The organism is Caballeronia sp. KNU42 (assembly GCF_053760385.1).
This window is the reverse complement of the sequence record NZ_CM132390.1, coordinates 980,416-1,432,406: the sequence shown is the minus strand read 5'-3', so window position 1 is coordinate 1,432,406 and position 451,991 is coordinate 980,416. Positions and strand designations below refer to the sequence as shown.

Annotated in this window: 408 protein-coding genes, 7 pseudogenes and 1 riboswitch (2 of these 416 only partly in view); of the genes and pseudogenes, 174 read left to right on the top strand and 241 right to left on the bottom strand. The window is 60.8% G+C overall.

The window, feature by feature from the left end:
* The 6 genes from ACSOSP_RS37685 to ACSOSP_RS37660 form a co-directional block, all read left to right on the top strand.
* Positions 1 to 243: the final stretch of an isochorismatase family protein gene (locus ACSOSP_RS37685; protein ID WP_455314102.1), read on the top strand. It extends 282 nt beyond the left edge of the window; the window shows 243 of its 525 coding nt (coding positions 283-525); its start codon lies beyond the left edge, outside the window; it ends in the stop codon at positions 241 to 243.
* Between the two features lie 212 nt (positions 244 to 455).
* Positions 456 to 1,256 carry a transporter substrate-binding domain-containing protein gene (locus ACSOSP_RS37680; RefSeq protein ID WP_455314101.1) on the top strand — a complete coding sequence of 267 codons (801 nt, stop codon included), beginning with the start codon at positions 456 to 458 and terminating at the stop codon, positions 1,254 to 1,256.
* 520 nt (positions 1,257 to 1,776) lie between these two features.
* On the top strand, positions 1,777 to 2,487 hold the full coding sequence (locus ACSOSP_RS37675) for a 2Fe-2S iron-sulfur cluster-binding protein (RefSeq protein WP_455314100.1): 711 nt from the start codon (positions 1,777 to 1,779) through the stop codon (positions 2,485 to 2,487).
* A 9-nt stretch (positions 2,488 to 2,496) separates the two neighbouring features.
* Positions 2,497 to 3,486, top strand: a complete 990-nt coding sequence (locus ACSOSP_RS37670; RefSeq protein ID WP_455314099.1) for an FAD binding domain-containing protein — start codon at positions 2,497 to 2,499, stop codon at positions 3,484 to 3,486.
* Positions 3,483 to 5,711 (top strand): xanthine dehydrogenase family protein molybdopterin-binding subunit, encoded by a 2,229-nt coding sequence (locus tag ACSOSP_RS37665; protein WP_455314098.1) that lies wholly within the window; start codon positions 3,483 to 3,485, stop codon positions 5,709 to 5,711. The genes ACSOSP_RS37670 and ACSOSP_RS37665 overlap by 4 nt, the downstream gene beginning before the upstream one ends.
* Positions 5,712 to 5,838: 127 nt before the next feature.
* Positions 5,839 to 6,426 carry a nucleotidyltransferase family protein gene (locus tag ACSOSP_RS37660; protein WP_455314097.1) on the top strand — a complete coding sequence of 196 codons (588 nt, stop codon included), beginning with the start codon at positions 5,839 to 5,841 and terminating at the stop codon, positions 6,424 to 6,426.
* 6 nt (positions 6,427 to 6,432) lie between these two features.
* On the opposite strand, the gene ACSOSP_RS37655 is transcribed toward ACSOSP_RS37660, so the two are convergent.
* The 5 genes from ACSOSP_RS37655 to ACSOSP_RS37635 all read right to left on the bottom strand — a co-directional run bounded on the left by ACSOSP_RS37655 (position 6,433) and on the right by ACSOSP_RS37635 (position 9,084).
* Positions 6,433 to 6,717, bottom strand: coding sequence for a type II toxin-antitoxin system RelE family toxin (locus ACSOSP_RS37655; protein WP_455314096.1), 285 nt, complete (start codon positions 6,715 to 6,717; stop codon positions 6,433 to 6,435).
* Positions 6,714 to 6,956 (bottom strand): type II toxin-antitoxin system Phd/YefM family antitoxin, encoded by a 243-nt coding sequence (locus ACSOSP_RS37650; protein ID WP_455314095.1) that lies wholly within the window; start codon positions 6,954 to 6,956, stop codon positions 6,714 to 6,716. Before ACSOSP_RS37650 ends, ACSOSP_RS37655 begins: the two co-directional genes overlap by 4 nt.
* 150 nt (positions 6,957 to 7,106) lie before the next feature.
* Positions 7,107 to 7,802, bottom strand: coding sequence for a glycosyltransferase (locus ACSOSP_RS37645; RefSeq protein WP_455314094.1), 696 nt, complete (start codon positions 7,800 to 7,802; stop codon positions 7,107 to 7,109).
* 413 nt (positions 7,803 to 8,215) lie between these two features.
* Positions 8,216 to 8,668: a DUF2442 domain-containing protein gene (locus ACSOSP_RS37640; protein ID WP_455314093.1), complete on the bottom strand. Its 453-nt coding sequence runs from the start codon at positions 8,666 to 8,668 to the stop codon at positions 8,216 to 8,218.
* Positions 8,665 to 9,084, bottom strand: a complete 420-nt coding sequence (locus ACSOSP_RS37635) for a DUF4160 domain-containing protein (protein ID WP_455314092.1) — start codon at positions 9,082 to 9,084, stop codon at positions 8,665 to 8,667. The genes ACSOSP_RS37640 and ACSOSP_RS37635 overlap by 4 nt, the downstream gene beginning before the upstream one ends.
* A 204-nt stretch (positions 9,085 to 9,288) precedes the next feature.
* Between ACSOSP_RS37635 and ACSOSP_RS37630 the strand changes: the two genes are divergently transcribed.
* Entirely contained in the window at positions 9,289 to 9,831 is a 543-nt protein-coding gene (locus ACSOSP_RS37630; RefSeq protein WP_455314091.1) for a hypothetical protein, read from the top strand.
* Between the two features lie 326 nt (positions 9,832 to 10,157).
* Positions 10,158 to 10,337 (top strand): hypothetical protein, encoded by a 180-nt coding sequence (locus ACSOSP_RS37625; RefSeq protein WP_035568448.1) that lies wholly within the window; start codon positions 10,158 to 10,160, stop codon positions 10,335 to 10,337.
* Here ACSOSP_RS37625 and ACSOSP_RS37620 read toward each other — a convergent pair.
* Both ACSOSP_RS37620 and ACSOSP_RS37615 read right to left on the bottom strand, forming a co-directional pair.
* A complete protein-coding gene (locus tag ACSOSP_RS37620) occupies positions 10,334 to 11,656 on the bottom strand; it encodes a sugar efflux transporter (RefSeq protein WP_455314090.1) in 1,323 nt (440 codons plus the stop codon). The genes ACSOSP_RS37625 and ACSOSP_RS37620 overlap by 4 nt on opposite strands.
* A 64-nt stretch (positions 11,657 to 11,720) precedes the next feature.
* A complete protein-coding gene (locus ACSOSP_RS37615; protein WP_455314089.1) occupies positions 11,721 to 11,948 on the bottom strand; it encodes a hypothetical protein in 228 nt (75 codons plus the stop codon).
* Between the two features lie 92 nt (positions 11,949 to 12,040).
* On the opposite strand from ACSOSP_RS37615, the gene ACSOSP_RS37610 reads away from it, so the two are divergent.
* The 3 genes from ACSOSP_RS37610 (at position 12,041) to ACSOSP_RS37600 (ending at position 14,246) form a co-directional block, all read left to right on the top strand.
* Positions 12,041 to 12,418 (top strand): helix-turn-helix domain-containing protein, encoded by a 378-nt coding sequence (locus tag ACSOSP_RS37610; protein ID WP_455314088.1) that lies wholly within the window; start codon positions 12,041 to 12,043, stop codon positions 12,416 to 12,418.
* Between the two features lie 10 nt (positions 12,419 to 12,428).
* The gene (locus ACSOSP_RS37605) at positions 12,429 to 13,772 is read left to right on the top strand and encodes a type II toxin-antitoxin system HipA family toxin (RefSeq protein WP_455314087.1); all 1,344 of its coding nucleotides are present in this window, start codon (positions 12,429 to 12,431) and stop codon (positions 13,770 to 13,772) included.
* Between the two features lie 225 nt (positions 13,773 to 13,997).
* Complete coding sequence (locus ACSOSP_RS37600) at positions 13,998 to 14,246, top strand: hypothetical protein (RefSeq protein ID WP_455314086.1); 249 nt, start codon at positions 13,998 to 14,000, stop codon at positions 14,244 to 14,246.
* 217 nt (positions 14,247 to 14,463) lie between these two features.
* On the opposite strand, the gene ACSOSP_RS37595 is transcribed toward ACSOSP_RS37600, so the two are convergent.
* Positions 14,464 to 14,601, bottom strand: a complete 138-nt coding sequence (locus ACSOSP_RS37595) for a hypothetical protein (RefSeq protein ID WP_455314085.1) — start codon at positions 14,599 to 14,601, stop codon at positions 14,464 to 14,466.
* 272 nt (positions 14,602 to 14,873) lie between these two features.
* Complete coding sequence (locus ACSOSP_RS37590; protein WP_455314084.1) at positions 14,874 to 15,128, bottom strand: hypothetical protein; 255 nt, start codon at positions 15,126 to 15,128, stop codon at positions 14,874 to 14,876.
* Between the two features lie 399 nt (positions 15,129 to 15,527).
* Here ACSOSP_RS37590 and ACSOSP_RS37585 point away from each other — a divergent pair, with 399 nt between their 5' ends.
* From ACSOSP_RS37585 to ACSOSP_RS37570, 4 genes are all read left to right on the top strand, one after another.
* On the top strand, positions 15,528 to 15,851 hold the full coding sequence (locus ACSOSP_RS37585) for a hypothetical protein (RefSeq protein WP_455314083.1): 324 nt from the start codon (positions 15,528 to 15,530) through the stop codon (positions 15,849 to 15,851).
* 168 nt (positions 15,852 to 16,019) lie between these two features.
* Complete coding sequence (locus ACSOSP_RS37580) at positions 16,020 to 16,883, top strand: MBL fold metallo-hydrolase (protein ID WP_455314082.1); 864 nt, start codon at positions 16,020 to 16,022, stop codon at positions 16,881 to 16,883.
* 45 nt (positions 16,884 to 16,928) lie between these two features.
* Positions 16,929 to 18,179 carry an NAD(P)/FAD-dependent oxidoreductase gene (locus ACSOSP_RS37575; RefSeq protein ID WP_455314081.1) on the top strand — a complete coding sequence of 417 codons (1,251 nt, stop codon included), beginning with the start codon at positions 16,929 to 16,931 and terminating at the stop codon, positions 18,177 to 18,179.
* 307 nt (positions 18,180 to 18,486) lie between these two features.
* Positions 18,487 to 20,031: a methyl-accepting chemotaxis protein gene (locus ACSOSP_RS37570; protein WP_455315360.1), complete on the top strand. Its 1,545-nt coding sequence runs from the start codon at positions 18,487 to 18,489 to the stop codon at positions 20,029 to 20,031.
* Positions 20,032 to 20,134: 103 nt separating this feature from the next.
* Here ACSOSP_RS37570 and ACSOSP_RS37565 read toward each other — a convergent pair whose 3' ends face one another.
* Together ACSOSP_RS37565 and ACSOSP_RS37560 are read right to left on the bottom strand one after the other, a co-directional pair.
* The gene (locus ACSOSP_RS37565; RefSeq protein ID WP_455314080.1) at positions 20,135 to 21,136 is read right to left on the bottom strand and encodes an extracellular catalytic domain type 1 short-chain-length polyhydroxyalkanoate depolymerase; all 1,002 of its coding nucleotides are present in this window, start codon (positions 21,134 to 21,136) and stop codon (positions 20,135 to 20,137) included.
* Positions 21,137 to 21,179: 43 nt separating this feature from the next.
* Positions 21,180 to 21,596: a CopG family transcriptional regulator gene (locus tag ACSOSP_RS37560; protein WP_455315359.1), complete on the bottom strand. Its 417-nt coding sequence runs from the start codon at positions 21,594 to 21,596 to the stop codon at positions 21,180 to 21,182.
* Positions 21,597 to 21,731: 135 nt separating this feature from the next.
* Between ACSOSP_RS37560 and ACSOSP_RS37555 the strand changes: the two are divergent.
* From ACSOSP_RS37555 to ACSOSP_RS37545, 3 genes and pseudogenes are all read left to right on the top strand, one after another.
* Positions 21,732 to 21,872: pseudogene (locus tag ACSOSP_RS37555) on the top strand (manganese catalase family protein); the annotation flags it as partial.
* Positions 21,868 to 22,023 (top strand): hypothetical protein, encoded by a 156-nt coding sequence (locus ACSOSP_RS37550; protein WP_455315436.1) that lies wholly within the window; start codon positions 21,868 to 21,870, stop codon positions 22,021 to 22,023. The pseudogene ACSOSP_RS37555 and the gene ACSOSP_RS37550, both read left to right, overlap by 5 nt.
* Complete coding sequence (locus ACSOSP_RS37545) at positions 22,020 to 22,343, top strand: type II toxin-antitoxin system RelE/ParE family toxin (protein WP_455314079.1); 324 nt, start codon at positions 22,020 to 22,022, stop codon at positions 22,341 to 22,343. The genes ACSOSP_RS37550 and ACSOSP_RS37545 overlap by 4 nt, the downstream gene beginning before the upstream one ends.
* A 50-nt stretch (positions 22,344 to 22,393) precedes the next feature.
* Here the strand turns inward: ACSOSP_RS37545 and ACSOSP_RS37540 are convergent, their stop codons facing one another.
* Both ACSOSP_RS37540 and ACSOSP_RS37535 read right to left on the bottom strand, forming a co-directional pair.
* A complete protein-coding gene (locus ACSOSP_RS37540; RefSeq protein ID WP_455314078.1) occupies positions 22,394 to 23,707 on the bottom strand; it encodes an MFS transporter in 1,314 nt (437 codons plus the stop codon).
* Between the two features lie 167 nt (positions 23,708 to 23,874).
* Positions 23,875 to 24,603: a FadR/GntR family transcriptional regulator gene (locus ACSOSP_RS37535; protein ID WP_455314077.1), complete on the bottom strand. Its 729-nt coding sequence runs from the start codon at positions 24,601 to 24,603 to the stop codon at positions 23,875 to 23,877.
* A gap of 337 nt (positions 24,604 to 24,940) precedes the next feature.
* Between ACSOSP_RS37535 and ACSOSP_RS37530 the strand changes: the two genes are divergently transcribed.
* Both ACSOSP_RS37530 and ACSOSP_RS37525 read left to right on the top strand, forming a co-directional pair.
* Positions 24,941 to 26,059: a 3-deoxy-7-phosphoheptulonate synthase gene (locus ACSOSP_RS37530; RefSeq protein WP_455314076.1), complete on the top strand. Its 1,119-nt coding sequence runs from the start codon at positions 24,941 to 24,943 to the stop codon at positions 26,057 to 26,059.
* A gap of 353 nt (positions 26,060 to 26,412) precedes the next feature.
* Positions 26,413 to 27,876 carry an amino acid permease gene (locus ACSOSP_RS37525; RefSeq protein ID WP_455314075.1) on the top strand — a complete coding sequence of 488 codons (1,464 nt, stop codon included), beginning with the start codon at positions 26,413 to 26,415 and terminating at the stop codon, positions 27,874 to 27,876.
* Between the two features lie 68 nt (positions 27,877 to 27,944).
* Here the strand turns inward: ACSOSP_RS37525 and ACSOSP_RS37520 are convergent, their stop codons facing one another.
* Complete coding sequence (locus ACSOSP_RS37520; RefSeq protein ID WP_031363642.1) at positions 27,945 to 28,148, bottom strand: cold-shock protein; 204 nt, start codon at positions 28,146 to 28,148, stop codon at positions 27,945 to 27,947.
* Positions 28,149 to 28,423: 275 nt separating this feature from the next.
* Between ACSOSP_RS37520 and ACSOSP_RS37515 the strand changes: the two genes are divergently transcribed.
* The 4 genes from ACSOSP_RS37515 to ACSOSP_RS37500 all read left to right on the top strand — a co-directional run bounded on the left by ACSOSP_RS37515 (position 28,424) and on the right by ACSOSP_RS37500 (position 32,724).
* Entirely contained in the window at positions 28,424 to 29,194 is a 771-nt protein-coding gene (locus ACSOSP_RS37515; protein ID WP_455314074.1) for an SDR family oxidoreductase, read from the top strand.
* A gap of 48 nt (positions 29,195 to 29,242) precedes the next feature.
* Positions 29,243 to 30,565, top strand: a complete 1,323-nt coding sequence (locus ACSOSP_RS37510; RefSeq protein WP_455314073.1) for an MFS transporter — start codon at positions 29,243 to 29,245, stop codon at positions 30,563 to 30,565.
* 52 nt (positions 30,566 to 30,617) lie between these two features.
* The gene (locus ACSOSP_RS37505; protein WP_455314072.1) at positions 30,618 to 31,448 is read left to right on the top strand and encodes an IclR family transcriptional regulator; all 831 of its coding nucleotides are present in this window, start codon (positions 30,618 to 30,620) and stop codon (positions 31,446 to 31,448) included.
* Between the two features lie 310 nt (positions 31,449 to 31,758).
* On the top strand, positions 31,759 to 32,724 hold the full coding sequence (locus tag ACSOSP_RS37500; RefSeq protein WP_455314071.1) for a glycosyltransferase family 2 protein: 966 nt from the start codon (positions 31,759 to 31,761) through the stop codon (positions 32,722 to 32,724).
* Between the two features lie 197 nt (positions 32,725 to 32,921).
* Here ACSOSP_RS37500 and ACSOSP_RS37495 read toward each other — a convergent pair whose 3' ends face one another.
* The gene (locus ACSOSP_RS37495; RefSeq protein WP_455315358.1) at positions 32,922 to 34,127 is read right to left on the bottom strand and encodes an acyl-CoA dehydrogenase family protein; all 1,206 of its coding nucleotides are present in this window, start codon (positions 34,125 to 34,127) and stop codon (positions 32,922 to 32,924) included.
* Positions 34,128 to 34,616: 489 nt separating this feature from the next.
* Between ACSOSP_RS37495 and ACSOSP_RS37490 the strand changes: the two genes are divergently transcribed.
* Both ACSOSP_RS37490 and ACSOSP_RS37485 read left to right on the top strand, forming a co-directional pair.
* Entirely contained in the window at positions 34,617 to 35,867 is a 1,251-nt protein-coding gene (locus ACSOSP_RS37490) for an amidohydrolase family protein (protein ID WP_455314070.1), read from the top strand.
* Between the two features lie 46 nt (positions 35,868 to 35,913).
* Positions 35,914 to 37,293 carry an MFS transporter gene (locus ACSOSP_RS37485; RefSeq protein WP_455314069.1) on the top strand — a complete coding sequence of 460 codons (1,380 nt, stop codon included), beginning with the start codon at positions 35,914 to 35,916 and terminating at the stop codon, positions 37,291 to 37,293.
* 26 nt (positions 37,294 to 37,319) lie between these two features.
* Here ACSOSP_RS37485 and ACSOSP_RS37480 read toward each other — a convergent pair whose 3' ends face one another.
* Genes ACSOSP_RS37480 through ACSOSP_RS37465 form a run of 4 tightly spaced genes read right to left on the bottom strand, consistent with a single transcriptional unit; the run spans position 37,320 to position 45,824 of the window.
* Positions 37,320 to 41,516: a sulfite reductase subunit alpha gene (locus ACSOSP_RS37480; RefSeq protein ID WP_455314068.1), complete on the bottom strand. Its 4,197-nt coding sequence runs from the start codon at positions 41,514 to 41,516 to the stop codon at positions 37,320 to 37,322.
* 28 nt (positions 41,517 to 41,544) lie between these two features.
* On the bottom strand, positions 41,545 to 41,892 hold the full coding sequence (gene nirD / locus ACSOSP_RS37475; RefSeq protein WP_455314067.1) for a nitrite reductase small subunit NirD: 348 nt from the start codon (positions 41,890 to 41,892) through the stop codon (positions 41,545 to 41,547).
* Positions 41,893 to 41,941: 49 nt separating this feature from the next.
* Positions 41,942 to 44,482 carry a nitrite reductase large subunit NirB gene (gene nirB, locus ACSOSP_RS37470; protein WP_455314066.1) on the bottom strand — a complete coding sequence of 847 codons (2,541 nt, stop codon included), beginning with the start codon at positions 44,480 to 44,482 and terminating at the stop codon, positions 41,942 to 41,944.
* Between the two features lie 13 nt (positions 44,483 to 44,495).
* Positions 44,496 to 45,824: an MFS transporter gene (locus ACSOSP_RS37465; protein ID WP_455314065.1), complete on the bottom strand. Its 1,329-nt coding sequence runs from the start codon at positions 45,822 to 45,824 to the stop codon at positions 44,496 to 44,498.
* Positions 45,825 to 46,564: 740 nt separating this feature from the next.
* Between ACSOSP_RS37465 and cobA the strand changes: the two genes are divergently transcribed.
* The 5 genes from cobA to ACSOSP_RS37440 all read left to right on the top strand — a co-directional run bounded on the left by cobA (position 46,565) and on the right by ACSOSP_RS37440 (position 52,693).
* Positions 46,565 to 47,320 carry a uroporphyrinogen-III C-methyltransferase gene (cobA, locus tag ACSOSP_RS37460; RefSeq protein ID WP_455314064.1) on the top strand — a complete coding sequence of 252 codons (756 nt, stop codon included), beginning with the start codon at positions 46,565 to 46,567 and terminating at the stop codon, positions 47,318 to 47,320.
* Positions 47,321 to 47,340: 20 nt separating this feature from the next.
* Positions 47,341 to 47,916, top strand: a complete 576-nt coding sequence (locus tag ACSOSP_RS37455) for an ANTAR domain-containing response regulator (RefSeq protein ID WP_455314063.1) — start codon at positions 47,341 to 47,343, stop codon at positions 47,914 to 47,916.
* A 10-nt stretch (positions 47,917 to 47,926) separates the two neighbouring features.
* A complete protein-coding gene (locus ACSOSP_RS37450; RefSeq protein ID WP_455314062.1) occupies positions 47,927 to 49,084 on the top strand; it encodes a CmpA/NrtA family ABC transporter substrate-binding protein in 1,158 nt (385 codons plus the stop codon).
* A 408-nt stretch (positions 49,085 to 49,492) separates the two neighbouring features.
* Entirely contained in the window at positions 49,493 to 50,875 is a 1,383-nt protein-coding gene (locus tag ACSOSP_RS37445; RefSeq protein ID WP_455314061.1) for a YihY/virulence factor BrkB family protein, read from the top strand.
* Between the two features lie 642 nt (positions 50,876 to 51,517).
* A complete protein-coding gene (locus tag ACSOSP_RS37440) occupies positions 51,518 to 52,693 on the top strand; it encodes a porin (protein WP_455314060.1) in 1,176 nt (391 codons plus the stop codon).
* A gap of 267 nt (positions 52,694 to 52,960) precedes the next feature.
* On the opposite strand, the gene ACSOSP_RS37435 is transcribed toward ACSOSP_RS37440, so the two are convergent.
* The 8 genes from ACSOSP_RS37435 to ACSOSP_RS37400 all read right to left on the bottom strand — a co-directional run bounded on the left by ACSOSP_RS37435 (position 52,961) and on the right by ACSOSP_RS37400 (position 63,184).
* Positions 52,961 to 53,830, bottom strand: coding sequence for a peptidase (locus ACSOSP_RS37435; protein WP_455314059.1), 870 nt, complete (start codon positions 53,828 to 53,830; stop codon positions 52,961 to 52,963).
* Between the two features lie 274 nt (positions 53,831 to 54,104).
* Positions 54,105 to 54,902 carry a transglutaminase family protein gene (locus tag ACSOSP_RS37430; protein WP_455314058.1) on the bottom strand — a complete coding sequence of 266 codons (798 nt, stop codon included), beginning with the start codon at positions 54,900 to 54,902 and terminating at the stop codon, positions 54,105 to 54,107.
* Between the two features lie 23 nt (positions 54,903 to 54,925).
* Positions 54,926 to 55,879 (bottom strand): alpha-E domain-containing protein, encoded by a 954-nt coding sequence (locus ACSOSP_RS37425; RefSeq protein ID WP_455315357.1) that lies wholly within the window; start codon positions 55,877 to 55,879, stop codon positions 54,926 to 54,928.
* A 79-nt stretch (positions 55,880 to 55,958) separates the two neighbouring features.
* On the bottom strand, positions 55,959 to 57,365 hold the full coding sequence (locus ACSOSP_RS37420; RefSeq protein WP_455314057.1) for a circularly permuted type 2 ATP-grasp protein: 1,407 nt from the start codon (positions 57,363 to 57,365) through the stop codon (positions 55,959 to 55,961).
* Positions 57,366 to 57,693: 328 nt separating this feature from the next.
* Complete coding sequence (locus tag ACSOSP_RS37415; protein WP_455314056.1) at positions 57,694 to 59,223, bottom strand: efflux transporter outer membrane subunit; 1,530 nt, start codon at positions 59,221 to 59,223, stop codon at positions 57,694 to 57,696.
* A 1-nt stretch (position 59,224) separates the two neighbouring features.
* The gene (locus tag ACSOSP_RS37410; RefSeq protein ID WP_455314055.1) at positions 59,225 to 60,793 is read right to left on the bottom strand and encodes a DHA2 family efflux MFS transporter permease subunit; all 1,569 of its coding nucleotides are present in this window, start codon (positions 60,791 to 60,793) and stop codon (positions 59,225 to 59,227) included.
* Entirely contained in the window at positions 60,790 to 61,986 is a 1,197-nt protein-coding gene (locus tag ACSOSP_RS37405) for an HlyD family secretion protein (RefSeq protein ID WP_455314054.1), read from the bottom strand. Before ACSOSP_RS37405 ends, ACSOSP_RS37410 begins: the two co-directional genes overlap by 4 nt.
* A 715-nt stretch (positions 61,987 to 62,701) precedes the next feature.
* A complete protein-coding gene (locus ACSOSP_RS37400; protein WP_455314053.1) occupies positions 62,702 to 63,184 on the bottom strand; it encodes an HU family DNA-binding protein in 483 nt (160 codons plus the stop codon).
* A gap of 1,121 nt (positions 63,185 to 64,305) precedes the next feature.
* Between ACSOSP_RS37400 and ACSOSP_RS37395 the strand changes: the two genes are divergently transcribed.
* The 3 genes from ACSOSP_RS37395 (at position 64,306) to ACSOSP_RS37385 (ending at position 65,827) form a co-directional block, all read left to right on the top strand.
* Positions 64,306 to 64,929: a LysE family translocator gene (locus tag ACSOSP_RS37395; RefSeq protein ID WP_031363616.1), complete on the top strand. Its 624-nt coding sequence runs from the start codon at positions 64,306 to 64,308 to the stop codon at positions 64,927 to 64,929.
* Between the two features lie 318 nt (positions 64,930 to 65,247).
* A complete protein-coding gene (locus tag ACSOSP_RS37390) occupies positions 65,248 to 65,412 on the top strand; it encodes a hypothetical protein (RefSeq protein WP_160172547.1) in 165 nt (54 codons plus the stop codon).
* A gap of 253 nt (positions 65,413 to 65,665) precedes the next feature.
* Positions 65,666 to 65,827: a DUF1328 family protein gene (locus ACSOSP_RS37385; protein ID WP_031363615.1), complete on the top strand. Its 162-nt coding sequence runs from the start codon at positions 65,666 to 65,668 to the stop codon at positions 65,825 to 65,827.
* Positions 65,828 to 65,961: 134 nt separating this feature from the next.
* Here ACSOSP_RS37385 and ACSOSP_RS37380 read toward each other — a convergent pair whose 3' ends face one another.
* Positions 65,962 to 67,371, bottom strand: coding sequence for an aminotransferase-like domain-containing protein (locus ACSOSP_RS37380; RefSeq protein WP_455314052.1), 1,410 nt, complete (start codon positions 67,369 to 67,371; stop codon positions 65,962 to 65,964).
* A gap of 169 nt (positions 67,372 to 67,540) precedes the next feature.
* Here ACSOSP_RS37380 and ACSOSP_RS37375 point away from each other — a divergent pair, with 169 nt between their 5' ends.
* Positions 67,541 to 68,869 (top strand): aminotransferase class III-fold pyridoxal phosphate-dependent enzyme, encoded by a 1,329-nt coding sequence (locus ACSOSP_RS37375; RefSeq protein WP_455314051.1) that lies wholly within the window; start codon positions 67,541 to 67,543, stop codon positions 68,867 to 68,869.
* Between the two features lie 143 nt (positions 68,870 to 69,012).
* Here ACSOSP_RS37375 and ACSOSP_RS37370 read toward each other — a convergent pair whose 3' ends face one another.
* Positions 69,013 to 69,507: a DUF6496 domain-containing protein gene (locus tag ACSOSP_RS37370; RefSeq protein ID WP_455314050.1), complete on the bottom strand. Its 495-nt coding sequence runs from the start codon at positions 69,505 to 69,507 to the stop codon at positions 69,013 to 69,015.
* A gap of 98 nt (positions 69,508 to 69,605) precedes the next feature.
* A complete protein-coding gene (locus ACSOSP_RS37365; protein WP_455314049.1) occupies positions 69,606 to 70,325 on the bottom strand; it encodes an ArsR/SmtB family transcription factor in 720 nt (239 codons plus the stop codon).
* 128 nt (positions 70,326 to 70,453) lie between these two features.
* Here ACSOSP_RS37365 and ACSOSP_RS37360 point away from each other — a divergent pair, with 128 nt between their 5' ends.
* A complete protein-coding gene (locus ACSOSP_RS37360; RefSeq protein ID WP_455314048.1) occupies positions 70,454 to 71,842 on the top strand; it encodes an MFS transporter in 1,389 nt (462 codons plus the stop codon).
* A gap of 192 nt (positions 71,843 to 72,034) precedes the next feature.
* Positions 72,035 to 72,616 (top strand): DNA-3-methyladenine glycosylase, encoded by a 582-nt coding sequence (locus ACSOSP_RS37355; RefSeq protein ID WP_455314047.1) that lies wholly within the window; start codon positions 72,035 to 72,037, stop codon positions 72,614 to 72,616.
* Between the two features lie 150 nt (positions 72,617 to 72,766).
* On the opposite strand, the gene mmsB is transcribed toward ACSOSP_RS37355, so the two are convergent.
* The 3 genes from mmsB to chvE form a co-directional block, all read right to left on the bottom strand.
* Entirely contained in the window at positions 72,767 to 73,957 is a 1,191-nt protein-coding gene (mmsB, locus tag ACSOSP_RS37350; RefSeq protein WP_455314046.1) for a multiple monosaccharide ABC transporter permease, read from the bottom strand.
* Complete coding sequence (gene mmsA, locus ACSOSP_RS37345) at positions 73,950 to 75,461, bottom strand: multiple monosaccharide ABC transporter ATP-binding protein (RefSeq protein WP_455315356.1); 1,512 nt, start codon at positions 75,459 to 75,461, stop codon at positions 73,950 to 73,952. Before mmsA ends, mmsB begins: the two co-directional genes overlap by 8 nt.
* A gap of 112 nt (positions 75,462 to 75,573) precedes the next feature.
* Positions 75,574 to 76,635, bottom strand: coding sequence for a multiple monosaccharide ABC transporter substrate-binding protein (gene chvE, locus ACSOSP_RS37340; protein ID WP_455314045.1), 1,062 nt, complete (start codon positions 76,633 to 76,635; stop codon positions 75,574 to 75,576).
* 995 nt (positions 76,636 to 77,630) lie between these two features.
* Between chvE and ACSOSP_RS37335 the strand changes: the two genes are divergently transcribed.
* Positions 77,631 to 77,831 (top strand): type II toxin-antitoxin system VapB family antitoxin, encoded by a 201-nt coding sequence (locus tag ACSOSP_RS37335; protein WP_455314044.1) that lies wholly within the window; start codon positions 77,631 to 77,633, stop codon positions 77,829 to 77,831.
* A gap of 52 nt (positions 77,832 to 77,883) precedes the next feature.
* Here ACSOSP_RS37335 and ACSOSP_RS37330 read toward each other — a convergent pair whose 3' ends face one another.
* Both ACSOSP_RS37330 and ACSOSP_RS37325 read right to left on the bottom strand, forming a co-directional pair.
* Positions 77,884 to 78,681, bottom strand: a complete 798-nt coding sequence (locus ACSOSP_RS37330) for an alpha/beta hydrolase (RefSeq protein WP_455314043.1) — start codon at positions 78,679 to 78,681, stop codon at positions 77,884 to 77,886.
* 61 nt (positions 78,682 to 78,742) lie between these two features.
* On the bottom strand, positions 78,743 to 79,651 hold the full coding sequence (locus tag ACSOSP_RS37325) for a LysR family transcriptional regulator (protein WP_455314042.1): 909 nt from the start codon (positions 79,649 to 79,651) through the stop codon (positions 78,743 to 78,745).
* Between the two features lie 174 nt (positions 79,652 to 79,825).
* Here ACSOSP_RS37325 and ACSOSP_RS37320 point away from each other — a divergent pair, with 174 nt between their 5' ends.
* The 4 genes from ACSOSP_RS37320 (at position 79,826) to folE (ending at position 82,424) form a co-directional block, all read left to right on the top strand.
* On the top strand, positions 79,826 to 80,590 hold the full coding sequence (locus ACSOSP_RS37320) for an SDR family oxidoreductase (protein ID WP_455314041.1): 765 nt from the start codon (positions 79,826 to 79,828) through the stop codon (positions 80,588 to 80,590).
* 38 nt (positions 80,591 to 80,628) lie between these two features.
* Positions 80,629 to 81,378, top strand: a complete 750-nt coding sequence (locus tag ACSOSP_RS37315; protein ID WP_455314040.1) for an SDR family oxidoreductase — start codon at positions 80,629 to 80,631, stop codon at positions 81,376 to 81,378.
* 77 nt (positions 81,379 to 81,455) lie between these two features.
* Positions 81,456 to 81,680, top strand: coding sequence for a hypothetical protein (locus ACSOSP_RS37310; RefSeq protein ID WP_455314039.1), 225 nt, complete (start codon positions 81,456 to 81,458; stop codon positions 81,678 to 81,680).
* 87 nt (positions 81,681 to 81,767) lie between these two features.
* Positions 81,768 to 82,424 (top strand): GTP cyclohydrolase I FolE, encoded by a 657-nt coding sequence (gene folE, locus ACSOSP_RS37305; RefSeq protein ID WP_455314038.1) that lies wholly within the window; start codon positions 81,768 to 81,770, stop codon positions 82,422 to 82,424.
* A 14-nt stretch (positions 82,425 to 82,438) separates the two neighbouring features.
* Here folE and epsC read toward each other — a convergent pair whose 3' ends face one another.
* Positions 82,439 to 83,398 (bottom strand): serine O-acetyltransferase EpsC, encoded by a 960-nt coding sequence (epsC, locus tag ACSOSP_RS37300; protein ID WP_455314037.1) that lies wholly within the window; start codon positions 83,396 to 83,398, stop codon positions 82,439 to 82,441.
* A gap of 113 nt (positions 83,399 to 83,511) precedes the next feature.
* Positions 83,512 to 83,757: a hypothetical protein gene (locus tag ACSOSP_RS37295; protein ID WP_455314036.1), complete on the bottom strand. Its 246-nt coding sequence runs from the start codon at positions 83,755 to 83,757 to the stop codon at positions 83,512 to 83,514.
* 307 nt (positions 83,758 to 84,064) lie between these two features.
* On the opposite strand from ACSOSP_RS37295, the gene ACSOSP_RS37290 reads away from it, so the two are divergent.
* The gene (locus ACSOSP_RS37290; RefSeq protein WP_455314035.1) at positions 84,065 to 84,694 is read left to right on the top strand and encodes a DUF3005 domain-containing protein; all 630 of its coding nucleotides are present in this window, start codon (positions 84,065 to 84,067) and stop codon (positions 84,692 to 84,694) included.
* An 85-nt stretch (positions 84,695 to 84,779) separates the two neighbouring features.
* Here ACSOSP_RS37290 and ACSOSP_RS37285 read toward each other — a convergent pair whose 3' ends face one another.
* Positions 84,780 to 84,944 carry a hypothetical protein gene (locus ACSOSP_RS37285; protein ID WP_455314034.1) on the bottom strand — a complete coding sequence of 55 codons (165 nt, stop codon included), beginning with the start codon at positions 84,942 to 84,944 and terminating at the stop codon, positions 84,780 to 84,782.
* Between the two features lie 327 nt (positions 84,945 to 85,271).
* On the opposite strand from ACSOSP_RS37285, the gene ACSOSP_RS37280 reads away from it, so the two are divergent.
* The 3 genes from ACSOSP_RS37280 (at position 85,272) to ACSOSP_RS37270 (ending at position 86,828) form a co-directional block, all read left to right on the top strand.
* Positions 85,272 to 85,688 carry a hypothetical protein gene (locus ACSOSP_RS37280; RefSeq protein WP_455314033.1) on the top strand — a complete coding sequence of 139 codons (417 nt, stop codon included), beginning with the start codon at positions 85,272 to 85,274 and terminating at the stop codon, positions 85,686 to 85,688.
* A 108-nt stretch (positions 85,689 to 85,796) separates the two neighbouring features.
* Positions 85,797 to 86,396 carry a short chain dehydrogenase gene (locus tag ACSOSP_RS37275; protein WP_455314032.1) on the top strand — a complete coding sequence of 200 codons (600 nt, stop codon included), beginning with the start codon at positions 85,797 to 85,799 and terminating at the stop codon, positions 86,394 to 86,396.
* A complete protein-coding gene (locus ACSOSP_RS37270; protein ID WP_455314031.1) occupies positions 86,397 to 86,828 on the top strand; it encodes a GNAT family N-acetyltransferase in 432 nt (143 codons plus the stop codon).
* Between the two features lie 15 nt (positions 86,829 to 86,843).
* Here ACSOSP_RS37270 and ACSOSP_RS37265 read toward each other — a convergent pair whose 3' ends face one another.
* The 8 genes from ACSOSP_RS37265 to ACSOSP_RS37230 form a co-directional block, all read right to left on the bottom strand.
* Positions 86,844 to 87,773 carry an SMP-30/gluconolactonase/LRE family protein gene (locus ACSOSP_RS37265; protein ID WP_455314030.1) on the bottom strand — a complete coding sequence of 310 codons (930 nt, stop codon included), beginning with the start codon at positions 87,771 to 87,773 and terminating at the stop codon, positions 86,844 to 86,846.
* A 59-nt stretch (positions 87,774 to 87,832) separates the two neighbouring features.
* Positions 87,833 to 89,410, bottom strand: a complete 1,578-nt coding sequence (locus ACSOSP_RS37260) for an aldehyde dehydrogenase (NADP(+)) (RefSeq protein ID WP_455314029.1) — start codon at positions 89,408 to 89,410, stop codon at positions 87,833 to 87,835.
* A 240-nt stretch (positions 89,411 to 89,650) separates the two neighbouring features.
* A complete protein-coding gene (otnI, locus tag ACSOSP_RS37255) occupies positions 89,651 to 90,481 on the bottom strand; it encodes a 2-oxo-tetronate isomerase (RefSeq protein WP_455314028.1) in 831 nt (276 codons plus the stop codon).
* Between the two features lie 181 nt (positions 90,482 to 90,662).
* On the bottom strand, positions 90,663 to 91,001 hold the full coding sequence (locus ACSOSP_RS37250) for a thioredoxin family protein (RefSeq protein WP_455315355.1): 339 nt from the start codon (positions 90,999 to 91,001) through the stop codon (positions 90,663 to 90,665).
* Positions 91,002 to 91,166: 165 nt separating this feature from the next.
* The gene (locus tag ACSOSP_RS37245) at positions 91,167 to 91,697 is read right to left on the bottom strand and encodes a chromate transporter (protein ID WP_455314026.1); all 531 of its coding nucleotides are present in this window, start codon (positions 91,695 to 91,697) and stop codon (positions 91,167 to 91,169) included.
* A complete protein-coding gene (locus tag ACSOSP_RS37240; protein ID WP_455314025.1) occupies positions 91,694 to 92,302 on the bottom strand; it encodes a chromate transporter in 609 nt (202 codons plus the stop codon). Before ACSOSP_RS37240 ends, ACSOSP_RS37245 begins: the two co-directional genes overlap by 4 nt.
* Positions 92,303 to 92,469: 167 nt before the next feature.
* Entirely contained in the window at positions 92,470 to 93,429 is a 960-nt protein-coding gene (gene panE, locus ACSOSP_RS37235; RefSeq protein WP_455314024.1) for a 2-dehydropantoate 2-reductase, read from the bottom strand.
* 75 nt (positions 93,430 to 93,504) lie between these two features.
* A complete protein-coding gene (locus ACSOSP_RS37230; RefSeq protein ID WP_455315354.1) occupies positions 93,505 to 93,783 on the bottom strand; it encodes a hypothetical protein in 279 nt (92 codons plus the stop codon).
* A 526-nt stretch (positions 93,784 to 94,309) separates the two neighbouring features.
* Here ACSOSP_RS37230 and gndA point away from each other — a divergent pair.
* From gndA to ACSOSP_RS37215, 3 genes are all read left to right on the top strand, one after another.
* Positions 94,310 to 95,716 carry an NADP-dependent phosphogluconate dehydrogenase gene (gene gndA, locus ACSOSP_RS37225; RefSeq protein WP_455314023.1) on the top strand — a complete coding sequence of 469 codons (1,407 nt, stop codon included), beginning with the start codon at positions 94,310 to 94,312 and terminating at the stop codon, positions 95,714 to 95,716.
* A gap of 184 nt (positions 95,717 to 95,900) precedes the next feature.
* A complete protein-coding gene (locus tag ACSOSP_RS37220; RefSeq protein ID WP_455314022.1) occupies positions 95,901 to 96,470 on the top strand; it encodes a DUF4365 domain-containing protein in 570 nt (189 codons plus the stop codon).
* A complete protein-coding gene (locus tag ACSOSP_RS37215) occupies positions 96,460 to 97,602 on the top strand; it encodes a hypothetical protein (protein WP_455314021.1) in 1,143 nt (380 codons plus the stop codon). Before ACSOSP_RS37220 ends, ACSOSP_RS37215 begins: the two co-directional genes overlap by 11 nt.
* 52 nt (positions 97,603 to 97,654) lie before the next feature.
* On the opposite strand, the gene ACSOSP_RS37210 is transcribed toward ACSOSP_RS37215, so the two are convergent.
* From ACSOSP_RS37210 to ACSOSP_RS37190, 5 genes are all read right to left on the bottom strand, one after another.
* On the bottom strand, positions 97,655 to 98,716 hold the full coding sequence (locus tag ACSOSP_RS37210) for a sugar phosphate isomerase/epimerase family protein (RefSeq protein ID WP_455314019.1): 1,062 nt from the start codon (positions 98,714 to 98,716) through the stop codon (positions 97,655 to 97,657).
* 44 nt (positions 98,717 to 98,760) lie between these two features.
* Positions 98,761 to 99,723, bottom strand: coding sequence for a substrate-binding domain-containing protein (locus tag ACSOSP_RS37205; protein WP_455314017.1), 963 nt, complete (start codon positions 99,721 to 99,723; stop codon positions 98,761 to 98,763).
* 62 nt (positions 99,724 to 99,785) lie between these two features.
* Positions 99,786 to 100,802: an ABC transporter permease gene (locus ACSOSP_RS37200; RefSeq protein WP_455314016.1), complete on the bottom strand. Its 1,017-nt coding sequence runs from the start codon at positions 100,800 to 100,802 to the stop codon at positions 99,786 to 99,788.
* Positions 100,783 to 102,270, bottom strand: coding sequence for a sugar ABC transporter ATP-binding protein (locus ACSOSP_RS37195; RefSeq protein WP_455314015.1), 1,488 nt, complete (start codon positions 102,268 to 102,270; stop codon positions 100,783 to 100,785). Before ACSOSP_RS37195 ends, ACSOSP_RS37200 begins: the two co-directional genes overlap by 20 nt.
* Positions 102,271 to 102,272: 2 nt before the next feature.
* Entirely contained in the window at positions 102,273 to 103,292 is a 1,020-nt protein-coding gene (locus ACSOSP_RS37190) for a LacI family DNA-binding transcriptional regulator (protein ID WP_455314014.1), read from the bottom strand.
* Between the two features lie 191 nt (positions 103,293 to 103,483).
* Between ACSOSP_RS37190 and ACSOSP_RS37185 the strand changes: the two genes are divergently transcribed.
* Positions 103,484 to 104,188: a class I SAM-dependent methyltransferase gene (locus ACSOSP_RS37185; protein WP_455314013.1), complete on the top strand. Its 705-nt coding sequence runs from the start codon at positions 103,484 to 103,486 to the stop codon at positions 104,186 to 104,188.
* A gap of 24 nt (positions 104,189 to 104,212) precedes the next feature.
* Here ACSOSP_RS37185 and ACSOSP_RS37180 read toward each other — a convergent pair whose 3' ends face one another.
* The 13 genes from ACSOSP_RS37180 to ACSOSP_RS37120 all read right to left on the bottom strand — a co-directional run bounded on the left by ACSOSP_RS37180 (position 104,213) and on the right by ACSOSP_RS37120 (position 119,378).
* A complete protein-coding gene (locus tag ACSOSP_RS37180; RefSeq protein ID WP_455314012.1) occupies positions 104,213 to 106,030 on the bottom strand; it encodes a cytochrome c biogenesis protein DipZ in 1,818 nt (605 codons plus the stop codon).
* 72 nt (positions 106,031 to 106,102) lie between these two features.
* A complete protein-coding gene (gene msrB, locus ACSOSP_RS37175; RefSeq protein ID WP_455314011.1) occupies positions 106,103 to 106,618 on the bottom strand; it encodes a peptide-methionine (R)-S-oxide reductase MsrB in 516 nt (171 codons plus the stop codon).
* A gap of 784 nt (positions 106,619 to 107,402) precedes the next feature.
* On the bottom strand, positions 107,403 to 107,873 hold the full coding sequence (locus tag ACSOSP_RS37170) for a hypothetical protein (RefSeq protein WP_455314010.1): 471 nt from the start codon (positions 107,871 to 107,873) through the stop codon (positions 107,403 to 107,405).
* A gap of 358 nt (positions 107,874 to 108,231) precedes the next feature.
* Entirely contained in the window at positions 108,232 to 109,419 is a 1,188-nt protein-coding gene (locus ACSOSP_RS37165) for a thiolase family protein (RefSeq protein ID WP_455314009.1), read from the bottom strand.
* Positions 109,420 to 109,448: 29 nt separating this feature from the next.
* Positions 109,449 to 110,153: an SDR family oxidoreductase gene (locus tag ACSOSP_RS37160; protein ID WP_455314008.1), complete on the bottom strand. Its 705-nt coding sequence runs from the start codon at positions 110,151 to 110,153 to the stop codon at positions 109,449 to 109,451.
* A 69-nt stretch (positions 110,154 to 110,222) separates the two neighbouring features.
* Positions 110,223 to 110,654, bottom strand: coding sequence for a MarR family winged helix-turn-helix transcriptional regulator (locus ACSOSP_RS37155; protein ID WP_455314007.1), 432 nt, complete (start codon positions 110,652 to 110,654; stop codon positions 110,223 to 110,225).
* A gap of 70 nt (positions 110,655 to 110,724) precedes the next feature.
* The gene (locus ACSOSP_RS37150) at positions 110,725 to 111,780 is read right to left on the bottom strand and encodes an ABC transporter ATP-binding protein (RefSeq protein ID WP_455314006.1); all 1,056 of its coding nucleotides are present in this window, start codon (positions 111,778 to 111,780) and stop codon (positions 110,725 to 110,727) included.
* Positions 111,781 to 111,786: 6 nt separating this feature from the next.
* Positions 111,787 to 113,430 carry an ABC transporter permease gene (locus tag ACSOSP_RS37145; protein WP_455314005.1) on the bottom strand — a complete coding sequence of 548 codons (1,644 nt, stop codon included), beginning with the start codon at positions 113,428 to 113,430 and terminating at the stop codon, positions 111,787 to 111,789.
* Positions 113,431 to 113,442: 12 nt separating this feature from the next.
* Positions 113,443 to 114,468, bottom strand: a complete 1,026-nt coding sequence (locus tag ACSOSP_RS37140) for an iron ABC transporter substrate-binding protein (RefSeq protein ID WP_455314004.1) — start codon at positions 114,466 to 114,468, stop codon at positions 113,443 to 113,445.
* A gap of 87 nt (positions 114,469 to 114,555) precedes the next feature.
* Positions 114,556 to 115,827 carry an iron uptake transporter deferrochelatase/peroxidase subunit gene (efeB, locus tag ACSOSP_RS37135; RefSeq protein WP_455314003.1) on the bottom strand — a complete coding sequence of 424 codons (1,272 nt, stop codon included), beginning with the start codon at positions 115,825 to 115,827 and terminating at the stop codon, positions 114,556 to 114,558.
* A 48-nt stretch (positions 115,828 to 115,875) separates the two neighbouring features.
* Positions 115,876 to 117,015, bottom strand: a complete 1,140-nt coding sequence (locus ACSOSP_RS37130; protein WP_455314001.1) for a hypothetical protein — start codon at positions 117,013 to 117,015, stop codon at positions 115,876 to 115,878.
* A 38-nt stretch (positions 117,016 to 117,053) separates the two neighbouring features.
* Positions 117,054 to 118,607: a carbohydrate porin gene (locus tag ACSOSP_RS37125; RefSeq protein WP_455314000.1), complete on the bottom strand. Its 1,554-nt coding sequence runs from the start codon at positions 118,605 to 118,607 to the stop codon at positions 117,054 to 117,056.
* 360 nt (positions 118,608 to 118,967) lie between these two features.
* Positions 118,968 to 119,378 carry a hypothetical protein gene (locus tag ACSOSP_RS37120; RefSeq protein ID WP_455313999.1) on the bottom strand — a complete coding sequence of 137 codons (411 nt, stop codon included), beginning with the start codon at positions 119,376 to 119,378 and terminating at the stop codon, positions 118,968 to 118,970.
* Between ACSOSP_RS37120 and ACSOSP_RS37115 the strand changes: the two genes are divergently transcribed.
* A complete protein-coding gene (locus ACSOSP_RS37115; RefSeq protein ID WP_455313998.1) occupies positions 119,373 to 120,533 on the top strand; it encodes a branched-chain amino acid ABC transporter substrate-binding protein in 1,161 nt (386 codons plus the stop codon). The genes ACSOSP_RS37120 and ACSOSP_RS37115 overlap by 6 nt on opposite strands.
* Positions 120,534 to 121,672: 1,139 nt before the next feature.
* Here the strand turns inward: ACSOSP_RS37115 and ACSOSP_RS37110 are convergent.
* Positions 121,673 to 122,746, bottom strand: a complete 1,074-nt coding sequence (locus ACSOSP_RS37110; RefSeq protein WP_455313997.1) for an AI-2E family transporter — start codon at positions 122,744 to 122,746, stop codon at positions 121,673 to 121,675.
* A gap of 240 nt (positions 122,747 to 122,986) precedes the next feature.
* Between ACSOSP_RS37110 and ACSOSP_RS37105 the strand changes: the two genes are divergently transcribed.
* The gene (locus ACSOSP_RS37105) at positions 122,987 to 123,502 is read left to right on the top strand and encodes an OmpA family protein (protein ID WP_455313996.1); all 516 of its coding nucleotides are present in this window, start codon (positions 122,987 to 122,989) and stop codon (positions 123,500 to 123,502) included.
* A gap of 9 nt (positions 123,503 to 123,511) precedes the next feature.
* Here ACSOSP_RS37105 and ACSOSP_RS37100 read toward each other — a convergent pair whose 3' ends face one another.
* The 3 genes from ACSOSP_RS37100 to ACSOSP_RS37090 all read right to left on the bottom strand — a co-directional run bounded on the left by ACSOSP_RS37100 (position 123,512) and on the right by ACSOSP_RS37090 (position 128,447).
* Entirely contained in the window at positions 123,512 to 125,533 is a 2,022-nt protein-coding gene (locus ACSOSP_RS37100; protein ID WP_455313995.1) for an acetyl/propionyl/methylcrotonyl-CoA carboxylase subunit alpha, read from the bottom strand.
* A gap of 108 nt (positions 125,534 to 125,641) precedes the next feature.
* The gene (locus tag ACSOSP_RS37095) at positions 125,642 to 127,249 is read right to left on the bottom strand and encodes a carboxyl transferase domain-containing protein (RefSeq protein WP_455313994.1); all 1,608 of its coding nucleotides are present in this window, start codon (positions 127,247 to 127,249) and stop codon (positions 125,642 to 125,644) included.
* 16 nt (positions 127,250 to 127,265) lie between these two features.
* Positions 127,266 to 128,447: an isovaleryl-CoA dehydrogenase gene (locus ACSOSP_RS37090; RefSeq protein ID WP_062088709.1), complete on the bottom strand. Its 1,182-nt coding sequence runs from the start codon at positions 128,445 to 128,447 to the stop codon at positions 127,266 to 127,268.
* Between the two features lie 198 nt (positions 128,448 to 128,645).
* Here ACSOSP_RS37090 and ACSOSP_RS37085 point away from each other — a divergent pair, with 198 nt between their 5' ends.
* Positions 128,646 to 129,371, top strand: a complete 726-nt coding sequence (locus ACSOSP_RS37085; RefSeq protein ID WP_455313993.1) for a TetR/AcrR family transcriptional regulator — start codon at positions 128,646 to 128,648, stop codon at positions 129,369 to 129,371.
* Between the two features lie 44 nt (positions 129,372 to 129,415).
* Here ACSOSP_RS37085 and ACSOSP_RS37080 read toward each other — a convergent pair whose 3' ends face one another.
* The 3 genes from ACSOSP_RS37080 to ACSOSP_RS37070 all read right to left on the bottom strand — a co-directional run bounded on the left by ACSOSP_RS37080 (position 129,416) and on the right by ACSOSP_RS37070 (position 132,899).
* On the bottom strand, positions 129,416 to 130,309 hold the full coding sequence (locus tag ACSOSP_RS37080) for a ferritin-like domain-containing protein (RefSeq protein ID WP_455313992.1): 894 nt from the start codon (positions 130,307 to 130,309) through the stop codon (positions 129,416 to 129,418).
* A 138-nt stretch (positions 130,310 to 130,447) separates the two neighbouring features.
* A complete protein-coding gene (locus ACSOSP_RS37075) occupies positions 130,448 to 131,890 on the bottom strand; it encodes an MFS transporter (RefSeq protein WP_455313991.1) in 1,443 nt (480 codons plus the stop codon).
* Between the two features lie 310 nt (positions 131,891 to 132,200).
* On the bottom strand, positions 132,201 to 132,899 hold the full coding sequence (locus tag ACSOSP_RS37070) for a TetR/AcrR family transcriptional regulator (RefSeq protein WP_455313990.1): 699 nt from the start codon (positions 132,897 to 132,899) through the stop codon (positions 132,201 to 132,203).
* A gap of 73 nt (positions 132,900 to 132,972) precedes the next feature.
* Between ACSOSP_RS37070 and ACSOSP_RS37065 the strand changes: the two genes are divergently transcribed.
* On the top strand, positions 132,973 to 134,502 hold the full coding sequence (locus ACSOSP_RS37065; protein ID WP_455313989.1) for an MDR family MFS transporter: 1,530 nt from the start codon (positions 132,973 to 132,975) through the stop codon (positions 134,500 to 134,502).
* Between the two features lie 320 nt (positions 134,503 to 134,822).
* Here ACSOSP_RS37065 and ACSOSP_RS37060 read toward each other — a convergent pair whose 3' ends face one another.
* Positions 134,823 to 135,443, bottom strand: coding sequence for a LysE family translocator (locus tag ACSOSP_RS37060; RefSeq protein WP_455315353.1), 621 nt, complete (start codon positions 135,441 to 135,443; stop codon positions 134,823 to 134,825).
* 215 nt (positions 135,444 to 135,658) lie between these two features.
* Here ACSOSP_RS37060 and ACSOSP_RS37055 point away from each other — a divergent pair.
* The 3 genes and pseudogenes from ACSOSP_RS37055 to ACSOSP_RS37045 form a co-directional block, all read left to right on the top strand.
* A pseudogene (locus ACSOSP_RS37055) lies at positions 135,659 to 135,935 on the top strand (LysR family transcriptional regulator); the annotation flags it as partial.
* Positions 135,936 to 136,213: 278 nt separating this feature from the next.
* Positions 136,214 to 137,005, top strand: coding sequence for an ABC transporter substrate-binding protein (locus ACSOSP_RS37050; protein ID WP_455313988.1), 792 nt, complete (start codon positions 136,214 to 136,216; stop codon positions 137,003 to 137,005).
* Between the two features lie 350 nt (positions 137,006 to 137,355).
* Complete coding sequence (locus tag ACSOSP_RS37045) at positions 137,356 to 138,471, top strand: succinylglutamate desuccinylase (protein WP_455313987.1); 1,116 nt, start codon at positions 137,356 to 137,358, stop codon at positions 138,469 to 138,471.
* A gap of 170 nt (positions 138,472 to 138,641) precedes the next feature.
* Here ACSOSP_RS37045 and flhC read toward each other — a convergent pair whose 3' ends face one another.
* The 3 genes from flhC to ACSOSP_RS37030 form a co-directional block, all read right to left on the bottom strand.
* Entirely contained in the window at positions 138,642 to 139,301 is a 660-nt protein-coding gene (gene flhC, locus ACSOSP_RS37040; protein WP_031357173.1) for a flagellar transcriptional regulator FlhC, read from the bottom strand.
* A 15-nt stretch (positions 139,302 to 139,316) separates the two neighbouring features.
* Positions 139,317 to 139,634, bottom strand: coding sequence for a flagellar transcriptional regulator FlhD (flhD, locus tag ACSOSP_RS37035; RefSeq protein WP_047845882.1), 318 nt, complete (start codon positions 139,632 to 139,634; stop codon positions 139,317 to 139,319).
* Between the two features lie 676 nt (positions 139,635 to 140,310).
* Positions 140,311 to 141,375, bottom strand: a complete 1,065-nt coding sequence (locus ACSOSP_RS37030) for a purine-nucleoside phosphorylase (protein ID WP_455315352.1) — start codon at positions 141,373 to 141,375, stop codon at positions 140,311 to 140,313.
* Positions 141,376 to 141,670: 295 nt separating this feature from the next.
* On the opposite strand from ACSOSP_RS37030, the pseudogene ACSOSP_RS37025 reads away from it, so the two are divergent.
* Positions 141,671 to 141,811 (top strand): annotated as a pseudogene (locus ACSOSP_RS37025) (IS6 family transposase); the annotation flags it as partial.
* 199 nt (positions 141,812 to 142,010) lie between these two features.
* On the opposite strand, the gene ACSOSP_RS37020 reads toward ACSOSP_RS37025, so the two are convergent.
* On the bottom strand, positions 142,011 to 142,502 hold the full coding sequence (locus ACSOSP_RS37020; RefSeq protein WP_455313986.1) for an Lrp/AsnC family transcriptional regulator: 492 nt from the start codon (positions 142,500 to 142,502) through the stop codon (positions 142,011 to 142,013).
* Between the two features lie 220 nt (positions 142,503 to 142,722).
* Here ACSOSP_RS37020 and ACSOSP_RS37015 point away from each other — a divergent pair, with 220 nt between their 5' ends.
* Positions 142,723 to 143,313: a LysR substrate-binding domain-containing protein gene (locus tag ACSOSP_RS37015; protein WP_455313985.1), complete on the top strand. Its 591-nt coding sequence runs from the start codon at positions 142,723 to 142,725 to the stop codon at positions 143,311 to 143,313.
* 88 nt (positions 143,314 to 143,401) lie between these two features.
* Positions 143,402 to 143,782 carry a hypothetical protein gene (locus tag ACSOSP_RS37010; RefSeq protein ID WP_455313984.1) on the top strand — a complete coding sequence of 127 codons (381 nt, stop codon included), beginning with the start codon at positions 143,402 to 143,404 and terminating at the stop codon, positions 143,780 to 143,782.
* Here the strand turns inward: ACSOSP_RS37010 and ACSOSP_RS37005 are convergent.
* On the bottom strand, positions 143,707 to 146,349 hold the full coding sequence (locus ACSOSP_RS37005; protein ID WP_455313983.1) for a mechanosensitive ion channel family protein: 2,643 nt from the start codon (positions 146,347 to 146,349) through the stop codon (positions 143,707 to 143,709). The two genes, ACSOSP_RS37010 and ACSOSP_RS37005, sit on opposite strands and share 76 nt — an antisense overlap.
* 162 nt (positions 146,350 to 146,511) lie before the next feature.
* Between ACSOSP_RS37005 and ACSOSP_RS37000 the strand changes: the two genes are divergently transcribed.
* Positions 146,512 to 146,844 carry a hypothetical protein gene (locus tag ACSOSP_RS37000; protein WP_455313982.1) on the top strand — a complete coding sequence of 111 codons (333 nt, stop codon included), beginning with the start codon at positions 146,512 to 146,514 and terminating at the stop codon, positions 146,842 to 146,844.
* Between the two features lie 78 nt (positions 146,845 to 146,922).
* On the opposite strand, the gene ACSOSP_RS36995 is transcribed toward ACSOSP_RS37000, so the two are convergent.
* Together ACSOSP_RS36995 and selD are read right to left on the bottom strand one after the other, a co-directional pair.
* Positions 146,923 to 147,843, bottom strand: a complete 921-nt coding sequence (locus tag ACSOSP_RS36995) for a cation diffusion facilitator family transporter (protein ID WP_455313981.1) — start codon at positions 147,841 to 147,843, stop codon at positions 146,923 to 146,925.
* A gap of 61 nt (positions 147,844 to 147,904) precedes the next feature.
* On the bottom strand, positions 147,905 to 148,969 hold the full coding sequence (gene selD, locus ACSOSP_RS36990) for a selenide, water dikinase SelD (protein ID WP_455313980.1): 1,065 nt from the start codon (positions 148,967 to 148,969) through the stop codon (positions 147,905 to 147,907).
* A gap of 204 nt (positions 148,970 to 149,173) precedes the next feature.
* Here selD and ACSOSP_RS36985 point away from each other — a divergent pair, with 204 nt between their 5' ends.
* From ACSOSP_RS36985 to ACSOSP_RS36975, 3 genes are all read left to right on the top strand, one after another.
* Positions 149,174 to 149,593, top strand: a complete 420-nt coding sequence (locus ACSOSP_RS36985; RefSeq protein ID WP_455313979.1) for a BspC domain-containing protein — start codon at positions 149,174 to 149,176, stop codon at positions 149,591 to 149,593.
* Positions 149,594 to 149,723: 130 nt separating this feature from the next.
* On the top strand, positions 149,724 to 149,846 hold the full coding sequence (locus tag ACSOSP_RS36980) for a hypothetical protein (protein WP_455313978.1): 123 nt from the start codon (positions 149,724 to 149,726) through the stop codon (positions 149,844 to 149,846).
* A 73-nt stretch (positions 149,847 to 149,919) separates the two neighbouring features.
* Positions 149,920 to 150,156: a hypothetical protein gene (locus ACSOSP_RS36975; RefSeq protein ID WP_455313977.1), complete on the top strand. Its 237-nt coding sequence runs from the start codon at positions 149,920 to 149,922 to the stop codon at positions 150,154 to 150,156.
* A gap of 97 nt (positions 150,157 to 150,253) precedes the next feature.
* Here ACSOSP_RS36975 and ACSOSP_RS36970 read toward each other — a convergent pair whose 3' ends face one another.
* Positions 150,254 to 151,261, bottom strand: coding sequence for an AraC family transcriptional regulator N-terminal domain-containing protein (locus tag ACSOSP_RS36970; protein ID WP_455313976.1), 1,008 nt, complete (start codon positions 151,259 to 151,261; stop codon positions 150,254 to 150,256).
* A 97-nt stretch (positions 151,262 to 151,358) separates the two neighbouring features.
* Entirely contained in the window at positions 151,359 to 151,517 is a 159-nt protein-coding gene (locus tag ACSOSP_RS36965) for a hypothetical protein (RefSeq protein ID WP_455313975.1), read from the bottom strand.
* A 107-nt stretch (positions 151,518 to 151,624) separates the two neighbouring features.
* On the opposite strand from ACSOSP_RS36965, the gene ACSOSP_RS36960 reads away from it, so the two are divergent.
* Positions 151,625 to 152,671: an aldo/keto reductase gene (locus tag ACSOSP_RS36960; protein WP_455313974.1), complete on the top strand. Its 1,047-nt coding sequence runs from the start codon at positions 151,625 to 151,627 to the stop codon at positions 152,669 to 152,671.
* 8 nt (positions 152,672 to 152,679) lie between these two features.
* Here ACSOSP_RS36960 and ACSOSP_RS36955 read toward each other — a convergent pair whose 3' ends face one another.
* The gene (locus ACSOSP_RS36955) at positions 152,680 to 153,255 is read right to left on the bottom strand and encodes a GNAT family N-acetyltransferase (protein WP_455313973.1); all 576 of its coding nucleotides are present in this window, start codon (positions 153,253 to 153,255) and stop codon (positions 152,680 to 152,682) included.
* A 305-nt stretch (positions 153,256 to 153,560) separates the two neighbouring features.
* Here ACSOSP_RS36955 and ACSOSP_RS36950 point away from each other — a divergent pair, with 305 nt between their 5' ends.
* Positions 153,561 to 154,745: a 4-hydroxybenzoate 3-monooxygenase gene (locus ACSOSP_RS36950; RefSeq protein WP_455313971.1), complete on the top strand. Its 1,185-nt coding sequence runs from the start codon at positions 153,561 to 153,563 to the stop codon at positions 154,743 to 154,745.
* Positions 154,746 to 154,800: 55 nt separating this feature from the next.
* Here the strand turns inward: ACSOSP_RS36950 and ACSOSP_RS36945 are convergent, their stop codons facing one another.
* A complete protein-coding gene (locus ACSOSP_RS36945; RefSeq protein WP_455313970.1) occupies positions 154,801 to 157,125 on the bottom strand; it encodes an amylo-alpha-1,6-glucosidase in 2,325 nt (774 codons plus the stop codon).
* Positions 157,126 to 157,278: 153 nt separating this feature from the next.
* On the opposite strand from ACSOSP_RS36945, the gene ACSOSP_RS36940 reads away from it, so the two are divergent.
* The 10 genes from ACSOSP_RS36940 to ACSOSP_RS36895 all read left to right on the top strand — a co-directional run bounded on the left by ACSOSP_RS36940 (position 157,279) and on the right by ACSOSP_RS36895 (position 168,339).
* Complete coding sequence (locus ACSOSP_RS36940) at positions 157,279 to 158,097, top strand: sulfite exporter TauE/SafE family protein (protein WP_455315351.1); 819 nt, start codon at positions 157,279 to 157,281, stop codon at positions 158,095 to 158,097.
* A gap of 1,242 nt (positions 158,098 to 159,339) precedes the next feature.
* The gene (locus ACSOSP_RS36935; protein ID WP_455313969.1) at positions 159,340 to 159,942 is read left to right on the top strand and encodes a DUF1326 domain-containing protein; all 603 of its coding nucleotides are present in this window, start codon (positions 159,340 to 159,342) and stop codon (positions 159,940 to 159,942) included.
* Positions 159,939 to 160,754: a DUF2182 domain-containing protein gene (locus tag ACSOSP_RS36930; RefSeq protein WP_455313968.1), complete on the top strand. Its 816-nt coding sequence runs from the start codon at positions 159,939 to 159,941 to the stop codon at positions 160,752 to 160,754. Before ACSOSP_RS36935 ends, ACSOSP_RS36930 begins: the two co-directional genes overlap by 4 nt.
* Positions 160,747 to 161,619: a DMT family transporter gene (locus ACSOSP_RS36925; protein WP_455313967.1), complete on the top strand. Its 873-nt coding sequence runs from the start codon at positions 160,747 to 160,749 to the stop codon at positions 161,617 to 161,619. Before ACSOSP_RS36930 ends, ACSOSP_RS36925 begins: the two co-directional genes overlap by 8 nt.
* A gap of 426 nt (positions 161,620 to 162,045) precedes the next feature.
* Positions 162,046 to 163,023 carry an ABC transporter substrate-binding protein gene (locus tag ACSOSP_RS36920; RefSeq protein WP_455313966.1) on the top strand — a complete coding sequence of 326 codons (978 nt, stop codon included), beginning with the start codon at positions 162,046 to 162,048 and terminating at the stop codon, positions 163,021 to 163,023.
* Positions 163,011 to 164,606, top strand: coding sequence for a sugar ABC transporter ATP-binding protein (locus tag ACSOSP_RS36915; protein ID WP_455313965.1), 1,596 nt, complete (start codon positions 163,011 to 163,013; stop codon positions 164,604 to 164,606). The genes ACSOSP_RS36920 and ACSOSP_RS36915 overlap by 13 nt, the downstream gene beginning before the upstream one ends.
* On the top strand, positions 164,603 to 165,604 hold the full coding sequence (locus ACSOSP_RS36910) for an ABC transporter permease (RefSeq protein ID WP_455313964.1): 1,002 nt from the start codon (positions 164,603 to 164,605) through the stop codon (positions 165,602 to 165,604). The genes ACSOSP_RS36915 and ACSOSP_RS36910 overlap by 4 nt, the downstream gene beginning before the upstream one ends.
* The gene (locus ACSOSP_RS36905) at positions 165,601 to 166,572 is read left to right on the top strand and encodes an ABC transporter permease (protein WP_455313963.1); all 972 of its coding nucleotides are present in this window, start codon (positions 165,601 to 165,603) and stop codon (positions 166,570 to 166,572) included. Before ACSOSP_RS36910 ends, ACSOSP_RS36905 begins: the two co-directional genes overlap by 4 nt.
* Positions 166,573 to 166,589: 17 nt before the next feature.
* Positions 166,590 to 167,150 carry a 6-phospho-3-hexuloisomerase gene (hxlB, locus tag ACSOSP_RS36900; protein WP_455313962.1) on the top strand — a complete coding sequence of 187 codons (561 nt, stop codon included), beginning with the start codon at positions 166,590 to 166,592 and terminating at the stop codon, positions 167,148 to 167,150.
* Positions 167,151 to 167,310: 160 nt separating this feature from the next.
* Positions 167,311 to 168,339 carry a LacI family DNA-binding transcriptional regulator gene (locus tag ACSOSP_RS36895; RefSeq protein ID WP_455313961.1) on the top strand — a complete coding sequence of 343 codons (1,029 nt, stop codon included), beginning with the start codon at positions 167,311 to 167,313 and terminating at the stop codon, positions 168,337 to 168,339.
* A gap of 172 nt (positions 168,340 to 168,511) precedes the next feature.
* Here ACSOSP_RS36895 and ACSOSP_RS36890 read toward each other — a convergent pair whose 3' ends face one another.
* Positions 168,512 to 169,258 (bottom strand): SDR family oxidoreductase, encoded by a 747-nt coding sequence (locus tag ACSOSP_RS36890; protein ID WP_455313960.1) that lies wholly within the window; start codon positions 169,256 to 169,258, stop codon positions 168,512 to 168,514.
* Positions 169,259 to 169,440: 182 nt separating this feature from the next.
* Between ACSOSP_RS36890 and ACSOSP_RS36885 the strand changes: the two genes are divergently transcribed.
* Both ACSOSP_RS36885 and ACSOSP_RS36880 read left to right on the top strand, forming a co-directional pair.
* Positions 169,441 to 170,349, top strand: a complete 909-nt coding sequence (locus tag ACSOSP_RS36885) for a LysR family transcriptional regulator (protein ID WP_455313959.1) — start codon at positions 169,441 to 169,443, stop codon at positions 170,347 to 170,349.
* A gap of 308 nt (positions 170,350 to 170,657) precedes the next feature.
* A complete protein-coding gene (locus ACSOSP_RS36880) occupies positions 170,658 to 172,346 on the top strand; it encodes an acid phosphatase (RefSeq protein ID WP_455313958.1) in 1,689 nt (562 codons plus the stop codon).
* A gap of 161 nt (positions 172,347 to 172,507) precedes the next feature.
* Here the strand turns inward: ACSOSP_RS36880 and ACSOSP_RS36875 are convergent, their stop codons facing one another.
* The 3 genes from ACSOSP_RS36875 to ACSOSP_RS36865 form a co-directional block, all read right to left on the bottom strand.
* The gene (locus tag ACSOSP_RS36875) at positions 172,508 to 173,962 is read right to left on the bottom strand and encodes an HdeD family acid-resistance protein (protein WP_455313957.1); all 1,455 of its coding nucleotides are present in this window, start codon (positions 173,960 to 173,962) and stop codon (positions 172,508 to 172,510) included.
* 136 nt (positions 173,963 to 174,098) lie between these two features.
* Positions 174,099 to 174,488, bottom strand: coding sequence for a RidA family protein (locus ACSOSP_RS36870; protein ID WP_455313956.1), 390 nt, complete (start codon positions 174,486 to 174,488; stop codon positions 174,099 to 174,101).
* Positions 174,489 to 174,540: 52 nt separating this feature from the next.
* On the bottom strand, positions 174,541 to 175,428 hold the full coding sequence (locus ACSOSP_RS36865; protein WP_455313955.1) for a LysR family transcriptional regulator: 888 nt from the start codon (positions 175,426 to 175,428) through the stop codon (positions 174,541 to 174,543).
* A 118-nt stretch (positions 175,429 to 175,546) separates the two neighbouring features.
* On the opposite strand from ACSOSP_RS36865, the gene ACSOSP_RS36860 reads away from it, so the two are divergent.
* Entirely contained in the window at positions 175,547 to 176,449 is a 903-nt protein-coding gene (locus ACSOSP_RS36860) for an NAD-dependent epimerase/dehydratase family protein (RefSeq protein ID WP_455313954.1), read from the top strand.
* 67 nt (positions 176,450 to 176,516) lie between these two features.
* Here ACSOSP_RS36860 and ACSOSP_RS36855 read toward each other — a convergent pair whose 3' ends face one another.
* Both ACSOSP_RS36855 and ACSOSP_RS36850 read right to left on the bottom strand, forming a co-directional pair.
* A complete protein-coding gene (locus ACSOSP_RS36855; protein WP_455313953.1) occupies positions 176,517 to 177,611 on the bottom strand; it encodes a malate/lactate/ureidoglycolate dehydrogenase in 1,095 nt (364 codons plus the stop codon).
* A gap of 135 nt (positions 177,612 to 177,746) precedes the next feature.
* Complete coding sequence (locus ACSOSP_RS36850) at positions 177,747 to 179,210, bottom strand: M20 family metallopeptidase (RefSeq protein WP_455313952.1); 1,464 nt, start codon at positions 179,208 to 179,210, stop codon at positions 177,747 to 177,749.
* A gap of 247 nt (positions 179,211 to 179,457) precedes the next feature.
* Here ACSOSP_RS36850 and ACSOSP_RS36845 point away from each other — a divergent pair, with 247 nt between their 5' ends.
* On the top strand, positions 179,458 to 179,973 hold the full coding sequence (locus ACSOSP_RS36845; protein WP_455313951.1) for a DUF1993 domain-containing protein: 516 nt from the start codon (positions 179,458 to 179,460) through the stop codon (positions 179,971 to 179,973).
* A gap of 40 nt (positions 179,974 to 180,013) precedes the next feature.
* Here ACSOSP_RS36845 and ACSOSP_RS36840 read toward each other — a convergent pair whose 3' ends face one another.
* Both ACSOSP_RS36840 and mprF read right to left on the bottom strand, forming a co-directional pair.
* On the bottom strand, positions 180,014 to 181,288 hold the full coding sequence (locus ACSOSP_RS36840) for a virulence factor family protein (protein ID WP_455313950.1): 1,275 nt from the start codon (positions 181,286 to 181,288) through the stop codon (positions 180,014 to 180,016).
* Positions 181,285 to 183,879: a bifunctional lysylphosphatidylglycerol flippase/synthetase MprF gene (mprF, locus tag ACSOSP_RS36835; protein ID WP_455313949.1), complete on the bottom strand. Its 2,595-nt coding sequence runs from the start codon at positions 183,877 to 183,879 to the stop codon at positions 181,285 to 181,287. The genes ACSOSP_RS36840 and mprF overlap by 4 nt, the downstream gene beginning before the upstream one ends.
* 347 nt (positions 183,880 to 184,226) lie before the next feature.
* Between mprF and ACSOSP_RS36830 the strand changes: the two genes are divergently transcribed.
* Positions 184,227 to 184,589: a hypothetical protein gene (locus ACSOSP_RS36830; RefSeq protein WP_455313948.1), complete on the top strand. Its 363-nt coding sequence runs from the start codon at positions 184,227 to 184,229 to the stop codon at positions 184,587 to 184,589.
* 16 nt (positions 184,590 to 184,605) lie between these two features.
* Here the strand turns inward: ACSOSP_RS36830 and ACSOSP_RS36825 are convergent, their stop codons facing one another.
* The 5 genes from ACSOSP_RS36825 to ACSOSP_RS36805 form a co-directional block, all read right to left on the bottom strand.
* Positions 184,606 to 185,151: a hypothetical protein gene (locus ACSOSP_RS36825; protein WP_455313947.1), complete on the bottom strand. Its 546-nt coding sequence runs from the start codon at positions 185,149 to 185,151 to the stop codon at positions 184,606 to 184,608.
* A 233-nt stretch (positions 185,152 to 185,384) separates the two neighbouring features.
* Positions 185,385 to 186,452, bottom strand: coding sequence for an ABC transporter ATP-binding protein (locus tag ACSOSP_RS36820; RefSeq protein ID WP_455313946.1), 1,068 nt, complete (start codon positions 186,450 to 186,452; stop codon positions 185,385 to 185,387).
* 14 nt (positions 186,453 to 186,466) lie between these two features.
* Positions 186,467 to 187,306, bottom strand: a complete 840-nt coding sequence (locus ACSOSP_RS36815; RefSeq protein WP_455313945.1) for an ABC transporter permease — start codon at positions 187,304 to 187,306, stop codon at positions 186,467 to 186,469.
* Positions 187,303 to 188,166 (bottom strand): ABC transporter permease, encoded by an 864-nt coding sequence (locus ACSOSP_RS36810; RefSeq protein WP_455315350.1) that lies wholly within the window; start codon positions 188,164 to 188,166, stop codon positions 187,303 to 187,305. The genes ACSOSP_RS36815 and ACSOSP_RS36810 overlap by 4 nt, the downstream gene beginning before the upstream one ends.
* A gap of 246 nt (positions 188,167 to 188,412) precedes the next feature.
* Positions 188,413 to 189,552, bottom strand: coding sequence for an ABC transporter substrate-binding protein (locus ACSOSP_RS36805; protein WP_455313944.1), 1,140 nt, complete (start codon positions 189,550 to 189,552; stop codon positions 188,413 to 188,415).
* A gap of 496 nt (positions 189,553 to 190,048) precedes the next feature.
* Between ACSOSP_RS36805 and ACSOSP_RS36800 the strand changes: the two genes are divergently transcribed.
* Positions 190,049 to 190,819, top strand: coding sequence for a DeoR/GlpR family DNA-binding transcription regulator (locus ACSOSP_RS36800; RefSeq protein ID WP_455313943.1), 771 nt, complete (start codon positions 190,049 to 190,051; stop codon positions 190,817 to 190,819).
* A 4-nt stretch (positions 190,820 to 190,823) separates the two neighbouring features.
* Here the strand turns inward: ACSOSP_RS36800 and ACSOSP_RS36795 are convergent, their stop codons facing one another.
* Positions 190,824 to 192,497 (bottom strand): Na/Pi cotransporter family protein, encoded by a 1,674-nt coding sequence (locus tag ACSOSP_RS36795; RefSeq protein WP_455313942.1) that lies wholly within the window; start codon positions 192,495 to 192,497, stop codon positions 190,824 to 190,826.
* 242 nt (positions 192,498 to 192,739) lie between these two features.
* Between ACSOSP_RS36795 and ACSOSP_RS36790 the strand changes: the two genes are divergently transcribed.
* From ACSOSP_RS36790 to ACSOSP_RS36775, 4 genes are all read left to right on the top strand, one after another.
* The gene (locus ACSOSP_RS36790; protein WP_455313941.1) at positions 192,740 to 193,489 is read left to right on the top strand and encodes an HAD family hydrolase; all 750 of its coding nucleotides are present in this window, start codon (positions 192,740 to 192,742) and stop codon (positions 193,487 to 193,489) included.
* A 955-nt stretch (positions 193,490 to 194,444) separates the two neighbouring features.
* Positions 194,445 to 195,722, top strand: a complete 1,278-nt coding sequence (locus ACSOSP_RS36785) for a NupC/NupG family nucleoside CNT transporter (RefSeq protein ID WP_455313940.1) — start codon at positions 194,445 to 194,447, stop codon at positions 195,720 to 195,722.
* A 10-nt stretch (positions 195,723 to 195,732) separates the two neighbouring features.
* A complete protein-coding gene (locus tag ACSOSP_RS36780) occupies positions 195,733 to 196,122 on the top strand; it encodes a cytidine deaminase (protein WP_455313939.1) in 390 nt (129 codons plus the stop codon).
* The gene (locus tag ACSOSP_RS36775; RefSeq protein WP_455313938.1) at positions 196,119 to 197,081 is read left to right on the top strand and encodes a nucleoside hydrolase; all 963 of its coding nucleotides are present in this window, start codon (positions 196,119 to 196,121) and stop codon (positions 197,079 to 197,081) included. Before ACSOSP_RS36780 ends, ACSOSP_RS36775 begins: the two co-directional genes overlap by 4 nt.
* Positions 197,082 to 197,087: 6 nt before the next feature.
* Here ACSOSP_RS36775 and ACSOSP_RS36770 read toward each other — a convergent pair whose 3' ends face one another.
* Together ACSOSP_RS36770 and ACSOSP_RS36765 are read right to left on the bottom strand one after the other, a co-directional pair.
* On the bottom strand, positions 197,088 to 197,762 hold the full coding sequence (locus tag ACSOSP_RS36770) for an alpha/beta hydrolase (protein ID WP_455313937.1): 675 nt from the start codon (positions 197,760 to 197,762) through the stop codon (positions 197,088 to 197,090).
* 30 nt (positions 197,763 to 197,792) lie between these two features.
* A complete protein-coding gene (locus tag ACSOSP_RS36765) occupies positions 197,793 to 198,182 on the bottom strand; it encodes an MAPEG family protein (protein WP_455313936.1) in 390 nt (129 codons plus the stop codon).
* Positions 198,183 to 198,270: 88 nt separating this feature from the next.
* On the opposite strand from ACSOSP_RS36765, the gene ACSOSP_RS36760 reads away from it, so the two are divergent.
* Positions 198,271 to 198,669, top strand: a complete 399-nt coding sequence (locus ACSOSP_RS36760; protein ID WP_455313935.1) for a PPC domain-containing DNA-binding protein — start codon at positions 198,271 to 198,273, stop codon at positions 198,667 to 198,669.
* Here the strand turns inward: ACSOSP_RS36760 and ACSOSP_RS36755 are convergent.
* The 4 genes from ACSOSP_RS36755 to ACSOSP_RS36740 form a co-directional block, all read right to left on the bottom strand.
* The gene (locus ACSOSP_RS36755) at positions 198,660 to 199,499 is read right to left on the bottom strand and encodes a phosphatase PAP2 family protein (RefSeq protein ID WP_455313934.1); all 840 of its coding nucleotides are present in this window, start codon (positions 199,497 to 199,499) and stop codon (positions 198,660 to 198,662) included. The two genes, ACSOSP_RS36760 and ACSOSP_RS36755, sit on opposite strands and share 10 nt — an antisense overlap.
* Positions 199,496 to 200,350, bottom strand: a complete 855-nt coding sequence (locus ACSOSP_RS36750; RefSeq protein WP_455313933.1) for a metallophosphoesterase family protein — start codon at positions 200,348 to 200,350, stop codon at positions 199,496 to 199,498. Before ACSOSP_RS36750 ends, ACSOSP_RS36755 begins: the two co-directional genes overlap by 4 nt.
* On the bottom strand, positions 200,347 to 201,357 hold the full coding sequence (locus ACSOSP_RS36745; protein WP_455313932.1) for a diacylglycerol/lipid kinase family protein: 1,011 nt from the start codon (positions 201,355 to 201,357) through the stop codon (positions 200,347 to 200,349). Before ACSOSP_RS36745 ends, ACSOSP_RS36750 begins: the two co-directional genes overlap by 4 nt.
* Positions 201,358 to 201,627: 270 nt before the next feature.
* On the bottom strand, positions 201,628 to 202,068 hold the full coding sequence (locus ACSOSP_RS36740) for a CBS domain-containing protein (protein ID WP_089160034.1): 441 nt from the start codon (positions 202,066 to 202,068) through the stop codon (positions 201,628 to 201,630).
* A gap of 403 nt (positions 202,069 to 202,471) precedes the next feature.
* Here ACSOSP_RS36740 and ACSOSP_RS36735 point away from each other — a divergent pair, with 403 nt between their 5' ends.
* Positions 202,472 to 203,434, top strand: coding sequence for a chemotaxis protein (locus ACSOSP_RS36735; protein ID WP_455313931.1), 963 nt, complete (start codon positions 202,472 to 202,474; stop codon positions 203,432 to 203,434).
* A 172-nt stretch (positions 203,435 to 203,606) separates the two neighbouring features.
* On the opposite strand, the gene ACSOSP_RS36730 is transcribed toward ACSOSP_RS36735, so the two are convergent.
* From ACSOSP_RS36730 to ACSOSP_RS36720, 3 genes are all read right to left on the bottom strand, one after another.
* A complete protein-coding gene (locus tag ACSOSP_RS36730) occupies positions 203,607 to 203,873 on the bottom strand; it encodes a hypothetical protein (protein WP_455313930.1) in 267 nt (88 codons plus the stop codon).
* Positions 203,874 to 204,202: 329 nt separating this feature from the next.
* On the bottom strand, positions 204,203 to 204,640 hold the full coding sequence (locus ACSOSP_RS36725) for a response regulator (protein ID WP_455313929.1): 438 nt from the start codon (positions 204,638 to 204,640) through the stop codon (positions 204,203 to 204,205).
* 178 nt (positions 204,641 to 204,818) lie between these two features.
* Positions 204,819 to 205,151 (bottom strand): hypothetical protein, encoded by a 333-nt coding sequence (locus ACSOSP_RS36720; protein ID WP_455313928.1) that lies wholly within the window; start codon positions 205,149 to 205,151, stop codon positions 204,819 to 204,821.
* Between the two features lie 226 nt (positions 205,152 to 205,377).
* Between ACSOSP_RS36720 and ACSOSP_RS36715 the strand changes: the two genes are divergently transcribed.
* Positions 205,378 to 206,403: a transporter gene (locus tag ACSOSP_RS36715; protein ID WP_455313927.1), complete on the top strand. Its 1,026-nt coding sequence runs from the start codon at positions 205,378 to 205,380 to the stop codon at positions 206,401 to 206,403.
* A gap of 34 nt (positions 206,404 to 206,437) precedes the next feature.
* On the opposite strand, the gene ACSOSP_RS36710 is transcribed toward ACSOSP_RS36715, so the two are convergent.
* Positions 206,438 to 206,905, bottom strand: a complete 468-nt coding sequence (locus tag ACSOSP_RS36710) for a nuclear transport factor 2 family protein (protein ID WP_031360935.1) — start codon at positions 206,903 to 206,905, stop codon at positions 206,438 to 206,440.
* 135 nt (positions 206,906 to 207,040) lie between these two features.
* Between ACSOSP_RS36710 and ACSOSP_RS36705 the strand changes: the two genes are divergently transcribed.
* On the top strand, positions 207,041 to 207,625 hold the full coding sequence (locus tag ACSOSP_RS36705) for a TetR/AcrR family transcriptional regulator (RefSeq protein ID WP_455313926.1): 585 nt from the start codon (positions 207,041 to 207,043) through the stop codon (positions 207,623 to 207,625).
* A 115-nt stretch (positions 207,626 to 207,740) separates the two neighbouring features.
* Here the strand turns inward: ACSOSP_RS36705 and ACSOSP_RS36700 are convergent, their stop codons facing one another.
* On the bottom strand, positions 207,741 to 208,229 hold the full coding sequence (locus tag ACSOSP_RS36700; RefSeq protein ID WP_455313925.1) for an RcnB family protein: 489 nt from the start codon (positions 208,227 to 208,229) through the stop codon (positions 207,741 to 207,743).
* A 347-nt stretch (positions 208,230 to 208,576) separates the two neighbouring features.
* Between ACSOSP_RS36700 and ACSOSP_RS36695 the strand changes: the two genes are divergently transcribed.
* Positions 208,577 to 209,053: a DUF3331 domain-containing protein gene (locus ACSOSP_RS36695; protein WP_455313924.1), complete on the top strand. Its 477-nt coding sequence runs from the start codon at positions 208,577 to 208,579 to the stop codon at positions 209,051 to 209,053.
* A gap of 499 nt (positions 209,054 to 209,552) precedes the next feature.
* Complete coding sequence (locus ACSOSP_RS36690) at positions 209,553 to 209,753, top strand: hypothetical protein (RefSeq protein ID WP_455313923.1); 201 nt, start codon at positions 209,553 to 209,555, stop codon at positions 209,751 to 209,753.
* 114 nt (positions 209,754 to 209,867) lie between these two features.
* Here ACSOSP_RS36690 and ACSOSP_RS36685 read toward each other — a convergent pair whose 3' ends face one another.
* From ACSOSP_RS36685 to ACSOSP_RS36675, 3 genes are read right to left on the bottom strand one after another with little or no spacing between them, the layout of a single operon-like run.
* Positions 209,868 to 210,383, bottom strand: a complete 516-nt coding sequence (locus tag ACSOSP_RS36685; protein WP_455313922.1) for a cupin domain-containing protein — start codon at positions 210,381 to 210,383, stop codon at positions 209,868 to 209,870.
* Between the two features lie 12 nt (positions 210,384 to 210,395).
* Entirely contained in the window at positions 210,396 to 211,157 is a 762-nt protein-coding gene (locus ACSOSP_RS36680) for an ABC transporter permease (RefSeq protein ID WP_031360929.1), read from the bottom strand.
* Entirely contained in the window at positions 211,154 to 212,080 is a 927-nt protein-coding gene (locus tag ACSOSP_RS36675; protein WP_455313921.1) for an ABC transporter ATP-binding protein, read from the bottom strand. Before ACSOSP_RS36675 ends, ACSOSP_RS36680 begins: the two co-directional genes overlap by 4 nt.
* 149 nt (positions 212,081 to 212,229) lie before the next feature.
* Between ACSOSP_RS36675 and ACSOSP_RS36670 the strand changes: the two genes are divergently transcribed.
* The 3 genes from ACSOSP_RS36670 to ACSOSP_RS36660 all read left to right on the top strand — a co-directional run bounded on the left by ACSOSP_RS36670 (position 212,230) and on the right by ACSOSP_RS36660 (position 214,420).
* Positions 212,230 to 212,658, top strand: coding sequence for a DUF1810 domain-containing protein (locus ACSOSP_RS36670; RefSeq protein WP_455313920.1), 429 nt, complete (start codon positions 212,230 to 212,232; stop codon positions 212,656 to 212,658).
* A gap of 255 nt (positions 212,659 to 212,913) precedes the next feature.
* Positions 212,914 to 213,882: a ketopantoate/pantoate/pantothenate transporter PanS gene (panS, locus tag ACSOSP_RS36665; RefSeq protein ID WP_455313919.1), complete on the top strand. Its 969-nt coding sequence runs from the start codon at positions 212,914 to 212,916 to the stop codon at positions 213,880 to 213,882.
* A gap of 271 nt (positions 213,883 to 214,153) precedes the next feature.
* Positions 214,154 to 214,420 carry a cupin domain-containing protein gene (locus tag ACSOSP_RS36660; RefSeq protein ID WP_455313918.1) on the top strand — a complete coding sequence of 89 codons (267 nt, stop codon included), beginning with the start codon at positions 214,154 to 214,156 and terminating at the stop codon, positions 214,418 to 214,420.
* 95 nt (positions 214,421 to 214,515) lie between these two features.
* Here ACSOSP_RS36660 and oxlT read toward each other — a convergent pair whose 3' ends face one another.
* A complete protein-coding gene (gene oxlT, locus ACSOSP_RS36655; RefSeq protein ID WP_455313917.1) occupies positions 214,516 to 215,820 on the bottom strand; it encodes an oxalate/formate MFS antiporter in 1,305 nt (434 codons plus the stop codon).
* Positions 215,821 to 216,154: 334 nt separating this feature from the next.
* Positions 216,155 to 217,048 (bottom strand): transcriptional activator NhaR, encoded by an 894-nt coding sequence (gene nhaR / locus ACSOSP_RS36650; RefSeq protein WP_455315349.1) that lies wholly within the window; start codon positions 217,046 to 217,048, stop codon positions 216,155 to 216,157.
* A 141-nt stretch (positions 217,049 to 217,189) separates the two neighbouring features.
* Here nhaR and ACSOSP_RS36645 point away from each other — a divergent pair, with 141 nt between their 5' ends.
* From ACSOSP_RS36645 to ACSOSP_RS36635, 3 genes are all read left to right on the top strand, one after another.
* Positions 217,190 to 217,510, top strand: coding sequence for a TFIIB-type zinc ribbon-containing protein (locus ACSOSP_RS36645; RefSeq protein ID WP_455313916.1), 321 nt, complete (start codon positions 217,190 to 217,192; stop codon positions 217,508 to 217,510).
* A gap of 76 nt (positions 217,511 to 217,586) precedes the next feature.
* Entirely contained in the window at positions 217,587 to 218,054 is a 468-nt protein-coding gene (locus tag ACSOSP_RS36640; RefSeq protein ID WP_455315348.1) for a CBS domain-containing protein, read from the top strand.
* Between the two features lie 423 nt (positions 218,055 to 218,477).
* The gene (locus ACSOSP_RS36635; RefSeq protein ID WP_455313915.1) at positions 218,478 to 219,314 is read left to right on the top strand and encodes an EamA family transporter; all 837 of its coding nucleotides are present in this window, start codon (positions 218,478 to 218,480) and stop codon (positions 219,312 to 219,314) included.
* A 34-nt stretch (positions 219,315 to 219,348) separates the two neighbouring features.
* Here the strand turns inward: ACSOSP_RS36635 and ACSOSP_RS36630 are convergent, their stop codons facing one another.
* The 5 genes from ACSOSP_RS36630 to ACSOSP_RS36610 all read right to left on the bottom strand — a co-directional run bounded on the left by ACSOSP_RS36630 (position 219,349) and on the right by ACSOSP_RS36610 (position 224,258).
* On the bottom strand, positions 219,349 to 219,936 hold the full coding sequence (locus tag ACSOSP_RS36630; RefSeq protein WP_455313914.1) for a hypothetical protein: 588 nt from the start codon (positions 219,934 to 219,936) through the stop codon (positions 219,349 to 219,351).
* A 341-nt stretch (positions 219,937 to 220,277) separates the two neighbouring features.
* Positions 220,278 to 221,435 carry a metallophosphoesterase gene (locus ACSOSP_RS36625; protein ID WP_455313913.1) on the bottom strand — a complete coding sequence of 386 codons (1,158 nt, stop codon included), beginning with the start codon at positions 221,433 to 221,435 and terminating at the stop codon, positions 220,278 to 220,280.
* Between the two features lie 411 nt (positions 221,436 to 221,846).
* A complete protein-coding gene (locus ACSOSP_RS36620; protein WP_455313912.1) occupies positions 221,847 to 222,152 on the bottom strand; it encodes a DUF4148 domain-containing protein in 306 nt (101 codons plus the stop codon).
* A 237-nt stretch (positions 222,153 to 222,389) separates the two neighbouring features.
* Complete coding sequence (locus tag ACSOSP_RS36615; protein WP_455313911.1) at positions 222,390 to 223,088, bottom strand: nitroreductase; 699 nt, start codon at positions 223,086 to 223,088, stop codon at positions 222,390 to 222,392.
* A gap of 651 nt (positions 223,089 to 223,739) precedes the next feature.
* Positions 223,740 to 224,258, bottom strand: a complete 519-nt coding sequence (locus ACSOSP_RS36610; protein ID WP_455313910.1) for a hypothetical protein — start codon at positions 224,256 to 224,258, stop codon at positions 223,740 to 223,742.
* Between the two features lie 323 nt (positions 224,259 to 224,581).
* Between ACSOSP_RS36610 and ACSOSP_RS36605 the strand changes: the two genes are divergently transcribed.
* On the top strand, positions 224,582 to 225,103 hold the full coding sequence (locus tag ACSOSP_RS36605; protein WP_455313909.1) for a DUF6572 domain-containing protein: 522 nt from the start codon (positions 224,582 to 224,584) through the stop codon (positions 225,101 to 225,103).
* Between the two features lie 263 nt (positions 225,104 to 225,366).
* On the opposite strand, the gene hfq is transcribed toward ACSOSP_RS36605, so the two are convergent.
* Entirely contained in the window at positions 225,367 to 225,696 is a 330-nt protein-coding gene (gene hfq, locus ACSOSP_RS36600) for an RNA chaperone Hfq (RefSeq protein ID WP_455313908.1), read from the bottom strand.
* Between the two features lie 326 nt (positions 225,697 to 226,022).
* Here hfq and ACSOSP_RS36595 point away from each other — a divergent pair, with 326 nt between their 5' ends.
* Positions 226,023 to 226,322, top strand: a complete 300-nt coding sequence (locus ACSOSP_RS36595) for a hypothetical protein (protein ID WP_455313907.1) — start codon at positions 226,023 to 226,025, stop codon at positions 226,320 to 226,322.
* On the opposite strand, the gene ACSOSP_RS36590 is transcribed toward ACSOSP_RS36595, so the two are convergent.
* The 12 genes from ACSOSP_RS36590 to ACSOSP_RS36535 all read right to left on the bottom strand — a co-directional run bounded on the left by ACSOSP_RS36590 (position 226,316) and on the right by ACSOSP_RS36535 (position 236,650).
* A complete protein-coding gene (locus ACSOSP_RS36590) occupies positions 226,316 to 226,543 on the bottom strand; it encodes a hypothetical protein (protein ID WP_455313906.1) in 228 nt (75 codons plus the stop codon). The two genes, ACSOSP_RS36595 and ACSOSP_RS36590, sit on opposite strands and share 7 nt — an antisense overlap.
* A 163-nt stretch (positions 226,544 to 226,706) precedes the next feature.
* A complete protein-coding gene (locus tag ACSOSP_RS36585) occupies positions 226,707 to 227,276 on the bottom strand; it encodes a TetR/AcrR family transcriptional regulator (RefSeq protein WP_455313905.1) in 570 nt (189 codons plus the stop codon).
* A gap of 243 nt (positions 227,277 to 227,519) precedes the next feature.
* Positions 227,520 to 228,848 (bottom strand): LLM class flavin-dependent oxidoreductase, encoded by a 1,329-nt coding sequence (locus ACSOSP_RS36580; protein WP_455313904.1) that lies wholly within the window; start codon positions 228,846 to 228,848, stop codon positions 227,520 to 227,522.
* 182 nt (positions 228,849 to 229,030) lie between these two features.
* Positions 229,031 to 229,414: a DUF427 domain-containing protein gene (locus tag ACSOSP_RS36575; RefSeq protein ID WP_455313903.1), complete on the bottom strand. Its 384-nt coding sequence runs from the start codon at positions 229,412 to 229,414 to the stop codon at positions 229,031 to 229,033.
* Between the two features lie 143 nt (positions 229,415 to 229,557).
* Complete coding sequence (locus tag ACSOSP_RS36570; protein WP_455313902.1) at positions 229,558 to 229,854, bottom strand: YciI family protein; 297 nt, start codon at positions 229,852 to 229,854, stop codon at positions 229,558 to 229,560.
* 20 nt (positions 229,855 to 229,874) lie between these two features.
* Positions 229,875 to 230,159, bottom strand: a complete 285-nt coding sequence (gene catC, locus ACSOSP_RS36565) for a muconolactone Delta-isomerase (protein WP_455313901.1) — start codon at positions 230,157 to 230,159, stop codon at positions 229,875 to 229,877.
* Positions 230,160 to 230,189: 30 nt separating this feature from the next.
* The gene (locus ACSOSP_RS36560; RefSeq protein ID WP_455313900.1) at positions 230,190 to 231,524 is read right to left on the bottom strand and encodes a short-chain fatty acid transporter; all 1,335 of its coding nucleotides are present in this window, start codon (positions 231,522 to 231,524) and stop codon (positions 230,190 to 230,192) included.
* A gap of 74 nt (positions 231,525 to 231,598) precedes the next feature.
* Complete coding sequence (locus tag ACSOSP_RS36555; RefSeq protein WP_455313899.1) at positions 231,599 to 232,564, bottom strand: 3-hydroxyacyl-CoA dehydrogenase; 966 nt, start codon at positions 232,562 to 232,564, stop codon at positions 231,599 to 231,601.
* Between the two features lies 1 nt (position 232,565).
* On the bottom strand, positions 232,566 to 233,267 hold the full coding sequence (locus ACSOSP_RS36550) for an SDR family oxidoreductase (protein ID WP_455313898.1): 702 nt from the start codon (positions 233,265 to 233,267) through the stop codon (positions 232,566 to 232,568).
* A gap of 18 nt (positions 233,268 to 233,285) precedes the next feature.
* On the bottom strand, positions 233,286 to 234,344 hold the full coding sequence (locus ACSOSP_RS36545; protein ID WP_455313897.1) for a cyclase family protein: 1,059 nt from the start codon (positions 234,342 to 234,344) through the stop codon (positions 233,286 to 233,288).
* A 57-nt stretch (positions 234,345 to 234,401) separates the two neighbouring features.
* Positions 234,402 to 235,145, bottom strand: coding sequence for an IclR family transcriptional regulator (locus ACSOSP_RS36540; RefSeq protein WP_455313896.1), 744 nt, complete (start codon positions 235,143 to 235,145; stop codon positions 234,402 to 234,404).
* 371 nt (positions 235,146 to 235,516) lie between these two features.
* Positions 235,517 to 236,650: an acyl-CoA dehydrogenase family protein gene (locus ACSOSP_RS36535; RefSeq protein ID WP_455315347.1), complete on the bottom strand. Its 1,134-nt coding sequence runs from the start codon at positions 236,648 to 236,650 to the stop codon at positions 235,517 to 235,519.
* 244 nt (positions 236,651 to 236,894) lie between these two features.
* Here ACSOSP_RS36535 and ACSOSP_RS36530 point away from each other — a divergent pair, with 244 nt between their 5' ends.
* Entirely contained in the window at positions 236,895 to 237,968 is a 1,074-nt protein-coding gene (locus tag ACSOSP_RS36530; protein WP_455313895.1) for an AraC family transcriptional regulator, read from the top strand.
* A gap of 62 nt (positions 237,969 to 238,030) precedes the next feature.
* Positions 238,031 to 238,237 carry a hypothetical protein gene (locus tag ACSOSP_RS36525; protein ID WP_455313894.1) on the top strand — a complete coding sequence of 69 codons (207 nt, stop codon included), beginning with the start codon at positions 238,031 to 238,033 and terminating at the stop codon, positions 238,235 to 238,237.
* Positions 238,238 to 238,243: 6 nt separating this feature from the next.
* Here ACSOSP_RS36525 and ACSOSP_RS36520 read toward each other — a convergent pair whose 3' ends face one another.
* Positions 238,244 to 238,900 carry a hypothetical protein gene (locus ACSOSP_RS36520; protein WP_455313893.1) on the bottom strand — a complete coding sequence of 219 codons (657 nt, stop codon included), beginning with the start codon at positions 238,898 to 238,900 and terminating at the stop codon, positions 238,244 to 238,246.
* 432 nt (positions 238,901 to 239,332) lie between these two features.
* Between ACSOSP_RS36520 and ACSOSP_RS36515 the strand changes: the two genes are divergently transcribed.
* Both ACSOSP_RS36515 and ACSOSP_RS36510 read left to right on the top strand, forming a co-directional pair.
* On the top strand, positions 239,333 to 239,590 hold the full coding sequence (locus tag ACSOSP_RS36515) for a helix-turn-helix domain-containing protein (RefSeq protein ID WP_455313892.1): 258 nt from the start codon (positions 239,333 to 239,335) through the stop codon (positions 239,588 to 239,590).
* Positions 239,590 to 240,942 carry a type II toxin-antitoxin system HipA family toxin gene (locus ACSOSP_RS36510; protein ID WP_455313891.1) on the top strand — a complete coding sequence of 451 codons (1,353 nt, stop codon included), beginning with the start codon at positions 239,590 to 239,592 and terminating at the stop codon, positions 240,940 to 240,942. The genes ACSOSP_RS36515 and ACSOSP_RS36510 overlap by 1 nt, the downstream gene beginning before the upstream one ends.
* Before the next feature lie 103 nt (positions 240,943 to 241,045).
* Here the strand turns inward: ACSOSP_RS36510 and ACSOSP_RS36505 are convergent, their stop codons facing one another.
* Complete coding sequence (locus tag ACSOSP_RS36505) at positions 241,046 to 242,341, bottom strand: MFS family transporter (protein ID WP_455313890.1); 1,296 nt, start codon at positions 242,339 to 242,341, stop codon at positions 241,046 to 241,048.
* Between the two features lie 448 nt (positions 242,342 to 242,789).
* Between ACSOSP_RS36505 and ACSOSP_RS36500 the strand changes: the two genes are divergently transcribed.
* Positions 242,790 to 243,821: a DUF2891 domain-containing protein gene (locus ACSOSP_RS36500; RefSeq protein WP_455313889.1), complete on the top strand. Its 1,032-nt coding sequence runs from the start codon at positions 242,790 to 242,792 to the stop codon at positions 243,819 to 243,821.
* Positions 243,822 to 243,858: 37 nt separating this feature from the next.
* Here the strand turns inward: ACSOSP_RS36500 and ACSOSP_RS36495 are convergent, their stop codons facing one another.
* Both ACSOSP_RS36495 and ACSOSP_RS36490 read right to left on the bottom strand, forming a co-directional pair.
* Positions 243,859 to 244,179: a YnfA family protein gene (locus tag ACSOSP_RS36495; RefSeq protein ID WP_455313887.1), complete on the bottom strand. Its 321-nt coding sequence runs from the start codon at positions 244,177 to 244,179 to the stop codon at positions 243,859 to 243,861.
* Positions 244,180 to 244,226: 47 nt separating this feature from the next.
* Positions 244,227 to 244,442, bottom strand: a pseudogene (locus tag ACSOSP_RS36490) (alpha/beta fold hydrolase); the annotation flags it as partial.
* A gap of 186 nt (positions 244,443 to 244,628) precedes the next feature.
* Between ACSOSP_RS36490 and ACSOSP_RS36485 the strand changes: the two are divergent.
* Both ACSOSP_RS36485 and ACSOSP_RS36480 read left to right on the top strand, forming a co-directional pair.
* Complete coding sequence (locus ACSOSP_RS36485) at positions 244,629 to 245,117, top strand: hypothetical protein (protein ID WP_455313886.1); 489 nt, start codon at positions 244,629 to 244,631, stop codon at positions 245,115 to 245,117.
* Positions 245,107 to 245,676: a hypothetical protein gene (locus ACSOSP_RS36480; protein WP_455313885.1), complete on the top strand. Its 570-nt coding sequence runs from the start codon at positions 245,107 to 245,109 to the stop codon at positions 245,674 to 245,676. Before ACSOSP_RS36485 ends, ACSOSP_RS36480 begins: the two co-directional genes overlap by 11 nt.
* Before the next feature lie 265 nt (positions 245,677 to 245,941).
* Here the strand turns inward: ACSOSP_RS36480 and ACSOSP_RS36475 are convergent, their stop codons facing one another.
* The 6 genes from ACSOSP_RS36475 to catA all read right to left on the bottom strand — a co-directional run bounded on the left by ACSOSP_RS36475 (position 245,942) and on the right by catA (position 252,135).
* Positions 245,942 to 247,036 carry an alpha/beta fold hydrolase gene (locus tag ACSOSP_RS36475; protein ID WP_455313884.1) on the bottom strand — a complete coding sequence of 365 codons (1,095 nt, stop codon included), beginning with the start codon at positions 247,034 to 247,036 and terminating at the stop codon, positions 245,942 to 245,944.
* Positions 247,037 to 247,410: 374 nt separating this feature from the next.
* Positions 247,411 to 248,187 (bottom strand): benzoate diol dehydrogenase BenD, encoded by a 777-nt coding sequence (gene benD, locus ACSOSP_RS36470; RefSeq protein WP_455313883.1) that lies wholly within the window; start codon positions 248,185 to 248,187, stop codon positions 247,411 to 247,413.
* Positions 248,184 to 249,206 carry a benzoate 1,2-dioxygenase electron transfer component BenC gene (gene benC, locus ACSOSP_RS36465; RefSeq protein ID WP_455313882.1) on the bottom strand — a complete coding sequence of 341 codons (1,023 nt, stop codon included), beginning with the start codon at positions 249,204 to 249,206 and terminating at the stop codon, positions 248,184 to 248,186. The genes benD and benC overlap by 4 nt, the downstream gene beginning before the upstream one ends.
* 40 nt (positions 249,207 to 249,246) lie before the next feature.
* Positions 249,247 to 249,735, bottom strand: a complete 489-nt coding sequence (benB, locus tag ACSOSP_RS36460) for a benzoate 1,2-dioxygenase small subunit (RefSeq protein ID WP_455313881.1) — start codon at positions 249,733 to 249,735, stop codon at positions 249,247 to 249,249.
* Positions 249,732 to 251,090, bottom strand: a complete 1,359-nt coding sequence (locus ACSOSP_RS36455; RefSeq protein WP_455313880.1) for a Rieske 2Fe-2S domain-containing protein — start codon at positions 251,088 to 251,090, stop codon at positions 249,732 to 249,734. The genes benB and ACSOSP_RS36455 overlap by 4 nt, the downstream gene beginning before the upstream one ends.
* A gap of 112 nt (positions 251,091 to 251,202) precedes the next feature.
* On the bottom strand, positions 251,203 to 252,135 hold the full coding sequence (gene catA / locus ACSOSP_RS36450) for a catechol 1,2-dioxygenase (RefSeq protein WP_455313879.1): 933 nt from the start codon (positions 252,133 to 252,135) through the stop codon (positions 251,203 to 251,205).
* Positions 252,136 to 252,310: 175 nt separating this feature from the next.
* Here catA and ACSOSP_RS36445 point away from each other — a divergent pair, with 175 nt between their 5' ends.
* The 4 genes from ACSOSP_RS36445 to ACSOSP_RS36430 all read left to right on the top strand — a co-directional run bounded on the left by ACSOSP_RS36445 (position 252,311) and on the right by ACSOSP_RS36430 (position 256,113).
* Positions 252,311 to 253,234: a LysR family transcriptional regulator gene (locus ACSOSP_RS36445; protein ID WP_455313878.1), complete on the top strand. Its 924-nt coding sequence runs from the start codon at positions 252,311 to 252,313 to the stop codon at positions 253,232 to 253,234.
* A gap of 105 nt (positions 253,235 to 253,339) precedes the next feature.
* Positions 253,340 to 254,467: a muconate/chloromuconate family cycloisomerase gene (locus ACSOSP_RS36440; protein WP_455313877.1), complete on the top strand. Its 1,128-nt coding sequence runs from the start codon at positions 253,340 to 253,342 to the stop codon at positions 254,465 to 254,467.
* A 91-nt stretch (positions 254,468 to 254,558) separates the two neighbouring features.
* A complete protein-coding gene (gene catC / locus ACSOSP_RS36435; protein WP_455313876.1) occupies positions 254,559 to 254,837 on the top strand; it encodes a muconolactone Delta-isomerase in 279 nt (92 codons plus the stop codon).
* A 709-nt stretch (positions 254,838 to 255,546) separates the two neighbouring features.
* Positions 255,547 to 256,113 carry a Uma2 family endonuclease gene (locus ACSOSP_RS36430; protein ID WP_455313875.1) on the top strand — a complete coding sequence of 189 codons (567 nt, stop codon included), beginning with the start codon at positions 255,547 to 255,549 and terminating at the stop codon, positions 256,111 to 256,113.
* A 103-nt stretch (positions 256,114 to 256,216) separates the two neighbouring features.
* Here the strand turns inward: ACSOSP_RS36430 and ACSOSP_RS36425 are convergent, their stop codons facing one another.
* A complete protein-coding gene (locus tag ACSOSP_RS36425; RefSeq protein ID WP_455313874.1) occupies positions 256,217 to 256,690 on the bottom strand; it encodes a ferritin-like domain-containing protein in 474 nt (157 codons plus the stop codon).
* Positions 256,691 to 256,859: 169 nt separating this feature from the next.
* Here ACSOSP_RS36425 and ACSOSP_RS36420 point away from each other — a divergent pair, with 169 nt between their 5' ends.
* Together ACSOSP_RS36420 and ACSOSP_RS36415 are read left to right on the top strand one after the other, a co-directional pair.
* Positions 256,860 to 256,997: a hypothetical protein gene (locus ACSOSP_RS36420; protein WP_455313873.1), complete on the top strand. Its 138-nt coding sequence runs from the start codon at positions 256,860 to 256,862 to the stop codon at positions 256,995 to 256,997.
* Between the two features lie 288 nt (positions 256,998 to 257,285).
* Positions 257,286 to 257,789, top strand: a complete 504-nt coding sequence (locus ACSOSP_RS36415) for a methylated-DNA--[protein]-cysteine S-methyltransferase (protein WP_455313872.1) — start codon at positions 257,286 to 257,288, stop codon at positions 257,787 to 257,789.
* A 106-nt stretch (positions 257,790 to 257,895) separates the two neighbouring features.
* Here ACSOSP_RS36415 and ACSOSP_RS36410 read toward each other — a convergent pair whose 3' ends face one another.
* The 5 genes from ACSOSP_RS36410 to ACSOSP_RS36390 form a co-directional block, all read right to left on the bottom strand.
* Entirely contained in the window at positions 257,896 to 258,600 is a 705-nt protein-coding gene (locus ACSOSP_RS36410) for an OmpA family protein (RefSeq protein ID WP_455313871.1), read from the bottom strand.
* A gap of 402 nt (positions 258,601 to 259,002) precedes the next feature.
* Positions 259,003 to 259,704, bottom strand: coding sequence for a DUF2968 domain-containing protein (locus tag ACSOSP_RS36405; protein WP_455313870.1), 702 nt, complete (start codon positions 259,702 to 259,704; stop codon positions 259,003 to 259,005).
* Between the two features lie 208 nt (positions 259,705 to 259,912).
* Positions 259,913 to 260,182, bottom strand: coding sequence for a hypothetical protein (locus ACSOSP_RS36400; protein ID WP_455313869.1), 270 nt, complete (start codon positions 260,180 to 260,182; stop codon positions 259,913 to 259,915).
* A gap of 205 nt (positions 260,183 to 260,387) precedes the next feature.
* A complete protein-coding gene (locus tag ACSOSP_RS36395) occupies positions 260,388 to 261,116 on the bottom strand; it encodes an LrgB family protein (protein WP_455313868.1) in 729 nt (242 codons plus the stop codon).
* Between the two features lie 16 nt (positions 261,117 to 261,132).
* Complete coding sequence (locus tag ACSOSP_RS36390; protein WP_455313867.1) at positions 261,133 to 261,513, bottom strand: CidA/LrgA family protein; 381 nt, start codon at positions 261,511 to 261,513, stop codon at positions 261,133 to 261,135.
* A 299-nt stretch (positions 261,514 to 261,812) separates the two neighbouring features.
* Between ACSOSP_RS36390 and ACSOSP_RS36385 the strand changes: the two genes are divergently transcribed.
* The 4 genes from ACSOSP_RS36385 to ACSOSP_RS36370 all read left to right on the top strand — a co-directional run bounded on the left by ACSOSP_RS36385 (position 261,813) and on the right by ACSOSP_RS36370 (position 264,425).
* On the top strand, positions 261,813 to 263,312 hold the full coding sequence (locus ACSOSP_RS36385; RefSeq protein WP_455313866.1) for an RAD55 family ATPase: 1,500 nt from the start codon (positions 261,813 to 261,815) through the stop codon (positions 263,310 to 263,312).
* Positions 263,309 to 263,665 carry a response regulator gene (locus tag ACSOSP_RS36380; protein WP_455313865.1) on the top strand — a complete coding sequence of 119 codons (357 nt, stop codon included), beginning with the start codon at positions 263,309 to 263,311 and terminating at the stop codon, positions 263,663 to 263,665. Before ACSOSP_RS36385 ends, ACSOSP_RS36380 begins: the two co-directional genes overlap by 4 nt.
* Positions 263,666 to 263,775: 110 nt before the next feature.
* Entirely contained in the window at positions 263,776 to 264,030 is a 255-nt protein-coding gene (locus ACSOSP_RS36375; RefSeq protein WP_455313864.1) for a CsbD family protein, read from the top strand.
* Between the two features lie 164 nt (positions 264,031 to 264,194).
* Positions 264,195 to 264,425, top strand: a complete 231-nt coding sequence (locus tag ACSOSP_RS36370; RefSeq protein WP_455313863.1) for a hypothetical protein — start codon at positions 264,195 to 264,197, stop codon at positions 264,423 to 264,425.
* A gap of 52 nt (positions 264,426 to 264,477) precedes the next feature.
* On the opposite strand, the gene ACSOSP_RS36365 is transcribed toward ACSOSP_RS36370, so the two are convergent.
* Both ACSOSP_RS36365 and ACSOSP_RS36360 read right to left on the bottom strand, forming a co-directional pair.
* Positions 264,478 to 264,864, bottom strand: a complete 387-nt coding sequence (locus tag ACSOSP_RS36365; protein WP_455313862.1) for a hypothetical protein — start codon at positions 264,862 to 264,864, stop codon at positions 264,478 to 264,480.
* 112 nt (positions 264,865 to 264,976) lie between these two features.
* Positions 264,977 to 266,476, bottom strand: coding sequence for an AarF/UbiB family protein (locus tag ACSOSP_RS36360; RefSeq protein ID WP_455313861.1), 1,500 nt, complete (start codon positions 266,474 to 266,476; stop codon positions 264,977 to 264,979).
* A gap of 1,312 nt (positions 266,477 to 267,788) precedes the next feature.
* On the opposite strand from ACSOSP_RS36360, the gene ACSOSP_RS36355 reads away from it, so the two are divergent.
* Together ACSOSP_RS36355 and ACSOSP_RS36350 are read left to right on the top strand one after the other, a co-directional pair.
* On the top strand, positions 267,789 to 268,172 hold the full coding sequence (locus ACSOSP_RS36355; protein WP_455313860.1) for a hypothetical protein: 384 nt from the start codon (positions 267,789 to 267,791) through the stop codon (positions 268,170 to 268,172).
* A 349-nt stretch (positions 268,173 to 268,521) separates the two neighbouring features.
* Positions 268,522 to 268,887, top strand: a complete 366-nt coding sequence (locus ACSOSP_RS36350; protein ID WP_047845755.1) for a hypothetical protein — start codon at positions 268,522 to 268,524, stop codon at positions 268,885 to 268,887.
* A gap of 101 nt (positions 268,888 to 268,988) precedes the next feature.
* Here ACSOSP_RS36350 and ACSOSP_RS36345 read toward each other — a convergent pair whose 3' ends face one another.
* The 5 genes from ACSOSP_RS36345 to ACSOSP_RS36325 form a co-directional block, all read right to left on the bottom strand.
* Positions 268,989 to 270,098 carry a porin gene (locus tag ACSOSP_RS36345; protein WP_455313859.1) on the bottom strand — a complete coding sequence of 370 codons (1,110 nt, stop codon included), beginning with the start codon at positions 270,096 to 270,098 and terminating at the stop codon, positions 268,989 to 268,991.
* A 546-nt stretch (positions 270,099 to 270,644) separates the two neighbouring features.
* The gene (gene boxA, locus ACSOSP_RS36340) at positions 270,645 to 271,901 is read right to left on the bottom strand and encodes a benzoyl-CoA 2,3-epoxidase subunit BoxA (RefSeq protein ID WP_455313858.1); all 1,257 of its coding nucleotides are present in this window, start codon (positions 271,899 to 271,901) and stop codon (positions 270,645 to 270,647) included.
* Positions 271,902 to 271,971: 70 nt separating this feature from the next.
* Positions 271,972 to 273,399 carry a benzoyl-CoA 2,3-epoxidase subunit BoxB gene (gene boxB, locus ACSOSP_RS36335; RefSeq protein ID WP_455313857.1) on the bottom strand — a complete coding sequence of 476 codons (1,428 nt, stop codon included), beginning with the start codon at positions 273,397 to 273,399 and terminating at the stop codon, positions 271,972 to 271,974.
* A gap of 59 nt (positions 273,400 to 273,458) precedes the next feature.
* On the bottom strand, positions 273,459 to 275,168 hold the full coding sequence (gene boxC / locus ACSOSP_RS36330) for a 2,3-epoxybenzoyl-CoA dihydrolase (RefSeq protein WP_455313856.1): 1,710 nt from the start codon (positions 275,166 to 275,168) through the stop codon (positions 273,459 to 273,461).
* Positions 275,169 to 275,277: 109 nt separating this feature from the next.
* Entirely contained in the window at positions 275,278 to 276,213 is a 936-nt protein-coding gene (locus ACSOSP_RS36325; protein WP_455313855.1) for a helix-turn-helix transcriptional regulator, read from the bottom strand.
* Positions 276,214 to 276,639: 426 nt separating this feature from the next.
* Here ACSOSP_RS36325 and ACSOSP_RS36320 point away from each other — a divergent pair, with 426 nt between their 5' ends.
* The 6 genes from ACSOSP_RS36320 to ACSOSP_RS36295 all read left to right on the top strand — a co-directional run bounded on the left by ACSOSP_RS36320 (position 276,640) and on the right by ACSOSP_RS36295 (position 285,669).
* On the top strand, positions 276,640 to 278,241 hold the full coding sequence (locus ACSOSP_RS36320; RefSeq protein ID WP_455313854.1) for a benzoate-CoA ligase family protein: 1,602 nt from the start codon (positions 276,640 to 276,642) through the stop codon (positions 278,239 to 278,241).
* A gap of 30 nt (positions 278,242 to 278,271) precedes the next feature.
* A complete protein-coding gene (locus tag ACSOSP_RS36315; RefSeq protein ID WP_455313853.1) occupies positions 278,272 to 279,099 on the top strand; it encodes an alpha/beta fold hydrolase in 828 nt (275 codons plus the stop codon).
* 116 nt (positions 279,100 to 279,215) lie between these two features.
* Positions 279,216 to 280,466, top strand: a complete 1,251-nt coding sequence (locus ACSOSP_RS36310) for an NRAMP family divalent metal transporter (protein ID WP_455313852.1) — start codon at positions 279,216 to 279,218, stop codon at positions 280,464 to 280,466.
* Between the two features lie 401 nt (positions 280,467 to 280,867).
* Positions 280,868 to 281,839 (top strand): ferritin-like domain-containing protein, encoded by a 972-nt coding sequence (locus ACSOSP_RS36305; RefSeq protein WP_455313851.1) that lies wholly within the window; start codon positions 280,868 to 280,870, stop codon positions 281,837 to 281,839.
* A gap of 722 nt (positions 281,840 to 282,561) precedes the next feature.
* Complete coding sequence (locus tag ACSOSP_RS36300; protein ID WP_455313850.1) at positions 282,562 to 284,313, top strand: ABC transporter permease; 1,752 nt, start codon at positions 282,562 to 282,564, stop codon at positions 284,311 to 284,313.
* 12 nt (positions 284,314 to 284,325) lie between these two features.
* Positions 284,326 to 285,669 (top strand): ABC transporter ATP-binding protein, encoded by a 1,344-nt coding sequence (locus ACSOSP_RS36295; protein ID WP_455313849.1) that lies wholly within the window; start codon positions 284,326 to 284,328, stop codon positions 285,667 to 285,669.
* 528 nt (positions 285,670 to 286,197) lie between these two features.
* Here the strand turns inward: ACSOSP_RS36295 and ACSOSP_RS36290 are convergent.
* From ACSOSP_RS36290 to ACSOSP_RS36280, 3 genes are read right to left on the bottom strand one after another with little or no spacing between them, the layout of a single operon-like run.
* On the bottom strand, positions 286,198 to 287,556 hold the full coding sequence (locus ACSOSP_RS36290) for a class-II fumarase/aspartase family protein (RefSeq protein WP_455313848.1): 1,359 nt from the start codon (positions 287,554 to 287,556) through the stop codon (positions 286,198 to 286,200).
* A gap of 14 nt (positions 287,557 to 287,570) precedes the next feature.
* The gene (locus ACSOSP_RS36285; protein WP_455313847.1) at positions 287,571 to 288,737 is read right to left on the bottom strand and encodes an enolase C-terminal domain-like protein; all 1,167 of its coding nucleotides are present in this window, start codon (positions 288,735 to 288,737) and stop codon (positions 287,571 to 287,573) included.
* Positions 288,738 to 288,770: 33 nt separating this feature from the next.
* Complete coding sequence (locus ACSOSP_RS36280) at positions 288,771 to 290,117, bottom strand: cation:dicarboxylate symporter family transporter (RefSeq protein ID WP_455313846.1); 1,347 nt, start codon at positions 290,115 to 290,117, stop codon at positions 288,771 to 288,773.
* A gap of 277 nt (positions 290,118 to 290,394) precedes the next feature.
* On the opposite strand from ACSOSP_RS36280, the gene ACSOSP_RS36275 reads away from it, so the two are divergent.
* On the top strand, positions 290,395 to 291,120 hold the full coding sequence (locus ACSOSP_RS36275; protein ID WP_455313845.1) for a GntR family transcriptional regulator: 726 nt from the start codon (positions 290,395 to 290,397) through the stop codon (positions 291,118 to 291,120).
* Positions 291,121 to 291,142: 22 nt separating this feature from the next.
* Here the strand turns inward: ACSOSP_RS36275 and ACSOSP_RS36270 are convergent, their stop codons facing one another.
* Positions 291,143 to 292,684, bottom strand: a complete 1,542-nt coding sequence (locus tag ACSOSP_RS36270; protein ID WP_455313844.1) for a methyl-accepting chemotaxis protein — start codon at positions 292,682 to 292,684, stop codon at positions 291,143 to 291,145.
* Positions 292,685 to 292,975: 291 nt separating this feature from the next.
* Between ACSOSP_RS36270 and ACSOSP_RS36265 the strand changes: the two genes are divergently transcribed.
* Positions 292,976 to 293,707: a GntR family transcriptional regulator gene (locus ACSOSP_RS36265; RefSeq protein ID WP_455313843.1), complete on the top strand. Its 732-nt coding sequence runs from the start codon at positions 292,976 to 292,978 to the stop codon at positions 293,705 to 293,707.
* Here ACSOSP_RS36265 and ACSOSP_RS36260 read toward each other — a convergent pair.
* The 3 genes from ACSOSP_RS36260 to fliD form a co-directional block, all read right to left on the bottom strand.
* Positions 293,640 to 294,161: a DUF2306 domain-containing protein gene (locus ACSOSP_RS36260; RefSeq protein WP_455313842.1), complete on the bottom strand. Its 522-nt coding sequence runs from the start codon at positions 294,159 to 294,161 to the stop codon at positions 293,640 to 293,642. The two genes, ACSOSP_RS36265 and ACSOSP_RS36260, sit on opposite strands and share 68 nt — an antisense overlap.
* Before the next feature lie 178 nt (positions 294,162 to 294,339).
* Complete coding sequence (locus tag ACSOSP_RS36255) at positions 294,340 to 295,395, bottom strand: hypothetical protein (protein WP_455313841.1); 1,056 nt, start codon at positions 295,393 to 295,395, stop codon at positions 294,340 to 294,342.
* Between the two features lie 43 nt (positions 295,396 to 295,438).
* Positions 295,439 to 297,043, bottom strand: coding sequence for a flagellar filament capping protein FliD (gene fliD, locus ACSOSP_RS36250; protein WP_455313840.1), 1,605 nt, complete (start codon positions 297,041 to 297,043; stop codon positions 295,439 to 295,441).
* Positions 297,044 to 297,790: 747 nt separating this feature from the next.
* Between fliD and ACSOSP_RS36245 the strand changes: the two genes are divergently transcribed.
* On the top strand, positions 297,791 to 298,687 hold the full coding sequence (locus ACSOSP_RS36245; protein WP_455313839.1) for a fructose bisphosphate aldolase: 897 nt from the start codon (positions 297,791 to 297,793) through the stop codon (positions 298,685 to 298,687).
* Between the two features lie 97 nt (positions 298,688 to 298,784).
* Here ACSOSP_RS36245 and ACSOSP_RS36240 read toward each other — a convergent pair whose 3' ends face one another.
* The 9 genes from ACSOSP_RS36240 to ACSOSP_RS36200 all read right to left on the bottom strand — a co-directional run bounded on the left by ACSOSP_RS36240 (position 298,785) and on the right by ACSOSP_RS36200 (position 311,074).
* Positions 298,785 to 299,420 (bottom strand): GNAT family N-acetyltransferase, encoded by a 636-nt coding sequence (locus ACSOSP_RS36240; protein ID WP_455313838.1) that lies wholly within the window; start codon positions 299,418 to 299,420, stop codon positions 298,785 to 298,787.
* 144 nt (positions 299,421 to 299,564) lie between these two features.
* The gene (locus tag ACSOSP_RS36235) at positions 299,565 to 299,918 is read right to left on the bottom strand and encodes a cupin domain-containing protein (protein WP_455313837.1); all 354 of its coding nucleotides are present in this window, start codon (positions 299,916 to 299,918) and stop codon (positions 299,565 to 299,567) included.
* 160 nt (positions 299,919 to 300,078) lie between these two features.
* Positions 300,079 to 301,356: an NAD(P)/FAD-dependent oxidoreductase gene (locus ACSOSP_RS36230; protein WP_455313836.1), complete on the bottom strand. Its 1,278-nt coding sequence runs from the start codon at positions 301,354 to 301,356 to the stop codon at positions 300,079 to 300,081.
* 94 nt (positions 301,357 to 301,450) lie between these two features.
* Positions 301,451 to 302,983, bottom strand: coding sequence for an ABC transporter substrate-binding protein (locus ACSOSP_RS36225; RefSeq protein ID WP_455315346.1), 1,533 nt, complete (start codon positions 302,981 to 302,983; stop codon positions 301,451 to 301,453).
* A gap of 263 nt (positions 302,984 to 303,246) precedes the next feature.
* Positions 303,247 to 305,262, bottom strand: coding sequence for a hydantoinase B/oxoprolinase family protein (locus ACSOSP_RS36220; protein ID WP_455313835.1), 2,016 nt, complete (start codon positions 305,260 to 305,262; stop codon positions 303,247 to 303,249).
* A gap of 22 nt (positions 305,263 to 305,284) precedes the next feature.
* On the bottom strand, positions 305,285 to 307,324 hold the full coding sequence (locus ACSOSP_RS36215) for a hydantoinase/oxoprolinase family protein (RefSeq protein ID WP_455313834.1): 2,040 nt from the start codon (positions 307,322 to 307,324) through the stop codon (positions 305,285 to 305,287).
* Between the two features lie 35 nt (positions 307,325 to 307,359).
* Entirely contained in the window at positions 307,360 to 308,694 is a 1,335-nt protein-coding gene (locus ACSOSP_RS36210; RefSeq protein ID WP_455313833.1) for an NAD(P)/FAD-dependent oxidoreductase, read from the bottom strand.
* 83 nt (positions 308,695 to 308,777) lie between these two features.
* On the bottom strand, positions 308,778 to 310,184 hold the full coding sequence (locus ACSOSP_RS36205) for an aminotransferase (protein ID WP_455313832.1): 1,407 nt from the start codon (positions 310,182 to 310,184) through the stop codon (positions 308,778 to 308,780).
* The gene (locus ACSOSP_RS36200) at positions 310,181 to 311,074 is read right to left on the bottom strand and encodes an aldo/keto reductase (RefSeq protein ID WP_455313831.1); all 894 of its coding nucleotides are present in this window, start codon (positions 311,072 to 311,074) and stop codon (positions 310,181 to 310,183) included. The genes ACSOSP_RS36205 and ACSOSP_RS36200 overlap by 4 nt, the downstream gene beginning before the upstream one ends.
* 173 nt (positions 311,075 to 311,247) lie before the next feature.
* Between ACSOSP_RS36200 and ACSOSP_RS36195 the strand changes: the two genes are divergently transcribed.
* Both ACSOSP_RS36195 and ACSOSP_RS36190 read left to right on the top strand, forming a co-directional pair.
* A complete protein-coding gene (locus tag ACSOSP_RS36195) occupies positions 311,248 to 311,979 on the top strand; it encodes an IclR family transcriptional regulator (protein ID WP_455313830.1) in 732 nt (243 codons plus the stop codon).
* Positions 311,980 to 312,089: 110 nt separating this feature from the next.
* Positions 312,090 to 312,764, top strand: coding sequence for an HAD family hydrolase (locus ACSOSP_RS36190; protein ID WP_031361807.1), 675 nt, complete (start codon positions 312,090 to 312,092; stop codon positions 312,762 to 312,764).
* 60 nt (positions 312,765 to 312,824) lie between these two features.
* Here ACSOSP_RS36190 and ACSOSP_RS36185 read toward each other — a convergent pair whose 3' ends face one another.
* The 4 genes from ACSOSP_RS36185 to ACSOSP_RS36170 form a co-directional block, all read right to left on the bottom strand.
* Positions 312,825 to 314,228, bottom strand: a complete 1,404-nt coding sequence (locus ACSOSP_RS36185; RefSeq protein WP_455313829.1) for a methyl-accepting chemotaxis protein — start codon at positions 314,226 to 314,228, stop codon at positions 312,825 to 312,827.
* A 179-nt stretch (positions 314,229 to 314,407) separates the two neighbouring features.
* On the bottom strand, positions 314,408 to 315,070 hold the full coding sequence (locus ACSOSP_RS36180) for a glutathione S-transferase family protein (RefSeq protein ID WP_455313828.1): 663 nt from the start codon (positions 315,068 to 315,070) through the stop codon (positions 314,408 to 314,410).
* A gap of 179 nt (positions 315,071 to 315,249) precedes the next feature.
* Positions 315,250 to 317,400 carry a tetratricopeptide repeat protein gene (locus ACSOSP_RS36175; RefSeq protein ID WP_455313827.1) on the bottom strand — a complete coding sequence of 717 codons (2,151 nt, stop codon included), beginning with the start codon at positions 317,398 to 317,400 and terminating at the stop codon, positions 315,250 to 315,252.
* A 426-nt stretch (positions 317,401 to 317,826) separates the two neighbouring features.
* The gene (locus tag ACSOSP_RS36170; protein WP_455313826.1) at positions 317,827 to 318,642 is read right to left on the bottom strand and encodes an SDR family NAD(P)-dependent oxidoreductase; all 816 of its coding nucleotides are present in this window, start codon (positions 318,640 to 318,642) and stop codon (positions 317,827 to 317,829) included.
* Between the two features lie 146 nt (positions 318,643 to 318,788).
* Here ACSOSP_RS36170 and ACSOSP_RS36165 point away from each other — a divergent pair, with 146 nt between their 5' ends.
* Complete coding sequence (locus ACSOSP_RS36165; protein WP_455313825.1) at positions 318,789 to 319,730, top strand: GlxA family transcriptional regulator; 942 nt, start codon at positions 318,789 to 318,791, stop codon at positions 319,728 to 319,730.
* Positions 319,731 to 319,815: 85 nt separating this feature from the next.
* On the opposite strand, the gene ACSOSP_RS36160 is transcribed toward ACSOSP_RS36165, so the two are convergent.
* From ACSOSP_RS36160 to ACSOSP_RS36135, 6 genes are all read right to left on the bottom strand, one after another.
* Positions 319,816 to 320,082: a hypothetical protein gene (locus ACSOSP_RS36160; RefSeq protein WP_455313824.1), complete on the bottom strand. Its 267-nt coding sequence runs from the start codon at positions 320,080 to 320,082 to the stop codon at positions 319,816 to 319,818.
* Positions 320,083 to 320,180: 98 nt separating this feature from the next.
* Entirely contained in the window at positions 320,181 to 321,371 is a 1,191-nt protein-coding gene (locus ACSOSP_RS36155) for a pyridoxal-phosphate-dependent aminotransferase family protein (protein ID WP_455313823.1), read from the bottom strand.
* 140 nt (positions 321,372 to 321,511) lie between these two features.
* Positions 321,512 to 322,105 carry a PqiC family protein gene (locus ACSOSP_RS36150; protein WP_455313822.1) on the bottom strand — a complete coding sequence of 198 codons (594 nt, stop codon included), beginning with the start codon at positions 322,103 to 322,105 and terminating at the stop codon, positions 321,512 to 321,514.
* Positions 322,102 to 323,646: a PqiB family protein gene (locus ACSOSP_RS36145; protein WP_455315345.1), complete on the bottom strand. Its 1,545-nt coding sequence runs from the start codon at positions 323,644 to 323,646 to the stop codon at positions 322,102 to 322,104. Before ACSOSP_RS36145 ends, ACSOSP_RS36150 begins: the two co-directional genes overlap by 4 nt.
* A gap of 61 nt (positions 323,647 to 323,707) precedes the next feature.
* On the bottom strand, positions 323,708 to 324,979 hold the full coding sequence (locus ACSOSP_RS36140) for a paraquat-inducible protein A (protein WP_455313821.1): 1,272 nt from the start codon (positions 324,977 to 324,979) through the stop codon (positions 323,708 to 323,710).
* An 85-nt stretch (positions 324,980 to 325,064) separates the two neighbouring features.
* Positions 325,065 to 325,727 carry a DUF3313 domain-containing protein gene (locus tag ACSOSP_RS36135; RefSeq protein WP_455313820.1) on the bottom strand — a complete coding sequence of 221 codons (663 nt, stop codon included), beginning with the start codon at positions 325,725 to 325,727 and terminating at the stop codon, positions 325,065 to 325,067.
* Between the two features lie 321 nt (positions 325,728 to 326,048).
* Here ACSOSP_RS36135 and ACSOSP_RS36130 point away from each other — a divergent pair, with 321 nt between their 5' ends.
* Entirely contained in the window at positions 326,049 to 327,608 is a 1,560-nt protein-coding gene (locus tag ACSOSP_RS36130) for a flavin-containing monooxygenase (RefSeq protein ID WP_455313819.1), read from the top strand.
* A 304-nt stretch (positions 327,609 to 327,912) separates the two neighbouring features.
* On the opposite strand, the gene ACSOSP_RS36125 is transcribed toward ACSOSP_RS36130, so the two are convergent.
* The gene (locus ACSOSP_RS36125; protein ID WP_455313818.1) at positions 327,913 to 329,553 is read right to left on the bottom strand and encodes a GMC family oxidoreductase; all 1,641 of its coding nucleotides are present in this window, start codon (positions 329,551 to 329,553) and stop codon (positions 327,913 to 327,915) included.
* Positions 329,554 to 329,603: 50 nt separating this feature from the next.
* Positions 329,604 to 331,025: a coniferyl aldehyde dehydrogenase gene (locus tag ACSOSP_RS36120; RefSeq protein WP_455313817.1), complete on the bottom strand. Its 1,422-nt coding sequence runs from the start codon at positions 331,023 to 331,025 to the stop codon at positions 329,604 to 329,606.
* A gap of 164 nt (positions 331,026 to 331,189) precedes the next feature.
* Here ACSOSP_RS36120 and ACSOSP_RS36115 point away from each other — a divergent pair, with 164 nt between their 5' ends.
* Both ACSOSP_RS36115 and ACSOSP_RS36110 read left to right on the top strand, forming a co-directional pair.
* Positions 331,190 to 332,560, top strand: coding sequence for a leucine-rich repeat-containing protein kinase family protein (locus tag ACSOSP_RS36115; RefSeq protein ID WP_455313816.1), 1,371 nt, complete (start codon positions 331,190 to 331,192; stop codon positions 332,558 to 332,560).
* A gap of 115 nt (positions 332,561 to 332,675) precedes the next feature.
* Positions 332,676 to 333,761: an alpha-hydroxy acid oxidase gene (locus ACSOSP_RS36110; protein WP_455315344.1), complete on the top strand. Its 1,086-nt coding sequence runs from the start codon at positions 332,676 to 332,678 to the stop codon at positions 333,759 to 333,761.
* Positions 333,762 to 333,916: 155 nt separating this feature from the next.
* On the opposite strand, the gene ACSOSP_RS36105 is transcribed toward ACSOSP_RS36110, so the two are convergent.
* The 4 genes from ACSOSP_RS36105 to ACSOSP_RS36090 all read right to left on the bottom strand — a co-directional run bounded on the left by ACSOSP_RS36105 (position 333,917) and on the right by ACSOSP_RS36090 (position 338,114).
* Positions 333,917 to 334,690, bottom strand: coding sequence for an ABC transporter substrate-binding protein (locus ACSOSP_RS36105; RefSeq protein WP_455313815.1), 774 nt, complete (start codon positions 334,688 to 334,690; stop codon positions 333,917 to 333,919).
* 112 nt (positions 334,691 to 334,802) lie between these two features.
* Positions 334,803 to 335,906, bottom strand: a complete 1,104-nt coding sequence (locus tag ACSOSP_RS36100; RefSeq protein WP_455313814.1) for a DUF2817 domain-containing protein — start codon at positions 335,904 to 335,906, stop codon at positions 334,803 to 334,805.
* A gap of 49 nt (positions 335,907 to 335,955) precedes the next feature.
* Complete coding sequence (locus tag ACSOSP_RS36095; RefSeq protein WP_455313813.1) at positions 335,956 to 337,059, bottom strand: 2Fe-2S iron-sulfur cluster-binding protein; 1,104 nt, start codon at positions 337,057 to 337,059, stop codon at positions 335,956 to 335,958.
* 2 nt (positions 337,060 to 337,061) lie between these two features.
* Positions 337,062 to 338,114 carry an aromatic ring-hydroxylating dioxygenase subunit alpha gene (locus tag ACSOSP_RS36090; RefSeq protein WP_455313812.1) on the bottom strand — a complete coding sequence of 351 codons (1,053 nt, stop codon included), beginning with the start codon at positions 338,112 to 338,114 and terminating at the stop codon, positions 337,062 to 337,064.
* Between the two features lie 142 nt (positions 338,115 to 338,256).
* Between ACSOSP_RS36090 and ACSOSP_RS36085 the strand changes: the two genes are divergently transcribed.
* Complete coding sequence (locus tag ACSOSP_RS36085; protein ID WP_455313811.1) at positions 338,257 to 339,198, top strand: LysR substrate-binding domain-containing protein; 942 nt, start codon at positions 338,257 to 338,259, stop codon at positions 339,196 to 339,198.
* Positions 339,199 to 339,225: 27 nt separating this feature from the next.
* Here ACSOSP_RS36085 and ACSOSP_RS36080 read toward each other — a convergent pair whose 3' ends face one another.
* The 3 genes from ACSOSP_RS36080 to ACSOSP_RS36070 all read right to left on the bottom strand — a co-directional run bounded on the left by ACSOSP_RS36080 (position 339,226) and on the right by ACSOSP_RS36070 (position 341,573).
* The gene (locus tag ACSOSP_RS36080; RefSeq protein WP_455313810.1) at positions 339,226 to 339,555 is read right to left on the bottom strand and encodes a hypothetical protein; all 330 of its coding nucleotides are present in this window, start codon (positions 339,553 to 339,555) and stop codon (positions 339,226 to 339,228) included.
* 49 nt (positions 339,556 to 339,604) lie between these two features.
* Positions 339,605 to 341,290, bottom strand: a complete 1,686-nt coding sequence (locus tag ACSOSP_RS36075) for an NRAMP family divalent metal transporter (RefSeq protein ID WP_455313809.1) — start codon at positions 341,288 to 341,290, stop codon at positions 339,605 to 339,607.
* Positions 341,291 to 341,426: 136 nt separating this feature from the next.
* Positions 341,427 to 341,573, bottom strand: a complete 147-nt coding sequence (locus ACSOSP_RS36070; RefSeq protein WP_455313808.1) for a hypothetical protein — start codon at positions 341,571 to 341,573, stop codon at positions 341,427 to 341,429.
* 1,034 nt (positions 341,574 to 342,607) lie between these two features.
* Here ACSOSP_RS36070 and ACSOSP_RS36065 point away from each other — a divergent pair.
* On the top strand, positions 342,608 to 342,925 hold the full coding sequence (locus ACSOSP_RS36065; protein WP_455313807.1) for a hypothetical protein: 318 nt from the start codon (positions 342,608 to 342,610) through the stop codon (positions 342,923 to 342,925).
* 222 nt (positions 342,926 to 343,147) lie between these two features.
* A pseudogene (locus ACSOSP_RS36060) lies at positions 343,148 to 343,573 on the top strand (carbohydrate porin); the annotation flags it as partial.
* 46 nt (positions 343,574 to 343,619) lie between these two features.
* On the opposite strand, the gene mntP reads toward ACSOSP_RS36060, so the two are convergent.
* Positions 343,620 to 344,189: a manganese efflux pump MntP gene (gene mntP / locus ACSOSP_RS36055; RefSeq protein ID WP_455313806.1), complete on the bottom strand. Its 570-nt coding sequence runs from the start codon at positions 344,187 to 344,189 to the stop codon at positions 343,620 to 343,622.
* A 65-nt stretch (positions 344,190 to 344,254) separates the two neighbouring features.
* A riboswitch (yybP-ykoY riboswitch) is annotated at positions 344,255 to 344,391 on the bottom strand.
* Positions 344,392 to 344,634: 243 nt separating this feature from the next.
* Positions 344,635 to 344,808: a hypothetical protein gene (locus tag ACSOSP_RS36050; protein WP_455313805.1), complete on the bottom strand. Its 174-nt coding sequence runs from the start codon at positions 344,806 to 344,808 to the stop codon at positions 344,635 to 344,637.
* Between ACSOSP_RS36050 and ACSOSP_RS36045 the strand changes: the two genes are divergently transcribed.
* A complete protein-coding gene (locus tag ACSOSP_RS36045) occupies positions 344,807 to 346,303 on the top strand; it encodes a sensor domain-containing diguanylate cyclase (protein WP_455313804.1) in 1,497 nt (498 codons plus the stop codon). The genes ACSOSP_RS36050 and ACSOSP_RS36045 overlap by 2 nt on opposite strands.
* A gap of 128 nt (positions 346,304 to 346,431) precedes the next feature.
* Entirely contained in the window at positions 346,432 to 347,043 is a 612-nt protein-coding gene (locus ACSOSP_RS36040; protein WP_455313803.1) for a transglycosylase SLT domain-containing protein, read from the top strand.
* A 158-nt stretch (positions 347,044 to 347,201) separates the two neighbouring features.
* Here ACSOSP_RS36040 and ACSOSP_RS36035 read toward each other — a convergent pair whose 3' ends face one another.
* The 3 genes from ACSOSP_RS36035 to ACSOSP_RS36025 form a co-directional block, all read right to left on the bottom strand.
* A complete protein-coding gene (locus tag ACSOSP_RS36035) occupies positions 347,202 to 349,310 on the bottom strand; it encodes an ATP-binding protein (RefSeq protein WP_455315435.1) in 2,109 nt (702 codons plus the stop codon).
* A 324-nt stretch (positions 349,311 to 349,634) separates the two neighbouring features.
* Positions 349,635 to 349,976: a hypothetical protein gene (locus ACSOSP_RS36030; RefSeq protein ID WP_455313802.1), complete on the bottom strand. Its 342-nt coding sequence runs from the start codon at positions 349,974 to 349,976 to the stop codon at positions 349,635 to 349,637.
* A gap of 153 nt (positions 349,977 to 350,129) precedes the next feature.
* The gene (locus ACSOSP_RS36025) at positions 350,130 to 350,879 is read right to left on the bottom strand and encodes a response regulator (protein ID WP_158939746.1); all 750 of its coding nucleotides are present in this window, start codon (positions 350,877 to 350,879) and stop codon (positions 350,130 to 350,132) included.
* Positions 350,880 to 351,126: 247 nt separating this feature from the next.
* On the opposite strand from ACSOSP_RS36025, the gene ACSOSP_RS36020 reads away from it, so the two are divergent.
* The gene (locus ACSOSP_RS36020) at positions 351,127 to 351,897 is read left to right on the top strand and encodes a response regulator (protein WP_455313801.1); all 771 of its coding nucleotides are present in this window, start codon (positions 351,127 to 351,129) and stop codon (positions 351,895 to 351,897) included.
* 155 nt (positions 351,898 to 352,052) lie between these two features.
* A complete protein-coding gene (locus ACSOSP_RS36015) occupies positions 352,053 to 353,354 on the top strand; it encodes an ATP-binding protein (RefSeq protein WP_455315434.1) in 1,302 nt (433 codons plus the stop codon).
* Here the strand turns inward: ACSOSP_RS36015 and ACSOSP_RS36010 are convergent.
* Positions 353,341 to 355,620: a response regulator gene (locus ACSOSP_RS36010; RefSeq protein WP_455313800.1), complete on the bottom strand. Its 2,280-nt coding sequence runs from the start codon at positions 355,618 to 355,620 to the stop codon at positions 353,341 to 353,343. The two genes, ACSOSP_RS36015 and ACSOSP_RS36010, sit on opposite strands and share 14 nt — an antisense overlap.
* A gap of 604 nt (positions 355,621 to 356,224) precedes the next feature.
* Here ACSOSP_RS36010 and egtD point away from each other — a divergent pair.
* Positions 356,225 to 357,205 carry an L-histidine N(alpha)-methyltransferase gene (egtD, locus tag ACSOSP_RS36005; protein WP_455313799.1) on the top strand — a complete coding sequence of 327 codons (981 nt, stop codon included), beginning with the start codon at positions 356,225 to 356,227 and terminating at the stop codon, positions 357,203 to 357,205.
* 281 nt (positions 357,206 to 357,486) lie between these two features.
* Positions 357,487 to 358,056 (top strand): hypothetical protein, encoded by a 570-nt coding sequence (locus ACSOSP_RS36000; RefSeq protein ID WP_455313798.1) that lies wholly within the window; start codon positions 357,487 to 357,489, stop codon positions 358,054 to 358,056.
* 312 nt (positions 358,057 to 358,368) lie between these two features.
* Here the strand turns inward: ACSOSP_RS36000 and ACSOSP_RS35995 are convergent, their stop codons facing one another.
* From ACSOSP_RS35995 to ACSOSP_RS35975, 5 genes are all read right to left on the bottom strand, one after another.
* Positions 358,369 to 358,665, bottom strand: a complete 297-nt coding sequence (locus tag ACSOSP_RS35995) for an acylphosphatase (RefSeq protein ID WP_455313797.1) — start codon at positions 358,663 to 358,665, stop codon at positions 358,369 to 358,371.
* Between the two features lie 165 nt (positions 358,666 to 358,830).
* A complete protein-coding gene (locus tag ACSOSP_RS35990; RefSeq protein ID WP_455315433.1) occupies positions 358,831 to 359,979 on the bottom strand; it encodes a hybrid sensor histidine kinase/response regulator in 1,149 nt (382 codons plus the stop codon).
* Positions 359,980 to 360,044: 65 nt separating this feature from the next.
* Complete coding sequence (locus tag ACSOSP_RS35985; RefSeq protein ID WP_455313796.1) at positions 360,045 to 360,653, bottom strand: chemotaxis protein CheB; 609 nt, start codon at positions 360,651 to 360,653, stop codon at positions 360,045 to 360,047.
* 2 nt (positions 360,654 to 360,655) lie between these two features.
* A complete protein-coding gene (locus tag ACSOSP_RS35980) occupies positions 360,656 to 361,498 on the bottom strand; it encodes a CheR family methyltransferase (RefSeq protein ID WP_455313795.1) in 843 nt (280 codons plus the stop codon).
* An 11-nt stretch (positions 361,499 to 361,509) separates the two neighbouring features.
* Complete coding sequence (locus ACSOSP_RS35975; RefSeq protein WP_455315432.1) at positions 361,510 to 364,659, bottom strand: response regulator; 3,150 nt, start codon at positions 364,657 to 364,659, stop codon at positions 361,510 to 361,512.
* 208 nt (positions 364,660 to 364,867) lie between these two features.
* Between ACSOSP_RS35975 and hpnA the strand changes: the two genes are divergently transcribed.
* On the top strand, positions 364,868 to 365,890 hold the full coding sequence (gene hpnA, locus ACSOSP_RS35970; RefSeq protein WP_455313794.1) for a hopanoid-associated sugar epimerase: 1,023 nt from the start codon (positions 364,868 to 364,870) through the stop codon (positions 365,888 to 365,890).
* Between the two features lie 139 nt (positions 365,891 to 366,029).
* Positions 366,030 to 366,539: a hypothetical protein gene (locus ACSOSP_RS35965; protein WP_455313793.1), complete on the top strand. Its 510-nt coding sequence runs from the start codon at positions 366,030 to 366,032 to the stop codon at positions 366,537 to 366,539.
* Positions 366,540 to 366,587: 48 nt separating this feature from the next.
* Here the strand turns inward: ACSOSP_RS35965 and ACSOSP_RS35960 are convergent, their stop codons facing one another.
* Both ACSOSP_RS35960 and hpnC read right to left on the bottom strand, forming a co-directional pair.
* Complete coding sequence (locus ACSOSP_RS35960) at positions 366,588 to 367,775, bottom strand: glycosyltransferase (protein WP_455313792.1); 1,188 nt, start codon at positions 367,773 to 367,775, stop codon at positions 366,588 to 366,590.
* Positions 367,776 to 367,835: 60 nt separating this feature from the next.
* Positions 367,836 to 368,696: a squalene synthase HpnC gene (gene hpnC, locus ACSOSP_RS35955; protein WP_455313791.1), complete on the bottom strand. Its 861-nt coding sequence runs from the start codon at positions 368,694 to 368,696 to the stop codon at positions 367,836 to 367,838.
* Positions 368,697 to 369,473: 777 nt separating this feature from the next.
* Here hpnC and ispH point away from each other — a divergent pair.
* From ispH to ACSOSP_RS35940, 3 genes are all read left to right on the top strand, one after another.
* Positions 369,474 to 370,442: a 4-hydroxy-3-methylbut-2-enyl diphosphate reductase gene (ispH, locus tag ACSOSP_RS35950; RefSeq protein ID WP_031361927.1), complete on the top strand. Its 969-nt coding sequence runs from the start codon at positions 369,474 to 369,476 to the stop codon at positions 370,440 to 370,442.
* Positions 370,443 to 370,455: 13 nt separating this feature from the next.
* On the top strand, positions 370,456 to 371,610 hold the full coding sequence (gene hpnH, locus ACSOSP_RS35945) for an adenosyl-hopene transferase HpnH (protein ID WP_455313790.1): 1,155 nt from the start codon (positions 370,456 to 370,458) through the stop codon (positions 371,608 to 371,610).
* A gap of 172 nt (positions 371,611 to 371,782) precedes the next feature.
* On the top strand, positions 371,783 to 372,034 hold the full coding sequence (locus ACSOSP_RS35940; protein ID WP_455313789.1) for a hypothetical protein: 252 nt from the start codon (positions 371,783 to 371,785) through the stop codon (positions 372,032 to 372,034).
* Between the two features lie 356 nt (positions 372,035 to 372,390).
* On the opposite strand, the gene ACSOSP_RS35935 is transcribed toward ACSOSP_RS35940, so the two are convergent.
* The 4 genes from ACSOSP_RS35935 to ACSOSP_RS35920 all read right to left on the bottom strand — a co-directional run bounded on the left by ACSOSP_RS35935 (position 372,391) and on the right by ACSOSP_RS35920 (position 376,279).
* The gene (locus ACSOSP_RS35935; protein ID WP_455313788.1) at positions 372,391 to 373,017 is read right to left on the bottom strand and encodes an MlaC/ttg2D family ABC transporter substrate-binding protein; all 627 of its coding nucleotides are present in this window, start codon (positions 373,015 to 373,017) and stop codon (positions 372,391 to 372,393) included.
* Between the two features lie 123 nt (positions 373,018 to 373,140).
* Positions 373,141 to 373,629 (bottom strand): Lrp/AsnC family transcriptional regulator, encoded by a 489-nt coding sequence (locus tag ACSOSP_RS35930; protein WP_455313787.1) that lies wholly within the window; start codon positions 373,627 to 373,629, stop codon positions 373,141 to 373,143.
* 10 nt (positions 373,630 to 373,639) lie between these two features.
* Positions 373,640 to 375,280: an acyl-CoA synthetase gene (locus tag ACSOSP_RS35925; protein ID WP_455313786.1), complete on the bottom strand. Its 1,641-nt coding sequence runs from the start codon at positions 375,278 to 375,280 to the stop codon at positions 373,640 to 373,642.
* A gap of 27 nt (positions 375,281 to 375,307) precedes the next feature.
* Positions 375,308 to 376,279 (bottom strand): SDR family oxidoreductase, encoded by a 972-nt coding sequence (locus tag ACSOSP_RS35920; RefSeq protein ID WP_455313785.1) that lies wholly within the window; start codon positions 376,277 to 376,279, stop codon positions 375,308 to 375,310.
* 176 nt (positions 376,280 to 376,455) lie between these two features.
* Between ACSOSP_RS35920 and ACSOSP_RS35915 the strand changes: the two genes are divergently transcribed.
* The 3 genes from ACSOSP_RS35915 to ACSOSP_RS35905 all read left to right on the top strand — a co-directional run bounded on the left by ACSOSP_RS35915 (position 376,456) and on the right by ACSOSP_RS35905 (position 380,571).
* Positions 376,456 to 377,181, top strand: a complete 726-nt coding sequence (locus ACSOSP_RS35915; protein WP_455313784.1) for a TetR/AcrR family transcriptional regulator — start codon at positions 376,456 to 376,458, stop codon at positions 377,179 to 377,181.
* Between the two features lie 410 nt (positions 377,182 to 377,591).
* The gene (locus ACSOSP_RS35910) at positions 377,592 to 379,826 is read left to right on the top strand and encodes a TonB-dependent receptor (RefSeq protein ID WP_455313783.1); all 2,235 of its coding nucleotides are present in this window, start codon (positions 377,592 to 377,594) and stop codon (positions 379,824 to 379,826) included.
* A gap of 61 nt (positions 379,827 to 379,887) precedes the next feature.
* A complete protein-coding gene (locus ACSOSP_RS35905) occupies positions 379,888 to 380,571 on the top strand; it encodes a Fe2+-dependent dioxygenase (protein ID WP_455313782.1) in 684 nt (227 codons plus the stop codon).
* Between the two features lie 8 nt (positions 380,572 to 380,579).
* On the opposite strand, the gene ACSOSP_RS35900 is transcribed toward ACSOSP_RS35905, so the two are convergent.
* Complete coding sequence (locus ACSOSP_RS35900; protein WP_455313781.1) at positions 380,580 to 380,900, bottom strand: type II toxin-antitoxin system PemK/MazF family toxin; 321 nt, start codon at positions 380,898 to 380,900, stop codon at positions 380,580 to 380,582.
* Complete coding sequence (locus ACSOSP_RS35895; protein ID WP_455313780.1) at positions 380,894 to 381,142, bottom strand: AbrB/MazE/SpoVT family DNA-binding domain-containing protein; 249 nt, start codon at positions 381,140 to 381,142, stop codon at positions 380,894 to 380,896. Before ACSOSP_RS35895 ends, ACSOSP_RS35900 begins: the two co-directional genes overlap by 7 nt.
* Before the next feature lie 285 nt (positions 381,143 to 381,427).
* Between ACSOSP_RS35895 and hpnN the strand changes: the two genes are divergently transcribed.
* Positions 381,428 to 384,043, top strand: a complete 2,616-nt coding sequence (hpnN, locus tag ACSOSP_RS35890; protein ID WP_455313779.1) for a hopanoid transporter HpnN — start codon at positions 381,428 to 381,430, stop codon at positions 384,041 to 384,043.
* Between the two features lie 60 nt (positions 384,044 to 384,103).
* Positions 384,104 to 384,988, top strand: a complete 885-nt coding sequence (locus ACSOSP_RS35885) for an MlaA family lipoprotein (protein WP_455315431.1) — start codon at positions 384,104 to 384,106, stop codon at positions 384,986 to 384,988.
* Positions 384,989 to 385,036: 48 nt separating this feature from the next.
* Here the strand turns inward: ACSOSP_RS35885 and ACSOSP_RS35880 are convergent, their stop codons facing one another.
* The 4 genes from ACSOSP_RS35880 to ACSOSP_RS35865 all read right to left on the bottom strand — a co-directional run bounded on the left by ACSOSP_RS35880 (position 385,037) and on the right by ACSOSP_RS35865 (position 389,403).
* On the bottom strand, positions 385,037 to 386,374 hold the full coding sequence (locus ACSOSP_RS35880; RefSeq protein WP_455313778.1) for a dicarboxylate/amino acid:cation symporter: 1,338 nt from the start codon (positions 386,372 to 386,374) through the stop codon (positions 385,037 to 385,039).
* Positions 386,375 to 386,475: 101 nt separating this feature from the next.
* On the bottom strand, positions 386,476 to 387,105 hold the full coding sequence (leuD, locus tag ACSOSP_RS35875; protein WP_455313777.1) for a 3-isopropylmalate dehydratase small subunit: 630 nt from the start codon (positions 387,103 to 387,105) through the stop codon (positions 386,476 to 386,478).
* The gene (gene leuC, locus ACSOSP_RS35870; protein WP_455313776.1) at positions 387,098 to 388,519 is read right to left on the bottom strand and encodes a 3-isopropylmalate dehydratase large subunit; all 1,422 of its coding nucleotides are present in this window, start codon (positions 388,517 to 388,519) and stop codon (positions 387,098 to 387,100) included. The genes leuD and leuC overlap by 8 nt, the downstream gene beginning before the upstream one ends.
* A gap of 5 nt (positions 388,520 to 388,524) precedes the next feature.
* Positions 388,525 to 389,403 (bottom strand): alpha/beta fold hydrolase, encoded by an 879-nt coding sequence (locus tag ACSOSP_RS35865; protein WP_455313775.1) that lies wholly within the window; start codon positions 389,401 to 389,403, stop codon positions 388,525 to 388,527.
* A 94-nt stretch (positions 389,404 to 389,497) separates the two neighbouring features.
* Here ACSOSP_RS35865 and ACSOSP_RS35860 point away from each other — a divergent pair, with 94 nt between their 5' ends.
* The gene (locus ACSOSP_RS35860; protein WP_455313774.1) at positions 389,498 to 390,415 is read left to right on the top strand and encodes a LysR family transcriptional regulator; all 918 of its coding nucleotides are present in this window, start codon (positions 389,498 to 389,500) and stop codon (positions 390,413 to 390,415) included.
* A gap of 244 nt (positions 390,416 to 390,659) precedes the next feature.
* Here the strand turns inward: ACSOSP_RS35860 and ACSOSP_RS35855 are convergent, their stop codons facing one another.
* Positions 390,660 to 390,914 (bottom strand): hypothetical protein, encoded by a 255-nt coding sequence (locus ACSOSP_RS35855; protein ID WP_455313773.1) that lies wholly within the window; start codon positions 390,912 to 390,914, stop codon positions 390,660 to 390,662.
* Between the two features lie 564 nt (positions 390,915 to 391,478).
* Here ACSOSP_RS35855 and ACSOSP_RS35850 point away from each other — a divergent pair.
* Positions 391,479 to 391,808: a hypothetical protein gene (locus ACSOSP_RS35850; protein WP_455313772.1), complete on the top strand. Its 330-nt coding sequence runs from the start codon at positions 391,479 to 391,481 to the stop codon at positions 391,806 to 391,808.
* 99 nt (positions 391,809 to 391,907) lie between these two features.
* On the opposite strand, the gene ACSOSP_RS35845 is transcribed toward ACSOSP_RS35850, so the two are convergent.
* Complete coding sequence (locus ACSOSP_RS35845; RefSeq protein ID WP_455313771.1) at positions 391,908 to 392,855, bottom strand: hypothetical protein; 948 nt, start codon at positions 392,853 to 392,855, stop codon at positions 391,908 to 391,910.
* A gap of 6 nt (positions 392,856 to 392,861) precedes the next feature.
* Positions 392,862 to 394,631 carry a ShlB/FhaC/HecB family hemolysin secretion/activation protein gene (locus ACSOSP_RS35840; RefSeq protein ID WP_455313770.1) on the bottom strand — a complete coding sequence of 590 codons (1,770 nt, stop codon included), beginning with the start codon at positions 394,629 to 394,631 and terminating at the stop codon, positions 392,862 to 392,864.
* Between the two features lie 414 nt (positions 394,632 to 395,045).
* On the opposite strand from ACSOSP_RS35840, the gene ACSOSP_RS35835 reads away from it, so the two are divergent.
* A complete protein-coding gene (locus tag ACSOSP_RS35835; RefSeq protein ID WP_455315430.1) occupies positions 395,046 to 395,264 on the top strand; it encodes a SymE family type I addiction module toxin in 219 nt (72 codons plus the stop codon).
* 102 nt (positions 395,265 to 395,366) lie between these two features.
* Here ACSOSP_RS35835 and ACSOSP_RS35830 read toward each other — a convergent pair whose 3' ends face one another.
* The 4 genes and pseudogenes from ACSOSP_RS35830 to ACSOSP_RS35815 form a co-directional block, all read right to left on the bottom strand.
* Complete coding sequence (locus ACSOSP_RS35830; protein WP_455313769.1) at positions 395,367 to 397,250, bottom strand: hemagglutinin repeat-containing protein; 1,884 nt, start codon at positions 397,248 to 397,250, stop codon at positions 395,367 to 395,369.
* 74 nt (positions 397,251 to 397,324) lie between these two features.
* A complete protein-coding gene (locus tag ACSOSP_RS35825) occupies positions 397,325 to 397,576 on the bottom strand; it encodes a hypothetical protein (RefSeq protein ID WP_455313768.1) in 252 nt (83 codons plus the stop codon).
* A gap of 8 nt (positions 397,577 to 397,584) precedes the next feature.
* Positions 397,585 to 409,038, bottom strand: coding sequence for a hemagglutinin repeat-containing protein (locus ACSOSP_RS35820; protein WP_455315429.1), 11,454 nt, complete (start codon positions 409,036 to 409,038; stop codon positions 397,585 to 397,587).
* Between the two features lie 60 nt (positions 409,039 to 409,098).
* Positions 409,099 to 409,170 (bottom strand): annotated as a pseudogene (locus ACSOSP_RS35815) (ESPR-type extended signal peptide-containing protein); the annotation flags it as partial.
* 421 nt (positions 409,171 to 409,591) lie between these two features.
* On the opposite strand from ACSOSP_RS35815, the gene ACSOSP_RS35810 reads away from it, so the two are divergent.
* From ACSOSP_RS35810 to ACSOSP_RS35800, 3 genes and pseudogenes are all read left to right on the top strand, one after another.
* Entirely contained in the window at positions 409,592 to 409,939 is a 348-nt protein-coding gene (locus ACSOSP_RS35810; protein ID WP_455313767.1) for a hypothetical protein, read from the top strand.
* Positions 409,940 to 410,592: 653 nt separating this feature from the next.
* Entirely contained in the window at positions 410,593 to 412,209 is a 1,617-nt protein-coding gene (locus ACSOSP_RS35805) for a TIGR04141 family sporadically distributed protein (RefSeq protein ID WP_455313766.1), read from the top strand.
* A gap of 200 nt (positions 412,210 to 412,409) precedes the next feature.
* Positions 412,410 to 412,730: pseudogene (locus tag ACSOSP_RS35800) on the top strand (IS30 family transposase); the annotation flags it as partial.
* 356 nt (positions 412,731 to 413,086) lie between these two features.
* Here ACSOSP_RS35800 and ACSOSP_RS35795 read toward each other — a convergent pair.
* On the bottom strand, positions 413,087 to 413,821 hold the full coding sequence (locus tag ACSOSP_RS35795; protein ID WP_455313765.1) for a hypothetical protein: 735 nt from the start codon (positions 413,819 to 413,821) through the stop codon (positions 413,087 to 413,089).
* A 726-nt stretch (positions 413,822 to 414,547) separates the two neighbouring features.
* Between ACSOSP_RS35795 and ACSOSP_RS35790 the strand changes: the two genes are divergently transcribed.
* Positions 414,548 to 414,958, top strand: a complete 411-nt coding sequence (locus ACSOSP_RS35790) for a DUF2000 family protein (RefSeq protein ID WP_455313764.1) — start codon at positions 414,548 to 414,550, stop codon at positions 414,956 to 414,958.
* 93 nt (positions 414,959 to 415,051) lie between these two features.
* Here ACSOSP_RS35790 and ACSOSP_RS35785 read toward each other — a convergent pair whose 3' ends face one another.
* The 4 genes from ACSOSP_RS35785 to hpnD form a co-directional block, all read right to left on the bottom strand.
* Positions 415,052 to 415,705, bottom strand: a complete 654-nt coding sequence (locus ACSOSP_RS35785) for a phosphorylase (RefSeq protein WP_455315428.1) — start codon at positions 415,703 to 415,705, stop codon at positions 415,052 to 415,054.
* A 110-nt stretch (positions 415,706 to 415,815) separates the two neighbouring features.
* Entirely contained in the window at positions 415,816 to 417,792 is a 1,977-nt protein-coding gene (gene shc / locus ACSOSP_RS35780) for a squalene--hopene cyclase (protein WP_455313763.1), read from the bottom strand.
* Positions 417,792 to 419,075 carry a hydroxysqualene dehydroxylase HpnE gene (gene hpnE, locus ACSOSP_RS35775; RefSeq protein ID WP_455313762.1) on the bottom strand — a complete coding sequence of 428 codons (1,284 nt, stop codon included), beginning with the start codon at positions 419,073 to 419,075 and terminating at the stop codon, positions 417,792 to 417,794. Before hpnE ends, shc begins: the two co-directional genes overlap by 1 nt.
* On the bottom strand, positions 419,075 to 419,920 hold the full coding sequence (gene hpnD, locus ACSOSP_RS35770; protein ID WP_455313761.1) for a presqualene diphosphate synthase HpnD: 846 nt from the start codon (positions 419,918 to 419,920) through the stop codon (positions 419,075 to 419,077). Before hpnD ends, hpnE begins: the two co-directional genes overlap by 1 nt.
* 519 nt (positions 419,921 to 420,439) lie before the next feature.
* On the opposite strand from hpnD, the gene ACSOSP_RS35765 reads away from it, so the two are divergent.
* Positions 420,440 to 422,701: an ATP-binding protein gene (locus ACSOSP_RS35765; protein WP_455313760.1), complete on the top strand. Its 2,262-nt coding sequence runs from the start codon at positions 420,440 to 420,442 to the stop codon at positions 422,699 to 422,701.
* Positions 422,702 to 422,895: 194 nt separating this feature from the next.
* A complete protein-coding gene (locus tag ACSOSP_RS35760) occupies positions 422,896 to 424,077 on the top strand; it encodes a hypothetical protein (protein WP_455313759.1) in 1,182 nt (393 codons plus the stop codon).
* Positions 424,078 to 424,140: 63 nt separating this feature from the next.
* Here ACSOSP_RS35760 and ACSOSP_RS35755 read toward each other — a convergent pair whose 3' ends face one another.
* Entirely contained in the window at positions 424,141 to 424,695 is a 555-nt protein-coding gene (locus tag ACSOSP_RS35755; RefSeq protein ID WP_455313758.1) for an NADPH-dependent FMN reductase, read from the bottom strand.
* Between the two features lie 807 nt (positions 424,696 to 425,502).
* Here ACSOSP_RS35755 and ACSOSP_RS35750 point away from each other — a divergent pair.
* A complete protein-coding gene (locus ACSOSP_RS35750) occupies positions 425,503 to 425,790 on the top strand; it encodes a DUF4148 domain-containing protein (protein WP_455313757.1) in 288 nt (95 codons plus the stop codon).
* Between the two features lie 105 nt (positions 425,791 to 425,895).
* Here the strand turns inward: ACSOSP_RS35750 and ACSOSP_RS35745 are convergent, their stop codons facing one another.
* The 3 genes from ACSOSP_RS35745 to ACSOSP_RS35735 form a co-directional block, all read right to left on the bottom strand.
* On the bottom strand, positions 425,896 to 427,230 hold the full coding sequence (locus tag ACSOSP_RS35745) for a type II toxin-antitoxin system HipA family toxin (RefSeq protein ID WP_455313756.1): 1,335 nt from the start codon (positions 427,228 to 427,230) through the stop codon (positions 425,896 to 425,898).
* A complete protein-coding gene (locus ACSOSP_RS35740) occupies positions 427,227 to 427,559 on the bottom strand; it encodes a helix-turn-helix transcriptional regulator (protein WP_455313755.1) in 333 nt (110 codons plus the stop codon). Before ACSOSP_RS35740 ends, ACSOSP_RS35745 begins: the two co-directional genes overlap by 4 nt.
* A gap of 79 nt (positions 427,560 to 427,638) precedes the next feature.
* Positions 427,639 to 428,304: an AEC family transporter gene (locus ACSOSP_RS35735; protein ID WP_455313754.1), complete on the bottom strand. Its 666-nt coding sequence runs from the start codon at positions 428,302 to 428,304 to the stop codon at positions 427,639 to 427,641.
* A 605-nt stretch (positions 428,305 to 428,909) separates the two neighbouring features.
* Between ACSOSP_RS35735 and ACSOSP_RS35730 the strand changes: the two genes are divergently transcribed.
* Entirely contained in the window at positions 428,910 to 429,476 is a 567-nt protein-coding gene (locus ACSOSP_RS35730) for a lipocalin family protein (RefSeq protein ID WP_455313753.1), read from the top strand.
* A 39-nt stretch (positions 429,477 to 429,515) separates the two neighbouring features.
* On the opposite strand, the gene ACSOSP_RS35725 is transcribed toward ACSOSP_RS35730, so the two are convergent.
* The 3 genes from ACSOSP_RS35725 to ACSOSP_RS35715 all read right to left on the bottom strand — a co-directional run bounded on the left by ACSOSP_RS35725 (position 429,516) and on the right by ACSOSP_RS35715 (position 431,470).
* Positions 429,516 to 429,809: an H-NS histone family protein gene (locus ACSOSP_RS35725; protein ID WP_455315427.1), complete on the bottom strand. Its 294-nt coding sequence runs from the start codon at positions 429,807 to 429,809 to the stop codon at positions 429,516 to 429,518.
* 80 nt (positions 429,810 to 429,889) lie between these two features.
* Positions 429,890 to 431,113 (bottom strand): serine hydrolase domain-containing protein, encoded by a 1,224-nt coding sequence (locus ACSOSP_RS35720; protein WP_455315343.1) that lies wholly within the window; start codon positions 431,111 to 431,113, stop codon positions 429,890 to 429,892.
* A gap of 138 nt (positions 431,114 to 431,251) precedes the next feature.
* Complete coding sequence (locus ACSOSP_RS35715) at positions 431,252 to 431,470, bottom strand: hypothetical protein (RefSeq protein ID WP_455315342.1); 219 nt, start codon at positions 431,468 to 431,470, stop codon at positions 431,252 to 431,254.
* 277 nt (positions 431,471 to 431,747) lie between these two features.
* Here ACSOSP_RS35715 and ACSOSP_RS35710 point away from each other — a divergent pair, with 277 nt between their 5' ends.
* A complete protein-coding gene (locus ACSOSP_RS35710; RefSeq protein WP_455315341.1) occupies positions 431,748 to 432,821 on the top strand; it encodes a helix-turn-helix transcriptional regulator in 1,074 nt (357 codons plus the stop codon).
* 15 nt (positions 432,822 to 432,836) lie between these two features.
* Here the strand turns inward: ACSOSP_RS35710 and ACSOSP_RS35705 are convergent, their stop codons facing one another.
* From ACSOSP_RS35705 to ACSOSP_RS35695, 3 genes are all read right to left on the bottom strand, one after another.
* On the bottom strand, positions 432,837 to 433,103 hold the full coding sequence (locus ACSOSP_RS35705; protein ID WP_455315340.1) for a hypothetical protein: 267 nt from the start codon (positions 433,101 to 433,103) through the stop codon (positions 432,837 to 432,839).
* A gap of 131 nt (positions 433,104 to 433,234) precedes the next feature.
* Complete coding sequence (locus ACSOSP_RS35700; protein ID WP_455315339.1) at positions 433,235 to 433,483, bottom strand: DUF2164 domain-containing protein; 249 nt, start codon at positions 433,481 to 433,483, stop codon at positions 433,235 to 433,237.
* A gap of 17 nt (positions 433,484 to 433,500) precedes the next feature.
* Positions 433,501 to 434,946, bottom strand: coding sequence for a sigma-54 interaction domain-containing protein (locus tag ACSOSP_RS35695; RefSeq protein WP_455315338.1), 1,446 nt, complete (start codon positions 434,944 to 434,946; stop codon positions 433,501 to 433,503).
* Between the two features lie 296 nt (positions 434,947 to 435,242).
* Here ACSOSP_RS35695 and ACSOSP_RS35690 point away from each other — a divergent pair, with 296 nt between their 5' ends.
* The 3 genes from ACSOSP_RS35690 (at position 435,243) to ACSOSP_RS35680 (ending at position 437,867) form a co-directional block, all read left to right on the top strand.
* A complete protein-coding gene (locus ACSOSP_RS35690) occupies positions 435,243 to 436,643 on the top strand; it encodes a GntP family permease (protein WP_455315337.1) in 1,401 nt (466 codons plus the stop codon).
* A 114-nt stretch (positions 436,644 to 436,757) separates the two neighbouring features.
* The gene (locus tag ACSOSP_RS35685; protein ID WP_455315336.1) at positions 436,758 to 437,558 is read left to right on the top strand and encodes a 3-hydroxybutyrate dehydrogenase; all 801 of its coding nucleotides are present in this window, start codon (positions 436,758 to 436,760) and stop codon (positions 437,556 to 437,558) included.
* Positions 437,559 to 437,633: 75 nt separating this feature from the next.
* Positions 437,634 to 437,867, top strand: coding sequence for a hypothetical protein (locus ACSOSP_RS35680; protein ID WP_031364399.1), 234 nt, complete (start codon positions 437,634 to 437,636; stop codon positions 437,865 to 437,867).
* A gap of 69 nt (positions 437,868 to 437,936) precedes the next feature.
* Here ACSOSP_RS35680 and ACSOSP_RS35675 read toward each other — a convergent pair whose 3' ends face one another.
* Both ACSOSP_RS35675 and ACSOSP_RS35670 read right to left on the bottom strand, forming a co-directional pair.
* Positions 437,937 to 439,955, bottom strand: a complete 2,019-nt coding sequence (locus ACSOSP_RS35675) for an AI-2E family transporter (RefSeq protein WP_455315335.1) — start codon at positions 439,953 to 439,955, stop codon at positions 437,937 to 437,939.
* A gap of 309 nt (positions 439,956 to 440,264) precedes the next feature.
* The gene (locus ACSOSP_RS35670) at positions 440,265 to 442,772 is read right to left on the bottom strand and encodes a PAS domain-containing protein (RefSeq protein WP_455315334.1); all 2,508 of its coding nucleotides are present in this window, start codon (positions 442,770 to 442,772) and stop codon (positions 440,265 to 440,267) included.
* A 237-nt stretch (positions 442,773 to 443,009) separates the two neighbouring features.
* Here ACSOSP_RS35670 and ACSOSP_RS35665 point away from each other — a divergent pair, with 237 nt between their 5' ends.
* Together ACSOSP_RS35665 and ACSOSP_RS35660 are read left to right on the top strand one after the other, a co-directional pair.
* Positions 443,010 to 443,192 carry a DUF1289 domain-containing protein gene (locus ACSOSP_RS35665; RefSeq protein ID WP_455315333.1) on the top strand — a complete coding sequence of 61 codons (183 nt, stop codon included), beginning with the start codon at positions 443,010 to 443,012 and terminating at the stop codon, positions 443,190 to 443,192.
* A gap of 220 nt (positions 443,193 to 443,412) precedes the next feature.
* Entirely contained in the window at positions 443,413 to 443,655 is a 243-nt protein-coding gene (locus tag ACSOSP_RS35660; RefSeq protein ID WP_455315426.1) for a hypothetical protein, read from the top strand.
* Positions 443,656 to 443,705: 50 nt separating this feature from the next.
* Here the strand turns inward: ACSOSP_RS35660 and ACSOSP_RS35655 are convergent, their stop codons facing one another.
* Positions 443,706 to 444,056 carry a VOC family protein gene (locus ACSOSP_RS35655; RefSeq protein WP_455315332.1) on the bottom strand — a complete coding sequence of 117 codons (351 nt, stop codon included), beginning with the start codon at positions 444,054 to 444,056 and terminating at the stop codon, positions 443,706 to 443,708.
* A 22-nt stretch (positions 444,057 to 444,078) separates the two neighbouring features.
* Entirely contained in the window at positions 444,079 to 444,546 is a 468-nt protein-coding gene (locus ACSOSP_RS35650; protein ID WP_455315425.1) for a hypothetical protein, read from the bottom strand.
* A 305-nt stretch (positions 444,547 to 444,851) separates the two neighbouring features.
* On the opposite strand from ACSOSP_RS35650, the gene ACSOSP_RS35645 reads away from it, so the two are divergent.
* A complete protein-coding gene (locus ACSOSP_RS35645; RefSeq protein WP_455315331.1) occupies positions 444,852 to 445,106 on the top strand; it encodes a hypothetical protein in 255 nt (84 codons plus the stop codon).
* A gap of 130 nt (positions 445,107 to 445,236) precedes the next feature.
* On the opposite strand, the gene ACSOSP_RS35640 is transcribed toward ACSOSP_RS35645, so the two are convergent.
* Both ACSOSP_RS35640 and serA read right to left on the bottom strand, forming a co-directional pair.
* Positions 445,237 to 446,997, bottom strand: coding sequence for a winged helix-turn-helix domain-containing protein (locus ACSOSP_RS35640; RefSeq protein WP_455315330.1), 1,761 nt, complete (start codon positions 446,995 to 446,997; stop codon positions 445,237 to 445,239).
* 289 nt (positions 446,998 to 447,286) lie between these two features.
* Positions 447,287 to 448,489, bottom strand: a complete 1,203-nt coding sequence (gene serA, locus ACSOSP_RS35635; protein ID WP_455315329.1) for a phosphoglycerate dehydrogenase — start codon at positions 448,487 to 448,489, stop codon at positions 447,287 to 447,289.
* A 396-nt stretch (positions 448,490 to 448,885) separates the two neighbouring features.
* On the opposite strand from serA, the gene ACSOSP_RS35630 reads away from it, so the two are divergent.
* The 3 genes from ACSOSP_RS35630 to ACSOSP_RS35620 all read left to right on the top strand — a co-directional run bounded on the left by ACSOSP_RS35630 (position 448,886) and on the right by ACSOSP_RS35620 (position 451,528).
* Positions 448,886 to 449,803 (top strand): helix-turn-helix domain-containing protein, encoded by a 918-nt coding sequence (locus tag ACSOSP_RS35630; protein WP_455315328.1) that lies wholly within the window; start codon positions 448,886 to 448,888, stop codon positions 449,801 to 449,803.
* Between the two features lie 157 nt (positions 449,804 to 449,960).
* Entirely contained in the window at positions 449,961 to 450,671 is a 711-nt protein-coding gene (locus tag ACSOSP_RS35625) for a fumarylacetoacetate hydrolase family protein (RefSeq protein WP_455315327.1), read from the top strand.
* Positions 450,672 to 450,988: 317 nt separating this feature from the next.
* The gene (locus tag ACSOSP_RS35620) at positions 450,989 to 451,528 is read left to right on the top strand and encodes a DUF1003 domain-containing protein (RefSeq protein ID WP_455315326.1); all 540 of its coding nucleotides are present in this window, start codon (positions 450,989 to 450,991) and stop codon (positions 451,526 to 451,528) included.
* 50 nt (positions 451,529 to 451,578) lie between these two features.
* Here ACSOSP_RS35620 and ACSOSP_RS35615 read toward each other — a convergent pair whose 3' ends face one another.
* Positions 451,579 to 451,991 carry the 3' portion of a GNAT family N-acetyltransferase gene (locus ACSOSP_RS35615; RefSeq protein ID WP_455315325.1) on the bottom strand. It continues 127 nt past the right edge of the window, so the window shows 413 of its 540 coding nt (coding positions 128-540); the start codon falls outside the window, past its right edge; the stop codon is at positions 451,579 to 451,581.

The window sequence follows — 451,991 nt, the reverse complement described above, 5'->3', positions numbered from 1 at the left end:
GTGGCCGGTTGCGAAGCGCATGTTTGCGTTTTGCTGACGGTGATCGGGCTGCTTAAACGAGGCTATACGGTGGAGCTGATCGCCGATGCCGTCGGTTCACGCGCCCCGGAGAATAAGGCAATCGCGCTGGCCAGGGCGCAGCGCGAAGGGGCGCTTCCTACCACCACGGAAACCGCGATCTTCGGCTGGCTGGGAAGCTGCCGGCATCCACGTTTCAGGGATGCATTGGCGCTGATTAAATAGCGTCAGCGAGAGCGCCCGAGTCATGCACCCAGATCATGGCTGGCATGAGCATATTTCGATTGTTGCGAGTTTTTGGCCTGCCTAGAGTGCTCTAACGTGCTCTACCGTGCTTTTAAGCGCACGTTCACGTAGCGCTCCGGGATCGCGAGTGAATACCGCGAGGTGAATACCTAAATTCCCGCTCTCCGACTTTTCTGCTCAAGGCCACCATCATGACGACTCGCCTTTCCCGCCTTGCCCGGCGCCTCTTCGTGGCTGCGGCTTTCGCTGTGCCCTTGGCGGCAACCACCACCTTCGCCCACGCGGATGCCCTCGATACCGTGCAGAAAAACGGTGTGCTCCGCGTTGGCGTATTCATGGACTATCCGCCGTTTGGATCTATCGGCCCGGACATGAAGCCGCAGGGTTATGACATAGAGATGGCCGATTATCTGGCAAGGACGATGAAGGTCAAGGTCGACCTTGTTCCGATCACCGGCGAAAACCGCATGGCGTATCTCGCCACCGGCAAGGCCGACGTGCTGCTGAGCGTGGGCCAGACGCCGGAGCGCGAGAAAGTGCTGGAGTTTTCGCGGCCGTATGCGCCTTACTATCTCGCGGTGTTCGGACCGAAGTCGTTGCCGGTGAAAAGCGAAAAGGATCTGGCAGGCAAGACGATTTCCGTGGCGCGCGGCACGCTGGAGGATTTGAGCGTGACCAAGGTCGCACCGCCGGACGCAACCATCAAGCGTTTCGACGACCCCAATGGCGCGATTTCGGCGTTTCTGTCGGGGCAGGTTCAGTTGATGGTGGTGGGCAACGACGTGGGCGCGACAATCATCGCGCGTAATCCGCCGATCGCGCCCGAGCAGAAATTCGCGCTTTTTAGTTCACCCGATCATGTTGCCGTGAACAAGGGCGAGACGCGTCTGCTGAAGGAAGTGGATGCAGCCGTGGTGAAAGCGAAGAACGACGGCACGCTGAACAAGCTCTCGACGAAGTGGCTCAAGGCGCCGTATCCAAGCGATCTGTAAACCAGGATCGGTTTTTCGATGTGAAACTGCCACCGTGAGGTGGCAGTTTGCATTTGTGGTTAGCGCGGCACCATCGCGCGTTAAGCCACCCTTACCCCGTCGAATAAATCAGGGTGAAGATCGAGTTTTGCAATCGGGTGTTTGTTCGGCTCCGCGATATGGCAAGCGCGCCACTTCTGCGCCACTTCCAGGCCATCAACTGAGTGTCTAATTGGAACCGGGCATACGGACATCGAACCTGCGAACGCTCGGCGAGCGCAGAGAACACAACCTTCCCCAACCCGATTTACCGATGAATGTAGCCCTTACCTGCAATCCTGAACCACAAACACCATAAGAGCGCGCCACTCATCGATGGCATTGGATTTGCTGACTCCACTCGTCTACCTTCGCCTCATTGGCTTGCACCCCGCAACGCCCAAGCGAACGGTGCCAGCGCCCGAGCTAGCCAGACATGCCGACTTTCCGACGCGTCCAGCCAACCCAGCGCTAACTTGATCGAGCGGAGCTTCATATCGCCATGCGCCACATCAACGCCCCTCATAACACCAACCCAGACTCCGAATCATCCGAAGCGATAAAACCGTCCCGCCGCAGGTTCCTGCAATCTGCAGCGGCAGCGGCGGCCGTCACCGCCGCTCCGCTCGCCCATGCGCAGCAACCGTCGGCGACGTCCGCACCGCCGCCATCAACGCCCAACACTGCCGCGCCGCTCATGCCCGTGAAGCTGACCATCAACGGCCATGCTTACGAAATGCAACTCGAAGCACGCACGACTTTGCTCGACGCATTGCGCGAATACGCGAGCCTCACCGGCACGAAGAAAGGCTGCGACCGCGGCCAGTGCGGCGCGTGCACGGTGATCGTGAACGGCCGCCGCATCAACTCGTGCCTGACGCTCGCGGTCATGCACGATGGCGATTCGATCGTGACGGTAGAAGGACTCGCCAACGCGCAGACGTTGAGTCTCAGCCCGATACAAAAGGCTTTCATCGATCACGACGCCTTCCAGTGCGGTTTCTGTACGCCCGGCCAGCTGTGTTCGGCAACCGCGCTGATAGACGAATTCCGTGCCGGCGACGCCAGCGCCGCGACCGCCGATGTCCGCTACCGCCCGCCCCAACTCTCCGACGATGAAATCCGCGAACGCATAAGCGGCAATATCTGTCGCTGTGGTGCGTATCCGAACATTGTCGCGGCGGTGAGAACCGTCGCGGTCAATAAAGCTTAGGAGCGCCACATGGATGCCATTTCCTACGAACGCGCCAGCGATGTTGCCGCGGCGATCAAGGCAGCGCAGCAGCCGGGTGTCGCGTTTATCGGCGGCGGAACGAATCTGCTCGACCTCATGAAAGGCGGTGTCGCGAGGCCGGTGAAGCTCGTCGATATCACCCACATAGCCGGCTTGAACACCGTGAGCGAGTTGCCCGACGGCGGCCTGCGCATCGGCGCGCTGGTTCGCAACAGCGACGCCGCGAACCACGCGTGGATTCGCGAACGTTATCCGCTGCTCTCGCAGGCGTTCCTTGCGGGTGCGTCGGCGCAGTTGCGCAACATGGCCACCGTCGGCGGCAACCTGATGCAACGCACGCGCTGTTACTACTTCTATGACACCGGCTTTCCCCAATGCAACAAACGCACCCCGGGAAGCGGCTGTGCAGCGATAGAAGGGAACAGCCGCATTCACGCAATCCTGGGTGCGAGCGCGCAATGCATCGCGACGAATCCGTCGGATATGAGCGTGGCGCTTGCGGCACTCGATGCCGTGGTACGCGTGAACGGTCCCCAAGGCGAACGAGCGATTCCATTCGCGGAGTTTCATCGCTTGGCCGGCGATCATCCCGAAGTCGATACCACCCTGCAACCCGGTGAGCTGATCACGTCTGTCGATCTGCCGCCCCCGCTCTTCGCGCAGCACTCGCATTACCTGAAGGTGCGTGACCGCGCGAGCTACGCGTTCGCGCTTGTGTCGGTGGCTGCCGCATTGCAGATGGACGGCAACACCGTGAGGACAGCGCGTATCGCGCTAGGCGGCGTCGCGCACAAACCGTGGCGCGCCATGGCGACCGAGCAAGCGCTTACGGGCCAGCCGTTGTCACCCGACGCGTTGCGTAGCGCCGCTGCGCTTGCCGTTCGCGACGCGCGGAGTTATCGCGACAATGGCTTCAAGATCGAACTGGCGCAGCGCGCGATTATCCGCGCGGTGTCGACTGCAGGAGGTGTGGCATGAGTGTTCTTGGACAACCGCTCGACCGCATCGACGGTCTTCTGAAGGTCACGGGCCAGGCGAGATATTCCGCCGATAACCCCGAAGCGAAGCTCGCGCATGCCGTTCTGGTGACGAGCACGATTGCGCATGGCAGGGTCGCGTCGCTGGACACCGCGCGCATCCAGGCCATGCCCGGCGTACTGCTCGTGATGACGCACGAAACCGCGATGCGCCTGCCCAATGGCGGCAAACCGGATGCCGAGCCGCCGGCTGTACGCAGATTGTCGCTGCTGCAAACCGACGAAGTGCGCTACAGCAACGAGCCGGTGGCAGTAGTCGTTGCCGATACGCTTGAACGCGCAACCGATGGCGCCCGCAAGCTCCAGGCATCGATTCGCTATGAAGCCGCAATGCCGAACGCGGACTATCAGCGTGCGAAAGGCACCGCCTACCAGCCGGAAAAAATGATGGGCCGGCCGATCAACACGCAGCGCGGCGATGTGGCTGCCGGCCTGCGTCAGGGACCTACCCGCCTCGACGCTGTCTACACCACGCCGAACGAACACCATAATCCGATGGAGCCGCACGCCACGCTTGCCCGCTGGGACGGCCCGAACCTCACCCTCTACGACGCGACGCAAGGCGTCTCCGGCGCACGCGGCGCGGTGGCGAAAACGCTCGGCATCAAGGAAGAGAATGTGCGCGTACTCTGCCCGTTTGTCGGCGGCGGTTTTGGATGCAAGGGCTCGGCGTGGTCGCATGTCGTGCTCGCCGCCATGGCCGCGAAACAAACCGGCCGGCCGGTTCGGCTCGTGCTGGAGCGTCCGCACATGTTCGGCATGGTCGGCAACCGGCCGTTCACGGACCAGCACATCCAGATCGCAGCCCGCGATGACGGCACGCTCACCGGCATGCGTCATGACGTGATCTCGACCACATCGACGTTCGAGGACTGGAACGAAAGCTCGGCTATCGTCACGCGCATGCTGTATGCCGTGCCGAACCAGGCGACCACGCACAAGCTGGTGAAACTTGATGTCGGCACACCGACGTTCATGCGCGCGCCCGGCGAAACGAGCGGCTCGTTTGCGCTCGAATCAGCGATGGACGAAATGGCCTACCAGTTGAACATGGACCCGCTCGCATTCCGGCTGAAGAACTTTGCCGAGATGGAGCCGCAGGAAAAGAAACCGTGGTCGGAGAACTCGCTGCGCGAGTGCTATCAGATTGGCGCCGACAAATTCGGCTGGTCGCGACGCCATCCCAAGCCGCGCTCCATGCGCGACGGCAACACGCTGATCGGTTTCGGCATGGCGACGGCAACGTATCCGGCAAACCGCAGCGAGGCATCCGCGATTGCACGCATCTTGCCGGACGGCACGGCGATGGCCGCATCGGGCACGCAGGATCTCGGCACCGGCACCTATACGGTGATGACGCAAGTGGCCGCCGATGCATTAGGTTTCCCGGTAGACAAGGTCGACTTCGCACTCGGTGATTCGTCATTGCCGCATGCGCCGGTGTCAGGCGGTTCGCAATCGGTGGCGAGCGTATCGCCTGCGGTGCGCGAGGCGGCGTCGCAGGCACGCGCCAAGTTGATTGCGATGGCAATCGCGGATCCGGGGTCGCCGCTAAGCGGGGGTTCCATCGACGATGTCACCGTCAACAACGGCTGGGTCATCAGCCGCGCCGATCCATCGAAGCGCGATCCGGCAGCAGCCGTGATCGCCCGCAACGGCGGCAAGCCGATCGAAGCGATGGCGACCGCCAAGCCCGGCGATGAGAAACAGCAGTTCGCGTTTCATTCGTTCGGTGCGGTATTCACGGAAGTTCACATCGATGCCGATCTCGGCACGATCCGCGTGCCGCGCATTGTGGGGGTGTATGACGTCGGCAGCCTGCTCAACGAAAAGACCGCTCATAGCCAGTTGATGGGCGGCCTCGTGTGGGGCATCGGCTCGGCGTTGACCGAGAAGAGTGAACTCGATACGCGCTATGGCCGCTACACCAACGCCAACCTGGCCGAATATCACGTGCCGGTGAACGCCGATATCGGGTTGCTCGACATCACCCTGCTGGGCAAACCCGATCCGCATATCAACTCGCTGGGCGCGCGCGGGATTGGCGAGATCGGCATTACGGGGGTAGCCGGATCGATTGCGAATGCCGTGTATCACGCGAGCGGCGTGCGGGTGCGCGATTTGCCAATCACGCTTGACAAGGTGATGCCGAAAACTACGGTCTGACGTTTTGCCGGGAAAACTGCGCGGTTGCACGTCCGGTGCATGCCGCACGGTTTATTTTCGTGCTTGCGGCGCAGCATTCGGCTTGTCAAAATCGACCGCTCTTACTATCAACATCAGGAAGCCGGCCATGAGTTATTCGTCGAGTGCGACCGGCATTCTGCTTGCGGCCGGTTACGGTTCCCGCTTTGATCCAAGCGGTCTTCATAACAAACTGCTCGCCACGCTCCCCGACGGCACGCCCGTGGCGTTCCAGTCCGCCCGGCGATTGCTGTCGGCGGTTTCGCGGGTAGTGGCCGTGGTGCGGCCGGGGTCGGAGAAGCTGGCGGAGGTGTTGAACGAAGCGGGCTGCGACGTAATGTTTTCCATCGATGCCGAGCGCGGCATGGGCGCGACGCTTGCCGCTGCGGTTCGCGCAACGCAGGACGCGCAGGGCTGGCTGGTGACGCTTGGCGATATGCCATGGATCGAGCCGGGAACGGTCGAGGCGGTGGCGCGATCGCTGGACGCGGGCGCGTCGATTGTGGCGCCGTTTTATCGTGGACAAAGGGGGCATCCGGCGGGGTTCGGCGCCATGCATCGGGAGGCGCTCAGCGCGCTTGACGGCGATGCCGGCGCGCGGGCGCTGTTTATGTCGGAGGTGGTGGAGCGCATCGATGTCGAAGATGCGAATATTCTTCGCGATGTGGATTTGCCGGCGGATTTGCGGTTGCATTGAGATGTTCTACTGCCGCTCTTCTGCTGCTTCGTACACGTCGCCGCCATCGCGCTTCCCGACCGCGATAACGACAACCGTCACGATCTCATCCTGTACCTGATAGACAAGCCTGTATCCTCGGGTACGGAGCTTGATCTTGTAGCAGTCCTTCATTCCGTGCAGCCGTGAAGCTGGAACTTTCGGGTTCTCAAGCCTCTCATCCAGCTTTTTTGCGAACTGCCGTCGCGTCTCGGCGTCCAGCTTTCTCCATTCCTTTTCCGCGGTAAGTCTGAACCTCAACTTGTACGTCATTTGTGGATGTCGACCTCAACCAACGATTCATTCTGCCTGGCGCGGACAATGTCGGCCAATTCATAGTCTTCCAACCGGTCGAGCAGCGCCTCATATTGATCAGCCGGCAGCAAGTATGCCACCGGCTTGTTGCGATTGAGGATGGCGACCGCCCCGCCGTCCGCGCTTTCGATGACCGCGGTCGGGTTGAGTTTCAGCTCCGAAATTCCCACGGACTGGGTGGCATGAATAGCTTCCATGATCTTCTCCAGCGAAATGATCTTCAAGAAGACCTGATATTAGCTCTTTTCACGGACCACTGCAAAGCCGCACCACGCATCCGGGTCTTGAGCGCCTCGGGGACATCCCAGTTCTAGCGTCTGGCGCACCGCACAAATACTCAGCCCCCCTCAAGCCGCCAACGCCCCGTCCTCGTCTGCGTTCGCCAGAAAACATCGGCGACTCACATCGACCAGCGTCGCACCAAACCCTTTCAGCGCGCGGAAATCCGTGCGTGCACTCGTGACCACCCTCGGCATGGCGCTCCACGCGATCAATGCCCCATCCGCAATCAACGCCTCCACCAGCGCCACATCCTCGCTGTGCTCAAGCGGCGCGAAGCCGCCCACCCGCATATAAGCCTCCGCCGATACCCCCATGTTCGCTCCGTGAATATGCCGATGACCATCGGCATCGGTATAAGTGCGCGCGAAATGCTCGCGCACTGCCGCCAGATGCGGTGACCAATCGTGGACGGCGATCACGCCGCACACAGCGTCGGCGCGACATTCGAGTTGCCGGACCAGCCAGTCATCAGCGACAACACTGTCCGCATCGGTGAAGGCCAGCCAGCGCGCGCCCAGCGACAACGCGTGGCGCGCCCCCTGCGCCCGCGCCACGCCTACATTGCGCGCGCTCACGCTGAGCACATCCGCGCCCAAAGAAGCCGCGATGGCGGAGGTATCGTCGGTGCAATGATCGACGACCACGATCACGCGCACCTCCTCCCCCAGCAATTCATGATGACTCGCCGAGCGCTTTGCCGCGCTTACGCACGCCCCGATATGTGCCGCTTCGTCATGAGCGGGAATGATGATGCCGAGCATGGTGTTCTCTCCATTCGCATTTTCAGCGTCCGGCTTGCCCGGACACGGTTGCCAGAGGACACAGCAATGGCTATTCCCAGCGAATTGAAAGGTCTGCCGGCGTCCGGCGAAATGTGGACGGGCGAGCGTTGGTGACTATCAGGTGACCTACGGACAATACTTGGACGGCGCACGGAGCCATGAGTAAACACGCACGCGGAAATCGACGCAGCAAGTTCGTCGGCTTTGCGTGTTTAGCGAGAAGGACGTTTCACAGAGAAACACATCGGACGGCTTAATTGGCCATCTGATCAAGACTATTGTTGACAGCCCGTAACCGGAGCCTGACCTGGAACCTGAACAGCGTGGAGGCATTCGGATTGGGCTTTTACTGCGTGGCTGATGCCGGTGGCGAGGCTCACTGGGCTTCGTGATCAACCGAAGCGCTTCGCCGCATTCCCACTGAAGCGGTCTTCCGGCGATCCTGAGCCGTCCTTACCTTGACAGGACTTCAGCAGCCCCTGCACAGATATGTCGATATTGTGGTCCACCAAAGTGAGCGCCGTACCGGCGAAAGACAGCGCAATTGCCGAGAGCGCTTCAGTGGGAACTTTGTCCAGTTCCGATATCTGGTCCACGGGGATCATGACACTCTTTCCGTGCGGGAAATGAATCATGATCACGGCCTGTTCCGGAAGATATTTCACACCATCCGCAACGCTTGGGAGGATGGTGGAATGAGAACCATGCAATGCGCTCTGGATGGTCTCGAACGCAGCTTTGAGCTTGAACATTGCGCCAGCCGGGCGACGCTCCAAAACAAAAAGCGTCTCGCTTCCTTCGTCGAGGTCGACAGGTTTCTCGTCAGGCGCGTTGATGATTTTCATAACTTGATCCCTACTTGTGTGCGGTCTGCCAAGTGCAACACGGTCAGCTGTTCGGCGGGATCATATGTTCCCGCCTGGATGCTCACCAGCGTCCTTCCCGCCAGATTCGGCTTCACGACGTACTGTTTTGCTTCGTCCCATGCCTGATTTTCCAGGCACGTGTTGTTTGTAGCTTCCATCCAACTTTCCCTGGCCACGGGCAAGCGACCTTTGACAATGGCGATAACGTCACTTTTCACCTGAGAAGGCACCCTGGCTGTTTCCGGAATGACATCCAACAGACTCACTCCATTGTGCCAAAACGAAAATTCGAATCGTGCGGACCAATCGCCCCCGTCCAGATGCACATGCGGTGGGCAATGCTCATCTCTCGTGAGAACAGCGATCCGCCTCCCTTTATATTGACCTACTTTCATTGATTTTATTCTCCCTTGTTTGCGCGAAGGTTGCTTACAACTATCTGCAAAGTAAGCATCCGATGTGGCAAATATTACACACGCTCACTCGACCTCCGATAGCTGACCCAACGGCTAACGAGTAAAAGCGCCCGAAACATTTAGGGACCCAACTGAAACAACCCGTAACCTGAGTCAACTTTCCTGAAGGCCTGGCGTTAACCCGTGGACAACGCCAATCCTGGCGACGATTTCAAGGCAACCGACTCCATGGCCGCCCTTCCGCTTTCAGCACTTCAGCAACGCCGGCAAAAACAAGGTCACGCGGCACTCATTCCGAGATCCGCCGGGCAACTCAACGCGGAACGGAATCGCATTGTCGGCCGCGCGCAGTTCTTTCTCTACGCAACCATTGCGCTGGGCGTCGCGGGCGTGATCGTCGTCGCCCTGCTGCCGTTCTCATCCATTCCGAACGACTTCAGTTTCGGGGCCCAGGAAGTGGTCGGCGTCGCCGTGTTCGCGGCGTGCCTGTTCCTGCTGCATGAGCGCACGGAACTCACGCTGCGCCTGTACAACTACGAACCCGTCGAACAAACCACGCAGGGCGAGCTGCGCGCGCTGCTGCATCGCGTGCCGGAAGGCATTTCGTATCAAAACGCCCTCGCCGCCGACAACCGGACGTTCGTGACCGTGGAAGCGGAAGAAATTCGCCGTCGCGCCGATGCATTCAAACCGCAAACCGAAGGTCTGGAACCGGCAGAAAGCTGATCGTCGTGCGTGCCGCGGCATGAACTACCGGATAAACCGCGGTGCAAGACAGTGCGAAGGACATCGCACAAGGCATCGCGGAAAATGGCGGCTTGAGGAAAAAGCGCTGAAGGTAGCGTGAGGGACGTGCCAGCCGTGAAAGCGGCACTCCTTTAATTATCATCGGACTGTGGGACGCAAGCCGTCAGGCGTGAACCATTGCCCGCATGGCGCCTGCCGGATTTAACGTGCACGGCCGGAGTTTGCAGCCCACCTTCCAGTCCGCATGCGCCTATGCTGGAGAACACGACATAAACTGTCGGCAATGGACCAGACGGAGGCCACTCATGAACCCGATGAACATCCTGCAGCCCGCGAGATACGACATGCAGAGCAACCCCATTCCCGACCCGCTCGCCGATCCGAATCGCGACCCCGAGGCGGACCCGCTGTCGCCGCCGTCGCCCGGGCATCGGCCGGAGGAACCGCAGCATCCCGACGCGCCACCGGACGGGCATCCAGTCTAAACAGACTTGTTATCAACTATCGTTACGGCCTGGTTTGCGTTTCGCTCCCCAGCGGCGGCGATCGCGGAAACCCCGCTGCCCTGGACAACGGGTTCCAGCGTGGGATCGAAGAAAATCTTCGCACCTCGTTGATAGTTGAAAATGAACAACACAATCGACGCAGTGCTCGCCAGCAACACGCAAAACACGAACACAGCGCGGTAACCCCATGTGGCTGCCACGAATCCCGACGCAACGCCCGCCAGCACGGAGCCGGTGCGCATGGTGTTGAAAAACAGCGTGGTCGCCCGTGCGAGCGCGCCCGGCATCAGTTCCTGAAAGTACGACATGCCCAGACATGACGTCACCGCGACCACAACGGCGTTCAGGATCTGTAGCGGCACGAGCACCCACAGGTTGGGCGCGAGCGCGATGCCCGCGAAATACACGATGTGCGACAGCGACGCAAACGCAATCATGTTCGCCTTGTTGATGCGCCGGGACGCGCCGCCGAGAAAGAGCATCATCGGGATCTCGGCGAACGCGCCGAGGCCCACCATCTGCGCGACGTGCGCAGTCGTGCCGTGCAACTGATCGACAATCAGCACCGGCAGCATGATGGTCGCGATCGCCGAGCCCATGCCGATCAGCGTAAAACTCACTAGCGCCGCATATACATGCGCGTTTTTGTCTTGCGGCGGGATTTCGCTGGTGGTTTTATCGGCGGCTTCCAGGGTGTCGTAGGTTTTCGGTTCGCGCATGCACAGCACGATGACACCAGCCACTGCAAACGCGCCCGCCGCCGATAAAAACAGTCCGTTGAACCCCGATACACCCAGCACGATTGCGCCCGCCGCCGGGCCGAACACCCACGCGCAGGACAGCGTGGTGCGCAAGGTCGCCATCGGCATTTCGGTATGTGCGATGCCTTCCGCGTGCAGCCTCGCTTTGCCAAATGTGAAAAGTTGCGGAAACACCGCCGCGCCAATGCTCAGGAAGACGCAGCCGAAGATCGTCAGCAAGATGTAGTTGCGCGTGACGCAAAGCAACGCATAACCCAGCGCCGATCCCGCGATGGACAGCAGCACGATGCGCTTTTTATCTCTCCGGCGATCGGCGATACGTCCGAGATACGTACTCACGATCACGCTGCTTACCGCGGTCAGCGTCATGAAGATGCCTAGCCGAACCGGCGTCATATGCGCCTCGGTCGCGCCGAACAGCGACGTGTACGGCACCGCGAATGAGGATGCGATGCCCGACAGGAACATTGCGAGTGAAATACCGGGATAACCGGGAAGACGGATTAGCGCTAGAAAAGTCTTGAAGACGGCGTTCATTGAAATTCACGTGGGCGGCCAGGGTCCGTCGCGTGACGCTCGTGGCGAGCGAGAAAAACGACGTTCAGCGGGCACTTAAACACGCGCTCACGTTTTTTTCAATGACGTTTTCTTTTGGTTGCAGACTAATGCGACCTATCCCAAATAACGAAATGGCCCCCTCGATGAACAACGTGATCGGCACAGTGGCTCTGCCTGTACGGATATCAAGCGCGATCGCGTTGTTGACGAAGCCGCCGTCGTTATTGAAAAACGTAATCACCTCGCTTATCACCCGGTAGTTTAGTGGCATAACAGCCCTTATAAGGTCTTCAAAGCTCCATAACAACCCATATGAGGACCCTTAATTCATTTAACACTGGAATCATCCTATATACTGCTATAATGGCCCACATGGAGTCCACTAAGCCACTTAAAAGCCCTGCTGGAGACCGTAAAACCGGGAAACCGCTTCCAATCCCGGTACAACGAACTCTGACCAAGCTCGGTGAAGACCTCAACCGCGCGCGCCGCCGCAGAGGGCTGACGCAGCAAGCGCTCGCCACGCGCATCGGCGCCGGACTCAATACCGTCAAGCGCATGGAGAACGGCGATCCGCACGTGCAGTTGCATTTCCTCGTGCGAGCGCTCCATTTTTTCGGTGAACTGCAGCGGCTCAATGACCTCCTCGACAGCGGCCAGGACGATATCGGCCTCGCATTGATGGACGAAAAACTCCCGCAGCGAGTGCGAGCCGCCAAGAAAACCACCAAAGCGTTCTAACGGCCCTGCCATGAAAACCCAACCCGCCAGGTCCGGCAAGCCCGGTATCAGTACGGCCCTGGAGGTTCACCTCGGAGCCGCGGGTACGCTTGCCGGCCATCTGAACTACGTCAGCCAGGGGCGGCGCGAAGTGTCGCAATTCGCCTATGACGAAAGCTGGTTGGTCAACCCGGACCGGTTTGACGTATCGCCCGACCTGCCCCTCGAGCCTGGCTACCAGCCGCGACGTGCGCCCAACCCCGTGGACTCGGTGTTTCACTTTGCACTGGCCGACACGGCCCCCGACGCATGGGGGCGTCGTGTCATCAACCGCATTCACGCCAAGGCGCGTAAGGACAATCCTCGCCTGCTGCCCCTGAACGAGCTCGACTATCTGTGTGCAGTGGACGACTTCAGCCGCATCGGCGCGCTTCGCCTTTGCAAGGAAGGGATCTATCTGAGGACAGTTGATGAAGGCCGCCGCACGACGCCGCCCATGATCGAACTCGAACGCATGTACAGGGCCACGCGCGCCGTCGAGACGACCAGGGAAACCGCCGAGGACCTGCGCTACCTGCAAGGCAAAGGCACCTCGCTCGGCGGGATGCGGCCCAAATGCACCGTGCTCGATGAAAACGGCAAGCTCGCCATCGGCAAGTTTCCAAGCGTCAATGACACCATCAACGTGACCCGGGCCGAAGTGCTGGCGCTCAAGCTCGCGCGCCAGGCCGGCATTACGACAGCCAACGCCCGCTGCGTCACCCTCAATCACACGCCGGTCGCCATCATCGAACGGTTTGACCGGGAGGACGGTGATCTGCGTATCCCTTATCTCTCGGCTGCGTCCATGCTGCAGGCGTCGCGGCAGGATGTCCACGCCTACACCGAGATAGTGGATGTCATGCAGCAAAAGTGCTCGCATCCGGACGACGACGCGCGAGAGTTATGGCGCCGCCTGATTTTCAACCTGCTCATCACCAACACCGACGACCATCTGCAGAATCTCGGTTTTCTATATGACGGCAACGGCCTGTGGCGCATTTCGCCAGCCTTCGACGTGAACCCGATGCCCGGCAAGGTACGAGAATCCAAGACCTGGCTCACTGAGGATGCGGGCCCTATCGAATCAGTCCAGATGCTTCTGGATACGTGCGCCTATTTTTCGCTCTCCGAGGCGCAGGCCAAGATGATCCTTGGGGAAGTCCTGGACGCGGTAATGGACTGGCGGCAAGTGGCCGTCACGCCGGACATTGGTCTTGGCGCCCAGGAACTGGATGACTTCGAGGATGCCTTTGAACACGCGCAGACCGACCAGGCCCGCAAGCTGTTGGGCCGCGTCATGCTGCGGCCTGAGCTCGCCGAGGATGCCGGGTAGCTTTTTTCCTTCGCAGGCGCATTCGTCCGACGTGCCGGCTACGTGCCGGCTATCACTCAGGTTTGTTTAGCTATTTCCGTCTACTCTTGTCATGACGGCTGTAGACGGACGCCATCATGAACGCTGAGATCGTTCAATCTTTGGATGGCTATTTCCCCTGTTTATACGGCCCGAAGCGCAAGGGTGGCCGCGTCGTTATCTTCCGCGACTCGCGCAACGCCTTGCATGAAATCCGTGGTCCGGGAGGACATCATGAAACAGCTCATGTCCGTGGTCATTGCCGCTTCGGGTCTGGTCCTGCCGGCCGTATCATTTGCCGCTCAAGCCAATGGTCCAAGAGCGCTGGACCGCGTGGTTCAACAAAACGAGCAATATGAACGGGACCATCTGCGGCAATCACCAGCCGCCAATGGCGAGCACAAGGCTGCAGATCAATCGATCGTCGAGCCCACATGCAATGGAGACGCTCGCTGATCCAGCGTCGCGACCAGACAATGCGTGCTTGTTTCTGACGACTCGTTGAGTACAGCGTGAGTCACTGCGCTGGCGGGGACCGAAATGAAGACGTCAAAGTTGGCGCCGTAAAACTGAACACCGCAGCGAACGCGTTTCTTCCCTGTGGTTGAAACGGCTTTTGCAAGCATCGCTGCGGCGTTTAATACTCAGCAGACAACTCTTTCGCAGACAAGCTTCACGCGAACAAGCGTCTGATTCTTTGCCAGAACGCGAACCGGTGCGTCGCCGGGACATCGACCGACAATTCCTCGTCAGGGTGGTAGTGAACTTCCTGAACCTGCCGAACCTGCGAGACCAACAGCCCGATGTACATGGTGTCTCTCCAAACGTTGGACTTTTGCGTTCACGGAAAGCCGGCAGCTCGGGGTTCGAACGCGCATTCGCGCGGCGACATGGGCTTGTCCGTTTCCGCTAATTAAGGGGGTTAACGTATAAAGATAGTGTCGTTCCCGGCATAACCCTCCTTATTTCCGCTTATCAGCCTTCGGTTTCGTCAGCCGCCGCCATCCGGTGGCCAACGATCTTGCTTACCGAAATAAGCATTCCAAACTATTGGTGCGTCTTTCGATACCCGGAAAACACAGGTCAATGTGCGGTGAAACGCCCCAAGTTCATATTAGGCCGATCCGACGCAGGGGGAAATACGCACCAGCAACCGTCGTCGTGTCGAAAGAAAAGCAGCGCGCGAGATCCTCGCGCCAGTGCGGTTTCCACACACACATACCGCCTTCCGCCAAAGCGCGTGCGGCTGAACTCGGTTACACGGACCGGTGTCGAGAGGCTGGGAGCCAGCCATTTGTCGACCTGCGTACGTAGCGAATACTCATGCGTGGATTTCATGTGCTGCTCCGGCAAATGACTCTTGCTCGACCTCGTTTCGCGCGGCTTTGATGATGCCCGCGGGCCGCCCTGTTTCTTCATCCGGGCTTTGATCTATCGTCCTGCTGAGCGCCGACGCCCTCAGTGCGCTACACCGCGCCGAATACCTGATATCCGCAAGTTGCGCAACAAGTTGCCTAGCCGTCCTGCGCTTCATGATTGACCTCCCGCACCGCAACCTGAACTTGATAAAACACTTTAACTGTATGCCTGGATCGCCCGTTTGGGAGGGGTGTAGGCAAAATCGCAACACTTTGTCGCAAAGGGGAAAACGCCGGCTGGATCGCCATTGTTTTGCAACGGCTGTTTAAAACAGCGGCGATTCGCCATGTTTGTTTATCGGCACAGGGGGATTCGGACTTGAGCGTCGGCGATCAATACCGCAAACGTTTTTTTCGGATCGGCGAGAACACCGTGCTGGAAACGGTCAGGCGCTATCGGCGAAGCCGCGCGATATTGCGCTCTGACGAAAGGGGCGGCGTCGTCAAAACACTCCTCCAACGCAAACGGCTCCCGCAGGATTGCTCGGGAGCCTTTACCCAGAACACGCGTGCCATCGAGCAACTGTTGTGGCTCGATCCATTCTTCAGGATCGACACGCGCGCAGGAATCGCGCGGTTATGTGAAGGGCAACGGCGTGACCAGCGCGGTTTTCGAGCCGTTGCCGTCGGTCTTGTCGTTTGAAGAGACGAGTCTTGTCCTCGCTCATAACTCGTTGGCATCGCCCAACATATCATCAAGCCAGGTTGCGTTGCTCGATCGCGACTGTCCGCTGACGCCGGATTTCCGGGCGGCAGAAACCTTACTGCACAGTTACCCAGGCTGATTTTTTGTTAATTTTTGGAGCGCACGATGACGCCACGCGTTGAAGCATTCCCGGACCCGGCGACCTCAACCATCACCTACGTGGTGTATGAAACGGCAGGTTCACCGTGCGCGATCATCGACGCGGTCCTCGACTATGAACCGCACTCCGGCCGCACCTCGACGCATTCTGCTGACCGCGTGATCCGCTTCGTGGACGAGCTGGACTTGCGGGTGGAGTGGCTGCTCGAGACGCACGCCCACGCCGATCACATCTCGGCCGCGGCGTATCTCCGGAAGCGACTGGGCGGCGCGATTGCAATCGGCGAACACATCCGGTCGGTGCACGCAGTGTTCGGGCGGCTCTTCAATCTCGAACCGGCAATGTCGTCAACGTCGGCCGCTCCTTTCGACCATTTGTTCGCCGATGGCGAAACATTTCAGGTCGGTGCGCTGAGCGGCCGTGTAATGCATGTTCCCGGTCACACGCCGGCCGATGTCGCCTACCTATTCGACGGCCTCGCGTTCATGGGCGACACCTTGTTCATGCCGGACGTGGGCACGGCGCGCTGCGATTTCCCCGGCGGCGACGCCAGCACGTTATACGAATCGATCGGGAGACTGCTTGGCCTGCCACCGCAGACGCGCCTCTTCGCGTGCCACGACTATCCACCCGATGGCCGTGAAACCCGCTGGGAAAGCACGGTCGCCGAGCAACGCGCAGCAAACATCCATGTCCGCGATGGCATCACCGTCAGCGACTTCGTCGCCATGCGCACTGCACGCGACGCAACGCTTGGTCCGCCGACGCTGATCATCCCCTCCATTCAACTGAACATCCGCGCAGGCGCTTTTCCGGCAGCCGAATCCAACGGCGTGAGTTATCTGAAGCTTCCGTTGAACACGTTTTAAAGCAGTCGGGGTATAGAAAATGAATTTCGCAGCAGAGGTACCTCGATGAGCACGCATGCAGCTTTTCCAGGCAATTCGGAGACCTTCGACGTGGTGGTCATTGGCGGCGGCGCTGCGGGTATTGGCGTGACAGCGAGCTTGCTGCGCCGGCGGCCCGATCTTCGCATCGCGGTCATCGAACCGGCTGACCAGCATTTCTATCAGCCCGCGTGGACGCTGGTCGGCGGCGGTGCTTTCAACATAGACAACACCATGCGGCCGATGTCGTCCGTGATGCCCGAACAAGCGCACTGGCTGAGAGGCAGTGCGACCTCCATCGAGCCCGAGCACCATCTCGTCCGTCTCGATGATGGACGTGTCATCGGTTATCGGCACCTGATCGTCTGCCCCGGCTTGCGGCTTGCGTGGGAAAAAATCGAAGGTCTGGAAGACACACTGGGCGAGAACGGCGTGACGTCGAATTATCGATTCGATCTTGCGCCGTACACGTGGAAACTGGTCAATGAGCTCAAGCGCGGCAAGGCGCTCTTTACGCAGCCAGCCATGCCGATCAAGTGCGCCGGCGCGCCGCAAAAAGCGCTGTACCTGTCCTGCGATCACTGGTTGAGGCAAGGCGTGCTCGATCATATCGGCGTCGAATTCAATCTTGCTGGCGATGTGCTTTTTGGGGTCGCTGCGTTCGTGCCATCGTTGATGAAATATGTCGAGCGTTATCACGCTTCGCTTGCGTTCGGATCGAACCTGGTGAGCGTGGACGGTGCTCGCCGCATTGCTTCATTCAGCATCAGGGACAATGCCGGCAGCGTAGTTTGTATCGACAAGCCATTCGACATGCTGCATGTCGTCCCGCCTCAGCTTCCCCCTGACGTGATCAGCAACAGCGTGCTCGCCGACAAAGCCGGCTGGTGCGAAGTCGATCACGCCACGCTCGTGCATCCGCGTTATCCGGACATCTTTGCACTCGGCGACGCCTGCTCAGCGCCCAATGCAAAAACGGCTGCAGCGGTTCGCAAGCAGATTGTCGTGGTGGCGGAAAACTTGCTGGCTGCGCGTGAGAGCCTGCCTCTACCCGCGCGCTACGACGGCTACGGCGCATGTCCGCTGACGGTTGAGAAAGGCAAGGTCGTACTGGCGGAATTTGGTTATGGCGGCAAGCTGCTGCCGAGTTTCCCGCTCGACCCGACCGTGCCGCGCGCCCTCGCCTGGCATCTGAAGACGGTGGTTTTTCCGTGGCTTTACTGGAACGGCATGCTGAAGGGCCGGGAATGGCTCGCCAACGGCTCGCCGGACCGCTGAAACCTCAAGCATGAGCGTACCCACTTTCGCTTACGACGAAACATGTCCGGTTGCGCCATGAGGCTGTGCAACCGCATACGCATACCCATACGCAGCCATATGCGTCGCACACACTTATCATCTGATGAATGACGCACCACTCGCATATCTAAAACGACCTCCTTGTTTCCCTTAGTACGGGTTATCCCACCCCTACATTCGGCCAGCGCTTTGCCGTAAAGAAGTCACGCATAGCGTTTGGCAACGCCCGACGCCGCACATTCAATCAGACGGTTCAACATTAGGCGATGGCGCAGACATGAAGAAGATGACATTGAATCAGAAGCTCGGATCGATGATCGCCGTGCTATGGCTCGGACTGATCGCGATCGGTTTTATAGGGGCGTGGCAAAGCCGATCATCGACCATGGACGATCGCCGTGAACAATTGAAGGCGCTGATTGCGGAAGGTACCAGCGCCACGGCGCATTTCCAGAGTCTCGCCGCGAACAAGACAATCTCCGAAGACGAAGCGAAAAAACGCGCGCTTGAAGTGCTTTCTTCGATTCGTTATGGCACGGATGGCTACATCTCGGTCAACGACACGCAGTCCACGATGATCATGCATCCGATCAAGCCGGCGATGAACGGACACAACTTCGCGAACTTCACCGACCCGGCGGGCAACAAGCTCTTCGTCAATATTGTCAACGCCGCCCGCTCGACGCCCGAAGGCGGTTTCGTCAACTATTTGTGGTCAAAGCCTGGCAGCGACACACCCGTGCCGAAGATGAGTTTCGCGAAGCACTTCGTACCGTGGGACTGGGTCATCGTGACGGGCATGTACACGGACGACATCGACGCCGCGTTCTACGCGAGTGCGATGCGCTGGTTCGCGATCACCACCGTGCTCGGCGTGCTCGCTTCGCTTGTCATGCTGCTTGTGTTGCGCAGCATCAAGCGTGAACTCGGCGGCGATCCGTCAAATGCCGTGAGCGCGGCGCAGCGCATTGCGCGCGGTGACCTGACCACACGCGTACCCCTTGCCGACGGCGATTCACATAGTCTGATGTTCGCGTTGAGCGAGATGCAAAGCGGTCTGGTCGAAACGGTCACGCGGGTGCGCACCGGGACCGAGAACATCAACGTGGGGGCATCGGAGATTGCAGCGGGAAATACCGACCTGTCGCAACGCACCGAGCAGCAGGCCGCCGCATTGGTACAGACCGCGTCGAGCATGGACGAGATGACGGCGAACGTGAAGCAGAACGCCGACAGCGCGACGCAAGCCGCCAAGCTCGCCGGAGAAGCCGCCGATGTAGCCCAGCGCGGCAGCGGCGTGGTCGAGAAGGTCATTCACACCATGACGCGTATTACGGAAAGCTCGAAGCAGATTGGCGACATCATCGGCGTGATTGACGGCATCGCGTTCCAGACCAACATCCTGGCGCTGAACGCGGCCGTGGAAGCAGCGCGCGCCGGCGAACAAGGCCGCGGGTTTGCAGTGGTGGCGGCGGAAGTTCGCAGCCTCGCACAACGCTCCGCGACTGCAGCGAAGGAGATCAAGGCGCTGATCGGGACATCGACGGAGACGGTGAAGGAAGGCGCGTCGCTGGTGTCGAACGCCGGCGCGACGATGGGTGAAATCGTGAGTTCCGTGCGCCGCGTGAACGAGATCCTCGATGAAATCAGCCACGCTTCGAATGAGCAGAGCGCGGGTATTGAACAGGTGAACCGTGCAGTGGGCGAAATGGATCAGGTAACGCAGCAGAACGCGGCGCTGGTGGAAGAAGCTGCAGCGGCGGCACATTCGCTGAAGGATCAGGTCGATGTGCTGCGAGAAGCGATCGGGAGCTTTTCGCTGCCGGCTTGATAGGGTGTAGTTAGTTTTACGATGCAACAATGAACGAAAGGGCCATTCGCATGGCCCTTTCGTCTTGAATCGGCAGACACCATGTTGCCGAAGGTGCTACCGGTCAACTTTGCAACGGATGATCGAGGAAAAAGCGCATCATGACCGCGCTCGCGTCCGGGCCCGTTGAATCGGTGTACGAACCATTTGCGCTACCCCCGGCCCAGGCGTGCGGAGCGCCATGGATGCGCCACAACTCGGCATCAACGCCGTCCGCTGATTTCAGCCGCTCCACCGTGCTCTTGCGCTTGCCCGCTTCTCCTCGCGAAGTCTCGTCGAAGACGACGGCCTGAGCGCCGAAACCGCGCAACAACTCAGCCGCGTTTGATGGATGCACGGTTGCGTCGGCATCGCCATGAAAAACAATCAGCGGTCGTTTCGGTGCCGCCGCGCGACGAGCGCCGGGTGACTTTCCACCTCGCATGGCCGCCAGCGCCGATTGCAAATCATGGGCCGCCCCCACTGCCAGCCCTGAATGGACGCATGCAGCGGCATAGAGATCCGGATACGCCTGGATCATGATGGCGGCCATCGCCCCGCCCGCCGACAATCCGGCCACATATACGCGCGCCGGGTCAACTGCGTGCTTCGATATCACTTCTCGCGTAATGCCTGCGATCAAAGCCGGCTCGCCGCTGTCACGTCGCTGATCGGCGGGCTTGAACCAGTTCCAGCACTTCGATGGGTTCGCCCCCTGCGGCTGAACCGGATACGCCACGATGCATCCTTCCCGCTCCGCCAGCGCGTTCATTTGCGTGCCCGCGGCGAAGTCGTCGGCGTCCTGCGTGCAGCCATGCAGCATCACCACCAGCGGCAGCGGCCGGCCGTTGTGCTGCTTCGGCACGTAGAGCTTGTAGCTCCGATGACCGGCGGCATTGGTGAACGTATGAGTCGTGAAGGCGCCCGGATACGTGACAGCCGGGGCATCCGGATTCGTTTGAGGCGTGGCTTGAGCGTGCGCCCCAAGCGCACGCTGCAGCGCCGCCGTTGCTTCCTTCGGACCGCGTGAGCGCAGCAGCTTCATTGCATCCTGCATCGAATGCAGAAATCCTTCGTTGATTTTCATTATCTTTCCCTTTGTCTTTTGCTAATTCCATCTGCAAGCATGCCTAAGCAATCCGTCCGGCTAGCGCTGCCTTTACCGCAGGCGAGGCATGAAAAGCGCCGAGCACGACGATCGATGCGATCGTGTCCAGCGCGAGTTCGGCGGACACGTCGGCAGCAATGCTCGCGAGTCCCAGCACCTGAATGTCGAACTGTTCACCCGCCGCGCGCGCCGCTTCAAGATCGGCCCTGGAAAAGTGCTGCATACCCAATACCAGCGCGCGGCGCGTCACCGTTTCGCTCACGACCTGAGAGTGTGTCGCGAGTTGATTCCGGATAGCCGTGCGGATCAGGTCCGTGCGGTTGGAGTAAAAACCCTCTTCCACCAGCAGGTCGATCTGCCCCAAGTCCACAGGACCCAGGTTGATCGTGATCTTCTCCGTCTCACCGCCCTTCGGCCTGAGTACCTCAACTTTTTGCATCATTCAAACCATCCCTTTACCATCCAATGAGATGGTTATAGGCTGGTTTTTGCGATACGTCAAGGTTTTTGCCGATTTCAGTGCAGTTTGCAGAAGCTGGGAATCGGGACGAGGCGCCTCAGCGAGCCGCCGGTACGCGGACCGCGGAACGAAGGCGGCGACTGGAAGTTCGTGGAAGATCCGCAACCAGCTGTGGATGGTGGCGACGGATTGGCGACCGTGGGGGTATCGGCGGAAGACGTGGATGTGTTGCAAGCCATGGCCGCGCGCAGTGCAAGACATCCATACATTCGAGCGACAGCGGCAAACAAATGCCCTGCTTCGAATCCTGGCATTAGGCCAAAAAGAGATTGCTGAGGGTAAGTTTTCATCTGCCGCTGACGTCTTTGCCGAGTTGGATCGCCTTGATGAAGAGGATAGCGAATGAATCTCATCATCCTCGACTCGGCAAAAAGAGACCTGGATAATCTGCGGGGTTACGTCACCAGACACAAGCCGAAGGGAACTTGGAGCGAGGTCAAGGCACAGCTGAAAAACAAAATTTTTCAGATTGAAGATATCCCCTTGTCTGGCTCGCGTACTCCGGAACTACTTGGCTATCCAGATCGATACAGGCAAGTCTTAACCAATCAGCAACGCATCATTTATGAAATTGCGGGCAACCAGATATTTATCCATGTGGTCTGCGGACAAGCCCAGGATCTGGAAGAGCTCCTGAACCAGAGATTACTCAGCGTCTGCCGCTAAGCGAAACATACGCGGCCGCTATCAGGAAACCGGAAGGCCCGTCCGCGTCGTTAAACAACCGCTCCCCGCTCCGGCACCACTCGCCGCACCATGAACCAATAAAACAGCGCGGAACACCCCGCAATCAGCCCGCCTGAAATCAACGCGATCGAATACGAGCCGGTTTTATCGACGATAAACCCCGCCACTACCGGCGAGAACGCTCCGCCAAAATATCCGCCGAAATTCTGGATCGCGCTGACCGAGGCGACCATCGATTTGGGCGCAACGTCCGACGCCAACGCCCATGCAGCGCCGATAATCGCCGCAAGGAACGCAAGTCCCAGCGTCATCAGCGTGATGGTGACACCCAGCGAATCAACGAACGGAATGGCCACCGCGGAAGCCGCCGCACCGATCGCGCAGATCACGATCCACATGCGCTTAGCATCAATAGGCGTCGCCATGCCGCGATCGACCATCTTCTTGGTCAGATACCCCACGATGATCTCGCCCACCGCGCCGCCGATCCACGGAATGCTCGCGTAGATACCCAGTTGTACGAACGATATGTGAAAGCGATCGAGCAAATACAGCGGCAGGAACACGAGGAACAGGTTCCACAACCAGATCGCGCAAAAATAGCCAAGGATCATGCCCCACACGCTGCGGTGCGTGAAGAGCCCGCGCCACTCGTGGGTCGAATTGCTGATCGACCGCTCACGGCCGCCACCGCCCGCTTCTATATAAGCAAACTCCTGCTTCGAAAGCCGCTTGCTCTGCTCGGGGTTCCGATAGAGAAAGAGAAATACGATGGCGAACGCGATACCAACAAACCCCGCCACATGAAACAGCGAGCGCCATCCAAACGCGACCATCAACGCAACCAGCACCGCGGGCGCGAGCGCCGGTCCCCATTTCGATGACGAATCCCAAATGCCCGTGGCAAACCCGCGCTCCTTCATCGGGAACCACGCAGCTGTGATCTTCGCCGAGGTCGGCCAGCACGGCGCTTCGCCGACCGCCAGCAACGCACGCATCACGAGCAGCGCGCTGACCGATCCGACCACGCCGGTCATGTAGGTCGCGACGCTCCACCAGATCATGGCAATGGCGTAAGCCTTCTTCGCGCCAAACCGGTCGATCACCCATCCTGCCGGCAATTGCATCACCGCATAGGTCCACGCGAACACGGTGCCAAGCAAGCCGATCTGCGTGCGCGAAAGCCCAAGTTCGCGAATCATTTCCGGCGCCGCGATGGAAAGACTGGCGCGGTCGATGTAATTGATGATGCCGCCCGCCACCAGCCATATCAGCACGGTCCAGCGAAAATTCATACCGGCGCCGGCGGCTACTCCGGCTGGAGATACGAGCTTGTCAGCCACATCCGTCTCCTCGTCCATGCGAAGGGGCGGCCTCGATGGACGCCCATTTATGTTTATTAATAGTCACACTATATTTCGCATCGAAAGCAAGAGGCAGCGGCGTAAACCCGCACCAATCCGTTGATTAGTCTTACTATATCGCCCGATAATGGAAGATCAAACAACGGCTACGCGCGGCGCGTGCCGCCCTCTTCAAGCACGCTGTCCGCATCAACCCGGGCGCTTTCGAGTTGCACCAGACTTGCTTGCCGCGCGCCCAGCGGATCGCGGCTTTGAATGGCCGTGAGAATCGCCTTGTGCCGCGGCAGAGAGAGCGCGTGGGTATCGGGATGACGGCTCGTCAGGCGAATGGATTCGGACAACGCGAGCGACAACATATTGCCGATGTACGCCAGCATGTCGTTGTGAGTTGCCGCCATGATCGCGCGATGAAACTCCAGGTCGGGCTCGAGCAATTCGGGCGCGCTCGCGGCCGCTTCCATGCGCGAGTAAGCCGCCTCGATCCGGGCCAGATCCTCCCCGCTGCCGCTCGTGGCGGCGAGCGCCGCAGCAGCCGGTTCAATGATGCGCCGCACGGTGAGCAGCGACCGGAAGAACTCGCCTTCGGGCACGCTGCTGAGCGTCCAGTGGAGCACGTCGGGATCGAGCATATGCCAGTCAGCGCGCGGCCTGACGACACTGCCGACCCGCGGCTTCGACACCACCAGTCCCTTCGCCACGAGCACCCGCGTTGCCTCCCTCAGGACCGGGCGGCTCACGCCATAGGTTTCGCACAGCAGCACTTCGGCGGGCAGCCGTTCACCGGGCGCCACCTTGCCGCCGACGATATCCATGCCGAGATCCTGCACGATGCGCCCGTGCATGCTTTTGCCATGCTGGAGATGTCGATAGTCCATGTTCAATGAAAGATAAGCTTCAGTCCTGACCCGCTGACCGACGTAAGCACAGCATAAGTACGGCGTTCGAAAATTCAAAATAGTATGACTAAATTGAGGGTAAACGCGCTTGTGTCGTTTTTATCGAAACGCGCTTTGGCATTACTTCAATTGAGGAGATCTGCGCAGGAACGTCGCTGATCACGCGATGAATCGTGGACACGGGTCATCGGGCTGCTGCCGGCCGAGCTCAACCCGCTTCCATGTCCTTGCTCATCTTCCTCTATCCGGTCTCCTGCACTGACCGGCCCAAATGCGATAATCACGGACTGTCACCCTGTTTCCGGAGAACCATCCCATGAGCCGCCTCGACAACCCTTATCACGACCAGGAGGCCGGCCGTGCCGACTCGACGCAAGATACGACCCGCATCGACGACGTCCGCATCGGCGCCGTCCGCCCGCTGATTTCGCCTGCGCTGCTGCAAGACGACCTGCCCGTGCCGCTTGCGGTACAGACGCTGGTTGAAAAAAGCCGCGTCGAAATAGCCGACATCATTCAAGGCCGCGACGACCGGCTGGTCATTGTCGTCGGACCGTGCTCGATCCACGACCATGACCAGGCGCTCGAATACGCGCACCTGCTGAAGGCCACCGCTGACGAACTGCGTGACGACCTGCTGATCGTGATGCGCGTATATTTCGAAAAACCGCGTACCACCGTGGGCTGGAAGGGTTACATCAACGACCCGCTGCTGGACGGCACGTTCCGGATCAACGAAGGCCTGCGCCGCGCACGCCAGTTGCTGCTCGACATCAGCGGCATCGGCTTGCCAACGGGCACCGAGTTTCTTGACTTGCTGAGCCCGCAGTACATTGCGGACCTGATTGCGTGGGGCGCTATTGGCGCACGGACGACGGAGAGCCAGAGCCATCGGCAACTGGCTTCGGGCTTAAGCTGCCCGATCGGTTTCAAGAACGGCACCGACGGCGGCGTGCAGATCGCAGCGGACGCCATCGTCGCGGCCCAGGCAAGCCATGCGTTCATGGGCATGACCAAGATGGGCATGGCTGCCATCTTCGAAACCCGCGGCAACGCGGATGCACACGTGATCCTGCGCGGCGGCAAGAAGGGGCCGAACTACGATAGCGAAGGGGTCGCCACCGCCTGTGCCGCACTCAAGGACGTGGGACTTCGCGAACAGGTGATGATCGATTGCTCGCATGCGAATTCGGGCAAGTCGCACCTGCGCCAGATCGAGGTAGGTGAGGACATCGCGCGGCAATTGAGTGGCGGTGACAAGCGCATCATTGGCGTGATGATCGAAAGTCATCTCGACGAGGGACGGCAAGATCTGAAGCCCGGGGTGCCGCTGCGCCGCGGCGTCTCCATTACCGATGCCTGCCTCGCCTGGACTCAAACGGAGCCGGTATTGCAAACGCTCGCTGCTGCAGTACGTGAGCGCCGCAAGCACTGATCCTGATTCAATACGAGGCTTGGCGAGCCTCGTTTAACGTTGCATTGCCGCAAACCCATCGCGTGCTCACGTGATGATCGACTCTCCCTTCTCTCGCCTGTCTTGCACCCTCACCCGTGCAAGATAGGGTCATTGCTTAGCTTCCCATTGAATTTCATTCGGCATAGACTTAATCCCGTCAGCGTCATTCACTCACTGCAGTGAGTCGTCGCGAGTCGTCTTGCGTGAAGGTCTTGCATGAAGGTCTTGCATGAAGGTCTTGCATCAAGCGTTTTTCGTAGTGATTCGCAAGTTGAACCGGGACTGCACCCGTTCAATTCGTGCCCACCAACGTACGACCGAGGCGACACATCATGGCTGACACGAGTTACATGGCGCGTAAATCCGTTGCCGATATCGTCAAGAGTGCTGAGGGCGGCGAGCGCCCGCTAGCGAAGACGCTCGGGGCACTCAGTATTACGGCAATGGGCATTGGCGCCATCATCGGCGCCGGCATCTTCGTGCTGACTGGCACGGCCGCCGCGCAGTTCGCGGGACCGGCCATCATCCTGTCGTTCATCCTCGGCGGTATCGCCTGCGCGTTTGTCGGGCTATGTTATTCCGAGCTCGCCGCCATGTTGCCTGTATGCGGCAGCAGCTACACCTACACATACGCCACCCTAGGCGAGGTGTTTGCATGGATCATCGGCTGGGACCTGATCCTCGAGTACGCCATGGGCGCGTCCACCGTTGCGGTCGGTTGGTCGGGTTATATCGTCAGCCTGCTGCGTAACGTGGGTATTAATTTTCCACCCCAGATGGCGGCGGCTCCCGGCACCATGGTGAAGCTTGCCGACGGGACATCCGTGGCGGGAATCGTCAACCTGCCTGCCGTCTTCATCGTCGCGATCCTCACGCTCATGCTGGTGATGGGCACCAAGGAGTCGGCGCGCCTGAACAACGTGATGGTCGCGGTCAAGTTGTTCGTCGTGGTGGCGTTTCTCGCGCTGGGCGTGTTCTTCGTGCATCCGGCGAACTGGCATCCGTTCATCCCGGCCAACACCGGCGAATTCGGCAACTTCGGCATGAGCGGAATCCTGCGCGGCTCAGCAGTCGTGTTCTTTGCGTTCATCGGCTTCGATGCGGTATCGACCTGTGCGCAGGAAGCCAAGAAGCCGCAGCGCGACATGCCCGTCGGTATCCTTGGCTCACTGATCATCTGCACGATCCTGTACATCGCGGTGGCGGGGGTGCTCACCGGACTCGTGCCTTATGGCGAATTGAACGTGCCCGACCCGATTGCAAAGGGCGTCGACGTGATCGGCCTCACCTGGTTCTCCGTCCTCATCAAGATCGGTGCACTGACCGGCTTGACGACCGTGATCCTCGTGTTGTTGTACGGACAGAGCCGCATCTTCTTCACGATGTCGCAGGATGGCTTGCTGCCAGGATTGTTCGCGCGGGTTCATCCGCGTCTCAAGACGCCCCACCTCAGCCAGACCATGATCGGGGTGGTTGTCGCTGTCGTCGCGGCATTCACGCCGATCAGCGTGCTGGGCGAGATGGTGAGTATTGGCACCCTATTCGCCTTCGTCCTGGTGTGCGGCGCGGTGATCTATCTGCGGCGCAGCGACTCCGGTGCGAACCGGCCGTTTCGCGTGCCGGCAGTGCCGATCGTACCCATTCTCGGCATCCTGTTCTGCGTGCTCCTGATGACCGGCCTGCCGCTCGTCACATGGATGCGGCTCGTAGTCTGGCTGGTGATCGGGCTCGTGATCTACTTCTCGTATGGACGCAACAACTCGCGGCTGCGGCATCCGGAGCGGCACGTGGGATGACGCCGCGCTTCGCCCGGCGCTGACCAGGTCTCTCTGGCCGGCGGACTCAAACGGGGCCCTGAGTGATATCAGGCAGGCTGGATGTTCGACGCCTGCTTGCCCTTGGGGCCCTGGCCAATATCGAAACTCACTTTCTGGTTCTCGAGCAATGACTTGAAACCCTCGGTCTTGATCTCCGAGAAATGGGCGAACAGCTCCTCGCTGCCGTCGTCCGGCGTGATAAATCCAAAACCCTTTGCATCGCTGAACCACTTTACTCGTCCGGTCGGCATGGCCGTCTCCTGGCTGGAAAAAGGGGAACGGTATCACGCGCGGTGGTTTTCGTCGGCGCCGCTTTTTGTTGGCGTCGGCTGAACTTCAAATCGCCCGGCGCCCTGCGTCGAAAAATCCATTCTGAAGCGCCTTCCGCCGCCCTTTCAGCGCATCTCCGCGTTTACCTTCACTTATAAAAATTCTTTTCATATGTGAAAATTAGACGCAAAACCCATGCGGAGAACCCTTTCGGGGAGCCGCATCGACGGAACCAACCACCGAAAAAGGAGCATCAATGGTCAAGCGTGTCGAAGGCAAAAACATCGTGGTGACGGCTGCCGGCAAAGGCATCGGACGGGCTTCCGCGCTCATGCTCGCCGCTGAAGGCGCCCACGTCTGGGCAACCGATATCGACGAAAGCGCGCTCGTCGAACTCGCCCGCGACGCGGGAGAAGGCTCCACATTGCGCACCGCGCGCCTGGACGTGCTCGATTCCGCCGATGTCGACGCGTTCGCAGCCACGACCGGCCCGCTCGACGCACTGTTCAACTGCGCCGGCTACGTCCACGACGGCAACATCCTCAAGTGCACGGATAAAGACTGGGACTTCAGCTTCGACCTGAACGTCAAAGCCATGTACCGGACCATTCGCGCGTTCCTCCCCGCCATGATCGACGCAGGCAAGGGAGCATCGATCATCAACATGGCGTCCGCGGCGTCGAGCGTGAAAGGTGTGCCGAACCGCTTCGTTTATGGCGCATCCAAGGCGGCCGTGATCGGTTTGACGAAATCGGTCGCCGCCGATTTCGTCGGCCAGGCCATTCGTTGCAACGCCATTTGCCCCGGCACGATCGAGTCGCCTTCGCTGCGTGGACGGATCGCGAGTCAGGCCGCGGCGTCTCATCTGGACGAGGCGCAGGTTCGTGCCGCGTTCGTCGCGCGTCAGCCGATTGGACGGGTTGGGCGCGCCGAAGAAGTCGCGGCGCTGGTGACGTACCTTGCCTCCGATGAATCCGCGTTCACCACCGGCGCGATTCACATGATCGACGGCGGCTGGTCGAATTAAGCCAAATTGCTTCGTATCGCTTATTAATATAAAAAAAGAGGAGACTCCATGTCAGGATCGATTCCGCTAGCGGCGAGCCCGGAAGCCGCCGCTATGCTTGAAGAGAACGCGTATCGAAAGGCAGTGTGGCGGATCGTGCCGCTGCTGATCGTCTGCTTCATCTTCGCCTACTTCGATCGCGTCAACATCAGCTTCGCCAAGCTGCAGATGCAGGGCGACCTGGGCCTTTCGAACGCTGCGTATGGTTTTGGCGCCAGCATCTTCTTCGTGGGCTATTTCATCTTCGAGATTCCCAGCAACCTGATCCTCAGCCGCGTAGGCGCGCGTGTCTGGATCGCGCGCATCATGATCTCGTGGGGCATCGCTTCGGCCGCGATGATGTTCGTGACATCGGAAACGTGGTTCTATGTGCTGCGCTTCGTGATCGGCGCAACAGAAGCGGGCTTCCTGCCGGGCATCATCCTGTACTTCACGTACTGGTTCCCCGCCAAGCGGCGAGCGCGTATCAATGCACTTTTCATGACGTCGATCTCCATCTCGGGCGTGATCGGCGGCCCTTTGTCGGGCTTCATCATGACGCGCTTCGCCGGTCTCGGCGGACTGGCCGGCTGGCAGTGGCTGTTCCTGCTCGAAGGCTTGCCAACCGCCCTGCTCGGCTTGCTGGTGCTCGCGATTCTCGATGACCGCATTGCCAGCGCGAAGTGGCTCAGCAATGAAGAAAAGGCTGTCTTGCAAGCCAACCTGGATCGCGAGGACCACGGCACGTCGCACAAATTCATCGATGCCATGCGCCAGCCCGGCACGCTGCTGCTCTCGCTGATCTACCTCTTCATGCTGATGGGACTGTATGGCCTGACGTTCTGGATGCCGCAACTGATCAAGAACACCGGCATCACCAGTCCGATGACCATCGGTCTGCTGACAGCGATTCCGTATGCGGCGGCGGGCATTGGCATGGTGGCGCTCGGCAGGAGTTCGGACCGGCACGGCGAGCGCCGCTGGCACTTGGGACTGGCGGTCGGCGTGGGTGGCATCGGTTATATCCTGAGCGCGTATTTCGCACACGACACCACGCTTGCCATGATCTCGCTCGTGATTGCCGCCGTGGGGGCGATCGGCTGCCTGCCGGTGTTCTGGACCTTGCCGCCCGCGTTCCTGAGCGGCACGGCGGCGGCCGGCGGCATTGCGCTGATCAACTCCATCGGCAATCTGGGCGGCATCATCAGCCCGTATCTGGTCGGCAAGGTAGTGGATATGACCGGCGTGCCGTCAGGCGGTCTGTACGCTATCGCGGCGGTGCTGATCCTCGCGGCACTGCTGATCCTGTTCGGCTTGCCGGCGCGTATCGCCAACCGCGATCAAGCGCTTTGATGGTCTTGCTCAAGCCAATGCCGACGCGCTCCTTTTCGCTCACCAACTTGCCATGAATACAGTTCTGAAACCCTCCCGGAACGCGTCCGGCGAAAGCGCCGACAGCCCACGCTACGCCGCACCCGCCCTCGAAAAGGGACTCGATATTCTCGACGTGCTCGTGGACACCGCCGAGGGTTATACGCTCAACGAACTGTCTGTGAAGCTCGGGCGCACAGTGAGCGAAATCTTTCGCATGGTCGTGACGCTCGAGCGCCGCGGTTATGTGCAAGGCGATCATAACGACCGCTATACGCTGACGCTCAAGCTGTTCGAGATGGCGCACCGGCAACAGCCGATTCGATCGCTGACCGCCATGGCGCTGCCGCTGTTGCGCGATCTGGCGAACATGACGCGGCAGTCGTGTCATTTGTCGATCCATCACAGCGGCCGCGTAGCGGTCATCGCGCAAGTCGATAGTCCCGAGCGATGGTCCTTCGGGCTGAAAGTCGGCGCAGTGATGGGGCTGACCGACACCTCGTCGGGCCACGTGCTGCTCGCTTTCCGCGATCAGGCCGAGCGGGAGCGAATGCTTGCCGCGCATACGCGCGTGGAAGGCGAGAACGACGTGGAGCCGGCTGCCTTGCTGGCGCTGCTCGACGAGATTCGCGCGACCGGACATGAGATCGTGCCCAGCCGGCAAATGCGCGGCGTGACCAACGTGGCATTCCCGGTGATTGGGAGCAGCGGCGACGCGGTGGCGGCGGTCAATGTGCCGTATCTCGAACGCATCGATAAAAAGATCAATCCCGAATTCGACGAAGTTTGCAGGATGGTCGGCGAGATGACCGCGCGCTTGTCTGCGCTCATGGGGTTCAGCGGTTACAACCTGGAAGGCGAATAAGCCCTGCTTGCTTTGGTATGGGCGCTCGAATGCCGTCATTCGAGCGCCCGTTTGCGCGTTCGGAATTCATGTGATTTTTATTGTCAGATGAATTGTTACGAAATTTAAGCGTCCGCAGAGTAAAAAATAAAAAATAAATCAGCGCCGGTTTTAGCGCGATTTAATCGCGTTGACGAAATAAATGCGCAACCGTATAAAACCAGCAACGCCGCCCACTCTTACGCAGTCTTTCAATAATCCGACCCCGCCATTGCCGGCTTAGCCCGGATGCGCCCGGCCGGTCCAACAATCAGCCCACGGTGAAGACATCATGCGACAGACCAAAGTTTCGATTTGCCTGCCAACGTGCAACCGGCCCGAACTGCTGATGGAATCGCTTGCCTCGTGTCTTGAGCAAACCCACGCGAACATCGAAATAGTCATTGGTGACGATTCCAGCGATACGCGCACGCGTAACCTGATGGATACAACGTATTTGCACGAGACGCGCATCTCCTACGTCAAGAATGAACCGCCGCTCGGGCAGGCCGACAATATTGCCAGCCTTTTCAACCGCGCCACCGGCGATAAAATCCTCCTGATTCACGATGACGACGCGCTCAAACCCGACTGCATAGAACGCCTGCTGTCCGCCTGGAACCTCTACCCGGACCTGGAAATCGCATTCGGCGACCAATATCAGATGGACGATACCGGCCGGGTCGATATGGAAGCGAGCCGTCAGCTCAATACGGATTATCACCGCACGGACGCCGCGGTCGGCCTGCAGGACAATCCCGGACGCGTCGGCCTGATTCAGATGATGCCCAACAATGGCTGGCTCGCGAATGCGGCTCTGGTCAAGAAAATCAGCTACAGGAAGCAATACGGCATCGGTTGTGAATTCGTGTTCGGCGCGCAGATTTGCATTGCCGCGCGCAAGGTGTATTACCTCAAGGAATACGTGTCGTTTTATCGGAAGACCGACGTTTCGATGTCCAAGACCACGGCGCGCTCGACCACCGCCGCAGCCGTATTGGCCTACGACTTTCTTAAGTCACTGAAGCTTGACAGCAGCCTTGAGCCGGCGCGTGAACTGGCGCTCAAGCGAATCGTGCCGATCGTGGTGTCGGTCTATGCACGCAACCATCAACCCATGCAAGGGCTGAGCATAGCGCTCGCGCATTTGTACGCGTACAACTATGGGCTAAGCAAACGGCTCTACTTCCACCTGATGCTGATCCTCAAGGGATTCGCCAGCGCGGAAAGCTATAAAAGCAGCACGCAAAACGGCTGAAACGGGACGCTTTCCGCCAGGATTCAGCCCGGGTTCACCGCGATCCCGGGTGGACAAATGACGCGGCCGGGTTAATCGCTGTTATTTTGCATTGCGAACATTTTGCTTGGGTACTGGTGGGACACGTTCCGCGCGCTGTCTCGCGAAGAGCGCGCGTAGACGCGTACCCCGGCGGCGCCTTCTAGCCGCCTTGAGCGTTATTGAACGCTATTAAGCCCTGAAAGCGTGTCGCGTTTGATCTTCTTCGCGATCGACCACTTGTGTACTTCCGTGGGGCCGTCGTAGATACGAAACGCCCGAATCTCACGGAACACTTGCTCGACCACCGTATCGCGCGATACACCGGTGCCGCCCATCACCTGCACACAGCGGTCGGCCACGCGGAACAGCGCGTCGGCTACGGCAACCTTGGTCATCGAACTTTCGGATGTGCCTAGCGAGCCGCCATCGAGTACGGCTGCACACCAGTCGATCATCAGTTCCGCCTGCTGCAAATCGATCAGATTCTCCGCAAGCATGAAGCCCACGCCTTCGTGATCGATCAGCAACTTCCCGAATGCGCGGCGCGTGCAGGCGTAGTGTGTCGCGATCTCATGCGCGCGCGTGGTCGCGCCATGCCAGCGCATGCAATGTGATAGCCGCGCGGGCGACAGCCTGATCTGCGCATATTTGAATCCCTCGTGCGCTTCACCCAGCACCTGGTCGTCTGGCACTCGCAAACCATTGATGCGCACCACCGCGTGACCGCCGGGCATCGAACTGTCGATCGTGTCGAGGATTCGTTCGAGATGAATGGCGGGATGCGGCAAGTCGACCAGGAACATGGTCGCCCTGACTTTGTCCTCACGGTCTGCGCCCGTGCTGCTGCGCGCCATCACAATGCCGACCGATGCCCCTTCAGCGCCGGTAATGAAGGCCTTTGTACCGTCGATGACCCAGTGCTCGCCATCGCGTCTGGCCGTGGTCTGGAGCATGGAAGGATCGGAGCCCGCGCCGCCATCCGACGCGGGTTCGGTCATGAAGAATGCCGAGCGGACATCGCCCGCTACGAGCGGCGCGAGAAACCGCTCCTTCTGCGCCGCGGTGCCAATCTTGCCGATCAGGTACATGTTGCCTTCGTCCGGCGCGGCGGTATTGACCGCCACCGGGCCGAGCGGCGACAAGCCCGACTGCTTCAGGACAGTTGCAGTTTCGAGTTGCGTGAGATGGCCGCCTCCGGCCAGGATATGCGGCGTAAGAACGCCCGCCGCGCGCGCCTTGGCGCGCAGTTCGCGCACCAGTTCCTCACTCGGGCCGTGAGTGCCGCAACGCGGATCGCGTTCGTAGGGGACCACCACCGTGCGCACGAACTCTTCCACACGCTTGGCGATTTCGCTCGCGCGCTCCGTCTGTACAACGTCCATGCTGCTCATGCAGGGTCTCCTTTCCTGGCGCCACGAAACGCGGGGGCATTATCTTCGGGTTAATCGATCAAATGGCGGCGACACCACGATGTTGCCGGTCGCCGTCATGATAGCGATGCGCCGGGCCGGCCAGTGGCGCGTCGGCTCAATCCATGAGAACAATCATAGCCTTGTTCCAGCGCTGACCCGGGAAGCACGATGATGGCGTTGAAGGTCGCCGAAGTTACGCCAATTTAGCTGCGTGAGCGCTCCCGGACATTGACTCCGCGCACACGGCGATAACCTGTCGAAGCCATAAAACAGCGGGAACCAAGGCACAGGGTAAATGTGCAGCCAAACCAGTCTTGCGGTGCTTTCCCTTATGCAATTAATGACACGCTGGCGCGCTCGCCCAAGCGCGGCGTATAGTTTGCTGCTCGTGCGGTCCAAGCCAAGCGCGTCCACTCGCGCAGTCCGCGCCCCGGATTCCACCTTCCAAGGAGAGTCGCGATGACGTCGGTGTTGTTTCGCAACGGTGCGCTGCTGGACCCGTTGCAGCCAGAGCTGATCCCCGGCCACGAGGTCCTGGTCGAAGACGGGCAAATCAAGGAAGTCTCCGACCGCCCGATCAAAACCGCCAGTGCCCGTGTGATCGATTTGAAAGGCAAGACGTTGATGCCCGGCCTGATCGATCTCCACGTGCATGTGATTGCGGTCGAATTCAATCTCCCGCGCGTGATGACCCTGCCCAACGTGCTCGTCACGCTGCGCGCCGTGCCGTTGATGCGCGCGATGCTGCGGCGAGGCTTCACCACCATCCGCGACGCAGGCGGCGCAGGCTATCCGTTCAAGCAGGCCGTGGAAGCCGGATTGGCCGAAGGCCCGCGCATGTTCGTCTCCGGCCGCGCGCTGAGCCAGACCGGTGGTCATGGCGACATGCGCACGCGCACCGACTACATGCCACCGGATTCGCCTTGCGGATGTTGTGTACGCGTCGGCGCTCTTACGCGTGTAGCGGATGGCGTGGACGAAGTGCGACGCGCCGTTCGCGAAGAGCTTCAGATGGGCGCGGACCAGATCAAGATCATGGCATCCGGCGGGGTTGCATCGCCGACGGACCCCGTCGGTGCATGGGGATACTCCGAGGACGAGATCCGCGCGATCGTGGCCGAGGCGCGCGGCCGCCAGACCTACGTGCTGGCTCACGCCTACACGCCCGATGCCATCGCGCGTGCGGTGCGCTGCGGCGTGCGCACGATCGAGCACGGCAATCTCATCGACGACGCCACGGCCCGCTTGGTCGCGGAACACGATGCCTTCGTGGTCCCCACGCTTGTGACCTATGAAGCGCTCGCCAGCGAGGGCGCCAAATACGGCCTGCCGGAAGCGAGCCTGGCGAAGGTGGCCGACGTACACGAAGCCGGCCTCAGGTCTCTCGAGATATTGAAACGCGCGGGCGTACGCATGGGCTTCGGCACGGACCTGCTGGGTGAAGCGCAGCGTCTGCAAAGCGATGAATTCCGCCTGCGCACCGAGGTTTTATCGCCGGCTGAAGCCATAGCAAGCGCAACGGTGGTCGGCGCCGATGTACTCGGCATGACCGGCAAACTCGGCCGCCTCGTGCCGGGCGCGTTCGCCGATGTGCTGGTCGTCGACGGCGATCCGCTGCGATCCATCGACTGCCTGCTCGGTCAGGGCGAACACCTTCCGTTCGTGATGAAAGGCGGCCATATCCACTTCGATGAACTCGAACACGCTTAAAGCTCAAACCGATTCCGCTCATTCCTGACAGCGAGGCGCGTTACCCATGTCGACGATTTCCGCCCGTATCGAACGCATGCCGTTTTCATCTTTTCATCGACGGCTGCTGTTGATGGGCGGGCTCGGCTACACCTTCGACGCGATGGACGCCGCCGTGCTCGCCTTCCTGCTGCCGGTGCTGCGCACGCAGTGGGGGCTTACCAGCGTGCAGACGGGCGTGCTCGGCAGCGGCACCTTTATCGGCTACTTCCTCGGGGCGATGCTGGCGGGCATTCTCGGCGACCTGATCGGACGGCGGCGCGTCATGATGTATGCGTTGGTGATCTACTGCGTTGCATCGCTGGCCAGCGCAACCGCGCACGACTGGCCGTTCTTCCTCGGAACACGCATTCTTGCCGGACTCGGGACAGGCGCCGAAAGCGCGATCGTCGCGCCGTTCCTGTCGGAGTTCGTCGCGCGGCGGTATCGCGGCGCATTCACGGGCAGCCTCGCCGGCTTCTTCTCATTCGGTTTCGTGGCGGCTGCGCTGCTTGGTTATTTCGTGATCCCGCTGGCGCCGAACGCGTGGCGCGTGGTGATGGTGATCACCGCCCTGCCGATCGTGATGTTGCTATGGTGGCGGCGCGCGTTGCCCGAATCGCCGCGCTGGCTGGTTGCGCGCGGGCGGCACGCGGAAGCCGAGGCAATCGTCGCGAAGGCGGAAGCCGAGTTGATGGCGGCGGGCGTAAAACTCGAACCCTTGCCGGCAACTGACGCGGCGGCCGCAGCGGAAGTTCCTATTGCGGCTGAACGCGCGTCGGCGCTCGCGAATGTGAAGGCGCTCTGGTCACGTCAACTCGCGCGCATTACGGCCATGACATGGCTCATGTGGTTGTCGATCACCTTCAGTTACTACGCATTCTTTACGTGGATTCCGAGTCTGCTCGTGCAGAGCGGCATGACGATCACACGCAGCTTTTCTTACTCGCTCGTGATCTATATCGCTCAGATACCAGGCTATTTCTCGGGTGCATGGTTGAACGAAAAGATCGGGCGGCAGGCGACCATTGCGTCGTACATGGTGCTGGGGGGCGTGTCGGCACTGGGCCTTGCGCTCACGCGCAGCGACTCGGGCATCATGATGTCCGGCGTGCTGCTGTCGTTCTTCATGAACGGCACGTATGCGGGTGTTTATGCGTACACGCCCGAAGTATTTCCAACCGATGTCCGCGCGACCGGCGCGGGTCTCGCTTCATCCATCGGCCGGCTGGGCGCGATCGCCGCGCCTATTTTAGTGGGGTACGTGTACCCTATTCTGGGCTTTCCCGGCGTGTTCGGCGCAACCACGTTCGTGCTGCTGGTCGGTGCGGCGGCGGTGGTGCTGATGGGCGTGCCGACGCGTGGACGGTCGCTCGAAGATATCGCGGCGCAGCAGTTGCGCAGTTAGCCGACATATTGGACTCACGCGGGACGTCAATACACGTCCCGCACATAACGTTTGTCCCTGACCATCTCGCTGACGTATTCGCGGGCCTTGTCGTCGCTCATGCCGGCGTGTTGAGCCACGACAGACTTGAGCGCTGCGTCGACGTCCTTCGCCATGCGGCCCGCGTCGCCGCAGACATAGAAATGCGCGCCCGCATCGAGCCACGACCAGAGCTCCGCGCCGTGCTCGCGCATGCGATCCTGCACATAGATCTTGTCGGCCTGATCCCGCGAGAAAGCGAGGTCGAGGCGGTTCAGCAAGCCCTTGCGGCGCATCTCATCGAGCTCATCGCCATAGTAGTAGTCCGTGGCGGCATGCTGCTCGCCAAAGAACAACCAGTTGCGGCCGGTGTCGCCGCGCGCGAGGCGTTCATGCAGGAAGCCTCTGAACGGGGCCACGCCGGTGCCGGGACCGACCATGATCATGGGTGCATCGCCGTGATGGGGAAGACGGAAATGCGCCGATTTCTGGACGAACACCGGCACGCTGGCATCACCCGCACGATCCGCCAGAAAAGTCGACGACACGCCCTTGCGCTGACGCCGGCCATTGTTATACCGGACCGCCGACACGGTCAGGTGGATCTCGTCAGGGTGCGCCCTGGGACTCGATGCAATCGAATAAAGGCGCGGCTGCATGCGCTTGAGCATGCCGACCAGCTCCGTGGCTGAAAGCTCCACCGGGAATTCATGCAGCACGTCAGCCAGTTGCTGACCCCACAGCCATTTCTTCAGGTCCGCCTTGTTGTCCTCGTGCAGCAGCCGGCTTAGCGAGCCATTCGCATTGTCTGCACCATTGCTCGTGCGGGCGGCGATCAAGGCCAGCGCGTCGTGATTCGGGCGGGCTATTTCATAGTGCTTGCCGAGCGCGTCGGCAAGGCGCATCTCGCCCGCGCCCGCCACATTGACAAGGGCATCGGCACTAAGACCGCTCAGACCGATGAGTTCATCGACCAGTTCGGGGCAGTTTCTCGGCCACACCCCGAGGGCATCGCCAACCTCATACTCAAGACCCGAATCAGCGGTATCCAGCGAGAAATAACGCGTGTCCTTCGTCGCGCCGTGCTTGTTGAGCCGCAGATTCTTCACTAGCCGCGAGGCCGCCGGATGGGTCTTCGAAGGCGTGGTGCCGGGCAGCACGGCCGGGATCATGCCCTCTGCCGGGACCGCATGCAGCGCCGCATCTTCTTCCTTGATTCGCGCGACGATACGCTCGAGCCACGCGTCGGCGGCGGGCTGGTACTCGGCATCGCAGTCCACTCGCTCCAGCAGACGTATCGCTCCGCGTTCGAGCAAACGCGTATCGAGCTTGCGGCCGTGACCGCAGAACGCGTCATAGTTGCGATCGCCAAACGCCAGCACGGCGTAGCGCACGTCATCCAGGCGCGGGGCATTGTCGGCACTGATCGCGCTCCAGAAACCCTCGCCGTTGTCGGGGGCGTCGCCATCGCCGAAGGTGCTCGTCATCAGCAGAACGTACTGCGCTTTCTCCAGGTCGGACACCGCATAGTCGGCCATGCACGTGGTCCGTATTTCGAAGCCGGACTCCATCAACTGGGTCGCGTATCGTTCGGTTAACGATTCGATATTCCCGGTCTGGGAAGCCCACAGCAACACGACTTTTGGCCGCGCGCGCGCAATGCGCACGGCGGACTCGGCGGTCGCTGTTGCGACCGGCGCGGCCAATGTTGGCACAGCCGTTTCCGTGCGGCTGAACAGTCCCGCGAGGACACCGTCGAGCCAAAGCCGCGTGACGGGGGCCATGGGTGCACCGGGCGGCACTGTCGGCACGCCACCTGCTTCCCGGCCCTCCGTCGAGCGCAGGCCGCTCATGAAGCCGCCGAGATAGATGCGTTCGGTCTCGCTGAGTTCGGGCGCCGGCGTTTCCGGAATACCGAGCAGCATGGCAAGGGCATCAATACGGGACATGTCCAGTTCCTGGTTCGGACGGGCGTGATCGGCAACAACGGGCTCGACGTGTCCCGGACGGACAGTATCGTCACACGTCTCAGGATTCACCGTGTCAGGTTTAGGCGCTACGCGGCTGAGGGCAACGGCGCAGAACTTGAATTCAGGCTGTTGCGATATCGGGTCGATCGCATTATTCGTCACGGCGTTGATGCAGAGTTCTTCGCCGAAGACATCGTTCCAATGCATGGGGGCAAAACAATTACCGGCGCGAACCCGATCGGTGACGACCGCCGGCAGCACGGCGCGGCCGCGGCGCGAACGAATCTCGACCGCATCCTTCGCCTTGATACCCAGCGCCGCCGCATCCTCGGGATGAATCTCCACGAACGGGGCAGGGTTCAGCTTGTTCAGCATGGGCACCTTGCCGGTCTTGGTCATGGTGTGCCACTGGTGTTGCAACCTGCCTGTATTCAGCACAATAGGCCGTTCGCTGTCAGGCATTTCGGCCGGCGCCACATGCGGACGGGCAAAGAAAACAGCCTTGCCGGTTGGAGTGGGAAAGACGAGCCGCGGACGGCTGCCGTCGGGCATTTGCTTAAGCGCCTGGCTCACGCCATCGTTGATATAACGAACCGGATTCCGATCAGCAGCAACGCCCGGCGCGCACGGCCATTGCAATGGCGTCTCGCGCAGGCGCTCATGGCTCGCACCGCGCAAGTCGTAGCCCGTCTTGAGGTTCGACGTCCTGGTGATCTCGGCGAAGACCTCTTCCGCCGATGCATACGTGAACGCATCGGCGAAACCCATTTCACATGCCACGCGCGCGATGATCTGCCAGTCCGGCAACGCGGCGCCCGGCGGCTCGATGGCCTTTTGCATGAGCGTCATGTTGCGCTCGGAGTTGATCATCACGCCTTCGGCCTCAGCCCACAGCGCGCCGGGCAGAAGGACATCGGCGTAGCGATTGGTTTCGGTATCGAGGAACGCATCCTGTGCAATCACCAACTCCGCGGCCTGCAAGCCCGCAATCACGGTCTGCCGGTTCGCCACGCTTGCAACAGGATTGGTGCAGATGATCCAGCAGGCCTTGATCTCGCCAGTCACCATTCGCGAGAACATGTCCACGGTGCCTTGCCCGAGCGACGTCTTGAGCGTGCCCTTCGGAACGCCCCACAGGTCTTCTATAAAAGCCCGATCCTCTTCCACCAGCACCGAACGCTGGCCGGGAAGCCCGGGTCCCATGTAACCCATCTCGCGCCCGCCCATGGCATTGGGCTGTCCCGTGAGCGAGAACGGCCCGCTGCCCGGCCGGCAGATCTTGCCCGTGGCGAGATGCAGGTTGCAGACGGCGTTCGTGTTCCAGGTGCCATGCGTGCTCTGGTTGAGACCCATGGTCCAGCAGCTCATCCACTCGGGCGCCTCGCCTATCCATTGCGCCGCGCGACGAATATCCGCTTCCGGGATGCCGGTGATCTCAGCCACCTTGTCCGGCGAATAGCCTTCCAGAAAGTCCGGCATCGCGTCCCAGCCCTCGGTCGATTCGGCGATGAAATCAGCATCGGTATGACCGTTCTGATGCAGCAGATACAGCAGGCCGTTCAGCAACGCGAGATCGGTGCCCGGCTTGATCTGCATGAAGAGGCTGGCTTTGTCGGCGATCGCATTGCGGCGCGGGTCCACCACGATCAGCTTCGCGCCGGCCTTCACGCGATCCATCATGCGCAGGAACAGGATCGGATGGCAGTCGGCCATGTTCGCGCCGATCACGAAAAACAGGTTGGCCCGGTCGATGTCCTCATACGATCCCGGCGGACCGTCAGCGCCCAGCGACAGTTTGTAGCCGCTGCCGGCGCTCGCCATGCAGAGGCGCGAATTGGACTCTATGTTATTGGTGCCGACAAATCCTTTCGCGAGCTTGTTGACGAGGTACTGCGCCTCGATCGACATCTGCCCCGACACATAGAACGAAAGCGCGTCCGGGCCGTGCTCGTCGAGCAGCCTGCGCAGGTGCTGGGCCGTGTCCGTCATTGCTTGCGCCATGGGTAACGGGACCGGGTCCTGATCCCGTTCATGGCGAATGAAGGCGCATTCCAGGCGGCCTGATTTTCGCAAGACCACATGCGCCGACGAGCCCTTGGTGCATAGGCGCCCAAAGTTGGCCGGGTGCTCCTTGTCGCCGGACACCTTGACGACTTGCCCCTTCTCGACTTGCAGGACCATGCCGCAGCCAACGCCGCAGTATGGGCACACGGTCTTGACGTTGCCGGAAATCATGCGAGATCTGTCAATGTGCGTGCGGCGCTCATACCGCGACCCACACGTGGCCGTCCTCCACGCGTGCAGCAAAGGCGTTGACCGAGTTCGCCGGTATCTCGAGGCATTCGCCCGTGCGAAGGTCGTAGTGATGCTTGAAGATCGGCGACGCCACCACAATGCGCTCACCCAGATTGCCGATCAGTCCGCGCGACAGTACCGACGCGTGTGAGCCCGGGTCGAAGTTATCGATCGCGAACACGCTCGGGGTTCCATCGTGGAGATGGAACACGGCGATCTGTTCGCCGTTGACGAGCGCACAGACGCCGGTGTTCGGCACGATGTCGTCGAGCGGGCACACAGGCACCCATGAGCTTGGGATTCGATCGATGTTCATGATGATGTCCTTGGTGTAGGTCTTATGGGTCTTGTGAGTGGCACGGAGTTCAAACCGTCTCTACAACCACGGGAATATCGATTCGCTTCAGTTGCCGTTCAGCCGGCGTCGCGGGGCGAACCTGGCCACGCTCTTCGATGAAACTCACGTTCGCATCGGCTTCATCGCTATTGACAAAATGGCGGAAGCGCTTGCGCGTGTCAGGATCATTGACCGCCTTTTTCCATTCGCATTCGTAGGTGTCGACCACGTGCTGCATCTCCGCTTCGAGTTCCGCGGCAAGCTGGAGCTTGTCGTGCACCACAACATCGATCAGGTACTCGAGCCCGCCTTCCAGGTTGTCACGCCACACGCTGGTGCGCTGCAAGCGGTCCGCGGTACGGATGTAGAACATCAGGAAGCGGTCGATGTACTGGATCAGCGTTTCACGGTCGAGATCGGATGCGAGCAGTTCGGCGTGGCGCGGTTTCATGCCGCCGTTACCGCATACGTAGAGGTTCCAGCCCTTCTCCGTCGCGATCACGCCGATGTCCTTGCCTTGCGCCTCGGCGCATTCGCGCGTGCAGCCGGAGACGCCGAACTTGATCTTGTGGGGCGTGCGCAAACCCTTGTAGCGGTTCTCTATGCCGATCGCGAGACCGACCGAATCGCCCACGCCATAGCGGCACCATGTCGAACCCACGCAAGACTTCACGGTGCGCACCGACTTGCCGTACGCATGCCCGGACTCGAAGCCGGCTGCAATCAGCTCTTCCCAGATCAGCGGCAACTGTTCAACCCGTGCGCCGAACAAGTCGACACGTGCCCCGCCTGTGACCTTGGTATAGAGGCCGTACTTTTTCGCGACTTGACCCACGGCGATCAAGCCGTCGGGCGTGACCTCGCCACCCGGCATCCGGGGGACAACGGAATACGTGCCGTCGCGCTGGATGTTGGCGAGGTAGTAGTCGTTGGAATCCTGCAGGCTTGCGTGCTCTTTCTTCAGCACGAACTCGTTCCAGCACGATGCGAGAATCGCGGCGGCGGCCGGCTTGCAGATATCGCAGCCAAGACCGCGGCCATGCTTCGCGAGCAATGCACCAAACGTCTCGATGCGCTCGACGCGCACCATGTGATAGAGCTCCTGACGCGAGTACGGGAAGTGCTCGCAAATGTGGTTGTTGACCGCAAGCCCCTGCTTCTTCATCTCGGCCTTCATCACCTGCGTGACCAGCGCCACGCAACCGCCGCACGAACTGCCGGCCTTGGTCGCGGATTTCAATTCGCCGATGCTGGTTGCACCCGCGCACACCGCTGCGCAAATCTGGCCTTTCGATACGTTGTTGCACGAACAGATCTGCGCGGCTTCGGGCAGCGCCTCGACGCCGAGGCCGGGCTTTTGGTTGCCATCGGAGGAAGGGAGAATCAGGAATTCCGGCGCCTCGGGCAACTCGATGCGGTTGAGCATCATCTGCAAAAGCGTGCCGTATTCGGCTGCGTCGCCGACCATCACGCCGCCGAGCAAAAACTTGCCGCACTCGGACACCACGAGTTTCTTGTAGACCTGCTTGCGTTCGTCGCTGAACTGATACGCGCGGCTGCCCGGCGTCTTGCCGTGAGCATCACCAATGCTCGCCACGTCCACGCCCATGAGCTTCAACTTGGTGCTCATGTCGGCGCCGGAGAAGCCAGCGAGTTCGCCCAGCAATTGTTTTGCAACGATACGAGCCATGTCATAACCCGGCGCGACCAGCCCGAAGATCTGTCCGTTCCAGAGAGCGCATTCGCCGATCGCGTAGATATTGGCGTCGCTGGTGCGGCAAGAGTCGTCGATCACAATGCCGCCGCGCGCGCCGACTTCAAGGCCGCTGATCCGCCCAATCTCGTCGCGCGGACGGATGCCGGCGGAGAACACGATCATGTCGGTGTCGAGATGGGTTGCGTCGGCGAACTCCATGCGGTGCGTACCGTCTTCGCCATCGACTATGGCTACGGTGTTCTTCTGCGTATGAACCGTCACGCCCAGCTCTTCAATCTTGCTGCGCAGGACACGTGCGCCGCTGTCGTCGACTTGCACGGCCATCAGGCGCGGCGCGAACTCGACCACGTGCGTCTGCAAGCCCAGGTCGCGCAACGCCTTCGCGCATTCAAGTCCCAGCAGTCCACCGCCTACGACCGTGCCTGTCTTCGAGCGCGCGCCGCATTCCTTCATGGCTTCGAGGTCTTCAATGGTGCGGTACACGAAGCAGTCGCGACGATCATTGCCCGCAACCGGTGGCACGAACGGATAAGACCCGGTAGCAAGCACCAGTTTGTCGTACGCCAGCACCTCGCCGGTCGACACCGTCACGGTACGCGCCGCGCGATCGATCGACACCGCCTTCGCATTGAGTTCAAGCCGCACGCTCTCGCGCTCGAAGAATCCCGGCTCGACCAGCGACAGGTCCTGCGCCGATTTGCCCGAGAAGAATTCCGACAGATGCACTCGGTCGTAAGCCGGCCGCGGTTCTTCGCAGAGCACGGTGATATCGAGCCCGTGCGCTGCGTTTTCGGCAAGGCATTCGAGGAGTTTGTGGCCGACCATGCCATGGCCGATGACGACGATTTTCATGATCAGGACGCTCTCAATTAGCAATGCTTTTGTTGGCACCCAATGCATCTGCACGCAGCACCGCTTCCTGCGCCTTGTGCTCGGAACTAAAGCGCACCGCAAGTGCGCATAACGCGGACACCGTGACCAACACGCCGAGCATGGAGAGCGTCTCCTGGACGTTGCCAAAGCCCTTCATCAGGAAGCCGGCCGCAACTGCACCCACGTTGCCACCCGCGCCGATGATTCCCGCCACGCCGCCCAGCGCCTTTCGATCGATGAACGGCACGAGCGCGTAGGTCGCGCCACACGCCATGTGCGTGAAGAGTCCGAAGCTCAGCATGGCGACCACGGCGAGCGCCGCGCTATCCGCATGCGAGAACCAGAGCAGCCCGAGGCCTTCACCCGCGATCAGCACGAACAGCAAGGTCGAACGAATCTCCAGGCCACGCCGTGCCGCCGCTTTATCCGAGAGCCAGCCACCAAGTGCGCGGGCAAACAGGGCGAGCAGTCCAAAGCTGCCGGCGGCGACGCCGGCGGCTTTCAGCGACAGATGAAAGTGATCGACGTAATAGATCGCGGCGATGTTATGGATGAACACTTCAACGCCAAAGCAAGCCGCATAGGTGACGAACAGCATCCACACCCGGTAGTTCGCGCAGGCAGCGCGAAAGCTTGCCCAGCCGCCCTTCTTGCCGCCATCGATGGTGACGCCCTGCTTGCGCAACTGCGTGAAGTTGCCTTGCGGGCAGTCCTGCGTGAAGCGCCAGTAGAACCAGGCCATTACCGGCATGGCGAGCCCGGGAACCACCAGCGCGAGACGCCATGCGGATGCATCTGCGGCGCCGAGCGCAAGCATGCCTGCGAGCAGCAAGGGCACCAGCATTTGCGCCGCGCCGGCCCCCGCATTACCCCAGCCGGCGCTCGTCGCGTTGGCCGTGCCGACCACGTTCGGCGCGAACATCATCGATGTGTGGTACTGCGTAATAACGAAGCTCGCTCCCACTGCGCCAATGCCCAGACGGCACAGCAGAAAGCTTGTGTAGCCGCCCGAGAGCGCGGCGCCGAACACGGGGAATGCGCCAATGATCAGGAGTGCCGTATAGACCTTGCGCGGACCGTAGCGGTCGCACATCGGGCCAATGATGAGCCGCACCAGGATCGTCGCGGCAACCGCGGCAATGTTGATATTGGCAACCTGATCGATGGACAGTCCGAATTCGCGCTTGATCAACGGCATCAACGGCGCACAGGCGAACCACGCAAAGAAGCAGACGAAGAACGCCATCCACGTGAGGTGGAAGGCACGCATGGGCACGGTGCGCAAGCTGAAGAGATCGATCCGGGTTGCTTTGTCTGCCATTGTCTTTCCAGAAAACAAAAAGGCGTCCCGCAAACCCAGCCGATGACTGAGTTCAGGGGACGCCGTTGTCCAATAAGCCCGTCATGGGCTACCGCTGAAACCTTGCAATGAAACTGGACCGTCGTTGATCCATGCACGCTCTAAACGCAAGGGCTATGCCATGAACGGCTTCTCTATATATGGCGGGCGTTTGCGAGCGGCAGCCGGTTTTCCGCCGATTACCCGCGATGCATTTTGATGCAGCGCCGCACACTCGCGGTGCGATGCAGCACTGTCCGCGTGCGGGCGAATCGGCAGCGTGGCTGGTCCTTCCGATCCGCACGAGAAGGTTGAGGAAAGGTTCGTTCTTGCGGACACGCATGAGGAACGAGGCTTCGCGCGACGCACAGCTTTGCTGTTCGCATGGTCAGTCGCCGAGCGCGCTAAAACCACACTCGTCTGGCCTGGATATTGCCTATGTCTGGTTGCGCGCGGCAACGATGTCGGGCGCTTGGCTATCACACTCTTATTGATTCAAACGCCGGCAGTATCGACTACGCACCGGCGACTCAGGACAACGGCGTCCCTTCGTGCAAGAGCACGAGCGGACGCCGTTTTTCATTGGAGCGCAGTGTTGCCGCAGCGCCGGAAGGTCAATTGATCTGTGCGATGCGCGACCGATGCGGTCAATTCCTTGGCTTCGAATTTTTATGCAACGCGGCGGCCGTTACCTTTTCCCAGACCGCCAAAAGGACATCACGATGACAACAGGCAAGGTCACCCTGCTTAGCGCCGGTCCAGGCGATCTGGACTTGCTCACGATTAAGGCCGCCAAGGCATTGGCGCTGGCGGACGTCGTGTTGCTGGACGATCTCGCCAATCCCGAGATCATGTCGCTTGCACCACAAGCGCGCGTGATCCGGGTCGGCAAGCGCGGCGGCTGCAAGTCGACGCCGCAAGCGTTCATCCAGCGGCTGATGCAACGTTACGCGCTGAAAGGACTGCACGTGGTCCGCGTGAAGGGCGGCGACGCCCTGCTGTTCGGACGCGCGGGCGAAGAACTCAGCGCACTGAGGCATGCGCAGATTCCGGTGGAGATCATCAACGGCATCTCGTCGGGCTTTGCGGCAGCGGCGAGTCTGGGGATATCGCTGACGCATCGCGAACATTGCCAGGGAGTGACCTTCGTCACGGCGCACAAGCAGGATCATGGCGAACCCAACTGGGCCGCCCTCGCGGCAACCGGCACGACGCTCGCGATCTACATGGGCATGACGCGCATCGAAAGCCTCTGCCATGCATTGCTCTCGGCGATGCCGGCGGCCACCCCCGCCGCAGTGGTTCAATGGGCTGGGACAGCATCCGAGCGGCGCTGGCTTGGGACGCTGGATCGCATGGCTATCGACGCCGTGAAGGAAGGCCTGGAAAGCCCCGCCGTGATCCTAGTTGGCAATGCGATTGGCGAAGCGGTAGATTGGTTAGCTAACAACGAAACCGGCGCTCGCGCCGCGGCATGAGCTATCCCGGCGCCTGATCCATGCTTCGTGTACTGCTCGTCACCGACACCGACAAACCCATTGGCGATCTTCGCCAGGCACTCGCACGCCTGGGCTACGACATGCTGGCCGAGGTGGCGACCCCCGCGGCATTGCCCAAGGTGGTGGAGGAACAGCGCCCGGATGTGGTCATCATCGATACCGAATCGCCTTCACGCGATACGCTCGAACAACTTGCGGTGATGAACGAGACCGCGCCACGTCCGGTCCTGATGTTCAGCAACGACGCCGACCAGCAACTGATTCACGCCGCGGTCGGTGCAGGCGTGAGCGCTTACCTTGTCGAAGGCCTGGAGGCTGCGCGTCTCGCACCCATCCTTGAAGTCGCGCTGGCGCGTTTCGCCCGCGAGGAGCAATTTCGCAAGCGCCTCGCCGATGCTGAAAACGAACTCGCGGACCGCAAGCTGATCGACCGGGCGAAGCGCCTGTTGATGGACCGGCGCAAGATGTCCGAACCGGAGGCATACGCCATGCTGCGCAAGCGCGCGATGGACGAGGGCATGAAGCTTGCCGAGGTTGCGCGCCAGTTGGTGTCGATGGCCGATTTATTAGGGTAGCCCGTACAACATGAATACGCCCAAAGCCACTTTGAACCGCACCTCGGATCAACCCGAGAAGACCCACATCCGCCTGGGTTTCGTGGCGCTGAGCGATGTCGCCCCGCTCGCCGTAGCCAAGATCCTCGAGTTCGGCCACAGCCATGGCCTGACGCTGGAGTTGTGCCGGCAACCGTCCTGGGCGGCCGTGCGCGACAAGCTGTTGTCCGGCGAGATCGATGCGGCGCACGCGCTTTATGGCCTTGTGTATGGCGTGCAGCTCGGTATTGGCGGACCGCAAGGCGACATGGCCGTGCTGATGGTGCTCAACCGCAATGGCCAGGCCATCACGCTGTCGAACCCGCTTGCCGACGCGCTGAGCAGCAGCGGCAATTTGAAGGAGGCGCTCGCGTCGCTCGGCCGTCCTCCGGTCTTCGCACAGACCTTTCCGACCGGCACGCACGCGATGTGGTTGTACTACTGGCTTGCCGCTAACGGCGTGCATCCGTTGCGCGACATTCGCAGCATCGTGATCCCGCCGCCGCAAATGGCCGATGCATTGGCCGAGGGGCAGCTCGACGGCTTCTGCGTCGGTGAGCCGTGGAACGCCGTTGCCGAGTCGCGTCACGCGGGCAGGACCGTCGCGATTTCGAGCCAGATCTGGCCGGACCACCCGGAAAAGGTGCTTGCCAGCCGGCGCGATTTTGTAGCGCTTTATCCGAATACGGCGCGCGCGCTGGTCCAGACAATGCTCGAAGCGTGCCGCTGGCTCGACAACCCCTCGCATCGCGCCGACATCTCGACATGGCTCGCAGCGCCGGACCTGCTGGGCGTTCCGCAGGAATTGATCGCGCCACGGCTGCTCGGCGACTATGACGTGGCACGATTCGCCGGGCAGCCGCTTCCCCTCCCCGTCAGTTTCTTCGACAAAGGCGCGGTCAACTATCCGCGTCCGTCCGACGGCTTGTGGTTCCTGACGCAATATCGCCGATGGGGTTTGCTGAGCGGCGCTCACGACGATGCCGCGATTGCAGCGGCGATCAGCCAGACCGCGCTGTATCGCGAGGCCGCGGCATTGGCGGACGTTCGCGTGCCGGAGGAGATTCGCGCGGACGTGCTGCTCGACGGGCACGTCTGGGACGGACAAGATCCCGCCGCCTATCTCGACGGGTTCGCCATGCGTGCCTGAGGGGGTGGGCGCGGTGGGCAACGGCTGCAATGGCTCAGCGATGCATGCCGCCTCGTGACTTCCCGGCCTTCATTCGCCCAGCCATGTGCGCATTTCCCTGCCCATTCCCGCACCGATTGAAAAACCCGCTGCCGCTGAACGTAAAACTACGTAGAACAAACTCGACGATTGGTGACGAAAGTGCGCGCCAAAAGCATCCGAACGGCCTATGAGCCCGGTTTCGGTTGCCAAGCCGCGACCGGATGACGGATGCTCATAAATCCCGGCACGCTGCGATGTGACCAACGGGCTCACCAACGGGCTCACCAACGGGCTCACCAACGGGCTCACCGGCCGTGGAACGCATCGTGCTCTGACGGATTACAAATCGTCAAGATCGTCAATACCATCATCGAAGTTGAGGTTTCCATGAGCACGTCGTCCACCGAAAGAATTCAGGCTGTGGTGAAAAAGGACGCGTCCTGGGTGATGGGCGCGCTCAAGAAATTTGGCGAGGATCGCTGTGCCGCCATGGCTGCGAGCATCGCGTTCTACTCCGCGTTTTCCTTGGCGCCAACGCTGGTCATGGTCATCGCCGTGGCCGGCTGGGTGTTCGGCGCGGACGCCGCTCGCGGCCAGTTGTTCCATCAGGTCAACGGACTGCTCGGCGATCAGGCCGCGGCGAGCGTGCAGAGCATTGTCGAGAATGCCCACCGCAGCGGCGGCACGGGCGTTGCCGCCGTGATCTCGTTCGTGTTGCTGTCGGTGGGCGCATCGGCGACATTTTCATCGCTCAATACTGCGCTGAACCTCGTGTGGCCGCTGAGCGGCGAGCAGAAATCCAGCGTTTTCGCGCTGGTGCGGGTGCGGCTGATCTCGTTCGGCCTGGTGCTGGGCGTGGCTTTCCTGCTGATCGTCTCGCTAGTCCTCGATACCGCTATCCAGGCCGTGGGCACATGGCTTTGGGGTAATTCGCCCTTCGTGATCATCGGCGACATTGTGCAGCTGGTGGTCGGACTGGTGATTCTCTCGCTCGCGTTCGGGGCGCTCCTGAAGTTCCTCCCCGACGGCCGCGTGCAATGGCAAGACGCACTGGTCGGCGGGTTTGTTGCCGCCATCCTCTTTTCCGTCGGCAAAAGACTGTTTGCGTTCTACCTGACCCACGCCGGCACAGCGAATTCATTCGGCGCCGCCGGCTCGCTCGCCGTGCTGCTGATGTGGCTGTACTTCTCGGCCGCAGTCCTGCTGCTCGGTGCGGAGTTTTCAGCCGCGCGAGCCCGTTTACACGATCCCCGCGGTGCGTGGGGCCAGCAAAGCTCCCGGGTCCCACCAGGCAGCCGCGCCAAGATCGGCTCGATGCTGGCGGGCTCGACATTACCCGGAGCCGGCCGTGCGGATGCAGATGCAGATGCGAACCATCCCGGGTCCACAAAAGCCTTTACGGTCGTGCCGGGACGTGCGCGGGCATCCATTGAACGGCGGACCGAACGCTCGCAGCATTTGACGCAGCAGGCGCGCCAACGGGTGTCGGCGCTGAGCACCGCACTGACCCTGAGCCGCAAGCTCGCCCGTGCGGAGACCGCTGCGACTCGGGTGACGGCGCAGGCCATGCTGGGTTGCGGGCGAAAGGCGCTGGAAGCAAATGACCTGGTGAAACGGTATCCGTGGCGTGCCGTATTGATGGCCGGCGGCGCAGGATTGGCGCTCGCGCTGCTAAAGGGCCGTGAACCGGGCCGTGAACCGGGCCGCGATCTCGGCTGTGAACCTGGCCACGAAATGGAACTCGGCCGGCCTGCTGCAAACGACGAATAGACGAATGACGCCCGCCAAACCGGGTGGCGGAATCCAGAACGGATCAAGTTTAGGTTCCGAACCGGCGTGATCCGCGGCACGGCAGTTTTCCGTGTAAAAGGCTTGACTGCGCGAAACTTGCGTCCAATCGCATGGACCTGTCACGAAGGAAAGGCACAGCGGCTTTGTTGCGCCGAAGGCAAAAATGACGCTTTTCCAATGGGGAGGATGTTGGTAATACACAACGCACGCGTCCAGCTCAGGGCGTTGGTCCTAACTTGAGCGCGCCGAGCCGCCATCCGGCGTAAACCCTCGCCGAGCCATATGCAGCGCTCTTCTTGCCCGGCAGGGACCTCCTCGCGAACGGCGCCGGCCTATCTCGCTTATAACGCCCAATTAGTAAAAAACTAATAAAAATCGCTGATTTCCCGTTGAATCAATTGCATTAAAAGGAACTTTCTGAACGCAGCTTTGTCTGCCTGCTTTCACTAGATGAATCATCAGCTAAAGCCTTGACAGGCTTGCCTTACAAGACATCAAACGGTTGACCATAAAGTGTCTTTTTTTCGAGACACGTTTTAATTTTTCAGTTCTTAAGTTTTGTAACGCTGCGTTATTCTCTGCGCCGGCAACAACGAATTTAATCCTCGCGTGGAGAACCTGATGAAACGTTTCGCATTGACTTCCCTTTCGCTGGCACTGCTCGGCACAGCTGGCGTGGCTCATGCGCAAAACAGCGTGACCCTGTATGGCGTGATCGATACTGGTCTGATTTATGTCCACAACGCGAACGGCAACGAGAAGCAGATCGGCACGAATAGCGGCACGCTGTCCGGTGACCGCTGGGGCCTGAAAGGCCAGGAAGATCTGGGCGGCGGTTTGAAGGCAATTTTCCAATTGGAAAACGGCTTTGACGTCAACACGGGCAAGCTGAACCAGGGCGGTCGCGAATTCGGCCGTCAGGCATTCGTCGGTTTGACGTCTGACAAGCTCGGTACGGTCACGCTCGGTCGTCAATACGATCCGCTCGTCGACATGGTGCAAGGCATCACGGGTGACAACTACTGGGCGTCCATCGTCGGTACGCCGGGCGACGTCGACAACTACGACAACAGCTCGCGTGTGAATAACGCCGTGAAGTACGTTTCGCCGAACTACGCCGGCCTGCAATTCGAAGGCATGTATGGTTTCAGCAACGGCGCAGGCACGACGGGTCAAGGCCAGACGTGGAGCGGTGCAGTTGCGTATAACAACGGCCCGTTGGGCTTGGCTGCCGGTTACTACTACACGAGCAACCCGACTGCAGGCCGTTCGGCTACAGCCTGGAACAGCCCGTCGTCGGATTCGATCTTCGACAGCCCGATCAACAGCGGCTACGCATCGGCTCACTCGATCGGCATCGCTCGTGCAGCAGCTCAGTACGCTATCGGCCCGGTAACGTTCGGCGGTTCGTACAGCAATGCGAAGTACCGTCCGGATGGTTTCTCGGCATTCACGTCGACGGAAACCTACAACATCGGCAGCTTGTTCGCGAACTACCAGCTGACGCCGGCTCTCTTGATCGGCACCGGCTACACGTACGAGAAAGCAAGTGGCGACACGGCTGCCAAGTACCATCAAGTCGGTATCGGTGCGGACTACACGCTGTCCAAGCGCACGGACTTCTACGCTCTTGGCGCTTACCAGCACGCAAGCGGCACGCAAGCTACGTTCACCACGAACGCTGCTGGCCAGACGGTTCGCGTAGATCAGGCAGCGCAAGCATCGATCGGTTCGTTCGGCTTCGCCGGCACGAGCACGCAAGAAATGGTCATCGTTGGTATTCGTCACAAGTTCTAAAGCCGGACCCGGCGCGTAGCGTTTCACTGCACAGCGCGCCGATTTCGACTGCGGTTCAAAAACAGCCATCGGCTTCACCGATGGCTGTTTTTTTATGCGCGTGAGGTATTGACCGCCGATGCACGGTGACCGGCAGGCCAAAACTGAAGCCAAAAACAAGAACGGCCTGATCGACTTAAGTCGATCGGGCCGTTCTTGTTCAGGCTAGCTGTGTGGGCAGAGCATCGACCACGCGCTTTTAAACCGCCTCTCCTGCTCCTGTCCGATTCAATGCTGCCCTTGCCCGCTTGCCGGCTGCATCAGCGTCTGAAACGGCGGGGCTGACGTATCGGGTTCCGCACGCAGGTCGCTGCCGCTCACGCGCGGTACGTTCGATACCGTTTCGCGCGCCTTCAGCGGCACATTGGCGGGATCGGCCCAGGTCGGATTCGGGATTTCCCCGAAAATCTGCCGCAGCCGTTCACCCCACGTGCGATGAATCATCTGAAAATACTGGTTGTCGTTATCGATGGTCGAGAACCGCGTGACCTGCAACGCGTCCTTCTCATACACGAGCAGATCGAGCGGCAATCCCACTGATAAATTGGAGCGCAGCGTGGAGTCCATGGATACGAGCGCACATTTCGCGACTTCGTCCAGCGGTGTGGACGGGGTGACAACGCGATCGATGATCGGCTTGCCGTACTTCGATTCACCGATCTGGAAATACGGGCTGACCTGCGACGACTCCACGAAGTTGCCGGCCGAATAGATCATGAACAGGCGCGTATTCGCGCCGCGGATCTGGCCGCCGAGAATAAAGCTGCAATTGAAGTCGACGCTGAATTCCGCGAGCGTGGCCGCATCCCGCCGATGTACCTCGCGCACTGCATCGCCCACCAGCCGTGCCGCTTCCACCATGGTGGCAACGTTATACAGCGTGGTTTTGTCTTCGGGCGCCGGTTCCGACAGCAATTGCATGACCGCCTGCGTCAGCGCGAGATTACCCGCCGCGAGGAGCACAAGGACGCGGTCACCGGGCTGTTCGAAGACCGCCATCTTGCGAGCCGCGCTCACATGGTCGACCCCGGCGTTCGTGCGGGTGTCAGCCAGGAACACCAGTCCCTCGTCGACGCGCATTGCCACGCAATAAGTCATGCGTCCAATTCCTGAAAGAAGCAAATTCGTATTGTAATCGGGTAATCGCCCGGATCGGGCTGATTGCGATGCTCGCGATGATCGTGGCCAGACACGCTCGCCCGGAAAACGCGCCGCACGCGCTCACATGAGGCCATATCAGGTCAAGGTGAGGCAAAGAACACCGCGCCGCCTCACCTTTAGTTGTTATCGGCAGATGAGGGGCGCGGCTTGAATGTCATGGCATCTGACAAATGCGCTGGCGCAACACATAGCGCACCAAGTACGCAGGCAATCACTGGTCGGCCGAGGCCTGCACCGAGACGTCCACGCTCATGCGTTCTTCCTTGCCGCCCACGCGCGAGCCGCGTACGGGCGCGGCCGCTTCATAGTCACGTGCGACCGCGAGGCGGCAGTACCGGCCGCTGGCGAACGCCGCGTGCGTGACGTCGACCGACACCCAGCCGTCGTCGAGCCATACATCCACCCACGCGTGGCTCGCGGCATGCGGGACATCGCCCGGATCGATATAGCCGCTCACGTAGCGCGCCGGCAGGCCCCGGGCGCGGCAGCACGCCAGCATGAGGTGAGCGTGATCCTGGCACACGCCGTTGCCGAGTTGCAGCGCCTGCGCGGCGGTGCTCGTGACCTCGGTTACGCCCGCCTTGAACTGCACCTTTGCTTCAATATTTTCCGCCAGCGCAAGCAGCGCCGACGGCGAATCGAGCTTGGGCACCGAGTTCGCCAGCTCGCGGACCGCCGCGTCCGGCTCGGTCAGCGCGGTCGTGCAGGTGTAGTGCTGGAGCGGAATCCGGCCGGGGCCGTCGTTGAGGCGGCCGCCATCGAGTAACGTGGTCTCCACCTGGCCGGTCACGGAAAGATGGATCTCCATATGCGGTTTCGTCAGCACCAGCGTATGCAACGTGTTGGCGTAAGCGTCGCGGGTGACGTCGAGCTTGCCCACGGTATCGATATTCCAGCGCCGCACCATCTGCGCCGACCCGTTCGCGGGCGTCATGCGCAGTTGCTGGATGGAGTACTGCACGGGGACGGCGTAGCGGTAGCTCGTGTGATGACGAATGGTCAGAAGCATGATAGTTCCCAGGACGGATGCGTTCAGGCGAGAGGCAACATGAGGAAGGTGCGCATCACGCGAACACCGAGCTCATCGACCCGTTTCAGGAATTGCGTCAGATAGGCGTGCACTCCGGTTTCGAGGATCTGGCGGATATCCATGTAGAGCACGTCCGCGCGCAACTTGCCGGCGAAGCGTTCACACTCGTTCGAGCCGCTCGTGCGCAGCTTGTCGAGCGTCGCGCAAACCCCGTCCAGCGACGCCAGCAGCGAGCGCGGCATCTGCGAGTTGAGGATCAGCAACTCGACAACCCGCGACGGCGTCACTACATCGCGATACACCTTCCGGTAGATCTCCAGCGCGGACACCGAACTCAGGATGGAGGTCCAGTAGTAGAAGTCCTCCAGCTGACGCGCGGCTTCGCGTGAGTTCGGTTCGGCATCGGCGAAACGCACGTCCAGGATCCGCGCCGTGTTGTCCGCGCGTTCCAGGTACATGCCGAGCTGGATGAACCAGAAGGCGTCGTCCTGAAGCGCGGTGCCGACCATCACGCCGCGACACAGGTTCGAACGGTACTTGACCCATTCGAACAGCATGTCCGGGCTCTTCTTGAGCTCGCCGGCGGCGAGTTTCTCGCCGAATTCGAGCCAGGTGAAATTGATGGTCTCCCACGCTTCCGTGGTCAGGGTCCCGCGCACCGCTCGCGCGTTTTCGCGGGCTGCGTGCAGGCAGGAAATGATGCTCGACGGATTGCCGGTATCGGCGACCATGAAGTGCAACATGTCCTCGCGCGAGTCCGAGCCCGGGTAACGCTCCTCGAACCTGAATTCGAGCTCCGAAATGCGCAGCACCGAGCGTTGTGCACGCGCGGCTTGATCCGGCGTCTGCGGCAGCAGCATGCCCTTCAGGTTGATATCGAGCATGCGGGCGGTGTTTTCCGCACGCTCCATGTAGCGAGCCATCCAGAAAAGGTGATCGGCTGTGCGGCTTAGCATCATGATGGCGTTCCGTTGTTGTGTGGCGCGCGCGGGCGCAGCGCTTGGGTGCGCCCGTACGAACAATCCCGGTGGATGCTTAGTCCACCATCCAGGTGTCTTTCGTGCCGCCGCCCTGCGACGAATTCACGACGAGAGAACCCTCCTTCAACGCCACGCGAGTCAGGCCGCCGGCGGCCATCGTCACTTCTTTACCCGACAGCACGAACGGCCGCAAGTCGATATGGCGCGGCGCAATACCCGACTCCACGAAGGTCGGGCATGCGGAGAGCGCCAGGGTGGGCTGGGCGATATAACCGTCCGGCCGCGCGATCAGGCGCTCGCGGAACGCCTCGATTTCAGCTTTCGTCGATGCCGGCCCGACCAGCATGCCGTAGCCGCCCGCGCCGTGAACCTCCTTCACGACCAGCTCGGGAAGATGCGCGAGCGTGTAGGCGAGATCGTCAGGCTTGCGGCACTGGAACGTCGGCACGTTGTTCAGGATCGGCGTTTCACCGAGGTAGAACTCGATCATGTCCGGGACGAACGGATAGATGGATTTATCGTCCGCGATTCCCGTGCCCATCGCGTTGGCCAACGCCACGCGGCCCGCGCGATACGACGTCAGCAAGCCCGGCACGCCGAGCGCCGAGTCCGTGCGGAACGCGAGCGGGTCCATGAAGTCATCGTCGAGGCGCCGGTAGATCACGTCGACGCGTTTCGGCCCCTGCGTCGTGCGCATGAACACGTAGTTTTCATCGACGAAGAGATCCTTGCCCTCCACCAGTTCCACGCCCATTTGCTGCGCGAGGAACGAGTGCTCGAAGTACGCCGAGTTGTACATGCCGGGCGTCAGCACCACCACGTTGGGGTCGTCCACCCCGGCCGGCGCGATCGAGCGCAATGTTTCGAGCAGCAGGTCCGGATAGTGCGCGACCGGCGCGATGCGGTTCTGCACGAACAATTCGGGAAAGAGCCGCATCATCATCTTGCGGTTTTCGAGCATGTACGACACGCCCGACGGCACCCGGAGATTGTCTTCGAGGACGTAGAACTCGCCCGCGTCACCCGCGCGCACCACGTCCACGCCGGCGACGTGCGCGTAGACGTCGAGCGGCACGGAGACGCCTTGCATCTCGGGGCGATATTGCGCGTTCGTGTACACCTGTTCGGCGGGAATCTTGCCTGCCCGGACGATGTCCTGATCGTGATAGACGTCGCGGATGAACATGTTCAGCGCACGTACCCGCTGTCGCAGGCCTGCTTCAAGCTTGCGCCATTCGTCGCCGGGGATGATCCGCGGAATCATGTCGAAGGGAATCAGGCGTTCGGTGCCCGACAGATCGCCGTTCACGGCAAACGTGATGCCCACACGCCGGAACAGCAGGTCGGCTTCCGCGCGCTTGCGCGCGATGGTTTCGGGGCTTTGCGTGGAAAGCCACCGGGAGAAACGTGCGTAGTGCGCCCGCACGGTTTCCTCGTGACGCATTTCGTCGTAGATCTGCATCTTGCGTCCTTTTTAATCGCGGCCTAGTGCCGCCTGTGCGTGGAAATGCCGGCTCGATACTTCTCTCCAAGCTGGGCCACGCCTGTCCGACGCTTCGGTAGTTTTAGTATCTACAATTAAGCAACAGGCGTGCCATTTTTTCCACTACTTGTTTTTACTCATTGTTTTGGCGGGTTAGGTAGGAGTTTGCTTCAAATAAGTGCGCACGGGTGAGCCGCGGTGGTTGATCGGGATAGGGAATGCCCGATTTTGGTGCGAAGGGAGGTGGTTCGCATCGGTGACTGCCTGCAGGGTCGGTGGCGTTTCAAACGGCAGGTCTCTTCCATCTTCAACCGTCAGCCGGCTGCCATCCGCCTCCCAGCGCCTTATAGACAGCGATCAGGTCCGTCGTCACGCTCACCGTCGATTGCGCCAGTTGTTGCCGCGTCCCGGCCAACTGCCGTTCGGCATCCAGGACGCTGATGAAACTCACGAGGCCTTTCCTGTAGCTATCGGTCGCAAGCTGCAAACTGATCCGGTTAGCCTCTACCGTGCGCGTCAGCGCCTCCCGGCGGTCTTGATCCGTCCGGTAGGACACCAGGGCGTTATCGACGTCCTGTAGCGCCTTCAGCACCGTCGAGCGATATTGCAGCGCCGCTTCGCCCGCCTGCGCCTTCGCTATGCGCACGTTCGCCCGCAGCGCGCCGCCTTCGAAAATCGGCAGCGAGATACTCGGGCCCACCGTCCAGAAGAGACTTGACCAGCGCGCGAGATATTTGGCCTGCGTTGCCCGCGTACCCACATTCCCCGTCAACGATACATCCGGGTACATCTGCGCCACTGCCACGCCGATCTCAGCGGTGGCCGCGTGCAAATCACTCTCCGCGCGGCGAATGTCAGGACGCCGCCGCGCCAATGTGGAAGGCAAACCAATCGGCACGCTTGGGGGCACCGGCGGAACGGCTCCCGGCGCCTCCAGCTCCGCATCCAGCGCCCCGGGCGCGCTGCCCGTCAATACAGCAAGGCCATTCATCGCCTGGGCGATCTGGGCATCGAATTGCGGTAGCTGGGCTTGCAACGACCCTACCTGCGCTGTCGCACTCTCCACATCGCTCTGGCTCGTCAGCCCCACACGCGCCTGCTCACGCGTCAGGTCCAGGATCCGCTGCTCCGAATCGATCTCGGCGAGCGTGATCTGCTTGAGTAGCTGCGCCCCGCGCAGTTGCGAATAAGTTTGCGCAACCTCCGCTTCAAGCGAGACCAAGGCGTCGTTACGATTTTCTATCGCCGACTCTGTCTGCGCATTCGCCGATTCCACCGAGCGACGCACACGCCCGAACAGATCGAGTTCCCATGACGCATCGAAGCCATCCTGGAAGAGGCTCACCGGCGCCGTCAGGGAATTCAGGGCGCCCGTCGCGCTCGCACTGTTGGCCCCGAGCGCGTTGACCTTGTCATACACGCCCTGCGATTGCAGCAAGCCCTTCAGGCCCAGTTGCTCGCGCTTATAGCTCGCGTTCGCGCTGAGTTGCGGCAACCCCTGCGCTCCCGATACCACGGCCTGTTCGCGCGCCGCCTCGATGCGCAGCACCGCGCTCTGCAAATCCAGATTGCCCGCCGCCGCGCGCTCGATCAGCGAGTCCAGCGTGGCGTCGTTGAACTGGCGCCACCAGCGAGGATCAGGGTCTGCATGGGTGTCCGCCAGCGCTGGCACGCTCGCATGGGGAAAGCGCACGTCGTCAGGCGGATTCTGCGCGCGCTGCAAATCGTTCCAGTTGTCCGGGGCTTTCGCGTCGGGCGGCGTAAAGTTTGGACCGACTGAGCACGCGCCGGCGAGCATCGAAAGCAGCAAGGGGATCAAGCGTATGTTTTTACGCATCTCAATGCCCTCCCCCGCCACCCGATGCTTTCACCGGCGAAAAGAAAAATGTGATCGGCACGAAACACAACGCGAAGATCGCCACCGCGCCGAAGACGTCGAGGTAGGCAAGGATCGTGGACTGAGAAATGTACTCCTTGTACATCAGTCCGGTCGCGCTGGTCATGGCCTGCTGCAGGGTCTGGCCCATGTCCATCAGCGTGTGCGTAAGACGCTGTATTGAGTCGTTGTAGTTCTGGTTGAACGGCGTCATGTGCACGGACAAATGCGCCATGTTCGCCTGCGTGCGCTCGACGATCGCGGCGGTCGCAAGTGAAATTCCAATCGATCCCGCCACGTTGCGAAACATAGTGAACAACGCGGATGCGTCCGCATTCTCCGATGCCTTCAACGTCAGATACGCCAGCGTGGTGATCGGTACGAACAGGAACGCAATGGCGATGGATTGCGAACTTCGCATGATCGTCAGCGTCTTGAAGTCGATGTCCGGCACCAGGTGATGCGTGTAAAACAACGCGCACGCCATCAGGAAAAAACCGAAGCCGACCAGGTAGCGGGTTTGTATGATCGGCATCAGCTTGCTGACCACAGGAATGATGGCCACGATCATCATTGCGCCGGGAGACAACACGAGGCCCGCGAGCGTCGCGGTGTAACCCAGTTGCTGCTGGGCAAGCTGAGGCACGAGCACCGCGCTGCCATAGAGGATGGCTGCAAAACCCACCATGCATACCGAGCCCAGCGCGAAATTCTTGTCCTTCAATACGCGCAGGTCGACCACCGGCTTTTTGGCGTAGAGCAGCCAGAAAATTGCGCCGACTATGCCGACTGCCGAGAGAATGGCGAAGGTCGTGATGAAACCGGACTTGAACCAGTCGTCGTCCTCGCCGCGATCGAGGAACACCTGCAGGCAGCCCAGACCCAGCGCAATCAAGCCTATACCGATGAAATCGAGGCCCAGTTCCTTACGATCCTTTTTCTTCTCCCAAGGCGGATCTTCCACGAACTCCATCACGGCAATGGTCGTAATCACGCCGATCGGCACGTTGATCAGGAACACCCAGCGCCACGTGAGGTTGTCGGTGATCCAGCCGCCGAGCGTCGGGCCGATCACCGGCGCCACGACGATCGCCACGGCCGAGATGGAGAACGCGCGGCTGCGCTGCTCGGGCGGGAAGGTATCGAGGATGATGGACTGCTGGTTTGGTTGCAAGCCGCCGCCGAAGAAACCTTGCAAGATCCGGAATACGATCAGTTGCCACAGGTCGGTGGCGAGGCCGCACAACAGCGAACAGACCGTGAACGCGCCGATGCAAATCAGGAAATAGCGCTTACGTCCCAGCAGTTTCGAGAAAAACGCGGAGATCGGCAGCACGATGCCGTTCGAGACAAGATACGCGGTCAGCGTCCAGGTGGCTTCGTCGTAACTCGCGGACATCGCGCCCGAAATATGGGGCAACGCGACGTTCACAATGGTCGTGTCGAGCACTTCCATGAATGCCGCGAGCGTGACCACGACCGCAATCAGCCAGGGATTGGAGCTCGGTTTCCAGCCGGCATGATCGCTCATTTCAACGTCACCTTCGGAACCACGGAGAGTCCGAGCGGCAGCGGAAGATCGGGCTGCAATCCGCTATCGATAAGAATCTTCACCGGCACGCGCTGCACGATCTTCACGAAGTTGCCCGTCGCGTTCTCGGCAGGGAAAGCCGAAAAGCGCGAGCCGCTGCCGAGCTGGATACTATCCACGTGACCGTGCAGCTTCAGGTTCGGATAAGCATCGACGGAGACGTCCACCGAGTCCCCTGGGCGCATGCGCTCGAGCTGCGACTCCTTGAAGTTGGCGGTGACCCAGACCGTGGTCGTCACCAGCGAAAATATCGAGGTGCCGGCCTGCAGGAACGTGCCGTACTGCACGTTGCGTTTGGTGACCCAGCCGTCCGCGGGCGCTCGCAGTTCCGTGTAAGACAGGTTCAGCGCCGCCGCTTCCACCTGCGCCTCGGCCTGGTGTACATCCTGCCGGCGTTCCTCCACCGTGGCTTGCGCCTGGCTGATTTGCTGCGGCACGAGGCTCGCAGTTTTCACTTGCGCCTGCGCTTGCGCGACGTTGGCGAGCGCGCTCTTTTGCTGAGCGGTCGCCGTGTCGATGTTTTGCTGCGATGTCGCGCGGACATCGACCGCGCGTTGACGTTCGTACGCCGCGCGGGTCTGCACCAGGTTTGCTTGCGCGCTCTGTTCCTGAGCCTTCGCCTGGGTCAGCTGCGCGGGAAATTGCACGCGGGCGATATCCAGTTGCACTTGAGCGGCATTGAGTTGGGCCTTCGCCAGCCCGAGTTGCGCGTTCGCCTGGTCCAGTTGAGCCTGGTAGTCGCGAGGATCGATCTTGATCAGCAGATCACCCTTGTGGACGAACTTGTTGTCGCCCAGGTTCATGACGACGACATAGCCCGAGACCTTCGGCGCGATCGTCACGGCATCGCCGTCGGTGTAGGCGTCGTCGGTACTGACCTGATTGCGGGTGGCGAACCACCAGATCAACCCACCCAGGATCAGGAGCACCACGACGATGGCCAGGATGATCAGCGGCGTTTTGCCCGGGCCTTTCTTTTGCCCGTTCGATTTGTCATCGGGCTTGCCGTTAGACTCGCCGTTAGATTTGCCGTCGCCGCTCTTTTTGTCGCTATCGTTTTTTCGCTCACCGTGATTTGAATCGTCCCCGGCTTTGTCTCCGTCATGGTCAGGTCGCGCATCTTGATCTGGCATCAGGCCCTCTCTCACTCATTGAAACGCGGAATGGCTGAGACGTTCGGCCACTCCCCAGGTCGCAGGTCGACAGAATAGGAATCTCTTGCTCTTGAACTTTCTTCTATTCACGCCAACGGTTCGGCGTAAGCGCAAGGCTTAAGCAAACCACGTGCCGTCGTTGGTGAGTGACGGATGAGCCGCTTTCAGTTTGTTTTCAGAAGGTGACGCCAGCGCCTGAGGGCGTTCGCTTTGCGGTCGGCATGAGCGTTGGCATCGCGTTGCCCATGTATTCGCGCGAAAAGCAGCGCGCCTATTTTGCTCGCCCGGACGCCATGAATCACTCAGCTCGTTTCAGATAACTGCCTGCGTAAGTGTGACATTGACAGCGCGTTCCTACCCGCGCTGCGCGCGATCCATCGCTTCGATACGCATACCATCGACTATGAAGCGCGCTGTCAAAGCGAACCCGGTACGTCTACGGTGATCGTCGAAGATTCGGTGCAAGCCAAACCTGCGCGCCGCACCTGGCCCCCGCGCACCCTGGGACAAGGCGCGCACAGAATCGCTGTTCGCACGTCACCCGGCATGTTCGAACGTCGCCGCCATTCAATTCCGCATCAGAAGAGGCCCAAAAAAATGGCCGGTTTCCTCGCGGAAAACCGGCCATTTTTTTTCGACTACGGTTCGCCTCTGCTCCTGCGCTGCCATAGTCCTTCGATACTGTCCTGCAAGCTTACGCCGCAGCGTCCTTCAACTTCTTCAACGCACGTGCCTTGATACGCACGCTCGCCGGCTTCGCGTCGAACCAACGGTCTTCACCCGAGAACGGGTCCTTGCCGAAGCGCCGCTTCTTCGCAGGCACGACTTGCGCCGAAATTTTCAAGAGGCCCGACAGCGTGAATTCGCCTGCGCCCTTCTTGTGAACCGCGCCGAGGATGGTGTCCTCGAGTGCCGACAGGACGGCCTTCACTGCTTTCAGGTCGACAGTCGCACGGTCCGACAGATGCGCGGCGAGCGATGCCTTCGTGAACGTGTCCTTGATCGGCGACGGCGTTGCCGTCGTCTTCACGGCTGCTTTCTTCGCCACGGTAGCCGGCGTCGATGCAGCCTTCTTGGCAGCGACCTTCTTGACGGGCGCTGCTGCAGTCTTCGTTGCAGCCTTCGGAGCAGCTTTGGTCGCAGCTTTCTTGGCAGCGGTTTTTGCGGAAGTCGGCATGTTTCTCCTACCTGTTGAGGTCAGTGTTTTTAGAATACGGTTGCGTGAATGCATCCGTATCAACGCCGGATTCTACAAGCGCCATTGAACTTCGTGCGAGTCTTTTTGTGGTTTCATGCCTTTTTTCAAGGGGTTTTCGTTAAAGGCGTCTGTTTTACGGCGACAAGGATAGCGGCGCGATCAACGGATGGTGATCCGATGCCATCCGCGCCCACGCAAACTCGATGCATATCGACCCGTACGAGATGCTCGTTCGTATGCACCCGGATGCGGTCCGGAGCGAACATCGGATAGCGTGTTGGAAAGTCTTGGGCGAGCATGCGCGATAGAAACGCGAGACCGGTCGGTGATGTTGCACGGGTCTCTTCAGCCAGAGAGCGATCGCTTCGTTCATGCTGCGCCGTTCACTGATCCGCTTGCTTGAGCGATCGATGCAGACGTGCGCGGCGTCGCCGTCGAACATCGTGTGGAATCGTGGAAGATTGCTACGGTTGCTCGTTCGCATCGTGGCGCAGCGGCATGCACAGCCGTATCCCAGCGCCAACGCATCCGATCAAGGAAGCCAACGGATGGGAGCTGATCGTCGATCACCACTCTCTTCTGGTGATGTGATCCCCCATCGGGGGCTTACCATTCATCCCATCTTGCAACACGCATAACGCATCGCGAAATCGCATACGTGGTCGATATCCGCGCCGAGAATAAAACACCGTGCTCTTTGTGCGAGTGATCGCCTCCCGAAGGACATGAAAATAATCCATGCGATCGAACAACAAACTAAAACGATCAGCATGCCGAACGCTTTTGCAATTTCGGTCCGGTTGAAAATACGCTTAGGTGCTCATGCGGCCATCTGGTTCGAACGGATTCCTGGACAGATTGGCCGTACGCAAAACCACTGAAACTTGGAACGCGGGATGGATCGTGACGATGAACTCAGGGTTCATATGAGGAATTTTCCAGAGCGCCGTGCTCATCCGCGCCGCGCAAAACGCATCCTCACCGTACAGGAAATGATGCGATCATCTGTACCGGTACTGTACAGATCAGTTCTCATACACTGATGCTCACGGACTTTTCGCCCACTCCGCTCGCGCTCTATTGAAACCCCAGGAAACCCCATGCATCTCGACACTGCCGCCCTACTGACCGCACTCCCGGCCGCAGTGCTGTTCGCGCTCGTCACCACCATCACGCCCGGGCCGAACAACACCATGCTGCTCGCATCGGGCGTGAATTTCGGGTTGCGCCGCACGGTGCCGCACGTGCTCGGCATCAGCGTGGGCGTCGCCATCCTGATGGTGCTGGTCGGTCTCGGGGTGGGGCAGGCATTTGCGCGTTTCGCCTGGGCTTACACCGTGCTTGAAACGTTAAGCGTTGCGTACCTGCTGTATCTCGCGTGGAAGATCGCGACCTCGTCGACCATGCAGGTTCGCGACGGCGAGCGCCGGCCCATGCGGTTTATCGAAGCAGCCGCGTTTCAGTGGATCAACCCGAAGGCATGGATGATGGTGCTCACAGCCGCGACCACGATCCATTTGCATTCGAGCTTCTCGCTCAATGCGGTCTTGATGGCGGTGGTGTTCATCGTGGTTGGATTGCCCTGCATCACCATGTGGGCCGCGTTCGGCACGTCCATGCGGCGCCTGCTTACGCAACCGCGCTGGCTGCGTGCTTTCAACTGGACAATGGCTACGCTGCTCGTGTTGTCTTTGTATCCAATCGTCGAGCGCGCGTTGGCGTGATGAGTGTGTGACGCGCAGACGTGATAGCGGACGGATTGAAGCAGTCGCGTAACCACGGGTTCCGGCGTTGCACTCGCGGCGAGCTGATTTCATGCTTCCGGGTTCAGATCCAGCCTATTTTTTCGTAGGCGGCGCATACTGGTCCATGCCTGCCGTCGCGCAAAATATGCAGCCTGATTGCAACTTTGGCCGTAAATAGCGGCAAGAAATGCGCACACTCCGTTATCCCGGGGGATCGACAGGCATGTACGAAGCTTGCTGCCCGATCAACTCGCGCCGCTTTTGGCGCGTCTTTGAAATCTCCCAAGGAGTTACGCCATGTCTGGAGCAAACCGCCCGTCCGGTCCTGCAACACGCAAGTCCCTCGATCTCGCCGACCAAATTGAACGCGATGAACTCGAGAACCAACTGCCGGATGCGCTAAACCACGCCGACGAAGACGACCTCGACGACGAACCCGACACCGGCAAGCCCCGCCGATAACATTTCTCCTCCCTTACCGCGCCCGTTGGCGCGTCTTCCAAGGCCGCACTCGCGCAACGCAGTGCGGCTTTTTTGTGCGCGGATGTTTTTGCGCCCTATTTTCTGGACCCAGGCATCTTGGGCACGAGGGTTGCTCTAAGTTCGGGCGTCGCGGCATACGCCGGCACCAGCGACGCATTAACCAAGTCAAGGCCGCGAAGGCGTCAAGCCAGCACGCAAACCAATCCGATAATCGACCCCTTTGGAGGGCTTCATGCTTCGATACGCTGTCATCTTTTTCATCATCGCGATCATTGCGGCATTTTTTGGCTTCGGCGGTATCGCGAGCGGTGCAACCGAAATTGCGAAGATCCTGTTCTTCATCTTCATCGTGATCTTTTTGGCAACGTTGTTGCTGGGCGTGTTCCGGCGATGAAGTAGCAGCTTCGTGAGTTGATCGCTTCGATCCAGCGCGCGAACGGCGGTTGCACAGAACGAAAAACGAAAAGCCTCGCTTGAGCCTCGCCTCTCGCGAGGCTTTTGCATTTGGCGAGATCACGCCATCGCGCTCTAGCGTTCACTCCACTTCCCGATAAACCCCCATAACGCGTCGTCGGTGGAGTACGGCACGTTGAAACGAAACCAGTTGCTCGGTGCATCACCCGGACGGAAGTACGAACCCGGCGCGAGCCAGATTCCATGTTCGAGCGCCTGCGTCGCCAGTTCACTCGCGTGTTCAGGCTCGACCGGTAGCCGCGCCCACACAAACAGCCCCGCACGCGGCCGGTGAAACAGCTCGAGCCCGAGCGCGTCCATCCGGTCCTCGACCTGCACGTGCGCGTCCTTGAGCTTGTCGGTGACCGATTCCACGTGGCGCGCGTAACGCCCCTCAGTCAGCACTTTCTCGACAATGCGCTCGGTCGCCGCCGATGAAGTCAGCCCCACCGCCATCTTCGTTCGCGCCAGTTCACGCAGCACGTCGCGCTCGGCGACCACATAACCGCAACGCAATCCCGGCGTGATCGTCTTCGAAAAGCCGCCGACATACAGCACGCGGCTCAAGCCTTCCATGGCGGCCAGAAGCGGCGCACCGGGCGGCGCGAGCTCGCGGTTCACATCGTCTTCCACGACCCACAGGCCATAGCGTTCCGCGATCTGCAGCAGGCGAAACGCCGCCGCCATGCCGAAGGTTGCACCGGTCGGATTCTGCAGCGTCGTGTTGAGAAAGATGGCCTTGGGGCTATGCTCGATCACCAACTGCTCGAGCACGTCGTTGTCGATACCCGCCGGCGTGCGCGGCACGCCTCGCACGATCAGCCCACCCAGTTGCAGGATCTGCAGCAGGTTGCAATAACCCGGATCTTCCACGATGACCGTGTCGCCCGGGCGCAGCAGCGTGCGCACAATCAGGTCGAGCGCCTGCGTCGCCCCGGCGGTCAGCAACACGTTCGTAGCCGGATCAGCGGGCAAACCATAACGATCCAGTTGCTCGGCAATCCGCTCGCGCAAGGGCGCAAAACCGTACGGGTGACCGTAGTCGGCCATGCGCGCCGCCGGCACGCGGCTGATCGAGCGCAACGCGTGATGCAGGCCGCTTTCGTTGACCCATTCGTTGGGCAGCCAGCCGCAGCCGGCCTTGATCGGCACGGAATGATCGGCGAATACGTCGGACAGTAGCCAGGTCGCGGTGAGGCTCGGTGGCTGCCATGCCACGGCGCGCTTGTGGACAGCGGGCGCGCGCGCCGCCACCCGGTACCCCGAGCCGCGCCGCGCGACGACAAGGCCCATCGACACAAGCCGTCCATACGCTTCCGTTACCGTGAAGGTACTCAGCCGCTCCGCCTGCGCAAGCCGGCGCACCGAGGGCAGCAACGCGCCCGCGCGCAGCGCCTGCTGTTCGATGGCGCCGGAAAACGCCCGCACCAGTTGTTCGACAAGCGTCGCTTGCGCGCGGTCGCGGTCCAGTTGAAGTTCGATCATGAGTCGGCAAGAAGAGGATGATTAGCGTCTATCGTCCAGGATTAACGTTGAACAGACCAATACAGTTTGCACCATTTTGCCAGCACAGTTCTCCCCGCGACAGGTCAACTGTCTATGCCGCCGGTTTTTGTCGAGGACTACATTGCGTGTTCTAACAGGAGATTTCCCCATGACTTCGCGCCCCGTCATCGACGACCTCTCGTCGTTCTGGATGCCCTTCACCGCCAACCGGCAGTTCAAAACTGCGCCGCGCCTGATCGAGGGCGCCAAGGGCATGTACTACCGCGCGACCGATGGCCGCGAGATTCTGGACGGCTGTGCGGGCCTTTGGTGCGTGAACGCAGGCCATTGCCGCGATGAAATCGTCGCCGCCATTCAGCAGCAAGCCGCCACGCTCGACTTCGCGCCAACGTTCCAGATGGGTCACCCGCTCGCGTTCGAAGCGGCCACGAAGGTCGCGGCGATCATGCCGGAAGGTCTCGACCGCATCTTCTTCACGAATTCCGGGTCTGAATCCGTCGATACCGCGTTGAAAATCGCCCTCGCCTATCACCGCGCACGCGGCGAAGGCCAGCGCACGAAGCTGATTGGCCGCGAGCGCGGCTATCACGGCGTGGGTTTCGGCGGCATCTCGGTTGGCGGTATCGGACCGAACCGCAAGACGTTTTCGGGCGGGCTGCTGCCGAACGTCGATCATCTGCCGCACACGCACGCGCCCGAGCACAACGCGTTCACGAAGGGGCAGCCGGCATGGGGCGCGCATCTTGCCGATGAACTCGAACGCATAGTCGCGCTGCATGATGCATCGACGATCGCTGCCGTGATCGTGGAACCGCTCGCGGGATCGACGGGCGTGCTCGTGCCGCCGCAGGGTTATCTGCAAAAGCTGCGCGAGATCTGCACGAAGCACGGCATCCTGCTGATTTTCGATGAAGTCATCACGGGCTTCGGCCGTCTCGGCAAAGCGACGGCAGCGGAATATTTCGGCGTGACGCCGGACCTGATGACGCTGGCAAAAGCGATCAACAACGCCGCGATCCCGATGGGCGCAGTGGCCGCGCATCGCAACGTGCACGATACGATCGTCAATGCGGGCGCGGTGAACGGCATCGAGTTGTTCCACGGCTACACGTATTCGGCGCACCCGATGGCCGCCGCGGCCGCTATCGCCACGCTCGACCTGTATGCGCGCGACCAGTTGTTTGAACGGGCGGCATCGAAGGCGCCAAAGTTCGAAGCTGCCGCTCATGCGTTGCGCGATGCGCCTCACGTGAAGGACGTGCGCAATCTCGGCATGGTGGCGGGTGTCGAACTGCAATCGCGCGATGGCGCGCCGGGTGCGCGGGCCTACGAAGCGTTTGTGAAATGCTTCGAAGCGGGCGTTCTGGTGCGCTACACAGGCGATATTCTTGCGTTCTCGCCGCCGCTGATCATTGAAGACGACCAGATCGAGCAGATTTTCAGCACGGTGCGCAAGGTGCTCGAAACGGTGAAGTAACGTGGTTTTCAGTGCCGCTTGCGGTCACTGATTAAAGCGGCATGCCAGCGAGGCGCGCAAACCTTACTTGCAAGCCTAAGGGCCGTTCTGGTTGATCCGGAACGGCCTTTTTCATGGACCGCCGCAAAGACGCGGACTGCGTTCTACCGTGCGTGCCGCGTCGCACCCGACTTCGACGCCGCCTTGCGGCGCGTCTCCCAGCCTTTCCTGGCGGAGGCCGAACGGTCAGCCGCTGAACGTCGACTCGCGCTCGCATGAGTCTGCTTCGAAAGCGACTTGTGCGAAACAGCCTTGCTGTCTTCACGTTTGAGAACCCGCGTGGACGTCGCGGAACGTTTCGCCTTCGATTCCGTGCTCGCGCTGCGATGCGTCTTGCGCTGACCGGCCTCGTTGTCCTTCGCCGCTTTCTTGCGAGTGGCAGCGGACGCCGCGCCCTTCTTCGGCGCCTTCACACCGACACCCGACCTGCGCGCCTCCGACAACCCGATCGCGATCGCCTGCTTCGCGGACTTCGCGCCGTGCTTGCCTTCGCGAACGTGATCGATCTGCTCCTTCACGAACGCGCCAGCCTGCGTGCTGGGCGACTTCCCCGCGCGTTTCGCGGCACGGGCGCGTTCGATGGTTTTCTTCTCAGGCATGATGGCACTCCTTAGAAAAAGGGCGTTGGGTTAGCCATACCCCACCATAGCCAGCGCAGCAACGCCCGTGCCATATCGTGCGGTAAGGCGGCTGACGCCTAAGCGGCTTTCTCGATGGATCGCTCATCGACGCCCAGCTCTTGCTTGAGCCCAGCCCATCCCTTCGGCGTCACCTGCACGGCTCGCGAATTTTTCAAGCGGCGCAGCCAGCCCTTCGCGCAAAGCTGCGCCATGAACGCGACGCCCAGCGGTCCGGCCAGATGATGCCTGCGCTCGGTCCAGTCGAGGCACTGCCGCGCGAGCCCGCGCCGCGTCGGTTTCAACGCCGCCATGTCCAGGCCCATCGCGCTGAACCATCCCATGCCGTCATGCGTCACTTCGAACTGTTTATCAGCCACGGCAGAAATAAATCCGCGATCCTGCAACGCCTGCGTGACCGCCACGCCGAGACTGCCGGCGAGATGGTCATAGCAGCATCGCGCGAACTGCAGGTCACGCGCTTCCCGGCTGCGCGGCATTCGATGCACCGCACTACCCTGCACGCCCGGGGCAATCGATGCAAGATTTTCCAGCGCCAGCGCGACGTGCGAACCGGCGAGGCGATAGTACCGGTGCCGCCCCTGCGTTTCCACCGACAACAACCCGCCGGCCAGCAGCTTCGCGAGATGCGAGCTTGCCGTCTGGGCGGTCACGCCGGCCGCGTAGGCCAGCTCGCCCGCAGGCTGCGCGCGTCCGTCGGCGAGCGCCATGAGCATGCTGGCGCGAGTGGGATCGGCGATCAGGAAAGCGGCCGACGAGACCGCGGGATGAGGGCACATGAAGAGATCTCCGCTTGTGACTCGTCATGATAGTCCGGCCGCGTGTCCGCATGCTTCGATACGCGTCGAAGCTTGTGGCATCACAACGTCCCTACACTGGATTTCCCGTCTCCCTGCGAAACTTCCCTGTGCCCGACTCCCGAACGCTTCAGCGCCGCGTCCTCGCCGCGACCAGCATCAGCTATATCGTCGTTATCCTCGATACGTCCATCGTCAACGTTGCGCTAGGCAGCATCGCCGATGCGCTCGCGACCAGCACCGAGGGCCTTCAATGGGTCGTCAACGCGTACACGCTCAGCTTCGCAAGCCTGCTGTTGACGGGCGGCGCACTGGGCGACCGGTTGGGCGCGAAGCAGGTTTATTTCGCCGGACTCGCCGTGTTCACGCTGGCGTCCGCGCTCTGCGGTGTGGCGCCTGATCTCGCCGCGCTGGTCGGCGCGCGCGGGTTGCAAGGGATCGGTGCATCGATGCTGGTGCCCTGTTCGCTCATGCTCATCAACCGCGCCTACTCGGGCCCCGGCGAGCGCGGCCGCGCAATCGGCCTGTGGGCCGCGTGCGGCGGCGCAGCGATGGCCGGCGGCCCATTGATCGGCGGCATCCTGATCCATGCGTTCGGCTGGCGCAGCATCTTCCTCGCGAACCTGCCGATCGGATTGATCGGCTTGTGGTTGACATCGCTAGTCGCAAGCACTGACCGTGTTGACCCTACACCCGCGAAGCGCCCTCTCGATCTCGCCGGTCAGGCGACAGCCATCCTCGCCCTGGGCACATTGATCGCCGTGCTGATCGAAGGGCACTCATTCGGCTGGCGCTCGCCGTGGATCATGAGCGGGATCGCGCTGAGCGTGCTTGCGGCGGGAAGCTTCATCGCGATCGAATCAAAGCGGTCGCAACCGATGCTGCCGCTGTCCCTATTCAGCAACCTGATTTTTTCCAGCGCTGCGTTCGTCTCGATGGTCTCCGCGATGACCTTCTATGGCCTGATCTTCACGCTCAGTCTTTATTTCCAGCAAGTGCGCGCTTATTCGCCGTTGCTGACCGGCCTCGCGTTCTTGCCGCTGACGGCGCTGGTGACGGCGGGCAGCATGTCGGCGGCGTGGTTCGTGAGGATGTCCGGACCGCGCCGGCCAATCTGTATCGCGCTGGGCATCTATACGATGGGTTTCCTTGCAATGCTGATGTCGACGGATACTTCGCCGTACTGGCTCGTCGCGCTCCCCATGCCCGCAATCGGTTTTTTCGCGGGCCTCATTACGCCATTGGCGACGCGTTCGCTCATGGATACCGTCGATAAAAACCGCGCCGGGATTGCGGCCGGCGTGCTGAATTCGGCGCGGCAGACAGGCGCTGCGCTGGGTGTCGCGATTTTTGGCGCGATGCTCACGACGCCGGGTCAGTTCGAGCGGGGCATGCATACCGCGATGGCGATGGCCGCGGCCGTGTCGCTGACGGCGGCGCTGCTCTGGTGGTTTGCATCGAAAGCGATGGCGCGGGAGCGAATTGGCCAGGCCGTTTGAGGATTCGGACGAGCGTGGCTCTGCTTGCGCCCTGGCGGTTCTTCTGACGGCGGCAGGCGCCAGATACCGCGCGAATTGACGCACGCCGGTGGACGGGGAGAGTCGGCAACGGCAAAATCGAGGCGCTGCACATTCACTGCAAACGACGATCCGGTCCACTGCGGCGAACCCGCACAATGGCCCTGTCAAACGATGCCCAAATCATCCCGCATTGCAGTACCTATTGACTTCAGCGCGCCGTCAGATCAAGTCGCGCGCCGCCTGATCGGCGCGATCTTCACCGTCGATGGCGTCGGCGGCAGGATCGTGGAGACAGAAGCCTACGACCCTGAAGATCCGGCTTCGCATACCTTCTCCGGGCCCACCCCGCGCAACGCCGTCATGTTCGGTCCGCCTGCCCATGCGTACGTTTATCGTTCGTACGGAATCCACTGGTGCCTGAACTTTGTTTGCCGTGAAGAAGGCCACGGTGCGGGGGTGTTGATCCGCGCGATCGAACCGCTTACCGGTCTCGATGCCATGCGTCAACGGCGCGGCCTCGAACCAGCAAAGCTCTTGTGCTCGGGACCAGGGCGCGTCGCGCAAGCCTTGGGCATCACGCACGCAAACAACGGCATGGCGCTGTTTGAGGCGCCGTTTCACATCGAGGCGGCGGAGGAGGATTATCCGGTCGCGACCGGGCCGCGCATCGGCATCACGAAGGCGATCGATGTACCCTGGCGCTTCGGGCTCGCCGGATCGAAATTTCTCAGCAAGCCATTCCCTAAGGTCTGATCAAACGCAAAGGAATTCGTATCGCGCGCCCGGGGCTTTGATTGCGCTTGCCGCACGATTGCCGGGGTCAACCGCCGGGCTATCGTTATTCTCAATCGCGGCCTGACCCCGAACATCCCCGAGAACCCGCGCGGACGAAATCGTGCCCCGTCAGCCGCGATTCCGGTTGTAGACATCAAGAAACACAGCCGCCAACAAGACCATCCCCTTGATCACCTGCTGGTAATCAATGCCAATGCCCATGATCGACATGCCGTTGTTCATCACGCCCATGATGAAAGCGCCGATTACCGCGCCCACCACCTTGCCCACGCCGCCGGAGGCCGATGCGCCGCCGATGAAACAGGCCGCGATCACATCCAGCTCGAAGCCGAGGCCTGCCTTCGGCGTTGCGGTGTTCAGGCGCGCGGCGAAAATCAGACCCGCCACCGCTGCGAGCACGCCCATGTTCACGAAGGTCAGGAAGGACAGGCGCGCGGTGTTCACGCCCGACAGACGTGCCGCCTTTTCGTTGCCGCCCAGCGCATAGATACGGCGACCGATCGTCGTGCGATTGGTCACGAACTGGTAGATCAGGATCAGGACGGCCATCAGGATCAACACGTCAGGCAAGCCCTTGTACGTGGAAAGCAGCCAGACCAGATAGGTGACGGCTCCCGCGAACAACACGTTCTTCGCCACGAAGAACGCAACCGGCTCGACGTCCATATCGTGTGCCTGTGCCTTGCGGCGCTTGCGCACCTCCGCTGCGACCAGCCCCAGCGCCAGGATGATGCCCACGATCAGGGACAGCACCCGGAAGTCCGTGCCGCCGAACGGATCAGGCAGAAAGCCCGTGCTGATCCGCTGAAATCGCAGCGGGAACGGCCCGACCGATTGGCCTTGCAACAGCGCCAGTGCGAGCCCCTTGAAAATAAGCATCCCCGCCAGCGTCACGATAAACGACGGAATGCGCGCGTAAGCCACGAACCAGCCCTGCGCCGCGCCAATCAACGCCCCCACCAGCAGCGCCACGATGATCGTCGGCACCACGGGCCATGAGTACTGCACGATCAGCACCGCGGCCAGCCCGCCGATAAAGCCGCTGACCGATCCGACGGACAGGTCGATATAGCCGGCCACGATCACGAGCAGCATGCCCAGCGCCATCACGATGATGTAGCTGTTCTGCAAAACCAGATTGGTGATGTTCAACGGCTGCATCAGCACGCCGTCGGTCTGGTACTGGAAGAACCCCATGATGACGACCAACGACAGCAGCAGGCCGTAGTCGCGCAGATTGTTCTTTAGAAAGCCGAGTTTCATGAAATGGCCTTGATTCGATGTAGATAGGTCACGCATGACCGGCGTTCACGATGGCGCGCATGATGCGCTCCTGGCTCGCTTCGTTGCGATCGAGCTCGACGACGAGCCGACCTTCGTTCATTACGTAGATGCGATCGCACATGCCAAGCAGCTCCGGCATCTCGGAAGAAATCATCAGGATTCCTTCGCCTTTGCGCGCCAGCTCGTCGATGATGGTGTAGATCTCGTATTTGGCCCCGACATCGATACCCCGCGTGGGTTCATCGAGGATCAGCAGACGCGGCTTCGTGAAGAGCCATTTGCTCAGCACGACCTTCTGCTGATTGCCGCCCGATAGATTGACCACCCGTTGCTGGATGCCCGAACTGCGGATGCGCAACGAATCGCGATACTGCTGCGCAACCTTGGCCTCGGCGTGTTCATCGATCACACCGTGATCGGACACTTCGGCGAGGTTGGCAAGCGACACGTTCTTGCGGATTTCCTGCTCGAGGATCAGCCCATAGCCCTTGCGATCCTCGGTCACATAGGCAATGCCATGCTTGATGGCTTTGCCTATGGTCGATACATCCACGGTCTGGCCGTCAATCAGCACCTGTCCGCTGATCCGCCGGCCATACGAGCGCCCGAAGATACTCATGGCCAGTTCGGTGCGGCCCGATCCCATCAGTCCCGCGATGCCGACCACTTCGCCCTTGCGCACCTTCAGGTCGATGCCCTTGATGACCTCGCGCTCCGAATACTGTTCGTGGAACACGTGCCAGTCACGCACTTCGAAGATCACGTCGCCGATATGCGGCTCGCGCTGCGGATAACGGTGCTGCATGTCACGGCCGACCATGCCGCGAATGATGCGATCCTCGCTGATCTCGCTTGCGGAGCAGTCGAGCGTCTCGATCGTGCTGCCGTCGCGGATGACGGTAATCTGATCCGCAACCTGCGTAATCTCGTTGAGCTTGTGCGAAATGAGGATGCAGGAAATCCCTTGTGCCTGGAGTTCCAGCAGCAGTTTCAGCAGCGCGGTGCTATCGGTCTCGTTCAGGCTCGCAGTGGGTTCGTCGAGGATCAGCAGCTTCACGCGCTTTGACAGCGCCTTGGCAATTTCCACCAGCTGCTGCTTGCCGACACCGAGCTTTCCGACGGTCGCATCGGGCGACTCGTTCAGACCCACGCGCCGCAGCAATTCGCGCGTGCGCTTATGCGCCGCGTGCCAGTCGATCACGCCGCCTTGCGCCAGTTCGTTACCCAGGAAAATGTTCTCGGTGATCGAGAGCATCGGCACCAATGCCAATTCCTGGTGAATGATGATGATGCCGCGCTCTTCGCTGTCGCGGATGTCCGTGAAGCGTTGCACCTGCCCTTCGAAATGGATCTCCCCTTCGTAGGACCCGTGCGGATAAACACCGCTCAGCACCTTCATGAGAGTGGACTTGCCCGCGCCATTCTCACCGACGACCGCATGGATTTCTCCTGCTTTGACCGTCAGATTGACGTTATCGAGTGCCTTGACACCCGGAAACGTCTTGGTGATGCTGCGCATGGACAGGATGGTCTCGTCCGCCACGCCGTCTCCTGAATTTGTATGTTTTGCAGGGTCCGCCAGCCGGAGCGCGCGTGGCGTCTCCGGCGGCAGACTTGACTTCGATATTGCCTTACTTGACCTGCGCTTCCGTGTAGTAGCCGCTGTCAACCAGGATCGGCTTCCAGTTGGAGCCATCCACCAGTACCGGGTTGAGCAGATACGACGGAACAACCTTCACGCCGTTGTTGTAGGTCTTCGTGTCGTTCACCTCCGGCTGCTTGCCTTGCGCCATGGCGTCGATCATCGCAACCGTCACCTTGGCGAGCTGACGCGTGTCCTTGAACACGGTCGAGTACTGCTCGTTGTGCAGGATGGACTTGACCGAAGGAATCTCGGCGTCCTGGCCGCTGACGATCGGGCACGGCTGCTGGGCCGTGCAATAACCGACACCCTTGACCGACGACAGAATACCAATGCTCAGGCCGTCATACGGGCTCAGCACGGCGTCGAGCTTGGCATTGCCGTAGTAAGCCGACAGCAGGTTGTCCATGCGAGCCTGAGCGACGGCGCCATCCCAGCGCAGCGTACCGACCTTGTTCATGCCGAACTGCTTGCTGCGCACCACCAGCTTGCCGCTCTTGATGTACGGATCCAGCACACTCATCGCGCCGTTATAGAAGAAGAAGGCGTTGTTGTCGTCGGGCGAACCACCGAACAGTTCGATATTGAACGGGCCTTTGCCCTGTTTCAGACCGAGCTTGTCGACGATGGACTGCGCCTGCAGCACGCCAACCTTGTAGTTGTCGAACGTCGCGTAGTAATCGACATCGCCCGTGCCCTTGATCAGGCGATCGTATGCAATGACCTTGATGCCGGCATCGTGCGCCTTTTTCAGCACGTCGGTCAGCGTCGTCCCGTCGATGGCAGCGATCACCAGCACCTTCGGCTTCTTGGTGACCATGTTCTCGATTTGCGCGAGCTGGTTCGGAATGTCATCGTCGCCGTACTGGAGATCGGTGGTGTAACCATCCGCCTGCAGATCCTTGACCATGTTGTTGCCATCGGCGATCCAGCGTGCCGACGACTTGGTCGGCATGGACACAGCAACCAGCCCCTTGCTGTCGGCATGCGCGACACCGATCATTGGCAGTGCCAAGGCCGCAATCAGGGTTTTCAAGAACAGACGTTTCATCGGTATGTCTCCTTTTGTGTATGAATGAGTGCCGTTCTGGCCGCAGTCCAGGCGGGCATATTATTAAAGCACCGCGGTTTTGATCTTGACTTGTCAGTGTCGGGCCCACATACAACCGGTCACAACCGGTCTCGATGATGGTACGGAACTCGGCCCGTTAAGCCTCGGGTCGCGCGCACTCAAGCGTGCACCCGTTTTCGATACACATTTCGTCATGCACGGAAGATCCAGATATTGGGAAAACGCACTCACGGCCGCCCGAGCGGCCTCATAGACCTGCGCCCGGTCAGCGGGCGCGGGGCGATAGCCCCTTGTGACGCCGCTGACGCTGTTGACCCCGCGCCCTTTCATGTAATTCGTGTCTCCCGCCCCGGTCTCGCTTGTTTTGATTCTTGCCCACAGGTGGGCTGGAAGGAAGTCTACGTCCGACGTCAGCATGCGTCCAATATAGAAAGAGCCTAGCATCGATATCAATTTTGGTATAGCCGATTGCACGGTCATCCGATCAAGCATGTGCTCGAATGGTCAAGCTGCCCACATACTGGGTCATTGGCGCGCGCGGCAGGTCCAACGTCGCCCCTCAATTCTGCTGCGTTCGCTCAATGTTTCTGACGACCAGCGCTTCTACTCGTGGGTCATGTAGGAATGCATACCATGACACAATTTCTCCCCTTGCCGAGCTTATCGCGACACTACCAGAAAAGATTCAATCAATCCGCCCGATCCGTATCAGGGCGAACACTGACCAGACGCCGAGCGAGCAATTGACGCGATATCGGATGCGGTGCGCGATGTGCTGATAACGCATGGGTTGGGCGTTGCAGACGAGTTCCCGGCAATCCTCGGGTCATGGATTCAGAACATCTCCATACGTCCGTGGGCGTTCCCCGAAAGGGCTGCCTTGCAGAACTGAGGAATTTTGCAACGCAGCGCTGGTTGCCAAGATGTACATCTTTAAGCAAAAATGATGCCATTATTGATGCAAGGAGGCTCTGATGCGAACAACTGTCACCATTGACGACGCCCTATACGAGAAGGCTTTGGAAATGGCCGATCCCGACATAGATAAAGCGGACATTTTTCACGAAGCAATCAAAACCTTCGTGCGGGTCGAGGCTGCCAAACGCCTGGTGGCGCTCGGCGGCGCCATGCCTGACATGCCGGATGTGTCGCGTCGCCGCTTCTCTTCCCCATGACCTCGCTGCGAGGTCGATAGCCGATGCACTTGATAAGCGTTGCGAAGTACTTTCAGCGCTGCATCAATTGTGCTAGCGCCCTGAGTTGCAAACCATCGGGGTCGGCGAGGTCGTAGAGAATGGAAAAGTGGTCTGCGCCCGGCATCGGCAAATAAGACACGTGCTCCCCCGCGTCAGCGCACGCGTGTGCATAGTCATGCGAATGGCGGATGAGTTCGGGCCGCTCCGCGTCGCCGACGCTGACGACCATCGGTGCACCTTGCGCGACATGCCGCATTGGACTGAAGCGCGTGATTTCCTGCGCCGATAACCCGAGCTTGTCGTTCAGCCGGCCTGCGCTGATAGGTTCAAGATCGAAGAGGCCGCTGACAGGCAGCGCGTATTTGACCGCCGGATGATGACGATGCATCGCGCTCAGATGACCGCCTGCAGAATGGCCACCGAGTATGAGCGTTGTATGCCCCTGCTCGACGAGGAAGTCGAGTAGCCGTCCGATCTCGCTCACAATTTGCGTCATCGACGCCGTGGGCGCCAGCGTGTATTCCGCTATGACCACGTTCATGCCGCGGGCAAGCGGTCCGAGCGCGACGAAAGCGCAGAGCTCTTTGTCGCAGCTTTGCCAGTAACCGCCGTGGACGAAAACGAAAGTTGGCGCAGAAGATTGCGTGCCGCTCGATGCCGGGAAGAAATCGAAACGCTCGCGGGGCGCGGGACCGTACCTGAGGTCGAGTTCACCGGCATGCGCTGCGTAGAACGCTGCGCTGCGGGTCTTGAAGTCGGCGGGGGGATCGCCATTGCTATAGGCTGCGTCGAGGGTCGCGCGGTCCATGCTGCGCCACGGGGATTGCATGCGGGTCATCTCCTGCGAGGGATGTTGTGTTTGAACGGAGTTTACAGGCAACGAAGGGGTTTCAGCTTCTATCCCACGGCGCCACGCCTCCCAAAACTTCCACAAGATAATCGATCATCACCCTCACGCGCGAGCTCAAATGTCTCCGGCTAGGGTACATCGCGAGTACATCGATATCCGCCATATGGAACGCCGGCATCAGCGCCACCAGCCGCCCTGCTCGCAAATCATCGCCAACAATGAATGTCGGCTGCCAGATCACCCCGAGGCCTGCGAGCGCCGCCAGGCGCGCCGTATCGCCGTTGTTCGTATGCATGTGGCAATTCACCCGCACGCTGTGCGGTTTTTCATCGGCATCAAGAAACTGCCACTCGTCACCGCTCGCGGCATACGTATAACCAATACAGCGATGCTCGCCCAGATCCGCAGGCCGCTGCGGCAAGCGCAGCCCCGCCAGATACGCCGGCGACGCGCACAGCACATTGCGCGACGCGGCGAGCTTGCGCGCTGCATTGCCCATCGACCCCGCGCGCGAAATGCGAATGGCCAGGTCAACCCCTTCATCGACAAGATCCACCACGCGGTCAACCAGCGATACATCCAGCTCCACCTCCGGATACCTCCGCATGAACTCCGGCCATAACGGCGCAAGCTGCAACACGCCAAAGCTGACTGGCGCGTTGATGCGCAAGCGCCCTCGCGGCTCGGCCGTCGACGACGCCACCAACCCCTCCGTCTCGGCCACGTCATCGAGTATGGCCACGCAACGCTCGTAAAGCGCCTCGCCCCCCGATGTCAGCGATAACCTGCGCGAGCTCCGGTTCAGCAGCCGCGTTCCCAGATGCGCCTCCAGCTCAACGATATAACGCGTCACGTTAGCCGGCGAGGTATCGAGCGCATCGGCAGCGCGCGTAAAGCTGCCGCGCTTGACCACGGCCACGAAGACCTCATAAGCGCGCAAGCGATCCATTGAACATCTCCGGTGCGGGTTGGGCGATCGGGCGTGACTTCGATTCAAGATTCACAAAAGCTGAACGATAAGACCATTTTCCGTGCCTGTTCGCAAGCTTCTGCTGCGCTTACAGTGCGTCACATGGACCGGGGCATCGGGCGCCGGCCAAGCTGAACAGAACGGAGAAACATCATGAATCGACTGACAGGAAAGGTTGCCATCGTCACGGGCGCAAGCGCCGGCATCGGCCGCGCCACGGCCAAATTGTTCGCCGCGGAAGGCGCCAGGGTGGTCGTTGCCGCCCGCCGCGCGGCCGAACTGGAAACGCTGGTAGCAGAGATCAAGGCAGACGGCGGCGACGCTGTGTATCTCGCGGGCGACGTGCAATCGGAAGACTATGCAAAGGCAGTCGTCGCGCTGGCGATCGAAAAATTCGGCCGGCTGGACGTCGCTTATAACAACGCCGGCACGCTGGGCGAAATGGGACCGAGCACGTCCGTTTCGGTGGAGGGGTTCAACAACGCGCTCGCCATCAACCTGACCAGCGCTTTCCTCGGCGCGAAGCACCAGATTCCCGCCATGCTCGAACACGGCGGCGGGTCGATCATCTTCACATCGACGTTCGTGGGCTATTCGTTTGCGTTCCCCGGCACTGCTTCTTATGCCGCGAGCAAGGCCGGCCTGATCGGCCTCACGCAGGCGCTGGCGGCAGAATACGGCGCACAGGGTATCCGTGTGAACGCCGTGCTGCCCGGCGCCGTCGATACCCCGATGTACCGGGACATGAACGACACCGCCGAATCGCAATCCTTCATCACCAACCTGCACGCGTTAAAACGCGTTGCAACGCCGGAAGAACTCGCGCGCTCGGTGCTTTATCTCGCCTCCGATGACTCCTCGTTCGTCACCGGCACGGCGTCGCTGGTGGACGGCGGCGCATCGATCACGCGCACTTGAATTGTCTCCTGCCATTACCCACTACTCGAGAAACCATCATGACCCGACTCAACGGAAAACGTACGCTGATCACTGGCGGCACTAGCGGCATCGGCCTGGAAACGGCCAAACAGTTCGTGGCGGAAGGCGCGCGTGTCATCGTGACAGGCACGAACCCCGCGACCATCGCAGCGGCACAAGCAGAACTCGGCCCGGACGTGATCGTGGTGCGCAGCGACGCGGGCAATGTGGACGATCAAAAGCGGCTCGCCGCTCAAGTCGCCGAAACCTTCGGCCAGCTCGACGTGCTGTTCGTCAATGCGGGCGTGGTGGGCTTGCGCCCTGTCGACCAATGGACCGAAGCCGACTTCGACCGGTCCTTCGCGGTCAATCTCAAAGGGCCCTATTTCCTGATCCAGGCGCTGCTCCCCGTGTTCGCGAAGACGGCGTCGATCGTCTTCAATGGCTCGATCAACGCGCGTATCGGCATGCCCAATTCAAGCGTTTATGCCGCCACCAAAGCGGGGCTGATTTCGCTGGCGCGGACCATGTCGGGCGAGTTGATATCGCGTGGAATCCGCGTAAATGTGGTGAGCCCGGGACCGGTCGCCACCCCTATCTACGGCAAGCTCGGGATGGAAAAGGAACAACTCGACAGCGTAGCGGAAAGCATCCGCAGCCAGATTCCAGTTGGCCGCTTTGGCGAGCCGGTCGAGATCGCGAAGGCCATCGTGTTCCTCGCCTCCGATGAATCGAGCTTCACGATCGGCAGCGAACTGGTGATCGACGGCGGCATGAGCAATTTGTAATCGCAGCGATGGGGTAGCCATCGTGGATGGAACGGCTCTTGCGCCGCTTTCCATGTCACTCATTCAAGGAGGGCGACATGACGGACAAGCAGACAGACACCCACTATGCAGGCCGATCGCAAGAAGAACGCCGGGCACAACGCAAGGGCGAAAAGCAGCCCGCGCAGGAACAGCCCGGCGGTCATCTGGCGAAGGAAGGCACGGAACCGGACAAGCATCACAGCTCGGGCGAGCTGTCGGAGGAAGGAAAAAAGGTGTGGCGAACCGGCTCGGGAATCGATGGAGGCGGCAAGAGCCGATAAACCCGACATCCCACCGGGGTCTTCCAACTCGCAAAACGTGGAACAATGAGGGCTTAATGACTTTGCTACAAGCATCTGGAGCCCTCGATGAGCGCCACGCGCACCTCCCCCAACGCGTCTTCGGACATCCACGATCAAACTGATCACCCTGATCGTCCGAGCCGCGAAGAAGCTGAAGCCGCGGTTCGCGTTCTGATCCGCTGGGCCGGGGACGACCCGGCGCGCGAGGGACTCGTCGATACCCCATCGCGCGTCATCCGCTCTTACGAAGAGTTCTTTGCGGGTTACGCGCAGGATCCGCGCGAGATCCTGGCCCGCACCTTTTCCGAAGTGCAGGGCTACGACGAAATGATCGTGCTCAAGGACATCCGCTTCGAAAGTTACTGCGAACATCACATGGTGCCGATCATCGGCCGCGCGCACGTGGCGTACCTGCCGCGTGAGCGAGTGGTGGGCATTTCGAAGCTGGCGCGTCTGGTCGATGCTTTCGCCAAGCGTCTGCAAATCCAGGAAAAGATGACGGCGCAGATCGCCGACACGCTGGAAGAAGTCCTGCAACCGCTAGGTGTTGGCGTGATCCTGGAAGCCAATCATCAATGCATGTCCACGCGGGGCGTGCATAAAGCCGGTGCGTCGATGGTGACATCGCGGATGCTGGGCACGTTCCGCGACGACCCGTCCACTCGCCGCGAATTCTTGTCCATCGTCGGACATTCGAGCGCGTTCAGCGTGTCGAACAACTAAAAAGACTCTGGGGTTTAAGCGCCGCGGCTGTCGTCCGGCGCGTCGCCTGCGCCGCCTTCGCGAATCTTGCCTTGCGAGACATTGCTGCCCGGCGGCACGCTATGCGTGAGCCACACGTTGCCGCCGATCACCGAACCGCGCCCAATGGTCACGCGTCCGAGAATGGTCGCGCCGGCATAGATCACCACCTCGTCTTCCACTACCGGATGGCGCGCGTTGCCCTTCACCAGCACGCCGTCGTTGCCCGCCGGAAAACTCTTCGCGCCCAGCGTCACTGCCTGATACACCCGCACGTGCTGGCCGATCACCGCGGTCTCGCCGATCACCACGCCCGTCCCGTGATCGATGAAAAAGCTGGGCCCGATGGTCGCGCCCGGATGGATGTCGATCCCTGTCGCCGAGTGTGCAATCTCGTTGATGAAGCGCGCGAGCAAGGGCACGCCGAGCTTATGCAAGGCATGCGCCAGACGATGATGCGTCATGGCCCAGATGCCGGGATAGCAGAGCAGGATCTCCGTAATGTGCTGCGCGGCAGGGTCGCCTGCGAACGCGGCCTGGATGTCGCTGACCAACAGCGCCCGGATGGCCGGCAACTGCGAGCCGAATTCACGCGCGAGCCCGAACGCGTGCATGCCGAGTTCGGCATCGCTCAGGTCGTGGTTCTCCGGCAGGAAACGCAACGCGCGGCGGATCTGTTCGGAGAGCAGGCGCAAGGTGCTCTCGAGCGTGTGGCCGACGTAATAATCCACGCTCTCGGCTGTCAGGTCGGCAGCGCCGTAATGAGTGGGAAAGAGCGCTGAGCGCAGCCCATTGACGATCTTCACGATCGCTTCGCGCGACGGCAGTTCACGAATTCCAAGCGGATGGCGGGTGCGATGCAGTTGTTCGCGCGACGCCCGCAAGTCGGCCACGATCTTGTCGAGGCCCCATTCTTGAGAGGGAAGCTGATGTTCTACGGAGACGGTCTTGGGCATGTCGGGAGCTTGGGCGGATAACGCCGCGTTGAACGGCACGATCGAAACGATGCCCCGAGATTAACCGTTTTTCTGCGAGACCGCCGCCTGTGCGCGAAACCGGATAGGTGCGCTCAGGACTTGGGGTCGGCCTTCACGTGGCTGGCATCGATCCACCGGACAGCCCAGTCGCGGGCATGCGCGATGGCTTCGTCGGCGTTGCCAAAGCGCAGGTCGGCCGGGAAAAAACGATTGGCTACCAGTTCACCGTCGCTCGATCGCGAGATGACGACGTAGGGTTGGAAACAGCCGTCGCCCTGACGTGCCGGTGCACAATTGAGTAAATAGCCGCGATGTGAAAATGCCGCGTCATATTGCATGAGTCACCCTGATTTTAAGTGCCCCGCTTGATTCGCGATGGTCGTCTCCCGCTCGCTCGAAACGCGCGAATCCGGCAAGCGGCTCGAGGCCGTCCGGTGGCGCACGCAGGCCTGGCGAACAACAAATCATACTCTTGAGAAAATTCCCGTTGGGTCGAAAAAAGTCAAATTGGCTTAGAACATTTACTGATGTTTTATCCCGTCGTTTATTCCAGCGCGGAGTTGACCCGGCGTTCACGGGACCCCGAAGTCCGGAATGTTTCTTGCGTGATGTCTGCTTGTTGACTTGAACCAGGCGGAGCGAATCATGAACAATGCAAAGGACAATGAATCGCAGGACAAGCAAGTGCAGCGCGCGGCGGACAGCCCGCTGAAGAAGCCTGAAACCGAAACCGCCACAGCCAGGCCGCGTGACGTGGCAGCCGCAGCGCAGGGACGCGAAGCCGGGCTCGGGCAAGCGGATAGCAGCACGCCAGATTCATCTTTGGAACATGCCGGGCCGCTTGGCAAGACCAACGCCACGCATCAGGCAATGGATGTTCTCAACGACGACACGCTGGACGATACCGTCGACGCTGACGGAAAAAATCGCGATGCATCGCGCGACGAAACGATGCTTGAGAACAATCCCAACGCGTTTTTAGGTGTGAATGCTTCGCTGGTCAATTCGCGTTATGAACAGGGCGACGGTCTGGGCGGTTTCGACAGCCGTCCGGCTCGCAACGGGCTGGCGCTCGCGTTAGAGGAAGGCTTCAGTGTCGTGGATAAAGGCATGATCGCGCCCGACGTTGAAGAGCTGGAACGCCAGTATGAATTTGTCGAACGCGATCCCCATGACTACAGCTTGCGAGGCCGCAGGCATTTCGCCTTCAATCATTTCAGACCCTCGCGCCTGATCGAGATCCAGCGAGATCCAGCGGCGCGAGAAATAACGTAGCGCCGGTCACTGACGGGACCGAACTAACAGGACCGAAAGCCGCGATTCAAAGCGGCTCTCGGTTTTTACTTGTCTTTCGGTCCGATCATTTCTTTTCGGATTTGCCTTTCTCATCGTCGGATTCAATCCGTGTCACACCGCCCGTCGCGGGCGGATCGCTGGCGGGAAAGCTAGCGTCCACGGCGCGGTCGACGTCCTCTTCCTCTCGATGCGAATGCGGGTGCTGTTCCTTCGGTTTCGTCGTGGTCATGGCTGACTCCTCGTTGGTGGGCTGCGCGGCGGGCTGCGCGGTGGACTGTGTAAAGCCTGCCGTCGGATGCAGCATCGTTGCAATGTCGTGGCGTCACCAAGCTGCTTTGTGCCTTGTTTCGCGCCGTAGTCGCGATAAAAACGCCGGCAGCAAAGCGGGCTTTCGTCAGGCAAATCGCCGCTGCACGCGCCGCTGCGTGGCGCTACGAAACTAAAAGCAAGCGATGTTCCCAGCTTGTCCGTGATCTGGCACGACCCATGCATACCACTCCCGCGAATCAGACGAATGCAGCACGATGCATCGAAAAACCACGCGGCGGGGGACGGCATGAACACAACCAATACGTTATCGAACGAAGCGTTACAGCAGACGCAAGGCGTGCACGCACCGTGGCGCGAGCAAGCGTTTCCCACTGCACTGGTGTGCCTCGGGCTGGCGTACGCATTGTCATGGGCCGAGATGGGGTTGGCGCTGATGACCGGTCCGGGCGAGCCCATTGCCGCACTGATTGCATCGCGTGCGTTGATTGGCGGCTTGTATGTTTGCGTGGCGTTTCGCCTGCAGTGGGCGCGGTGGATTACCGTTGTGCTCGGCCTCGCCGCGGCCGTGCTGGTAGGTCCCATGCTCGGTGCGGAATGGCGTGCCTTCCCTGTTGCGGCGCTCATCACCGGCGTTGTACTTGTGTTCAAGCTGGCGGCGTCGATCTTCTTACTCTTGCCGGACGCATCGCACAAGAGCCGTTGAAGTTCAGGTTGAAATTGAAGCCCACCTGAGAAAGACCGGCCGGAACGCTTGTTCAAGCGGCCTGTAAATCGCACAATGAGAGCCCGTTTCTTCTTCGATGAGACTCTCATGAAAATTGCCGTCATCGGTGCAACCGGCACAGTCGGCCGCGCCGTGTTCTCCGAATTCCAGCCGCGTCACGAAGTCTTCGAGATCGGCGCCACGCGAGGGGCGCATCGCGTCGATCTGACAAAGATCGACAGCATTCATGCGCTGTTCAAATCGATCGGCCAGGTCGACGCCATCGTTGCTACCGCCGGGCACGTTCACTTCGGTGAACTCTCGCAGATGACCCCCGAGCAATTCCGCATTGGCCTCGACGACAAACTCATGGGTCAGGTCAACCTCGTGCTGGTCGCGCAACAGTACGTGAACGATGGCGGCTCGTTCACGCTGACCAGCGGAATCGTGGGCGATGAACCCATCAAATATGGCGCAAGCGCCGCGGCTGTCAATGGCGCCATTGAAGGTTTCGTGCGAGGAGCCGCGATCGAACTGCCGCGAGGCCTGCGCATCAACGTCGTGAACGCGACCATGCTGGAAGAAGCCCGCGAAGCGTTCGGCCCGTATTTCCGCGGCTTCGAAGCGGCGTCCGGTGCGCGCGTTGCGCTCGCCTACAGCCGTAGCGTGGAGGGCCTCGAAACCGGCCGTATCTACAAGGTGCGTTGAATGGTTCGCGAATGGTCGAGGGACGATTATCGCGTCACCACGGACATCAGGTCATTCGACTTCGACGTCGTGCATCGGTACCTGAGCGAGGTGGCCTACTGGTCACCCGGCATCTCGCGCGAGAAGGTCGAGCGCGCTGCCGCGCATTCCCTGGCGTTCGGCCTGTTCCATCGCGACGCGCAGATTGGTTATGCGCGCGCGATCACGGACACGGTGAGCTTCGCGTATCTCGCCGATGTGTTCGTGCTTCCCGGCCGTCAACGCGACGGCCTGGGCACATGGCTGGTGGAGTGCGTGCTGGCGCATCCGGATTTGCAGGGCTTGCGCAAGATGATGCTGACGACTTCAAGCGCTCACACGCTGTACGCCCGGTTCGGTTTCGTCGTGCCTGCGCAGCCGGAAAAGCTGATGGAAAAGCGCGCGCCGCAGTGACGCCGGCGTGATGTTTCAGCCGCCGCTCACTCCCTGTGTGTTGACGTAAACCGAGTAGAGGCCGTGACTCGCCGCCATGAACAAGCGGTTGCGATAACGGCCTCCAAAACACACGTTGGCGCAGCGCTCGGGCAGCGCGATATGTCCAATCGCTTCACCTTGCGGCGTGAAGATCCTGACGCCGTCCAGTTCGTCGCTGCCCATGCCCCAGCCGCACCACAGGTTGCCGTGCACATCTACGCGAAAACCGTCGGGCGTGCCCTGCCCGGCATCGATCAACTCGCGTTGATTCGCAAGCTTCAGGCCGTCGCTCGAGAGATCGAAGGCGAGGATCTTGCGCGGCGACGCACGGGAATCGACGATATAAATCACCGACTCATCAGGTGAAAATGCGAGTCCGTTCGGGCCGATCAGCGTGTCGGTCATCATGGAGATCTCGCCGCTCTTGCCATCCACGCGATACACCGCCGGTTTGAGCTCCGGGTCCTTGCGCTCGCCTTCATAAAAGCCGTCTATGCCGAAGCTCGGGTCGCTGAACCAGATTGAGCCATCGGATTTCACGATCACGTCGTTCGGTGAATTGAGCGGCTTGCCGTTGTATCGATCAGCTAGCACGGTGATCGAACCGTCGTACTCCGTACGTGTTACGCGGCGCGTGAGATGCTCACACGTGACCAGCCGTCCTTCGCGGTCGCGGGTGTTGCCGTTGGCGTTGTTCGATGGCTTGCGGAACGTGCGGACCTCGCCTGTTTCTTCGTCCCAGCGCAGCATGCGGTTGTTCGGAATATCGCTCCATACGAGCGTGCGGCTGTCACCGAACCAGACCGGGCCCTCGGACCAGCGTGCCCCCTGATACAAACATTCGACCGATGCCATCGCGACACGCAGTGCGTTAAAGCGCGGATCGAGTATTCGGACGGCGGGATCGGGATAACGGCGCTCCATCTGTTTTCATCTCCTTGGTTTGAGTCGTTTGAGTCGCTTGAGTCGTGTGTTCAACGGGTTCAGTTGGGTCCGAGTTCGCCATCGCGCAGACGCCACAGGCTTAGCGGGTTGTCATCCTGAAGTGCAAGCGGCAGCAAAGCCGAGGGCAGGTCCTGGTAGCACACAGGCCGCAGGAAGCGTTCGATCGCCATCGCGCCGACCGAGGTCGCGCGGCTATCGGATGTAGCCGGATACGGCCCGCCATGCACCATGGCATACGATACTTCAACGCCGGTCGGAAAGCCGTTCGCCAGAATGCGCCCGGCCTTGCGTTCGAGGATCGGCAGCAGGCGACGCGCGAGCGGCACGTCGTCGGTTTCCATTTGCAGCGTCGCCGTCAACTGGCCTTCAATCCGGCGTGCCAGGTCCAGCATCTCGTCCTCGCCGCGGCAAATCACGATCAGCGACGTGGGTCCGAATATCTCATCCTCGAGCTGCGGCGTGGCGAGAAATTTCTCGGCGCTCACGGTATAAAGCGCGGGCAGCGCCGGACACGACGCATCGGATTCGGCGCCGGTCGCAACGCGCTCCACGCCCGACTCATCGCGCCGCGCAACGCCTTCCTGATACGCGGCCGCGATGCCTGCCGTCAGCATGGTCTGGGCGCCCTTCTTTTCGACAGCGCTCACTGCGTAATCAATAAACGCCTGCAAATGAGGGCCTTCCAGCGCCAGCACGAGACCCGGGCTGGTACAAAACTGGCCGACCCCGAGCGTCACTGAATCGACAAAACCGGTCGCCAGCGATTCAGCCCGCGCCGCCAATGCGCCCGGCAGCACAAAGAACGGATTGATGCTGCTCATCTCGGCGAAGACGGGAATCGGCTCGCGGCGCCTGGATGCGATCTCGATCAACGCCAGGCCTCCGCGCCGCGAGCCCGTGAACCCGACCGACTTGATGGCCGGATGCGCGACCAGCGCTTCACCTATCGCGTTGCCCGAGCCCACTACGAGCGAGAACACACCTTCGGGCAATCCTGAATCCGCCACTGCCTTCTGGATCGCGCGCCCGGCCAGTTCGGACGTGCCCAGATGCGCCGGATGCGACTTCACGATCACGGGGCAACCCGCGGCGAGCGCGGCGGCAGTGTCACCGCCGGCCACCGAAAACGCCAATGGAAAATTACTCGCGCCGAACACGGCAACGGGTCCGACGGGAATCTTCTGCAAACGCAGGTCGGGACGCGGCAACGGCTTGCGTTCCGGCTTAGCCGAATCGATCGTGGCTGACAGCCAGCGGCCCTCGCGCACGAGCGACGCGAACAATTTCAATTGACCGATCGTGCGAGCGCGCTCGCCTTCGAGCCGCGCTTTCGGCAGCGCGGATTCGGCCTGTGCGCGTTCGATCAGCGTATCGCCAAGTCCGGCAATGTTGTCCGCAATCGCTTCCAGGAACTGCGCACGCGTTTCGAGCGGCGCGAGGCGGTAGGTATCGAATGCCTGCTCGGCAAGGTCGGCCGCGCGAGCGACTTCCAACGCTCCGCCACCACCAAAAACCGGCTGCAAGTCGACGCCGCGCGCCGGATCGAAGGCATGCAGCGTGGCGTCCTTTCCGCGCACCGCCGTCGCACCGATCAACATTTCTCCGGTGATCTGCATGTGAACTCTCCTGAATGCAGCGCCTGTCGCGAACCGCGATGGTCGCCGTGGGTGACAAAAAAACCAGGTGGCACGAGACGCAAGCGAACCCGGTTTTTTCCGTGGACTCTCACGCCGCAGAGAAAGTTTCAGCGTCGTGCGGGCGGTTCGAGCGCTTCCTTCGCCGTGGTCAAAGCGAACTGCCGGCCCGGACGTCGCGCATCAGGCCAGCATCGGGCCTTTCGCGCCTTTTGGGCAGGCTCATGATGCGCGGTCCGCATGACGATACGGCGTGAGCCAGCCCAAGCCGTCGGAGGTGCCTGCGCGCGGCCGATACTCGCAGCCGATCCACCCGCCATAGCCGAGTGAATCGATGAGATCGAACAGGTACGGATAGTTGACTTCGCCCGTATCCGGCTCGTTGCGGTAGGGTATGCCTGCTACCTGGATATGGCCGATACCCGCGTTGCGCCGTTTCATGTCGCGGCGAAGCTTGACGGCCAGGTCGCCTTCCACGATCTGGCAGTGATAGCAGTCGAACTGGACTTGCAGGTTCGGCAAGCCGATCTTTTCGCAGATCGCCTGCGCTTCATCCTGCCGGGTCAGGAAATAGCCGGGCATGTCACGCGTATTGATTGGCTCGATCACGATGGTGACCCGAGCCGAGTGCGCCATGCTCGCGGCCAGCGTCAGGTTCTTGATATAGACATCGCGATGCTGTTCGCGCGAGTCGTGCGCCTCGCGATTCGTTCCGTGCTTCGGTCCGATCAGCCCCGCCATGACATGGACGCGATCGTTGCCGAGCGCCGCGGCATAGTCGAGGGCAATCTCCATGCCGCGCCTGAACTCCTCCTCGCGTCCCGGCAGCGACGCGAGGCCGCGTTCACCGCCGGTCCAGTCACCCGGTGGCGCATTGAACAGCACTTGCTTCAGGCCATTGTCCGCGAGCTGGGCCTTGATCTCCGCCGGCGGAAAGTCGTAGGGAAACAGGAACTCCACCGCCTTGAAACCATCACGCGCCGCCGCGCTGAAACGCTCGAGGAACGCATGTTCGTTGTACATCATGCTGAGGTTGGCGGCGAAACGCGGCATGGTGAACCTCCTGCTGGTCAGGGTGACGCACGGCGTTCAAGCATTGCCGCAGCGCTCTGCAAGACGAGCTGCGCAACTCCCGCGCCCGGTTTGCGCATTGGCCGCCATGACCTTCGCCATCACCCTTCGAAGCGATGATATTCCCGTAAGCTGCGCCGGCAATGATCAGTAAAAACCCTCATCATGGCGAAACCGGATGGTCGATCAGCGCGAATGCATCGCGAATTTCCGATGTGCTTTTCGGGCGCACGACCCGCGCGACCTCGATCCCGTTGTCGAGGAAGATCAGCGTTGGCCAGAGTTTGACCCTGAACGAGCGGCCGAGCGGGCGGCCGCTGCCGTCCTCGATCTTCAAATGCCGGACGCCGGCGTGCTCCTCGAAAGCACCCGCAATCAGCGGCTGGGCAGCGCGGCAATGGCCGCACCAGGAGGTGCCGAACTCGATCACCGCCGGCCCACTCAGCGCGTCGATCTCAGCGCGCGATGGCGCAGTGAGTGCGAATTCAGTGGTCATCGCCATCAGTACTTCCTCCTCGAAACGAAACACGTGACAAGCAAATACGGCCGGTCGCCGGATGTTCATGACATCGCCGAACTCGTTGATACCGGCTGACCAGCACGTCCCTATTCGCAAGGCCGATGCCCGCAACGGGCCCTGCCCTTCGCCCTTAAATTCGACCCAAGCCTAGAACTGCCCGAAGCCGGTCAGCCCGATCAGGGCGCCCGCAGCCAGCAACCACAGCGGATGCAGCTTCGTCCTGAACGACAGGAACGCAATGACTGCCGTGATGGCCGTGAGCACCCAGCGAGTATCCGACGCTTCGGCAATCAACGACGCGCTCGCCGCGACGAGGCCGGCTGTCATGGGTACGAGGCCGAGTTGAACGTAGCGCCGCCACGGATGGTGCTTGAAGCGTTCCCAGGCGTGCATGGCCGCGACCGTCACGATTGACGACGGGCCGAATTTTGCAATCGATGTCACCAGCACGCCCGGCCAGCCGGCCACATGCCAGCCGATCAGCGTCACGATCATCATGTTCGGTCCGGGCGCAGCCTGTGCAAGCGCGAACAGCGCAGAAAAATCCGCCTTCGACATCCACTGATGGATATCCACTACCTGCCGCTGCATCTCGGGCAGGATGGTATTGCCGCCGCCGAAGGCGAGCAGTGAAAGCTGGCTGAAAATGGCCGCAAGGGAAGCGAGATCGTGATTCATTGGCTCTCCCCGCGCTTAACCTGCGGCTTCACTTCCGGCTTCACTTCGCGATTCACCCTCGACGCGACGAAGATCGAAACCGGTGTGAGCACGAGCATCACCGGCAACAACGGCAAGCGCAGCAACGCGATCGCGATGAACGCCAGGACCGCGACCGCCGCCATGGAGAGTTTGTGCCGCAACGGCCACGCCACCTTGATCGCCATCGACACCAGCAAGCCCGCGGCCGCCGCGGCGAGTCCCGCGAACAAATGGCGGATGTGCGGGTCTTGATGCGTGCGTTGATACAGCACGCCGAGTCCGATCACGATCAGCGAGGGCCCGACGATCAACCCAAGCAGGCCAGCCAGCGCGCCCGCCACGCCGCGAAATTTCATGCCGAGCGCAACCGATAGGTTGATCACGTTCCCGCCCGGCAAAAACTGGCAAAGGCCCAGCAGATCGACGAATTCGTCGGGGGTGAGCCACTTGCGCCGCTCGACTATTTCACGCCGTGCGAGCGGCAGCGCGCCGCCGAACGCGGTCAGCCCGAGCGTCAGGAAGCCGATAAAGATTTCCGCGACAGTCGGCGGGGCGAGCCGCTCTTGCAAGGCATGATCGTGCATGGTTCGGCGAGCGTTACTTTCGAGAAGCGCAAAGCGTAGCGCTTTATAGCGGTTGCTTCAAAGTCCGAAATGGCTGTTTAAAGCGCGAAGCGGATTTTTTCGGGCAGCAAGGCGCGATGCCGCTGCAACTGCCGGCATCCGCCCCGCTCCCATCGCCGCGATCCGGCTTACGAAGCCTTGACGTCACCACGTTCGCGGCGGGATTCGTAAGCTTTCAAATGCGTGTAGGCGGTCGAGAAAACCGGTGTGCTGATCGAGCCTCCGTGCGCCGCTTTGACCTGATTGGCGCGTGCAATCAAATCGCCCACGATGTGGTCCGCTTCGATGCGCGCACCGTTCTCCAGATCGCGCAGCATCGAGGCGGTGATCGTGGAGCCGGCCTCCGTGAACATGCCCCGCGCACGCGCGACCACTGCCTCCCCGGGCGTAAAGCCGTTCGCGGATGCGATAGCGCGAGCTTCATCGAAGAGATCGAGCAGCAGCTTCTGGCCACCCGGCGCCGCGATGATGTCGCCGACCGGCGCGCGCATCAGGCAGGTGCCCGCCGCGAGCGTCGCGAGAAACACCCACTTTTCCCACATCGACTGGATGATCTCGGGACTGGCGAACGCGTCGAACTGCGCGCCGGTCAACTGCGCGGAGATAGCCTCGATACGCGCCGATATTCCGCCCGCGCGCTCGCCGAACGCCATGGAATGCAGCTTGTTCAAGTGAACGACAGTGCCGTCGGCGTCGAGCGTCACGGCCGCGATGCACTGGCCGCCGAGCACGCGCTCGGCGCCGAATTGCGCTTCGAGCACATCGAGGTGATGCATGCCGTTGAGCATCGGCAGGATGGCGGTGTTCGGGCCGACCGAGGTTTTTATCGACTCGATGGCGCCGTCGAGATCGTAAGCCTTGCAGCTGAGCAGGATCAGGTCGAACGGCTCCCGAACGTCTTTCGCCAGCACGATGGGCGGATTGGGTATCGACAGGTCGCCGTTCGGGCTGCGCACGTTGAGGCCCGTCTGCGCGAGTTGCGCGGCCCGCCGCTCGCGTACGAGGAATGTCACGTCGCGGCCGGCTTCGAGCAGCCGCCCGCCAAAATAGCCGCCAATCGCGCCCGCGCCCACCACCAGAATCCGCATGTCCTGCTCCTTGCATTTAGTCTGATCACAACGCCGGCCGCAGGTGCGGCGGCGCCGCCTTAATTACCGGCCTTTCTACGCTTGCCAGACGCCATACCCGGCTTCCCGCAAGCCGATTGCCAATTCCACTTCCATCTCCCGCGCGCCTTCGTACGGCATCGGGTTATACAGTTCGTAGAGCTGCGGCAACAATCGCAGCCCGAATTCCCGCGCATACCGGTTGGACTGGATGCCGGCCTTGTGCTTGTCGAAACGGACATCGGGATCGATGCCCGTCATGCCTACGTAGACAAAGGGCTTGCCGAGCACGTAATCCGGATTTGCGCGCCGGAAACGCGCTTCGTTCCAGACCATGTCGGCCAGTTCGATCACGTAGACGTGGTAGTGGTGACTCCTTGGCCGCGCCTTTGGTTGAGCCTTTGGTTGCGTCTTTTTCCGAAGCGCCATGCCGTTGTCCTGCAGTTGCCCTGTCGTTGCGCTGCCGTTGCCCTCGTTGCCCTGCCACGCCTGGTTCCAGCGAGTCGAGTCGCGCCGCGCCTGAAACCTGCCGCGGATGCTCATTCTAGACTGGTGTCAGGCAGGCTGCCCGGGCGCCGCCAACGCGCTCTCCGGCCGCTCTCCGGCCGTGCAAGCGCGTGCGATGTCTGCCAGCGCCGTGTCAAAGTGGTAATCTCGCTCCGTCTGCGCGTTCTGCGCGGCGTTTGCGTGTTTCCGCCTGCCAGGCTGACGGGAATACGTAGTGTCCGTGCCGCTTTTGCCACTGTTTCATGGCGCGAGAGCCAGTCCGGAACGCCGCCGCGGACACCGCCCCAATTGACAAATCGCATCCGTCGCGTGTGTCGCCACGAGCCGCCCGCGCTTCGGTCATTCGGAGAGAAACATGAGCAAGCAAGCAATCGGCGTTGTCGGCCTCGCCGTCATGGGACGCAATCTGGCGTTGAACATCGAGAGCCGCGGCCACGCGGTGTCGGTGTACAACCGCAGCCGCGAAAAAACCGACGAGCTGATAGCCGAGCATCCCGACAAGAAGCTCGTGCCCGCGTACACGCTGGAAGAGTTTGTCGAGTCGCTCGAGAAACCTCGCCGCATCCTGCTGATGGTCAAGGCTGGCCAGGGCACCGACGCCACCATCGACTCGCTTCGTCCTCTGCTCGACAAGGGCGACATCCTGATCGACGGCGGCAACACGCATTTCACCGACACCATCCGCCGCAACACCGACCTCGCCAAGTCGGGGCTGCATTTCATTGGCACGGGTGTGTCGGGCGGTGAGGAAGGCGCATTGAAAGGCCCGTCGATCATGCCGGGCGGGCAAAAGGAAGCGTACGACCTGGTGGCTCCGATCCTGACCGAGATTGCCGCCAAGGCGCCGGATGGTGAACCGTGCGTGGCGTACATGGGCCCGGACGGCGCGGGACATTACGTGAAGATGGTGCATAACGGGATCGAATACGGCGACATGCAGTTGATCGCCGAAAGCTACGACGTGCTCAAGCGCGTGGCGGGCTTGTCGAACGAAGAACTGGGTAAGGTGTATGTCGAGTGGAACAAGGGTGAACTGGACAGTTACCTGATCGAGATCACCTCGAAGATCTTCTCGAAGAAGGATGAAGAGACGGGCAAGGACCTGGTCGATGTGATTCTCGACCGCGCGGCGCAAAAGGGCACGGGCAAGTGGACGAGCCAGAATGCGCTCGACCTCGGTGCGCCGTTGCCGCTGATCACGGAAGCTGTGTTTGCGCGCGTGCTGTCTTCGCTGAAGGATCAGCGGGTTGAGGCGAGCAAGCAGTTGACGGGACCCACGCCGAAGTTCGATGGCGATCGCGATGCCTTCGTGGAAGCCGTGCGGCGCGCGTTGTTCCTGAGCAAGATCGTTTCTTACGCGCAGGGGTTTGCGCAGTTGCGTGCGGCGTCGGAAGAGTACAAGTGGGACTTGCAATACGGTCAGATCGCGAAGATCTTCCGGGCGGGCTGCATTATCCGTGCGGGCTTCTTGCAGAAGATCACGGACGCCTACAAGACCAACGCGGACTTGCACAACTTGCTGCTCGATCCGTATTTCAGCGACATCGCGACGAAGTATCAGGGTGCGTTGCGTGATGTGGTTGTCGCGGCGGTGAAGGCGGGCGTGCCGGTGCCGGCGTTCTCGTCCGCAGTGGCCTATTACGATAGCTACCGGTCGGAGACATTGCCGGCGAATCTCGTGCAAGCACAGCGCGATTTCTTCGGCGCGCATACGTTCGAACGGGTCGACAAGAAGGGCAGCTTCCACGCCGACTGGTCTTAAGGCGCTAAGCCGCTGAGAAGCCGCTGGTCTTTGCGCTAGTTCAACGCCGACGCCTTCGCGTCGGCGTTTTCTTTTGCCTTTGGCAAGTCGTCAAATTTTGTCGCAGCGAATTTTTCCACAAGTCGAATAACGGTGTTTTCCCCTATGCTTTCCTGTCGATGGATAACGCAACGGCAGGAAGACCATGGCAACAGCACTTACAGTATTAAATCGGGAATCGGAGTTGAGCTACGCTTACCTCCACGCTATTGCATCGCACGCGGGCGTCAACTGCAAGACGAGCAACCGGCACGACGACAACGCCGGGATCGATGCCATGCTGACCGGTTGGGAGCCATTTCCGAATGGCGGAAGCCTGACCGAAGTCGACATCAAGGTCCAGCTGAAAGCCAGCATCAAGCCGCCATTCGACGACGGTGACTCGCTCTCCTATTTCCTGTCCGGCACGCAGCAATACGACGATCTACGCCGCGAAACGCACGCATCGCCGCGAATACTCGCCGTGTTGTTCCTGCCGCCGAAAGCGGAAGACTGGCTAACACACTCACACGAGCAACTCGTGCTTCGAAAATGCGCGTACTGGGTCAGTCTGCGAGGCGCGCCGCCAACGGACAACCTTGCCGGCGTCACGGTAAAGATCCCGAAGCATCAGGTGTTCGACGGCGCCGGGCTCATGCAACTCATGGCGAGCATCTCGCGTCGCGAAATTCCTGCCTATAAAGCTCCCGCTCATCGAGTCACTCATGGCAATTAAAGATCTGTCACCGTCGGCACTACGCGATTTCGTGAAATCGCTGGGATGGCAGTCGCTGCCCGATGGCATTGTGGACCGTCTTTACGTCATGCATCACGCTGACATGCCGCGTCGCCAGATCGTCATTCCCATGGATCAGGACGCGCCAGACTACGCCGAGGCATGTGAACTTGCGTTGTCCAAACTCGCGGACCTGCAGGGTATGAAGCTGGCGGACCTGATCCAGCTCGCCGCCATCTCGCGTGACGACTCCATTTACTATCGCGTGACGAGCAGCGGCTCTGTTGATGACGGCCTGCCCTTGTCGTTCGCCGCTTCAATGCTGCAGGGAGCGGAGCAGATCCTGCTTGCGTCCGCGTGTACCGTCTTGCGTCCCCAGACACATCACCCGCGTCTGCACAGGGCTGAAGCTACTCAGCTTGTCGGTCATGCACGCCTCGGACATACCGAGCGAGGCAGTTTCGTGGTTCGCGTGTCGTGTCCTGTTGACGCCATGCAGACGCCTTCCGTGCCCGACCTCGCGTACGCAAACGATTCGTTTGTCCGCATGACCATGCTTACCGCCAGAAACGGCGTGCGGCAACTCGTCAAGGCCATCGAAGAGGACGCGCTGAGCCGCTTCGTGGAGTCGCAAAGAGCGGCGGCGTCGCCTATCGTCTCGTCGAATCTTTGCGAAGCGCTGACGCGTCTTCACCATGACGACGTACGCAACAACATCGACATGTCGTTTCGTTGGGCAACGACCGTAGCCTTACCGCGCGACCCTACGGTCAATGAAAGCATCAGCATTCGAAGCCATTACTTCGCGCGCATTGACGAGGTACGCCAGGAACTGCGCGCGGTCGAGCGCGACCGCGACGACGTATTCATTGGCACAGTCGAGCATCTGAACGGTGAATTCGACATTGAAGGAAATCGCGCCGGTGAGGTAGTCATGGCGCTGCTTCTTCGTGAGGGCGAGATCATCAAGGCCCGCGTTGTACTCGACCAGGAACAGTACGCGAGGGCAGTCACCGCTCACCTTGACGATCGCGCCTTGATTCGGATCGCCGGACGCCTGCGTCCCGGTCGTCAACCACGTAGCATGACCGAAGTAACGAGCTTTATTCTGATCGGTCCGGGTCTTGGCTAATACAAATTAGGCTGGGCCTGGCGGGCGGACGGGCGTTCGGTGCTTCAAGGCCTCAAACTTGCGGCCCTAACCCCAGCAGCCCCCGTATTTGCTCACCGTTCGCGCCACTTCCGGCAAAGTCATCGAACGCGCGGTCCGCTACGTGAATGATGTGCTTGCGGATATATTCCGCCCCTTCCCTTGCGCCGTCTTCCGGATGTTTCAACGCGCACTCCCATTCAAGCACGGCCCAGCCGGGAAAATCGTACTGCGCCATCTTCGAAAAGATCGCCCCGAAGTCGATTTGCCCGTCGCCCAGCGAACGGAAGCGCCCCGCGCGATCCACCCAACCCGAATAACCGCCGTACACGCCCTGCCGGCCATCAGGACGAAATTCCGCGTCCTTCACATGGAAGGCCTTGATGCGTTCGTGATAAATATCGATGAACTGAAGGTAGTCCAGTTGCTGCAGCAAGAAATGACTCGGATCAAAGAGAATGTTCGCTCGCGGATGGGCGTCCACAGCGGCAAGAAAACGCTCGAACGTCACGCCGTCGTGCAAATCCTCGCCCGGATGCAACTCATAGCAAACGTCCACGCCGGCTTGATCGAAGGCATCCAGCAACGGCCGCCAGCGCCGCGCCAATTCTTCGAACGCGGCCGCAACAAGACCCTGCGGACGCTGCGGCCACGGATACAAATAAGGCCACGCCAGCGCCCCCGAGAACGTCACGTGCGCGCTCAATCCCAAGCGCTTCGATGCCGCCGCCGCGAAGCCGACCTGCTCGATCGCCCACGCGGTGCGAGCCTTCGGATCGCCGCGAACATGCGCTGCGGCGAAGCCATCGAAGAGCGTGTCGTAGGCCGGATGAACCGCTACAAGCTGCCCCTGCAAATGCGTCGATAACTCCGTGATGCTCACGCCCGCGTCGTCCACTATGCGAAGCAGATCATCGCAATACGCGTCGCTTTTTGCCGCCTGCTCGAGATCGATCAGCCGCGGATCGCACGGCACCTGGATACCTTCATAACCCAGGCCCTTTGCCCAGCCCGCAAGATGCGCGAGGTTGTCGAAGGGCAACGTATCGCCTAGAAACTGCGCCAGGAAAATGGCGGGGCCTTTGATGGTTTTCATGTGCATCGATCCGCTAACGTGGCTGCCTTCATGCCGTCAGTCAATCAGAACGGCGAGTTCGGATAGTAGAACTGCTTGGCGTTCTCCTTCGTGATCAGCACCGAAGGAATGATGGTCGTCGGCGGCAGCTTCTCACCCTTCAGACGCGCTTCGGCGGTGAGCTTGATCGCGTCATAAATGAACTTGGGCGAGTACGACACATCCGCCTGGACCAGCTTGTCGCCGTCCATGATCCGCTTGACCGCTTCCTTCGATCCCGCGCCGCCAAACACCTGCTTGATATCCGTACGCTTAGCCTGGTCGATCGCCTTCAGCACGCCGATCATCATGTCGTCATCGGCCGCCCAGACTGCATCGATATGCTTGAAGCGCGTCAGGTAATCCTGCATGACCTTGAAGGCGTCATCGCGATTCCAGTTGGCGTATTTGGCGTCGAGGATCTTCATGTCGGGATGCTGCTTGATCACCGATTCAAACGCGGCCCAGCGTTCGTTATCGAGCGTGGTCGGAATGCCGCGCAACGCGACAATGTCGCCCTTGCCGTCCATGGTCTTCGCCAGGTATTCAGCCGGAAGCTTGCCGAACGCGGTGTTGTCGCCGGCTACGTAGGCGTCCTGCGCGCTGGTATCGGTCAGCCCGCGATCCACCACGGTCACGTACACGCCCTTCTTCTTGACCTGCGCCACCGGTTGCGTCAGCGACGCCGATTCGAACGGGAAAATCACCAGCGCATTGATCTTGTTCACCGTCACCAGGTCCTGCAACTGGTTCGCCTGTTCCGGTGCGCCACCCGCGGTCTTGATGATGACCTTCAGGTCCGGATGCGCTTGCTCCAGTTCCTTTTTGGCCTCGTTGGCCCACCACACGATGCCACCGGTGAACCCGTGCGTCGCGGTGGGAATAGCGACGCCTAGAATGACTTTATCGGCGGCGCTGGCCGAGACGGCGCTCGCTGCCAGCGCTATCGCGCCGAGTGAGCCACCGAGTACGCGAAGAATGTTTTTCATGCTGTGTCTCCATTGTTTTGACAGGCGCCTGAGAGGATTTCCGGGCGCGGTTCGAACACACTTCAACGACGTCCACGCTGTAAAAACGCTACGAAAATAATCACGGCGCCCTGCACCGCCGCATTGAGATACACGCTGATGATGCTCGTGAGATTGAGGATGTTCGCAATCACCGACAGCAGGATCGCGCCGATCACCGTCCCGATCACGCGCCCTTCGCCCCCTCTGAGCGCAGTGCCGCCAACGACCACCGCTGCGATCGCTTCAAGCTCCCAGAGCAGGCCCGTGGTCGGCGTGGCAGACCCGAGGCGCGGCACGTACAGCACCGTCGCCACGCCCACGCATAACCCAAGCAGCACGTACGTGACGATCTTCACGGAATCCACGCGAATGGCCGCATAACGGGCGACTTGTTCGTTCGAGCCGATAGCCTGCACATGCCGCCCAAACACGGTCCGGTTCAGCACGATCACACCGCCCGCCGCCACGATCAGGAACACCCAGATCGGCACGGGAATCCCGAAAAGGCTGGCGTAATACACGGGGCCGTAGAGATCGGACAAAGTGTTGTCGAGCGTAAGCGCCCCGCCATCCGCGAGCCACGTCAGCACCGCGCGGAAGATCCCAAGCGTTCCCAGTGTCACGATAAACGGCTCTATGCGTCCCTTGGTCACCAGCAGACCATGCGCCAAACCAAAAAGACCCCCTAAAACAAGGGCTAAAATGATCCCGACAGCAATAATGGCAAGCGGTGCAAGCGTGTGTCCGCGCACGCCGTGCGCGAGTGCATTCATGACCCAGATCATGCTGCCCGCGATCAACGCGGCCATCGATCCAACCGACAGATCGATACCGCCCGAGATGATCACGAAGGTCATCCCCACCGCAATGATGCCGATGAACGAGGTTCGCGTGAGGACGTTCATCGCGTTGTCGAAGGTGGCGAAGTCCGGGTTCAGCAGCGTGCCGCCTATGCATAGCGCGACCAGCCCGAGCAGCGGCCCGACGCCATGCAGCCGCCGTGCGAAGCTGCCCAGGCGGCTCGATCCTTCAACGCCTTCAGTGTGTGCCGGTCGCATGGGCGATCAACCTCTCTTCAGTCAGGTGTCCGGGGCCAAGGGTCGCGACAAGCTCGCCGCCGCGCATCACCGCCACGCGATGACATAAACCAATCAGCTCGATCAGTTCGGATGAGATCACGATCACCGCGCGGCCTTCGGCGGCGAGCGCGTGGATCAGGAAGTAGATATCGCGTTTCGCGCCGACATCGACGCCTCGAGTGGGTTCGTCAAGCACCACCACGCGTGGATCGGGATGCAGGAACTTCGCGAGCGCCAGCTTTTGCTGATTGCCGCCCGACAACATGCGCGCGCGGCTCGCCAGGTTGCCAGTGCGGATCCCGAAGTCGCCGACCGCTTTTTTCAGCGCATCGCGTTCCGCATGTCCGTCGAGCAGCGGATGCGCGTAGCGTTCCAGCGTCATCATGGTGAGGTTGTCTTTCAACGCCATGTCGACGTGCAGTCCACGCCCCTTGCGATCCTCGCTCAGATACGTGATGCCGTGTTTCATCGCGGCGCGGGGATTGCGCGGATTGATGTCCTCGCCATCGAGCGTGATGCGCCCCGCCGTGCGCGCCCGCAAACCGATGAGTCCCTCGAAGAGTTCCGTGCGTCCCGCGCCCACGAGTCCCGCGAAGCCGAACACTTCGCCGGCGCGCACCGAGAAGCTCACGTTTTCCGCCCAGCCCGGCACGCAGGCGTTATCGACCTTGAAGGCCACGCGCGCATCGGCGGGGATCGCGGGTTTATCGGGGAACATGTCTGACACTTCGCGCCCGACCATCAGGTTCGCCATCTGCTGGCGCGTGGTCTCGGCGGTCAATCCTCGCGAGACGAAGCGGCCATCGCGCATCACGATGACTTCGTCAGTGACGCGTTCCACTTCGTCGAGTTTGTGCGAGATATAAATGATGGTCACGCCGTCGTCCTTCAGCCGCGCCATCAGTGCGAACAGGCGTTGCGTTTCAGCGGGCGTGAGCGTGGCGGTCGGTTCGTCCATGATCAGCAGGCGGGCATCACGCAGCATGGCCTTGGCGATTTCCACGAGCTGCTTCTCCGCGACGATCAGGTTGCGCACTCTGGTATCCGGCTGCTTGTGCAGGCCAACGTCGGCGAGACGCGCGCGTGCGGCCTCGCGCATGGCGGGTTCATCGAGGAAGAGACCACGCTTTATCTCGTGCCCGAGAAACATGTTCTGCACGATGCTCAAGTGATCCGCGAGGTTCAGTTCCTGATGGATCAATACGATGCCCGTGGCTTCGGCATCGCGGGAACTATCGAAGGTCTTGGGCGTGCCGTCGATGGAAAACGTACCCGCGCTCGGACGTTCGTAGCCGGCGAGGATCTTCATCAGCGTCGACTTGCCCGCGCCGTTTTCGCCAAGCAAGCCGTAGATGCGTCCGGGGGCGAGGTCGAAGCTCACGCCATGCAGCACGCGTACAGGTCCGAACTGTTTTTCGATGCTATCGAAGGCGACGGCCAGGCTCATGATCACGCGCTCCTTCGTATCATCAGCTTGTGCGGCAGCAGCACGCCGGGTACATGCACGTTGGGTTCGCGCAGGCGTTTGAGCAGCAATCGCGCGGCGGTTTCGCCAAGTTCGCGCATGGGTTGAGCGACCGTCGTGAGCGGTGGATCGATTTGCGCGGCAACGGCAATATCGTCGAAACCGATCACAGCCATGTCGTCCGGCACGCGCAAGCCAACGCCGCGCAAGCCGTTGATCACGCCGATGGCGAGGGTGTCGGAGACGGCGAACACTGCCGTCGGTCGGTTGCGTCGCAGGCGGGTCAGCTTGCGCGCAGCGGTTTCACCGGCCGCGTAGTCGAGGGTATCGAGGTCGACTTGCCACGCGGGATCGGCATCGATCCCTGCAGCGCTCAAAGCATCCCGATAGCCCTCCGCACGCTGGCGGCTATATAAATATCCGTGGCCTGAATTGATCAGCGCGATTTTCCGGTGACCCTGGCTGAGCAAGTGGCGAATTGCGTCGCCGGCGGCTTCATAGTTATCGATACCTACGTACGGCACGCCCGCTGCGGGATCGAACTCGCAGCAGGCTACCCAGGGCAGCGTGGCGGCTTCCTCGACCAGCGCCTGCTGAATCGCGGCAGGGTCGAGGCAGATGGCGCCGTCAGCGCGGCGGCCTCTTAGCAGATCGAAGTAACTGCGTTCGCGGCCGGGATCGGCGCCTGTATCGCAGAGCAGCATGAAATAGCCGTTTTGACGGGCGACACTGTCGATGCCGCGAACGATGGCCGCGTAGAACGGATTGCCGAAGTCGGGGACCAGGGTGAGCAGCATGCGGCTTTCGGCCGTGCGCAAATTGCGGGCGAGTTCGTTGATTCGATACCCGCTTGCCGCAACCGCCGCGAGCACTTTGTCGCGCGTAGGTTCGCGTACGTTAGTGTGACCGTTGAGGACGCGAGAGACGGTCGCGACCGATACGCCCGCCTTTTGAGCGACGTCAGAGATCGAGATTTCATCGGCGGTGCGCAATGTTTCCGTCATTGGTTTCCACTCGCGCCCACGGATGTAATGGATTACATTATTGGAGTACGAGCGGCCGGGCGCGATAGGGACAAACGCGGACCGCGACGGCAGATAGCAGCGGGTTCGGACCAGCCTGGAAAGGCAGATTCCAAAACAAGCGCATACTACGTCCCCGTCTCCCCGCGCGGCTTCACTTTCGCGCCTCCCTGATGCCCGGTTACCTGACCAAGCAAGAAAACATCGCCGTTTCCGGCGTTGACGACCTCATCATCCGTTCGCTGCTGGACCTTCAGCAATTCTCCGATCCCGCCGGCGACGCCGAACGAATCGGCATCTCCTCGGCCATGTGGCCGTTATTCGGCATGCTGTGGCCATCCGGCGCGCACCTCGCCGCGCGCCTCGCCTTAAGGCCGGTGCTGATCGGTGAACGCATTCTTGAAATCGGTTGCGGACTGGCGCTCGCCAGTCTCGTCGGACATCGGCGCGGAGCAGATGTGACCGCCAGCGATTGCCATCCGTTGACCGGGGACTTCCTGAAAGAAAACTTGCGCCTGAACGACTTGCCGCCCATGAAATACCGGCACGGCAACTGGTCCATCCCTGAACTGGAAGACACCCTCAACGATGAGGCGGGACGGCGCATTGTCGATGGCCGCTTCGACCTGATCATGGGCAGCGACCTGCTCTACGAACGCGATGCCAACGCGACGCTCGCCGCGTTCATCGGACTGCACGCATCGTCGGCGGCCGAGGTCTGGATCGTGGACCCCGACCGGGGCAACCGCGCCGCGTTCAACCGGCAAATGGGCGAACGCGGCTTCCAGATGCGCGAGGAACGGCTGGATAAAATAGCCTTCGACGATACCGCCGCCTATAAAGGCCGATTGCTGATCTATCGCTTCAACGACGCATAAAACCTCTCGCCATGGCTTCCCGGCTCAACCGAACGTGAACGCATACGCCTCGACTCCCGGGTCCAGGAATTCAATTGCGAACGTGTGATCCTTTACATCGCCCGACTGCCGCACGAGTTGATATAAGCGCTGCTCGGTGACCGTGCCGGTGCCATCGGCCATGACATCCGAGCCGTGCGCGTTGCCTGGCGCGGCGCCATCGATGCTCACGCGAAACCTCACCGGCTTGTTGTCCTTTCCGGGTCCCAGCACGAGATGCAAGTCCCTCGCATGGAATCGATACACAATGGTTCCCGTCGAAGCCGCCAGCGACGCTTGCTCCGAACCCACGTTCCATGCGCCCGCGAGACCCCATTCATTCAGCGCGAGTTGACCGGGCGCGGCATAGGTGTGAACGCGGTCGTGCGATTCGCCGCCCTTGCCGGCAAAATTCTCCGCGCGTTCGTAGCCTACGTAGGTTTCCGGTGACTGCATGTCGGCGTTATCGGCGGCCATTTGCACGCCCTTGGCTGCCGTGTCGTCGCTGACCATTGCGCCCGCATTCGCGTGACCGGCTTCCGCGAGCAACTGCTGGATCACCTGCTCCGAATGTGCATAGTCGCCTTCGCCAAAGTGATGGAAGCGAACCTGCCCCTTTGCATCGATAAAATAATGCGCCGGCCAGTACTGGTTACCAAACGCACGCCAGATTGCGTAGTTGTTATCGATGGCCACCGGATAGTCGACGCCCAGATCGTGCGTCGCGCGCTTGACGTTGTCCACGTTACGCTCGAACGCAAACTCGGGCGCATGCACACCGATCACCACCAGCCCCTGATCGCGATACTTCTGCGCCCACGCTTTCACGTAGGGCAACGAACGCAGGCAGTTGATGCACGAGTAGGTCCAGAAGTCGACGAGCACGACCTTGCCGCGCAAATCCTGCGCCGTGAGCGGCGGCGAATTGAGCCATTGAACGGCGCCGGACAGCGACGGTAATTCTCCTTCCACCGGCAGCGACAGCGGCGCTTCCGGGCTCGCGGCTGCACGCATCATCGCGGGCGCGGCGGCATCGGTTGCCGCGGTGGTCTGGGCAGGTGCGGCCGCATCGCTATTGCCAGCCTTCGCCTGCGCGGTACCACCGGACAACGTGTCCACCAGCTTCTGTTCGATGCCACCCGTCGCAACGGTCGACACACGAGCCAGCACGCCCGTATCGAGTCCTAACGAGATGGCGACCACACCCAGCAACATCGCCGCGCCAATACCACGACGAATCCACTCGCCTGCCCCGAGCGAGCGTTTCATCGCGGCAAACACCCGGCCGCCGATGAGCAATGCCACCGCCAGCGACGTCGCGGCGCCCGCCGCGTAAGCGACCAGCAGCAGTGTCGTGCCGACACTTGCTCCACGCAATGCCGCGCCTGTCAGCACAAGGCCCAGGATCGGGCCGGCGCATGGCGCCCACAGCAAACCGGTCGCAATGCCCAGCAGGAACGACGAGCTTGCGCGCACTTGTTGTCCGTCAGCTTGCGCAAACTCGGACAGCCGATTTCCCGCGCTGACAAAAGGACGCATGAGGCGTTCTGCGAAGCTTGGCAAGAGCAACGTCAAGCCGAAGATGCCGAGCAACGCGACAGCCAGCCAGCGGCCGTACTGGTTCGCCTGTGTCACCCAGCCGCCGCCCACTGCCGCGAGTGTCGCGACTGCTGCGAACGTGATGGCCATGCCGGCAAGCAAAGGCAGGCCGCTGCGCACGAACGGTTGGTCCGCCCGCGAGAACACGAAGGGCAACACGGGCAGGATGCAGGGGCTAAGGATAGTGAGCGCACCGCCAAGATAAGCCAGGACAATGAGTAACATGAGCGTGCAAGTTCTTAGGTCTTTAGGTGGTCGGGGTCCGACGCGGAACAGTTTCGGTAGCTACGCGCCGAGTCATGCAGCGGCGGGTTTGAACGTCATCGCCAGGCCGTTCATGCAATAACGCAAGCCGGTGGGCTTGGGGCCGTCATCGAAGACATGGCCGAGATGTCCACCGCAACGCCGGCAATGCACCTCTGTACGCGATACGCCGAACGACAAGTCCTCATGCGTTGCCACCGCGTGGTCGAGCGGTGCCCAGAAGCTCGGCCAGCCGGTGTGGCTGTCGAACTTCGTACGTGACGAAAACACATCAAGCTGGCATCCGGCGCACGCGAACGTGCCGCTACGATGTTCGTCGTTCAAAGGGCTGCTGTAAGGGCGTTCCGTGCCTTCGTGGCGAAGCACGTTGTATTGAGCGGGAGTGAGCAGGCGGCGCCATTGGTCGTCGGGATGAACGACTTCGAACGATTCATCGGTGCTGTTGCCGCTTGTTCCGGTCGCGCCTAACACGCGACGTTGATTGAACGCGGCGAATGCCGCTGCGGCAAAAATGCTGCCTGCAAAAATAAACCGGCGCCGGGTCTGCATGATGTGCTCCTGAACAAAACTTACGCTTTGAGGAATGCCGGTCTTTGTGAACGGCCTTCCGGGTCGCGACGGGGAACCGTGCTCAGGTTCATGACAGGCAAACACGTCAATCACGGTTTTAATCCGTTGAAAACGAAAAAATCGTGATTGATTTTGGAAGCCTGTGGCCTATTTCAACTGGCTCTTGAATGTGGCTCGGGTTTAACAAGCCAGACATTCACCGTGCGTCTGTTAGCTAGTTCGTGCAGGAGAGATAGTTGGTTACACGTAACCGATCAAATTCGTTTGGCCGGCGCATCCGGATCCAGTAGGCGGGGTGTATTTTCGGTTACGCTATATTTATTGAAATATAGCGTAACACTGCCGACATGCTTAGTGTCAGGTTTGATATGGGCGGTAGTTTGCACGGTCAGATGGTGCTTGCCCGAGAGCGTACGGGGCGAAGCGTGTTCGTGTCAGGATTCGCGAGAAGGAGGGGTTCACACATCCGTGGCTCTGGCGAGCACCGTGCTTTTGGGGTGCCAAAAACGCGGAAACCGCACGCTAGGTCAACTTACGAGCCCGCGTTTTGAAAGCGTTTTCTTTGCTTCGTTTCTTTGTCGCTTTGGACAAAGAAATGACGCGCCGCCACGCGCAGTGGCTAATAGTGCTAAAGAAATCAGGTGACTCAAGCAGGTCACCAAGGCCGAAAGCACCAACCCTGCATTGACCCCTGACCACTAACCCCAATAACCCCGCAAACCACCAAACCCTGTCCACCGGCGCAAGCGAATAACCACACCCCTTATCGAACCATATACCCCCGATCCGTCATGCACTCGCCATACGAACGCCAGTACTGAACCATCGGCGGCTCGGGCGGCGGCAACGCCGGCATAGGCGCATCGGCAGAAGTCGAACTCGCATTCGCCGCAGCAAGAGCATCCGCAGCCACACCGGGCGTGGGCGTCGAGGACGCTTCGGTCGCCGATGCCAAAACCGGCGCCGACCCGGGCGCAATCGCCGATGGCAACGGCGCCGCCACGTCAACCGGATGCACAGCACCGGGCTTCACGGTCCTCGGCTTTTCAGGCGCCTGCGACACGTGCGCCATTACTACGCCGGTATGTTGATTGGCGTAGCTGTAACACATGGCTCTATCGATACGGGTTTGTGCCGGATTCTGGCTGCGCATTGGAATGGCGAGCGGTTGTTGCGCAAGGGCGCTGGTGCTCAGCAACAGCACGGCAATGCCGGCGGACAGGGGGATTCTCATAGCTCGTGCACTCCGGGAAACAGGAATGGCGACGCCCGGATCAAGCTGATTCCGAGGCGCCGCCAAACGAGCTTTCACCTTACTGTCCGCGTGCCGTACTTATGCGAAAGACTATCGCTGAAATCCGCCAACTTTTCGCATTATTCGCCCGTTTAGCGCGTTGGACCGCGTTTGTTGGACGATGCCGAGCGATACGAGGGCCTCGCAAGCCATGCCGCGCAACTCGGGAATCGGCCTTGTGCAACGCACCACGACTCATGCGTTTCGTGATGGCGCGCTGCTGACGCGTGCCTCAACGATCGCTAATACAGACACGCCTACTCAGCCCCCCGTACGGTCGCCCTCGCAACCCGCTCAATCAAACGCTTTCCAGCGCCAGCGCAATCCCCTGCCCGCCGCCGATACACAGCGTCACCATCGCTCGCTTCAAACCGTCGCGTTTCATCGCGTGGGCGAGCCGCGTGACCAGCACCGCGCCGGTTGCGCCAATAGCGTGGCCATGTGCAATCGCGCCGCCTTCGGGGTTCACCACGTCATCGGGCAGACCCAGTTTCCGTGCAACCGCGATTGGCACGGCAGCAAAGGCTTCGTTGATCTCGATGCGCTCCAGATCGCCCAGCTTCCAGCCTGCGCGATCCAGCGCCTGCTGGACGGCCGGGACCGGCCCAAGACCGAACATGCCCGGTTCGACCGCCGCAATGCCGTATGCGACCAGACGCACCGATGCCTCGATCCCCTTGCGCTCGGCGAACGCGCGGTCCGCCACGAGCATCGCTGCCGCGCCGCTGTTCAGGCCCGGCGCGTTGCCCGCGGTGATCGTGCCGTCGGGGCGGAATGCGGGACGCAGTTTTGACAACGTCGCGAACGTGGTGTCAGGCCGCGGCTGTTCGTCGACATTGAAGACAGCGCTGAGCTTGCCCGCCTTCACCTCCACGCCGACAATCTCCGCCGCAAACCAGCCCTTCGCCTGCGCTGCGGCAAAACGTTGCTGCGAGCGCTCGGCGAAGCGGTCCTGCGCTTCGCGCGTGATGTCCATCTGCGTGACGAGATCTTCCGTATGCCAGCCGGAGTGCTTGCCGGAGAAGGCATCGTCAAGGCCATCGCGCAACATGCTGTCGTGGATTTCCGCGTTGCCCATCCGATAGCCGAAGCGCCCGTTATCGAGCAGATACGGCGCGCGGTCCATGTTCTCCATGCCGCCCGCCACCGCGAGCTGCACAAAGCCGGCCGTGATCTCGTTAGCCGCCGATACAATCGCCTGCGCGCCCGAGCCGCACACGCGGTTCACGGTCAACGCGGGCACCGAGACCGGCAAGCCGCCGTTCACGGCCGCCTGACGCGCGGGATTCATACGGTTGCCCGCCTGGATCACGTTACCCAGGGTGACCGAATCCACGTCCTGTCCCGAGACCCCGGCACGCCGCAGGGTTTCACGGACCACGGCCGCGCCGAGGTCCGTCGCCGGCGTGCCTTTCAGCGCGCCGTTGAATGCACCGATCGCGGTCCTGACCGGCTCGCACAGCACGATTTCACGTTGTTGGCTCATGACTTTTCGCTCCTGATTGACCAGAAAACTTAATGCGCCGGCGTGAGATAGGCCGGCGTTGCCGATGACAACGACGCCTTCACGTTGCGGCCGATGTCATCGACGAGAATCTCTTCCTTACCTTGCTCGATGCCGTCGAGCACCTGACGCACGACGTCTTCCGGCGATGTCTTCGGCGCGTCGATCCCGGCGGTCATATCGGTATCGATAAACGCCGGATGCACGCCCACCACCAGCGTGTTCTGTGCGCGCAGTTCGGTGCGCAAGCCGTTCGTGATCGCCCACGCGGCGGACTTGGACGCGCTGTACGAACCCGTGTTGTCGATGGTCAGCCAGCTCAGCACCGACAGGATGTTGACCACCGCGCCGCCGCCGTTGTGCTTGAGGATCGGCGCAAAGGCCTGGGTAACCGCAAGCGGACCGATCACGTTGGTCTCGAGCTGCGAGCGCACGGCATCGATGGCCGCGCCATCGAGCAACGAACCGCCGATGATCGCGCCGGCATTGTTGATGACGACCTGCACGTCGGTCAGACGGTCGGCCGCTGCGGCAATGCTCTGCGCATTGGTCACGTCGAGCTGCACCGCTTCGACGCCGGGCACCTTGACCTGGCTTTTATCACGCGCCGATGCATACACTTTCGATGCCCCCGCCGCCAGCAACGCCTTCGCAAACTGCTCGCCAAGGCCGCGATTCGCACCGGTCACCAACACGACTTTTCCTTTGATTTCCATATCAAACTCCGTAGTGCATATGCACTTTATGAGGTAAAAAAACGCCCGGCGGCACGCCGAGCGAGTGTTTCATTCCGCCGATGTCAGCTCCAGCAGCGACTTTCTCAGTTCCCCGGCGCGTTCCCGGCCGAACTTGTCTTCAAATTCCCGCTGTGCGTCGCGCCAGCGCAGCGATGCTTCGCCGAGCGTCTTCTTGCCTGCGTCCGACAGCGACAGCGCAACAGCCCGCGTGCTGGCGTCTTGCTGGGCGGCCGTGACCAGCCCGTCGCGCTGCAGCGGTTTCAATGCCCGGACCAGCGTGGTGCGTTCCATCACCATGGCGTCTGCGAGGTCGGCCATGGTCACGCCCGGACGGCGATGGATTGCGGCAAGCAGCGTGAACTGCGCCGCCGTCACACCTGCCTGGCTGACATGGCGCTCATAAAGCTGCGACACAAATCGCGCCGCCTGACGAATGGCGAAGCAGTTGCAATCGAGGTAGGACAAGTCTTGGGAGGTCATCGCCTGATTATATTTGTGTATATGCACTTTGTCAAATAGGGGCGATGACCGCCATGACATCAGCCTTCAACTATCCCTTTGGATAAGCCACGACATCGCCTTCGACCGACAGCGCGATGCGCTCGCCGACACGCGGATGCGAATGCCCTGCCACGCGAATCTGCACACCGCGCTCGCCTGTGAGGGAGCGCAGCATGACGCTGGCATCGTGGCCATAGAACACGACTTTCTCGACTACCGCCTGAACGCCGTCACCTTCCGCACGATGACCGGAAACGATCCGGATCTGCTCCGGCCGGATCATCACATCGACATCGCTCGCGACCACGGTGCGCGCGATCGGCAAGGTGCCGAACTCGCATATCACCTGCTTCGAATTCCCGGAATCGATCAACCCCGGCACGATCACCGCGTCGCCGACAAAACTCGCCAGCTCACGCGACACCGGCCGCCGATATACCGCCTCCGGAGAGTCCGTCTGCACGAGACGGCCACGCCACAGCACCGCGACCTCGTGCCCGAGCGACAACGCCTCGGCCTGATCGTGCGTCACCAGCACTGCGGTAGCGCCCGTGGCCGCGAGCGCGTTCGCCACGGCTTCACGGGTTTCGATCCGCAACGCGGCATCGAGGGAAGAAAACGGTTCGTCGAGCATCACGAGCGAGGGCGACGGCGCAAGCGCTCGCGCCAGCGCCACGCGCTGCTGCTGCCCACCGGACAATGCCTGCGGCGCGCGGTCGCCATACGCCGCCGGCAGACCGACGAGCGCCAGCAATTCATCCACACGATACCGCGCTCGCCGCTGCTGCCGCGGCAAGCCGAAGACGATGTTATCGGCGACAGAAAGATGCGGGAAAAGCGCGCCTTCCTGCGGCACATAACCTATGCGTCGCGCTTCGGACGGCACGTGAATGCCCGGCCCGGCCACGCGCACGCCATCGATCTCGACGGTGCCTGCATCTGCCCGCTCGAAGCCGCACAGCACGCGCAAGAGTGTGGTCTTGCCGCTGCCTGACGGCCCGAGCAAGGCAAGCAAGGTACCGCGTTCCACCGATAAATCGACGCCATGAAGCACGGGTTGACCATCGAAGGATTTGGTCAGGCTGGTAACGCGAAGTTCGCTCATATCGATTTACTTGTCAGGCGGCGAACCGGCCTGTAGTCCTTCTTTTAAAACAGCCGCACGTCCCGCCACTGCCGATCGCCCGAGCAACGTGAACAACGCGATCGATGCCGCCAGCGAAATGCCCACGAGCAATGCGGCATACGGCGCGGCGGCAGCAAACGCGAGTGTCGATGTATCGATCCAGACTTGCGTGGCGAGCGTGCGTGTACCGCTTGGTGATAGCAATAACGTGGAATTGAGTTCGGTGACGACCGAGATGAAAACCATGGTGGCGCCTGCGCCCAGACCTGGCCCGGCCAGCGGCAAGAGCACGCGCCGCACGGTTTCGCGCCAGCTCAGCCCAAGCGACCGGGCGGTCTCTTCAAGACGCGGCTGCGCTTGCGTGAACGCCGCGCGCACGCTGACGAGCGCGAGCGGCAGGAACAGAATGGCATAAGCCACGACCAGCAACTCGGCGCTCTGATACAGCGGTCTCAACGCGTGCACGGCCAGCGACACGATCGCCAGCGCGACCACGAGGCTCGGCAAACCTTGCGCGAGAAATACGATGCGCTCAAACGTAGTCGCCATCCTGCTTGGAAAACGGACCAGCAGGAACGCGAGCGGCACGCACGCGAGCGTGGTGACGACCGCAGCGGCGCAACCATAGCCAATCGATGACAGCGTCGATTCGATCAGCAGTTCCGGCGACACTTCCGCCGGCGTGATCGCGGCGGCGCCGCTTTGCGTCAGCCAGAAACCGATCATGCCGATAGGCACGCCCAGCGTCACGATCGCCAGCAGGACGAACGCGGCGACCACCGCCCATCGCCACGTGCCGAGTTCATAACGCAGTGCGGCGCGCCTCACGCCGCGATCGACGCGTTCATAGCGCGAACGGCCGCGTACGCGCATTTCGAGCGCGAGGCAGAACAGGCACATCGCGATAAGAATGCAGGCGAATACCGACGCGCCGCTGCTGTCGAAGCTGGTCCTGTACTCGGCGTAGATCTGGGTCGTGAAGGTCCGAAAGCGCAGCAGCGTGAACGCGCCAAATTCCGACAACACGCCCAACGCCACCAGCAGCATTCCGCCAAGCAGCGCCGGCCGCAATTGCGGCAGCACCACGCGCAAGAACACGCCAACACGCCCGCAACCGAGCGAGCGCGCGCTTTCTTCAAGCGCCGGATCCATGCCGCGCAGGGCGGCGGCAACCGGCAAATAGACAAGGGGGAAATACGCGGTGGAAATCACCAGCAACGCGCCCGCGAAGTCCTGCAAATCGAGGCTCAGCGAGACCCACGCGTAACTCGTGATGAAAGCCGGCATCGCAAGCGGCGCAACCGTGAGCGCCGCCCACAGTCGCCGCCCGGGCAAACGCGTTCGTTCGATAAACCAAGCTGCCGCCGTCCCGACCACCGCCGACACGAGCGTGGCGCTTACGGTAATCGACAGCGTATTGATGAGCAGCTCGCCCACCAGCGGCCTGAAAATCAGTTCGATGGCGTCATCCCAGCCGAACGTCACCGCGCGATACACCGTGAAGGCGAGCGGCATCAGCACCAGCAGCGCGCACAATCCCGCCGCCACGAGCAAACCCCGCGGCGCGCGTTTGCGGCCGCGGGGCTCAGGCAGCGCGGATACGCCAACCGCCTTCACAACATCGCTCATACTCTCCTGCGCTTACAGTAGTCCGGCTTGACGCATCAGCTTCGCGGCCTTGCTGTCATCGCCGAGTTGTTCAACCGTCAACGACGGCGGGCTCAACTGGTCGAAAGGCTTGAGCAGCGGATCGGGAGAAACGCCCGCATGCAGCGGATATTCGAACGCGATCTTGCCCTTGGCCATCAGTTCCTGCGCACGTTCGCTGACGAGATACGCCAGGAACTGCTGCGCCGCCTCCTGGTTCTTGCTCGACTTCAAAACGGCCGCGCCCGATACGTTCACGAGTGCGCCCACGTCGCCGTTGCCGAAGTGATAGATCGCGCTGCGCGTTGCGCTGTCGCCCAGTTGCACGTGCAGGCGCGCCCAGTAGTAGTTGTTCACTACGCCCGTCGCCACGCCGCCGCGATTCACCGCTGCGACCACGCCTTCGTCGTCATCGAAGATCTGCGCGTTTTTCTTCAGGCCCTTGAGCCATTCGAGCGCACCTGCTTCGCCCTTCATCGCGATGACCGCGCTCACCACCGGCAGGAAATCGCCGTCGCTCGGTGCAATGCCGACCTTGCCTTTCCATTCCGGTTTGGCGAGATCCATCAGCGATGCCGGCAGTTGCGCCGCATCGATCTTCTTCGTGTTGTAGACCAGCACGTTCTCACGCGCGAGCACGCCGACCCAGTCGCCCTGCGGCGAGTTGTAGCGCGACGGGATGGTCGAGAGCGTCGATGCATCGGTTTTGGCGAGCAGGCCCTTCTCGTCCAGCAGCATCAGTTCGGGCGAATTCTCGGTGAAGTAGACATCGGCGGGAGAAGCCGATCCTTCCGCGACCAGTTGCGCCGCCATGGCCGGGCCTTCGCCGTTGCGAACCTTCACCGACACACCGGATTGCTTCTCGAAGTCCTTCGCCAGCGCGGCCACGACCTGCTCGTGTTGCGCGTTGTACAAGGTCAGCGTCGCCGCTTCCGAGTTCAGCGGCAACGCCGCTGCGGCAGCCAGCACCGCAATGCCGCAAAGCGTGCGCAGCACGGGCAGGGAGCGTGTGGTGTTCATCAAAGTCATTCCTTTTGTTGTGGTGCGCCGGCGTGCGTTAGCGTATGCCGGCGTGTGCTTTAGCCTGGGCTTCCGGCTTGCCTTGAATCAGGTGTCGAACAGCCCCGCGCCGATAAACGAACCCGGCCGCACGCCCGGCGGACAGGCGAACACCGCGCTGCCCACATGCGTGGTGAACTGGTTCATCATGTCGAACTTCGCCAGCCGTTCGTTGATCGGCACGAAACCGGTGCGCGGATCGCTTTGATGCGCGACGAAGATCAACCCCGCGTCGTACTCGGTTTCCTGGCGCCATGGCGGCCAGCGCTCGATATAAAAATCGGTGCCGTCGTTATACGAATACGAACGGCGCAGGATCTGCGCGCCGTTGTTCGTTGCCTGGTTCGACAAACGCACGTGCGAGTTTTCCGGGATCACCTGGTTGCCGTCTTTATCGACGGCATCCAGGTCCAGTGCATCCATTTCGTGCTGCTTGCCGATCGGCGCGCCGCTGTATTTTTCGCGGCCCATCACCTGCTCCTGGAAACCGCGCTCCATGGTGTCCCAGTGTTCCAGCGTGATACGGATACGGCGCACGACCGTGTACGTGCCGCCGTTCATCCACGGCGCGTCCGGTGCGTTGGCCCACACGAACTGATTCATCAACGCCGGTTTCGCGGTCGACGGATTGTTCGTGCCGTCCTTGAAGCCCATCAGGTTGCGCGGCGTCTGTCCGCGCGGGCCGGAGAGGAAACCCGCCTGCGCCCAGCGCATGGCCACGATGCCGTAGCCCATGCGTGCAAGTTGGCGCACGGCGTGGAACGCCACTTGAGCGTCGTTGGCGCAGGCCTGGATCAGGATGTCGCCGCCCGTTTTCTGCGGCAGCAACTGGTCGCCGTTGAAACGCGGCAAGTCGACCAGTGCAGCAGGCCGGCGTTTCTCCAGACCGTAGCGATCCTTGCCTTCGTGCGTGAACAGCCCCGGGCCGAAACCGAACGTGATCGTGAGGCCCGCTGCACCCAGGCCGAGGATATCGCCGGAATCGGGTGCCGACTTGTCATCGGCGGGCAAGGGCTTCGCCGTGTCGCCGCGCGACATGCGGGCGGCGGCGTCCGTCCACTCTTTCAGAAGACCGATCACGTCTTCACGTTTATCGGTCGTGAGATCGAGCGACGCCACGTACGTATGGCTCTGCTGCGGCGTCACGATACCCGCCTGATGCTCGCCGAAGAACGGCTCGACCATGAGCATCGGGTCGATGGGTTGCTTGAACGGTGCCTTGGTCGCGGCATGCGCGACTGAACCCGCGCCCAACGCCGCGCCCGCGGCTACGCCCGCCTTAAGAAAGCGGCGGCGCGGTGGATCTTGATCGTTTGCCATGATGTCGCCCTGCTATTGCAATTACTTCGCTTTGCTTAACTACTTACCTTACTTCGCCAGGACCAGCGTGTTCACATCGTCCTGCACGTAATAAAAGCCGTCACCTTCAGGTGTCATCGCGATGCCGAACAAGTCACCATTGCCCGGCGGCGATTGCGCCTTGTCTGTATCGATCCAGCGTGCATACAGTTGCTTGCCCGTCGTCGGATCAATTTCCACGACCTGGCCGTTCAACGCATTCGTGACCAGCAAGTGGCCGTTGGGCGCCGTCACCATCGCGAGCGGACGATGCAGGAAACCATCGGCGGTCAACTCGCGGCCAACGCCCGCGCTGGTATCGCGTGTCATGGGTTCATCGATTTCCGTCACGCGGTTGCCAATAGCGTCCGACGCATACAGCAGCTTCTGATCCGGCGATAACGCGAGCCCCGTCGGACCGACCAGGAACACGCCCTTGTCGGCCTGCGCGCCGAAACCGCTGGCGATCACCGTTTCCTGCTTGACCACCGGCGCCTTGCCTTGCTGGATATCCAGGTCGAGGCGCAGGATGGTCGCCTGCTTGAACACTGGCGGATTGCCGTCCGCGCCGCCCACGCCGAAGCCTGCATTGCTCAGGAACAGCGTGGCGTGATCGCCGTTATCGACGACCGCCATGTTGCCCCACGGATCGTTGATGTTCGCGCTGACAATGGTGGACGCCACCTTGCCCTGGTTGTCGAGCACGATCAGGCAGCCCGCGCCCTTGGTGCCGGTCGTACCGTCGTTGCTCGGCGTGCTGCCGACGATCACCCAGCCCGACTTCAGCATGGTCATCGCGGTGGAGAGGCCGATACCGCCCGGACACTCCTTCAGGTCGCGCGGCACGGTGGCGAACACCGTCATCTGCTTGGTGTCCGGATGATAGTTGATGATCGTGCTGCCGGTACCCTGCAGGTTCGCGGAATTGTTGAAGTTGCCCACCAGCACGTCACCCTGCTTGACCGTGCCCGACGACACCGGCGCGACCACGATCGCATACGGGTTCTGGTCGCCGTTGGACGGCACCGTGTTGATCAGCGTGGTGTGCTTGTGAATAGTCTCGAGAAAGCCGATCGGGGCTGCGTTCGCCGCGCTGCTGAAAAGACCGCCCACCAATAACGCGGCCGACGCAGCGGTCGAAAGCGTGGCGGATTTGATAAGTTGTTTCATACAAAAGCCTCGGGTGCGTGCGTTCAAGGTCACGCCGATCAGAAAGTGATGGTGGTGCGCACGCCGACGACCAACGTGTTGCGCAGCGGCTGCGTGGGATCGTTCGGATTCTGGCCGGCGCCCGCGTTGAAGGTGTATTGCAGGTCACCCTGCATGACCCACCACGGGTTGACCTGGTACTGATAGGTCGCCTCGACCGCGGTTTCCTGCGTGCGGATACCGTACGGGCCACCGCTTGCGGCTGCGGCCGCGACATCGAGGTCGTGCGCGTGGCTGCCGATCTTGATGTAGGCGAGGCCAAGGCCCACGCTGTCGTTGTCGCGGCCGGCGAACGGAGCTTTCATCACAATGCCCGCGTTGGCGCTGAAGCTCACCAGATTGCGGTCGCCCGGCGCGCCCATCACGCGCGCAAATACGCCGATGCTGCGCGGTTCGTCCGGGTTCGGACGCCAGATCATCTGGTCCGCGACGGCGTAGAAGCTGTAGTTGCCGTTATGGTTTTGCGGCGTGCCGCTGCTCAGCGGATTGGCGAGCGACAGGCCGGTGTTATCGATGTTCTGGTCAGCGAAGCGTTCGTTGTTGTACCAGAAGCCGATCTTGTACGTACCGGGCAAACCGGTTTGCGGCACGCCTTCCATCTGGCCGTCGGACGGCTGGTTGATCGAGTACTGCAATTCGCCGATATACATCGCGCCGTTATGCAGGTTGAAGTTCGTGCCGCTGAGATTGTTCGGGTTGTTGCCGAGCGGATCTGCATCGAACACGCCTGCCAGTGCGGTCAATGAAGGCGAAATCTGACCGCGCACGCGCACGCCCAGTCCGGACAGCGGATACGCCGGACCGCCCGAAGGCATGTCATACGACGGCAGGCCCGGCCAGCCGAACATGGTGTTCACGAACGTGGCCGCATAGCTGCTGACCATGAACTCCTGGTCAATACTCTGCTGGCCGACCTTCACGTCCACGGCTTTGTTCAGGAACGACTGCTGATACCAGAGCTCCCAGAGGCGCGTGGTGTCCTGTGCTTCGATCCCGCTCGCGGTGTTCAGCGTGCCGAGGTTGAACTCGCTCAGGTTGCGGCCGTGGATCTGCAGCGCGCTCACGTTGAATGTGCCACCCGGCAGGCCAAAGGCCTTTTGCGTATCGAGGCCAAGGGTGACCGTAGTCAGGCCATCGTAGGTGCCGCCGGTTTGCAGGCCGCCGCGCGCGTTGTAGAGATATTCCGATACTTCCGTCGCTTGCAGCGTCACGCCGTACTGGCCGAGAAATGAGCGAATGCCGCCCATGTCGCCGAGCAGGGTCGAACGCGACCATGTGCCGGTCCACTGACCCGCCGGCTGCGCCTGAATCTTCAGGTCGGCTTCGGGTGTGTCGGAAGGAGTTGCGTCAGGATTAGCCGATGCGTCCGCGGCAAACGCCGCCGAGAATGCGGCCGATGAGGCCAGCGCAAACAACGCCAGGGTGGTACCGAGCACCGCCCGGCGCAAAGGCGCACCACGGCGCTTGATGGCAGCGCGCAGTGTCGCGTCGGGGCGTGAATCGTGTCGCGATTCAGCGCGCGATTCGCGCGGAGCGAGCTGGACGGGTTGCATCGAAATCCTCTTTCTTGTTGCGACGGCTGATAACGCGTCGTGTTGATTGTTCTAAAGACGTTGCAACGGCAAGGGCAACCAGCCCCGCACATCAGCGCTGAAACGTCCTCCGGGCCACCATCCAGAAGGCGCCAGCGAAGCGAATCGTACCCACGCAAAGTTTGAACGTCAATATAAATGAGAACGATTCTCATTATAATTACAGAGAGGTAAAAATAACATTACAAATACCATTCTTTACGATTAGATAACTTCTTTATTCGAAACTATTCAGTAATACATTTGATATATATGAACAATATTGCGGCTCCGTATTGTTCCCGATCAACTCCCGCTCGGTTTGTGCCGCAATCTTCAGCGTCAAACGGGGCAGATGATCGCCCGCATCAGGGTATTGCCTGAGGGGGTCAACAACGACGGCAGTGCCAGCTTGGGGAGCTTCGGCAATCCGCTTAAACCCGCTATGCCGAAATCCGCATTGCCGATGCGACGAACTGCCAAGACGCCGGTAATTTGGCTTCCTAAATTGCATCTGCTGCTGGTCGCCACGCGAGTTCGTTCAACAAGCTCAACCGGCTTTTTCGTCCACACGATAATGGCGGCGCACACGGGCAAATCCCGTCTTGCTCGCAGCGTGGCCACCGTGGTGCAGTCGTGTACTCGAAAACGGAGTTGAAACGTGTAGATAAAACCAAAACGCGAAAGCGAAAGCGAAACCTGATCGCCCTGCTCGCCGGACCTGTCCAACCCCGAAGGAGAATAAAAGTGCATCTTCGAACCAAAATCAAACCGCTTGCCTGGATTCTTGCGTGCGCTGCCGCCACCCTGGGCGCATTGCCGCTCTCGGCCGCGGCCGACACATTCGACGTCAAGGTCGGCTTTGCCGCCCCGCTGACAGGCGCCAACGCAGGTTACGGGAAGGACCTGCAAAACGGCGTGCAACTGGCGCTGGATGAAGCGAACGCGAAGAAGATCCAGATTGGCGGCAAGACGGCCAACTTCGTCATTCAGGCCGAAGACGACCAGGCTGACCCGCGCATCGGCGTGCAGGCGGCGCAAAAACTGGTGGATGGCGGTGTGGCTGTCGTCGTCGGCCACTTCAATTCGGGCACGACGATTCCGGCGTCGCAGATCTACCAGACCGCCGGCATTCCGGTGATCGATCCAGCGGCGACCAATCCGACCATTACGCAGCGAGGGTTCGACAACGTCTTCACCGTCATTTCCAGCGATGCGCAGAACGCCGGGACCGCCGGGACGTACGCGGTCACGGTGACGAAAGCGAAGAAGATCTCGATCATCGACGACCGGACGGCCTTCGGCCAGGGTGAAGCCGATGAGTTCGAGAAAGCGGTGAAGGCGGCGGGCGGCACGATCATCGCGCGTCAGTACAGTGATAACCAGACCGTCGATTTCAGCGCGCAACTCACGGCGCTCAAGGGTGCGGGCACCGACCTGATCTTCTTTGGCGGCCTCGACCGGCAAGCGGCGGCGGTGGCGAAGCGGATGAGGCAGTTGGGCATCAACGCGCAGTTGGTGGGCGGCGGCGGCGTGATGGACGCGGACTTCCTGAAGCTTGCCGGCGATGCGGCTGATGGCGCGATGGCGTGGGAATACGGCAGTCCGCTTGAGAAGCTGCCGCAGGGCAAGGCGTTCGCCGATAAATTCCAGAAGCATTTCGGCGTGGCGATTCTCTCGTATTCGCCGTTCGGTTACGACGCTGCATGGGCCGCGATCAATGCCATGCAGAAGGCTAATTCCATCGATCCGAAGGTCTACCGGCCAGTGCTGAAGGCTATTTCGTTCCCGGGCATTACGGGCACGATCGCCTTCGACAATAACGGCGCGTTGAAGAATGCTTCGTCGACGATGTATCAGGTCAAGGGCGGCGCGTGGGTGCCGATTGTGACGAAGAACGGGACGTAATTCGTGGGTGGCGCGCAGCGCTGTAGGGGGGCGCTGCGCGGAGGTTAGCGGTTGGGGTTGTCAGGTTCTTGGGTTAGCGGTTTTGGGTCTATGCCGGGGTGCTAGGTTCTTGCGTTAGCGGTCGGAGTCATTGCCGGGTTGCTAGGTTCTTGCGTTAGCGGTCGGAGTCAGTGCCGGGTTGCCAGGTTCCTGCGTTAGCGGTCTGAGTCAGTGCCGGGGTGCTAGGTTCTTGCGTTAGCGGTCGGGGTCAGTGCCGGGTTGCCAGGTTCCTGCGTTAGCGGTCTGAGTCAGTGCCGGGTTGCCAGGTTCCTGCGTTAGCGGTCTGAGTCAGTGCCGGGTTGCTGCTTTCGGCGTTTGTGGTCTGCTTGAGTTGGCTCATTTCTTCATCACTTTTAGCCACTGCGCGTGGCGGCGCGTCATTTCCTGGTCCTTAGCGACAAAGAAACGAAGCAAAGAAAGCGCTTTCAAAACGAGGGCTCGTAAGTTGACCTAGCGTGCACTTTGTGCGTTTTTGGCACCCCAAAAGCACGGTGCTCGCCAGAGCCACGGATGTGTGAAACCCTCCTTCTCCGAACACCGATACCCACACGCTTCGCCACCAGTGACTGAACCTGCAAAAGGGGCACCCCGCGCTATCCGCGTAAAACCATCCACCAAGTAAGTATGCGCAACGGACCTCGTAGGCAACCCTCCTCGAAACGAGGCCGCGAAGATGCGTGAGGCCGTACCCAACGAATGTAACCCCGCCAGTCACGCTGACCAAGCAGGTAAACCGCGACGAGCCGTAGTAGCAGATACGCGTGGGGCCGTGCGGGTTTTCTTGGCAAGCGTGCTTGCCCGAGAGCGTACGGGGCGAAGCGTGTTCGTGTCAGGATTCGCGAGAAGGAGGGGTTCAAACATCCGTGGCTCTGGCGAGCACCGTGCTTTTGGGGTGCCAAAAACGCACAAAGTGCACGCAAGGTCAACTTATGAGCCCGCGTTTTGAAAGCGCTTTCTTTGCTTCGTTTCTTTGTCGCTTTGGACAAAGAAATGACGCGCCGTTCCCGCTTACCTCACCAATAGCCTGCGCCAAAGCGTAGTCTTGCCGATGCCGAGCGCCGGAGCGACCTCCTCGAGCATTGCGTACTCACCAGCACTCCTCAATGCACCCACTCCTTCCAAAGCACGACCAGAATCGTCATTAACGCAGGCCCAATAAACAACCCCACCAGCCCGAACGTTTCCGCGCCGCCGAGAATCCCGAACAGAACGAGCAAGAACGGCAACCTGGCCGCGCCGCCGATCAGCACCGGCCGCACAGCGTGCTCAGCGACGAACACCACCACAAACCCGAACACCGCAACACAGACCGCCGCCACCATCGAGCCCTGGGCAAGCAGCCACAATGCCGCGCCGATGAACACAATCGGCGCGCAAAACGGCAGCATCGCGGCGATGGCGGTCAGCATGCCAAGCAACGTGGCATGCGGCACGCCGGTCACGGCATAAGCCACGCCAAGCAACGCGCCCTCACCCAGACCCACCACCACGAGCCCCGTCACCGTGCTGCGAACCGACTCGGCCATACGCCGCGCCAGCGATGCACCATCCGAACCAAACCCGCGCCTCGATGCTTCAAGCAACTGTTCACCGAGTTTCGACCCCGCCTTGAACAGGAAAAACAGCGTGACAAGCATGAAGCCGAAGACAACCAGCCCATGCGCCACGCGACTGCCGAAATGCCGGGTCATGGCGACCACGGTCGCGCTATGAAGGTGTTTCGCCGCGGGCGATGAACCGAGCGGCGTAGCGAGATTCTCCTGCCACCATGCCGATATCTGCGCCGACCCCGCCGGCAGATGGTTGACGAGATCCGGCATGGGAATGCCCGTGCTCAGCGATTCGTGAAACCAGCGCAACAGGTCGTGCGCTTCGGTGCCCGCCTGCGCCGCGACCAGGATAAACGGCACCACGAACACCAGCCCGAGCACGACCGTCAACACCACCGCAAGCCAGGTTCGGCGCTCCTTGAACACCGGCCGCTGCTCGAGCCAGGTCAACAACGGCCACAACGCAATCGCGATCACCGCAGCCCACACCACCGCAGGAATGAAGTCGCGGATCATCCATATCGCCACCGCAACGAGCACCGCGTACAGCAACCCCGACGCGGTTCGTTGCAGACGCCGCGTGCGGTCCTTTTCGTCCGCAGAGGTTTGATCGCGTGGAATCATATAAAACGCCCTGGTTATTTCTTCTTTAAGTGAAAGCCCACAAACCTGCTTCAAACCCAGCCTTACCAAGTCTTCCAGCTGAGTGCCAAGCCTGCATTGTAAGTCGGGCCGCTATCGGCCAGAATCAAGGCCAGAGCGCTTTCAACCGGCTTTCCGAATGTTGTTCTAATTTCACACTTGGCCAATTCCATTTCCCTATAATCGAATTCCTCGCCCCGGCATCCGTTCAAGAGACATGCAGTGAAAGCTATTCAAACAATTGTGAACGCATGTGCAACAACGGCCTTGCTCGCCGGCTGCGCATCCGGCCTGGACCGGTCGAAGGAAGAAGCGCTCAACCAGAAGGTCGGCATCGTCGTCCATCCGGTGCGCGAGGGCGTGGAACTGCGGCTTCAGGAATCAGCGCTATTTGACTTCGACGAAGCCTCCATGCGTCCCGAGAGCATCGCCGTGCTCAATCGTGCAGCCGTGCTGCTCAAGCGCAGCACGCGCCCAATCATGGTCGAGGGACACACGGATAACGTCGGCCCGTTCGACTACAACCAGACACTGTCCACGGCGCGTGCCAATGCCGTGGGCGATGCGCTAGTCGCACGCGGCGTTCCCGCTGCGCGTATCAAGACAAAAGGGATCGCATTCTTGCAACCGATTGCGACCAACGACACGCCCGAAGGGCGTGCGTTGAACCGGCGCGTGGAAATCCTCGTGAAGACGGAAACTGAAGATACCCTGCTGGGTAGTTTGAAAACGAAATAACGCGAGGCGTTATTTCGCCGGCTGCACTTCCATCACCAATAGCTGGGCGCCATCGGTCACCTGATCGCCAACGCTGAACAGGATCTCGCCCACCGTGCCGCCCGCCGGCGCAACAATGGTGTGCTCCATCTTCATGGCTTCCATCACCAGCAGCGGCGCGCCCTTCTCGACCACCGCGCCCGCTTCCACCAGCACGGCGATCACTTTGCCCGGCATCGGCGCCGTCAAGCGGCCCTCGCCATGCTCGGCATCGGCGGCATGCGCCAGCAGGTTCTGCCATTCAAACGCCAGCGACGCGCCGGCGTAGAACACATGGAACACATCGCCGTCGATAAACACTCGCCCCTTGATGCGCTTATCGCCGATCAGCACGACGAACGAATTGGGTTCATCCCCGTGCGACCAGTCGAACGTGAGCGTTTCGCCAAGCAATTCGAGTTGTTTGTTATCGGCGCGGCCTGATGTTGAATCGCGTGTAAAGACGGCCAGGATTTCATCGTCCGAACCCACGAGGCGCCAGTTCAACGCCTGCGTGTAGCCGCCGCTCATGCGCCAATGCGACAACGCATCCCACGGCGACACGCCATGCGCCTCGCCACCTTCACGCGTGAGCAGCGCGGCGCAAGCCAGCGCGAGCGCCTGCGTTTTTGGCACGGTCGATGGAGCGAACAACGTGTCGTGGTGACGTTCGATCAGGCCCGTATCAAGATCGGCTGCCGCGAAGGGAACGCTCACCACAATCCGGTGCAGGAACTCGATATTCGTCGACGGCCCCACCACCTCGCATTCTTTCAACGCCAGCGCCATGCGAAGCAACGCATCGTCACGATCGCGTCCGTGCACGATCAGCTTGGCGATCATCGGATCGTAAAACGGGGTAATGGTGTCGCCTTCGCGCACGCCGCTATCGATGCGCACGTTGCCGTTCAACTGGAATTCGACCGCTTCGGGCAAACTCAAATGCTTCAGCGTACCTGTGGATGGCAAGAACCCGCGCGATGGATTTTCCGCATAGATACGCGCTTCTATCGCGTGGCCGTTCACCTTCAGCTGATCCTGCAACAGTGGCAACGGTTCACCGCTTGCCACGCGGAGTTGCCACTCGACCAGGTCGAGGCCCGTCACCATTTCGGTCACCGGATGTTCAACCTGCAGCCGGGTGTTCATCTCCATGAAATAGAACTGGCCGTCACCGGTCATGATGAATTCGACCGTGCCTGCTCCCACGTAATTCACCGCGCGCGCAGCCGCCACTGCGGCTTCGCCCATGGCTTTACGCACTTCATCGGAGAGGCCGGGAGCGGGCGCTTCTTCCAGCACCTTTTGATGCCGGCGCTGCACTGAACAATCGCGGTCGAAGAGATAAACGGCGTTGTTATGCTGATCCGCGAACACCTGGACTTCCACATGCCGCGGACGCTGCAAATATTTTTCGATCAGCACACGATCATTGCCAAAACTGCTCGCGGCTTCACGTTTGCATGACAACAGCGCCGACGCAAAATCCGCGCTTTTCTCGACCACACGCATGCCCTTGCCGCCGCCGCCCGCACTTGCTTTCAGCAGCACCGGATAGCCGATGCCATCGGCTTGCTCTTGCAGCAACGCGGGGTCCTGACTGTCGCCGTGATAACCCGGCACGAGAGGAACAGACGCCGATTGCATCAGCGCCTTGGCTGCAGCCTTCGATCCCATCGCGGAAATTGCCTCGACCGGCGGCCCGATGAATACCAGCCCGGCCTTCTCGCAAGCCCGCGCAAAGTCTTCATTCTCGGATAGAAACCCGTACCCCGGATGAACGGCTTGCGCACCGGTTTCCAACGCAGCGTTGATGATCTTTTCGATCCGCAGATAACTCTCGGACGCAGCCGCGCCACCTACATGGACGGCTTCATCGCAGACAGCGACGTGCTTCGCCTGGGCGTCGGCGTCCGAATAAACGGCCACGCTGCCCACGCCTAATCGTTTGCAGGTTGCGGCCACGCGGCACGCAATCTCACCGCGATTTGCAATCAGTATTTTGTTGAACATAACGAAGCCTGGAAGGAAGAGGTCAGCCTTTGCATGGGGCAGCACTAAGCGCTGAAGCGCCAAGTGCTGGGCCGTCCGCGAAGCATGGGGCAGCACGGAGTGCTGCCGTCACATCCTGAACACACCGAAACGCGTGTCCTCGATAGGCGCATTCATGCAAGCCGCCAGCCCAAGCCCGAGCACATCGCGGGTCTGCGCGGGATCGATCACACCATCGTCCCACAGGCGTGCGCTTGCATAATACGGATGCCCCTGTACTTCGTACTGCTCGCGAATCGGCGACTTGAAAGCCTCCTCTTCTTCCTTCGACCACGTACCGCCCTTACCTTCTATGCCGTCGCGGCGCACGGTCGCGAGCACGGACGCGGCCTGCTCGCCACCCATCACGGAGATGCGCGCGTTCGGCCACATCCAGAGGAAACGCGGCGAATACGCCCGGCCGCACATGCCGTAATTTCCCGCACCAAATGAGCCGCCGATAATCACCGTGAACTTCGGCACCTTCGCTGTTGCAACGGCCGTCACCATCTTTGCGCCATTGCGCGCAATGCCTTCGTTTTCGTACTTTCGCCCGACCATGAAACCCGTGATGTTCTGCAGGAACACCAGCGGAATCTTGCGCTGGCAGCACAGTTCAATGAAGTGCGTGCCCTTTAACGCCGACTCCGAAAAGAGGATGCCGTTGTTCGCAATGATCCCGACCGGATGCCCCCAGATATGCGCAAATCCGCACACGAGCGTCGTGCCGTAGCGGGCTTTGAATTCATCGAAGGCGGAGTCATCGACAATGCGCGCAATCACTTCGCGGATGTCGAACGGCTTGCGGGTGTCTACCGGAATCACGCCATACATGCTGTGTGGATCGTGACGCGGCGGCAGCGGTTCTTTGAGCGCCACCGGCGAGACCTTGACGCGATTCAGGTTGCCCACAATGCTGCGCGCAATCCCCAGCGCGTGCGCATCATTTTGAGCGAGGTGATCGACCACACCTGACAGCCGCGTATGTACGTCACCACCGCCCAGGTCTTCGGCGCTGACCTCTTCGCCGGTTGCCGCTTTCACCAGCGGCGGACCGCCCAGGAAAATCGTGCCCTGGTTCTTCACGATGATCGATTCATCGCTCATCGCCGGCACATAGGCGCCGCCCGCGGTGCACGAACCCATCACCACGGCGATCTGCGAAATGCCCTTCGCGGACATGTTCGCCTGGTTATAAAAAATGCGGCCGAAGTGATCACGGTCGGGGAATACATCGTCCTGATTGGGCAGATTCGCGCCGCCCGAATCGACGAGATACACGCACGGCAAGCGGTTCTCTTCCGCGATCTCCTGCGCCCGAAGATGCTTCTTCACCGTCACCGGATAGTACGTGCCGCCCTTCACGGTTGCGTCGTTGCAGACGATCACGCACTCCTGCCCCGCAATCCTGCCGATGCCCGTAATCACGCCGGCGCCGGGGGCGTCGTCGTTGTACATGCCGTATGCGGCCAGTTGCGACAACTCGAGGAACGGCGTGCCCGGATCAAGCAATTGCGCGATCCGGTCGCGCGGCAACAGTTTGCCGCGTGACACGTGTTTGTCGCGGGCAGCTTGTCCGCCGCCCAAGGCGATCTTCTCGACCTTCTCTTTCAGGTCCGCGACGAGCGCTTCAAGCGCCGCCGCGTTCGCGCGGAATTCGTCGCTGCGTGGATTCAGTTTCGATTCGATGATCGGCATAAGTTTGTCCGCTCGCTCAAGCTGTTTCAGCGAACAGTTCGCGGCCGATCAACATGCGGCGAATTTCACTGGTTCCCGCACCGATCTCATACAGCTTCGCGTCGCGCCACAAACGGCCCACCGGATACTCGTTGATATAGCCATTGCCACCCAGGATCTGGATCGCTTCGCCGGCCATCCACGTCGCCTTTTCAGCCGTGTAGAGAATCACGCCCGCGCAATCCTTGCGGACCTGGCGGCCATGACCGGCGCCAAGCGTATCGAGTTGACGGCCCACCGCGTAGAGATACGCGCGGCATGCCTGCAAGGTCGTATAAAGATCGGCGACCTTGCCCTGAATCAGCTGGAATTCGCCGATCGCCTGACCGAACTGCTTGCGGTCGTGGATGTACGGCACGACCGCATCCATGCACGCGACCATGATGCCCGTCGGGCCGCCCGCGAGCACCGCACGTTCGTAGTCAAGGCCGCTCATCAACACTTTCACGCCGCCGTTCAAAGCCCCAAGGATATTTTCCTTGGGCACTTCAACGTTCTCGAACACGAGTTCGCCGGTATGCGAGCCGCGCATGCCGAGCTTGTCGAGCTTCTGCGCGACGGAGAAACCCTTCATGCCCTTCTCGACGATAAAAGCCGTGATGCCCTTCGCATTGGCCTCGATATCCGTCTTCGCATAGACCACGAGCGTGTCGCAATCCGGCCCGTTGGTGATCCACATCTTCGTGCCGTTGAGCACGTAGTGATCGCCTTTTTCATCAGCACGAAGCTTCATGCTGACCACGTCCGATCCGGCGTTCGGCTCGCTCATTGCGAGCGCGCCAATGTGTTCGCCCGATACCAGCCCCGGCAAATATTTGCGCTTCTGCGCCTCGGTGCCGTTGCGATGAATCTGGTTCACGCACAAGTTGGAGTGCGCGCCATACGACAAGCCCACCGACGCCGACGCCCGCGAAATCTCTTCCATGGCGACCATGTGCGCCGTATAGCCCATGTTGGCGCCGCCGTACTCTTCGGACACCGTCATGCCGAGCACGCCCAGGTCGCCGAATTTCTTCCAGAGGTCCATCGGGAACTGATCGGTTTTATCGATTTCAGCCGCGCGCGGCGCAATCTCCTTCGCAGCGAAATTGGCGAGCGAGTCGCGCAACATGTCGATGTCTTCGCCCAGGGCGAAATTCAGACCGGGTACGTCGTTCATGCGGGTCTCCTTGTTCGGTGGTTCGGCTCGAGGTCGGCAGCGTGGTGCTTGCAGGATCAAACGATCGACTCAAATTATGAGTCTCACTCACATTCGGTAATTTCCATTATGGACGGCAGTTTCACGCCAAATACCACTTCCCGTCAATAGGGATTTGAGCTACGCTCACATCTGGTTAATCATCGCGCCCGCCTTTCCATGTCCTCCACCCTTGTTACCGGAAATCGCCGCACGCCTGCCGGCGTGAAGTCGCAGCAGCGCGTGAAGGACATTCTTCAGGCCGGCCGGGACGTCTTCGCCGAGAAAGGCTACGACGCCGCCACCAGCGCCGAAATCGCCCAGCGCGCCGGGATTTCAGAGGCAACCGTGTTCAGCTATTTCAGCGGCAAGCGGGAGTTGTGCGCGCGGGTGATCGCGGATTGGTATGACGAGATCATCGACGCATTCGAATCCGGACTGCCCCGCGACGGCAGCGTGCGCCAGCAGTTTGCGTTTATCGTGAGGACGCATTTGCGGCTGATGCTGGTGAACGGGACGGGCTTGTGTGCGCTGGTTTTATCGGAAGGGCGGACGAAACATCATGATCTCAGCGACACCCTCACCGACCTTCAACGCCGCTATACCGCGCCGCTCATGAACGTCCTGGCTCAAGGCCAGACGGTGGGTCAGGTGCGCGCCGACTTGCCGTTGCGGTTGATGCGTTCACTGGTCTTCGGACCGATGGAACACGTGCTGTGGGACGCGACGCTCGCGAAGCGCCATCTGAGTCAGGCTCAGATCGATACGACTGCCGATGAACTCATCGAGGTGCTGTGGACCGCGCTACAACCGCCCGCTGCCAGCCTGACCGCGCTTGCGCAGTTCAGACAGGACGTGGAGGAGGCATCGCGGCGCTTCGACGAAGCGGCAAGCCGGGAGAAGTGAGATTGCGGACACTCGCGGACGCGAGGCGGGCAGACAGTTAGTTGCTATTTAATGAACCGTCGCGCGATCCGGGCGAGCCGGGGCACGGTCACCGGCCGTAAAAGACGGGCGTCGTAACCGCCCATGCGGCGTTCGTTTTCGGTCAGGCACAAATCGATCAGCGCCTTCGCCGATACCCCGCCGCCCACCGAATCACCCACATTTGCGGGGAAATTCATGTCCTGCGCGGCGCCGCTGGTGTCGATGCCACGAGCAAGCGAGATGCGATCCCGGATCAGCGAGAACCATACGCTCGCGGTCTTCATGAAGAACCAGGGCCGCCGGTACCACGGCAAACTGCGCCGGTACCACGCCGCCCAGTTTGCAAAGAACAGGATATGGCGAGCCTCTTCCTGGATCACCGGCTCGAAGGTCTCGACCAGTTCTTCGGGAAAATAACCCGACTGGCGCGCGGCTTCGAATAAGCCAAAGGCAAAGAAACTATCGATACATTCGCTGTAACCCGTGAGCATCCACGCGCGCAATGCGTCCTTCGGGGCGGGATACGGCGGTTCGGGCGCGAGTTCGATGCCATATGCCTGGACCAGCCGCGACAGCACGATCTTGTGGCGCGCCTCTTCAGCGCCGTTCATCGTGACGGCTTCGTGCAGCAACGGATCGTCAATGCTGGCCGCATAGGTCGACACGCGAATCGACGCGCGGCCTTCGGTCTGCACCGCAATATCCCAGATAGGCAGCGACGTGACGCGCTTGAGCACAGCGGGCGCGAGCATCGGCCAGTCGATGACCGCGGGCTTGTAGGGGTTGTGGGTGGTGAGCAGCATCTCGCAGAACATGCGTTGATGTTGTGCGGAGCCAATCTTGATCCGGCCGGTGGATCGATACGTCCAGTGACGCATCGCGTGGTCGGCTTCGGCAGGCGTGAGCGTGTCGGACATGGCGTAACGGGAGAGCAAATCGCGTTATGCGGATTCTGGCATAACGCGCGCGCTTTTGCCGCCATGGTCCGGTCATGCGCGCGAGCCCATATAGCGTCCTATTGCGACGAGATTTCACTCGGCGGCGTGATCAAGATCTCAATGCGAAATTTGTTCCAGCGCCAGGTCCCGCGTCTTCGGCCCCATCAATCCGATAGCCAGCATCACCACCGCCATCGCGCCGGCGATAAACATAAAGACCCCGGTCGTGCCGAAAGCCTTCAACACGCCCGCGATGAAGAACGACGTGAAAATGGCCGAAAAGCGGCTCCACGAATACACGAAACCGACCGCGCGCGCACGAATGCTGGTGGGGAAAAGCTCGGTCTGATACGCGTGGAAGCTATACGACATGATGTTGCTCGCGAGCGTCAGCCCCACGCCCATGCAAACCAGCAGCGCCGCGCCCGAGACCTGGCTGAACACCAGACCGCAGACCACGATCGCACCCGCCATCACGACAATGACGCTCTTGCGCTCGAATTTATCGGCGATGAACAAGCCGATGATCGGTCCGACCGGTGCGGCAATGGCAATGATCGTCGAGTACATCAGGCTGGTCGTGATCGTGATGCCCTGATGAATGAGCAGCGTCGGCACCCAGTTGGCGAAGCCATAGAAACCGACCGTCTGGAATACGTTGAAGATGATCATCATGGTCGCGCGCTTGCCGTACGGCGCGACCCACATGTCGCTGAACGATCCCCGCGTGCTGACCGGTTCAGGCGCGGCCGGCGGCGGCAACGGCCTGCCATATTCTTTCTCGACCTTCGCTTCCAGCGCCGTCATCACCGCGTCCGCTTCCGCGAGCCGCCCTTTTTGCGCCAGCCAGCGCGGGCTTTCCGGCAACGCCCGGCGGATGAACCACACGAACAGCGCGCCATGCGCACCGATCAATACGACCCAGCGCCAGCCATCAAAACCGAAGGGCTTGCTCGGCACCAGCGCGTATGAGAGGAATGCGACTACCGGCACGGCCGCGAAACCGACCGCTTGCTCACACGCGAAGGCGCGTCCTCGAATGTGTTTCGGAACCAGCTCGGAGATGTACGTCCCGATCGTTACCAGCTCCACGCCAATTCCCAGCCCTGCCATGAAGCGCCAGAAGTTGAGACCGCCGGCCGTGTCCTGGAACGCCATGATCACGTTCGCGGCCGTGTACCAGAGCAGCGAGTAAGTGAAGATGGCGCGACGCCCGAAACGATCGGCGAGGAAACCGCAAGCAATCGTGCCGATGAACAAGCCGAGAAACAGCGACGCGATGAAACTTGCGACGCCCGTCAAACCGAATAGCCCGACGGTCGTGGACGTGAGAATGCCGCTCTTGACCAGTCCCGGCGCGACGTAGCCGGAGTACAGCAAGTCGTAGAGTTCAAAGAAGAAGCCGAGGCTCAACAAGATGACGAGTATCCACATCGAGCGGGTCGCCGGCAGGCGATCGAGCCGCGCGGAAATCGTGCCTGCGCTTAATGAGTCCGATACCGAACCCGATGCATGGTCATGGCCAGATCGGGAAAGAGCCAGGTCCTGAGCGGTTGTCATCGATTTATGTCCCCTGTCGTAGCCTGTTGGTGGCCTGTTGGCGGCCTGTTTTTCTGCCGGCGACGCGCCCTTTTGTCGAGCGGCCGGGCAGCTTGCCCGGCGCGCATTTTAACGGCGTATCCGCAAATTTGTTACAGGCATCGGAACAATCTTCGCGATCGTCTCCAGGACGGGGAGCTCAGGCGGGTGCTGGAACGGCTATGGCCCGATGCGGCCAAACAGCGTGATGGATTCGCTGTCCGAATGCACCATGCGCCCGTCGCGGCCCCCACTTGGGCGCGATGTCCGGAGCGCCCTCTGCCCGCAGCGCTCACGTAGGCCCGATGCCTTGCATCAGCAGCGCCACCGCGTGCCGTGCGATCTGGTCGCGCCTGGGAGCATGCCCGCCACTCTCCTCGGCCCACGTAAAAGTCACCGCCAGCGGCAACACCGTCAGTCCGAAAACCGACACGAACAGCAGCGACGGCTCCAGGTGCGGGTTGAGCTTGCCCTCCTTCTGCCATTGCGCGATGCGTGCAATCGATGCCTTCTTATTAGCATCGCCGAAACGCTCGGCAATACGCTGGCGCAGCAACCCGCCTTCGCTGATGACTTCGCGAACCCACAGCGTTGCAAACCACGGATACCGCTCGCACACCGCGATCAGACCCTCGGCGAATGCGCGCAACGCTTCCGCCGGTTCCGCGTCCGAGTCAGCGAACGCGCGGCCAAGTTCGGCGCGCAACGGCACGAATCGCTCATCGATCAACACGTCCAGCAGTTGATCGCGCGTCTTGAAGTAGTAATGGACCATGGCCGGCGTCACGCCCGCCTCGCGCGCAATCGCGCCGAGCGTGGTCTCCATGATTCCCCGGCGGGCAAACAGAACCAGCGCGACGTCCAGCAGGAGCGCCCGCGGTTCGCCGTGGTGCGTGCCGGTCGGCCTCCCAGGTCGGCGCCCGGTCTTGGACGGCTCAGCGGGGACGGCAGTTTCGGAATGTTCGGAAGGATCGGTTACATCTTTAGTCATAGTCGCAATTGACCCCGGGATTAGCGTCGCCTAATATTAACTCCAACATTAATTAATCTCATCGAGCGGCTGAATGGAATCCCTGCAACCCTCTGTCGCACCCCCTGGCGCGTCTTCCGTCCCGCTTCCCGTCATTGAAGAGCGGCCTCCAATCCGGCTGCTCTTCACGGCGCTGCTGCTTGTCATGCTGCTCGGCGCGCTCGACCAGACCATCGTTTCCACCGCGCTCCCCACCATCGTGGGCGAGCTGGGCGGGCTCGAAAGCCTGTCGTGGGTGGTGACGTCCTATCTGCTGACATCGACTATCGTGGTGCCGCTGTACGGAAAATTCGGCGATCTGTTCGGCCGCAAAGTCGTCATTCAGGCATCGATCCTCATTTTTCTCGCCGGCTCCGTCCTGTGCGGCGTCGCGCAGGACATGACCCAGTTGATCGTGTTGCGCGCATTGCAGGGGCTCGGCGGCGGCGGTCTGATGGTCGTGACCATGGCCGCCATTGCCGACGTCATTCCGCCCGCCGAACGCGGCCGCTACCAGGGCTTGTTCGGCGGCGTGTTCGGACTCGCCACGGTCGTCGGGCCGCTGCTGGGCGGGTTTATCGTCGAGCATTTGTCATGGCGCTGGATTTTCTATATCAACGTGCCGCTGGGCGTGCTCGCGCTGATCGTGATCGGACTCGTGTTCAAACCGCACGTGGCGCATGTAAAACATAAAATCGATTACATGGGCGCCGCGTTTTTAGCCGCATCGCTCACTTGTATCATCCTTTTCACCAGCCAGGGCGGCACGTTGCTGCCGTGGAGTTCGCCGCAGCTATGGTTCACGCTCGCGCTCGGATTCATTACGCTGGGCGGTTTTATCTACGAAGAACGGCTCGCCGATGAACCCATCATGCCGCTCGAGCTATTCAGGGAGCGCACGTTCGTGCTGAGCGGGCTGATCGGTTTCATCATCGGATTCTCGCTGTTCGGCGCAATCACGTTCCTGCCGCTGTATCTGCAAGTGGCGAAGGGTTCAACGCCATCGCAAGCCGGCCTGCAAGTCTTGCCGATGATGGCCGGCATCCTGTCCACCTCCATCATCAGCGGCCGCCTGATCAGCCGAATCGGCAAATATCGCTGGTTCCCGATCTGCGGGACCGCGATCGTGGCCTGCGGCATGTTCCTGTTGTCCACGCTGCAACTCGATACCCCGCTTCACACCATGTACCTGTTCATGCTGCTGCTTGGACTTGGACTCGGCATGGTCATGCAGGTGCTGGTGCTCGCGGTGCAGAATGCGGTGCCGTTCAAGAATATCGGCGTGGCAACATCTGGCGCGACGCTGTTCCGGTCGATCGGCGGCTCGGTGGGCGTCGCCACGTTCGGCGCCATCTTTACGAACGGTCTGCACTCCCGTCTGGCAGAGACCATGCCGCCCGCGACGGAGTTACCCCAATCGATGGGGCCAACGATGGTCCAGCATCTTCCCGCCGCCATCCGCGATATCTATCTCAACGCGTTCTCGGGATCGATGCACGTGGTGTTTCTCGTGGCCGGCGCGGTCGTGCTGCTCGCGTTCGCATTGTCCTGGCTCATGCAGGACCAGCCGCTTCGCAGCAAGTGAGGGCAGGGAAATGAAGTCCGTCAGCGGCGCTTTGGTTTAAGCTGACGCACTTTAACTTTGGAACGTCCGCGCAATGAAGCTTACGCACGTAGTGATCGCCTCGACCCTCAGCGCTTTTGCCTTTATCTCGACAGCCGCATTGGCGGACACTTATCACTTCGGCGAGGGACAGTCGTCCATGTCCGGAAATGGCAGCGCTTCCCGACATGCACCGCCCAAACATAAAAAGCACAAGACGAGCCGACGTGCCGCCGACAACGGTACGCGCTCGCAGCCTTAAACCACCAGCGTCAGTAGCGCCCGTCCCCGTCGCACGCGTTTCAGCGCGTCAATAGCTGGCGAATGCCCAGCGCCACGATCAACCCGCCGCAGACTCGGTCGATCCATGCCCGGTACCCGCGGTAGCCCGACGCAATCCCCGCGTGTGACAGGACGAGTGCGACGAAGCCGTACCAAGTCGTTGCGACCAGAGCGACCATCGCAAGCATTGCAATGAAGGTGACCGGCGACATATGCGCGGGCGTGGCGGAAGCGAAAATGGCGGCGAAAAACGCCACCGACTTCGGGTTCGTGATGTTGGTCGCGAAGCCTTGCACGAACGCCTTGCGCAATCCGCCAGTCACGCTCGCCCGGGCCATGCCCGTCTCGCCGGCTCGCGCCTTGACGATCAGCCGGCAGCCGAACCACATGAGATACGCCGCGCCGCCAATCTTGACGACCAGCGCCATCCACGGGAACGCGGCGAACACAATCCCCACACCAAGAATGGCGCAGGTCGCCCAGAACAGGCTGACCAGGACGATGCCCGCGACGACCGCCAGGGCCTCGGAGCGTGTCGACGAAGCCGCCTTGTGCGCAACCGCGACAAAGTTCGGCCCGGGAATAACCACGCCTGCAATGTAGACAGACAAAACTGCCAGGACTGCGGATGAATCGACCACGCCGTCGCTCCCTCGATGATCGACGCGCGGGAAGACGGCGCCGGAGAATGCATTATCGGCGAGGTTTTTATTTCGACGGCGAAAACCCTGCGCCGATGATCGGCTTTCGTGCAGCAATCCGTCCGTCGGCCGTGTCGTCATGGCTGGGGCGCTGAAGCGTCACTCATTTCACGATAGCATCGACTCCAATCGATTAATGACTGGGGAGCATGCTCATGAGCTTCGACGAACGGATGTCGAACGGCATGGGCGTATTGAGTGTGATCGTCGACAGCGGCAGTTTTGCAGCGGCGAGCGAAGCGCCGGACATGTCGCAATCGGGCGTAAGCCGTTCCGTGGCACGGCTCGAAGCCCGGCTGGGGATCCCGCTATTCGACCGCACTACCCGCTCAGTCGAGCTCACCGACGAAAGGCGGCGTTCCTACGAGCAGATCCGTGCCGCTGCTCGGCGGTCATGACAAGATTGAACAAGAAGCCGGCATCGGAGTTACACATCGGACTTACACATGAACTTACAATCGCGTTGCACAAATATTGTTTCATTTGCTTGTGCAAGCCGAAGTGCCCGGCCGCACAAGGGTTGCAAGATTAGCTATCGGGACTTTCACCAACTCCCTTATTTTTTTGGCTTGGTAACCTGCTGCGGTTCTATGGCGGACACAATCCGCGGAATGTAAGCTGTCCGGCGCCGAGGGGCCTCACGCCGGACGAACCCGGATACTCACCTATCGCCTTTCCGGGATGTACTGACCACCTTTGGAGTAAAAACAGTGAAAAAACTGCTCGCGGCTTTGACGATTTCCTTGCTCGCCGTCACATCGATCACCTCCGTCACCGCCAATGCGAAGGATTACTCGACCATCCGTTTCGGCGTCGACGCCTCTTATGCCCCGTTCGAATCGAAAGGTCCGGATGGCAAGCTGGTGGGCTTCGATATCGACCTCGGCAATGAAATCTGCGCACGCCTGCATGCGAAGTGCGTATGGGTGGAAAACGATTTCGACGGCATGATCCCGGCCTTGAAGGCGAAGAAGTTCGACGGCGTGCTGTCGTCGATGTCCATGACGCCGCAACGCGCCGAACAGATTGCGTTCTCGAGCAAGCTGTTCAACACGCCGACGCGCCTGATCGCCAAGAAGGGCAGCGGCATCCTGCCGACACCTGAAGGCCTGAAGGGCAAGACGGTGGGCGTGGAACAAGGCACGATCCAGGAAACCTACGCCAAGACCTATTGGGCGCCGAAGGGTGTAACGGTTACGCCGTACCAGAACCAGGACGGCGTCTACGCCGACTTGCAAGCTGGACGCCTGGATGCAGCGCTGCAAGATGCCGTGCAAGCTGACGTCGGCTTCCTGAAGACGCCGCGCGGCACGGGTTACGAGTTCGTGGGCAAGGATCTGGTCGATCCGACCATTCTCGGCAACGGCGCGGGTATCGGCCTGCGCAAGGAAGACACCGACCTGAAGGCACAGATCGACAAGGCAATCGCCTCGATCATCAAGGACGGTACGTACAAGAAGCTCGAGAAGAAGTACTTCACCTTCGACGTGTACGGCAGCTAAGCAGTCCCCAAGCCTTACTTAAGTCCGGAACGTGTTCCGGGCATCGCTTGAGCGCTTAAGAAAACGGGCTCCGTGTTTCAACGCGGAGCCCGTTTTGTTTTCGGCGCCTTGCCTCGTCTTTTGGGCGCGTCTCCCCCGCGTCTTTTGCGCCCGGAGCGGCAAAACCGCCGTTTTCAGCTAAGATCGAATGTCCTGAGCAAGACGCACCGCGGGCAATTGCCGGGTGCTAACCGGTGCGGCCGGAGCGCAGCAATCCGGCGTCCGCCGCGACCGCTCCGCCCAACTCTCCCGAACACGCCGACACTTTTCCCAAGCGCGACGCGTTTGAAGCGCGCCGTGCACCGACAATCATGCAAACCAAAACGCACACCCTCATATCGCCGTCGCTCGGCACCTCCCGCACCATCCTGAGTTTTCACTACGGCCCGGGCGGCGGCGAAAAGATCTATATCCAGTCCTCGCTGCATGCCGACGAACTTCCCGGCATGCTGGTCGCGTGGCGTCTGCGGCGCCAGTTGGCCGAGTTCGAAGCGGCCGGCAAGCTGCGCGGCGAAGTGGTGATCGTGCCGGTATCGAACCCGATCGGGTTGAACCAGAACATGCATGGCACGCTGCTCGGGCGTTTCGAGCTGAACAGCGGCCACAACTTCAACCGCAATTTCCACGACCTCGCCGCGCTGATCGCGCCGCGCATCGAAGGCCGGCTGTCCGGGGATATCGATGCGAACAAGCTTGCCGTGCGCCGCGCGATGCGCGAAGCGCTGGACGAGCAAAAACCGCAAACCGAGCTCGAATCGCAGCGCCTTGCGTTGCAGAAGCTCTCTTATGACGCCGATGTCGTGCTTGACCTGCATTGCGACCTCGACGCAGCTCTGCACCTCTACACCAACCCGGATATCTGGGACGAAGTCGAGCCGCTTGCGCGCTACCTGGATTCGAAGGCGTCGCTGCTGGCGCTGAATTCGGTAGGTAACCCGTTCGACGAGATCCACAGCTTCTGCTGGTCGGACCTGCGAGCCAAGTTTGGCCATCGCTTCCCGGTGCCGAACGGCGGCATTTCGGTGACGGTGGAACTGCGCAGCCAGCACGACGTATCGTATGAATTCGCCGATGCCGACGCGCAGGGCATCATCAATTACCTGATTCATCGCGGCGTAATCGACGCGAGCGCGCCCGCCATGCCGGCGCTTGCCTATCCGGCGACGCCGCTTGCGGGCGCCGAGCCGATTGTGGCTCCGTTAAGCGGCGTGCTGGTGTTTCGCACGAAGGTCGGTGAACTGGTCAAGGCCGGCGATGCCATTGCCGATGTGGTCGATCCGCTGACCGACACCGTGACGCCCTTGAACTGCACGACCAGCGGCATGTTGTACGCGCGGCAGATTGCACGGTTTGCCACCGCGGGGATGGAAGTGGCCCGGGTCGCGAGTGCTACTGCTTATAGAACAGGGTCGTTATTGTCGGCCTAGGGTGCAGGGAGCTTGGGCGCAAAACCCAAAGCCCCAAAAAGCGAAGGGCTACCAACTTCGGTAGCCCAGGAAAATCCAACATAACACCCCTTTAAACCTTAAAAAACAGCAGCGGGTCCTGCAGCCACCCCATCGAATGATGGTCCTCGGGGCCACCGGTCCGCTGCCGCCTAAGCAGCCTGTGCAATCAGGCTTTCTGTGCGCGGCTGTAACATCGCCGCGTGTTCGAGCACCGTCGGTTCCGGCACTTCGTTAGTCGATACCAAACTCAACTCCACCAGCGCGGTCTCGAGGCTCGCCTGACGGGCGGCTGCCGCTTTCTTGGTCTTCCCCGCGCGTGACGGCGGCTGGCAGGCCCCGCACACCACGTTTTCTTGCAAATCATGTTTGTGCGCGATGAACTTTCCCGTGCAGCGGCAGCATTTCGTGAGCTGCAGCATGCCCGCATCGAAAAAGCGCACAAGGGTCCAGGCCCGCGTCAGATCAAGTACAGCCTCGACTTCGCTATTCCTGCAATGTTCGAGATACAGCCGATACCCCTTCGTCAGGGCATCGAGGTGCGAGCAAGCTGCTTCTTTCTTCAGGAACACATACGTGTTGTAGAAGAGCGAAGCATGGATGTTCGCGAGCCACGTCATATACCAGTCAGCCGAGAAAGGCAGCATGCCCTTCGGCGGCGATACGCCCTTCACCTCGCGATACAACCGGATCATCCGGTCACGCGACAGTGTCAGTTCACTTTCGAGCACCTGCATCCGCGCGCCGAGCTCGATCAACGCGATCGCGCGGAAAACTTCTTGTGCATCTTCTGTGAGGCTCTTCTTAAGCATGGCGGGCTCCCGTGCTTAGAGAAACTGTTCTGCTGGCTGGCCGGCCAGCAAGATGGCTGCGTGCGTCGGCGCAATATCCGCATGCTTCGCGGGCGACGTCAGAGCGGCCAGCATGGTGTGATCGTTAAAACGGAAAAAACACAGCAACTGGTCAGAAGCCGCCAGTTTGACAACCTGCGCGAGCGTCAGCCCGGACAGAAGGTCGGCGAGTTCCTTAGACAAACCCAGTCGAAACATCCCGATGGCGCGGTCCTCTCGCAGCATGCGCTGCGCGAGCATGATGTACGACAAGTTGATTTCTCGAATCGAGTCCAGCGTTTCGCGACCGTTCATGATTTTCCTGCGTTCGATATAAACCCCGAGTACCCTGCCGGCATTTTTTGCCAGCTATCTTTTTTGCCTAGCCAAACGTTTGTTTTGTCGGGCTACGTTTAAACTTTGTTTCAGTGAGTTACATCTTGTAACAACACTGTGAAACGGATTGTAAGTACGACGCAGCGGGAAATCAAGAACATCTCAATAATAAATTTCCATAAAACAACAAAGAGAAACGGTAATTTTTTCCTAACTTTGTAACAGGAAAGTGTGACCGGTTTTTGACGGCCATTTTGCGGCGAAATGGAGAGCGCCAATTGCCAGAGGGTTTGCTTGACGATTGATTTTGTTAGGGAAAAAACGGATGAGGCGGATAGCCCGTTGACACGTCCGATGAATTAACCGGATTGCGAGGAATGGCGAAGTTGTAACAGCCTTCTAACAAGCTCGCCGGAATGCGGCGGAGGAAAACCCTTGGATAAAAACTGTCAGCGGGCTTTCATTTTCAATGCAGGAAATTTGACTGGAAGAGGTCAGAATGACTGCCGAACCGAATATGTCGCGCGGAGTTGTAACAAGGTCTGCGGGGACTATGAGAACGCGTGGATCGATAGAGAAGCTTTCTGCCGTGGCGCCGCTCGTCCCCGCTGTGGGCTCAAGCTCGAGACGGGCGGTGAGCCACGGGGTTGCACCGTTAGTGTTGCGGTACGCCGTCGCGCCATTCAGCCCAGTGCGTTGCAATCTCCTGCACCAGCGGATTGCCCGCCCGATACAAATTCTCGATAGCCGGCGCGAAACCGCCCTGGGCTGCGTAATTGAGGAGATTGTCGGAGGCTGATTGCCCGTCATAGGGCCGATCGAAATCCGAGCCCGAACGCACGGCCGCCACCCGGTTCAAATCCACGCGATGCACGCTCGCCGCACGCGACAACGCCTCGTAAGTCGCGTTGTCCTCCTGCTGCGTCGTGCAATACACGCCCTTGCCGTCAGTCAGGAGCTTCGTCCAGTCACGTGCCCGCTCGCCGATGTACTTCCCCGACCACCACGTATCGCCCGCCAGCGTGTCGCACTGGATCACCTTCGGCGGCTGGTTCGCCGGCGCATAGCTGAACTTGACGCGCGCAGCCTGCGCTTCGGGGCTATCGGAGAGCACTACGTTCTTCGACAACGCATAAGCCGCATCGGCGAGATCCGGATTCAGCCGGAACACCTCGGTCTTGTAATCGAGCGGGGGTTTATCGGCGGGGCCTTTCGTATTGATGCCGATAAAACCGCTCGGCCAGCCATCCGGCTTTTCGCGCGCATCGAGCTCCCATTGGATACCGAAGTCGACGAGATATTTTGCCCATGCAGCAGACCCGAGGGTGCCTTGCATCGGGTCGATGCCCGCGATCCCCGCAATCATGAAATAGGTACGGCGCAGATCGAATTTGTCGGAGAACGTGAGCGCCATCAGCGAAGCGGCTGCATTCGCATGCCCCATGCCGGTGGTCATCACGCAGATCTCCTGCCGGTTGCAATTCACAACGGGATAATCCGGAGAGAGTCCGGCCACGTGAATGGCTTTCCAGGGGCCGAGCTTGTCGAGCCAGACCTGGCCCTCAGGGCCGAACATGGAGATGATCATGACCTTCACGGGCTGGCCGTGGCCGTGGTCATTATCGCTATCCGAAGCCTGCGCAAACGTTGGCTCACACGCGCTGAACAAAAGCGCAGCCGCCGCGGCTGTCAGGCTCAGTGCAGGGATCCGGGTGACGATACGGGGGCGGATGCGGATAGAACGAAGGAGCAAGTCGAGCGAAGAACGCAGGATCGATTTCATCTGGGCGGCACCGTAAGTGGAAGGAGAACGCGAGCTGAAACACGCAAAAGGATGCGGGACTGGATCACACGCCCGTCGGGTCAGCGCCCTCGGTACCAACTGCCGGACCCTCATGCGTTGAACGCATTATAGAAGGGCAAAGAGCGCCGTTGTAAGGATCATAAAATGTTCCTGTAACAGACATCGAACACGGCATTGTCACGTTGCGGGGACGGCCGGAAAAAATTGGGCGATGAAAAATTCCAAATCGCTTTATCACGGTCATCGTTTTCCGGCGGCCGTCATCGGTTGCGCCGTTCGCTGGTATTTCCGGGCTCAATCGAGTCTGCGCGACATTGAAGAGTTGCTGTTCGAGCGCGGGGTGGTCGGCAGTTAAGTTTTTTGGTTTTCTGTGCGTATGCGTCGTCGTTGCTTCGTGGCCGCTTCATGGCTGCAGAGCATCGAGACTCTCGGGCCGGGAGACACATGCGGGTCTGCTACTCGCACGGGATCGCGCGATTTCGATACATGATCTTGATCAGGCTGGTAATTAATCAGGAATCCTTCTTCCAATTTTGTTGCGCGGCTCGCCGCTACATTCCGGAGGCGCCTTCTCCAATCCAGCTCGGTTCACTCGACAGGCCGTCATGCTTCACGATCTTCGTGACGATGTAGGTGAAGTAACGTTCGATGCCCAACTCTTCCATGAGCAAGCTGTCGATGAAACGCTGGTAATGATCGATGTCGCGCGAGAGGACTTCCATGACATAGTCGACCCCGCCTCCCGTCGCGTGACACCGTACGACTTCAGGAGCGGCCATGACACGCTCTTCAAACCGGCGCAGATCGTGCGCCGTATGTCTGCCTAACGTAACTTCTACGACAATACGGCTACCCTTGAAAACATGCGACCAATCAACGTCCGCGCGATACCCACGGATAAGGCCGCTCTCCTCGAGCTTGCGCACTCGTTCCCATGCGGGCGAGATCGACAGGTTGACCTCCTCCGCAAGGCGTGACTTCGTAATACGTCCGTCACGGGCGAGAATACGGAGAATCAACAGGTCATACCGGTCTAGCTTCATGCAAGCACGCCTTTTCTCGCGTTAGCCGGCGATCGCACGACGATCGCCGTGGTTAATTGTGCGCCTGTAGGGTCTCTTCCTGCCGAATCGCACGTCGCCATATTGCCAGAATTCGCACCGATACCCTCTCAAACTCTTCCGGCATAGTCACCTGCAAGCTTATGCACGGATAGCCCCTCAGTATCGATCTTTCAAGCCGCTTCTTGCGACGCATACCGTGATGGGATATTTTCTACCCGAGGTATTGGCGCGCTTTCGCGCGAGTTATCCTCGTATCACTTTCGAACTGCATGACATGGATCGACGAACCCTTGAGCAGGCCGTTGCAGCCGGAACGATCGATGTGGGAGTCGCGTTGCTGTCGAATGTGTCTGCTATCAGCCGCTTCAATCACAGAAGCCTCGCGCGCTCTCAACGAAAGCTGTGGGTGGCGCCATCGCACCCGCTTGCGCAGTCAGTCAATCCTTCGTTAAGCGAAATTTCAGCGCACCCCTACATCATGCTCACGGTGGATGAAGGTGAGGAGTCTGCGCCGCGGTATTGGAAAAAGCATAAGCTGATGCCGAATGTCATTCTTCGCACAGGGTCCGTAGAAGCGCTTCGTGGTTTCGTGTCACACGGCTTCGGCGTGACAATTTTGTCGGAGATGGTATTCAGGCCATGGTCACTCGAGGGCAAGCGCACCGAGGGGCGGGATGTATCAACGACAATTCCGCAGATGGACGTCGGCATGCTCTGGCAAAAAGGCGTCACGCTGCCATCGCCGGCGCGCACGCTGGCCGACTTCCTCATCTATTCGCGGCAGGGATAGATAGCCGCGAACGTCAGGTTTCGCACGAGTCTTGCTGTTTCGCCTGTCCACTTGCTCGTTGCCGAGTCCACTTGTCTGCAAGGCGCTCATGCCCGACACCGCCGCTTCACGAATGATCGATGCGTTTCACGCCAGCCATGTCGAGGATCGCCAGCACGTCGAGTTATGGCTCGAGGCAACCGGCGACAGCGCCGTCGCGCTCGAGGCTTTGTGGTCCGAGGGGGAACATCACAGGGGGCATGCACGCGCGGCCATGGATCGGCTCGTCGCGCTGGCGGACCGGCACGGGGTCATGCTTTCCCTCGTGCCACGGCCGCTCACGCAGAAAGGAGAAGGCCCCGCGGCGCCTTCCATCGATCGCGCCGTGCCCGACAGCGTCGCGCTCGAAGCATTTTATGCCCGGCTGGGCTTCGAGCGTTCAGGGGGCAAGTTCGAAGGCTCGCCCGTGATGGTGCGCTCGCCGCGTTGATCGGCGTTGACGTTCACGCTGGCATCCACGACTTTGGTAGCAGCATGCGCATCGTTTGAAGAACCGTCCCGCTGATCTCCCTGCAACTCCGCAGCCAGCTCATTCCCGTCGTCGCCCTTCACGATCACAAAACTGCGCTGCGGATTCGCTATCTCGATGCCGCGTTCCGTGAAGCGGTCCACAATGCGCCGGTTGAACTCGCGCTGCACGCCCCAGCGTGCGCTATCGCGGCATTGGATCTGGCCGGCCAGCGTGACGCTCGAACCATCGACCGCGTCCACGCCCCACAGGCTGAAGTCGGAGAGGATGCCATCCTTGAACGCATCGTCTTCACGCAGCGACGCCCCGATCTCCTTGAGCGTACCCGATGCCAGGTCCACGTCCTGTCCAAGCGCAATGCTCACGCGTACCGCGGCATTGCCAATGCCGCGATTCGTGTTGTTCACCGTCGATACCGAACTGAACGGCACGGTAAAGAGCGAGCCGTCGCTGCCCCGCAAACGCACGGTGCGGATCGACAGGTACTCGACCGTCCCCGACACGCCCGCGAGCGTGACCGAGTCGCCCACTTGCATCGCATTTTCCATCAACAGGAAGATGCCGGTGATCAGGTCCTGTACGAGCTTTTGCGACCCGAAACCCAGTGCTACACCGAAGATGCTCGCACTCGCGAGCAACGGCGCGGTGTTCACGCCGATCTCGCTCAATCCTGTCAATACGACGACCAGTGCGATCACGATAAAAAGCGCGCTGCGCATCATTGGCAGCAGCGTTTGCAGACGTGCGGCCCGCAAGCGGTCGCCACTCGCCGTCCACGTTTCCAGCCGTTGCTCGACCATCACGTTCGCGCCTTCCCACACGATCACGGCGAACGCGGCGGCGACGCCGATCGTGATCAGCGCGGAAGCAAGCCGATGACCCACGCCACCCGATGAGAACAGCGTCAGGAAGTGCAGTCCCCAGACCCGCAGCAGCACCAGCAACGTCACCACGATGATCACCGTCTGCACCAGCCGCCGCAGCAGCGGGTAATAGCGGTAAGCGTGCCGATGCACGATCGATGTGTCCGACAGGTCGTTTTCTCCGCCCGCGGTATGAAACAGCCGGCCGAGCGCACCGAACGCGACGATGGCCACCACGCGCGCCGCGACCAGCACGAGCACCGAGATGCCGAACAGGTGAAACAGCGTGCGATAGCCGTTGCGCACATCGAGCGCCCAGACGAACCACAGCGCCAGCACGAAAAATACCGCGAGCCCGGCCCAGACATCGGCGACCCAATTGCCCAGCAGGACGAATGTCCGGCGCCCCTTGAAGCTCTCGCGAATCCAGGCGGCAACCGGCACGCGGCATTTCAGGATCACGATGGCGATCAGCACATGCACGACCAGCGCGATCGCCTTGAGGATCGCGTCGTGGGCGGTGTCGGTCATGCCCAGCGGCTGCGCGGCCTCGGCGAGCGCCGAGCCCGCTCCCGCCACCCACACGATGCGCACGAGCCAGCCGTGCGCGAAGCGCGCGGCATCGTCGCTGATCTGGATCAGGCGCAGGCCCGGCGCGCGCGGCGCGATGAAGAAACCGCTCGCGATCACAAGACCGCGGCACACCAGGTACACGTCGATGAACGCGGCGACGGAACGGCCCTGCGGCGTGCTGTCGTCGATGAAAATGGACATGAGCACGGCCGTGGCGATCACGAACACGACCAGCGGCAGCAACGCGAGCAAGCTGTGAAGGACGGCGCTCGGCAGCCGTTGCAACAGCGTCCAGTGACGTGCTGCATGGCGCACGCCACGAGCGGTATCGGTCTTGCGTTCAGCGACCTCGATAGCTGCCTCGTTGCCCGAGCGCTCGGCCACGGCTTCGGCGTGCACCGCTGCCTGCTCTTGTTTCGCGAGCTCCGGCTGGGTTGCATCCACGTCCACGATCCCGCGCGCCGCAATCCGCGCGCGCAGCCGGCGCAGCCATCGTGAGCTCAGGTATTCCAGCAGCAGTGCGGGCAGCAACGAGATAGAGATCGACCAGATCACCTGCCCGATCAGCTCGCGGCCGCTGGTGGTCGCGGCGCGCTGGTGCCACCACCGCATGACCGAGCCATAGTCGAGCAGCGCCGTACCGGAGCGGCGCAGGTCGCTGCCAAGCTCCACGATCCAGAAACCCGCTTCATGCGAAATTTGCGATGCGAGGCCGTTACTCGTGAGGGACTTCGCCAGCACGCTGGCCGCGCCTGATGCGCCTGACGCAGCGCTTGCAGCCGACGCGCTCGACGCCGCCGAGCTGTCCGAGGCGGCTTGCACGGGCGTGGAGAGCGCTCCAGCGGCCGCGACGGCCCGCAGCGTGTCCTCGATCTGGCTTCGCCTTGCAGGGTCGTTGAGGACCGCCAGCGCGGCGCGCGCCTGCTCAGGCGTCAGCGTGACGGTTGATGAATCGGGGGCTGGCTTCGCTGCGCTCGTGGCCGCGCTTGCAGCCGAATTCGCAGCCGCATTCGCGGCAAAGGCGAGCGGGCTGCTCATGACGCCCAAGGCGCTCAGGACAAAAAGAACGATGACGAGAACAATTTTGCGCATAGGCGAGGATGAAGAACCCGGTTAGGAAAACCGCCACGGATGCACCCGGACTTTCAGTGCGATTGAACCTGCGGTGATCACTCTCAAGCTGGACAAACCAAGACGGGCGAAGCTGGAATGGTTCGTGCATCAAACGTCTGATCAAAACTTCCGGATTCGGGCATGCATGTCCAAATTACGCGAACCATGCGGGCTACGTGGCCCATACGAATCGCCCTTTACGGCGCCGCCCTGTTGCTGACGGCGCCATCGGCGACCGGACTGCTGCTAGCACTTCTTGCGCCCGCGCAGGTATCAGCTGCTGAACATACCAACCTCGAGCGGGCCGCGAAGCCCATCGCGCCATCGGCTGCCCGGGTGAGCAAGCACGTGGACAGCGTTGCGCCACCGGACGAAGGCACCACGCTGCTGCCCGCCAGCGGAGACACCCAGCTTCCCGCAACGCCCGATACACCGCGACCGCATTATGACCGGCCACCGGTTCATCTGCCGTGATGCCCGATTCTCCGCGACGTCATTTGAGTTTAATGGAAGCTTGGGCGGATGCTTCATAGCGGCGACGCTGATCCACGCCTAAACGCGCGCCTCGGCCACGCGCGCAATATCCGGCTCGAAGAAGACCCAGCGCGCTTCGGGAAACGCGCGCTGCAGGTCCGCTTCGATCACGTTGATGGCATCGACCATGGCGCGGCCGCTGTCGTAGTCCACCATCTCCGCTTGCACGGCCACCACGATCTGCTTGCCCCATTGCAGCGTAATCAGGTTGATCACGCGGACAATTTCCGGGCGCGCGCGCAAGTACGCATCGATAGCACGGCGCACTTCCGGACTCGCGGATTCCCCGACGATCATCGACTTCACTTCGCGGGCGACCAGGTACGCGATCACCATGAGCAGCACGCCAACGCCAATCGAACCCGCTGCGTCGTAGATGGAATTGCCGGTGATCATGGTCATCAGCACGGCGCAAAACGCGATGGCAAGACCGGCCAGCGCAGCGACATCTTCGCCGGTGACCACGATCAGCTCGGACTCGCGCGTCTCGCGAAACCATCGCCAGAGGGACTTGTTTCCCGACGTCTTGCGGATCTCGCGCAACGCGCCGGCGAGAGAAAACGACTCGAGCACCACCGATATCCCCAGCACGACGAGCGCGACAATCGGGTTGCTGACCACTTCATGCCGCGCAATCCGATGCACGCCTTCATACACCGAAAACGCGCCGCCGACAAAGAACAGCAGCAACGCGACGAGCATGGAATAGAAGTAGATCTCGCGGCCCGAGCCGAGCGGGTGCAACACGTCGGCGGGCGCCTGGGAACGCTTGAGTCCGAACAGCAGCAGGAGCTGATTGCCGCAATCGGCGGTGGAGTGGATGGCTTCGGCAAACATGGAGCCGGAACCGGTGAACGCAGCCGCGCCGAACTTGCAGACGGCGATGCCAAAATTGGCGGCGAGCGCGTAGAAAATAGCTTTCGGCGATTCTTCTTTCATCGTGCTCCTGGCAGAAATGGGTCAGGGACTATCCGGAATCAGCTATACACGCATACACGCGCTAAACGACTTCCACGCGGCTCGCTCCATCGATCATTTCTCCGATCACGGCCGCCTGATCGAAGCCGTCCGCGCGAAAGATGGCGAGCACCTCGTCAACCGCTTCGGGCGCGCACGACACCAGCAACCCGCCTGAAGTCTGCGGGTCGGTGAGCAGGTTTCGGGCCACATCGTCCAATGACGGCGCCAGCGTAATCTCCTGCCCGTATGCGCTCCAGTTGCGGCCCGATGCCCCGGTGACCACGCCCGCTTTTGCGAACGCCTCGACGCCGGGCAGCCAAGGCAAGTCCGCGTATCGCAGGCGTGCCGTCAGGCCGGCGCCGCGGCTCAGCTCCAGCGTGTGGCCCAACAGGCCGAAGCCCGTTACGTCGGTGAGCGCGTGCACGGCGTCGAGTGCGGCCAGATCCGCGCCCGGGCGGTTCAGCTTGGTCGTGGCGGCGATCATCGCGGCGTAGCCGGCGGCATCGAGTTGATCCTTCTTCAGCGCCGCCGACAACACGCCCACGCCGAGCGGTTTGCCAAGGATCAGCACGTCGCCAGGGCGAGCCGAGGCGTTACGCTTCACGCGCTGCGGATGCACGATGCCAATTGCCGCCAGGCCATAGATAGGCTCGACCGAATCAATCGAATGCCCGCCCGCGAGCGGAATGCCCGCTTCCGCGCAGACCGATTCGCCGCCCTTCAGCACGGCCGCGATTACCTCGTGCGGCAGCACGTTGATCGGCATGCCGACGAGCGCCAGCGCGAGGATCGGTTTGCCGCCCATGGCGTAGACATCGGAGAGCGCGTTGGTTGCCGCGATACGGCCGAAGTCGAACGGGTCATCGACAATAGGCATGAAGAAATCGGTGGTCGCGACAATCGCCTGCTCGTCGTTCAAACGATAAACCGCCGCGTCGTCGGCGGTGTCGTTGCCGACCAGCAGGTCAGGGAAGAACGGCAACGGCACGCTGCGTTTCAAGAGGTCGGCGAGGACGCCCGGCGCGATCTTGCAGCCGCAGCCGCCGCCGTGGGACAGGCTGGTCAGTCGGGGTGACGGCGTTGAAGTCAGCAAGATGTCAGTCATTCGCGGGTATCCGGCAAAGTAGCGTGTGACCGATATTATGGTGGTTGTCGCGACCGGACGTGGCGATCGCGATCCGGGTGGCACCAGGAGCAACCCGTGCGGACTTCCAAAAGCGCCACGCGCGGGTTCACGCGGTACACTTCGCGTCACGGTCCGATGCCGTCTTTCAACGTTACTCATCAACCGCCCGGTGCTTTCTCTCGCATGAAATCTTTACCTCTTGTATTCGGCTTGCTCCTCTGCGCCTCGTTGTATCAACTCAGTCACGCCCAGGAAACGCCTGCCCCCTCGCAGGAAGACTACGCCTACCTGACCCGCATGCACGTCCCTGAACCCGTGATCCGCTGCGTGGCGGCGTTCGATCGATGGGTGGCCATGACGCCCAAATACGACACGTTCATCGTCCCCGACCGGCGCGTACTGCGTGCAAAGATCGATAACGACACGACTATCTTCAGCGCGGGCAATCCCGTTCCCGTCGACCAGGTCATTGCCATGCGCGCGTTCGCCAAAGTCCGCGGAAAGTCGCAATGGATGCGCGTAGACAGCAGCTGCGGTGTGCGCGACGGCCGCGTGGTCGGTGTTTCGCTCACCCCAAATGTAAGGCCCACGATCGTTCGGTAACAGCGCCGGCGGACCAGGCTTTCGCTGCCTCTGCCGAATATTTCCGGCCACACTTTTCCTTACAAACGCAAACGGCTTGTCATTTAGCTAATCGCTAAATTGATTTCACGGATTTCACTTGGAGAAACCGATGAAACGATTAGCGATTCTAGCCACGCTCGCAGTACTCCTCGGCAGCACCCTGGGTGGCTGCATCGTCGTGCCGGATGGCGGTGGATGGCACCATCACGACTACTACGGCGGCCGCTACTAAGCCGCGAAACAAGCCGCGGAACAAACCTGGATATCAAGCTAAAAACCAGCTAACTAGCGCGAAGGAAACCAACATGTTCACACTCAAAAAAAGCCTGGCCGCCGCGTCGCTCGCGGTGGCCGCAGTAACAAGTCTCGGCTTCACGAACATCGCGTCCGCCGACGAGCATTTCCAACCCGGCTACGTTCATGTCGACAGCCGCGGCTGGCACGGTGACCGGTACTACGATGGCCATCGCTACTGGGAACGGCGCGAGTGGGAGCGCCATCACGCGCGGCATTATGACGGGCCGCCGCATCGTTATTATTGATCGTGGTTCGGCCTCACCCGCCAAGCGTTAAAAACGAAAAAGCCAGGGACATCCCTGGCTTTTTCGTTTCCGGCCGCTTTGAAGCAGTACGCCTTGATCACGCGCCCGCTGTCTCGCGCCATTTGCGGGTATCGCGTAACGGCGGCGCACCGAACAGGCGGCTGTACTCGCGGCTGAATTGCGATGCGCTCTCGTACCCCACGCGGTGCGCCGCTGTCGCTGCATCGGTCATGTCGATCAGCATCAGGCGGCGTGCCTCCTGGAGGCGCAACTGCTTCTGGTATTGCAGCGGGCTCATCGCCGTGACGGCCTTGAAATGATGGTGCAGCGACGACACGCTCATGTGCACATCGCGGGCGATCGACTCCACGCGTAACGGCTGGTCGAAGTGCTGGCGCAGCAGCATGATCGCCTTCGCAATGCGCTGCGTCTGGCTGTCCTGCAGCGCGATCTGGCGCAAGCGCGCGCCGGGACCGTTCATCAGCAGCCGATACACGATCTCGCGCTTGACCAGCGGCGCGAGAATGGGAATGTCCTCGGGTGTATCGAGCAGGCGCAGCAAGCGCAAGACAGCGTCCAGCAACGACGTGCCGAGCCGGTTGACGTAGAGGCCGCGCGAGGCGTCCGCGGGCGTTGCCGGCGGCAGGCTTTCATCGCGAATCAATTTGGTGATTTCCTCGACATCGAGGTCAAGCCGCATGCCCAGGTACGGGTTCTCCTCGGTCGCGCCGGTCACCTGCCCCATCACCGGCAAATCCACCGATGAAACCAGATAATGCATGGGGTCATACACATACAGCTCGTCCCCGACCATGATCCGCTTCGACCCTTGCGCGATCACGCCCAGCGCCGGGGTCTGGATGCCATGGCTCGGGCCGCCGCAATGCACGAGGCGGTGCAGGAACAAACCGTGCACCGCCGTCTGGCAGGTGCCGGTGGTGTCTGCCGTAAAACGGTCCAGTAATGCAACCAGATCGAGCCGGGCGTGATCGAGGCCCGGATCAAGTGGCGCTGATGCACCATTGGCGCCGGCGTTGATTGGGTGGTCGTTACTAGCGTGATGCGAAGGATCAATGGCGGAATCCGCCGTCTCATTCAGGGCCATGATTCGCAGTTAGTGAGTTTGCGCGGCTGCTGCCCGGGAATCGGCCGCAGTCTTGCAAGGATGGAGAAGGGTTGCCGTCAGTCAGAAGCCAATGTGATCAAGCCAGGGCCAATTGCACACTGCCGGCGAATGGCACCCAGCTTACTCGCGCCCGCGTGTTTTCGCCCAGCGACCGGCGCGGCGTTTGCAGGATCGGGCAATGATCCGACAGGATCAGGCTAGCCGGGCGAAGCGGCGCAGGCAGATACTGCGTCATCGCGGCGTTGCTGAAACACCGAACGGGCGTTCGGTTGTTCCGCCGTGAAGCGGCCATAGTAAGAATCTGCAAGCCGCCAGTTCAGGATGAATTCTAAGGGACCCAGCATGCGTAACAGAAAATTCGGCAATACCGGCTTGTTCGTTTCGGAATTGTGCCTCGGCACCATGACCTTCGGCGAAGGCGGGATGTGGACCAATATTGGCGGCCTGAAACAGGCGGACGCGGACAAGCTCGTCGGCCGCGCGCTGGATGCGGGTATCAACTTCATCGATACCGCCGACGTCTACGCCGACGGCACGTCGGAGATCATGACCGGCCAGGCGCTCAAGAACCTGAAGGTGCCTCGCGAAAACGTGGTGGTCGCGACCAAGATCCACGGCGAAACCGGCACGAAAGGCATCAACTCGCGCGGCGCATCGCGGTATCACATCATTGACGGTGTGAAGGCGAGCCTGAAACGCCTGCAACTCGATCACATCGATTTGTATCAGCTGCATGGCTTCGATGCCGCCACGCCCATCGAAGAAGCGCTGCGTGCGCTCGACAACCTGGTGCAGCACGGCCATGTGCGCTACATCGGTGTATCGAACTGGGCGGCGTGGCAGATCGCGAAGGCGCTTGGCATTTCGGAGCGGCTTGGGCTCGCGCGTTTCGAGTCGCTACAGGCGTATTACACGATTGCCGGGCGCGATCTCGAACGTGAAATCGTCCCCATGCTCAAGAGCGAAAACCTGGGCCTGATGGTCTGGAGTCCGCTTGCGGGCGGCTTGCTGAGCGGCAAATACAAGCGCGACGGCAGTTCGGCGGAGCAGGGCCGGCGCACGAATTTCCCGTTTCCACCGGTGAACATGGATCGCGCATTTGATTGCATCGACGCCATGACGCAGATGGCCGAAGCCAAGGGCGTGACGGTGGCGCAAATCGCGCTGGCGTGGCTGCTGCACCAGAAGGCGGTGACGAGCGTGATTATCGGGGCGAAGCGGGTTGAGCAACTCGATGACAACATCGCCGCAACACAAGTGAAGCTGAATGATGACGAACTCGCCGCACTCGATGAAGTCAGCCAGCTCGCCCCGGAATATCCGGGCTGGATGTTTGCGCGCCAGGGTGAATATCGTTTGAAGCAGTTGCGGGAATCGAGCGGCGGATAGTCCGTTGCTCAGCTCACGATGGGTTGAAACGGCAAGGTCATGAGCACGGCCTCCTGATACTTGCCGTCTATTTTCAGGGATCGCGGTTCACGCGCGTATTCGACGAATCCCACCGAGCGATACAGCCGTTGCGCCACTTCGTTATGCGGCGCAACCGTCAGTTGCACTTCTTCCACCACGTTGCGTGCGTGACTTAGAACCGCTTGCACGAGGGCCAGCGCCATTCCCGTCCCGCGAGCGGCCGGGCGCACGTACATGCCGACCAGCGCGCCCTTGTGCCGCTGCTTCGCGCCTTGCGGCACGATCAGGCCGGCGACGCCCGCCGGCGCGTTTTCGCCGTCTAAAAACCCGCCGAACACCGCAGCACTCACGATCCGTTGCTCGAACCATACGAGCGGCTGCTCGGCTTCGTCCTCCCACGCCGAGCCGAACCCATCGGGGTGCTGGGCGAGACCTTCGAGCCTGATATCGCGATACGCAGCGGCGTCGGCGGCTGTAAGACGGCGGATGGTGAATGGCATGGGTGCGTGTACCTTGAGCGACGTGGGGTGATTGCTGGCGGGAAGCGCCAGTTTCGCACGCACGGCTGGTCCGCTCCAACCCGGATTGCCCGACCCGCCCGCCACTGTGCCCGGTCGTTTGGGCGAATGTCGTTTTAGTCCGGCAACTGCGCAGGACGCCCAAGAAGTTTTCGGTGATGCCCCTCCTAATGGCATACGCGATCAATCCAGCATGGACTGGTTGCGCAATCTCGCCCCGAAAAGCGCCTGATGAGCCGAAACCTTTATCCACATTCGAGATATAGCCTATCCACGTTATCGCGTTGCGCGATACCCCGTCGGTGCGCAAAACTGTGTCCACAAAATCAACACGCATTCCGGAGACATTCATGCGTACTCAAGTCGGCATCATTGGTGCGGGTCCTGCGGGCCTCCTGCTCTCTCATCTTCTCCATCTTCGCGGTATCGAATCGGTTGTGCTTGAGGCACGCAGCCGCGTCGATATCGAATCCACCATTCGTGCAGGCGTTCTCGAGCAAGGGACGATGGACCTGCTCAATGAAGCGGGACTCGGCGCACGGATGTTGGCCGAAGGCGCGGTACATCACGGTTTCGAACTCGCTTTCGAAGGACAACGCAAGCGCATTGCACTGACCGAACTCACCGGCCATTCGATCACCGTCTATGCGCAGCACGAAGTCATCAAGGATCTGGTCGCGGCACGTGTAGCGGCTGACGGCGCGCTGAAATTCGGCGTGACCGACGTGTCGCTGCATAACTTCGATGATGCCCCAGGCACCACCCGGCCCAGCATCCGCTGCAGGCACGAAGGATTCGAGCACGAACTGGAGTGCGACTTCATCATCGGCTGCGACGGCTCGCAAGGGGTCGCCCGCGGGTCGATGCCCCAGGAATCGCGGCAGGACTATCAGCGCATCTATCCGTTCGGCTGGTTCGGAATCCTGGTCGAAGCGCCGCCTTCGGCGCACGAGCTGATTTACGCTCGCCACGATCGCGGTTTTGCGCTCATCAGCACCCGCTCGCCGAACGTGCAGCGCATGTACTTCCAATGCGACCCGAAGGACTCGGTCGATGCCTGGTCCGATGACCGCATCTGGTCCGAACTCCACGCACGCGTAGACACGCTGGACGGTTGGCAGATCACGGAAGGGCGGATCTTCCAGAAGAACATTGTCGGCATGCGCAGTTTCGTCTCCACGCCGATGCAATCCGGCAAGCTGTTCCTCGCCGGCGACGCCGCGCACATTGTCCCGCCCACCGGCGCAAAAGGCATGAACCTGGCGGTGTCGGACGTCCGTATCCTGACCGCCGCCTTGCAAGCGTTCTACGAAGAAGGCGCGAGCGACAAACTGGACCGCTACACCGAAACTGCCCTGAAGCGCGTCTGGCGCGCGGAGCATTTCTCGTGGTGGATGACCCGGATGCTGCACAAGCTCGACGACACCTCGCCGTTCGAACAACGCCTGCAAGTGGCCGAACTCGAACACGTGACCACGTCGCGCGCCGCCGCCACGGCGCTGGCCGAAAACTACGTCGGCAGCGTCGCGGTTTGAATCGCCACACAGGCTAGCCAGCAGGCAGGCGGTGGCGGCGATGTTCGCGCTGCGGTTAAAGCACCGCCACCACGCGGATATCGCCTTCGATAGACGGCACGATCTGCCCGCCTACCCGCCGGAAGGTGATCGATACGGTCTTGTCCCCAACCCGCAGGTCACCGATCTCCAGCCAGTCGATACCATCAGGCAACTGCGGCCGGTCGATACGCACTTCCTGCCGCTGGGCGTCGATCGTGACTCCGAGACAGGCCTCGAGGATCATGAACGGCGATCCGGCCGCCCAGGCTTGCGGCAAACACGCGACCGGATAGCCGATCGGCCGCTCACCGCGTTGCCGGGTGAAGCCGCAGAACAGCTCGGGCAGGCGCATATCGAACGTGACGGCCGCCTCGAACAGTGCCTGCAACAAACGCACCGCACCGCTGCGGTCACCGTAGCGTGCGAGTCCGCGAGCGCACATGGCGCTGTCGTGCGGCCACACGGAGCCGTTGTGGTACGACATGGGATTGAAACGCGGCTGACCTGCCGCCAACGTTCGGACGCCCCAACCGGTATTGAAAAGGGTCGACTCAAGCTGGCGCGCGACTGCTTCACCGCGGCTGCGCTCGACCAGGTCGAAGGCCAGCAAGTGTCCGGCATTCGACGCCAACACTTCGCACAGTTTCCCCTTGCCGTCGAGCGCAATACCGTAGAACTCCGACTCGGGCATCCAGAACATGGTTTCCACGCGTTCGCGGATGTTCTGCGCGCGCTTTTCAAATTCCGACGCTTGCTCGGGTGCATTACGCTGCCGCGCGAAGCGGGCCATGGTGGCAAACGCGGTGGATGCGTACGCCTGGACTTCGACCAGCGAGATCGGTCCGATCGGGAAACTGCCGTCGGCGTGAAACACGGAGTCGCCGCTGTCTTTCCAGCCCTGGTTGGCAAGCCCCGCTTCCGTTGCGCGCTGGTAGCTCAGCAAGCCGAATTCGTTCTTGTCGCAATGACCTGCGATCCATTGCGAGGCCAGCTGTAGCGCGGGCCACAATTCGTCGATCAACGCCATGTCGCCGGTTCGCTCGGCGTAGGCGCCGGCCAGCGCGACGAACAGCGGCGTGCTGTCGACCCCGCCGTAGTACATCGCAAACGGCACTTCTCCCGTAGCAGCCATTTCGCTATTGCGGGTCTCGTGCATGATCTTGCCCACTTCGGCATCGCGGAACGCCGAGTCTTCGCGTGCCTGGTGCGCCGCCAGAAACCGCAGCACGCCACGCGCAAGCGACGGATCGATCCATAACATCTGCAACGAAGTAATGATGGCGTCGCGGCCGAACGCCGTGGAAAACCACGGAATTCCCGCGTACGGATAGGGCCCCGTCTCGAGATCGGTCGTCAGCAAACCGAGATCGGCGAGCGAACGATCGATCCATTCGCTGAACAACGGATTGCTCGAGCGCACGCGCGCCACCGAACGCCGACGTTCACGCATGCGCCGATGAGCATCCACAAGCGCCTCGCGAATAGCCGGCCGCCCCGACTCCGGCGCACATTCGGCGCCTTCCTCTGCAATCTTCTTGCTCTCCGCGCTGGCGTCGCTCAACGCGTGCGTGACGGCCGTGATCGACAGGTAGATCGACATGGCCGTTTCCGACTGGATCCGCAGTACGTAGTCCGCTCGATTGACCGAGAGCGAATGCGGCGCAGGCGAAAACTGGATGCGCGCAGTCCGCTCGACCTCATCCAGGCCCGTATAGCGCAACACGACTACGCCGTCTTCAATGCACGGCTCGCGCATTGACCCGCGTTTCGGGCGCGTGGACCCGCGCACTTCGAACATGTCGTGGAAATCGGCGGCGAAGTTGATCGAAAGCGGCACGGTGGCCGGTTCCGTGCCGTAATTGGTCAACACGATGGCTTCGTGCAGCACGTGCCGCGACAGCACCCGGCGGCGCTCGACGTGGATCACGCCCTCAGGCGTGCTCGCCCCGCCGATGATCGGCAGCGGCCGGTTGGTCATGTGCGCGGTGAAAACAGCGTTGTCGCTGGACACGCTGCCGGACAGGAGCGACGGCGAGCGTCCGCCGAAGGTCAGGCGCAACTGGGACAATACGCGGGTGTCGTTCACGAAAAGACCGTCGTCATTGCCGCGGATGTCGCCATTCGCGTCGTTGACCACGAAGGTATTGCCGGCCTTGAGCACAAACTGGCGCTCGGTCGCGTAGTTCGTGTGTTCGGTTGCGACAAATGCGCCGTCCGTGTTGGCTTCGGGCGTCGACGGAGGAACCTCGCGAACGCCGGCCGTGCTGCGGATTGGCTCGGGCACGTCGTCATGAGCGATATCACCAGCCTTCCGGTCGCTGAGCGCCTGCTTTGCTTGCTGTTGTTCCTTCGTTTCCATTACACCTTCCTGAAAGAGTTGCCTGGACACTCGGGCGATTGTACGGCCGGAGCCTGCGAATCAATTTTTGCGGACGGGAGGCAAGCACACCGCGGACCCGCTATCATCGACCGTTTTTCGACCGAAGCTCATCCAACCGGTTCTCCTCGCCGCATGTCTTTTCCACACATCGACTTACTTTATTCAGCATCCGGTCTCGGCGTCGGCTTCCTCGTGGGCCTGACCGGAGTGGGCGGCGGCTCGCTGATGACGCCGCTGCTCGTGCTCCTGTTCGGCATCCACCCGGCCACCGCGGTCGGTACGGACCTGCTCTATGCTGCCGCGACCAAGGCGACCGGCACGCTGGTTCACGGGATCAAAGGGTCCGTGGACTGGCGTATCACCGGCCGGCTCGCGGCGGGCAGCATTCCCGCGGCGGCCGTCACCCTGTTCCTGCTCAGCCGGTACGGCTTGAACACACCCGCCGCCGCCCGGGTCATCCAGCTCGTGCTGGGCTCCGCGCTGCTTGTCACCGCCGTCTCACTCGTGTTCCGGCCACAGCTCGCGCGTCTCGCCTACAAGACCGGGATGGCCCGTGAGGCGAGCGGCAAGCCAGGGTCGGCGAGCCGCGAAACCCGCACAGTGGCCTGGACCGTGCTCACCGGCGCAATCCTGGGCGTGCTGGTGTCGATCACCTCGGTCGGCGCGGGCGCCATTGGCGTTACCGTGCTGTTGCTGCTCTACCCGCGTTTGCCGACAGCGCGGATAGTTGGGTCGGATATTGCGCACGCGGTTCCGCTCACGCTGATCGCCGGGACCGGCCACTGGCTGCTCGGTTCCGTCAACTGGGACCTGCTGGCGTCCCTGCTCGTGGGCTCGCTGCCAGGGATCGTGCTGGGCAGCATGCTGTCCACACGGGCGCCGGAGGTGCTGCTGCGCAACGTGCTGGCCGCCACGCTGGTGATTGTTGGCGTGAAACTGGTACTCAGCTAGTTTTTTCGCGTGTAGAAAAAACTTAAAAATTCGTTGTGGAACAATGCATTAGGGCGTAACGCTATCACTTTTTTGCGGCACCGTCATGACCGGGTCCGGCGGGTGTCCGAGATTGAAATCGTGCCCGGAATCAGCGGAGCTGGGGCGTGGTCACAAGGCAACACTGTCAGCGCGTCGTCAAAAGTGACTGCGGAATGAACCGCATCACGAAACCTGGATATCAATCCAAGCTTTCGGGGTGTTTTTATGTCGAAGTATTGTTAGGATGACAGAGCAAGTTCGAACTGTCACGTTTAAGCGGTCGCGACTTATTTTGCGGAGCGGGCGCGCAATTGCGCAGAAGACGGACGGATCTTGTCCGACATTGACGTGGCGATGTCGGTGGGGCGCTGATGAGCCATAATTGGTCTCAGACAATCATGAAGTAGAGGCTATCGTGCGCCTTGTGTGGCTTGTGTTGTTATTAGTCGCCGTCTGTGGCGTCGCTGGCGCAACAGTTTTCGAAAACGTTATGCAACCGGTCAATTGCGATTCAAGTGACGCAGCGGTTTGCCTGATCTCATTCTTCTACCTTGATTGACTATGGGAACGGGTAGGCCATGAGAGACCTCACAACCATCCGACTGCACGGCTCAGGCTTCACAGAGCTGCCCGGCTGATCATGCCGGCTGGCGTTCGAATGTAGCGGATCGACCCGTTTGCATCGAACAGAACTTGCCGCTTGCGGTTCGCTTTCGCTTTCGCTTCGCTAAGTTCAGGGCGCAGTCCGTCGCCGCGTTGGACTGCGAAAACGCGAAGTGAGAGAGATGGCAGCATGGTTGGACTCCCATTAATGAATGACAGGCCAGCGCAATGTCGTTGAAAGAATGGGCGGGTCGGGTGCCCGCTAGATAAGCGAGTCTCTGATCGGATTTTGAGGCGCCTCAAATTGGCGAAAAATTAGAAAATCGCAACGGCTGATAGTACCGGTGGCAGAGACACCCCGGAGCCCGGTGGAAATGACGCTTCCTAATCAGCCTTCCACCATCAGGTCGAAGAAGCCCAGCGTCCGTTGTTGGCCGAGCCCGGTCCGACGCTGAACGATGCAATGACCTTGCACAACCGCGAGCCTGACTGTTATCCGACCTGCGTGGCCGTCAACGAACTTGACTTGTCGCAACTCGCAGCGGGACAATTAGGGCTCCTTGCAGCCGCGCCCCGCGGCGACAAGTTGGTGTTTGCGTACCTTCAATGGAGGTTCGTATGAGTTATCACCTGGAAGGTCGTCTGCTCGAAGTTTGCAACTGCAAGGTGCTTTGCCCCTGCTGGATCGGCGAGGACCCTGACAACGGTACCTGCGACACCATTGTCGCGTGGCGTATAGACAAGGGGACGGTCGACGGCGTCGATGTGGGCGGCAATACCATCGCGGCCGTCGCCCATGTACCCGGCAACATCCTGCAAGGCAACTGGACTGCCGCAATCTATGTCGACGACCAGGCCTCAAAGGCGCAGGAAGATGCATTGCTGAAGGTGTACACCGGCCAGGCCGGCGGACCGGTCGCCGATCTTGCCAAGCTCATCGGCCAGGTCGTATCCGTGGAGCGAGCGCCGATCCGCTTCACCGTAGTTGCCGGCAAAGGCGAACTCGAGATCGGCACCGACTACTACGCCGAACTCGAACCCTATCTGGGCGCGACCGGTGGCCAGACCACGCTGTCTGACACCGTGTTCTCGACAGTACCCGGCGCTCCGGTATTTGTCGGCAAGGCCCCGACCTATCGATCGAAGAACGCCGCAATCGGCATCGACCTCGACATCAAAAACCACAACGCCCTGCAGAGCACGTTCGTGTTCGACGCATGAGCCCGATGGCCGGCCCATCGCCGGCCCGCGCCTCGCGCCATGCTCACGTGTTCCTGGCTCTGTTGACTGCGCTGATTGCGCTCGCGTGGGTGGTCTTATGGGCGTGGGCTCGCAGTCCATATGGGCGTTATATCGAACACGGTGACTGGACAGCGTCGGGACCGGCGGCATTTCTTTGCCGTGTTGTTCCCGCAGGCGGCGTGGTCGTGCCCATGCTGCTCTATGCGCTCGCATGGATCCTGATGACAGTCGCCATGATGCTGCCGACCACGTTGCCGTTGTTCAATGCCTTCGACCGGTTGACCGCGGGGCGCCCTGACCATGGGCGCCTTCTTATGCTGCTCGGCATGGGCTACATGACGGTGTGGGGCGCCTTCGGAATTTTGGCGCACGCACTGCACAGTGCATTGCTGTCCCTGCTCGCCAGCGTACCGAGCCTCGCCTGGCACGGCTGGCTGATCGGTGTCGCCGTGATTGCGTTGGCAGGCGCATTTCAATTCAGCAAGCTCAAGTACCGGTGCCTTGAAAAGTGCCGCACGCCCATGAGCTTCGTCATCGCGCGCTGGCGTGGGCACGCGCAAGCCTGGAACGCCTTTGTGCTTGGCGCGCAGCACGGACTGTTTTGCGTCGGCTGCTGCTGGGCGTTGATGCTATTGATGTTCGCGCTCGGAACCGGCAGCCTCGGCTGGATGCTCCTGCTTGCCACCGTGATGGCGATCGAAAAAAACGTTTCCTGGGGCAGGCGTCTCAGCACTCCCCTCGGCGTGGCGCTTTTGTCGTGGGCATTCGTTCTGGTTTTGACACATGCATAAAGCACGCAGTGGCTTGCTGATCTTGCAGACGACCGTCCTCACTTCGGTGGCCATGCTCGCCTTCGCGGCTAATTCGTTGCTGTGCCGGCTCGCGCTGCTGCGCGGGGAAATCGATCCGGTCAGCTTCGCCGGCATCAGATTGGTTTCGGGCGCGATCATGCTCGCAGTGATTGTCCGGTTCAGGTCAGAACCGAGCGCGCCCAGACATGCCGATTGGCTTGCCGCTGCCATGCTGTTTGCTTACGTCGCGTTCTTCTCCTTCGCGTATCTCACGTTGTCCGCTGGCACAGGCGCTTTGATTCTATTCGGCGCAGTCCAATTGACGATGTTCAGCGTGGGTTTGCGCTCCGGCGAGAAGTTCGGATCCATCGCGTGGCTCGGTCTCGCACTGGCAGTCAGTGGGCTTGTCTACCTGGTATCACCGGGGATCGCCGCACCGCCGCTCGTCGGCGCGGCGTTGATGGCGATCGCAGGCGTCGCCTGGGGCGTGTACTCGTTGCGTGGCCGCGCAGTGGCCGACCCGCTCGCAGCGACGGCGGGAAATTTCGCTCGAGCGGCGCCGCTTGCCCTCTTGATGAGCGCGTTTTTCATCGCCAGCGCCCGAGCCCACGCGAACAAGGCTGGGGTCGCCCTGGCGATTGCCTCCGGTGCACTCACTTCCGGCATCGGGTACGTCATCTGGTATGCGGCGCTGAGCAAGCTTAGCGCCATGCGAGCCGCCACCGTACAGTTGTCGGTGCCGCTGATCGCTGCGTTTGGCGGCGTGGCGTTCCTGTCGGAAGCGATCACGCCACGGCTAGCGGCGGCTTCCGCTACGATTCTTGGCGGTATCTCGATGGTGCTAACCAGCAAGTCCCGTACATAGCGTTCATTGCGGCGGCGAACTGCATTCTTGATCACGCATTGTCGATCACGGCGACGGACGGCAGCCATCCTGAATGACTTAATCCAGTTTGGACGATCGGCGTGTTTTCACACCATCTCGTCCGGAAACAACCAATTTCGATAGCAGGCGGCTGGACCGTAGGTTGTCGCACGATCGACAACCTACTGAGTGCTACGGATCTTCAGACATCTCGCCCGACGCCACAGCTGGGCAGCCAACACTCATCGACCATTCATTTCCGGATCGCCGTGATCGGACCACGGGTTGTCACCCTGCGTCAGCCTCGATGTAACAGGTTTTTTGAGTACTTACCCTAATTTATAAATATAAATAACCAACTTATGCTGATTACTGGCTGAACGCAACTTCAGCTAGTTCACTCTCGGATACCTACAGGAGACAAGCATGGAGTTGACCCGCCGAAAGTTACTCGTTGCCGCCGGACTTGCCGCCGCCGGCTGGCTGCCGCTGAACGCGCTGGCCGCGTTGCCCAAACTGGAGAAGAAGGACAAATACCGGGTCGGCTTTGCGCAAAGCGAAAGCAACAACCCCTGGCGAATCGCGCAGACCAGGAGCATGCGAGACGAGGCGGCCAGACTGGGCCATCAGCTCGTCTATACCGACGCGGCCGGCTCCGCCGCCAAACAGGCCGCGGATGTGAATTCGATGATCGCTCAGCGGGTCGACCTGATCTTCCTCACGCCGCGCGAGGACAAGCCCCTGGTGCCCGCCGTGATGAACGCAAAGAAGGCGGGCATCCCGGTCATCCTGCTCGATCGGGACGTGGACCACGCGATGGTCAAGCCGGGTGAGGATTACGTGACCTTCATCGGCTCGGACTTCGTCGAGGAAGGCCGCCGCGTCGCGCAATGGCTGGTCGCCAACGCCGGCGGCAAGACCACCATCCTGGAGATCGAGGGCAGCGTGGGCTCCTCGCCCGCGAACGACCGCAAGAAGGGCTTCGACGAGGTCATCAAGCAGCACCCGCAGTTCAAAATCGTGGCGTCGCAAAGCGGCGACTTCTCGCGCGACAAGGGCCGCCAAACCGCCCAGACCCTGCTGCAGGCGCACCCTGAGGCCAACATCATCTACACCCACGCCGACGAGATGACCCTGGGCGCCATCGCGGCCCTCGAAGCCGCTGGACGAAAGCCGGGCACGGATGTGCTGTTCGTCTCCATCGATGGCGAGAAGGAAGGCGTGAAGGCAATCCTGGACGGCAAGCTCGGCTGTTCCTGCGAATGCAACCCGATGTTCGGCCCCAAGGCCTTCGCGACCATGGCGGCTTACGTGGCCGGCCAGAGCCTGCCGGGCTTCATCAAGAATGACGACCGCTTCTACGACCGGTCGAATGCCAAGGAAGCGCTGGCGTGGGCGTATTGACTGCTCCCCCGCCCTCGGCCCATGAAGGGGCGCCGCATGGTACGGCCGGCGCTGCACCGCTGCTCGAAATCCGGGGTCTGCAAAAGCGCTACGCCGGCGTAGTGGCGCTGGCCGATGCGCAGTTGCGCATCGGCTATGGCGAAGTGCACGCGCTGATGGGTCAGAACGGCGCCGGCAAGTCCACGCTCATCAAGACGCTGACTGGCTATGTCAGCCGCGACGGCGGCGACGTCCGCTTCCTGGGCGAGCCCTTCGAGGTGCATTCGCCGCAGGAGGCTCAGCGGCGCGGCATCAGCACCATCTATCAGGAAATCAACCTCGTGCCCCTGTTGTCGGTGGCGGAGAACATCTGTCTGGGCCGCGCCCCGCGCCGGCGCGGCCTGCTCGACTGGAGCGCCATGCGCACAGAGGCGAAGGCGTTGCTCGGCCGCTTCGGCATCGACATCGACGTGAGCCGGCCGCTAGGCCAGTTCAGCACCGCCGTGCAACAGATGACAGCGATCGCGCGGGCGATTGGGTTTTCGTCGAAGCTCGTCATCATGGACGAGCCCACATCGTCGCTCAACGACAAGGAGGTGGAGCGCCTGTTCACCGTGGTCCGTCAGCTCAAGGCGGACGGTGTATCGGTGATCTTCGTCAGCCACAAGCTCGACGAGGTCTATGCAATCAGCGATCGCATCACGATCATGCGTGACGGGCGCTGGGTGCATAGCGCGGACGCCCGCGACCTGGGCAAGCTGGATCTGGTCTCACACATGCTGGGACGCGACATGACCGGTGCGCACGGCAAGACCACGGCCTTCACGCACAGCGCGGGCGGCCGCCCGCGCGACACGCTGCTGCGGGTGGAGTCGATCGGCGCAGACGCCTTGGCGCGCGATGTGAGCTTCGATCTGCGCCGCGGCGAGATCCTCGGCATGGCCGGCCTGCTCGGGTCCGGGCGCTCTGAAACAGCGCGCCTCGTGTTCGGCGCCGACACCCCCGATCGGGGCTCGATGCAGTTCGACGGCGCGCCCTACCGTCCGCGCGCCGTTGCCGACGCCGTGGCCGCCGGCATGGGCTTTTGCACCGAGGATCGCAAGGTCGAGGGCATCTTCCCCGAGATGAGCGTAGCCGACAACATCACGATCTGCGTGCTGGCGAAGATGGGGCGCGGCGGCCTGCTCGACGAACAGCGTTTGAGCGAACTCGCGCGCACGCTGATCGAGCAGCTTGGCATCAAGTGCAGCTCGCCGGCACAGAAAATCCGCGAGCTGTCCGGTGGCAACCAGCAAAAGGTGCTGCTGGCGCGCTGGATCGCGACGCAGCCCAGGCTGCTGATCCTCGACGAGCCCACGCGCGGTATCGACATCGGCGCCAAGGGGGAGATCCAGCGCCTGATCCGCGGCCTCGTTGACGAGGGCCAGTCGGTGCTGATGATCTCCTCCGAGCTGGACGAACTGCTGGAGGGCGCCGACCGCATCGTGGTGCTGCGCGACGGCAAGAGCGTTGCGCATCTCGAAGGCGCCGGCATCAGCCGCGCGGCTATCGTGGAGGCGATGGCGCAGGGTCGTCCGGCCTGCGCTGAAGGGACAATGCAATGACAAAGGTCTCCTCCACCCTCGCGCCAACCGGCGGCCGCGCGAGAGCCGGGCTCGCCTGGTGCTCGCGCTACGGCGCGCTGGCAGCCTTCGGCGTGCTGCTGGTGCTCAACATCGCGGTCACGCCGTACTTCCTGTCGCTGCAGACGCTGAACATCAACCTCACCCAGGTGTGCACGATCATCATCGTGGCGGTCGGCATGAATCTGGTGATCGCCACAGGCGGCATTGACCTGTCGGTGGGGTCCTTGATGGCGATCTCCGGTGTGCTGGCGCCGATGATCTTCCTTGGGCAGCTCGTCCTTATCGGCAACACCGTCCTGGCCGTGGTCCTCGCGATCGTAGCGGCGATCGGCGTGGCGGGGCTGCTCGGGCTGTTCAACGGATGGCTGGTGTCGCGTTTCGGCATCCAGCCCATCGTCGCCACGCTGATCCTGTTCATCGCCGGGCGCGGCATTGCGCAGGTGCTGGTCGATGGCAACCTGCAGACCTTTTCGGTGCCGCAGTTCGCATGGATCGGTCAAGGCGCCCTGCTCGGCATCCCGACCCAGGTTTTTGTCATGGCGGTCATTGTCGCCGCGGCCCTGTGGGTCATGCGCCGCACGCGCTTCGGCCGCTACGTGCTCGCTGTCGGCGGCAACGAGCGGGCTGCGTTGATGGCGGCGCTCCCGGCGCGCCGTATCAAGCTCGCCGTGCATGCGATCTCCGGCCTGTGTGCCGGTGTCGCGGGACTGGTGGTGATCGCCATCAATTCCGCCAGTGACGCCAATCAGATCGGCCTGGGCACCGAACTCGATGCGATAGCCGCTGTAGCAGTGGGCGGCAGCTCCCTCGGCGGCGGCCAGGCCCGCCTGCTGGGCACCGTGCTGGGCGCGCTGACTATCCAGCTCATCCGCTACACCCTGCTGGCCAACGGCGTCCCCGACGCCGCCGCGCTGGTCGTCAAGGCTGGCGTCATCGCGCTGGCGGTGTGGCTGCAACAAGCCCAAAGGAGGACATGATGGAGGCCTCGCGCCTGGAACGTCTTTTCAAGCACGGCGCCACCCTCGCGCTAGTCGCCCTGATCGCCTTCGGCGCCATTCGCTACGACAACTTCCTGTCGCTGTACAACGTGATGAGCGTGTGCCGCACCAACGCGATGTTCGCGCTGGTGTCGCTAGGCATGTGCTTTGTCATCATGACCGGCGGCATCGATCTGTCGGTGGGCGCGGTGGCCGCGCTGGCAAGCGTCGCGGCCGCCAAGGCGAGTCCGCTAGGTATGGCGGGTGGCCTGGCGGCCGGTGTTGCGGTAGGGCTCGCGGCCGGCGTCGTCAACGGCCTGCTGGTCACGCGGGCGCGGCTGCTGCCGTTCATCGCGACCCTGGTGACCATGCTGGCGGCCAACGGCTGCGCGCTGCTGCTGGCCGGCAACCAGTCGGTTGCGGTGTCCTACACCAGCGGCTTCACCGGCATCGGGCAGGGCGATCTGGGCATCTTTCCGGTCCCCGCGTTGATCGTGGTCGCGCTCTACGCGCTCGGCTCGCTGATCCTGCACCGCACCTCCGCCGGTCGCAGCGTGCTGGCCACGGGTGGGGGCGAGGAGGCATCGCGCCTGATGGGTCTGCGGCCCGATGCGACCAAGTTCGCCGTCTATGCCGCGAGCGGCGCGCTGGCCGGCCTGGCGGGCGTGCTGCTGGCCGCCGGGTCGGGCGCCGGGCAGCCAACCGAAGGCGTGGGCTGGGAACTGTTCGCGATCGCTTCGGTGGTGATTGGCGGCACGCTGCTCACCGGCGGGGCGGGCTCCGTCCTCGCGACGCTCGCCGGCGTCTTCCTGATGGGCACGCTCTTCACCGTCCTCAATTTCGAAAACGGCCTGGGCGTCATCTCGCTGTCTGCGTACTGGCAGAGCGTGATCCGCGGATTGATGCTGCTGGTTGTCGTCGTCCTGCAGGCCACCGTCATGCAGCGCCGTCACAGACACGCAACCTGAAAATCCATTGAATTCCCATGCACACATCACAAGAACTTTTTGAATCGATACTGTCCGAACTGGACCGCTCGGTGCGGCAAATTGCAGATGCCGATATTGATCGGCTCGTCGAGCGCATCGCCGGCGCCCGTCACGTCGCGGTTTTTGGCTGCGGGCGCGAAGGCCTGCAGCTCAAAGGCTTTGCCATGCGCCTGTTCCATCTCGGATGCTCCGTGTCCGTGGTGGGAGACATGACGACGCCGGCAATTGGCGCGGGCGACCTGCTGCTCGTCACCGCCGGTCCGGGCGAGTTACCGACGGCTCTGAGCATGACCACGGTTGCACGCACCGCGGGCGCGGCGGTTCTGGCGATCACCGCGCAGCCCTGCGCATCAGTGCCTGCAGCCGCAAGCGAAGTCGTCGTCGTTCCGGGCCAGACAATGGCCAGCGATCAGGGCGACGATGTCTCCATGCTGCCAATGGGCTCGGTGTTTGAAGGCAGCCTGTTCCTGCTTTTCGAGGTTGCGATCCTGCGCCTGAAGGCGAGGCTCGGCGTAAGTGACGCGCAGATGCGTTCGAATCACACGAACCTGGAATGAGCCGGATGGCCTCGGGCGTCGGCATGGCGCTACAATCGAATGCTTTCCGATAACCGACCCTTTGCTCATGGCAAGAAGAGCCGCAGACTCGAAAGCGCGGGCTCCCGTCGATCCGCAGCCCACGCCCGGCCCTATCAGGCGAAGAGGCCGGCGTGTGACGATGGTTGACGTTGCACGCGAAGCGGGTTGCTCGCAGGCGACCGTCTCCTTCGTGCTCAATGGGGCCGCCGGCGTGAAAATCTCGCCTGAGACCAGCGAAAGGGTATTGACGGTGGCACGCGCGATGGGCTACACGGCGTCGACCTTTCGTGCTCTGGAGCAGCCGCAAGTCCAGGTGTCAGCGACGGCCGGCACGATTGGCTTTCTTGTCGATCAACTCGCAACGAGTCCCGAAGCGGCCATAGCCATCGACAGTGCGCATCAGGAGGCGTGGCGCACCGGTCGCGTGCTGGTGTCCGCGCAGACCGGATCGGACGCGATGATGGAACCCAAGGCGATCCAGACACTGCTGTCGCTTGGCGTGTCGTCGATGATCTACATGACGATTATCACGCGCGAACTTCAAGCGCATCCGATGCTATACGAGCTGGATATTCCCGTAGTCTTGCTGAACTGCTACACGCAAGACCATGCGTTCGCCTCGGTCATCCCGAGTGAAATCGCGGGCGGCCAGGCAGCTACCCGTCACCTGATCGAACAGGGTCATCGCCGCATCGGCACCATCGTTGGCGAGATGTGGATGGATGCCGCGAGCTCCCGCCTGGAAGGCTACCGGCGAGCGTTGGCCACAGCCGACATTCCGTTCGATCCAAACCTCGTCGTGCAGGGCGACTGGTCGACCACCGGAGGCTACGAGGCCACACGAAGCCTGCTTGCTTTGAAGCATCCACCAACCGCCATCTTCTGCCAGAATGACCGCACGGCTGTGGGCTGCTACGACGCGCTGCGCGAAGCAGGTTTGGCCGTACCGGGCGACGTGTCGGTGGTCGGCTATGACGATGAAGAGATCTCGCGTCATCTGCGGCCGAAGCTGACCACCTGCGTCCTCCCGCACCGGGCGATGGGCCGCTGGGCTATCGAGCATCTGCAAGAGTATGAGAGCAAGCCGCGGGACCGCCAGCATTATCCGATTACCAAGATCGAATGCAGCCTGGTGCCCCGGGAATCCGTAGTGCCCCCGAGTTCCTGACGAGCGCGTCCCATCGCAAGTAAGCCATCTGTCCGCAGCGACGATCGATACCAGGGCAAGGTCAGGTTGATGGGCCGGTCGCGTCAGATGGCCTGATGACGAAATCGAAATCGCTCTGTCACGGCCACGCGGTTCCCGCTGTTGTCTGGAAAGCGCGCACCCAAAGGAGCCATCAGCCTTCCTGGCGCGTCGGACGGAACAAAATCTCATTCACGTCCATTTCCGGAGGTTGGCTGATGGCGAACGCCACCGCCCGCGCGAACGACTCAGCCGGAATTGCATACTGCTCGTAGAACTTGCTGACAAGGTCGGCCACATCGGGCTCGGTGATGCTTGCTGGCAGATCCGTGGCGATCGCGCCGGGTGATACCACCGTCGTGCGGATGTCGTAGGGCTTGACCTCCTGGCGCAAACCCTCGGAGATCATCAGGACTGCGCTCTTGGTCGCAGCGTACACAGCGCTGCCTGGCCTGACGGTGCGACCGGCGACCGATGACACATTGATAATGTGTCCGCTCTTCTGCTCCTTCATGTAGGGCAAGGCAGCGGCAATGCCATACAGCACGCCTTTGATGTTGACGTCGATGGTCCGGTTCCAGTCGTCGATCTTCAGGCGCTCGAGGGCCGAATGTGGCATCAGTCCGGCGTTATTGATCATCACGTCGACGCGTCCAAAAGCTTTTACCGCCGCGTCGACCAACGCCTTGACGTCCTCATGACGTGTCACATCGGTCGTGACCGCAATTGCCTCGCCGCCATTGCGGATCAATTCTTCCGCCAGCGACTGGATGCGTTCGGCCCGCCGGGCCCCTAGCGCCACCTTTGCACCTCGTGCACTCAGATGCCGGGCTGTCGCTTCACCCAAGCCGCTGCTTGCACCGGTGATAACGACGACCTTGCCTTCAATATTCGATTCCATCCCCTACTTCTCCATTTATTCATGCCCATTCAAGCGACTCCAGATCGCATGCGTGGCGGAATTGATTCGGGCACTGCCGACGCTTTGGGCGCCGGACGGTGCGGGCTCATTGCATCCTAGTTTGTTGCTAATAACTTAACAATACGCGTAGAATTTCACGGGGTATTGAAGGAAATTCATCTATGCAACTGCGTGCGGGCCTGTCCGAACTCACAGCGTTTATCGCCATCGCCGAGCACCGGAGTTTTCGCGCCGCGGCCCGTCAGCTAGGCGTTTCGCCGCCAGCCCTCAGCCACGCGATACGCAGCCTGGAGGAAAATCTCCGTGTCCGGCTCTTCAACCGGACCACACGATCGGTGGGACTGACTGAGGCTGGCGAACACCTGCTGCGCCGTGTGGGACCCGCGCTCGCCGACCTTCAGGACGGCATCAATGAAGTGGCATCGGTCGGCAGCCGACCTTCGGGATCGATACGGATCAGTGCCGCTGAGGCAGGTTCGAGGCCGCTAGTGCTCAATGTGCTACCGAAATTCTTGGAGGCTTATCCCGACATCCACGTTGAGATAGTGGTGGATACCCGGCTCGTTGATATCGTGGCGGACGGTTTCGACGCTGGCATCCGGGTGCTCGACGACGTGCCGCGCGACATGATTGCAATCAGGTTTGGACCGGATCTGCGCTTCGCCGCAGTCGCGTCTCCCGAGTATTTGTCGCGGCACGACAGACCCCAAACACCGCAGGACCTTGCTAAGCATCGCTGCATCCGCTTCCGGTTCGCCAGTGGTGCACTGTATCGCTGGGAACTGGAACGTCACGGCAGCAGCGCCAGCGTCGACGTGAACGGGCCGATGACGCTCGGCAACACTACGTTGATGGTTGATGCGGCTCTGGCTGGAATTGGCCTTGCCTGGGTTCCGGAATATCACGTGGTGGATCACCTCGCTTCCGGACGACTGATCCACCTGTTGCCCGAGTGGAGTCCATCGCTACCTGGCCTTAGTCTTTACTATCCCGCGAACCGGCATCCGCCGGCAGCCCTTCGGCTGTTCTCGCAGGCAGTGCGCGAATGGGCCGAGGCGACACGCACCTGACGCTTGCATACATAGGCCGTTTGGTCAGCTATCGGAAGCCACTCGTTTCCAGGCAAGATTCAGGTAGACGAAAGCGGACAAAGCAACGCACAGTCGCTTTGCGCCATGGATGACCGGGTAGCGTCCCGCCTCGTGCATCGCCTTGATTCGCGGGTTTGATTCAATGCTTTGATTCCCCGCTTTGATTCAAAATAGTCAGTCACTGCTGAGTCACTGTTGCGTCACATTATTTAGCTACATCATTTATCCGCGTCATTTATCCACATCAATAAGCACATTGATGAGCCGCCAGACATTCAGGAGCTGCGATGAGCCACACTGACGATCCCCGCGACGAACAACCCGCATCCGACCTGCCCCTCGATCCCGCGCGCCGCCGCCTGCTTGCGGCTGGCGTGGGTCTGGCTGGTTTGACCGGATTGTCGCTGAGCGGCTGTAATCTTTTTGACTCACGCCCGGCTACGCCCAAGACGGCCGCTGACATCGCGCTCGACCGGACGCTGCAAGCGCGGGTCGGTCATATCGTCGTGATCTACGCGGAAAATCGCAGCTTCAGTAACCTCTGGGCTAACTATCCCGGCGTGCAATATCCGCTGGAAGCCGTGCCCGCGTCGCGCTACGTACAGCTGGATCGCGACGGGCGCACGCCCATGCCTGTCCTGCCGAAAATCTGGGGCGGCCTCGTGCCGCAAGCGCAGGAAGTGGACGGCAAGCGCTACATGATTTCGGAGAAGCAGATCGACGGAGTGCCGAACGGACCGTTCCATCTCGTCGATGCACAGGGGCAACCGCTGCCCAATGGCGTCATCACGCGCGACCTCGTGCACCGTTTCTACCAGAACCAGATGCAGATCAACGCGGGCCGCAACAACCAGTTCGCCGCCTGGGGCGATTCCGGCGGCCTGGTCATGGGGCATTACCGCAATTCGGCCGATTCGCTGAAGCTGTGGAACATCGCCCGGCAAAACGTGCTGTGCGACAACTTCTTCATGGCTGCATTCGGCGGCTCCTGGCTCAACCACATTTACCTGATTTCGGCACAGGCTCCGTTTTATCCGGATGCGCATAACGGTCCGGCGAAAAAGCTCCTGTCTGTCGTGGACGGGGACGACCCGCTGGGCACGCGCCTGAAACTCGCGGCCGACTCACCGCCATCGGCACTCGATGGCCCTCCGTCCTTCGTCAACGACGGCGCACTCACAGCCGACGGCTACGCCGTCAACACCATGGCGCCGCCCTATCAGCCGAGCAATGTCCGCCCGGCGCAAGGCGGTGATCCCGCGCTGGCGGACCCATCGAATTATCGCGTGCTGCCGCCGCAGAGTTATGCCACCATCGGCGACCGGTTATCGGATAAAGGCGTGGACTGGGCGTGGTACAGCGGCGGCTGGAACTATGCGCTCACGCACCTCGACACCGGCATGGTTCCCGATTTCCAGTATCACCATCAGCCATTCAATTATTTCAAGAGCTTTGCTCCCGGCACGCAGGCACGCACGCAACACCTGCGCGACGCCGGTTTGGGCGACGATCCGTCGACGAACAAATTCATTGCGGATATTGACGCAGGGCGGTTGCCGGCTGTGACGTTCTACAAGCCGCAAGGCAATCTGAACATGCATGCGGGTTACGCCGATGTCGAATCGGGTGACCGCCATCTCGCCAACATCGTCGAGCGAATCCAGCGTGGGCCGCAATGGGAAAACACGGTCGTCATCATCACGCACGACGAGAACGGCGGCTGGTGGGACCACGTGCCGCCGCCGAAAGGGGATCGATGGGGACCGGGCTCGCGCATTCCCGCCCTGATGATCGCGCCGTTCGCGAAGAAGGGGGTCGTCGACCATACGGTCTACGACACGAACTCCATCCTGCGCTTCATCACGCGCGTCCACGACCTGGTGCCACTTGACGGCGTTGTCGCGCGGGACCGGGCATTCGCGGCAAACGGTGAAGCGCCGCTGGGGGACATGACGGCCACGCTCGATCTTGGGTGAGCCGCGCGCGGCAAACGGCAAGTGGAAGGCCGCGCGCCGCGATTCGCATGTCGAAAGTCGAAGGTGTCGAGTCGAAAGTCGCCTATCGCAACAGCGCGTAGCTAGCTAATACACGCCGCAGCCACTCCACCAAAAGGCCGCGCCACGACGTCGCGCAAGACCTACGAAGCGCCCGACCCGTCCATCCGGCTGGCACGGGCGTCGGCGGCATCGGAAGCTTCCTGCCGCCATTCGCGCCGCGAGCGCAGCATCTTGCGCACCGCGAGCCGTGCCATCTTGAGATAGCCAAACGGCCGGGGATCGGCCAGCATGCTCAGTGCGCGCGCGTAGTCGAGCGTCAGGCCCGGGGTCCAGGCCATCGTGGCCGCGCGCTTGCGGATCTGCGCGGCGACCCATAGCTCCGGCGTCACGATCAGGCGAAGAAACGCACGCCAGCCGGTATCGCGACCGTGAAAGGTGCCCACCGTCCCTTCGAGCGCTGCTTCCAGCGCCTTGGAAACCGTGCTGGAACAATTCCGGTAGGTCAGGTTATAGGTCTGATCCTGCCGATATTTGTCCCAAAACGCCTTCAACCGATCGGGCCGGTAATTACGGATACGCACGCGGATCGTGGATTCGCACCAGGCCTTCGATTCCGTCGCGTAGTCCGGCTGGAAGGTGCCCGGCACGTTGTTCTCGCGAGTCGCGCGCAAGATACGTCCGAACTCGTCAGGCGAACGATCGATTTCCGCCCCCGGATACAAGCTGATGTAAATACCCTCGGGCGATTCGAGCGCTGCATGGCCCGTCGAGATGACGCCATTGGCATCGACAGCGGCAATGTAGCGGTCCACGATCAGCCGCCGGTTAGCCTGTGCCCTTGCGGACCCGACCGGCGTCCACACATGCACGGTGAGCGCTTTTTCATCGGCGGCGGGAGGGCCGTCCCATTCGAACGGGCTATCGGCCTCGGTAATCACAGCGGTCGCAGCGGCCTTTGTCGCAGCGGACTTTTCAGCGTGGGCGGGATCGGCTATGACGTCATCGGAAAGCGTCAGCACCTTCTCGTTTTCAGGCGGCAAGCTTTCCATGCGGCGTACCCGAAACGCGATCCACAGCATGTTCCAGCCGCCAAACGCGAGTCCAAGCCCGATCGCGTAAGGCGCCGTGCCGACGTAATGCGTCGGATACGGTTCAAAGAAAAATACCGCGAGCAGGATTTCAACAATGGCCAGCGCCAGGACGATTCTCCATCGGCTGTAACGCACCACGAGGGCCGACACGCTCTGCAGCAAGCCATCGGCGAGAAAAAGCGTGCCGAAGATCATCGACAGGACGAAGTTGCCGTGATGATTGCCCAACATGATCAGCAGCGCGGCGAGGATGAACGCGCCGCCTTTCACGTAACGTAGCGTGCGCTGGCCGCCCACACCAACACGCGCTATGGCGAGGGTCGCGATACCTTCGATGAGCAGCAGCCACGCGAACACATGGATGGGGAAATACAGGACGCCGTCGAGGGCATCGATAAACACCGACACCCCGATCACCAGCCAGATGCCGCCCACCACCGCCAACGTAAGCGAACGGCGGCGCAGATAGTCCACGCCCAGCAGAAACAGCACAAGTTGGATCATGACGTCACCGGTAAGGACGCAACCTCGCCATGATAAAAGCGCTGCCGCGTCACGCCAACGTGAATCGAACGGTTGTGCGCTCGGCCTTAATCCTATTGGCGCCAAACACCGACTCAGGCAAATAACAAACAACGACTCAAGCCGTTTCCACCCACGCCCGCGCCGCGATTTCCAGCAGGTACCCATAATGCAGCGCGCCTACGGGAACGACTGCCCGTGCGGGTTTCCAGTCACCGAAATGACGCGCATAGATTTCGTTGAAGGTTTTCCAGTGATCCACGCCAACCAGGTAAACCGTCACCTCGATCACGTCTTTCAAGCCCGCTCCGGCCGCTGCCAGAACGGTGCTGACGTTGTCCAGCGCCTGCTGGGCCTGCTGTTCGAACGATAGATCGCCGGTATGCGTACCGTCGGGACGCATAGGCAATTGCCCGGACACGCAAACGAGATTCCCGGTGCGCGTAGCGTGACTGTAATGGCCGGCGGGAACCGGAAGACCCGGTGCGTTGATGAGTTCAATGGGCATATGAATGTTAAGAAAGTAGTAAACAGGAAACCGGCAGCATACGTCGGGCGCGTTAAAGCACCAACCGTCCGGCGAGAAAATCGAGGAAAGCTTTCGCCCGTCCCGCCATCGATGCGCTCTGGTAAAACACCGCGCTGATCGGTTGCCGGACGTCGAGCAAAACGGGGTCCATCACGGTTTGCAGGCGCCCGCCGGCCACGTCGGCGCTGGTCATGTACGCGGCGAGGCACACGATCCCGCCGCCCGCCAGCGCAAGTTGCCGCATGGTCTCGCCACTCGATGCCGCAATATCCGGTGCGATGCGAAAGCGCGCGCCGTCGTCATCGGTCAAGGGCCAGTCGTTCAAACTTTCGGGCGCTGTGAAGCCGATCAGCCGATGCCGCCGCAATTCAGCCATCGTGCGCGGCTCTCCCCGTTGCGCGAGATACGCGGGACTCGCCAGTATGCGCAGCCGGCTGCTGCCGAGTGAGCGCGCGTGCAGCGTGGAATCCTGCAGCGCGCCAATCCGGATCGCGATGTCCACGCGCTGCTCCATCAAGTCGACAATCCGCTCATTGCTGCTCAGTTCCAGCACGATCTCCGGATATGCTTGGGCGAACGCTTGAACGTGCGGCACGATGCAATGCAGGACGAAAGGCGACGCTGCATCCACCCGCAGCCGTCCGGCCGGCCGTTCGCGTTGGCGAGCGATCGACTCCTCGGCGTCCTCCATCGCGGCGAGAATCGCACGGGCGCGCACGAGGAAAAGCTCGCCTTCGTCGGTGAGTTGCAGGCGGCGCGTAGTCCGCCGCACCAGCGTGGCGTCGAGCTTGTGCTCCAACCGCGTCAAAGCACGGCTTACGCCCGAGACGGTTTGCTGCAAAGCCTCTGCGGCGGCCGTGATCGAACCGCTGTCAATCACCGTCACGAACGCCAGCAGTTCTTCAGTCGTTGTTTTCATCGATGCATTGTTGATCTTGAATCAAGATTGATTTGAGACTAACACTGTTTTTGCGAAAGTCGAAGACGGGGATACTGCATGCATCGACTCAATCCAAAGAACTCACTGGAGAACGAACATGAAGATCTTTGTCACTGGCGCGGGCGGTTTTATCGGCGGTTCGATTGCGGCGCGTCTGGTTCGCGACGGCCATCAGGTCAGCGGCCTCATCCGTCGGCCGGAACAGGCGGACGAACTCAAGGCATTGGGAATCGAACCCGTGATCGGCAGCCTGGACGACCGGGCGTTGCTGATCGAACAGGCGAAAGCGGCCGATGGCGTCATCAATGCCGCCAGCAGCGACCATCGCGGGGCAGTCGAAGCGCTGATCGTTGGGCTTGAGGGCTCGAACAAGCCGCTGCTGCACACGAGCGGCTCGAGCATTGTTGGCGATGCGTCCGGCGGCGAAGGAACGGACGCAATCTACTACGAGGACAAGCTGCCCGAACCTACCGCCGATAAAGCCGCACGCGTCGCCATCGATAACCTCGTGCTCGACGCCGCCAAACGCGGCGTGCGTGCGTCCGTGCTATGCAATACGCTCATCTACGGCCACGGCGCGATGGCAAACGCGAAAAGCGTGCAGTTGCCGCGTTTGCTGGCGCAGGCGCAAAAGAGCGGCATCGTGCGGCACGTGGGACCGGGACGCAATATCTGGTCGAACGTGCATATCGATGATGTCGCCGACCTGTACGCTCGTGCGCTTGAAAAATCGCCGGCCGGTACGTTCTATTTCGTCGAAAGCGGCGAAGCGGTTTTCCGCGATATGACGACGGCGATGGCTAAAGTCCTCGGCCTCGGCGCGCCGCAAGACTGGCCGCTCGAAGAAGCCAAGCAGGAATGGGGCTACGAAATGGCGTCGTACGGGCTGGGATCGAATAGCCGGGTGCGTGGCAAGCACGCGCGGGAACTGCTGGGCTGGGAACCGAAGCGGACGTCGGTGACCGACTGGATCAGCAACGAGATGATGCAGACAAGCTGACCGGCAATCAAGCGTTGCGCAGGGCCGGACGTTTTCGCCCAGCCCTGCGCACAACAATGCCGAAAGCTCACTTCAACGCTTGCACGAACTCCTCGACCTCACCTGCCGGCATGCCTGATTGCACAGCGGCGCTACGGATTTGCTGCCACGTGGTGGGATCGATAGGAATGCCGTTCGCGTTGAGATCGGCCCGCCGCGCCTGTTCCGGCTCGCCCGGCACCATAATCCTGTCCGTCCCGGCCGCGAGCGGCGACGCCTTCACCCACTCGACGAACGCATCGGCTTCGGCCTGTGCGTTGGGGGCATCGAAGGCATTCGGGTCCACGATCACCGACGTCATGCAATTGATGATCGCGCTTGTGGTGCCCAACGTGTCCGCGTGCGTGGTGTAACCGCCCGACAGCGCGCCGCCGAAAATCTCGCACATGGCGGCGAGGCCATAGCCTTTGTGCGCGCCCATCGCCGTCAGCGAGCCGAACGGTGCTTCGTGCATGACCTTCGGTTCGATGGTCGGCACGCCCGCATGGTCGATCAGGTAACCCGGCGCGACCTTCACGCCCTTGTTATAGGCCACGCGCGTCTTGCCGTAGGCAATTCCCGCCGTCGCAAAATCGAGCACCAGCGGCGTGTCTCCTTCGCGCGGAAACGCCGCACAAAAAGGGTTCGTGCCGAAGCGCCGGTCGATACCGCCAAACGGCGCAACCAGCGGATCGCCCGCCACATTGACGAAGTGAAACGACACAAGACCGGCTGCCGCGCATTGTTCGGCCCAATGCCCGATGCGCCCAATGTGATGCGCATTGCGCAAGCCGACCGCGCACACGCCGAGCTTTTTCGCCCGCTCGATGCCGTGCTCCATCGCCTCATACGCCACGACCTGGCCGAACCCCTTGCGACCATCGATAGTCAGCACCGCGCCGACATCGCGAACAACTTCTGCGTGCGTATTGAGCTGCAACTCGTTGTCCGCTAGCGACGCCATATAACGCGGAATCATGCCGACGCCGTGCGAATCGTGACCCGATAGATTCGCCATCACCAGATGATCGGCCACCAGTTGCGCTTCGCGCGGCGTACTGCCGGCGTGGGTCCATATCGCGCTGACGAATGCGTGCAAGGTGTCCGGGGCGATGCGCGATTCGCGCGTGGTTTCAGTGCTCATGCGACTGCGTCTCCTGAATATAAGAACATCCGCGCTCGGAGTTAGCCGGTGCGCCGGTTCATCACCATACCGTTCAAAACAAAACGGCGCGCAAAAACTGCGCGCCGTCTGAAAGTCTAAGTCGCTAGCCCGACATCAAGGCGTCGCGGCGATCACCTCGGCAACCGTCGCCGTGAGTTTCTTCGCGAAAGGCACGTGCAGGAATTCATTCGGCCCGTGCGCGTTGGACCTCGGTCCCAGCACGCCACATACCATGAACTGCGAACGCGGAAAGCCTTCCTGCAACGTGTTCATCAACGGAATGGTACCGCCCTGACCCAGGAACGCGACATCCGCGCCGAAGTGCCGGCGCGACGCGTCGTTAAGCGCATCACCCAGCCACGTCGATAATTCGGGCGCGCTCCAGCCTGTTGCCTCACCGCGCTCGGGCTTGAACGTGACCTTCGCGTTGTAGGGCGGATCGGCTTCGAGCATGGACTTGAGTTCCGCAAGCGCCTTCGTGGCTTCGACCAGCGGCGGCAGGCGCAGCGACAGCTTGAACGCGGTCCGCGGACGCAGCACGTTGCCCGCATTGATCAGCGACGGCAGCCCTTCCGCCCCGGTCACCGCCAACGACGGCCGCCAGGTGGAATCGAGCAGCGCTTCACGCGGGTCGGTTGTGACGGGCAGCACGGTGCCGCCATTCTGGCCGCAGGTCCACGGGAGCTTCTTCCACACGTCTTCGCCGAGAATACGTGCCGTTGCTTCCGCTTCGCTCAGGCGGCGCGAGGGGATATCGCAATGAAAACCCTTCGGCAGCAGGTTGCCCGTACTCGAATCTTCGAGCCGCTCCAGCAGCTGGCGCATGATGCGGAACGTGGAGGGCGCAATGCCGCCGTTCGTGCCCGAGTGAATGCCTTCGTCGAGCACCTGCACTTCCAGGTCGCCCGCAACGAGACCGCGCAGCGACGTGGTCAGCCAGAGCTGATCGTAGTTGCCCGCGCCGGAGTCGAGGCAGATCACGAGACTCACGTTGCCAAGCCGGTCACGCAGCGCATCGATGTACGGCAGCAAGTCATAGCTGCCCGATTCTTCACACGTTTCGATAATGCCGACACAGCGCGGTCGCTCAATGCCTTGCGCATCGAGCGCGGCGATTGCGCTGATCGACGAGTACGTGGCGTAACCGTCGTCCGCACCGCCTCGGCCGTACAACTTGCCGTCTTCGTATTTGGGCGACCAGGGTCCGAGATCCCGACGCCAGCCGTCGAACTCGGGCTGTTTGTCGAGATGGCCATAGAGGACGATGGTGTCGCTGCTGTTCGAGCGCGTAGCCGGTGCTTCGAAAAAGATCACGGGCGTGCGATTGGGCAAGCGGATGATTTCCACTTTCAGGCCGCGAACGGGTTGCCGTTCGGCCCATTGCGCAGCGTCCGTAATGACACGTTCGATGAATCCGTTGCGCGCCCAGTCGAGGTCGAACATCGGGCTTTTGGCGGGCACCGCGATGTAATCGGTAAGCGCGGGGAGAATTTCGTCATCCCACTTCCGGTCGATGAATTCGCGGAGCACTTCACGGTCGATACGTTGTATTTCTTGAGTAAGATCGTCTGAGATCATGACGGGCGTCCCGGCCGTAAAAATGTCCATGATAGCCGTGTTTAGCGGCAACTCGAATACACAGCGTCTCATTTGTGACGCGTCGGGCGTGCATCTTTTCGCCTTTGGCAGTGAGCGCTCCCATCATTTCGCAAGCTCGAAAAACGTCCCGCACGAGCGTGTCATACGTGGCGTTCGAACGGCGGAAAAAGCGCTATGTGCAACGTCCCGGTATGCTTGTGGCCCGATCAAAATCAGGAGCCTCACCATGTCCGTTTCCATGTATCGCGCGACCGTTCCAGTATTCATCCGCAGCCTTGACGTGCTCGCTTCCCTGCTCGACAAAGCCGCCGCCCACGCGAAAGAAAAGGGCTTGAGCGAAACCGATATAACGACCGCACGACTATTCGACGACATGCTGCCGTTCGCCGCTCAAATTCAGCGTGCAAGCGATACATCGAAGGCATCGGCGCAACGTCTGTGCGGCGTTGCAGCGCCCAGTTTCGAGGATACGGAAACAACCTTCGCGGAACTGCGGGAGCGTATTGCGAAGACGACGGCGTATCTGAAAGGTATCGATGAGAAGACGTTTGAAGGCGCTGATACGCGTGTGGTGACCATCAAGCAAAAGAACTTTGAGTTGCAATTCAGCGGCGCGGAGTATTTGTTCCAGTTCGGGCTTCCGAACTTCTATTTCCATATTGTCACGGCTTACGACATCCTCCGGCACCTCGGCGTACCGGTCGGAAAGATGGACTTCATCGGGCCGCTCCAACCGCTGTAGTCCTCTCGCGACGGGCGCTGAAAAGCGACCGCCGTCCGGCTCAGGTCCGCGCGGCGATCTGCTTGCGCCAGCTACTCAGGATGCGTCGAGCGAGCTCGTTGTAGTCGCCGCCGAAGTGGTGATCGCCAGTGGTCTTCACCACTTCTATCCCCGTCTGCGTCAGCGCGGGACACAGCGTATCTTTCTCGGCCGTGCCGTAGATGCACTGCACCATCGCTGGCGGCAGTTTCGCGAGTTCAGGCCGCACTTGCAACGCGTCCTTGCTCGCCGGCATGCCAAGCCAGCCCGTGACGCGGATCTGGAAATCGGCGTCGGGCGCAAATCCCATCAACGACACAAACGATACCTTCGAGCGCACCGATTCAGGCAAGCGGTTATAGGCGAACGGCATCACGTCCGCGCCGAACGAATAGCCGATCAGCGCGACGTGCTCCGAGTGCCAGCGCGCGCTGTAAGCCTGGATCACGCGAGCGAGATCGTGGCTCGTTTGCTCGGGCGTCTTCGCGCTCCAGAAGTAACGCAAGCTGTCGATGCCGATCACCGATACCCCATCTTTCTGCAACGACTCCCCGACGGTTTTGTCGAGATCGCGCCAGCCGCCGTCGCCGGAAATAACGATCGCAAGCAGGTTCGTCGGGCGCGCGGCGGGCAGTTCTATGAGCGGTAGATCCGATACGTCTTCGTCGCGGAGCTGCTCTAACTTCAGATGCGGCGCGGCGAGCGCGAGCAGCGCATCGGCTTGTGCATTGGGCGGTGAAGCGCTGGCGGGCTGCGTGGTTTTATCGAAGAAACCAGGCAGGCCCTTCGCATGCGTGATGGTCGGATCGGGCGGGCACGGGTTGAAACGCGCGTCCAGTTCGGCATCGGGATTCAGTGCGAGTGCGCCCGCGACCGTATTGTCCGGCGCCTGGGCAAGGATTTTCGTGGCCAGCACGCCGCCCTGGCCCGTGCCGATCAGGATGGGCGCGAAATAACGGCTTGATTGCACTTCGCGTTCAAGTTGATGGCTCACCGACTCGGCATCGCCGACGAGCTTGTGGCACGTCTCATTGAGCAAGGGCAATTTCGCCGCGTAGCGCGCCGTGTCCACGCCAACGACCATTGCGCCGTGTTTGGCCAACGCATCGGCGGTCTGCGTGTCGGCAGGGGTCCAGTTTTTATCGGAGAAAAGCACAACGAAGCCGCGCATGGGGCCGGCGGGTTTCGTGAACGTCACGTCGCCATAGCGGCCGCCGGGCAAAGTGCCCGCATGGGCCATTGAAATCGACAACATAGACAACACAGCAACAACTGCGAACTTCCTGAAAAATGTCATGAACGCCAGCCTCCCGCCAGCAACGAGAGATCTGCGAGCGTGAAAAACACGCCGACCGAGCCGGATGCCGCCAGATAACGCGGTTCCCAACGCGGCTGGAACTTGCTCTTGAAACCGCGCAAGCCCCGGAAATTGTAGAAACGTCCGCCAAATCGCCAGACCAATCCAGCCAGCCGATGCCACGGCGAAGCAAGCGGTGTCGGCTGCATGCCGGACAAAGGCGCAATGCCCAGGCTCAAGGTCTGGAACCCGGCCTGCTTCAAATGCAGCGCGAGCTTCGTGAACAGGTATTCCATTGCGTACGGCGACGCGTCCGGCTGATGCCGCATCACGCCGACCGTGGCTTCGGTGTTCAGGTCGGTCGTCATGAACGTGACGAACGCCACCGGCTGGCCTGCCTGGCGCACCAGCAACACGGACTGCGCGGCGAGGTAATCGTCGGTGAAGGCCGCGACCGAAAAGCTCTTTTCGCGCGCCTCGCGGCTTCCGAGCCATGCATCGGAAATCTCGCGCAGGATCGGCATGCACTCGGGAACACGCGGGGAATCGATGACTTCCACGTCGAAACCGTCGCGTTCGCCGCGCTTCAACGCATAGCGCAAATGGGCGCGATGCGAGCCCTTCAGGTCGAAATCATCCAGCACGATATGCGCCTCTTCGCCGAGTTTCATCAGCGTGAGACCGGCATCGAGGTAAAGCGGCAGCGCGTCGGCGCGAACCTGATAGAACGCGGCACGGCCACCGTGCGCGTGCGCCATTTCCACGAACCGGCGGATCAACTCCGCCCATTCGCGGCGCGGCCCGACCGGGTCGTGCAGCGCGGCCCAAGTGCGCCCGTGTTTCGCGTACATCAGGAACGCCTCGCGCGAGGTCGAGAACAGGAAACTCTTGTCGCCCATCATGGCGAGGCCGGCGTCGCTGCGCTCCTGCGCGCGGAAAATGCGTGCGGCATCGAGCAGATCCTGGGGCGCGGGTTTCTCGAAGCGGCCGGCGGCCGGACGCAGCAACTGCCACACGGCGAACAGCGCAGCGGACAAGCCCGCCGCGAGCGTCGCGCGCAACGCGCGCGGCGCGCGTTCGTCAAAGGCGAATTGCCACCAGAGGTCGCGGCTGTAATTGACATCGCGAAACGCGAACAACATGATCCAGACCGCCAGCCCGATCACGATCGCGACCGACACCAGCCAGCTCACCGTGAACCGCTCAGCCAGGAGCGACGAGCGCCGGCTGAAGCGGTCGCGGGTGGCGAGCAACAACACGATCAGCAGCGCGAGCACACCCGTTTCGACAAACGCCAGCCCCTTCGCCATCGACAGCGCCAGGTTGGCCACCGCGAGCGTGATGGCGAGCCACCACGCGGCGTCAAGCCGGCGCAGCAAACCGCGCGCAACGAACAGCAGAACCACGCCCAGCACGCTTCCGAGCAGTTGCGAGCTTTCGAGCACCCACAGCGGCAACACGGCTTGCAGCACCGCGATACGCTTGCCGAACGCGGGCGTGGCGCCTGAAATCACGAGCATGCCGCCGACCACGAAGGTCACCACGCTCAGGAACACGGGTGCCAACTGCGACACATTCGATGGATTCAGAAACGCGAAGCGCCCCTTCAGCGCCCGGCCTTCGAACGCTGCCAGCACGAACGTTGCGGCGATCAGCGGCAGGCCGAAATAGATCGCGCGATACGCCAGCAGCGCCGCCAGCATCTCGGGCGTTTTCACGCTGCCGCCGAGGGCAAAAACCATTGCCGCCTCGAATACGCCGACGCCACCCGGCGTATGGCCGATCATGCCGAGCAGCATCGCGGCGGAAAATACCGTCAGGAACTCGCCAAAGCCCACCTGGGCGTGCGGCAGCACGGCCCACAGCGCAAGCGCGGCAGCGGTTACGTCGAGCGCGGCGAGCGCAAGTTGCGCAACCAGGTCGCGGCGCGCCGGAATGGTGACGGCGAGCCAGCTCCAGCGCGTTTGCAGGGTTCGGGGGGCGGCGCGGCACAGCACGATCATCACCGCGAATCCGATCAGGACCGCGCCGCCGCTGACGCGCAGGAAATCCGGCGATGCGTGCAGCATGACGGCCAGGGTATCGGCGGCGCATACCATGCCGATCGCCGTCATCAACGCCAGCGCGAGCGCAAGCGTGACGCTCGTGAACACGGTCAGGCGACCGACCTGCGCGGGCGTGACGCCCGCAACGCCATACACGCGGCAGCGCACGGCGCCGCCGGTCAGCGCGCCGAAACCGGTGGCATTGCCGAGCGCGGAGGCGACCGTCGCTCCGACCCACAGCACGGAACGGGGTACTTTGGTGTCGAGATAGCGCAGGCCGACGCCGTCACGCCCAACCAGCGCCGCGTAGCTCAGCACGGTGGCGGCAAGCGCCCCGGCCCACGCTTCCAAGCGAAGCGCGCGTAATTGATGAACGACCGTTTTATAGTCGACCGCGTGCGACAGATGCTCGAACACCACGAGCAGCAACGCGCACACAACCAGTGCGAGGACTGGCGCGGTGAAACGCTGCAATCGCCACGCTTTCGGCAAGCGAAGCAGCGATTCCAACGAGAAAATTGAACTGACACTATTTCTGCGAGACATGCGGATTACCGGACTTGCTCCAACGCCTTTGGGCCTTGCGGCTTGTTGGCGTTTTGTTGGTTCTTGGTTCTGGCGGCCAAATGCCGGACCGTTGCGTGTCTATCCGGCGCTCATTCAGATTTCAAAAACCTGAATGTAACGTTACGGTTAGCAACGGCTGTATAACGGCCTAGGTTGACGGGACTTAAGAAAAGTGTGGGAGTCTATGCCGTTCGGACGAGTCCGGCAGCGGTTTTGACGCCGTTCCGGCCGTTTTCTTCACACCTGATCGGGCGAGCGGTTAGCATCTTGGCTCGAATGCCCGCAAGCGGGAGCCGCAGTCATCATCGATAAAAAGGTTCTACCGTATGAAAACGCCACGCCTCGCCGCCGCTTTGACCGTCTCGCTCTCCGTCGCCGTCTTCGTCTTGAGCGCCTGCGTGACTCAATACGATCAGCTGATCAAGACGGTGCCGGTCGGCTCGGGAACGTCGCAATTCAAGACGCTGCCGTTTGTGGCCTGCGTGAAGGCAAAATGGGCTACGCGGCCGCTGAAGATCGGCGAATACTCGCCGAACGCGGACGGCGCCGTGATCACCGTACACGGTGCGAACGGGCAGACCATCTTGCTGATTGACGCGGAACCATCGGCGAACGGCACGGGATATACCATTTATGGCGATACCGTGAGGGCGGCGACCTACGTGGCCGACGCCCATAAATGCGACTGAACGACGCCAGGTGCGATCAGCTCGCGCCGCCCTTGAGATCGGTGTAGGCCTGGTGCGTACCCACGATGCGCCCGATCAGATAACCATCCGACGCGCACGCATTCACCCGCTGGCTCCCGTTCCACACGATCTTGTACTGCTCGTCCTGCAAACGGATGCCTGAGGGATCGAACTGGGGTTGCGGCGCGCCGCCAGCCTTGCCGCCTTCACGCGCCTGTTCCATCTCAAGGCGATTCCAGGTGTAGGCATAACCGTACTGGACACCGTCGGCGAAGGCGTCGAGATCGCACACCTGCTTGGGCGGCGTAATGGAGACTTCGGTCCGGTAGCCGCTGGGACCGCCTACTTCTATGCGTTGCGGAGCCGGAGCGCCGGACGAATCGACCTGCGCGGTACGTCTCGTGCCAGGTTGCGGTTTGGCGGCGACCGCCTGCGGGACGCTCGACGCCGGCAGCGCACTGCTGGCGCTGCCATCGGTAGGCAAAGGCGCGCAGGCGCCAAGAACCAGGATCGATGCGGCTAGGGAAGCGCCTAAAACCTTCAAATGGGTGCTGAAAATCACGCTTTTGCTGTCCGTCTCAAAATAAACCGTGCACTACCTTAACATTTTGAGACGGACGTGTAGATTGTGCCGATTTTTGGAACGGAACTCGGACGAAGAAAACGGGGGCGCGCCGCCCGCTGAAATACGGCACGGCCGCGGCTTCGCTCAAGAAAAAGGCCGCCTGCGCCATGCAAAGCGGCCTTCTTCCTTGAAATTCGAAAAACCCGATCATCGCTGCCCAACACCGACGATCAAGCCCCCTCCTCCAGCACCAGCAAATTCTCATGCGAGAACCCGAGCGCCACGGGTTGCCCGCGTTCCGGCAAGCGCCGGTTCGGGTCGTTGAATATATCGAGGGAAATCACGGACTGATCCACGCGTGTCCTGATCCGCACCACGGCGCCGAGGAAATTGACCTCTTCAACCGTCGCCGCCAGCGTATTGCGCCCGTTCGCCGGCGCTTCCAGCACAATGGCCTCCGGACGAACCGCGAGCATCCGCTGCTTGCCGGTATCGGCGGAATTGAGCGCGTGCGAGGTGCGCAATTCCTGGCCGCCGACCACGATCTTGCCGCTCGCCGGATCCACCACCTGTCCCGACAGCAGATTCAACGTTCCAACAAACGACGCCACGAAGCGCGTACGCGGAAAGTTATAGATCTCCGAGGGCGTGCCGATCTGCTCCACGCGCCCTTCGTTCATCACCACGATCCGGTCGGAAATCGACAGCGCCTCTTCCTGGTCGTGCGTCACGAAAATCGAGGTGATGCCAAGCTCGCGCTGCAAGTTGCGAATGTCCTCGCGCAGCGAGACGCGGATCTTGGCATCGAGTGCGGACAGCGGTTCGTCGAGCAGCAGCACTTGCGGTTTGTTGGCCAGCGCCCGCGCCAGCGCCACCCGTTGCTGCTGACCGCCGGACATCTGCCACGGATACCGCTCGGCCAGATGAGGCAGCTTGATCAGTTCGAGCATTTCCTTCACGCGCGTCTTGATCTCCGCTTGCGGACGCCCCATCACCTTCAGCCCAAAGCCGATGTTGTCCGCCACCGTCATGTTCGGAAACAGCGCATACGACTGGAACACCATGCCGACCTTGCGTTGGCGCGTGCGCACGTGGGTGACGTCGCGCCCGCCGAGCTTGATCGTGCCGCGCGTGGGCGTTTCAAAGCCGGCGATCATGCGCAGCACCGTCGTCTTGCCGCAACCCGACGGCCCGAGGAAGGTGATGAATTCGCCGCGCTCGATTTGCATATCGAACTGATGCAGCACGGTGTTCGTGCCGAACGTCTTGGAGAGGTTTTCGATCTCGAGAAGTGCCATGACAAGCCTGCCCTTTAAATTTTTTGTCCGGCGAGGGAGCGCGCCGAGCCGAAGACCTGAATAAGCCCCATCGAGGCCCACGTAATGGCGAACGCGATGATCGCGAGCGCCGAAGGTTCATACGCCCGGTTCGCGCCGATCAACTGCAGATACGGCCCGAACGCCGGACGGTTGAGCAAGCTGGCCAGCGTGAATTCGCCGATCACCACCGCGAAGGTCAGGAACGCACCCGAGAGGATCCCGGAACGCACGTTCGGAAAGATGATCTTGAAGAGGATGGTCGGCCAGTTCGCCCCCAGGCACTCGGCGGCTTCGGTCAGCGAGCGGACATCGACGGCGCGCAGGCCCGCATCCACCGAGCGGTACATATAGGGCAAACACAACGTGACATAACCGCAGATCAAGAGGAAGTCAGTCGCGCGCTCGTTGCCGGTGAGCGGCAGGAACGAACTGCTGTTGTAGATATGCAGGTAGCCGAACACGATCACGATGGCCGGTATCACCAGCGGCAACAGCGTGATGAACTCGATCAGCGGACGCAGCTTCGGCAAGCGCAACTGCACCCAGTAGGCGGTCGGCACGACCAGCAACACCCCAAGCACGATGGCGAATACGCCCATCATGATGGAGTAGCCGAACGACGCCTGGAAATGCGGATCGGTGAGCACGACGCGGTAGGCGTCGAAGCTGTATTCGCCGCGACGCATTTTCAGGCTGAAGTCCACGGTTGCCGCCAGCGGCAGCAGGAAGTACAGCGCGCCGACGACCATTGCGATCCACGCGCCCGCGCGCGTCTGGGCCCGGACCTTGTTATCAGGAACCGGAGTTGGAGTGACTGTGGTGACGGTGCTCATCGACGGCCCCTTTCAGCGCGTGAGCGCAACCAGATATAACCGCCGTTGGACAAGCCGGTGACGAGCACCATGCCGAGCGCGAGCGCATAACCAAGATTTTCGTTGTGCAGCACGTCGCCGCGAATCTGCGCGTACAGCACGATCGGCACGATGTTGAGCGAACTGCCCGTGAGCGCATAAGCCGTTGCCACCGCGCCGAACGCATTGGCGAACAGCAGCAGCGTGGCGCCGAGCACGCTCGGCCAGAGCACTGGCAACGCTACAAACATCCAGTAGTGGTAGGCACTGCCGCCCAGACAATCGCAGGCCTCACGCCACTCACGCTTCAGGCCGTCGAGCGCCGGCGTGATGATGAGAACCATCAGCGGAATCTGGAAGTACAGGTAGGTCAGCGTCAGCCCCGTGAAGCTCAGGACGCTGAAGCCCGTGGAATACAGGTTGATGCCGACATACTTCTTCAGCAGCACCGTAACCAGTCCGACGCGCCCGAGCGTGCAGATGAACGCGAACGCGAGCGGCACGCCCGCGAAGTTCGACGCGACGCCGGAGAAGGTCATCAGGGTCGGGCGAATCCACACAGGCAGCTTGCCCTGCACGGCGGCCCAGGCCAGCAACAGTCCGAGCACGCCGCCGCCCAGTGCCGATGCCGCGCTGACCTTGAAGCTGATCCAGTACGCATCGAGCACGCTCGGCTGCAGCAACTGGCGGAAATTATCGAGCGTGAAATGGCCCTGCGCGTCCTGGAACGCGCCGACCATCAGCCATGCGGTGGGCAGCAGCAGGAACAAGACCGCAAACGCGAAAAACGGTAAGACGCCGAGATAATTCCACGCGGGCGACACGCGTCGCGCCGCTTTCATGCCGGGGCCGAGCGACGGGTTCGACTTTCCCTCGCGCTCCTCATGTCCGGACATGGGCGTGGCGATCTTCGATGAAGTGCTCATGATGTCGCTCTAGACTGACAGGCCGCGCTGGGGACCAGGCACAAAGCGCGAGCCGGAAAAGTAACCGGACACCGAGTCCGGCTACCCGTGCACTACGTTACTTCGTGCGACTACTTCGTGTGACTACTTCGTGTGACTACTTCACGCGTCTACTTCAAGCAGTTACTTCACGTTCGCGCCGACCACCTGATCCCACTGCTTCGTAATGAGCGCCTTCGAAGCGTTTTGTTCGTCGAGCGTCGGGAACACCACGTTCTTATAAGCTGACGGCGGCGGCAGCTTGGCGAGCAGCGCTGCCGGGATCTTCTTGTTAGCTTCGAGGTCCTTGAAGCGGATCGGATGGCAGTAGCCCGTGAGCCAGCCAATCTGGCCTTCGTCCGAATACAGGTATTCCATCCACAGCTTGGCCGCGTTCGGATGCGGAGCGTAAGCACTGATGCCCTGTACGTAGACGCCTGCCACTACGCCCGTCTTCGGCACGACCACCGCCACCTTCGGATTGCCCTTCAACGTATCGCGATCGGCCAGCGCGTTGTAGTCCCAGCGCACGACGATCGGCGTGGTGCCTTGCGCAAGAGAGGCCGCCTTGCCGATCACCGGCACGAAGTTGCCGTTCTTGTTCAGCGTGCCGAAATAGCTCAGGCCCGCAGCGCCGGCCTTCGAAGCATCGCCCTTGCTTTGCGACAACCCGGCCGCGTACACAGCCTGGATGGCCTGGTTAGCCGAGCGTGGGTCGCCCGCAAGTGCGACGGCATTCTTATAGTCGGACTTGAGCAGATCGGGCCAGTCGGCCGGGACCTTGTCGATCATGTCGGTGTTCACTTCAAACGACAGCACGCCGTAGTAATCACCGTACCAATAGCCGTCCTTCTCCTTGGCCGAGTCGGGAATCGACGACCACGTCGACACCTTGTAAGGCTGCAGCAAGCCGGCGGCCTGTGCCGTCGGTCCAAACGACAAACCGACGTCGATCACGTCAGGCGCCTGCGGTCCGGTGTTGCCCTTGTTCGCCTTGATGGCTTCGACTTCGTCGCCCGAACCAGCGTCCGGATTCAGTTCGTTCACCGTGATACCGTACTTCGCTTTGAAGCCTTCGATCAGCGCGCCATAACCGCACCAGTCGTGCGGCAAGGCGATCGTGGTCAGCTGGCCTTCCTTCTTTGCAGCTTCGATAAGGGACGCCGGGGGCGCCGCCACAGCCTGCCCCGCCACTGCGGTCAGCGCGGCGATCGCTGCTGTAATGGATGTACGGCCGCCCAAGCGGCGAAATGTCGAAGTCACTCGCAACCCGTCTTGATTCATGGTGATTCCATCCTCTGCCTGCGTGCTTACGTTTTTGGAAAGTTGCGTGCTGCGTACTTGCTGCATTGTCCGAAACTTGTTTTTTAATGCGCACTCGCATTTGGCGCGCACGCGACTCTGGCGGCCAAATGTTTAAGAACGATGACGACGGTGAAAAAGACAGCAATCCAGGACCAGTTTCAGACACTGCGGACAGTCCAGGGGAACTATCCGCGAGTGTGACGGAGAGACTAAGTTCAAATACCCAAATTCGCAAGTATCCAAAAAAATGCAACATCGGCAGCGCCGGTTCTTGTTAATCTTTCAGTGGATTTCCGGTAACACGTGGCGCTCGACAGCTTATTAATATTGGCGACACACGGGCGACACATAGTCCGTTCACAAGACTTGAGGCTTGGCTTTAGCTGAGGCTTTGCTTTGGCTTCTACTCGGCTTCTACTCGGCTTCTACTCGTTTTCACTAATACCCGCTCGACTTCAACGCTCAGGAATACAGCATGTGGCAGGAAGATCGTCATCAGAGAATTCGTGCGCTGCTTGCCACGCTTGAACGCGTGTCGACCGAGCGCATCATGGCCGAGCTCGGCGTGTCGCGCGAGACGGTCCGGCGCGATCTGGTGGATCTGGAAGCGCTGGGTGAATTGCGGCGGGTGCATGGCGGTGTGACGCGCCCGGCTGACGAAGCGCCGATCGCCGAGCGCAGCCATACGCACGTCAAGTCGAAGAACGCCATTGCACGGGCCGCTACCGCGCTGGTCAGCAGTGGACAAACCTTGTTCATCGATGCCGGCACGACCACCGCCATCCTGGCCGAAGAACTCGCCAAACTGGCCAACCTGACCATCATCACGAACTCGATAGACGTCGCCCAGAAGATGCGCTCGAGCGGCGAGAAGACCGAGTCGAGCAACGAGATCATCCTGCTCGGCGGCTCGATCAGCGACCGTGCATTCGCCACGGTGGGCGGCACGACCGTCGCCGAGATTCTCAGGTACCGCGCCGACGTGGCCTTGCTTTCGCCGGTCGCCATCGATCACCGGCATGGTGCAACGAACTTCGATCACGCTGAAACCGAGGTGGCCCGCGCGATGGTCGCGCACGCCGACCGGGTGGTGATCCTCGCCGACTACAGCAAGATCGGACAGTGCAGCAGGATTGCGTTCTGCCCGATCAATCGGGTGGATACGCTGATCACCAACAAGAAAGGCGCCGAAGGCCCGGCGCTGCTGTCATTGCGCAAGAAGCTGCCGCAAGTGATTCTCGCCTAGCGTTTTAAACGCTGTCGTTACCGTAGGTAGCGTCAAGCACTCGGCGGCGCAGCCGTGTGTCGCGCAGAGCGCCGGCAGCGTCGAGGACCGGATAGGCCGTCGAGCAGAACAGCGAGTTGAGGCGCTTGAGGTCGCTGATGATGTCCAGATGCAACGCACTGGTCTCGATACTGCGCGCGCTTTGCCCCGCCAGCCGGTCCAGGTGCGCATATGAATAACTGCGCTCGAGATCGCGGAACCGCTCCTTTTCTGCCAGCAAGCGCTCGGCGCTGCGCAAGTCGCTGTTGAGAAATACGCTCAGGCCGAGCTGCAAGGTCAGGATCACGCGTGAATGCAGGTCCTCCAGCTCGCCCAGGCCCTCGGGCGAAAACGCCAGCCGGTGCGTGATCTTCTTCTCCAGAATGTTGGTCACCACGCGCTCGATGATGTCCCCCGCATGCTCCAGGTTGATCGTCAACGTAATGATGTCGGTCCAGCGGCGGCTGTCCGCCTCGTCGAGCTGCTCGCGGGAGATGCGCGCCAGATAGGTCTTGACAGCGGCATAGAGCTGATCGACATCATCGTCCATGCGGATGGTCGAGCGTGCCTTGACCGGGTCGTTGGCCCGCATCAGGTCGAGCAGGTTGTCGAGCATCGTGCGGATGATGTCGCCGATCCGCAGCGCTTCGCGCGCGGCATTCGCCAGCGCAAGCGTGGGTGTGGAGAGCGCGACGGGGTCAAGATACAGCGGCCGCAGTTCCGGGTTGGCTTCGGGCCGGTCCGGCAGCAGCCGGTAACACAGGCGCGAAACCGGATCGATCAGCGGCATGCATGCGACACAGCGCACCATGTTGTAGACGAGATGGAATGTGATCACCGCCTCGCGCGGATACGGGATCAATGCGCCGATTCCCCCCGCGATCCATGGGGCGAACGGCAGCACGATCAACGCGCCGGCCAGTTTGAACAGCAGATTGCCGAGCGCAAGACGCCGGCCGGCGGGGTTTTGTCCCAGCGTGCCGATCACCGCAAGCAGCCCGCTGCCCAGGTTCGCACCGATCACGAGGCACACCGCCACCTTCAGCGAGATCACGCCCGATGAGGCCAGGGTTGCAGTCAGCAGGACTGCTGCAAGACTGGAGTAGGAAATCATGGCGAAGGCCGCGCCGACCAGCGTGTCGAGCATGGAATCGCCCGTCAGTGCGCCGAACATGACCTTCACGCCTTCTCCCTGCATCACGGGTTGCGCAGCCTCCACGATCAGATGCAGCGCAAGCAGGATCAGCCCCAACCCAATGACCGTTCGCCCCATCTGGCCCGTGCGGGTCTGCTTGAGTGACAGGAACGCGATCACGCCGCCGAGCAACAGGATGGGCGAGAGCCACGAGAGATCGAGTGTGAGCACCCGTGACATCAGTGCCGTGCCGACGTCCGCGCCGAGCATGATGGCCAGACCCGGTGCGAGCGGCAGCAGGCCTTGTGCCGCGAACGACGAGGCCAGCACGGCGGTCGCGTTGCTGCTCTGGACCAGGCTCGTTACGCACAAGCCCGCGCCGAACGCCCGGAAGCGGCTGTTCGCACTGCTTCCCAGCACGCGCCGCAACTCGGCGCCGAAGACCCGCAGGATGCCGGTCCGGACAATATGCGTGCCCCACACCAGCAACGCTACGCCCGACAAAATATTCAAGAGAATCAACATGAGGCTGCGTCCGTTGTTCGTTCCGGCTGTACTGCCCGAATGTACTTCGATACGTGCCATGATGCCACGCAAATGAGTTGTACAATTTTGCTTTGTTGTAGTTTTGGGTATTTAACGCTACGATCGAATCGTGTCGGGCAAGCTGCGCCGGACGGCGTTCTGGCGCGCTTTTTTATCTGCTTTTCTACCTGTTTTTTACCCGCTTTCTACCCGTTTTTTACCGTTAATCAAGGGCTATACGGATGAGTCGTACTCTGGCGCTGTTCGATCTGGATCACACCTTGCTGCCGCTGGATAGCGATCAGTCGTGGGCGCGTTTCTACGCCACGCTGGGTTTCGAGGGCAGTGCCGGCCATGCGGAGGAGATTGACGCGTACTATCAGCAATACGTCGCCGGCACGCTTGACATGGACGAGTATCTGGGGCTGACGCTTGCGCCGCTCGCCCGTCATCCGCGAACACAGCTCGATGCGTGGCATGCGACCTTCATGAGGACGGTGATCGAGCCGGCCATCCGTCCGGAAGCGCTTGCGCTGCTGCGCCGTCATCTCGACGCGGGGCATTTGTGCTGCATCGTTACTGCGACCAATGTGTTCATTACCGCACCTATTGCGAAGGCGCTTGGCGTTGAGCATTTGCTGGCGATCGACCTGGGCACTGAAGGCGATGATCCGCTTGGGCGTTACACGGGTCGCTCGGTGGGGGTGGTGACTTTCCGAGAAGGCAAGATTGTTCGCACTGAGCAATGGTTAGCTTCACGGGGATTGAAGCTGGCGGATTTCGAAGCGAGCTATTTCTACAGCGATTCGATCAACGACGTACCGTTGATGGAGCGTGTCACTCATCCGGTTGCAACGAACCCCGATGCGAAATTGCGGGTGATTGCGGCCGACCGCAAGTGGCCGGTCGTTGAGTTATTCGAAGGGGGGGCGTTCGCACTTGGGGGTGGACTGGGTGGGGGTGGACTGGGTGGGGGTGGGGTTGGGGGTTAGTGGTCGGGGTCATTGCCGGGTTGCTGCTTTCGGCCTTAGCGGTCTGCATGAGTGAGCTATTTTCTTTATCACTATTAGCCACTGCGCGTGGCGGCGCGTCATTTCTTTGTCCAAAGCGACAAAGAAACGAAGCAAAGAAAGCGCTTTCAAAACGAGGGCCCATAAGTTGACCTAGCGTGCAGTTTCAACGTTTTTGGCACCCCAAAAGCACGGTGCTCGCAAGAGCGACGGATGTGTGAAACCCTCCTTCTCCGAACACCGATACCCACAACACGCTTCGCCACCAGTGACTGAACCTGCCAAAGGAGCACCCCGCGCTATCCGCGGAGAACCACCCACCGAATTTGTATGCATGCCGAACCACGTCGCCAACCCACCTCGAAACGAGGCTGCTCGGATAGATAAGGCCGACCCTGCCGACAAAAAAATAACCGCACTAATCATGCAACCAACCCACGAAGACCCACAGTGGTAGATACGCGTGATGCCGTTCGGAATCCTTGGCAATTGTGCTTGCCCGAGAGCGTACGGGGCGAAGCGTGTGCGTGTAAGAATTCGCGAGAAGGAGGGGTTCACACATCCGTAGCTCTTGCGAGCACCGTGCTTTTGGGGTGCCAAAAACATCGAAGCTGCACGCTAGGTCAACTTATGAGCCCGCGTTTTGAAAGCGCTTTCTTTGCTTCGTTTCTTTGTCGCTTTGGACAAAGAAATGACGCGCCGCCACGCGCAGTGGCTAATAGTGATAAACAAATGAGCTCACTCACGCAGACCACAAGCCCCAAAAGCAGCAACCCGGCAATGACTCAGATCGCTAACGCAGGAACCTGGCAACCCGGCACTGACCCCGACCACTAACCCCAAACCAACCCCCACCAGCCCACCCCCGCCCTATTCTCTAAACCCCCCACATGGCGTAGCATCCGCCAATTCCTCTGACAAACATCCACAACGAGACATGACCCTGATCGCACGCAATCTGCTCGGCATCGCCGTACTGCTGCTCATCGCTTTCATCTTCTCCACCAACCGCCGCGGCGTTCGCCTGCGCACCGTCGTGCCCGCATTGCTGGCCCAGGTCGGCATCGGCGCCTTCATCCTGTTCGTGCCCTTCGGCAAAAGCGTGCTCTCCGCCGCCGCCGCAGGCGTCAACCACGTACTCGGCTACGGCAACGCAGGCATCGAATTCCTGTTCGGCGGTCTCGTTCAGTCCAAGATGTTCGAACTCTTTGGCAACGGCGGTTTCGTCTTCGCCGTGCGCGTGCTGCCCGCCATCATCTTCGTGACAGCATTGATCTCGGTGCTCTACTACCTCGGCATCATGCGCTGGATCGTGATCGTGCTCGGCACGATCTTCCAGAAGCTGCTCGGGGTATCGAAGATCGAATCGTTCTCGGCCGTCACCACCATCTTCCTCGGCCAAAGCGAAATGCCCGCGGTCGTCAAGCCGTTCGCGCGCGACATGACAGGCGCGGAACTGTTCGCCGTCATGTCGAGCGGCATGGCGGCAGTCGCGGGTTCGGTGCTCGCAGGTTATGCGGGTCTTGGCGTGAAGGTCGAATACCTGCTCGCAGCATCGTTCATGGCCGTGCCGGGCGGACTGCTGTTCGCCAAGATCATCCACCCCACGAGCGAAGCCAGCCGCGTCACCCTCGAAAACCTCAGCTTCGACGAAAAACGCCCGGCCAATGTGATCGAAGCGGCCAGTTCCGGCGCCACCGTCGGCCTGAAGATCGCAGTCATGGTCGGCGCCATGCTGATTGCGTTCGTCGGCCTGATCGCCATGCTGAACGGAATCGTGGGCGGTATCGGGAGCTGGTTCGGCGACCCCAACGTATCGATGCAGTCCGTGCTCGGCGCCGTATTCGCGCCGCTCGCGTATCTGATCGGCGTGCCCTGGGATCAGGCCGCACTCGCCGGCAATTTCCTCGGCCAGAAACTCATTCTCAACGAGTTCGTGGCCTACGCGTCACTGTCTCCGTATCTGAAGGACTCGGCCAGCGTCGCCGCAGCTGGATTGCAGGTGCTCGATCCGCGTACCATAGCGATCTTGTCTTTCGCGCTGTGCGGCTTCGCGAACTTCTCGTCGATCGCCGTGCTGACCGGCGGCTTCAGCGCGGTTGCGCCGGAGCGGCGCGCGGAAGTGGCCCGCTACGGCCTGCGCGTCGTGCTCGCCGCCACGCTCTCGAACCTGATGAGCGCGACGATCGCGGGCATGTTCCTGACGCTGAATTAAGGAGAAAATCATGACGATGGACGAGTTGCTCGAACGCGCGAAGTACGCCCGCGAACGCGCTTATGCACCCTATTCCAGGTTCAAGGTCGGCGCAGCCCTGCTTACAAAAGATGGCAGCGTATTCGATGGCTGCAACGTCGAGAATGCATCGTACGGACTATGCAATTGTGCGGAACGTACGGCGTTTTTCAGTGCAGTCGCCGCAGGTTACACACGTGACCAGTTCGCCGCGCTTGCGGTCATCGGCGACACGGACGGACCGATCGCCCCCTGCGGCGCGTGCCGTCAGGTGATCATCGAACTGGGCGGTCCCGAGTTGGCCATTCGCCTTGGCAATCTCAATGGCGTGATCCGTGACACCACGGCCCGCGAACAACTCCCCGACGCGTTCTACCTATGACAATACATAAGGTCATCTACGACACCGACCCGGGTGTCGACGACGCCATGGCGCTGGTGTTCCAGGCGCTGCATCCCGAGATCGAATTGCTTGGCGTCACGAGCGTATTCGGCAACGCGACCATCGAGACGACCACGGCCAACGCGCTCTACCTGCGCTCGCGTTTTGCACCCGGCGTGCCGGTGGCACGCGGTGCGGCAGCGCCGTTGCATCGCGCGCCGCCTGCGCCGCTCGGCTGGATTCACGGCGACAACGGTCTCGGCAATATCGAACTGAGCGAGCCTGCCGATACAACGCTCGACCCGCGTCCCGCGCATCAGTTCATGATCGATACGATTCGCGCGCTTCCCGGTGAAGTGACGCTGATCGCAGTCGGTCCGCTCACGAATCTGGCGCACGCGTTGCAGGCCGATCCAGAGATTGCCGGGTTGATTAAGCAGGTAGTCATCATGGGCGGCGCGTTTGGTACGGCCGGCGTGCTTGGCAACGTATCGCCGGCGGCGGAAGCCAACATCATGTGCGACCCGGATGCAGCCGATCTCGTGCTCGGCGCAGCGTGGCCGGTCACGCTCGTCGGCCTCGACGTCACGCAAAATACGCTCATGTCGAACGAATGGCTGGCATCAGTCCGCGATGGCGCGGGCGAGGCCGGCCGTTTCGTGTGGGACGTATCACGACATTACGCGCAGTTTCACAAGGACAGCGCTGGACTCGAAGGTATCTATGTCCACGATGCATCGGCGGTGGCTTATGTTCTGGCGCCGCATCTCTACACCGTGCGCAAGGGTCCGGTTCGTGTGCTGACTAGCGGCATCGCGACCGGTCAGACGATACAAAAACCCTCGACCATGCGCGTTCCCGCGCCGGACTGGGACGAGCGTCCGGCGCAGTCGGTCTGCATCGGCGTGGATGCGGCCGGCATGCTCGAGTTGTATAAAAACACCTTGTGCAGGACGTAAGGCGCTTTAAGCGGCGAGCCTTGCGCCCAGCCACACGCACAAGGCCTCGACCTCTTCGGCACAGACCGAGTGCGGCATCGGATAGGTATGCCATTCCAGCTTGCAACCGTGCGCGAGCGCGAAGTCGCGGCCTTGAGTGGCCAGTTCAATCGATAGCACCGGGTCTTGCGTGCCATGGGCCGCGAAGATAGGCGTATCGCGATTCGCTTCGCTGAACGCAGCATCGATCAATCCAGGCGACGGCACGTAGCCGGACAACACAATCAGTCCCGCCAGTTTCTCGGGATGCGTGAGCCCCGCCGTGTAGGTCATGGCTCCCCCTTGCGAAAACCCCGCCAGGAAGATCTTCGAGGTCGGAATACCACGCTCGTTCTCCCGCGCGATCAGTGCGCGAATTCGTTCGCACGATGCCTTCAACCCGGCTTCATCGACCCGGCGGTTCACGCCTTCGAACGACAGGATGTCGTACCACGCGCGCATCACATAACCGTTGTTGCCGGTAACCGGCATTTCGGTGGCGTTCGGAAAAACGAAACGCACGGCGGGCAGATCGCCCAGACGCAGCTCGGGCACCAGCGGGATGAAGTCGTTGGCGTCGGCTCCCAGCCCGTGCATCAGGATCACGGCGAACTCGGGATTCGGCGCGGTTTCCACGTCGATGGTGGTGAGCAAAGCGGTCATTGACTGGACTCCGGTTTCAGATGATCGGGTTTAGATGATAGGGACAAGAACAAGAATGATGCCGAAAAGCGAGACCATCCATACCAGCGAGCGCAGGAACGGAATCCCTGCCGCATACAAAGGCAGGTAGATCACCCGCGCGACAATGTACATCCACGCGCCGTAAAGGGTCAGCGTGCCTTCGCGGCCGGCCATGTGCGCGATCAGGATGGCGATGGCGAACACGGGCAAGGTCTCGAACAAATTGTTCTGGGCACGCATCAGACGACCGGTCACCTTGCCGACCGGCGGCCCCGGCTGGTCGCGAGGTCCGCCGTTATGTCCCAGGCCAGTCTCGCGGCTGCGCACCACCGACGGCAGCAGCACCTGAATGAGGGCAAGCACAAGCGCCCAGGCGAGGATATGAAGTTCTGTTGTCATGGGAAATGTCAGTTGAATTTGGGAGCGTTGCGCGAAACCGGAATCATCATGCCATCATTGAGTCTCCAAATAGCCCTGGGGTTCACTCATGCAAACACTTCCCGTGCGCCTGGTCCCCGGCGACGACCTGCGTGCCGCGCTTGAGACAATCGCGCGAGACCAGGCCATTGGCGCCGCGTTCGTGATGCAGGGCATCGGCAGCCTGAGCGTGGCGAACCTGCGTTACGCGGGTCTCGACCAGCCGACCCGCCTTGACGGCGACCTCGAAATCCTGACGCTGGCCGGCTCACTTTGCGCCGATGGCGCGCATCTTCACATGGCCGTCTCGAATGCCGGGGGCCGCGTGGTCGGCGGCCATGTATCGCCGGGATGCATCGTGCGGACGACAGCGGAAATCCTGATCGTTTGTCTCGCCGGCGTGCGCTTCTCACGCGAGCTGGATCCACGGACCGGCTTTCCCGAACTGTCGATACACCCTCAGGACTGACGCCTGGGCCTCGACCTCGGCCAGTATCTTCGCGCCAGTTCGATGCTCAAGATGCACGCCACCAGCCAGACCGTTCCCAGCGCAAAGCCCGCCAGCACGTCGCTCGCGAAATGCACGCGCAGGAATACGCGGCTGCTCGCCGTGGTGACCGCTATCAGCGTGGCCGCCACGATCACGGGCAAGCGCCAGCCGTCCGGCAAGACCCGCACGAGCACATACGCGATGATGCCGTAGGTGACGAGCGACCCCGATGAATGGCCGCTCGGGAAACTCCATCCGCTGGCGGTGGCGATCGATGGATCATGCACCGGCCGCACGCGTTCGAAGATGTGTTTGATGATGGTGTTTAGCAGGCCGTTGCCGGCTATCGCGAATGTGAAGCCAATCGCAAGCGCGTAGCGTCGCCGTATGGTCAGCGCCGCTGCGCCGAGCACGCACCAGACGGCGAGCACCCATGCATCGCCCAGATGCGTGACCAGCGCGAACGTGCGGACCACGTCGATTGGAACCGCGCTCGCAATGCCGTCGGCAAAGGCCTGGTCCAGCCGGCCGAGGGTCTCGCCCGCGCCAATTTCAGCGGCGATCGCGGCGAACAAGGCAGCCGCGCCGACGATGATGGCGAAGCTTGCCGTTAAGTTAACAACCAGCAAGACCTTGGGCGACAGGCCGCCGTTTTCCCGCGGCACGCCGTACCTTTGAACGAGCTGCCACGCGCTCAGCACCGTGGCCATCGCAAGAATCAGGGACACCGCAAACACCATCAGTGCATGCTCACCGGCACCATGCGCTATCTCAAACAAGCCGGTGTACCCTCCATCGATCTGTTTCATGACAGCGTCGCAAATGGAGTCTTGAGTGACTCGCTATGCAGGTCGAGTTCGTGCTGCATATCGGGTTCAAACGATGCGCTCGCTCTATTGAAATCCCAGCGCACAACCGTTGCACGGCGTTTGCCGATGGTGGACGCATCGAAGTCAATCACGTTCACCGAATTGGGCACACGCCCGCGCACCCGCGAAGACAACGCGGTTCCCGCCTGGACGGCCCACATCCGGCGCGGCAAGTTTTTGTACGCCACGTGCAGCGGCGTCACATACGGCAGATGAATATGACCTCCCAATATCAGGTCAACGCCCGCTTGCGACCAGCGTTCAATTGCATGTTCACGGCCGTGCAGCAGGTTCCTGATGTCGTTGGCGCGCGCCGCCACCACCGGCTGATGCGTGACGACAATCCGTAACTGAAGCGGCGTCGCACCGCCGAGAAACCGGACCACGCGCTCCACCTGCTTCGCCGATATTTCGCCATCCTTACGACGATACGCCCTCGTAGTATTCACACCGATCACCAGCAACTCGGCCGATTCGAACACGGGTTCGAGATCGTCTCCGAACACACGCTGGTAATTGGCATACGGATGTGCAATACGTGCGAAGAGGTTGTACAGCGGAATGTCATGATTGCCGGGCACGACCACACAAGGCGCTGCACCAATTGCATCGATTGCATCGACGAACGCCCGCGCCGCGCTGAATTGTGCGCGCCTCGCGCGCTGGGTAATGTCGCCGGACATGACAACGAGATCGGGCTGCAGCGCATTCGCAAGACGCAGCAACGCTGCCACGACCGGCGGTTGTTCGGTGCCAAAGTGGGGATCTGAGATCTGGAGCAGCAGGGTCATGAGCGATTGGCGTTGGCCACGTCGGCCTCGGGCTTGAGCAGGAACAGCGGCTCCGCGGCAACGCGAAATTCGAGCGGCATGGTGATCCAGTTTATCTCGCCATCGGTCGCGACCTTGACGGGTCGGTGACGTTTGGACGGATGCGTTACCGTGATGCGCTTGAACGCGAAGCTGATCACGTTGTCCGCCTCGCTCATCCGGCCTGCCGCTCCCCGCAGCGTGAGACCAAGTTGCGCAAGGCGTCCGATAATGCGCGGCGCGATTGCGGCGAGCAAACCGCGTTCCAGTTGCGGCGCTTGCGGCATGCCGATTTGTTCAAGCTGCAAGCGATTGTTGCCGACAAAGAGCGTTGATGTCCGGACCTCAAGCATTGTGCCATCGTGCTCAATATGAAGGTGCAAATAACGGTGCGCCCGCAGGAGCGTCACAGCCGCTGACCAAAGCGCGATCAGGCGGCTGCGGCCGAACTGCCGCTTGTATATCTCGCGGTCTTCCAGCAGCTTCGGATATAAGCCGAGACTCGCATTGACGAGAAACATGCGCTCGTTCACAAAGCCGACCTGGACGGGAAACGCTCGCGCGTTGAGCAGGAGAGCAATGGACTTTGCCGGGTCCGCGGGGATGCCGTGGTCGCGGCTGAAGTAATTGAATGTGCCGCGCGGCAGCACCCCGAACGCGCAGCCGCTGCCGAGCACCGCTTGCGCCACCGCGCACAACGTCCCGTCGCCACCCGCACCAACCACCACGGCGTTTTGCGCTTTTGCATCGCGTACTGCCTGGTGCGTGATATCGGCGAGCTGGGAAGGTTGCTCGACCAGCCGAACATCAAACTGGCGCCCGGCCGCGCCCAGCGTTTCTTTGAGCGCGGCGTGTGTTTCGTCGCTTTGCTTGCGTCCTGAACCCGCATTCATCACGATAATAAAGGCTGCATCTGCAGCGATGACGCGCGGCACAGGGTCAGCGAGACGGGTAACCGAAGGTGACGTGGAAAGTTCCGGGGGCGTCATGAATGGCGCTCCTACAAGGTCAGGGCCGAGTGCAACTCGGCGAGGCTATAGGCGCCCTGAATCAAGGCCTGAATGTTGCGCCTGATAATTATAACAATTAGCTTACAGCGAAATTAGTCGAACGAAACTGCCGAGGTGGTCCTGACGGAAGGAAGGCGGAGTACACGAGCGAGGCAACACGAACTGCGTGAGCACGATGCACACGCAGCGGCAACAACAATAAAACACAGCGCGGCGTCTTCACGCCGCGCTGCACACCTCCCGGGCAAGCTACATGTGCTCGCCTCGTATATATCCCTCGAGCTGATGAATCGTGAGTTGCTGCTCGGAGATGATATTCGCCACCAGATCGCCGATAGAAATCATGCCCACCAGCTTTTCGCCATCGATCACCGGCAAGTGCCGCATGCGGCGCTCGGTCATGAGCGCCATGCAGTCGTCAGTGGTCTGGTCGGGCCGCACGAACCGCACTTGCGATGTCATGATTTCGCGCACGGGAGTCTGCCGCGAAACACGGTCCATCAGCACGACTTTGCGCGCATAGTCGCGCTCGGTCATGATGCCGACGATCGCTTCGCCGTGGGTCACGATCAATGCGCCAATGTGCTTCTCCGCCATCATCGCGATGGCCTCGTAGACCGACGCCGTATCGGCGATCGTGAAGATGGTGTGATCGGGTTTCGAGTTAAGAACTTGTGCGACTGTTGCCATCGAACGCCTCCGTTGAACCGCGCGACGCCTGCCGGCTGGCGGGCGTTTCATGACTGGATAGCTGGCGCCCTGAACCCCGCATGACGGCTGTCACTGACAGCCGCCGACAGCCCGCCGTGATGAATCATTCGCTTTGCATCCAGCGCCTGACATCCACTTTCTTTCATTCATATTACCCAGCCCATTCGAAAAGTATAGGCCAGAGACCTGCTCCGTGACTTCTGGAAAACACTGCTTTTTACGCGTCCGAGGGTCTATCCCGATGCTGCCGCACGCGCTACTTGACGGCCACGAAACAGTCGCGTCACAAAGCGTCGAAAAGTGCTTCAGTTTCTGCGCGCCGCGCCGCTAATCAGGAACCGGCTATTTAGACGCACGGCATTAATCAATCAGGAGAACCACCTTGAGCAGTTCACAACACGACATCGAACAGCGGGTTCGGCTCGCGGGCAATAACATGTTCGAACTGCTCCTGTTTCGCCTGGGCGAAGCGCCGGACTCCGAACAACGCGAGCTTTACGGCATCAACGTGTTCAAGGTGCGCGAGATTCTCGCGATGCCGCCGATCACCGTGGTCGCCGGGGCAAACCCGGAGATCCTTGGCGTTGCCGACATCCGCGGCCAGATCATCCCCGTGATCGATCTGGCGCAGGTCACGGGCTGCAAGCCGAAGAACGGTCTCAAGATCCTGCTGGTCACCGAATTCGCGCGCACGACACAAGGGTTTGCCGTCGAGGAAGTCGATGACATCGTGCGGCTGGAGTGGAATCAGGTTTTGTCTGCGGAGTCGCATTCGAGCGGGCGGACGGTGACGAGTTTCGCGCGCCTCGACGGCAACGTGGATGGCTCGCGACTCGCGCAAGTGCTCGACGTCGAACAGATCCTGCGCGACGTGCTGCCATCGACGCAAGTGGACATCAATGAAGAAAGCACCGGCCGGCTGGTTCTGAAGCCCGGCACCAAGGTGCTCGCCGCCGACGACTCCGGCGTCGCGCGCAGCCTGATCGAACAAAGCCTGACCGCGATGGGCGTGTCGTTCATCATGACCAAGAGCGGCCAGGAAGCGTGGAACGTGCTGGAAGACTTGCAGAGCAAGGCGGAAAAACACGGCCGCTGTGCCGCAGACGAAATTGCACTGGTGCTGACCGACCTCGAAATGCCCGAAATGGACGGATTCACGCTGACACGCCGTATCAAGGCGAACGCCGGCATGCAGGCCATTCCGGTCGTGATTCACTCCTCGTTGTCCGGGTCGGCCAATGAGGAGCACGTGCGCAAGGTGGGCGCGAACGCTTACGTGGCCAAGTTTGCCGCAGGAGAACTGGCGACGGTGATGCGCGACGCGCTCAAGATGACAGGCACCTGAAGCGGTCGTTGTTCATATAATTCTTTGCGCAGAAACACAAACACCCGCTGAACGAAAGTTCAGCGGGTGTTTGTGTTTCTGCGTTTCGGTACTAAGCAGCCGTCAAGCTTGGCGCGATCACGGCGACAGACCTTGTGCCGCCCGTGCGCGTAGGAGCTTGAGAGCGACTAAATTACTGGCCGAAGAAAACAGATTGCGGGTTGGTGCTGCGGTCGCGGCTCGAACCCGATTGCGACACGGTGTTGCGTGCGCCACCGTAGGCATTCGCATCAGCGTTATTTTGTGCAGCGATGGTTTGCGTGTTGATGCCTTGTTGCGAAACCGGAGCGCCAACCGACGGGCGATACGACGGTGCCGGGCCGTAGCCGCTGGCAAATGCCGGAACAGCGATAGAAGCAGTAGCGGCGACGAGTAACGCTGCGAGAAGATTCTTTTTCATGGTGAGCTCCGATATAGGTTCGTTGGACTTTCAACTGGTTCAGAAGACGTTGCAGCGCTCAAACTTTGTTTCCGCAGCTGCTTCGTCGATGAAATGCAGTGTATACCCCTACTATCGGTTTTTTATCCCCATAAACTTCAATACACTTTTCGGGATACGCCAATAATCGGAGACCGTCCGGAGCGGGGAAAATCGACGCGAGCGAGGCAGGAAAAGGCTCACCCGGAAGTTGAGGTAAGAAAGATTTTTAAGGGCCGTACCCCGACGAAACCAGGAAATTTCGATGGGATGCTCATTGCCGCGATAAAACTGTCGCGGCGAACGTTCGTTCAGTGAACCTGCACCAGCCGGCTGATCAGCTCGACCAGGACGCCGGGCGCATTTCCCTTCTGGCAATAGCCGTCGAAGCCCGCATGGACGCCTTTCGAGCGCACGTAGTCCTCGCCGAGCGCCGTAAAAGCAATGATTCCAGCGTTGCGGGTAGGAGAAATCCGGCGCAGCACGCGCGCGGTCGCAAAGCCATCGTGCTCCGGCATGCTGATATCGAGAATCACGACGTGCGGCACCCAGCCGTCAATAGCATGCAGCGCGTCAACGCCGCTCAGCACATAGCGCGCGTCACAACCGTCCGCGCTCAGCGCCGCAGCAAGGCCTTCGGCGCTTGCCGCGTTATCGTCGACAACCAGGATTCGCCAGCGCTCGGCGTCGGCTTCGACATTCCGATCGGTCCATAACACGCAGCTTGAAGTAGAGGAGACTGAAACCATGACCGCTCAGATTTATGCATGTGCAGCAAAGGCAGCATTTTCCGCGCCAAGCTGCTGATTTGATGCGAGCGATTTGTGCCGCCGTGATGAAAAAACCGCCAGACCCCTTGTCCGATAAAGCCAGACGGGCTTGAAACCGGCGCCGTTCAGACTCCACGACTGGCCGGCCAAACTGGCTTCAGGTTTTGGCTTTGGCTTTTTTGCCGGAAGATTCGTCCGTCGAACGTAGTTTTGCGTTCGCGGACACCAACAGATTTGCATCGACCTGACGGACCGCCTGTTCAAGCCCGTCCAGCGCGTCGCGCAAGCTGCGCTTTTGAGCCTTGTTCAGCTGTTGTGGACCCGACTCCTCTACCAGCTTCGCTTCTTTTTCCAGCCGTTTGAGCAATTTGGCTCCCAGACGGCTGTCGATGGCTTGTTCGCCCAGCAATTCGACGATGCTCGTCGCGAGCCGCGTCAGTCCGTCTGCCGTGGTTTGCGTAGGTTCGTCCTGCTCGACGCGATCTTCCATGTGTGTTTCCCCGATGACGCGAAAAGGGTCGGGCTGCGCCCGACGGCCCTCTTGCACCGCGCGAGTCTACCCATAGGGCGTGACAACCATAAGTACTTTATGTGTCACGCGGCATTTGCCCAACAATAACGCAATTCCGGTGAACGTTGCTTGATTCGAAATGTGCGGGAGGGACAATTGAAAGCCGAATAGCCTTTCAATTGCCGTTGCGGATGACCGAATCATCATGAACGAATCACTAGCCACCGCCCAACCGTACGCTTCCGATTTCTCCGGCATCGTGTGCGGCTTTCGTTTCGCGCCGGACGCGCCCGGCGTAGCCATCGACTCAGTGGGTGCGCTCGAGTGGCTGGCGCAATCCGGTCATGCGTCAGACGATTTCGTGTGGCTGCATTTCGACCTCGCGAACAGCGCCAGCGAACGCTGGATGCGCACGCAACTCGATCTGCCGGACGCCTTCTTCGAGAACCTGCGCGACGGCTCGCATTCCACTCGCATAGAACACCAGGACGGCGCGCTGCTCGCCGTGATCAACGACGTGATGTTCAACTTCGACATAACGCCGTCCGAAATCGCCACGCTATGGGTCTACACGCGCGAAAAGCTGCTCATCACGGCGCGGCTGAAACCGCTGCGCTCCATCGACACGCTGCGGGAATCGGTACGTAGTGGCGAGGTCTTCCGGTCCACCGCTGAACTGCTCATTCACCTGTTGCGCGACCAGGCAGACCTGCTCGTACAAATCGTCCGGCGCACGAGCATTGATATCGATGGAATAGAAGACCGTTTTCTTTCGATGCGCTCCCCCGCCACCCGCTCGGAACTCGGCGCGTCGCGACGTGTGCTGGTCAGGTTGCAGCGTTTGCTCGCGCCTGAACCGGGATCGATTTTCCGGCTGCTGGCGCGGCCGCCACGCTGGCTGGAAACACTCGACCTTCAGGATTTGCGCGACGCTACCGAGGAATTTTCGCTGGTGCTGGGCGATCTGGCGGGCCTGGTCGAACGCATCAAGCTGCTGCAGGAAGAGATCGCCGCGCGCATGGACGAGCAGAGCAATCGCACGCTCTTCACGCTGACGCTGGTCACCGTGCTGGCGCTGCCGATCAATATAGTCGCGGGGATTTTCGGCATGAACGTTGGGGGCGTGCCGCTCGCCGACAACAAGCACGGGTTCTGGCTGATGGTGGCGATCGTAGCGAGCTTCACGGTTCTCGCCGGATGGTGGGCCTTTTACCGGCGGCGAGGCAAATAGCACGCCGGCAATCACTCAACCTAGTCGGTTTCAATCAAAAACCCAGGTCGCTCAAGCCGGGATGGTCGTCGGGACGGCGGCCCAGCGGCCAGTGGTATTTGCGCTCGGATTCCTTGATCGGCAAGTCGTTGATGCTCGCGTGCCGATGCGTCATCAAGCCGGCTTCGTTGAATTCCCAGTTCTCATTGCCGTAGCTGCGAAACCAGTTTTTTGAATCATCGTGCCATTCGTAAGCGAAGCGCACCGCAATCCTCGATCCGGTGAACGCCCACAACTCCTTGATCAGCCGGTAGTCCAGTTCGCGCGCCCATTTACGCGCCAGGAACGCCTCCACGTCAGCACGTCCCGAGACGAACTCTGCACGGTTGCGCCAGCGAGTGTCTTCGCTATAGGCCAAGGCAACTCGCTTCGGGTCGCGTGAATTCCAGCCGTCTTCCGCGAGACGGACCTTTTGCCGGGCGGTGTCGGCATCGAATGGCGGGAATGGAGGTTTGCTTTCCATGGCGCTTCCTTTTGATCGTGGAGGGTTGGTTAGCCGACCATATAGCGTCGACCCAGAGGCTTATTCTTGAGTAGACAAGTCTGTCTACCGGCATACTCTAGCGCAAGGAGACAGACCTGTCTACAATGACTTCTTATGGACAATCATTCATCCGATACAGCGCTTTCGACAGACCTCCCGCCGGCCGAGCGCATTCTCGTGACGGCCCACGCGCTGTTCTATCGCGACGGTATTCGTGCGACCGGAATCGATCGAGTGATCGCGGAATCGGGCGTCGCGAAGAAGACGTTTTATCGCTACTATCCCGCGAAAAACGATCTGATCGTGGCGTTCCTGGAGTATAGGCACCACAACTGGATGACGTGGTTCGAAGACGCCGTGAAGCGGCATGGCGCAGACGCGGATGCGCTTGTGCCGGCGCTTGCGGAATGGTTCGAAAGCGATGAATATCGCGGCTGTGCGTTCATCAACGCGGTGGTGGAAGTAGGCGCGACCCTGCCCGAAGCGGTCGATATCTCACGACGTCACAAGCTGGATATGGCGGCAGTCATCAGGACGCTGCTGCCGGCTTCGTCGAGGACCGCGAAGGCCGATGCGCGAGCCTTGGCCATGGCGGTTGACGGGGCCATCGTGGGCGCGCAATTTGAAGAATCGCCTGACGTGACCTTGAAGTCGTTGGCGCGCGTCGTGAAAGCGATTACCGATACCGCCAAAGCGTAGGCGCGCTTTACTCAGAGTGCATAAAACAAGGCCGGGCCGAACTTGCGTTCGGCCCGGCCTTGTTGGCTTGATCCGCGGCTATGTTCGCTTCAGTAGCGTTGCGCGTTCAAAGAGTTTAATGCCCGTTGCTCAGCACGATCTGCGCGATAACCCCGGTCGCGATAGCCGCAAGCACGTAATCGCCGTTCACGCCCACCCAGTGGTAGCCGCGCGGAGGACGCTGCAATCCGTAGCCGTGGTAATCGTCGACCACATATTGACGATCACGGTAATCATTCGGCAAGCGGTCTCCACGATGCCAGTCATGCGGTCCTTCGCCACGCGGGCCGCCAGGGCCACCGTGTCCCGGACCGTTGTCCGCGTGCATTGGCTCCGGCGGACGGCCATTGTTGTGATTCTGCGCACCGGGTCCGCCTTGCGGGCCGTGATTCTGATTTTGGTTTTGATAGCCACCGCCGTTATGGCCTTGCATGGCGGAGCCGCCGGGGCGCTCTTGCTGTCCACCTTGATTACCCGGGCCGCCGGGGCCATTTTGGGCAAACGCCGTGGCTGTCAGACCCAGGCTTGTAAACAACACTGCAACTGCAATATGACTTTTCTTCACGAACACCTCGTTCAACGTTGTAAGTATCTGGCTAGTATCTCCCACGCAAGCCGCGTTCCACGGTCTGTCGCGGAATTTGACATCTTACGTAATGCATACAAACCGTCACAACGAAGTTCGCTTGGCACTCAAGGCGCCGGTCAAGCAGGCGCCACTATCGAACCCACTAAAACGTTCAATGAAGCGCATACCGCGTTGGCGCCGCACCGCAATATCGGGCAAAGCCTTATTGCATAACGCGTTGTTGTGATTATTCGCGCTAACAAGACAGTGTATTCACCTTAACGGTATTTATCCGAGCAGGCTGATTGCGTAAGTTCCACCATGAACCATGCCAGGAACGAACCATGACAGCGTTAGCGAGAAGCGCGGACCCGTGGCTGCAAACGGTCCGCTCATTGACAGCGACCCTCAACCGCGCGGCAGTACCTGCGCCGCAGCGAAAGGCCGTGCACCCGTTTTTAGAGCGGCTTTCGCGAGCGTGGGAGCGTGATCATCCCCGCGTCGCATCGCCTTCGCCGCAATCGCCGCGGCCGTTCCCTGAGGCTGTCGTGCGCGTGATCGAGCGGCCGAGCAGCGCGACGGCGATCGTATATTGGTCAGACGCAGCGACCTGCCACTATGGTTACCAGGGGTGGCGCGTGACCACGGCCACGTCTGACGGAGCCTGCGCACTCACCGGCGCACCCATTCATCGAGGCGACTCGGTGTATCGGCCGTCACAGCGCGACCCGAAACCACAGAACGCATCGGCGATGATTCTTGCGGCTTCCATGCCACAGGACGAGACCAGCGACGCCGATTTGCAGGATCAGCACGCCTGAAAGCATGGCCGAAGGCCGTTAATGGCCTGAAAGCACGACCGCATGATGCGGTCGTGCTTTCCGCCATGTGGAACAGCCGCGTTCAACACGCCGATTCTGAGAAACAGCTTTAACTATTTCCTCCGATGCCAATGGGCACGCGGATCAGCATGATTCCATGCTGATCCGGGCTGCGCGCCTCGCACATCCGACCGACTCTCCGGCGTGCCCCAACCTCCCCTCGCAAACGCTTGCGTGAAACGCAAGTTTCAAGCCCAAAGCCGTGTTGCATTGCTGATAATGCCGACATCATTTCATAAGCCAGAAGTACGAATCCCTCCTCGCGACGACATTAAACTGAAGAGCCGCGCTTTCATTGCACGGTGCGCAACACGGCCAGGGGCGGGTGGCCGCCCGCCATTCCCGTCGTGCACCGAAAAGCATCAAGCGTAGTAAATCTGTCATGGCAGTTCCGTAGCATTGAAGTCTCCCGCCGCTCCATCACTGCAAGGAGTTAATCGTGAAGAGTTATCAAGCGCAGCGCGTCGAAGCCAGAGACACTATCCGTTCAGGTGACACAGCTTACGAATCGCCGGCACGCCGCGAATCGCAAGAAGTGCGAGCAGCGGATCAGGACGTTTATGGCGATTCACTCGACATACCGCTGAACTATGGCGGCATGATGGACGCCGTCCGCGACGCAGTCAGGGCCAACCTATAAATAGAAGCATGAAAAAGCGGCGCCTCAGAAATGAGAGCGCCGCTTTTTTTTGTTCTGCTTGTTCTGCTTGTTCTGCTTTTACGTAGTGCACATCGTGCGCGTTGCGGGCCACGTTCAGCGCGTCGCGCCCACCGCCGGACCCAACCTCCCGATCACGGCCTCGTGCTGCGGATACGCTTTCGTCAACGCGGCCACATCGGCAAGTTCGAATTCGCTGAACTCGAAACCCGGCGCCACCGTGCAGCCCACCAGCGCGAACGTCGCCGGGTCGCCCGGGCCACATAACTCTGCCGCGAACCACTGCCCCGCCGGAACGACCGCCTGGAACACGGCGTCCTGATCTGTCAGCGCATTGCCCAGGCGATGCGTGAGCAACTGCCCGGCGGTATCGATGACGTGAACATCGATTGGCTCTCCTGCATAGAAATGCCAGACCTCGTCGGAGCGGATTCGATGCCATGCCGAATGCGCGCCATCGCAAAGCATGTAGTAGATCGCCGTCGATGCCGAGCGTGTTTCGCCGGGCGAAGCTTCGCGAACTACCCTGTCCTCGCCGCGAAACGTCTCACGAAAATAGCCGCCTTCAGGGTGCGGCTGGAGCCCGAACCGTTCGATCAGCACATCACGCATCGCCTACGCTCCTTATGCTTTCAGCCTGTAGCCCGTCTTGAAGATCCACGCCACCACGCCGATAAACACCGCGAGGAACACCAGCGTCATGATCAAACTGATCTCTACGCTGACATCCGCCGTGCCATAGAAACTCCAGCGAAAACCGCTGATCAGGTACACCACCGGATTGAACAGCGCGACGGCTTTCCAGAATGGCGGCAGGATATCGATGGAATAAAAACTCCCGCCGAGGAAAGTCAGCGGGGTAATGATCAACAGCGGTATGACCTGCAATTTCTCGAACCCGTCCGCCCAGATGCCAATGATGAATCCCAGCAAGCTGAACGTCACCGCCGTAAGCAGCAGGAACACGATCATCCAGAACGGGTGATCGACGTGCAAGGGCACGAACAGGCGCGCGGTCGCAAGAATGATGAGGCCGAGGATGATCGACTTGGTGGCGGCCGCGCCAACGTAGCTCAGCACGATCTCCAGATACGAGATTGGCGCCGACAACAGTTCGTAGATGGTCCCGGTGAACCTCGGAAAGTAGATGCCAAACGACGCGTTGGACACGCTCTGCGTGAGCAGCGACAACATCACGAGCCCCGGCACGATGAACGCGCCGTAACTCACGCCGTTCACTTCGGGAATGCGCGAGCCGATCGCGGCGCCGAACACGACGAAATACAGCGAGGTGGAGATCACCGGCGAGATGATGCTGCCCATGATGGTGCGCCAGGTGCGCGCCATTTCGAATACATAGATTGCGCGGACTGCATGGATATTCATTTTTTCTCTCCGACCAGGCTCACGAAAATATCTTCCAGCGAGCTTTGCGTCGTGTGCAGGTCCTTGAACTTGACGCCGTTATCGGCGAGGTCCTTGAGCAGCGTAATAATGCGGCCCGGTTCATCCTGCGCGTCGTAGGTGTAGGTCAGCTCACTCCCGTCGGCAGACAACTGAAGCCGGTAAGCACTCAGGCCGGCAGGAATGTGTTCGATCTCATCCTCCAGCTGCAGCGCGAGTTTCTTCTGCCCGAGCTTGCGCATCAGCTCGGCTTTTTCTTCGACCAGGATGATCTCGCCGCCGTTGATTACGCCAATCCGGTCGGCCATTTCCTCGGCTTCATCGATGTAATGCGTCGTCAGGATGATCGTCACGCCGCTCTCTTTCAGGCCGCGCACGAGATTCCACATGTCGCGGCGCAGTTCGACGTCAACGCCTGCGGTCGGCTCGTCCAGGAACAGGATTTCCGGTTCATGCGAGAGTGCCTTGGCAATCAGCACGCGGCGTTTCATGCCGCCGGACAGCGTGACCAGCTTGTTGTCCTTCTTGTCCCAGAGCGACAGCGACTTCAGCACCTTTTCTATGTGCGCCGGGTTCGGCGGCTTGCCGAACAGGCCGCGGCTGAACGAAACGGTCGCCCAGACAGACTCGAACGCGTCGGTGGTCAGCTCCTGCGGCACGAGGCCGATCATCGCGCGGGAGGCGCGGTAGTCGGAGATAATGCCGTGACCGTTGACCTTGACCGTGCCTTCCGTGGCATTCACGATGCCGCACACAATGCTGATCAGGGTCGTTTTACCGGCGCCGTTCGGCCCGAGCAGGGCGAAAATTTCGCCACGGCGAATGCTCAGCGTGACGTTTTTCAGCGCCTTGAAGCCGGACGCGTAGCTCTTCGACAGATTCGAAATTTCGATGATGTTTTGCATGGCCGTGAAGATATCAGAAAGCGGAATATCGTTCGCAAATGGCCGGGATTGGATTTGAGGCCGCGTGTGTGCATGGGCACGTACAGCGCCGGGAATGTCGTTTGCGGTTCGCTCGCCGGTGGTATTTTAGGAAGACCCCGGAGGCTCGCATGACTGATCCCGATCCTTTTGACTTGCAGCGTTTCATCGATGCGCAGGGTCCGGTGTTCCAGACCGTGACGACCGAGCTCGAGGCCGGCAAGAAACGCACGCACTGGATGTGGTTCGTGTTTCCGCAAATCCAGGGCCTGGGCCACAGCGAAATGGCGCGCCGGTACGCGATTTCATCGGTAGACGAGGCGCGGGCCTACCTCGCTCATCCCGTGCTCGGTGAGCGCTTGTTAATCCTCACACAAATCGTGAACGCGCTCGACGGGCGTTCGGTGGAGCAAATCTTCGGCTACCCCGATGACCTGAAATTCCATTCGTCGATGACCCTCTTCGCCCACGCCGCCAGCGACAAGGCGCCGTTCGAACTGGCGCTGAACACTTATTTCGGCGGCGAACCGGACGCGGGAACGGTCGCACGCCTAAAGTAAGCACCAAATCCGCTACGGCGGGTCTCTTCCGACGAAACGGTACAATTCGCGTCGACGCACATTCGCCGCCTGCCGGTCCCACAAGAACCCGCGACGGCTTGCGTCACTGGCCGCATTTATCGATGGCACGGTCAGCCAAGCCTGGAACACCCTTCTGCTCGCCTCGCTTTATCGCTATTTGCCCAGCGCCGCGTGCACTTCTGCATCCCGGCGCTCCGGGCGACGCCCTTATCAATCAGCCAGGATCGTCTCTCCATGCTTTCGCGCGTCACCCGCTTGTTCCCTCTTTGGGCCGTTCTCATTTCTGTCGTCGCCTACTTCTCGCCGGCAACGTTCACCGGCATCGCGCCGCACGTCACCCTGCTACTCACCATCATCATGTTCGCGATGGGCGTGACGCTTTCGTTTGCCGACTTCCGGCGTGTTTTCACCCGTCCGGCGCCGGTTATCGCGGGGATCGGGCTGCACTACCTCGTGATGCCGCTCGCGGCCTGGGCAATAGCAAAATTGCTGCGCATGCCGCCCGACCTGACCGCGGGCATGGTGCTGGTCGGCAGCGTCGCCAGCGGCACGGCGTCGAACGTGATGATCTATCTCGCGCGCGGCGACGTGGCGCTGTCCGTCACCATCAGCGCCCTGTCCACGCTGGTCGGCGTGTTCGCCACACCGCTGCTCACGCGCCTTTACGTGGATGCATCCATTGCCGTCGATGTCCACGGCATGCTCATGAGCATTCTCCAGATCGTCGCGTTGCCTATCGTGGCCGGCCTGATCATCAATCAGTTGTTCAACAAGACGGTGCGCGCAATCGAGCCCGTGTTGCCGATCATCTCCATGATCGCGATCCTGCTGATCATCTCGGCCGTGGTGGCGGGCACGCAGAAAAGCATTGCGTCGGTCGGCTTGCTGGTGATGCTCGGCGTGATCCTGCATAACGGCATCGGCCTGCTTGGCGGATATTGGGGCGGCCGCCTGCTTGGTTTCGATGAAGCCGTGTGCCGCACGCTTGCCATCGAGGTCGGCATGCAGAATTCAGGACTCGCCGCCACGCTTGGCAAGCTGTATTTCACGCCGATCGCAGCGCTTCCGGGTGCACTGTTTTCGGTGTGGCACAACTTGTCGGGATCATTGCTGGCAGGCTACTGGGCTGGGCGCCCCGCCAAGGGCTCGACGCATGAGCTTGAAGCGATGCAGGTGGCGCAGGGTTCGCGGCTGGAAAGCTGAGTTTGATTTTGGGGGCGATGCCCGTGCATGGCCCCTCGCTGTTTTCAACTACCCTCGCTGCAATCCCATCACCACCTCATCGGTCGACCGCACGCATCTGCGTCGCAAGCGTGTGCGCGCCACGGTCAGCCGGGTCATGGCGTCTCCTCGAACCAGGCGCTATCAGGCGCTTCGTGCGTCGTTCATCGAGCGTTGGGCATCCTCACCCTGCGCATCGCGGTTTCAACTTATATTAGTAGGTGACTACAGGCCGGCCAGAAGGGGAACGATCATGGAACGCGACGATTTCATTGAAATGCTCGCGCGCGAGGGTTTTCAGACCACCGTGCTGGTTGAGCGCGAAGCCGGCGCGTCTCTTGACGACCACGCGCATGCGTTTGAAGCCAAGGCGCTGATTCTGGAGGGTGAACTGACGCTGCGCGTCGCCGACAAAGACACGCGTTATCAGTCAGGCGACGTGTTTCATTTGAGGGCAAACGAAACGCATAGCGAGCGTTACGGTCCCGACGGCGTCTGCTATCTGGTGGGCAGGAAATAGCAATAGATAGCAGGACGGCCGGATGAACACCGGCCGTTCCTTCATCAGGAACGAACGAAGCCGGAGAACCCTCCGGCTTCGCCGCATCGCATGCGTCACTCCTTCACGATCGAAGCAAACGGCATGTCGCCAATAGCAGGTGCATGCTTCTGCTTGTGCGCTTGCCGCATCGGCTTGAGCACAAAGAGCGCCAGCAGCGCCGACGCAGCAGCCATCCCCGAAGCCAGCATGAAGACCGCGTGCCAACTGCCGGTCGCGGCCGTAATCACGCTGCTGAACGGCACCAGCAAGGCCGCCGTCCCCTTCGCCGTGTAGAGCAGTCCCGCATTCGTGGCGGCAAACTTTGGCCCGAATGTATCGCCGCATGTCGCGGGAAAGAGGCTGTAAATCTCACCCCAGGCGAAGAAGACAATACCCGTCAGCACGACGAACGCCACCGGACTCTGTCCATATTTCGACAGCAGCAAGATGCCGATTGCCTCAATCGCAAACGCCATGAACATGGTGTTCTCGCGGCCGATGCGATCCGAGATCCAGCCAAAGAAAGGCCGGGTCAAGCCATTGAGAACCCGGTCGATCGTCAACGCGAATGTGAGCGCCGGCAACGTCAGGCCAAGCAGCGAGACAGGCGAGTCATGCAGGCCGAAGTCCTTCGCGATAGGACCAAGCTGCGCTGTCGCCATCAAGCCGCCAGCGGCCATCATCACGAACATCAGGTACATCACCCAGAAGATCGGCGAGCTCACGACCTGCCTCGGCGTCGCGTTATAAACGGCGCTTTTCAACGCACTCTTGACCGATGCAAGCAGGCTTGCGGGCGGCGCATACAGCGCCATGCCGAGCAGGAATACCACCAGTCCCTGGCCCAGACCGAACCACAGGAACGTGGCTTCGTAGCCGCTGCTCTTGATCATGTGGGCGATCGGCACGACGGTGGCGGCCGATCCCGCGCCAAAGCCGGCGGCGGTGATACCGGCTGCCAGACCACGCCGAGTGGGGAACCACTTCAGCGCATTGCCCACGCAGGTGCCATACACGGCCCCCGCTCCGACGCCGCCCACGGCCGCCGCGAAATACAGCAACGGCAGCGACGAAGCCACCGAGTTGAGCGCCCAGGCGATCGCACAAAGCAGGCCGCCGGCGACGACAACCGGACGCGGGCCGTACTTGTCGACGAGATAACCTTCGATAGGAACCAGCCAGGTTTCCGTGACCACGAAGATCGTAAATGCCACTTGAATCGCCGCTCGGCCCCAGTGATGTTTATCATCGATCGGATTCACAAACAGGGTCCAGCCGTACTGCATATTCGCGATCATGGCCATGCAGATCACGCCAAACACGAGCTGCATCCATGGCGACGCTAGCCGCGACGCCCCTTCCTGGCGATTCGTTTCCATCACTGTCTCCTTGGCGTTTGCTGCCTTGTATTCGGGACGCCGGATGGACGTCTCCGTCATCGCCTGAACCGTGGTTTAGACGGCGATGGAATACACAATATGTAATATATCAAGTAAGTACAATGAAAGAATTGGCAGGGTTTTTACCAGATCGGGTTAATACTGAAAGAAATATGAAAGCGTTTTTCCGATTGTCCTGGCCGATAAAAAATGGCCCGCAGGCAAGCCTGGCGGGCCAAGACATGGTGCGTGACATGGCAGTCCGCAACACGTATGACAGTTATAGTTGAAAGTTAAGTGTAATGTAAGTCTTTTTCTTCACGGGTTCGTCCCATCACGCATTGAACAGTTCGCTGCGCGCCGTGCTCATGATCGACGCTATGGCGGGATGGCTGATCCGCCGTTCAATGGAGATGGCGAAGAACTCCTCAACGATCGTGTCGATGTGTCCAACCGCAATCAGACCGTGCTCTCGCTTGAGTTGTGCCGCGAGGACCGTCGGTGCAAACAGCACACCCCTTCCCTCACGGCCGAAAGCGAGCGTCAGCGCGCTGTCGTCGAACTCTCCTACAACGCGCGGCGAGATCATGCGCGACTTCAGCCAGTGATCGAGTTTCCTACGGACTGCTGATTCAATGCCGGGCAACAGCACCGGCATGTCGCTGAGCGATGCGGGAAAAACTTTTGCGGCGCGTGCCGCCAGGGCTTTGGACGCGAAGCAACTGAGCGTCGAACGGCCGAGCGAATGGTTGAACGCCTTGACGTTCACATCGGGCGGAATGGGTGCGTCGGCAATGATCAGGTCCAGCCTGTGCACAGCGAGTTGCGAAAGCAACGCATGCAGTTTGCCTTCGTGACAGATCAGCCGCAGTGAGTCGGACAGATTCAATGCGGGCTCGAGCAGTCGATAGGCCACGGTCTTCGGAACCGAATCCGCCACACCCACGCGCAGTTGCGCCCGCGCGGCTTCCTTCTCCTGCCTGACTGCGCTTTCCAGCTCGGCGCCGAGCGAGAAGATTTCATCGGCGTAGTCGAGTGCAAGCCGGCCCGCGTCCGTCAGTTCAAGGTTGCGGCCACTCTTTTTAAAGAGCTTTTTATTGAGCGCATCTTCAAGCAGCTTTATCTGGCCACTCAACGTTTGAGGGGTGATGTGCAACTGCGTGCCGGCACGCGCAATGCCGCCCGCATGCGCCGCGGCCCAGAAATAATACAAATGCTTGAAGTTCATCCACGCCTCCACGGCGATGCTTTCGGTGTCTGGATACATCGGTTTTTTCGATGTATCGGCGTCAAAAATACGAATTTTACATTATGCCTACATCCGATACATTGAGGCTTCGCTAGGGTGTTTGACGAAGGAGGCAAGGCAATGAAATGTCCAGTGTGCAAGACGCCGGATCTGCTGATGGCGGACCGCCAGGGAATCGAAGTCGACTATTGTCCGACGTGTCGCGGTGTGTGGCTCGATCGTGGTGAACTCGACAAACTGATCGAGCGCAACGCTGACGAACCCGTTCCGCAAGCGCAGGCGTCAGCGGCAAGTACCCCGGTCGCGCGCCGGCACGACGAAGGCCGTCACTACAACGACCGTGATCGCCGCAACGGTTACGGCGACGACGAGTATCGCGACCGGCGTTATCCGTACAAAAAGAAGAAGTCGCTTCTCGGCGACCTGTTCGACTTCGGGTGACTACACCATCTGAAGAGCATGGATACCCGCGCAACACGCGCAGCAGCCCAAACCTATCTCTTGATTGAGGCACATGATGGCAACAGTCGCACAATTGCTGAGTTCAAAATCGGATCAGTCATTTCACACGATCGAGGCGTCCGCGAGTGTCTTCGACGCCATCAAGCTGATGGCGCATAAACAAATCGGCGCGCTCGTGGTCACGTCCGGCGAGCACATCACCGGCATCGTCACCGAGCGCGACTATGCGCGAAAAATCGTGTTGCACGACAGGTTGTCAAAAGAGACCCCCGTAGGCGATGTCATGTCGAAAGCCATCCGGTACGTTCGCCTCAATCAAACGACGGACGAATGCATGACGATCATGACCGACAATCGGATACGTCATCTTCCTGTGATCGATGGCGGCCTGCTGATCGGCATGGTGTCAATCGGCGATCTCGTCAGGAACCTGATTGTCGAGCAACAATTCACGATCCATCAGTTGGAACACTACATTCGCGGCAACAGTCATGCACCGGAGTTGGAGGTCGCGACGCGCTAGACATGGGCTGCGATTATTGAGCAACCCCAGTTCGCGTTTGGTGAGGCGCGAATCGCCCCTATGGCCGTCGCCTGAATCTTCAGGCTCGGCGCTGGGTTGTCGACCTTCATGAATCAGCATGGACTCAGTTTTGTGCGTCGTTCCGGCATTTCCGCGCAGTGCCTGACCACACTGGGAGACCCCATGCATTCGACATGATTGGTCCCCGCGGTATCGGCGTATTCGAGCAACGGAATAGAAAAGCGCCGTGCGGTCGAACGCAACGCGTGCAAGTCCCGGTCAATCGGCATGTCATGACGCGCAGCTCGCGTGGGGTCAGCGGCGCCCGCCGTTCTCTGCCATAATGGCGCCTCGCCGTTTGCCACTTTTCGCCATCAAACGCCTTATCTTGCCACGCACACCGTCACCCTTCCCGCGGTCCTGATGCAGCCTTTCATCGTCTTGCTGGTCCTGTTCTCCGCGCTCCTGCACGCCACCTGGAACGCCTTCCTCCACACCAGCGGCGACCGTGTCTGGCAGCTTGGCATGATGTCTTTCCCCTACCTGGTGTGCTCGGCAGCCGTGTTGCTGTTCGTGCCTGCGCCGGCGCGCGAAAGCTGGCCGTATATCGCGGCATCGGCGGCTTTGCAGCTCGGCTATTGCGTGGCCTTGGCGAAGGCCTACAAGGCAGGCGACTTCGGGCAGATTTATCCAATTGCACGCGGCCTCTCGCCGCTGCTCGTGTTCGCGGGCGCGTTCGTCTTCGCAGGCGAGCACCTGCGGCCGCTCGCGCTGGCGGGCGTCACGCTCGTATCGCTCGGAATCATTTCCCTGGCATTCCGCAAGCGCCGTTTCGCCACCGCAAGCGTGCCGGCCGCGCTCGCGACAGGCGTGTTTATCTCGGCTTACACGATCGTGGACGGCATTGGCGTGCGAGTAGCCGGCAGCGGCTTCGGATATATCGCGTGGGCGTACATCCTCTTCAACGTGCCTTTGGCCGCAATGGCTTTTTATCGATACGGCGGTCCGTGCCGCCTGTTCCTCGATGACCCGCGACGCTCGCTGCAAGCCTTGAGCGGCGGAGCGATCGCAATGGTCGCGTACACCATCATCATCATTGCTTTTCGTTACCTGCCCATTGCGATGGTCTCGGCGTTGCGCGAGCTAAGTTCGATCTTCGCCGTTTTGATCGGCTGGCTGTTCATGCGCGAAAAGCTGACCGCGCGGCGCGTGGTGGCGTGTGTGCTCGTCACGGCCGGCGCGGTTTTGATCCGCATTTAAGCGTTCTTTTGCAGATTTTAAATCAAGTCCATGATTATTTCGGCGTGGGCGTCACTTCCACGGCCGTGGCTGAAATCAACACCGCGTGCACGCTATCGCCTGGTTTCAATTTATATGCGGCTATTTCAGAGCTTAAGTCGTATGTCTCGGTACGCCATGGGCCACGCAGGGTAATTGTTTTATTCTTGCTGTTGACACTCTGCACCGTTGCGAAAATCTCGGTTTCATGTACGGCGCCAAAACCCTGGGAACCCGATGCGGGCACATAAACGTCGGTATCAACACGTTTTCGCAATTCATCGCCCTTAGCTGACGCTTTCGTCGCCCTGATGAGCAGCGCGTCCCTGACCTGCACATCCACACGATCGCCGATCTTCAAGTCATCGAAGTTCGTGACTTCCTTGCCGACCGTGACCGGTATCACCCGGCCCTTCGCGCCTTTCAGCGTCAAGGTCCTGGCGCCCGCGTCGATACCGACGATCTGCGCATGAATCTGCTTCGGCGGGGCGTTCAGCGCGGATTGAATTGCGGCACTGGAGAGTTGCTGATCGGTTTGCGCGCCGACCTGCGCTGTCACTGTGAATAAGGCAAGCGATAAAGCTACAGTCCATTTTGCGTTCATGCAGTTTCTCCGGGCGAAGGGAAATTAAATCGCGCACTGAATCGAATAATTAATTCTATTCTGAAGCGCCAGCGCATTAATTTGCGAACGTTATTTATACAGCGCACACCCGAGTTCTGTCCACGAATTCACATTAATTACGGATTATCAAGTAATCGAGTGGAGCATTCAATAAATCGGATTTATTCTATTTTTTATAATGATCAATCCGGTTCAACAGGAATTCGACGTAAAACCGGTGTTCTTTTCAGGACACCGGCCAAAGCTGCATTTCTTGAAGTTGCTGGTACTTACGACCAAGGACTTAGGCAGGGCGCGCGCCGCCCACATTCACCTCACGCTCACCTCGCATTCACCAACCGCAAACGCGTAATTTCTGACGGTGCGCCAATCCGTATCGGCGGTCCCCAGTAGCCCGTGCCGCGGCTGGTGTACACCCACAAGTCGTTGAGCTTTTCGAGTCCGGCCACGAACGGCTGCTGTAACCGGACGAAGAAATTCCACGGCAGAAACTGACCGCCATGCGTATGGCCGGACAATTGCAGCGTAAATCCCGCTTTCGATGCCGCCTGTGCGCTGCGAGGCTGATGAGCCAGCAGCAGACGAAACGCGATGTCGGCGGGTGCGCCGAGCATGGCCTTGGCCGGATCGCTTTTGTGGGCCGGGTCGAAACTGCCCGCGCCATAATCGGTCACGCCGGCCACGACTGCGCGCGCGCCATCGTGATCAACCACCACGTGTTCGTTAAGCAGCACCTTCAAGCCAAGCCGGCGGAATTCAGCAATCCACTTGTCCGCGCCGGCGTAATACTCGTGATTGCCGGTGACCAGGAACGCGCCATGTCTCGCCTTCAGGTCCGAGAGTGGCCGCGTATGCGCGGCAAGATGCGGCACCGAGCCATCGACCACATCGCCCGTCACCGCGATCAGGTCGGGCGACAACGTATTGACCGCAGCCACGATCTTTTCGACGTAATGACGCTTGATGGTCGGGCCCACATGGATATCGCTGATCTGCACGATGGTGAAACCATTCAACGCGGGAGCCAGGTTCTCAATCGGCACGTCGACGTTCTTCACCCCGGCACGCCGCCGCGCGCTGTAGATGCCGAACAGCGTGACCAGCACGGCGAGCAGCGGCACGCCAAGCGCGCTCCACGCAATAAAAGCAGGCCATCCGGCCGCGTCGTTTTGCACCTTGCTGATCAGGTGCAGGACAAGCAGCACGATATCGCGGAAAAACGTCAGCGCCAGCAGGGAAGAGAAGAACCCCATGGTGAGCAGGCCGATCCACGCCAGACGATCGGACAGCGGTTGCTGACTGATATTGCGCGCGGCCATTCCGAGCGGAATCAGCAAGCAGGAAGCCACGAGTGCAAGCACCGCCAGCCATCGCAGCGGTGCGCCAACGGGTGCAACCGGAATCAGGCGCACGCCGATATATACGTGAAACAGAATCCCGATACCGATGACACGGATGAAAAACGCGGAACGTCGCATAGACCGCCTGGTAATAAATGAAGCCGGTAGGTTGAACCGAGATTGAGACTGGCGACCTGCTGCGTCGATACGTTTGACCGACTGACCGTCTGCTATCAAGCCCGGCCCGAAACGGCCTCCGATTCTACCGGTTCAACAAAAAACCTGCCGGTACGTAGCCGTTGCTTCAAGATGCACAACAGGTTCACAATGGGCCCGCATCGCGCATGCCATAAAGGATTCGTCAAGGCTCGCGCTTCGCGAAAACAGCGGCAAGCATGACAAGACACTGCTTGGAACCCCAAAGGAATGCGTGCTTGGCCAAGAACCCCGCGTGGACGAAATGAAACTCCGCGAGTTGATGCGCCGAAAAAAATAACCCGCTTTTAGCGGGTTATTTTCATGCGATCACACTGCGTCCACAGTCTTCGTTCAAGGTGCGGAAGCTGCCTTGGCTTTCTCTGCCGCCGACTTCTTCTCCGCATTTTGGATATTTTGCGGATAGTTCGTCTGGTCACCGCCTGGCTGGTAGCCGTTCTTTTCCAGATCCTTCAGCTCGGCGTTTTTCTTCGCGCGTGCAGCCTTGCGATCGGCTTTGCGTTGCGCCTTCTGCGCCTGCTTCGAAGTGGAAGCGCCGGTGTCGCTTGCGGCGGTTTGCGCCATTGCGACAGAGGTAGTCAGCCCGGCAATCGATACTGATACGACAAGTGCCATTGCAGCCATGCGGATACGGTACATAACGAGATTCTCCACGAAAAGCGGTTTTTTTTGGTGCGGCGGCGCGATTGACGTCCACCGCGTTTGTCGTGCTGGACCTGCGTGCTTCGCTACATGCCGGACAATCCCGCCCTTACGACTTTGTTCGCGAGCAGTCGGACACGCGGGGATATATTAACCAACTCTTCGTTACAACGTGTAGCACATCCGTAAGAACTAAATCACAAAATTGCGTTTTTTTAGATGCCGGTCCTGCCGTCATCTCAAGAAGCGCACAAAGTCGTCGACCTCCTCGCGTCTGCTGACGAGCGTATTCTCAGGTTGCGAGAGATCCGCGTAACCCATGCTCATGCCGCACACCACGATCTCGTTGTCAGGCAGTGCCAGATGTTCCGCGATGATCCGGTGATAGCGATTGAACGCGGCTTGCGGACATGTATCCAGACCGAACGCACGTGCCATTAGCATGACGCTCTGCAGGAACATGCCGTAGTCGAGCCATGAACCTTGCTCCATGCTGCGATCCATAGTGAAAATCACGCCGACCGGCGCGCCGAAGAATTCGAAATTGCGGCCGAGCTGAGCCTTCATGCGGGTTTTATCGTCGCGTGTAATGCCGAGCAGCGAGTACAGCGACCAGCCGAGTTCGCGCCTTCTGTCGATGAACGGCGAGGTCCACTTGAGCGGGTAATAAGCGAATTCTTGCTCGTGCAGCTTGTCCGCCTCGGGATCGTTGTAGACGGTAAGGATCTTCCGTGAGAGCGCATCGCGCGCTTCGCCAGTCAGCACGTAAGCCTTCCACGGCTGCGTATTGCTGCCTGACGGGGCGCGCCGGGCGTGATCGAAGATCTGGCGCAAAATGGTTTCGTCCACCGCGTCGGGCAGGAACGCGCGGATGGAACGGCGCGACATCAGCGCCTGCATCACGGTTGCGGTCACGGTTGCGTCATTGTTCATCGAAGGCTCTCATCTCGACTGATTCACATGCCTTGAGCGCATTGCGTCGGCGCCCAGGCGTTCGCCGGATACTTTATCGCGTACTTGCCGAACGCGCCTGGGCGCGTTCACTTCCACATTCGGACGTTGCGCCGCGCACGCGCCACACCGGCTTCTTCCTGAGAATAGCCACGCTTGCAGATCAGTGTCGTCTGTTCGAATGGCATTACTACTTTGCTATCCTTATTAATTTTCCGGAATCCAATCGTGGTAATGCCCTGCAAATAGCATCGAAACTGCGCAGCCGGACTCGATACCGAATTAGCCTGTGCAGCGTGCGTGCCCGGACTTCCAGATAGAACCGGATCGATGCACCACTCGCCTACCCAGCGAAGTCATGATCCAGCAGCACCTCGAACGCAACGAAACGTCGTAGTTACGCCTGGCCCATAAAAAAATCCATCCGGCTTGCGCCGGATGGATTTTTTAGCGATAACGCGTAGTCGCGGAGGTACCTTGATTGCCGCGTTGCCGCGCTTCCTTAGAAGCTCAAATCAACCGGTTTCACCCGGGCGATTCGCCGTTGGTCATTCAGCGGGGATCTGGATTACCAACGAGGTACGCATGATGAAGTTTCGGCGAATCGCCGGCTATCGGAGGAATCCGACTGCCTCACTTGATCGCTTTTCCTGAACCGAGCGCAGCCGGTGTCACGAGATCGACCAGCACACGCGTACCCGGAATCACCGTGGCCGCGGCCTTCGGCGAATTTGCCTGCACCGTCAACACCGCGCCTTGCGTGTCCTTGAGCGTCATCAACCCGCCATCGACCCGTGCCACGCTGGCCACGACCTGGCTGCCGTCCTGCGAAGGCACAGCCGCCAGCGACGATGAATCAAGCACCGTCAGCCTGACCGAGCGCTGGGCCGTGCCGACCACATTCGTGCCGGGTTTGAGTTTGTCGAGATTCGGCACGTCGCTGCCGACCTGGAACGATTCGGTGCCGCCCTGCCCATTGATGACCGTGACCTGGTGATTGGCCACATTCACTGATTGCAGCCGCCCGCCAACACGCACTGCCGTGGTGCCGTCGATAGTCGCGGCAAACGTGCCCGTCATGACCATGGACGATGCGGCCGCGATCAGTGCGGACTTGAATGACCAAAGGGCCTTCCTTGATTTCTTTTTCATGCTCTTGCTCCTGCCGGACAAATGAGGTTCCGTTCGTGCGATGTCCGATCTAATCGCACAAACTGTTCAAATAACGTGAACCCAGTTTGTTTTTCGAGATGAGGGCTGTCAATCGACCCGGCTTATTTTTAGGTATCCTCCTATTTCAAGACATCGATTTAGGATGTGCACCAAAACAATCAATTTCGAAGCTTGTTAGGAGCCGTAAAGCTTAAAGGTCGTACACTGTTGCAATCGTGCTCCGCGTACTTATTTAGGATGACGCAGTCCATTACAATAGGCACCTGCAATCTTTGCCCGGCATCGGGCGCTGGGGAAATACCATGTCTCTTCTCGACGTGGACACAATCGATTACGTCGGCGTGAACATTTTGTTCAAGCGCGTCTACGTCGGCATTTTCGACGACCTCGACTGGGACGACGAAGCGAAGCATTTTGCGTTGCTGACCAAGAAAATCGATCGTTACACGCAGTACATCCGTTCGGGTCAGTTACTCGCGGCTTACCCGCGGGTGCGCGGCTATCCGGTGATCATTGAATACGTTGCAATGCGGCCGATGACCCGCTCGGCGGAAGCATTCTGGAAGACGCGCGAGACGCTCATCCGGGCGAGTGGATTTGACGTCCGGTGCCGTACCGTCGACGTGCGGCATGCGCTGGCCGCGGATGCCGAGGCGCAGGTGGGCGACGCTGAAGTTGCCGCTGACACGCGGCTGGAATCGGTTGTCAATGCGCTCGATCTTGCCACGCGGCAGCCTCCTGAAGAGAAGCAGCGTGAAGACATCGTCCATGCCGGACGGCGCGCGGTGCTGGTGATGCGTAAAAAAACGTCCTCGGGACGATGAAAACGGTCGAGCGGCCACGGCGAATGCCGTCGGTCGGACGCTCGATTGCGACCAAATGGTGACAATCAAGCAAAAAAGGCGAGGCCCAATTGGGCCTCGCCTTTTTTTCGTGTTCTGCGGTAGGTACGGGCCGGAGCAGCAGCCTTTGCTGTGTTCCGCGCCGGGCCTTCACCTGCTCCTCGGTCCAGCCAATGTGAACCGGTTCGTCACGCAACAACCGTGGTTCACACGCCGGTCCCGCCCTGGCGCATGAACCGTGCGCTTCATTCGCCGCCCGTATTCATCGGCAAGCGCCGCTTATGGGAAATGGCGACGGGACGTTTTGAATCCGCGTCCCGCGGAGCGCCCGCGCCGGTGCGCGCGGCGCCTGCCGTGAATGCTTTGCCGGTGTCTTCCTGGATGGTCGAAATCGAGTGCTTGTACACCGCCTGGATGCCGGCGGCGGAGCTCAGCATAACCAGATACTGGTCGAATGATTCGATGTGACCAACCAGCCGTACCCCGTTCACGAGGAAAATTGCGACACGCTTGCGCTCTTTGCGGGCGGCGTTAAGCACGTCGCTCTGACTTTGCTGCTGGGGTTCTGTAGCCATTCTCATTCGACCTGACGTTAGTATTTCAGACTGTTCCGGCAGACATCTACCAGAATCTTGATGCGCATTTCGCAGTGCGACAGTGCTCGGCCGTCGGACTCACCGATGAGTCCCGGAGGAACGACTTGCGCTGACCGGATGCCATTGTTTCTTGCCGCCCGGTATCGCCATGATGCCAGATGGCCGCGCCGCGCACCGTTTGCCCCCATTCGAGCAACGCCGCTCACGGGAGTTCAAAGTCCGCACGAAAAATCCGTTTCGGAATATTCGCAAGCCCGACAAACGCCCACACTCGCATATTGGATACTAACCCGCTGGAATATCGTGTGGGCGTAACTGTTGAAGCCGAACAGGATCAAAACCGAAAAAAACTCCCGCTGGCCGGGGCCGCGCAGCGTCAGGCAACAACGCGCAACTTCCCGGTGATTGCTGAAAAGCCCTGCAGGCTGAACTGCATCGAACTTGCCGTCGGCGGCATGCGCAAGTCCCGAGGCAATCCGCCAATCAAATGGCGGAAAAGGTCAAAAAAGGCCGCCACGCCCGGTTTCCCGAATCGAAACAGCCCTTTAGCGTCCGCCACCGGCAAACCCGGATGGCGCCTGGATTCTAAAATCCGGCGTTATTGAGCGGGGGTGTCCGGCTTCTTGTGCTTGTGCTTGAACAGGTGGGGCTTGCCTCTCGAACTTCCCGGTGTGGAGCTGTTGTCGCCACCCATGGTCGGGCCGGCCGTTGCCGCGCCATGCGCGTTACCGCCGCCCGAACCACCGTTGCCGTTTCCCTGGGCCGCGGCCATGCCGGACGCGCCAAGGAGGATTGCAGATACGCAAATCAGGTTAAATACTTTCATTGTCCATCTCCAAGGAGCACGCATAGACCACGATTCGGCATTCGGTTGCCGCCCTTCAGGCTCATGACTGATGGGCTGGCGTCGACCAAGCAGCCGACGGGTTGAATGTAATGGATTGATCTCACGGCTTCAAGAATTGTTTACATTCAGCCGCTGTTCGTCCTCACCCCGGTGGCCCCGGCAACAAGGGCATCAGTTGCCCGGCGACGCCGTCCAGAATCTCCTTCGACAAAACCGGGTCCGAGACCGCTCTCGCCAATCCGATCGCGCCGAGACACGCGCTCAATTGCAGGATCGCGCGGGCGCGGCGTTCAGCCGGATCCGCGATATCGAGCAAACCCTCGGAGAACGCGAGATTGTGCTTGACCCGGTCGGTGAATACCGCGCGCGTGGCGTCGTTGCTGCGCCCGACATCACCCAGCAGTGCGCCCAGCGCACACCCTTGGCCGGGGGCATCCCGATGCGCCTCGCTCAGGTAGTCGCGCACCGCCTGCGCGAGGTTTTCTGCACGTGCTTCCCATACATCGAGACTCTTGAATGCAACCTCGATCGCCTCTGTCACGAGTTCGTCGCGCGATTCAAAATGCTTGTAGAAACCGCCGACTGTCATGCCGGCTTCCTTCATGACGTCGGCAACGCCAATGCCGTCCAGCCCACGTTCCCGAAAGCGTCGTGCGGCGACATCGACGATCCGCTGATGCGTTGCCGCCTTCTCTGCCTGTGAATGTCCCATGACCTTCGTTTGTCCTGTGATCGGGTGACTACCGAGGTGACTCTAGGTACCCCCGGGACATCAATCTTAATGCAGAAAGGCAATGGCACAGGCGCGGTCCGGCTCGACGCAATATTCATCGCCGCTTGTCTGTTCGCGTCATTTTCACAATACAACGAAAAGTTGATCAGGCATGCGAAATAATTAAAAGAAATAAATGCTGGTTTCCCGATGACGCCTCTTCCAGATGGCGTCATCGGCTCTTCAGGCCTCGAAAAAACGGTTCCCGGGCCTCGGTAATCCAAGATTCTCTCGCAGGGTAACGCCTTCGTATTCACGTCGAAAGATATCTCTTGCCTGCAGTTCGGGCACGACCTTGTCGACGAAATCGTCGAGTCCGCCCGGCAGATAGGGGAACATGACGTTGAAGCCATCAGATCCGTTCTCCACGAGCCATTGCTCCATCTGATCCGCAATCATCGTGGGCGTGCCAATCATTTCAAGCCCCGAATAACCGCCGACGCGCTGCGCAAGCTGGCGGATCGTCAGATTGTCGCGACTCGCCCACTCGATCACCCGCTCGCGGCTGCTTTTGCTTGCGTTGGTTTCAGGTATCTCAGGCAGCGGCCCATCGGGATCGAAGCCTGAGACGTCGTGACCCAGCATGATCGAGAGCGAGGCGATGCCGCTGTCGTAATGAACCAGGCTATCGAGACGCGCCCGCTTTTCCATTGCTTCGTCCAACGAGTCGCCGACCACGACGAACGCAGCCGGCAGAATCTTGAGATGCTCGGGATTTCGCCCGAGTTTCGCCATGCGCCCTTTTATATCGGCGTAAAACCGCTGACCGTCCGCCAGCGTGGTCTGCGCGGTGAATACGGCTTCCGCCGTCTCGGCCGCGATCTGCCGGCCAGCCTCCGACGACCCAGCCTGCACGATGACCGGCCAGCCCTGCACAGGTCGCGCAATATTGAGCGGCCCACGCACCGACAGGTTCTCGCCCTTGTGGTTGAGCACATGCATCCTGGCTGGATCGAAGAACGTGCCGCTTTCAACGTCGCGAACGAAGGCGTCGTCAGCCCAGCTATCCCAGAGACCGGTCACAACGTCGAAGAACTCCCGGCCTCGCCTATATCGCTCGCCGTGCTCCACATGTTCTTCCAGACCGAAGTTGAGCGCTGCGTCCGGGTTGGCCGTGGTGACCAGGTTCCAGCCGGCGCGCCCGCCGCTCAGGTGGTCGAGCGAGGCGAAACGGCGCGCGACGTGATAGGGCTCGTCGAACGTGGTGGACGCTGTCGCGATCAGGCCAATGCGCTCGGTCACCGCGGCAAGTGCCGACAACAACGTCAGCGGCTCAAACGACGTGGCCGTGTGACTTCGCCTTAACGCCTGGGTGGACATGTTGAGGACGGCCAGATGGTCCGCCATGAAGAAGGCGTCAAAACGGCCGCGCTCCAGCGTCTGCGCAAAACGCTTGAGGTGCGCGAAATTGAAGTTCGCGTCAGGGAATGCACCGGGATAACGCCAAGCTCCGGTATGAATGGTGGCCGGGCGCATGAAAGCGCCCAGGCGCAAGCGACGTTGCGTGGTCATGGGATGTCTGTTCCAGCGTTGATAAGAATGCCTCGGCGTGCAAGGCAAACGCTGCGCTCGCGGCGTCATCGATAAAATACGTCGAATGGCGAAAGCGTGCACAAACCGGCTATCGATGCGGGAACGGTGCCTCGTTCATCTTTCAGCAAACGTATGGCTTCACCGACGCGTTCGCGGCAATGTCAGTCCGCCGGCAGGATGTCGAACCTGTCTACGCGATCCGTATAGAACGCCAGATGGTCCTTGATCTCTGCGACGGCAGGATAGGTGTCTTCATAGGTCCATACCGCATTCACGGAACGTTCGCCGCCCAGCGGGATGCTGTAGTACGAGCAGTCCCCTTTGTACGGGCAATAGGTCACGTGGTCCGTGCGCTGCAACAACGACATGTCGACGTCCTTGCGCGGAATGTAATGAACCGCCGGGTACGACGCCTCGCGCAATGTCAGCGCCTCGCGCGTGTCTGCAATAACCCGGTCGCCTATGGAGATAGTGATGCGCCCCGGGTTGGGCTCGATCGTGATGGGATGATCGGGCCCGGGAATTTTGACTGTTTTGGTCTGCATGTCTTCGTGCTCCTGGAAGCAAGGGTGAACGGACTGATGCGTAGTAAGCGAGTCGTTACCTACGAATACTGCAGCCTATCGGAAAGTGCGTTTTCTTGCCCGATCGAACCATGGCGAACCGCATGAAAGCAATGCAGCAGGGCCTATAAATAACCCTTGCCGTCTACATAGGCCTTGCGCCAGCGAGTAATTGCCACGCGCTCGAATAAACCCGCAAGCGCGAACGGGTCTTTCGCGATGAAACGTTCGACTTCCTCACGCGTGTCGAGGTCGACCACATAGAAGCCACCGCCCGCATTGCTTCCGTCGTCGTGGAGTTTCGCGCCGCACGCGAGCAGCAGTGCCTTGTTCGCTTCGAGATAAGCCACGTGCACGTCACGCTCCTGAATGCGCAACGGGGCGTGACCCGGCTTATCCCAGGTTTCGATAATGAACGGCATGACCCCTCCTCTTATCGAACTCAGTTCGGCGCGATAGCCGACGGATGCTGTGCGAGCGGCGTCACTTCGATCGCCATGTAGGGAAAGAGCGGCAGCGAGCTGAGCAGCGTATGCAGTTCGTCGTTGGATTCGACATCGAGAACGCTGTAGTTCGCGTATTGGCCCACCACGCGCCACAAGTGACGCCACGTGCCTTCGTGCTGGAGTTTTTGTGAAAGCGCTTTCTCGTCAGCCTTCAGTTTATTGACGAACTCGCTGTCGGCGTCGAGAGGAATCTGTACCACCATATGAACCAGGAACAACATGTTTGAATCTCCGGAAGATGATTGAACCGGCTAGCCCCATGCGAGGATAGCGACCGTATAAACAATGCCGATCCAGAACATCATGATGACCGTATAGCCCATGATGTCCTTCAGCTTGAGCTTCGATAAAGCCAGCGCCGGCAGGATCCAGAACGGCTGGATCAAGTCGTTCCAGGCGTTGCCGAGCATGACCGCGGTGGCCGTATGTCCCACGGACGCACCAATAGCCTTCGCCGCCTCGATCATGAACGGCCCCTGGATAACCCAGTGACCGCCGCCTGAAGGCGCGAAGAAGTTGATGAAGAACGAACTGATGAGGCCCCAGAACGGCAACGTATGCGGCGTCGCGATCTTGACGAAGAACTCTGAGAACGTATTGACCAGTCCCGACGATGCCATGATCGCCATGATGCCCGCGTAAAACGGATATTGGAGGATGATGCCGCTGATCGTACGGATGCCTTCGTTGAGTTTCTCCACGTAACGGATGGGCGTGCCGAGCAAGATGATGCCGAGAAACAGGATGATGAAGTTGATCAGGTTCAGGTCCATCGTGCCGCCGCCGTGGAAATACAGCACCACGTAGACCACGCCGATCAGTCCGATCAAGCCGCTCAGCAACCGGCTGTTGTTCAGGCGGCTGGCGAACGTGTGTTCGTCGCCGGCGTCGGCTGGAACGGCCGCTTGGGCTGCTCGTGTGCGCTCTTCCAGCGTACGGTCGATCTCGGTCACCGGCTGGCCCGGCTTCGGATGCAGCCACGCATTAAGCAAGGGCAACGTGATCAGCACGACCAGGCTGGTCACGAGCATGGTCGGCGAGAAGATGGTTTCCGAGAGCGGAATCACGCCCATCTGCGCTTCCATGGGGTGACCTTTGGTCGAGATGAGCACAGGAATGCTCGCCGACAAACCGAGACCGTACAGCGTGAAACCGCTGTAGGCCGACGCAATGATCAACGGGTAATGCACGCCCTTCACGCTGAGCGCCAGCTTGCGGGCGACAATGCCGCCGATCACCAGCCCGAAGCCCCAGTTGAGATAACTGCCGATGCCGCCCACCAGCGTTGCAACAATGATCGCCATGCGCGGATCGTGCACCCGCATGACGATGCGATCGAGGAATCGCTCGGTCAGCGGCGCGGTCGCGAGCACGTAGCCCATCGCGAGGATCACGGCCATTTGCGTGGTGAACGCGAGCAGCGTCCAGAAGCCCTTGCCCCAGCTTGTTGTCAGCGCGACGATGCCCTGGCCTTGTACCAATACGGCCAGGACCATGGTGAGAAGGGTCAGCCCGATGGCAAATACGAACGGATCGGGCAAATACTTGCGCATCAGTTCGGTGAAGAATCCCGTTATTTTCTGCATTGCAATGTCTCTTGAGTATTATTTAGTTTAGCGAATTGATTAGTCATGTCTGCGCCCGAAAAAAGCTGGCAGCTCTACTCTGAGGAATCGTTGCCGGCAGCCGCCAGCCTTCGGTGGCTGGCCAGCGCCATCAGTTCGCGGTCACGCCATGCCACGCGTTCTTCCCATTGTTCAAGCGGCACCGCAGCACGCCTTGCTGCAGCCACCGTCTCGACCAACTCCGGTGTCCACGGATCGTGCTGCCCGCGCTCCGCGCCCATCCGTTCGTACGCGGGCCCCATCTTCTGCGCGTGCGATGTGATGCCGCCGCGCGTATTCAAATCCACCGTTTCGAATGGTCCGATCACGGACCACCGCAAGCCGAGGCCATCACGCATGACCTTGTCGATGTCCTCGACGCTCGCAACGCCATCGCGCACGAGGCAATACGCTTCGCGCAGCACGGCTCCCTGCAATCGGTTGAAGACGAAGCCCTCGACTTCTTTCGATACCAGCACGGGTTGCAGGCCGGCATCGCGGAAAAGTTGCAGCGTGCGCTGCGTGACGTCTGGCGCGGTAAAAGGCGCGGGCACAATCTCGATCACAGGAATCAGGTACGGCGGATTGCCCGGATGCGCAATCAGGCAGCGGTGTCTTCCGGCCAAATCGTCAGCAAAGCTTGATGCCGGCAAAGCCGATGAAGCGCTGGCGAAGATCGCCTTCGCTGGTGCAGCGGCATCGAATTGCGCAAACAGCGCGCGCTTGACGTCCACCCGCTCGGGCGCGCACTCCTGCACGAGATCGGCATCGGCAACCGCTGATTCAATGGACGCCGCCATCTGGACGCGTGCCGCCACCGTGTCAGCAGCTTCATCGATCAATCCGAAGCGCGCCAGTTCATTCAGACGCTGTTGGATCTCTCCAGGCGCCGCATCGCGGCGCGACGCGTCGGGATCGAAGAGACGCACGGGCCATCCCGCGCGCGCAAACACCACGGCGAACGCGACGCCGATACTCCCCGCTCCCACGATTGCCACGCGCCGCATTTCAGCCGTGCTCATCTCAGACTCCCGCTACGCCGACCGTCATCCCGCCGCACACATAGAGCACTTGCCCGGTGACGAAACCGCTGCGGGCATCGAGGAAATACGACACGGCATGCGCGATATCGTCCGGCGTACCCACGCGTTTCACCGGCACACTCTCCACAATCGCGCGCGTACGCGGACTGTCGGGCGGGTTCGCGCGATCGAAAAGTTCAGTGCGGATCGGGCCAGGGCCAATCGCATTTGCCGTAATGCCATGACGGCCGAGTTCGAGAGCCCATACGCGTGTCATGCCGAGCAACGCCGCCTTGGTGGCCGAGTACGCAGTACGTAGTTCCTTGCCTAGCGCTGCGCGCGAAGACATGTTCACGATACGGCCGAACCCCGCGGCCTGCATGCCCGGCAGCAGCGCCTGCATGCACTGCATCGCGCAACGCACGTTCAGGGACCACGCGAGCTCGAGTTCTTCGAGACTTTGTTCGCCTGCACCGGCCGGGACCACCACGCCGACATTGTTCACCAACCGCGTGATCGGACCTCCCGCGAGCGCTTGCTCGAGTGCTTTCGCTGTTGCTTCGGTATCCGAAAGATCTGCGATAAGGCCATTACCCACCCGATCGATCACAACGGCCTCGAAACCGTCCGCTTCACAGCGCTCGGCACAGGCCGCACCAATTCCGGCCGCGCCGCCGGTGATCAAAACTCGTTCTCGTGTCATATCGTGTGCTTGATGAAATCAGACAGTTGCAATCGGCGTCACGGGCGAACCCATCGCGCCCGGCAGGCGCAGCGGCGGCGCCGTGAGCATGAAGTGCGAGCGGGCGTTGGCGCGCAACCATGCCGCCAGATCGCGCAGGTACCAGAGCTCGCCGAGCGGCAGGCCGAGCTTGAATAAACAATGGTGATGCAGCGGCATAAGCGGATGGTGGCCTTGTGCCGGACGCGTGGGATAACGCTCGACCGCATAGTTGTCCGCGACCAGCGCCGCAATGCCTGAATCGGTCAGCCACTGCAACAGCCGCTGGTCGCGGCCGTCGAGTGCACAGCATTGACTGTTGAGCACGGCTTCGTCGGGATGACGATTCATTTCCAGCACCAGTTCAGCGAACCCGGTGCGCAGCAGCAGCATGTCGCCGCGATCGATCTGCACCCTGTCTGCATCGATTGCGAACATCAGGTCGTCGTAACCCACCGTGCGATGCTCGCGCCCGTAGTGCGCCACGAGATCGACAAGAACGCCGCGTCCCTGCATGCCCTTGACCGCGAGATTTTCGATACCGAGCGCGTCCGCGTGGCTATGTTCGTTTCCGCATGCATGCGGCGCGAACGCGTCGTCACGACGATATTCCATTGGCCCGACTACGTCTGCGTTCGCCTTGTAACCGTTGTAGTAGACGCTCTCCGCCACGCCGTCACCATCGGCGTCGAAGAGCGCGCCCACATGCGCAAGCGAATCCCATTGCGTGGAATATTGCAGGCTCATCAGCACTTGATCGTCGCTGACCACGTCGGTCGCGTGCTCCTCCATGCGCGCGAACGGAAAGTTCACGTAGGGCAAGCCGTCCTTGGTCGTGGGCCGCAAAACCGGGGGATGACGACGCACGTTCAGCTTGCTGTCGCCTGGATAATCCAGCGGCAGGGACAGGCAGAAACTCAAGCCCGCGCGAATCTCGCGCGCGCCTTTCAGCACTTGTTCCGTGGTGATCAGGTTCGGTCGTCCGAGCTGATCGTCGGGGCCGAAATCACCCCAGTTCGAACCGTCAGGCCTGTTTTTCCAGCGCCTCTGATCCTGCATGTTGTTCTCCTTGCACAACGGCTTGTGCCGTCGGCCCGACCATGGTCGCGTCAGCCGCTAGCCAATCAACGTCTGCGGTATCCGGTCGAAAATATCGAGGAGCGCCGCGACCGCGTGCTCCTGGTTCTTGAGCAAGCGCGCCTTCGGCCCGCCGATAACAAGCGCGAACGCTTCGCCGTGGATCGAGAATCCCTTCGCCAGGCCCGCGACATCCTCGACGTTCTCTCCGGTCGAACGATGCCAGCCAAGCGTCACGCCCTGCTCCACTTCCACCTCCAGCGTCGCGCGATCGATCACCGTGCCGTCCGTCGATGCGCTAAGCGGCTCGCAACTGTCGAGCAGGCGGCGGCGCGCATCGACCGGCAACGCACCCAGCAGCGCCTTGCCCGCCGCGCTGGCGTGGACGTACATGAAACCGCCGGGTTCATCGCTGTAGCGAATTTTCTGGCGCGATTCCATGACGTCAAGGTAGACGACCCGATTGCCTGCGAGCGTCGCGAGCCCGGCCGTTTCGCCGGTCGCGTCGCGCAAGGCTGTCAGCAACGGCTGGAACAGCAGCGTCAGCGGGTCCTCGCTGCAAATATCGCGTGCGACATGCAACAAGCGCTGCGTCGGGTAATAACCTGCTTTTACGCCCGGCGCGTAGAGATAACCCTTCGCCACCATCGTCTGCAAAAGCGCATGACAACTCGACAAAGGAATTTCGGTTCGACGCGCAATCTCGCTATAGATCATCGGTTGCCGGACTTCGGCAAACAGGTTGATCACGTCAAAGACGCGCACTGCAGTTTTCACATCCATGACAACATTATCGGTATATCGATAACTTGAGCGCAAGAGGTCTGGGGTATACACCTAGAAGTCGAGTTCGCTTACGGGTTTTGGGTCTCGATCAAGGTCATGGCGTGGCCGGCTTAGAAAAATCCGTTTAGATAGATAGTTATCCTGATAATATAAATTCGACGACCGGTGAAAATCTGCGGGAATCGCGCGGTGAGTCTATCCGGGAGTGCGATCTACAACGACGGTGAGTCTTTGCGGGACCTTGTAGTGAGCGTATCCGGGAACCACGAATAGAAGCGGCGAAGCCCTCATACAAGGCTTCGCCGCATTCCGACTGCTTGAACCGAGGCTGTCAATCCAGCATGACATTACCCGGGACCCCGTACTCCCTAAAGCTGCCGCGCGATCACCATGCGCTGCACTTCGCTCGTGCCTTCGTAGATCTGCGTGATGCGGGCATCGCGATAATGACGCTCGACCGGATAGTCCTCCAGATACCCATAACCGCCGTGAATCTGGATGGCCTGCGAGCAAACCCTTTCCGCCATCTCCGACGCAAACAGCTTCGCCTGCGACGCTTCGCTCAGGCACGGCAAGCCTTCCGTACGCATGCGCGCGGCGTGCAACACAAGCAGCCGCGCGGCGTTCAGGCTCGTCTGCATATCCGCGAGAAGGTTGGCGACCGACTGATGCTCCTTGATCGGCTTGCCGAACTGCACGCGCTCATGGGAATAGGCACGCGCCGCATCGAATGCCGCGCGCGCAATGCCCACCGCCTGCGCCGCGATGCCAATGCGCCCGCCCTCCAGGTTCGCCAACGCGATCTTCAAACCTTCGCCGCGCGCGCCCAGCAGGTTGGCCGCAGGAATCGCGCAGTCCTCTAGTGAAATCGGGCAGGTATCGGAGGCACGGATGCCCATCTTGTGCTCGGGCCGCCCGACGTTGAAGCCCGGTGTATTCGTCGGCACGATGAATGCCGACAAGCCCTTCTTCCCAAGCTCCGGATCGGTTACGGCGAACACGATCGCCATGCCCGCGCGCGTGCCGTTCGTGGTGAATTGCTTGGCGCCGGAGAGCACCCACTGGCCGTCGCGTTCAATCGCGCGCGTCTTCAGATTATTCGCCTCCGATCCGGCTTGCGGCTCGGTCAGGGCGAACGCGCCGATCATCTCGCCCGTTGCCAGTTTCGGCAGATATTCAGCCTTTTGCGCTTCGGTGCCGAACGCGAGGATCGGTCCGCAGCCGACCGAATTGTGCACGGCCATCAGTGTGGAACACGAGGCACACCCCGCCGCGATTTCTTCGATAGCCAACGCATACGCCACGTAGTCGCTGAATGTGCCGCCCCACTCCGCGGGCACGATCATGCCAAGCAAGCCGAGCTCGCCGAGTTGGCGCACGACTTCGTCCGGCAAGGCGGTATCGCGGTCCCATTGGCCTGCGTGCGGCGCGAGCACTTCGGTGGCGAAATCGCGCGCGGCGTCGCGGATCATGCGTTGGTCGTCGGTCAGGAAGCTGTCGATCATGATGGTCTGGCTCGTGTGGACTACAGGGAAACGGTCTGGGCTTACACTGCTGCGCTTAAGCGGTGGAACGGTCAAGCGGATGGCAAATAGGAAAGGCACATAGCCTCACGCCAGATTCTAGACGCGACACATCCGTCTGCCGATGCCTGAAACGATCAAGCTTCCTGAGCGAATGCGCCACCTAGTGACTACCCCGACATCGAAAAGCCCGCATGATCAGCAGCCCCGGCCGGCTGTGAACGTGGCTTCGCCTGCTCCCAGGACCCCACGCGGCCAAGGCAACGAACGCGGGACCATAGCGGGGGATTTCGTCGAAGAAGCGCTGCGGTGCGCCGAGCGTCGCGGCGTGGCGCGCATCGCGTTACTGGAGCGAGCAGGTATCAACCCCGCGACGCTCGCGGCTCCGCTCGCCCGGGTATCGGCTGCCCAATACGGCCGCTTGTGGAGTGCCATTGCAGACGCGCTCGACGATGAATTCTTCGGCCAGGACAGCCATCCGATGCGCCGTGGCAGCTTCGCGCTGCTGTGTCACGCGGCGCTGGGTTCACGCGACGGCGGCCAGGCGCTGACCCGCATTGCAGGTTTCCTGCGCCTCGTGCTGGACGACCTGCGATGCGAAATCGATGCGGACACGACACGCGTAAGAATTCGCCTCGTCGACACCGCTGCTGAAACCCGCTCACCCCGTCCGATGTTCGCTTACGCAACCGCGTTCATCATGATCTATGGTTTGCTCTGCTGGCTGGTCGGCCGCCGGATTCCGGTGCTGGCCGCGCATCTGCGCTGCCCGGAACCGGCGGCAACCGACGAATACCGGCTGATGTTCTGCGACGCAATGTTCTTCGACCAAAGCGCATCGTCAGTCGATCTCGCGCCGGACTGCGTCTCGTTGCCGGTCGTTCAGACAGCCGCCACGCTGAAGGTTTTCCTGCGTGAGGCGCCGGCCAACTTCATCGTGAAATATCGCAATCCCGATTCACTCGCCGCACGCATTCGCCGCAAGTTGCGGCAGGCGCCGCCCATCGACTGGCCGGATAGCGAAGACATTGCCGCAGCGCTGAACATGGCCGAAGCCACGCTTAGACGCCGCCTGAAGCAAGAGGGCGCGACTTATCAGTCGATCCGCGATGCACTGCGGCGCGATCTCGCCATCGCGCGGCTTGCCGACACGACGCAGACAATAGCGGAGATTGCGCATGCGCTCGGGTTTGCAGAACCCAGCGCATTTCATCGCGCATTCAGGAAGTGGACGGGGGTGCGGCCGGCGGCGTATCGCGGCATGCGTGCCGATACAAATACCGATATCGACGCATGACAACGCGCGCTCTTTCGCGCTGCTATAGTGAAAATCTGCTGGTCCATTGAAGGAGCATTGCCATGGCGCAACCGAAAACACTACCGCACAGCAAGCCGGAAACCCGAGCTGACGCAAATCACCGCGAGGCTGCCCTGGACGAAGCGCTGGACGAGAGTTTTCCCGCAAGCGATCCGGTCGCGATCTCGGTCGATCATGAACCTGCCCTGGAGCCGGAACGTCGCAAGAGTCACGGCAGTCACGACAGTCACAGCAAACGGACGCGTTAGTCCGCTCTAGTCGTCGAGCCCGGTCAGCAGCAGGGCCAGCTTCTCGACATGCTGCATCAGCATGGCGCGGTGTTTGTCGATCTGCTCGATCCGCCCGGCAAGATCGGCCTTCACCGGATCGTCCAGTTTTCCCGATGCGCGCAAATCGTCCGCCTTCGCACTGATGCCATCGAGCTGGACCATCGAAAGCTGCCGCTCCACGCGGCGCAGGTCAGTCAACAACAAGTCGCGGTTGCGCCGGAACATCTGGTCGCGCCGATTCGTCTCCACTTGCTGGAGCGCCTGGTCGGCAATGCGCCGGGTCGCCTCCGTCTGGGAGAGGAGCGGTTCCGGCCCACGCAGCACAGGCCGCTTGGGCGCCGGGTGTGCATTGCCTCGGAACACGGCAGCGGGCGTTTCCTCGTCCATTGCTCGCTGGGTCTCCAGCGGAATGTCGCGCCGGTCGCGGCGCTCGTCCAGCCAGCGCGGCGGCAAGCCGGTGACGGTTTCCACCCCGCGCACGAACTCTTCACTGAAATCCCGCCTTCCGGCCAGGATCAGTTTCATGTACGACGGGGAAAAACTCATCATGCGGGCAATCCTCGCGCCGCCAGCCGGCGATCCTGCGAGCACGTTCAGGTTGGCTCGCCACACGAGGTACAGCGTTTCATCGAAATCTTCCATGGGCTAGTCTCCAAGCAGACGGACTCGCAAGCGCCGCGCAGCTGGTTCACATGCGCTTGACGCTTAGGTCCTGGCGAGCCCGTCATGACGGCGACGAGCCGGATCGTGATCGGGGCGTCGCCTAAGTAGGCATCTGATCGCAATCTTACCGTTATCTCGATAATGCGCGTTTTGTCTGAGCAAGCGGTAAAAACTAGCAGAATCAACAGCAAACTCGTGGTTTAACGGCAACCCACGCGAATAGAGGCGCGTCATTGTGGGCACAGGGACGCAAAAGCCTGATCCCCTCAACCCGCCAGCAGGAATATCTGCCACACGAATAAACGCTCATTATGCGTGTGACAGATAATCGCAAAATATCTGCCACACGCATATTTGACAAATATCTGCCAAACGAATAAATTGCTTTTATTCGTGTGAGAGATAATTGCCATGCAGCAGACCATCACAACGCCTTACCAGATGGGTCAGATTCTCGCGGCCGGCCGTCGGCGCGCGGGCCTCACCCAGGCCGAAGCAGCCGCGCGGCTCGGCGTCAGTCAAAGCCGCATATCAACGCTCGAAACCGATTCCAGTGCGCTGACGCTCAATCAGTTACTGACGCTTTTTGGTGCATACGAGCTGCAACTCCAGGTTCTGGACAAGGGTTCGTCCGCTCCAACCTTCCCTACGTCTGTGCTGGAGTGGTAATGGCAGGTCGCAAGCCACATTCCCGAGCGCTGTCGGTATGGGTCAACGGCGTCCGCATGGGCGTCTGGAACATTCCCACTCGCGGCCCGATGGAACTCGCCTATGACCCCGAGTGGGCTGCGTCCGAACTTAGCCGGCCCCTCTCGCTGTCATTGCCCATCCCGCTCGACAACGCCCCGCTCAAGGGCGATCGGGTGCTTAATTACTTCGACAACCTGCTGCCGGACAGCGAAGCCATTCGAAAGCGAATCGGCCAGCGTTTTCGTACCGACACGCTGGATGCGTTTGATCTGTTACAGGCCATTGGCCGGGACTGCGTAGGTGCGGTCCAACTCCTGGGTGTCGACGAAGAGCCCACTGGTGTCGAACAGATCGATGGTACTCCGCTCAGTGACGGAGAAATCGAGACGCTCCTGAATCAAACTGCCGGCAGCGGCACTTTTGGCCCTCAGGACGACGAAGACGACTTCCGGATTTCTCTCGCCGGCGCGCAGGAAAAGACCGCGCTCCTCTGGCACGAGGGTCAGTGGATGAAACCCCACGGCGCCACGCCCACCACGCATATCCTGAAGCTTCCGCTCGGCCTGGTGGGTAACCGGCGCGCGGACCTCACCACGTCGGTCGAAAACGAATGGCTGTGCATGCATCTCCTGCACGCCTACGGCGTACCGGTCGCGGAAACGGAGATCAAGACCTTCGGCAGGCAACGCGCGCTGAGCGTCAAACGCTTTGACCGCCAGATGCACTCGAGCGGCAAGTGGATCTTGAGGCTGCCGCAAGAGGACTTTTGCCAGGTGATGGGCCTGCCCTCGCACAAGAAATACGAAAACGAAGGTGGCCCGGGCGTGATCGAACTGGCTCAAGTGCTTCAGCAGTCCGAGACGGCCAGGGACGACATCGAAACGCTGCTGACCACGCAGATACTCTTCTGGCTGCTGGCGGCCCCGGACGGGCACGCGAAGAACTTCAGCATCCGGCTGCTTCAGGGCGGACGTTACAAGATGACGCCGCTCTATGACGTGATGTCCATCTGGCCGGTCGAGGGGAAGGGAGCGAGCCAGTGGTCGTGGTTCAAGGCCAAGCTTGCGATGGCTGTATCGGGTAAGAACCGCCACTACGCTTTCCGCGATATCCAGCGCCGCCACTTCAACGCAATGGCGCCCCGATGCTCGTATGGACAAGATGCGGAGCCGATCATCCAGCGGCTGATTGCGCGCACGCCCGGTGTTATCGAGCGTGTCTCGGCTGAGTTGCCGGAGGGGTTTCCGGCCAAGGTCGCCGACCGTATTTTCGAGGGACTGCGCAGGACGGTGGCCTCACTCGACGCGATGCCAGCCAGGTTCGTTGCGTGAGCGGTGACATGAGCGGTGACATGAGCGACGACCTGCGCGACGATCTGGACAATTCAGCGCCAAACCCGGCTCTCGCCGGGTTTGAATCAGGTCAACCATGCCATCAAGGCACGTCGCGCAAGTACCCTTCCTTCGATGAATCGCGCATCCGCAACGAGACGATCCAGGAAATCGCGCACAGTGCCGTCACGTACCAGTAGAACGTCGACTCGCTGCCGATCGACTTCAGGAACAGCGCCACGTACTCCGCCGAGCCGCCGAACACCGCGTTGGCAACCGCATATGACAAACCCACACCCAGCGCACGCACTTCCGCGGGGAACATCTCGGCCTTGATCAGTCCGCTGATCGACGTGTAGAGACTCACGACAGCCAGCGCAACCACCACCAGTACGAACGCCATCACCGGGTTCGTGACGTCCTTCAACGCGTACAGGAGCGGCACGGTGCAGAACGTCGCAAGGCCACCGAACCAGAGCATCGACGTGCGCCGGCCAATCCGGTCCGACAACGCGCCGAATGCGGGCTGCATGATCATGTAGATGAACAACGCCGCGGTCATCACGTTGCTGGCCGTCTTGGCATGCATGCCCGCGGTGTTCACCAGATACTTCTGCATGTAGGTCGTGAACGTATAGAAGATCAGCGAGCCGCCCGCCGTGAACCCGATCACCGTGAGGAACGCGCCTTTATGCTGCATGAGGCCACGCAGCGTACCGGCCTCCTTAAGCTTGCGCGTTTCGGCGGTGGTGGTTTCATCGAGCGATTTGCGCAGATACAGCGACACGACCGCCGCGAGCGCGCCGATCCCGAACGGGATACGCCAGCCCCACGCCTTCAATTCTTCTGTGCTCAATACCTGCTGCAAAACGACCAGCACGAGCAACGCGGCAAGTTGCCCGCCGATCAGCGTCACGTACTGGAACGACGCGAAGAACCCGCGCCGCCCCTGCAGCGCCACTTCACTCATGTAGGTCGCACTCGTCCCGTATTCGCCGCCTACCGATAACCCCTGGAACAGTCGCGCGATCAGCAGGAAGAACGGCGCCCACGCACCAATGCTCGCGTAGGTCGGCAAGAAGCAGATCACGAGCGAGCCCGCGCACATCATCAGCACGGAAATCATCATCGACGTCCGGCGGCCGTGCTTGTCGGCGATACGGCCGAACATCCAGCCGCCGATCGGCCGCATCAGGAAACCCGCTGCAAACACGCCCGCGGTGTTGAGCAACTGCGTGGTCGGGTTCCCGCTTGGGAAGAACGCCGGCGCGAAGTACAGCGCGAGGAACGAGTAGATATAAAAGTCGAACCACTCGACGAGGTTTCCCGATGAAGCACCGACGATCGCGAAAACGCGTCGCCGGGTGTCGGCTGAACTTGAGAGGACGGTGTCGGCCATGCTGGATGAAGCTCCTGTCGCGTGTTGAAAACGGCGGCTTGTCACCGCTCTTGCGCCGGCCTGATACCGGCGATAGGCCGCCCTGAGTGGCGTTGGCGCGCAAGTTTATACGACGAGAAGCAGCTTGATGCAATATGACGGTCAGCCAAAATTCAGCTTACATATTAATTTTCATGGAAAGAAATTTGTCAAAACACGAAGTGATCGCAATTCCGTAAAGCCCTTTTTAGCTTTGAATTCCCACTGGATCAACGGTTTGCGGCCTACTGAGCGAAAGCGCGAAACGCTCAGGACAAAACCTTACAATCAATCGCATTGAAAGAATTTAGTAATTACCCTGAGTCACAAAAAACGACGCCCTGCCCCAGCGTTGACGCCCTCTATTCGCACGGCCCCTGAGCCGAACTCTTGCCATAATTGCGGACGCCTGGTTTTTCTGGAGAACCGCATGACCTCGCAGTCCGATCAAACGCATCACACGCTCGACGCCGCCCTGGCATCGAAATTCGCCCGGCTCGCACTGGGCCACCTGACGCGCGAATACCCGAACAAGCTCGACCACGTGATGGGCAGCGCCGCCGATGCCCAAGGCCCGCGCGCCCTCCATCCAATCTTCTACGGCAGCTTCGACTGGCACTCGTGCGTTCACGGGTACTGGTTGATTACGCGGCTTATCGACCGCGTTCCCGCGTTGCCGGAAGCGCCTGAAATTCGTGCGTTGATCGACTCGCATTTCACTCATGCCAACGTCGCGGCCGAACTCGCGTACTTGCAGCGTCCGGAGGCGCGGGGTTTCGAGCGTCCGTACGGCTGGGCGTGGCTGCTCGCGCTCGCGGGCCAGCTTCATTCGATGCAGTCAGCAGAAGGCCAACGCTGGTCAGCGACATTGGCGCCGCTTGCGCACGCGTTTGTCGAGCGTTTCACGGAGTACCTGCCGAAATTGACGTATCCGCTGCGGGTGGGCACGCATTTCAATACGGCGTTCGCGTTGACGCTGGCTACCGGATATGCGCGCCAGGTGGGTGACACGGCGTTCGAAACGCTGATCGCCGATACCGCGCGCCGCTGGTATCTGAACGATGCAGGTTGTCAGGCGTGGGAACCAGGTGGCGATGAATTTTTATCGTCGTCGCTGATGGAAGCCGAGTTGATGCGGCGGGTGTTGCCTCCGGCTGAATTCGCCGGCTGGTTCGACCGCTTCCTGCCGCGGCTCGACGCGAGCGAACCCGCCACGTTGTTCGTGCCGGCCACGGTGACCGATCGCAGCGACGGCAAGCTCGCCCACCTCGACGGCCTGAACCTCAGCCGTGCGTGGTGCCAGCGTTCGCTCGCGCGTGCGCTGCCGGCGGGCGACGTGCGTATCGGCTTGCTCGATGCCACGGCGAACGCCCACCTTGCAGTGGGCCTGGCGCATGTGGCGGGTGACTACATGGGCGAGCACTGGCTTGCGACGTTTGCGTTGTTGGCGCTCGAAGCCTGACTTTGAATTGTTTGACGCCTGGCGTTTTTCAGCTCTATCACCCGCGCGGCTGAAACGCGATCACGCTCATGCCGGCCAGCGCGATCGCGACGCCGGCGAAATCCCAGCTTGTCGGGCGAATCCGTTCGACGATCCATAGCCACATGATCGCCACGGCGATATACACGCCGCCATACGCGGCATACACGCGGCCGGCGGCGCTGGCATGCAGGGTGAGCAGCCATGCGAAGAGTGCGAGCGCCAGCGCACCGGGGAGGAGAAGCCAGGGCGAACCGTCCTCCTTCAACCATCGATACGGGAAATAGCAGCCCACTATCTCGGCAATGGCGGTCACGACATAAAGCAGGAACGTCTTCATAGTGGCAGCCGGGGTATCGAGTTCGCCAAGTGGCTTTTATGAGCGGTCTAATTTCCATTCGCACCAAGCGCTGCCAACCCTGCGAGCAATGCCTGATGAAACGCCTTCGGGTCCTGCATCTGTGGCGCATGCCCCAGCTCTGCAAACTCAACCAGCTTTGCACCGGGAATCGCCTCCACCGCGCGTTTAGCCAACTCTGGATAACGCCCGAGCATCGGGCGGATCTCCGGCGGTGCGAGATCCTTGCCGATCGCGGTCGTGTCGTTGGAAAGGAAGCGGCGACATGCTAGCTTAAAGGATTTCGAGACAGATTCAGTGGTAGCCTGATGCCTCAGGTGTGAGTACGGGAACATCTGCTCATGTCTCACTGATACGGGCAAATATATCGAATGTGCTGGCAGGCGTTGACGTGCCGCAGTGGGCACATGCTGACAATACAAGGACAGATAGTGGCTGAACCGAAAACTGAAGATGCAGGCTTTTCTTCCGTCGAGTATGTGGAGCGCGTCACGAGCTTTTTGGGGGCAGTGAGCGGCTGGTGCAGAGAACATGGTCTAACCGTGGAACGCGACACTATAACGCTCAATGAAGAGCTAATGGCCCAATATGATGCCCCGAGCCTCTACATAACAAAGGACGGAGTGTCATTGGCCAAGATCCTGCCTGTCGGATCAAAAATCATCGGCGCGCACGGAAGAGTGGACCTGATCGGCCGTGTGACGAGACATGCGTTCCTTTTCTATGTTGGCAACGGTCCGGCGTTTTCGACACGAACTATCGCTGGCGGAAAAACCACAGCCTCGTCGTCGACACCCATGCTTTCTGGAGTCGACGGAGATGGCTGGTACTGGATCGAAGCCAGAGTACGTCGGCCAAAACGCGTTGATGAAAGTCTGTTTCTTGACCTGCTTACGGACGTCTCCGACTATGAATTTTAATAATCCACTGGTTCCCGTCTATAAGGCATTTGCTGTGGCGAACGATTGCTTCAAGGTCGCCACGCGCACGATTCAAATCCAGCACGAAGAACTCATTCGACGCACACAGTTCGTTGAGGCAACTCCGGAGGAAGCAAATACCGCCCTTGAAGAGGCGGCAAAGCAAGCAGCCGACCTTGCCATTTTGGCGCTGTTCGCCACATTCGAGCGGTTCGTCATCGAGCATCTGCAAACGGCGAACCGTCTGCTGGCGGCAGGATATCCGCAGCAGTATGCCAACAAGCTGGCAGAGAAATTCGAAAGTGAAGTCGAGTACTGGCGGTTTAGTGAGATTCTCAACCTCTTCAAAGGAGAAGTTGACCCTGATCTCATCGGGCAGGTGAAGCAAATCAAGCAGTATCGTGATTGGATCGCACATCAAAACCCAAGCAAGCCAACCCCGACGCAGGCCACGCCGGAAACGGCCGTCGATGTCTTAACCAGGATGATCGAGCAAATCCGGCAGACCCACACACCTCCGCCGGAAGAGGAAGCGCTCGAGGCCGACGTACCTGCATAAGCTCTATAGGTGGCGAGTCTGTCGCGAAGCAGCTCTAACATTCGCACGCTTCAGACCCGCACAAACAGACGTTAGCCAAAAAGTGCATGGCGGGTGCTGCCTGAATGTCCGAACTTTCTCCTTGCCTACGTGTAAAGGCGGCGAATCATCCTGTAGTAAATGGCCGGTGTCAATCTGCGATGACCGGCAAAATAGCTCCGGGCATTTTCGCGTAGCGGCGAGCGACGCAGGAGTACGGCGGCGAGACAGAAAGCCGTCTGAACGCTCAGCGATTCGCCGGCACCGCCGTCAACCCATCGAGCAGCGCCTGATGAAACGCCTTCGGGTCCTGCATCTGTGGCGCATGCCCCAGCTCTGCAAACTCAACCAGCTTTGCACCGGGAATCGCCTCCACCGCGCGTTTAGCCAACTCTGGATAACGCCCGAGCGTCGGGCGGATCTCCGGCGGTGCGAGATCCTTGCCGATCGCGGTTGTGTCCTTATCGCCGATCAGCAACAACGTGGGTGTCCTGATCTGCCCAAACTCATACACGACCGGCTGGGTGTAAATCATGTCATAGAGCAAGGCCGAATTCCACGCAACAACATCCTTGCCCGGCCCGCGATACATTCCCGCCAGCATCTGCACCCACGGCTCGTAACGTGAGTCCCAGTGACCCGCGTAATAGGTGGCTTGCTCGTATTTGCGAATACCGTCGGCGCTGGTTTTCAACTCACGCGCATACCAGTCATCGATCGAAATGGACGGCACGCCCTTCGCCTTCCAGTCCTCCAGCCCGATGGGATTCACCAGCACGAGCTGCTCGGTCTCTTGCGGATACATCAGCGCATATCGCACCGCAATCATGCCGCCCGTGGAATGCGCGACGAGCGTCGCCTTTTTTACGCCAAGCGCCGCAAGCAACGCATGCGTATTGCGCGCCAGTTGCTGGAACGTGTACTGATACCGCACCGGCTTGGTCGATTTGCAAAAGCCGATCTGGTCCGGTGCGATCACGCGATAGCCCGCTTCCGTAAGCACGTCGATGCTCTCTTTCCACGTCGCCGCGCAAAAATTCTTGCCGTGCAGCAGGACCACGGTTCGTCCGTTAGGACGCTTGGACGCGACGTCCATATACGCCATGCGCACGATTTGCCGCTGCGATGAAATCGCGAACCGGCCCACCGGATACGGATAGTCGAAGCCCTCGAGTTCGGGGCCGTACGCAGGACCATCGTTGTCGGAGGGCGTCAGCGATGAAGCGAGCGAGGGCGGGGACGCGGCCTCATCGTTGGAGGCGGTGGAAGCAGCGAAAGCAGGCGATGCAATCGATACGGCTAAAGCTAAAACAGCGCAAAGCATGCGGCTGATCGAAGTCATGGGCGCGGAAGCTCGCAAATGGAAACAAGGGAGAAACCGGCAAAGTCGGACGCGGCCGTCGCGACCGCACGCATGCACCATGCGACGGCGGAGGGATTCTATCGCGTGTGAGTTTTGGCCGCCGACCGCATGAATATCGTTGATACCGTCGCCAGGTGACGATCCTCTGCGCCTTACGCCCTCGACAAAACCCGTCCCCCCCACCCCGCACGAAAATCCGCTTCACGTTTTTGCATCGCTACTGGACGCGCTCAGAGCTACCTGTTGGTCGTTGGTCCGGAGCCAATCTATTCTTCAAGTCGAGCTTTAAATCCATTCATGCGGTGCGTCATCGGAGAGACACCGATTTTCGACGCCAGCAGGGCATTTCAGGGTCAGCCGGTGTCACCACCCGCTACCGGCAACACAGTGCCGGTGATATAACCTGCCTCGTCCGAAGCGAGGAACAGAATCGGCGCGACCTGTTCATCGATGCTGCCATAGCGCTTGAGAAAGGTCGATTCTGTGACCTGCCTGACCGCATCGCCCATCCAGACTTTTTCCTGCTCGCTGTCGCCTGCGGTATTGCGCGGCACCCGTCGCGCAGGCGCGTCGGTGCCGCCCGGCGCGGTGGCGACCACGCGGATGTTGTGCTCGGCGTACTCCATCGCGAGTGACTGCGTCATCGCGTTGACCCCGCCCTTGGCCGCCGAATACGGTACGCGACGAATACCGCGCGTGGCATTCGATGAAATATTGACGATGGTTCCACTGCCGCGCTCAAGCAGGTGCGGCAGCACTGCATGGCAGGCGTACAACGTGGGCATGAGTGAACGCCGAATTTCGGCGTCAATCTGCTCAGGTTCGAACTCAGCGAATGGCCGCATGCGAATCGCGCCGCCGACACCATTGATGAGTATGTCGATGCCGCCAAACTGGCGCACGGCAAAAGCCATCGCCGATGCCGCGCCTTCGTACGTCTCCAGGTCAGCGACAAACCCTGCCGTGTCCGCCCCGCTGGCCTCGGCGGCTACTTCGGAGACGAAGTCCGCGCGGTCCACGAACAGCACTTTCGCGCCCTCGGCCGCCGCGCGCAGCGCCACCCCTCGGCCAATGCCCTGCGCCGCGCCGGTGACGACCATGACCTTGCCAGCAAATCGTTGCGTGCTCATGCGGTCCTCGGTGCTGCGTTGGGAGTGAACTTCTCGTAGTGGAAGCTGTTGGGTTTCACGCCGTTATCGTCGAAATACTTACGCACTGCATCGACCATCGGCGGCGGCCCGCAGAGGTAAACGTCGACGTCACCCTCATTCAAGGCCTCGGCTGGCATGTGCTGAGTCACCCAGCCCTTGGCCGGATGGGTTGACTCCGTGTCGGCCACCACGGTGGTGTAGCTAAAATTCGGCAACTTCGCCAGGTAGGCTTCGATTGCATCGACCTGCACCAGGTCAAGGTCTCGGGTCACGCCATAAATCAGGTGTACCTTCTGCTGCGAATCGGCGCGGGCCAGCACTTCCAGCATGGACAGGAACGGAGCCAGGCCCGTGCCGCCGGCGAGGAACAGCAACGGCCGCTCAACGGCACGCAGATAGAAACTCCCCAACGGCCCGGTCAACTCCACCTTGTTGCCCGGCTGAGCGGATTCGAGCCAGGTGCTCATCACGCCACCGGGAATCCGCTTGATCAGAAAGCTGATTTTCGATTTCCCCGGCGCCGATGAAAAGGAATACGAACGATGCTGGCCACTGCCGGGAACATCGATATTGACATACTGACCCGCCAGGAAAACAGGTGCGGCCGTATCCACGTCAAGTTCGAGCACGACGGCCGCATCGTTGTGCGGCTCAACCGTCGATACCGTCGCGGCAAACCTGCTCTGTTCAGTCTTGCAAGCAGTGGACGAGGCCGGCACTGCGATCACGCAATCGCTTTGCGGCACCATCTGGCAGGTGAGTACGAGGCCACTCTCCTTCTCGCCCTCGCTCAGCGCGTCGTCAATGTAGTCGTCGCCAAGGTCATAGCTGCCGCTCTCGGCGCGGCACTTGCAGGTGCCGCACACGCCATCGGAGCAATCCATCGGCAGGTTGATCTTCGCGCGAAAGGCGGCGTCGAGCACCTTCTCGCCCGGCTTGCAGGCGACGAAGCGGGTCACGCCGTCCTCGAAGTTCAGTGCAATGTTGTAGCTGGACATGCTGTCTCCTCTACTTCCAGTTTCCTCCCGGCGCTCGACATCAAACGTGATAAATGTCGAGCACCTGGCGGATGTAATCGTTCTTCAGCACAATTTTCTTGGCTGAAATCAACCATGCGTCATCGACCTTTCGCAGGGTGACGAACATGGTTCCGAAAAAATGGTCGTTCATTCTGTAGCGGTGGCTGAGCGTGTTGAAGTTGTAGCGCACGTCCACTTCGTTGCCGCGTTCGGCCAGCACTTCCACATTGGTGACGTTGTGGCTGGTACGCGGCTCAGGCATGGAAGCACCACTGCGTTCGGTTTTGATGCGAAATACCCGGTCTTCGAGGCCACCGCGGTTCGGGTAATACATCAACGAAATCTGGCTCTGGTGGTCATCGGTGAGCTGGTCGTCGTCATCCCACGCCGGCATCCAGTACGTGACGTCCTCGGCATAGCAGGCTAGCCACTCGTCCCATTGGCGGTCATCGAGCAGGCGTGCTTCGCGGTACAGCACGGCGCAGATCTTTTGGCAGTCGATGCTCATACCAAAGCCTCCCCTTGTTCCTTTTTCAGTGCATCGCGCATCACGTGCACCCAGTATTCGTGCTGGCACACAAACAGGCCTTCGTCTTCGCTGCGCTCGCCTGAGATAACCGGTTCGATACCCATGCTCTTCGCATTCGCGTCCGGCCCATCGACCCACAACGGCGCGCCGCGCGACAGGTCGTTCCACAACGCGGTAGTGCCCGCATAACCCGTTTGACAAGCGCGGAACTCTTCAAGGTCGTCAGCGGTGCCCATTCCCGTGACGTTGAAAAAATCTTCGTACTGACGGATCCGGGTGGCGCGGTCGGCCGCGCTCTCACCCTTCGGGGCAAAGCAGAAAATGGTGACCTCGGTCTGGTTCACGCTCAAGGGGCGCACCACGCGAATCTGGGTGCTGAACTGGTCCATCAGGAACACGTTCGGATACAGGCAGAGGTTGCGAGTCTGGTTGACGATGAAATCCGCCTGTACTTCGCCCACGCGTGCCTTGATTTCTTCACGATATTGATAGACCGGCCGCACTTCCGGGTTCATCGTCTTGGTCCACAACAGGATGTGGCCGTGGTCGAACCCGTACACGCCGGCGACCGACTTGCTCCAGCTGTTCGCATCCACCGCCTTGGTGCCGTCGACCTTGCGCCGGTCCATCGTCGCGGCGTAGTTCCAGTGCACGGTGCTGACGTGGTAGCCGTCGCAGCCGTTCTCCATCTGCATTTTCCAGTTGCCGTCGTAGATGTACGAGGAGTTCCCCCGCAACACTTCAAGCCCGTCAGGAGCCTGGTCGACGATCTGGTCGATGACTACCTTGGTCTCGCCGAGGTAGTCTTCCAGGGGCAGCACGTCCGCGTTGAGGCTGCCAAAGAGGAAGCCGCGATAGCTCTGAAACCGCGCGACTTTTTTCAGGTCATGCGAGCCGTTGGTGTTGAACTGCACCGGATATTCGGTCGTCTTCGCATCCTTCACTTTCAGCAGCTTGCCGGTATTGGCGAAGCTCCAGCCATGAAACGGACAAGTGAAGGTGCCTTTGTTGCCGTGCTTTTTCCGGCACAGCATCGCACCCTTGTGTGCGCAGGCATTGATGACCGCGTGCAGCTCACCGCCCTTGTCGCGAGTGACAACCACGGGCTGGCGGCCAATCCAAGTGGTGTAGTAATCGTTGTTGTTGGCGATCTGGCTTTCATGCGCCAGGTACACCCAATTGCTCTCGAAGATGTGTTTCATCTCGAGCTCAAACAAATCGGCGTTGGTGAAAATGTCGCGGCGGCAACGGAATACACCGTTTGATTTGTCATCCTGAACGGCGGTGTGCAGCAGTTCATCCAGCTGTTTGGATTTGTCGATAATGGCGGACATGAGTGCTCTCCCTCACGTGCTCCAGGCGATGGAGCGCGCGCATAGGTGTCAAAGGATTCTTGCGGAGAATTGAGCGGCAGCAGTGGGGCGACGCAGCAGCCGCGCTGAGCAGTTACGCCGTGGCCGACGCACGCGGGCGGTGGACCAGCTGGTTGTCCTTGCCCTGAACCAGCGGAGTCAACTCGATGTTGAACTCGATGTCCTTGTACGTGTCAGCCTTCATTTCCAGCGCAGTGCCTCCGCTCTTTTCGACCACATGCGGAATCAAATCCTCGCGCGTGGCGTAAGCGAAATCGTCCCAAATCAGCGGGTCGCCTTCGATATTGATTTGAGTCGTCAGCTTGCGGTGCTTATCGCTGGTGACAAAGAAGTGCACATGCGCCGGACGGTCGCCATGGCGCGCGAGCACGTTCAACAGCTGCTGGGTCGCGCCCTGCGGCGGGCAACCGTAGCCCACCGGCATGAGCGTACGGAATTCGTACTTGCCGTCGACGCCAGTTCTGACCGCACCGCGCAGATTGAACGCGCTCTGTGCGCCGGTCGGGTCGAAGTGCGAATAGAAGCCTTGTGAGTTCGCGTGCCAGCATTCGACCACCGCATCCGCGACGGGCTTGCCGTCCGGGCCGTTGACCGTGCCACGGATGACCAGCGGGCCGGCATCCTGGTCGGGATCGATATCAATCCTGGACACGCCGTCGCGCACCGGCGCGCCGGCGACATACAGCGGACCTTCGATGGTACGCGGCGTGCCGCCGATGTCGGCTTCCTTGTCCTCGGCATCCATGCGAATGTCGAGATATTTTTCCAGACCAATGCCGGCGGCAAGCAACGCCGCTTCGCCGTCCTGGCCGAGCTTGTTGAAATAGTGGACGCCGGCCCAGATTTCATCGGGCGTCATGTCAAGGTCGTCGATGGCCTTGAACAAATCGCTCAGCAGGCGATGGACAATCTGCTTGCCGCGAGCATTGCCGTCCTGGCTTGCGAGGTTGGCAGCGGCCTTCAGCAGCTCCTGCACTTCCTTTGTATCGAACACTTGCACGCTCATGTCTGCTCCTGAACTCTCTATTTTTCGATGGGGTTAACCCTTGATTCAGCACCGACTTGAATATGCTCAGAAGGTATAATTTGGCGCTGAAGCAGGTGTAAGTGGAGAATAATGGACGCTGGAAAGCCCCGTCCAACACTGATTTAGTATTGGTCTATATCCAGGAGGTATTGAGATGGAACTGCGGCATCTTCGCTATTTCGTCGCGGTAGCCGAAGAACGCAATTTCACGCGGGCGGCCGAGCGGCTGCACATGGCCCAACCGCCCTTGAGCCGTTCGATACAGCAACTGGAAGAGACGCTCGAGGTTCAGCTATTCCAGCGCGACTCGCGTCCGCTGAAGCTGACGGAGACAGGCAAGTTCTTCTATGCCCATGCCGTGCAGCTGCTGGCGCAGACCGCCGAGCTCGAATCAATGACGAGGCGCGTGGGCAACATCGAGCGCAGCCTCTCTGTCGGTTTCGTGGGGTCGACGTTGTACGGCATGCTGCCAAAAATCATCCGGCGTTTTCGCGACGAGAACGCGACAGTCGAACTCAGCCTCCACGAGATGTCGACGATGGACCAGATCAGGGCGCTGAAGGACGGCCAGATCGATATCGGTTTCGGCCGTATCCGGCATGAGGACCCGAACATCCGCCGGGTAATTCTTCGCGAGGAGAAGATGATTGTTGCCCTCCCCGAGGGACATCCCCTCTCGCTCCTCAAGCCCATTCTCGCTCTCAGCGACCTGGTGAGCGAAACCCTGATCATCTTCCCCAAGTCGCCGCGGCCCAGTTATGCAGACCAGGTGCTATCGGTATTCCAGGACCGTGGTCTCAAGCCCCGGCGGATATATGAAGTACGAGAGCTGCAGATTGCGTTAGGACTTGTCGCAGCGGGGGAAGGCATTTCTGTCGTTCCGAGCAGCGTGTACGGCCTGAAGCGAGACGATGTGAGCTACAAGGAACTGGACGACCCCACTCTGGTTTCGCCCATCATCATGAGCATGCGCATGCTCGACGAGTCGCGAGACATCCGGGAAATGCTTGAACTCATCTATCGGCTCTACGCGGAGGAAAAGATATCGTATGCACCCCGTATTGAAGGGGGGCGGTGATAAGCATCATACCTCGGGGGTATGACACTAGACGTCGATGGTGTTGGACAGGCGATTCCTGGGCGCGCAATACTTCGGCAACCCATCCACTCCGCCATTTCAGGTATGAACGCCCACATCACCTCCGTCGAAGCGATTCTCGTAGACCTCCCGACCATTCGCGCGCATCAGCTGGCAATGGCGACCATGCAGCAACAAACCCTGGTTATTGTGCGTCTGCGCTCAAGCGATGGCATTGAAGGTATTGGCGAAGCCACCACGATCGGTGGTCTGTCGTACGGGGAAGAGAGCCCCGAAGGCATCAAGCTGACCATCGACACTTACCTGGCGCCTGCAATTATTGGGCACGATGCGACCAACATCAACGACGCAATGCTCAAGCTAAACAAAGTTGCTCGAGGAAACCGGTTTGCCAAGTGCGCGATTGAAACAGCGCTGCTGGACGCTCAGGGCAAGCGCCTGGGCGTCCCGGTTTCAACGCTGCTGGGCGGCGCTGTCCGAAAGACACTTCCGGTCCTTTGGACGCTCGCCAGCGGGGACACCCAACGCGACATCGAGGAAGCGGAAATGCTCCTCGCGGAGCGTCGCCACAATACGTTCAAGCTGAAGATTGGCCGGCGTAGCGTTCGTGATGACGTAGCGCACGTATCGAGAATCAAAGCTGCGCTTGGCGACCGCGCCAAGGTCACGGTAGACGTGAATCAAGCTTGGAATGAGGTTGACGCAGCGCTGGGAATCGAAGCGCTCGAAGCCGCCGGCGTCGACCTCATCGAGCAACCCACTCCGCGAGAACAGCGCGGAGCGCTCGCCAGACTTGCAGCGCGTTTCATCGTGCCCATCATGGCCGACGAAGCCGTGACCGGCCCGGAGGACGCCCTTGAACTCGTGCGCGGCGCATGTGCGGACGTGTTTGCATTGAAAATTGCGAAGTCCGGTGGAATCTACGGAATGTTGCGCACTGCCGCGATTGCGGATGCGGCCGGCGTGTCTCTGTATGGCGGCACGATGCTTGAGGGCAGCATTGGGTCGATCGCATCGGCACACGGATTCGCCGCTCTTCCACAGCTTGCCTGGGGTACAGAGCTGTTCGGGCCGCTATTGTTGAAAGACGACATCGTCACGGCCCGCCCCCAATACCGGGACTTCGATCTTCATATGCAGGAAGGGCCGGGCCTCGGCCTGCATATCGATGAAGACAAGCTCGCTTTTTACCGTCGCGACAAAAATATCTGAGCGCACAGTCAACCCGGCGCCCACAACATGGACGCATCCGATTGTTGTGCTGGCGGACCTGAGAGACCCCTACTTTTTGAATGAGAGACCTATGCTTTATCTCGTAAGAATGGACGTACACCTGCCGCACGACATGCCAGTTGCCCGGGCCGACGAAATCAAGTCACGGGAAAAGGCCTACTCGCAAGAGCTCCAGCAGCAAGGCAAATGGCAGCAGCTGCATCGCGTGGTCGGTGAGTATGCGAACTACAGCGTTTTCGACGTCGACTCGCATGACGAACTGCATACCATCCTGTCAGGCCTGCCGTTGTTTCCGTATATGACGATGAAGGTGACTGCGCTCGCACGTCATCCCTCGTCCATCCGCTGAAGCGGCAAACGGATGCCGTGAGAACGGATGCCGTGAGTCAAGAGATCCGGGCGAATGATGCCGCGCGAGCGGCAACTTGAGACGCCTCGCCCAGTAATGCGGTCATCGAGCCGCAGGGGCAGAGACAATGTCGATGACTAACGTTAACCCTAGGTTTTTCAAAAGCCCGTTTACTGTATCTTGCTACATAGTTTAGTGTTATGTACTAAACATAAGACTAATGGGCATATGATGGGCGTAAGCGGGCTACTGTCGCTAGCGACGCACGCGCGTCAGGTACAAGAAATTTACAACTGAGAGAACGCAGTGAAATCCGCCAGTAAAAGAGGGCCCGTCGGCGTGAGTCCGTATACGCTTCAAAACATTGACGTCGCAATTAACCATCTCGAGCGCGTTCTGTGCTCGGAGGGTGCGAATTCATTGTTTGCGCAAGCTTACTGGCGCGGCCGGGTTCTTCAGGCATATGCGACGCGGGGGCTGATGCGCACGCAACAGGAACGGTTGCAGCGATTGCTTGACCGCCTCGCAGCTGCTACCACGGATGTGAATGCCCGGGAGCCGGTCGTTTAGGAATTCTTCATCGATGCATCGCCGGACCGGCGGCGGTCCAAGGCGGCAGCTTCAAATCGCTGCATGAAAACCAATGATTTTCCCGCGCTCTCCGCGCGCCTGCGTACTACAGTAAATTTGTCGTCGGGACAGCGCGCCAATGAAAACGCATTTTCTGCAACCAGACTCTCTCCTCGCTATCTGGCGCACGTTGGCGGTCCGACGTGACCTTGCTGACACCGCATTTGAACTCAGCCCGGCCGGCGATATTCTGGTTCGGGACGAAGACCCCTGGCATCAAATATTCAAGACCGACGTGTTCTGCCAACTCGCCACCCAATTGGGTCCCCGCGTGGCGTTACGCCTGCCTGTCGTCACCCGGACTTTCGGCGTCCGGGTTCCCGATATGGTCTGGATGCCGGAGGAGAAGTGGCCCGACGATGATGCAGAGCAAGAGGCCGATCCCCTGGCCTTCGCTCCGGACCTGTGCGTGGAGGTACTGTTCGGCAATGCCGTCTGCGCGGCCAGTCTCGACAGCAGGACCCACGCCTACCTTTGCAGCGGAGCGGAGGAGGTCATTGTGGTGGGCGCCAATGGCGCCGTAGAGTTTCGTGGCCGCGAAGGTGTGCGCAGCCGCTCGGTGTTCAACGTAACGCTTGACCTCGGTACCTGCCTTCTTCCGTACGGTCGGACCGTGACGGCGCCCGCTGCTGTTTCGCTTCGCTAAGGCGCCTCGCGAAGACAGTTGCTCGCACTTCAGTGCTACGGCGTGGACAGTCCAGCGACATGGTTCACCGCCACCGTCCGGCTGTCCGCCATAGCCAGTTTAATCACCGTCGGGCAGCCTGCCCTTCGTCCGACGTCGTCATTTCTCCAGGGCGGCGCAGCATCTTGTCGACTTCGCCCGCGTGCATCTCTTCAATATGGATCATCTGACGGGCGAACTCCTCGAGCGCAACGGAGCGGTCCTCGACTAGCGCGAGCAGTTCGCGATAAAGCCCCAGCGCGAGGTTCTCGGCTTGCAGCGACTCGCGGAGAATCGAAGCGATATCGAATGTGTGCGAGTCCAGGAGGGGACCGATCGCAAGCGACGGATAGGCGCCCAGCGTGGTGATCCATTCTCCGACCTGCTGGGCGTGCAACAGCGATTCGTCGGCCTGCTCGCGCAGCCAGGATCTGATCGGAATGCGCCCGAATCCGAAAATGAGAAACGAATAGTGCGTATATCGAACGACGCCGGCCAACTCGGATTCGAGAATCCGGTTCAGCACCGCAACAACGTCTTCCTTGTCGATCTCTGCCATTTGGCATCTCCTTTTTATGTCACTGCGACAGACGCAGTCAGCGATTCGCCTCGTATCACCCCATGGGGTCTTGACGGATATTGATTAAATGTAGTTCCGCAAGGCGATAGCGCAAGGCATTAGTTCGGGCGTACGCGCTGGCCATGCTCGGCACGACGAAGCGTTGATCATGGAAATGGCCGTCGCCCTCACCACTGAAATTTCCGATCAGCTCGGTACAAGCGTATTTAATTATTTACATCCACTCAAAACCGACTGCGAATTTCAAGCAGCAGCATGGCAAGATGCTCGCTGCTTGGACGACTGAAAGGTCTTTGAGCCATTTGCCAACGATATCGATACACTCAACATCAACGGCGACGCGCTCGTGATCGCCCACGACACCGCGCGCCTCTCCGTTTCCGGCGACCTGGAAATGTACGGGAGAAGACCGGTTTGATCACGGCGCTGGCGCTGCAAACGGCGGCAAACGCCATCGTCGATGCCTTGCAGAATGACGCAAGCCCACCCGTGAAACTCGCTGTGAACCGCTGAAGCCAGCGGCAAGACGGATAATCCGTTCATCCGAGCGTAAAAAATTGGCTGGAGAAGTAACTTGATTGAATGTCACATTGCACCGAGTCCGCTCGGCCATCTTGCGTATCGCGCGGAGGACGACTACCTGACGGGATTGTTCTTCGTCGGGCAGAAGCACTTCCCCGCCGGTCTCATCGATACGGGTCCGCCCAAGTCACGTGCAATCATGATGGCGATGGAACAGATCGCCGAGTACTTCGCCGGTGAGCGCAGCGTGTTTTCGGTACCGCTGCGGCTCAATGGCACCGCGTTCCAGCAACGCGTGTGGGCGGCGTTGCAGGAGATCCCGTTCGGCACCTCGTGGACCTACGGCGATCTCGCGCGCCGGATGGGTGTGGCCGCGGGGGCGTCGCGAGCCGTGGGCGGAGCGAACGGGCGCAATCCGGTGGGCATCATCGTGCCGTGTCATCGCGTGATAGGCGCAGATGGCGAACTGACCGGCTACGCGGGCGGCGTGGAGCGCAAGCAACATCTGCTGACGCTTGAAGGCGGTCCGGGACGCGCGCAACTCACGCTGTTCTGAACGTACGGGCATCAAAAAAACCCCTGCAAGCGCTACGCGCTTGCAGGGGTTTTACGCTTCCAGACGCCTGGCAACGGCGCCCGGAGTGTTGAACCTGCTACACCAATTATTGCTGCGTGCTGACGCGAATTTCCACGCGGCGATTCTTGGCGCGGCCAGCAACGGTCGAGTTCGACGCGACCGGGTTCGCTGCGCCAAACCCTTGCGCCGTGTAGTTTTGCGAATGCAGGCCATGGCTCTTCAAATACTGCATCACCGATTCAGCACGGCGTTGCGACAACTGCCGGTTGTGCGATGCCGAACCCGTCGAATCCGTGTAGCCCGCCACTGCGACCTGACGCAACGTCACGCCCTGCGCAGCGGATACGAACTCGTCGAGCGTATCGCTGGCTTTTGCCGTCAGCGTGGCGCTGTCGGTGGCGAAATTGGCGTCGCCGCTCAAATCGATCTGGCGGGGCATTTCCGGCGCCGCCTGCGGGACCGGAGCCGGCGCGGGCGCCGGCGCGACTTCAGGCTGAGCGGGCGCGCCGCACTGGAACGTCAGGATGCGCGGATCGGCCGCATCTTCCGACTGTGCGCGCAGGCGTTCCATGGTTTCGAGCTTGTATGCGGGCTTGTCGCCGCAAATCTTCTGGGCCTGCTTCACGCAAGCTGCCACGCCTTCGAACAAACCGTGACATTCCACGCGATACACCTGCGCGCCATTGGAGGTCTGGATCTCGTTGGCGTTGAAAGTCGGACCCGAAGCGGTAGAGCAGCCAGCGAGTGCGCCGATTGACAACAGACCTGCAGCGATTAGTTTATTGGACATCTTGTTTACCATTCTTAAATTGACGTGTGACTGAGATATCGAGACAAATGCGTACTGGATGGGCCATCAGACAGTTACCCGATTTTCACAGCCACCTTATTCGCCTCAAGCCTTCGATCCGGATCTTTAAAATGATCTGGAATCCGAAATCGCGCGGCATGTTAGCACGCGAAAACTAGCATTTCTAACTGGATAATTCCTAATTAGCGAAACACTTTCGAGCAATTTTTGAAACAACCGATAAACGTGAATAATCAGAAAACATTTGCGGCGCTATTACCGTGCGGGAAATAAAAAACGGCCGCGAATGCGGCCGTTTTTTCACACTTGGAAATGCACTGAGCGCGATCGATGCGCGGGCGGAAAAGGCAATATCGGGATATCTGATCCGTCAAGCGCGCTTCACTTCGGCAACGGCATCAGGTCGACATCCGACTGGCGTTGAAGATCCTGCACCTTGGTTTGCAACGCCCGCAGTTGCGCTTGTGCGGCATCCTGTTCCGCGCGTAGCGAACGGATCGCTTCCTGCTGTTCCGCCTGACGGTCGGCGACCTGGCTTTGCTGCGCCCGCGCGACATCGAGGTCGGCCTGCAGACGATTCGCGCGCCCTTGCTGGACCGCGATCAGCCGGTCAGCAAAGCTCTTCTCGGCTTCGAGCTTGGTCCGGCGGATCTCGGTATCGGCGAGCGCGGCGCTGTTCTTGGCAAAGTCCGCGTAAATCGTTTCCGCTTTCGAATCCACTTGAGTCTTGACCACGCGCCAGAATTTCTTTTGTTGAAACAATGCAATATAAAACGTCATTTCATCGGGGTAAAACAGCAAGCTCGCGCCATAGCTGCCGTTATACGTGGTGCGCAATTCCTTCACCCGTCCATCCCGAATCATTTGCTGCAGTTCCGCGACGTTGCCATTTACTGATGCCTGCGGTTCATCGGCTGCGCCGTTGGTCAGGAGACTGCGGCGCGCGCTTGAGTCCCCGAGTGCATCGGCTGCCGGGGCACTGCCTTGCATGGGCGCTGTGGGCCCGGCGGCACACGCTGCGCCGCACAGGACGAACCATGCCAAGACCAGTGCCCCGCCTCTCGTTGTATTGTTGGAGTTCATGGTATTTCCGGGTTGAACGCAATTAAGAATGCGAAAGCACCGGAATTATGGCAGATAGAAAAGCCAAAGCGCAAAATGCGTGAGGAGGCTTTTTATAGTCTCACCATCGCCTGAAAACACTCCGCGGTTTGAAACGATTTATGCAGCGATTCGTGTAACGGCTGATTGGGAACTTCACCGACGCAGTGCATCGAGACGCCAGCGTTCTTTACAGATCGTGACGCAAGCGCACGTGATCCTGAACGCGCTTCGGGGCATGCGTGTCGCCTGGCATGTCGATAGGGGAGAAGATGCGTCCGTCAACGGGTGATGTTGGCACGCCGGAAAAGATGCCGCGATCCGCCTTGAAAGCTAGTGGCGCGTTGGAGTAGATACCCGGGTCGACGGAGGTCGCAGCCTGGCTCGGCGAGACCTGCAACAAACCGCCCAACGCAATCAGGCTGGTGATGAAGAATACTGAACGGACATGCAAAGACATGAGAGGGACTCGCCGCAAAAAATGCCTGCGCGCGAATGATCATTGAACCGCGTACTCGTGACAGGCGTGAACCAGTTGTGGAACCTGCGTGCGCCAATAACAGCGCTCGCAACCAACCAGCATGAGACCATCACCGTGCCGCCCGGACCATGAGCGAGTTCCGAATTTCTCCTCGATTGCGGCTATCGTTTCAATTCTTCGAGAGTCAGTTGATCCAGCGCAAAGCCATCGGCAACAAGACCGGCACCACGAATGCGGTGAACAAGCCGTTCAAGCCCATGCCGAGGCCGGCGAACGCGCCCATTTCGTCGCTGACCTGGAAAGCGCGCGCCGTTCCTATGCCATGCGACGCCACGCCCAACGCGAACCCTCGCACCTCGGGCTCTTCGATACGTAAAACATTGAGGATCGTGCGCGCCGATACCGCCCCGAACACGCCAGTACAAATCACCAGCACGGCGGTCAGCGACGGCAGGCCGCCCAGCCGCTCGGCTATGGCCATCGCAATCGGCGTGGTCGCGGATTTGGGCGCGAGCGATATCACCGTCACGCGCGACACGCCGAATAACATCGCAACGGCGGTCGCGGACACGATCGCCGTCAACGACCCGGCGATCAGGCCGCCGGCCAGCGGCACGGCGGCGCGACGCAGCTTCGGCAGTTGCCGGTAGAGCGGCAGCGCGAGCGCGACGGTCGCCGGCCCGAGCAGGAAGTGGACGAACTGGGCGCCCTGGAAATAGGTCTGATACGGCGTGTGCGTGATGCTCAGCACAGCAACGACCAGCGCCACCGCAATCAGCACGGGGTTCGCAAGCGGGTTGAACCTGGCGCGGGCGTAGATGCCTTGTGCGATGAGGTACGCGAACAGCGTCGTGGTCAGGCCGAGCAGCGGTGTCGCGGCGAGGTAGACCCAAAGGGCGCCGAGTTGTGTCATGGCGTGGTCCTCGATGTCATGAAGGCGTATTCACGCGCGCCCGGCTCATCTGACGACGCAGCTGGCGCCGCATCAGCGCCCGCGTGACAAGCGCGGTGACGGCAATCGCAAGTGTCGTGCTCACCACCAGCGCAACCGCGATCCCGACCCCTTCGCCGCGTACCTTGCCGGCGGCGGCCATGATGCCGACGCCCGCGGGCACGAACAGCAAGGACAGATGCCGCAGCAGCTCGAGCGCGGTGGGCTCGATCGAATCGACGGCGGCAGGCCTCATCAGCAGGTAGCCGAACAGCAGCAACAAACCGATCACAGGCCCGGGAACGGGTACGTGCAAGCCCATCGAAAGGCCTTCTCCGAAACACTGGAACAACAACAAGGTAGCAAGGGCGCGCAGCATGACGGAGGAGTCGAGTGGTGTTTGACGAATTGAAGCGGTGTGGCCTGGATGATGACACGCCTCGCGCCCGGCATTGTGCGTCGACAACCCGACCGGGCGCGAAAAGTGCACGCGATCAGGCTGATGCGGCAGGGTTTCGGATCAAGCCCTCATCTCCCGTTTCGAGCCGATTTAATCACCGGGCTAAATCGACGCCGCCATGAAAATTCACAAATACCGGCATCGCTCGCCATCTCGGCGATAATCCGTTCCTACGCGACATACGCACGAGCCGGGCGACGATACGATACGAGATCTCCATGACCGACCAAGCCACATCATCCAGCCGCACCGATCCTGACCCGAGCACCGTAACAACCGGCGTGCCCGGCCTTGACGACATTCTCGGCGGCGGCCTGATCAAGGGCGGCTTGTATCTGATCGAAGGCATGGCAGGAGCGGGCAAGACGATCCTGTCCACGCAGATCGGTTTTCATCGCGTGGCCGAGGGTGACCCGGTGCTGTACATCACGCTGATCGCGGAGTCGCATTCGAAGCTGCTGTCGCATCTGAAAGGGCTGTCGTTCTACAAAGCCGACGCTATCTCGGACAAGATGCTGTTCGTCTCCGGCTACCACGAACTGATGCGCGACGGCCTGAACGGTTTCCTCGCGTTGATCGCGTCGACCATCAAGACGAGCCGCCCACGTTTCATGGTGATCGACGGGTTTCGCAGCGCCCGCGAATTCAGTTCCACCGAGCTGGAGCTGTCGCAGTTCATCCACGAATTGAGTGCGTTCGTATCGGCTGCAGGCTGCACCACGCTGATCCTCGCGCCGCTCTCGGGCAACGAGCCGCATCCGGAACACACGCTCGTGGACGGCCTGGTCGAACTCAACCGTTTCGCCACCGGCATGCGGCGCGCGCGGGAAATCGAAGTGCATAAACTGCGCGGCCGCGATCATCTGCTGGGCCGCCACTTCTTCAAGATCACCGCCGACGGCCTCGTCGCTTTCCCCCGCCTGGAAGCGCGCGCGATGCTGCTTGAAGGAGCGCCGGACCTGAAGTCGAAACTGGCGTTCGGCCTTCCCGACTTCGACGCCATGCTCGGCGGCGGCGTGGTGAAAGGCTCGACCACGACGCTGATCGGGCCATCGGGGATCGGCAAGACGCTGCTGTCGCTGAAATTCCTCGAGGCCGGCGCCGCTAACGGCGAGCGCTGCGTGTATTTCGGCTTTTACGAGTCGCCGGAGCGGCTGGTCGCGAAGGCGGAATCCGTGTCGATTCATCTTGCCGATGCAGTCGCCGACGCTCGCCTGATCGTCGAGTGGCGGCCGGCGGTGGAGCTCGCTATCGACGAACTCGCGGCCGAGCTGATTGCGGTGGTCAAGCGCGCGGGCGCGTCGCGGCTGGTGGTGGACGGGATTGAAGGGTTCCGCGATTCGGCGAACCGCACGGAGCGTTTCGGGCTGTTCCTGAACGCGCTGACGCACCGGCTGCGCCAGGAAAGCGTCACGACGCTGCTCACCGAGGAGCTGCCGCTTTATGCCGACATGGTGCATGGAAGTTCGGTCCGCGCGTCGGCGATGACGGAGAACATCGTATTGATGCGCTACGTGGAAACCACCACGTCGCTGTACCGGATCGTCTCCGTCGTGAAGCAGCGCGAAAGCGCACACGATCCGTCCATCCGCCGCTTTGTCATCGATGAAAACGGCTTGCATCTCACGGACGGTCTCATCGGCACGACCACGTTGTTATCGGCGCGCGGCACGATCCCGCTCACGCTGCCCGACCAGGACACCGGCGCGCGGACATGAAAAAGATCCTCGTCGTCGACGATGAATTCGACCTGCTGACCACCTGGCGGCTTGTGCTCCAGATGGAAGGATACGAGGTCAGTACGGCGTCAAACGGCTTGTTGGCGCTTGAGTCGGTGCGTGCGAATCCGCCCGACCTGATCATCACGGACTGGATGATGCCCACCATGGACGGCGTCGCGCTATGCCACGCGCTCGCCGCCGACGACACCCTCGCGCAGATCCCCGTCGTGCTCTCCAGCGCCGCCGCGCGCACGCCGGCGGTCACGCACCCGCACCTCGAATTCCACCGAAAGCCGCTTTCCATCGATCAGCTCGTCGACATTGCCGCCCGCCTGATCGGCACGGCTTGAGGGAGGCCCGCTTAGAGCAGCCCGCCGCTTGGGCACGATCCCTGCTGAACCAAACGCTTCCGGTGAGCCGGATTCTTCGATAAACCGCTTCAACCAGTACGGGAGGCACCATGGTGCAGGATCAGGTAGAAGGCGCGGCGCAAACCGTCGTGGGCAAGGTGCAGGATGCGGTCGGCGGTTTGACCGGCGACACGGCGACACAAGCTGAAGGCAAGGCGCGCCAGGTGCTCGGCAAGATTCAGCTTAACTACGGCGAAACCATCGACAACGTCCGTGAGGCGGTCATCGCGAAGCCGATCAATGGCGTGCTCGTCGCCAGTGCAATCGGATTCGTGCTCGGCGCGATCTGGGCACGGCAACGGTAAATTGGGCACCACAGGTTGTGTGAGAAGTTTTGCGAAAACCGGCTGGCCCTGCTGAAAAGTGCGGCCGGTTTTTTTGGGTCCTGATCGGCTCGTTTTCAGCCGGGCTTCACGGATCGGGGCGGTTGGTGATATCTTACATAATGTAAACTTGATAGGAAAACGCCATGACAATCACCGCGAGCCGTATTTCTGACACAGAATTCCTGGTCGACCATACGGTTTATACGTTTTCGGACAGCGCCGTGGCCGACGCGTTTCGGCGTTGCATTGCACAGGATTCGGTCGATTCGTGCAGCGCGAAACACGCGCCGACGTCGTCACGCACTGCGAACGATGCTGCCCCGGACCTTGGCGCCGGCAGCATCAATTCTCCGTCGCCAGGCGACATGCCATGACCCGTTTTGCATAAAACGGGCGCTGCTCCCGCTGCTCGATTACTTCGACGGCTTATCGCGGCTTGTGGTCCTTGTCGTTGGTCGCGGGCATCGGTTCCACCGACCCCGGCTTCGAAACACCCTCCGGCTCCGAACTGTGCGACCCGAACCCGCCGCGGCCGCTCGCTTCGGGCGTATTGCCGCTGCCCAACGGGACTTCGGCAGTCTGTTTCGGATGCTGCGTGAGATCCCGGCCGTCAGGCTCACCGGGTTCAGCTTTCGGGTTCGACGACAGCGGCGCGTCGGCCGGTCTCACGCCTTGGCGCGCGTCACCGCCGGTTGCCGCCCCGCCCGGCAGGTTACCGCCGGAGCCGCCGCCGCTCGCGCCGCTGCCGGAGTCGCCAAGCGGTTTGCGGTTATCGAGGTCGCGTTGTGTCGTGGTCGGTTGCGTCGTGGTCATTGTGTGCTCCTGTCCTGATGGTTTGAGATTCCATCAATCGAGCAACCGACGTTCCTTGTCGCGCATTCCCAGGTCTTTTCCCGCTCCGCGCGACCGGCGCATTAAAGCGCGGCTACCGCGCGGAACGCGAATCCGCATTCCGGCGATTTTGCCGCGTCACCCAGGCCGCCAGCAGATTGGGCACGCGCGGCAGCGCGTGCGGCCAGTGCACGGCTTCCTTCGCCAGTTGCGCCACGATGCCATGCGAACTGAACTGATCCAGCGCCAGACGCATGATCAAGCGGCGCGCGATCGGCCACACGTCGATATCCGGAGCGATCCGCCGCGCCATTTCCTCGATGCTCTGCGCCGAGCGCGCAAGCAACGCCGCCCGGGACGCGATGCCCGTGTGCGCATCGCCGAATGCATGCTCGAGCGGTCCTTTGCCGAGCGCCGTGAACAGATCGGCGGCTGTCCGATGCCGATGGGCATCGCCGGCAAAACGCTCCGCCTCCCGCCGATACGTCGCTTCCACACGCACCGCGTGTTGCTCCTCGTGCTCATCGGGCCGGCCATGCCGCATGTGTTCACGCGCAGCCGCCTTGTGATCGCCATGCAACAACGCGTGCGAGCCGGCCACGAGAAAACTGCGCTCGTGCGCGGCGAAAAACGTGAGCGGCGAATCTCCGTCCAGCACGAGCGCACCGAGGCTGTCCGGCTCGATACTGACCGCGGCGCCCGCCGCTTCCAGGCCGGCGTGGAACACGCCCTCGCCGAGCGCGGTCTCGAAAAATACCTCGATCCATGTGGCAATCAATTGGGCCGGGTCCAGGCCGCGGGCGCGCAACGCCTGGGCGTCCGAAAGCGGCACGCTGCGCACGAAACGCGTGACGAGCACCGTGTCGCTGCAAAAATCCCAGAGCACTTCGGGCACGACGACGCGCGAGTCCTTGTTCACCTCGCGCAAGCGGTAGCGGAGGAAACTTTGATCGGCAGCGCGCTGGCGCAAATCGAGCATTCCAGTAATCGACTCCGTCAAACGTGCAATCAGCGCCCCGACGTTCTGCTCGCGAACCTCACGTGAAAATCGCCCGGCCAAATGCGCCGCCGAGTTCGCCACGTCCAGGTCTTGCACCAGTTCGGTGCGTGTATCGGTGCGAATCAACGTGACACGCACTGCGACTGGCGGTTTCGCCAGCGTGGATGCGGGGGTCGTGTCGAGCGCGATCAGCGCACGATGCGTCTGCTGCGCTATTCCAAAGCGTTCAGGCTCGGCGTCCACATCGATCAACGCGGCAGAGCGGCCCGGCGGCAACGCGATCTCCAGCGCCTGGCGCAGCGACGCGTCTTTCAACGGCGCCTTGAGGCTGTCCAATTCGGCGAGCGCGACACGCACCGCCGTCTCAGCCAACCCCGGATGTTGCGCCAGCAGGCCCGATGTCATGGTCAGCACACCGGACAGGTTCTGCAACACCGGCACCCGCTGCGCCAGACTGGCGGCGCCACGGCTGCGCACGCCCGCGGCGAACGAGCGCAGGACACGATGGATCGGGGCGTCGGCTGCGGATTTTTTGCGGCTTTCGCGAACGAACAGCATTGCGAGGCGCCAGATTGCACGCATGCGCGGCGTCATCGGTTCATCCGGTACATGCTTGAGTAGCTGATTTTCCGCTCCTTGGGTGAGTTGGATCGGGTGGACGGCAGGGAGCCGGCGCGGGTTAAACCACGCGAGAATGATCGTTGCCCAATTCAGCTTGGTCACGCAAGCATTTGGAGAGTTTCGTGGATAACCCCCAAGGTCACCAGCGGTGGCCACCGAGTTGAGCAAGATAAAGCAGATTGGTCCAGTGTGTCGAACCTGGACTGGACGACCTGCGGCATTCATTGATGAGTGCACGCATGTCATTACATTCCGAAAGCTGATTCTCCAGCAGGTGTCTCGAGCAGTTGCTCTTCACTGAGGCTGTAATTCTTGAAATGAACAACCACGTTGATAGCCTGATACTTTAAATGAAATTTTCTTGGCGCATATCAATTCGCGGCATTGTTTCGGATTTCGATCTTTAATGACGGGCGATTTTTACCCAATATATGGGCTAATAATCCGCTTTGGCCGTGAAATCACGATGTCATAGCCACACGTTAAAATCCATCAAGGCCGCCTCGTGCGGCTTCGTGCGGCTCTTTCCAACCAACACTGCCCGCTCAGGCCAGTGCAGCAAGGCGCGCTTCCACCAATAGCGATCCCTGCAGCATTTCCCAAGATGCGTCAAAATGTGCAACGAACTGCGGATTTGATTCACTTCGTCATTTGAAGACAAAGCCCATCGAACGAGCGAGACAAGCATGCAAACATTTAATAGTTTCTCTTTGGAAAATTTTCATTGGATCTGCGAATAATTTGCACATCTTGAAACTTTGAATATGAGTCGCTTTATCGAATCCGGAATGACGATTACCAACATGCACCTTTGATCATGAGCGAAGTCCGGTTAAAAGCTGCAACGAGCCAAAAATTCATTTCAACGCAGTAAATATGTTGGCCGGCCGGATCGGCAACTTTCACGTTTTCATGCGAATTGTTTTCTTCGTACGAGCAAGGTTGACCGAAACGTCCAGAACGGGATCCATTCAGACACATTGTTTCCTTCTCCTGTCTGCCTGCGCGGGATAACGTCCAGCTTCGCAATGATTCATCGAACAAATTGCTTTCATGATTGGTACGTTTAATGCTTATTGCACTGAATCGAAACAGTCTCCTTCGGGTCCACCTGATTATCACTATGCTAACTACTCCAGTGATCGAAACACACCTCAGTGCCTTTCATGACGTCATTGCAGAATGCACCGACCTCAAAAGCCGTGTTGAGACGGAGCGCGTGGCGGTATCGGCTATATCAGCTGCAATTGTCAACGCGAGTGGAACGCTCGTCAGGCGAGGTTACATGACGCAGCAAAAGGTGGAAGGACTGACCCTCTCGATAGAAGAGAACGCGCTCGACCTGAAAGCCGCGCTCGATGAAGTCGATGCCTCCATTCGCACGGCCATTGGCCCGGTCGAGAAATTCGCCGCAGTGACGGAACGATTGAGGACGGCCCAGAGAGGGGCGAGTCGGGTTCACTTCACGGCGGCATCGGGTCAATCCGAAACGCCGGAAGCATCGATGTTCGATTTAATGGCGGCCCAGCATTCGGCCTTGTGCGAGCATTTGCTGGAAAGCGTGCGGGAACTGGCCAACAAAGCCGCCTACCGGCTCGACGACCTGCGGGAAAGGATCGACCGGCTGCAGTCGTCTTATGGAGAAATCACGGCGGCGATGGCTTCCTGAAGCGGCGGCCGCGAGGCGTGCGTAACGTTACGTAGGTTACGGTAGGTACGTTGGGAACGTTACGTCGGCTGGAAAAAGAGGGTCGGCCGGGAGAGAAGGTGAAGGTGAACCCGTCCGACCGTCGACGAATACGGGCCGCTCAGACTCCCTGTCCGGCATCGCAGCGCAAAAGCGCCGGAGGTGCTCTGCACAGCGCGCCCGGCTGCCTCTGCCAAGTTCTTTGCCGCGCTTGTTCGCCCGCGAACGCACGGTGAAAATGGAGGATTCCGCATTGCACCGTGGCGTGCTATCGTTTTCATGCCGGAATCAGAACGTCCGGCACACGTCAATCATCTTCGTGAGCTCCGCCATGAACGATGTACGCCACAATCTCAGCCCGACCGACCGCGTGGAATTGCTCTGCTGGCTTACCTGCGGGAGCCTCGGCGCTTATTATCTGAACGGGTCCTGGCCCACTGCTGCTTTTCACGTGCAAGCCGCTCACAAGTGGCTGGACCGGCATAAGCGCCAGGCTGAATGGCTCGCCATCGCGAAGCTCTCAGCCATTGCAGCCGATCTCGCCCAGCGCCACTCGGAACTCGTGGATGCCGACTGGGCCCGTGATGCCGTGGAAGAAATTCTCGACAGCGACGACCTCAACTATCAATCGGAGTTGGTGTTGCGCGTGCTCGATGAATGCAAGCGCGCGCTCGCCGACAAACGGCCGGCCGACTGACGCCGCCAAAACCAGGGGGCCTTCGTTGCTTGAGAATCATCGATGCGACGAAAGCCCCTTCTTTAAAGCAGCTTCTGCTGCATTGTTTGAACGCATCGGCTTCAGAACCTCGTGCGCATGCCGATCCGGATTGCCGTTGACGAATCCCCCGAGCCGACATACACCCCGTTGGAAAACACGGGTGCCGAGCCACCACCGAGAAACACTGGCGCGGCTCCCCCCGATACCCGCAAGTAGGTAGCGCTGGTGTAGACGTCCGTGCGCTTGGACAGTGCATAGTCAAGCAGTAACGTCCCGTTCTGAAACTTCTGCCCGCCAAGCTTGCTGTACCAGTAGCCGCCCATCAAGGTCGTCGCAGGGGTGAACTGAAAGACCTCGTTGATCTCGTAGGTCGGCATCGAACCGTTGTCGCGGGCGATGCGAAAGTGGGTATCGGTGAAGAGCAGCCGTGTGAGGCTGGGTCCATACCGGTAGCTCGCGCCCGCGCCGATCGTGCTGACGCTCGTGGCCACGACCGGCGCCCCCGACAAGTTCGGAAACAGCGTGGTACCCGCCTGCGTCGGGGCGTTGAGCCCGAGGTCATGGGTATCGGTGTAGGCGACGCCAGCCTGGAACGGGCCACCGTCGTAGCGCGCGCCGAACGCGATTACGCGCCCGGTCCCGGCCGATACCGATTGCGAAGGGAACGCATAGAGGGCGCCGAATGAGAAACCATAATAGGTTGGCGACTTGTACTTGACCGCGTTGTTGATGTGCAAGGTGCCGGCCAGATGATCGAAATCGCCGGGATGCCAGGAGTATTGACCGGCGTACTGCCCCATCGCGAACTGCGTGAGATTGTCCCAGAAGAAGTCGTATTGCTTGCCGAGCGTGAGCGTGCCATGAGTGGTGTCGGTGAGGCCGACCCATGCCTGGCGGCTGAACAGCACGCCGGACTGGACCATGGTGCCGTTATATAGGTTGAAGCCATTTTCCAACTGGAAGATAGCCTTGGCGCCGCCGCCAAGATCTTCGCTGCCGAGCAAGCCCCAGCGATTCGACTGGATCGAGCCATCGTTCGCCACGAAGGTTGCGTGCCCATTCAGATTGCTGAAGTACGTGATACCGGCGTCGATAACGCCGTACAGCGTGACACTGCTCTGCGCGTAAGCGCAGGGGGCCGTGATCGCAGATATGGCCAATATAGCGGCGCTGCAAATGCCCTTCTTCATCGCGTTGTCTCCATCAGGTTTTTTTATGCAAAGCGGTTCCCCGCCCCTTCGTCGAGGGGATGCCGGGCGTCGCATGACGACTGCTAAAGGATCTTGGTACGACTCAAACGGTGTGACTCGAGTGCTGCGGATCACTCCAGGGATGCGGAACAGGCGAAGCGAGGCAGTCGCGTCGCCGCCGGGTTATCCGGGTTCTTTCAGGTACCGCGTGCGGCTCATCGTGGATAAGCCGAATGCCAAACGCGGGCAAACGTTCGTCGGGCAGATCGAATGTCGCCGACGCGTATCGTGCCCCGCGTACCTGCGCTAAAACAGCCGGTCATGGGGAGTCCGTTCATCTTGTCTCCGTCTCTTGTTTTGGGTTGAGACAGTATCGCCCGGCAAACAGTTTTGATTTATTCTTTCAATTAACGTTATTGATTTGCGAACCGAATCAATAAGTGATCTTGACGACTTCCAGCCGGAAGCGATGAACCTCATGCAAAACGCCCGCATGAGCGGGCGTCGGAATCTTCGGCAGGTCGATACGTTCTGGATGGAAAGCGGTCAATAGGTCTCGAGATGCAATCGCCCTTCCCGCTTGAGCGCCCGCCATAGCGGGTCCCATTCAATGCCGTTTTGCTCGGCAATATCCCGCAGCGCCTGAAGCACGCCATCTTCCATCCCCTTGAGCCCGCACACATAGATGAATGTGTTGTCGTCGCGCAGCATCTGCCCGACGTCGGCCGCGCGTTCGCGCATCGCATCCTGCACGTAACGCTTCGGCTGGCCTGCCGTGCGTGAGAACGCCAGGTTTGTATCGATGAAATCCTTCGGCAGGTTCACGAGCGGTCCGAAGTAAGGCAACTCCTCCTTGGTCCTCGCGCCGAAAAACAGCATCAGCTTGCCGGTCGCGCCCTTCAAGCGCCTGCGCCGCCGGTATTCCGTCATCGCGCGCATCGGGGCCGAACCCGTGCCCGTGCAGATCATGAGCAGATGCGAGTTCGGATGGTTCGGCATCAGGAAGGTGCTCCCGAATGGCCCGATCACGTTGACCTTGTCGCCCTTCTTCAAGTCGCACAGATAGTTCGAGCAGACGCCGTCCGCCTCATTGCCGCGATGATCCTGCGTCACCCGCTTGACCGTCAGCGACAGGTTGTTATAACCCTCGCGTTCACCGTCGCGCGGGCTTGCGATGGAGTACTGACGAGCGTGGTGCGTCTTGCCGTCTTTCATCGTTCCGGGCGGCAAGATGCCGATCGATTGCCCTTCGACAACCGGAAACGGCGTGGCGCCGAAATCCAGCATGATGTGATGAATATCGCTTGCGGCGGACTCGCCGGTAAGCCGGTAGTTGCCCACCACGGTCGCCACGAGCGGTTGCTTATGCGTGTACAAATTTACGTACGGCTTGGCGGCCGACCAGGGCGGCAGCGTCGAGCCGCGCACCGTATCCACGTCGATGCCATCTGGCGTTTCGCCGGGGTTGTCGGTTGTGTCGGTATCCGCCCCGGTTGAAGCGGCGTTATCCAGCGCAGCACTTGCCGTAGTGTCCTGCGCCGGCAGTTCGTCCCAGGTGAACTGCTCTTCAATGCTATACGCCTGCGACTTCAGCACCGTGCGCCAGTTGTCAATAGAACCGGTCGGGCACGGCGAGATGCACGCCATGCAACCGTTGCAGACCTCAGCCTTGACGACGTAGTTGTTTGAGTCGTGCGTGATGGCGTCGACCGGGCACGTCTCTTCGCAGGTGTTGCAGCGAATGCAGATCTCCGGATCGATCAGATGCTGCTTGAGGACTTCCACGGGGGCTGGACCGTTCATTTGTTATCTCCCTCTGCGCCGGGACCGCCACGAGGTTCCGTAGCGCTCCGGACGCTTCCTGCTGAATGACTCAGTTGAAGCGCACGTAGTCGAAATCGACTGGCTGTCGATTGATGCCCATCGCCGGCGGTGCGATCCAGTTGGCGAACTTGCCCGGCTCGACCACGCGGCCCATCAGCGAGGCGACATACGCGCGATCCTCCGGCGTCGGCAGCCATTTCGCCTCGTTCGCTTTCCATTCGTTTTCGTTGACCACGCGGCCATCGGGCGCCACGCGCACCCCCGCAAAGGTGCCGATCTGGCGGTTGAACGCCTTGTGCGGCACGCTCAGGCGAACGTCGATACCCGCCTTCTCCAGCACCTTGTTCCAGCGTCCGACACCCGCCACCGAATCCCGGATGTAGTCATCGCGCAGCACTTCGTTCATGGCGTTGAGCATGGGCACTTCACGCTCGACCAGCTTGCCTTCCTGGACGTCGAGCAGCTTGTAGCTCTGGCCGTTCAACTGATGATCGTCGTCGCGTTTGGTTTCTTCGTAACGGCCCTTGAGGCCCGAGCTATAGAAGGTCGCCGCATTCGATGAATGATCCGCGCCGAACAAATCGATAGTCACCGAGTAGTGGAAATTCAGATAGCGCTGGATGGTTTCAAGGTCGATCACACCGGCCGCGCGGATCGTGTTGATATCGTCGGTCTTCAGTTCGTTCATGACCTGCGAGGTCCGCTGGATGACCCGCGAGACACCTGATTCGCCCACGAACATATGATGCGCTTCTTCCGTCAGCATGAACCTGGTCGTGCGTGCGAGCGGGTCGAAACCGGACTCGGCGAGGGCGGACAACTGGAACTTGCCGTCGCGATCCGTGAAGTAGGTGAACATGAAAAACGCCAGCCAGTCCGGCGTGCGTTCGTTAAAGGCACCGAGGATGCGAGGATTGTTTTCGTCGCCAGAACGGCGATCCAATAATGCTTCGGCTTCCTCACGACCATCACGGCCGAAGTAGCGATGCAGCAGATACACCATCGCCCATAAATGACGCCCCTCCTCCACGTTGACCTGGAACAGGTTGCGCAGGTCGTACATGGATGGCGCCGTGAGTCCCAGGTGCCGTTGCTGCTCGACCGACGCCGGCTCGGTGTCTCCCTGCGTCACGATAATGCGCCGCAGGTTCGCGCGATGTTCGCCCGGCACCTCCTGCCACGCCGCTTCGCCCTTGTGCTGTCCGAAGCTGATCTTACGGTCCGCCATGCCCGGCGTGAGGAAAATACCCCACCTGTAGTCCGGCATTTTCACGTGATCGAAATGAGCCCAGCCACCGGCGTCCACGCTCACTGCCGTGCGCAGGTACACGTCGTAGTTCGGGGAGCCTTCCGGACCCATGTCGCCCCACCATGACAGGAAGTTCGGCTGCCATTGTTCGAGCGCGCGCTGCAGCGTGCGGTCGTCGGCGAGATTGACGTTGTTCGGGATCTTGTCGCTGTAGTTGATCGTGGACATGGTTATTTCCTGAGAGCCGTGACGTGTGTTGAGCGCTGGATGCGCGAGACCCGGACGCGTCAGACGCGATTGAGGTCGAACTGCGCCTTGCTGCCCTTGCCGTACACCTTGAGGGCGCCCTTCTCGCCCACCGCGTTCGGCCGGTTGAAGATCCAGTTCTGCCAGGCCGACAAGCGTCCGAAGATGCGCGTCTCCATCGTCTCGATGCCGTTGAAACGCAGGTTGGCCTCAAGCCCCGTGAGCGCATCCGGCGACATGGCCGCGCGTTCTTCAATCGCAATCCGGATCTCGTCGGCCCAGTCGATATCGTCCGGCGACGCGGTCACCAGTCCCAGGCGTTCCGCCTCGACCGGTTTTACCGGCTGCCCGATCTGCTGGCGCACGGCGTTCATCGGCCCGGTTTCGTCGTAGAAACGGCGGCCGAGGCGCGACTGGCCGGTGATCATCGGATAGAGGCCGAAGTTCGCTTCCGTGAGCGTCAGCGCCGGTTCCTCTTCCTCATTGCTCGGCAGCGCCGCCATGTAGCTGCGATCGCAAGCAAACGCGAGTTCGGCGAAGGTGCCCGCGAAACATGAACCCGGCTCGATCAGCGCGAACAGCGTGCGCGACGAGACGTCGATACGGGCCAGCGTACGGCGCAACATGCCGATGGTTTCGCGCACGAACCAGTGTTCGCGATGCTCGAGAAGCGTGGCGTCGGCGGCGAGCAGCGTGCGTGCGTCGCCTTCGGTCTTGAAGATCCAGGTGCCGATGTCGAGTTCATTCGTGCGCATGCACAGGATGGCGTCGTCGAGTTCGCGGGCGAACTGCATCGGCCACCAGTTGGCGCCGGCCGCAACGATGGCGTCGATGCCGGACTCAGGATTCGTCGATGGCGCTTTCGCGGTAAAGGTTGCGGTGCGGCGAATGCGATCGATGCTGACATCGATGGTCGCATAGCCCAGGCCATCGTCGCGATCCGTGCGCTCGATACGCGTCAGGGCAATACCCGGCGCTCCGGCCGGCCGGTCGCTTTGCGCAGCCAGTTCCAGCGCGCGGGCATGCACCGTTTCCTTGAATACGTTCGGCTTCACGACCTCATCGACCAGACGCCACTCTTTCGCGCGCGCGCCGCGCACCCCTTCAACTATTGTGCAGAAGATATCGGCGCGGTCGTGGCGAACCTTGCGTTTATCGGTCACACGAGTGAGTCCGCCGGTGCCGGGCAGCACGCCAAGCAGCGGCACTTCGGGCAGCGCGACAGACGAAGAGCGGTCGTCGACCAGATAGATTTCATCGCACGCGAGCGCCATTTCATAGCCGCCGCCCGCGCACGCGCCGTTGACCGCTGCGAGGAACTTGATGCCGGAGTGGCGCGACGTATCTTCTATGCCATTGCGCGTCTCGTTGGTGAACTTGCAGAAGTTGACCTTCCACGCATGCGATGAAAGGCCAAGCATGAAAATGTTGGCGCCCGAGCAAAACACACGGTCCTTGAGGCTCGTCACCACGACCGTGCGGACTTCCGGATGCTCGAAACGCACGCGCTGCAAAGCGTCGTGCAATTCGATATCGACACCCAGATCGTACGAGTTGAGTTTGAGCTTATAACCATCGCGAATACCGCCGTCTTCGGCAATGTTGATGCCGAGCGTCGCGACCGCGCCGTCGAAGGTCAGCGACCAGTGTTTGTAGCGGGCAGGCTCCGTGCGGTAATCGACGCGCTGAACGGCCGGCGCAGCGACGGTTTCTGCCTGTACTGCGAGTGGGGCCGATTGCGCGACTGCCATGGATGACTCCTTCGTACACTGGATAGGTTATGTGTACGATAGTGCATCAATCTACTCGCATCAAGCATTTTAATGCTCTTATCGGGTTAATGCGGAAGGCCGACGACTGCTATTCGGCCGCAATTCGCGCTGCCAACCGGTCTCGCAGCGATAAATAGCATTCCGCCAGCGACTTCCCGCTGGTGTCGAAGGTCATGTCGGCGCGGCCGTACAGCTCGCTGCGCCCGGCCAGGATTCGCTTCAGGTCCTCCATGGATTCCTTGTTTCCCGACATCGGCCGCAGATCGCCCTGGGCCACCACACGGCGCATGTGATCCTCGGGCGTGGCCTGGAGCCATACGGTAAAACAGTGCGTCAGCAATGCGTTCAGGGTCGCCGGTTCGGACACCAGGCCACCCGGCGACGCAATCACCGCACGCGGATGCTCCTGGATCACCGCCTCCAGCGCGCGATGCTCGTATCGACGGTAAGCCGTTGCTCCATATAGCGCGTGAATCTCCGACGGCGGACAGCCGGCCAGTTGCGCAATCACGCGGTTGATCTCGACGAACGGCACTTTCAGTTCGTCGGCAAGCATGCGGCCGAGCGTCGATTTACCCGCGCCGCGCAAGCCGATCAGCGCAATTCTTTCCAGCCGGTGAGGGTCCTGCGGGGCCGCGGCAAGCATCTCTTCCAGCGCTACCCGCGCGCGTTTGAGAGTGTCGTGATCGCGCCCGCTCAGCAGCTCCCGGATGCGCAGCCAATCGGGCGTCAATGTGGTTTCGTCCCCCACGATTTCCGCCAAGGTGCAGTTTAATGCTTTCATCAATTGCCGGAGAAACAGCACCGAAGCATTGCCGACACCCGATTCCAGGTTCGCCAGATATCGCTCGGACACGTCAGCCTCTTTCGCCAGCGCTTTTCTCGTCAGCCCACGACGCGCACGCATCAAACGGACGCGCTCGCCCATCCCGACCAGGAAAGGATCGCGGCTCTCGCGCCCTGTTTCGACGTCCGCACTTTGATCCCCGCCCTCGATTGACTGTAAAACGGCGGTTTGCTTCATATTCATCACTTTCGGTAAGGTGTATAGCTGTACTATAGTGCTTGACATGCATTGTGATGCAAGCTAAGTTTAATGCACACAATACGAAGAAGCTGGCCATCTGTTGCCCGAGGGCGCCATCGAATTCACGATGCACGCGGCCTGATCTCGCGCGTCGGCTCAAATCGCTCGATCAATCACCACCAAGGGCTTTTGAATGGCCGAACCATGCTCGAAGAATCCCAGGCAGCAGGTGCCCGCCGCTTCTATCGAAGCACCCATGGAATCAACCGGCAACTATGAAACTTGAAGTAAAGCGCTGACGGTTAGCGGCCGGCGTTCAACGCATCACCGGCCCGGGAATCTGCGCATCAGACAAAACCGAACGCATGGCGCACGGTATTCGCCCGCGCATAGGCGTCGCCCCATTATCAGGAAGGAGACAGCATGGACGCCTTTATTGCGCGGCACTCGAGCGCCGGACAACCGGCCGTCGACGCCCCACCGGTCAAATTCAATTTCGCAACGCATTTGTTCGCGTTGAACGAAGTGCGGGCGCAGAAAGTCGCGTACATAGACGATGACGGAACCACGACGTATGGCGAATTGGCGGATCGGGCGCGCCGCTTTGCTTCGGTGCTGAACACACTGGGCATTCATCCCGAGGAGCGCATCCTGCTGGTCATGCTCGACAGTGCGGACCTGCCTGTTGCGTTCCTCGGCGCGTTATATGCGGGCGCCGTGCCCGTTGTCGCGAACACCTTGCTGACGCCCGCGGACTACAGCTACATGCTCGATCACAGCCGGGCGCGCGCGGTCGTTGCGTCGGGACCGCTGCTGCCGGCCATCGCGCAGGCACTTGCAGATACGTCCAACGAGGGTTGCGCGCTGATCGTTTCCCACGCGCAAGACGCCACGCTTGCGGGCGAACGAGAATTCAGTCACCTGTTGTCCGATGCAGAACCGCAGCGCGCACCATTCATCAGTAATGCAGATGGAATTGCATTCTGGTTGTATTCGTCGGGTTCGACCGGCAAGCCTAAAGGCGCCGTCCATACGCACGCGAACCTGTACTGGACCGCGGAACTCTATGCGAAGCAAGTGCTGGGGATCCGCGAAGACGATACCGTGTTTTCCGCGGCCAAGCTGTTCTTCGCGTATGGATTGGGCAACGCGCTGACCTTCCCGCTTTCAGTCGGCGCAACGGCGCTCCTCATGGCCGAGCGGACCACGCCGGCGGCCGTCTTCGCACGCCTCACGCACTACAAGCCGACCATCTTCTGCGGCGTACCCACGCTCTACGCAAACATGCTCGCGTCCCCCGCCATGCCCGCACGCGCCGATCTGCGCTTGCGGATATGCACGTCAGCGGGAGAAGCGTTGCCGCGCGAGATCGGCGAGCAGTTTACGGCGCATGCGGGCTGCGAGATTCTCGACGGTATCGGCTCGACAGAAATGCTGCACATCTTCTTGTCGAATCGGGCGGGTCATGTCGCATATGGGACAACAGGGACAGCCGTGCCCGGATATGAAGTCGACCTGCGCGACGAAAACGGCCATGCGGTTCCGGACGGCGAGATAGGCGACCTGTACGTCCGGGGTCCAAGCGCTGCGCTCATGTACTGGTGCAACCGCGAAAAATCCCGGGCAACGTTTCTCGGCGACTGGCTCAGAAGCGGCGACAAATATCGTCGATTGCGCGATGGCAACTACGTCTACGAAGGCCGCGCCGATGACATGCTGAAAGTAAGCGGCCAGTACGTATCGCCTGTCGAAGTCGAGATGGTCCTGATGCAGCACCCTGACGTTCTCGAAGCGGCGGTTGTCGGCATTACCCGCGACGGCCTCGTCAAAACGCGTGCGTTCGTCGTGGTCAAACCCAACGTTGCGGCAACCGGCGAACTCGCCGTGGAACTCAAGGCGTTCGTCAAGGCCAGGATGGCGCCTCACAAATACCCGCGCGAGATCCTGTTCGCTGAAGACCTGCCGAAAACCGCGACTGGTAAGATCCAGAGGTTCAAATTGCGCGAACCGGCTCTCGACGCCTGAGCGCGCGCCTTCCTTGTCAGGCTTCAAGTCATGGACCGATCAATACCGCACGCCCCTGTCATCCGCCTGGCGGATCTGCCCGCAACGCACGGCCGTGAATCGCTTCGTCTCGAGTATCAATGGTTGAATGCCCACCAGCCCGATGCGCCTGTCGCCGTCTTCTTGCACGAAGGGCTCGGCTCCATTTCCATGTGGAAGGACTGGCCGCTGAAGCTGTGCGAGCAACTGGGGATGCGTGGCCTCGTCTATTCGCGACCGGGTTATGGCGGCTCGACCCCGCGTGCAGCCGATGTGAAATGGCCGGTCGATTTCATGCACCGGCAGGCCCATGACGTGCTGCCGGCATTGCTCGACTTCCTCGGCATGGACAGCGCCGAACGTGCCCGGATGTGGATCATCGGCCATAGCGACGGTGGCTCCATCGCGTTGCTTTATGCGGCGGCTTTCCCGGACGCACTGGCCGGCGTGATCGCGATTGCGCCGCATGTGTTCGTTGAGGATGTATCAGTCAAGGCGATCTCCGAAACAACCGCGCTATACACGCAAGGCGATTTCCGGGCCCGGTTGTCGCGTTATCACGCCGATGTCGATTCCGCTTTCTACGGGTGGAACGATATCTGGCTGAATCCCGAATTCAGGCACTGGGACATCACTGACCTGCTGCCTTCCATCCGGTGCCCCCTGCTCGCCGTACAAGGACATGACGACGAGTACGGGACAATGGCGCAGATCGACGCCATTGCGTCGCATGTGCCGCATGCACAGCTCGTCAAGCTGCCGGCTTGCGGACATTCTCCGCACCGTCAGTGCCCCGCCATGCTCGATGCCGCGATCGCGGCGTTCGTCAGCAGTATCTAAAGCTCAGTTACGAACCAGGACCGCTGAAGGACGTGCCGGCTTGGGAAGACCGAAATCTCGATACAATCGGTCACCCCCTGGTCACCCCCTACACTCATCGCATCCTTTCAAAACGCATGACTGGTTCCTCGCTGCTCAAACCAAAGGTTTCACCCAGTCTGCGTTGGCTCACCCTGTGGGGACCGGGCCTGCTCGTCATGCTCGCCGACTGCGACGCCGGCAACGTGGTGACAGCGGCGCAGAGCGGCGCGCAATGGGGGCCGCAGCTCCTGCTGGTTCTGCTCGCGCTGATCCCCCTGCTTTATATGGTCCAGGAACTCACCGTGCGCCTGGGCATCTTTACCGGGATGGGTCATGGCGAGCTGGTTCGCGCGAACTTCGGACCTGGCTGGGCATGGGTCTCGGCAGCCGGGTTAGGCGTTGCCGTGCTCGGCTCGCTGGTGACCGAGTTCACAGGCGTCGCCGGCATAGGGGAAATGTTTGGCGTGTCGCGCTCCGTCACGTTACCGCTCGCGGCGGCGTTCCTCGTGGGAATAGTGTTCACCGGTTCGCACAAACGCGTGGACAAGTTCGCCATCGTCATTGGCGCGTTTGAACTGTCATTCTTCGCGGTCGCGTGGCACGCGCACCCGGACATCCCCGGCATGTTCCGGCAGATGACCCGGCTTCCGCTCTCCAATCATCATTACGGTTATCTCGCGGCTGCATTGATTGGCGCGACCTTCAATCCCTGGATGATCTTCTACCAGCAGGCAGCAGTCGCCGATAAAAAGATGGGCGCCCAGGACTATTCCGCCGCCCGCATCGAAACTGCCGCCGGTGCGGTTCTCACGCAGTTGCTCACGGCAGCGGTACTTGTGGCCGTTGCAGCAACGCTGTCGAGAGACGGTCAGCAGCACGCTTTTCAAAGCGTCGGTGAAATCAGCGATGTCCTCACAATCGCCGCAGGACCGCGCGCCGGACGTTTTCTGTTTAGCGCGGGTGTCCTCGGGGCATCGATGGTAGCGGCCATCGTCTGCTCGCTATCGCTCGCGTGGGGACTGGGTGAAGTGGCGGGATACAAGCGCTCACTTGAAGGCGGACCGGCGAGTGCGCCATGGTTCTATGGGGTGTACGTGGCCTCGGTCGTTGGCAGCGCGACCATCGTGTGGCTGGCGCCCAACCTTATTTCGCTGAACGTCGCCGCGCAGGTTGTCAACGCGCTGATGCTGCCGCTGGTGGTGGGCTTGCTGATTGCGCTCAGCCTGAGCGCACTGCCGCCTGAGCACCGGCCTCGCGGTGTCTACTTATGGCTTGTGTGCGGCATTGCCGCAATCGTCTCCGCGTCCGGCGTCCTGGGTGCGGGCCTGAGCTTTTTCCCGCGATGAACGCCGGCGCTTTCTAGCATCGATCCGCTACTCGGTTGCAAAGCCACATGCCTCATGTGGCTTTGCATCGGTATTGAATGCCGGATCATGTATTCACTGCGCGTCAAAACGACCACCTGAAAAGTTTCGCAGTCTTCCATTGGTAAGCACTCGAAATATATTTGATCGCATGCGCATCCGTCTCGCGGTCGACATGCGTATCCACCCATACGTGACATGAGAGGCGCCGGATCAGCCCTGCTGCTGCACGCCGTGCTTCGTCACGAGTTCGTGATTCGTGTTTGACACAGGCAGTCCGCCTGGCGCCTCGTCGTCTGCTGTCCGCTGCTTTTTCCGTCCCGGGCTTTCATCGGGCGCAGTCGCCGTATTGGTTAGTTCACAGAACGGTTCAAGGAGATATCATGTCGGAAGACTCAAAGGTCATGGATGTACTCGTGCAGCGCGCCGGCAAGCTGGCAAAACGCAGGCAGTTCTTCAGGAGCGCAGGCGGTGTCGGTCTTGGACTTATCGGCGGCACGATCCTCGGCGCATGCGGCGGGGGCTCCTCGGGTGCATCGGCGCAAAGCAGTGGTCCGACAGATCCGGAAATACTCAACTTCGCCCTCAACCTCGAATATCTCGAAGCAACCTTCTATGCGTATGCGACTACCGGCGCGGGTCTTCCGGCCAGCCTGATGAGTGGTGCGGGCACGGCGGGAACGGTTATTCCCGGCCATGCAGTGACCTTCTCGGACCCCGTGGTCCAGGCCTATGCAAACGAGATCGCCAAAGACGAACTCGAACATGTCACGTTCCTGCGTACCGCGCTCGGTGCTTCCGCGGTGGCCATGCCGGCCCTCGACGTTGGCTACCAGAGTCCGACCGGCGCGTTCTCCAAAGCGGCGCAGGCGGCCGGACTGGTGCCTGCGGGCACGGCCTTCGACCCTTACCTGAACGACGAAACCTTCCTGCTCGCCGCCTTCATTTTTGAAGACGTGGGCGTGACGGCCTATAAAGGCGCGGCGCCGCTGATCACGAACAAGACCTATTTGTCAGCTGCCGCCGGCATTCTGGCGGCGGAGGCCTATCACGCCGGTCTCGTACGCACGGTGCTGTATGCAAAAGGCATTGCCACTCCGTCGCTCGGGCTCATTGCTGCGGCCGGCGCGATCTCCAATGCACGCAACGCGCTCGACAACGTGGGCAACGACGACCAGGGCATTGCCGGAGCGACGGCTGGAACTTCGAACATCGTGCCGCTCGATTCGAACGGCCTCGCGTTCAGCCGCAATTACCCGAATGTGCTGAATATCGTCTACCTGAACAGTGCGGCGGTCACGCAAGGCGGCTTCTTCCCGGCGGGTGTGAACGGCGATCTGCATATGAGCGCCTGATCGCAGGGAACATCCTGACTTAACCGCGCTGGTTTCTATCGCTTGTTCGTGGTGGGAACCAGTGCGGTTTTTTTACGCCTCGCCGATTGAAACGAAGGCTCCCATAAAATAAAGCATTACTAACTTTTTCGCTGAATACGGCATGGAACCACACCATGCCCTGAGTAAAGCCCAGGCGCCCCTTGCCGTGACGCCACGGCGAAACCGCGTCCAACCCATCCTCCAGGCTCCGTAAGGGAAACGAAATACTTCCATTGCGTCTCAGCCTTCAAACAGCCGACAAGCAGCTTCATACGCACCGACATTAAGCAGACGCTGACCTGGCTCCAGCGACGCCGCTGCGGCGCCAACATACGCCAACACACCCGTGATCGTCGACGAACGATCGTTATAACCTCAGGCTGCGCGGCAAAAATGGACAAGTTACGCCTGCGAGGTTGTGCCTGAAACACGGTTTGTAGTAGTGTCGGGCCGTCCAGAAAGAACGGTCGAAATTACCCGGACAAATCATGCCCGGACCCGTCGCGCGCAGGCTTTCGCTGAGCCGCATTCTTCAACGATCAAAGCTTACAGTTCAGGTTTCATTCAGGTTTTATCGCGGCTTGGCCGCAAGCCAATGCGTTCGTAGATCTGCATCGGTGAATCACTGCATGGCGGCATTCAAGGCTCGAAGCTCAAAGGGCACGCCATCATGTTTTCAAGCATAGCTGTTCGGAGAATATATGGACTTCGGATTCAACCTGAACCGCACGGCTAACGCGTCTGCCTGGCGGCTCTTGCCTAATCGATGGGACTTCGTCGCGTTCCCCCTGATCATCTGCCTGATTGCGATGGCGGCCATCGGCTTCCATCAGACCATGGCGCCGATCGCCACCCTTAAGGCCCAGGCGATCTCGCTCGCACCGTCGAACCTGCCTGAATACGCGCTGCGCACGACCTTGCGGATGCTCGCCGCCATGATCGCTTCGCTGGTCTTCACGCTCATCTACGGCACCCTTGCAGCCAAGAGCCGTCGTGCGGAAAAGGTCCTGGTACCGATCCTGGACATCTTGCAATCGGTTCCGGTGCTGGGCTATATCTCGTTCACGGTCACGTTCTTCATCGCGCTGTTTCCGACGCGCGTGGCGGGCGCCGAATGCGCGGCGATCTTCGCGATCTTCACGAGCCAGGCGTGGAACATGACGTTCAGTTTCTACCAGTCGCTTCGCACGACGCCGCGAGACCTGGACGAAGTCGCTCGCAGCTTCCACCTGACCGCATGGCAGCGATTCTGGAAGCTGGAGGTGCCCTTCTCGATGCCGGGTCTCATCTGGAACATGATGATGTCGATGTCGGGCGGCTGGTTCTTCGTGGTCGCCTCCGAGGCGATCACGGTCGGCAACAACACGATCACGCTGCCGGGCATAGGCGCATACCTCGCGCAGGCGATCACCGAAAAGAACATGGGCGCGGTGGGCTGGGTCATTCTGACGATGACCGTCGTGATCCTTGGCTACGACCAGTTGCTGTTTCGTCCGCTCGTTGCGTGGGCCGACAAGTTCCGCATGGAAACAAGCAGTTCCGGCGTGGCCCCGGAGTCGTGGGTGCTCGGGCTGGTTCGACGCACGCATCTGATTCACCGCTTGCTCGTGCCGGCCGGCTGGGTCTTCGCCACCGCGGCACGCGTCCCGCTACGGCTGCCCTCGTTCGATGGCGCGAATTTGCGCATGACGAAGCGCAAGACGCCGTCGCGTGTCGGCGACATCATCTGGAGCATCGTGGTCATTGCGGTCACGCTGTATGTGGTGTGGCGCGTGGTCGCTTACGTGCGCACCGGCGTGGATCTCGCTGAAGTCGGCCACGTGTTTGTTCTGGGTCTGATCACGCTGTTGCGGGTGGCGATCCTGATCGCGATCTCGTCGGTGATCTGGGTCCCGCTCGGCGTGATAATCGGATTGCGGCCCGCGCTTGCCGAGAAAGTGCAGCCGCTCGCGCAATTCCTGGCGGCCTTTCCGGCGAACCTTTTGTTCCCCATCTTCGTCATCGTGATCGTCCGCTTTCACCTGAACCCGGATATCTGGTTGTCGCCGCTCATCGTGCTCGGCACGCAGTGGTACATCCTGTTCAACGTGATTGCCGGCGCCACGGCTTACCCGAATGACTACCGCGAGGTGGCCACCAACTTCCGCATTCGCGGCTGGCAATGGTGGCGCCAGGCCATGCTGCCGGGCATTTTCCCCTACTACGTGACAGGTGCGATCACCGCTTCGGGCGGCGCGTGGAACGCAAGTATCGTCGCTGAGTTCGTGCAGTGGGGCGACACCAAGGTGGCCGCGCATGGCCTCGGCGCTTACATCGCGCAGACCACCGCTGCGGGCGACTATCCGAAGATCATCCTGGGCATCGCCGTCATGTCGTTGTTCGTCACGCTTTTCAACCGCCTGCTGTGGCGCCCCATGTTCACCTTTGCCGAAGCCAGGCTTCGAGTCGATTGAGGATCCATCTCCATGCCAAATTCAGACTTCAACGTGGCGTCCCCCGTGACGCCGACGAGCCCTGCTCCACGTGCTACCCAGGAGATCCTGAACATTAAGGGTGTCTGCCGGGGCTTCAAGAAAAGCCAGGGCGACCTGCTCGTGCTCGACGACGTCAACCTCTCGTTGCGCGAGGGCGAGATCGTCGGATTGCTCGGACGCTCAGGTTCGGGCAAGTCAACTTTGCTGCGTATCATCGCGGGCTTGATCGAGCCGACCACCGGCGACGTCACCTATAAAGGCAAGCCGCTCGAAGGTCCCGCTGACGGCGTCGCGATGGTGTTCCAGACCTTCGCGCTGTTTCCGTGGCTGACCGTGCTTCAGAACGTGGAAGCGGGGCTGGAAGCGCAGGGAGTGGGCGCTGCGCCTCGACGCGAGCGGGCGCTCGCAGCAATCGACCTGATCGGGCTGGACGGTTTCGAGAACGCGTATCCGCGCGAGTTATCGGGCGGCATGCGCCAGCGGGTGGGTTTTGCGCGCGCGCTGGTCGTCGACCCGACGCTCTTGCTGATGGACGAGCCGTTCTCCGCACTCGACGTGCTGACCGCCGAGAACTTGCGTACCGACCTGCTCGACCTCTGGACGCAAGGCAAGATGCCGATCAAGTCGGTACTGATCGTGACGCACAACATTGAAGAAGCGGTGTTCATGTGCGATCGGATCATGGTGTTGTCGTCGAATCCCGGACGGGTGATCGCCGAGATACAGGTGCCGTTCAAGCATCCTCGCAATCGGCTGGATCCGGCGTTCAGATCGCTAGTCGATGAGATCTACGCCAAGATGACCGCGCGGCAATCCGGTGAGGCGACCAGGCAGACGCTTGAGTTCGGCAGCCGGTTGCCGCATGTGTCGACTAACTTGCTCGCCGGGTTGATTGAAACGCTCGCGGTGGCTCCTTATAACGGGCGCGCCGATATGCCGGTGATTGCGCGTTCGCTGCATCTGGAAGTGGACGATCTGTTTCCGATAGCGGAAATGTTGCAGCATTTGGGGTTCGCTGAATTGCGTGAGGGGGATATTTATTTGACCCCTTCAGCTCATGTGTTTGCCGATTTGGGTACTCATGAACGGAAGATGATGTTCGCCGAGCATTTGTTGAAGCATGTGCCTTTGGCTGCGCGCATCAAGAAGGTGTTGAATGAGCGGCCGGGGCATCGGGCGCCGCGGGTGCGCTTTGAGCAGGAGTTGGAGGATTTTCTCACCGATGGCGCCGCCGAGGACACGCTCGATTCAGTCATCAATTGGGGGCGGTATGGGGAGGTGTTTTCTTATAACGATCAAACCGAACTGTTCAGCCTGGAAGACGTGGAGTCCTGATTGATGCAGGCGATGAGGGGGTCGCTCGCGCCGGTGGACGGGGTTTAGGGTGGCGGGGGTTTGGAGTGAGTGGTGCGTGGTAGGTGCCGGGGGTAGCGGTCGGAGTCATTGCCGGGTTGCTGCTTTCGGCCTTAGCGGTCTGCTTGCCTTGGCTCATTTCTTTAGCACTTTTAGCCACTGCGCGTGGCGGCGCGTCATTTCTTTGTCCAAAGCGACAAAGAAACGAAGCAAAGAAAGCGCTTTCAAAACGCGGGCTCGTAAGTTGACCTAGCGTGCAGTTTTGGTGTTTTTGGCACCCCAAAAGCACGGTGCTCGCCAGAGCCACAGATGTGTGAAACCCTCCTTCTCCGAACACCGATACCCACACGCTTCGCCACCAGTGACTGAACCTGCCCAAGGTTCATCCCGCGCTATCCGCGTAAACCACCCTCCGAATTTGTACGCATACCGAACCACGTCGGCAACCCACCAAGAAACAAGGTTGCCAAGTTGTGTGAGGCCGTAACCCCCGAGCCTAGGGGCTGCTACCTATGCTTGCCCCGCCATCCCGTTCGCAACCGAACGCGCCATGTGCGCAGCAGCGCCAAGGTAATTCGCCGGGTCGGTCAGCGCTCGCAATTGGGCCTCTCCAAAGCTTTCCCGGATCTGCGGGTTTTCAATCAGCACGTCATGCAACGTCCGCCCACTTTCAATCGCAATGCGGCACGCGTCATAGACCACATCATGCGCTTGCTGACGCCCGATTGCAGGGGCAAGTCCCATCATCACCGCTTCCGCCACAATCAATCCACCCGTTAAATCAAGGTTCTTTCGCATCTTCTCACTGTCGACCTGCAGCCCGCGCAACATGAAGTTCGCCTGGAACAGCGCGCTCGCCGCAAGCAGGAAACTCTCCGGTACCGCGCTCCATTCAAGATGCCACGGACCAGTCGCACGCTCAAAGTCGTGCATCATCGCATCCAGCATCAGCGCCGCACGCTCACGAAGCATCTTCGCCGCCGCAAACATCAGTTCACTCGAAATCGGATTGCGCTTCTGCGGCATCGTGGAACTCGCACCACGCCCCGGGACAAACGGTTCCGCTACTTCGCCAAACTCGGAAGCCGCCATCATCATCACATCGAGTCCAATCTTTCCGAGCGACCCGCCAATGCTCGCCAGAAGAGATACAAGCTCATTCAAGCCATCGCGAGCGACATGCCATGTGATCTCAGGGTTGCGCAACCCCAGTTCTTCAGCAAGCAGCCTGCGCGTTTCCAACGCTCTTTCCGGATCACCCAAGGAAGCAAGCGTTCCGGCCGCACCGCCGAACTCGACCATCAGCGCTCGCGCCTTCGCCTGCTGAAGACGCTCCGCATGGCGGTTCAGTGCCGATAACCACACAGCCGCGCGAAATCCAAACGTTACCGGCAGCGCATGCTGCAAGTGCGTGCGCCCGGCCGTCACCGTATCGGCATGCTTGAGGGCCAGCTCGCGCAACGCCTCGCGCACTTCGTCCAGCTGCCTCTCGATGATCGCCATGCCGCGCGCGCACTGAAGCATCGTGGCAGTGTCCATGATGTCCTGCGTCGTCGCGCCCCAATGCAAATATCGGCCGGCGTCGCCGCACATCTCGCTTACCTGCTTGACCAGCGGCAGGATCGGGTAACCGACGATCTCAGTCTCATGGCGCAGCACGTCCAGGTCGAGCTTCGTGAAGTCCGCTCGTGCGGTAATCTCACGCGCGGCCTGCTCCGGAATCAGCCCGGACTTCGCCTGCGCCCTCGCAAGCGCAGTCTCCGTGTCGATGCAGCGCCGGAGATACGCCTCATCCGAAAACACCTCCCTCATCTCGGGCGTGCCAAACATGTCGCGGAAAAGTACCGAGTCGAAAACAGTAGTCGCCATTGCTCATTCCTCAATCAGTTTGCAAGGCGCGCAAGCCAGGGGCGCAGCGCGTCTTTTTCTTCAAGTCCAAAACCCGCCGCATCGGTTGGACGCACAAGTCCGCCGCCCACACCGCACCCGGCCGGATATCCGCCGAAAGGCTGGAACACGCCCGGATACGCTTCGCATCCACCAAGCTCCAGGCCAACGGCAATATGCAGGTTGATGAGGTGGCCACCGTGCGGGTAAGCCTGCGTACGGTTGAAACCGCGGCTCTCGATCAGCTCGATCATCCGCCCATATTCAGTCAACCCGTAGGCCAGTCCGGCATCCATCTGGAAGATGTCCTTGCCCGGCCGCATGCCGCCAAAAAGCGCGAGGTTTTTTACGTCCGGCACGGAGAACAGGTTCTCGCCGGTGGCGATCCGGCCCGCGTAAGCCTGCGCGACCTGACGATTCAAATCGAAGTCGAGCGGGTCACCAATCTCTTCGTACCAGCGCAGGTCATACGGCGTGATCGCCTCCGCATACGCAAGCGCGGTTTTCAGATCGAAGCGCCCGTTTGCATCGACTGCGAGACGTTGCCCTTCCCCCGCTACGGTCAACGCCGCTTCAATTCGGGCGATATCCTTTTCAAGGCTCGCGCCGCCAATCTTCATCTTGAACGCATCAAAGCCCAGCTCGCGATAAGCATTGAATTCGTCGACCAGACGCTGCGTGCTTTCTTCGGGATAGTAATAACCGCCTGCCGCGTAGACGTTCACGCCTCCGGTCTTCCCCTGTCTGCCGAAATGCCGCGCGATGGTGACGTGCGCCGGTTCATCCAGCAGCTTGGCGTTCAAGTCCCAGACGGCCAGCTCGATTGCACCAGCCGCTGCAGCACGGTCCCCGTGACCGCCAGGCTTCTCATTGCGCATGATGGTCCGCAACACTTTCTCAGCGTCGAAGCTTCGCCCCGACGAATCAAGCAAACTGCCAGGCTCCGCTGCCATGAGGCGTGGAATCATCCGGTCACGCAGGATGCCGCCTTGAGCGTATCGGCCGATGGAGTCGAACGCATAACCCGTGACCGGTTTGCCGTTACGCATCACGTCGGTCTCGAGCGCGACGAGCGATACATCATGCTCGGCAAAACTCACGAGGGCGTTCGCAACGTTTCCTTCCAGCGGGACGGATATTTCCCTGACCGCAGTGATACGCATGACTAATCCTCTAACGCTTTGAAAACCTTTAAATCAGATGACCTTGCCCGGAGCAGTGCCGAATACGCGCTGATACTCGCTGCGTGCGGCACTCTCATCGAACTCGCCGGTCGACCTGGCGATCACGAGCGTGGCCACGCTGTTACCCATTGCATTGCAGATCGAGACCGCCTGCGATGTGAATCGATTGATGCCGAAAAGAATCGGCAAGCCTTCAATGGGCAACATGCCCGATGCCGTGACGGTGGCCGCGAACACGATGAACGTACCGCCCGACACAGTAGCTGCGCCCTTCGACGTAATCAGCATGATGACAAGCAGGCCAAGCTGCTGATGCAAGTCGAGCGGCACGCCGTATGCATTGGCGATAAACATCACGCAGAGCGACATGTAAACCGCGGTGCCGTCGAGATTGAACGCATAGCCGGTGGGAAGAACCAGGCCCGTGGCCTGACGCGAACATCCAAGCCGTTCGAGCTTTTCGAACAGCCGGGGCAATGCGCTTTCAGACGAAGCGGTGGCGAACAGCAGGAAGATTTCGTCCTTGAAGTAGCGCAGGAACCGGAACACATTGAAGCCGTATAGGCGCAGCACGATGCCGAGCACGACAACCACGAAGAACGCGAGCGACAGATACATCACGATAAGCAGGTAGCCGAGCGAAATCACGGCATTCATGCCACTGCTTCCAATCGCAAAGGCGATCGAACCGAATGCACCCAGCGGCGCAAATTTCATGATGACGTCGACGAACTTGAAGAAGCAGTCGGACATCCGCGACAACGCATGCTCGACGCTGCCGCGCTGGTCCTGGTTCAACATCAGGACCGCTGCGCCAAAGCCTATCGAAATCACGAGGACCTGCAACAGGGAGCCGTTCGCAAACGCCCCCACGAAGTTGTCCGGAAACAACGTCAGCAGAAAGTGTTCAACGGAGATCTCTCCCGCCTTGCCGTATTGCGCGTGAGCGGCAGCCGCCGCTTCGGGACTCTGCGTGAGATGCATGCCCATCCCCACGCCGGACAGGTTGGCGATCACCATGCTCAGCGCAAGCGCGATGGTCGATACAACCTCGAAGTAGATCAGCGCACGCAACCCGATACGGCCGACGTTCTTGAGATCGCCCGCGGCAACAATACCCAGCACCACATTCAGGAAAACGAGCGGCGCGACGATCATCTTGATGAGCCGCAGGAAGATGTCGCCGAGTACCTTCATGTCCACCGCGAGCTTCGGGGCGACAAAGCCAAGCGTAATGCCAAGCACGATCCCGACCACGATCTGCACACCGAGCCGGGCGTAGAACGGCGTCTTTTTGCGCGCAGTCGCGGGCTCCGTGTCAGGGCCGTGGCGAGGTGCGGTCTCGGTATGAACAACCATGCTCTTCTCCTGGTTCAGCGGCTGCCCAGACATGGATCAGCTCGCTTAATATGTCCGTACTTGTTTTATATGTACGGACTATATTGGTGATTGGCATAATGGGTCAATCTCGGGTTTACCTTGATAAAACCCTTGGCGGATGACCGCGCGACTTAAGCGGCCCGTGCGCTTGGCAATGCGCGTGCTGCAAGCTAGCATTAGCGCGCCGCAGCACTGATGCGGCTTTGAAAAGCGGCGTCAAAAAAGCGGCTTGGAAACCAAAAAAGGATTGAACCAGATGAAACCCCGGTACGCCGAATTGGCAGAGCAGCTCATCCAGGCGATCGGCGACGGCACGTTCGAACTCGGCTCCGCGTTGCCTACCGAGCTGGACCTGTCGGCCCAGTACGGCGTCAGCCGTGCGACGGTGCGTTCAGCGTTGGAGCGGGTGCAGGAACTTGGCCTGATATCGCGGCGCAAGCGGGCCGGCATACGCGTCGAAGCGACCAAACCTCGCGTGGCGTTCGACCAGTCGCTCTCCAGCGTCGAAGACCTGATTCAGTTCGCGGTCGTCACCGAGCGACATGTGCAGTCGGTCACCGAAGTGTCGGCAAACCCGTCGCTCGCCGCGCAGCTGGGCGTGGCGACCGGCTCGCGCTGGCTCAGGACGGAAATGCTGCGGGTGGACCCCGCCAAGCCCGACACGCCGATCTGCTGGACTGACGTGTACCTCGAACCCACGTTAGGTGCGGGTATCAAGCGCGAACTGCGCAAGAGCACGGGCCTGATCTGCGAGATGGTCGAGCAGCGATTCGGCCGCGTGGTGAAAGAAGTGCGCCAGGAAATCCGCGCGATAGGTGTACCTGCTCGCATCGCGAAGCAGCTTATGACCGAACCGGACGGACACGCACTCGAGATTACGCGGCACTACGTCGATGAAAACGGCATTGTCTTCGAAGCGACGGTCAGCGTTTTTCCCGCCGACCGTTTCACTTACTCATTGCAGCTTCGACGGCACGATTGAGTGCCGCGATGCTCACTGAAAATCAGACGCGAAAGCGGACCGCCGCTTCGCGAAGAATCTGCGCCTGCTCAGCCAGCGACATGGCCGCTGCCGTGGTCTCTTCGACCAGTGCGGCGTTTTGCTGCGTGACTTCGTCCATTTGCGACACCGCGCGATTGACCTGTGCAATGCCGTCGCTTTGTTCCTTCGATGCGGCCGCCACCTCACTCATGATGTCGTTCACCCGCTGAATCGAGCGAACGATTTCGTTCATGGTCGTGCCCGCGGAGCCTACCAGGCCAGTACCTTCGGCCACGCTCACTGCAGCGCTGTCGATAAGCGCCTTGATCTCTTTCGCCGCGCTCGCCGAGCGCTGTGCAAGCGTACGAACCTCAGTTGCGACTACCGCGAAACCCCGGCCCTGTTCGCCCGCACGCGCAGCTTCAACAGCAGCGTTCAGCGCAAGGATGTTGGTCTGGAAAGCAATGCCTTCGATGGTGCCAATGATGGTCGCAATTTTCGCCGACTGATCGCTGATCCCCGACATGGTATCGACAACGCGGCCCATCATCGCGCCGCCGGTTTCCGCGACCTTCGCAGCCTCGCTTGCCAGGTGGCTCGCGGTGTTGGCGCTTTCGTTGTTCTGCCTGACAGTCGCCGTCAGCTCTTCCATGCTGGCTGCCGTTTCCTCCAACGCGGCGGCTTGCGATTCCGTTCTGCGCGACAGGTCTGCATTGCCCGATGCAATCTGATGCGTCGCTGTCGCCATGGACTCGCTGCTTGAGCGGACCGTCGACACGGTTTCACCAAGACCGCTTTGCATCGTGGCGAGCCCGCGCATCAACGTGCTCATCTCGTCGCGGCCATGCGCTTCAATACGCTGTGACAGGTCGCCCCGCGCCATGGCCGAGCATGCATCGAGCGCTTTGGCAAGCGGGCGCGAAATCGCCCGGTGCAGGCCGACGGCACTCGCCAATGCAACCGCAACCGCGAGGAGGAGCAGGATGCCGGAAGCGAGGCTGACGGCACGCAGCGTCGACTGGAACTGCTCGTAGTTGCTCGCCCCGTGTTGCATCAGGTAGTCGTTGAGTTCGTTCGTGCTCTTGGTCAGCGCAAGCGACAGCACGGGCATCACCGTCATCGTGAGTCGGTCTGCGGTGGCTGCGTCCCCGGTTTGCAGCGCCTGCAACGTCGGCTCTATGGCGCCCGCGACGAGACTATCGAAGGTCGCGGATACGTTCTCCGCCAGACGCTGCTCGCCGGCGCTCTTGGGTAACGCGAGATAACGCGCGTAAGCCGTGCGCGCCGGGTCGATGTAACTGCGCGCCTTCGTCACTAACGCCTGCACATCCGGCGCTTGCGGATGAAGCAGCGCGCGGTCCATTGAAACCCGCGCAATCGCCAGGTTGTATTTCATGTCGCCGATGGCAATCGCCGACGACAGCTGGACGGCATACGTGTCGTGCAGCGCGTCCTTGCCCGCTTTTGTTCCGTACTGGCCGAAGGCCGCCACAACCAGCAGAAGCGCAACGAGCAAGCCGAACGCGAGGGCGATGCGCGCCTTGATCGAAAAATTCGAGAACATGAAGGGTGACCTATTCAGGATTGGAGTGCGCAAGAGGGACGGGCGATGCGACCGACCGCTTGACGACACCAACTCACGACGCCGATATCAATATGTGATTACATATTGATATCGGTCGAAGTCGCTCATAACGCATAGGTATAAACCCTTATTCGATGAAACCCGGTGATTCTTTTTGGCACGACGAATCGCCGCAGCGTCAATGTAGGCAGGCCTGGCGCCTGGTCCGTCCCGAATAATGGCTCTGCTACTATTTCTGCTTCTTTCGAACGCCTGGTTTCGATCACGCACATGGCAAGTCCCCTTTATTCCCGGGTCGCACAGGATCTTGCCGAGGCTATCGGCTCAGGACGATATCCAGTTGGCGCGTTGTTGCCGACCGAGATGGAACTCTGTGAGCACTACGGAACAAGTCGTCCCACCGTGCGGCTCGCGCTGCAGGAATTGCAGGGCATGGGGCTGGTATCGCGGCGAAAGCGTGTAGGCACCCGAGTGGAATCGAGTTCCCCGTCGGGTGCTTACAGCCAGTCCGTCGCCTCGCTCGACGGCCTCGTTCAACTTGCTGAAGATCAGGAGCGCGTGATCAAGGCGGTCGACGAAATCGTCGCAGACCGGGCGCTCGCGCGCGAACTCGGATGCACGCCGGGAAGCAAGTGGCTGCGCATGCAGATACTGCGTCTGGACCGCAAAGGCGACACATTGCCGATCGGATGGACAGACGCGTATGTGGACCCCGCCTTCGCGGATATTCCGGCGCTGTTGAAGGAGTCGCCGACGAAGCTGGTCAGCTCGCTCATTGAATCGAAGTTCGGCAAACGGGTGGCGGAAGTCGAGCAGACCGTTCGCGCGATCTCGCTCTCCGCCGAGCTGGCGGAGAGCCTGACCGCGGAAGAAGGCATGCCGGCATTGAAAATTATTCGTCGATACCTCGACAACGCGAACGAAGCGTTCGAAATCACGGTGACGGTTCACCCGGCCGACAGGATGCAGGTTTCAATGCGGCTTCGCCGCGACCGTCCGTAAAGAGACTGACCCGGCGAGATGCATCTGCGTTTGCCAAAGGGATGGCCGAAACGCGGGCCGCTGCTGCTAAAGAGATGCGCGCGGACCACCCTCCGAGCATGACGTTCAGCGCACGATGCGGCGTCACGACCGCAGCCACACCCGCGACCACAAGCCCGATGAACGATCCGCGCATGGCGGCTACATGTCCTCTGACGTTACCTTGCCGAATAGCCCAGATTGCACGCACGAGGCTAAGCGCGGTCAGCACCGCGAGGCTGTGAACCCATGAAAGCTGACCGTGGTTCAACTCCCGGATGCCGAACGAACTCAGCACGGTGACGAACATGGCCGCCACCCATACGCGGCCCGTCAACCTGTGGCGCGCAGCGCCCTTTCTCAACAGCAGTATTGATGCTCCGAGCACGAGAGACAGGACGGCCGCGGCAATATGGACGGCTATGACGGTGCGCATGCGGGACTCCCTGCAAGACGCGTGAACGCAATGCAAGGAGTCTGTGCGGCAGCTTCGTTCTTTTCGAGCCGCTTGCGACGAAGCCTGCGAATCCTGTCGCGAATGGCCGGTAAATGAGCGCGAGGCGTGTGGGCTGTTTTTTTGTTAGCGCAATTTTCACGGCCCCCGCTTGATTTGCTTAAGGATGAAAAGCGGCGCTGCGAGCGCTGCGTCCCAACGCGCTTTCTCCAACATTGCCCGCGCCAAAAGCATTCGTGCTGCCGGTGTATACGCCGCTGCCATTGATGTTGATATTGCCCGCCGCGTTTGGCCATGCGTGCTCCAGCCAGTCGCTATCGGCATTCCCGGCATTCCCGGCGCTCGCGCGTGCGAAGACCGGGCGATGGACATTCGGCGTGCCACCGTACAGGTACGGCTGCCCCAATTGCACGACCGCAACCGCCCCTGGATTACATCCCGCCTGCACGACGATGCTCTCTTGCGTGAACGCGCCCGCGGTACCCAGTCCGGCAGCAACGCTGCCGCCCACGTGTACCGTGTCGCATACCGACGAGGTGAATATCACCGCGTTCGCGGGGATATCGACGTCAAGAAGTTCCGTGCCGCCCACCGTCACGCTGGCGAGCGGGCCTGCCGCGAGAACACCGTCCTGCACCGGTCCTGTCTTGATGAAGTCGATCTTCAGCGCGAAGCCGGTCAGATGCCTGGCCTGGGCCGTCAGCACGACCTTGTACGGTACTGGACGAGGAGCGTCATCGATCCCGGCAAAGCTGCCGCCGCCCGCGCTCACGCGCATGCCGACGCCCGCAACACTCGTGGGATACACGTCTTTCAAATCCTGCACCGGTGCTTCGGAGCGGCTCAGCCGAACCTCGAGGGTGTTAGCCTCGCCCGTGCAGACGAACGGAATATCCTGCAACGCGGCGACCCGCACCGAGCCCAACACGTCACCTACAGTCAGGCTGGACAACGCGGAGATATTGACTGAAGGCAGCAAGATGACGGGACGCGCCTTGCCATCGCCCGGAACGCAACCGGCGTGAGCGAGCGGCGCGCCGCTGAAGCTCGCGGCGGCCAGCACCGAGAGGTATCGACATGCTCTAAAAACAAGCCGCAGAAGTGCTCGCGTATTCATCACGTTTTCACGGCCTTGCGCCGGTCCTTGCATCAGGTCGCGAAGCGCGTGCATCGCCATGATGCGCGCGCTTTGCGGGCCTCGGTTCGGGTGTGTCATTGTTGGATCTCGACTGATCGCTGCGCCATCACTGCGTGGTCAATCAACCGCCCTTGCCTTTCGCGAGCGCACCGGCGCTGTTGGCGCCGCCGAACAGTTGCGTCAGGTACTGCGAATTCTTGTTCATCGTCGCCATGACCGTGTTGAGCGCCGTGAACTGCGACTGGTATTGATGCGTGAGCTGGGCCGAGTAGCTCGCCAGGGTGTCTTGCTGCGTGCTGATGCCCTTGAGGTCCGCGTTGAGCGGGTCCTGGTTATTCGCGATCAGGCCGCGTTCGCCCAGGAATCCGTTCAGGCTCTTTGTCATCTTCGCGGCCACGCCGGTCGTCGAATTGAACAGGGTCGCCACCCCCGCCGGATTGCTTGTCAGCTCGCTGGAAATCTTCGCGTTGTCCGCCGTGAGGGTCGCGTCCTTGTTCAGCGTAATGCCGATAGCGCCGAGCGAAATATTGGAGCTGCCGTTCTTGACGCCGCCGCTGACAATACCCGCGAGCGTGCTCTTGATCGTGTTGAACATCGCGTTGCCAAGCAGCGGGCCGCCTTGCGCGCCCTTGGCTTTCGAACTGTCGAAACCGGCAACCTGGCTATAGGTCGTGACCAGGGCGTTATAGAGGTTGACGAAGTTGTTGATGGCAGTCGATGCCGACGTGGTGTCCTGCGCCACGGTCAGCGTCTGCGGCGTGCCGGCAGGCGCGCCAATGGCCGCCGCGGTGAGGTTCAGCGTGACGTCCTGGATCGCGCTCGTCACCGTGTTGCTTGAACTCGTGCCGGCTGTCCCGTCGATGGTGAACATGGCGTCTTTAGCTGCTTCGGTCTGCGTCCACGGGCTCGTGGCGGACACCGATGCGATGGTCGACGGGTCCGCGCTGCTGGCGCCGGCCGTGGACGATACGCCGAGACTGGACAGGCCCGCATCGTCGGTCACCGTGCCCACTGAAACACCAATCGTGTTCGATGCACCCGTGGCCGATGAACGCAAGATCAGGTGCGCGCCATCCGTGCCCGTCACGACAGTTGCCGTGACGCCGGGATTGCTCGACGACCCGTTGATCGCGCTTGCAATGCCGCTAACGGTGTTGTTCGCCGACGTGACGTCGATGCTCATCGACTTGTCTCCGACCGAGACGTTCATCGTGCCGGTGCCCAGTGCGGTTGTCGCGCCGAACGCTGCCGACGACAACGTCTGCGCGCTGGCAATCTGCGTCACCGCGACCGAATAGCTGCCCGTTGCCGCGCCGGTGGTGCCGCTTGCCGTCAGCCCCGTGCCGTCGGTCGTCAACTTGAACTGCCCAAGGGCGGTACCGTCCGCGAGCGGCGCAATGCCCGCCTGCAACGCCGACAACCCGGCCTGCAAGGCGCCGATTGCCGAGAGCTTGGTGTTGTCGTTCCTCTGTTGCGCGATCAGCGAGCCGGTCTGGCCCGCCACCTTCGCGTTGACAAGGCTCGTGACCAGCGACGACACATCCAGTGACGCGTTGCCCGTCGAGCCGCTGATGACGGACTGCGCGGCGGACGCCCTGGCCGAGGCGGCGGCAGCCGTCGTGTCGGCCGCGCTCGAGATGGCGTTGGCCGAGGTCGCGGGGGCCGAAGTCACCGGGGCCGGGGCGGGCACGCTTGAGGCGCTGGACGCGCTGGAAATCGTCGACATTAAAATGCTCCGTACGTCAGGTTTGCTGTTGAGGCTGGATGAAAATCGCCCGCTGAAGCCAAGCCTCAGGAGAGCCTCAGGGGACCGTTAAGTGATGCGATGCGGCAGCCGCACGTTGCCAGGGCTGTGCATCGTCTATTCGCGCAGTCATGGTTGCGCACTTCCGCCAAGCGTGAAACGCCGAGCAACACGCGGCTCCCGCAGGTTCTTTCCAAATCTTTAAAAAGATTTCCACGCGTGGGTGCAGGCCGGTCGAGGTCGCGAGTGCCCGACGACGCTATCTATCGGTAATGTGAAAGAGGCCCGCAGAAATATTCCGGCCGGCTCGGGCAAGGCCCTTCTTCTCTCGCGTCCCGCCGGCTTTTTTTGATTTTTATTTCAATATTTTTTCACGGAGCTTGAGTACGATCTCTGGTGCGCCCGACCCTTGGCGGACCAAGCCATGGGTTCTCAGCAGTTTTTATCGAGGCATCGTTCTTGCGGGTCAAGGACCGTTTCACGACCCGCCCGCAGCGCGGCCCGGCGAGCGGGCTGGACGATGAGGGTTCGTTTCTGCAAATCGCCATGCAAGCGCAAAAACGCAAAAAACTTGCGGCTTTGAGAGCGGCAGCAATCGATCACGGTTTGTTTGTTTTCGAACCTCATCCGCCAATCCAGTACACTTATTGAATTGAAAGCACTGGTTCTGACAGGCAATCCTGGTCAGGGTGTTTGACGGTTTCTGATAGTTGAGAGGGAGAAACGTACGTGGCTAATGACAAGATGCTGGAGCAGATGAGCAACAAACCGGGGTTTATCGCGGCCCTCGACCAGAGTGGCGGATCCACCCCCGGCGCCCTGAAGGCGTATGGAATTCCGGAGAGCGACTATAACGGCGACGCCGAGATGTTCAAGCTGATGCACGAAATGCGGGTACGCATCATGACTGCACCCGCGTTCACCGGTGAGAAGGTTGTGGGCGCCATTCTCTTCGAAGCCACCATGGACGGACAGGCAGAAGGAAAGTCCGTGCCGGCCTTCCTGTGGGAAGACCGTGGCGTGGTTCCTTTCCTGAAAGTGGACAAGGGGCTCGAAGCGGAAGCGAACGGCGTGCGTCTGATGAAACCGATCCCGGGGCTGGATGCGCTGCTCGAGCGGGCGGTCAAGCTCGGCGTGTTCGGTACGAAGATGCGCTCGGTTATCGACCATGCGTCGCAAGAAGGAATTGCGGCCATCGTCAAGCAACAGTACGAAGTTGCCGCGCAAATCCAGGCGCACGGTCTTGTGCCGATCCTGGAACCCGAGGTGTCGATCAACAGCCCGGACAAGGCTGCAGCGGAAACCATCCTCCTGGCTGAGCTGCTCAAGGGTCTCGATGCATTACCCGATGGCAGCAAGGTCATGATCAAGCTGACCATCCCCGACGTGGCGGATTTATATCGTCCGTTGATCGAGCACCCGGCTGTCGTACGCGTGGTGGCGCTTTCGGGCGGCTACTCGCGGACCGACGCGTGCGCGCGTCTCGCGAAGAATCACGGCATGATCGCCAGCTTTTCCCGTGCGTTGATCAACGAACTCAAGAAGCCGATGAGCGACAGCGAGTTCGACGCAACGCTCGCAACGGCTGTCAATGAGATCTATCGGGCCTCGGTTGAAAAGGTCTGATCAATAAATTGCAAGCCGGTTGCAAGCGGCTGGCAGAGCAGGTTTTGAAGCAGTGTTTGATACAGGCCGCACTCGAAGCATGAGTGCGGCCTGTTTGTCATGCCGCGCGAGCAACGCTCGCTTGCGGCAGTTCAAGACGGCGCGACCACGTGGCGAGGTGGCGGAAAGCGACGGGCGGTTTGCACAGGATTGCGCTGTCATATTGCTTGCCCGCGAACCTGACGAAGTCGTCGATCCGGAAGCCCTGGCCCCGGTAGAAATCAATCAGATGTGCAGCGGGTTGCGGGGTATCGAGCGCAAGCTCCGCGTAGCCGCGAATGGCGGCCCAGTGATCCGCATAGGCCAACAACGACTTCCCGATCCCCCTGCTCTGATAGGCAGGATCGACGCCGAACTGGCGAACGCTCGCAACATCATCCCGCCGATAAAGCGCACATACCGACCCGGTATCCTGTGCGTAAAGAGTCATGGTTCCGACCAGCCGTCCGTTGCATACCGCGACATAACAGTCGCCGCGCATGGCACGGGCGCGAGTAACCAGCGCGGACTGGTCAACGCACGTGCAGTTGAGCCCCATCGCACCAAGCCGCGCGAACGAACGGTGCAGCATGTCGGTCAACTCATCGAACGAATCGCACGCCGGGTCAAAGCGCCTCAGTACGACGCTGCCCACGCCACGATGAACGTAGCTGATACGCGTGTGATTCCTGATTGCTGTGTGTTGCTTCGACATGACACCCCCGGTCTCATCATTGCCAGAAGTGTAGGATTCCTCGCCGGTTGAGAACAAGAAAAAATGCCGTAAATATTTCGTGTTTTACGGCATATATATGCAGGCCGCTGAGGGCTTTACGGAATTTTTATTCCAGGCCTGCGTTCAGGAAACGCGTACGCTTTCGGCATTCATTTTTTCGATGGTGAGATTCACCGATCGCGCGCTCAAAGGGCTGGTCCGATGCCTGACCCCGGCCGGCACCGTCAACATCTCGCCCTGCTTTAACTCGTATCGCGCCGATTCCAGCTCGACAAGCAAGACGCCCTCGAGAACGATGAACACTTCGTCCGAGTTTGGATGGAAATGCCAGAAAAATGGCGCATCCATGACGCTAAGATGAACAGCGTGATCGTTCACCTTAGCCAGGACCTGATTGAAGTATCCCGCTTTGGTCTGCGCTGCGATTGCGCCTGGGTTGATCAATTCAGGGTCCAAGATCGTCTCCTGCGGATCCATGCGGCGAAGCATGTGAGGCACGGCTAACCATGGCGCGCATGGGCCAGGTGTCAGCCGCCAGTCACCAGACTAACCACACGCAATCCACGCGCAAAGAGAGAAATTTTCACCGCGACGTGAGTCAAATTCACAAGGCGCCAAGTCAAAACGACAAGAACCGTCAGAACAAAAGATCCTGCAGCCGATAGTAAGCGCCGACCAAAGGCAGCGTCCACGCGCGGCCGGCATGTCCAGGCACAGCGGGCCAGGCAAGCGAACGCCACGGGTTGGCCTGTTCGGAACCCGACATCACGTCAGCCATCATGCGTCCCATATGCGTCGACATCTGCACGCCGTGGCCGCTGTAACCCATCGAATAGTAGAGCCCTTCGTGCTGACCCGCACGAGGAAGCCGGTCCACGGTGATGTCGATCAGACCGCCCCAGCAGTAGTCGATCCTCGTGTTGGCAAGCTCCGGAAAGTACCTAGCCAGGCCCTTGCGCAGCACGTTGCCGCTCTTTTCATCGGAATGGGGATTGGACATCGCGAAGCGCGCGCGGCCACCCCACAGCAGCCGGTGATCGGGCGTCACCCGAAAATAATTGCCGATGTTAAGCGACGTCACATAGCTGCGCCTGTGAGGGAAAAACGCGTCGAGCTGCTGAGTGGAAAGCGGCTCCGTCACCACGATAAAACTGCCCACCGGCGCCATGCGCTGCTGGAACCACTGCAACGGCCCCACGCGCGATGCACCCGTTGCCACGAGCACCCGGTCCGCCCTGATGACGCCACGCGCCGAGGTGAGCTCATAACGCTCCCCGTCGATGCGTTTTAACTGCGTCACCGCCGCGCCTTCGAAGATACGCGCGCCATGCCGCGTGGCGGCCTGCGCCAGGCCGACTCCAAACTTGCCCATGTGCATCTGCAGGCCGTTGCGCTGCAACAGCCCGCCATGAAAACCATCCGAACCGATTTCACTGCGCATGCGATCGGCCGGAATCAACTCGACCTCCGGGTCGACCTCGCGACGCAACACCTCATAGGTACGCGCCAGTTTTTCGTAGTGCTTCGGCTTGGCTGCAAGCTTCAGCTTCCCTGTGCGAACAAGGTCGCAATCGATCTGATGACGGGAGACGATGGACTCCACACTCGCCACCGCACTTTCATATGCACGATAAAAGCCCCGGGCCTGCTCCAGTCCGACTCTCGCGGCAAGCGAAGCGAAGTCCTGCGCGACGCCGGTATTGCACTGGCCGCCGTTACGCCCGGACGCCTCGCTTGCTATGCGCCCTGCTTCGAGCACAGTGACCGATACACCACGCGTAGCCAGTTCGAGCGCAGCCGACAAACCCGTGAACCCGCCACCGATCACCACCACATCGGCGCGGCCTTCCACAGGACCCTGTGCAGCTTCGCTGAATACGGGAGCCGTATCCAGCCAATACGAATCAAGCTTCATTGATTTTTAGTTGAATGTGGCGCGACGAGCCTGCTCCTGAATTTTTCCTCGTGCGCCACTGAAGCCGCTTGCGCCGCTTCAGTGGCGCTCCTGGTCAGGCAGTCCACCAGACATGTTCGGCGAACGAGAAGCCCATCATCCCACCGGTCGGGATCGAACCCAGTCCTTTCAAGCGCTTGTCGTTGGCATCGAGCAGGCTGATGAACGACGGGATACCGATGCCACCCTGATCCGCCACCAGCACCTGCATCTCGCCGTACATCTGCTTGCGTTTCGCATCGTCGGTCTCGGCGCGCGCGCTCAGCAGCAACTGGTCGAAGCGCGGGTCCTTCCAGCCTGACTCGTTCCAGGGCGCGTCGGACTTGAAGAACTGCGTGAACAATACGTCCGCGCTGGGACGCGGGTTGATGCTGCCGAAACCGAGCGGATGCTTCATCCAGTGATTCGACCAGTAACCATCGGCGGGAACCCGGTTCACAACGAGGTTCACACCAATCTTCGCAGCCGTCTGCTGCATCAGCTCGGCCATTTCGATAGAACCGTTCGCGTCGGTCGTGGCGTAGATCGGCGGCAAGGCCGGGCCGACTGCACCGGCCTTCTGCATGTAGAACTTCGCCTTGTCCAGATCGAACTTGCGTTGCGGCAGCGACGCGTTGAAGTAGCGGTGGCCCGGCGGGATCGGCTGGTCGTTGCCGGTCACGGCATAGCCCCGGAACACGGCCGTGCGGATCTGCTCGCGGTCGAACAGGTTCTTCATGCCCCGCACGAAGTCGGGGTTGCCCGTGAGCGTGTTATCGCGACGCATGATCAGGTCGGTGTAAAGACCGGATTTGGTTTCCTTCACCGCGTAACCCGGGGTCGACGCAATGCGCTGTGTCGAGCGCGGATCGACGGAGTTGATCAGGTGCACGTCACCCGCGAGCAGCGCATTCACGCGGGCGGCGTTGTCGCTGATGCTCACCAGTTCGATCTGGTCGAGGTACGGTTGTCCAGCTTTCCAATAGTTGTCGTTGCGCACGCCGACCGTGCTGACACCCGGCTTGAAACTCTTGACCTTGTACGGTCCGGTTCCAATCGCCGAGGCGAAGTTCGTCGTGCCGTCCTTGACGATCACGAGTTGCGGCGTGGCAAGGATTGCCGGCAAGTCGGCGTTCGGCACATCGAGCACCATGGTCACTTCGTTCGGACCGCTTGCCTTGATATCGGCGAACTGATCGGCGAGGGTCTTTACCTTCGACGCCGTCTGCGGATTCTTGTGACGCAGCAGTGAATAGACCACATCGGCAGGCGCGAGCGGTTTGCCGTCGTGGAAAGTCACGCCCTGGCGAAGCTTGATGATCCACGTTTTAGCATCGGAGCTTGATACGGACTCCGCAATGTTCATTTGCGGCGTCAGGCTCTCGTCAAACTGGGTCAGGCCGCTATAGAACATGAAGAACCGGATGTAGTCGCTACCCGTCGAACCCACGGCAGGGTCGAGGGTGTCCGAGACCGAACCCGCGTCGTACGCCACCCGGATACTGCCGCCTTTCTTCGGGGTATCGGCGGCCAGCGCAGCGCCAGACACCGACAGCAGGCCGCCGCCGGTGACAGCCATCATGCCGGTGCCGGCCAACACGCGCATCATGCCGCGACGACTTAGACCACCGCTTTTTATATCATCTTTCACTTGAATGACTCCGGACGGGTAAGGGATCAGAAAGAACGTTCAGGAGGCGACGGGGGCTAGGTTTATCGCGTCTCTTCAGCAGCATCGTATGCTTGCAGAATCCGCGTGAAACGCCGACAAAAACCGCAAAACAGCATAAATCGCTTGTTATCGCATCGCTAACGCGCTGCTTTGCATGGCCGCCAGCCAGCCGATGAAAATGTCCGCGTTTTCCCCATGCTTCAGGCAACGGCGGACTGCTCCGCATCGAGCAATTGCGGGTATCGCCGCAGCACGTCGGCATACAGTTCGCCGATAACTCCGGCGCCGGCCGCGAGCGTGCCCGCCGCTTCCCTCGCGTCGAGCGCATCGAAGATCTTGTGCTTGAGGAAATGACGCCACACCACCGGCGCGCGAGCCAGGATGCCGGTCAATACGTCGTAGCGTTCGCGTGTCCACTTCGCCTCATAGGCGTTGCGCTGCGCACCATAGTCGAAGTGGGCGACGGCGGTCTGGGCCGCTATCCTTTTGGCCTCGTTGCGCAGTTGAGCCGTCTTTGCCAAGTCGATTTCTCCGTCGACCAGCACGACGCCATACAACTCACGCGCCTGATCGACGCGAAGGTAACCGCGCCGCACGTCTTCGGCCACCTTCTGCGCGTCGCGTTCGTGCGGATGGCCGTAGCCGCCACCGCCGCAGCCTTCGAGGCGGATGACGTCACCCGGACCGCACATGACGAGGTCGGTCACGCCGAGGTCCTCCTCGTCCTCGCGGCCCGGATTGCGGGTAAAGCGCGAGACGGCGCCCGCCTTGCCCCCAAGCACGCCCCAGGACGCGAAGCGCGAGCGGTCGCGATTGCGGGCAGTCACCAATGTGCCCGGCGAAAACACCCTGAACTCCATCACGGTTCCCAGCCCGCCGCGGTACTTGCCCACGCCCGCGCTACCGGGCACGACGCCATACCTGGTGATCCGGATCGGCACTTCGGCTTCGTTGATCTCGACCGGCGTATTGCGCAGGAACGCCACGTTCGCGCCGGACGCATCCGACCCGTCGCCCGAGATCATGCCGCCCGCGCCACCGCCGACCGGACCGATGGACGCGATCACCGAACGGCCGCGGCGATCCACGGTCTTGACGTTGAGTATCGACATGCCGCCGGCCGGACACGCAGGCAAACGTTCCGGGCACACCATCGAGAACGCACCGAAGGTTACGTACTGCGCGACCTTCGCGGTCAGGCTGCGCATTCCGACCGCAGCCGGCGGAACGCAATTCATGATCGTGCCTTCAGGCAGGATGCAGCGTGCCACTTTAAGCATGCCTGCGTTGAGCAGAAGATCGGGGTTAAGCGAGTACAAGACATAGTTGAGGCCGACGAGCGCGAGGACGTGGCGCTCCTTGCCGCCCGTTGGCATATTCAGCGACGAATTCAGTTGCGGATCGCTGCCGGTGAAATCGAAGACGAGCGAACCGTCCGCAACAGTCAGCGTCAACGCAACACGCAGCGGTTTGCCGTTGACCGAATCTTCGTCGGCATATTCGGCGAAGAAATATTCGCCGTCCGGCATGCTCCTCACGATCGTGCGCGCCTGCTCTTCCGAGTACTCGAGCAGCGCGTCCATCCCGGCGCGGAATTGCTCGATTCCGAAGCGCTCGATGATCTCCAGCACCCGGCGTTCGCCGGTCATCAACATCGCAATCTGTGCCTTCAGGTCGCCGTGATTCTGCTCGGGCGCGCGCACGTTGATGGCCATGTGTTCGAGCAGAACCTCATCCAGCACACCCGCGCGAACAATCCTGGTCGGCGCGAAGCGGATGCCTTCCTGGTAGATCTCGGTCAGCGTGCGCGACAGCGACGCCGGCACCGCGCCGCCCATGTCGGTGTTATGAATATGCCCACCGACATAGCAGACAATCTCGCCGTCGAAAAACACCGGCTTCCACATCATGACGTCGGGCGTGTGGGTCGCCACGTAGCCGCTGTACGCGTCGTTGGTCATGCAGATATCGCCCGGTTCATAGTGATCGATCATGTCGATCACCGCACCGAAGTCGAGACCCGGATACCACGTGGCGCCGAGCGTCTTCGGCGAAGCAAACGTGAGTCCGCGGGTGTTCATCAGCGTGCAGGAGAAGTCTTCCGTTTCCTTCACGAAAGCGGAATGCGCGGTGCGCACGAGCGTATAGGCCATGCTTTCCGCAGCCGCGACGCAGTAGTTCGCGAAGATCTGGAGGACGGATTTATCGAATGTCATGTTGCGTTTCCAAAGTCAGCAGTCAAACGGCTTCGAGAAAAAGATTGCCGTAGTCGTCCACGCGGGCATTGAAACCCGGCAGCACGCAGGTGGTGGTGTCGTCCTGGGCCACGATCGCGGGGCCAGGGAATCGATGCCCCGCCAGCAGCGCCGTGCGCCGGTAGAGCGGCACGCGACGCCACGCGCCGTCGAGGTAGGCATCGATTTCCGATTCGGCTTTTGGCGCGCCTTCGCCCGCTGCTATCTTTGGCAACTCGGGCTTGGGCGTGGGCGCGGTGATGACGAGCCTGAGCGCGACTACCTGAATCGCGGACCTTTCATCGCTGTGGCCAAACAGGCGTTCGTGCTCGCGATGGAACGCTTGCGCGATTCCTTCAATGTCACCGTTGGCGATAGCGTCGGTGGTGAGCGGCGTGTCGATCTCAAACGATTGCCCGCGATAGCGCATATCCGCCGAGACCACGAGTTCAGCCGTTGCATCCGTGCCGGTCTCGCGGATCACCCAGGCGCGCGCATCGGTTTCCAGCAACGCCAGGTCTTGGCCGAGCCGTTCGAGGGATGCGCGGTCGAGTGGATAATATGTCGTGCGAACAAAATCGTTCTTGGTGTCCGCGATCAAACCGCCCAGTGCGCTCAGCACGCCCGGCGTAGTCGGGACCAGCAGGTTCCGCACATTCAGCGCGCGGGCGAGGAAACAGCCAAGCATCGGCCCCGCGCCGCCGAAAGGCATGAGAGAGAAGGTACGCGGGTCGATGCCGAAGCGCGAACTCAAGCGGCTCACACCTGCATACATGCAGGAGATCGATACCTCGATGATCGCCGCAGCCGTCTTGTACACGTCGAGTCCCAGCCGCTGCGCAAGCGGCTCGATTGCACGCAGTGACGCATCGACATCCACCTTGACCGCGTTATAGCCAAGCGCCGCGCTGCCGAGCACGCCGATCGCGGCGAATGCGTCGGTGATGGTCGGGCGCGTGCCGCCGCGGCCGTAGCAAACCGGGCCCGGATTCGACCCCGCGCTTTCCGGTCCGACCTTGAGCACGCCGAACTCGTCGACCCAGGCGATCGAGCCGCCGCCATCGCCGATCGACGACACGGAGACCGACGGAATATGGATCTGGAATTCGCCGATATATTCGCCCGTCGCGTACTGCGGCTTGCCGTCCACGATCAACGCAATGTCCGCTGTCGTCCCGCCGATGTCGAGACTCATGCAGTCCTTCACCTTGCAGAGCTTCGCGAGATACGCCGCGCCGATCACGCCGGACGCGGTGCCGGACAGGATCATCTGCACGCAGTTCTGCTTGCCGTTCTCGGCGCTCATCACGCCGCCATTCGACTTGGTGACCTTGAGGTCCGCGCCAATCCCGCTTTCGGCCAGCGCAGCCTGCAACTTCGTGAGGTAGTTCGACACGCGCGGTTGCACATACCCGCCAATGGTCGCCGTGACGGTGCGTTCGTATTCGCGGATGATCGGCCAGACTTCATGCGAGCACGAGACGAACGCACCCGGCATTGCGCGCTGGATGATCTCCTTCACCTGCTGCTCGTGCGACGGGTTCCGATACGAATGCAGCAACGACACCACCACGCCCTCGCAGCCAGCCGCTTGCATGCCGCGCACGGCGTCGAGCACGCTGGTCTCATCGACGGGGGTTTCCTCGTCACCTTCCGCCGTCAGCCGGCCCGCCACGCCGAACACACGGTCGCGCGGAATCAACGGCGCGGGGCGGCTGGACATCAGGTGGTACATGTCGGGGATCTTCAGGCGCGCAATATCCAGCACATCCTCGAAGTTGCGCGTGGTGACGAGTCCCAGCTTCAGGCCCTTGCGTTGCACGACGGCGTTCACGCCCACAGTCGTGCCGTGCGTGAAATAAACCACCTCTCGCGGCTCGATGCCATAGCGCTCCCGCAGGCCTTCCATTCCCGCAAGCACTTCGCTGCCCGGACTGTCCGGCCGCGAAAATACCTTCAGGGTCCGTATGGTTCGCGTCGCTTCGTCGAGCACCGCGAAGTCGGTGAACGAACCGCCAATATCCACTCCGATTCTCAAACCCATTGCGTTGTCCTTATCTTTCGATTGATACGTGCCGCTCAGCCGTGCTGTTTGCGTTTGTCGATGACGTCGCGAATCTGGTAATAGCTCCCCAGCGCCGGCATGAACCACGGCTTGCCGCGATAAAGCGGGTGCGTGAGCATCGGCGTGCCATAGGCGCTGCTCTCGGGCGCTTGTGCTTCGATGATCAGGCGCGCGACCTTGTAGCCAAGATAGGTCATCATCACCACGCCGCTGCCGTTGCAACCGAGCGCGTAGTGGATACCGTCGGCGGTGCGGCCCAGATGCGGCAGGAAGTCGAGCGTGAGCGCCACCGTGCCGCCCCAGCTATGCGCTACTTTGATGTCGGCCATTTGCGGAAAGCGCTCAACCATCTGCGCATGCAGGATCGCACCCGATTGACGCCGGTCGAGGCTATAAAAACGCGCGCGGCCGCCAAAGAGGAAACGCTTGCCGTCGGGCGAATAGCGGTAGTAGTTGACCACGCGACGCGTCTCCGAGATACCGCGGCGCTTCGGTATCAGCGATGCCTGCAAATCGGCGGGAAGCTCTTCGGTTGCGATCTGATGCGACACGACCGGCACCACGCGGCGCTTCAGGTCCGGCATCGATTCGCCCGTATAACCGTTGGTGCAGATCACCACATGTTCGCTCGCGAGCGTTCCTCGCGCGGTCTCTATGCGATACCCCGCCCCGGAGCGCTCAACCGTCCTGACCGGGGCCTTGCTGCACACCGTGACGCCCGCGCCGCGAGCGGCGGCGAGCAGCCCGGCGAACATCATCGACGGGTGGACTTGTCCCGCGCGCTCGAGCAGGACGCCGCCCGCGTACATGTCGCTCGCCAGTTCGCTGCGCAGCTCGTCGCGCGAGAGGATCCGCGCGCCCGCCGACGCGTACGCGTTCAGGTTCACGATGCGCTTCTTCCACGCGGCCAGATGCGCGTCGGTCCACATCGCATTGATGCGGCCGGCCTTCAGATAAGCGCATTCGATTGCATTGTCCCTGAGGATGCGTTCAAAGACGCCGTAGGAAGCCGCGGCTTCACGCAACAGCGCTTGCTGGCGTTGTTCGGATACGGCGCTGTCCAGCTTCTTGCCTGAGGGCGCCTTGCCCACGTTCACGCCTCCCGACACTTGTCCGCCGCTGAGCGTGCTCGCACCGACCCCAGGCACATCAGCTTCGAGCACGGCCACGCTCAAGCCATGCTTCGCGAATTCGAGCGCGCACGACAACCCCGCATAACCCGCGCCGACGATCGCCACGTCGACTTCGCGCGGCACGTCGGACATCAGGTCGTCGTGTGGACGCCAGTCTTTCCACCAGTACGGGGTATCGGTGAAATCGGAGGAAAACACTTGGCTGCGCGTCAACACGGTGAGGTCCTTGATGTGAATGCGTAAATAATAGGACTACGACACACTGTGGTTTCAATGCGTCGGTATTGGTCGTGAAACAATCAGCCGCACACGGGCAAATCCTCGCTCGCCGCCTGCAGCGCCTGCCACGTAATGCCAATGATTTCGTCGATATCCGCTCGCGTGGCGACCAGCGGCGGCGCGAATCCAATGATGTCGTGAATGCCGAGCGGGCGAACAATCAGGCCGCGCGCAAGCGCCGCCTGCGCGACCCGGTTGCTGACCTTGAGCGCTGCGGCAAACGGCGTGCGCTCGGTCTTGTCAGCCATTAGCTCAAGCGCGGCCAGCATCCCCTCGCCACGTACATTGCCGACGAGCGGGTGATCATCGAATGCGGCATGCAGGCTCTGTTGCAAATACGCGCCGACGTCGGCGGCATTGCGCGTCAGTTGCTCGCGCTCGAGGATGTCGAGGTTCGTCAACGCCACGGCCGCGCACACCGGATGGCCCGAGTAAGTCCAGCCGTGGCTCATTGCGCCCTGCTCCCGCGAGCCGCGCTCGATCACGTCCCATACCCGCTCGCCGACAATCACCCCGGACAGCGGCAAGTACCCGCTCGTGAGTCCCTTCGCGACCGAGATCAGGTCGGGTTCGATACCGTAATGCCCGGAGCCGTTGCGTGAGCCAAGACGCCCGAAACCGCAGACGACTTCATCGGCGACGAACAGGATGTCGTGCCGCTTCAGTACAGCCTGGATGGCCGGCCAGTAGCCGGCCGGCGGCGGCAGGATGCCGCCCGAGCCCATGACCGGTTCGCCAAAAAATGCGCCGATGGTGTCCGCCCCTTCGCTTTCGATCAACCGTTCAAGCTGCTCGACGCAATCCGCCACGAACGCACTTTCGCTCTCACCCGGCCGGGCGTCGCGATAGAAGTCAGGACATACCGTGTGCAGCACTTGCGGCATGGGCAAGTCGAAGGCCGCGTGAAACTTCGCTTGTCCCGTGAGGCTGCCGGTTGCAATACCCGAACCGTGATAGCTGCGATGCCTCGCGATGATCTTCTTCTTGCGCGCACGCCCGAGCACATTGTTGTAGTACCAGATGAGCTTGATCTGTGTCTCGTTGGCGTCCGAGCCGGACATGCCATAGAACACCTTCTTCATTCCCGGCGGCGACCAGTCCTCGATCAGCCGCTGCGACAGTTCGACAGCGGGGTCGTTCGAGAAGCCTGCATACGTGTGATAGAACGACAGCTTGCGGCTCTGCGCCGCCATCGCCTCGGCCATCTCCTCGCGTCCGTAACCGATGTTCACGCAATACAGCCCGGCGAACGCATCGATATAGGAACGGCCTGCGTGATCCTCCATGCGTATGCCCGACGCACGCCTCATCAGGTGTCCTTGCAGTTCGCCGGAAGCATGCTCGGACGCGTGCGTTCCGGGATGCATGAAGTGGCGCCGGTCGGCGGCGAAGATCGCATCGCTCAGTGAGGCAGGGGTCGGGTTCATGGCTGCGCCGCGAGTGAGGGAGTGTGCAAGGCGTCAGCGATGTCCCATTCCGGATGCCACGCCGGCTTGCTCACGCGGCCATCGGCGCGGGCGAGCGCGCTGATGCGCGCCATCGACGCGGCATCGAGTTCGAAATCGAATACCGCGAGGTTTTCCACAATGCGCCCCGGATTCGATGACTTCGGAATTGCGGCGACCCCGGGCTGCTGGATCAGCCAGCGCAAGATGATCTGCGCGGGTTGCTTCTCATGCCGACGTGCAATCTCCGCGATCACCGGGTCCGCAAGCAGCTTGCCGCTGCCAAGCGGCGAGTGCGAGATCAGGGCCATGCCATGCCGCGAACAGGCAGCGAGCAGCTTGGTCTGGTCGAGATACGGATGGTATTCGCACTGGTTCGCGACCAGCGGCAACGGCGAGAGCGCCACTGCACGATCGAGCAGCGCCACCGGAAAGTTCGATACGCCAATATGCCGCGTCAGGCCACGGCGTTGCGCGTCGTTGAGCGCGCCGATCGTCTCTTCAAGCGGTACCTCGGGGTTGGGCCAGTGCACGAGCAGCAGGTCGACGTGATCGATTCCAAGCCGCGCGACGCTCGCTTCTGCCGCGCGGCGGAAATCGGCCGAGCGCAGCTCGGTATGCCAGACCTTGGTGGTCACAAACACGTCGTTGCGCGGCACGCCGCACGCGGCGAGCGCCTGGCCGACCGCCTGCTCGTTCTCGTAGCGGGCGGCCGTGTCGATATGCCGGTAGCCGGCGTCGAGAGCCGCGCGCACCGCACGGACGCCTTCATCGTGGCTGGATTGCCATGTGCCCAGACCCAACCGGGGAATCAGCGCGCCGTTAGCGGCAACTGCCTGCAAAGGCGCTGACGCACGAAGAGGAAATGTCATCGCGAGAATTTTTCGGGATTTCAGGTTTGTTATTACCGTGCCATAATGCGGCACGCTGTTCCATATTTTCGACAGATGCAAAGTAACACGCGCTTTTTCGCGGCGCAAGCGAACGGCTGCGCGCCGAACGAGCGTGTGCTTTTTCCTGCTGCGGTGAATCACGGGAGGAGTAGATGAACAGTTTGTTGAAGAGCCTGGAGATCCTGGAGGCGGTGTCTCAGAACCAGCCGGTCAGCGTGGGGGTGCTGGCGCGTCTGCTCGATATGCCGAAATCCAGCGTCCAGCGCGTGCTGATGACCTTTCACGAGGCCGGCTGGCTGCGCCAGACCGGCGGCGACCTGACGCGCTGGGAAGTGGGCGCGCGGATCCTCGGCGTGCGCCCTGCCGCGCTTCGCGGCGGCGCACTGTATGCCGCTGCGCGCGAGCCGATGCGCGAGCTGCGCGAGTTGACCAACGAGACCGTTCACCTGTCGATTCCCGACAGCACCAAGTCGATGGTGCTGATCGACCGCGCGGATTGCACGCAGACGGTGCGCACCTTCAGTCCCATCGGCGACCTCAGCCCGTTCCACGCAACGGCAACGGGACTCGCCGTGCTCGCGTACATGAGCGAGGCCGAGGTGGAAGAAATCCTGAGCCGCGACCTGCCGAAATTCAGCGACACCACGCCGTGCGACCCCGCCGAGATACGACTCGAACTCGAACGCATCCGCAAGCGCGGCTATTCGATCAACCTGTCGCAGTATCGGCGCGCGGTGTGTGCTATTGGCGCGGCGATCATCGATTCGGACGGCGCGCCCGTCGGCAGCATCTGCATCTCCATGCCCGAATCCCGTTACGAGCCTAAGCGTCTCGTTGAATGGGGAACAGCCGTTGCGAAGGCAGCGGCGGCTATCAGCGTTTAGGGCCGCTATCGATGAGGTGAAGCGCGTATGCCGTATCGGTGACAAGATTCAGGCGTACGCTGTCACCACGCTCATGAAGCCGCCTGAACCTACTGCCAAAGGACCCCATCATGCGAATCGAAACGTCATTCCTCTTCGACCTCGACGGAACGCTGGTCGACAGCGTGTATCAGCACGTTCTTGCCTGGAAAGAAGCACTCGATGCAGAGGGTATCGAGCTGTCGGTATGGCGCATCCATCGCAAGATCGGCATGAGCGGCGGCCTCTTCACGAACCAGTTGCTGCGCGAAACCCACGGCGATATCAGTCCCGAGCGCGTGGAGCGTTTGCGCCGCACTCATGCGGACGCATATCAGCGGCTGCGTGCACAGGTTTGCCCCTTGCCCGGCGCACGCGAATTGCTCGCCGCGCTCACCAATGCGGGTACGCGCTGGGCCATTGCGACCAGCGGCCGGATGGAGACGGCGGCCGTGAATCTTGAAGCGCTCGGGGTCGATCCGGCCAAGTCGGTGGTCGTCACGCGCGATGACGTGAAGTACGCCAAACCCGACCCCGATCTCTTCATTGCAGCGGCGGCGCGCCTGGGGGTGTCGATCGAGCATTGCGTGGTGGTGGGCGACAGCATCTGGGACATGCTCGCCGCGCGGCGTTGCCGCTCGCTGGGCGTGGGGCTGCTGTCGGGCGGCTACGGAATGGACGAACTGGAACGGGCCGGCGCGCTGCGCGTGTACGAAGACCCAGCGGACTTGCTGTTGCATCTGGATGAAGTGGCTGCAAGGCCGTAGGCGTTGATGTACGACCGCTGTTTAGACGCCGATCGTTCAGCAATCTGCGGTCGAACCGGATCAGACGCTATACGCGAGTCGCAATCCGCCCCAATGACGGCCAGCGACCATGATCGGCGCGGACACGTCTTTCATCAGCGCGTATTCCCCGGCGCCCATATCGCGTCGATAAGTCTGCAACAGGAACGGCTTGGTATGCGACCCCGAAGCCAGGCCGGTGCGGTCGTTGAAGATGCGCCGGTTACGCGAATGGGCGGCGTTCCAGGCAGGGTCCGAACCTTGCGGTTGCGAAAACTTCTTGTTGTGCGTGGGCAGGTAGCCCTTGGTATCGACGGCTGCACAGAACACCACGCGTTTATCCAGCGCCAGCAAGGGCTCCTGGATTTCCGGCAGGACGCGATCGGCAAGCTGGATATAACGGGTCGTGAATTGCTCGGGATTGGTGCCGGCAATCGGGTTATATGCGGAATCGAAAAGGTCGGCCGCCGAGATCTCGCCGCGCGCAATCGCCTGCTCGAACGCCCGGCCGATCTTCTGCGCGGCGCCCATGACCGCGTCGATAAACCGCGTATCAGGCGTCTCTATTCCCGCTTCCGCCGTCAGCTCGATCAAGGTTTCGGACACGCCCAACAGCTTGCTCAACTGATCGCGCGCCTTCGTGAAGCTGCCGCTCGACTGCTCGACACCGCCGACCATCTCCGAGACTTGAGACGCAAGCCCGCTGCATTGTTGATCGATCGCTTCGGTCTGCAAAGCGATCTGCTCCGCTTCAACGCTCAGCTCGGTGATTGCCTTTCCTGTCGCCGACACCACCTCGCCGATCGCATGCGTGCCCTCCTTGACTCGCTGTGCACGTGCCGCGCTGGCGGAGCCTTCGGCCATCAGCAGGTCAGCCTGACCCGACAGCCTGGTGAGTGTTGTCCCGATCTCCGAGGTGGCTTGTGCGGTCTTCGCGGACAACGCCTTCACTTCCGCGGCGACTACGGCGAAGCTCTTGCCGGACTCACCTGCGCGTGCCGCTTCGATCGCGGCGTTCAAGGCCAGCAGATTGGTCTGGCGCGCGATGATCGAAATTTCTTCGGAGATCTTGCTGACGTCGCTCAACGAGCCTCGCAAGGTCTCGATCTCCGCCGCCATCACCGAGACGCTGTCGACCAGACCATGGATGTCCGCCAGCGACACCCTGACCGTCTCCTGGGACTGGCTGACGTCGGATGCGGCCTGATCCGCCACGATACGCATCTGACGCGCCGCCGCGGCAATCCGCTGGTTGCCTTCCATGGTCGACAGTGAAGAGCGCTGCAAGCCGTGGCACAAATCCGTCTGACGCGTCGCGCGCGCCGCCACTTCCTCGACGTGCCCCGATACATCGCAGATCTCGATACCCAGCTTGCCCGCATGCTCGGCGATCTTGCCGACCGCCGCGAGCGTGCGCCCCCGTTGCCCGAATCCGAAACCCGTCATCCCTTGCCCCCGGTATTTAATTTGCGTGGAATTCCCCGGTTGCATCTCGGCATGCCGGGCTCATCGAATTCCGCGTGACGTCTTCCCGTATAACGTCCGATTGCTGGGAAAACTAAAGGGATGCGAGGCGATGCAAGCGCTACATCGGGTTTGCCCTGTGTCACCGCCGGCCGCCGGATTCAATCGCGATCCGCAGGCGCTCCCAACGGAAACAGCGGCCGATACGGACGCGCTTCGTCAACCGCCCGCGCAAAAGATGGACGCGCCAGCAGACGCTGCCGGTACGCAATCACGTGCGGGAACGACGCGTCAATGCGATGCGTCCAGTCCGCATAAAACAGGAACGGCGCAGCGCCGCAATCGGCCAGGCTGAACTGAGCGCCCGCTGCCCACTCACGCTCGGCCATGACGCCATCGAGCCAGCCGTAAGCGGTCTCGAGCATCGCGCGCGCATCGGCAACGCCTCGCGGGTCGCGTTCTGTTTGCGGGCGCAAGCTGTCGGCCACGATCTTCTGCTGCGGGGTCGAGATGTAGTTGTCGAAGAACCGATCCATGCTGCGCACTTCCATTGCGCTGCGGGGATCTTCAGGCAGCAGCGGCACGGGGCCCGGATGATATAGACCCAGATGCTCGATGATGATGCTCGCCTCGACCACGGTGCGCCCGGCATCCACGAGCACGGGAAAGCGCTTCATTGGCCAGAGCGCCGTCAGCTCTTCCATCACCTGCGGGTTCTCGTGCGACAACGCGCGCCATTCGAACGGGGTGCCATTCTCGTACAACGCGACCAGGACCTTCTGGCAATAGGACGAGAACGGATGGGCGTAGAGTTTCAATGTCATCGGATCACCTCGGGTTGAGAAAGACTGCTTTCCCTGACGACGAACGAGGCTGCCGAAAATCGACATCCACTCTGAAGAATTTTAAAACCTCTGCTGCTGGACGCGGTTTTGCTCACGGAACCATTTCGGAAGCAGGACGTAAATGGCAAAGCCAAACGACCGCACGGGAAGTGCTCCCTTCATCCCGCCGGCGAGCGATCCTCGTTTGAGAATGCCGCGAGACACGCCAGGCGCACCCGCTCGACAGCCGCCGGCCAGCTCTCATCGGCCGCTTGCCGGAACAGGCGCAGCGTCTGCGGATACCACGGAGAATCTTCACGCTCGCGCATCCAGCGCCAGTCGATGTCTTCTCGCGGCAGCAACACCCAGCACGGCTTGCCCAGTGAAGCCGCGATGTGTGCCGCGGAGGTGTCCACACAGATCAACAGGTCGAGCTCGCCGATGACGGCGGCGGTATCGGCGAAATCGCTCAGGTCTGTCCCAAGGTGCAGCAACGGAAGACTCGCGGGCGGCGACTGACCCTCGTCTTCTCCCTGCCCTTTTTGCAGGCTCACGAAGCTGACCCCGGGCACGCTCCAGAGAGGCGCAAGCGTTGCAAGCGAGGGCAGCGAACGGTTGGCATCGTTGTGATGTTTGGGATTGCCTTTCCAGACCAGACCGATTTTGCGGCCGGGTGGCAGCGTCGCCAGCCGCGCGCGCCAGTGTTCGACGAGCAGTGGGCCGGGCACCAGGCGGATGGGATCGGGAATGGTGTCCATGGTCGTGCGCAGGTGCAGCGGCACGCTCATCGGGCTCGTCCAATGATCGTATTCAAGCGCCCGGCCCAGCGCGGTTTCGTGGTCGAGGACCGCATCGACGCCTACTAAGGCCGCGAACAGCCGATGCAGCGCAGGCGCACACGCAAATGCGATATGGACCGCACCTTGTGCCTTGAGCAAGGGTAAATAGCGGCCAAACTGGATCATGTCGCCAAGACCATCTTCCTGCCACAGCAGCAGCGACTTGCCCGCAAGTGCTTCACCGCGCCACCGGGGACACGCAAGCAAGGACTGCGTCTGGTAATGGATAAATCCCGGCTGGTCATAACGGGAGTCGTAAAGCTGCCATCCCTCTTCGTATTCGCCGATGCTGAGCAGCAGCGATGCGAGACTGACTTTTGCATCGTGATAGTCGGCGCGGATCGCGAGTGCTCGCCGGAAAGCTGCTTCGGCGTCCGTCAGACTGCCGAGCTCCTTCAGCACGTTGCCAAGGTTGTGGTGCCCTTCGGCGAGCTCGGGTCGAAGAGCAAGCGCTCGCCGGTAAGCCGCAACGGCGTCAGCCGGGCGATGCAGTGCCCACAGCACGTTGCCAAGGTTGTTATGCGCTTCGACGATATCCGGCCGGCTCAGCAACGCCTGGCCATAGGCCGCCTCGGCCTCGGGCAGCCGCTCCAGAGTCTGCAGCACGATGCCCAGGTTGTAGTGAGCTTGCGCATAGTCGGGCCGAAGTGCGAGCGCCTGCCGGTAAGACACCTCCGCTTCGGGAAGGCGTTCGAGGGCGACCATCAACGCGCCCAGGTTAAGGTGCGCTTCGGCGTAATCGGGGCGGATAGTCAGCGCCATCCGGCAAGCCAGCTCAGCCTCAGGCAGGCGGCCTAGTTCCTTGAGCACGTTCGCGAGGTTATTGAGCGCCTCGGCGTGTTGAGGCCGGAGAATCAGCGCCTGCCGGTATGCCGCCTCGGCTTCCGGAAGACGGGCGAGTTCCTTGAGCACGTTGCCGAGATTGTTGTAAGCCCCGGCATCGGGAGATAGAGCCAATGCTTGCCTGTAGGCACTCTCGGCTTCGTGCCAACGGCGCAGGTCATAGAGCACGATGCCCAGGTTGTAATGGGCCTGCGCATAATTCGCACGAGTCGCAAGCGCATGCCGGTACGCCGCCTCGGCGTCATGCAGGCGTCCGAGATCGTAGAGCACCGCACCCAGGTTGTTGCTGGCCTCGGCGAGGTCAGGGCGGATGCTCAGCAGTTGCCGGTAGATGGCCTCCGCTTCCGTCAGAGAGCCAAGTCCCTTGAGCAGCATGCCGAGGTTATTGTAGGCATCGACGAAATCGGGCTTGGCCTCGATAGCCTGCCGCCAATACGCTTGCGCGTCCGCCAGTTGGCTCAGGCCTAGTGAACAGACCGCCGCTATGTTCAAGGCCTCCGCTAGCGCGTTTCCCGTCAAAACCGGATGCGGTTCAAGCATGGGCTTGACCATCGACAACGCTTGTCCGTATTGTCCGGCCATGCATAGCGAAGCAGCCGACTGATGCCAGTCCGCAAAGGGAGGTGCGCTTGTTGAGACAGATGTCATTGATCGTTCTTCGAAACCCGGGTAAGCGAATTCTGGTCGGGCGCGGTCCCTTCACTCCGCATGGCATAAGAGCGATACGTCGAACGTCTGCGGAAAAGGGGAAGCGCCCATCACGAAGGTTACGATAGTTGCCATCGGCGTGACGGCCGGAAATGAGCGCATTGCTGCACGCTATTCGGAGGATGGGATGCTGAAGAGCGGCTGGAAAGCCTTGGCAAGCTGGCGTAATTGCGTATGGTCCGCCGCTAAGGGTCTCGGTGAATCGCAACTGCTGTACTCAACTGGCTTATTCGAAGCTTACAAACACGCTTAGGGTTTCTTCAACGCAGCCCAATGCACAGGCACGCCATTTCGTTCTCCCTCCAAGAGCGGTGATCTGCCCTCAAAGAGAACGCGCCGGCATCGGGCCGCTCACTACACAATCGCTTAGTGCTGCGAGCCGCTCGATACGCCAAAACGCGCCGCCGGCAGCCGACGCGAAAGGTTCGGCATCAACGCCTGGCGAGCCGCCTCATACGCGTTCCAGTCAGCCGCTTCCGGCAGCGAGGGAATCGTCACCAGCTCGCCCTGGTCGAGGCCCGCAAGCGCCGCGTCCACCATGTCCTGCGATGTCATTACGATACTTTCCGGCAGATAGCTCACCGGTGTGCCCGCAACGTCCCAGAACTCCGTGCTGGTCGCGCCCGGCAACACGGCCTGGACCCGCACGCCCTTCGCGCCCAGTTCGTGGTGCAGCGACTGGCTCAACGCGAGCACGAATGCCTTGCTGCCGCCGTACACACCGTTCAGCGTCTCCGGCGACACAGCGACAATCGATGCAATGTTCACGATCGTGCCACCGCCACGCGCAACAAAACCCGGTACGACCGCCTTCGTCAAATGCGTGAGCGCGACCACATTGAGCGTGATCATCGCGTCCATCTTGTCGATGTCCGAATCCACGAGCGGCGCGGTCGCGCCCACGCCGGCATTGTTCACGAGCATCGTGATGCTCGCGTCGTCGCGCAGCACATCTTCAATTTTGCGCACGCCCTCAGGCGTCCCCAGATCCGCGACGACAACCTCGACATTGCGTCCGGTCGATGTCGTCAGCGTGGTCGCCAGCGCGTTCAGGCGGTCGCGGTTGCGCGCCACCAGAATGACGTCGTAACCGCGCTCGGCCAGCCGCTTCGCATAGTCCGCGCCAATGCCGGTGGACGCGCCCGTCACGAGGGCCGTACCTTTGTTCGCACCATTGCTCATTTCCGTTCTCCAGTTCTTCAAGTGTTCCGGCAGAAGCGCCGGTGTGTGAACGCAATAGTAGAAGTGTGCGATCATGTCCTCAATGACATAGATACCACTTTTTAGGACATTGCCCGGAATCCCTTTCCTGGCGCGCAGGAGGCCATGTGAAAACGATCGGAATCATTGTTTATCCCGACTTTCAGGTGCTGGGGCTGGCAGTCTCGACCGTGTTCGAATTTGCAAACATGACGGTCGGAGAAACCGCGTACGAGGTGCAGTTGGTGTCGGAACACGGCGGCTCGGTGCGCTCGTCGCTCGGCTTCGGCATGGAGACCGCGAGTTTCAAGGGCAGTAAATTCCACACCCTGATCGTCACCGGCGACACCATAGGCACGCCGCATTCGGCCGGCGTAGGGGCATTTCTTCGCGACGCGCTGAATACCTCCGAACGCATTGCGGCGACCTGCACGGGAGCGTTTGTGCTGGCCGAGGCGGGCTTGCTGGACGGCCGCCGCGCCACCACGCACTGGTACTACGCGCGGGCGCTTCAGCGCGCGTATCCGCAGGTCAGGATGGAGGAGGACCGGATCTTCGTTGTCGATGGCCCGATCTGGACATCCGCCGGTGCGAGCGCCGCGATCGACCTTGCGCTGGCGCTCGTCGAGAAAGACCTGGGCGCCGACACGGCACGGCTCGTGGCGAAAAAAATGGTCGTCTATCATCGTCGCGCCGGCGGCCAGTCGCAATACTCCGCGCTGCTCGAACTGGGCGCGAAATCGGATCGCGTGCAGACCGCGCTCGCCTATGCAAAGGCCAACCTGACGGCGAAGCTGTCGATCGAAGAGCTGGCGGAAGCGGCCCACCTCAGCCCGCGCCAGTTCAGCCGGATCTTCACCGACGAGACCGGACAGTCGCCCGCCCGGGCCATCGAAAACCTGCGCGTGGAGGCCGCTCGCCTGATGATGGAAGCAGGACGCCATTCAGTCGATGTCGTCGCACGCGAGAGTGGCTTCGGCGACCGTGAACGGATGCGACGCGCATTCCTGCGGGCGTTTGGACAGTCGCCGCAGGCAATGCGGCGGATGACGGAATCGCAGATGGTGTGATGAAGGGCGGGTTTTGCGCGGGTGAGGTAAGGACCCGCTTCATTGAATCAAGCTGATAACCCCGTTTGCGTGCCTCAGGCTGGAGCTATGCCGCCGGCGCCAACTGTGCGAGCACGGTCGTCATGCTCATGACTTGCCGGTCACCGTCCGATATCCCCGCGTCCTCGGCAGCCTTGGCCAATTGCGCATAGGTCAGTCTGGCAAGGCCTTCGAAGCTATTGCGGATAATCGTCGCGGTCATCGCGGAACTGGTCCGAAGCTCCCAGGCCTTGTCTTCCACAAGCCGTTGAAGCACGAATTCGCGAGCAGCCGTTTTCGCGGCAAGAATGCCGCGGGCTTGTTCTTCTGTCATGGTGTTCTCCCCGAGTCTGCCCTTGTTTTATAGCAACGCGGCGTACCCTTGGCAGTTCGGAAGAACACACTTGGCTCAACTCTTTTACGGCTCCGAACTCAGTCCGAGGCCAGCCGTGCGATCGCACGCTCCACGCCACCGCGGCCGAACGGAACACCCTGCACGGTCATCGCGGCTTCGACGCCGCCGAGGCATCCAAGGATCATCGCGGGGTTAATGTCGCCGAGATGCCCGATGCGGAATGCGCGGCCCGCGAGCGGCCCGAGACCGCCGGCAATCGCGACTTCGAAGCGCTCGCGCGCGACGCTGCGGATGGCTTCCGGATCGATACCCTCGCTCACCGCGATGGTCGTCACCGCCACCGACCGCGCCTCAGGCACCTCGCAGAAAAAGCGCAACGCCCCCGCTTCGCTCCAGCATTGCACCGCGGCTTGCACCGCTTGCGCAATGCGCCTATGGCGCTCCAGCACTTGAGGCAAGCCTTCGCGGAAGATCAACCCGAGCGATGCCTCCAGCCCGGCGATCAGGCTTTGCGGCGGCGTGCCGCAAAACTTGCGGTACGACAGCGGACTTTTGCGCCGCTCCCAGTCCCAGTAGAAACGCGGCGTGGCATTGCGGCGCGAGACTTCCATCGCCTTCTCGTCGACCGCGACGAACGCGAGTCCCGGCGGCACCATCAACGCCTTCTGACTGGCGCCGAGAACCACGTTGATGCGCGTTGCATCCATCGCGAACGGCGCGGCTGCAAGCGATGCAACCACGTCGACCACGAGCAGCGCCGGATGATCGACACGGTCGAGCGCCGCCCGCATGGCGGGCAGATCGTTGGTGATGCCGCTGGCGGTGTCGGTATGAACGATGAAGACCGCGACGATCTCGCGTTTGACATCTTCCCGCAGCACGGCTTCAATATCCGCCGGATCGATTGGACGGCCTGCGACCCAGGGGGTACGAATCACACGGCCGCCCATTGCCTCGGCCTGCACCGCCCACGACTCCGAGAAGTGACCGGTGCCTGCCACCAGCACCGCCTGACCCGGCGCAACCAGATTGGCGATGACGGCTTCCCAAGCGCCATGCCCGTTCGCGGCATAGAGAAAGACGTCTGCCTGCTCTGTCCGCAGCACGCGCCTCAGTCCCGCTTCACACGCGGCAATGCAGCGATCCAGTCGCGGGTCAGCCAGGTCCATCGGCTGACGGCTCATTGCGTGCAGGACTTCATCCGGCACGCGGCTGGGTCCCGGCGAATGCAGAAAGCGATGGCCGGGCAAACGGGCGACGTCGTTCATGCGAGAAGCACTGGAAATGGGTGATTGCAGCGGGAGTTCGTGCGCGCTTGAGCTTTGTCGTCAGTCAGTGTCATTGCAAGCCTGGCTAGTTGTTGGCCGAATTATTCTACAGGGCTTGCCTTTTCACCACCAGTTCGGCCCTAACCTTGCTTCCCCGCAATCGAATGCATCGCCACGGCGATATCGCTCGCTACCGATGCGAGCGCTCGGCTGTGTGCCTTGACCAGGGCGTCGTAACCAGGGCCGCCTGCGCTCTCGTGTACAACACTGCGTCCGCTAACGTTCTCACCACCCTTCGGCGAACGCACCGACCAGATAACCGCCAGCGTTACTGCGCCGTTCGTTGACGAATCGAAGACCTGCACGTCGATCGAAATGCGGTAGGCGTTGTCGTCCACCCGCTGCGGGTAAGTGGATACGATCGCCCCCGGGATGAACCGCCCGAGATCCTCAGCCAGTACACCTGGAATCTGCTTCTTCAACGGCTCCGCCCAGCGAGCGAACTCATCGATAGACACACGGTTCGCGTCCAGCCTGGTCACCATCTGCGATCGATCGACCAGTTCGGGAACCGTTACGGGATCGATCGCGATCGTGACCGGATGGCCGCCGGACGACTGTTCGACGACCTGAACAGGGCTCAGCGTGTAGAACTTCGACGCCGGCGACGTTGCGCACCCCGCGAACAAAGTCAGCAAGATCGCGGTCCATAGGAACCGTGGATATCGGCTCATTGCTTGTCCCCGGTCTTGCCGCGGAGCAGCGCTTCCGGATGGCGTTCGAGATACTCTGCAAGCGAGCGGAACGAAGCTGCGGTCCGTGACAGCTCGCGCATTGTTTCAGCGGTGCTTTGCTGCAATGGCGAGTCGCTTTGCAATGCGCGATTCGCCGACGTGAGCGCCTCGCGAGCAGCGGCCAGCGTAGTTTTCGCCTCGGGCGCCACATCCGTATTAATGGTTTTCATCAGCGTGTCTGCGTCACCCAGCGTTTTGCGCAGGTCCTGGCTGATTCCCTCGAACGGAATCTTGTTCAGCTTGGCGACGAGACTGGTGATCGAGTCTTGCAGGCCTTGCAGATTACCTGGCACTGTCGGCAGTTGAGGCGTCCCTTTACTCCAGTCAACAGTCGCTTTGGGGGCGGCGGGGAAGAAATCGATCGCTATATACAGTTGTCCAGTCAAGAGGCTCGCGGTCCTCAGTTGCGCCCGCATCCCTTTCGATACCAGGTCTTCCGTAATCGCTTTTCGTTCCACCGATGTACTCGCACTCCTGGCTCCCGAGTCGTCGCTCGCGACCAGGCGCTCGGGAAAAATGCTCACCTCGACGGGGATACTAAATTCCCTTTTTGCCGGATCAAAGTGCGTGTGAATCGCCGATACCTCACCAATGACTATCCCGCGGAAGTCGATGGGTGCACCAACGGTCAACCCGCGTACAGACTCCTTGAAGTCCAGCACGTATTTATCGACGATGGTGTCATGCAGTTTCATTGCTTCGGCCCGGTCGACAAAAAGTTCGTACTGGCGCCGCGCCTCCGCTTCAGCCTTGCTGGTCGAGTCAGGCGGGTTCTCGAATGCCAGGCCGCCAATCAGGATTGATACCAATGATTCGGTATTGAGCTTCACGCCGGTCGTATCCAGAGTCACATCGACGCCGCTTGCGTGCCAGAAGCGCGTGTCATTCGTTACGTACTTGTCATAAGGCGCATTCACAAAAACGTGCAAGGTCATTCCCGCGCCGTCGGGGTCAAGCGCATACGAGACGATCTGACCGACCTGAAGCCGCCGGAAGAATACGGGCGAACCTATATCGAGGGAACCGATGTTGCCGCTCTTAAGCACGAACTCTCGCCCTGGTGCGCCTGACGACAGGACCGGCGGTGACTCGAGTCCGACGAAATCGCGTCGCGCATTCTGCGCTGTACCGACGTCCATTCCGATGTGAGAGCCGGACAATAATGTCCCTATGCCCGACACTGTGCCGCCGGAGATGCGCGGTCGAACGACCCAGAAGCGAGTGTCGTCAACGAGCATGCTGGAAGCGCTGCGGGACATCTCAGCGCTGGCGAGCACTGTCTTGTGATCGTCGGAAAGTTCAACACTTTTGATCGTGCCGATATCGACGTTCTTGAACTTGATCTTGGTCTTGCCGGCCTCGATCCCTTCGCCGGTGGAAAAGCTGATAGTGATGGTCGGGCCTTTTTGCATAATGGCCTGCGCGGCCAGCCATCCGGCAATCAGGACGGCGACAAGCGGCACCAACCATACAAGCTGCATGCGCCACTTCGACCGCTTGACAGCAACTGCTGTCGGAATACCGGGCGCATCGTGGTCATCTTTATTCAATTTCCGGCTCCACTGCATCCCATATCAGCCGGGGATCGAATGACAGTGCGGCAAACATGGTCAGCACGACCACGGCGCCGAATGCGATCGCGCCGGGCCCTGCTTCAATACTTGCAACCGAACCGAATTGCACGAGTGCGACCAGGACGGTAATGACGTAGATGTCGAGCATCGACCAGCGGCCGACGAACTCCACCAAGCGGTAGATACGCGTCCGCTGTCGTGGGATGAATGAAGAGCGCAACTGGGTGCTCCACGCGAGATAGGCCAGGGACAGGATTTTGAGCACCGGCACCACGATACTGGCGATGAAAACGATAGCCGCAAGCGACCACGATCCTGCATTCCAGAGATAAACTACGCCGCTAAGAATCGTGTCGGACTGAGTTCCGAACAAGGTGCTGGTGACCATGACCGGCAGGAGAATGGCGGGGATATAAAGGACCATGGCGCCGAAAACGAACGCCCAGGTCCGTACGAGACTGTCGGGCTTGCGCCGATGCAGCGTGGCGTCACAGCGCGGGCAAATTCCGGCATGGACGTGGGCAAGGAGCGGCTTCGAGACCAGGCCGCAGTCGTGACAAACGAACAGGCCGGCGCGCGCCGCGGTGTCTGCCGTGGCAGTTGCCTGTACCGCATATGACGCACCACGGTCGCTCTGCACGGAATCGATACGCGCCCAGATATCACGCGGATTGAACGTAACGGCCGCTGCCGCCAGCAGCAACATCACCACTCCGAATGCCCAGATCGCAACGCCAGGGACAACGGTTGCGATGTGCTGGAGCTTGACGAGCGCGACCAGCATGCCGAGCATGAGCACTTCGATCATGCCCCAGGGCGCAATGTGGCGCAGAACACGAAGGACAAGCCCGGGTCTTTGAGGAAGGCCACCCATATGCAGCGGAACGAGCAGATAGATAACGGCCGCTATGTTCAGTGACGGCATCAACAGCGTAGTCACGAAGACGAGGCCCGCTATTGGCCACATGCCATCCACGTATAGGGACCTGGCTGCCCCAAAAAGCGTGGATTCAACCAGCGTTCCATTGACCCAAAGTCCGACGATGGGAAAGCAGTTGGCGAGCACAAAAAAAATCGCTGCAGCCGACGTGAACGCCAGTGCGCGGTCGAACCTGGCGGGCAAGCTTCGGTAGAGCGCTGCCCCGCAGCGTCCGCACCGCGCGGTACCGCTCTCCGATAGCGGCGCTTCCCACTGGAGCAAATCACATTCGTGACAGGCTATCAACTTGGCATCATTCATCTTTCGCATCCGCTTGGGGCAAAACACACGGTCCAAAAGCGCGCCGGTCATGCTCAAGCGCCTAATCGTCGTCCCGTGTACCGGCTCATTTAAGTTGCGCAACCAACGCATCAGCGCCCTTCTCTATACCCGTCTTCGACGCATTCAGCGCCCCGAAGCTCGCTCCGACGTTGTAGGGATTCGGGTATTGCTTTGTCACGTAAGCACTGAGGAGTTTGTCGTTCGACGCGTCGTAGATTTCAACGGCGTACATGACGGAACCTGTGAAGGCGCCTTCCTTGCCTCGGGCTGTTTGAACCACGTTGTAAATACCGCCGGAAAGGTCAAACCGCGTGAAGGGACCGAGAAAAGGCGTGGTGGTTGAAGCACCTGTCAGAGTCAGCTTGACGCGCAACGTGCTCGAACCTGGAGCATTCTCCAGCTCGAAGCGAGTCCGCAGTTTTTCTTCAAACTTGGATTGCATATAGCCGGCCAGCGCTTTTTTGTCCGAGTCACTCATGTCGCCAAACTGGTTATCCGCGGCTCGATACACGACCACCGGATCGACAATCACCTTCCTGTATTGCTGCCAATCCACCTGAGTCGAGAAGCGATAAGGCACGCGACCAGACTTATCTTCCGGATCAGCCTTCAAATAGGATGACGACGTAATTCCAGAATACGCGACTGGCTGCACGCTTGCGCAGCCAACCACGGTTGCGCACATAGCGGCTAGCAACAGATGCCGCGCCTTGATTGACTTGACCATTCGGATCTCCGGTTTCGATGCTGCCCCAGTCGGTGTCCCGATCGGGTTCAGACATGACAGCTCATGTGAGGCGCAAGCGTAACACCGTAAATAATTTTCGTAAACCGTCCAGGCGGTTTGTTTTTATAAATAAAAGGGGAAATGCATTGGGCCGTCGTCACGATGCTATGTACTTCGGGGAAAAGCTTGAATAGGGGCCGCATGGCATTGGGCTTTGACGGGAAAGTCGCCGCGACGCCGACGCAGCGCGCATACAATGCAAGCAAATCCGCATTCGGTCCGGCCCGCTCAGGCCGCCGCTTCCACACCCAAGGACATGGCATGACGCCGGCTACCTCCTCGATCGGCACCTCGCCTTCATCTTCTTCATTGCGAGCCGACGTCGACTATGACGTGCTCATCGTGGGCGCCGGTTTGTCCGGCGTGGCCGCGGCGCATCACCTGCGCGAACGCTGCCCCTCCGCCCGGTTCGCCATCCTCGAAAGCCGCTCCACGATGGGCGGCACATGGGACCTGTTCCGCTATCCCGGCGTGCGCTCCGACTCCGACATGTTCACGCTCGGCTACAGCTTTCGCCCGTGGCATGGCGACAAATCGATATCCGGCGGCCAGACGATCCTCGACTACATCCGGGACACCGCCCAGGCATCCGGCATCGACAAGATCATCAAGTTCGGTCACAAGGTGACGGGTGCGAACTGGGATTCGCAGGCCGCACACTGGACGGTGCAGGTTCAGCGTACCGAGGACAATGTCGAAACAGAAATGCGCTACACCTGCAAGTTCCTCTACATGTGCAGCGGCTATTACGACTACGACGCAGGTCACGAGCCGAGCTGGCCCGACATGGAGAAGTTCAAGGGCCGCATAGTCCACCCGCAGCATTGGCCCGCCGGCCTGGCCTATGCGGACAAGCGGGTTGTCGTGATCGGCAGCGGCGCCACGGCGGTAACCCTGGTGCCGGCAATGGCGGACACGGCGAAACACGTAACCATGCTGCAACGCTCGCCGACCTACATTTTTTCTCTTCCCGCACGCGACAAGTTCGCCAACACGGTGCGCAAATGGCTGCCGTCAACGCTCGCGCACAAGCTTATCCGCAGCAAGAACGTGCTGCTGACCATGTACCTGTACAGCCGCGCGCGACGCAAGCCGGAAGAGACCAAACAATTGCTCATCAGGGCAGCAGGCTGGCAGTTGGGACCCGGGTTCGACGTCGACAAACACATGACGCCCCGATACAACCCGTGGGACCAGCGCCTGTGTCTGGTCCCGAACGGAGACCTGTTCAAGGCGGTGCGCGCCGGCAAGGCATCGATTGCCACCGACGAAATCGAACGCTTCACCGAGACCGGCGTGCGGCTGCGAAGCGGCGAGCATCTCGACGCCGACCTTGTGATTACCGCTACGGGGCTGAAACTCAAGATGCTCGGTGGCTCGGTGATCTCCGTTGACGGGCGCCGGATTTCCCTCGGAGATACGGTGTCATACAAGGGCATGATGTATAGCGACGTACCGAATCTTGCGTCGTCGTTCGGCTATACCAACGCTTCATGGACCCTGAAGGCCGAGTTGATTGCGCAGTACGTCTGCCGCCTCGTGAATCACATGAAGGCAAATCACTACGATGTGTGTGTCCCGCGACTGAGGGAAAACGAAATGGGTTCGCTGCCCGCTGTCGAGCTCACCTCCGGGTATATTCAGAGGGCATCGAACATCCTGCCCAGGCAGGGACTTCACAAGCCGTGGAAGTACCATCAGAACTACCTGCTCGATCTTGCATCGCTCAGGTTCGGCGCCCTGAGCGACGGCGTCATGCAGTTCGAGCGGCGCCCCATGACAATAGTCAGGCTCAAGCGCGAAGCGCAAGAGCACGCATAAAAGTAAAGGTGAGTACGTGTCGCTTATTTTCCTGTCCGTCATCGCCGTTTGCATCATCGTGACTGCGGGGCTTGCGTTTTTTTCCCTGTACATTGCACACCTGATCCAATCCTCGCTGGTCCTGCGCATCGTATCGGTCACGGTGGCCACTCCGTTCGCGATCAAAGGCGGCCGCGCGATCCTCAATATTCCCACTCGCCCAATAGTTCGATTGCCCGTCCTGTTCGAACGCAGAATGCAAATCATTGAACCGGCTACACGGTACGTCTCGCCGGGCAATGATGGATTGCCAGCCTTGGGATATTCACGCCCGTGCGCTATCAATTGTGTCTGCTGACTGAGGACGGACGCCTCGATCACCTTTGATCATATCGACCGCCTTTTCAGCGATCATGATGGTCGGCGCATTCGTGTTCCCGCCAATCAACGTCGGCATCACCGACGCATCGACAATACGCAGGCCCTGCAGACCGCGCACGCGTAGTTGCGAGTCGACCACCGCGTAAGCATCCTGGCCCATCCGGCAAGTGCCGACCGGGTGATAGACGGTGTCGACGCGCCGTTTCAACGCCTCACGAATCTCCTCATCCGTGTTCACGTTGGAGGTGAACAAGTCCTTCGTGACCCATTCAGCAAGAGCAGGCGCTTGCATCAGGCGTCGCGCGAGCTTGAACCCCGCCACCATGCCGTCGAGATCGAGAGGGTCGTTGAAGAACGCTGGATCGATACGGGGTGAAACGTAAGAGTCCTTGCTTTGAAGCGTCACTTCTCCACGGCTTCGTGGCCGCAGCAAACACACGTGGCACGACAACCCATGGCCCGGATGCAACGTGCGCGCGTGGTTATCCGCCAGCGCCACGACAAAGTGAAGCTGGACGTCGGGCATTGCCAGGTCCGGGCGAGTCTTGAGGAATGCACCGCCTTCGGCGAAGTTCGAGGTCAGCGCCCCACGGCGCGAACCGCGAAAGCGCAGGATTTCCCGCAATAACCGCGCGCTGCCGCGAAACGATATGCCGAAGGTGTCGAGGCTGCGAGTCCGATACCCGAAGATAAAGTCGGGATGATCCTGCAGGTTCTTGCCCACGCCAGGTAAATGCCGGACCACGGGAATGGCGAGCCGATCGAGCGCCTGCGTATCGCCCACGCCGGACAACATCAGCAGTTGCGGTGTCTGCAACGCGCCCGCGGCCAGGATCACCTCGCGACGAGCGCGGATAATGCGGGTCCCGTCCCCCGCCGTTACCTCGACGCCGACAGCACGCGTGCCCTCGAAAATGATCCGATGCACGTGTGCATGAGTCTCGACGGAGAGGTTCTTGCGCTTCTTCATATGCGGCAGCAAATAGGCGCGTGCGGCGCTCCATCGCTCGCCATTCTTTTGCGTGACCTGATAGATTCCCACCCCTTCCTGCTCGGCGCCGTTGAAGTCCTCGGTCACGGGTAATCCGCTCTGGCGCGCGGCCTCGAGGTACCTTGCATGGAACGGATTGCCGGTGCGCAAGTCGCTGACCCAGAGCGGTCCATCGCGGCCATGCCATTCGTTGGTGATCCGCTCGTTGTGCTCGCTGCGCAGGAAGTACGGAAGCACATCCTCATACGACCAGCCTTCATTTCCCAGCGATGCCCAATGATCGTAGTCCGAACGATGCCCGCGCACGTAGACCATTGCATTGATGGCGGACGATCCCCCCAACGCCTTGCCGCGCGGCTGGTAGCCCTTGCGGCCATTCAGGCCCGCCTGCGGCACGGTTTCGAATGCCCAGTTGTTGAGCTTTGTCGGCAACATCACGACAGCGGCCGCCGGAATCTTCACGAGTGGGCTGTTGCCGCCCCCTCCCGCTTCAAGAACGCAGACCGTGACGCCAGGATCTTCGGTCAGCCGCCCTGCGACGACGCACCCGCCCGAGCCTGCACCGATCACAACGAAGTCGAATACGTCGCTCATTCCGGTCTCCTGCCAAATAGTCGGCGCATGCCGCGCCGCTGGCGTCTTGTTTAGGTAATACGCTTGATCAGCCGCAGTATCAGGTCGAAGGTCTTGCCATAGGGAGGATGGAAAAGACGCGTGCCATTCAGCCGTGCCTGGTAGAAAACGGGTTTTTCTTTACTGAAGGTACGGAAGCCCCACTCGCCGTGATATGCGCCCATGCCGCTCGGGCCAACTCCACCGAACGGCTGCGCTTCCTGCGCCAGATGCCACAGACAGTCGTTGATCGTGACACCGCCTGACACTGTTTCGTTCAGCACCCGGTCGCGATTGACAACGCTCCGGCCGAACCAGTAAAGCGCGAGCGGCCGGTCGCCCTGGTTCACCATGGCAATGGCCTGGTCCAGTCCGTCATATTCGACTATGGGCAGCAGCGGCCCGAAGATCTCCTCGCGCATCAGACGCGCGCTGGCGGGGGCGCCGACCACCAGCGTCGGTGGAAATTTGCGGGTGTTTTCGTCGAAGGGCTCTCTGGCTGGATTGACTTCAATAATGCGCGCACCGCCATCACGCGCTTCCTGCACTATCGCAAGCAGCCGCTCGCGATGCCGCGTGCTGATGATCGCCGTATAGTCCGGATTCGCAATCAGCGTGGGATAGAGGCGCGTAATAGCCGCCTTGAGGCGATCTGCGACGATGTCGGCCAGACCCGCCGGCACGAGGACATAGTCCGGAGCAATGCAGGTCTGTCCGGCGTTCAGGAACTTGCCGTAGGCAATGCTCGCGACGGCAGCGGCTATGTCGCAGGACGCATCGATTATTGCGGGCGATTTTCCGCCGAGTTCCAGCGTCACCGGCGTAAGGTTCGCTGCGGCAGCTTGAGCGACCTGGCGGCCGACCAGGGTCGATCCGGTAAAGAACAGGTGATCGAACGGCAACCCGGTAAAAGCCTGACCCACGTCCACGCCGCCGTTCACTACGCTCAACTCATCCGGCGCAAACGACGCGCTAACCAGGCGGTCCAGCAACTCGGAAAAGCGAGGGGTCAGTTCGGAAGGTTTGAGCAGCACCCGGTTGCCGGCGGCGAGGGCCGCGAGCGCCGGACCCAACGAGAGTTGAATGGGGTAATTCCACGGCGATACGATACCGGCCACACCAAGCGGTTGCCGCAACAGGCGGTTATAGCCTGGCAGGAAGTGCAGGCCGGTCGCGACTCGCTGCGGACTCATCCAGTGCTTCAGATGTTTGCGCGCGTGACGGATTCCAGCGCGCACCACAAACAACTCGGCGAGCCGCGTTTCATGAGCGGACCGCCCGTCGAAGTCGGCATCGATCGCACGCACGAAGTCGCTTTCATGATTTTCCGTCAACGCGAGCAACCGGTTCAGCCGGTCCATGCGAACGTGCAACGGCGGATTCGATTCCGCCGCGAACGCGCGGCGTTGCGCCTCGAAGCGTTCTTCCAGCAAAGAGGGCGGGCTGACCTGCATGGTCTGTTTCCTGTATGTGGAATGACGCTAGCTTACGCGCTCGGGCATCGATCGTGCAGTGTCCGGATGCGACCGGCCAATCAGGCGTGTCCAAAATACTCAGTAAAATCGATCCCGTACGGGCAAAGCCAACCTGCCGCCCATCCCTGGATATCCCCGCCACTGTGACAAGCACACTCGAACAACTTCGCACCGGGCAACTCGCCGGTACCCAGCGACTGACACTAGCCTGCGGCCTGACTGAATTTCCGCGCGAGATATTCGATCTGGCGGCCACGCTGGAAGTCCTCGACCTGTCTGGCAATGCTCTTTCGTGGCTGCCCGACGATTTGCCGCGCCTGACCAATCTGCACACGATCTTCTGCTCGAACAACCAGTTCACCGAGCTGCCGGAAGTCCTCGGGCGGTGCACTCAATTGACCATGGTGGGATTCAAGGCAAACCGCATACGCCACGTATCCGGTGCTTCACTACCGCCCAAACTTCGCTGGCTGATCCTGACCGATAATCAAGTTGAGGCCCTGCCGCCCGAGATCGGAAACTGCACCCAGCTACAAAAGCTGATGTTGGCGGGCAATCAGTTGCGCACCCTGCCCGTGGAGTTGGCGGCATGCTCTCGCCTCGAATTGATCCGGCTGGCAGCTAACCGGCTTGCCGAACTGCCGGTCTGGGTAGCATCCTTGCCTCGGCTATCGTGGCTGGCCTATGCGGGCAATCCATTCAACGAAAGGCTGGAAGCCAAGGCAATGGAGAATACAGCCGTCGCCGATATTTCATGGCAAGCGCTGGATCTGCAGCATCGGCTGGGCGAAGGGGCATCGGGCGTCATTCATCGCGCAGAACATCGGCCGGAATATCCGGCGACCAGCGGCGCAACCCAGGCCGTTGCAGTCAAGCTATTCAAGGGCGCTGTTACAAGCGATGGTCTGCCGCACTGCGAGATGGCCGCTTGCATTGCCGCGGGCTCACATCTCAACCTGATCCCCGTTATCGGGCAAGTGAAGGACCATCCCACCGGCGTCCATTGCCTGGTGATGGAATTGATCGACCCGCAACTCAGGAACCTTGCCGGGCCACCAAGCCTCGCTTCCTGTACGCGCGACATCTATGACGTCGATACCCGTTTCGATCTGCCTTCGGCGCTCAGTGTTGCGCATGGAATTGCATCGGCAGCCTCGCATTTGCATCAGCAAGGCATCATGCATGGCGACCTGTACGCCCACAACATCCTCCATGGCGGCCAAGGCTACGCGCTGATGGGCGATTTCGGCGCGGCATCGTTTTATGCAACCGACGATCAGGCGCTGGCCACCACACTCCAGCGCATTGAGGTAAGAGCCTTTGGTTGCCTGCTCGAAGAATTGATCGATCGATGCGATGCACAAGCGTCCGCGACAAGCAGCATGGCAGTGCTCGCAGGGCTGAAAAACAGCTGCCTGAGCGAACAAGCTGGCGACCGGCCTCTGTTCGACGAAATCGTGAATACCCTGTCTGCGCTGAGGGATTCGCATCGGCACGAGGCAACTTCAGCTTAAATTCAGGCGCTTTAAACCGTATACTCATTCTCCCGTTCCCGTAGCGAGAGAGACCGTGCCAGTGATTACCTGCATCGAGGATTTGCGCGTGCTCGCGCAGCGGCGCGTGCCGCGCATGTTCTACGATTACGCCGATAGCGGCTCGTGGACCGAGAGTACCTACCGGGCCAATGAAAGCGACTTCCAGCGTATCAAGCTGCGTCAGCGCGTAGCGGTCAACATGGCGGGCCGCAGCACTCGCACGGAAATGGTGGGGCAAGAGGTCGCCATGCCGGTGGCGCTCGCCCCCACGGGATTGACAGGCATGCAACATGCCGATGGCGAGATTCTCGCGGCGCGCGCGGCGGAGAAGTTCGGTGTCCCGTTCACCTTGTCCACCATGAGCATCTGCTCGATCGAGGACGTGGCGGCACACACCAGCAAACCGTTCTGGTTCCAGCTCTACATGATGCGCGACCGCGACTTCATCGTGCGGCTGATCGAGCGCGCACGAGCCGCGAAGTGCAGCGCCCTGATGCTCACGCTCGACTTGCAGATCCTCGGTCAGCGGCACAAGGACATCAAGAACGGGCTGTCGGCGCCGCCCAAACTGACACTTCCAAACCTCGTGAACCTCGCGACGAAACCACGCTGGTGCCTCGGCATGCTGGGGACCAAGCGGCGCAGTTTCGGCAACATCGTCGGTCATGCAAAGGGCGTGGGGGATCTCTCGTCCCTGAGCTCGTGGACCGCGGAACAATTCGATCCGGCCTTAAGCTGGGCCGATGTCGAGTGGGTCAAGAAGCTGTGGGGCGGCAAGCTCATCCTGAAGGGGATCATGGATCTGGAAGACGCACGCCTTGCCGCCGACAGCGGCGCCGACGCAATGATCGTCTCCAACCATGGCGGCCGCCAGCTCGACGGCGCACCATCGTCCATCTCCGCGCTACCCGCGATTGCGAGCGAGGTGGGCAATCGCATTGAAGTGTGGGTGGATGGCGGCATCCGCAGCGGACAGGACGTGCTGAAGGCCGTGGCGCTGGGTGCGAAGGGCACGCTGATCGGCCGCAGTTTCCTGTACGGGCTGGGCGCGATGGGTGAGGCCGGGGTCGAGCGATGCCTGCAGATCATCCACAAGGAACTCGACATCAGCATGGCCTTTTGCGGTCACACCGACATCCGGCGCGTCAACGATCAGATCCTGTTGCCCGGGACCTTTTGAAAGCATGGTGCGACTACCAACGCATGCCTCCGGCCGCTGGACGTTCGTGAATGTCGAACAGGCCGAAGCCGGAGCTGCTCACGCCGCGGCTATCGCATTCCGCCAGACCCATCCAGCACTGCGCGCGAGTTCGTCCCTCGCGCGATCAACCACTTTCAACTGCCCGAAATATCGAAATCAAAGTAGCGCCGCTCGATTTTTCGATAGGTGCCGTCCTTCACCATCGAGTCGATCGCGTGGTCGAGTTTCGTGCGCAACGCGGTATCGTCCTTGCGCACGCCAATGCCCGCTCCCTTGCCCAAGGTCTTCGCATCGCTCACAGGGTCTCCGACGAACGCAAAACCCTTGCCTCGCGGCGTCTTGAGAAACCCCTCGCTGCCGGCAAGCATGTCGGTCAGGGTGACATCGATACGGCCGGCCAGCAGGTCCGTGAACACCTGCTCCTGATTTGCATACGACACCACCTCGATCCCAGCCGGCGCCCAGTTCGCTTTCGCGTAGGCCTCTTGTGTGGAACCCTGTGCCACACCAACCTTCTTGCCCTGCAACGATGCCACCGTCGGCTTGATATCCACCCCCTCTTTCCCGATCAGCCGGCTAGGCGTATTGAACAGCGGCACGGAAAACGCAACCTGTTCCTCGCGCTTCGGCGTGATCGACATGGCGGACAGGATGGCATCGAACTTGCGGCCCTGCAGCGCCGGAATGATGCCGTCGAAACCCGTTTCGACCCAGACGCATTTGACATCGAGCCGCTTGCAGATTTCATTGCCCAGGTCGATCTCGAAGCCGACCAATTGTCCCGATGGCGCCTTCGATTCGAACGGCGCATAAGTCGGGTCAACGCCAAAGCGCAGTTCGCCTGCGTCTTTCGCTTGCACGCAGAACGCGGCGAGTAACATCGCCATACCAGCCAGTAGCTTTTTCATGAATGCTCCAGTTCGACGGGATAGCCGCATCGTTGGATGCGTTACCGGCCAAGGTTGATAAAACCGCTTGTAAAGTGGGGTTATGCAATAGGCGCTGCCCGATGCTCAGTCGCTAGGCTGCCTGCAGCGCCAGGAGCCCACGCTCAAAAATCTGCCGCGTGCGTAGCTGGGTCAATTCGCGCCAGTCCCGATCCGCGGGGTAGAAATGTTCCGCCAGCGCCGCCTTGATGCGGCGTCCCGTTTCGTCTTCAGGATCACCGTACAGATGCAGCCAGTGATCGTCTCTTAGCGCCCGATGTCCGCGGCCACTGTCGTAAGTCCCGCACTCGATAACCAACTGCATCAGGTCAGTGCCGGGCAATGAATCCAGCAACGCCTGTGACGTATATCCGGTTGCAGTCGCCGCGATTCCTGAATCGGTCGTGGCAGCGGGTCCGGTGATGACCGTGTAGAGCCATGGGCCGAAAACCGACTGTGACCTGGCAAGCGCCGGATAGCTTTCCTGCGCCACCGCCATCAACATGGCATGTCCGAACGCGCCTGCTCCGGTATGCAGGTCGAAACACATTGCTGTGCGCGCGCCTTCCATGAATCGCTTCGCGATAGCGCGCAAGGTCTGGTTGCTCCAGGTCGCCTGCTGGCCGCCGAAGAAAATGCCATCGGCATGGGCGTACTGCCCCGCCTCGACAATGCTCATTACCGTGGCGAGGCCCAGTCTTTCGATCTCATCTGCGAACCGTTTGTCCGCACGGCGGCGATCGGGACCGTCAAGGTCGCGGCACAAATAGACAGAGTGAAAATCCTCATAACGCGCGTTGTCCGGCAGCGGCTCGTCAAACGCGACGTAGTTCCGGTTGAGGTCGACGTTATCCTCGTTCACTCGACGCAACCAGGCCGTGCCCCAGGGATTGATCAGGTGCACCATGATCACGCAGACGTCAGTTGGCAGCACGCATTTTTGCAATGATTGCAGGAATGCGATCTGAGATTCAGAGCCGTAATACCCTTCAATGCCATGCGTACCAGAGATGACGATGAACCGCTTGGGCGCAAGCGGATCGCCGATCACCGCTACGTCGGTGGCGAGCGTTTCGCGGCGGGGACCGCGCATTGGATGCTCGAACTCCGTGAGCCCGGCGCCGGCGGCACGCGCGGCTTCAATAAAACGCTCGCGCTGGACGGTAAAACCAGGGGTTTCAATAAAATGCCTGTTCATGTTTTCGTTCCAAAATTTATCGTCGCTGGCGGTAGACTGGTTCGCTTTGCTAAGCGATTTGCAGGGTGATAGCAGTCGACGGTCTCGCACAACACAGCAGCACTTCGCCTTTGCGTGGTTCATCGAGCGGTTGCTCGAAGTACTCGACCGTACCGTCGATCAACTGGCTGGCACAGCACCCGCACAATCCTGCGCGGCAACTGAACGGCGGTTTGAAGCCCTCAGCTTCCGCAAAATCCAGCAATGAATGACATGACGGGTTCCATGCAATGGTCTTGCCGGAGGGCGCAAAACAAACCGTAGGCGCGGACGTTTCCAATGCGACCGAAGGCTCGGGCGAAGACGGCACGTTGATCTCATCCGAACCAAGCTCGGAGGCAGGCCCGAAGAACTCGTGCCGGATGCGGGATTTATCGATACCGAGGCTGCGTAGCAATCTAAAATTCATCTGCATGAAGCGCGTTGGGCCGCACAGATAAACGTCGTAGTCGTCGAGCGGCAGCAAGCGTTGCAGGGTCTCGCGCGTGATCACGCCGTGGCTGTCGAAGTGCTGCCCGGCGACATCCGACGCTTCAGGCCTGCGATAACAGATGTGCGTCAGGACATCCTCCCTGCTCGTCCGCAAGCGCGCCACTTCATCCTTGAATGCGTGCATGGTCCCGTTTTCGCATGCGTGGATGAAATACACGCGACGCCGCGAGGTCGCACACAAGCGATGCAACATGCTGAGCATCGGCGTCACGCCAACACCAGCGCTTAACAACACAACGGGACGATCGCTAAGCTCATCAAGTACAAACGCACCGGCTGGGCCGGCAACATCAAGCGTAGCGCCCGCTTCGATAACCCCGTGCAGATGGCTCGATACCCGCCCCTCAGGCAGTTCACCCCGATCCGGCGGCGCCAGTTGATGCTTGACCGATATACGCCAGCGTGTTCGGTCTGCAGGGTCACCGGACAGGCTGTAATGGCGCTGCAAGGGCTGCCCGTCCGACCCGGTGAGACGCACTTGAACAAATTGTCCCGGCAGGAAAGCCGGCAGCCGAGCACCGTCCGGCGCTTCAAGCACGAACGATTTGATGACGCTGCTTTCCTGCTGCACGCAGGCTACGCGCATCCGCTTGAACCCTCGCGGTTCTGTTGTCTCTTGCATGGCTATCGGACGGTGTCGAGCGCTGCAGGTTCGGGAGCTTGCGTCTCGGCTTCGATCAGCCGTTGCAGGCTGCGTCGAAAGCGCAGCGGCCCGGCGTCGAGCGGCAGGTCGAGATTAGGCGTTCGCTTGTTCGCCATGCCCGCATGGACTGCGCTCAGGATCACGCGGTCCTCTTCGAACGCATGACGGACGTCTTCGTTGAACTGACGCGACACGTTTTCATCGCGTTGATCGAAGTTGCGCATCTGGAACCAGAAATAGCGCGTGTTCGATTCATCGATCGGCGTCATGAAGTTGTACGAGTTCATCAGGAAGACATGCTCGTGCAGCGGACCTTCGTCGTGACCCGTGCCTGCCGGCGTGAAGACCGCCTTGATGATCGCGTGCGAAGGAAAGCGCACCTCGTAGTGCTGTTTGCGGTCGCAGCGTCCCGAGAATTTCACGAAGCGCGCATAGAAGGGCGCCACGTCCACGTCTCGCATCCAGCGCGACACGACGATGCCGTCATCGCTCACCGTCGTTTTCAGCGGCTCGGATTCGCATGCTGCGTTGCCAAACGAAGACGGGTGAACCCATGCGACATGTGACGGATCAAGCAAGTTGTCCGTCACATACAGATAGTTGCACGCGACCGTCATGGCGTCGCCCTGGTTCATGCCCCAGGCAGGATCGTCCCACTCCTCAACCACGAAAATAGTGTCCGCATTCGCTTCTTGCGGCGAGCCCATCCAGATCCAGACCAGGCCGTAACGCTCCTCAACGGGGTAGCTGCGAACGCGTGCGGCCGGTGGAATCCTCGCCATGCCCGGTGCTCGCACGCAGGCGCCTGAGCAATCAAATGTAAGGCCGTGGTAACCGCATTCAATCTGGCCGTCCTTCAGGCGTCCCATCGACAAAGGCAGTTTCCGGTGCGCACACGCGTCCTCCAGCGCAGCCACCGCGCCGTCAGGTTTGCGATATAAAACCACCGGCTCGCCAAGCAGCATCACGGGATGCAGGCCGTCGGTTATCTCGCTGCTCCAGGCCGCCACGTACCACGCGTTTCTTAAGAACATTGCCCTCTCCGTTCTATTCATCCAATCCGTTGCTTCAATACCTCTGCCTTAGCTTAGGAACTCAAAATTGAAAAGAACAGAGGGTTAAATCTGCCGTATCGTTTAGAATTTCTAAAACGACTTGGATCACGACCCGCTAGCCATGGACACACTCCCGCCGTTAAGAGCGCTGCAGGTATTCGACACTTTGGGCCGTTGCGGGGGCGTGGTTGAGACAGCGCGCCGGCTCGGCGTTTCGCCGGGTGCGGTCAGCCAGCAGATCAAGATCCTGGAAGATTCGTTAGGCATGCGGCTGCTGGCGAAAGAAGGCAAGCGGCTTCGTCTGACGGCCGCGGGCGTGCGTTATCACGAGACCTGCGCGGCGGCGTTCGAAAGCCTGCGGGTGGCGGGCGCCGAGATCGAGCGTGTCAGGAACAGGCGCAGCTTGAGCGTGAGCGCGTTGCCGTCGCTGCTGTCAAAGTGGCTTGCACCGCGCATCTACGAGTGGCAAAGCGCTCACCCCGAACTGGATGTGTATCTGGACGGCACGCATTCGGAGCCGTCGCCAGATGGCCCCGAGATCGACTTCCGTATCACCTACGGCGAGCGTATCGATCATGCGGGCACGACGGTCGAACTCTTTCGCGACAGCGTCGTGCCCGTATGCAGCCCTCGGTTGCTCAACTCCGGGCAGCCATTGGTCAAGCTGGAGCAGATCCTCGCTTATCCGTTGCTGTCGATAGACTGGTTTCCCAAGTTCTCCTCGCCGCCGTCCTGGCGCGAATGGTTTGCAGCCAGGGGCATTGATTGTCCCGAGGACATGCGCGTCAATCGCCTGGTGTTCTCGTTGTCAGGGCTCGCGATACAGGCCGCTATTGAAGGTCATGGGTTCGTGCTTGCGCAGACGTCGATGATCGTTGACGACCTGACGGCGGGCCGCCTTGTGTTGCCGTTTCCTGTCGGGGTGGCACTACCCTCGCCCTATTTCCTGACCTGGCAGGCCAGCACTTTCGACCAGCCGCACTGCCGCGTTTTCCATCGCTGGATACTCACGCGCAGCCGCGAACAGCAAGCGGTCAACGATCGAATGCTCGGTGCGGGCTGAGCGCTGCCCGCGACCTTCCCGGGCGCCCTACATGCCGCCCATGAATTGTCCGAGGCAATACTTTCCATACACGCGGCAATGGCCGGTGACGGCAAAGTGTTTTTCAACGCTGACGTGCGACTGCGCCGACACGTGAATCAGGTTGGGAGTGAACGAGCGCGTAACGGGATTGAGAATGGCGAATAGCAGAAGAACCAGGAGCCCTATCAGGCGACGCGCGAGGCTAATTGTGCGGCGGAGCTGATTTTGGTCCATCGCCAATCCTTCGTCGGCTATTGCATTGATTGCGCGCTTCAACGGTCCCGATGCACTCACGATGAAACACGTCAGCCCACCAGGATCGAATAGAGTGGACATGGCGCCGTCGTAACTAACGAAGCGACGGAGCCACGCCCGCGCATTGCTCTTAGTGCAACCAGATCATCTGCACGACCTTTACCACCACCAGCCCGACCGCCACGATCAGGTAACCGCGCAGCACGCCCATCCAGATCCGCTTTGTCAGCGTGAGGTTCGGCGGCGGCAACTGATCCAGCGGCGGCATGCGCCACGTGTCGCGTGTTTCCCGCGCTTCCCGCGCTTCCCGCGTTCCCTTCAGGTAGCGCTGCCCGGAACGCCCTGGCGCGCCGTCCGATACGTCATGACCAGGCTTGCGAAAGACCACCATGGCCAGATACCCCACTACGGCCAACGCCGTTCCACCGCCCAGCACTTCAAGAATGGTCTCGCCGGTGATGTCCGGGTACACAACGGATGCCGTCAGGATAATCGACAGCATCACCAGGACCCAGATAACAGCGCCCGTGAAAACGTTAAGCTTCTTCGAGTTGGCCCACGGTCCCAGCACCGCTTTGTCGTTGCACAATAACAGCAGAAAAACCGTTGCGCTAGGCAACAAAACGCCCGCGAGTGTTTGAACGGCTTCCGTCAGCAGTCCAAGCGGGCTGCCGGGAATGAGCACGAGTGCCGCGGCAGCCGCCACGATGCCGAAATAAACCAGATAGAAACCTTTTGCATCCGACACGCCACGGTGCAGCGAGTGACGAATCTTGAATACATCGCCAATGGCATAGGCCGTCGACAGCGAGACCGCAGCAGCACCAATGATGCATGCGTCAAGCAGGGCCACGGCGAACAGCGTGGCGCTCGTGCGTCCCGCGTATTTGCTCAGGCCCGCGATCACGCCACCGGCATCGGTGAAGTTGCCGAACTCGGGCTTGCCGGCGTACAGCTCGGCGCAAAAGGACATCATGGCCACGCCGCCGATCAACACGAAGACAATGCCTATCCACAGGTCGGCTTTCTCATATTTCATGAAACGCGGCGTAATGCGCTTGTCAATTACATAGCTCTGCTGGAAGAACAATTGCCACGGTGCGACGGTAGTGCCGACAATGCCGATCACGAGCAACATCACATCGCTCAGCTTGGAGTGCGCCGGCCAGGTCGGCACGAAGAAGTTGCTTGCGATCTGCGATGCGGGCGGGTGGATCGACACCAGCACCGGAACCAGCAGCAGGCTCAACAGGCATAGACCAATCGCGAACCGCTCGAAACGCCTGAAGTTTCCCGTACTGACGGCCGCCATGGTGAGCGCCGCGGCAATGCATACACCGAGTATTTTGGGAATGCCAAAGAAATCGAGCACAAACGTGATGCCGATAAATTCGGTCACGATAGTAAGCGCGTTGAGAATGAACAGGTCGATGACGCTAAATGCACCCCAGAACTTTCCAAAGCGTTCGAAGATCAGGCGGGCGTGGCCGACTCCGGTAACGGCTCCCAGGCGCAGCACCATTTCCTGGTTGACGAATAAAACCGGAACCAGCAGCAGCAAGGTCCAGAGCAACGTCGTGCCGTAGTTCTGACCCGCTTGTGTATAGGTGCCGAAAGCGCCGGCGTCGTTATCGCCAACCATCACGATCAGGCCGGGGCCGAGAATGGCCAGGAGCGTGCGGATGCGTGCCCACCAATTGGTGCGTGCGCCAGTGTCATGTTGGGCGATTGTGCCGAGCGCGCCCTTGATGTCGCCAACGTGGGCGTCATCGAGCACCGCGCTGCGTGGTGGTAGAACCTGAGATACGGTGGACATTTTTATTTTTCCCGAAAGCGTGATGGCTAATAGTTGGGCGCCGTGCTTACCCCGTGCACGAACGACGTGAGTCATCCCTTGATGAAGTTCAGGATCAAGTTCAGAAGACTCCGGACGGTGTACGTGGAAACGTTAATCAGGCGCGAAACACGAATGTGCGCAATGCGCGCCATGCATTGGCGCAACGATGCCGGCTGGTGGAGTCCAGCGACAGCATGGTGTTGTAATGAAGACGTGATTCCTGGACGTGCGGAAGGTGCGAGACGAGCAAACCGAAGTTCATGATGCTTCTCCGACAATGTGGCTTTTCAATGAATGGAAAGCCAGCAGACCGGAGTTCGGGCACGCGGTGCGCGTGTCGAAAGGAATCTACTCGCCTTCCCTGGCAAAAGTGAAAGTGCTGCGGCGTAAGGGATAACTGTCACTGTCCGGCATGGAGGCTCCTTATTGCGTATGCACGCACGTCGTCATCCGCACGACGCGCCTTTCCAGCGGCAAGGCGCGAGCGGAACCAGTCGCGAGGGTCAGCTCGCAACGCGTTTTGTATGGACGCAGGAAACCCTGGCGTCAATACGCTTGTTTCAAGGGTGCACGGAGTATTTACTGCGGCGCGCACCGTCTGCCTGCTGGCAAGACGGCGGCTAGGGAATCAAGCGCGAACGTCCTGCCTGTCAGGCAGAGAAAAACTTCGAAGGTCGACTACTACAACTGTCCAAGGCATTAGCCCCGCTTGTGACGATTCCCGGATTCTAGGCGCGCGTTAAATATCAAGTCAACTCCATTCGTTAAGCAGAGCAGAAATAGTTTTGATGCGTTGCTGATGCGTCGCTATTCACATCGCCCGGGCGTCATTTTTTGAATTGGCGGCAATGTACGCGTAAGCACACTGAAATAATTTCCCGGCTAGTCCAGGCTTGTTCCTGACCTGGCGGAAATGCGGAAGAGAAGGCTTTCTTACTCAATGCATGACGTGGTTTTCTTGCTGCATTTTTACTTGCCAATGCGTTTGCGCCGAGAATACAATCCGCCCGTCTCATCTTAAGGAGTCCCCTCGTGGACACATCCCCTGGTAGTGGAAGTTCGATGCCGGCCAGCGCCGGCGAAGCATCCGCGAGATAGCGTCACAGGAATACTCCTTAGCCGCTAACTCGCCTTGTCGGGTTAGCGCGCTTCATTCACGACCGGCTTTACGTCCGTAAGCCCGTCCGTCTGCAGCACGCTCCCTTTTGTCCGATCGCTCTTTGCAAGTTCACTTGCAAAGCCGCGTCATGTCTTTGCACGTCGCTCGATTCAGTCGGGCTGGACGGGAGTCTGCTCATGTTTGTCGTTTCGCTTATCTCGCGCATCGGTCCGGTATTACGGCCGTCACAGCGCTTGTTCATTCTTAACCCGTCCTCGGGGCAGGCTGAGCGTTGCCTGGCGACGCCGGCCAACGCGCGCATCCGCCGCTTCTGCGCCAACGTAATTCGCGCGATGCCGCGCAAAGCGGGTCACGTCGGTGGCTCGCTCACGCCGACGGTCTGCCTGCTCATTGTTTTGACCGTAGCAGCCATTGTTATCGCAGGCGCTTTATCCGCTAGCTCAGTGGGCGACGAGCTCGGACGCGCAGTGCGTTTGAGCTGGTGGTTTGCCTGAGCGCGGCCGCAGCACGTACTCAACCCTTTGACCGTTCTTTTAACTTTCATCGAGAAAAAAATGTAGATCGTCAAACCATCTATCTCTCCACAGACCATGAAAAAAAATCTTAAGAAATCGCCTTCGAGTTTTCTCGAAGCATCGACGCGAACGTTCTACACCGCGCAAGCGCCACTTCTCTCGAGCAGGGCACGCTCGAGTGTCCGCAACGGGGTTTCGCTATTGCTGTCGTTAGGCGCGTTGTCCACCGCTGTCGCACAGACGAGTGTCGACGCACCGGGCACAAGCGCGCCCGACGCACAAGCCGCCGGGACGCAAGCCGCACCCGCGCCGACCGGGCTCTGGGACCGCTCGACATTGTTCGGGGATATGGGCGGGCTGCGTCCATGGCTGGGTAACTATGGCACCACCCTCAGCGTGCAGGAGACCAGCGAATACCTGCGCAACCTGTCCGGTGGCGTGTCGCGTGAAGGCGCCTACGACGGGCTGACCCAGGCGAGCGTCCAGATCGATACATCGAAGGCCTTCGGCCTGCCGGGTGGTACGTTCAATGTCTCCAGCTTGCAAATTCATGGTCGCAACCTGAGCCAGCACACGCTGCTCACGCTGCAGTCCGCAAGCGGCATAGAAGCGGATGCAAGCACTCGGCACCGTCGTCAATTTCTAGGCCGCATGCCGATCGCAATGCGCTACCTCAACTCATATACCCGAGATGCTCGGCCAGGATCACCGATCCGATAACCACAAGAATGAACCCGCCCGCAATCTCCGCGCGCTGCCCCACTGCCTTGCCGAGAAAACGTCCCACCATCACGCCCAGGGTCACCATGATCAGCGTCGCGAGTCCGATGGTCGCAGCCGTCGACAAGATGTTCACATCGATGAAAGCGAGTCCCGCGCCCACCGCCATCGCGTCGATACTGGTCGCGAATCCGGTGAGCGCCAGCAGCCAGAAACCGTGGCTGTCGGGCTTCTCGGCGTCCGGCGCGGGCGCGCGCAGGCCCGAGATGATCATGCGTGCGCCGAGCACGAGCAGCAGGCTGAATGCGATCCAGTGATCCCATGAAGCGACGTACGGAGCGGCCACCTTGCCGAGCGCCCAGCCGACCAGCGGCGTGATGGCTTCAATCACGCCGAAGATCAGGCCGGTGCGAAGCGCCTCGCGAATCCGCGGACGATGCAGTGTGGCACCCTTGCCGACCGCAGCGGCGAAGGCGTCCGTCGACATGGCGAAGGCGAGCAGGAGAGTGGAAGCAATATTCATGGGGATGTCAGGGTGTCGTTATGGCATTCAGGTCGGGCGAGAACATGCGATGCAGCGGCGAGCCCGACCGGTCTCCCCGCTACATCGATGGTCTTGCCAACCAAAAGCTAACGGCGGCTCATGCCACGGTTCGATCGAACCAAGCGTGTTGACATGAGCGCTTCCAGTGAATGGAAGCCGGCTACTCCCCAAAGACGGACAGGAGGCTACCACGATGGAAATGAATTTGTAAGCTTTTCCGGGGAAATTGAAAGGGCACTTCCTGACCGCTCCTTCCAGGTGCATTGATGCGAATCGAGGGTCCGCACCGGTCCACACAACGGACAAACCCGGATAATCTTGCGGGTCGGCAAAATGGTCACAAGAATTCAAGCCGATACAATGCGGCCAGCCAGGAATGGCGAGCCTCCCGATCGAACCTGCCGCGCGATGCCAAACCCGAAATTCAACCCGCTGCCTGAGCGTGCCCGCCCAACGCCGCACCGCGACCTGTGTCGCCGGTGCGGTCATTGCCTGCGCCGCCCGTGGCCGGCAGACCGCTCGCGATGAACCCTGCCCCTCCGCCCGCCGCAGGTTTGAGGAAGCGCCGCATCTGGCCTCGCTGGACGGCGGTCGGCATGGCCAGCGCGCTGTCCCGCCATCCGATGGTCGCGGGCGTCGCCGGCACCGTGGTCGCGGTACTGATGGCGAGCTTGTCCCTCGTGACGTTGTATCAGGGGCGCCAAGGCGTGCTCGACCACGCCCATGAAACATCGGCGAACCTGGTCGCCATCATTAGCAGCGACCTGGCCCGCAATGTCGAAATCGACAGTCTCTCCCTCAACGCGATGGTTGAGGGCGCGCAGAACCCGGCCATGCGGGAACTCTCGCCGGCCTTGCGCCGCCAGATCCTCTTCGATCGCGCAACCTCCGCCGCGTACATCACCGGCGCCTACGTGCTGGACGCGCGCGGCCTGGTCACCGAGGTGAGCAGGGACGGCCCCCTCCCGGCAGGCTCTTTCGCCGACCGTGAATATTTTTACGCCCAGCAACGCAGCGCCTCGACCGGCCTGTTTTTCTCGCATCCGTTCGCCTCACGCCAGCGCGGCATCCCCACAATCGGCTTGAGCCGGCGCGTCAACGCACCCGACGGCTCGTTCGCCGGGATCGCGCTGCTGGCGCTGAACGTCGCCTACTTCCACTCGTTGCTGGACAAGCTCAATGTGGGCGCCGAGGGGTCGATCTTCATCGTCCATGAGGACGGCACGATGATCGCCCGCAAGCCTTACCGCGACGACCTGCCCGGGCGCAGCGTCGCCAGTTCGCCCACCTTCGCGCGCATGGCGAACGCCATGTCGGGATCGTACTCGGCGGTCTCACCGGTCGACGGCGTGCGCCGCCTTTACACGTTCTCGCGGGTACCGGGTACCCCGTTCATCGTGGGCGTGGCGCCGGCGGAAGAGGACGTGCTGGAACCGTGGCGCGCACGCAGCCGCGTCGTCGGCGCGCTGACGCTGCTGTCCGGCCTGAGTTTCGTCGCGGTGTCGTGGCTGCTGGCGCTGTCGCTGCGCGAGCGCGCCCGCGCACAAGAGGAGCTCGTCCGGCTGGCCGGCACGGATGCCCTCACCGGCCTGCCGAACCGGCGCGCATTCGACGAACGCATGGACGACGAATGGCGCCGCGGGCGCCGCGCGGGCACGCCGTTGTCGGTGCTGTTCATCGACGTGGATTATTTCAAGTCCTACAACGACACCTACGGCCACGCACTTGGCGACAACGCGCTCGCCACCGTCGCGCACAGTATTGCCACGACTGTACGCCGTCCGGGCGATGTCCCCGCGCGCTACGGCGGCGAAGAGTTCGTCGTGCTGCTGCCCGATACACCCCAGGAAGGCGCGCGGCATATTGCAGAAACGATCCGGCAGCACGTGCTGGCCTGTGCGATCCCGCACCGGGCCAGCGCGTTCGGCGTCATTACAGTCAGCATTGGCTGCGCGACGGCGTCGCCGCCGGGCCTGGGCGGTCCGTATAGCCTGCTCGGCGCCGCCGACCAGCAGCTCTACAAAGCGAAGGCGGCAGGGCGCGACTGCGTCCGGCCGCTGGCCCACGCGGTGGCGCCGGTAGTCGCTTCCTGAGCGCGCCGGCAGGACCTCATTACTGGCCGAAAGCGCCCGAATCCGCTCCTGCGACCAAGCAAACACATGATTTGCAAGGATTTTTCTCGTCTGTATAATGCGACCTTCCCTTCCAAGGCCACTTCACCATGAGCAGACTCCTTTGGCTTGCTGCGCTGACGTTCGGCGCGATGCTAGGACCGATGCAGGGCGCGGTGGCTCAGGAACGTACTTCTGAACGTATTTCTGAACGTGCCCCGGAAGCCGCCCGGCAAGACGCAGCAGCCAGCGACGCCACCGCCGAGGCCACGCATCAGGTCTCACAGTTGATCTCCCAGAAGTTCGGCGTCGCGCGCGCCAAAGCGGAGCAGATTTCAGCCGCGGTCATGTCAGCGGCATCGAAATACTCGCTCCCTCCCGCCCTCCTCCTCGCCATCATCTCGGTTGAATCCCGCTTCAAGGAAAAGGCCCGCGGCGCCAATGGCGCAACCGGGCTGATGCAGGTCGTGCCGGCCGCGCACAAACAACTCGTGCGCCATATCGACCTGACCGAAGCAACGGCGAATATCGAAGCCGGATCGGCGATCCTTCACGGTTATGTCCAGTCTGCACAAGGCGATGTGGATGCAGCCCTGAAGAGCTACGGCGGTTCGAAAGCCTACGCGGAAAAGATCAGCCTGCGCGCCAAGGCGTTCGCTCCGCAATTCGGTTCCGGCGCCGATGCCAACGCCGACAGCAACGCCGAAACGACCGGCGATTGACTCCCGGCTTCAGCGCCCTGCAGTAATCGCCAACGTTCAACTCCGCTTATTGCAGCGCGCGTCGCCACCACGCCCGGCGCGGATCTCGTTTTGCCTATCTCGCTCGGGGCTGACTCGCCAACTTTCCGCGCCGTATCGCGCATCGATAAGCCGATAAATCAGCGCAGCACCAGTTCCCGCAGTTCTTCGATATTGAAAGGCTTCGCGAGAATGGTCACCCCGGTGTGACGCGCGCGCTCGAATTCGTCGGCATAACCGGTCATCAGCGCGATGCGCTGCGAGGGCCACGCGCCGCGCACTTTCTCGGCCAGGTCGATGCCGTTGAGCCGCCCAGGCATTTGTATATCCGACAACACCAGGTCGAAGCAGCTGCCTTCGCTGAGCAGGTCGAAGGCTTTGTCGGCGGTGAGTTCGTGACGCACGTCGCAGCCAAAGGTCGCGAGCACCGCCGCCACGCCTGCCGCCACTTCCTCGTTGTCTTCCACCAGCAAGATCGACCCCGGTTGAAGCTCCTCCGGCACGCCGTTGCCCGGTGACTGCGGGGTGTGGGCCGCTTCATCCGGCGCAGGCGCAGTCACCGGCGCAGCGGAAGGACCGTGGTATCGGGGCAGGTAAAGCCGCACGGTCGTGCCGCGCCCCGGCACACTGTCAAGGCGCGCGGTACCGTCCGCCTGCTCGCAGGCCGCCAGCACTTGCGCCAACCCCAGCCCCGTGCCCGAGCCGCTCAGCTTGGTCGTGAACAGCGGCTCGAATGCACGCCTCGCCGTTGTCTCGGGCATGCCCTCGCCGCTGTCGGTGAAGGCAATCAGCGCGTATTCACCGTCGGGCAAGGTGTTGTCGGCCGTCAGTCGAACGTTCTGGCTGCGGATGACAAAACGCCCGCCGCGAGGCATCGCATCGCGGGCATTCACGGCAATGTTGATGATCGCGAACTCGAGTTCGGTGGCGTCCGCGCGAACCTGCCACATGTCCGGTGACACTTGCACTTTCACCTGGACCTTCGCGCCGGCCGCCGTTTCGATCAGCCCGGCCGCTGCGGGCAGCCAGACAGCGAGGTCGATCGGCTCCTGCTTGAGCGGTTGCTTGCGCGCGACGCTGAGCAAGCGCCGCGCGAGCGCTTCGGCGCCGGCGGTGGCGCGCTCGACCGCCAGCACTTCCCGTTCGAGCCCGTTGAAATTCTTGCGCCGCGCGAGCTCCATATTCGCCGCCACCACCATGAGCAAGTTATTGAAGTCATGCGCCACGTTGGCGACCAGGTTGCCGAGCGCGCCCATGCGCCGCAACTGCCGGCTGGATGCCTCGGCCGAGAGCCGCATGGCGACTTCCGCCTGCCAGCGCTCCCATGCGAGCTGCTGCGCCCGCAACTGGCGCAGCGAAAACAGCACGAGCAGCCAGACCGCGACGCACGGGACCGCCGTCATCACGGCTATCAGCGTGTAGTGCTGCCGCCACTCGGCAAAGATCGCATCGGTCGGAATGGCGCTTGTCACGTAGAGCGGGTAGTCGCCCGCACGCCGGAACGCCACCACGCGCTCCACGCCGTCAATGCTCGAGCGGATCCGCACGCGGCCGAACAGCTCGTTGTTGCGCATGGCGCTGGTGAACGCCGGGTCGCGCACGTGAGTGATGCCGGGGCGGGTAGGCGGCTCGTGCACGAGAATGCCGCCGTCGCGCCGATACAAGCCGACACTCATGCCCGGTTCACCATTCGACAGATCGCGATAGAAGTCTGCGAAATAATCGCGTTTGAGCGCGATCGACACGACGCCCGCAAAACGGCCGTCATTCAGGCTGCGCCCAACGCTGGTCGTAAATACGTCGGCTTGCTGGACGCTGCCGAGGAGCGGCAGGGAAAAATAGGGATCCGGGCGGATGGAGCGCGCGGAGGTGAAGTCGTTGCGATTGGCGATCGAGACGGCCGGCACCGGGAAAAATCGGTTGCTGGCCAGCATGGCGCCGTTCACGCCAAAGATGGTGATGGCCGCCACCTGGTCGAACGATTCGCCGATGACGCTCAGGCGGTCATGGATGGCTTTCTGATTCGCGCTGATATGGGCGTCGTCGCTGTCGGCGAGCATTTCCACGATACGCGTCGCGATTTCGCGGTTGAGGTCGAGCACCTTGACGGCTTGTTCGTCGGCGACACGGGCCACACGGTCGGCGATATCGTCGGATTCGCTCATGCGGCGCTCGTAATCGTAATAACCGTAGCCGAGCAGGAACACGATCGGGAAAAGTATCGATGCCGCCAGCACGACCAACAGCATTCGCCGCGTCGCGGCGAAATTGCGCAACGGCAATGGCAAGTCGAGTGCGGAATCTGAAGAGTGCAAAGCGTCAGGGCTCCAACGTTGGGTTCGCTTGCGCCAGGGTGGGTTTGATATTGCGCTCAGGGCGGTTATGCCAGCCTCGGCTATGCCAGCCTCGGTTACGCCAGCCTGTTACCGCGGTTTTGTCATTGTCCCACTACCATTTGGCGATGCTGTGGCTCTTTGACCCGCATTTGCCCGACAGGTTGACTGCTTTCGCGCCACACAAAACAAAAAACCGGGCTTGCCGGCCCGGTTTTGTCATCTCGAAGTATCTCGGTTTTACCAGCCTTGCTGGTAATAACCTTGCTGCGGCGGCGGTGCGCACGGTACATAAGCACGGCGGTAATTGTCGAAGCAGTATCCCGGGGGCGGCCCAGGTTGCGCGTAGACCGGCTGTGCATAGACGGGTTGCGCATAGACCGGCTGATACACCGGCTGTGCATAGACAGGTTGTGCGTACACCGGCTGAGCCACCGCGGACCCCACCAATGCGCCGATCACCGCACCGCCCAGCAACGCGCCGACAACCGCGCCACCGTCTCCACCACCCCCGTGTGCGGACGCCTGACCCGAGATGGCAAGACTTCCGGCCAACACCAACACTGCAGCTACGCGTTTCATTTGAGTTCTCCAGATCCCGTGGTCGGGACTATGGAAGCGATCTTATGCGGGTATAGAAGAAATAACTGATGCAGTTGGTAACGGATCATTTCAGCGGATACATATTCATCGGCCGATTGGACGAACCAGGCCTGGGAAAGGCCCGATCATCCTTTACGCTTCGGTCGATGCCCGCCGGATGGCGCGTTCCACCGCGCCGGTCTCGCCGTGCGGCACGAAGATGTAGCCCTGTCCCCAGACCGTCTGGACATAGCGCGGATCGGATGGATCGGCTTCGAGCAAGCGCCTGAGCCGCCAGATGGACACATCGAGACTGCGGTCCCGGTAGGACCCCGCCTGACCGCGCAGCTTCTCGTTCAACTGTGCACGCGTGAGCACAACCATCTCGTTTTTCACGAAGATTTTCAGCGTCGCGAATTCGCCGGAACGCAACGGCACGCGTTCGCCGTTGTGACGCAGTTCGCGTGCGGCAAAATCGACTTCGTAGGGACCGAAGCGGTAAGGTGGCCGGTCCTCCGGCGCACCCGGCGCTGCCGCGTCGCGGCGCCGGAGAACGGTGCGGATGCGCGCGAGCAGTTCGCGCGGATCGAAGGGTTTGGCCAGGTAATCGTCGGCGCCGAGTTCGAGGCCGATCACGCGATCGATCACATCCGAGCGCGCTGTCAGGAAGATCACCGGGATGTCGTCGCCGGCTGCACGCAACTCGCGCAACGCACTGATGCCGTCCTGCTCGGGCATCATCACGTCGAGCACGACAATGGATGGCCGTTCGACGTCGAGACGTCGCTTAAGGCCTGTACCGTCGTGCAGCACCGAGACTGCAAGGCCGTTGCCTTGCAGATATTCGCGAACGAGGTCGCGCACTACGGGGTCGTCGTCGACGAGAAGGACATGATGGGTCATGCAGGTCATTTTAAGACGCGCAAGCGCCTTCTCGCGACACCGATTCCTTTCCGCTTCTTTCATCGAATTGCACGGCAAGGAAGCGTGCAATACGTCTGATCAAAGCGCTCACCCGCCCGGGTCAACGCGCACAGGCTTTTCGAGGCTTTCCGGCCGGTCATTTTTGCCGGATTTTTGGGTAAGAATCGGTAACCATCTTTGAGTAGATGAAAAACCGCACTTTTACGATGCCAGCTAAAATTTGTGCATGACTACTTCCGTATTGATCGTCGACGACGACCTGGCCGTGTGCGACCTGCTGAGCCGCTTCCTGAAAGCGCGCGGGCTCGACGTTTCCGTCCTTCACGATGGCACCGGCCTGCGGCGGCGGCTTGAATATGCACGCCCGTCCATCGTGGTGCTCGACATCATGATGCCGAACATGGACGGCATTGCCGCGCTTCGGCACGTGCGTGCCGCCGGTGATGACATCCCCGTGATCTTCGTCACCGCGCGCGACAGCGTGACGGACAAAGTGGAAGGGCTGGAGCTCGGCGCGGATGATTACCTGGCCAAGCCCTTCGATCCGCGCGAATTGCTCGCCCGCATCGACACCGTCTTGCGGCGACGCGCGCCAGCGTCCACAGGACGCCCGGAAGCCTGCGCGAGCGAACGTTTCGGCCGTTTCGAACTCGACTTCATCACGCGTGCGCTGGTGAGCGGCGACGAGCGCATTCCCTTGCGCGACAGCGAATTCGCGTTGCTCAAGGTGCTCGTACGGCATCCATACAAAGTCTTGTCCCGCGTGCTGATCCACGATCTCGTGCATCGCGACGACAGCACCTTCAGCGACCGCAGCCTCGACGTGCCAATCTGGCGGCTGCGCAGGATTATCGAGGAAGATCCGGCCAGTCCGCGCCATGTGCAGACGGTGCGCGGCCAGGGCTATGTGTTCATTCCCGATCCCGACGGTACACGGAACGTGAACACAGCGACGCAGCCGGCGCCCGCTACGCCTGATCGCGCGTCGACGGTATGAAAGTCCTCGGCACGGCACGAGATCACGGTTCGCGCGGCAGCCAACGCGCCCGCACCGGCTCGGGACGTGAAGGGTCGGATCCTACCGGGTTAGCTCGTGTCTGGAGTCGCAACCTGTCGGGGCACGGCAATCCGTTCAACTCGCTGTTCGGGCGCATGGCGCTCATTTCACTGGTCGTGCTGTTTGCCGTGCAGGCCTGCTGGTTCACGGTGCTCACCGTGCAGCGGCCGCATCACGACGCGGAAGGTTACGCGCGCGGATTGATGCTTGTACTGGCGGCCGCCAATGACGACGCGCGTCAAGGCGTGCGGCTCGCGCCTGCGTTGAGCGTGCAGCTGGTGTTGTCGTCGAACCTGCCTGAAGGCATCACGTTGCGCGAGCCCGACAACGGCCCGGTCGTGCATCTGTTGCGGGAGTTGAGGAACGTGCTGCCGCCGGGCACACGGCTCGCCGTCGATGGCCCCAGGCACGCGCAGCGTCTTTGGGTGCGTTATCCGAACAGTCCGAACTGGATCGTGACGCCGGTCGATCTGCCTCCCCCGCCACCTATCCTGATTGAATCGGTGGGTATGTTGATGGCGGCCGTGATCCTGTCGCTGGTCGCGGCGTGGCAACTGCAGCGGCCGTTGTCGCGCGTGGCGCAAGGCGCGCGTCAGTTCGGCGCGGGCGAGCGGCCGGTCCCGGTAGACGAGCGCGGTCCGCGTGAGCTGCGCGACCTGATCCGCGCGTTCAACCAGATGATGCGGCGGATCAACGACGCCGACGACGAGAAAGCCGTCATGCTTGCCGGCATCGCGCACGATCTGAAAGCGCCGCTTACACGCCTGAAGCTGCGTGCAAGCGTGCTGGTGCAAGACGACGCGGAGCGCGCGCATTTCATTCGCGACATCGACTCCCTGACGCGCATCGTGCAGCAGTTCCTGGAGTTCGCCGCGAACGTGCCGACGAGCGGACCGGCGATCAACGTGGACGATTTTCTCGCGGAGCAGTTCGCGCAGGACGAAGCGGAAGACGCCCCCCTGTTCCGCCTCGATCTGGGCGCCGGCAAGACATTCCACTTGCCGCGCACCTTGCTGGACCGGCTGGTGACCAATCTGGTCGATAACGCGCTGGAGCACGGCGCCCCGCCCGTCGACATCAGCACGGGCAAGCGCAATGGCGAGTGGTTCATCACGGTGCGCGATTACGGCGACGGGATTCCGCCCGAGCGTCTGGACGATGCCCGCAAGCCATTTGTCCGCCTCGACCCGGCGCGCGCGGGCGATGGTCATTGCGGACTGGGACTCGCCATCGTCGGGCGCCTCGCGCACGAACTCGGCGGCCGCTGCGATATCGGCAACGCGGCCGACGGCGGCCTGACCGTGCGGATCGTCATTCCGATGGAAGAACCCGTTCGCGCGGGCTGCAGCGCGGCTTCACACACCGCCGGAGTGCCCGAAGCCGTCATGGCTTCCTGAACACCGCCTGTTCGAGTTCATCGAAGTTGAATGGCTTCGGCAGCAATGTCGCGCCACTCAGGTCGTCGCCAAGCTCGGCGGCAATACCCGTCCCGTAACCCGATGCCAGCACCACATGCACACGCGGCTGCAAACGCTTCATTGCGCGGGCCAGGTCGAGGCCCGACATGCCGGGCATGCGAACATCGGTAAGCAGGACATCGAACAATTGCTGCGCGATCAGGTCGAGCGCGGCCTGCGCGCTGTCCACCGCCAGCACTTTCGCGTCGAGCAACTCCAGCAGCTCGCGCGTCGCTTCGCGGGTGTTCGCGTCGTCCTCCACAATCAGCACGCGTAGTGGCTGAGGCTCGGCCTGAGGCATCTCGGGCGCGTCCGGCGCATCCAGTGGATCGGGCGCCTCATAAACCCGCGTGCGAAACATCCAGCGCACCTTGCGGGCGAGCGCATCCCGCCGATACGGCTTGCTGATCAACGCCACGCCCAGATCGAGCCGGCCACCGTGCACAATCGCGTTTTCCGTGTAGCCCGACGTGAACAGCACTTCCAGCGCCGGCAGCATTTCCTTCGCGCGCCGAGCGAGCTCAACGCTGCGCATCGGTCCCGGCATCACGACGTCGCTGAACAGCAAATCGACGTGCACGCCGCTTTCGAGCACGCTCAGCGCGCTCTGGGCATCCACGGCTTTCAGCACTTGATATCCCAGCTGGGTCAGCATGTCCACGGCGGTTGCGCGCACGTCCGGATCGTCCTCCACCACCAGGATCGTTTCCGTGCCGCCCGTTACCGGATCGTTCGCAGCGTGCACGCTCACGGCCTCGTCTTCCATCGAGCGCGGCAGATAAAGCTTGACCGTCGTACCGTGGCCCGGCTCGCTATAGAGCTTGATATGGCCGCCGGTCTGCTTCATGAAGCCGTAGGCCATGCTCAAGCCCAGCCCGGTACCCCGGCCTTCGACCTTGGTCGTATAGAAGGGCTCGAAGGCGCGCGCCAGCGTCTCCGGCGTCATGCCGCAACCTGTGTCTGAGACGGCAACCATCACGTACTGGCCGCTCGCCAGATCGGCGTGATGGCGCGTGTACTCGTCGTCGAGCATCGCGTTGCCCGCCTCGATGGTCAGCCGGCCCGCGCCGTCCATCGCGTCACGCGCATTGATCGCCAGGTTCACGATCACGTTCTGCAAATGATTCGGATCGGCCAGCGTGTTCCACAAGCCGCCCGACACCACCGTTTCCAGTTCGATGGTTTCGCCGAGCAAGCGGCGCAGCATGTCGTCGGAACTGCGCAGCAGCCGCGATATATCGAGCGCCACCGGTTCAAGCGGTTGCCGGCGCGCGAACGCCAGCAATTGCGACGCGAGCTTCGCGCCGCGCTCGACCGCTTCGTGCGCGCTGGTAAGGCGCCGCGTCAGGGCCTGGTTGCCGTTCGATTCCTGCACCGCGAGTTGCAGGTTTCCGCCAATCACCTGCAGCACATTGTTGAAATCGTGGGCCACGCCGCCGGTCAGCTTGCCGACGGCTTCCATTTTCTGCGATTGCGCCAGCGCAGCCGCCGTTTCGCGCTGCTCCGCTTCAATCGCCCGCAATGCCGCCAGCGCGTCTTCGACGCGGCCCTCCAGCGTCTCCTGATGCAACTCCAGCGCCTCGCTCAGGCGCTTTTGCTCTTGCAGCGCGGCATCGAGCGAACGCACGCCAAGCACGCGCTCGGTGATATCGCGGGAAATCGATACAAACCATTCCACTGCGCCTGCCCCGTTCACCGGCGCCACCGAGACGTCCCAGTATTTCGGCGTCCCTTTCGCTGTCGGGCAGAGTGCTTCGAAGCGCGAAGGACGGCCATGCCGCGCGTTATCGATCGCGTCGACCAGCAGGTGCCGCGATTCTTGCGGCCATAGCGACGCCCAGGACTGGCCCTTGAACGGCGCGAAGTCATCGATTTCCATCAGGCAGATGCCGTTGGCATTCATGAATTCGAGCGTACCGTCGAGCCGCAGGATCTTGATGCAATCCGTGCTGCCGTTCAGCACGCTCAGGAAAAACCCGCCGGAATCGAGCGAAAAAGCGGGCCTTTCATCGGGCTGATGATCGGACCGACCATCAGTGGCGGGCGGGCTTTCCGGCTCGGCAACGGCCGGTATGGCGCCATGAAAACCGAACGGCTTGTCGGCTGGTGTCGCAGGGTCGGGTTGCTGGACCGGCGCCGGGATGCTGTACGCGCCCGTGTCGTCGAGACGTGCGATCACGGGATCGGGACTAGCTGAGTCGGTCATGAATCTGCACTGAAGAGAGAACGGCGAGGACAGCGCGAAGTATTTTTCAAGTCGATGCGCTGCAACGTGATCGGAAGTAGCAAGCAAGCATTGCGCCAGTCGGGGAACCTGCCCGCGCACGCCGCCGAGGCTCCTGGAGCGCCCGTGTCATGCCGCTATCGCCCCACGGCGTTCACACAACACGTGTAAAAAGCAACCCGGCGACACGTAGTTATTGCTTAGTTGGCCAATTCGGCCGAATTCCGGCCGAATTCCAGCCGAATTGCAGCCTGGCTCCGAGATGGTTTCAGCGTGATTCCAAAGACACGGGTAGAGTCGATTACCACGCGAAACCTGCTAGCCAGACAGTGCGTGAAGGGACGCGCATCCGGACGTATGGAGACACGTCCGCCGTAACAATACCCGTCCCTGGACAGGGAAATGGGGGGGCCGTGCGCGCTTCTTGCTCACCCAACGACTTCGCTCCCCGGTCCCTCGGCGCCTGTCACGCATCTCACGGCCGGGACGCCGATCGACCCATTCTCGTCAGATGTTTTTCTACGCGTAATTCTCGTCATGGATAACCCGCCGCGCGCGCTGCGCCGCGGCAACATGGAGACGTCTCATGCCCCAAGCCACGACGCAGGCCGTTCAGTCGACGCGCTTTTCCTCACCGTTTGCCGCCGCCGTTCACGAAGGCCTCACGCACGAGCCGCAGAAAGAATTGCCATCGATGTATTTGTATGACGAGGTTGGCTCCGCCTTGTTCGAAGTCATCACCGCGTTACCGGAATATGGTGTGACGCGCGCTGAGGAGCGTGTATTGAACGCCCATGCCGCCGATATCGTGGCCGCATTGCCGCGCAATGTGACCGTTGCCGAACTCGGCAGCGGAAGCGGCCGCAAGACGCGGCGAATTCTGGAGGCGCTGTGCAAGAAACGGCCGACCGAATACTGTCCGATCGAAATTTCGCCCACGGCGTTGCAATTGTGCCGGCGCGAGCTGGGCGACATTGAACGGATTTCGATCGTGGGCTACGAGCGTGATTATCTGGCCGGGCTGGCTGAAGTAAGCGCCAACCGGAAAGAGGGCGAAGTTCTGCTCGTGCTGTTTCTCGGCAGCACGATCGGCAATTTCGCGCGGCTGGCAGCTACGCGGTTCTTGAAGTCGATTCGCGGCATGCTCAAGCCGGGCGATTCGTTGTTGCTCGGGATGGATCTCCTCAAGCCGCTGGAAGTGCTGATTCCGGCGTACGACGATCCTATTGGCGTGACGGCTGCGTTTAACCTGAACCTGCTTGCGCGGATCAATCGCGAACTGGACGCGGACATTCCGCTGGACGCGTTCGAGCATCTTGCGCGCTTCAATCCCGATGCCCGCAGCGTGGAAATGCATTTGCGTGCGAAACGCCCGGTGAGGACGACCATTCGCGCGGCGGGATTGACCGTGGAATTCCGCCAGGGGGAGACGATCTGGACGGAGAGCAGCCACAAATATCTCGCTGACGAGGTGGGGCCGCTGGCTGCGGACGCGGGATTCGAATGCGCGACGCAATGGCTGGACGACGAATGGGGATTTGCCGAGAGTTTGCTGGTGGCAAAGTAACGCGGTTCGTTGCCAGTTGATCATGATGGATGTGACGCCCCGGGCTTGTTGAGGCCGGGGGATTTCGGGTTACGTTTTAACCTGATGGGCCGGACGCGACACGCCGAATGGCCCATGCTCCACATAAGACCGACTGGCGAAGAACGTCAACAAATTGAGACGCGTAAAAGTCATCGGCTTAATGCTCAGCATGACTTACCGATATGTTACCCTGAGACTCCCATCTTTCTGGCTTCACCGATACGACCGAATACCTCGTTCACGTCTTTGAAGAACAATCAATGGACGATGAACGCCACTTCGCAAGACCAATTTGTATTCCTAAGATTGACGTCAAGCCGCCCGAGCCACCGCAGCTGCAACGTCAATCTATCGTGCTGTCGTCCTGGTGGCCGCGTACCGGCAAGCCAGACGCGTTGTGGGCGATCGAACATCCACGCGGCGGCGCTGTTTTTTGCGAACTTCCAAGAATGGTGGCCCCGGGGCACACGTTTGAAAATGGACCGGTATATCTGCTTCTGGGTGAGCACTGGAGCCGCCATCGGGGATATGGAGCTGTGCATATCATCGAGGGACACTGGAAGGAGATCAAGCTGTCCGCAAAAGCGGTGTCCCCTGATAACGTTACGGCAGTATCGGCGTTTGTCGCGCGGGTACTGACTCGTCGCGCCAGGATTCATTGCGAGTTCGCCAGCATGCGCGGGAAACACAAGCCCATCGTGGTCAAAGGCGGAAACGGCAGTGTTGTGCTGGAGCCCATGGTCGACCGAAGTAGCCGCGAGTTCTACTACTCAGTCGTAACGGCTTTCAGAGATACAAATGCAAAGGGTCCCGAGATAGGGACCCTTTGATAGCTGGATAACGGCAGGCGGAACACCCCCTTAGCACAAGGTAGTCGGGGACTAGCGCAACTTTTTACTCTGCGCTACCACTGCCTCAGAATCCCGGATGATTCTGTGCCCAATTGAGTAGACCCGTACGATCCGGAGAAGCCTCCCAAAGGTTCTTGCAACCAGCTTTCGCAGTCTAGCGTCATGAGACGCCGGGGTCAAGATTCGAGGCCTCCGGTCACCGGAAAACGGTAACTTGTACTTGCTCAAGAAAGCACAACTCAGAAAATAAAAAGCCAAAACCCAACCAGGTTTCTCGTGAACGCCCGGCCCTCAGTGCTGCTCAAACCGCTCAAAGCGCTTCTCGATATACCGCTCCTCGCTGACCAGATCCGTGACCCGCGCATGCGGCGGTCCTCGGCGCAGCCATTCGAGCATCAAGTCGACCTGATTCGCGGGTCCCTGAATGATCGCTTCAACCGATCCGTCCTCCAGGTTGGCTACCCAGCCGCGGACACCCAGCGCATGCGCCCGGCGCACCGTTGCATGGCGGAATCCCACCCCTTGCACCAACCCCTTCACGTGCACGTAATACGTTTCTATTCGAATATCCAGGTCTGGACTCGGCATGTTCGCTTCTCCCGATTAGTGCTGATTCGTCACGCCGCCCTCTTTATGCCGAAGGCACATCCGGCAAACGCCAATAGGCGGCATTTTAGACAAGACCAGAAAAACCGGCAGCACCCATTGGATTGCTGCACTCATCCAGCAGGAAAAGAACGCACCGCTTCGCCTTCAGCCCAGCCGGAACGGCTGCGCCCCATCGGCCGTGTATCCACCCACTCGCCGCACCACGGCTTCGCGCGGCAACGTCACTTCGAATATCGTGCCGTTCTCCGCGTCGGAACGTACGTCCACTCGTCCACCATGCATTTGCGCAATCTCGCGCGTGATGTAGAGCCCAAGTCCAAGGCCGCCGGTTTCCTGCTGCGGCTGTCCCGACCGATACGGCGCAAAAATGGTCGGCAAGACATTGACGGGAATCTCGCCTGCGTTTTGAACGCTGATCAGGACATCGTCGGCAGCGTCGCCGTTCAGACGCACCTGAATGGTCGAGCCCTCTCGCCCATGCGTCAGCGCATTGCCGATCAGATTCGAAAACACCTGCGACAACAGATCCCCATCGCCCTGCAACAGCGTATCGCCATCGCGGAAAATGAAGATACGGCCCTGACCCACCCGCGCCTCGTATTCTTCGACAATATTCTTCGCCAGCGTCATCAACTCCACCGCCCGCGGCTGCAGCGTCACGCGCCCGCCGCGCAAGCGCGCGAGATTGAGCAACTGGTCGACCATGCGCACCATCCGCATGCCGCTGCTCTTGATGCGCGTGCCGATATTCGCCACGTTCTCGTCCGGCACGAACCGCGCAAGATATTCCGCCGATGCAATCACCGCCGACAACGGCGTGCGCAGATCGTGGCCGAGCACGGCCATCAGCATTTCGTTGGCATCGAGGAGTTGCTGGACCGTCGCCAGTTGCGTGGCGAGCTGCTGCTTCTGCTTCTCGATCTGGATGAAGACATCCACCTTCGAATTCAGGATCCGCGAGTCGTACGGCTTGTAGAGGAAATCCACCGCGCCCGCTTCATAACCGCGAAACGTGCGCCCGGTGTCCTGAGCGGTCGCGGTCAGGAAGATGATCGGCACATGCGCGGTGCGCGGGCTGCCGCGCATCAGCTCGGCCAGTTCGAAGCCGTCCATGCCGGGCATGTTGACATCGAGAATGGCGAGCGCGACTTCGTGCTTGAGCAGCAGTTCGAGCGCGGCCGGCCCCGATCCTGCCGCGAGCACCGAGATGTCCGGCCGCGCCAGCGACGCTTCCAGTGCAGTGATGTTGTTCTGCACATCGTCGACGATCAGGACGTAGATAGGCGGCTTCAGCGGTTGCCTGCCGGGTTGCCTGATGTGTTCCATTAGCGGAGTCCCATTAGCGTGTCAGATCCAAGTCAACCGGGTTGGCGGCGCGTGCCCGCCACCATGCGGGCCATGCGGGCGACCATGACGTCGAGCGTGAGAATGTCGTGCACGCCGCCGCGCGCGATGGCGCCAAGCGGCATGGCGCCGGCCACCGCGGTATGCGGGTCTTGCACCCAGCAGCGCCCGCCTGCCCGCGAGATTGCAACCAGGCCGCGCGCGCCATCGTCGTTGGCGCCGGACAGCACGATGCCGAGCAGCGTGTCGGCGAAACAGAGCGCCGCCGATTCAAACAGCACATCCACCGATGGCCGCGAAAACCGCACGGGCGGATCGACGGAAAGGGAGATTGTGCAGTCCGGCTCGACCAGCATGTGATACCCCGGCGGCGCAACATAGATCGTGCCGCCGGCGATCTCGTCCTTGTCGTCGGGCTCGACGACCGGCAAGCGGCAACGCGGGGCAAACAGCGCAGGCAGCAGGCTGGGCGGCTCGCTCCTGACATGCACGACCACAAGCACGGCAGGGCGGAAATCGGCCGGCAGCGCGGGCAAGACGTGGTTCAACGCTTCGACGCCCCCCGCCGACGCCCCGATCACGATGGCTTCGATTGCATCCAGGGAATCTGTCGATGGTGTCATCGCTAGACCTTCTGATACAAACGCTCGCGCGCATCGAAATCGGCGAAACTGCCTGCGTGTTTTGAAAACCGCAGGCTCTCCTTGCTGCCCAGCCCGAGGAAGCCGCGGCGCACCAGCGAATCGCTGAACAGACCCAGCGCGCGGTCCTGCAACGCGCGGTCGAAATAGATCAGCACGTTGCGGCACGACACGAGATGCGCTTCGAGAAACACGCTGTCGGTGGCAAGGCTGTGATCGGCGAACACAACGCGCGACTTGAGGGTCTGGGAGAATTTCGCCGCGCCGTAGGCCGCGTGGTAGTAGTCGGAGAGCGAGCGCTTGCCGCCCGCCGCCAGATAATTCTGGCTGAAGCTCGCCAGCCGATCCAGCGGGTAAATGCCGTTCTCGGCCTGGCGCAAGGCATCGGCGTTGATATCGGTGGCGTACAAAACCGTACGGTCCGCAATGTTCTCCTCGGCGAACAGGATGGCGAGCGACCACAATTCCTCGCCGCTGCTGCACCCCGCCACCCACACCTTGATGGACGGATACGTCTGCAGGATCGGCACGACCTGTTCCCGGATGGAGCGGAAATACGCCGGGTCGCGGAACATCTCGCTGACCTGCACCGTCAGGTACTGGAACAGGCGAGAGAACAGCGTGGCGTCGCGGAGAATGCGCTCCTGCAACTGCGACAGCGTCGCGAACCCCAGATCATGCAGCGCCTGCGTCAGGCGCCGCCGCAGCGAACTCACGGAGTAATGGCGGAAGTCATGCTGATACTTCAGGTAAACGGCTTCGAGCAGCAGCTTCAACTCGATGTCGAAGATCGCTTCTTCCGTGTTCTTCAGGGTTCGATGCGGCATGGCGGACCCGGCTAGCGTTGGCGCAGCCAGACGCGACACAGCGACACCAGCTTGTCGACGTCGATCGGCTTCGAAATGTAGTCGTCCGCCCCCGCTTCCAGGCACTTCTGGCGATCGCTCGCCATCGCTTTCGCGGTCAGCGCGATGATCGGCAGCCTCGCATGGTCGGGGTTCTTGCGAATCTCGGTCATGGCCGTGAACCCGTCCATTTCCGGCATCATGATGTCCATCAGCACGAGATCGATCTGCGGATGGCGGGCCAACGAATCCAGCGCCTCGCGGCCATTGCGCGCGATTTCCAGCTTCGCCCCCAGCGGCTCGATCACATGCGACAGCGCGAAGATATTGCGGACATCGTCTTCGGCCAGCAGGATCGTGCGGCCCTCGAATACGTCGTCGCGCTGGCGCGCCGCGCGCAGCATGCGCTGCTGCTCGGGCGGTAACGCGCTCTCCACGCTATGCAGGAACAACGTCACTTCATCGACCAAACGTTCCGGCGACTTCGCGCCCTTGATGATGATCGACCTGGAATAACGGCGCAGGCGCTGCTCCTCATCCGGCGATAACACGCGCCCCGTGTACACGATCACCGGCGGCGACGCATGCTCCTGCGACGTGGATACGCGTTCCAGCAAGTCGTAACCTGAGCCGTCCGGCAAGGCGAGGTCCATCACGATGCAGTCGAAGCTCGTGCGGTTTATCTGCTCCAGCGCGTCTGCAATCGTCCCTGCTTCCACGATCTCGACCGTCTCGCTTTTCAGCAACGCGTGGATGCTCTGGCGCAACACGGGATCGTCCTCGACCACCAGCACACGCCGCGTTCCTTGCGCCGAACGCGCTTCGAGCTGGCGGATGGCGCCGGCCAGCGTGTCGCGTGCGCTCGGTTTGAGGGTGTAGCCGATCGCGCCGAGATGCAGCGCGACATCGGCATGATCCGTCGACGAGACGATGTGAATCGGGATGTGCCGCGTGAGCGGATCGTGCTTGAGCCATTCGAGCACGGTCAGGCCCGACTGGTCGGGTAAGCCGACATCGAGGAGGATGCCGTTCGGTTGCAAAGTGCGGGCGAGTTCCACACCTTGTGTCGCGGTGGTCGCATGCACGAAGTCGAATTCGAGTTCATGCGCGAGGTCGTGCAGGATGTGCGCGAAACGCAAGTCGTCTTCAATCGCCAGGATCACGCGGTCCGGGCGCTTGCGGTTGGCGCGGTCGTCGGCAATGGGCTGCGGCGCCGGGAAGTTCGCATGCGGCGCGCGCCAGGCCGACGGTTCAAGAGCCGAAGGAGCCAACGCCATTGCCGCGAGATGCGCCGGCGCGTGGTTCTGCACCTCAGCGACGCTGGCGGCCTCCTCCGACACGGCGTGCCCCGGCTCGCTCATATGCCCGATCACGTCGAGCTTGGCGGTGACCGTACCTTCACGAACCGCCAGCGGCAGCGTGACCGAAAATACGCTGCCCTTGCCGGGTTCGCTCGCCACGCTCACTGAACCGCCGAGCAAGCGCGAAAATTCCCTCGATATCGACAGACCCAACCCGCTGCCGCCGTACTTGCGGCTGGTCGTGCCATCGGCTTGCTGGAACGCCTGGAAAATGAGGTCCTGTTTATCGCGCGCAATGCCGATGCCCGTATCGCGTACATCGAAACGCAACGCATTTTCGTTGTTGTCCGCCTTGTGCACGGAGACGGTCACCCGACCTTGCTCGGTGAACTTGAACGCGTTCGAAAGCAGGTTGCGCAAGACTTGCTGAAGCCGCTGGTTGTCGGTGACGAAATACGCCGGCACGCCCTGGGCGCGCTCGGTCAGGAACTTCAGGCGCTTCGAGTCCGCGATCGGCGCGAAGGAATGCTGCAACGACTGCAGCATCCCGTCGATGGCAACCGGCGCGAACTGCACGTCCATCTGCCCCGCTTCGACCTTCGACAAATCCAGGATGTCGTTGATGAGCGACAGCAGGTCACTGTTCGACGAATGAATGGTTGCGGCGTAACGCACCTGTTCATCGGAGAGATTGCCGTGCTTGTTGTCCTCCAGAAGCTTCGCGAGGATTAGCGAACTGTTCAGCGGCGTGCGCAACTCGTGCGACATGTTCGCGAGGAATTCGGACTTGTACTGGCTCGCGCGCTCAAGCGCCAGCGCGTTCGCTTCCAGTTCCTTTTGCGCGCGCACCAGTTCCGTTTTCTGCCGTTCGAGATGCTGCGTGTATTCCTCGAGATGCACGTTCGTCTGCTCAAGCTCGGCCTGTTGCGTTTCCAGCCGCGCCTGCGTTTCCATCAAGACCCGGCCGCGCTCCTCGAGCTCTTCATTCGATACCCGCAGCTCCTCTTGCTGCACCTGCAATTCCTCGCTCTGGCGCTGCGTTTGCTCCAGCAACTCGACCATCCGCAAACGATACTGCGCCGAGCGCAGCGCCATGCCCATTGCTTCGGCGGCGTTTTCGAGCAGCTCGCGGGTATCGTCCACCGCATTTTCATCGCCGATAAAACCCACTTCCAGCACGCCGGTCACTTCGCCGTCGGCCATCATGGGCGCGACCACGCAGTGGCTCGAAGGCGCCGATGCCAGCGCCGAGCCAACTTTCAGAAAATCCGAGCCCGCGCCCCGGACCTCGATCGCCCGTTTCTCGTCGAGCACTTGCCCGAGCAGCCCCTGGCCTCGCGTGATCCGCTGCGGTACGTCGCTGTCGGCAGGCAGCGCCCACGCCGCGATGCGTTCGAGCGTTTCGCCTTTACGGCTGTACAGCACGGCGACATGCGCGCCGACGTACGGCACAAGCGAGCGAAGGATGCCGTCGGCGACGGCCGCCGGGACGAGATCGCCGCGCATCTGCAAGCCGATCTGGACTTCGCCCTGCTTGAGCCACGCGCTGCGTTGCAGGTTCAGCCGCGTTTTGATATAGAGATGCCCCACGCCGGCCAGCACGAACATCACGATCACGCCGATCACGCGGTTGAGCTGCAGCACGAGCGGGGCGGTGAGCGCGTCGGCGTTCGAGAGGATATAACCCGTGAACATCAGCACGGAGGCCACGCCCGCGGTGATAAACGGCATGGTGGGCCGGTCGACCCACATGCAGAGCGCGACCGGCAGGATGTAGAACACCCAGATGGCCACACGCAGCGGCATGAGCCAGTCGACCGCAAAGACGATCAGGAGCAACATCGCGATCGCGAAGGTTAGCCACACGGATCGGTTTCGACTGTCTATAAACATTGGTTGAAGATTTTTCCTTGAATTTGGCTCTGACGGCCTAAAGCAGCATCGGACCATAGCACGAGCCGCCAGCCCTTGTCACATATGGGCTGGCGGCGAATCGAGACGCTTCGGAAGACGCGCAACTGTTACCTTTGCAAGACAAAAAGAGGCAAAAATGACTGACCCGTTAAGTGGGGACGCCCGTGGGCGCGTGCTCGTCACCGGCGCATCCGGTTTCGTCGGATCGGCTGTGGCGCGCATCGCGCGGGAACGCGGTTTTGACGTTCGCGTAGTCATACGCAAGACCAGTTCCCGGCAAAACCTCGAAGGTCTCGACGCCGAAGTCGTGATCGGCGACATGCGCGACGAGGCCTCCATGCGCGCTGCCATGAAGGGCGTGCGCTACCTGCTGCACGTGGCCGCCGACTACCGTATCTGGGCGCGTGATCCGGGCGAGATCGAGCGCGCGAACCTGGAAGGCACCGAGGCCACCATGCGCGCGGCGCTGGCCGAGGGCGTCGAGCGGATCGTGTACACGAGCAGCGTGGCGACGTTGAAGGTGAGTCCGGCGGGAGATGTCGTCGATGAAACGAAGCCTGCCCAGGCCCACCAGACCATTGGCGCGTACAAACGCAGCAAGGTGCTGGCGGAGCGCGCGGTCGAGCGCATGGTCGCCAATGACGGCTTGCCGGCGGTGATCGTGAACCCGTCCACGCCGATCGGTCCACGCGACGTCAAGCCGACGCCGACCGGGCGGATCATCGTGGAAGCGGCCACAGGCAAGATCCCCGCTTTCGTCGATACCGGCCTGAACCTCGTGCACGTGGACGACGTCGCGAACGGCCACTTTCTCGCGCTGGAGCGCGGTGTGATCGGCGAGCGATATATTCTCGGCGGCGAAAACCTGTCGCTGCAGCAGATGCTGGCGGACATTGCAGGATTGGCCGGACGCAAGCCGCCGACCATCAAGCTGCCGCGCGGCCCGCTGTATCCGCTTGCCATCGGCGCGGAGCTTTACGCGAAGTTCAGCGGCAAGGAGCCGTTTGTGACCGTCGATGGCTTGCGGATGTCGAAGAACAAGATGTACTTCACGTCGGCGAAAGCGGAACGGGAACTGGGGTACAAGGCGCGGCCCTATGGCGAGGGCCTGAGCCACGCGCTGGACTGGTTTCGGGCGAACGGCTACCTGAAGCGATGACTCGTGCCGCGCGATGCCTGTTGTTTTGATGGCATTTTTAACGGCCTACACGCATTTTGTTACAACGTGTGGCGACGTTGCACGGTACGCAGCAGTTAAAATCGCAGGTTCGATGCAAGGCTAGCAAGGCAAACAACGCATGAACTTAACTGACCAGCTCGGCGCGCTGGAATCAAGCCTCGATGAGCTGATTTCCGCCGCCGCTTCTATTCCAGTTTCTCCCGAATCTTCCACTGACTCTGTCGCTGACGCGGGTGTTGAACCGGCGACGGCTTCTGGGTCGATCGCGGCCGTTGTTGAAGAAAAACCGCCCGTGGCCGAAGAAAAGCCCACGCTGAACGTCTCGCGCCCGGAGAAGAACCTGATCGCGATGACCATTGGCGGAGTGTCGGTGGCGTTGAGCCCCGAAGGGGTATCGGAGTTGATCGAGGAGTTATCGAACGCGCGCGCTTCGATGGACGTCGAACAGCCGGGCGGCCTGCCGCCCAACTGGCGCTTTGTCGCGACGAAAAACCCGGTCATGGCCACGCAACGTTATTCGAACGGCGATCGTTTGCTGGTGCTGCGTCATACCGGACACGGCTGGGTGCCGTTCTCTTTTTCGCCCGACATGGTGATCGAGATGTACGCCATGCTGACGAAGCGGTGAGTTGAATCGCATGGGCATGAAACGCCCATGCGACTCGGCTTCATTCGCTCAAGGCGCCTGAACCCGCGCCTTCCACTGTCCGCCCTTCCCGCGCCAGAACCGAATTGCCGAGCCGACCGTCGCGCTGACATAAAACAACGCGATCACCGGCAGTAAAGGCGCCCAAAGAATGGAACGGCGGTAGTAGCGCAACATTGGCGCATAGGCGCAGCACATCGCGATCCATGCGAGCCATGCCGGCCAGCCCTTTGCACCGAGCGTCAAGGCAACCACTGGCGGCGCGAGATAAATCACGCACATCGCGAGCACCGTCCCGGCCAGCAGCAGCGCTGAATAACGCAGCTGCGTGAACGCCGTGCGCGCGATCATGTTCCAGATTTCGCTCCAGTCGTCGTAAGGCCGCAGCGATTCGCTGTCGGCGGCAAGATCCAGGCGGATCGGCCGCGCCGCGTTCACGCCGTTACGAAACTTGATGCGCGAAGCAAGGCTGCAATCGTCGATCAGTTCGCCGCGAATCGACTCGATCCCGCCCGCCTCCTTCAGCGCCGCACGCCGCACCATCATGCAACCACCCGCGGCGGCCGCCGTGCGGTTGCTGGCGTCGTTGACCCACGCGAACGGATACAGCTTCGCGAAGAAAAACACGAACGCGGGAATCAGCGCCTTTTCCCAGGACGAATCACTGCGCAGCCGCACCATCAGCGAGACCAGATCGCGATCTTCCAGGATAGCGCGCGCGACGAGTTGCGAGGCGGCGTCGGCCGGATGGCGGATGTCGGCGTCGGTGAGCAGCAGGTAATCGGCAGGAAAACCCAGCCCGTCGATAGCCGCAATGCCTTGCGACTGCGCCCACACCTTGCCGGACCAGCCCGGCGGCAAGGCAGCGGCCGTCAGCACGGTCAGGCGGTCTTCGAAACCGCCGTCGCGTGCGGCGGCTTGAGCGGCGTCGGCGGTGCCGTCGGTGCTGTGGTCGTCGACGACGATCAGATGGAACGAACCCGCGTAATCCTGAGCGAGCAGCGACGTCACGGCCCGTCCGATCACATCGGCTTCATTGCGCGCCGGCACGACGGCGACGACCGCCGGCCACGCACCGCGACGCGCGATTTCCGCTTGGCCGACTGCGTGCACGGTACTTTCGCTGAGCCGCTCGAGCGGTTGCGCGCGCCAGAAACCGCCGCGGCCAAACAGCAGGACCAGCCAGATGAGGAGGGACAACCAGGCAATCAGGAGCATCGTCAATTCAGCGCAGTTGATGATTAAGCAGATTCGGTATCAGGGAGCAGCGCGGCCAAGTCAGCTTTCGACCGAGCGCAGTTGCACACCCACCCGGCCACACAGCCGCATCGCGAGCGAACGCACGCCGATCAATGCCCAGTCCGGGACTTTAAGCACCGGGCGCGTGCGGAACACGTCATAGTCGGCCTGTTCGATTTTTTCAAGAATTCGCAAACCGCCATGCACGACGGCGCACAGTTCCAGCCCGAACCGCCCGGGCATGCGGACCGCAAGCGGCGCGCCGCCAACGATCATCGCGCGTGCTTGCTCAACTTCATGACGCATCAGCGCGCGCCAGGCATCGTCGCAGATTTGCTCTTCGATATGCCGTTCGGTCACGCCAAAACGCTCGAGGTCGCATATCGGCATGTAGATGCGGCTCTTCTTCCAGTCGATACCCACGTCCTGCCAGAAGTTGATGAGCTGCAGCGCGGTGCAGATCGCGTCGGAGTCGGCGAGATTCTCGGGCGTGCCGGCGTCGAAGAGATGCAGCATCAGGCGCCCGACCGGATTCGCCGAACGCCGGCAATACTCCATCAGCGCAGGCCAGTCGGCGTAACGCGTGGTATCGATATCCTGATCGAATGCCGAGACGAGATCGTAGAAGGGCCCGAGCGGCAATCCGTATTGCGCGACGGTGCCGGCCAGTTTCTCGAACAGCATGGGATGAACCGGCGCCGGCTGACCGGCGGCGACCGCATCCAGCCCGGCGCGGAAATCGGCGAGGCGGGCGTGGCGTTCAGCCGGGTCGAAGACACCTTCGTCGGCAATGTCGTCTGCCGTGCGCGCGACGTGATAAATCACGCCGACCGGCGCACGCAGCCGTTTCGGCAGCAATATGCTGGCTACCGGGAAATTCTCGTAGTGGTCGACTTCCATAAAGCTGTCCAGGTTTTCGACACGGCGCGCGGATGCCAAAATGGACATCGACGCACGCAGGTCGTACGTGCCGGGTCGCTGACGCGAAACAACATTTCGCTCCAGGGCGACGTAAATGTTGGTTAGGCGCAACGGCTCGACACGGGATAAATGCTTGTCGTGCGCTGCCCGGGAACGTGTTGGAGAGCCAGGTGCGCATCCGGCGTATTGATCAGCCCGCTCATGCGCTTGCCTGGGTCCGCTCCAACGCAGGTGTGGCTTGAATTCGCGTCGGCTTCGGTTTGATCCTGCTGCCAGGATCAATGCTGCAACTGCCAGCGATCCCCGCCGATCCTGCCCGGCAGGCCCTTTGCCCGCGGCTTTTCAGCGTGCCTCGCAGCGCTGATCGGGCCGCCCGCCCGCGCGGGCCGCAGCCGCCTCGAAAGCCCGGGCGCTGCACAGCCATGGCGGCTTTCAGGCCGCTTCGCGGAAAACGCGGCGAAGCAACGCGGCAAAGCCCTAGTTTACCGGCTTCCGCGTCCGCGCAGTAAATCAACCCTGCCCATAGAAACGGAAACACGCGCTAACACCCTCTTACAAGCATCCAAAAACTGAACGAGTTAGAATACGCGGTCAACTTCGGCCTTAAAGTTGAAACGAAAGGCCTCTATCCAGGCAATTGTTTCCGAAAGCTTTTTCCGAGAAGCTTTAATTTTGCTTACAAGAAATCAACCGGATTTGATCGAAGTTTATAGCCGGTTCCATTCGAAACCCGCGCCAGTCGGAGTTCGCCCGAATATGCGTATTATCCTTGCTCAACCCCGCGGCTTTTGTGCGGGCGTGGTCCGTGCGATCGAGATTGTCGATCGCGCTCTTGAACGACATGGCGCGCCTGTCTACGTGCGCCATGAGATCGTTCACAACCGGCATGTCGTCGATAACCTGCGTAGCAAGGGCGCGCGTTTCGTCGAAGAACTCGACGAAGTGCCGCACGGCGCCGTTGCTATTTTCAGCGCGCATGGCGTGGCGCAAACGGTGGAAGCCGACGCGCAAGCGCGCGGCCTGGACGTGCTGGACGCCACGTGCCCGCTGGTGACAAAGGTCCATGTACAGGGCCGGCAGTATGTCGCACAGGGCCGCACGCTGATCCTGATCGGTCATGCGGGGCACCCGGAGGTGGAAGGGACCATCGGCCAGATTCCTGGTACGGTCGTGCTCGTGCAAAGCGAGGCCGAAGTGGCCACGCTCGCGCTGCCCGTCGATGCCCCCGTCGCGTATGTCACGCAGACCACGCTGTCGGTGGACGATACGCGCGACATCATCGACGCATTGCATCGGCGTTTTACGGACATCGTCGGTCCGGATACGCGCGATATTTGCTACGCGACGCAAAACCGCCAGGCGGCGGTGCGCGAGCTGAGCAAGCAAGTCGATGTTTTGCTGGTGGTCGGCGCCACCAACAGTTCCAACTCGAATCGTCTGTGCGAGATCGGCGCCGAAACCGGGGTGCCGAGCTACCTCGTGGCGGACGGCTCGGAATTGAAAGCCGACTGGTTTGCGAATGCGCAAACTGTCGGGATCACGGCCGGCGCGTCCGCGCCGGAAGAGATGGTCAAGCACGTCATTAATGCACTGCGCGCGCTGGGTCCCGTTGAAGTCACGACGATGTCCGGCCGCGAAGAAAAAGTCGAATTCAAACTCCCCGCGAAGCTGACGAAGCCGCTTGCAGCGGCAACGGCATCCGCCGGCGCCCTTCGCGAAGATTAAGGAGCACACGCAATTGTCTATTCCAATGCTGCAAAAAGTCCGGGTTGGCGCTTACATCGCGCGTCAGCATTTCATGCGCAACAAGCGTTATCCGCTCGCGCTGATGCTGGAACCCCTGTTCCGCTGCAACCTGGCCTGTAACGGCTGCGGCAAGATCGACTATCCGGACCCCATCCTGAACCAGCGCATCTCGATGGAAGACTGCCTCGCGGCGGTGGACGAATGCGGTGCGCCGGTGGTGTCTATCGCCGGTGGCGAGCCGCTGCTGCACAAGGAAATGCCCCAGATCGTGAAGGGCATCATCGCGCGCAAGAAGTTCGTTTATCTCTGCACGAACGCGCTGCTGATGGAAAAGAAGATGGACGACTACGAGCCGAATCCGTACTTCGTCTGGTCGGTTCACCTCGACGGCGACAAGCAGGCGCATGACCATTCTGTCTCGCAAGACGGTGTGTACGACAAGGCGGTTGCAGCCATCAAGGAAGCGAAGCGCCGCGGTTTCCGCGTGAACATCAACTGCACGCTGTTCAACGACGCCGATCCGGAACGCGTTGCGAATTTCTTCGACACGCTCGGACCCATGGGTGTGGACGGCATCACGGTGTCGCCGGGTTATGCGTATGAGCGCGCGCCGGATCAGCAGCACTTCCTGAACCGCGAGAAGACCAAGTCGTTGTTCCGCGACATCTTCAAGCGCGGCGATAACGGCAAGCGCTGGTCGTTCAGCCAGTCGAGCATGTTCCTCGACTTCCTGGCCGGCAACCAGACCTACGAATGCACGCCCTGGGGCAACCCGGCGCGTACCGTGTTCGGCTGGCAACGTCCGTGTTACCTGCTCGGCGAAGGCTATGTGAAGACCTTCAAGGAATTGATGGAAACCACCGAGTGGGACAAGTACGGTACGGGCAAATACGAGAAATGCGCCGACTGCATGGTGCATTGCGGCTTTGAAGCCACCGCCGTGATGGATACGGTTGCGCATCCGCTGAAAGCGGCGCGCGTCGCGTTGCGTGGTCCGCGTACGGAAGGTGCGTATGCGAAGGACCTGCCGGTCGATAACCAACGCCCGGCGGAATTCGTGTTCTCGAAGCACGTCGAGATCAAGCTGGAAGAAATCGGCCGCGCGAAGAACAACAAGGGCGGCAAGCAAACGACGATCGCTGCTTGAGTTTGAGCGAGTGAGCTTGGCAGCGTGTTATTTGAGCTCACTGCATACGGCGTAAGGAACGGGTGGATAAGGTCGCGATAAGCGGCGTTATCCACCCGTTTTGTATTTCAAGATGCGTAGGCGGCGTACCCGTGTAGCATCGCGGGTTTTCAAGGCAAACAAGCAGGAAACAATGGCTGACTTCAGCGTAATGATCAATCTCGGCAAAGCCGATCTGGATGACTACACTCTCTTGGCGAAGATGCTGCACAAGACCGGTTTCAGCGAGACGAAAGCCGCGCAAGTGGCAGCGGATTATCGGCTGTTGCCCGCTTCGTTCAAGTACTCCAGCGAGACCGAAAACATGAGCGCAGTGAGGGAAAAAGCGCTGAAGTCAGCGAAGGCCGTTTCGTCGAAGGCGATGGTGCTTGTGTCGGAATGTTGAGGCGTGAGGGCGGAACTTGCTGCGCATAAAGTTTCGGCGGTGCGTGGAAGTTGGAGCTTGCCAACCAGGCTAACGCGCGTGACCAGATGCGATCATCGTGCCGCTTCCCAGTCATGTTCAGCTACAGGGTCCATCGGATGGTCGTAACGCAATAGCGTGCCGCGCAGTGTATCGAGCGGGTCCCGCGCATCCGCTTGATAGGGCCGCAACTCCAGCGTCGGCCGGCGTGAGGGTGATGAGCGTTAAAAACAGCGGCGCAAAAAAAGGCGCCCCCAGCTCGTCGCCGGTTGCGCCCATTGGTCGTATCGGACTCGCTCACTTCATGCGCGAATCCAGATCGTGGCCCTACCCCTTCCTCACTCCGCCGTTCGCGCGTTGTGTGCGGTCAGGAACTTGATCAAACCATCCACGCCACCTTTGGCCAACTGACCCGCGAACTGCGTCTGGTACACCTGGATCAGCCACGCGCCCATCATGTCGATGTCGTAGATCTTCCAGCCGTCCGGCGTCTTTTCCAGTCGATAACGCACCGGGTTATCGCCGCCGGTCGAGTACACGTGCGACTGCACGACGGCGTCTTTGCCGCCGGCATCGAGCGTTGGGGCGTCGAATTTGAACCTGACGTCTTCATCGCGTAATTGCGACAGCGACGACGTGTAGGTCCGCACCAGCAGTGTCTGGAATTGCTCGTAGAGCGCCTTTTGCTGCTCGGGCGTCGCTGTGCTCCACGCCTTGCCGACGGCAATGCGCGTGGTGCGCTGGAAATCGGTTGCCGGCACGAAGCGCGTCTCCACCAGTTGCGAGATCTTGCCCATGTCGCCGCCACGGGCGACTGGGTCAGCCTTCATCGCGCTGACAGTGCCCTCCACGGCGCTTTTAACCACGGCATCGGGGCTGGTCTGCGCAAACGACGTGCTGGAAAACGCCGCCGCAGAAAAAGCCAGGGCGAACAGGACAACGCGGACAGGAAAATAGCGTTTCATACGACCGTTATCGAGTAATGGAGGGCGGCGTGCAACCCGACGCGCCGGTTAGCTGGAAAACGCAGTAAGTATATCGACCCGCGTCGTTTGTGACAGTTCAGCGCGTTCGAAAGGATTGTGGGTTCAAACCTGCGGACTCGGCCCACGTTCAAGATACGTCGTCAACGCAATATAACTGCGTGTGCCAGTGAACCCTTCTATCGAATGAATGCGCTCGAGCAGATGTTCGAGCGTTTGCGTGTCGCGGGTCCGCACTTTCAGGAGCATCGCGCTTTCGCCGGTCACCGTATGGATCTCTTCGACGTCCGGAAACTCCGACAGTTGCAGCAGTTGGCGCGTGACGGCCCAACTGGAGGTATCGACGTGAACGAACGCCAGCAGCGGCCGGCCAACACTCGCGCCGTCCAGCGCGGCGACGGTCGCCTTGACGACGCCATCCTGCTTCAGCCGCTTCGCCCGCTCGTGCACGGCAGGCGCCGACAAATGCAGCAAGCGGCCAAGCTCGGCATAGGTCCGCGTGGCGTCTTCGGCAAGCAGGGCCAGGAGCTTGCGATCGGTCGCGTCGAGGGTGGTCTGCGGCTGGCGTTTGGGCGAGGCCGTGGCTGAGGTCATCGGCGGGTCCTCATGGTTTGGTCGGATTGTCCAAACCCGGCAACCCCGCCCGCAATTCCTTGCGCATCACTTTGCCGGTCGGCGTCATGGGCAATGCATCGACGAAACGAATTTCGCGCGGATATTCATGCGCCGCGAGCCGCGTCCTGACGTGCTGCTGCAACTCGCGCACCAGCGTTTCATCCGGGACGAACCCTGCGTTCAACACGATAAACGCCATCACGATCTCCGTGCGCGTCGCGTCCGGCGCGCCCACCACCGCCGCCATGCTCACCGCCGGATGACGCAGCAAACAATCTTCAATCGGCGCCGGACCGATCCGATAACCCGCGCTGGTGATCACGTCGTCATTACGGCCGACGAAGCGGATGAAACCATCCGCATCGCACAAACCGAGGTCACCGGTCAGCAGGAACCGGCCGCGAAATTTATCGCGCGTGGCGGGCTCGTTGTTCCAGTAGCGCAGGAACATGACCGGATCGGGCGCGGCAATCGCGATATTGCCGGGCGTGCCGGCCGGAAGTTCCGTGCCTTGATCGTCGACGATTGCAACGTGATGTCCCGGCACGCTGCGCCCGATTGCCCCCGGGCGCGGCTCGAACAACGCAGAACACGACGACACCACCACGTTGCATTCCGTCTGTCCGTAGAACTCGTTGATGGTCACGCCGAGCGCCGCCCGGCCCCACGCGATCAGCTCCTCGCCCAGCGATTCCCCGCCGCTCGCGACCGCGCGCAACGACAACCGCCACTGCTCGGGACGCGCGACCGAACGCATCATCTTGAGCGCGGTCGGCGGCAGGAACGTGTGCGTGACGCCGTGGCGCGACATCAGGTCGAAGGCGGCGGGGCCATCGAATTTTTCGAAGCGCCGTGCGAGCACCGCAACGCCGTGGTGCCACGCGGGCAGCAGGACATCGAACAGGCCGCCAATCCACGCCCAGTCGGCGGGCGTCCACATCAGCCGGGCGTGCGCCGGGAAAAGTCCTTGCGACATCTCGACGCCCGGCAAATGCCCCAGCAACGCCCGATGCGCAAGCAGCGCGCCTTTGGGCTTTCCCGTCGTGCCGGACGTGTAGATGATCGCGGCGGGGTCGTCGCAGGAGGTATCGGTTGGGATGAAGACGTCGGTTTCCGCGCGTAGCGAATCCCAGAAGGAATGAGCGTTTTCGCGGGTGATGGTATCGACGGTATAGGCCGCTTTCAGGTCCGGCAGTGTGCCGCGAACCTGCTGCAGCTTCTCGAAACCGGCATGGTCGGTGATCAGCGCCGCTGCGCCGCTATCGGCGAGGCGGTATTGGATGGCATCGACGCCGAACAGCTGAAACAGCGGCACCGCGATATAACCCGCCTTGTAGATCGCCAGGTGCGTGATGGCCGTCTCCGGCGACTGCGGCAGGAATATTCCCACGCGGTCGCCGCGCTCAAGCCCCGCTCGGGCCAGCGCGTTGGCGAACTGGTTGGAGAGCGCCTTCAGGTCATCGAAGGTATAGCGCGTTTCCGAACCCTCGCGGGTCTCGTAGATCAGCGCGAGGCGGCCGGAACCGTCGGCCCATTTATCGCAGGCGTCCACGCCGATGTTGTAGCGCGCGGGCACCTTCCACGCGAAAGCCGCGGCGAGGGTTTCATATGAATCGGCTGCGGGAAGCATCGCTTCTCCCTGGTTTTTGGTTGCGTCTCAATCGCCGGCGCTGGATGGCGCGGCATCATCGTTTGGATCGTTTGGGGCCTGGGCGTCGGGCAAGTCCTGCAACCCCGCAGGCGGCCGATAACGCGAGAACCCATCAAATTCCAGCGTACGCTCGGCGGCCGCCAAGGGCCACGAATGCCGTGCGTTCGGTACGCCGCCATCGACGCGAATCACCGTCCCGTTGATAAACGCCGACGCCTCCGACAATAAAAATACCGCCGCCGCGGCCAGTTCCGATTCGGTCCCAAAGCGCTGCAACGGCACCTTGTGCCTGAGTTCACGCAGCAGCGCACGATAGCGCTCGTCGTAGCTATCCATTCCCGCCGATGCAATCCATCCCGGCGCTACGGCATTCACCCGTACTCCTGCATAACCCCATTCGCATGCGGCCGTTTCCGTGAAGTTCCAGACGCCGGCGCGCGCCGCGCCCGAATGGCCCATGCCGGGCATGCCGCCCCAGATGTCCGCGAGCATGTTGACGATCGCGCCGCCGTGATCGCGCATCCATTGCGTAAAACATTCGCGCGACATCAGGAAAGTGCCGTGCAGGTTGTTGCGCACGACAGCATCCCAGCCATTCAGCGAAATCTTGTCGAGCGGCGCGGGAAACTGGCCACCGGCGCAATTGAAGAGGCCGTCGAGCCGGCTGAAATCGGCGAGTGCCGTAGCGACGACTTGTTTGACGCTCGCTTCGTCGCGGATATCGCAAGCGTAGCAACGCACGCGGTCAGCGCTTTCCGGGTAGTCCTCGTCCAGCTCGTCGCGCACGGTTTCCAGCTTTGCCATCGACCGTCCGACAAGGATCACCGATGCTCCCAGCGACACGAGTTCGTGCGCGGTGCATCGCCCAAGCCCGCTGCCTCCGCCCGTCACCATGACCACCTTGCCGGCGAACAGGCCGGGGCGGAAGACGGAGCGGTATTGATGCTGACGGCGTTGATCGTTCGGATTGGATTCCATGATTCTCAACGTGACTCGGCGAGTGGATCGCAATGTGTTTGAGTAAAACTCAACTACGTGACAACGTCAAGGTGGTTAAACGTTAATTTAACTCACCAATATACGTAAATTCCAATAAAACTCCAGTTGAGCTAAACTCAAAATACCATCCCTGACGGTCAACTTTCATCGCCAATATGACCCAGCCCAAAACCCTCCCCTCCCGCCGTGCGCCTTCAAGCATCAAGTCCGAACAGCGCATCAAGGACATCCTGCTCGTCGCGCGGCAAGTGTTTTCGGAGCGCGGTTATGCATCGGCGACGACCATCGACATGGCGCGTCGGCTGGGGGTATCGGAGGCAACGGTGTTCACGTATTTCTCCGGCAAGCGCGACCTGTGCGTACGGGTGATCTGCGACTGGTACGACGAGATCATCGCTGAGATCGAAGCCACGCTGCCGCAGATCACGGGCACGCGCGCCAAGCTGACTTTCCTGATCCGCACGCACTTGTACCGGTTGATGATCGATGGGCCGGGGCTATGCGCGCTGATCCTGTCCGAAGGGCGCGCGAAAGACGACACCTTCGGCGATGAAATCGTGCAACTCCAGCGGCGCTATACCGCGCCGCTGATGCAGGTGCTGTCAGACGGCGTGGCGGCCGGCGATATCCGCGATGACCTGCCGCTGAGCCTGCTTCGCTCCAGTATCTACGGACCGATGGAACACGTGCTGTGGGATGCGATAGCCAAGAAAACGGTGGATATCGAAGAGACGTCGAAGCGGTTAGCTCTCTTTCTTTGGCAGGGTTTGCAGCCGCCCAACCAGAAAGTCGCGGCGCTTGGGCAATTGCATCGCGACGTGGCGGGGGCGCTTAGGGCGTATGAAGCGGCGGTTGAAGACACCCCGGCCTCCCCTGAATGAAAGCTCTGTTTTCGTAAGATCATTACGGTTGACCGCGACCTGCACAGCCACGTCCGCTACGTTTCAGGCCCCGGCCTAACGCCTTTCATCCCCACTCCACAACGCCCCGCCCTCTGCGGCGCGTTTTACATCCTCCGATAAAACTGCCTCGCGAAAAACGCGCGGCCTTGGTCCGTCAGCCATCCGCATAGTTCCCGAAGTCGTATTGAAAACAATTCTTACCTATGTAATGATATTGATTCGCATTTCAGAAATATCCAGCAAACGGTGTCCGTCCTTCGCAGCAACGCACTGCTGCTTCGGCTGAGCCTGTTGCCAAGCGCTCGCGCCGCCGCGGGCATCGCGGAAGTAAATGACCGGCATGGCGCAACGGCGCCGGCTTTTCGACTATCCAGTACTCGGGGAAACACATGTTGAGGAAGACACCGCTCGCCGCGGCAATCATGACCGTGGTGGCGACGCCTGTTGTTGTCGTACCGCTCTATGCTCACGCGCAAGCCGCACCGGCCAGCAAGACCGATCAAACCACCCAGTCGGAACAAGCCGCACAAGCCGCTCCCCCCGTCGAAAACGCCGCGCTGCCGGCCGTGCATGTTTCCGGTCAGGCCATCGCGCCGGATTTCCAGCCCGAAAAATCTAGCGTCGGCGCGAAGGTCCCCACCGCGTTGCGCGATATTCCCCAAGCGGCCGTGGTAGTCCCGAAAGCCGTGCTGCAGTCCCAGGCAGCCACCTCGTTCTCCGATGCCCTTCGCAACGTCCCCGGCGTCACCATTGGCGCAGCGGAAGGCGGGCAGATCGGCAACAACATCAACTTGCGCGGTTTCTCGGCGCGTACCGACATTTACCTCGATGGCTTTCGCGACCGCGGCCAGTACTATCGGGACACGTTCGACCTTGAATCCATCGACGTGCTGTATGGCCCTTCCTCGCTTTATTTCGGGCGCGGCTCCACGGGCGGCGTGATCAACCAGGTGAGCAAGCAGGCGGAGCTGAAAGCGCACGCATCGGTGTCCGCGATGGTCGGCACGAGCGACCGCTACCGCACCACCGTCGATATCAACCAGCCGCTCTCCGACACCTCCGCCGTGCGGCTCAACGCGTTCGGGCAAGACCTCGGCTCCACGCGCGACGTGATGAAGAGCAAGGACTACGGCTTCGCGCCGACGGTGCGCTTCGGCATTGGAACGCCGACGGAAGTGACCTTGTCGGCGTTGATCCAGCACAACCGCGACCAGCCGGACTACGGTATCCCGCCGGTGAACGGCGCGCCGGTCCCGGTGAGCAAGGGCCAGTTCTACGGCTTCGTAGGCGATCGGACGATCCAGGACGTGCAGACGCTCTCGGCGCGCATCCAGCATCGATTCAACGATAACCTCACGCTGCGCAACGAGACCCAGTTCAGCCACTACGGCACCGAAGCGACCGCGACCAACGCGGCGGCTGTCCTGACCGGACCGCTGGGGACATCCACAGCGCTGGCGAACGGCAATTTCACGTCGCTGCCGTTGTCGTCGCTGTATGTGAAGCTGCAAGGCAAGGACCGCAACATCAACGATCACTCGGTCTACAACACGACCGATATCGACTACAAATTCAACACCGGTTTCCTCAAGCACGAGGTGATTGCCGGCATTGACTTGAGCCACGAGACCTACAGCAACCAGTCGTTCACCGCGACGACGCCGGGCCTGCCGTCGAACACCATCGCGATCGTTCCGCTGCTCAATCCGCAATACACCACGCGGCCGGCCAATACGCAGGAGGTGGCGACCAACCTGGCGGAATCGAGTGCGAACGGTGTCGGCATTTATGCCAACGATACGGTGTCGATCGGCCAGTACTGGAAGGTGGTGGGCGGCTTGCGCTGGGACCGTTACGAGGCGTCGATCAAGAACACGATCAATCTGCCTTCATACGCTACGCAGACGAACTACTTCACCAGCGTGCGCGGCGGGATCATCTTCCAGCCGACCGACTGGCAGTCGTACTACGTTTCATACGGCACGTCGTTCAACCCGTCGCTGGAAGCGCTGACGCTGACGAACAACCAGCAGAACACGCCACCGGAATCGAACCGTTCGTATGAAGTGGGCACGAAGTGGGATTTGCTGAACGGCGGGTTGTCGATCACGCAGTCGCTGTTCAATATCGATAAAACCAACGCCCGCACGCTCCAGGTCGACGGCAGCTACTCGCTCGACGGTGACGTGCGCGTGCGAGGTTATCAACTTGGGCTGGCTGGCCATATCACCAACAAATGGCAGGTTTTTGGCGGCTACACGTACATGGACGGCCAGGTGGTGAAGGCGCTGGACAACACCAACGGCAAGACGCTCGCCAACACGCCGCGCAACATGATCACGTTGTGGACGACGTACGACGTCACGCCGCAATGGACCTTCGGCGGCGGCCCGGTGTACACGTCGGCGCGATATGCCGCCAGCAACGACCTCGTGCAAGTGCCTGCGTACACGCGCTGGGACGCGATGGCCGCGTTCCACCAGAAACATTACGACGTCCAGCTCAACGTGCAGAACCTGACCAACAAGCACTACTACGATGCGCTGATTCCATCGGATGGCGGCCGCGCGGTGCCGGGTTACGGCCGGACGTTCCTCGCAACGCTAAACTACCGGTTCTATTGATCGACTGAGGGACACGCGAGCCGCGCGATGCATGTCGCGCGGCCGCTGAGCCCCAAAAAACATGATCCTTTCGATACCCAACGTCCTCAGCCCCGACGACGCCGCCGCCATGCGCCAACGGCTCGATGCATCGGATGCATGGGTGGACGGCCGCGCGACGGCCGGCTATCAGGGCGCGCCGGTCAAGCGCAACCAGCAGATCGCGCAGGAAGCGCCGATTGCATTTGAACTCGGCGACATGATCATCGGCTCGCTCGAGCGGCATCCGCTGTTCATCAGTTCGGTGCTGCCCAACCGGGTTTATCCACCGCTCTTCAACCGGTATGAAGGCGGGATGCATTTCGGCAGTCACGTGGATGGCGCCATTCGGCTCGTGCCGGGACATGGCACGCGGGTGCGGACGGATGTGTCGATCACGGTGTTCCTCACGCCGCCGGAAGACTACGACGGCGGCGAGCTGGTGATCGAGGACACGTACGGCGTTCAGGAAGTGAAGCTGCCGGCGGGGCATGCGATTGTTTATCCGGCGACCAGCTTGCATCAGGTGCGGCCGGTGACGCGGGGAATGCGGGTATCGAGTTTCTTCTGGGCGCAAAGCCTGGTTCGCGACGACACCCGCCGCAGCCTGCTATTCGATATGGACACAGCAATTCAGAGGCTCAACGCAGAAAACGCCGACGACGCCGCGAGGCGAACGCTCGTGGGCTGTTATCACAATCTGCTGAGGCTTTGGAGCGAGACGTAAGAGCTGAGCTAAGCAGCGAAGACTTCCTGCAAGGTCCGCAATGTGACCGACAACGTATTAGCCGGCACAGCGCCGAGCTTCTTGACCAGGCGGGTTTTATCGATCGTACGGATCTGATCGAGCAGGACCAGCCCTTTCTTCTGACTGAACACCACGGATACACGGTACGGAGCCGGCCGGCTTTTGGTCGTCATAGGCGCGACGATCACCGTACGCAAATGGTCATGCAACTCCGGCGGCGATATCACCACGCAGGGCCGGGTTTTCTGAATCTCGCTGCCGACGGTCGGGTCCAGATTGATGAGCCAGACATCTCCCCGCGCTACCACGAAAGCTCCGCGTCATCGGCGTTCGGAAACTCGCCCAGCACGAGCTCGTCGTCGCCGGCCTGCGCGATAGCCTTGCTTGCCTCCGACCATCCCTGGCGGGCTTTCTTCTGCGGTTTTCTTAAAACAATTGCGTCGTTTTCCACTTCCATCTCCACTTCGTCCTCCAGCCCAAGTTGGGCCAGGATGGGTTTCGGAATTAACACACCCTGCGAATTACCCATCCTGCGAATCGTAGTTTTCATCGCTTCACCGTGATGACAATGTTAGTCCGAAAACGAAGTGCGTGGTTACACAATGTTAGTACAATTTGTCATTAATTGTGCGCCGACCTCTGCGTCCATCCGAAGCAGGCCCGCAAACTTTTGAGGCGAACAACAAGTTTTCCTCCGCCAGCGGCGTCCCGCCCGCTCATGTAGCGCGAACGCTCTTCTGCGAGTAGCAGCTTTCGCCCGGTATACTCACGCGGCGCCTTATGGCTCCCTGCCCAGCAAAAACATCAGAACACGCCCTCCGAGGCATCCGTCTTCATGCTCACGCCTCTCATTGCCCGTCTCGTCACGTTATCGATTCGCCGACCCGGCTGGATCATCGTTTTATCGCTGCTGCTTGCCGTGCTGAGCGGCTATTACGTCGTGCATCACTTCAAGATCAGCACCGACATCAGCCAGTTGATCGAGACGGAACCCGAATGGGCCGCGCGCAGCCACGCGATTGACGAAGCGTTTCCGCAACGCGGATCCACCGTGCTCGTCGTGGTCGAGGCGCAAGCGCCTGAATTCGCCGATGCCGCCGCCAACGAGCTCGCCGCCGCGCTGGCCAAGAACACGGTTCACTTCACGGCGGTGTCGCAACCGTCGGGCGGCGACTTCTTCGAGCACAACGGCCTGCTCTACCTTTCCACCGATAAAGTCGCCGACACCACCCAGCAACTCGTGAAAGCGCGTCCGCTGATCAACGCACTGGCGCATGACCCCACGCTCACCGGCCTGGCCGGCACGCTCAACACCAGCCTCAACCTGCCGCTGCAACTTGGGCAAGTGACGCTCGGGCAGATGTCGAAGCTGCTCGGCCAGAGCGCCGACGTGCTGGATAAAGTCCTCGCCAATCAGCCCGCCGTGTTCTCGTGGCGCAACCTGGTCGACACCTCGGCCACGCACCCCGCGCGTGCATTCGTGACCGTACAGCCGGTGGTGGACTACAACGCGCTGGAACCCGGCGCGAGCGGATCGAATGCGATTCGCGCGACGGCGAATGAGCTGAAGTTATCGGAGAAATATGGGGCGGTGGTGCGCCTGACCGGCGAACAGCCGCTCTCCGACGAAGAATTCGCATCGCTGAAAGACGGCGCCGTGCTTAACGGCATCCTGACGTTCATCGTCGTGCTGGTGATCCTCTGGCTCGCGCTGCGCTCGGGGAAAATGATCATCTCGGTGTTCATCACGCTGTTCGTCGGACTGGCGATCACCGCCGCGATCGGCCTGCTCATGGTCCACGCGCTGAACCTGATCTCGATCGCGTTCATGGTGCTGTTCGTCGGGCTCGGCGTGGATTTCGGCATCCAGTTCGGCGTGCGATATCGCGAGGAACGCTTCAAGGACGACCGGCTGGATGTCGCGCTCGTGAATACCGCGCGCCACGTCGGTATTCCGCTGACGCTCGCCGCCGCCGCGACGGCCGCGAGTTTCTTCTCGTTCTTGCCCACCGCGTATCGCGGCGTGTCCGAACTCGGTCAGATTGCGGGCGTGGGCATGCTGGTCGCGTATGTCACCAACATGACCTTGTTCCCGGCGCTGATCAAAGTGTTCGCGCCGCCGGGGGAAGCCGGCTCGCCGGGCTTTCCGAAGCTCGCGCCGGTGGACGATTACCTCGCGCGCAATCGCACGCCGGTGCTGATCGGGACGCTGCTAGTGGTGATCTGCGCGCTGCCGTTGCTGCTGCATCTGCGTTTCGACTTCAACCCGTTGAACCTGAAGGACCCGAAAACGGAGTCCATGGCCACGCTGCTCTCGCTGAAAGACGCGCCGGAAGCGGCCGTGAACGACGTGAAGGTGCTCGCGCCCTCGCTCGCGGAAGCGGACAAGATCGCGGCGAAGCTCGAGAAGCTGCCGGAAGTCGAACGCGCGACGACCTTATCGACGCTCATCCCCGCCGATCAGCCGCAAAAGCTCGATTTGATTGCCGCCGCGGCCTCGGTGCTGCTGCCTTCTCTGGACCAGCGTGTCGCCACGCCGGCCAACGACGCCGTGCGCGTCGCCACGCTCAAGCGGCTGTCAACCTCGCTGGAACTCGCCGCCGATGAACATCCCGGTCCCGGCGAAAACGAAGCGCGCCACCTGGCGGCGACGCTGAAAAAGCTCGCGGCAGCCGATGTCGCCACCCGCGAGCGCGCCGAACACGCGATGTCCGACCCGCTGCGCATTGCGCTCGCCCAGATGCGCGCGCTGCTGCAGCCGTCGCTGATCACGCTCGCGACGCTGCCTAAATCGATGACGGAAGGCTGGATCGGCGCCAATGGCCAGGCGCTCGTGGAAGCATCGCCGAAAGCGCTGGACGGCAAGAGCCGCGATGACGACAAACTGCTTGCCCGCTTTGCGAATGCGGTGCAGAAAGCAGAGCCGAATGCGATCGGCGGGCCGATCTCGGTGTTGCACTCTGCCAATACGATCATCAAGGCGTTCGAGCAGGCTGCGGCGTGGTCGCTGATCGCCATCGCGATCCTGCTGTGGCTGACTTTGCGCCGTATAGGCGATGTTTTGAGAACCCTGATACCTTTGCTTGTGTCCGCCATCGTCACGCTGGAGTTGTGCGTGGTGTTCGACATGCCGCTGAACTTCGCGAACATCATTGCGTTGCCGTTGATGCTGGGCATTGGCGTGGCGTTCAAGATCTATTTCGTGATGGCATGGCGCTCCGGACAAACCGGCCTGCTGCAGTCCAGTCTCACGCACGCCGTGATGTTCAGCGCCGCGACCACGGCGACGGCGTTTGGCAGCTTGTGGTTCTCGCATCATCCGGGCACGTCGAGCATGGGCAGGCTCCTCGTCCTGGCGCTTTTTACAACATTGATCGGCGCAGTGATATTTCAGCCGGTTCTAATGGGGAAACCCCGGGTGCGGTCTAGAAAAGTGGCCAAAACCCTGTAGACCGTCCCTTTAAACGTACTAACTACTTTACGCAGACCCCAAGGAAACCGACCCATGAGGATGGCAAAAACGCCTGATGCCGCCCGCACACTGCGAGCGCTCTCCGGCGGCGTGCTGCTCGCCGCTGCTTTCGCCCTGTCCGGTTGCGCCTCTGGCCCCACCGCGAAGCCGGGCGATCCGCTGGAACCGATGAACCGCGAGATCTTCAAGTTCAACGACGCCGCCGATAAATACGTCGCCCGCCCGATTGCAACCGGCTACGTGAAAGTCACGCCGGCGCCGCTGCGCACGGCAATCAGCAGCTTCTTTTCGAATATCGGCGACATTGGCAACTTCGCGAACAACCTGCTGCAGCTGAAGATCACCGATGCGACCGAAGACCTGATGCGCATCGCGATCAACTCCACGCTCGGTATTGGCGGCTTGTTCGACTGGGCGTCAGCCGCCGGGTTGCCGAAGCACGATCAGGATTTCGGGCTGACGCTGGGGCATTACGGCGTGCCGTCGGGACCGTATCTGGTGTTGCCGCTGCTCGGCCCGAGTTCGGCGCGCGATGCAACGAACTGGATTGCGAGTATTCCGCTCAATCCGGGTACTTACTTGAGTACGGAAGCGGATGTGTCGTTGTTCGTCATGCGCTTTGTCAGCGCGCGGGCCGATTTGCTGGGCGCAACGGACATCCTGTCGCAAGCCGCGCTGGATAAATATGCATTCGTGCGCGATGCCTACACGCAGCGCCGGCAGTATCAGCTCACAGGCGCGGCGGGCGCGGCGCTGCCGGATTACGGTGATGACAGCGGTGCAGCCGCAACGCCTGCGGAAGGCGCGAGTGCGACGGCGGCGCCGGCGAAACCGGGCACGGGCGGGAGCAGCAGCTCGCAAGGCTTGCCTAACTACGCTGATCCGGGCGCGGCCCAGCCGGCGTCGGCGCCGGCTGGGAAGTAAATGAGTCCTGGCTCGCGATACGGCCGCCGTATCGCGAGTGCTTCAGCTTTATAAGGACCGCTCGGCCTTGCGTTGTTTCCATCGGCTAACCAGGGTCGAACGGCCCTCTTTCATGTCTTCCACGCGTTGCGGCATCCCAAGCTGGGCGCGCAGCATCCCGCGATCCAGTTCCTTCTCCCACGAAGCCACGACGATCGTCGCCACGCCGTTCCCCACAATGTTCGTCAGCGCCCGGCATTCCGACATGAAGCGGTCGATGCCGAGGATCAGCACCATCGCGGTCACGGGCACGGTCGGTACGACCGACAGGCTGGCGGCGAGCGTGATGAATCCCGCGCCGGTCACGCCCGTGGATCCCTTCGACGTCAGCATGGTCACCGCAAGCAGCGTCACCTCCTGCATCGCGGTCATGTGGGTGTTCGTAGCCTGCGCGAGAAACAGCACGGCGAGCGTCATGTAGATGTTGGTGCCGTCGAGGTTGAAGGAGTAGCCCGTCGGCACGACCAAGCCCACGATCCCGCGCGAACATCCGAGGCGCTCGAGCTTCTCCATCAACTGCGGCAAGGCGGCTTCCGATGTCGATGTGCCCAGCACGATCAGCAACTCGTCCTTGATAAACGCAAGGAAGCGAAAAATGCTGAAACCGCAGGCCTTCGTCACCAAACCCAGTCCGAAGATCACGAACAAAAACGCGGTGAGATAGAACGTGCCGATGAGCTTCATCATCGGAAGCAGGGATTCAATGCCGTATTTGCCGATGGTGAACGCCATCGCGCCGAACGCCCCGATTGGCGCGAGACTCGTGATCACGTGGACGATCCTGAAGAACGCCTTCGATAGCGCCTCGATCAAACCAATCACCGACTTCGCCGGTTCGCCCATCACGGCGAGCGCGGAGCCGAACAGCATCGCGATCAGCAGCACCGGCAGGATGTCGCCTTGGATGAACGCGCCCACGAAGGTGTCGGGGATGATGTGCATGAAGAACCCGGCCAGCCCTTCGCCATGAGTGGCTTGTGCGGCATAACCGGAGACCGCGCTGGCATCGAGCGTGGAGGGGTCGACGTTGAACCCCTTGCCGGGTTGGAGCAGATGCGCCGCCAACAAGCCGATGGCGAGCGCAACCGTCGAGACTATTTCGAAATACAGCAGCGCCTTGCCGCCAACGCGCCCAACCTTGCGCATGTCGTGCATGCTCGCAATCCCCGTCACGACCGTGCAGAAAATCACCGGGCTGATGATCATGCGAACGAGTTTGATAAAGGCATCGCCGAGGGGTTTCATTGCGATGCCATCGACTGGGAGGAAATGGCCTAGCAGCACGCCCGCGAAGATTGCGGCGATCACCTGCACGTACAGAATCCGGTAGAACGGCTTGCGTTTCATGTCTCCTCCTTTTTTGGGCAAAAGCGTGTCCTCGCTGCTTTGGCTTACGCCAAAGCAGTCGGGTTGCACGGTGTTCCGATGTGCGGCCGCAGCCGCGCGGGTTACATCACAGCGGCCCAGGGATGGCGCTCGAAGTGGCGCTTTTCAAAGGCTTCTATGTCGGCGAGATTGGTCAGCGTCAGGTCGATCGTGTCCATGCCTTCGATCACCATGCGCTTGTGCCTTGCACCCAATGGGAACTTGAAAACCCGAGCGCTGGATGTTGACGTAACCGTCTGCGCTTCCAGGTCGATAAGGATCTTCGATGCCGGATCATCCGTCGATCCGCGCAGCAATATGTCCACTGCTTCTCGATCGAGTTGCACCAGCAGCAGGCGATTATTCATCGCGTTGGAATAGAAGATTTCGGCAAAGCTGGGTGCGATCACGGCGTCGAAACCGTATTGCTGAAGTCCCCACACCGCATGTTCCCGGCTCGATCCACAACCGAAATTTGCCCCGCCGATCAGGACGCGCGCGCCGTTATATGCGGGTTGGTTGAGTACGCAATCTGCGAGCGGTGTGCCGTGTTCATCGAAACGCAGATCGTAGAGCAAGCCTTTGCTCAATCCCGCTTTATCGATGATGCGAAGAAACTGCTTCGGCATGATCTGATCGGTGTCGAGGTTTTCTATCGGCAACGGAATCGCGCTGCCTTCGATCTTGGTCAACTTATTTGCCACATCAGTCATGGTGATTCTCCAGCGAACGGACATCGGTGATCTTGCCGGTCAGCGCGGCGGCGGCGGCCATCGCGGGACTCATCAGGTGCGTGCGGCCGCCGCGTCCTTGCCGGCCTTCGAAGTTGCGATTCGTCGTCGATGCACAGCGTTCGCCCGCTTGGAGGAAATCGTCGTTCATCGCGAGGCACATTGAACATCCCGGCTCGCGCCATTCGAAGCCGGCTGTTTTTAGAATCTCCGCGATGCCCTCCGCTTCAGCCTGCCGACGCACCGAGCCCGAGCCCGGCACGACCATCGCGCGTACGCCTTGGGCGACTTTGCGCCCGCGCACGATCGACGCGACGATGCGCAAATCCTCGATCCGTCCATTCGTGCATGAGCCGATGAACACGCGGTCGATCGGCGTTCCCGCTATCGGCTGATTCGATTCGAGACCGATGTAGTCGAGCGCGCGACGCAATGCTGCGGCGGCTTCGGGCGTGGCTTGTTGGGCGGCGTCGGGCACGAGGGCGTCGACGCGCATCGCCTGGTCAGGGCTCGTACCCCACGTGACGAAGGGCGCGATGTCGCGGGCATCGAAGGTGAATTCGGCGTCGAAGGTGGCATCGGCGTCGGATTTCAAATCGCTCCAGTCGGCGAGCGCTGCGTTCCACGCGGCTTCATCTAGCGATGTTGCATGTGCGCGAACGTAGTCGAACGTGGTTTTATCCGGCGCGATCAACGCCGCCCGCGCGCCGGCTTCCACGGTCATGTTGCACAAGGTCATGCGCGCTTCCGCCGAGAGCGACGCGATGGTCGTACCCGTGAATTCCACCGCATATCCCCGCGCCCCTTGAGCGCCGATACGGCTGATGATCCAGATGATCACGTCCTTCGATGCCGTGCCATACGGCAACGCACCATCGATGGTGATACGCATGGTCTGCGCCACGCGATACACCAGCGTCTGCGTCGCGAGAACGTGCTCAACCTCCGACGTACCGATACCAAACCCGAGCGCGCCCAACGCGCCGTAGGTGGTCGTGTGACTATCGCCGCAGAGCACGGCCATGCCTGGGCGGATCAATCCCAGTTCCGGCGCGATGATGTGTTCGATACCCTGCAACGGATCATTCGCCGCGTACAGGCGAATGCCCGCGTTATTGCAGTTGCGTGCGAGGTTTTCGGCTTGCAGCAAAGAGGCGGCATCGCGAATCACACGGGGCGATTCGGCGTGCGTCGGAATGATGTGGCTCACTACGGCGAGTTGTTGCTTTGGACAACGTACTGGTCTGCCTTTTTCAGCGAGACCGCTGAACGCTTGCGGGCTCGTGTACTCGTTCATCAGATGCAGATCGACGTAGAGCAACACGTTTTGATCATCGATACGCATGACCGTATGCGAGTCGACGAGTTTTTTATAGAAAGTATTGTGGTTCAACATGATGCTCAGCCTCGAAGAAACGGCAGCACACGCTCGAGCAGCAACTCGGGCGCTTCTTCCGGAATGTAGTGGCCGCATGGCAGCGAGTGGCCGCTGACGTTATCGGAGAAATGCTTCCATTCGGCGATGGGATCGAAGCACTTCTCGATCACGCCTTCCGCGCCCCATAGCGCGAGAAAATCGCAGGTTATTTTCTGGCCCTTCGCCAGCGAATCGCGGTCGTGTTCCAGGTCGATCGTGACGCTCGCGCGATAGTCCTCGCAGATGCCATGAGCGGTGTCCGGCTGTTGCATGCAACGCAGATATTCCGCGTAGGCCTCGGGCGTGAACGGCTTCAAACCCGCACTGCGCGCGCCGATCGTCTGCTTCAGATACAGATCGGCGTCCGCGTGAATCAGCGTCTCGGGGAACGGCGCGGGACGGACCAGGAAAAACCAGTGCCAATACGCGCGGGCGAATTCGAACGAAGTTTTCTCGTACATCACGAGCGTCGGCGCTACGTCGAGCGTGATCAGTTTCTTGACCACATCAGGATGATCCAGCGCCATTCGCGCCGCTACCCGGCCGCCGCGATCGTGCGCGAGTACAGCAAACGATTCGTGACCCAGCGTGCGCATCAGGTCGACCTGATCCTGTGCCATCCGGCGCTTCGAATAATTGCTGTGATCGGGGAGGCCTTCCGGTTTGTCGCTGTCGCCGTAACCGCGCAGATCCGCTGCCACGACGGTGAAGTGTTTCGTCAGCTCGGGCGCGACCTTGTGCCAGATCGCGTGCGTTTGCGGATGGCCATGCAGCAGCAATAAAGCGGGGCCGTTGCCGCCTTGTATCGCCTTGATCCTGACGCCATCGACGGTTGCCGATACGTCCTTGAAGTCATCGAACATGATTGTCTCCAGCAGTTTTATGAAGTTTAATTGATGCATTTCCCGATACAGTTTCTATTCAGGCAATCCAGACTTAACTTTCAGGAATGAATCGATGGACGGTTTTTCGGACCTTAATTTGTTCACGCTGGTCGCGCGGCATCGCAATCTGGCGGCGGCTGCGCGCGATCTTGGCGTGACGCCACCTTCCATCAGCAAGCGCCTTGCGCAACTTGAGCGGCGGCTAGGCGTGCGGCTTTTGAACCGCACCACGCGGCGCGTAAGCCTCACGCCCGAGGGCGAGCTGTATCTGGCGAACGGTTCGCGCATCCTTGATGAACTCGCCGAACTCGAACAACTCGTCACTAAAAGCCGGGCGGAGCCGACGGGTTTGCTGCGCGTGAATGCATCGTTTGGATTTGGGCGCAGCCGGATTGCGCCGGCGGTGTCGAGGTTTATCGAGCGATATCCGGCGATCAAGATTCAGCTGCATCTGTCGGACCGGCCGGTGAATTTGCAGGAAGAAGGGTTCGACCTGGGTATCCGTTTCGGCGATGTCCCCGACGCACGCATCAACGCGCGTTTGCTGGTGAGGAACCGGCGGATTGTGTGTGCATCGCCGGGATATGTGGAGGAACACGGGCAGCCGGTCACGCCGCACGACCTGACGCGGCACGCGTGCCTCGTGCTGCGCGAGAACGAATCAGCGTATGGGGCTTGGCATTTCACGCGGGGTAAAAAGGTGGAGACCGTCAAGGTCGATGGTCCGCTCAGCAGCAATGACGGCACCGCGGTGCTGCAATGGGCGCTGGATGGACGCGGCATTGCCGTGCGCTCACAATGGGAGACGGAGGCACTGGTGCGCGACGGTAAGCTGGTCGTACTGCTGAACGACTGGGCGCTGCCGAATGCTGACATCCACGCGATCTATCTGGAGCGGCATCAGTTGTCCGCGAAGCTTCGGACGTTCGTGGAGTTCCTGGGGGAAGAGTTACGCGCTGGGGCTGGCCAGACAAGCGCTGCGCAATATTGATAAGCGAGAGGCACGCTTTGTGGCTCAGCCGTCTTTCATCGCGGCCATTGTTTTATTGGCTTCGGTTGCCGACTCGGTATAAAAAACCAACGTTTTATTAAGCGGATTAATATGACTATTTGTATCGCTAATGAGCAAATGCCCATAATGAACGCGCCCGCTTTTCAACGGGCGTGTTTTATCGATACCTATACGGTTTGTTTCAAAGCGGCGTGGCTTTGACTTTCGGTTTGGAAGGCCGGATTTATGCGGCCTGATCGAAAGAGTGCTGCATTACTCGCTGTTGCGGCGCATGCCGACGTTCGTCTATTTCCGCCATGCCATACGCAAGGGCAAACTTACGGGCATCGACAGGGCACGGGAAATGGCCCAGCACGCCAGTTGCGCGCTGCACACCATCAACCTCCCTGACGATCAGCATGGCTGCGTACAAGCCATCGTCGTACGCGGCCAGCGGAATCAAGACGACATTCTCGTAAGCGATCTCAGCGTATTGCATGACTGATTCCCCCCAAGTTGACGACTTCACTACTTCTCTCAGCGCACCAATTGGTCTGGCACGACATTGTGTTTAGGCATTATCAATAAACAGAAAACAAGAATCAACTGGATTTTTTATGTTGAGGGTTTATACGTGGAATTACCGGCTTCTTTGTGGTGAGTACTTCATTTATTTTGCGGATGCAGCATTGCGTGAACGCACGCTTATACAGACAGAGTATGTCAATTTGATGAGAAACGTGGGACAACGCATGGATGCACTGTTCTTGTGCGGTTAATGCTTCTGTTGGCGAAGGGGTGATTGCGGGGTTGAATGTTTTTGCGGTTGAAGCCGGCGGTGGGTTCGGAGTCCCTTCAGCTTGACTATGTCTCGCTGCCAGGCCGGGTGATTTCGGTGGTTAGGGTCGCTTCGATGAGATTCTGTAGTGCCTTTTTACCTTTGCGTATTCTGACACTTAGGTTTGCCTGGCGAATGTGACGACGTTTTGGGGTGCTTTGATCTAGATGCCGGGCACGTGGTATGCGCGCAATCCTTACACCGACAGCAATGTCCTAATGATCTATGGGGGAGCTTGTGAAACTCGATCCGACTGCATGGTTTCCGTTAAGCGATTACGCGCCGGCGCGCGACGGATGGTACGAGGTGCAACTCGCGAGCGGCGAAACGGCTTTCGCGAAGTTTGGTACGGACGGATGGACCGAAAAACCGATGCTCGTCTTCACTCACTGGCGGGGCCTGTCCGGCGATCCTAGCAAGGTTGAGGGGGCGGAGAGTATTGAGGCTGAGGCGACTGCGGCGGAGGGGGTTAGAGCGGTTTGGGATACGTTCTTTCCTGGGTCAGGAGCGGAGCAGCATAAGCCGTTGGACGCGGGGCATGGGAAGGGAGGTTGAGGGGTCGCGCTTGTTGCGGTGAGTTCGCGAGCGCGCGGCTTCCTGGTTTAGGTTGTGCGCGCGCAGATGGGCTTTTCAGCGTTGCCAGTTAGTGGAAGATCAAAGATTGCCCGCGTGAGACTTCAGTTCCTGGACGATGAAGCTTGACGCGATCTGGTTGTAACCAACGCCGGTACCCGCTAAAAGCGTAATCGGCACGCTCTGTCCGGCAATGGCATAGGTGGCGGCGTACACACCAGTGTTCAGTTGTGCATAAGCAGATACCGGCGCGATTTCGCTCATGCCAGTCAGATAAGAGACATCCCCTAACGCGGCGACCGTTCCGCCAAACTGCTGTTGCAATTGCCCAAGCGTTTGTGAACTGGCGACCGCCCCGCTTTGCACGACGAGGACCGGCGCGTTCGCGGTGATTTGCGTTGAATAGCGAATCGATCCGCTCGGCATTGCCGCCGTGTCTGCGGCAAGCACATGGGCGACGCCGCCATCCGCATCAGTTACGACGCCTGAGATCGATTGCCCGGAGACATCCGATGGCATCAGCGTTGCCCGAAAGACATCTGCGGAGCCACCAAGACCGAACGTGAAGCCGGTCGAATCTTGACCGAACATCTGGATGTCGTTGCCAAGTCCGAGCGTGCTGAAATCGCCGGCCGCCGTGACGATCGTCTGGCGGGCAAGCGCCCCACTGTATTGTCCGATGACCGCGCTGGTTTGCTCGTTGAACACGGTGCTGCTTGCGGTCGATATCGATAGTTGCTCGCTTGCGACGCCCGTGTATTGGGAGAACGTGTTCTTGCTGCTGACGAAGCTGACATAACCCGTCCCGCCTGATTGCAGGAATATCGACGAGATGAATGCCGACGCCGAACTTGGTATAGACCCGCCTGTAGCGCCGCTGGCGCCGGTTCCGGACGCATTGTCGACGTTACTGTTGTTGCCGGTGTCGCCACCGCCTCCGCATCCCGCGAGTGCGCTTAGCGATATCGCGACAAATAACCCGGAGAGGCGCACAGCAAAATAGCCTGACGATGTTTTTCGTGATGTCATGGTTGTTCAGTATTGGTAGATGACCTGGATGCCAGCCGTGGTGCGAGCGGTTGGATAATTCGATGGCTTGTACACCGGCGTTCCCACGAAGAAGTCGTAGCTGACGGCACCGGCAACGCCGGCCTTGCCGCCTCGAATGCCAAGCACCGCTCCAGCGAGTTGCTTGCCAAGCAGCGCGGCGACGCTGGGCCCGTACACGTGGCCGTAATCAAGGCCCACATAGACCACCTGACCGCTATTGCCCACCGGCACTTCAAGATCGTTGCGCCAGTAGAAGCCCTTCTCCGCGCTCAGGAGATATTCGCCATCGAATCCACGCACGCTATAGAAGCTGCCGATGGAGATATCGTCGATATAAAACAAGCGTTGGTTCGTGAACTGCCCGCGGAAAGTGCTCGCGTATCGAAACGGAACGTCGCCGAGTTTGAACGGTACGGACAACGACGCATCGAGCGTCGCCATTTTGTAGAGATACGTTTGCGCAAGCTTATGCTCGCTGTACGGATCGTGGAGATCACCTTGCGCGCCAAACCAGGGCACACCTTGCTTATAGGCGAACGTCGCGTCGAGCGTGGCGCTACCCGCATGCTGGCGTCGCGTCAGGCCGACCTCGACGAACGTGTTATCGCGATGTTGCGCATTGATCTCTGTATCTTCGATGAAGCTACGGCCATAGCGACGGGAGAGCTGCACCTCGATGCCCGTCTTGCTGGTTTGATCGCGATACAACAACCGATCGATACGCAGGTTCAGTGACTTCGTATCGCCTTGAGAAATGAACGTCTGATTCGCGCCCGCGATGTGCTGAAAATAGCTGCTTTTGTTGCCGGAGAGCGAAAAATTCCAGTTCCCCCAAGGCACCGAGTAATACGCGTTCAACCCATGTGTGCCGTATTTTTTGTCGGTGAAATAGAGGTCGTTCGATACGCCAAGACTGAGAAGATCGTTAAGACCGAGCGGGTTGTCCAGGCCGAACGTGGTGGTCCCCTGAAACTTGCCGGTCTCACGGGTTCCGGAGTTATCTATTCCTAACACAAGCTTCCATGGCTTCGAGCGCTGTACTGCGATAACGATGTCGCTCGTGCCTGCTTCGGCCGCCGGCTCTATCTTCATGTCCGCTTCCTGACTCGCGACACGTTTCATCTGCTCCAGTCCCTGTTCGATATCACGAAGGTTCAGCAAATCGCCTGGACGGTTTGGGAACGCGGATCGCCACGTCCCGCGGATGGCGGGATCTGCAAAGCGGATAGCGTGGATGGTTCCCGGCAACAGTTCGAAGCGCAATGCGCCTTTCGATAAGTCCTGGTCAGACAGCAAGACACGAGTCGTGACGAAGCCGCGCGCAAGGATCTGCGCGAGCACGCCCTTGCGCAGGAGTTCGATTCCGCGTTGACCAACACACTGGCCCGCGTAACTATTTAGCCATTCGCGCGCGAAGGAAAACGCGTCGTGTAGCGAGGCGGGATCGTTGAACGATTGGATGCGATCGGGAAGCGTCGCAGGGATGTCGAGGGTTATGGTGTCAAGTTTGAAACAAGGCACTTCCGACGGCAGGACAGCGGGGATCGGCTCGCTGCTTACCGGAAGCCGGACGTCCGGCGCCTGCCACTGGCGGTCCCGCTCCTGCGCTCGCTCGCGTTCTTGCTGCAGTTGATTTTGCAGTGCTGACGTGCGCGCGGCTGCGGCTGCGTTTGGATCGGGTTGCGTTTGGGCGAGCGCAATCAGAGGCGTCGCCAGCAGGGCGATCGTGATCGGGCGATATACATGTCGCGACATTGTTAGGGACTGTGCTTTTGTGTTTATAGTTTTGGCGCGATGTGACCGGCGATCCATATCCATTGCGAACCGTCCCAATGCCAATAACCGCCAACCCATGCGACGCCTGGCAAGTTAGGCGACATTTCCGGGATGGGGGCGGGCTTTGGGGGTGCGTTTGGGGGAGCGGATTCGCATGCGGAGAATAGTGTCAGGATGATGGCGACTAAGATGTTTTTGTGGAGACGAAGTGTAAAAATATGTATTCCTAATTCATTAATACGCGCTCGGAAAAAAGAACGGAAGCGGCGCTCACGAAGTAGCAGATTTAGGTCCGCATTTTTTCGGTGCGTCTCTTGTTCGAAAAGTGCGAGTTTGCCAGAAGGTGCACTTCGTCCATCTCAATATGTTTGAGCTTCCAGGCAATATTGCGCGCTGAGTTACCCGCCCCATCAGCCACTGCCCAGGCAACGACCTATCCCGCGTATCCGGCTTATGGGCCGATGGCTCGAGCAAGCTGGCTTCAAACCCGATAGCCGCGTCTGCGTTCACGTTGAAGACGGCAGGCTGATCATCACCCCAGCGCGAACCAGGCTACACAAACAACGAACCCGGCTAAGGCCGGGTTCGTTGTTTAGGCAAAGATGTTTTTGAGTACCACGTACACAATAAAACTCATTATCGCGATGAATGCGCACCACCCGACGATTTTCTGTGTCCGCGTTTTAGGTGCCGATCCAGGTATGCCAACCATAGTTACCATCCAATCCCAGTTTTACCCTGATCGCGGGCGAACCCGCCACCAACGCCGCCGATATTGGTGTTCTTACCGGCACTAACACCGCCACCAACTCCCATGATTGTCGCTGTTCCATTACCTGGCGAATACATCATCCCTCCACCAAGCACGCCGTAAGCACCTGTCATACCGCCGGCATATCCTCCAGCGAAGTCGTTCGTCTGTCCCGGTCGAACACTTGTTTGATTAAGCCACCCAGCAGTGATACTGGCCGAGGCCTGAACCGGATTGGGAAGCGCCATGTTTACTCCTGTACCGAAGAACGAATTTCCATCCCGCGTGAACGTTCCCCACGCACTACCCACAAAGTAATCAACCTGGAAGTTCACGAAGTCCGGCGCTCTCACTAACCCCGGATTGGAACCTGTCGTCGTAGCTTGATACGCCAAGCCGCTACCCTGCGCACCATTCACAATATACGACTGCAAATCAGGATCACCCGGCCCAAGGCTCTGAGCCCAAACTTGCTGTCCAGCCTTGTTCACGCCATAGGACTGCCATTGCGTACCGTCCTGCGGCTGCGCTCCGGTCGCCACCCGCACGCCTCCCGATTCCGTTTGACCATCCACCGTCAGGTTCATTTGCGCCATTTGATCTTTGATCTGCTCCGGCGTGTATTTGCCTCCGCTCTCATCGGCCAGCTTCTTCGCTAACGTCTGTTCCTTGGCCTTGCTGTCCTCATGAAGTTGCCGGTTGTAGATTTCGTTATTGGACGCCGAGCCCGCCCCAGCAAGCGCTCCTTGCGAACCACCCGCCAGTGATCCTGCCGCCGCTCCGCCCGCCGTCGCCACTACAACATTCAACGCATTCCTCGCCGCTTCCTGCGACCCCGGCGGCAATCCACTCACCGCCTGATCGATGATCGGTTTAGCCAGCGCCGTCAGCGCATCGCTCGTCAGCGACCCGCCAACCGCGCCCGCAATGTTCCCACCCGAGATCGCAGCACCAATCGCCGCGACCGCCGCGTGCATCACGTCTCGTCCCGGCTTCCCCTCGCCGAACACTTCCGGATTGCTTTTCGCGAGCTGTCCCGCCGCTTCAGCCATCGCATATGTCGCCGTCTTACCAAACGCTTGAGCGAACGCCAGATCGTTTTGCGTCTCCCGAAGGTTGAACGTGTTCTGTACCGTCTGGTTCGCGTTCGTCGTGTCACGTGAGAGGCCCGCCGTGCTATCTATGCCCGTGGCTTCATCCGCGTTCACCGTAATCGTGGCGGGACTGATTGCCGCATACGTCGTGCCGTTGGCGTTATCGCTCGTTTGCGCGAACTGTGGGCAGCCAATCGCAGGCCCACTGCCCAGCGTCACACCCGTGGTCGATCCCGATGACTCAGACGAATTGGCAATGTCGCTGTAACTGAAGCTGCCGGTTGTAAACGTGTTCTTGTCCGCGCTCGCCGAGCTCGCAATCTGCGCCCCGTTCAACTGCGTATGCCCAGCAACATTCACATCAAACCCGCCCTCACCCGCAACGATCCCCGTCTGCTGACCCACCGCATCGAAGTTACTATCGATCTTCGTACGGCTCGCCGATGCACTACCCGAAAAGCCGCCCGCGCCGAACGTATAGCTCAACCCGCCACTCACACTGCTTTGCCTCTCGGCGTAGTTGGACGTGTCCTTTTCACTGGTCATCGTCAGGTCACGACCCACATCGACACTCACCGCATTACCCGAGACCTGTGCGCCATCAAGCGTCGTATCGCGTCCAGAGTGGATCGTGAGCGCATTGCCTGCCGCCACCGTCGTGTTCTCCTGCGTCACGCTCTCGCCGTTGCCGTGACCGCTTGCGGCAAAACCGTTGGCGAATACGCTGATCCCCGCGCCCCCCTTGGAACTCACCCCAATCCCCACCCCGGCATTCCGCATGAACCACGCTACACAAACAACGAACCCGGCTGCGGCCAGGTTCGTTGTTATTGCCCTTCGTTGTTAGTAGAGCCTTCTTCCTGCTCCTCTCGCTTTAACGCCCGCAACTCCTTGATGAGCTGGTAGGTGATCCCCACGAACAGCGTGACATAGAGCGGCATTCCAGCAAGTGCCGGTTTCCAACCTGAACCGTGTTTGATCGAAATGACGAGGGCTAATGCAATGATCCCCACGGCGGCTGAGTAGGCGACGATAGCGCGTTTTATGATTTTCTTAAGCGCCCGACCTTGCTTGTTCATAGCTGTGTTCATTTCCCTCCCTGAGTAACTGCATTTTGCACAGGACCGGCGGCACCTTGGATTACGTTATTAAGGAAGTTACCGGCTGCACCGGGGAACATCGCCTTTACCAAGCTTCCCAACGACGAAGCCCCAGCCCCAAAGCCCCCCGATATGTCTGGACTATCCTGATGAGTTATCGATGCCGCCCCGAATGCACCAGTCCCCACTACAACGGCGTTAAATCCATTGGCTGCAATTTTCCCGGCAGATCCCATCTGCGCTATCGCTGTGTCCGCGATTGCAAACGGATAGGTCACCCCGGCTACAACACCCGTGATGTACGATTTTGTGAAGTTGGGCGCGTCTTTCGATAGCCCAGTCCCATAGCTATAAGCGTCGCCCGCGTAATCGAACAATCCAGCCAACCCTGCTGCTGCCAGCGCTTCAGGCCCCAGCAACGCCACCCCAGCCGCAGATGCGACATAGGGAGCCCCGGTCTGCATGTTCGCTGACGCCGCATCCGCATTCGCGCCCTGCGCCTGAATGGCAGCTTGCAGCACCGCGTCACTGCACTGCGCTCCAACACCACACGTTTGCGACACCAGATCCTTCGTTTTCCCGTCCACCTTCGACGGCGAATCATCGTGAGACTGCTTGTTGTAGATTTCATTATTGGCCGCCGAGCCCATCCCGGCGAGCGCCCCTTGTCCACCCGCCAGTGATCCGGCCGCCGCTCCACCTGCTGTCGCCACGATCACATTCAATGCATTCCGCGCAGCTTGCTGCGACTCTGGCGGCAATCCACTGACCGCCTGGTCGATGATCGGTTTGGCCAGCGCCGTGAGCGCATCGCCCGACACCGATCCGCCAACTGCTCCTGCAATATTGCCCCCCGAGATTGCCGCACCGATCGCCGCGACCGCCGCGTGCATCACATCACGTCCTGGCTTCCCCTCGCCGAACACCTCCGGATTGCTTTTCGCGAGAGATCCTGCCGCTTCAGCCATTGCATATGTCGCCGTCTTACCAAACGCTTGAGCGAACGCCAGATCGTTTTGCGTCTCCCGAAGGTTGAACGTGTTCTGTACCGTCTGGTTCGCGTTCGTCGTGTCGCGCGATAGCCCCGCCGTGCTATCGGTCCCGCTCGCTTCATCCGCTCTTACCGTGATGGTCGCAGGACTGATCGCCGCATACGTCGTGCCGTTGGCGTTATCGCTCGTTTGCGCCGCTTGTGGTCCGCCCACCGTTCCCGAATTCAGCGTCACACCCGTGGTCGATCCCGACGACTCAAACGAGTTGGCAATGTCACTGTAACTGAAGCTGCCGGTTGCAAACGTGTTCTTGTCCGCGCTCGCCGAACTCGCAATCTGCGCCCCGTTCAACTGCGTATGCCCGGCGACATTCACATCAAACCCGCCCTCACCCGCAACGATCCCCGTCTGCTGACCCACCGCATCGAAGTTACTATCGATCTTCGTACGGCTCGCCGATGCACTACCCGAAAAGCCGCCCGCGCCGAACGTATAGCTCAACCCGCCACTCACACTGCTTTGCCTCTCGGCGTAGTTGGACGTGTCCTTTTCACTGGTCATCGTCAGGTCCCGACCCACATCGACACTCACCGCATTACCCGAGACCTGTGCGCCATCAAGCGTCGTATCGCGTCCTGAGTGGATCGTGAGCGCATTGCCTGCCGCCACCGTCGTGTTCTGTTGCGTCACGCTCTCACCGTTGCCATGACCGCTCGCGGCAAAACCGTTGGCGAACACGCTGATCCCCGCCCCGCCCTTGGAACTCACCCCAATCCCCACCCCGGCATTCCACCCGTTCGAGCCGTTCGTGCTCGAATCCTGCTGCGTGCTTTGCGCGCTCTTCATCGTCACATCATTATTCGCCCACAGATCCACGTTCTTGCCCATCACGTTCGCACCGGTCATCGTGATATCGCCTGTTCCCGCCGCGCCGTTTTCTCCGGTGGCCACAATATTCACATTGTTATTGCCAACAATCGACGACCCGCGTGCCTGCGATATCGACGTGCTCGACGCCTGATTGCTCTGTCTCGATCCAATGCTCAATTGCAATTGAACACCCGATGCGTTGGCAATATTCCCCCCGCTCGCCAGCGCGTCCGCCGTACCCGCGATCTGACCACGGTTCTGATACGCCGCCTCGGCCGCTGCAAGACCCTGCACCGCAGCGAGCCGCGAATCGCCCGACTGCGCGCCGGACTTCACATCTGCCACCATCGTCTGCGCCGTATCGAGCACTCCGCCGCCAATCCCCACCGTCAGCCCCGACTGCTTCGACCTTTGCGTCTGCGTATCCTGGTACGTGTCGTACGCAGCATTCACCGTGACGTTCTGACCTTTGATCGCCACATCCTGACCCGCCACCACCTGACTGCCCGTGAGCGTCACGTCATGACCTGCAGCAATCGATACGTCCCCTGACGATGCCCCGATCGTGCTGCCGTGGTTCGTCACGCTCGATGACTGATCCGTCTGCGCCAGCGACCGGCTGCCAATCGTCACGCCCAGGCCACCGCTACCCATCAACCCCGACTTACTCGATTGATACGCACTGCTCTGCGTATCCGTGCTTTGCGACGTGGTGATATTCACATCGTGACCTGCCTGCAGCGCCACGGCGTCAGTACCGACCACCGCGCTTCCGCGAACGTTGATATCATGCCCCGCGCCAACTGCAACCGAATCGCCCGACACGAGCGAGCCCGTCGCGTTGTCCCCGGTAAACGTTCGCTGCGTATCCGTTGTTGACCGCGACAACAAGCTCTTCGATGACGAATGCGACGTATCACTAAAGCTCGTTTTGTCATGCGCTTCGATCACGTTCACATCGCCCGTAGCTCCCATGACCACCTGACTGTTTCCACCGCCATTCGTCCCGGCAACAATCGACGAACCCTGAAGCGTCAGGTCTTTCGCCGGCGCCGATCCGCCCACCGGCAACACGAGATTGCCGTTCGCATCCGACTGCGCCCCGGCCAAGACCGTGACATTGCCACCGGCAGACAGCGAACTGGCCGCATTCGTCTCGGCGCTGGAATGCACCGTCTCCGAGGAGCGGCGAGATTCGGAGTGCCCATCGTTCATGGTCGTGTTCGTCGCGCTCACTATGCTCACGTTCCCCGCACCCGCGACCACCATGCTCCCCGCGGCGCCCAACTGACTGCCGGCTACATTGATATCGCCGCCGCTGACAACGCCAAGATTTCCACCGGCCGATATCGTGCTTCCGGCTGCCTGTGTCGAGACGGTGTGCTCAGTGTTTTTACCCGCTTGCGTTGCGATGTCCGAGCCCGTCTGCACAACCTCGATGTTCACCGCATGTCCCGCCGACATCCCGATGCCCGCACCTGCCGTGATCTGCGCACCTTGAACCGCGATGTCGTTACCGGCGCTCATCAACGTGGCTCCGCTCGACTGAATCTGCGCTACCTGCCCAATCGATGTGTGGGACGAAACGCCGCTCGGCGATGCCGACCACTCGGTGTCCGTCACGGATCGATTGACGATGTCATGCCCCGCCTGCATCCCGACGTTACCGCCCGAGATCAAGCCACCGATGTTCTGGATATCGTTGTTTGCAATCAGAACCGTGTTCTGTGCGCTGCTGATCGCGCCACCATTGTTCGTAATGTTGACGCCGCTGATGCCAACCGAATTGCCCGCGATCAACGCGCCGGTCGGCGAGAGCGTGGCGTCATCGGTCCTGGCGAGATAAACCTGCGGCACGAGAACGGTTTGCCGGGTGCCATCGGGCATGGTCACGGTCTGGTTGACGAGCCATACGATGTCCTCGGTCAACGCCGCCATCTGCGCATCCGTGAGCGCTACGCCCGGCTGCAGGCTGAACTGCTTTTGCACTGCCACACCGCTTAGCATCAGTTGCTGATACTGCTGCTCGGCACTGGTGTCGCCGGGCAGATACTTGCGCCCTGTCAGGCTCGTTACCTGATTCTGAACCAGTTGCGTCTCATAGAACCCATCGCCCAGGCGCTTTTGCGTCTGCTCGGGATTGATGCCGAGCAGGTTGAGCATGTAGTCGCTGGAAATGAATGTGCCGTAGCTCGTGAAACGCGGGTCGGTTTGCACCAGGTAGCTCTGGCCCGGCGTATCGCTGACCTTATATAAGCCACTCGTCGGCAATACCGGACTCAGCAGGGCGGCACGCGCGCCATCGACGTTTCTTACCGCACCCGATACCGCTGCGGCAACGGTCGCGCTGCCCGTTGCATTGATCGTGCCCGTGTTGGTCGTCACAGCACCTTGGGCACCATTGGCCGCGCTACCGGTGGCACCCGCTGTGCCTGTCCCTCCCATCGAGCCGCTTGCACCCGCGGCACCGGCCGACCCCACCGAACCCGACGTGCCTGCCGTGGTGATCATGTCGCCCGTGCCTACCGCGCCTGCGAGTGTCACATTGCCCAGGCCCAATGCCTGCGCACTGGCGCCAGCAACACCGCCCGCCGCCGATACACTCGTGTTCGTGATGTCGCCACCGTTGATCGACACGGTCTGATTGCTCGTGATCGTGCCGCCGGCAATGCCGGTGTTTTGCGTGATGGACGGATTGGTCCACGTGACCCACTGCACGGGCGCAGCCGGATCGGACGCCCATGGACTGCTATAGCCCGAGCGATTCGAAAATGAATACGTCGTGCCTAACTGCGTGCTGATGTTGTTGATCGCCGCGTTGCTGCTGCCGTTCGTGCCGTTCACGACCTGCTGCTGGTTGACGTTCAGGTCCCCGCCTGCAGCCACCGTACCGTTGTCGTTATTGAACTGGCTGCCAATGACCAGGTTCATCGCAGAGCCGGAAGTCATCAGCGCAGGCGCACCGCTCGCAGCGGACAACGTGGTCTCCGCGACGGTCTGCGTCGCTTGCCGCTCGACTTCCGTTGGATACGAACCCGGACCGCTGCCCGCGCGGCGCTGCTCGGTCAACTTACTGATCTGAGTCGTCGGATCCGTATAACCCGGATACGTTTCAAGCCTCACGCAGGACGTCGTGCAGTCTCCGTATTGATTCGAATAGGAGATGGTACCGAGCTGGTTGGAGACCGTATCAAGGCTGTGACCCGGAAACGCGTTGCCGCCGCCAGTCTGGTCCGGGTTCGATTGGCCTGTGGTCTGACTGTAGACGTACAAGACGACCTGTCCTGCGGACACATCCACCCGCGACTGCTGACCATATTCGATGTTCCCGCCGCCATTGGGCTGACCGTAAGTCAGACCACTCTGCTGCCACTGAAACACCGACGCGTTCGCCGGCAAGTTGACGACCACACGCTGGACGATATAACCATCGGGCGTCACAACCGGTGTTGAAGACACGATATCCGACGGATTCACGTAATACGCGGTTTGAATAATCGTGTTCGCATCCTGGAACGGGGCAGTGTTGCCAGGCTGGCCTGGGTGCCACCACGGCAGCTCGTTCATCACATACGTTTGGGAGCTTGTCGTGGTCGTCGTCTGGATATTCTGGCGGACGTTATTGATCTGATTCGCAGCGGCATTCAGATTGGCGCCGGCTTCAATCGTCGATGACAAATTATTGATGGTCCCGGTCTGATTGATCAGGGTGCCGTTCGCATCGGCGCCACTATTCGCTGCCATGTTGACGTCGCCGAGACTGTAGATCGTGGCGCCGTTTTGATTGTTGATCGTGCCCGGCACCCACAGGTTGACCTTCTCAGTGCCCGCGATGATCGCGGCAGCTCCATCATTTGTCAGCGTGTTCGCATTCGCGGTAATCGTGCCGCCGATGATCGTGGCCGTGTTCTCGAGCGTATTGCTGATCGTCGTGACGGTATTGCCCTCAATCCGCCCAGCGTTGTTGATATCACCCGCGCCATTGCCGGCGATCAGCACCGTTTGGCCCGTCGTGGAATCGCCTGCCGTTCCCGACACAATGTCCGCACCAGCCGTGTTCACGATATTCGCCGCATTCACGGTCACGCCACCCGCTGCGGACAACGTCTGCTCGTTCGTGAACGTGCCGGTTGTGGACAACGTGAGGTCGTGGTTCGCCGTGATCAGGTTGTCGGCGTTGTAGGTGTAGTCGCCTTGCAGCGAGACGGTTGCGTCATGACCGCCGATGATCTTTCCGTTGCCAGTGAGCGTGTTGGCGGTTATCGCCAGATCACCACCGCTTCCCACCGAGCCGCCGCCGTTCTCCAGCGTGCCGGTGGAGATCGTGACGGTTCCGGTGCCACCCAATGGATTCGCAATTTGCCCGTTGGTGTTGTTCACGTTAGCCGTCGTCAATGCAACGTTGCCGCCGCTTACCGTTCCGCCGACGTTAGAAAACACCGCGCTCGGCTCATTGAGTGTCAATGTGCCGCCAGAAACCAACTGCCCACCGTCGTTGACCACGCTGCCCGGCACGGTCAGCGTCAACGCCCCGCCTGCCGCCGTCTGGGCGCCTTGCGTGTTGCTGAAATTAGCTCCCGCGATGGCGACGTCACCGTTTCCACCTATCACGGCCGCAGAGCCGGTGTTCGTGATCGCGCCCGTCGCATTCACGCTGGTCTGATCCGTGCCCGCATTGGTCAGGATACCGTTGGTGTTATCGATCGAACTGCCGGCAAGCGTCAGCGCACTGGTCACCCCGAGGCTTTCGATCTTGCCAGCAACATTCGATACCGCACCCGCTGCCGAAACGGAGAGATCGCCTTGGGTTGCAATCGTGCCGCCGTCGTTAGTCAATGACGATTGCGAGGCCACGCCAAGGTTGCCAAGGGCGGCTATCGTGCCGGACGTGTTGTCGATTGACGCCGCGTTCACCGATACGTCCGCAGCACCACCAATCGTGCCGGCACGGTTCGATAACGCTGCCGCAGTGGTGACAGCGACCGCTCCGCCGCCGAGTCCATGGACGGTGCCGCTATCGTTATCGATCGATTGCGCGCTCACCGTTGCAGCGCCCGTTATCGCCTCGATTGTTCCGCCTGTGTTAGCGACTGCGCCCTGGCCGGCAGACACCACGACCGACGATCCGCCGATGTATCCGCCCACGCCACCAAGCGCACCGTTGTCGACACCGTTCTGCCCCGTCACCGCTTGCGCGCCAAGCGCCGATATCTGGCCGCCGCGGTTCGACACGGCGTTCGCGTTGACTGTCGACGAGCCGTTGGTGCCGAGCCAACCGCTGTCGTTATCGAATGTTCCGGTTGCTACGTTGAGACCGCCCGATCCCGAGTGCGTGATCGATCCGTTCGCGTTGATCAGCGTCTGCGGCGTCATCGAGAAATCTGTCGTGGCGATTTGTATCGAGCCCGCAGTGTTGTCCAGCGTGTTCGCGACATCAAGCGTGGCAGTGCCGCCGGATGCGGTCTGCGCGATCTTGCCACCGGCGTTAGTGAGGTTATTCGCGTGAAGGCTCGTCGATGCGGCGTTGACCCAGCCATCGCTGTTATCGAGTTCGTCGGCGGTGATCGTCACCGCGCCATCAGCTGTGGATGTTCCCGATTGAATGGTGCCGCCCGCGTTTGTCAATTGCGTGCCGGCCTGCACCGTCAGCGCCGCCACTGAAGCGAGCGTGCCATCGTTGTTGTTTACTGCCGTACCGGCCACATCAAGCGTGCGCTGAGCGCTGATCGTCCCGCTGTTGGCAATAGTGCTTGCACTTAGCGAAGCAGCACCGTTGCCGGAGATCGATCCGGCGTTGGAGAGAGCGCCGGTTTTAATATCGAGAGTTCCGGTACCCGCGTGTGCGATGGTCCCTTGAGCGCCGTTAGTCAGCGAGCCGGACGAGATCGTGAAATCTTGCCCGTTGGTTTGGAGCGTTCCCGATGAGTTGTCCAGCGAGCCCGCGACCGAAACGGTGGTGTTACCCGTCCCGCTTTGACTCACGACCCCTGCGTTATTGATGAGATCACGCGCTTGAACCTGAACCGACTGGCCCGATGCTGTGCCACCCGAATTATCGAACGTGTTGGCTACGGCGATGTCCAGACCCGTTGCAGCGCTTAGCGTTCCGTTATTCGTGAGCGACCCGGCCGTGATCAATGCAGCACCGTTGCTGCCGATCACCCCGCGCGAACCATCGGCTGCGGCGGCATTGCTCAACTGCCCAGCGACGTTAAGCGTCATCGCGCCCGTGCCAAGCGAAACAATGCGACCCTGGGAGTTATCCAGCGATCCAGCGGACGCCCCGAGTGGACCGCCCGCATCGATTTCCCCGCCGACGTTCGACACCGCGCCCGGTGTTGAAATGGAGAGCCCGCCCTGACTGATGATCGCGCCGCGATCGTTAGTCAGCGAAGACTGCGACGCAACGTTTAACTGCCCGAGGGCCGTTATCGTGCCGGCTGTGTTGTCGATCTGGGCGCCGTTTACTGTTGCGCCGCCGTTACCGCCCACGATGCCACTTCGATTCGAAACCGCACCGCTAGTGGTCACGGTGACAGCGCCCTTGCCCAGCGCGTGAACGGTGCCGCTATCGTTGTTGAGCGCTTGCGCGTTGAGCGTTGCCGGACCCGTCGCTGCTTCGATCATTCCACCCGTGTTCGTCACGCGCCCCTGCTGCGAAGACACGCTAACGCTTGCACCACCGATGTAACCACCAGCGCCCGCTAACCAGCTGTTATCGACGCCCGTCTTCCCCGCAACCGATTGCGCGCCCACGGCCGAAATCCGACCACCGCGGTTCGACACCGATGATGCGCTGATCGTCGATGCGCCGTTCGTGCCGAGCATGCCCCCATCGTTGTCCAGCGTGCCGGTCTGCAGGTCAAGTGAGCCGCTACCGGCGTGCGCGATGGTCCCGTGAACATTGGTCAGCGTCTGCGGTGTCAGCGTGAGATCGGCCGCTGCGACCTGTATGAAGCCGGAGCTGTTATCCAGCTTGTTCGACACATCCAGCGTGGCTGTGCCATCTGTCGCCGACTGCGTGATCGTGCCGCCGAGGTTCGTCAGATTGACCGCTTGAATGCTCGTGGAACCGGCATTGATTACGCCCTGACTGTTATCCAGGTTGCCGGCCGTGATCGCTACCGTGGCGGGGGCAGACGAAGTCCCTGTACGTATCGTGCCGAGCGCGTTGGTGAGTTGATTTCCGCTCTTCAACGTCAATCCGTCAGCGGATGCAAGCGAACCACCATTGTTATTTATCGATACCGCTGACACGCCGAGTGTTCGTTGAGCGCTCACGGTGCCGCTATTGGCAAGCGTCGCCGCATTCACCACGGCATCGCCGTTGGTCGAGATAGCCCCCGCGTTAGACAGCGCGCCGGTTTGGATATTGAGCGCACCGGTTCCGCTATGCGCGATCAACCCTTGAGTGCCGTTAGTCAGGATCCCGGACGAGATCGTCAGATCATGTCCATTGGTTTCGAGCGTACCGCCCGAGTTGTTCAGCGAGCCTGCGACTGAAACCGTGGTGTTATTCGTGCCGCTTTGACTGATGACCCCGGCTTTATTGACGAGATCATGTGCCTGAACCTGAACGGTCTGTCCGGACGCGATGCCCTTGGAGTTATCGAACGTATTAACGACGTCGATACCCAGGGTGGTTGCCGCGCTGAGCGTTCCGCTATTCGTCAACGACCCTGCCGCAATAGCGGTCGCTCTATTGCTGCCGATCAGGCCACTCGATCCGTCGGCGGCCGGCGCGTTGATCAACTGTCCGCTGACGTTCACCGTCAAGCCATCGGTGCCCAGCGCTGCGATGCGGCCCTGCGAGTTATCCAGCGATGCAGCGGATACGCTAAGTGCGCCACCTGCATCGACGCTTCCACTGACGTTCGAAACCGCACCTGTGGAAGCGACCGTGGCGGCGTTCACGGCAGAGAGTGCGCCGCCTTGATTGTTGATACCCGATGCCTGCACTAACAACGCGCCATTCGACGCGACCACGCCACTTTGATTGTTCAACGCAGCGGTCGTCACGGTCAGCTTGCCTGAGCCCGCGAGCTGCACCTTGCCGCCAGCGTTTGCTATAGAGCCTGCGTGCAGCGAGAGATCGGCGGCATTCGTGGTCAAGGCCCCGCCCGAGTTGTCGAACTCGCCCGTGATCTGGATTGACGTGTCAGCGGTGCCGGTCTGGTTGATCAGGCCGCCTCGGTTAGTGAGGCCCGCTGCGTTGATGTTGATCTGGGCCGCATTGATTTGCGCGAGTGCGTTGGCGCTTTCGGCGTCGTTGCGAACCGTGCCTGCAGGCGCATTGATGTCGATTCTCTGACCGGCGTTCGTGTTGGCGCCCGTCAGATTTGCGTCGCCGTTCTGAGCCAGCAGCGACAGGTTGCCGTTCGCGGTGGTCGTCGACCCGGAGAGATCGAGCGATGCACCCTGCAGCGTCGCGTTGCCGCCCGCGATGTTGCGGCCGTTCGCGGCAAGCGTATTGCTCGCGACAACGATCAAGTCGCCGGACTGGCCCACGTTACCCACTGCATCCACACCGGCCGCCAGGTTGCCTGTGGATGAGACGTTCCGGCCGTTGACCACGACCTGGGCCTGTCCCGCGATCGTGCCGTCGTTCGACACGTCGCCCGGTGAGTTGACGGTCGCCGACTGGAGTCCATAGATCGAGCCGCTGTTCTCTACGCCGCCCGCCGCCGACAGATTCAGATTGCCCGATGCGTTCGTATTACCCGTGACGACGAGCTTGCCTTGGCTTGAGAGCGTCAGGTCACCCGACTGCGCGGCGATGGTGCCCGCATCATTGACACCGACGCCACGCTCGGTCCCGACCAGCCAGATATGCTGAGCGTACATGCCGCCTAGTTGGCTCACATCGACGCTGACCGAGGGAGCCGTCCCGGTGCCCGCAATAGGCGTTGCTGTCAGCGTCGAATGGTCGACCTGATTGGCGCCGGTGATCACGTTCAATGAGTTCGCGTACACGCCGGCGTTCACCGACACTGCACGCGCGATCAGATCGACCTGATCCAGATTCGATGCGTTCAAACCGGCGCCGGTGAGTGAGACAGTGCCGCTCGTGACGCGGAACGCATCGAGACTGCCGCTGGGTCCGATAACAGGTAGGCCGGTTGTGAGAATGCCTCGGCTCGTATTGATGAAGCCACATCCCGAGCATGTGATGCCCGCGGAGTTTGCGATCACGACTTCGGCCTTGCGGCCGGTGACTTCGATGGGTCCGGCAAGCATGGACGGGAGATTGCCCGTGACCTGATTCAGGATGATTTTTGCAGGCGATGTGAGGTTTGCGTTGCCAGGTATCCAGCCGGCGAGTTGGCTTTGGACGGAGGTTGGGGAGTTGTTTAACACCGCGCCGGGGCGGCCGACGGAGAACTGTTCGTACTGGTTGTTCGATACACCCGCGGCCGATGGGCGCGAGATTTGGACGAGTGGAATGCCAGAGGGTATGGTCGCGACGGTTGGTTTTTGCGCTCCAGCATTCGGGCTCGGAACAATCTGTGCGGCGACCCATACGGGCGTTAAGCCGAAGACGCAGAGAGCGCCGAATGCTGCGACCCTGAGTTGCCACACGAGGGGCAACGGGCGGGAAGATGTATCGGCGGAATTTCCTTGGCTCGTACACTTGCCAGATACCGTCTCCGCGACCGCAACTAATGCGCTTTGAACACGGTTAAAAACAACACGGAAACAGTTCTTATTCATTTCATTACACGCGTGGCAATCCTAATGGCCGGCGAGTGTAATGGTTACGCTTATGTAATTTGCAACAAGTTGTCAAGGTTACCTAATTATTGACGCAGATCACAAGATTTGTTGTCTATTGACGGTTGGCTTCAATTGGCAGTTACGATGTCGAACGGTTTTAGCGGTGGGCGATACGGGTGGTTGTAGGTAGCTGTTGGTGTTTGAGAAGGACGGGATGTCGGTGTTGAACGTTATTGATTATTGACTTTCTTGGTTTGAGTCTCTCGGGATACGATCTACACGTTACCTCGGCGGTGCGTCCTCTTCAGCTCTTTATGGATTGGCGTATTGGTGCTTCGACGAGAAGGTACGGATGGGGTACGCGACGTTGTGTGACAATCAAGCGCTCACCCTATCAATCACCGCACGGCGGAAGCTCATGAACAAGAAAGTGACCTATCTGGTCAGCATTTTTATCGGCACTCCGACACAGAAACACGCACAGATCAAAGAAATCGCCGCGCAAGTGTCCGGTGACGACTACGAGTTCTTGCATCTGCATCAAATGGGCGCGTTTCTAGTGCTGAACACCGACCGGGACGCGAAGGAACTGGCGGGCTCGTTTTCGCGTGCGACGGCAGCGGACGATCGAGTGTTTATCTGCGAAATGGGCCAGGACTGGCACGCGCTTGGGTTGAACAAGGCGATGTTCTGGTTGCAGAACCATCTGGCTACCAAGACGCAAACGCCAGCGACCAAGAAAGGGAATCCGTTTGGGGATGGGTGAATGGGATTGAGGAGGACGTTCGCGCGGTTGTTGGCCGAGAAGTTGCGATTGAAGAGGTGCTTGCGCCGAAAGACGACAGCGAAGTGACAGCCTTTCGGCCCTAACAGACGTATAGGCGGCCTGGGTTCTACTTCAGCATTGCGAGATATTGCTGACGTAGACGTCATCGAGCAGCCGGACGTCAGCTACCTGCATCGGCGAACTCACGCTCCCGATCCAAGGCGAAAATTTCAGCTGCGACTTCTCGGTCAGCAATTGTGGCGGACGAGTCATGCCTGCGAGTTCACAGATAAGAAGTGTATGCCGTTCAGTTGACGCTCAAACAGTGCATCACGTTGAGCAATCGACCAAACAGCATCGAGTTGCGCCTGCCACCGACGCGATCGTGCCCACGTCGGTCTTGACCATCGCGAGTTTGGTGCGGCCAACTAGCAGCGAAATGTACGCCCGATGACCGCCAGCGCTGGTCCTTGAGCGGTTCAATTTCGCCACGGGTACATGAACATGTCAACACTGTCGGACAACAGTGGGCTTACCCTTCGCAGGTTCTATTGTCGGAATTTGTGAACGTTTGCGTTTACCATGATTGAGAGAGGGAGAAAGCTCCGTCTCATGCGGCACGGGCCGGGTTAGAACACAATGGGGAAATTGAGATGGCGAAGAGCTACCGCCGCCTGAACCTTTTTATGGCTAAGCCATTAAGCGACGGCCAAACGTTTGGAGACCTGCTCGCTGACGCACCAGTGGACAACTATCCAATGGCAGACGATTTAGGAATCGATGGAGGGCTCTATGTGAGGCAAAGCATGGAAAAGAGGCCTAGTTGGGGTTCAGTGCTCGACGAGGTTACGGGGCGCGCCATACCGAATCTCGCAAATCGATCGAGCTCTGCGGTGCTCCTGCTTCGAGTGGATGGCGACGTCTTCGCCTTTACGTTTGGCTATGGCCGGTATCTGATCGAGCAGTCGCTGTTCGTTCAGGACTTTGGCCTCCGTACAGCGCTCAACACGCTCGACGAAAAATCACTGCGCAGCGTCGACCTGCATACCCTCGAAGATCAGCCCGTTCTGAAGAAGTCTCAGGCTACTCGCGACTCGGAGGTGGGCGTCTTTGGAATCGACATCCTACGGGATGTTCTTCGCGCTGTGACGGGCGTCCCCAAGCGCGGAGTTGACCTTACGCAGATCGCCGGTGGAGACGCAACGTTCTCCTTCAGCACCGAAATGGAAGCCGCAGATTTCCCCGAGTTAGCACGCCGGATCAAAGGCTATTATGCCAATGACGACTACAAGACGTCTTTCTCGTGGGTGGACAACGTCCGCAAGGTCAAGGACGACGCCTCTATCGATGCGCTGAACGTGCAGTTGGTTCGAGCTGTTTCAGCGCGCAATCCAGGAATCGTGATCACACTGCCGGAGATCGGTGCATGGGACACAATCCTGGGCTTCAGCTTTACGCGAAATAAGGACCGCGTGCGTCCCGTCATCCATTCGGCCGACTACATCGACACCATTCCTGATTTAGCAGTTCTGACCGTCGAGGGCCTGAAACGCGACCGGCTTTTTGTCCACGACGTCGATGGCAACATTACAGAACACCCGGTGTATCGTTGTATCTACTTCGAGATCGTCGATGGCGACAAAACGAAGATTATCTTCGATGGCAAATGGTACGAGGTCGATGCAACATTCATTGGTCGAATTACCGGGACAATTGACTTAGTTCAGATATCGACCCTTCCATTCCCAGCCGTTAAAGTGTGGGACGAAGAAGGTAGATCGAAAATTGAGTCCGAGGGTGACTACAACATCCGAGCGGCCACGGCGCATGGATATTTTCTGCTGGACAAGAAGCTTGTCAAGACTGACCGGACTACATCGCCCATTGAACTCTGCGACTTGCTGACTCCTGCCAAGCAGTTGGTACACGTAAAGCATCGCAAGGGCGGATCGGCCGGGCTGAGCCATCTCTTTGCCCAGGGCGGTGTGGCTGCCGAAATCATGCTCGGTGACAAAGCGTTCCGCAAGAAGGCGCGAACAGTGCTACGCGGAGTAAATCCGGCCGCACGTGATCTCGTTCCCTTGGATAACCTCAGAAGCGCTGACTACGAAATAGTTTTCCTGATCTTGGGCGAGGGTAGTGCGACACTCAAGCGGAATTTACCGTTCTTCAGCAAGGTCAACTTGTCGAAAGCGTTCGAAAACCTCACCCAACGAGGATTCCGGGTTTCGATCGCCGGTGCTCCAACGACACCGCGTCCGATCTCCTGATTGGGAGGCCTTTGGGGGTCGGCAAACGGAAGTTAAAGAGGCACTCCGATGCTGGTGTGTCACGACCCTGGGCTATCCTTGCTGCCGTTAGCTGCGTCGGGCGCCTTCGAAGCCGCCGCACGTCATATGATTCGAAAAAATTGCCGAGAGGCCATGCGTCGACCCGACCGCCTTCAGTCGCCAGATGCGTACCAGAAAACAATGCCAGCAAGTTGCCGCAGGAGCTCTATAACTCGCTGACATGGGATCGTGGAACGGAAATGGCCGGGCACAAGTATTTCACCGTGGCCACTGATATCAAGGTTTGTTTCTGCGATCCCCATCATCCATGGCAGCGCGGATCGAACGAAAATACGAACGGGCTATTGAGGCAGATTTTGCCTAAAGGGACCGACCTGTCGGTGTACTCACAGGCCAAACTCAATGCCGTGGCGAGACGATTGAACAAGCGTCCGAGAAAAACCCTGAACTACGAAACGCCAGCCGAACAATTCCAGCAAACTATTGCATCCACCGGTTGAATCCGCCGGACAAAGCGGTCTATCGGAAACGCGGGCAAAAGTCCCGAGACTACGCGACGCGCAATAGACTTTGTCGACGCGGCCGCGCGAATCAGGAAGATTGCGTTGTCAGCGAACGACAAAGGAGTGCCTGTACAGTGGTTTTATCTGCCATACCGCTTGTTCGTCCATTTGGAGGGATGTTGCCGGGGTGGCCATTGCACCCTGATAGCGGGCCGTGCGGCCCCCCGCAAGCATCCAAACTCAAAATCGAGGAAGTTGTAGAATCAATGTTAAATCGACACTTTGCATAAACGTGACTGCCTATTCGTATTGCCGACTATGTGGGCAGCAGGGATGCCGTCACAGACAAACTGTCATTTGACGTTTGCGTCTCCGGTCTGTGCGATCTTGTTCATGACATCGCTTTCGTACGAGTACCAGGTTGTGAGACAAGCCTTGTCCTTGCAGTTCTTCTCCCGATAATTCCACTGCTTTCGTAGCCGATCCGAAAACGCGGCTTGGTCCTGCGAAGCAGCGCGGGCCTTCTCCACCAGGTCAGCGAGCGAACGGTCCGACGCTGCCAGATCCGGATCGTGACAAATCAGATACTGTGGGATCGATCCGGCCTGACTGCAATCGAAGCTGGTTTGTTGCAAGGGGCCATTGCTACTTTGGAGCTGTTGAGGTGCGGCCGCGGAAACATCCGAGTTCGCGGTCGCTGCCGCTACGGGAGCCGGCGCGGGAGCGACAGGTTCAGGTTGGGTCAATACAGCCTGACTAGTCGTGCGGCCGTAGGGAATCAGTTGACCAGACGCTGCATCGGTAAGCATCGCACCTACGAGAGAGTCTGGCGTGACGCGCAACGTCTCTGTCTTCACGACGGTATCTCCTGCCACGACTTCGGATTTCGCAAATTCACACGGAACCTGACAACTTACCCGGTTCACGACACTTGAGTCATTGGCGTCTTGCCCGAGGACGATAATCACGTATGCGCCATTCTTATTACCGACATAGCGCATCATTATTAACGGCTTGGTAGCCGTTCCTTTGCGGACGTCTTCCTCACTCAGGGCTGGCTCATATCCGTAAGTGCCGTTGTCAACCATCGCATAGTTATGGCTCGGAGGAGGTGGGGCTACCGGTTCGGGTGCCGACGGTGTGGCGGGGGCTGGCGCTGCTGGTTCGGGTGTCGAAAGTGCGACAGGGGCTGGCGCCGCTGGGGAGGACACCGGCACGCTTACCGCCGAGGCTTGATTTCCCGAGTCCTTGCCGCACCCCGATAACATTAAAGCCGCAATTCCGACGCAGCCGGCCCAGGTTAATGTATTTCGCATTACGTGCTCCTTTTGTGGTTCATTTTCTAGTTTTCTTTGGATTAGCGAGTCGTGACGATATCGCTGATGCAGTAAGGAACGCCGAATCGATGATAGCCGAAGTCTCCCCTAGCATAGCTAGACAAAGAGCCGCGCGGGGTAGCCGTATGGGAGCCAGGGAGTGCAACCGCAACCTCGAAGATAGGTGTGTTCGCTCGGCGAGGGTAGAAGTACGCGCCCGTAATTTTTGGAGGCCGGTCTTTCGGGACCGCCGACCGCTGAGTGAACCGGTCATTAACACGAAACCGGTGCATCTTCCCTCATGGCCGGGAGGGAGCGGTTCGAAGTGACATCGTTGATCACCATGTTGTGGCTGAACACCATTCAGCCGAACCGCTTGCTGACAGCTTCGAATCTGCGCTTCATCGAAGCTTGTTCGTTTCCGTGGTCGCCCTATCCCGCCGACGCGTCACTTTGTTTACCATCCCAAAGTGACCATCCTTGAAAGCCTCCACCCCCATGGACTTCGACACCAAAGTAGCCATCATCATCCTCGACGATCTGGCCGTCTGGCAGAAGCTCAACGTAACCGCGTTCCTCGCGACCGGCATCGCGGGCGCAGCGCCTGACGCGATGGGCGAGCCCTACATCGACTCTGCCGGCAGAACCCACGCCCGCCTCCTCGGCCAACCCATCATGGTCTACCAAGCCGACACCGCCGGCCTCCTCCGCGCCTTCCGCCAATCGATAGAACGAGAGCTAACCCGCGCCGTCTACGTCCGCGCGATGTTTTCCACTGGCCACGATGAAGCCAATCGGGAGGTGTTCTTGAAGGAACCAGCAGATGCACCCGATCTGGTCGGACTGGCCGTAAGAGGCCCGAAGAAAGCAGTCGATAAAGCCATCAAGGGCTTATCACTGCATGGATGATTGAAACAAGATCGAGACGCGGTCATACGCCAACCCACCGATCGCCATTTCCCATAAAGAAGCCGCACAACGGCCAAGCCAAAACCAAAACGCCTAAACCCCCAACGCCCCCGCCACTCCCATAGCGTGCCGCGCCTGAACCAACGAAGTCCTTGCCGCCCGCGCATCCCCCGCGACCTTCAGCAGCGCCCCAAGCTGCGAAGGCTCCTTCAACAACTCACGCAGAATCGGCAGAATCGTCGTAGTCCCATCATCCCGTAACCCAGCCGTCGCGGCACTCGGCAAACTCCGCCAAGCCGGATCGACAATCGCCCGACAAACCGCAAACGGCAACCCGCGCGCCGTAGCAATCGCCCCGGCAATATGCGATTCCATATCCACCGCAAGCGCCCCGGTCGCCCGATAAAGCGAGCTCTTCTGCTGCTCGCCGGTCAAAGGCGCAGCCACACCGGCCATCTTCCCTCGAGCCGCCTTCGCTTCCAGCGGCGTCCCGGCAAAAGCCGCAAACAGCCTTGCGGACCATTCCGGATCGGTATCGAGCACACCGAACGGCCCTGACACGGAGCTCGCGATAATCACCGTCCCTGGCGCCAGCTCCGGCGAAAGCCCACCAGCCGTGCCGAAACTGATAATCCCGGAACACCCCCGCGCCAACGCTTCGCTTAAAGCACGTTCAAGCAAATCCGACCGCGCCGCAAACACCGACTCCACCCCAGGCCCGCGCGCGATACGCGCTTCAAACGCCATCCCCGTCACGGCAATAACGGGCAGACGGGCATCGCCTACGCCAGAAGAGCCCGAGCCTGACCCCGAGCCAGAATCAACCCCCGAGCCGGAAGCGAAGCCAGCGCGCGAATTCACATGCCCGCCGTCACGCGCGACGACCCGTCGCGCATCATGTTCCTGTACCGAGCCAGCGCCCAAAGCGGGAAGAACTTTCTATACCCGTGATACCGCAGATAAAACACTCTTGGAAAGCCAGTAGCAGTAAATCGTGTCTCGTCCCACAACCCATGCTCGCGCTGCGTAGAACACAAATACTCCACGCCCTTCGCCACCGCCGGATGATCGACAAACCCCGCCGCCATCAGCCCCAGCAACGCCCACGATGTCTGCGATGCCGTACTCGGCGCCGGTTCATATCCGCGATAGTCGAGCTTGTAACTCTCCCCGCCTTCACCCCAGCCGCCATCGGCGTTCTGAATGCTGATGAGCCACTGCGCGGCGCGCTGCATGCGGATATCGGTAAGAGGCAATCCCGCCGCATTCAACGCACACAGCGCCGTCCACGTCCCGTAGATATAGTTCAGACCCCAACGCCCATACCAGCTTCCATCACGCTCCTGACCGCGCAAAATATAGTCGAGCGAGCGCTTCGCCGGCTCGCTTGTCGCGGGCATTTCACCCAACTGCGCGAGCATCGAAAGACAACGTCCAGACACATCAACAGTAGGCGGATCGAGCAACGCGCCGTGATCTGAGAAAGGAATGTTGTTGAGGTAATACTGCGTGTTCTCGGGCTCGAACGCGCCCCATCCGCCGTCGCTGCTCTGCATGCCGACGACCCACTCGCGCCCGCGCGCAATCGCTTCGCCATACAACTTGGTACCGTTTTCGCGATCGACACGTTCCATCGCCATCGCGACCACAGCGGTATCGTCCACATCCGGATAATGCGGATTCGCAAACTGGAATGCCCACCCCCCAGGCCGGATAGTCGGCCGGCGCGAGATCCAGTCGCCGCGCACATCCAGAATCTGCAGCGGCACGAGCCAGTCCAGACCGCGCGAAACGGCAGCGCGCGCGTTGGGCGTGTCGGCTTCGAGCAACGCGTGCGCGACGAGCGACGTGTCCCATATCGGCGATAAACACGGCTGGCAATAAGCCTCGCCGTCCGGCGCTTCATCGATGATCAAAAGCTTCTCAATCGACTTGCGCGCAATCGCCCGGTGCGGATGATCTTCCGGATAACCGAGCACGTCGTACATCATCACTGAGTTGGCCATCGCGGGGAAAATCGCGCCGAGGCCATCTTCGCCATTCAAGCGTTCATCGACGAAACTCACCGCCGCTTCCACCGCCCGTTGCCGCGTGTGTCGCGGGAACAGCGGGTCAGCGGCGCGCAGCACGGCGTCCACGCAACGGAACAACATGAACCAGCCCTGATGCTGATGCGGCGCACGATCAGCCATGCCGGCGTTGACGGGGGCATCGAAGAACAGTTCATCGATGCGCACGCCCTTCGGATTCCGCGCTTTCGGCCGCTTTGCATTGAGCACGAGCAGCGGCACGATCACGGTGCGCGCCCAGTACGACACCTTCGACAAATGGAACGGGAACCACTCAGGCAACAACGTGATTTCCACAGGCATCATGGGCACCGCGCGCCACGACACCACGCCGAACAGCGCCAGCAGAATCCGCGTGAACACGTTCGATTTTTCCGCGCCGCCGGCCGCGATAATCGCGCGGCGCGCCCGCTGCATATGTTCGGCTTCGGGCAAATCGCCGATCATCTTCAGCGCGAAATACGCCTTCACGGTGGCGCTGACGTCCATGGCGCCATCGGTGAAAAGCGGCCAACCGCCGTCCGCCCGCTGGATCCTGCGCAAGTACCGCGCGATCTTCGCTTCGAGTTCAGGCTTGGGCGTCTCGCCGAGATAGTGCACGAGCAGCACGTATTCGGCGGGAATGGTGGCGTCGGCTTCGAGCTGGTAGAGCCAGTAGCCGTCGGGATGTTGGTCGGCAAGGATGGCATCGGCAGCACGCGCCACCGACGCTTCCAGCGCCGCCGTCACCGGCTGCAAACCGGGCGGCTGGACAGTTTCGTTCATCAGCGTTGCACCGAGAAATCAATCGAGGGATTCATAAGCAGGTCCGCAGCCTTCTGGCCGGAGCGAATCGAGCCTTCAATGGTGGCGGGCAGCCCGTTGGCCGTCCAGTCGCCGGCCAGCATCAGATTAGACCAGCGCGTGCGCGTGCCAGGCCGGAGGTTTTCCTGGCTCGGCACGGCAGCAAAGGTCGCGCGCTTTTCCGTGACGATCTGCCAGGTCGGCATGCGCTCGACAGGCAAGCGCGCCGCCTTCGCGACCTCTTGCCAGATGCTTTGGGCCAAGGCCTCACGTGGGGTATCGAGAAGCCGATCCGCGCCACTGATGGTCACCGAAAGACGGCCATCGAACGCGAACAGCCATTCGGCGGTGCCGTTCAGCAAGCCGGTCATCGGCTCGAAGGCCAGCGGCGGATCAATAGCGAAATGCGCATTGACGATAGCGCGGAATTCGTTCGGTGCGATCAACCCCGGCACGAGTTGCTGCGCCACGTTCGGCGACACGGCAAGCACCACGCCGTCGTGAAGACCGACGTCCACGCGGGCATCGTCGAAATCAAGCGACGTGACACGTGTCTTCGAATCCGTGCCGGCAAAGCCGATCTCACGCACCCGCGACCCCAGCTTGATCTCCGCGCCGCCATATTGCAGCAGGCGCAATGCAGGATCCACAAACGCATGGCCCAGCCCGTTGCGCGCGACCAGCGGCCGGCACGCCTGACCGCCCAGCAGCAGCGATTCCTTCAGCACGTTGCCGGCGAGCACCGCGCTGCCTTCACGCGGATCCACATTCAGCACGGCGAGGAACAGCGGGCTGATCAGCGCGTCCCACAAGCGCCCGTTCGTGCGCATGGTTTGCTGCATCGTGCGTCCGGGTTTGGCGAACAGCAGCGGCAACAGAGACAGATAATCCGCGGGCATGGTGCCCGGAACACGCGCGGAGGAATCGAAGATCCAGCCCGGCACGCGGCCCGGCGAAAGCTTCACGGTCCAGCGCGCGCCGCTGCGCAAATCCATGAACGGAAACTCGGGCTGCGTCGGGCCGACGAGCTCATCGGCCGCCCCTATCGCCTTGGCATAGCTCAGCGTGGCGTGGTTGCCCGACAGCACCAGATGGTTGCCGTTATCGATGGTGGCGTTGAGCTTGATATCGAAGTAGGAACGGCAGCGGCCGCCCGCGTGCGGCGCGGCTTCGTGCAGCATCACGCGCGCGCCACGACGCTGCAACTGGACCGCGGCGGCGAGTCCCGACAACCCGGCGCCAATCACATGAACGAGACGCGTCATCAGAAAATATGTCGCGCGACGATCCACAGCAGCCGCGAACGCGGCGTACGGATGTGGTTTCGCGGGAGATCGAAGCCGCGCTTCAAATTGGCCTCAAGCACGCACCGGTACGCACCCGACATGATGCGCGGCGCACGCACCTGAGCACGCGGCGCGGTCGCCATGATTGCATCGGATTGCGCGTAGTGGCTGCGCGCGCGATCGGCAAGCGTCAGGGCGACGCGCGGCAAGCGCGCGTCGTTGACGATGGACGTGATGTCGGTCGTGGAAATGCCTTCGCGCGACAGCAGTTCTCGCGGCAGATAAACACGTCCAATACCGGCGTCTTCATCTATATCGCGAAGAATGTTCGTGAGTTGCAGCGCACGGCCGAGGTGGTGCGCGAGACGCCGTCCGGCATCTTCGTGCATCCCGAATATCCTCACCGATAACCGCCCAACTGCGCTCGCCACACGATCGCAATAAAGGTCGAGCGTGGCTTCGTCGGGCGCGACGATGTCTTCGGCAGCGTCCATCGCCATGCCGTCGATCACGGCAATGAAATCATCGCGCGACAGGTGGAAGGCCTGGATGTGTTGCGTCAACGCAGCCAGCGACCTGCGCGGCTTGCCGGCGTAGCAATCGTCTATATCAGCACGCCATTGTTCAAGCGCGGCAGCGCGTTCGCCGCGCGGCAACGTGCCGTCGGCAATATCGTCAACCGCGCGGCAGAACGCGTAGACCTGATACATGGCGTCGCGCTGCGCAGCCGGCAGGATGCGCATCGCGAGATAGAACGAACTACCCGACGTTACCTTGGCAACGTCGGGAGCAGGATCGTCGGCGATAAGATTGGAAACGGCCAAGACGGACTCCGCTGTGGCGCCCCCAAGGGCAGTATGTGTTAGATCGGGCGCCGGGTATCCGGCTTCATGGAACATGCTTTAAAGCTGAATGCAAGCCCGGCACGGCTTGGACGCCGGCTTCAGACGGCGTGCGAGCCGTGCTGGAAGCGGCGAAAAGTATATCAAGTTTGTGAAGTATTGCCCTGCGACGGCCCACCGCCCGCTTTCAACCAGCTTGCCAGAGAGCCTCCGCAAAGCCCAATCATCGTATAAACGTCAGCCGTCAGTCTGTATCTATCCGAGCGCGATCATCCGTGCGCCGGCAAAGCCAGTATTCCGCGCCAATTTTACCCGGCTCGCCGCTTTTTACCTCCCGCCCGGCTATCCTGAGACGTCTCTTCTTCCCGATCCATGCGCTTTAAACGTCGATACCCTATGTTTGGCAGAACATCGATGTATCGGTCGAACGGCACGATTTATGCACGCGTTTTTTGGTTTTGAACGCTGGCTCAGCCACTCACATTGGGACGACGACTCATCATGACGCCGCAACGCGAGGAACCGGGCGCTGACCAATGGCAGGACGAGCCACCGTTTCCCGTGGTGCCGGAACGTAATTTCGCCGCGCAGCGCATGACCCTGCAGGTCCTGCTGATCGCCGCCATTGTCCTGCCCTGCCTGTACGTCGCGATGATGTCGTGGAGCGACCTGAAGGCGCGTGAAGCCGACGCTGCCGAGATGGTCGATCGCAACGCGCACGTCGCCGAAGAACACGCGCAGAAAGTCTTCGACATGAACGAGACGCTCAACGCCCGCGTGATCGACCTGATCGACGGCGAGGACGACGACACCCTGCGCCGCGAGGAATACGACATTCACAACAGACTCGTGGGAATGGGCGGCGGTTATCCGCAAGTGGCGTCGGTGAGCATTGTTGGCGCGGATGGACGCCTGGTTGCCACGAGCCGCATTTTCCCCTCGCCGGATGTATCGATTGCCAGCCGCGACGACTTCGTCGGCATTCGCGACAACAAGATGTATGAAAACGTCTCCCGCGTGATGCTCGGCAAGGTGGCAGGGGAGACCGTCTTCAACACGGCCGTGCCGCGCAAAACCCCGGATGGCCACTTCGCCGGCATTGTGACCATCGCCCTTCGTCCCAGTTACTTTGCCGGGTTCTATCGCGAATTGCTGGGCGAACACACGACCGTTTCGCTCGGCCTCACGCGAACGGACGGCGCCGTGCTCGCCTGGTATCCCACGCGGCCGGCCAACCGCATGGAACTTGCCGCCAGTTCGCCGTTGCGCGAAGCGTATGCCTCGGGTCAGCGCAATGGCGTCGTGCGAATGCGCTCAGGACTCGACGATGAAATGAAGATCGTGGCGTATCGCAAGGTGGGGAATTATCCGGTGTACGTGTCCAGCGGATATCCCGTTTCGACCATCTGGGCTGCGTGGTATCGGCATCTCAGCGTGCTGATACTGTCCTTGTTCGCACCGTGCGTGGTGTTATGGGGCGTGATCTGGCTGTCGCTACGCCGCCTCGCCAATGAAGAAGATGCCTGGGAACGCTGGCAGGCGGAAGCGTCCATGCGCCGTTCGATCGAATCCGCTTACCGGCAGGCACGCAAGATGGAAGCGCTGGGCAATCTGGTCGGCAGCGTCGCCCATGATTTCAACAACCTGCTGATGATCCTCTCAACCAACGTCCAGATTGCCCGGCGACGCGGCGCGGCCGGGCTGGATCGCGAGTTGTCGGCCATGGAACGCGCGCTGAAAAGCGGCCAGTCGCTCACGCGCCAGTTGCTGGGCGTCGCCCGCAAGCAGCCGTTGCGCAATGAGACCATCGCGATCGGCAAGTGGCTGCCGGCCTGCCGCGAACTGCTGAAGGCGTCGCTCGGGGCAAAGCTGGCGCTGAATCTGGAAACGAGTAACGACGTGTGGCCGGTTCGCGTCGATGCAGCCGAACTCGAGCTTGCGCTGATCAACGTGGCCGTGAACGCCCGCGACGCCATGCCGAGCGGCGGCACGTTCTCGGTGCGCGCCGACAACGTGCGCTTTCGACACGAGGACGGGTTTCCGATCATCGGCGAATTCGTGCAGTTGACGCTGGAGGACACGGGCGCGGGCATGGGTCCGGAGGTACTCGGCCGCGCGTTCGAACCGCTGTTCACCACCAAGTCCAAAGGCATGGGCACCGGGCTCGGCCTGCCGCAAGTGTTTGCGTTCTGCGAGCGCGCGGGCGGCGTGGCGACCATCGACAGCGCGCTCGGCGCGGGCACGTCGGTCAGGCTCTATCTGCCGCGCGCGAGCGCTGTCGCGGCGGAATCGCCCGACCCGCATCACGACCCGGCCGCGGCCGGTGAATCGCACGGGCTGCGCGTGCTGCTGGTGGAAGATAACGAAGAAGTTGCCGCAGGCACCGAAGCGTTGTTGTCGATGATGAATCACCACGTCACGCATATCTTCAACGCGGACGGCGCGATCGCCGCGCTGGAGGCGGCCCGTCGCGATATCGCCAATGGCGGTGTGTTGCCGTTCGACGTCGTGCTCTCCGATATCCACATGCCGGGCAAATTGAACGGCATCGACCTGGCCGAGATCCTGCAAAGCTGGACGCCGCGCATTCCGGTAATCCTGGTGACGGGTTATGCCGAAGAACTGGACCGGGCCCGCGAGGTCGATGCGCGCGTATTGTCCAAACCGTTTGATATCGCCCTGCTCGATTCGCTTCTGCAAGTCATTCGCGACAACCTGAGCGCGCAAGCCGTCAATCACGAACACGGCGAAGCGCCGCATTGAGCCGGACGCCTTTTCCACACGGTTTGTAAAAAATATCCGCTCGCCGGCGGGCATCGGGCTCGATTGCCTTGGGCTGTGGATGGCGTCGCCGCGCGTACGCCTGCGACCCGGCACGCGAGTTGCGAGCTTGAAGTGGGAATGCGGCGAATCCGTCTGACGCGCCGCAACACACCCAGGCCACCCAGGAGGCAGCCATGCGACACACAGTTATCGGTATCTTCGATACCTACGACCAGGCCGAAGTGGCGCGTAGCGCACTCGTTGCGTCGGGTTTTGCCCGTTCCGACATCGAACTCCAGGCCGCTCCCGAACCTTCCTCGCCTGGTGATCCGACGTTCGCGCCCGGCGCCGGCCAGCCGCCCGAAACCGGCGGTGTGCTGGCGAATATCGAACGCTTCTTTTCGATGCTGTTCGGCGGGCGCGATCAACCGCCCGAAGTGGCGCATTACTCCGAGGCCGTGCGGCGCGGGGCGGTGCTGGTGGCCGTCGATACAGCCACCGAGGCCCGCGCCGATACCGCGCGCCAGACTCTCGCTGAACAGGGTGCAATCGATATTGACGAACGCGCGGCCAGCTGGGGCACGCTGAATCATTCACGCACGGCAAACCCGGCCGTGGCCGAAGCCGACCACCGCGATCACTCGTTGCTCGACGAACTCGGTCTCGGCTCGGGCAGCGCCGTGCCGGGACGTGCGCCGGTCAATCCGCCGGCAGGTCCGCTTGACCCCGTTCGAGCCGATGCCATCCGGGCGCGCGCTTATCCGCATGCGGACCGGGACGATCCGGCTGCGCTGCCGCTCGACCCGATCAGCCCGGTCAGCCGCGATGTATCTGACGGCAGCAACGAACGGATGGCCAGCGACGCGGTCTGGCAGAACGCGCAAGCAGCAGCACTGCGGGCAGCGGGCGCGGAAGATCCTTTGACCGGAACTACGCCCGCGCAAGGCTGGCGCGCTGTCGATCCGCTCGATGAAACCGAAACGTCGGCTCGTGTAGGTGCTGCCGGTTCCATGGGCGCACCAGTTCCCGGTACCTTAAGCCAAACCAGCGATTCAGCGCTCGGGACACATGCGAGCACGCGAAGCACGATGCCGGACGAATACATGGAGTACGAAGACGAGTTCCGCACGGACTACGAGTCGAAGTACGCGGCGACAGGCACGAGTTACGAAGAGTACGAAGAAGCGTATCGATACGGCGTTTCAGCCGCCAGCGACGAGCGTTATCACCGCCGCAACTGGGACGACACGATGGAAACCGAATTACGGCACGACTGGGAAGGCCGCAGTTCTGGCGGTCATGACACGTGGGAGCGCTTCAAGCTCGCGGTGCGGCATGGCTGGGAGCGTGTGACGGGGCATCAACATCACCTTTGACCGTTAGTGCTCAAAGTTGAAACGCGAACGGCCCGCTAAAGCGGGCCGTTCGCGTTTTGCCGCCTAAACCGTGGCGAGGCGCTGAACCCACGCGACGTATTTATCGACGAAATTCTGCAGGTACTTGCGCGTATCTTCGCTCACGATCGTGCCGCTGGCATCGATACGGTTTGTATCGTGCTTGACGAACCTCTCGGGCTGACCCATGAGCGGCACATCGAGATAAGCGAGCACATTGCGCAGATGCGCCTGCGCGAGCGCCGTGCCGGTCGCGCCCGGCGACGTGCCCAGCACCGCGCCGGGCTTGTTGCCCCACACGCTGTGGCCCGACGGCCGCGAACCCCAGTCCAGCGCATTCTTCAATACGCCGGGAATCGAGCGGTTGTATTCCGGCGTCACGAAAAGCAGGCCATCCGCCGCCGCTATCTTTTGCTTGAAGGTTCGCGCAACTTCGGGGAAGTCGCCGTCGTAGTCCTGGCTATAGAGCGGCAAGCCGGCGATATCCAGGAACTCGAATGAAAAATCCGCTGGCGCAAGCGACACGACCGCATGCGCAAGCTGCTTGTTGAATGACTCGCGGCGAATGCTGCCGACAACAACCGCAATCTTGTAGGTCATGGCTTGTCCCGGTGACTGATGAAGCGGAGCAATGAACTGCATCCGCGAAATATGCCTGTATCAGCCGACGCATCATAGGCGCTAGTCCGGCACCAAGGCTATCCGAAATGGGGCTGATTGACGCTCGGACCGGCACCTGACGGTCCACGTTTCTGGTCGCGTTCTGCTTCGAAATGAACGTTTCGATGGATACCGGGCGACAGGCCCGCTGCAAGCCATTTTCGAGATGATTTCCACAAAGTTGTCCACAGAAACTGTGGACAACTTTGTGGATGTTTAATAATTAGCGCTAAACCGCCCAAGGGTTGGCGGAATAGGGCGAGGTGCGTGGCGAAGAGCGGCACGAGGGCTGTTTCCGCCAGCGCCGGGTCAAAAATTATGAACCGAAAAACACGTTGCATTGCGACGGCGGGCCTTGGCACGTCGATGATTGTGAATTGGCGTCGGCGGCATTGGCGGCGCCTGCTACAGCGAACAAAACGACAGCGGCGAACAGGGAGAGCATGCGTTTCAAGAGATACCTCGGTGAGTTGGCAACGATCAAACTGGATCGGTGAACCGAGAATATCGATGAAGTGAAAGCAGAAAAATGCCATTGTAAGGAATTGATCCTTACAGGAAACGTAATGGTTGCGGGCAGGTATAAGCGGGCGATCCGCTTCGTGTTCCGCCACAGAACGTCACATTCATGCGCGATGCACAACAATATGTTTTCTCAATCGACATTGGTCATCGATAGGGATGTGCATAGACTGCTGCACATCGATGGCGTGAAACGCGCCGTCTTCAAACAGTCAAGGGTTCATCATGAAACGCGCGCTTATCGGAAGTTTGTTTGTCGCCGTGCTGGTTTCATCGGCACCCGTCTTTGCTCAATCCACTGACGCCATTCAGCAAAACGCTTACGCGCCAAGAACGCGGGCCGAGGTGAAGGCCGAACTGATCGCCGCGCAAAAGAGCGGTGAACTCGACGCGATCCGCACGGAAACTTATCCCCAGTTGTTGCCGTATCAAACCGCGCGCTTTGAACGCGTCACATCGGGTACGGATACGACCCTGACGCAAGCGAACGGCACGGGCGGGAACACGCAATAAGCGCGGGATGGAGCAATGCGGCGGATTGGATTGCTGATGCGGCGTCATCTGTGGAAACCGGCTCAGATCACACCCGGTCGACCGGGGGTCGAACGATATACGTGTCTAACGTGTCTTGTGTGAGAAAGGCCCATCGGGGCTCGCATAGGGATTGGTTTCCTTGCGGCGCTCCGGCCCGTTAGAGTCTGAAAATCCCGCCTGCTCACGCAAGGGCGTAGCCGAAGGCGAACTCTTGCCGGGTTTGGCATCAGGCGTGATGTCACAAAGACCTTGCGCCCACGCGTCGAGCATTCGTTTGGCCACTTCCTGAAAGCCCGGGAAACGATTCGCACATTCTCGTACAAGGGGCAGGACACTCTGCACTGCCGCGCTAATGCGCTCAACGCTATCCGTCATGTCGGCCGTTGTCAGGCCCAGCCATGCGCCGCCATACCGTACAAGCGCTTTACCCGACGCCCATACGCGCTTGCCGTACAGAGGCAACGCCGGCAAATCCGTCCTGTAGCGCGGATAGACCGTCACCGTGACAATGTCATAGACCGGCGCCAGGCGAACATCCTCTGCGCTCGTGTACGTCACAGCGAAATTCTTCAGGTGTGCGTCCGAATTTCTCAGCGCAATGTTCAAGAGGTGCAGCGTAAAGAGCTTGCGAGCACTGTCCTTCACGTTGTCGCGAGGGCAGAATTCCTGTGTCAGTTTAGCCAGATCTTCAAGCGTTCCCTTGCGATACTTCTCGAGAGGATCCAAACCCTTCAACGCGCAATAGTCTTCGACAGCCAGCCACTTCCCGTCTTTCGTGCGGTCGAATCGGCCGATAGCGAGGACCTGACCGTCATCCGAGAGCCTCGTTTCCGGAACCTCCAGTCCTGCTTGGCGCGCGACCTCAAGGCATAGGTATTCGTTGACGGATAGCCACGGAATATCGTCGAAACCCGTCTTCAGGATGAATTCTTCTGTCCAGACAGTTGCCTTCTCACCGGGCTTGGACAGCGCCTTCGGCATGACTCCCGAGATGCCCTGCGCGACTCCCTCATCCATAAGTTGCAGCAGGTTCTCGCGCGAGTCAGTGGAGGCGAGCAGATCCGACATCTTCACATTGCCTCCGGCCACTCCGGGAAAGGTGCCGCGCGGTACGACCTGAACCCGCCCAATACTGTTTGCCCCCGTGAGTGCGAGCAGACCCATATCGGTCACATCCGCGTGGGGACCCAGCGTTTCGCGGATGCGGTCTTTCTTGTAGCCCTCGGGCAGGTTCATCTGAAAAAACGGGTGAAGTCCTTTTTTCCAGACATAGGACGCGGCGCGAACCGGCATCAGCAGCGAAACGAGACTCTCCGCGGGCACGTCCGGCAGGTAGGTGAACACGCCACTGCCGGCCTCTTCCGTCAGGGTGCCAACGAGGTTCGAATCAACGTAGACGTCAAGGACGGGTCCGTTCATCGGGAAGCCTTGCCGATACCGGTTTTCATGAGGCGCTGGCTCGCGCCGAGCCGGACCCGCTTCCGTGAGAGGGGGGCACGATCTTCGTCCGGCTCACTCAGTACGTCATCAAGCGTCCGCCGATGCCCAGCCGGCCGCACGAATGTCTCAAGTCCAACCGCATTGAACAGGCTCAGCATCTTGACTGCGCCCAGCTCGGCCAACGCACCCGTCTCAAACAGGCTGATGCGTGCACGCTGAACGCCGCTGCGCTGCGCGATCTCCTCCTGAGTCAGATTCGCCTCGATTCTGGCCCGTTTAAAGGCTTCGCCCAATTCGGCAAGGTTCATGTTCAATATACCTTACATTAATCACAATTCTCATCTTAACGTATTGTATACGAAACATTATCACCATGTTGTTTAATGTTTAATATTGGGAACATAACGCGTCGATCGGTATTTTATGTTCTTTATATTGAACATAATGCGGCAACCCGGGCACCTCGGAAGGACGGTTCGAACAGCTATATCCCGGCTTCTCGCCAAGGAACAGCCCGAGCGCAACGAGTGCGCACGGACTTGCCGCCGCGCCCAGCAACTTGAGAAACGTGTCCGCACCACCAGCGATAGTGAGCCCCGCTCCGCTGCATAACCAGCCCGCGAACGGCGCGAACAACAGCGGATTGGTGGCCAGCGACCTGACCACCTTGCCCATCGTGGCGACCAGCTTCTTCTCCGTCTGCAGATCCAATTCGATCAACACGATCGCCACGGCGAACAGCACGCACACCGTCATGATCATGCCAATCACTGCGGGCGCGAGACTCGCATGACCGAACGCAAGCATGCATAAAGGCAAGCCAATAAAACCCGCATTTGGATACGCGGCGTTGAGACCGTCGAGGCTGGCATCGGCGAGATCACGCGACTGTTTCAATCGAATCAGCACCGTCAGCAGAAAGATCCCGCCGGCACCGAGACCAAACGCTGCTATGAAGGCAGGCTGAGAATGATTTTTAGAAGCGGCGCGAAAAGCGACGAGACCAGCGACGACATGAGCAGCGGAAATCCAAGTGGATGAGGCGAAGAGCATAGCGGTTGAAACTGCTTGCCGCAGAGTGAACTTCATAAAGGTGAGCGATTTCGGGAGCCGCGCGAGGTGAGTTGCATGACCTGTCAAAAACTCACGCTTGAGGCAATTTGCAAGTATCGCTAACTAGATTGAAAAGATAACCAGGCCTCAGCAAGTGCTTGAGGTATACGGCTGTGAGCCTTTATCTATAAGGCTTACACGACTTTCTTTCTACATCGATTTGAGGTCATCATTGAGAACTTACGGGTGATACGCGACACAAACTCGATGCTCCGCTCGCGTGAGCGTGAAGTGAGTGACGGACAAGCGACGCTATAGGTGAGGTTATCCGGGAGGGTGATCCTGCGATGTTGAGAAAGCACATGAAGAGCGTCGGGCAAGTCTCGCGGCGTGTTGCGTGCGTCAGCTTAAAGCGTTCTCTATCAACGAGTTGCGGCCTGTTGTTAAAACAGTTGATACGGGTGAAAGTGAGCTTCAAGTGCCTGCCGCCCGGCCTTTCCGATGACTTCATCATGCTATAGGTGAGGCTATGCGGGACTCGATGCAACGGAACAAAGCTTGCTCATACAAGTGACGCGTACCGCTTAAACACAATGAGGACCATCATGAAATTCAAACGATCCGTCACCATCGGCACAACGGCTTTGCTGGTGATCGGCGGACTGGGCCTGCTGGCTGCATGCACAATGGCCGGCAGCAACAAGAGCGGCAACGCACAGGTGCCCGAGCCTGCGAAGCCGGTCGATCTCGATCGTTACCTGGGGCATTGGTACGAGTTTGCGCGCTATGAGAACCGCTTCGAACGCGGCTGCGAAGCGGTCACGGCGAACTATGCGAAACGCGATGACGGGCTTGTATCGATCATCAATGCATGCCGAACCGGTGGCCTGAATGGAACGTTCAGGTCGGCCGAAGGAAAGGCGAAGATCGTGCCGGATTCGAACAACGCGAAGCTCAAGGTATCGTTCTTCGGACCGTTCTACGTGGGTGATTACTGGATACTCGATCACGCCGATGACTACACATGGTCCATCGTCGGCGAACCGAGCGGCAAGTACCTGTGGATCCTGACACGTGAAGCGAAGCCATCGGCGGAGCAACGCACGGCATTGGTCGATCGCGCACGCACGCTCGGCTACGACGTGACGTTGTTGCGGGAGACGCTGCATTGAACACAGTGCGCATGAACCTTTTAGAAGCTCATGCGGCGATCAAACACCAATCAGGAAACGTTCCTTGTTGCGCCCGGCGAGCCAGCCTGGAGGACGTCCACGTCCGCTCCATGTTTCGCCGGTCTTTGGATTGCGATACTTCGGCGGCAGCGGCGCCTTCGTGGCCGGCCTGCCGCGCCTTGCTGAAAAGCCCAGCTCTTCGGCAGTCAGGTCGTAATCGACAATCTTTTGCTTGATATCCTCGATCACAACCGCGATTTCGTTCTGCTGTGCAATCGCAACTTCCTTATGCAGTTTTTCGAGTTGTGCGGTCAGTTGCTTGTAGGTGGCCATAAGCTTTTCTCTGGGTTCGGCATGCGCCCGAATTGGACATGGCGTGATAACGCCAGTCATCGGTTCTTACTCGTCACCGCTTAATCGTCGATGGCGTCATACAGATGGCGCTCGAACACGGCTGCCATCGGGAAGGGTTCCATGCTGCGTCGCTGGATCAGCATGATGCCGATCATGTTTTCAACAGGATCGGCGAACCAGCTCGTGCCGTACGCACCGGGCCAGCCGAACGAACCGGCAGAACGATAACCGAGCGTGCGTTGTTGCGCTGGATCGTCCACGATGGCCAAGCCTAATCCAAACCCTTGGCCCGCCCACAGAATCTGACCGAACGCGGGAATGCGGCGCTGATCACGCGACAGGAAATTCGTGCGCATGAGGTCGACCGACCGATGCGACAGCAGACGCGGACCGCGCGCGCGTTCATCGGCGTCACCTTGCAGACGGCCGCGGCCGAGCAGCAGGCGCGCGAAACGCAGATAGTCGTCGGCAGTGGAAACAAGGCCGCCGCCACCACTTTGAAAACGCCCGAGGTTGGCAAAGCGGCTCGATGCCGGATGATCTTCCACCACGCGCTGTTGCGTGGCGGAATCGATGGCATAAGCCACCGACAAGCGCCCGAGTTTTTCAGGGGGCACCACGAAGCTCGTGTCCGCCATTGCCAGCGGCTCGAAGATACGCGTACGGAAGAACGCTTCAAGCGACATGCCGCTGATGCGCTGAATCAGCGCGCCGAGGACATCGGTGGAGATGCCGTAGTGCCAGCGCGTGCCGGGCTGGAACATCAGCGGTACTTCAGCCACGCGGTTCAGCCATGCGCCAGGATCAACCGATGCCTCGACGCCGTTGAAAACGTTGCCGTAGGCGTCGGCTAGCGCGCCGGACGCGGTGAATTGATACGCAAATCCAGCACGGTGCGTCAGCAGATCGAGCAAGGTGATGGGTGCGCGAGCGGGTTCCGTAGAGTCGAGCGGCGCGTTGGGATCGGTGAGCACCTTGGGATTGGCGAGCTCAGGCAACCAGCGCGACACCGGGTCATCGAGCGCAATGCGGCCTTCTTCCACCAGCATCAACGCAGCGACGCTGGCCAAGGGTTTCGTCATGGAGGCAATGCGAAACAGCGTGTCACGCGCCATGGGCGTGAGGGCGTCGCTATCGCTGTAGCCGAGTGTATCGACCCGGGCTATTTCGCCGTTGCGCCAGACCAGGGTGACGCAGCCGGCAACATCGCCGGTCTCGACGAACTGCTGCATCGCGGAACGAGTCCGTTCAAGCCGCGTGGTGCTGAATCCTGCGTCGGACATTCAATCCCTCTTTGTACGCATTTTCTCAGCACATCATTTAAGCACGCCGGCAATTGGACTCCAAGGGAAGATTTACCTCAGATTGCAATTCTGTGACACAAAAGCGGGAAATTAAACCCGTAATTTCTTACACTTCCTTTATGCCAGCGAGTAATTCAATCCGATGCTGGCTTCAAGCTGTTCGAGCCGGTCTTTGATTCGCTGTATCCGCGATTGCTGCGCAGGGACAAGCGCACTCAATGCGACCAGGTCAACCCGGTTACGCCAATAGGATAAAGGGATGCGGTCATCGGTGGAAATTCTTCCGATTACCCGCTCCAGATGAACAATATCAGTTTCGATTTGCCGATGATTCATTCACAACTCCACGGTAGATGTTATTTTTACTTTTTACGGAACGAGTGTGACGCAACACACGGAACAGATAACCGTTCTGGTGTCATAAACACGATGCTTTGAGTGCGCAACACGCGCGGCCCGCGCCGTCGGAAGCTGACAGCACGAGCTCTGGAGGACCTTCCTGTAGAGTATCCAAACAGGCAGGGTCTCGTATATTCCGCAAATGCGGAACAGTAAAAATTCAATAAACCGGCGTTCGGGATCGGCAAATTATCCGCATGACAGGAGAGAATGGATGCTTCTTGAAAGCGACCAGTACGATCAGGCTGTCAACGATATATATGCAACGCTTACGGATCCTCGCGCATGGCACGGTGTATGTGCTGCGATCGCCGGCTTGATTGGCGCTCGCGCAGTCTGGATAACCGTGAGCGATAAGCAGCTTGCTAATATGGATTCCGAAAGTTTCCACAGTCGAGAGAATACGAATTATTACAAGACGCCGGATAATCAGGCGGCGGAAACGACTCAAATTCCGATTGAATCGTTTGCGCGCTTCGAATTGGATCAGAAAGATGCTGATTCCGTGAACATAAATGCATCGGCATATATTTCAAGGCGGCATATTCTCGATACCGGCGGATTGCTGATCACGCTGGCCTGCGAGTTTGTATCGGCGAGTGGGGCTCATATTCAGCCGGAGCCGCGCTGGCTTGATCGCCTGATGCCGCATCTTTCACGCGCCGCACAACTTCAAGACGTGCGTTATTTCGCGTCGCCCGAGCTTTTCGCCCCTGTTCCATTTCTCGACGAATGGCGTCAGCCGGCCATGCTCGTCGCGCTGAACGGGACCGTGCTCCGCTTTAACGACGCAACCACGCAAATGCTGGGACGAACCAGTTTGGTTCAGGTCGTCGGCGGCAAGCTTGAACTGCAAGGCGGGGCGCAGCGCCGGATGATGGACGAATGTCTTGCTGCGGCAGACGTGACGCCGGTTTATCGAATGCTTCGGTTGACGGAAGAGCAGCATGGAGAGCCTGCGGTTCAGGGCGCGCTATACGTGTTTTATCACCCGGTCGCAGTGAGCCGTGGGCACGCAGCGTTGCTCACCTTCTATCACCCGGATTCACCGCCTATTGTGGATCCGGATCTGCTCGCGAGCGCGTTCGACCTGACGCCGGCGGAATGCCGCGTGGCCTGTCATATCGCAGAAGGGCGCACGCCCAAGGAGATAGCCGGCCAGACCGGCGTGCAGCACGACACCGTGCGCAAACAGTTGCAGGCGATCTATCAAAAGACGGCGACCAATCGCCAGGTCGACCTGATTCGCCTGCTGCTCAACCTGCCCGCGCATCCGGCGCAGAATTAGAGCCGTGGCCTCGCGTTACTTCGCCCTGCACGCGATCAACAAGCTGTTCTGGCCGTTGTCGCTGCTTTGATCGAGGACGTCGTAACTGCCGGCGCACAATGCGCGGGCATTTTCCTGGCAGTTACTCCAGCCGCCGTTAGCCGGGCACTGGATCATGCTGGTCGGGCGGCCATCGGATGAAAAGAGCGGCGGCGCGCTACTGCACGCAGACAACATTGACACCGCAGCCGCAAGCGGCAACAGCGCCAGAAAACGCGATGCTCGTACGCTGGAAATCTTCATCCGGAACCCCTTTTTAATGCTGTTTTTATTGATCCCGCAAGTATGCCATGCGGAGCTTTCGGCTTGCCTCCCTGGCCGTGCGGATCGTGCGGATCGGAAGCCCTGGCGGGACCTTCTTTGGTGCGTTCGCACTACTTTTGAAGCCCCCAGATGTCGCTGTCGATCATCTCGACGCGAGCGTCGATCTTCGCTTTTACATCGGCGAGCGCCTGGTTGTAGAAATGCGCGCCAATGAGCTTCGATAACTCGTCAAGCCATTCCTTCGCCTCGAACTGACCAAGCCGCGTATCGAAGCGTTCTTGCGCCAGGCGCTGCAACTGGTCGATGGCAAGCGCCTCGAGCTCACGGGATAACATCGTCTTGTTCGTGTCTTTGCTCATGTTTGTTTGCTCACGATTCAAACGTCTATGCCCAGTGCGACGATCTTCTTGTACATGGTCGCCCGGCCAATGCCAATGCGCTGGGCCGCCTCTGCCACGCGGCCGCCGCTTGCACGCAGGGCTTCTGAGAGGAAGCGCTTTTCGAAGGCTGCCATGGCTTCGGTGTAGGACGTCGTATCGGTTTGCTCCGCTACGCCCGCGAGTTCCGGCGATGCCACCGCGCTAGCCGCACCCATGAAGCCGCCGAGCGCGCGGGCATCGATATGTTCACTGTCCGACAACATCACCGCGCGCTCCAGCACGTTGCGCAACTCGCGCACGTTGCCCGGCCACGAATACGCGCAGAGCAGGCGTAACGCGTCGTCGTGAAGCACGAACTGGCCGGCGTGACGCGGGCGGGCATCGGCGGAAAGCTCTTCAAGCATGGCGTACACCAGCGCTTCGATATCCCCCGCCCGCTCACGCAACGGCGGCGCATGAATGGACAGCACGTTCAGCCGATAAAACAAGTCCGCGCGAAACCGGCCGCTGGCGACCAGCGCCGGCAGATCCGCCGACGTCGCCGCGATGATCCGGACATCGGTGCGCACGATCCGGTTCGATCCCAGCGGCTCGAACTCCTTCTCCTGCAACACCCGCAGCAACTTGCCCTGCAGCACGAGCGGCATGTCGCCGATTTCATCGAGGAAGAGCGTCCCGCCATCGGCCAGTTCGAACTTGCCGACACGGCCTTTGCGCTCCGCGCCCGTATAGGCGCCCGCCGCCGCGCCGAAAAATTCCACTTCAAGCAAGGTGTCCGGAATCGCCGCGACGTTCACGCTCACGAGTGGCCGCGCGGCGCGCGTGGATGCGCCGTGAATCGCGTGCGCCAGCAGCTCCTTGCCTGTGCCCGTTTCGCCGGATAGCAGCACGGGCGAATCGACTTGTGCTGCGCGGCGCGCCTGGCGTTTGACATCGAGGCTCGCGGCGCTCGTTCCCACGAAACTCGCGAACGTGTACTTCGCGCGCCGCGCCTGCGCGAGCGATTGCCGTGTCGCGATCAGCTCCTGCTGCACGCGCGAGTAGTGCGAAAAAAGCGGCGTGAGCGCTTTCATTTCATCGAAGAGCGCGAACCCAATGGCGCCGACCGTCTGGCCGAAATCGTCCTTCAGCGGCAGACGCGTGACGACCAGCGGTTCGCGATCCGTTTCCAGCAGATCGAGCAGGATCGGCTTGCCGGTTGTCACGACTTCACGCATCAGGCTGTTCGGAATCACCGATTCGCAATCGCGGCCGATCGCCTCTTGCGGGTCGGAAAACCCGAAGCGCGCCGCGTAGCGTTTATTGATCCAGACGACCCGCGCTTCTTTGTCTACGATAAACGTGCCTTCGCTGAAATTCTCGAAGGTCTTGAAAAGCGAATCCATCGCGCGACGCAAAACGTCGCTGTAATCGACGGGGACATGCGTCCAGTCGTTATGCATCCAGTGTCTCGTCAGGTTTTCTCGATATTGAGACAGAATATCTCGAAACGTGGAAACACGGCAAGATTGCTGTGAAACATTATGTGACCGGCCGTTCGGGCGAATCTGGCGTCACGGCGTTGTCTCGATTGGTAGACATTTTGCAAGACACACCAGGCTGACCGGAATCGCGCGTCGATGCTGGGCAACGTTTTGCGGTCTTTGGCATGAATGCTGCTTAGAGGGCGCGTCCAGTTCCGGGCGGCGATTGGTTTTTTGCTGCCGCGCCCGGGCACACAACAACTAACGGAGACTCAATGTCGTTCATCATCGTCCTCGCCGCCCTGGCGTTTCTCATGCTGGCCGCGTATCGCGGATACAGCGTGATCCTGGTGGCGCCGCTCGCTGCGCTCGCCGCCGTCCTTCTGACCGAACCCGCTGCCGTCGCGCCGGTGTTTTCCGGCATCTTCATGGAGAAGATGGTCGGCTTCGTGAAGCTGTATTTCCCCGTGTTCCTGCTCGGCGCCGTATTCGGCAAAGTGGTGGAATTGTCCGGATTCTCCGAATCGATCGTGGCCGCCGCCATTCGATATATCGGCAAGACGCGCGTCAATGCGGTGATCGTCGCGGTGTGCGCGTTGCTCACCTATGGCGGCGTATCGCTGTTCGTGGTCGTGTTCGCGGTTTACCCATTCGCGGCCGAAATGTATCGGCAGAGCAATATCCCGAAGCGGCTGATGCCCGGCGCCATTGCGCTCGGCGCGTTCTCCTTCACCATGGATTCGCTGCCCGGTACGCCGCAGATCCAGAACATCATCCCCACGACCTTCTTCAAGACCACCGGTTGGGCCGCGCCGTGGCTCGGCACGATTGGCTCGCTGTTTATCGTCGTGGTGGGGTTGAGTTTCCTGGAGTGGCGCCGCCGTTCGGTCATGGCAACGGGTGAGGGCTACGGCACGTCGCTCGTGAACGAGCCGGAGCGCGTGGAAAGCACGCATTTGCCGAATCCGTTGCTCGCGATTGCACCGCTGATTCTGGTTGGCGTGGCGAACTTCGCGCTGACCAAGCTGATCCCGGTCTGGTACGGCGACAGCTATTCGGTGGCGGCCAACGTGCTGCCGGGCGTTCATGCGCCGGTGGTCACAGCGATCAAATCGGTCGTCGCGATCTGGGCCGTGGAAGGCGCGCTGCTGCTCGGCATCCTGCTGGTCGTATTGACCGCGTTTGGACGCGTGCGCGAACGCTTTGCAGTGGGAACGAAAGCGGCGGTCGGCGGTGCGTTGCTCGCGTCGTTGAATACAGCGTCCGAGTATGGTTTTGGTGGCGTAATCGCGGCGTTGCCGGGGTTTATCGTGGTCAGCGATGCGCTCAAGAGCATTCCGAATCCGCTCGTGAACGCGGCGGTATCGGTGAGTTCGCTGGCAGGCATCACGGGCTCGGCGTCGGGCGGCATGAGCATCGCGCTGGCGGCCATGTCCGATACCTTCATCAAGGGCGCGCAAGCGGCGCACATTCCGCTGGAGGTGCTGCATCGCGTGGTCGCCATGGCGAGCGGCGGCATGGACACGCTGCCGCATAACGGCGCGGTGATCACGTTGCTGGCGGTGACGGGGTTGACGCATCGAGAGTCGTATCGGGACATCTTCGCCGTGACGATCATCAAGACGCTGGCCGTGTTTTTTGTGATCGCGGTGTACTACATGACCGGGCTGGTTTAAGGCTTTTGCGTTTTCTTTTGCATCGGCGTGGGATGAACGCCGCCGATGCAAACCAGCATCTGGCAAACTTGGCCGCTGCCGCCTCCCCATTGCTCTCCCACAGGACTTCCTCTCATGACTTCATCCGCAGCAACGCCGCTCGCCGGCAAGACCGCGCTCGTCACCGGATCGACGAGCGGCATCGGACTTGGAATCGCTACCGCCCTGGCGCAAGCCGGCGCGAATCTCGTGCTGAACGGCTTCGGCGACGCCGCGGTCATCCAGGGCGCCATCGCGCAAATCGAGCAGCATGGCGTGAAGGCCGTGCATCACGGCGCGGATATGTCGAAGTCCGCTGAAATTGAAGCCATGATCGCGTTCGCCATCGAGCAATTCGGCGCGGTCGATGTGCTCGTGAACAACGCGGGCATCCAGCATGTGGCGACTATCGATACCTTCCCCGTCGACAAGTGGGACGCGATTATCGCGATCAACCTGAGTTCTGCGTTCCATACCATGCGAGTGGCATTGCCCAAGATGCGCGACAACGGCTGGGGCCGCGTGATCAACGTGGCGTCCGCGCACGGGCTGGTCGGCTCGGCGGGGAAATCGGCTTACGTGGCGGCCAAGCACGGCATTGTGGGGCTGACCAAAGTCGCTGCGCTCGAAAACGCGCGCACGGGCGTGACGGTCAACGCAATCTGCCCGGGATTCGTGCTGACGCCGCTGGTGCAAAAGCAGATCGACGATATCGCGACACGCGACAATATTTCGCCGGACGCCGCGCGCTCGAAGTTGCTGGGAGAGAAACAGCCGTCGGAACAGTTTGTTACGCCGGAACAGATCGGCAAGCTCGCGGTGTTCCTGTGCTCGGACGGCGCCGATGAAATGCGCGGCGCCGCGCTTCAGATCGATGGCGGGTGGACGTCACAGTGACGCTTGCCATGCGCGCAGCGCGTGCCTGACGTGGCAACCGTTGGTACTATCGGGGTTCGAAGAACGGAGACTCCGATGACGGCTGAACACAATCGAACAGAAGAAGCGCGGGCGATGGAGCGCATCGTCAATGCCACGCGGCAGGTGCAGACCGCGTTCACGGCGTTGCAGGGGCACTTTCCGCCGGAAGGTGATGGCCGGCCCTCGCAGATGGCATTGCAGACCTTCGACGCCGCGCTTCAGGAGCTGGAGGAAGCGCAAGCCGCGTTCGACACCATGTTGAACGACCTGTTCGACGGAAATCGCTAAAACCGCTTTGACTAGTTCGCGCCAAGGGTAACCGGACAGTGGCCGCCGCCCACGGCGCGAGCGAAACGCTCAAGCCCCCCGCAACACCGGCACCACGGGCGCCTTCCCCTTGGCGTCCTCAGCCTCACCCGAAACAACCGCATCCGGCGGATTCAGCCCTTCCCACGAAATACCGTCGGTGGACTGCCGCCGTGCCGCCGCCACGCACGCGTCGACCAATTCCTTGAACGACGTAGCCACCGAGGTCTTGCGAACCACCTCCTCGCCTTCCAGCGGACTGTCCGGCAGCACCAATCCCGCGATCAGCTCAGCCGTGGCCGCTCGCTGATGCAGACGCCGCAGCAAATTGCGCAAATACGGCGGCGATTCGGCTGCATCGAACGAAATCACGCAGATCAGCGACACCCCCGTCAAGTCGACCTCGTCGAAGCGCGTGCGCGAAAAGCGCTCATAGGGCGCCAGATCCGCGCCCAGGCCATGCTTGCGGAACAACTGCACCGCAATAGCCGCCGCCAGGTCGTCAAGCACGCCACGCCCGGCGATGCACAGAACGGACGCCGTATGGCCTTCGCGGGCCGCGTCGAAGTGAGACGGCGGCTCTTCGTGCAGGATGCCGGCTTCGCGGTCGGACATCTCGAGACTGGCCGGCGGGTTCTCTTCCTGCCTGACCGCCATCACCACGTCCTCCACTTCCTCGAGCCCTTCGACGATGTCCATCGCCGATTCGTTGATGCGCCTCAACTGGTCCGAGGTCACGACCCCGCGCAACACGTCGTTGTGCGCAATCCGCAGCCCCTCAAGCGCCACTTCGTCGTAATACGCGCTGAGCGATCGCTCCTTGAGCAGCGACTCCGCCTGCACGAGCGCTTCATCGGGATCGTTGGCGAGCAGCCGCTGATAGAAATTCTCCGCCGGCGTCAACGCTGGACGGTCGCCGAACAGGACATCGAGGAATTCCAGCCGGTCCACATGCCGCCCCAGGATCACCAGGCACAAGGTCAGCGGCGTCGATAAAACCAGCCCGATCGGTCCCCAGATCCAGCTCCAGAAAATCGCCGCAACAATCACCGCGAACGGCGAAAGACCCGTGCTGTGTCCGTACAACAGCGGTTCGACCACCTGCCCCGCGACCACATCGGTCACGCCGAACAGGACGATGGCCCAGATCATCATCGACCAGCCGGGTCCGACCGCCGCCGCGAACACCACGGCCAGCAACGCCGCGAGCCAGGTGCCTACGTACGGCACGAACCTCAGCAAGCCGGTGAGCACGCCGAACAGCAACGCGCCCGGTACGCCGATGATCGCCAGCCCGATCGAGATGACGATGCCCACGCCCATGTTGATGCCAAGCTGCGCGAGGAAATAGCGGGACAAGCGGCGGGCGGCTTCGTCCATGGCGGTGGTCGCGCGGTGCAGGTCGCGCGAGCCGAACAGCCGGATCAGGCGGTCGCGCAGGTCTTCCCGCTGAAGCAGGATGAAGATGGCGACCACGAGCACGATGCCGGTGGTTTCCAAGGGGCTGATCACCGGCGATAAAAACCGCTGCGCCAGCTCCACGGGCGACGGCGCCGGTTCGTGCACTTCGACCGGCATGGGGGCATCGATAGGCGAGGCCGCGGGATTCTCTTCGTTCTTGCGGATCTCATCCTGGCGATTCGGCGAAAGGCGCTTGAGCGCTGCCGCCGTTTTCCCCAGGAACGCATCGGCCCGGCCGATGGTCTTCTGCTGCACGGCGTCGATCTTGCGCTCTACCGCAAACTGATACTGCGGCAAGTCGCCGGCCAGTTGCGCCACCTGGGCGCCGATCAGCGCGCCAACCGCGGTCAGCACCGACAACGCGACCAGCACCGCGACGATCACCGAGGGCACCTGCCCGAACTTCAGCCGCCGCAACAAGTCCACGAACGGCGCGACCAGGAAGCTCAACAACACGGCAAGGATGATCGGAATCAGCACCGCGCGGCCGAAATACAGCACGCAAATGACGACCACACCGGTAATTAACGATGTTAGCGCCCGCAAACCCGGTCCTTCGGGCGGCAAAACCGTGGTTGACGGCCGACGGGGCACGGGATCTGGATTCATGACATCGTTCTCGTTATGACGTATTGACCGACTGTATCAAGCGACGGTGTAAGGACACACAGGACCGCGCCCGACCAAAGGCTGCAGCGCACTCGCTAGTCCGGGCAGGATCGCGGTGCGGGCGCGCGTTTTCCGATTCTGGAGTACCGCGAGCCGGTGTCCGGCGGCCCGGGTGTCGAATGAACGTCGACATGTCATGAGCAAGCGACATGCCATTTGCGCCAAAAGGTGAGTCAATACGGGAGCGCAAAGGTGAGTATTGACGGGAGCGCGGGAGAACCGCTGACCGCTCTTCACCGCTCCTGACGGCTAGTCGTCCGTTACGCCCAGCGTGACCATCCTGCGAATCCGGCTCGCCATGGATTCCAGCGTGAACGGCTTGGTAATCAGTTCCATACCGGTATCGAGGAAACCATTCGTGCGGGTCGCGGCTTCAGCATAACCCGTCATAAACAGCACCCTCAACTTCGGCCGCGTCGCCCGCGCCGCGTCCGCCAGTTGCCGGCCGTTCAGCCCGGGAAGTCCGACGTCGGTCACCAGCAAGTCGATACGCGCATGCGAATTAAGGATGGTCAATCCCGACGGGCCATCGAACGCTTCGAGCACCTCATAGTCCAGATCGCGCAGGATCTCGCACACGAGTTCACGCACGGACGCGTCGTCTTCCACCACCAGGATCGCGTGCCGCCCGGCTGAACGATGCGCGTCGTTGAGTTCACCCGCGATTTCCTGCGTGCCCGGATCGCCTGAAAAACGCGGCAGATACAGCCGGATCGTCGCGCCGGCGCGGGGCGCACTCTCGATGGTCGCGATCCCGCCCGACTGCTTCGCGAACCCATAAGCCATCGATAAACCCAGCCCCGTGCCCTGGCCCAGCGGCTTGGTCGTGTAGAACGGGTCGAAGGCGCGCGCCTTGACGTCGTCGTCCATGCCCACGCCCGTATCCGACACCGACACCACCACGTAAGACCCCGGGGTTACATCGGGATGGCGCGCGGCAAAGTCGTGGCCGAGTTCCACGTTGCCGGTTTCAAGCGTCAGGCGGCCGCCTCCCGGCATGGCGTCGCGCGCGTTGATCGCGAAATTCAGCAGCGCGTTTTCAAGCTGGTTCGCGTCGCAGCGCGTGAGCCACAAGTGCGGGTTGCGCACCACGCGCGTTTGGATCGCTTCGCCCATCGTGCGCTTGAGCAGATCTTCGATGGAATGCAGCAGCTCGTCCGCGTTGACCGGCTTCGGGTCGAGCGGCTGACGCCGTGAAAACGCCAGCAGCCGATGGGTGAGCGCTGCCGCCCGGTTGGCCGCACCGGTCGCCATCGTAATGAACCGGTCGATGTCGTTTGTGCGCCCGAGCTGGGTGTAGCGGCGGATCAGTTCGAGCGGCCCGGTGATGCCTTGCAGGAGGTTGTTGAAATCGTGCGCAATCCCGCCCGTCAGTTGCCCGAGCGCCTCCATTTTCTGCGCCTGGCGCAGTGCCTCTTCGGTGAGTTGAAGCGCTCGCTGAGTTTCCTTTTCGCTGGTGACGTCGCGGCCGTTGCCGTATAGCGTGTCGCCTTCGGGCGCGGCGACCCACGACACCCATCGATACGAACCGTCCTTGTGACGGTTGCGATTCTCGAAGCGCACCGGCCCTGAGCGGGCCGCCGACAGCAGCGCCGCTTCGGTGGCTGCCACGTCGTCGGGATGAACGATCTCCGCAAACGACTTGCCGATCAGCTCGTCCTCGCGGAAGCCGAGAATCTCGGTCCAGGCCGGATTGACGGCGCGCAACACGCCCGCGCTGCTCGCGACGATGAACAGGTCGCGCGAATTGCGCCAGATGCTATTGCGCTCGCGGGTGCGGGCATCGACGTCAGCCGCCAGCGAATTGTTCAGGCGCCGCAATTGCGACTCGCTGACACGCAGGCGTTCTTCAAAGCGCTTATGCCCGGTGATGTCGTACGTCACGCCGAGATAACGCAAGCCGCCCGCATTGCCTTCGATCGCTTCGCCACGGCGCGCCATCCAGCGCTCCTCGCCGTTGTCCGGGCGGCGGATGCGGTACTCCAGGTAATCGAGCGCACCGGGCGGCATGTCGAGATGGCCCGCGCGCACGCGGTCGCGATCGTCGGGATGCACGAGATCCAGCAGGTCGTCGAGATGGTATTCATGACGCGGCGTCAAACCCCATTGCCAGCACAGCTCTTCAGACACCGCCAGTTGCCCGTTATGCGGAAATAGCTCGAACGTGCCGATTCCGCCCGCCTGTTGCGCGATGCGCAAGCGCTCTTCGCTTTCGCGCAACGCCCGGTCGCTTGCATGGCGCTCGATGGCGAGCGCCGTCACGCTCGCCACTTGCGCGATCTCGTCCAGTTCCTCGGACGACGGCGTTTTGGGGACCGAATAATAATTGGCGAAGGTACCCAGCAGACGGCCGTCAGCCGCCTGGATGGGCATGGACCAGCAGGCGCGCAGGTCATATTGGCGGGCGATATCACGAAACGCTGCCCACACCGGGTCCGTCTGGATATCTTCCACGATGACCGGTTCGCCACGGAACGCCGCCGCTCCGCACGACCCCATGAGCGGCCCGAATTCGAGGCCATCCACAATGCGGTTGTAATCATCAGGCAAACTCGGCGCAGCGCCTTGCACCAGGCGTTTCCCTGACGTATCCACAAGCAGTACGGAGGCGCGCAACGGCTGCTCCGAGCGGCTTTCCACCCGATGAATCACATGCTCCAGCACCTCGCGCAGCGGCATGCCTGCAACGACGCGTCCGAGCACCGCACGCTCGAATTCGAGCTGGCTTTGCGTGGAAAACAACAGGGGTTTCTGCATAGTCGTTAAGCAAAAGCCGATATGTCGGGCACAGTGCAACGAGCGAAATGTTCCAAATGAATGTTGCAGATGAATGTTGCAAATACTAGCACCCGGTATCGCCGGTCCACGGTTGCACTTTTATGCACAGCAAGCGGCGCGCCTATTGTCCCCATCCAGATTATGTTTTAGGTCTACGGGCATGCATCGTGCGAGATTTGCAGGCTCGAAATAAAGCGTACGCGCAATGGATTCGTGATGGCCGTGGAGTCACCCTGTATCAACATCTGTAAATTCGATGGCACAACCGGGCTTTGCACCGGTTGCTTGCGAACCAAGGACGAATGCAAACAATGGAAGAAGCTGAAGAACAAAACCCGGACAAAAATTATCGACGACCGGCCCAAACGCGCGGCTAAGCTTAAGAAGGCGAACAGGTGACGCGACGCCTGCATGCCGATGCAATCGCGATTGCTCGCCAGCCTTTTGACACTAAAAAACGCGTGCTTGAATGACGCGATAAGACGACAAGGACACGAAAAACCCACCTTACTTTGGGAGTTCAGTCATGACCATTATCATCAAGTTTAAACGCGTTTTATCGGTGTCCGCAGCCGTGCTCGTTACGTCGTTTGCGACTCAAGCGGTCTATGCGCAAACCATGAGCATGGGTTTGAGCCCCAACGACGACATGCTTGCACCGGCTAACAGTACGAAGTTGATGCCGAACGCGCCGCTGGGCAGCGAATATCCGACGCACGGCAACCAGCAGGCGGGTGAGTTGAACCTGAATCCGACCGATCCGCGCGCGCAGTTGATCAACGGCTTGCCCAATAACACGCAAAGCGGTGGTTATGGCTCACCGCTGGCAGGGAACAAGTCGAATGTGCCGCAGGGGTATTAGGTTTTATGGTTCGATGTTGCAGGCCGCGTTCCTTCGCTCAGGCTGCCAGCTCATGTGTGTGCGAGAACGTTGATGAGCTTGCCGAACGGATCGCGGACGTAGAAACGTCTTACGCCCCAAGGTTCATTGACGGGTCCGTATTCAATCGGGAAACCCGCGTCTTTCATGCGATAGAAGGCAGCGTCCACGTCATCCACTTCGATCGACAGGTCCGGCACCGGCGTGCCGGCCCCGCCCTCCGACGCCACGCTGACCTGGACGCTCATGGTCGTCTCCGAACCGAAGGTCTGGATCCAGCCCTGATCCATCAGCAGGTCCAGACCCAGTACGTCCTGATAGAACAGCCGCGCACGGGCAACATCTTGCGTGCCTATGTTGGCGACTATTCGCTTGACCTTCATCTTCGCCTCCTGGCTTTCGGGCTTATGGCGCCTTCGATGGATACGGTAAAGGCTTCGCTGCGGGATCGGTGGTCATGTTGTCGATGACCTTGTCGACATCCGCCGTTTTCGCCAGCTCGAAGAGGAATTTGGTTTTATCGAAATCGGGCGATACACAACCTTGCACGTAGATAAACCTGCGCTGCAATATCAGCCATAGCGATGATTGTTCGCGCCAATGCGTGGCGATATTGATCGTGCTGAGCCGGCGTTGAACCGCTTCCGCTATCTCGGCATCGTAACGGTACGCATTGGATAAACGACACCGCCCCTCCACCCAGCAGCTATTGCCACGCTCGATCCGGTAATGTGCTTCGTTCACCCATTCCTGTTCCGTCTCCAACGGTCCCAGCGGAATCGGGCACTCGGGGATGGCTTTGGAAATCTGGAAAAACGGATCGTTCCCGCGGTTACTGCGCAGGTCGTCGGCAAGCGCCGGCTGGCTCGCCATCGATACCAGCAAACACCAGGCGAAGTGTTGAAAGTGTTGAATAAGAGATCGCATTTTCTTGTACTCACGCGGTTCATGAGCGGCTGCCTCGAAATATAACCGATCGAATCAGCCCATCGGGCCCGCACATGAAGCGTGTTAACGATTTCTTCAGGTTGTGTCGATGGAGTTCCTGAACGCGGCGTCGCAACATGACCACACGCGTTTCCGGGCGGTTCAGCGCCCAAGCGATGAACCGCCCGGAAACGCTTCTCTCGGCCAGTAGTTTGCTGACCGGTCCGACCTCGGCTTTTGGGAGAAACAACATGAAGACACTGAGAATCGTGGCAGCGTGCGCGGCCGCCCTCCTCGTTGGACAGGCATGGGCGCAAGCTCAGCCTGCAACCACCGCCACCATGACCGCACAGCCCGCGCTGGACGTTGGAGGCGTAACGGATATATCCAGAAGCGATGCGGGTGCGTCTATGAGCCTGACGCGGCAACAGGTCTATCAGGACCTCGTTCATTCAGAACGGTCCGGAGAACAAAGCCGGTTGCAGCAGCTCTATCACGGGCAGTGACCCCGGCATGAGTTGACATTGCCATTCCGCGTGACGGGGCGAATCCGCACGCGGAGTTCAAACAAAGGCGCGCGGCTTGCCGGGTATCCGTGACCGGTCCATGGCGGACTCATCCACGCAACGTCATCCATCAAGCGCCAATCCTCTTTTCCAGGTTGTGAAATCGCCCTGTCGACCGGTAGCGATCGAACCAGGTGTTCGTGCGCAGTTCGCTCAACCGGGACGATCGTTCGGCAAGCGCCACGTCGAGCCAATGAAACATCTCGTCCTGCTTGCCCAGCCGGGCGTAGATCTCCGCAAACAGCAGCGGCGACGTATAGCCCGATTGCCGCCTCGCCAGCAAGTCCTGCAGGTACCACTGCAGAACTGCGTCGTAGCCACCCGCTTCCCATACGGTCCGGATTACCTCGGCCCGGGCAAAGTCGTTGCAACGCGTCAACGCATCGACGGTCGCCTCCACCGCTTCCTTGTACGCGCCCTGCGCTTCGAACGCGATCGACAGCACCTGGAAGATCAACGGCGACCGGTTGCCATGCCCCTCGGTCAGGAACTCCCGGGTGACCTCTTCGTAACGGCCCGATAACACCAGGCCGAAGATTCGTGAGCCGTCGAACGTGAGCGGGTCGAGTCGCTCCGCACGCTCGAACTGCGCGCGACCTTCCGTCTCCCGTCCGAGCGCCATCAACAGCCGCGCGTAGAGGCGGCTGGTTTCGGCGAGGTTGGGATTCAGGCGCAGCGCTTCGAGAAATTCCGCCTCGGCCTTGCGCCAGTCCCAGTCATAGAAATAATGCACGCCAGCCAGCGCGTGATGCGCTTCCGGCAGGTCCGGGTCCAGCTCCAATGCGCGAAGCGCAGCTTCCCTGGCTTTTGGATAACCTTGCGACGGCGCAAAGAGGCCATGCGTCACAGTCGATCCATAGATATTCGACAAGCCTGCATAACCGAGCGCGTAGGTTGGATCACGCTCGATCGCGGTCTCGAAGTAGCCGAGCGCGCGCGTGAAGTCCTCGCCGCTCAGCCCATGATGCGCGGCGAACCCCGGATGGAAATGAACGCGGCGCAGCCAGTAATATCTGCCGTGCAGGTACGCATCGTGCGCCGCCGGATCGACGGGCAGACGTCTTGCCAGCATGCCCCGCTGCTGCTCCGCGAGCGTCGGCAGCACGTCCCGCGCGAGCGCGGTCCCGACCTCCTTCTGCATATCCAGCGAGCCGCTTGCCGCCGGCTCATAAGCGCGGCCCCAGACCTGCGACTGATCGGTGCAGCGAATCAGCTGCGCCAACACGCGAACGCGTCCGCCCTCGCGCGTAAGCGAGCCTTCCAGCACATAGTCAAGCGCCAGCTCGTGCGCCATCTGCGCAATGCTTTTGTTGGATCGCCGGTAACTTGCGGCGGTTGTCCTGGCAATGAGGTAGATCTGCTCGGCATGCAACATGCCGATATTGGCGGAAGTCTCGTCGGCGAGCGCATCGCAGAAGCCGTCCTGAGCCGGGTCACCGCTCTTGTTTTCGAACGGCAGCACCAGCACGCGAACGGCGGCAGGCGCGGTGACTGCCGGTTGTGCCGGCGACACCCGCACGCCGTCCAGACGATAACCCTTGCCCTTGATAGTAAGCAGATACTGCGGATCGTCGGGATTCTCTCCAAGCGCAATGCGGATTTTCCGGATCGCCGTATTGATGCTGTTGTCCGTGTCCCGGAACGCGCTGCCGCTCCACAGCACCCTGACAATGTCAGCGCGCGTCACGAGTTCGCCACCGCGCGACGCCATGAAAATCAGGAGTTCCATCGGCAAGCGCTCCAGCCGGATGCGCTGCCCGGCACGGCGCAATTCGTAGCGCTCCACATCGAGCTCGACGTCCCCGATCCTGATGGCTGCGTGCATATTCATGTGCCCTCCAGCGAGATCGATTTTTATATGCGCTCTATCCGGCGCTGGCGCTCAGCCATTAACTCGTTTCGGATCGGGAGCGATTCGTCGAGCATAGCGCTCCTTGAATCATCGGGCACGCACAGGCGCGCAGGAACATGAGTGCATCACGTCGTTTTCTGCGTAAGAACGCTGACGCTCTACTATCCTGGAACGCGAGCGCATGTCATATCCGCCATTCTTTCAAGAATATTGGGGAGACCGATGTCGACCGCCACGCAGAACACCGGTCCCCCGCATGACGCCGGATTTATTTGACCAGCAGGCGCGTTCGGATGAACCCGGGTTCGCGGCCCAAGGCCTGTATCAATTCGCTGGATGGGGTTCTATCCAGATCCGTTACTACGTAGCCGGTTTCGCCCTGCGTCTGCAGGTGCTGAGCGACGATGTTGGCGCCCTCCCCGGCAAGCCGCGTGTTAAGCGTCGCAAGCGCGCCGGGCGCATTGCCGTGGACGTTGAGCAGACGCGCGGGCGCGTCCAGCGGTCCAGGATTGACGTGCGGAAAATTGACCGATCCCACTGTGTCGCCGGTCGTTAGAAACGAAATGAGTTTCGTCGCGACTTCGGTCCCGATGTTCTCCTGCGCTTCCTCCGTGCTGCCGCCCACATGGGGTGTCAGGATCACGTTAGGCAAATGCTGAAGCACGCTCTTGAAGATATCTGCATTGGTCTTGGGCTCCTCCGGGAATACGTCGATGGCAGCGCCACCCAGCCGCTTCGCTTGAAGCGCTTGCGCGAGGGCGTCGATATCGACCACCGAACCGCGCGATGCATTGATCAGGATCGCACCGGGTTTGAAACACGCCAGCGTTGCGGCGTCAATCATGCGGTTCGTCTGGGCCGTTGCGGGCACGTGCAGCGTCACCACGTCGGCATGAGCGACCGCGTCGGCGAGCGATTGTGCCGCACGGGCGGAACCCAGCGAGAGCCGCGCCTGCACGTCGTAATACACCACGCGCATGCCCATGGCTTCGGCCAGCACGCCGACCTGTGAGCCGATGTTGCCATACCCTACTATCGCGATGGTCTTGCCGCGCGCCTCGAACGATCCGCTCGCGCCCTTGGCCCACGTTCCAGCATGCGCCAGTACGCTCTTCTCGGGCACGCGGCGCAGCAGCAAGATAGCTTCGGCGATCACCAGTTCAGCGACCGAGCGGGTGTTCGAAAATGGCGCGTTGAAAACAGGAATACCCGCGTTTGCGGCTGCGTTCAGGTCGACCTGGGATGTCCCAATGCAGAAACAGCCTATTGCGAGCAGATGGCGCGCGGCATCGATTTCCTCGCGCTTGAGATGCGTCGCCGAGCGAATGCCGACGAGGTTATGTGCTTGAAGCGCAGTCTTTAAATCTGCGCCGGCGAGCGCGCCCGCGCGGCGCTCGACCTCGAGTTTCGCTTCGCTGAAACGCGCGACGGCGGTGTCGTGGATATTTTCGAGTAGAAGAACAGAGGTCATGGAACGCTTATGTGTCGGTGACGCGGGCCATTCGTAGGCCCGACAGGTGGCGTCCGGGTAACATTCGCAATCTTGCCGCGTTCGTTTCATGCCGGACGAATAGACGCCCAGGCTGCAAACGTCACGACGATGTTACCGCTTGCCGGGCGTTCGTATTTTCTCCCCTACTGCCCATGGGGCCTTTGGGCTTACCCATTCTTTCGATCAGGTTACCTGCTGGCTAAGGCAGGTCGTCGGGCTGAACGGTATGCTTGAGGCTTGTTGCCTGGGTATTGGACGCGGATCTCCGTTCGCCCTAAGGCGACGCAGATCAACTCGGCTTAGTCAAAGCAACGTTATTTTTCCTACGATGGCCAACACGTATTGCTTACCCGCTCCAGACAGGAGTGCATGCCAATGAGCGCATTCGCCAAACGGTCGTCCCGAACCTATGCGATGCCCGAGCGCAGCGATCGCCTCGACTTCTATATTCGCGACGAGACTCGGCGCTCGGCGATCACGGAACCGCACAAGCACGATTACTTCCAGATCCAGATCAATCTGGGTGGCGATACGCAGCAGCAGATCGGCGATGTAACGCGTGCGTTCCCAACCGGTTCAGTCGCGTTCATCGCGCCGCACCGGGTGCACATGATTCCGCACCCTGAACACTCGCGGTTCATCGTGATCAATTTCGCGCTGGACTTCCTTAACCTGAATGTCGATGCAGTCGATGGCCGGATCGACCTGGGCAATATTCCCATCATCCGGTTTCCGGAGCTCGCGCCCTTTCGCTTTCAAGACGAAACCGATTTCAGGCTGACAGAGTCCGACCTCGTCGAAGTAGAACGCATCGTTCACCTCATGATGGAGATAGACAGTGCGCGCGGCTTTGGCGCGACCAGCCGGCTTCGCGGTTACCTCCTGCAATTGATCGGACTCGTTTGCACGCGATATGCGGACCCGCTTTTGCAACTGGCTGCGCTCAGCGAACGCGCAGTCAGCCGGCGCGACTCCCTCGGCAAGGTGATGCGTCACGTTCTGGAGCATCTGGAAGACGACGCGCTTTCGCTGGGGTCGGCAGCACAAGACGCGGGGTTGACTCCGGGCTATGTCGCCCGCCTGATGAAAAAGGAAACCGGCAGGACGTTCGTGCAATGGGTAACGGATCAAAGAATCAGCCGCGCAAAAACATTGCTTGCGGACGATACCCGTCGCGTCAAGGACATCGCGCTCGTGGTCGGCTTTCGCGATGAGGCCTATTTCACCCGACGCTTTCGGCAGGCTGTAGGGACATCGCCGACGCAATACCGGGCGTCGCAATTCGAAGCATAGGTTCTTGCGCAGCGTTTCGCTCTTGCTGCCCTGAATAGAGCAATTTAATCCAGGACGTGGGACGGATTTGTCCTGCATGAAAGGTTGGCCGAAGCATATTGTTTGCGGGTGCCGCAATGAACCGCGCCAAACAACCTTTACCTTCGAGTTCGCCAACATGACCGAATACGTCTTCCCTGCTCCTCAAACTGTCGCCGTGCCCGTCGCCGGCTCGAGCGCTTCTTTCGCGGTTCGCCGCGTCTTTTGCGTAGGGCGCAATTACGCCGATCATGCGCGCGAGATGGGCGCGAACCCCGACCGCGAGCCGCCATTCTTCTTTACGAAACCCGCCGACGCTGTCGTGCCCGCAACGGGAACACTCGCTTACCCGATGCTCACCGAAGACCTGCACCACGAGATAGAGATGGTGATTGCCATCGGAAAAGAGGGGCGACAAATCGAGCCGAAGGACGCGTTGTCGTACATATTCGGCTACAGCGTCGGCGTAGACCTCACGCGGCGCGACCTGCAGGCGGTCGCCAAGAAGATGAGCCGGCCGTGGGACTGGGCCAAGGGCTTCGACGAATCCGCGCCCGTCACAGCTATCCGCCCCGCGACGGAAATCGGTCATCCGGGCAGCGGCCGCATTTGGCTGACAGTCAATGGCGAGACGCGGCAAACGGGCGATCTCGGCGATATGATCTGGCCGGTTGCCGACATCATCAGCCACGTTTCACAAGCGGTTGTCATCAAGCCCGGTGATCTGATTTTTACGGGCACGCCTGCGGGCGTCGGGGCGTTAAAGCCCGGCGATAAAGTCGCTGGCGGTGTCGATGGTATTGCCGACTTCCACTTTGAAATCGGCAAGCTGCCACGGACTGTTGGTTAGCGTTTCGCGAGTCAGTACCATGGCCTTGGCTTAAGTAATTTCTCCGTACGCTCTACTTATCAATCTGCGGTTTTCACAGCTCTGCTCTGACGCCAGGCCAGCACTCACTCTTGCTGGCTTAGCCGCTTCATGGCAAAGCTCCTCACGTCTTTCGCGACCCTCATCCACCCAATGCGCAACGCTCCCGAATAACCTCACCTAAGCGTCGATAAGGCTGCGACCTGCTGGCTGCAAGTCTTTTTTATGACTGCAACGCTCGCGCCGACTGTGTATAACATCGACACATTGTCGTTAATCGCCAAGCGAGAGAGCCCACCATGAACAGCCCCATTCCGCGTGACGAACAGCTCAAAGACAAACATCACCACTTACGTTTTCATCTGCCATACGTGCACCTTTCGTCAGTATTCGGTGACGACTGGTTCGCACTAAAAGCCGAGCGTTTTGCGCGCTTCTTCGGAACACCGACTTTCCTCGTCGGGCAAACGATTATTGTTGCAGCCTGGATCGGCATCAACGTCGCCGGCCTGACAAAGTTCGACGTTTATCCTTTCATTCTTCTAAACCTTGCATTTAGTCTCCAGGCCGCTTACGCCGCCCCGTTGATTCTGCTTGCGCAAACGCGCCAAGCAGACCGCGACAAGGTCAACGCCGACGCCGATGCGCGGCATCGCGAAGACCTCGCCTCAGCGAATGAGGAACGCCAGTTGCAAGCGGCTCGGCAGACCGAACAGCTCGTCGCCTTGCTTGAGCAAAATACCAAATTGACCGAGATCACGAAGCAAATGAGCGAACGTATCGAGGCATTGACGCGCGAAGTGCATAACCGGATCGAGCGGGCAAACATGAAACCGTAAGTGTCGAAATCAGTGGGCCGTTGATCGACAGTCAAGCCACAGAGAACTGATCAATCCTCGGCCGGGATGAGCGGGCCAATTCGCTTCCAATAAATCCTGGTGCCGCTCAGCCCTCCATGTGGCTTGAACGCATAGTCCGGAATCTCACCCGCAAGAGTGAACCCGAGACGCTCGTAGAGCGTCGACGCTCCGCCGTCGGTCGCGGTATCGAGGACCAGCAGCGTGCGTCCGTGCTTCACGGCCAGATTTTCCGCCGTCTGCATCAGCGATGCCGCTACACCTTGCCCGCGGTGACTGAGACGGGTCATCAGTTTGGCGATCTCCGCCCGATGTGGCTGGTTGGGCGGACAGTCGAGCAACAGGGTGACCGTGCCAACCAGTCTCTCACCGTCCCATGCACCCAGAACCATTCGTTCGCCGCGAGTCGCGGCAGCCAGCGCATTGGACCAGAACGCTCCTGCCG

What these genes read in the sequence shown, in the direction of transcription:
- ACSOSP_RS37680 (WP_455314101.1), top strand. Translation starts at nt 456, where the DNA reads ATGACGACTCGCCTTTCCCGCCTTGCCCGGCGCCTCTTCGTGGCTGCG.
- ACSOSP_RS37675 (WP_455314100.1), top strand. Translation starts at nt 1,777, where the DNA reads ATGCGCCACATCAACGCCCCTCATAACACCAACCCAGACTCCGAATCA.
- ACSOSP_RS37670 (WP_455314099.1), top strand. Translation starts at nt 2,497, where the DNA reads ATGGATGCCATTTCCTACGAACGCGCCAGCGATGTTGCCGCGGCGATC.
- ACSOSP_RS37665 (WP_455314098.1), top strand. Translation starts at nt 3,483, where the DNA reads ATGAGTGTTCTTGGACAACCGCTCGACCGCATCGACGGTCTTCTGAAG.
- ACSOSP_RS37660 (WP_455314097.1), top strand. Translation starts at nt 5,839, where the DNA reads ATGAGTTATTCGTCGAGTGCGACCGGCATTCTGCTTGCGGCCGGTTAC.
- ACSOSP_RS37655 (WP_455314096.1), bottom strand. Translation starts at nt 6,717, where the DNA reads ATGACGTACAAGTTGAGGTTCAGACTTACCGCGGAAAAGGAATGGAGA.
- ACSOSP_RS37650 (WP_455314095.1), bottom strand. Translation starts at nt 6,956, where the DNA reads ATGGAAGCTATTCATGCCACCCAGTCCGTGGGAATTTCGGAGCTGAAA.
- ACSOSP_RS37645 (WP_455314094.1), bottom strand. Translation starts at nt 7,802, where the DNA reads ATGCTCGGCATCATCATTCCCGCTCATGACGAAGCGGCACATATCGGG.
- ACSOSP_RS37640 (WP_455314093.1), bottom strand. Translation starts at nt 8,668, where the DNA reads ATGAAAATCATCAACGCGCCTGACGAGAAACCTGTCGACCTCGACGAA.
- ACSOSP_RS37635 (WP_455314092.1), bottom strand. Translation starts at nt 9,084, where the DNA reads ATGAAAGTAGGTCAATATAAAGGGAGGCGGATCGCTGTTCTCACGAGA.
- ACSOSP_RS37625 (WP_035568448.1), top strand. Translation starts at nt 10,158, where the DNA reads ATGAACCCGATGAACATCCTGCAGCCCGCGAGATACGACATGCAGAGC.
- ACSOSP_RS37620 (WP_455314090.1), bottom strand. Translation starts at nt 11,656, where the DNA reads ATGAACGCCGTCTTCAAGACTTTTCTAGCGCTAATCCGTCTTCCCGGT.
- ACSOSP_RS37615 (WP_455314089.1), bottom strand. Translation starts at nt 11,948, where the DNA reads ATGCCACTAAACTACCGGGTGATAAGCGAGGTGATTACGTTTTTCAAT.
- ACSOSP_RS37610 (WP_455314088.1), top strand. Translation starts at nt 12,041, where the DNA reads ATGGCCCACATGGAGTCCACTAAGCCACTTAAAAGCCCTGCTGGAGAC.
- ACSOSP_RS37605 (WP_455314087.1), top strand. Translation starts at nt 12,429, where the DNA reads ATGAAAACCCAACCCGCCAGGTCCGGCAAGCCCGGTATCAGTACGGCC.
- ACSOSP_RS37600 (WP_455314086.1), top strand. Translation starts at nt 13,998, where the DNA reads ATGAAATCCGTGGTCCGGGAGGACATCATGAAACAGCTCATGTCCGTG.
- ACSOSP_RS37595 (WP_455314085.1), bottom strand. Translation starts at nt 14,601, where the DNA reads ATGTACATCGGGCTGTTGGTCTCGCAGGTTCGGCAGGTTCAGGAAGTT.
- ACSOSP_RS37590 (WP_455314084.1), bottom strand. Translation starts at nt 15,128, where the DNA reads ATGAAATCCACGCATGAGTATTCGCTACGTACGCAGGTCGACAAATGG.
- ACSOSP_RS37580 (WP_455314082.1), top strand. Translation starts at nt 16,020, where the DNA reads ATGACGCCACGCGTTGAAGCATTCCCGGACCCGGCGACCTCAACCATC.
- ACSOSP_RS37575 (WP_455314081.1), top strand. Translation starts at nt 16,929, where the DNA reads ATGAGCACGCATGCAGCTTTTCCAGGCAATTCGGAGACCTTCGACGTG.
- ACSOSP_RS37570 (WP_455315360.1), top strand. Translation starts at nt 18,487, where the DNA reads ATGACATTGAATCAGAAGCTCGGATCGATGATCGCCGTGCTATGGCTC.
- ACSOSP_RS37565 (WP_455314080.1), bottom strand. Translation starts at nt 21,136, where the DNA reads ATGAAAATCAACGAAGGATTTCTGCATTCGATGCAGGATGCAATGAAG.
- ACSOSP_RS37560 (WP_455315359.1), bottom strand. Translation starts at nt 21,596, where the DNA reads ATGCAAAAAGTTGAGGTACTCAGGCCGAAGGGCGGTGAGACGGAGAAG.
- ACSOSP_RS37545 (WP_455314079.1), top strand. Translation starts at nt 22,020, where the DNA reads ATGAATCTCATCATCCTCGACTCGGCAAAAAGAGACCTGGATAATCTG.
- ACSOSP_RS37535 (WP_455314077.1), bottom strand. Translation starts at nt 24,603, where the DNA reads ATGGACTATCGACATCTCCAGCATGGCAAAAGCATGCACGGGCGCATC.
- ACSOSP_RS37530 (WP_455314076.1), top strand. Translation starts at nt 24,941, where the DNA reads ATGAGCCGCCTCGACAACCCTTATCACGACCAGGAGGCCGGCCGTGCC.
- ACSOSP_RS37525 (WP_455314075.1), top strand. Translation starts at nt 26,413, where the DNA reads ATGGCTGACACGAGTTACATGGCGCGTAAATCCGTTGCCGATATCGTC.
- ACSOSP_RS37520 (WP_031363642.1), bottom strand. Translation starts at nt 28,148, where the DNA reads ATGCCGACCGGACGAGTAAAGTGGTTCAGCGATGCAAAGGGTTTTGGA.
- ACSOSP_RS37515 (WP_455314074.1), top strand. Translation starts at nt 28,424, where the DNA reads ATGGTCAAGCGTGTCGAAGGCAAAAACATCGTGGTGACGGCTGCCGGC.
- ACSOSP_RS37510 (WP_455314073.1), top strand. Translation starts at nt 29,243, where the DNA reads ATGTCAGGATCGATTCCGCTAGCGGCGAGCCCGGAAGCCGCCGCTATG.
- ACSOSP_RS37505 (WP_455314072.1), top strand. Translation starts at nt 30,618, where the DNA reads ATGAATACAGTTCTGAAACCCTCCCGGAACGCGTCCGGCGAAAGCGCC.
- ACSOSP_RS37500 (WP_455314071.1), top strand. Translation starts at nt 31,759, where the DNA reads ATGCGACAGACCAAAGTTTCGATTTGCCTGCCAACGTGCAACCGGCCC.
- ACSOSP_RS37495 (WP_455315358.1), bottom strand. Translation starts at nt 34,127, where the DNA reads ATGGACGTTGTACAGACGGAGCGCGCGAGCGAAATCGCCAAGCGTGTG.
- ACSOSP_RS37490 (WP_455314070.1), top strand. Translation starts at nt 34,617, where the DNA reads ATGACGTCGGTGTTGTTTCGCAACGGTGCGCTGCTGGACCCGTTGCAG.
- ACSOSP_RS37485 (WP_455314069.1), top strand. Translation starts at nt 35,914, where the DNA reads ATGTCGACGATTTCCGCCCGTATCGAACGCATGCCGTTTTCATCTTTT.
- ACSOSP_RS37480 (WP_455314068.1), bottom strand. Translation starts at nt 41,516, where the DNA reads ATGATTTCCGGCAACGTCAAGACCGTGTGCCCATACTGCGGCGTTGGC.
- nirD (WP_455314067.1), bottom strand. Translation starts at nt 41,892, where the DNA reads ATGAACATCGATCGAATCCCAAGCTCATGGGTGCCTGTGTGCCCGCTC.
- nirB (WP_455314066.1), bottom strand. Translation starts at nt 44,482, where the DNA reads ATGAAAATCGTCGTCATCGGCCATGGCATGGTCGGCCACAAACTCCTC.
- ACSOSP_RS37465 (WP_455314065.1), bottom strand. Translation starts at nt 45,824, where the DNA reads ATGGCAGACAAAGCAACCCGGATCGATCTCTTCAGCTTGCGCACCGTG.
- cobA (WP_455314064.1), top strand. Translation starts at nt 46,565, where the DNA reads ATGACAACAGGCAAGGTCACCCTGCTTAGCGCCGGTCCAGGCGATCTG.
- ACSOSP_RS37455 (WP_455314063.1), top strand. Translation starts at nt 47,341, where the DNA reads ATGCTTCGTGTACTGCTCGTCACCGACACCGACAAACCCATTGGCGAT.
- ACSOSP_RS37450 (WP_455314062.1), top strand. Translation starts at nt 47,927, where the DNA reads ATGAATACGCCCAAAGCCACTTTGAACCGCACCTCGGATCAACCCGAG.
- ACSOSP_RS37445 (WP_455314061.1), top strand. Translation starts at nt 49,493, where the DNA reads ATGAGCACGTCGTCCACCGAAAGAATTCAGGCTGTGGTGAAAAAGGAC.
- ACSOSP_RS37440 (WP_455314060.1), top strand. Translation starts at nt 51,518, where the DNA reads ATGAAACGTTTCGCATTGACTTCCCTTTCGCTGGCACTGCTCGGCACA.
- ACSOSP_RS37435 (WP_455314059.1), bottom strand. Translation starts at nt 53,830, where the DNA reads ATGACTTATTGCGTGGCAATGCGCGTCGACGAGGGACTGGTGTTCCTG.
- ACSOSP_RS37430 (WP_455314058.1), bottom strand. Translation starts at nt 54,902, where the DNA reads ATGCTTCTGACCATTCGTCATCACACGAGCTACCGCTACGCCGTCCCC.
- ACSOSP_RS37425 (WP_455315357.1), bottom strand. Translation starts at nt 55,879, where the DNA reads ATGCTAAGCCGCACAGCCGATCACCTTTTCTGGATGGCTCGCTACATG.
- ACSOSP_RS37420 (WP_455314057.1), bottom strand. Translation starts at nt 57,365, where the DNA reads ATGCAGATCTACGACGAAATGCGTCACGAGGAAACCGTGCGGGCGCAC.
- ACSOSP_RS37415 (WP_455314056.1), bottom strand. Translation starts at nt 59,223, where the DNA reads ATGCGTAAAAACATACGCTTGATCCCCTTGCTGCTTTCGATGCTCGCC.
- ACSOSP_RS37410 (WP_455314055.1), bottom strand. Translation starts at nt 60,793, where the DNA reads ATGAGCGATCATGCCGGCTGGAAACCGAGCTCCAATCCCTGGCTGATT.
- ACSOSP_RS37405 (WP_455314054.1), bottom strand. Translation starts at nt 61,986, where the DNA reads ATGCCAGATCAAGATGCGCGACCTGACCATGACGGAGACAAAGCCGGG.
- ACSOSP_RS37400 (WP_455314053.1), bottom strand. Translation starts at nt 63,184, where the DNA reads ATGCCGACTTCCGCAAAAACCGCTGCCAAGAAAGCTGCGACCAAAGCT.
- ACSOSP_RS37395 (WP_031363616.1), top strand. Translation starts at nt 64,306, where the DNA reads ATGCATCTCGACACTGCCGCCCTACTGACCGCACTCCCGGCCGCAGTG.
- ACSOSP_RS37390 (WP_160172547.1), top strand. Translation starts at nt 65,248, where the DNA reads ATGTCTGGAGCAAACCGCCCGTCCGGTCCTGCAACACGCAAGTCCCTC.
- ACSOSP_RS37385 (WP_031363615.1), top strand. Translation starts at nt 65,666, where the DNA reads ATGCTTCGATACGCTGTCATCTTTTTCATCATCGCGATCATTGCGGCA.
- ACSOSP_RS37380 (WP_455314052.1), bottom strand. Translation starts at nt 67,371, where the DNA reads ATGATCGAACTTCAACTGGACCGCGACCGCGCGCAAGCGACGCTTGTC.
- ACSOSP_RS37375 (WP_455314051.1), top strand. Translation starts at nt 67,541, where the DNA reads ATGACTTCGCGCCCCGTCATCGACGACCTCTCGTCGTTCTGGATGCCC.
- ACSOSP_RS37370 (WP_455314050.1), bottom strand. Translation starts at nt 69,507, where the DNA reads ATGCCTGAGAAGAAAACCATCGAACGCGCCCGTGCCGCGAAACGCGCG.
- ACSOSP_RS37365 (WP_455314049.1), bottom strand. Translation starts at nt 70,325, where the DNA reads ATGTGCCCTCATCCCGCGGTCTCGTCGGCCGCTTTCCTGATCGCCGAT.
- ACSOSP_RS37355 (WP_455314047.1), top strand. Translation starts at nt 72,035, where the DNA reads ATGCCCAAATCATCCCGCATTGCAGTACCTATTGACTTCAGCGCGCCG.
- mmsB (WP_455314046.1), bottom strand. Translation starts at nt 73,957, where the DNA reads ATGCGTGACCTATCTACATCGAATCAAGGCCATTTCATGAAACTCGGC.
- mmsA (WP_455315356.1), bottom strand. Translation starts at nt 75,461, where the DNA reads ATGCGCAGCATCACCAAGACGTTTCCGGGTGTCAAGGCACTCGATAAC.
- chvE (WP_455314045.1), bottom strand. Translation starts at nt 76,635, where the DNA reads ATGAAACGTCTGTTCTTGAAAACCCTGATTGCGGCCTTGGCACTGCCA.
- ACSOSP_RS37335 (WP_455314044.1), top strand. Translation starts at nt 77,631, where the DNA reads ATGCGAACAACTGTCACCATTGACGACGCCCTATACGAGAAGGCTTTG.
- ACSOSP_RS37330 (WP_455314043.1), bottom strand. Translation starts at nt 78,681, where the DNA reads ATGCAATCCCCGTGGCGCAGCATGGACCGCGCGACCCTCGACGCAGCC.
- ACSOSP_RS37325 (WP_455314042.1), bottom strand. Translation starts at nt 79,651, where the DNA reads ATGGATCGCTTGCGCGCTTATGAGGTCTTCGTGGCCGTGGTCAAGCGC.
- ACSOSP_RS37320 (WP_455314041.1), top strand. Translation starts at nt 79,826, where the DNA reads ATGAATCGACTGACAGGAAAGGTTGCCATCGTCACGGGCGCAAGCGCC.
- ACSOSP_RS37315 (WP_455314040.1), top strand. Translation starts at nt 80,629, where the DNA reads ATGACCCGACTCAACGGAAAACGTACGCTGATCACTGGCGGCACTAGC.
- ACSOSP_RS37310 (WP_455314039.1), top strand. Translation starts at nt 81,456, where the DNA reads ATGACGGACAAGCAGACAGACACCCACTATGCAGGCCGATCGCAAGAA.
- folE (WP_455314038.1), top strand. Translation starts at nt 81,768, where the DNA reads ATGAGCGCCACGCGCACCTCCCCCAACGCGTCTTCGGACATCCACGAT.
- epsC (WP_455314037.1), bottom strand. Translation starts at nt 83,398, where the DNA reads ATGCCCAAGACCGTCTCCGTAGAACATCAGCTTCCCTCTCAAGAATGG.
- ACSOSP_RS37295 (WP_455314036.1), bottom strand. Translation starts at nt 83,757, where the DNA reads ATGCAATATGACGCGGCATTTTCACATCGCGGCTATTTACTCAATTGT.
- ACSOSP_RS37290 (WP_455314035.1), top strand. Translation starts at nt 84,065, where the DNA reads ATGAACAATGCAAAGGACAATGAATCGCAGGACAAGCAAGTGCAGCGC.
- ACSOSP_RS37285 (WP_455314034.1), bottom strand. Translation starts at nt 84,944, where the DNA reads ATGACCACGACGAAACCGAAGGAACAGCACCCGCATTCGCATCGAGAG.
- ACSOSP_RS37280 (WP_455314033.1), top strand. Translation starts at nt 85,272, where the DNA reads ATGAACACAACCAATACGTTATCGAACGAAGCGTTACAGCAGACGCAA.
- ACSOSP_RS37275 (WP_455314032.1), top strand. Translation starts at nt 85,797, where the DNA reads ATGAAAATTGCCGTCATCGGTGCAACCGGCACAGTCGGCCGCGCCGTG.
- ACSOSP_RS37270 (WP_455314031.1), top strand. Translation starts at nt 86,397, where the DNA reads ATGGTTCGCGAATGGTCGAGGGACGATTATCGCGTCACCACGGACATC.
- ACSOSP_RS37265 (WP_455314030.1), bottom strand. Translation starts at nt 87,773, where the DNA reads ATGGAGCGCCGTTATCCCGATCCCGCCGTCCGAATACTCGATCCGCGC.
- ACSOSP_RS37260 (WP_455314029.1), bottom strand. Translation starts at nt 89,410, where the DNA reads ATGCAGATCACCGGAGAAATGTTGATCGGTGCGACGGCGGTGCGCGGA.
- otnI (WP_455314028.1), bottom strand. Translation starts at nt 90,481, where the DNA reads ATGCCGCGTTTCGCCGCCAACCTCAGCATGATGTACAACGAACATGCG.
- ACSOSP_RS37250 (WP_455315355.1), bottom strand. Translation starts at nt 91,001, where the DNA reads ATGGCGATGACCACTGAATTCGCACTCACTGCGCCATCGCGCGCTGAG.
- ACSOSP_RS37245 (WP_455314026.1), bottom strand. Translation starts at nt 91,697, where the DNA reads ATGAATCACGATCTCGCTTCCCTTGCGGCCATTTTCAGCCAGCTTTCA.
- ACSOSP_RS37240 (WP_455314025.1), bottom strand. Translation starts at nt 92,302, where the DNA reads ATGCACGATCATGCCTTGCAAGAGCGGCTCGCCCCGCCGACTGTCGCG.
- panE (WP_455314024.1), bottom strand. Translation starts at nt 93,429, where the DNA reads ATGCGGATTCTGGTGGTGGGCGCGGGCGCGATTGGCGGCTATTTTGGC.
- ACSOSP_RS37230 (WP_455315354.1), bottom strand. Translation starts at nt 93,783, where the DNA reads ATGGTCTGGAACGAAGCGCGTTTCCGGCGCGCAAATCCGGATTACGTG.
- gndA (WP_455314023.1), top strand. Translation starts at nt 94,310, where the DNA reads ATGAGCAAGCAAGCAATCGGCGTTGTCGGCCTCGCCGTCATGGGACGC.
- ACSOSP_RS37220 (WP_455314022.1), top strand. Translation starts at nt 95,901, where the DNA reads ATGGCAACAGCACTTACAGTATTAAATCGGGAATCGGAGTTGAGCTAC.
- ACSOSP_RS37215 (WP_455314021.1), top strand. Translation starts at nt 96,460, where the DNA reads ATGGCAATTAAAGATCTGTCACCGTCGGCACTACGCGATTTCGTGAAA.
- ACSOSP_RS37210 (WP_455314019.1), bottom strand. Translation starts at nt 98,716, where the DNA reads ATGAAAACCATCAAAGGCCCCGCCATTTTCCTGGCGCAGTTTCTAGGC.
- ACSOSP_RS37205 (WP_455314017.1), bottom strand. Translation starts at nt 99,723, where the DNA reads ATGAAAAACATTCTTCGCGTACTCGGTGGCTCACTCGGCGCGATAGCG.
- ACSOSP_RS37200 (WP_455314016.1), bottom strand. Translation starts at nt 100,802, where the DNA reads ATGCGACCGGCACACACTGAAGGCGTTGAAGGATCGAGCCGCCTGGGC.
- ACSOSP_RS37195 (WP_455314015.1), bottom strand. Translation starts at nt 102,270, where the DNA reads ATGAGCCTGGCCGTCGCCTTCGATAGCATCGAAAAACAGTTCGGACCT.
- ACSOSP_RS37190 (WP_455314014.1), bottom strand. Translation starts at nt 103,292, where the DNA reads ATGACGGAAACATTGCGCACCGCCGATGAAATCTCGATCTCTGACGTC.
- ACSOSP_RS37185 (WP_455314013.1), top strand. Translation starts at nt 103,484, where the DNA reads ATGCCCGGTTACCTGACCAAGCAAGAAAACATCGCCGTTTCCGGCGTT.
- ACSOSP_RS37180 (WP_455314012.1), bottom strand. Translation starts at nt 106,030, where the DNA reads ATGTTACTCATTGTCCTGGCTTATCTTGGCGGTGCGCTCACTATCCTT.
- msrB (WP_455314011.1), bottom strand. Translation starts at nt 106,618, where the DNA reads ATGCAGACCCGGCGCCGGTTTATTTTTGCAGGCAGCATTTTTGCCGCA.
- ACSOSP_RS37170 (WP_455314010.1), bottom strand. Translation starts at nt 107,873, where the DNA reads ATGAGAATCCCCCTGTCCGCCGGCATTGCCGTGCTGTTGCTGAGCACC.
- ACSOSP_RS37165 (WP_455314009.1), bottom strand. Translation starts at nt 109,419, where the DNA reads ATGAGCCAACAACGTGAAATCGTGCTGTGCGAGCCGGTCAGGACCGCG.
- ACSOSP_RS37160 (WP_455314008.1), bottom strand. Translation starts at nt 110,153, where the DNA reads ATGGAAATCAAAGGAAAAGTCGTGTTGGTGACCGGTGCGAATCGCGGC.
- ACSOSP_RS37155 (WP_455314007.1), bottom strand. Translation starts at nt 110,654, where the DNA reads ATGACCTCCCAAGACTTGTCCTACCTCGATTGCAACTGCTTCGCCATT.
- ACSOSP_RS37150 (WP_455314006.1), bottom strand. Translation starts at nt 111,780, where the DNA reads ATGAGCGAACTTCGCGTTACCAGCCTGACCAAATCCTTCGATGGTCAA.
- ACSOSP_RS37145 (WP_455314005.1), bottom strand. Translation starts at nt 113,430, where the DNA reads ATGAGCGATGTTGTGAAGGCGGTTGGCGTATCCGCGCTGCCTGAGCCC.
- ACSOSP_RS37140 (WP_455314004.1), bottom strand. Translation starts at nt 114,468, where the DNA reads ATGAACACCACACGCTCCCTGCCCGTGCTGCGCACGCTTTGCGGCATT.
- efeB (WP_455314003.1), bottom strand. Translation starts at nt 115,827, where the DNA reads ATGGCAAACGATCAAGATCCACCGCGCCGCCGCTTTCTTAAGGCGGGC.
- ACSOSP_RS37130 (WP_455314001.1), bottom strand. Translation starts at nt 117,015, where the DNA reads ATGAAACAACTTATCAAATCCGCCACGCTTTCGACCGCTGCGTCGGCC.
- ACSOSP_RS37125 (WP_455314000.1), bottom strand. Translation starts at nt 118,607, where the DNA reads ATGCAACCCGTCCAGCTCGCTCCGCGCGAATCGCGCGCTGAATCGCGA.
- ACSOSP_RS37120 (WP_455313999.1), bottom strand. Translation starts at nt 119,378, where the DNA reads ATGCACTTTTATTCTCCTTCGGGGTTGGACAGGTCCGGCGAGCAGGGC.
- ACSOSP_RS37110 (WP_455313997.1), bottom strand. Translation starts at nt 122,746, where the DNA reads ATGATTCCACGCGATCAAACCTCTGCGGACGAAAAGGACCGCACGCGG.
- ACSOSP_RS37100 (WP_455313995.1), bottom strand. Translation starts at nt 125,533, where the DNA reads ATGTTCAACAAAATACTGATTGCAAATCGCGGTGAGATTGCGTGCCGC.
- ACSOSP_RS37095 (WP_455313994.1), bottom strand. Translation starts at nt 127,249, where the DNA reads ATGCCGATCATCGAATCGAAACTGAATCCACGCAGCGACGAATTCCGC.
- ACSOSP_RS37090 (WP_062088709.1), bottom strand. Translation starts at nt 128,447, where the DNA reads ATGAACGACGTACCCGGTCTGAATTTCGCCCTGGGCGAAGACATCGAC.
- ACSOSP_RS37085 (WP_455313993.1), top strand. Translation starts at nt 128,646, where the DNA reads ATGTCCTCCACCCTTGTTACCGGAAATCGCCGCACGCCTGCCGGCGTG.
- ACSOSP_RS37080 (WP_455313992.1), bottom strand. Translation starts at nt 130,309, where the DNA reads ATGTCCGACACGCTCACGCCTGCCGAAGCCGACCACGCGATGCGTCAC.
- ACSOSP_RS37075 (WP_455313991.1), bottom strand. Translation starts at nt 131,890, where the DNA reads ATGACAACCGCTCAGGACCTGGCTCTTTCCCGATCTGGCCATGACCAT.
- ACSOSP_RS37070 (WP_455313990.1), bottom strand. Translation starts at nt 132,899, where the DNA reads ATGACTAAAGATGTAACCGATCCTTCCGAACATTCCGAAACTGCCGTC.
- ACSOSP_RS37065 (WP_455313989.1), top strand. Translation starts at nt 132,973, where the DNA reads ATGGAATCCCTGCAACCCTCTGTCGCACCCCCTGGCGCGTCTTCCGTC.
- ACSOSP_RS37045 (WP_455313987.1), top strand. Translation starts at nt 137,356, where the DNA reads ATGCAAACCAAAACGCACACCCTCATATCGCCGTCGCTCGGCACCTCC.
- flhC (WP_031357173.1), bottom strand. Translation starts at nt 139,301, where the DNA reads ATGCTTAAGAAGAGCCTCACAGAAGATGCACAAGAAGTTTTCCGCGCG.
- flhD (WP_047845882.1), bottom strand. Translation starts at nt 139,634, where the DNA reads ATGAACGGTCGCGAAACGCTGGACTCGATTCGAGAAATCAACTTGTCG.
- ACSOSP_RS37020 (WP_455313986.1), bottom strand. Translation starts at nt 142,502, where the DNA reads ATGAAGCTAGACCGGTATGACCTGTTGATTCTCCGTATTCTCGCCCGT.
- ACSOSP_RS37015 (WP_455313985.1), top strand. Translation starts at nt 142,723, where the DNA reads ATGGGATATTTTCTACCCGAGGTATTGGCGCGCTTTCGCGCGAGTTAT.
- ACSOSP_RS37010 (WP_455313984.1), top strand. Translation starts at nt 143,402, where the DNA reads ATGCCCGACACCGCCGCTTCACGAATGATCGATGCGTTTCACGCCAGC.
- ACSOSP_RS37005 (WP_455313983.1), bottom strand. Translation starts at nt 146,349, where the DNA reads ATGCGCAAAATTGTTCTCGTCATCGTTCTTTTTGTCCTGAGCGCCTTG.
- ACSOSP_RS37000 (WP_455313982.1), top strand. Translation starts at nt 146,512, where the DNA reads ATGCATGTCCAAATTACGCGAACCATGCGGGCTACGTGGCCCATACGA.
- ACSOSP_RS36995 (WP_455313981.1), bottom strand. Translation starts at nt 147,843, where the DNA reads ATGAAAGAAGAATCGCCGAAAGCTATTTTCTACGCGCTCGCCGCCAAT.
- selD (WP_455313980.1), bottom strand. Translation starts at nt 148,969, where the DNA reads ATGACTGACATCTTGCTGACTTCAACGCCGTCACCCCGACTGACCAGC.
- ACSOSP_RS36985 (WP_455313979.1), top strand. Translation starts at nt 149,174, where the DNA reads ATGAAATCTTTACCTCTTGTATTCGGCTTGCTCCTCTGCGCCTCGTTG.
- ACSOSP_RS36980 (WP_455313978.1), top strand. Translation starts at nt 149,724, where the DNA reads ATGAAACGATTAGCGATTCTAGCCACGCTCGCAGTACTCCTCGGCAGC.
- ACSOSP_RS36975 (WP_455313977.1), top strand. Translation starts at nt 149,920, where the DNA reads ATGTTCACACTCAAAAAAAGCCTGGCCGCCGCGTCGCTCGCGGTGGCC.
- ACSOSP_RS36970 (WP_455313976.1), bottom strand. Translation starts at nt 151,261, where the DNA reads ATGGCCCTGAATGAGACGGCGGATTCCGCCATTGATCCTTCGCATCAC.
- ACSOSP_RS36965 (WP_455313975.1), bottom strand. Translation starts at nt 151,517, where the DNA reads ATGACGCAGTATCTGCCTGCGCCGCTTCGCCCGGCTAGCCTGATCCTG.
- ACSOSP_RS36960 (WP_455313974.1), top strand. Translation starts at nt 151,625, where the DNA reads ATGCGTAACAGAAAATTCGGCAATACCGGCTTGTTCGTTTCGGAATTG.
- ACSOSP_RS36950 (WP_455313971.1), top strand. Translation starts at nt 153,561, where the DNA reads ATGCGTACTCAAGTCGGCATCATTGGTGCGGGTCCTGCGGGCCTCCTG.
- ACSOSP_RS36945 (WP_455313970.1), bottom strand. Translation starts at nt 157,125, where the DNA reads ATGGAAACGAAGGAACAACAGCAAGCAAAGCAGGCGCTCAGCGACCGG.
- ACSOSP_RS36940 (WP_455315351.1), top strand. Translation starts at nt 157,279, where the DNA reads ATGTCTTTTCCACACATCGACTTACTTTATTCAGCATCCGGTCTCGGC.
- ACSOSP_RS36935 (WP_455313969.1), top strand. Translation starts at nt 159,340, where the DNA reads ATGAGTTATCACCTGGAAGGTCGTCTGCTCGAAGTTTGCAACTGCAAG.
- ACSOSP_RS36930 (WP_455313968.1), top strand. Translation starts at nt 159,939, where the DNA reads ATGAGCCCGATGGCCGGCCCATCGCCGGCCCGCGCCTCGCGCCATGCT.
- ACSOSP_RS36925 (WP_455313967.1), top strand. Translation starts at nt 160,747, where the DNA reads ATGCATAAAGCACGCAGTGGCTTGCTGATCTTGCAGACGACCGTCCTC.
- ACSOSP_RS36920 (WP_455313966.1), top strand. Translation starts at nt 162,046, where the DNA reads ATGGAGTTGACCCGCCGAAAGTTACTCGTTGCCGCCGGACTTGCCGCC.
- ACSOSP_RS36910 (WP_455313964.1), top strand. Translation starts at nt 164,603, where the DNA reads ATGACAAAGGTCTCCTCCACCCTCGCGCCAACCGGCGGCCGCGCGAGA.
- ACSOSP_RS36905 (WP_455313963.1), top strand. Translation starts at nt 165,601, where the DNA reads ATGATGGAGGCCTCGCGCCTGGAACGTCTTTTCAAGCACGGCGCCACC.
- hxlB (WP_455313962.1), top strand. Translation starts at nt 166,590, where the DNA reads ATGCACACATCACAAGAACTTTTTGAATCGATACTGTCCGAACTGGAC.
- ACSOSP_RS36895 (WP_455313961.1), top strand. Translation starts at nt 167,311, where the DNA reads ATGGTTGACGTTGCACGCGAAGCGGGTTGCTCGCAGGCGACCGTCTCC.
- ACSOSP_RS36890 (WP_455313960.1), bottom strand. Translation starts at nt 169,258, where the DNA reads ATGGAATCGAATATTGAAGGCAAGGTCGTCGTTATCACCGGTGCAAGC.
- ACSOSP_RS36885 (WP_455313959.1), top strand. Translation starts at nt 169,441, where the DNA reads ATGCAACTGCGTGCGGGCCTGTCCGAACTCACAGCGTTTATCGCCATC.
- ACSOSP_RS36880 (WP_455313958.1), top strand. Translation starts at nt 170,658, where the DNA reads ATGAGCCACACTGACGATCCCCGCGACGAACAACCCGCATCCGACCTG.
- ACSOSP_RS36875 (WP_455313957.1), bottom strand. Translation starts at nt 173,962, where the DNA reads ATGATCCAACTTGTGCTGTTTCTGCTGGGCGTGGACTATCTGCGCCGC.
- ACSOSP_RS36870 (WP_455313956.1), bottom strand. Translation starts at nt 174,488, where the DNA reads ATGCCCATTGAACTCATCAACGCACCGGGTCTTCCGGTTCCCGCCGGC.
- ACSOSP_RS36865 (WP_455313955.1), bottom strand. Translation starts at nt 175,428, where the DNA reads ATGAAAACAACGACTGAAGAACTGCTGGCGTTCGTGACGGTGATTGAC.
- ACSOSP_RS36860 (WP_455313954.1), top strand. Translation starts at nt 175,547, where the DNA reads ATGAAGATCTTTGTCACTGGCGCGGGCGGTTTTATCGGCGGTTCGATT.
- ACSOSP_RS36855 (WP_455313953.1), bottom strand. Translation starts at nt 177,611, where the DNA reads ATGAGCACTGAAACCACGCGCGAATCGCGCATCGCCCCGGACACCTTG.
- ACSOSP_RS36850 (WP_455313952.1), bottom strand. Translation starts at nt 179,210, where the DNA reads ATGATCTCAGACGATCTTACTCAAGAAATACAACGTATCGACCGTGAA.
- ACSOSP_RS36845 (WP_455313951.1), top strand. Translation starts at nt 179,458, where the DNA reads ATGTCCGTTTCCATGTATCGCGCGACCGTTCCAGTATTCATCCGCAGC.
- ACSOSP_RS36840 (WP_455313950.1), bottom strand. Translation starts at nt 181,288, where the DNA reads ATGACATTTTTCAGGAAGTTCGCAGTTGTTGCTGTGTTGTCTATGTTG.
- mprF (WP_455313949.1), bottom strand. Translation starts at nt 183,879, where the DNA reads ATGTCTCGCAGAAATAGTGTCAGTTCAATTTTCTCGTTGGAATCGCTG.
- ACSOSP_RS36830 (WP_455313948.1), top strand. Translation starts at nt 184,227, where the DNA reads ATGAAAACGCCACGCCTCGCCGCCGCTTTGACCGTCTCGCTCTCCGTC.
- ACSOSP_RS36820 (WP_455313946.1), bottom strand. Translation starts at nt 186,452, where the DNA reads ATGGCACTTCTCGAGATCGAAAACCTCTCCAAGACGTTCGGCACGAAC.
- ACSOSP_RS36815 (WP_455313945.1), bottom strand. Translation starts at nt 187,306, where the DNA reads ATGAGCACCGTCACCACAGTCACTCCAACTCCGGTTCCTGATAACAAG.
- ACSOSP_RS36810 (WP_455315350.1), bottom strand. Translation starts at nt 188,166, where the DNA reads ATGAAAGCGGCGCGACGCGTGTCGCCCGCGTGGAATTATCTCGGCGTC.
- ACSOSP_RS36805 (WP_455313944.1), bottom strand. Translation starts at nt 189,552, where the DNA reads ATGAATCAAGACGGGTTGCGAGTGACTTCGACATTTCGCCGCTTGGGC.
- ACSOSP_RS36800 (WP_455313943.1), top strand. Translation starts at nt 190,049, where the DNA reads ATGTGGCAGGAAGATCGTCATCAGAGAATTCGTGCGCTGCTTGCCACG.
- ACSOSP_RS36795 (WP_455313942.1), bottom strand. Translation starts at nt 192,497, where the DNA reads ATGTTGATTCTCTTGAATATTTTGTCGGGCGTAGCGTTGCTGGTGTGG.
- ACSOSP_RS36790 (WP_455313941.1), top strand. Translation starts at nt 192,740, where the DNA reads ATGAGTCGTACTCTGGCGCTGTTCGATCTGGATCACACCTTGCTGCCG.
- ACSOSP_RS36785 (WP_455313940.1), top strand. Translation starts at nt 194,445, where the DNA reads ATGACCCTGATCGCACGCAATCTGCTCGGCATCGCCGTACTGCTGCTC.
- ACSOSP_RS36780 (WP_455313939.1), top strand. Translation starts at nt 195,733, where the DNA reads ATGACGATGGACGAGTTGCTCGAACGCGCGAAGTACGCCCGCGAACGC.
- ACSOSP_RS36775 (WP_455313938.1), top strand. Translation starts at nt 196,119, where the DNA reads ATGACAATACATAAGGTCATCTACGACACCGACCCGGGTGTCGACGAC.
- ACSOSP_RS36770 (WP_455313937.1), bottom strand. Translation starts at nt 197,762, where the DNA reads ATGACCGCTTTGCTCACCACCATCGACGTGGAAACCGCGCCGAATCCC.
- ACSOSP_RS36765 (WP_455313936.1), bottom strand. Translation starts at nt 198,182, where the DNA reads ATGACAACAGAACTTCATATCCTCGCCTGGGCGCTTGTGCTTGCCCTC.
- ACSOSP_RS36760 (WP_455313935.1), top strand. Translation starts at nt 198,271, where the DNA reads ATGCAAACACTTCCCGTGCGCCTGGTCCCCGGCGACGACCTGCGTGCC.
- ACSOSP_RS36755 (WP_455313934.1), bottom strand. Translation starts at nt 199,499, where the DNA reads ATGAAACAGATCGATGGAGGGTACACCGGCTTGTTTGAGATAGCGCAT.
- ACSOSP_RS36750 (WP_455313933.1), bottom strand. Translation starts at nt 200,350, where the DNA reads ATGACCCTGCTGCTCCAGATCTCAGATCCCCACTTTGGCACCGAACAA.
- ACSOSP_RS36745 (WP_455313932.1), bottom strand. Translation starts at nt 201,357, where the DNA reads ATGACGCCCCCGGAACTTTCCACGTCACCTTCGGTTACCCGTCTCGCT.
- ACSOSP_RS36740 (WP_089160034.1), bottom strand. Translation starts at nt 202,068, where the DNA reads ATGGCAACAGTCGCACAAGTTCTTAACTCGAAACCCGATCACACCATC.
- ACSOSP_RS36730 (WP_455313930.1), bottom strand. Translation starts at nt 203,873, where the DNA reads ATGAAAAAGAATCTTCTCGCAGCGTTACTCGTCGCCGCTACTGCTTCT.
- ACSOSP_RS36725 (WP_455313929.1), bottom strand. Translation starts at nt 204,640, where the DNA reads ATGGTTTCAGTCTCCTCTACTTCAAGCTGCGTGTTATGGACCGATCGG.
- ACSOSP_RS36720 (WP_455313928.1), bottom strand. Translation starts at nt 205,151, where the DNA reads ATGGAAGATCGCGTCGAGCAGGACGAACCTACGCAAACCACGGCAGAC.
- ACSOSP_RS36715 (WP_455313927.1), top strand. Translation starts at nt 205,378, where the DNA reads ATGAACGAATCACTAGCCACCGCCCAACCGTACGCTTCCGATTTCTCC.
- ACSOSP_RS36710 (WP_031360935.1), bottom strand. Translation starts at nt 206,905, where the DNA reads ATGGAAAGCAAACCTCCATTCCCGCCATTCGATGCCGACACCGCCCGG.
- ACSOSP_RS36705 (WP_455313926.1), top strand. Translation starts at nt 207,041, where the DNA reads ATGGACAATCATTCATCCGATACAGCGCTTTCGACAGACCTCCCGCCG.
- ACSOSP_RS36695 (WP_455313924.1), top strand. Translation starts at nt 208,577, where the DNA reads ATGACAGCGTTAGCGAGAAGCGCGGACCCGTGGCTGCAAACGGTCCGC.
- ACSOSP_RS36685 (WP_455313922.1), bottom strand. Translation starts at nt 210,383, where the DNA reads ATGCGTGATGTGCTGATCGAACGGTTCGGGCTCCAGCCGCACCCTGAA.
- ACSOSP_RS36680 (WP_031360929.1), bottom strand. Translation starts at nt 211,157, where the DNA reads ATGAATATCCATGCAGTCCGCGCAATCTATGTATTCGAAATGGCGCGC.
- ACSOSP_RS36675 (WP_455313921.1), bottom strand. Translation starts at nt 212,080, where the DNA reads ATGCAAAACATCATCGAAATTTCGAATCTGTCGAAGAGCTACGCGTCC.
- ACSOSP_RS36670 (WP_455313920.1), top strand. Translation starts at nt 212,230, where the DNA reads ATGACTGATCCCGATCCTTTTGACTTGCAGCGTTTCATCGATGCGCAG.
- panS (WP_455313919.1), top strand. Translation starts at nt 212,914, where the DNA reads ATGCTTTCGCGCGTCACCCGCTTGTTCCCTCTTTGGGCCGTTCTCATT.
- ACSOSP_RS36660 (WP_455313918.1), top strand. Translation starts at nt 214,154, where the DNA reads ATGGAACGCGACGATTTCATTGAAATGCTCGCGCGCGAGGGTTTTCAG.
- oxlT (WP_455313917.1), bottom strand. Translation starts at nt 215,820, where the DNA reads ATGGAAACGAATCGCCAGGAAGGGGCGTCGCGGCTAGCGTCGCCATGG.
- nhaR (WP_455315349.1), bottom strand. Translation starts at nt 217,048, where the DNA reads ATGAACTTCAAGCATTTGTATTATTTCTGGGCCGCGGCGCATGCGGGC.
- ACSOSP_RS36645 (WP_455313916.1), top strand. Translation starts at nt 217,190, where the DNA reads ATGAAATGTCCAGTGTGCAAGACGCCGGATCTGCTGATGGCGGACCGC.
- ACSOSP_RS36640 (WP_455315348.1), top strand. Translation starts at nt 217,587, where the DNA reads ATGGCAACAGTCGCACAATTGCTGAGTTCAAAATCGGATCAGTCATTT.
- ACSOSP_RS36635 (WP_455313915.1), top strand. Translation starts at nt 218,478, where the DNA reads ATGCAGCCTTTCATCGTCTTGCTGGTCCTGTTCTCCGCGCTCCTGCAC.
- ACSOSP_RS36630 (WP_455313914.1), bottom strand. Translation starts at nt 219,936, where the DNA reads ATGAACGCAAAATGGACTGTAGCTTTATCGCTTGCCTTATTCACAGTG.
- ACSOSP_RS36625 (WP_455313913.1), bottom strand. Translation starts at nt 221,435, where the DNA reads ATGCGACGTTCCGCGTTTTTCATCCGTGTCATCGGTATCGGGATTCTG.
- ACSOSP_RS36620 (WP_455313912.1), bottom strand. Translation starts at nt 222,152, where the DNA reads ATGTACCGTATCCGCATGGCTGCAATGGCACTTGTCGTATCAGTATCG.
- ACSOSP_RS36615 (WP_455313911.1), bottom strand. Translation starts at nt 223,088, where the DNA reads ATGAACAATGACGCAACCGTGACCGCAACCGTGATGCAGGCGCTGATG.
- ACSOSP_RS36610 (WP_455313910.1), bottom strand. Translation starts at nt 224,258, where the DNA reads ATGAAAAAGAAATCAAGGAAGGCCCTTTGGTCATTCAAGTCCGCACTG.
- ACSOSP_RS36605 (WP_455313909.1), top strand. Translation starts at nt 224,582, where the DNA reads ATGTCTCTTCTCGACGTGGACACAATCGATTACGTCGGCGTGAACATT.
- hfq (WP_455313908.1), bottom strand. Translation starts at nt 225,696, where the DNA reads ATGGCTACAGAACCCCAGCAGCAAAGTCAGAGCGACGTGCTTAACGCC.
- ACSOSP_RS36590 (WP_455313906.1), bottom strand. Translation starts at nt 226,543, where the DNA reads ATGAAAGTATTTAACCTGATTTGCGTATCTGCAATCCTCCTTGGCGCG.
- ACSOSP_RS36585 (WP_455313905.1), bottom strand. Translation starts at nt 227,276, where the DNA reads ATGGGACATTCACAGGCAGAGAAGGCGGCAACGCATCAGCGGATCGTC.
- ACSOSP_RS36580 (WP_455313904.1), bottom strand. Translation starts at nt 228,848, where the DNA reads ATGACCACGCAACGTCGCTTGCGCCTGGGCGCTTTCATGCGCCCGGCC.
- ACSOSP_RS36575 (WP_455313903.1), bottom strand. Translation starts at nt 229,414, where the DNA reads ATGCAGACCAAAACAGTCAAAATTCCCGGGCCCGATCATCCCATCACG.
- ACSOSP_RS36570 (WP_455313902.1), bottom strand. Translation starts at nt 229,854, where the DNA reads ATGCCGTTCATTATCGAAACCTGGGATAAGCCGGGTCACGCCCCGTTG.
- catC (WP_455313901.1), bottom strand. Translation starts at nt 230,159, where the DNA reads ATGTTGTTCCTGGTTCATATGGTGGTACAGATTCCTCTCGACGCCGAC.
- ACSOSP_RS36560 (WP_455313900.1), bottom strand. Translation starts at nt 231,524, where the DNA reads ATGCAGAAAATAACGGGATTCTTCACCGAACTGATGCGCAAGTATTTG.
- ACSOSP_RS36555 (WP_455313899.1), bottom strand. Translation starts at nt 232,564, where the DNA reads ATGAGCACGGCTGAAATGCGGCGCGTGGCAATCGTGGGAGCGGGGAGT.
- ACSOSP_RS36550 (WP_455313898.1), bottom strand. Translation starts at nt 233,267, where the DNA reads ATGACACGAGAACGAGTTTTGATCACCGGCGGCGCGGCCGGAATTGGT.
- ACSOSP_RS36545 (WP_455313897.1), bottom strand. Translation starts at nt 234,344, where the DNA reads ATGCAGGATCAGAGGCGCTGGAAAAACAGGCCTGACGGTTCGAACTGG.
- ACSOSP_RS36540 (WP_455313896.1), bottom strand. Translation starts at nt 235,145, where the DNA reads ATGGATGTGAAAACTGCAGTGCGCGTCTTTGACGTGATCAACCTGTTT.
- ACSOSP_RS36525 (WP_455313894.1), top strand. Translation starts at nt 238,031, where the DNA reads ATGGCGCAACCGAAAACACTACCGCACAGCAAGCCGGAAACCCGAGCT.
- ACSOSP_RS36520 (WP_455313893.1), bottom strand. Translation starts at nt 238,900, where the DNA reads ATGGAAGATTTCGATGAAACGCTGTACCTCGTGTGGCGAGCCAACCTG.
- ACSOSP_RS36515 (WP_455313892.1), top strand. Translation starts at nt 239,333, where the DNA reads ATGCAGCAGACCATCACAACGCCTTACCAGATGGGTCAGATTCTCGCG.
- ACSOSP_RS36510 (WP_455313891.1), top strand. Translation starts at nt 239,590, where the DNA reads ATGGCAGGTCGCAAGCCACATTCCCGAGCGCTGTCGGTATGGGTCAAC.
- ACSOSP_RS36505 (WP_455313890.1), bottom strand. Translation starts at nt 242,341, where the DNA reads ATGGCCGACACCGTCCTCTCAAGTTCAGCCGACACCCGGCGACGCGTT.
- ACSOSP_RS36500 (WP_455313889.1), top strand. Translation starts at nt 242,790, where the DNA reads ATGACCTCGCAGTCCGATCAAACGCATCACACGCTCGACGCCGCCCTG.
- ACSOSP_RS36495 (WP_455313887.1), bottom strand. Translation starts at nt 244,179, where the DNA reads ATGAAGACGTTCCTGCTTTATGTCGTGACCGCCATTGCCGAGATAGTG.
- ACSOSP_RS36480 (WP_455313885.1), top strand. Translation starts at nt 245,107, where the DNA reads ATGAATTTTAATAATCCACTGGTTCCCGTCTATAAGGCATTTGCTGTG.
- ACSOSP_RS36475 (WP_455313884.1), bottom strand. Translation starts at nt 247,036, where the DNA reads ATGACTTCGATCAGCCGCATGCTTTGCGCTGTTTTAGCTTTAGCCGTA.
- benD (WP_455313883.1), bottom strand. Translation starts at nt 248,187, where the DNA reads ATGAGCACGCAACGATTTGCTGGCAAGGTCATGGTCGTCACCGGCGCG.
- benC (WP_455313882.1), bottom strand. Translation starts at nt 249,206, where the DNA reads ATGTCCAGCTACAACATTGCACTGAACTTCGAGGACGGCGTGACCCGC.
- benB (WP_455313881.1), bottom strand. Translation starts at nt 249,735, where the DNA reads ATGAGCATCGACTGCCAAAAGATCTGCGCCGTGCTGTACCGCGAAGCA.
- ACSOSP_RS36455 (WP_455313880.1), bottom strand. Translation starts at nt 251,090, where the DNA reads ATGTCCGCCATTATCGACAAATCCAAACAGCTGGATGAACTGCTGCAC.
- catA (WP_455313879.1), bottom strand. Translation starts at nt 252,135, where the DNA reads ATGAGCGTGCAAGTGTTCGATACAAAGGAAGTGCAGGAGCTGCTGAAG.
- ACSOSP_RS36445 (WP_455313878.1), top strand. Translation starts at nt 252,311, where the DNA reads ATGGAACTGCGGCATCTTCGCTATTTCGTCGCGGTAGCCGAAGAACGC.
- ACSOSP_RS36440 (WP_455313877.1), top strand. Translation starts at nt 253,340, where the DNA reads ATGAACGCCCACATCACCTCCGTCGAAGCGATTCTCGTAGACCTCCCG.
- catC (WP_455313876.1), top strand. Translation starts at nt 254,559, where the DNA reads ATGCTTTATCTCGTAAGAATGGACGTACACCTGCCGCACGACATGCCA.
- ACSOSP_RS36430 (WP_455313875.1), top strand. Translation starts at nt 255,547, where the DNA reads ATGAAAACGCATTTTCTGCAACCAGACTCTCTCCTCGCTATCTGGCGC.
- ACSOSP_RS36425 (WP_455313874.1), bottom strand. Translation starts at nt 256,690, where the DNA reads ATGGCAGAGATCGACAAGGAAGACGTTGTTGCGGTGCTGAACCGGATT.
- ACSOSP_RS36420 (WP_455313873.1), top strand. Translation starts at nt 256,860, where the DNA reads ATGGAAATGGCCGTCGCCCTCACCACTGAAATTTCCGATCAGCTCGGT.
- ACSOSP_RS36410 (WP_455313871.1), bottom strand. Translation starts at nt 258,600, where the DNA reads ATGTCCAATAAACTAATCGCTGCAGGTCTGTTGTCAATCGGCGCACTC.
- ACSOSP_RS36405 (WP_455313870.1), bottom strand. Translation starts at nt 259,704, where the DNA reads ATGAACTCCAACAATACAACGAGAGGCGGGGCACTGGTCTTGGCATGG.
- ACSOSP_RS36400 (WP_455313869.1), bottom strand. Translation starts at nt 260,182, where the DNA reads ATGTCTTTGCATGTCCGTTCAGTATTCTTCATCACCAGCCTGATTGCG.
- ACSOSP_RS36395 (WP_455313868.1), bottom strand. Translation starts at nt 261,116, where the DNA reads ATGACACAACTCGGCGCCCTTTGGGTCTACCTCGCCGCGACACCGCTG.
- ACSOSP_RS36390 (WP_455313867.1), bottom strand. Translation starts at nt 261,513, where the DNA reads ATGCTGCGCGCCCTTGCTACCTTGTTGTTGTTCCAGTGTTTCGGAGAA.
- ACSOSP_RS36385 (WP_455313866.1), top strand. Translation starts at nt 261,813, where the DNA reads ATGACCGACCAAGCCACATCATCCAGCCGCACCGATCCTGACCCGAGC.
- ACSOSP_RS36380 (WP_455313865.1), top strand. Translation starts at nt 263,309, where the DNA reads ATGAAAAAGATCCTCGTCGTCGACGATGAATTCGACCTGCTGACCACC.
- ACSOSP_RS36375 (WP_455313864.1), top strand. Translation starts at nt 263,776, where the DNA reads ATGGTGCAGGATCAGGTAGAAGGCGCGGCGCAAACCGTCGTGGGCAAG.
- ACSOSP_RS36370 (WP_455313863.1), top strand. Translation starts at nt 264,195, where the DNA reads ATGACAATCACCGCGAGCCGTATTTCTGACACAGAATTCCTGGTCGAC.
- ACSOSP_RS36365 (WP_455313862.1), bottom strand. Translation starts at nt 264,864, where the DNA reads ATGACCACGACGCAACCGACCACGACACAACGCGACCTCGATAACCGC.
- ACSOSP_RS36360 (WP_455313861.1), bottom strand. Translation starts at nt 266,476, where the DNA reads ATGACGCCGCGCATGCGTGCAATCTGGCGCCTCGCAATGCTGTTCGTT.
- ACSOSP_RS36355 (WP_455313860.1), top strand. Translation starts at nt 267,789, where the DNA reads ATGACGCAGCAAAAGGTGGAAGGACTGACCCTCTCGATAGAAGAGAAC.
- ACSOSP_RS36350 (WP_047845755.1), top strand. Translation starts at nt 268,522, where the DNA reads ATGAACGATGTACGCCACAATCTCAGCCCGACCGACCGCGTGGAATTG.
- ACSOSP_RS36345 (WP_455313859.1), bottom strand. Translation starts at nt 270,098, where the DNA reads ATGAAGAAGGGCATTTGCAGCGCCGCTATATTGGCCATATCTGCGATC.
- boxA (WP_455313858.1), bottom strand. Translation starts at nt 271,901, where the DNA reads ATGAACGGTCCAGCCCCCGTGGAAGTCCTCAAGCAGCATCTGATCGAT.
- boxB (WP_455313857.1), bottom strand. Translation starts at nt 273,399, where the DNA reads ATGTCCACGATCAACTACAGCGACAAGATCCCGAACAACGTCAATCTC.
- boxC (WP_455313856.1), bottom strand. Translation starts at nt 275,168, where the DNA reads ATGGCAGTCGCGCAATCGGCCCCACTCGCAGTACAGGCAGAAACCGTC.
- ACSOSP_RS36325 (WP_455313855.1), bottom strand. Translation starts at nt 276,213, where the DNA reads ATGAAGCAAACCGCCGTTTTACAGTCAATCGAGGGCGGGGATCAAAGT.
- ACSOSP_RS36320 (WP_455313854.1), top strand. Translation starts at nt 276,640, where the DNA reads ATGGACGCCTTTATTGCGCGGCACTCGAGCGCCGGACAACCGGCCGTC.
- ACSOSP_RS36315 (WP_455313853.1), top strand. Translation starts at nt 278,272, where the DNA reads ATGGACCGATCAATACCGCACGCCCCTGTCATCCGCCTGGCGGATCTG.
- ACSOSP_RS36310 (WP_455313852.1), top strand. Translation starts at nt 279,216, where the DNA reads ATGACTGGTTCCTCGCTGCTCAAACCAAAGGTTTCACCCAGTCTGCGT.
- ACSOSP_RS36305 (WP_455313851.1), top strand. Translation starts at nt 280,868, where the DNA reads ATGTCGGAAGACTCAAAGGTCATGGATGTACTCGTGCAGCGCGCCGGC.
- ACSOSP_RS36300 (WP_455313850.1), top strand. Translation starts at nt 282,562, where the DNA reads ATGGACTTCGGATTCAACCTGAACCGCACGGCTAACGCGTCTGCCTGG.
- ACSOSP_RS36295 (WP_455313849.1), top strand. Translation starts at nt 284,326, where the DNA reads ATGCCAAATTCAGACTTCAACGTGGCGTCCCCCGTGACGCCGACGAGC.
- ACSOSP_RS36290 (WP_455313848.1), bottom strand. Translation starts at nt 287,556, where the DNA reads ATGGCGACTACTGTTTTCGACTCGGTACTTTTCCGCGACATGTTTGGC.
- ACSOSP_RS36285 (WP_455313847.1), bottom strand. Translation starts at nt 288,737, where the DNA reads ATGCGTATCACTGCGGTCAGGGAAATATCCGTCCCGCTGGAAGGAAAC.
- ACSOSP_RS36280 (WP_455313846.1), bottom strand. Translation starts at nt 290,117, where the DNA reads ATGGTTGTTCATACCGAGACCGCACCTCGCCACGGCCCTGACACGGAG.
- ACSOSP_RS36275 (WP_455313845.1), top strand. Translation starts at nt 290,395, where the DNA reads ATGAAACCCCGGTACGCCGAATTGGCAGAGCAGCTCATCCAGGCGATC.
- ACSOSP_RS36270 (WP_455313844.1), bottom strand. Translation starts at nt 292,684, where the DNA reads ATGTTCTCGAATTTTTCGATCAAGGCGCGCATCGCCCTCGCGTTCGGC.
- ACSOSP_RS36265 (WP_455313843.1), top strand. Translation starts at nt 292,976, where the DNA reads ATGGCAAGTCCCCTTTATTCCCGGGTCGCACAGGATCTTGCCGAGGCT.
- ACSOSP_RS36260 (WP_455313842.1), bottom strand. Translation starts at nt 294,161, where the DNA reads ATGCGCACCGTCATAGCCGTCCATATTGCCGCGGCCGTCCTGTCTCTC.
- ACSOSP_RS36255 (WP_455313841.1), bottom strand. Translation starts at nt 295,395, where the DNA reads ATGACACACCCGAACCGAGGCCCGCAAAGCGCGCGCATCATGGCGATG.
- fliD (WP_455313840.1), bottom strand. Translation starts at nt 297,043, where the DNA reads ATGTCGACGATTTCCAGCGCGTCCAGCGCCTCAAGCGTGCCCGCCCCG.
- ACSOSP_RS36240 (WP_455313838.1), bottom strand. Translation starts at nt 299,420, where the DNA reads ATGTCGAAGCAACACACAGCAATCAGGAATCACACGCGTATCAGCTAC.
- ACSOSP_RS36235 (WP_455313837.1), bottom strand. Translation starts at nt 299,918, where the DNA reads ATGGATCCGCAGGAGACGATCTTGGACCCTGAATTGATCAACCCAGGC.
- ACSOSP_RS36230 (WP_455313836.1), bottom strand. Translation starts at nt 301,356, where the DNA reads ATGAAGCTTGATTCGTATTGGCTGGATACGGCTCCCGTATTCAGCGAA.
- ACSOSP_RS36225 (WP_455315346.1), bottom strand. Translation starts at nt 302,983, where the DNA reads ATGATGCGCGTGTTGGCCGGCACCGGCATGATGGCTGTCACCGGCGGC.
- ACSOSP_RS36220 (WP_455313835.1), bottom strand. Translation starts at nt 305,262, where the DNA reads ATGACATTCGATAAATCCGTCCTCCAGATCTTCGCGAACTACTGCGTC.
- ACSOSP_RS36215 (WP_455313834.1), bottom strand. Translation starts at nt 307,324, where the DNA reads ATGGGTTTGAGAATCGGAGTGGATATTGGCGGTTCGTTCACCGACTTC.
- ACSOSP_RS36205 (WP_455313832.1), bottom strand. Translation starts at nt 310,184, where the DNA reads ATGAACCCGACCCCTGCCTCACTGAGCGATGCGATCTTCGCCGCCGAC.
- ACSOSP_RS36200 (WP_455313831.1), bottom strand. Translation starts at nt 311,074, where the DNA reads ATGACATTTCCTCTTCGTGCGTCAGCGCCTTTGCAGGCAGTTGCCGCT.
- ACSOSP_RS36195 (WP_455313830.1), top strand. Translation starts at nt 311,248, where the DNA reads ATGAACAGTTTGTTGAAGAGCCTGGAGATCCTGGAGGCGGTGTCTCAG.
- ACSOSP_RS36190 (WP_031361807.1), top strand. Translation starts at nt 312,090, where the DNA reads ATGCGAATCGAAACGTCATTCCTCTTCGACCTCGACGGAACGCTGGTC.
- ACSOSP_RS36185 (WP_455313829.1), bottom strand. Translation starts at nt 314,228, where the DNA reads ATGACGGGTTTCGGATTCGGGCAACGGGGGCGCACGCTCGCGGCGGTC.
- ACSOSP_RS36180 (WP_455313828.1), bottom strand. Translation starts at nt 315,070, where the DNA reads ATGACATTGAAACTCTACGCCCATCCGTTCTCGTCCTATTGCCAGAAG.
- ACSOSP_RS36175 (WP_455313827.1), bottom strand. Translation starts at nt 317,400, where the DNA reads ATGACATCTGTCTCAACAAGCGCACCTCCCTTTGCGGACTGGCATCAG.
- ACSOSP_RS36170 (WP_455313826.1), bottom strand. Translation starts at nt 318,642, where the DNA reads ATGAGCAATGGTGCGAACAAAGGTACGGCCCTCGTGACGGGCGCGTCC.
- ACSOSP_RS36160 (WP_455313824.1), bottom strand. Translation starts at nt 320,082, where the DNA reads ATGACAGAAGAACAAGCCCGCGGCATTCTTGCCGCGAAAACGGCTGCT.
- ACSOSP_RS36155 (WP_455313823.1), bottom strand. Translation starts at nt 321,371, where the DNA reads ATGAACGACGTCGCCCGTTTGCCCGGCCATCGCTTTCTGCATTCGCCG.
- ACSOSP_RS36150 (WP_455313822.1), bottom strand. Translation starts at nt 322,105, where the DNA reads ATGAGCCGATATCCACGGTTCCTATGGACCGCGATCTTGCTGACTTTG.
- ACSOSP_RS36145 (WP_455315345.1), bottom strand. Translation starts at nt 323,646, where the DNA reads ATGCAGCTTGTATGGTTGGTGCCGCTTGTCGCCGTCCTGATTGCCGGA.
- ACSOSP_RS36140 (WP_455313821.1), bottom strand. Translation starts at nt 324,979, where the DNA reads ATGAATGATGCCAAGTTGATAGCCTGTCACGAATGTGATTTGCTCCAG.
- ACSOSP_RS36135 (WP_455313820.1), bottom strand. Translation starts at nt 325,727, where the DNA reads ATGGTCAAGTCAATCAAGGCGCGGCATCTGTTGCTAGCCGCTATGTGC.
- ACSOSP_RS36130 (WP_455313819.1), top strand. Translation starts at nt 326,049, where the DNA reads ATGACGCCGGCTACCTCCTCGATCGGCACCTCGCCTTCATCTTCTTCA.
- ACSOSP_RS36125 (WP_455313818.1), bottom strand. Translation starts at nt 329,553, where the DNA reads ATGAGCGACGTATTCGACTTCGTTGTGATCGGTGCAGGCTCGGGCGGG.
- ACSOSP_RS36120 (WP_455313817.1), bottom strand. Translation starts at nt 331,025, where the DNA reads ATGCAGGTCAGCCCGCCCTCTTTGCTGGAAGAACGCTTCGAGGCGCAA.
- ACSOSP_RS36110 (WP_455315344.1), top strand. Translation starts at nt 332,676, where the DNA reads ATGTTCTACGATTACGCCGATAGCGGCTCGTGGACCGAGAGTACCTAC.
- ACSOSP_RS36105 (WP_455313815.1), bottom strand. Translation starts at nt 334,690, where the DNA reads ATGAAAAAGCTACTGGCTGGTATGGCGATGTTACTCGCCGCGTTCTGC.
- ACSOSP_RS36100 (WP_455313814.1), bottom strand. Translation starts at nt 335,906, where the DNA reads ATGAACAGGCATTTTATTGAAACCCCTGGTTTTACCGTCCAGCGCGAG.
- ACSOSP_RS36095 (WP_455313813.1), bottom strand. Translation starts at nt 337,059, where the DNA reads ATGCAAGAGACAACAGAACCGCGAGGGTTCAAGCGGATGCGCGTAGCC.
- ACSOSP_RS36090 (WP_455313812.1), bottom strand. Translation starts at nt 338,114, where the DNA reads ATGTTCTTAAGAAACGCGTGGTACGTGGCGGCCTGGAGCAGCGAGATA.
- ACSOSP_RS36085 (WP_455313811.1), top strand. Translation starts at nt 338,257, where the DNA reads ATGGACACACTCCCGCCGTTAAGAGCGCTGCAGGTATTCGACACTTTG.
- ACSOSP_RS36080 (WP_455313810.1), bottom strand. Translation starts at nt 339,555, where the DNA reads ATGTCCACTCTATTCGATCCTGGTGGGCTGACGTGTTTCATCGTGAGT.
- ACSOSP_RS36075 (WP_455313809.1), bottom strand. Translation starts at nt 341,290, where the DNA reads ATGTCCACCGTATCTCAGGTTCTACCACCACGCAGCGCGGTGCTCGAT.
- ACSOSP_RS36070 (WP_455313808.1), bottom strand. Translation starts at nt 341,573, where the DNA reads ATGAACTTCGGTTTGCTCGTCTCGCACCTTCCGCACGTCCAGGAATCA.
- ACSOSP_RS36065 (WP_455313807.1), top strand. Translation starts at nt 342,608, where the DNA reads ATGTTTGTCGTTTCGCTTATCTCGCGCATCGGTCCGGTATTACGGCCG.
- mntP (WP_455313806.1), bottom strand. Translation starts at nt 344,189, where the DNA reads ATGAATATTGCTTCCACTCTCCTGCTCGCCTTCGCCATGTCGACGGAC.
- ACSOSP_RS36045 (WP_455313804.1), top strand. Translation starts at nt 344,807, where the DNA reads ATGGCCAGCGCGCTGTCCCGCCATCCGATGGTCGCGGGCGTCGCCGGC.
- ACSOSP_RS36050 (WP_455313805.1), bottom strand. Translation starts at nt 344,808, where the DNA reads ATGCCGACCGCCGTCCAGCGAGGCCAGATGCGGCGCTTCCTCAAACCT.
- ACSOSP_RS36040 (WP_455313803.1), top strand. Translation starts at nt 346,432, where the DNA reads ATGAGCAGACTCCTTTGGCTTGCTGCGCTGACGTTCGGCGCGATGCTA.
- ACSOSP_RS36035 (WP_455315435.1), bottom strand. Translation starts at nt 349,310, where the DNA reads ATGCTGTTGGTCGTGCTGGCGGCATCGATACTTTTCCCGATCGTGTTC.
- ACSOSP_RS36030 (WP_455313802.1), bottom strand. Translation starts at nt 349,976, where the DNA reads ATGAAACGCGTAGCTGCAGTGTTGGTGTTGGCCGGAAGTCTTGCCATC.
- ACSOSP_RS36025 (WP_158939746.1), bottom strand. Translation starts at nt 350,879, where the DNA reads ATGACCCATCATGTCCTTCTCGTCGACGACGACCCCGTAGTGCGCGAC.
- ACSOSP_RS36020 (WP_455313801.1), top strand. Translation starts at nt 351,127, where the DNA reads ATGACTACTTCCGTATTGATCGTCGACGACGACCTGGCCGTGTGCGAC.
- ACSOSP_RS36015 (WP_455315434.1), top strand. Translation starts at nt 352,053, where the DNA reads ATGGCGCTCATTTCACTGGTCGTGCTGTTTGCCGTGCAGGCCTGCTGG.
- ACSOSP_RS36010 (WP_455313800.1), bottom strand. Translation starts at nt 355,620, where the DNA reads ATGACCGACTCAGCTAGTCCCGATCCCGTGATCGCACGTCTCGACGAC.
- egtD (WP_455313799.1), top strand. Translation starts at nt 356,225, where the DNA reads ATGCCCCAAGCCACGACGCAGGCCGTTCAGTCGACGCGCTTTTCCTCA.
- ACSOSP_RS36000 (WP_455313798.1), top strand. Translation starts at nt 357,487, where the DNA reads ATGGACGATGAACGCCACTTCGCAAGACCAATTTGTATTCCTAAGATT.
- ACSOSP_RS35995 (WP_455313797.1), bottom strand. Translation starts at nt 358,665, where the DNA reads ATGCCGAGTCCAGACCTGGATATTCGAATAGAAACGTATTACGTGCAC.
- ACSOSP_RS35985 (WP_455313796.1), bottom strand. Translation starts at nt 360,653, where the DNA reads ATGACACCATCGACAGATTCCCTGGATGCAATCGAAGCCATCGTGATC.
- ACSOSP_RS35980 (WP_455313795.1), bottom strand. Translation starts at nt 361,498, where the DNA reads ATGCCGCATCGAACCCTGAAGAACACGGAAGAAGCGATCTTCGACATC.
- ACSOSP_RS35975 (WP_455315432.1), bottom strand. Translation starts at nt 364,659, where the DNA reads ATGTTGCTCCTGATCGTCTTTGCGGTCGACTGGCTCATGCCGCTGCGT.
- hpnA (WP_455313794.1), top strand. Translation starts at nt 364,868, where the DNA reads ATGACTGACCCGTTAAGTGGGGACGCCCGTGGGCGCGTGCTCGTCACC.
- ACSOSP_RS35965 (WP_455313793.1), top strand. Translation starts at nt 366,030, where the DNA reads ATGAACTTAACTGACCAGCTCGGCGCGCTGGAATCAAGCCTCGATGAG.
- ACSOSP_RS35960 (WP_455313792.1), bottom strand. Translation starts at nt 367,775, where the DNA reads ATGCTCCTGATTGCCTGGTTGTCCCTCCTCATCTGGCTGGTCCTGCTG.
- hpnC (WP_455313791.1), bottom strand. Translation starts at nt 368,696, where the DNA reads ATGGAAGTCGACCACTACGAGAATTTCCCGGTAGCCAGCATATTGCTG.
- ispH (WP_031361927.1), top strand. Translation starts at nt 369,474, where the DNA reads ATGCGTATTATCCTTGCTCAACCCCGCGGCTTTTGTGCGGGCGTGGTC.
- ACSOSP_RS35940 (WP_455313789.1), top strand. Translation starts at nt 371,783, where the DNA reads ATGGCTGACTTCAGCGTAATGATCAATCTCGGCAAAGCCGATCTGGAT.
- ACSOSP_RS35935 (WP_455313788.1), bottom strand. Translation starts at nt 373,017, where the DNA reads ATGAAACGCTATTTTCCTGTCCGCGTTGTCCTGTTCGCCCTGGCTTTT.
- ACSOSP_RS35930 (WP_455313787.1), bottom strand. Translation starts at nt 373,629, where the DNA reads ATGACCTCAGCCACGGCCTCGCCCAAACGCCAGCCGCAGACCACCCTC.
- ACSOSP_RS35925 (WP_455313786.1), bottom strand. Translation starts at nt 375,280, where the DNA reads ATGCTTCCCGCAGCCGATTCATATGAAACCCTCGCCGCGGCTTTCGCG.
- ACSOSP_RS35920 (WP_455313785.1), bottom strand. Translation starts at nt 376,279, where the DNA reads ATGGAATCCAATCCGAACGATCAACGCCGTCAGCATCAATACCGCTCC.
- ACSOSP_RS35915 (WP_455313784.1), top strand. Translation starts at nt 376,456, where the DNA reads ATGACCCAGCCCAAAACCCTCCCCTCCCGCCGTGCGCCTTCAAGCATC.
- ACSOSP_RS35910 (WP_455313783.1), top strand. Translation starts at nt 377,592, where the DNA reads ATGTTGAGGAAGACACCGCTCGCCGCGGCAATCATGACCGTGGTGGCG.
- ACSOSP_RS35905 (WP_455313782.1), top strand. Translation starts at nt 379,888, where the DNA reads ATGATCCTTTCGATACCCAACGTCCTCAGCCCCGACGACGCCGCCGCC.
- ACSOSP_RS35895 (WP_455313780.1), bottom strand. Translation starts at nt 381,142, where the DNA reads ATGAAAACTACGATTCGCAGGATGGGTAATTCGCAGGGTGTGTTAATT.
- hpnN (WP_455313779.1), top strand. Translation starts at nt 381,428, where the DNA reads ATGCTCACGCCTCTCATTGCCCGTCTCGTCACGTTATCGATTCGCCGA.
- ACSOSP_RS35885 (WP_455315431.1), top strand. Translation starts at nt 384,104, where the DNA reads ATGGCAAAAACGCCTGATGCCGCCCGCACACTGCGAGCGCTCTCCGGC.
- ACSOSP_RS35880 (WP_455313778.1), bottom strand. Translation starts at nt 386,374, where the DNA reads ATGAAACGCAAGCCGTTCTACCGGATTCTGTACGTGCAGGTGATCGCC.
- leuD (WP_455313777.1), bottom strand. Translation starts at nt 387,105, where the DNA reads ATGACTGATGTGGCAAATAAGTTGACCAAGATCGAAGGCAGCGCGATT.
- leuC (WP_455313776.1), bottom strand. Translation starts at nt 388,519, where the DNA reads ATGTTGAACCACAATACTTTCTATAAAAAACTCGTCGACTCGCATACG.
- ACSOSP_RS35865 (WP_455313775.1), bottom strand. Translation starts at nt 389,403, where the DNA reads ATGTTCGATGACTTCAAGGACGTATCGGCAACCGTCGATGGCGTCAGG.
- ACSOSP_RS35860 (WP_455313774.1), top strand. Translation starts at nt 389,498, where the DNA reads ATGGACGGTTTTTCGGACCTTAATTTGTTCACGCTGGTCGCGCGGCAT.
- ACSOSP_RS35855 (WP_455313773.1), bottom strand. Translation starts at nt 390,914, where the DNA reads ATGCAATACGCTGAGATCGCTTACGAGAATGTCGTCTTGATTCCGCTG.
- ACSOSP_RS35850 (WP_455313772.1), top strand. Translation starts at nt 391,479, where the DNA reads ATGGGGGAGCTTGTGAAACTCGATCCGACTGCATGGTTTCCGTTAAGC.
- ACSOSP_RS35845 (WP_455313771.1), bottom strand. Translation starts at nt 392,855, where the DNA reads ATGACATCACGAAAAACATCGTCAGGCTATTTTGCTGTGCGCCTCTCC.
- ACSOSP_RS35840 (WP_455313770.1), bottom strand. Translation starts at nt 394,631, where the DNA reads ATGTCGCGACATGTATATCGCCCGATCACGATCGCCCTGCTGGCGACG.
- ACSOSP_RS35825 (WP_455313768.1), bottom strand. Translation starts at nt 397,576, where the DNA reads ATGAACAAGCAAGGTCGGGCGCTTAAGAAAATCATAAAACGCGCTATC.
- ACSOSP_RS35810 (WP_455313767.1), top strand. Translation starts at nt 409,592, where the DNA reads ATGAACAAGAAAGTGACCTATCTGGTCAGCATTTTTATCGGCACTCCG.
- ACSOSP_RS35805 (WP_455313766.1), top strand. Translation starts at nt 410,593, where the DNA reads ATGGCGAAGAGCTACCGCCGCCTGAACCTTTTTATGGCTAAGCCATTA.
- ACSOSP_RS35795 (WP_455313765.1), bottom strand. Translation starts at nt 413,821, where the DNA reads ATGGTTGACAACGGCACTTACGGATATGAGCCAGCCCTGAGTGAGGAA.
- ACSOSP_RS35790 (WP_455313764.1), top strand. Translation starts at nt 414,548, where the DNA reads ATGGACTTCGACACCAAAGTAGCCATCATCATCCTCGACGATCTGGCC.
- ACSOSP_RS35785 (WP_455315428.1), bottom strand. Translation starts at nt 415,705, where the DNA reads ATGGCGTTTGAAGCGCGTATCGCGCGCGGGCCTGGGGTGGAGTCGGTG.
- shc (WP_455313763.1), bottom strand. Translation starts at nt 417,792, where the DNA reads ATGAACGAAACTGTCCAGCCGCCCGGTTTGCAGCCGGTGACGGCGGCG.
- hpnE (WP_455313762.1), bottom strand. Translation starts at nt 419,075, where the DNA reads ATGACGCGTCTCGTTCATGTGATTGGCGCCGGGTTGTCGGGACTCGCC.
- ACSOSP_RS35765 (WP_455313760.1), top strand. Translation starts at nt 420,440, where the DNA reads ATGACGCCGCAACGCGAGGAACCGGGCGCTGACCAATGGCAGGACGAG.
- ACSOSP_RS35760 (WP_455313759.1), top strand. Translation starts at nt 422,896, where the DNA reads ATGCGACACACAGTTATCGGTATCTTCGATACCTACGACCAGGCCGAA.
- ACSOSP_RS35755 (WP_455313758.1), bottom strand. Translation starts at nt 424,695, where the DNA reads ATGACCTACAAGATTGCGGTTGTTGTCGGCAGCATTCGCCGCGAGTCA.
- ACSOSP_RS35750 (WP_455313757.1), top strand. Translation starts at nt 425,503, where the DNA reads ATGAAACGCGCGCTTATCGGAAGTTTGTTTGTCGCCGTGCTGGTTTCA.
- ACSOSP_RS35745 (WP_455313756.1), bottom strand. Translation starts at nt 427,230, where the DNA reads ATGAACGGACCCGTCCTTGACGTCTACGTTGATTCGAACCTCGTTGGC.
- ACSOSP_RS35740 (WP_455313755.1), bottom strand. Translation starts at nt 427,559, where the DNA reads ATGAACCTTGCCGAATTGGGCGAAGCCTTTAAACGGGCCAGAATCGAG.
- ACSOSP_RS35735 (WP_455313754.1), bottom strand. Translation starts at nt 428,304, where the DNA reads ATGCTCTTCGCCTCATCCACTTGGATTTCCGCTGCTCATGTCGTCGCT.
- ACSOSP_RS35730 (WP_455313753.1), top strand. Translation starts at nt 428,910, where the DNA reads ATGAAATTCAAACGATCCGTCACCATCGGCACAACGGCTTTGCTGGTG.
- ACSOSP_RS35725 (WP_455315427.1), bottom strand. Translation starts at nt 429,809, where the DNA reads ATGGCCACCTACAAGCAACTGACCGCACAACTCGAAAAACTGCATAAG.
- ACSOSP_RS35720 (WP_455315343.1), bottom strand. Translation starts at nt 431,113, where the DNA reads ATGTCCGACGCAGGATTCAGCACCACGCGGCTTGAACGGACTCGTTCC.
- ACSOSP_RS35715 (WP_455315342.1), bottom strand. Translation starts at nt 431,470, where the DNA reads ATGAATCATCGGCAAATCGAAACTGATATTGTTCATCTGGAGCGGGTA.
- ACSOSP_RS35710 (WP_455315341.1), top strand. Translation starts at nt 431,748, where the DNA reads ATGCTTCTTGAAAGCGACCAGTACGATCAGGCTGTCAACGATATATAT.
- ACSOSP_RS35705 (WP_455315340.1), bottom strand. Translation starts at nt 433,103, where the DNA reads ATGAAGATTTCCAGCGTACGAGCATCGCGTTTTCTGGCGCTGTTGCCG.
- ACSOSP_RS35700 (WP_455315339.1), bottom strand. Translation starts at nt 433,483, where the DNA reads ATGAGCAAAGACACGAACAAGACGATGTTATCCCGTGAGCTCGAGGCG.
- ACSOSP_RS35695 (WP_455315338.1), bottom strand. Translation starts at nt 434,946, where the DNA reads ATGCATAACGACTGGACGCATGTCCCCGTCGATTACAGCGACGTTTTG.
- ACSOSP_RS35690 (WP_455315337.1), top strand. Translation starts at nt 435,243, where the DNA reads ATGTCGTTCATCATCGTCCTCGCCGCCCTGGCGTTTCTCATGCTGGCC.
- ACSOSP_RS35685 (WP_455315336.1), top strand. Translation starts at nt 436,758, where the DNA reads ATGACTTCATCCGCAGCAACGCCGCTCGCCGGCAAGACCGCGCTCGTC.
- ACSOSP_RS35680 (WP_031364399.1), top strand. Translation starts at nt 437,634, where the DNA reads ATGACGGCTGAACACAATCGAACAGAAGAAGCGCGGGCGATGGAGCGC.
- ACSOSP_RS35675 (WP_455315335.1), bottom strand. Translation starts at nt 439,955, where the DNA reads ATGAATCCAGATCCCGTGCCCCGTCGGCCGTCAACCACGGTTTTGCCG.
- ACSOSP_RS35670 (WP_455315334.1), bottom strand. Translation starts at nt 442,772, where the DNA reads ATGCAGAAACCCCTGTTGTTTTCCACGCAAAGCCAGCTCGAATTCGAG.
- ACSOSP_RS35665 (WP_455315333.1), top strand. Translation starts at nt 443,010, where the DNA reads ATGGCCGTGGAGTCACCCTGTATCAACATCTGTAAATTCGATGGCACA.
- ACSOSP_RS35660 (WP_455315426.1), top strand. Translation starts at nt 443,413, where the DNA reads ATGAGCATGGGTTTGAGCCCCAACGACGACATGCTTGCACCGGCTAAC.
- ACSOSP_RS35655 (WP_455315332.1), bottom strand. Translation starts at nt 444,056, where the DNA reads ATGAAGGTCAAGCGAATAGTCGCCAACATAGGCACGCAAGATGTTGCC.
- ACSOSP_RS35650 (WP_455315425.1), bottom strand. Translation starts at nt 444,546, where the DNA reads ATGGCGAGCCAGCCGGCGCTTGCCGACGACCTGCGCAGTAACCGCGGG.
- ACSOSP_RS35645 (WP_455315331.1), top strand. Translation starts at nt 444,852, where the DNA reads ATGAAGACACTGAGAATCGTGGCAGCGTGCGCGGCCGCCCTCCTCGTT.
- ACSOSP_RS35640 (WP_455315330.1), bottom strand. Translation starts at nt 446,997, where the DNA reads ATGAATATGCACGCAGCCATCAGGATCGGGGACGTCGAGCTCGATGTG.
- serA (WP_455315329.1), bottom strand. Translation starts at nt 448,489, where the DNA reads ATGACCTCTGTTCTTCTACTCGAAAATATCCACGACACCGCCGTCGCG.
- ACSOSP_RS35630 (WP_455315328.1), top strand. Translation starts at nt 448,886, where the DNA reads ATGAGCGCATTCGCCAAACGGTCGTCCCGAACCTATGCGATGCCCGAG.
- ACSOSP_RS35625 (WP_455315327.1), top strand. Translation starts at nt 449,961, where the DNA reads ATGACCGAATACGTCTTCCCTGCTCCTCAAACTGTCGCCGTGCCCGTC.
- ACSOSP_RS35620 (WP_455315326.1), top strand. Translation starts at nt 450,989, where the DNA reads ATGAACAGCCCCATTCCGCGTGACGAACAGCTCAAAGACAAACATCAC.